This window comes from Pedococcus sp. P2_D7 (genome assembly GCF_056404295.1).
On the sequence record NZ_JBFUEH010000004.1, the window covers coordinates 1 to 450,044 of the forward strand.

Annotated in this window: 441 protein-coding genes, 7 tRNA genes and 4 pseudogenes (1 of these 452 running past the window's edge); 283 read left to right on the forward strand and 169 right to left on the reverse strand. The window is 69.6% G+C overall.

The features are described 5' to 3' along the window. Positions 1–1,311 (reverse strand): HNH endonuclease signature motif containing protein (locus AC1DWJ_RS09090; protein ID WP_477620604.1); only part of this gene is annotated, 1,311 nt, incomplete at its 3' end. Between the two features lie 105 nt (positions 1,312–1,416). Between AC1DWJ_RS09090 and AC1DWJ_RS09095 the strand changes: the two genes are divergently transcribed. Next, positions 1,417–1,725: a DUF2087 domain-containing protein gene (locus AC1DWJ_RS09095; protein ID WP_477620605.1), complete on the forward strand. Its 309-nt coding sequence runs from the start codon at positions 1,417–1,419 to the stop codon at positions 1,723–1,725. Positions 1,726–1,771: 46 nt separating this feature from the next. On the opposite strand, the pseudogene AC1DWJ_RS09100 reads toward AC1DWJ_RS09095, so the two are convergent. Beyond that, a pseudogene (locus AC1DWJ_RS09100) lies at positions 1,772–2,188 on the reverse strand (cupin domain-containing protein). A 102-nt stretch (positions 2,189–2,290) separates the two neighbouring features. On the opposite strand from AC1DWJ_RS09100, the gene AC1DWJ_RS09105 reads away from it, so the two are divergent. Beyond that, a complete protein-coding gene (locus AC1DWJ_RS09105) occupies positions 2,291–3,274 on the forward strand; it encodes a glycoside hydrolase family protein (RefSeq protein WP_457253985.1) in 984 nt (327 codons plus the stop codon). A 168-nt stretch (positions 3,275–3,442) separates the two neighbouring features. Further along, positions 3,443–4,126, forward strand: a complete 684-nt coding sequence (locus tag AC1DWJ_RS09110) for a GNAT family N-acetyltransferase (protein ID WP_477620606.1) — start codon at positions 3,443–3,445, stop codon at positions 4,124–4,126. Between the two features lie 50 nt (positions 4,127–4,176). Here AC1DWJ_RS09110 and AC1DWJ_RS09115 read toward each other — a convergent pair. From AC1DWJ_RS09115 to AC1DWJ_RS09125, 3 genes and pseudogenes are all read right to left on the reverse strand, one after another. Then, positions 4,177–4,920 (reverse strand): annotated as a pseudogene (locus AC1DWJ_RS09115) (NAD(P)-dependent oxidoreductase); the annotation flags it as partial. Between the two features lie 2 nt (positions 4,921–4,922). Beyond that, on the reverse strand, positions 4,923–5,426 hold the full coding sequence (locus tag AC1DWJ_RS09120; protein ID WP_477620607.1) for a DinB family protein: 504 nt from the start codon (positions 5,424–5,426) through the stop codon (positions 4,923–4,925). Positions 5,427–5,508: 82 nt separating this feature from the next. After that, entirely contained in the window at positions 5,509–6,156 is a 648-nt protein-coding gene (locus AC1DWJ_RS09125) for an LON peptidase substrate-binding domain-containing protein (RefSeq protein ID WP_477620608.1), read from the reverse strand. 71 nt (positions 6,157–6,227) lie between these two features. Here AC1DWJ_RS09125 and AC1DWJ_RS09130 point away from each other — a divergent pair, with 71 nt between their 5' ends. The 15 genes from AC1DWJ_RS09130 to AC1DWJ_RS09200 all read left to right on the forward strand — a co-directional run bounded on the left by AC1DWJ_RS09130 (position 6,228) and on the right by AC1DWJ_RS09200 (position 22,753). Then, positions 6,228–6,584, forward strand: a complete 357-nt coding sequence (locus AC1DWJ_RS09130) for an NADH-quinone oxidoreductase subunit A (protein WP_457253980.1) — start codon at positions 6,228–6,230, stop codon at positions 6,582–6,584. Further along, complete coding sequence (locus AC1DWJ_RS09135; RefSeq protein ID WP_477620609.1) at positions 6,584–7,216, forward strand: NADH-quinone oxidoreductase subunit B; 633 nt, start codon at positions 6,584–6,586, stop codon at positions 7,214–7,216. Before AC1DWJ_RS09130 ends, AC1DWJ_RS09135 begins: the two co-directional genes overlap by 1 nt. Continuing rightward, on the forward strand, positions 7,213–7,743 hold the full coding sequence (locus tag AC1DWJ_RS09140) for an NADH-quinone oxidoreductase subunit C (protein WP_477620610.1): 531 nt from the start codon (positions 7,213–7,215) through the stop codon (positions 7,741–7,743). The genes AC1DWJ_RS09135 and AC1DWJ_RS09140 overlap by 4 nt, the downstream gene beginning before the upstream one ends. Next, positions 7,740–8,699, forward strand: a complete 960-nt coding sequence (gene nuoH, locus AC1DWJ_RS09145) for an NADH-quinone oxidoreductase subunit NuoH (RefSeq protein WP_477620611.1) — start codon at positions 7,740–7,742, stop codon at positions 8,697–8,699. Before AC1DWJ_RS09140 ends, nuoH begins: the two co-directional genes overlap by 4 nt. Next, positions 8,696–9,451, forward strand: a complete 756-nt coding sequence (locus AC1DWJ_RS09150; protein WP_477620612.1) for a NuoI/complex I 23 kDa subunit family protein — start codon at positions 8,696–8,698, stop codon at positions 9,449–9,451. Before nuoH ends, AC1DWJ_RS09150 begins: the two co-directional genes overlap by 4 nt. Next, positions 9,448–9,996 carry an NADH-quinone oxidoreductase subunit J family protein gene (locus AC1DWJ_RS09155; RefSeq protein ID WP_457253975.1) on the forward strand — a complete coding sequence of 183 codons (549 nt, stop codon included), beginning with the start codon at positions 9,448–9,450 and terminating at the stop codon, positions 9,994–9,996. Before AC1DWJ_RS09150 ends, AC1DWJ_RS09155 begins: the two co-directional genes overlap by 4 nt. Then, entirely contained in the window at positions 9,993–10,379 is a 387-nt protein-coding gene (gene nuoK, locus AC1DWJ_RS09160) for an NADH-quinone oxidoreductase subunit NuoK (protein WP_477620613.1), read from the forward strand. Before AC1DWJ_RS09155 ends, nuoK begins: the two co-directional genes overlap by 4 nt. Continuing rightward, complete coding sequence (locus tag AC1DWJ_RS09165; RefSeq protein WP_477620614.1) at positions 10,376–12,250, forward strand: NADH-quinone oxidoreductase subunit 5 family protein; 1,875 nt, start codon at positions 10,376–10,378, stop codon at positions 12,248–12,250. The genes nuoK and AC1DWJ_RS09165 overlap by 4 nt, the downstream gene beginning before the upstream one ends. Beyond that, positions 12,244–13,719, forward strand: a complete 1,476-nt coding sequence (locus tag AC1DWJ_RS09170; RefSeq protein ID WP_477620615.1) for a complex I subunit 4 family protein — start codon at positions 12,244–12,246, stop codon at positions 13,717–13,719. Before AC1DWJ_RS09165 ends, AC1DWJ_RS09170 begins: the two co-directional genes overlap by 7 nt. Beyond that, positions 13,716–15,221 (forward strand): NADH-quinone oxidoreductase subunit N, encoded by a 1,506-nt coding sequence (locus tag AC1DWJ_RS09175; protein ID WP_477620616.1) that lies wholly within the window; start codon positions 13,716–13,718, stop codon positions 15,219–15,221. Before AC1DWJ_RS09170 ends, AC1DWJ_RS09175 begins: the two co-directional genes overlap by 4 nt. A 60-nt stretch (positions 15,222–15,281) precedes the next feature. Then, positions 15,282–16,169, forward strand: a complete 888-nt coding sequence (htpX, locus tag AC1DWJ_RS09180) for a zinc metalloprotease HtpX (protein ID WP_477620617.1) — start codon at positions 15,282–15,284, stop codon at positions 16,167–16,169. Positions 16,170–16,398: 229 nt separating this feature from the next. Further along, entirely contained in the window at positions 16,399–16,602 is a 204-nt protein-coding gene (locus AC1DWJ_RS09185) for a cold-shock protein (protein ID WP_056924211.1), read from the forward strand. Positions 16,603–16,696: 94 nt separating this feature from the next. Next, positions 16,697–19,168, forward strand: a complete 2,472-nt coding sequence (pepN, locus tag AC1DWJ_RS09190) for an aminopeptidase N (RefSeq protein ID WP_477620618.1) — start codon at positions 16,697–16,699, stop codon at positions 19,166–19,168. Between the two features lie 211 nt (positions 19,169–19,379). Further along, the gene (locus AC1DWJ_RS09195) at positions 19,380–20,357 is read left to right on the forward strand and encodes a serine/threonine-protein kinase (RefSeq protein WP_477620619.1); all 978 of its coding nucleotides are present in this window, start codon (positions 19,380–19,382) and stop codon (positions 20,355–20,357) included. Positions 20,358–20,584: 227 nt separating this feature from the next. Next, entirely contained in the window at positions 20,585–22,753 is a 2,169-nt protein-coding gene (locus tag AC1DWJ_RS09200; RefSeq protein ID WP_477620620.1) for a carboxypeptidase regulatory-like domain-containing protein, read from the forward strand. Between the two features lie 118 nt (positions 22,754–22,871). Here the strand turns inward: AC1DWJ_RS09200 and AC1DWJ_RS09205 are convergent, their stop codons facing one another. Beyond that, positions 22,872–23,372 (reverse strand): YajQ family cyclic di-GMP-binding protein, encoded by a 501-nt coding sequence (locus AC1DWJ_RS09205; RefSeq protein WP_457253966.1) that lies wholly within the window; start codon positions 23,370–23,372, stop codon positions 22,872–22,874. 101 nt (positions 23,373–23,473) lie between these two features. On the opposite strand from AC1DWJ_RS09205, the gene AC1DWJ_RS09210 reads away from it, so the two are divergent. After that, positions 23,474–23,557, forward strand: a tRNA-Tyr gene (locus tag AC1DWJ_RS09210). Positions 23,558–24,148: 591 nt separating this feature from the next. Here the strand turns inward: AC1DWJ_RS09210 and AC1DWJ_RS09215 are convergent. Next, positions 24,149–24,742 (reverse strand): TetR/AcrR family transcriptional regulator, encoded by a 594-nt coding sequence (locus tag AC1DWJ_RS09215; protein ID WP_477620621.1) that lies wholly within the window; start codon positions 24,740–24,742, stop codon positions 24,149–24,151. Positions 24,743–24,831: 89 nt separating this feature from the next. Here AC1DWJ_RS09215 and AC1DWJ_RS09220 point away from each other — a divergent pair, with 89 nt between their 5' ends. Further along, entirely contained in the window at positions 24,832–25,392 is a 561-nt protein-coding gene (locus AC1DWJ_RS09220) for an NADPH-dependent FMN reductase (protein WP_477620622.1), read from the forward strand. Between the two features lie 90 nt (positions 25,393–25,482). Here AC1DWJ_RS09220 and AC1DWJ_RS09225 read toward each other — a convergent pair whose 3' ends face one another. After that, complete coding sequence (locus tag AC1DWJ_RS09225; RefSeq protein WP_477620623.1) at positions 25,483–26,694, reverse strand: ROK family protein; 1,212 nt, start codon at positions 26,692–26,694, stop codon at positions 25,483–25,485. 272 nt (positions 26,695–26,966) lie between these two features. Between AC1DWJ_RS09225 and AC1DWJ_RS09230 the strand changes: the two genes are divergently transcribed. The 12 genes from AC1DWJ_RS09230 to AC1DWJ_RS09285 all read left to right on the forward strand — a co-directional run bounded on the left by AC1DWJ_RS09230 (position 26,967) and on the right by AC1DWJ_RS09285 (position 40,270). Beyond that, the gene (locus tag AC1DWJ_RS09230) at positions 26,967–27,860 is read left to right on the forward strand and encodes a sugar phosphate isomerase/epimerase family protein (RefSeq protein WP_477620624.1); all 894 of its coding nucleotides are present in this window, start codon (positions 26,967–26,969) and stop codon (positions 27,858–27,860) included. Then, a complete protein-coding gene (locus AC1DWJ_RS09235; protein WP_477620625.1) occupies positions 27,857–28,921 on the forward strand; it encodes a Gfo/Idh/MocA family protein in 1,065 nt (354 codons plus the stop codon). Before AC1DWJ_RS09230 ends, AC1DWJ_RS09235 begins: the two co-directional genes overlap by 4 nt. A gap of 56 nt (positions 28,922–28,977) precedes the next feature. Further along, the gene (locus tag AC1DWJ_RS09240; RefSeq protein WP_477620626.1) at positions 28,978–29,712 is read left to right on the forward strand and encodes a hypothetical protein; all 735 of its coding nucleotides are present in this window, start codon (positions 28,978–28,980) and stop codon (positions 29,710–29,712) included. Positions 29,713–29,770: 58 nt separating this feature from the next. Beyond that, positions 29,771–31,099, forward strand: coding sequence for an ABC transporter substrate-binding protein (locus AC1DWJ_RS09245; RefSeq protein WP_477620627.1), 1,329 nt, complete (start codon positions 29,771–29,773; stop codon positions 31,097–31,099). Between the two features lie 91 nt (positions 31,100–31,190). Further along, positions 31,191–32,030 (forward strand): carbohydrate ABC transporter permease, encoded by an 840-nt coding sequence (locus AC1DWJ_RS09250; protein WP_477620628.1) that lies wholly within the window; start codon positions 31,191–31,193, stop codon positions 32,028–32,030. Beyond that, positions 32,030–32,905 (forward strand): carbohydrate ABC transporter permease, encoded by an 876-nt coding sequence (locus AC1DWJ_RS09255; RefSeq protein ID WP_477620630.1) that lies wholly within the window; start codon positions 32,030–32,032, stop codon positions 32,903–32,905. Before AC1DWJ_RS09250 ends, AC1DWJ_RS09255 begins: the two co-directional genes overlap by 1 nt. 48 nt (positions 32,906–32,953) lie before the next feature. Further along, positions 32,954–33,973 (forward strand): sugar phosphate isomerase/epimerase family protein, encoded by a 1,020-nt coding sequence (locus AC1DWJ_RS09260; protein WP_477620631.1) that lies wholly within the window; start codon positions 32,954–32,956, stop codon positions 33,971–33,973. Further along, complete coding sequence (locus tag AC1DWJ_RS09265; protein WP_477620632.1) at positions 33,970–35,097, forward strand: Gfo/Idh/MocA family protein; 1,128 nt, start codon at positions 33,970–33,972, stop codon at positions 35,095–35,097. The genes AC1DWJ_RS09260 and AC1DWJ_RS09265 overlap by 4 nt, the downstream gene beginning before the upstream one ends. 366 nt (positions 35,098–35,463) lie before the next feature. Next, positions 35,464–37,857 carry a GH116 family glycosyl-hydrolase gene (locus AC1DWJ_RS09270; protein ID WP_477620633.1) on the forward strand — a complete coding sequence of 798 codons (2,394 nt, stop codon included), beginning with the start codon at positions 35,464–35,466 and terminating at the stop codon, positions 37,855–37,857. Between the two features lie 148 nt (positions 37,858–38,005). After that, positions 38,006–38,986, forward strand: a complete 981-nt coding sequence (locus tag AC1DWJ_RS09275; RefSeq protein ID WP_477620634.1) for an acetylxylan esterase — start codon at positions 38,006–38,008, stop codon at positions 38,984–38,986. Then, positions 38,983–39,810 carry a polyphosphate--glucose phosphotransferase gene (gene ppgK, locus AC1DWJ_RS09280; protein ID WP_477620635.1) on the forward strand — a complete coding sequence of 276 codons (828 nt, stop codon included), beginning with the start codon at positions 38,983–38,985 and terminating at the stop codon, positions 39,808–39,810. Before AC1DWJ_RS09275 ends, ppgK begins: the two co-directional genes overlap by 4 nt. 175 nt (positions 39,811–39,985) lie before the next feature. Next, positions 39,986–40,270, forward strand: a complete 285-nt coding sequence (locus AC1DWJ_RS09285; RefSeq protein ID WP_477620636.1) for a LacI family DNA-binding transcriptional regulator — start codon at positions 39,986–39,988, stop codon at positions 40,268–40,270. A gap of 391 nt (positions 40,271–40,661) precedes the next feature. On the opposite strand, the gene AC1DWJ_RS09290 is transcribed toward AC1DWJ_RS09285, so the two are convergent. The 5 genes from AC1DWJ_RS09290 to AC1DWJ_RS09310 all read right to left on the reverse strand — a co-directional run bounded on the left by AC1DWJ_RS09290 (position 40,662) and on the right by AC1DWJ_RS09310 (position 47,820). Continuing rightward, positions 40,662–43,196 carry a glycoside hydrolase family 32 protein gene (locus AC1DWJ_RS09290; protein WP_477620637.1) on the reverse strand — a complete coding sequence of 845 codons (2,535 nt, stop codon included), beginning with the start codon at positions 43,194–43,196 and terminating at the stop codon, positions 40,662–40,664. Between the two features lie 182 nt (positions 43,197–43,378). Next, the gene (locus AC1DWJ_RS09295; protein WP_457253964.1) at positions 43,379–44,653 is read right to left on the reverse strand and encodes a glycoside hydrolase family 32 protein; all 1,275 of its coding nucleotides are present in this window, start codon (positions 44,651–44,653) and stop codon (positions 43,379–43,381) included. Next, positions 44,650–45,573: a carbohydrate ABC transporter permease gene (locus AC1DWJ_RS09300; protein ID WP_477620638.1), complete on the reverse strand. Its 924-nt coding sequence runs from the start codon at positions 45,571–45,573 to the stop codon at positions 44,650–44,652. Before AC1DWJ_RS09300 ends, AC1DWJ_RS09295 begins: the two co-directional genes overlap by 4 nt. Continuing rightward, a complete protein-coding gene (locus AC1DWJ_RS09305; protein ID WP_477620639.1) occupies positions 45,573–46,505 on the reverse strand; it encodes a carbohydrate ABC transporter permease in 933 nt (310 codons plus the stop codon). Before AC1DWJ_RS09305 ends, AC1DWJ_RS09300 begins: the two co-directional genes overlap by 1 nt. Positions 46,506–46,569: 64 nt before the next feature. Next, entirely contained in the window at positions 46,570–47,820 is a 1,251-nt protein-coding gene (locus AC1DWJ_RS09310) for an extracellular solute-binding protein (protein WP_477620640.1), read from the reverse strand. A 173-nt stretch (positions 47,821–47,993) separates the two neighbouring features. Between AC1DWJ_RS09310 and AC1DWJ_RS09315 the strand changes: the two genes are divergently transcribed. Then, positions 47,994–49,058 (forward strand): LacI family DNA-binding transcriptional regulator, encoded by a 1,065-nt coding sequence (locus AC1DWJ_RS09315; RefSeq protein WP_477620641.1) that lies wholly within the window; start codon positions 47,994–47,996, stop codon positions 49,056–49,058. Between the two features lie 627 nt (positions 49,059–49,685). Here AC1DWJ_RS09315 and AC1DWJ_RS09320 read toward each other — a convergent pair. From AC1DWJ_RS09320 to AC1DWJ_RS09335, 4 genes are all read right to left on the reverse strand, one after another. After that, positions 49,686–50,288: a TetR/AcrR family transcriptional regulator gene (locus tag AC1DWJ_RS09320; RefSeq protein WP_477620642.1), complete on the reverse strand. Its 603-nt coding sequence runs from the start codon at positions 50,286–50,288 to the stop codon at positions 49,686–49,688. Between the two features lie 58 nt (positions 50,289–50,346). Beyond that, positions 50,347–51,081: an SDR family oxidoreductase gene (locus AC1DWJ_RS09325; protein WP_457253958.1), complete on the reverse strand. Its 735-nt coding sequence runs from the start codon at positions 51,079–51,081 to the stop codon at positions 50,347–50,349. After that, positions 51,081–51,947, reverse strand: a complete 867-nt coding sequence (locus AC1DWJ_RS09330; protein WP_457253957.1) for an alpha/beta fold hydrolase — start codon at positions 51,945–51,947, stop codon at positions 51,081–51,083. Before AC1DWJ_RS09330 ends, AC1DWJ_RS09325 begins: the two co-directional genes overlap by 1 nt. 87 nt (positions 51,948–52,034) lie before the next feature. Beyond that, entirely contained in the window at positions 52,035–53,030 is a 996-nt protein-coding gene (locus AC1DWJ_RS09335; protein ID WP_457253956.1) for an NADP-dependent oxidoreductase, read from the reverse strand. A gap of 315 nt (positions 53,031–53,345) precedes the next feature. Between AC1DWJ_RS09335 and AC1DWJ_RS09340 the strand changes: the two genes are divergently transcribed. The 4 genes from AC1DWJ_RS09340 to AC1DWJ_RS09355 are packed head-to-tail and all read left to right on the forward strand — an operon-like array spanning position 53,346 to position 56,979. Beyond that, entirely contained in the window at positions 53,346–54,383 is a 1,038-nt protein-coding gene (locus tag AC1DWJ_RS09340) for a Gfo/Idh/MocA family protein (RefSeq protein ID WP_477620643.1), read from the forward strand. Next, positions 54,380–55,159 carry an SDR family oxidoreductase gene (locus AC1DWJ_RS09345; protein WP_477620644.1) on the forward strand — a complete coding sequence of 260 codons (780 nt, stop codon included), beginning with the start codon at positions 54,380–54,382 and terminating at the stop codon, positions 55,157–55,159. The genes AC1DWJ_RS09340 and AC1DWJ_RS09345 overlap by 4 nt, the downstream gene beginning before the upstream one ends. Before the next feature lie 36 nt (positions 55,160–55,195). Beyond that, positions 55,196–56,173 (forward strand): cyclase family protein, encoded by a 978-nt coding sequence (locus AC1DWJ_RS09350; protein WP_457253953.1) that lies wholly within the window; start codon positions 55,196–55,198, stop codon positions 56,171–56,173. Then, complete coding sequence (locus tag AC1DWJ_RS09355; protein ID WP_477620645.1) at positions 56,170–56,979, forward strand: SDR family NAD(P)-dependent oxidoreductase; 810 nt, start codon at positions 56,170–56,172, stop codon at positions 56,977–56,979. The genes AC1DWJ_RS09350 and AC1DWJ_RS09355 overlap by 4 nt, the downstream gene beginning before the upstream one ends. Before the next feature lie 54 nt (positions 56,980–57,033). On the opposite strand, the gene AC1DWJ_RS09360 is transcribed toward AC1DWJ_RS09355, so the two are convergent. The 4 genes from AC1DWJ_RS09360 to AC1DWJ_RS09375 form a co-directional block, all read right to left on the reverse strand. Beyond that, positions 57,034–58,281: an FAD-binding protein gene (locus tag AC1DWJ_RS09360; RefSeq protein ID WP_477620646.1), complete on the reverse strand. Its 1,248-nt coding sequence runs from the start codon at positions 58,279–58,281 to the stop codon at positions 57,034–57,036. 111 nt (positions 58,282–58,392) lie between these two features. Then, positions 58,393–59,877 (reverse strand): xylulokinase, encoded by a 1,485-nt coding sequence (locus AC1DWJ_RS09365; RefSeq protein ID WP_477620647.1) that lies wholly within the window; start codon positions 59,875–59,877, stop codon positions 58,393–58,395. A 3-nt stretch (positions 59,878–59,880) separates the two neighbouring features. Beyond that, the gene (xylA, locus tag AC1DWJ_RS09370; RefSeq protein ID WP_457253948.1) at positions 59,881–61,059 is read right to left on the reverse strand and encodes a xylose isomerase; all 1,179 of its coding nucleotides are present in this window, start codon (positions 61,057–61,059) and stop codon (positions 59,881–59,883) included. 133 nt (positions 61,060–61,192) lie between these two features. Then, on the reverse strand, positions 61,193–62,683 hold the full coding sequence (locus AC1DWJ_RS09375) for an MDR family MFS transporter (protein WP_477620648.1): 1,491 nt from the start codon (positions 62,681–62,683) through the stop codon (positions 61,193–61,195). A gap of 83 nt (positions 62,684–62,766) precedes the next feature. Between AC1DWJ_RS09375 and AC1DWJ_RS09380 the strand changes: the two genes are divergently transcribed. The 17 genes from AC1DWJ_RS09380 (at position 62,767) to AC1DWJ_RS09460 (ending at position 78,814) form a co-directional block, all read left to right on the forward strand. Next, positions 62,767–63,255, forward strand: coding sequence for a C-glycoside deglycosidase beta subunit domain-containing protein (locus AC1DWJ_RS09380; RefSeq protein WP_477620649.1), 489 nt, complete (start codon positions 62,767–62,769; stop codon positions 63,253–63,255). Beyond that, positions 63,248–64,357 (forward strand): sugar phosphate isomerase/epimerase family protein, encoded by a 1,110-nt coding sequence (locus AC1DWJ_RS09385; protein WP_457253945.1) that lies wholly within the window; start codon positions 63,248–63,250, stop codon positions 64,355–64,357. The genes AC1DWJ_RS09380 and AC1DWJ_RS09385 overlap by 8 nt, the downstream gene beginning before the upstream one ends. A 9-nt stretch (positions 64,358–64,366) precedes the next feature. After that, on the forward strand, positions 64,367–65,008 hold the full coding sequence (locus AC1DWJ_RS09390; protein WP_457253944.1) for a TetR/AcrR family transcriptional regulator: 642 nt from the start codon (positions 64,367–64,369) through the stop codon (positions 65,006–65,008). A 121-nt stretch (positions 65,009–65,129) separates the two neighbouring features. Then, positions 65,130–66,044 (forward strand): redoxin family protein, encoded by a 915-nt coding sequence (locus tag AC1DWJ_RS09395; protein ID WP_457253943.1) that lies wholly within the window; start codon positions 65,130–65,132, stop codon positions 66,042–66,044. A 24-nt stretch (positions 66,045–66,068) separates the two neighbouring features. Next, complete coding sequence (locus AC1DWJ_RS09400) at positions 66,069–67,586, forward strand: GMC oxidoreductase (RefSeq protein WP_477620650.1); 1,518 nt, start codon at positions 66,069–66,071, stop codon at positions 67,584–67,586. Then, a complete protein-coding gene (locus AC1DWJ_RS09405; protein ID WP_457253941.1) occupies positions 67,583–68,764 on the forward strand; it encodes a Gfo/Idh/MocA family protein in 1,182 nt (393 codons plus the stop codon). Before AC1DWJ_RS09400 ends, AC1DWJ_RS09405 begins: the two co-directional genes overlap by 4 nt. 17 nt (positions 68,765–68,781) lie before the next feature. Beyond that, complete coding sequence (locus AC1DWJ_RS09410) at positions 68,782–69,789, forward strand: sugar phosphate isomerase/epimerase family protein (protein ID WP_457253940.1); 1,008 nt, start codon at positions 68,782–68,784, stop codon at positions 69,787–69,789. A 2-nt stretch (positions 69,790–69,791) separates the two neighbouring features. Next, positions 69,792–69,989: a hypothetical protein gene (locus tag AC1DWJ_RS09415; protein ID WP_457253939.1), complete on the forward strand. Its 198-nt coding sequence runs from the start codon at positions 69,792–69,794 to the stop codon at positions 69,987–69,989. Continuing rightward, complete coding sequence (locus AC1DWJ_RS09420; RefSeq protein ID WP_477620651.1) at positions 69,986–71,533, forward strand: GMC oxidoreductase; 1,548 nt, start codon at positions 69,986–69,988, stop codon at positions 71,531–71,533. Before AC1DWJ_RS09415 ends, AC1DWJ_RS09420 begins: the two co-directional genes overlap by 4 nt. After that, a complete protein-coding gene (locus AC1DWJ_RS09425; protein ID WP_457253937.1) occupies positions 71,530–72,309 on the forward strand; it encodes a nuclear transport factor 2 family protein in 780 nt (259 codons plus the stop codon). The genes AC1DWJ_RS09420 and AC1DWJ_RS09425 overlap by 4 nt, the downstream gene beginning before the upstream one ends. Then, positions 72,306–73,109: a TIM barrel protein gene (locus AC1DWJ_RS09430; RefSeq protein WP_457253936.1), complete on the forward strand. Its 804-nt coding sequence runs from the start codon at positions 72,306–72,308 to the stop codon at positions 73,107–73,109. The genes AC1DWJ_RS09425 and AC1DWJ_RS09430 overlap by 4 nt, the downstream gene beginning before the upstream one ends. A 107-nt stretch (positions 73,110–73,216) precedes the next feature. Then, on the forward strand, positions 73,217–74,068 hold the full coding sequence (locus AC1DWJ_RS09435) for a sugar phosphate isomerase/epimerase family protein (protein WP_477620652.1): 852 nt from the start codon (positions 73,217–73,219) through the stop codon (positions 74,066–74,068). Then, on the forward strand, positions 74,065–75,054 hold the full coding sequence (locus AC1DWJ_RS09440; RefSeq protein WP_477620653.1) for a sugar phosphate isomerase/epimerase family protein: 990 nt from the start codon (positions 74,065–74,067) through the stop codon (positions 75,052–75,054). Before AC1DWJ_RS09435 ends, AC1DWJ_RS09440 begins: the two co-directional genes overlap by 4 nt. 74 nt (positions 75,055–75,128) lie before the next feature. Next, complete coding sequence (locus AC1DWJ_RS09445; protein ID WP_477620654.1) at positions 75,129–75,902, forward strand: TIM barrel protein; 774 nt, start codon at positions 75,129–75,131, stop codon at positions 75,900–75,902. Between the two features lie 28 nt (positions 75,903–75,930). Then, positions 75,931–76,326 (forward strand): C-glycoside deglycosidase beta subunit domain-containing protein, encoded by a 396-nt coding sequence (locus AC1DWJ_RS09450; protein ID WP_477620655.1) that lies wholly within the window; start codon positions 75,931–75,933, stop codon positions 76,324–76,326. 29 nt (positions 76,327–76,355) lie between these two features. Next, positions 76,356–77,318, forward strand: coding sequence for a sugar phosphate isomerase/epimerase family protein (locus tag AC1DWJ_RS09455; protein ID WP_477620656.1), 963 nt, complete (start codon positions 76,356–76,358; stop codon positions 77,316–77,318). Between the two features lie 209 nt (positions 77,319–77,527). Then, a complete protein-coding gene (locus tag AC1DWJ_RS09460; protein WP_457253929.1) occupies positions 77,528–78,814 on the forward strand; it encodes an ABC transporter substrate-binding protein in 1,287 nt (428 codons plus the stop codon). 67 nt (positions 78,815–78,881) lie between these two features. Here AC1DWJ_RS09460 and AC1DWJ_RS09465 read toward each other — a convergent pair whose 3' ends face one another. The 3 genes from AC1DWJ_RS09465 to AC1DWJ_RS09475 all read right to left on the reverse strand — a co-directional run bounded on the left by AC1DWJ_RS09465 (position 78,882) and on the right by AC1DWJ_RS09475 (position 81,305). Continuing rightward, the gene (locus AC1DWJ_RS09465) at positions 78,882–79,787 is read right to left on the reverse strand and encodes a LysR family transcriptional regulator (protein ID WP_457253928.1); all 906 of its coding nucleotides are present in this window, start codon (positions 79,785–79,787) and stop codon (positions 78,882–78,884) included. A 126-nt stretch (positions 79,788–79,913) separates the two neighbouring features. Next, complete coding sequence (locus tag AC1DWJ_RS09470) at positions 79,914–80,300, reverse strand: C-glycoside deglycosidase beta subunit domain-containing protein (protein WP_457253927.1); 387 nt, start codon at positions 80,298–80,300, stop codon at positions 79,914–79,916. Positions 80,301–80,318: 18 nt separating this feature from the next. Next, positions 80,319–81,305 carry a sugar phosphate isomerase/epimerase family protein gene (locus tag AC1DWJ_RS09475; RefSeq protein WP_457253926.1) on the reverse strand — a complete coding sequence of 329 codons (987 nt, stop codon included), beginning with the start codon at positions 81,303–81,305 and terminating at the stop codon, positions 80,319–80,321. 265 nt (positions 81,306–81,570) lie between these two features. On the opposite strand from AC1DWJ_RS09475, the gene AC1DWJ_RS09480 reads away from it, so the two are divergent. The 6 genes from AC1DWJ_RS09480 to AC1DWJ_RS09505 all read left to right on the forward strand — a co-directional run bounded on the left by AC1DWJ_RS09480 (position 81,571) and on the right by AC1DWJ_RS09505 (position 87,673). Beyond that, complete coding sequence (locus tag AC1DWJ_RS09480; RefSeq protein ID WP_457253925.1) at positions 81,571–82,506, forward strand: carbohydrate ABC transporter permease; 936 nt, start codon at positions 81,571–81,573, stop codon at positions 82,504–82,506. 9 nt (positions 82,507–82,515) lie between these two features. Further along, the gene (locus AC1DWJ_RS09485) at positions 82,516–83,358 is read left to right on the forward strand and encodes a carbohydrate ABC transporter permease (RefSeq protein ID WP_457253924.1); all 843 of its coding nucleotides are present in this window, start codon (positions 82,516–82,518) and stop codon (positions 83,356–83,358) included. A gap of 128 nt (positions 83,359–83,486) precedes the next feature. After that, positions 83,487–84,617, forward strand: coding sequence for an FAD-dependent monooxygenase (locus tag AC1DWJ_RS09490; RefSeq protein ID WP_477620917.1), 1,131 nt, complete (start codon positions 83,487–83,489; stop codon positions 84,615–84,617). A 90-nt stretch (positions 84,618–84,707) separates the two neighbouring features. Next, positions 84,708–85,808: a fumarylacetoacetate hydrolase family protein gene (locus tag AC1DWJ_RS09495; RefSeq protein ID WP_457253922.1), complete on the forward strand. Its 1,101-nt coding sequence runs from the start codon at positions 84,708–84,710 to the stop codon at positions 85,806–85,808. Further along, positions 85,805–86,755: a VOC family protein gene (locus AC1DWJ_RS09500; RefSeq protein ID WP_477620657.1), complete on the forward strand. Its 951-nt coding sequence runs from the start codon at positions 85,805–85,807 to the stop codon at positions 86,753–86,755. The genes AC1DWJ_RS09495 and AC1DWJ_RS09500 overlap by 4 nt, the downstream gene beginning before the upstream one ends. 42 nt (positions 86,756–86,797) lie before the next feature. After that, positions 86,798–87,673, forward strand: coding sequence for a fumarylacetoacetate hydrolase family protein (locus AC1DWJ_RS09505; protein WP_477620658.1), 876 nt, complete (start codon positions 86,798–86,800; stop codon positions 87,671–87,673). Between the two features lie 8 nt (positions 87,674–87,681). Here AC1DWJ_RS09505 and AC1DWJ_RS09510 read toward each other — a convergent pair whose 3' ends face one another. The 4 genes from AC1DWJ_RS09510 to AC1DWJ_RS09525 all read right to left on the reverse strand — a co-directional run bounded on the left by AC1DWJ_RS09510 (position 87,682) and on the right by AC1DWJ_RS09525 (position 90,636). After that, entirely contained in the window at positions 87,682–87,999 is a 318-nt protein-coding gene (locus tag AC1DWJ_RS09510) for a hypothetical protein (protein ID WP_457253919.1), read from the reverse strand. 100 nt (positions 88,000–88,099) lie between these two features. After that, complete coding sequence (locus AC1DWJ_RS09515) at positions 88,100–89,029, reverse strand: restriction endonuclease subunit R (RefSeq protein ID WP_477620659.1); 930 nt, start codon at positions 89,027–89,029, stop codon at positions 88,100–88,102. Positions 89,030–89,142: 113 nt separating this feature from the next. Beyond that, positions 89,143–89,550 (reverse strand): C-glycoside deglycosidase beta subunit domain-containing protein, encoded by a 408-nt coding sequence (locus tag AC1DWJ_RS09520; protein ID WP_457253917.1) that lies wholly within the window; start codon positions 89,548–89,550, stop codon positions 89,143–89,145. A gap of 3 nt (positions 89,551–89,553) precedes the next feature. After that, positions 89,554–90,636 (reverse strand): sugar phosphate isomerase/epimerase family protein, encoded by a 1,083-nt coding sequence (locus AC1DWJ_RS09525; protein ID WP_477620660.1) that lies wholly within the window; start codon positions 90,634–90,636, stop codon positions 89,554–89,556. A gap of 225 nt (positions 90,637–90,861) precedes the next feature. Between AC1DWJ_RS09525 and AC1DWJ_RS09530 the strand changes: the two genes are divergently transcribed. Next, a complete protein-coding gene (locus AC1DWJ_RS09530) occupies positions 90,862–92,031 on the forward strand; it encodes an alpha/beta hydrolase family protein (protein WP_477620661.1) in 1,170 nt (389 codons plus the stop codon). A gap of 44 nt (positions 92,032–92,075) precedes the next feature. Here AC1DWJ_RS09530 and AC1DWJ_RS09535 read toward each other — a convergent pair whose 3' ends face one another. The 3 genes from AC1DWJ_RS09535 to AC1DWJ_RS09545 are packed head-to-tail and all read right to left on the reverse strand — an operon-like array spanning position 92,076 to position 94,665. Further along, on the reverse strand, positions 92,076–92,498 hold the full coding sequence (locus AC1DWJ_RS09535) for a TSUP family transporter (protein WP_477620662.1): 423 nt from the start codon (positions 92,496–92,498) through the stop codon (positions 92,076–92,078). 5 nt (positions 92,499–92,503) lie between these two features. Beyond that, entirely contained in the window at positions 92,504–94,108 is a 1,605-nt protein-coding gene (locus AC1DWJ_RS09540; protein ID WP_477620663.1) for an RNA polymerase sigma factor, read from the reverse strand. Then, entirely contained in the window at positions 94,105–94,665 is a 561-nt protein-coding gene (locus AC1DWJ_RS09545) for a hypothetical protein (protein WP_457253912.1), read from the reverse strand. Before AC1DWJ_RS09545 ends, AC1DWJ_RS09540 begins: the two co-directional genes overlap by 4 nt. Before the next feature lie 418 nt (positions 94,666–95,083). On the opposite strand from AC1DWJ_RS09545, the gene AC1DWJ_RS09550 reads away from it, so the two are divergent. The 3 genes from AC1DWJ_RS09550 to AC1DWJ_RS09560 all read left to right on the forward strand — a co-directional run bounded on the left by AC1DWJ_RS09550 (position 95,084) and on the right by AC1DWJ_RS09560 (position 98,072). Further along, positions 95,084–96,424 (forward strand): Ig-like domain-containing protein, encoded by a 1,341-nt coding sequence (locus tag AC1DWJ_RS09550; RefSeq protein WP_477620664.1) that lies wholly within the window; start codon positions 95,084–95,086, stop codon positions 96,422–96,424. A gap of 194 nt (positions 96,425–96,618) precedes the next feature. After that, entirely contained in the window at positions 96,619–97,032 is a 414-nt protein-coding gene (locus tag AC1DWJ_RS09555; protein ID WP_477620665.1) for a hypothetical protein, read from the forward strand. Between the two features lie 56 nt (positions 97,033–97,088). Beyond that, complete coding sequence (locus AC1DWJ_RS09560; protein WP_477620666.1) at positions 97,089–98,072, forward strand: NAD(P)H-binding protein; 984 nt, start codon at positions 97,089–97,091, stop codon at positions 98,070–98,072. Here AC1DWJ_RS09560 and AC1DWJ_RS09565 read toward each other — a convergent pair. After that, positions 98,058–98,549, reverse strand: a complete 492-nt coding sequence (locus AC1DWJ_RS09565) for an SRPBCC family protein (RefSeq protein ID WP_457253908.1) — start codon at positions 98,547–98,549, stop codon at positions 98,058–98,060. The genes AC1DWJ_RS09560 and AC1DWJ_RS09565 overlap by 15 nt on opposite strands. Before the next feature lie 87 nt (positions 98,550–98,636). On the opposite strand from AC1DWJ_RS09565, the gene AC1DWJ_RS09570 reads away from it, so the two are divergent. After that, positions 98,637–99,272 carry a TetR/AcrR family transcriptional regulator gene (locus AC1DWJ_RS09570; protein WP_457253907.1) on the forward strand — a complete coding sequence of 212 codons (636 nt, stop codon included), beginning with the start codon at positions 98,637–98,639 and terminating at the stop codon, positions 99,270–99,272. Here AC1DWJ_RS09570 and AC1DWJ_RS09575 read toward each other — a convergent pair. From AC1DWJ_RS09575 to paaA, 7 genes are read right to left on the reverse strand one after another with little or no spacing between them, the layout of a single operon-like run. Further along, positions 99,260–100,117 (reverse strand): 3-hydroxyacyl-CoA dehydrogenase family protein, encoded by an 858-nt coding sequence (locus AC1DWJ_RS09575; RefSeq protein WP_457253906.1) that lies wholly within the window; start codon positions 100,115–100,117, stop codon positions 99,260–99,262. The genes AC1DWJ_RS09570 and AC1DWJ_RS09575 overlap by 13 nt on opposite strands. A gap of 55 nt (positions 100,118–100,172) precedes the next feature. Beyond that, the gene (locus AC1DWJ_RS09580) at positions 100,173–101,351 is read right to left on the reverse strand and encodes a thiolase family protein (protein WP_457253905.1); all 1,179 of its coding nucleotides are present in this window, start codon (positions 101,349–101,351) and stop codon (positions 100,173–100,175) included. A 26-nt stretch (positions 101,352–101,377) separates the two neighbouring features. Beyond that, entirely contained in the window at positions 101,378–102,472 is a 1,095-nt protein-coding gene (gene paaE, locus AC1DWJ_RS09585) for a 1,2-phenylacetyl-CoA epoxidase subunit PaaE (RefSeq protein ID WP_477620667.1), read from the reverse strand. After that, positions 102,473–103,045, reverse strand: coding sequence for a 1,2-phenylacetyl-CoA epoxidase subunit PaaD (paaD, locus tag AC1DWJ_RS09590; RefSeq protein WP_477620918.1), 573 nt, complete (start codon positions 103,043–103,045; stop codon positions 102,473–102,475). A 2-nt stretch (positions 103,046–103,047) separates the two neighbouring features. Continuing rightward, positions 103,048–104,055: a 1,2-phenylacetyl-CoA epoxidase subunit PaaC gene (paaC, locus tag AC1DWJ_RS09595; RefSeq protein ID WP_477620668.1), complete on the reverse strand. Its 1,008-nt coding sequence runs from the start codon at positions 104,053–104,055 to the stop codon at positions 103,048–103,050. Between the two features lie 10 nt (positions 104,056–104,065). Further along, the gene (paaB, locus tag AC1DWJ_RS09600; protein ID WP_457253902.1) at positions 104,066–104,380 is read right to left on the reverse strand and encodes a 1,2-phenylacetyl-CoA epoxidase subunit PaaB; all 315 of its coding nucleotides are present in this window, start codon (positions 104,378–104,380) and stop codon (positions 104,066–104,068) included. Beyond that, positions 104,377–105,375 (reverse strand): 1,2-phenylacetyl-CoA epoxidase subunit PaaA, encoded by a 999-nt coding sequence (gene paaA / locus AC1DWJ_RS09605; protein WP_457253901.1) that lies wholly within the window; start codon positions 105,373–105,375, stop codon positions 104,377–104,379. The genes paaB and paaA overlap by 4 nt, the downstream gene beginning before the upstream one ends. A gap of 220 nt (positions 105,376–105,595) precedes the next feature. Between paaA and AC1DWJ_RS09610 the strand changes: the two genes are divergently transcribed. The 18 genes from AC1DWJ_RS09610 to AC1DWJ_RS09695 all read left to right on the forward strand — a co-directional run bounded on the left by AC1DWJ_RS09610 (position 105,596) and on the right by AC1DWJ_RS09695 (position 124,872). Next, a complete protein-coding gene (locus AC1DWJ_RS09610) occupies positions 105,596–111,121 on the forward strand; it encodes an ATP-binding protein (protein WP_477620669.1) in 5,526 nt (1,841 codons plus the stop codon). A gap of 86 nt (positions 111,122–111,207) precedes the next feature. After that, positions 111,208–111,480 carry a hypothetical protein gene (locus AC1DWJ_RS09615; protein WP_457253899.1) on the forward strand — a complete coding sequence of 91 codons (273 nt, stop codon included), beginning with the start codon at positions 111,208–111,210 and terminating at the stop codon, positions 111,478–111,480. Between the two features lie 61 nt (positions 111,481–111,541). Beyond that, positions 111,542–112,111, forward strand: a complete 570-nt coding sequence (locus AC1DWJ_RS09620) for a nucleotidyltransferase family protein (protein WP_477620670.1) — start codon at positions 111,542–111,544, stop codon at positions 112,109–112,111. Positions 112,112–112,189: 78 nt separating this feature from the next. Next, complete coding sequence (locus AC1DWJ_RS09625; RefSeq protein WP_477620671.1) at positions 112,190–113,080, forward strand: AAA family ATPase; 891 nt, start codon at positions 112,190–112,192, stop codon at positions 113,078–113,080. Beyond that, positions 113,077–114,204, forward strand: a complete 1,128-nt coding sequence (locus AC1DWJ_RS09630) for a vWA domain-containing protein (RefSeq protein ID WP_477620672.1) — start codon at positions 113,077–113,079, stop codon at positions 114,202–114,204. The genes AC1DWJ_RS09625 and AC1DWJ_RS09630 overlap by 4 nt, the downstream gene beginning before the upstream one ends. Then, positions 114,197–115,393 (forward strand): XdhC family protein, encoded by a 1,197-nt coding sequence (locus AC1DWJ_RS09635; RefSeq protein WP_477620673.1) that lies wholly within the window; start codon positions 114,197–114,199, stop codon positions 115,391–115,393. The genes AC1DWJ_RS09630 and AC1DWJ_RS09635 overlap by 8 nt, the downstream gene beginning before the upstream one ends. 126 nt (positions 115,394–115,519) lie before the next feature. Next, entirely contained in the window at positions 115,520–116,008 is a 489-nt protein-coding gene (locus AC1DWJ_RS09640) for a (2Fe-2S)-binding protein (RefSeq protein ID WP_477620674.1), read from the forward strand. Next, positions 116,005–118,506 (forward strand): xanthine dehydrogenase family protein molybdopterin-binding subunit, encoded by a 2,502-nt coding sequence (locus tag AC1DWJ_RS09645; RefSeq protein WP_477620675.1) that lies wholly within the window; start codon positions 116,005–116,007, stop codon positions 118,504–118,506. Before AC1DWJ_RS09640 ends, AC1DWJ_RS09645 begins: the two co-directional genes overlap by 4 nt. After that, positions 118,503–119,357 carry an FAD binding domain-containing protein gene (locus AC1DWJ_RS09650; protein ID WP_477620676.1) on the forward strand — a complete coding sequence of 285 codons (855 nt, stop codon included), beginning with the start codon at positions 118,503–118,505 and terminating at the stop codon, positions 119,355–119,357. Before AC1DWJ_RS09645 ends, AC1DWJ_RS09650 begins: the two co-directional genes overlap by 4 nt. A gap of 4 nt (positions 119,358–119,361) precedes the next feature. After that, positions 119,362–120,132, forward strand: coding sequence for an SRPBCC family protein (locus AC1DWJ_RS09655; RefSeq protein ID WP_477620677.1), 771 nt, complete (start codon positions 119,362–119,364; stop codon positions 120,130–120,132). Positions 120,133–120,405: 273 nt separating this feature from the next. After that, on the forward strand, positions 120,406–120,855 hold the full coding sequence (aroQ, locus tag AC1DWJ_RS09660; RefSeq protein WP_457253890.1) for a type II 3-dehydroquinate dehydratase: 450 nt from the start codon (positions 120,406–120,408) through the stop codon (positions 120,853–120,855). Between the two features lie 36 nt (positions 120,856–120,891). After that, positions 120,892–122,082 (forward strand): acyl-CoA dehydrogenase family protein, encoded by a 1,191-nt coding sequence (locus tag AC1DWJ_RS09665; RefSeq protein ID WP_477620678.1) that lies wholly within the window; start codon positions 120,892–120,894, stop codon positions 122,080–122,082. 217 nt (positions 122,083–122,299) lie between these two features. Next, positions 122,300–122,372, forward strand: a tRNA-Thr gene (locus AC1DWJ_RS09670). 32 nt (positions 122,373–122,404) lie between these two features. Beyond that, positions 122,405–122,478 (forward strand) — tRNA-Met (locus AC1DWJ_RS09675). A 149-nt stretch (positions 122,479–122,627) separates the two neighbouring features. Beyond that, positions 122,628–122,798 carry a 50S ribosomal protein L33 gene (gene rpmG / locus AC1DWJ_RS09680; protein WP_056882210.1) on the forward strand — a complete coding sequence of 57 codons (171 nt, stop codon included), beginning with the start codon at positions 122,628–122,630 and terminating at the stop codon, positions 122,796–122,798. Between the two features lie 114 nt (positions 122,799–122,912). Then, positions 122,913–123,359, forward strand: a complete 447-nt coding sequence (locus tag AC1DWJ_RS09685) for an FAS1-like dehydratase domain-containing protein (protein WP_457253888.1) — start codon at positions 122,913–122,915, stop codon at positions 123,357–123,359. A 2-nt stretch (positions 123,360–123,361) separates the two neighbouring features. Next, positions 123,362–123,784 carry a MaoC family dehydratase gene (locus AC1DWJ_RS09690; RefSeq protein ID WP_477620679.1) on the forward strand — a complete coding sequence of 141 codons (423 nt, stop codon included), beginning with the start codon at positions 123,362–123,364 and terminating at the stop codon, positions 123,782–123,784. A gap of 11 nt (positions 123,785–123,795) precedes the next feature. Next, complete coding sequence (locus AC1DWJ_RS09695; protein WP_477620680.1) at positions 123,796–124,872, forward strand: UDP-N-acetylmuramate dehydrogenase; 1,077 nt, start codon at positions 123,796–123,798, stop codon at positions 124,870–124,872. Between the two features lie 123 nt (positions 124,873–124,995). Here the strand turns inward: AC1DWJ_RS09695 and AC1DWJ_RS09700 are convergent, their stop codons facing one another. The 5 genes from AC1DWJ_RS09700 to AC1DWJ_RS09720 form a co-directional block, all read right to left on the reverse strand. Continuing rightward, positions 124,996–126,033, reverse strand: coding sequence for an adenosine deaminase (locus tag AC1DWJ_RS09700; protein ID WP_457253883.1), 1,038 nt, complete (start codon positions 126,031–126,033; stop codon positions 124,996–124,998). 50 nt (positions 126,034–126,083) lie between these two features. Further along, positions 126,084–127,088, reverse strand: coding sequence for a TolB family protein (locus AC1DWJ_RS09705; RefSeq protein WP_457253882.1), 1,005 nt, complete (start codon positions 127,086–127,088; stop codon positions 126,084–126,086). Further along, positions 127,085–128,419, reverse strand: coding sequence for an MFS transporter (locus AC1DWJ_RS09710; RefSeq protein WP_477620681.1), 1,335 nt, complete (start codon positions 128,417–128,419; stop codon positions 127,085–127,087). The genes AC1DWJ_RS09705 and AC1DWJ_RS09710 overlap by 4 nt, the downstream gene beginning before the upstream one ends. A 138-nt stretch (positions 128,420–128,557) precedes the next feature. Continuing rightward, a complete protein-coding gene (locus AC1DWJ_RS09715; protein WP_457253880.1) occupies positions 128,558–128,992 on the reverse strand; it encodes an adenosine deaminase in 435 nt (144 codons plus the stop codon). A gap of 63 nt (positions 128,993–129,055) precedes the next feature. Further along, positions 129,056–130,354, reverse strand: a complete 1,299-nt coding sequence (locus tag AC1DWJ_RS09720) for an aspartate aminotransferase type Ic (protein WP_477620682.1) — start codon at positions 130,352–130,354, stop codon at positions 129,056–129,058. A 235-nt stretch (positions 130,355–130,589) separates the two neighbouring features. Between AC1DWJ_RS09720 and AC1DWJ_RS09725 the strand changes: the two genes are divergently transcribed. The 9 genes from AC1DWJ_RS09725 to rplL all read left to right on the forward strand — a co-directional run bounded on the left by AC1DWJ_RS09725 (position 130,590) and on the right by rplL (position 136,177). Further along, on the forward strand, positions 130,590–130,748 hold the full coding sequence (locus AC1DWJ_RS09725) for a LuxR C-terminal-related transcriptional regulator (RefSeq protein WP_477620683.1): 159 nt from the start codon (positions 130,590–130,592) through the stop codon (positions 130,746–130,748). A gap of 140 nt (positions 130,749–130,888) precedes the next feature. After that, positions 130,889–130,961: transfer RNA gene (locus AC1DWJ_RS09730), tRNA-Trp, on the forward strand. Positions 130,962–131,021: 60 nt separating this feature from the next. Beyond that, entirely contained in the window at positions 131,022–131,291 is a 270-nt protein-coding gene (gene secE / locus AC1DWJ_RS09735; RefSeq protein WP_457253876.1) for a preprotein translocase subunit SecE, read from the forward strand. A 65-nt stretch (positions 131,292–131,356) separates the two neighbouring features. After that, positions 131,357–132,415: a transcription termination/antitermination protein NusG gene (gene nusG / locus AC1DWJ_RS09740; RefSeq protein WP_477620684.1), complete on the forward strand. Its 1,059-nt coding sequence runs from the start codon at positions 131,357–131,359 to the stop codon at positions 132,413–132,415. A 92-nt stretch (positions 132,416–132,507) separates the two neighbouring features. Beyond that, on the forward strand, positions 132,508–132,942 hold the full coding sequence (gene rplK / locus AC1DWJ_RS09745; RefSeq protein WP_056924021.1) for a 50S ribosomal protein L11: 435 nt from the start codon (positions 132,508–132,510) through the stop codon (positions 132,940–132,942). Positions 132,943–133,141: 199 nt separating this feature from the next. Beyond that, positions 133,142–133,861 (forward strand): 50S ribosomal protein L1, encoded by a 720-nt coding sequence (gene rplA, locus AC1DWJ_RS09750; RefSeq protein ID WP_056924020.1) that lies wholly within the window; start codon positions 133,142–133,144, stop codon positions 133,859–133,861. Positions 133,862–133,998: 137 nt separating this feature from the next. Beyond that, on the forward strand, positions 133,999–134,760 hold the full coding sequence (locus tag AC1DWJ_RS09755; RefSeq protein ID WP_477620685.1) for a hypothetical protein: 762 nt from the start codon (positions 133,999–134,001) through the stop codon (positions 134,758–134,760). 283 nt (positions 134,761–135,043) lie between these two features. Further along, positions 135,044–135,718, forward strand: coding sequence for a 50S ribosomal protein L10 (gene rplJ, locus AC1DWJ_RS09760; protein WP_477620686.1), 675 nt, complete (start codon positions 135,044–135,046; stop codon positions 135,716–135,718). A 72-nt stretch (positions 135,719–135,790) separates the two neighbouring features. Further along, positions 135,791–136,177, forward strand: a complete 387-nt coding sequence (gene rplL, locus AC1DWJ_RS09765; RefSeq protein ID WP_056924017.1) for a 50S ribosomal protein L7/L12 — start codon at positions 135,791–135,793, stop codon at positions 136,175–136,177. A 148-nt stretch (positions 136,178–136,325) separates the two neighbouring features. On the opposite strand, the gene AC1DWJ_RS09770 is transcribed toward rplL, so the two are convergent. After that, the gene (locus AC1DWJ_RS09770; protein WP_477620687.1) at positions 136,326–137,264 is read right to left on the reverse strand and encodes a hypothetical protein; all 939 of its coding nucleotides are present in this window, start codon (positions 137,262–137,264) and stop codon (positions 136,326–136,328) included. 235 nt (positions 137,265–137,499) lie between these two features. Here AC1DWJ_RS09770 and AC1DWJ_RS09775 point away from each other — a divergent pair, with 235 nt between their 5' ends. The 13 genes from AC1DWJ_RS09775 to AC1DWJ_RS09835 all read left to right on the forward strand — a co-directional run bounded on the left by AC1DWJ_RS09775 (position 137,500) and on the right by AC1DWJ_RS09835 (position 156,315). After that, positions 137,500–138,501, forward strand: a complete 1,002-nt coding sequence (locus AC1DWJ_RS09775; RefSeq protein ID WP_457253870.1) for an ABC transporter ATP-binding protein — start codon at positions 137,500–137,502, stop codon at positions 138,499–138,501. Further along, positions 138,498–139,268, forward strand: coding sequence for an MlaE family ABC transporter permease (locus AC1DWJ_RS09780; RefSeq protein ID WP_091788887.1), 771 nt, complete (start codon positions 138,498–138,500; stop codon positions 139,266–139,268). The genes AC1DWJ_RS09775 and AC1DWJ_RS09780 overlap by 4 nt, the downstream gene beginning before the upstream one ends. A 16-nt stretch (positions 139,269–139,284) precedes the next feature. Further along, positions 139,285–140,112, forward strand: coding sequence for an MlaE family ABC transporter permease (locus AC1DWJ_RS09785; RefSeq protein WP_457253868.1), 828 nt, complete (start codon positions 139,285–139,287; stop codon positions 140,110–140,112). 3 nt (positions 140,113–140,115) lie between these two features. Next, positions 140,116–141,429 carry an MCE family protein gene (locus AC1DWJ_RS09790; RefSeq protein ID WP_477620688.1) on the forward strand — a complete coding sequence of 438 codons (1,314 nt, stop codon included), beginning with the start codon at positions 140,116–140,118 and terminating at the stop codon, positions 141,427–141,429. Beyond that, the gene (locus AC1DWJ_RS09795; protein WP_457253866.1) at positions 141,426–142,475 is read left to right on the forward strand and encodes an MCE family protein; all 1,050 of its coding nucleotides are present in this window, start codon (positions 141,426–141,428) and stop codon (positions 142,473–142,475) included. Before AC1DWJ_RS09790 ends, AC1DWJ_RS09795 begins: the two co-directional genes overlap by 4 nt. Continuing rightward, positions 142,472–143,443, forward strand: coding sequence for an MCE family protein (locus tag AC1DWJ_RS09800; RefSeq protein WP_457253865.1), 972 nt, complete (start codon positions 142,472–142,474; stop codon positions 143,441–143,443). The genes AC1DWJ_RS09795 and AC1DWJ_RS09800 overlap by 4 nt, the downstream gene beginning before the upstream one ends. Further along, a complete protein-coding gene (locus AC1DWJ_RS09805; protein WP_477620689.1) occupies positions 143,443–144,705 on the forward strand; it encodes an MCE family protein in 1,263 nt (420 codons plus the stop codon). Before AC1DWJ_RS09800 ends, AC1DWJ_RS09805 begins: the two co-directional genes overlap by 1 nt. Next, positions 144,702–145,976 carry an MCE family protein gene (locus tag AC1DWJ_RS09810; protein ID WP_477620690.1) on the forward strand — a complete coding sequence of 425 codons (1,275 nt, stop codon included), beginning with the start codon at positions 144,702–144,704 and terminating at the stop codon, positions 145,974–145,976. Before AC1DWJ_RS09805 ends, AC1DWJ_RS09810 begins: the two co-directional genes overlap by 4 nt. Then, positions 145,973–147,244: an MlaD family protein gene (locus tag AC1DWJ_RS09815; protein WP_477620691.1), complete on the forward strand. Its 1,272-nt coding sequence runs from the start codon at positions 145,973–145,975 to the stop codon at positions 147,242–147,244. The genes AC1DWJ_RS09810 and AC1DWJ_RS09815 overlap by 4 nt, the downstream gene beginning before the upstream one ends. Further along, positions 147,241–147,795 carry a hypothetical protein gene (locus AC1DWJ_RS09820; RefSeq protein ID WP_457253860.1) on the forward strand — a complete coding sequence of 185 codons (555 nt, stop codon included), beginning with the start codon at positions 147,241–147,243 and terminating at the stop codon, positions 147,793–147,795. Before AC1DWJ_RS09815 ends, AC1DWJ_RS09820 begins: the two co-directional genes overlap by 4 nt. A 25-nt stretch (positions 147,796–147,820) precedes the next feature. Further along, complete coding sequence (locus tag AC1DWJ_RS09825; RefSeq protein WP_477620692.1) at positions 147,821–148,459, forward strand: hypothetical protein; 639 nt, start codon at positions 147,821–147,823, stop codon at positions 148,457–148,459. A 401-nt stretch (positions 148,460–148,860) separates the two neighbouring features. Continuing rightward, positions 148,861–152,337: a DNA-directed RNA polymerase subunit beta gene (gene rpoB, locus AC1DWJ_RS09830; RefSeq protein WP_477620693.1), complete on the forward strand. Its 3,477-nt coding sequence runs from the start codon at positions 148,861–148,863 to the stop codon at positions 152,335–152,337. Positions 152,338–152,436: 99 nt separating this feature from the next. Then, positions 152,437–156,315, forward strand: coding sequence for a DNA-directed RNA polymerase subunit beta' (locus AC1DWJ_RS09835; protein ID WP_477620694.1), 3,879 nt, complete (start codon positions 152,437–152,439; stop codon positions 156,313–156,315). Between the two features lie 168 nt (positions 156,316–156,483). Here the strand turns inward: AC1DWJ_RS09835 and AC1DWJ_RS09840 are convergent, their stop codons facing one another. Then, positions 156,484–158,751, reverse strand: a complete 2,268-nt coding sequence (locus tag AC1DWJ_RS09840) for a hypothetical protein (protein WP_477620695.1) — start codon at positions 158,749–158,751, stop codon at positions 156,484–156,486. 107 nt (positions 158,752–158,858) lie between these two features. Between AC1DWJ_RS09840 and AC1DWJ_RS09845 the strand changes: the two genes are divergently transcribed. Next, positions 158,859–159,614: a class I SAM-dependent methyltransferase gene (locus AC1DWJ_RS09845; RefSeq protein WP_457253855.1), complete on the forward strand. Its 756-nt coding sequence runs from the start codon at positions 158,859–158,861 to the stop codon at positions 159,612–159,614. A gap of 2 nt (positions 159,615–159,616) precedes the next feature. Continuing rightward, positions 159,617–160,342, forward strand: coding sequence for a glycosyltransferase family 2 protein (locus AC1DWJ_RS09850; protein WP_457253854.1), 726 nt, complete (start codon positions 159,617–159,619; stop codon positions 160,340–160,342). On the opposite strand, the gene AC1DWJ_RS09855 is transcribed toward AC1DWJ_RS09850, so the two are convergent. Next, positions 160,326–160,832, reverse strand: a complete 507-nt coding sequence (locus AC1DWJ_RS09855; RefSeq protein WP_457253852.1) for a GtrA family protein — start codon at positions 160,830–160,832, stop codon at positions 160,326–160,328. The two genes, AC1DWJ_RS09850 and AC1DWJ_RS09855, sit on opposite strands and share 17 nt — an antisense overlap. Positions 160,833–161,202: 370 nt before the next feature. Here AC1DWJ_RS09855 and rpsL point away from each other — a divergent pair, with 370 nt between their 5' ends. From rpsL to AC1DWJ_RS09880, 5 genes are all read left to right on the forward strand, one after another. Continuing rightward, positions 161,203–161,577 (forward strand): 30S ribosomal protein S12, encoded by a 375-nt coding sequence (gene rpsL / locus AC1DWJ_RS09860; RefSeq protein ID WP_056883290.1) that lies wholly within the window; start codon positions 161,203–161,205, stop codon positions 161,575–161,577. Continuing rightward, positions 161,577–162,047 carry a 30S ribosomal protein S7 gene (rpsG, locus tag AC1DWJ_RS09865; protein WP_056915473.1) on the forward strand — a complete coding sequence of 157 codons (471 nt, stop codon included), beginning with the start codon at positions 161,577–161,579 and terminating at the stop codon, positions 162,045–162,047. Before rpsL ends, rpsG begins: the two co-directional genes overlap by 1 nt. Positions 162,048–162,167: 120 nt before the next feature. Further along, the gene (gene fusA / locus AC1DWJ_RS09870) at positions 162,168–164,285 is read left to right on the forward strand and encodes an elongation factor G (RefSeq protein ID WP_477620696.1); all 2,118 of its coding nucleotides are present in this window, start codon (positions 162,168–162,170) and stop codon (positions 164,283–164,285) included. Positions 164,286–164,401: 116 nt separating this feature from the next. Continuing rightward, the gene (tuf, locus tag AC1DWJ_RS09875) at positions 164,402–165,598 is read left to right on the forward strand and encodes an elongation factor Tu (RefSeq protein WP_344129948.1); all 1,197 of its coding nucleotides are present in this window, start codon (positions 164,402–164,404) and stop codon (positions 165,596–165,598) included. A gap of 184 nt (positions 165,599–165,782) precedes the next feature. Then, positions 165,783–167,957: a PKD domain-containing protein gene (locus tag AC1DWJ_RS09880; protein WP_457253850.1), complete on the forward strand. Its 2,175-nt coding sequence runs from the start codon at positions 165,783–165,785 to the stop codon at positions 167,955–167,957. Here AC1DWJ_RS09880 and AC1DWJ_RS09885 read toward each other — a convergent pair. Both AC1DWJ_RS09885 and AC1DWJ_RS09890 read right to left on the reverse strand, forming a co-directional pair. After that, a complete protein-coding gene (locus tag AC1DWJ_RS09885; protein WP_477620697.1) occupies positions 167,935–168,510 on the reverse strand; it encodes a GNAT family N-acetyltransferase in 576 nt (191 codons plus the stop codon). The genes AC1DWJ_RS09880 and AC1DWJ_RS09885 overlap by 23 nt on opposite strands. Continuing rightward, a complete protein-coding gene (locus AC1DWJ_RS09890; RefSeq protein WP_477620698.1) occupies positions 168,510–169,820 on the reverse strand; it encodes an alpha-hydroxy-acid oxidizing protein in 1,311 nt (436 codons plus the stop codon). Before AC1DWJ_RS09890 ends, AC1DWJ_RS09885 begins: the two co-directional genes overlap by 1 nt. Positions 169,821–170,275: 455 nt before the next feature. Between AC1DWJ_RS09890 and rpsJ the strand changes: the two genes are divergently transcribed. The 33 genes from rpsJ (at position 170,276) to rplQ (ending at position 188,748) form a co-directional block, all read left to right on the forward strand. Then, the gene (gene rpsJ, locus AC1DWJ_RS09895) at positions 170,276–170,584 is read left to right on the forward strand and encodes a 30S ribosomal protein S10 (protein ID WP_009775966.1); all 309 of its coding nucleotides are present in this window, start codon (positions 170,276–170,278) and stop codon (positions 170,582–170,584) included. 10 nt (positions 170,585–170,594) lie between these two features. Beyond that, entirely contained in the window at positions 170,595–171,251 is a 657-nt protein-coding gene (gene rplC, locus AC1DWJ_RS09900) for a 50S ribosomal protein L3 (RefSeq protein ID WP_457253846.1), read from the forward strand. A gap of 5 nt (positions 171,252–171,256) precedes the next feature. Then, positions 171,257–172,303, forward strand: a complete 1,047-nt coding sequence (gene rplD / locus AC1DWJ_RS09905; RefSeq protein WP_477620699.1) for a 50S ribosomal protein L4, sunset domain variant — start codon at positions 171,257–171,259, stop codon at positions 172,301–172,303. Beyond that, positions 172,300–172,605 (forward strand): 50S ribosomal protein L23, encoded by a 306-nt coding sequence (gene rplW / locus AC1DWJ_RS09910; protein WP_056923998.1) that lies wholly within the window; start codon positions 172,300–172,302, stop codon positions 172,603–172,605. The genes rplD and rplW overlap by 4 nt, the downstream gene beginning before the upstream one ends. 35 nt (positions 172,606–172,640) lie before the next feature. Further along, on the forward strand, positions 172,641–173,477 hold the full coding sequence (gene rplB / locus AC1DWJ_RS09915; protein WP_056923997.1) for a 50S ribosomal protein L2: 837 nt from the start codon (positions 172,641–172,643) through the stop codon (positions 173,475–173,477). 18 nt (positions 173,478–173,495) lie between these two features. Beyond that, complete coding sequence (gene rpsS, locus AC1DWJ_RS09920; protein ID WP_056923996.1) at positions 173,496–173,777, forward strand: 30S ribosomal protein S19; 282 nt, start codon at positions 173,496–173,498, stop codon at positions 173,775–173,777. Between the two features lie 32 nt (positions 173,778–173,809). After that, positions 173,810–174,178 carry a 50S ribosomal protein L22 gene (gene rplV, locus AC1DWJ_RS09925; protein WP_457254171.1) on the forward strand — a complete coding sequence of 123 codons (369 nt, stop codon included), beginning with the start codon at positions 173,810–173,812 and terminating at the stop codon, positions 174,176–174,178. Further along, positions 174,178–174,996: a 30S ribosomal protein S3 gene (gene rpsC, locus AC1DWJ_RS09930; RefSeq protein WP_457253842.1), complete on the forward strand. Its 819-nt coding sequence runs from the start codon at positions 174,178–174,180 to the stop codon at positions 174,994–174,996. The genes rplV and rpsC overlap by 1 nt, the downstream gene beginning before the upstream one ends. Position 174,997: 1 nt before the next feature. Beyond that, positions 174,998–175,417: a 50S ribosomal protein L16 gene (gene rplP, locus AC1DWJ_RS09935; protein WP_457253841.1), complete on the forward strand. Its 420-nt coding sequence runs from the start codon at positions 174,998–175,000 to the stop codon at positions 175,415–175,417. Beyond that, positions 175,417–175,671 carry a 50S ribosomal protein L29 gene (rpmC, locus tag AC1DWJ_RS09940; protein WP_056923994.1) on the forward strand — a complete coding sequence of 85 codons (255 nt, stop codon included), beginning with the start codon at positions 175,417–175,419 and terminating at the stop codon, positions 175,669–175,671. Before rplP ends, rpmC begins: the two co-directional genes overlap by 1 nt. Next, positions 175,668–175,970, forward strand: a complete 303-nt coding sequence (rpsQ, locus tag AC1DWJ_RS09945) for a 30S ribosomal protein S17 (protein ID WP_457253840.1) — start codon at positions 175,668–175,670, stop codon at positions 175,968–175,970. The genes rpmC and rpsQ overlap by 4 nt, the downstream gene beginning before the upstream one ends. A 100-nt stretch (positions 175,971–176,070) precedes the next feature. Next, complete coding sequence (gene rplN / locus AC1DWJ_RS09950) at positions 176,071–176,439, forward strand: 50S ribosomal protein L14 (RefSeq protein WP_056923992.1); 369 nt, start codon at positions 176,071–176,073, stop codon at positions 176,437–176,439. A gap of 3 nt (positions 176,440–176,442) precedes the next feature. After that, positions 176,443–176,802, forward strand: coding sequence for a 50S ribosomal protein L24 (rplX, locus tag AC1DWJ_RS09955; protein ID WP_056923991.1), 360 nt, complete (start codon positions 176,443–176,445; stop codon positions 176,800–176,802). 5 nt (positions 176,803–176,807) lie between these two features. Next, positions 176,808–177,398, forward strand: coding sequence for a 50S ribosomal protein L5 (gene rplE, locus AC1DWJ_RS09960; protein ID WP_457253838.1), 591 nt, complete (start codon positions 176,808–176,810; stop codon positions 177,396–177,398). Between the two features lies 1 nt (position 177,399). Beyond that, positions 177,400–177,585, forward strand: a complete 186-nt coding sequence (locus AC1DWJ_RS09965) for a type Z 30S ribosomal protein S14 (RefSeq protein ID WP_035902511.1) — start codon at positions 177,400–177,402, stop codon at positions 177,583–177,585. A 78-nt stretch (positions 177,586–177,663) separates the two neighbouring features. After that, positions 177,664–178,062, forward strand: a complete 399-nt coding sequence (gene rpsH, locus AC1DWJ_RS09970; protein ID WP_056923989.1) for a 30S ribosomal protein S8 — start codon at positions 177,664–177,666, stop codon at positions 178,060–178,062. Positions 178,063–178,073: 11 nt separating this feature from the next. Then, positions 178,074–178,610: a 50S ribosomal protein L6 gene (rplF, locus tag AC1DWJ_RS09975; RefSeq protein ID WP_457253835.1), complete on the forward strand. Its 537-nt coding sequence runs from the start codon at positions 178,074–178,076 to the stop codon at positions 178,608–178,610. Positions 178,611–178,613: 3 nt separating this feature from the next. Beyond that, positions 178,614–178,988 (forward strand): 50S ribosomal protein L18, encoded by a 375-nt coding sequence (rplR, locus tag AC1DWJ_RS09980; protein ID WP_457253834.1) that lies wholly within the window; start codon positions 178,614–178,616, stop codon positions 178,986–178,988. A 40-nt stretch (positions 178,989–179,028) separates the two neighbouring features. Further along, positions 179,029–179,685: a 30S ribosomal protein S5 gene (rpsE, locus tag AC1DWJ_RS09985; protein ID WP_457253833.1), complete on the forward strand. Its 657-nt coding sequence runs from the start codon at positions 179,029–179,031 to the stop codon at positions 179,683–179,685. Beyond that, positions 179,682–179,864, forward strand: coding sequence for a 50S ribosomal protein L30 (rpmD, locus tag AC1DWJ_RS09990; RefSeq protein WP_056924254.1), 183 nt, complete (start codon positions 179,682–179,684; stop codon positions 179,862–179,864). The genes rpsE and rpmD overlap by 4 nt, the downstream gene beginning before the upstream one ends. Positions 179,865–179,866: 2 nt before the next feature. After that, positions 179,867–180,352, forward strand: a complete 486-nt coding sequence (rplO, locus tag AC1DWJ_RS09995) for a 50S ribosomal protein L15 (RefSeq protein WP_056923985.1) — start codon at positions 179,867–179,869, stop codon at positions 180,350–180,352. 215 nt (positions 180,353–180,567) lie between these two features. After that, a complete protein-coding gene (gene secY / locus AC1DWJ_RS10000; protein ID WP_457253832.1) occupies positions 180,568–181,881 on the forward strand; it encodes a preprotein translocase subunit SecY in 1,314 nt (437 codons plus the stop codon). After that, positions 181,881–182,456 carry an adenylate kinase gene (locus tag AC1DWJ_RS10005; protein WP_477620700.1) on the forward strand — a complete coding sequence of 192 codons (576 nt, stop codon included), beginning with the start codon at positions 181,881–181,883 and terminating at the stop codon, positions 182,454–182,456. Before secY ends, AC1DWJ_RS10005 begins: the two co-directional genes overlap by 1 nt. Beyond that, positions 182,456–183,298, forward strand: coding sequence for a type I methionyl aminopeptidase (map, locus tag AC1DWJ_RS10010; RefSeq protein ID WP_477620701.1), 843 nt, complete (start codon positions 182,456–182,458; stop codon positions 183,296–183,298). Before AC1DWJ_RS10005 ends, map begins: the two co-directional genes overlap by 1 nt. 54 nt (positions 183,299–183,352) lie before the next feature. After that, positions 183,353–184,150 carry a RelA/SpoT domain-containing protein gene (locus AC1DWJ_RS10015; RefSeq protein ID WP_457253828.1) on the forward strand — a complete coding sequence of 266 codons (798 nt, stop codon included), beginning with the start codon at positions 183,353–183,355 and terminating at the stop codon, positions 184,148–184,150. Then, positions 184,147–184,413, forward strand: a complete 267-nt coding sequence (locus AC1DWJ_RS10020) for a hypothetical protein (RefSeq protein WP_457253827.1) — start codon at positions 184,147–184,149, stop codon at positions 184,411–184,413. Before AC1DWJ_RS10015 ends, AC1DWJ_RS10020 begins: the two co-directional genes overlap by 4 nt. Before the next feature lie 274 nt (positions 184,414–184,687). Further along, positions 184,688–184,909, forward strand: coding sequence for a translation initiation factor IF-1 (gene infA / locus AC1DWJ_RS10025; protein WP_006946284.1), 222 nt, complete (start codon positions 184,688–184,690; stop codon positions 184,907–184,909). A 76-nt stretch (positions 184,910–184,985) separates the two neighbouring features. Continuing rightward, positions 184,986–185,099 (forward strand): 50S ribosomal protein L36, encoded by a 114-nt coding sequence (rpmJ, locus tag AC1DWJ_RS10030; protein WP_010148647.1) that lies wholly within the window; start codon positions 184,986–184,988, stop codon positions 185,097–185,099. Positions 185,100–185,335: 236 nt separating this feature from the next. Beyond that, positions 185,336–185,713 carry a 30S ribosomal protein S13 gene (rpsM, locus tag AC1DWJ_RS10035; protein WP_457254169.1) on the forward strand — a complete coding sequence of 126 codons (378 nt, stop codon included), beginning with the start codon at positions 185,336–185,338 and terminating at the stop codon, positions 185,711–185,713. Next, positions 185,713–186,117 carry a 30S ribosomal protein S11 gene (gene rpsK / locus AC1DWJ_RS10040; protein WP_140743564.1) on the forward strand — a complete coding sequence of 135 codons (405 nt, stop codon included), beginning with the start codon at positions 185,713–185,715 and terminating at the stop codon, positions 186,115–186,117. The genes rpsM and rpsK overlap by 1 nt, the downstream gene beginning before the upstream one ends. A gap of 35 nt (positions 186,118–186,152) precedes the next feature. Next, the gene (gene rpsD, locus AC1DWJ_RS10045) at positions 186,153–186,761 is read left to right on the forward strand and encodes a 30S ribosomal protein S4 (protein WP_056923979.1); all 609 of its coding nucleotides are present in this window, start codon (positions 186,153–186,155) and stop codon (positions 186,759–186,761) included. 142 nt (positions 186,762–186,903) lie between these two features. Further along, on the forward strand, positions 186,904–187,938 hold the full coding sequence (locus AC1DWJ_RS10050) for a DNA-directed RNA polymerase subunit alpha (RefSeq protein ID WP_056923978.1): 1,035 nt from the start codon (positions 186,904–186,906) through the stop codon (positions 187,936–187,938). 69 nt (positions 187,939–188,007) lie between these two features. Continuing rightward, positions 188,008–188,748 carry a 50S ribosomal protein L17, sunset domain variant gene (gene rplQ, locus AC1DWJ_RS10055; protein WP_457253826.1) on the forward strand — a complete coding sequence of 247 codons (741 nt, stop codon included), beginning with the start codon at positions 188,008–188,010 and terminating at the stop codon, positions 188,746–188,748. Between the two features lie 194 nt (positions 188,749–188,942). Here the strand turns inward: rplQ and AC1DWJ_RS10060 are convergent, their stop codons facing one another. Continuing rightward, positions 188,943–190,139: an MFS transporter gene (locus AC1DWJ_RS10060; RefSeq protein ID WP_457253824.1), complete on the reverse strand. Its 1,197-nt coding sequence runs from the start codon at positions 190,137–190,139 to the stop codon at positions 188,943–188,945. Positions 190,140–190,203: 64 nt separating this feature from the next. Here AC1DWJ_RS10060 and AC1DWJ_RS10065 point away from each other — a divergent pair, with 64 nt between their 5' ends. Then, positions 190,204–191,073 (forward strand): tRNA pseudouridine synthase A, encoded by an 870-nt coding sequence (locus AC1DWJ_RS10065; protein WP_457253823.1) that lies wholly within the window; start codon positions 190,204–190,206, stop codon positions 191,071–191,073. 18 nt (positions 191,074–191,091) lie between these two features. Here AC1DWJ_RS10065 and AC1DWJ_RS10070 read toward each other — a convergent pair whose 3' ends face one another. Beyond that, on the reverse strand, positions 191,092–191,637 hold the full coding sequence (locus AC1DWJ_RS10070) for a cupin domain-containing protein (protein WP_457253822.1): 546 nt from the start codon (positions 191,635–191,637) through the stop codon (positions 191,092–191,094). 71 nt (positions 191,638–191,708) lie between these two features. Between AC1DWJ_RS10070 and AC1DWJ_RS10075 the strand changes: the two genes are divergently transcribed. After that, on the forward strand, positions 191,709–192,353 hold the full coding sequence (locus tag AC1DWJ_RS10075) for a TetR/AcrR family transcriptional regulator (protein WP_457253821.1): 645 nt from the start codon (positions 191,709–191,711) through the stop codon (positions 192,351–192,353). A gap of 25 nt (positions 192,354–192,378) precedes the next feature. Here AC1DWJ_RS10075 and AC1DWJ_RS10080 read toward each other — a convergent pair whose 3' ends face one another. Further along, on the reverse strand, positions 192,379–193,245 hold the full coding sequence (locus AC1DWJ_RS10080; protein WP_457253820.1) for a hypothetical protein: 867 nt from the start codon (positions 193,243–193,245) through the stop codon (positions 192,379–192,381). Between the two features lie 191 nt (positions 193,246–193,436). On the opposite strand from AC1DWJ_RS10080, the gene AC1DWJ_RS10085 reads away from it, so the two are divergent. Together AC1DWJ_RS10085 and AC1DWJ_RS10090 are read left to right on the forward strand one after the other, a co-directional pair. Continuing rightward, positions 193,437–195,119 (forward strand): ABC-F family ATP-binding cassette domain-containing protein, encoded by a 1,683-nt coding sequence (locus AC1DWJ_RS10085; RefSeq protein ID WP_477620702.1) that lies wholly within the window; start codon positions 193,437–193,439, stop codon positions 195,117–195,119. Positions 195,120–195,234: 115 nt separating this feature from the next. Next, on the forward strand, positions 195,235–198,321 hold the full coding sequence (locus AC1DWJ_RS10090; protein ID WP_457253818.1) for a pullulanase X25 domain-containing protein: 3,087 nt from the start codon (positions 195,235–195,237) through the stop codon (positions 198,319–198,321). Positions 198,322–198,353: 32 nt separating this feature from the next. On the opposite strand, the gene AC1DWJ_RS10095 is transcribed toward AC1DWJ_RS10090, so the two are convergent. Continuing rightward, a complete protein-coding gene (locus AC1DWJ_RS10095) occupies positions 198,354–198,857 on the reverse strand; it encodes a MarR family winged helix-turn-helix transcriptional regulator (RefSeq protein ID WP_457253817.1) in 504 nt (167 codons plus the stop codon). A gap of 77 nt (positions 198,858–198,934) precedes the next feature. On the opposite strand from AC1DWJ_RS10095, the gene AC1DWJ_RS10100 reads away from it, so the two are divergent. After that, complete coding sequence (locus AC1DWJ_RS10100) at positions 198,935–200,167, forward strand: MFS transporter (RefSeq protein ID WP_457253816.1); 1,233 nt, start codon at positions 198,935–198,937, stop codon at positions 200,165–200,167. Positions 200,168–200,285: 118 nt separating this feature from the next. On the opposite strand, the gene AC1DWJ_RS10105 is transcribed toward AC1DWJ_RS10100, so the two are convergent. Continuing rightward, positions 200,286–201,569, reverse strand: coding sequence for an MFS transporter (locus AC1DWJ_RS10105; protein WP_477620703.1), 1,284 nt, complete (start codon positions 201,567–201,569; stop codon positions 200,286–200,288). Further along, entirely contained in the window at positions 201,566–202,177 is a 612-nt protein-coding gene (locus AC1DWJ_RS10110) for a helix-turn-helix domain-containing protein (protein WP_457253814.1), read from the reverse strand. Before AC1DWJ_RS10110 ends, AC1DWJ_RS10105 begins: the two co-directional genes overlap by 4 nt. Before the next feature lie 270 nt (positions 202,178–202,447). On the opposite strand from AC1DWJ_RS10110, the gene rplM reads away from it, so the two are divergent. The 3 genes from rplM (at position 202,448) to glmM (ending at position 204,914) form a co-directional block, all read left to right on the forward strand. Next, positions 202,448–202,891: a 50S ribosomal protein L13 gene (gene rplM, locus AC1DWJ_RS10115; RefSeq protein WP_056923968.1), complete on the forward strand. Its 444-nt coding sequence runs from the start codon at positions 202,448–202,450 to the stop codon at positions 202,889–202,891. A gap of 9 nt (positions 202,892–202,900) precedes the next feature. Then, positions 202,901–203,407: a 30S ribosomal protein S9 gene (rpsI, locus tag AC1DWJ_RS10120; RefSeq protein ID WP_457253813.1), complete on the forward strand. Its 507-nt coding sequence runs from the start codon at positions 202,901–202,903 to the stop codon at positions 203,405–203,407. A 148-nt stretch (positions 203,408–203,555) separates the two neighbouring features. Beyond that, positions 203,556–204,914 carry a phosphoglucosamine mutase gene (gene glmM / locus AC1DWJ_RS10125; RefSeq protein ID WP_457253812.1) on the forward strand — a complete coding sequence of 453 codons (1,359 nt, stop codon included), beginning with the start codon at positions 203,556–203,558 and terminating at the stop codon, positions 204,912–204,914. A 150-nt stretch (positions 204,915–205,064) separates the two neighbouring features. Here glmM and lhgO read toward each other — a convergent pair whose 3' ends face one another. Next, the gene (gene lhgO, locus AC1DWJ_RS10130) at positions 205,065–206,321 is read right to left on the reverse strand and encodes an L-2-hydroxyglutarate oxidase (protein WP_457253811.1); all 1,257 of its coding nucleotides are present in this window, start codon (positions 206,319–206,321) and stop codon (positions 205,065–205,067) included. 128 nt (positions 206,322–206,449) lie between these two features. On the opposite strand from lhgO, the gene AC1DWJ_RS10135 reads away from it, so the two are divergent. Then, the gene (locus tag AC1DWJ_RS10135; RefSeq protein WP_056924248.1) at positions 206,450–206,872 is read left to right on the forward strand and encodes an Ohr family peroxiredoxin; all 423 of its coding nucleotides are present in this window, start codon (positions 206,450–206,452) and stop codon (positions 206,870–206,872) included. Positions 206,873–206,953: 81 nt separating this feature from the next. Here the strand turns inward: AC1DWJ_RS10135 and AC1DWJ_RS10140 are convergent, their stop codons facing one another. From AC1DWJ_RS10140 to glpX, 4 genes are all read right to left on the reverse strand, one after another. Continuing rightward, entirely contained in the window at positions 206,954–207,472 is a 519-nt protein-coding gene (locus tag AC1DWJ_RS10140; protein ID WP_457253809.1) for a beta-class carbonic anhydrase, read from the reverse strand. 14 nt (positions 207,473–207,486) lie between these two features. Further along, complete coding sequence (locus tag AC1DWJ_RS10145) at positions 207,487–209,166, reverse strand: fumarate hydratase (RefSeq protein ID WP_457253808.1); 1,680 nt, start codon at positions 209,164–209,166, stop codon at positions 207,487–207,489. 76 nt (positions 209,167–209,242) lie between these two features. Then, positions 209,243–210,160 (reverse strand): carbohydrate kinase family protein, encoded by a 918-nt coding sequence (locus AC1DWJ_RS10150; protein WP_457253807.1) that lies wholly within the window; start codon positions 210,158–210,160, stop codon positions 209,243–209,245. A gap of 108 nt (positions 210,161–210,268) precedes the next feature. Then, positions 210,269–211,300: a class II fructose-bisphosphatase gene (glpX, locus tag AC1DWJ_RS10155; RefSeq protein WP_477620704.1), complete on the reverse strand. Its 1,032-nt coding sequence runs from the start codon at positions 211,298–211,300 to the stop codon at positions 210,269–210,271. Between the two features lie 96 nt (positions 211,301–211,396). On the opposite strand from glpX, the gene AC1DWJ_RS10160 reads away from it, so the two are divergent. Continuing rightward, positions 211,397–211,954 (forward strand): DUF4245 domain-containing protein, encoded by a 558-nt coding sequence (locus tag AC1DWJ_RS10160; protein WP_457253805.1) that lies wholly within the window; start codon positions 211,397–211,399, stop codon positions 211,952–211,954. 64 nt (positions 211,955–212,018) lie between these two features. Here AC1DWJ_RS10160 and AC1DWJ_RS10165 read toward each other — a convergent pair whose 3' ends face one another. Both AC1DWJ_RS10165 and xseA read right to left on the reverse strand, forming a co-directional pair. Beyond that, complete coding sequence (locus AC1DWJ_RS10165; protein WP_457253804.1) at positions 212,019–212,285, reverse strand: exodeoxyribonuclease VII small subunit; 267 nt, start codon at positions 212,283–212,285, stop codon at positions 212,019–212,021. 11 nt (positions 212,286–212,296) lie between these two features. Then, positions 212,297–213,559, reverse strand: a complete 1,263-nt coding sequence (gene xseA, locus AC1DWJ_RS10170; RefSeq protein WP_477620705.1) for an exodeoxyribonuclease VII large subunit — start codon at positions 213,557–213,559, stop codon at positions 212,297–212,299. Between the two features lie 145 nt (positions 213,560–213,704). Here xseA and AC1DWJ_RS10175 point away from each other — a divergent pair, with 145 nt between their 5' ends. Together AC1DWJ_RS10175 and AC1DWJ_RS10180 are read left to right on the forward strand one after the other, a co-directional pair. After that, complete coding sequence (locus AC1DWJ_RS10175) at positions 213,705–214,730, forward strand: 4-hydroxy-3-methylbut-2-enyl diphosphate reductase (RefSeq protein WP_457253801.1); 1,026 nt, start codon at positions 213,705–213,707, stop codon at positions 214,728–214,730. A 219-nt stretch (positions 214,731–214,949) separates the two neighbouring features. Continuing rightward, positions 214,950–216,236 carry a cytochrome P450 gene (locus tag AC1DWJ_RS10180; RefSeq protein ID WP_477620706.1) on the forward strand — a complete coding sequence of 429 codons (1,287 nt, stop codon included), beginning with the start codon at positions 214,950–214,952 and terminating at the stop codon, positions 216,234–216,236. Here the strand turns inward: AC1DWJ_RS10180 and AC1DWJ_RS10185 are convergent. Continuing rightward, complete coding sequence (locus AC1DWJ_RS10185) at positions 216,173–217,369, reverse strand: DNA recombination protein RmuC (protein WP_477620707.1); 1,197 nt, start codon at positions 217,367–217,369, stop codon at positions 216,173–216,175. The genes AC1DWJ_RS10180 and AC1DWJ_RS10185 overlap by 64 nt on opposite strands. A 49-nt stretch (positions 217,370–217,418) precedes the next feature. Here AC1DWJ_RS10185 and AC1DWJ_RS10190 point away from each other — a divergent pair, with 49 nt between their 5' ends. The 5 genes from AC1DWJ_RS10190 to ychF all read left to right on the forward strand — a co-directional run bounded on the left by AC1DWJ_RS10190 (position 217,419) and on the right by ychF (position 223,803). Further along, positions 217,419–218,309, forward strand: coding sequence for an NUDIX hydrolase (locus AC1DWJ_RS10190; protein ID WP_477620708.1), 891 nt, complete (start codon positions 217,419–217,421; stop codon positions 218,307–218,309). A gap of 190 nt (positions 218,310–218,499) precedes the next feature. Continuing rightward, entirely contained in the window at positions 218,500–219,156 is a 657-nt protein-coding gene (locus tag AC1DWJ_RS10195; protein WP_477620709.1) for a peptidoglycan-binding protein, read from the forward strand. Between the two features lie 21 nt (positions 219,157–219,177). Beyond that, positions 219,178–221,568 carry a zinc metalloprotease gene (locus tag AC1DWJ_RS10200; protein ID WP_477620710.1) on the forward strand — a complete coding sequence of 797 codons (2,391 nt, stop codon included), beginning with the start codon at positions 219,178–219,180 and terminating at the stop codon, positions 221,566–221,568. A 69-nt stretch (positions 221,569–221,637) separates the two neighbouring features. Next, entirely contained in the window at positions 221,638–222,510 is an 873-nt protein-coding gene (locus AC1DWJ_RS10205) for a thioesterase family protein (protein ID WP_477620711.1), read from the forward strand. Between the two features lie 207 nt (positions 222,511–222,717). Then, positions 222,718–223,803, forward strand: a complete 1,086-nt coding sequence (gene ychF, locus AC1DWJ_RS10210; RefSeq protein ID WP_477620712.1) for a redox-regulated ATPase YchF — start codon at positions 222,718–222,720, stop codon at positions 223,801–223,803. A 1-nt stretch (position 223,804) separates the two neighbouring features. On the opposite strand, the gene AC1DWJ_RS10215 is transcribed toward ychF, so the two are convergent. The 3 genes from AC1DWJ_RS10215 to AC1DWJ_RS10225 are packed head-to-tail and all read right to left on the reverse strand — an operon-like array spanning position 223,805 to position 226,394. Further along, on the reverse strand, positions 223,805–225,007 hold the full coding sequence (locus tag AC1DWJ_RS10215) for a pilus assembly protein TadG-related protein (protein WP_477620713.1): 1,203 nt from the start codon (positions 225,005–225,007) through the stop codon (positions 223,805–223,807). Then, complete coding sequence (locus AC1DWJ_RS10220) at positions 225,007–225,816, reverse strand: hypothetical protein (protein WP_477620714.1); 810 nt, start codon at positions 225,814–225,816, stop codon at positions 225,007–225,009. The genes AC1DWJ_RS10215 and AC1DWJ_RS10220 overlap by 1 nt, the downstream gene beginning before the upstream one ends. 26 nt (positions 225,817–225,842) lie before the next feature. Next, entirely contained in the window at positions 225,843–226,394 is a 552-nt protein-coding gene (locus AC1DWJ_RS10225) for an RNA polymerase sigma factor (protein WP_477620715.1), read from the reverse strand. A 270-nt stretch (positions 226,395–226,664) separates the two neighbouring features. Between AC1DWJ_RS10225 and AC1DWJ_RS10230 the strand changes: the two genes are divergently transcribed. The 4 genes from AC1DWJ_RS10230 to AC1DWJ_RS10245 all read left to right on the forward strand — a co-directional run bounded on the left by AC1DWJ_RS10230 (position 226,665) and on the right by AC1DWJ_RS10245 (position 229,335). Further along, a complete protein-coding gene (locus tag AC1DWJ_RS10230) occupies positions 226,665–227,201 on the forward strand; it encodes a hypothetical protein (RefSeq protein WP_477620716.1) in 537 nt (178 codons plus the stop codon). A gap of 187 nt (positions 227,202–227,388) precedes the next feature. Further along, a complete protein-coding gene (locus AC1DWJ_RS10235) occupies positions 227,389–228,240 on the forward strand; it encodes an HNH endonuclease family protein (protein ID WP_477620717.1) in 852 nt (283 codons plus the stop codon). A gap of 89 nt (positions 228,241–228,329) precedes the next feature. After that, positions 228,330–228,989 (forward strand): TOPRIM nucleotidyl transferase/hydrolase domain-containing protein, encoded by a 660-nt coding sequence (locus AC1DWJ_RS10240; RefSeq protein ID WP_457253787.1) that lies wholly within the window; start codon positions 228,330–228,332, stop codon positions 228,987–228,989. Between the two features lie 112 nt (positions 228,990–229,101). Next, on the forward strand, positions 229,102–229,335 hold the full coding sequence (locus tag AC1DWJ_RS10245; protein WP_457253786.1) for a hypothetical protein: 234 nt from the start codon (positions 229,102–229,104) through the stop codon (positions 229,333–229,335). Positions 229,336–229,418: 83 nt separating this feature from the next. Here the strand turns inward: AC1DWJ_RS10245 and AC1DWJ_RS10250 are convergent, their stop codons facing one another. From AC1DWJ_RS10250 to AC1DWJ_RS10285, 8 genes are all read right to left on the reverse strand, one after another. Beyond that, positions 229,419–230,273 carry a trypsin-like serine protease gene (locus AC1DWJ_RS10250; protein ID WP_477620718.1) on the reverse strand — a complete coding sequence of 285 codons (855 nt, stop codon included), beginning with the start codon at positions 230,271–230,273 and terminating at the stop codon, positions 229,419–229,421. A 171-nt stretch (positions 230,274–230,444) separates the two neighbouring features. Further along, on the reverse strand, positions 230,445–231,170 hold the full coding sequence (locus AC1DWJ_RS10255; RefSeq protein WP_477620719.1) for a VIT1/CCC1 transporter family protein: 726 nt from the start codon (positions 231,168–231,170) through the stop codon (positions 230,445–230,447). Next, entirely contained in the window at positions 231,163–231,471 is a 309-nt protein-coding gene (locus AC1DWJ_RS10260) for a 4a-hydroxytetrahydrobiopterin dehydratase (RefSeq protein WP_477620720.1), read from the reverse strand. The genes AC1DWJ_RS10255 and AC1DWJ_RS10260 overlap by 8 nt, the downstream gene beginning before the upstream one ends. Before the next feature lie 126 nt (positions 231,472–231,597). After that, positions 231,598–232,719 (reverse strand): ABC transporter ATP-binding protein, encoded by a 1,122-nt coding sequence (locus AC1DWJ_RS10265; RefSeq protein ID WP_457253782.1) that lies wholly within the window; start codon positions 232,717–232,719, stop codon positions 231,598–231,600. Next, positions 232,716–233,735, reverse strand: a complete 1,020-nt coding sequence (locus AC1DWJ_RS10270) for an ABC transporter ATP-binding protein (protein WP_457253781.1) — start codon at positions 233,733–233,735, stop codon at positions 232,716–232,718. The genes AC1DWJ_RS10265 and AC1DWJ_RS10270 overlap by 4 nt, the downstream gene beginning before the upstream one ends. Positions 233,736–233,846: 111 nt before the next feature. Then, on the reverse strand, positions 233,847–234,842 hold the full coding sequence (locus tag AC1DWJ_RS10275; protein ID WP_457253780.1) for an ABC transporter permease: 996 nt from the start codon (positions 234,840–234,842) through the stop codon (positions 233,847–233,849). Beyond that, the gene (locus tag AC1DWJ_RS10280) at positions 234,839–235,849 is read right to left on the reverse strand and encodes an ABC transporter permease (RefSeq protein ID WP_457253779.1); all 1,011 of its coding nucleotides are present in this window, start codon (positions 235,847–235,849) and stop codon (positions 234,839–234,841) included. The genes AC1DWJ_RS10275 and AC1DWJ_RS10280 overlap by 4 nt, the downstream gene beginning before the upstream one ends. Positions 235,850–236,010: 161 nt before the next feature. After that, positions 236,011–237,690, reverse strand: coding sequence for an ABC transporter substrate-binding protein (locus AC1DWJ_RS10285; protein WP_477620721.1), 1,680 nt, complete (start codon positions 237,688–237,690; stop codon positions 236,011–236,013). A gap of 178 nt (positions 237,691–237,868) precedes the next feature. Between AC1DWJ_RS10285 and AC1DWJ_RS10290 the strand changes: the two genes are divergently transcribed. The 6 genes from AC1DWJ_RS10290 (at position 237,869) to AC1DWJ_RS10315 (ending at position 245,261) form a co-directional block, all read left to right on the forward strand. Then, positions 237,869–238,303: a (deoxy)nucleoside triphosphate pyrophosphohydrolase gene (locus tag AC1DWJ_RS10290; protein ID WP_457253777.1), complete on the forward strand. Its 435-nt coding sequence runs from the start codon at positions 237,869–237,871 to the stop codon at positions 238,301–238,303. A gap of 180 nt (positions 238,304–238,483) precedes the next feature. Then, positions 238,484–240,367 (forward strand): translational GTPase TypA, encoded by a 1,884-nt coding sequence (gene typA / locus AC1DWJ_RS10295; RefSeq protein ID WP_457253775.1) that lies wholly within the window; start codon positions 238,484–238,486, stop codon positions 240,365–240,367. A 54-nt stretch (positions 240,368–240,421) separates the two neighbouring features. Then, positions 240,422–242,116 carry an ABC transporter substrate-binding protein gene (locus AC1DWJ_RS10300; RefSeq protein ID WP_477620722.1) on the forward strand — a complete coding sequence of 565 codons (1,695 nt, stop codon included), beginning with the start codon at positions 240,422–240,424 and terminating at the stop codon, positions 242,114–242,116. Positions 242,117–242,120: 4 nt separating this feature from the next. Continuing rightward, entirely contained in the window at positions 242,121–243,023 is a 903-nt protein-coding gene (mshB, locus tag AC1DWJ_RS10305) for an N-acetyl-1-D-myo-inositol-2-amino-2-deoxy-alpha-D-glucopyranoside deacetylase (protein WP_477620723.1), read from the forward strand. Next, positions 243,020–243,568 carry a flavin reductase family protein gene (locus tag AC1DWJ_RS10310; protein ID WP_477620724.1) on the forward strand — a complete coding sequence of 183 codons (549 nt, stop codon included), beginning with the start codon at positions 243,020–243,022 and terminating at the stop codon, positions 243,566–243,568. Before mshB ends, AC1DWJ_RS10310 begins: the two co-directional genes overlap by 4 nt. A gap of 13 nt (positions 243,569–243,581) precedes the next feature. Continuing rightward, on the forward strand, positions 243,582–245,261 hold the full coding sequence (locus AC1DWJ_RS10315; RefSeq protein WP_477620725.1) for a VanW family protein: 1,680 nt from the start codon (positions 243,582–243,584) through the stop codon (positions 245,259–245,261). Positions 245,262–245,404: 143 nt separating this feature from the next. Here AC1DWJ_RS10315 and AC1DWJ_RS10320 read toward each other — a convergent pair whose 3' ends face one another. Next, complete coding sequence (locus AC1DWJ_RS10320) at positions 245,405–245,827, reverse strand: VOC family protein (RefSeq protein ID WP_477620726.1); 423 nt, start codon at positions 245,825–245,827, stop codon at positions 245,405–245,407. 81 nt (positions 245,828–245,908) lie between these two features. Continuing rightward, positions 245,909–246,943, reverse strand: coding sequence for a GNAT family N-acetyltransferase (locus AC1DWJ_RS10325; protein WP_477620727.1), 1,035 nt, complete (start codon positions 246,941–246,943; stop codon positions 245,909–245,911). A gap of 21 nt (positions 246,944–246,964) precedes the next feature. Between AC1DWJ_RS10325 and fdxA the strand changes: the two genes are divergently transcribed. The 3 genes from fdxA (at position 246,965) to AC1DWJ_RS10340 (ending at position 249,853) form a co-directional block, all read left to right on the forward strand. Then, a complete protein-coding gene (fdxA, locus tag AC1DWJ_RS10330) occupies positions 246,965–247,291 on the forward strand; it encodes a ferredoxin (RefSeq protein WP_056924243.1) in 327 nt (108 codons plus the stop codon). A 10-nt stretch (positions 247,292–247,301) separates the two neighbouring features. Then, complete coding sequence (dapC, locus tag AC1DWJ_RS10335; RefSeq protein WP_477620728.1) at positions 247,302–248,447, forward strand: succinyldiaminopimelate transaminase; 1,146 nt, start codon at positions 247,302–247,304, stop codon at positions 248,445–248,447. A gap of 110 nt (positions 248,448–248,557) precedes the next feature. Further along, on the forward strand, positions 248,558–249,853 hold the full coding sequence (locus AC1DWJ_RS10340; protein WP_457253765.1) for a citrate synthase: 1,296 nt from the start codon (positions 248,558–248,560) through the stop codon (positions 249,851–249,853). A 41-nt stretch (positions 249,854–249,894) separates the two neighbouring features. Here AC1DWJ_RS10340 and AC1DWJ_RS10345 read toward each other — a convergent pair whose 3' ends face one another. Further along, a complete protein-coding gene (locus tag AC1DWJ_RS10345; RefSeq protein ID WP_477620729.1) occupies positions 249,895–250,782 on the reverse strand; it encodes a hypothetical protein in 888 nt (295 codons plus the stop codon). Next, positions 250,769–251,701 carry a 2,3,4,5-tetrahydropyridine-2,6-dicarboxylate N-succinyltransferase gene (gene dapD, locus AC1DWJ_RS10350; RefSeq protein ID WP_457253762.1) on the reverse strand — a complete coding sequence of 311 codons (933 nt, stop codon included), beginning with the start codon at positions 251,699–251,701 and terminating at the stop codon, positions 250,769–250,771. Before dapD ends, AC1DWJ_RS10345 begins: the two co-directional genes overlap by 14 nt. Positions 251,702–251,815: 114 nt before the next feature. Here dapD and dapE point away from each other — a divergent pair, with 114 nt between their 5' ends. Continuing rightward, positions 251,816–252,904, forward strand: a complete 1,089-nt coding sequence (gene dapE, locus AC1DWJ_RS10355; protein WP_477620730.1) for a succinyl-diaminopimelate desuccinylase — start codon at positions 251,816–251,818, stop codon at positions 252,902–252,904. 70 nt (positions 252,905–252,974) lie between these two features. On the opposite strand, the gene AC1DWJ_RS10360 is transcribed toward dapE, so the two are convergent. Beyond that, positions 252,975–254,327 carry a serine hydrolase domain-containing protein gene (locus AC1DWJ_RS10360; protein WP_477620731.1) on the reverse strand — a complete coding sequence of 451 codons (1,353 nt, stop codon included), beginning with the start codon at positions 254,325–254,327 and terminating at the stop codon, positions 252,975–252,977. Positions 254,328–254,391: 64 nt separating this feature from the next. Here AC1DWJ_RS10360 and AC1DWJ_RS10365 point away from each other — a divergent pair, with 64 nt between their 5' ends. The 7 genes from AC1DWJ_RS10365 to AC1DWJ_RS10395 all read left to right on the forward strand — a co-directional run bounded on the left by AC1DWJ_RS10365 (position 254,392) and on the right by AC1DWJ_RS10395 (position 259,387). Continuing rightward, entirely contained in the window at positions 254,392–255,189 is a 798-nt protein-coding gene (locus tag AC1DWJ_RS10365; RefSeq protein ID WP_477620732.1) for an LOG family protein, read from the forward strand. Positions 255,190–255,293: 104 nt separating this feature from the next. Beyond that, positions 255,294–255,539, forward strand: a complete 246-nt coding sequence (locus AC1DWJ_RS10370) for a hypothetical protein (protein ID WP_457253755.1) — start codon at positions 255,294–255,296, stop codon at positions 255,537–255,539. A gap of 37 nt (positions 255,540–255,576) precedes the next feature. Continuing rightward, on the forward strand, positions 255,577–255,846 hold the full coding sequence (locus tag AC1DWJ_RS10375; protein ID WP_457253754.1) for a DivIVA domain-containing protein: 270 nt from the start codon (positions 255,577–255,579) through the stop codon (positions 255,844–255,846). Between the two features lie 4 nt (positions 255,847–255,850). Further along, positions 255,851–256,330, forward strand: a complete 480-nt coding sequence (locus AC1DWJ_RS10380; RefSeq protein ID WP_457253753.1) for an SRPBCC family protein — start codon at positions 255,851–255,853, stop codon at positions 256,328–256,330. Further along, positions 256,327–256,908, forward strand: coding sequence for a DNA-3-methyladenine glycosylase I (locus tag AC1DWJ_RS10385; RefSeq protein ID WP_477620733.1), 582 nt, complete (start codon positions 256,327–256,329; stop codon positions 256,906–256,908). Before AC1DWJ_RS10380 ends, AC1DWJ_RS10385 begins: the two co-directional genes overlap by 4 nt. Further along, positions 256,905–258,116 (forward strand): hypothetical protein, encoded by a 1,212-nt coding sequence (locus AC1DWJ_RS10390; protein WP_477620734.1) that lies wholly within the window; start codon positions 256,905–256,907, stop codon positions 258,114–258,116. Before AC1DWJ_RS10385 ends, AC1DWJ_RS10390 begins: the two co-directional genes overlap by 4 nt. Beyond that, a complete protein-coding gene (locus AC1DWJ_RS10395; RefSeq protein ID WP_457253750.1) occupies positions 258,113–259,387 on the forward strand; it encodes a hypothetical protein in 1,275 nt (424 codons plus the stop codon). The genes AC1DWJ_RS10390 and AC1DWJ_RS10395 overlap by 4 nt, the downstream gene beginning before the upstream one ends. A gap of 92 nt (positions 259,388–259,479) precedes the next feature. Here the strand turns inward: AC1DWJ_RS10395 and AC1DWJ_RS10400 are convergent, their stop codons facing one another. Beyond that, a complete protein-coding gene (locus AC1DWJ_RS10400) occupies positions 259,480–260,301 on the reverse strand; it encodes an enoyl-CoA hydratase/isomerase family protein (protein WP_477620735.1) in 822 nt (273 codons plus the stop codon). A 154-nt stretch (positions 260,302–260,455) separates the two neighbouring features. Between AC1DWJ_RS10400 and AC1DWJ_RS10405 the strand changes: the two genes are divergently transcribed. The 3 genes from AC1DWJ_RS10405 to AC1DWJ_RS10415 all read left to right on the forward strand — a co-directional run bounded on the left by AC1DWJ_RS10405 (position 260,456) and on the right by AC1DWJ_RS10415 (position 262,611). Beyond that, positions 260,456–260,629: a DUF3117 domain-containing protein gene (locus AC1DWJ_RS10405; protein WP_082592686.1), complete on the forward strand. Its 174-nt coding sequence runs from the start codon at positions 260,456–260,458 to the stop codon at positions 260,627–260,629. Positions 260,630–260,734: 105 nt separating this feature from the next. After that, positions 260,735–262,258, forward strand: a complete 1,524-nt coding sequence (locus AC1DWJ_RS10410) for a leucyl aminopeptidase family protein (RefSeq protein WP_477620736.1) — start codon at positions 260,735–260,737, stop codon at positions 262,256–262,258. Continuing rightward, positions 262,255–262,611, forward strand: a complete 357-nt coding sequence (locus tag AC1DWJ_RS10415) for a hypothetical protein (protein ID WP_457253747.1) — start codon at positions 262,255–262,257, stop codon at positions 262,609–262,611. Before AC1DWJ_RS10410 ends, AC1DWJ_RS10415 begins: the two co-directional genes overlap by 4 nt. Before the next feature lie 97 nt (positions 262,612–262,708). On the opposite strand, the gene AC1DWJ_RS10420 is transcribed toward AC1DWJ_RS10415, so the two are convergent. Further along, positions 262,709–263,341, reverse strand: coding sequence for an O-methyltransferase (locus AC1DWJ_RS10420; protein ID WP_344130275.1), 633 nt, complete (start codon positions 263,339–263,341; stop codon positions 262,709–262,711). A gap of 166 nt (positions 263,342–263,507) precedes the next feature. Between AC1DWJ_RS10420 and sigE the strand changes: the two genes are divergently transcribed. From sigE to AC1DWJ_RS10440, 4 genes are read left to right on the forward strand one after another with little or no spacing between them, the layout of a single operon-like run. Beyond that, positions 263,508–264,155 (forward strand): RNA polymerase sigma factor SigE, encoded by a 648-nt coding sequence (sigE, locus tag AC1DWJ_RS10425; protein WP_477620919.1) that lies wholly within the window; start codon positions 263,508–263,510, stop codon positions 264,153–264,155. Further along, the gene (locus AC1DWJ_RS10430; protein ID WP_477620737.1) at positions 264,152–264,781 is read left to right on the forward strand and encodes an anti-sigma factor; all 630 of its coding nucleotides are present in this window, start codon (positions 264,152–264,154) and stop codon (positions 264,779–264,781) included. The genes sigE and AC1DWJ_RS10430 overlap by 4 nt, the downstream gene beginning before the upstream one ends. Continuing rightward, entirely contained in the window at positions 264,778–266,493 is a 1,716-nt protein-coding gene (locus tag AC1DWJ_RS10435; protein WP_477620738.1) for a S1C family serine protease, read from the forward strand. The genes AC1DWJ_RS10430 and AC1DWJ_RS10435 overlap by 4 nt, the downstream gene beginning before the upstream one ends. A gap of 11 nt (positions 266,494–266,504) precedes the next feature. Continuing rightward, complete coding sequence (locus tag AC1DWJ_RS10440; RefSeq protein ID WP_477620739.1) at positions 266,505–266,855, forward strand: twin-arginine translocase TatA/TatE family subunit; 351 nt, start codon at positions 266,505–266,507, stop codon at positions 266,853–266,855. A gap of 99 nt (positions 266,856–266,954) precedes the next feature. Here the strand turns inward: AC1DWJ_RS10440 and AC1DWJ_RS10445 are convergent, their stop codons facing one another. The 4 genes from AC1DWJ_RS10445 to AC1DWJ_RS10460 are packed head-to-tail and all read right to left on the reverse strand — an operon-like array spanning position 266,955 to position 270,627. Next, positions 266,955–268,157, reverse strand: a complete 1,203-nt coding sequence (locus AC1DWJ_RS10445; protein WP_477620740.1) for an Mrp/NBP35 family ATP-binding protein — start codon at positions 268,155–268,157, stop codon at positions 266,955–266,957. 9 nt (positions 268,158–268,166) lie between these two features. Continuing rightward, entirely contained in the window at positions 268,167–268,736 is a 570-nt protein-coding gene (locus AC1DWJ_RS10450) for a DUF1003 domain-containing protein (protein WP_457253742.1), read from the reverse strand. Beyond that, positions 268,729–270,003: a magnesium transporter MgtE N-terminal domain-containing protein gene (locus tag AC1DWJ_RS10455; protein ID WP_457253741.1), complete on the reverse strand. Its 1,275-nt coding sequence runs from the start codon at positions 270,001–270,003 to the stop codon at positions 268,729–268,731. Before AC1DWJ_RS10455 ends, AC1DWJ_RS10450 begins: the two co-directional genes overlap by 8 nt. Before the next feature lie 21 nt (positions 270,004–270,024). After that, positions 270,025–270,627 (reverse strand): hypothetical protein, encoded by a 603-nt coding sequence (locus tag AC1DWJ_RS10460; RefSeq protein ID WP_457253739.1) that lies wholly within the window; start codon positions 270,625–270,627, stop codon positions 270,025–270,027. Between the two features lie 51 nt (positions 270,628–270,678). Here AC1DWJ_RS10460 and AC1DWJ_RS10465 point away from each other — a divergent pair, with 51 nt between their 5' ends. The 3 genes from AC1DWJ_RS10465 to AC1DWJ_RS10475 all read left to right on the forward strand — a co-directional run bounded on the left by AC1DWJ_RS10465 (position 270,679) and on the right by AC1DWJ_RS10475 (position 273,925). After that, positions 270,679–271,776, forward strand: a complete 1,098-nt coding sequence (locus AC1DWJ_RS10465) for an HpcH/HpaI aldolase/citrate lyase family protein (RefSeq protein WP_477620741.1) — start codon at positions 270,679–270,681, stop codon at positions 271,774–271,776. After that, positions 271,773–272,666, forward strand: a complete 894-nt coding sequence (locus AC1DWJ_RS10470) for an HpcH/HpaI aldolase/citrate lyase family protein (RefSeq protein ID WP_477620742.1) — start codon at positions 271,773–271,775, stop codon at positions 272,664–272,666. Before AC1DWJ_RS10465 ends, AC1DWJ_RS10470 begins: the two co-directional genes overlap by 4 nt. A 365-nt stretch (positions 272,667–273,031) precedes the next feature. Beyond that, positions 273,032–273,925, forward strand: a complete 894-nt coding sequence (locus tag AC1DWJ_RS10475; RefSeq protein WP_477620743.1) for a L,D-transpeptidase family protein — start codon at positions 273,032–273,034, stop codon at positions 273,923–273,925. On the opposite strand, the gene AC1DWJ_RS10480 is transcribed toward AC1DWJ_RS10475, so the two are convergent. Both AC1DWJ_RS10480 and AC1DWJ_RS10485 read right to left on the reverse strand, forming a co-directional pair. Next, the gene (locus AC1DWJ_RS10480; RefSeq protein ID WP_477620744.1) at positions 273,919–274,728 is read right to left on the reverse strand and encodes an alpha/beta hydrolase-fold protein; all 810 of its coding nucleotides are present in this window, start codon (positions 274,726–274,728) and stop codon (positions 273,919–273,921) included. The genes AC1DWJ_RS10475 and AC1DWJ_RS10480 overlap by 7 nt on opposite strands. A 52-nt stretch (positions 274,729–274,780) precedes the next feature. Continuing rightward, entirely contained in the window at positions 274,781–275,617 is an 837-nt protein-coding gene (locus AC1DWJ_RS10485) for a serine protein kinase RIO (protein ID WP_457253734.1), read from the reverse strand. A gap of 252 nt (positions 275,618–275,869) precedes the next feature. On the opposite strand from AC1DWJ_RS10485, the gene AC1DWJ_RS10490 reads away from it, so the two are divergent. The 5 genes from AC1DWJ_RS10490 (at position 275,870) to AC1DWJ_RS10510 (ending at position 280,002) form a co-directional block, all read left to right on the forward strand. Further along, complete coding sequence (locus AC1DWJ_RS10490) at positions 275,870–276,745, forward strand: hypothetical protein (protein ID WP_477620745.1); 876 nt, start codon at positions 275,870–275,872, stop codon at positions 276,743–276,745. Further along, complete coding sequence (locus AC1DWJ_RS10495; RefSeq protein WP_457253732.1) at positions 276,745–277,101, forward strand: GntR family transcriptional regulator; 357 nt, start codon at positions 276,745–276,747, stop codon at positions 277,099–277,101. Before AC1DWJ_RS10490 ends, AC1DWJ_RS10495 begins: the two co-directional genes overlap by 1 nt. 130 nt (positions 277,102–277,231) lie before the next feature. Beyond that, positions 277,232–278,443: an acyl-CoA dehydrogenase family protein gene (locus AC1DWJ_RS10500; protein WP_457253731.1), complete on the forward strand. Its 1,212-nt coding sequence runs from the start codon at positions 277,232–277,234 to the stop codon at positions 278,441–278,443. A 109-nt stretch (positions 278,444–278,552) separates the two neighbouring features. Further along, positions 278,553–279,146: a YflT domain-containing protein gene (locus AC1DWJ_RS10505; RefSeq protein WP_457253730.1), complete on the forward strand. Its 594-nt coding sequence runs from the start codon at positions 278,553–278,555 to the stop codon at positions 279,144–279,146. Positions 279,147–279,258: 112 nt separating this feature from the next. Continuing rightward, entirely contained in the window at positions 279,259–280,002 is a 744-nt protein-coding gene (locus AC1DWJ_RS10510; protein WP_457253729.1) for a PIG-L deacetylase family protein, read from the forward strand. A gap of 131 nt (positions 280,003–280,133) precedes the next feature. Here AC1DWJ_RS10510 and AC1DWJ_RS10515 read toward each other — a convergent pair whose 3' ends face one another. The 9 genes from AC1DWJ_RS10515 to AC1DWJ_RS10555 all read right to left on the reverse strand — a co-directional run bounded on the left by AC1DWJ_RS10515 (position 280,134) and on the right by AC1DWJ_RS10555 (position 290,938). Beyond that, a complete protein-coding gene (locus AC1DWJ_RS10515; RefSeq protein ID WP_477620746.1) occupies positions 280,134–281,636 on the reverse strand; it encodes an aminopeptidase P family protein in 1,503 nt (500 codons plus the stop codon). A gap of 249 nt (positions 281,637–281,885) precedes the next feature. Then, positions 281,886–282,887, reverse strand: coding sequence for a DNA topoisomerase IB (locus AC1DWJ_RS10520; protein ID WP_477620747.1), 1,002 nt, complete (start codon positions 282,885–282,887; stop codon positions 281,886–281,888). Between the two features lie 3 nt (positions 282,888–282,890). Further along, positions 282,891–283,319: an SRPBCC family protein gene (locus tag AC1DWJ_RS10525; RefSeq protein ID WP_477620748.1), complete on the reverse strand. Its 429-nt coding sequence runs from the start codon at positions 283,317–283,319 to the stop codon at positions 282,891–282,893. A gap of 16 nt (positions 283,320–283,335) precedes the next feature. Continuing rightward, positions 283,336–284,769 (reverse strand): tryptophan-rich sensory protein, encoded by a 1,434-nt coding sequence (locus tag AC1DWJ_RS10530; RefSeq protein WP_477620749.1) that lies wholly within the window; start codon positions 284,767–284,769, stop codon positions 283,336–283,338. A gap of 3 nt (positions 284,770–284,772) precedes the next feature. Then, positions 284,773–285,546, reverse strand: coding sequence for a CPBP family glutamic-type intramembrane protease (locus tag AC1DWJ_RS10535; protein WP_477620750.1), 774 nt, complete (start codon positions 285,544–285,546; stop codon positions 284,773–284,775). Beyond that, positions 285,543–286,922, reverse strand: a complete 1,380-nt coding sequence (locus AC1DWJ_RS10540) for a cryptochrome/photolyase family protein (protein WP_477620751.1) — start codon at positions 286,920–286,922, stop codon at positions 285,543–285,545. The genes AC1DWJ_RS10535 and AC1DWJ_RS10540 overlap by 4 nt, the downstream gene beginning before the upstream one ends. A gap of 188 nt (positions 286,923–287,110) precedes the next feature. Then, positions 287,111–288,829: a glycerol-3-phosphate dehydrogenase/oxidase gene (locus AC1DWJ_RS10545; RefSeq protein ID WP_477620752.1), complete on the reverse strand. Its 1,719-nt coding sequence runs from the start codon at positions 288,827–288,829 to the stop codon at positions 287,111–287,113. A 3-nt stretch (positions 288,830–288,832) separates the two neighbouring features. After that, entirely contained in the window at positions 288,833–290,356 is a 1,524-nt protein-coding gene (gene glpK, locus AC1DWJ_RS10550) for a glycerol kinase GlpK (RefSeq protein WP_477620753.1), read from the reverse strand. 45 nt (positions 290,357–290,401) lie between these two features. Then, positions 290,402–290,938, reverse strand: a complete 537-nt coding sequence (locus AC1DWJ_RS10555) for a MaoC family dehydratase (RefSeq protein ID WP_457253718.1) — start codon at positions 290,936–290,938, stop codon at positions 290,402–290,404. Between the two features lie 199 nt (positions 290,939–291,137). On the opposite strand from AC1DWJ_RS10555, the gene AC1DWJ_RS10560 reads away from it, so the two are divergent. Next, positions 291,138–291,512 (forward strand): YciI family protein, encoded by a 375-nt coding sequence (locus AC1DWJ_RS10560; RefSeq protein WP_477620754.1) that lies wholly within the window; start codon positions 291,138–291,140, stop codon positions 291,510–291,512. Between the two features lie 5 nt (positions 291,513–291,517). On the opposite strand, the gene AC1DWJ_RS10565 is transcribed toward AC1DWJ_RS10560, so the two are convergent. After that, the gene (locus tag AC1DWJ_RS10565) at positions 291,518–292,558 is read right to left on the reverse strand and encodes a hypothetical protein (protein ID WP_477620755.1); all 1,041 of its coding nucleotides are present in this window, start codon (positions 292,556–292,558) and stop codon (positions 291,518–291,520) included. A 69-nt stretch (positions 292,559–292,627) separates the two neighbouring features. On the opposite strand from AC1DWJ_RS10565, the gene AC1DWJ_RS10570 reads away from it, so the two are divergent. The 3 genes from AC1DWJ_RS10570 to AC1DWJ_RS10580 are packed head-to-tail and all read left to right on the forward strand — an operon-like array spanning position 292,628 to position 295,024. After that, on the forward strand, positions 292,628–293,488 hold the full coding sequence (locus AC1DWJ_RS10570) for a PHP domain-containing protein (protein WP_477620756.1): 861 nt from the start codon (positions 292,628–292,630) through the stop codon (positions 293,486–293,488). Then, positions 293,485–294,102: a MarC family protein gene (locus AC1DWJ_RS10575; RefSeq protein WP_457253714.1), complete on the forward strand. Its 618-nt coding sequence runs from the start codon at positions 293,485–293,487 to the stop codon at positions 294,100–294,102. Before AC1DWJ_RS10570 ends, AC1DWJ_RS10575 begins: the two co-directional genes overlap by 4 nt. 10 nt (positions 294,103–294,112) lie before the next feature. Then, positions 294,113–295,024, forward strand: a complete 912-nt coding sequence (locus AC1DWJ_RS10580) for a RecB family exonuclease (RefSeq protein WP_477620757.1) — start codon at positions 294,113–294,115, stop codon at positions 295,022–295,024. 8 nt (positions 295,025–295,032) lie between these two features. Here AC1DWJ_RS10580 and AC1DWJ_RS10585 read toward each other — a convergent pair whose 3' ends face one another. Next, a complete protein-coding gene (locus AC1DWJ_RS10585) occupies positions 295,033–295,956 on the reverse strand; it encodes a hypothetical protein (RefSeq protein ID WP_477620758.1) in 924 nt (307 codons plus the stop codon). A 225-nt stretch (positions 295,957–296,181) separates the two neighbouring features. Between AC1DWJ_RS10585 and AC1DWJ_RS10590 the strand changes: the two genes are divergently transcribed. Both AC1DWJ_RS10590 and AC1DWJ_RS10595 read left to right on the forward strand, forming a co-directional pair. After that, the gene (locus AC1DWJ_RS10590) at positions 296,182–296,961 is read left to right on the forward strand and encodes a ParA family protein (RefSeq protein WP_457253708.1); all 780 of its coding nucleotides are present in this window, start codon (positions 296,182–296,184) and stop codon (positions 296,959–296,961) included. Positions 296,962–297,074: 113 nt separating this feature from the next. Next, positions 297,075–298,121: an NAD(P)-dependent alcohol dehydrogenase gene (locus AC1DWJ_RS10595; RefSeq protein ID WP_477620759.1), complete on the forward strand. Its 1,047-nt coding sequence runs from the start codon at positions 297,075–297,077 to the stop codon at positions 298,119–298,121. Between the two features lie 147 nt (positions 298,122–298,268). Here AC1DWJ_RS10595 and AC1DWJ_RS10600 read toward each other — a convergent pair whose 3' ends face one another. Next, the gene (locus tag AC1DWJ_RS10600; protein WP_457253706.1) at positions 298,269–299,831 is read right to left on the reverse strand and encodes a DEAD/DEAH box helicase; all 1,563 of its coding nucleotides are present in this window, start codon (positions 299,829–299,831) and stop codon (positions 298,269–298,271) included. A gap of 225 nt (positions 299,832–300,056) precedes the next feature. Here AC1DWJ_RS10600 and AC1DWJ_RS10605 point away from each other — a divergent pair, with 225 nt between their 5' ends. Next, positions 300,057–300,749, forward strand: coding sequence for a ferritin-like fold-containing protein (locus AC1DWJ_RS10605; RefSeq protein ID WP_457253705.1), 693 nt, complete (start codon positions 300,057–300,059; stop codon positions 300,747–300,749). Positions 300,750–300,918: 169 nt separating this feature from the next. Here the strand turns inward: AC1DWJ_RS10605 and AC1DWJ_RS10610 are convergent, their stop codons facing one another. The 3 genes from AC1DWJ_RS10610 to AC1DWJ_RS10620 all read right to left on the reverse strand — a co-directional run bounded on the left by AC1DWJ_RS10610 (position 300,919) and on the right by AC1DWJ_RS10620 (position 302,358). Beyond that, on the reverse strand, positions 300,919–301,185 hold the full coding sequence (locus AC1DWJ_RS10610; protein ID WP_457253704.1) for a GlsB/YeaQ/YmgE family stress response membrane protein: 267 nt from the start codon (positions 301,183–301,185) through the stop codon (positions 300,919–300,921). 171 nt (positions 301,186–301,356) lie between these two features. Further along, complete coding sequence (locus AC1DWJ_RS10615; protein WP_477620760.1) at positions 301,357–301,578, reverse strand: DUF3107 domain-containing protein; 222 nt, start codon at positions 301,576–301,578, stop codon at positions 301,357–301,359. A gap of 138 nt (positions 301,579–301,716) precedes the next feature. Continuing rightward, complete coding sequence (locus AC1DWJ_RS10620) at positions 301,717–302,358, reverse strand: TetR/AcrR family transcriptional regulator (RefSeq protein WP_457253702.1); 642 nt, start codon at positions 302,356–302,358, stop codon at positions 301,717–301,719. A 91-nt stretch (positions 302,359–302,449) separates the two neighbouring features. Here AC1DWJ_RS10620 and moeB point away from each other — a divergent pair, with 91 nt between their 5' ends. The 4 genes from moeB to AC1DWJ_RS10640 all read left to right on the forward strand — a co-directional run bounded on the left by moeB (position 302,450) and on the right by AC1DWJ_RS10640 (position 310,812). Next, positions 302,450–303,658 (forward strand): molybdopterin-synthase adenylyltransferase MoeB, encoded by a 1,209-nt coding sequence (gene moeB / locus AC1DWJ_RS10625; protein ID WP_477620761.1) that lies wholly within the window; start codon positions 302,450–302,452, stop codon positions 303,656–303,658. A gap of 58 nt (positions 303,659–303,716) precedes the next feature. After that, positions 303,717–304,058, forward strand: coding sequence for an MGMT family protein (locus AC1DWJ_RS10630; protein WP_477620762.1), 342 nt, complete (start codon positions 303,717–303,719; stop codon positions 304,056–304,058). A gap of 92 nt (positions 304,059–304,150) precedes the next feature. Continuing rightward, positions 304,151–307,354, forward strand: coding sequence for an ATP-dependent helicase (locus AC1DWJ_RS10635; RefSeq protein ID WP_477620763.1), 3,204 nt, complete (start codon positions 304,151–304,153; stop codon positions 307,352–307,354). Continuing rightward, positions 307,354–310,812 (forward strand): ATP-dependent helicase, encoded by a 3,459-nt coding sequence (locus AC1DWJ_RS10640; protein WP_477620764.1) that lies wholly within the window; start codon positions 307,354–307,356, stop codon positions 310,810–310,812. Before AC1DWJ_RS10635 ends, AC1DWJ_RS10640 begins: the two co-directional genes overlap by 1 nt. A gap of 31 nt (positions 310,813–310,843) precedes the next feature. Here AC1DWJ_RS10640 and AC1DWJ_RS10645 read toward each other — a convergent pair whose 3' ends face one another. Beyond that, the gene (locus tag AC1DWJ_RS10645) at positions 310,844–312,334 is read right to left on the reverse strand and encodes a phosphotransferase (protein WP_457253697.1); all 1,491 of its coding nucleotides are present in this window, start codon (positions 312,332–312,334) and stop codon (positions 310,844–310,846) included. A 41-nt stretch (positions 312,335–312,375) separates the two neighbouring features. On the opposite strand from AC1DWJ_RS10645, the gene nudC reads away from it, so the two are divergent. Beyond that, positions 312,376–313,353 carry an NAD(+) diphosphatase gene (gene nudC / locus AC1DWJ_RS10650; RefSeq protein ID WP_457253696.1) on the forward strand — a complete coding sequence of 326 codons (978 nt, stop codon included), beginning with the start codon at positions 312,376–312,378 and terminating at the stop codon, positions 313,351–313,353. A gap of 75 nt (positions 313,354–313,428) precedes the next feature. Here nudC and AC1DWJ_RS10655 read toward each other — a convergent pair whose 3' ends face one another. Then, complete coding sequence (locus AC1DWJ_RS10655) at positions 313,429–313,698, reverse strand: glutaredoxin domain-containing protein (RefSeq protein WP_457253694.1); 270 nt, start codon at positions 313,696–313,698, stop codon at positions 313,429–313,431. Between the two features lie 182 nt (positions 313,699–313,880). On the opposite strand from AC1DWJ_RS10655, the gene AC1DWJ_RS10660 reads away from it, so the two are divergent. The 8 genes from AC1DWJ_RS10660 (at position 313,881) to AC1DWJ_RS10695 (ending at position 320,229) form a co-directional block, all read left to right on the forward strand. Further along, complete coding sequence (locus tag AC1DWJ_RS10660; RefSeq protein WP_477620765.1) at positions 313,881–314,345, forward strand: PPOX class F420-dependent oxidoreductase; 465 nt, start codon at positions 313,881–313,883, stop codon at positions 314,343–314,345. Between the two features lie 72 nt (positions 314,346–314,417). After that, entirely contained in the window at positions 314,418–316,607 is a 2,190-nt protein-coding gene (locus tag AC1DWJ_RS10665; protein WP_477620766.1) for an ATP-dependent DNA helicase UvrD2, read from the forward strand. Between the two features lie 148 nt (positions 316,608–316,755). Further along, positions 316,756–316,992, forward strand: a complete 237-nt coding sequence (locus AC1DWJ_RS10670) for a hypothetical protein (protein ID WP_056923860.1) — start codon at positions 316,756–316,758, stop codon at positions 316,990–316,992. A gap of 254 nt (positions 316,993–317,246) precedes the next feature. Beyond that, positions 317,247–317,534 carry a WhiB family transcriptional regulator gene (locus AC1DWJ_RS10675; RefSeq protein WP_457253690.1) on the forward strand — a complete coding sequence of 96 codons (288 nt, stop codon included), beginning with the start codon at positions 317,247–317,249 and terminating at the stop codon, positions 317,532–317,534. 53 nt (positions 317,535–317,587) lie between these two features. Continuing rightward, a complete protein-coding gene (locus AC1DWJ_RS10680; RefSeq protein ID WP_255358335.1) occupies positions 317,588–317,719 on the forward strand; it encodes a hypothetical protein in 132 nt (43 codons plus the stop codon). 106 nt (positions 317,720–317,825) lie between these two features. Beyond that, positions 317,826–319,307: an alkaline phosphatase family protein gene (locus tag AC1DWJ_RS10685; protein WP_477620767.1), complete on the forward strand. Its 1,482-nt coding sequence runs from the start codon at positions 317,826–317,828 to the stop codon at positions 319,305–319,307. A 131-nt stretch (positions 319,308–319,438) separates the two neighbouring features. Beyond that, a complete protein-coding gene (locus tag AC1DWJ_RS10690; protein ID WP_457253687.1) occupies positions 319,439–320,032 on the forward strand; it encodes an HhH-GPD-type base excision DNA repair protein in 594 nt (197 codons plus the stop codon). 2 nt (positions 320,033–320,034) lie between these two features. Continuing rightward, positions 320,035–320,229, forward strand: coding sequence for a hypothetical protein (locus tag AC1DWJ_RS10695; protein ID WP_457253686.1), 195 nt, complete (start codon positions 320,035–320,037; stop codon positions 320,227–320,229). A 24-nt stretch (positions 320,230–320,253) separates the two neighbouring features. Here AC1DWJ_RS10695 and AC1DWJ_RS10700 read toward each other — a convergent pair whose 3' ends face one another. The 3 genes from AC1DWJ_RS10700 to AC1DWJ_RS10710 form a co-directional block, all read right to left on the reverse strand. Further along, on the reverse strand, positions 320,254–321,591 hold the full coding sequence (locus AC1DWJ_RS10700; protein WP_477620768.1) for an ABC1 kinase family protein: 1,338 nt from the start codon (positions 321,589–321,591) through the stop codon (positions 320,254–320,256). Further along, positions 321,588–322,541, reverse strand: a complete 954-nt coding sequence (locus AC1DWJ_RS10705; RefSeq protein WP_477620769.1) for a hypothetical protein — start codon at positions 322,539–322,541, stop codon at positions 321,588–321,590. Before AC1DWJ_RS10705 ends, AC1DWJ_RS10700 begins: the two co-directional genes overlap by 4 nt. A gap of 118 nt (positions 322,542–322,659) precedes the next feature. Next, a complete protein-coding gene (locus AC1DWJ_RS10710; RefSeq protein ID WP_091788997.1) occupies positions 322,660–322,818 on the reverse strand; it encodes a DUF5679 domain-containing protein in 159 nt (52 codons plus the stop codon). A 132-nt stretch (positions 322,819–322,950) separates the two neighbouring features. On the opposite strand from AC1DWJ_RS10710, the gene AC1DWJ_RS10715 reads away from it, so the two are divergent. The 5 genes from AC1DWJ_RS10715 to AC1DWJ_RS10735 all read left to right on the forward strand — a co-directional run bounded on the left by AC1DWJ_RS10715 (position 322,951) and on the right by AC1DWJ_RS10735 (position 327,641). Further along, positions 322,951–323,775, forward strand: a complete 825-nt coding sequence (locus tag AC1DWJ_RS10715; protein WP_457253683.1) for an enoyl-CoA hydratase/isomerase family protein — start codon at positions 322,951–322,953, stop codon at positions 323,773–323,775. A 134-nt stretch (positions 323,776–323,909) separates the two neighbouring features. Then, complete coding sequence (locus AC1DWJ_RS10720) at positions 323,910–325,160, forward strand: acyl-CoA dehydrogenase family protein (RefSeq protein ID WP_477620770.1); 1,251 nt, start codon at positions 323,910–323,912, stop codon at positions 325,158–325,160. Continuing rightward, entirely contained in the window at positions 325,157–325,918 is a 762-nt protein-coding gene (locus AC1DWJ_RS10725) for an SDR family NAD(P)-dependent oxidoreductase (RefSeq protein WP_477620771.1), read from the forward strand. The genes AC1DWJ_RS10720 and AC1DWJ_RS10725 overlap by 4 nt, the downstream gene beginning before the upstream one ends. Further along, complete coding sequence (locus AC1DWJ_RS10730) at positions 325,915–326,982, forward strand: phosphotransferase family protein (RefSeq protein WP_477620772.1); 1,068 nt, start codon at positions 325,915–325,917, stop codon at positions 326,980–326,982. The genes AC1DWJ_RS10725 and AC1DWJ_RS10730 overlap by 4 nt, the downstream gene beginning before the upstream one ends. Positions 326,983–327,071: 89 nt before the next feature. Then, positions 327,072–327,641, forward strand: a complete 570-nt coding sequence (locus AC1DWJ_RS10735; protein ID WP_477620773.1) for a M48 metallopeptidase family protein — start codon at positions 327,072–327,074, stop codon at positions 327,639–327,641. A gap of 28 nt (positions 327,642–327,669) precedes the next feature. Here AC1DWJ_RS10735 and AC1DWJ_RS10740 read toward each other — a convergent pair whose 3' ends face one another. Further along, on the reverse strand, positions 327,670–328,254 hold the full coding sequence (locus AC1DWJ_RS10740) for an NUDIX hydrolase (protein ID WP_477620774.1): 585 nt from the start codon (positions 328,252–328,254) through the stop codon (positions 327,670–327,672). Further along, positions 328,251–329,783 (reverse strand): zinc-dependent metalloprotease, encoded by a 1,533-nt coding sequence (locus AC1DWJ_RS10745; protein ID WP_477620775.1) that lies wholly within the window; start codon positions 329,781–329,783, stop codon positions 328,251–328,253. Before AC1DWJ_RS10745 ends, AC1DWJ_RS10740 begins: the two co-directional genes overlap by 4 nt. A gap of 61 nt (positions 329,784–329,844) precedes the next feature. Here AC1DWJ_RS10745 and AC1DWJ_RS10750 point away from each other — a divergent pair, with 61 nt between their 5' ends. From AC1DWJ_RS10750 to AC1DWJ_RS10760, 3 genes are read left to right on the forward strand one after another with little or no spacing between them, the layout of a single operon-like run. Continuing rightward, positions 329,845–331,005 carry an NAD-dependent epimerase/dehydratase family protein gene (locus tag AC1DWJ_RS10750; RefSeq protein ID WP_457253676.1) on the forward strand — a complete coding sequence of 387 codons (1,161 nt, stop codon included), beginning with the start codon at positions 329,845–329,847 and terminating at the stop codon, positions 331,003–331,005. Next, positions 331,002–331,454 (forward strand): molybdenum cofactor biosynthesis protein MoaE, encoded by a 453-nt coding sequence (locus AC1DWJ_RS10755; RefSeq protein WP_457253675.1) that lies wholly within the window; start codon positions 331,002–331,004, stop codon positions 331,452–331,454. Before AC1DWJ_RS10750 ends, AC1DWJ_RS10755 begins: the two co-directional genes overlap by 4 nt. After that, entirely contained in the window at positions 331,451–332,524 is a 1,074-nt protein-coding gene (locus AC1DWJ_RS10760; RefSeq protein ID WP_477620776.1) for a YlbL family protein, read from the forward strand. The genes AC1DWJ_RS10755 and AC1DWJ_RS10760 overlap by 4 nt, the downstream gene beginning before the upstream one ends. Positions 332,525–332,561: 37 nt before the next feature. Here AC1DWJ_RS10760 and AC1DWJ_RS10765 read toward each other — a convergent pair whose 3' ends face one another. Next, on the reverse strand, positions 332,562–333,098 hold the full coding sequence (locus AC1DWJ_RS10765; RefSeq protein WP_457253673.1) for a PPA1309 family protein: 537 nt from the start codon (positions 333,096–333,098) through the stop codon (positions 332,562–332,564). 155 nt (positions 333,099–333,253) lie between these two features. Here AC1DWJ_RS10765 and AC1DWJ_RS10770 point away from each other — a divergent pair, with 155 nt between their 5' ends. Next, positions 333,254–336,328 carry a UPF0182 family membrane protein gene (locus AC1DWJ_RS10770; protein WP_477620777.1) on the forward strand — a complete coding sequence of 1,025 codons (3,075 nt, stop codon included), beginning with the start codon at positions 333,254–333,256 and terminating at the stop codon, positions 336,326–336,328. A 115-nt stretch (positions 336,329–336,443) separates the two neighbouring features. Continuing rightward, a tRNA-Met gene (locus AC1DWJ_RS10775) sits at positions 336,444–336,520 on the forward strand. A gap of 272 nt (positions 336,521–336,792) precedes the next feature. Here AC1DWJ_RS10775 and AC1DWJ_RS10780 read toward each other — a convergent pair. The 10 genes from AC1DWJ_RS10780 to AC1DWJ_RS10825 form a co-directional block, all read right to left on the reverse strand. Next, positions 336,793–337,221: a DUF6036 family nucleotidyltransferase gene (locus AC1DWJ_RS10780; RefSeq protein ID WP_457253671.1), complete on the reverse strand. Its 429-nt coding sequence runs from the start codon at positions 337,219–337,221 to the stop codon at positions 336,793–336,795. A 144-nt stretch (positions 337,222–337,365) separates the two neighbouring features. Beyond that, positions 337,366–337,896, reverse strand: a complete 531-nt coding sequence (locus AC1DWJ_RS10785) for a helix-turn-helix domain-containing protein (RefSeq protein WP_457253670.1) — start codon at positions 337,894–337,896, stop codon at positions 337,366–337,368. Positions 337,897–338,184: 288 nt separating this feature from the next. Next, complete coding sequence (locus AC1DWJ_RS10790; RefSeq protein WP_457253669.1) at positions 338,185–339,822, reverse strand: GMC family oxidoreductase; 1,638 nt, start codon at positions 339,820–339,822, stop codon at positions 338,185–338,187. Further along, on the reverse strand, positions 339,819–340,448 hold the full coding sequence (locus AC1DWJ_RS10795) for a gluconate 2-dehydrogenase subunit 3 family protein (RefSeq protein WP_057378034.1): 630 nt from the start codon (positions 340,446–340,448) through the stop codon (positions 339,819–339,821). Before AC1DWJ_RS10795 ends, AC1DWJ_RS10790 begins: the two co-directional genes overlap by 4 nt. Positions 340,449–340,474: 26 nt before the next feature. Beyond that, entirely contained in the window at positions 340,475–341,395 is a 921-nt protein-coding gene (locus AC1DWJ_RS10800) for a sugar phosphate isomerase/epimerase family protein (protein ID WP_457253668.1), read from the reverse strand. Beyond that, positions 341,392–342,486 carry a Gfo/Idh/MocA family protein gene (locus tag AC1DWJ_RS10805; protein ID WP_057378032.1) on the reverse strand — a complete coding sequence of 365 codons (1,095 nt, stop codon included), beginning with the start codon at positions 342,484–342,486 and terminating at the stop codon, positions 341,392–341,394. The genes AC1DWJ_RS10800 and AC1DWJ_RS10805 overlap by 4 nt, the downstream gene beginning before the upstream one ends. A gap of 5 nt (positions 342,487–342,491) precedes the next feature. Then, a complete protein-coding gene (locus AC1DWJ_RS10810; RefSeq protein ID WP_057378031.1) occupies positions 342,492–343,472 on the reverse strand; it encodes an ABC transporter permease in 981 nt (326 codons plus the stop codon). 3 nt (positions 343,473–343,475) lie between these two features. Continuing rightward, complete coding sequence (locus AC1DWJ_RS10815; protein ID WP_457253665.1) at positions 343,476–344,990, reverse strand: sugar ABC transporter ATP-binding protein; 1,515 nt, start codon at positions 344,988–344,990, stop codon at positions 343,476–343,478. A 57-nt stretch (positions 344,991–345,047) separates the two neighbouring features. Then, the gene (locus tag AC1DWJ_RS10820) at positions 345,048–346,205 is read right to left on the reverse strand and encodes a substrate-binding domain-containing protein (protein WP_057378029.1); all 1,158 of its coding nucleotides are present in this window, start codon (positions 346,203–346,205) and stop codon (positions 345,048–345,050) included. Then, a complete protein-coding gene (locus AC1DWJ_RS10825; protein ID WP_457253663.1) occupies positions 346,202–347,056 on the reverse strand; it encodes a sugar phosphate isomerase/epimerase family protein in 855 nt (284 codons plus the stop codon). Before AC1DWJ_RS10825 ends, AC1DWJ_RS10820 begins: the two co-directional genes overlap by 4 nt. A 146-nt stretch (positions 347,057–347,202) precedes the next feature. Between AC1DWJ_RS10825 and AC1DWJ_RS10830 the strand changes: the two genes are divergently transcribed. From AC1DWJ_RS10830 to AC1DWJ_RS10840, 3 genes are all read left to right on the forward strand, one after another. Continuing rightward, positions 347,203–348,474 (forward strand): ROK family transcriptional regulator, encoded by a 1,272-nt coding sequence (locus AC1DWJ_RS10830; protein WP_057378027.1) that lies wholly within the window; start codon positions 347,203–347,205, stop codon positions 348,472–348,474. Positions 348,475–349,179: 705 nt separating this feature from the next. Next, entirely contained in the window at positions 349,180–349,932 is a 753-nt protein-coding gene (locus AC1DWJ_RS10835) for a haloacid dehalogenase type II (RefSeq protein WP_457253661.1), read from the forward strand. A 102-nt stretch (positions 349,933–350,034) separates the two neighbouring features. Beyond that, complete coding sequence (locus AC1DWJ_RS10840) at positions 350,035–350,463, forward strand: SRPBCC family protein (RefSeq protein ID WP_457253659.1); 429 nt, start codon at positions 350,035–350,037, stop codon at positions 350,461–350,463. A gap of 371 nt (positions 350,464–350,834) precedes the next feature. Here the strand turns inward: AC1DWJ_RS10840 and AC1DWJ_RS10845 are convergent, their stop codons facing one another. Next, the gene (locus AC1DWJ_RS10845; protein ID WP_057378025.1) at positions 350,835–351,482 is read right to left on the reverse strand and encodes a hypothetical protein; all 648 of its coding nucleotides are present in this window, start codon (positions 351,480–351,482) and stop codon (positions 350,835–350,837) included. A 165-nt stretch (positions 351,483–351,647) separates the two neighbouring features. Here AC1DWJ_RS10845 and AC1DWJ_RS10850 point away from each other — a divergent pair, with 165 nt between their 5' ends. The 7 genes from AC1DWJ_RS10850 (at position 351,648) to AC1DWJ_RS10880 (ending at position 355,661) form a co-directional block, all read left to right on the forward strand. After that, positions 351,648–352,091, forward strand: a complete 444-nt coding sequence (locus AC1DWJ_RS10850; protein ID WP_082592672.1) for a MarR family winged helix-turn-helix transcriptional regulator — start codon at positions 351,648–351,650, stop codon at positions 352,089–352,091. Further along, positions 352,088–352,699 (forward strand): sigma-70 family RNA polymerase sigma factor, encoded by a 612-nt coding sequence (locus AC1DWJ_RS10855; RefSeq protein WP_057378023.1) that lies wholly within the window; start codon positions 352,088–352,090, stop codon positions 352,697–352,699. Before AC1DWJ_RS10850 ends, AC1DWJ_RS10855 begins: the two co-directional genes overlap by 4 nt. 167 nt (positions 352,700–352,866) lie before the next feature. Then, positions 352,867–353,289 (forward strand): cupredoxin domain-containing protein, encoded by a 423-nt coding sequence (locus AC1DWJ_RS10860; RefSeq protein WP_057378022.1) that lies wholly within the window; start codon positions 352,867–352,869, stop codon positions 353,287–353,289. Then, a complete protein-coding gene (locus tag AC1DWJ_RS10865; protein WP_235543917.1) occupies positions 353,286–353,732 on the forward strand; it encodes a hypothetical protein in 447 nt (148 codons plus the stop codon). Before AC1DWJ_RS10860 ends, AC1DWJ_RS10865 begins: the two co-directional genes overlap by 4 nt. Positions 353,733–353,864: 132 nt before the next feature. Next, a complete protein-coding gene (locus AC1DWJ_RS10870; protein ID WP_057378020.1) occupies positions 353,865–354,629 on the forward strand; it encodes a CHRD domain-containing protein in 765 nt (254 codons plus the stop codon). Continuing rightward, positions 354,629–355,339 carry a class F sortase gene (locus AC1DWJ_RS10875; protein WP_057378019.1) on the forward strand — a complete coding sequence of 237 codons (711 nt, stop codon included), beginning with the start codon at positions 354,629–354,631 and terminating at the stop codon, positions 355,337–355,339. Before AC1DWJ_RS10870 ends, AC1DWJ_RS10875 begins: the two co-directional genes overlap by 1 nt. A gap of 235 nt (positions 355,340–355,574) precedes the next feature. After that, a tRNA-OTHER gene (locus tag AC1DWJ_RS10880) sits at positions 355,575–355,661 on the forward strand. Between the two features lie 320 nt (positions 355,662–355,981). Here the strand turns inward: AC1DWJ_RS10880 and AC1DWJ_RS10885 are convergent. From AC1DWJ_RS10885 to AC1DWJ_RS10900, 4 genes are read right to left on the reverse strand one after another with little or no spacing between them, the layout of a single operon-like run. Further along, a complete protein-coding gene (locus AC1DWJ_RS10885; protein ID WP_057378041.1) occupies positions 355,982–357,241 on the reverse strand; it encodes an MFS transporter in 1,260 nt (419 codons plus the stop codon). Further along, positions 357,238–358,611, reverse strand: coding sequence for an MBL fold metallo-hydrolase (locus AC1DWJ_RS10890; RefSeq protein WP_057378040.1), 1,374 nt, complete (start codon positions 358,609–358,611; stop codon positions 357,238–357,240). The genes AC1DWJ_RS10885 and AC1DWJ_RS10890 overlap by 4 nt, the downstream gene beginning before the upstream one ends. Before the next feature lie 31 nt (positions 358,612–358,642). Continuing rightward, positions 358,643–358,996, reverse strand: a complete 354-nt coding sequence (locus AC1DWJ_RS10895) for a cupin domain-containing protein (RefSeq protein ID WP_057378039.1) — start codon at positions 358,994–358,996, stop codon at positions 358,643–358,645. A gap of 21 nt (positions 358,997–359,017) precedes the next feature. Continuing rightward, positions 359,018–359,602 (reverse strand): methyltransferase domain-containing protein, encoded by a 585-nt coding sequence (locus AC1DWJ_RS10900; protein WP_235543919.1) that lies wholly within the window; start codon positions 359,600–359,602, stop codon positions 359,018–359,020. A gap of 330 nt (positions 359,603–359,932) precedes the next feature. Between AC1DWJ_RS10900 and AC1DWJ_RS10905 the strand changes: the two genes are divergently transcribed. Further along, complete coding sequence (locus tag AC1DWJ_RS10905; protein ID WP_057378038.1) at positions 359,933–360,595, forward strand: ArsR/SmtB family transcription factor; 663 nt, start codon at positions 359,933–359,935, stop codon at positions 360,593–360,595. Positions 360,596–360,696: 101 nt separating this feature from the next. Here AC1DWJ_RS10905 and AC1DWJ_RS10910 read toward each other — a convergent pair whose 3' ends face one another. Next, on the reverse strand, positions 360,697–360,894 hold the full coding sequence (locus tag AC1DWJ_RS10910) for a hypothetical protein (protein ID WP_200961924.1): 198 nt from the start codon (positions 360,892–360,894) through the stop codon (positions 360,697–360,699). A gap of 43 nt (positions 360,895–360,937) precedes the next feature. Continuing rightward, positions 360,938–361,357, reverse strand: a complete 420-nt coding sequence (locus tag AC1DWJ_RS10915) for a nuclear transport factor 2 family protein (protein ID WP_157582147.1) — start codon at positions 361,355–361,357, stop codon at positions 360,938–360,940. 615 nt (positions 361,358–361,972) lie between these two features. Here AC1DWJ_RS10915 and AC1DWJ_RS10920 point away from each other — a divergent pair. Next, the gene (locus AC1DWJ_RS10920) at positions 361,973–362,377 is read left to right on the forward strand and encodes a hypothetical protein (RefSeq protein ID WP_057378036.1); all 405 of its coding nucleotides are present in this window, start codon (positions 361,973–361,975) and stop codon (positions 362,375–362,377) included. Positions 362,378–362,716: 339 nt separating this feature from the next. Here AC1DWJ_RS10920 and AC1DWJ_RS10925 read toward each other — a convergent pair whose 3' ends face one another. Continuing rightward, entirely contained in the window at positions 362,717–363,706 is a 990-nt protein-coding gene (locus tag AC1DWJ_RS10925; protein ID WP_457253601.1) for a DUF6454 family protein, read from the reverse strand. Positions 363,707–363,961: 255 nt separating this feature from the next. Between AC1DWJ_RS10925 and AC1DWJ_RS10930 the strand changes: the two genes are divergently transcribed. Continuing rightward, the gene (locus tag AC1DWJ_RS10930; protein ID WP_457253600.1) at positions 363,962–365,032 is read left to right on the forward strand and encodes a glycerophosphodiester phosphodiesterase family protein; all 1,071 of its coding nucleotides are present in this window, start codon (positions 363,962–363,964) and stop codon (positions 365,030–365,032) included. Positions 365,033–365,100: 68 nt separating this feature from the next. Here the strand turns inward: AC1DWJ_RS10930 and AC1DWJ_RS10935 are convergent, their stop codons facing one another. The 5 genes from AC1DWJ_RS10935 to AC1DWJ_RS10955 all read right to left on the reverse strand — a co-directional run bounded on the left by AC1DWJ_RS10935 (position 365,101) and on the right by AC1DWJ_RS10955 (position 369,610). Then, positions 365,101–365,454 (reverse strand): cupin domain-containing protein, encoded by a 354-nt coding sequence (locus AC1DWJ_RS10935; protein WP_457253599.1) that lies wholly within the window; start codon positions 365,452–365,454, stop codon positions 365,101–365,103. A gap of 54 nt (positions 365,455–365,508) precedes the next feature. Next, positions 365,509–365,805 (reverse strand): DUF3303 domain-containing protein, encoded by a 297-nt coding sequence (locus AC1DWJ_RS10940; RefSeq protein WP_457253598.1) that lies wholly within the window; start codon positions 365,803–365,805, stop codon positions 365,509–365,511. A gap of 169 nt (positions 365,806–365,974) precedes the next feature. Beyond that, the gene (gene mraY, locus AC1DWJ_RS10945; protein WP_457254167.1) at positions 365,975–367,093 is read right to left on the reverse strand and encodes a phospho-N-acetylmuramoyl-pentapeptide-transferase; all 1,119 of its coding nucleotides are present in this window, start codon (positions 367,091–367,093) and stop codon (positions 365,975–365,977) included. A gap of 259 nt (positions 367,094–367,352) precedes the next feature. Continuing rightward, entirely contained in the window at positions 367,353–368,408 is a 1,056-nt protein-coding gene (locus AC1DWJ_RS10950; protein WP_477620778.1) for a hypothetical protein, read from the reverse strand. A gap of 338 nt (positions 368,409–368,746) precedes the next feature. Beyond that, positions 368,747–369,610, reverse strand: coding sequence for a cation diffusion facilitator family transporter (locus tag AC1DWJ_RS10955; RefSeq protein ID WP_457253596.1), 864 nt, complete (start codon positions 369,608–369,610; stop codon positions 368,747–368,749). A gap of 1,240 nt (positions 369,611–370,850) precedes the next feature. On the opposite strand from AC1DWJ_RS10955, the pseudogene AC1DWJ_RS10960 reads away from it, so the two are divergent. Next, positions 370,851–372,089, forward strand: a pseudogene (locus AC1DWJ_RS10960) (SNF2-related protein); the annotation flags it as partial. 383 nt (positions 372,090–372,472) lie between these two features. Here AC1DWJ_RS10960 and AC1DWJ_RS10965 read toward each other — a convergent pair. The 4 genes from AC1DWJ_RS10965 to AC1DWJ_RS10980 form a co-directional block, all read right to left on the reverse strand. Then, positions 372,473–372,937 carry a hypothetical protein gene (locus AC1DWJ_RS10965; RefSeq protein WP_477620779.1) on the reverse strand — a complete coding sequence of 155 codons (465 nt, stop codon included), beginning with the start codon at positions 372,935–372,937 and terminating at the stop codon, positions 372,473–372,475. Between the two features lie 110 nt (positions 372,938–373,047). Further along, the gene (locus AC1DWJ_RS10970; RefSeq protein WP_457253594.1) at positions 373,048–374,427 is read right to left on the reverse strand and encodes a DUF4331 domain-containing protein; all 1,380 of its coding nucleotides are present in this window, start codon (positions 374,425–374,427) and stop codon (positions 373,048–373,050) included. Positions 374,428–374,429: 2 nt separating this feature from the next. Further along, entirely contained in the window at positions 374,430–374,690 is a 261-nt protein-coding gene (locus AC1DWJ_RS10975; protein ID WP_457253593.1) for a hypothetical protein, read from the reverse strand. Positions 374,691–375,001: 311 nt separating this feature from the next. Continuing rightward, on the reverse strand, positions 375,002–375,967 hold the full coding sequence (locus AC1DWJ_RS10980; protein WP_477620780.1) for a MerR family transcriptional regulator: 966 nt from the start codon (positions 375,965–375,967) through the stop codon (positions 375,002–375,004). 89 nt (positions 375,968–376,056) lie between these two features. On the opposite strand from AC1DWJ_RS10980, the gene AC1DWJ_RS10985 reads away from it, so the two are divergent. The 14 genes from AC1DWJ_RS10985 (at position 376,057) to AC1DWJ_RS11050 (ending at position 391,061) form a co-directional block, all read left to right on the forward strand. Then, positions 376,057–377,274, forward strand: a complete 1,218-nt coding sequence (locus AC1DWJ_RS10985; protein WP_477620781.1) for a heparan-alpha-glucosaminide N-acetyltransferase domain-containing protein — start codon at positions 376,057–376,059, stop codon at positions 377,272–377,274. Positions 377,275–377,339: 65 nt separating this feature from the next. After that, on the forward strand, positions 377,340–378,746 hold the full coding sequence (locus tag AC1DWJ_RS10990) for an NAD(P)/FAD-dependent oxidoreductase (protein ID WP_457253590.1): 1,407 nt from the start codon (positions 377,340–377,342) through the stop codon (positions 378,744–378,746). Then, the gene (locus tag AC1DWJ_RS10995; protein ID WP_457253589.1) at positions 378,743–379,474 is read left to right on the forward strand and encodes a DUF1365 domain-containing protein; all 732 of its coding nucleotides are present in this window, start codon (positions 378,743–378,745) and stop codon (positions 379,472–379,474) included. Before AC1DWJ_RS10990 ends, AC1DWJ_RS10995 begins: the two co-directional genes overlap by 4 nt. Continuing rightward, on the forward strand, positions 379,471–380,805 hold the full coding sequence (locus tag AC1DWJ_RS11000; protein WP_457253588.1) for a class I SAM-dependent methyltransferase: 1,335 nt from the start codon (positions 379,471–379,473) through the stop codon (positions 380,803–380,805). Before AC1DWJ_RS10995 ends, AC1DWJ_RS11000 begins: the two co-directional genes overlap by 4 nt. Continuing rightward, entirely contained in the window at positions 380,805–382,118 is a 1,314-nt protein-coding gene (locus tag AC1DWJ_RS11005; RefSeq protein WP_477620782.1) for a class I SAM-dependent methyltransferase, read from the forward strand. Before AC1DWJ_RS11000 ends, AC1DWJ_RS11005 begins: the two co-directional genes overlap by 1 nt. Next, on the forward strand, positions 382,118–382,903 hold the full coding sequence (locus AC1DWJ_RS11010) for a DUF1295 domain-containing protein (RefSeq protein WP_457253586.1): 786 nt from the start codon (positions 382,118–382,120) through the stop codon (positions 382,901–382,903). The genes AC1DWJ_RS11005 and AC1DWJ_RS11010 overlap by 1 nt, the downstream gene beginning before the upstream one ends. A gap of 119 nt (positions 382,904–383,022) precedes the next feature. Next, on the forward strand, positions 383,023–383,619 hold the full coding sequence (locus tag AC1DWJ_RS11015; RefSeq protein WP_457253585.1) for an RNA polymerase sigma factor: 597 nt from the start codon (positions 383,023–383,025) through the stop codon (positions 383,617–383,619). Continuing rightward, positions 383,612–384,310 (forward strand): hypothetical protein, encoded by a 699-nt coding sequence (locus AC1DWJ_RS11020; protein WP_457253584.1) that lies wholly within the window; start codon positions 383,612–383,614, stop codon positions 384,308–384,310. The genes AC1DWJ_RS11015 and AC1DWJ_RS11020 overlap by 8 nt, the downstream gene beginning before the upstream one ends. A gap of 96 nt (positions 384,311–384,406) precedes the next feature. Further along, a complete protein-coding gene (locus tag AC1DWJ_RS11025; RefSeq protein WP_477620783.1) occupies positions 384,407–384,829 on the forward strand; it encodes an HIT family protein in 423 nt (140 codons plus the stop codon). Between the two features lie 94 nt (positions 384,830–384,923). Further along, complete coding sequence (locus AC1DWJ_RS11030) at positions 384,924–385,436, forward strand: methylated-DNA--[protein]-cysteine S-methyltransferase (protein WP_477620784.1); 513 nt, start codon at positions 384,924–384,926, stop codon at positions 385,434–385,436. A gap of 123 nt (positions 385,437–385,559) precedes the next feature. Continuing rightward, positions 385,560–386,714, forward strand: coding sequence for a lytic murein transglycosylase (locus tag AC1DWJ_RS11035; RefSeq protein ID WP_457253581.1), 1,155 nt, complete (start codon positions 385,560–385,562; stop codon positions 386,712–386,714). Positions 386,715–386,894: 180 nt separating this feature from the next. Continuing rightward, the gene (locus AC1DWJ_RS11040; protein ID WP_457253580.1) at positions 386,895–388,319 is read left to right on the forward strand and encodes an NAD(P)/FAD-dependent oxidoreductase; all 1,425 of its coding nucleotides are present in this window, start codon (positions 386,895–386,897) and stop codon (positions 388,317–388,319) included. A 67-nt stretch (positions 388,320–388,386) separates the two neighbouring features. Further along, positions 388,387–389,673, forward strand: a complete 1,287-nt coding sequence (locus tag AC1DWJ_RS11045; RefSeq protein ID WP_457253579.1) for a M16 family metallopeptidase — start codon at positions 388,387–388,389, stop codon at positions 389,671–389,673. Further along, complete coding sequence (locus AC1DWJ_RS11050; protein WP_457253578.1) at positions 389,670–391,061, forward strand: M16 family metallopeptidase; 1,392 nt, start codon at positions 389,670–389,672, stop codon at positions 391,059–391,061. The genes AC1DWJ_RS11045 and AC1DWJ_RS11050 overlap by 4 nt, the downstream gene beginning before the upstream one ends. A 42-nt stretch (positions 391,062–391,103) precedes the next feature. On the opposite strand, the gene hisN is transcribed toward AC1DWJ_RS11050, so the two are convergent. Further along, on the reverse strand, positions 391,104–391,895 hold the full coding sequence (hisN, locus tag AC1DWJ_RS11055) for a histidinol-phosphatase (protein WP_477620785.1): 792 nt from the start codon (positions 391,893–391,895) through the stop codon (positions 391,104–391,106). A gap of 558 nt (positions 391,896–392,453) precedes the next feature. On the opposite strand from hisN, the gene AC1DWJ_RS11060 reads away from it, so the two are divergent. The 5 genes from AC1DWJ_RS11060 (at position 392,454) to AC1DWJ_RS11080 (ending at position 398,051) form a co-directional block, all read left to right on the forward strand. Next, positions 392,454–393,911, forward strand: coding sequence for a peptide ABC transporter substrate-binding protein (locus AC1DWJ_RS11060; protein WP_457253576.1), 1,458 nt, complete (start codon positions 392,454–392,456; stop codon positions 393,909–393,911). Positions 393,912–394,091: 180 nt separating this feature from the next. Beyond that, positions 394,092–395,018 carry an ABC transporter permease gene (locus tag AC1DWJ_RS11065; protein WP_457253575.1) on the forward strand — a complete coding sequence of 309 codons (927 nt, stop codon included), beginning with the start codon at positions 394,092–394,094 and terminating at the stop codon, positions 395,016–395,018. Beyond that, positions 395,011–395,940, forward strand: coding sequence for an ABC transporter permease (locus tag AC1DWJ_RS11070; RefSeq protein WP_457253574.1), 930 nt, complete (start codon positions 395,011–395,013; stop codon positions 395,938–395,940). Before AC1DWJ_RS11065 ends, AC1DWJ_RS11070 begins: the two co-directional genes overlap by 8 nt. A gap of 37 nt (positions 395,941–395,977) precedes the next feature. Further along, positions 395,978–397,006, forward strand: coding sequence for an ABC transporter ATP-binding protein (locus tag AC1DWJ_RS11075; RefSeq protein ID WP_457254166.1), 1,029 nt, complete (start codon positions 395,978–395,980; stop codon positions 397,004–397,006). Continuing rightward, positions 396,999–398,051, forward strand: a complete 1,053-nt coding sequence (locus AC1DWJ_RS11080; protein WP_457253573.1) for an ABC transporter ATP-binding protein — start codon at positions 396,999–397,001, stop codon at positions 398,049–398,051. Before AC1DWJ_RS11075 ends, AC1DWJ_RS11080 begins: the two co-directional genes overlap by 8 nt. A 64-nt stretch (positions 398,052–398,115) precedes the next feature. Here AC1DWJ_RS11080 and AC1DWJ_RS11085 read toward each other — a convergent pair whose 3' ends face one another. Both AC1DWJ_RS11085 and AC1DWJ_RS11090 read right to left on the reverse strand, forming a co-directional pair. Beyond that, positions 398,116–398,727 (reverse strand): hypothetical protein, encoded by a 612-nt coding sequence (locus AC1DWJ_RS11085; RefSeq protein ID WP_477620786.1) that lies wholly within the window; start codon positions 398,725–398,727, stop codon positions 398,116–398,118. Next, a complete protein-coding gene (locus AC1DWJ_RS11090; protein WP_477620787.1) occupies positions 398,724–399,224 on the reverse strand; it encodes a SigE family RNA polymerase sigma factor in 501 nt (166 codons plus the stop codon). The genes AC1DWJ_RS11085 and AC1DWJ_RS11090 overlap by 4 nt, the downstream gene beginning before the upstream one ends. Before the next feature lie 174 nt (positions 399,225–399,398). Between AC1DWJ_RS11090 and AC1DWJ_RS11095 the strand changes: the two genes are divergently transcribed. Both AC1DWJ_RS11095 and AC1DWJ_RS11100 read left to right on the forward strand, forming a co-directional pair. Further along, on the forward strand, positions 399,399–399,935 hold the full coding sequence (locus tag AC1DWJ_RS11095) for a hypothetical protein (protein ID WP_477620788.1): 537 nt from the start codon (positions 399,399–399,401) through the stop codon (positions 399,933–399,935). Beyond that, entirely contained in the window at positions 399,935–400,531 is a 597-nt protein-coding gene (locus tag AC1DWJ_RS11100) for a hypothetical protein (RefSeq protein ID WP_477620789.1), read from the forward strand. The genes AC1DWJ_RS11095 and AC1DWJ_RS11100 overlap by 1 nt, the downstream gene beginning before the upstream one ends. Here AC1DWJ_RS11100 and rsgA read toward each other — a convergent pair. From rsgA to AC1DWJ_RS11115, 3 genes are read right to left on the reverse strand one after another with little or no spacing between them, the layout of a single operon-like run. Then, positions 400,453–401,505, reverse strand: a complete 1,053-nt coding sequence (rsgA, locus tag AC1DWJ_RS11105; protein ID WP_457253569.1) for a ribosome small subunit-dependent GTPase A — start codon at positions 401,503–401,505, stop codon at positions 400,453–400,455. The genes AC1DWJ_RS11100 and rsgA overlap by 79 nt on opposite strands. Next, on the reverse strand, positions 401,502–402,830 hold the full coding sequence (gene aroA / locus AC1DWJ_RS11110; protein ID WP_477620790.1) for a 3-phosphoshikimate 1-carboxyvinyltransferase: 1,329 nt from the start codon (positions 402,828–402,830) through the stop codon (positions 401,502–401,504). Before aroA ends, rsgA begins: the two co-directional genes overlap by 4 nt. Then, positions 402,817–403,356, reverse strand: coding sequence for a DoxX family protein (locus tag AC1DWJ_RS11115; protein WP_457253567.1), 540 nt, complete (start codon positions 403,354–403,356; stop codon positions 402,817–402,819). The genes aroA and AC1DWJ_RS11115 overlap by 14 nt, the downstream gene beginning before the upstream one ends. 103 nt (positions 403,357–403,459) lie before the next feature. On the opposite strand from AC1DWJ_RS11115, the gene AC1DWJ_RS11120 reads away from it, so the two are divergent. After that, the gene (locus AC1DWJ_RS11120) at positions 403,460–404,356 is read left to right on the forward strand and encodes an SOS response-associated peptidase (RefSeq protein WP_477620791.1); all 897 of its coding nucleotides are present in this window, start codon (positions 403,460–403,462) and stop codon (positions 404,354–404,356) included. After that, positions 404,353–404,988: an alpha/beta hydrolase family protein gene (locus tag AC1DWJ_RS11125; protein ID WP_457253565.1), complete on the forward strand. Its 636-nt coding sequence runs from the start codon at positions 404,353–404,355 to the stop codon at positions 404,986–404,988. Before AC1DWJ_RS11120 ends, AC1DWJ_RS11125 begins: the two co-directional genes overlap by 4 nt. A 26-nt stretch (positions 404,989–405,014) precedes the next feature. On the opposite strand, the gene AC1DWJ_RS11130 is transcribed toward AC1DWJ_RS11125, so the two are convergent. Further along, the gene (locus AC1DWJ_RS11130; protein WP_457253563.1) at positions 405,015–405,557 is read right to left on the reverse strand and encodes a ferritin; all 543 of its coding nucleotides are present in this window, start codon (positions 405,555–405,557) and stop codon (positions 405,015–405,017) included. Between the two features lie 227 nt (positions 405,558–405,784). Between AC1DWJ_RS11130 and AC1DWJ_RS11135 the strand changes: the two genes are divergently transcribed. Together AC1DWJ_RS11135 and rsrA are read left to right on the forward strand one after the other, a co-directional pair. Further along, complete coding sequence (locus tag AC1DWJ_RS11135; protein ID WP_477620792.1) at positions 405,785–406,435, forward strand: sigma-70 family RNA polymerase sigma factor; 651 nt, start codon at positions 405,785–405,787, stop codon at positions 406,433–406,435. Continuing rightward, entirely contained in the window at positions 406,432–406,713 is a 282-nt protein-coding gene (gene rsrA / locus AC1DWJ_RS11140; protein ID WP_457253561.1) for a mycothiol system anti-sigma-R factor, read from the forward strand. Before AC1DWJ_RS11135 ends, rsrA begins: the two co-directional genes overlap by 4 nt. Positions 406,714–406,823: 110 nt before the next feature. Here the strand turns inward: rsrA and AC1DWJ_RS11145 are convergent, their stop codons facing one another. Beyond that, complete coding sequence (locus AC1DWJ_RS11145) at positions 406,824–406,898, reverse strand: 50S ribosomal protein bL37 (RefSeq protein WP_369791897.1); 75 nt, start codon at positions 406,896–406,898, stop codon at positions 406,824–406,826. 324 nt (positions 406,899–407,222) lie between these two features. On the opposite strand from AC1DWJ_RS11145, the gene AC1DWJ_RS11150 reads away from it, so the two are divergent. The 3 genes from AC1DWJ_RS11150 (at position 407,223) to AC1DWJ_RS11160 (ending at position 410,168) form a co-directional block, all read left to right on the forward strand. After that, positions 407,223–407,375, forward strand: coding sequence for a hypothetical protein (locus AC1DWJ_RS11150; RefSeq protein ID WP_457253560.1), 153 nt, complete (start codon positions 407,223–407,225; stop codon positions 407,373–407,375). 157 nt (positions 407,376–407,532) lie between these two features. Beyond that, positions 407,533–408,867, forward strand: coding sequence for an HD-GYP domain-containing protein (locus tag AC1DWJ_RS11155; protein ID WP_477620793.1), 1,335 nt, complete (start codon positions 407,533–407,535; stop codon positions 408,865–408,867). Then, positions 408,867–410,168, forward strand: a complete 1,302-nt coding sequence (locus tag AC1DWJ_RS11160) for an HD-GYP domain-containing protein (RefSeq protein ID WP_477620794.1) — start codon at positions 408,867–408,869, stop codon at positions 410,166–410,168. The genes AC1DWJ_RS11155 and AC1DWJ_RS11160 overlap by 1 nt, the downstream gene beginning before the upstream one ends. Before the next feature lie 136 nt (positions 410,169–410,304). Here AC1DWJ_RS11160 and mctP read toward each other — a convergent pair whose 3' ends face one another. From mctP to AC1DWJ_RS11195, 7 genes are all read right to left on the reverse strand, one after another. Further along, the gene (gene mctP / locus AC1DWJ_RS11165) at positions 410,305–411,981 is read right to left on the reverse strand and encodes a monocarboxylate uptake permease MctP (protein ID WP_457253557.1); all 1,677 of its coding nucleotides are present in this window, start codon (positions 411,979–411,981) and stop codon (positions 410,305–410,307) included. Beyond that, positions 411,978–412,283 carry a DUF3311 domain-containing protein gene (locus AC1DWJ_RS11170; RefSeq protein ID WP_457253556.1) on the reverse strand — a complete coding sequence of 102 codons (306 nt, stop codon included), beginning with the start codon at positions 412,281–412,283 and terminating at the stop codon, positions 411,978–411,980. The genes mctP and AC1DWJ_RS11170 overlap by 4 nt, the downstream gene beginning before the upstream one ends. Before the next feature lie 202 nt (positions 412,284–412,485). Next, positions 412,486–412,884: a superoxide dismutase, Ni gene (gene sodN / locus AC1DWJ_RS11175; RefSeq protein ID WP_056922388.1), complete on the reverse strand. Its 399-nt coding sequence runs from the start codon at positions 412,882–412,884 to the stop codon at positions 412,486–412,488. Positions 412,885–413,065: 181 nt separating this feature from the next. Continuing rightward, entirely contained in the window at positions 413,066–413,437 is a 372-nt protein-coding gene (locus tag AC1DWJ_RS11180; RefSeq protein ID WP_457253555.1) for a S24/S26 family peptidase, read from the reverse strand. Then, positions 413,437–414,318 carry an amino acid ABC transporter ATP-binding protein gene (locus tag AC1DWJ_RS11185; protein ID WP_457253554.1) on the reverse strand — a complete coding sequence of 294 codons (882 nt, stop codon included), beginning with the start codon at positions 414,316–414,318 and terminating at the stop codon, positions 413,437–413,439. The genes AC1DWJ_RS11180 and AC1DWJ_RS11185 overlap by 1 nt, the downstream gene beginning before the upstream one ends. Further along, positions 414,318–415,268, reverse strand: coding sequence for an amino acid ABC transporter permease (locus AC1DWJ_RS11190; RefSeq protein ID WP_457253553.1), 951 nt, complete (start codon positions 415,266–415,268; stop codon positions 414,318–414,320). The genes AC1DWJ_RS11185 and AC1DWJ_RS11190 overlap by 1 nt, the downstream gene beginning before the upstream one ends. Beyond that, entirely contained in the window at positions 415,268–416,182 is a 915-nt protein-coding gene (locus tag AC1DWJ_RS11195; protein WP_457253552.1) for an ABC transporter substrate-binding protein, read from the reverse strand. The genes AC1DWJ_RS11190 and AC1DWJ_RS11195 overlap by 1 nt, the downstream gene beginning before the upstream one ends. Before the next feature lie 291 nt (positions 416,183–416,473). Here AC1DWJ_RS11195 and AC1DWJ_RS11200 point away from each other — a divergent pair, with 291 nt between their 5' ends. Both AC1DWJ_RS11200 and AC1DWJ_RS11205 read left to right on the forward strand, forming a co-directional pair. Beyond that, a complete protein-coding gene (locus AC1DWJ_RS11200) occupies positions 416,474–417,631 on the forward strand; it encodes an NAD(P)-dependent malic enzyme (RefSeq protein ID WP_477620795.1) in 1,158 nt (385 codons plus the stop codon). 115 nt (positions 417,632–417,746) lie between these two features. Beyond that, positions 417,747–419,504 carry a class I SAM-dependent methyltransferase gene (locus AC1DWJ_RS11205; protein ID WP_477620796.1) on the forward strand — a complete coding sequence of 586 codons (1,758 nt, stop codon included), beginning with the start codon at positions 417,747–417,749 and terminating at the stop codon, positions 419,502–419,504. Between the two features lie 98 nt (positions 419,505–419,602). Here AC1DWJ_RS11205 and AC1DWJ_RS11210 read toward each other — a convergent pair whose 3' ends face one another. After that, positions 419,603–420,904, reverse strand: a complete 1,302-nt coding sequence (locus tag AC1DWJ_RS11210) for an MATE family efflux transporter (RefSeq protein WP_477620797.1) — start codon at positions 420,902–420,904, stop codon at positions 419,603–419,605. A gap of 174 nt (positions 420,905–421,078) precedes the next feature. On the opposite strand from AC1DWJ_RS11210, the gene AC1DWJ_RS11215 reads away from it, so the two are divergent. Next, the gene (locus tag AC1DWJ_RS11215; RefSeq protein ID WP_477620798.1) at positions 421,079–422,014 is read left to right on the forward strand and encodes an NAD-dependent epimerase/dehydratase family protein; all 936 of its coding nucleotides are present in this window, start codon (positions 421,079–421,081) and stop codon (positions 422,012–422,014) included. Here AC1DWJ_RS11215 and AC1DWJ_RS11220 read toward each other — a convergent pair. The 3 genes and pseudogenes from AC1DWJ_RS11220 to AC1DWJ_RS11230 form a co-directional block, all read right to left on the reverse strand. Continuing rightward, positions 421,980–422,714, reverse strand: coding sequence for a glycosyltransferase family 2 protein (locus AC1DWJ_RS11220; protein ID WP_477620799.1), 735 nt, complete (start codon positions 422,712–422,714; stop codon positions 421,980–421,982). The two genes, AC1DWJ_RS11215 and AC1DWJ_RS11220, sit on opposite strands and share 35 nt — an antisense overlap. Further along, positions 422,711–422,899, reverse strand: a pseudogene (locus AC1DWJ_RS11225) (DapH/DapD/GlmU-related protein); the annotation flags it as partial. The pseudogene AC1DWJ_RS11225 and the gene AC1DWJ_RS11220, both read right to left, overlap by 4 nt. Before the next feature lie 373 nt (positions 422,900–423,272). Continuing rightward, entirely contained in the window at positions 423,273–424,295 is a 1,023-nt protein-coding gene (locus tag AC1DWJ_RS11230; RefSeq protein WP_477620800.1) for a WaaS/CpsH family glycosyltransferase, read from the reverse strand. 240 nt (positions 424,296–424,535) lie between these two features. Between AC1DWJ_RS11230 and AC1DWJ_RS11235 the strand changes: the two genes are divergently transcribed. Then, positions 424,536–426,011, forward strand: a complete 1,476-nt coding sequence (locus AC1DWJ_RS11235; protein WP_477620801.1) for a hypothetical protein — start codon at positions 424,536–424,538, stop codon at positions 426,009–426,011. Between the two features lie 26 nt (positions 426,012–426,037). Here AC1DWJ_RS11235 and AC1DWJ_RS11240 read toward each other — a convergent pair whose 3' ends face one another. The 6 genes from AC1DWJ_RS11240 to rfbA form a co-directional block, all read right to left on the reverse strand. Then, entirely contained in the window at positions 426,038–426,949 is a 912-nt protein-coding gene (locus AC1DWJ_RS11240) for a glycosyltransferase (protein ID WP_477620802.1), read from the reverse strand. Then, entirely contained in the window at positions 426,946–428,001 is a 1,056-nt protein-coding gene (locus AC1DWJ_RS11245) for an NAD-dependent epimerase/dehydratase family protein (RefSeq protein WP_477620803.1), read from the reverse strand. The genes AC1DWJ_RS11240 and AC1DWJ_RS11245 overlap by 4 nt, the downstream gene beginning before the upstream one ends. 43 nt (positions 428,002–428,044) lie before the next feature. Further along, positions 428,045–428,998: an MraY family glycosyltransferase gene (locus AC1DWJ_RS11250; protein ID WP_477620804.1), complete on the reverse strand. Its 954-nt coding sequence runs from the start codon at positions 428,996–428,998 to the stop codon at positions 428,045–428,047. A 4-nt stretch (positions 428,999–429,002) separates the two neighbouring features. Beyond that, positions 429,003–430,832 (reverse strand): polysaccharide biosynthesis protein, encoded by a 1,830-nt coding sequence (locus tag AC1DWJ_RS11255; RefSeq protein ID WP_457253540.1) that lies wholly within the window; start codon positions 430,830–430,832, stop codon positions 429,003–429,005. A 142-nt stretch (positions 430,833–430,974) separates the two neighbouring features. Next, complete coding sequence (locus AC1DWJ_RS11260) at positions 430,975–431,571, reverse strand: dTDP-4-dehydrorhamnose 3,5-epimerase family protein (protein ID WP_477620805.1); 597 nt, start codon at positions 431,569–431,571, stop codon at positions 430,975–430,977. Next, positions 431,571–432,446, reverse strand: coding sequence for a glucose-1-phosphate thymidylyltransferase RfbA (rfbA, locus tag AC1DWJ_RS11265; protein ID WP_477620806.1), 876 nt, complete (start codon positions 432,444–432,446; stop codon positions 431,571–431,573). The genes AC1DWJ_RS11260 and rfbA overlap by 1 nt, the downstream gene beginning before the upstream one ends. Positions 432,447–432,511: 65 nt before the next feature. Between rfbA and rfbB the strand changes: the two genes are divergently transcribed. The 4 genes from rfbB to AC1DWJ_RS11285 all read left to right on the forward strand — a co-directional run bounded on the left by rfbB (position 432,512) and on the right by AC1DWJ_RS11285 (position 436,101). Next, positions 432,512–433,507 (forward strand): dTDP-glucose 4,6-dehydratase, encoded by a 996-nt coding sequence (gene rfbB / locus AC1DWJ_RS11270; RefSeq protein WP_477620807.1) that lies wholly within the window; start codon positions 432,512–432,514, stop codon positions 433,505–433,507. Next, positions 433,507–434,379, forward strand: coding sequence for a dTDP-4-dehydrorhamnose reductase (gene rfbD / locus AC1DWJ_RS11275; RefSeq protein WP_477620808.1), 873 nt, complete (start codon positions 433,507–433,509; stop codon positions 434,377–434,379). Before rfbB ends, rfbD begins: the two co-directional genes overlap by 1 nt. Before the next feature lie 86 nt (positions 434,380–434,465). Next, positions 434,466–435,095, forward strand: coding sequence for a pseudaminic acid biosynthesis-associated methylase (locus AC1DWJ_RS11280; RefSeq protein ID WP_457253534.1), 630 nt, complete (start codon positions 434,466–434,468; stop codon positions 435,093–435,095). A gap of 34 nt (positions 435,096–435,129) precedes the next feature. After that, complete coding sequence (locus tag AC1DWJ_RS11285; protein WP_457253533.1) at positions 435,130–436,101, forward strand: zinc-binding dehydrogenase; 972 nt, start codon at positions 435,130–435,132, stop codon at positions 436,099–436,101. A gap of 49 nt (positions 436,102–436,150) precedes the next feature. Here the strand turns inward: AC1DWJ_RS11285 and AC1DWJ_RS11290 are convergent, their stop codons facing one another. The 6 genes from AC1DWJ_RS11290 to AC1DWJ_RS11315 form a co-directional block, all read right to left on the reverse strand. Further along, positions 436,151–436,681 (reverse strand): hypothetical protein, encoded by a 531-nt coding sequence (locus AC1DWJ_RS11290; protein ID WP_477620809.1) that lies wholly within the window; start codon positions 436,679–436,681, stop codon positions 436,151–436,153. A 52-nt stretch (positions 436,682–436,733) separates the two neighbouring features. After that, on the reverse strand, positions 436,734–437,384 hold the full coding sequence (locus AC1DWJ_RS11295; RefSeq protein ID WP_477620810.1) for a GDSL-type esterase/lipase family protein: 651 nt from the start codon (positions 437,382–437,384) through the stop codon (positions 436,734–436,736). Between the two features lie 3 nt (positions 437,385–437,387). Next, complete coding sequence (locus AC1DWJ_RS11300; RefSeq protein ID WP_157582120.1) at positions 437,388–437,564, reverse strand: DUF6104 family protein; 177 nt, start codon at positions 437,562–437,564, stop codon at positions 437,388–437,390. A 151-nt stretch (positions 437,565–437,715) separates the two neighbouring features. Further along, positions 437,716–441,639 carry a multifunctional oxoglutarate decarboxylase/oxoglutarate dehydrogenase thiamine pyrophosphate-binding subunit/dihydrolipoyllysine-residue succinyltransferase subunit gene (locus AC1DWJ_RS11305; RefSeq protein WP_477620811.1) on the reverse strand — a complete coding sequence of 1,308 codons (3,924 nt, stop codon included), beginning with the start codon at positions 441,637–441,639 and terminating at the stop codon, positions 437,716–437,718. Positions 441,640–441,858: 219 nt separating this feature from the next. After that, on the reverse strand, positions 441,859–442,668 hold the full coding sequence (locus AC1DWJ_RS11310) for an ABC transporter permease (protein WP_457253529.1): 810 nt from the start codon (positions 442,666–442,668) through the stop codon (positions 441,859–441,861). Continuing rightward, complete coding sequence (locus AC1DWJ_RS11315) at positions 442,665–443,660, reverse strand: ABC transporter ATP-binding protein (protein WP_457253528.1); 996 nt, start codon at positions 443,658–443,660, stop codon at positions 442,665–442,667. Before AC1DWJ_RS11315 ends, AC1DWJ_RS11310 begins: the two co-directional genes overlap by 4 nt. A gap of 89 nt (positions 443,661–443,749) precedes the next feature. On the opposite strand from AC1DWJ_RS11315, the gene AC1DWJ_RS11320 reads away from it, so the two are divergent. Together AC1DWJ_RS11320 and AC1DWJ_RS11325 are read left to right on the forward strand one after the other, a co-directional pair. Then, positions 443,750–445,171 (forward strand): hemolysin family protein, encoded by a 1,422-nt coding sequence (locus AC1DWJ_RS11320; protein WP_477620812.1) that lies wholly within the window; start codon positions 443,750–443,752, stop codon positions 445,169–445,171. Beyond that, on the forward strand, positions 445,168–446,202 hold the full coding sequence (locus tag AC1DWJ_RS11325; RefSeq protein WP_457253526.1) for a hemolysin family protein: 1,035 nt from the start codon (positions 445,168–445,170) through the stop codon (positions 446,200–446,202). Before AC1DWJ_RS11320 ends, AC1DWJ_RS11325 begins: the two co-directional genes overlap by 4 nt. A 604-nt stretch (positions 446,203–446,806) precedes the next feature. Here the strand turns inward: AC1DWJ_RS11325 and AC1DWJ_RS11330 are convergent. Further along, positions 446,807–446,881 (reverse strand) — tRNA-Arg (locus AC1DWJ_RS11330). A gap of 59 nt (positions 446,882–446,940) precedes the next feature. On the opposite strand from AC1DWJ_RS11330, the gene AC1DWJ_RS11335 reads away from it, so the two are divergent. The 3 genes in view from AC1DWJ_RS11335 to lysA are tightly spaced (at most 10 nt apart) and all read left to right on the forward strand, a layout consistent with a single transcriptional unit that may run on beyond the window. Continuing rightward, positions 446,941–447,345: a response regulator gene (locus AC1DWJ_RS11335; protein WP_457253525.1), complete on the forward strand. Its 405-nt coding sequence runs from the start codon at positions 446,941–446,943 to the stop codon at positions 447,343–447,345. A 10-nt stretch (positions 447,346–447,355) separates the two neighbouring features. Further along, positions 447,356–449,002 carry an arginine--tRNA ligase gene (gene argS / locus AC1DWJ_RS11340; RefSeq protein WP_457253524.1) on the forward strand — a complete coding sequence of 549 codons (1,647 nt, stop codon included), beginning with the start codon at positions 447,356–447,358 and terminating at the stop codon, positions 449,000–449,002. A 3-nt stretch (positions 449,003–449,005) separates the two neighbouring features. After that, positions 449,006–450,044 carry the 5' portion of a diaminopimelate decarboxylase gene (gene lysA / locus AC1DWJ_RS11345; RefSeq protein WP_477620813.1) on the forward strand. The gene runs 398 nt beyond the window's last position, so the window shows 1,039 of its 1,437 coding nt (coding positions 1–1,039); it begins with the start codon at positions 449,006–449,008; its stop codon lies beyond the right edge, outside the window.

Below are 450,044 nucleotides of genomic sequence, written 5' to 3' on the forward strand. Positions count from 1 at the left end.
CTTGAACCCGTGGTGGGTGGCGCACAGGGTCTGCAGGTTGGTGACGGTGGTCGGCCCGTCGGGATGTCGGACCACGTGGTCGAGCTGGCAGCGTCTGGCGGCGGTGGCGCAGCCGGGGAACCGGCAGGTGCCGTCCCGGGATCGGACGGCTCGCGCGGTGGCGGCGCCGGGGCGGTAGGTGCGCGGGTCCTGCCAGCGGGTCGCGCCGGTGACCGAGTCGCTGCGGGCGAGCCGGACGGTGACGTCGGGGTCGGAGAGGAGGGCGACGACGTCGGCGGGGAGCAGCGAGCCGAGCAGCGGCACCTCGGTGTGCGAGGACACGAACCAGAGGTCGCCACCGTGGTCGTGGAGGACGCCGTCATCGAGCTCTTCGCAGCCGCCGAGGTCGACGTATCCACCGCCTGGCTCGGACGATGCTGACTCCGAGGGCTCGTCGAGGCACGTGGCTGAGACCCCGAGGGCCGGCCGGGTGTGGTGGCCGGTGTCAATCGGCGCCACGAGCTCGATCGTCGTGCTGATCGTCGCGTTGGCCGCGATGAGGTCGGCCAGCGCATCGGCCCTCGCTGCTCCCATCCGAAGCCCGGGCTGGGAGCGGGCGTACTCGGCGGCGAGCCCGTCCACGGCACCCCAGACGCGCATCGCCACGGGTGTCGGCAGGTCGGCCACGAGCCGGGTCATGCCGGTGCACTCGCCGGGCCGCACCGAGACGTCAGCGCGAGTCCGGGCCAGCTGGGCGAGGAGGTCGGCGTCGTCCGTTGCGCACCGGTCGGCCGCCCGACGGGCGCGCCGTCGAAGTGCGGCGCAGCTCATCTCGGTGACGCCGCCGTCGAGGACGCGGGCCTCGAACTCGTGCAGCCGTGCCCAGGGCGCAGCCGCCGACTCCGCGACCACGGCATCCACGCGGTAGGGCTCGAGGTCGCCCGACCAAGCCAGCGCCTGGACCTGCGGCAGGGCGCACACGACCCGACGGGCGTGGTCGATGCGGGTGGACATGGTGCGGGGTGAGACGTGCAGGAGGGCGGCGAGCGACCCCGCAGCGAGGGCCTGGCCGGAAAGCTGAGGGCGCCGGGTGCCGGCCTGAGCCGCGTCGGCCGCCTCGCAGTCGACGCGCTCGTCGCAACGCCGGGCCACCGTCTCCATCGCCGAGCGCTGCCGCGCTGTCGCGGCACTGACCACCCGCTGCGTCGCGACGACCAGGGCCTCGGCCTGCTCGGCTGACAGGTCCGCAATAGCCTCGTCGGTCAGCGCGAAGACGGCACCGACGAGGTCAGCCGGGTCGGCTCCCCGCACGGTCTCCACGTCGTCGAACATGTGTCCATCGTAGAGCCAGGCGCTGACAGCCGAAGGTGCGTCGTCCACAGGCACAGTCCGCGAAAAGCATTGGGACGAAACAGAATGACGAGCTACGTTCGAGACATGGATCGCCCCGCTCTTGACGACGCCCTCGCCGACCGGGAGGCCGTGCTGCGTGCCTTCGTCCGGCCCGACGGCAGGCTCTCGGCCATCCCGACCCGCGTCCGCAAGCGCCTCGTCGTCCTCAACGAGATGGCCCAGTCGTTCGAGGTCGGGGAGACCTACGACGAGACCCAGGTCAACACCAGCCTCCGCGTCTGGCACGACGACGTCGCCGCCCTGCGCCGCTACCTCGTCGAAGAGGGCTTCCTCGAGCGCCGCGACGGCCGCTACTGGCGCGCCGGCGGCACGCTGGGCACGCCCGGCGCCTAGGTCGCCAGCTCTGCCCGGCGCCTAGGTCGCCAGCTCTGCCCGGCTCCTAGGTCGCCAGCTCGAAGTCCTCGAAGTCGAACCCCGGTGACACGAGGCAGCTCACCAGCGCGTCCTGGTCGGTGACCACGGTGCGCTGCCAGTGCCCGGCGGGCACGAGCACCTGAGCTTCGCCGGTGGCCCCGACCGAGCGGCGTGCACAGTCCTCGGAGGCGGCGGGACGCGAGTCCGAGCCCCCGAGCTCGAGGGTGACGACGCCCGTGTGGGCCAGCTAGATCTCGTCCGAGGCAACCCGGTGCCAGGCGGACGCCTCGCCGGCCGGGAGCAGGAAGTAGATCAACGTCGCCGCCGAGCGGGTGCGACCGTCGGGGAGCTCGACGGTGGCCGGCGACACCCACGTCTGCCGGTACCAGCCACCCTCCGGGTGCGGCTCGAGGTCGAGGGCTTCCGCGAGTGCAGGCTTCATTCCTGCAGTGTCCCCGACGCAGGGCGACGTCGGCGCCAAGGCGACCCGTTCCACGATGCGGTTCGGCAGGTGAGCAGCCCTACCTGCTGCCAGACTCTGCTCATGCTGAGGCTGGATGACCTCTGGGTCTGGGACTCCTGGGTGGCCGACGACGGCGACCTCTACCACCTGTTCTTCCTCCAGGCGCCGCGGGCGCTCGGCGACCCCGGCAAGCGGCACACCGCCGCGACGGTGGGCCACGCCACCTCGCCCGACCTCGTCGACTGGACCTACCTCGGCGAGTGCCTCGGGCCCGACCGCAGTGGCAGTGCACGGTTCGACGACCTGGCGATCTGGACGGGGTCGGTCGTCCGCGACGGCGAGCGGTGGCGGATGTACTACACCGCCGTCTCCAACCGCGGCCACCACGTCTACGACCAGCGCGTGGGCGAGGCCTACTCCGCCGACCTGCAGCACTGGGAGCGCGGCGGCCCGGAGCCGGTCGTCGGCGTGGACGGGCGCTGGTACAAGAACCTCCAGAACACCCCGGCCCCCACCGAGGGCCCGGACCTCGAAGGGTCCAGCGAGACCTGGCGCGACCCCCTCGTCTTCCGCGACCCGAGCGGGGACGGCTGGCACATGTTCGTCAGCGCCCGCGCCCGCGACGCGGCGCGCAACGACGACGGCGTGGTCGCGCACGCCACGAGCCCCGACCTCGAGACCTGGACGCTCGGCCCGCCGCTGTGTGCACCGGGCGCTGGGTTCGGACAGCTCGAAGTGCTGCAGAACAAGGAGATCGACGGTCGCTGGGTCCTCGTCTTCACCTGCCACCCGCAGGAGATGACGGCCGAGCGCATCGCCCGCACCGGTGAGTACTGCACGTGGTCGGTGCCCGGAGCGGGACCCCTGGGTCCGTGGGACATCGACGCCGCCCGGCCCTTCACCAGCGAGCCGCACCTCTTCGCCGCGCCGCTCGTGCAGCAGCGTGACGGGTCGTGGGTGCTCGTCGGCTTCCGCAACCTCGAACCCCAGGGCCTCGACGGCTTCGAGATCATCGACCCCATCCCCGTGACCCTCGACGCCGACGGCTACCTCGTCGCCCGCTGACGTCGCTGGCTGACGTCGCCCACGGCGTCGCGCTCCGCGTCGCGCTCCGCGTCGCCTGAGACGCGTGAGGTATGCCGCGTGGCTGAGCCGGCCACGCGGCATACCTCACGCGCGTGGCGCGGGAAATGGGCAGGCGACGCGCACCGCCTCCTGTCTAGGGTCGCCAGCATGTTCATCCGCCAGGAGCAGCCGTCCGACGCCGACGAGATCCGTGAGCTGCACCGCCGTGCGTTCGCCAGGCCGGCCACGCAGGACGCCCCCGCCACCGATGGTGCCCTCGAGGCCAACCTCGTCGACGAGCTCCGGACCGACGGTGACCTGCTGGCACCGCTGTGCCTCGTCGCGGTGGAGGACGGAGCCGTGGTCGGCCACGTCGCGATGAGCCGGGCGCTCCTCGACGACCGCCCTGCACCCCTTGCGGCACTGGGGCCGCTCGGGGTGCTGCCTGAGCGGCAGGGTGCGGGGGTCGGATCGGCCCTGATGCATGCCACGCTCGCGGCCGCGGATGCCGTGGGCCTGCGCGGGGTCGTGCTGCTCGGGCACGCCACGTACTACCCGCGGTTCGGCTTCGGGCCGGCCGTCGACCACGGCATCACCCCACCGCAGGACTGGGGTCCGGCGTACTTCCTGCTCCGGACCCTTGGCGCCTGGGGAGACGGCCGCACCGGGGCATTCCGCTACTCGCCGGCCTTCGAGCGCCTCGAGGGCCGTGGCCAGGGCTGGGGCTGGGGCTGGGGCTGGGGCTGGCGAGGGGCGGTCACCAACCGACCCAGCACGTCCTCGAGGTCGGTGAGGTCGCGCGCCTGCTCGGGCGTCAAGGCCGCGAGCGGGGTCCTGGCCAACCGGGCGTAGACCGCAGCCATGGCGGTGAACAGCTCGGGACTGGCGCCGGCCGCGCCCTGGGTCTGCGCGATCTGCTCCATCTCGTCGACGAACCGCGCGCTCTTGCTCGCCGCCACCGCGATGCGGCGACCGGCTGTGGCGGCCGCGCCGGGGAACTCCTCGGCCAGGTCGGCCAGCACGACGTCCAGCACGCCGTGGGCCTGCGCCGTCTGAAGCGCCTGGGCCCACAGGGCGGTGGTGCCCTTGTAGACCGAGGCGGTGCACATCTTCACGGCTGAGGCCGCCCCGGGTTCACCGCCCACCACCCGCGTTCGTAGCCCGTCCGTCGCGAGGTCCGCCAGGGCGGCCGCCGCGTCGCCGGACAGGTAGAGCGTCGTGTCGCCCCCGGGGGTCGGGGGTCCGCCGCTGATGGCCCCGTCGACGAAGTCGAGGGCCTGCGCCCGGGCCAGGGCCGCCAGCTCGCGGACCGTCGCGGGCGAGACCGCATTGAGGTCGGCCACGAGCGGTCTCGCCCCGGTGCGGCGGCAGGCGTCGAGGAGGGCGCCCATGGTGGCCACCGCACCGCCGGGCGGCACCACGCTGACGACCACGTCGCTGCCGCCTACCACTGCGTCGAGGTCGGCGACCAGCTCCAGCCCCTCGGCCAGGCTCCGCGTGCGTTCGCTGCGTCCGGCCAGCGTCACCAGCACGCGCACCCCGACCGCCTGCCACCTGTGAGCGAGGGCCGAGCCCATGGCGCCGGGCGACACGACCCCGATCGTGAGGAGGCGGTCGCCGCCCCCGGGCTCGGACTGGACGGACACGCTCAGTCGCCGGTCTTGCCGTCGGCGAGCTCGCGCAGGATGTCGAGGTGCCCGTTGTGGCGCGAGTTCTCCTCGATCAGGTGGAGGATCACCCAGCGCAGCGTCGGGTGCTCACCGGACCGGAACGGAGTCGCCGACCGGTCGTCGAGGTCCAGCCCAGCGATGATGGCGTCGGTGCGCCCGGCCTGCTCGACGTACTCCGCCAAGGTCTGCGCCAGGGGAGTCGTGGCGCCGAGGCTGAACTCGCGGTCGGGCTCCTCGTCGGTCCACGGGCCGAGGTCGGGACCCCCGACGAACCGGTTCTCGATCCACGAGTGCTCGACCCAGCGCAGGTGGTTGACCACCCCGCCCAGGCTCATCAGTGGCGACCCCGGCAGGGGCGCCGAACCCACGTGCTCGTCGGCGAGGTCGCGGCACTTCTCGGCTGCCGTGTCTCGCGTGTACTGGAGCATGGTGAGGAGCGTCGTGCGCTCGTCCCAGGCCTCGGGGGTGTCGGTGCGCGTCATGGGCCGAGCCTGTCGCACCGACCGGCGCAGCGCCACCGGATTGTCCGGCGCGACCCGATCGTCGGGCGGGCGGGCCAGCGGCTCAGTTGGGGTTGAACCCGTGCTCGGGGGTCGGCGGCACCACGCCCAGCGTGGCGGCCAGCTGTCGCTCCCGCCGCACCAGCGTGACCCCGAGCCGCAGCCGGGTCTCGGTGTCGGCAGCGGCGAGCAGCCGCTGTCGGTCGCCGAGGTCGAGGCCCACGGCCGTGCCCACGGCATACGAGAGCTCGTCGGCATCGGTCGGCCACTGCGGCTCCTCGGCCCCGAGGGTGGTGGCGTAGTCGTGCAGGGCGCCCCTCAGGCGGTCGGCCAGATCGGCCACCGCGTCGGCGTCGCCGGTGCGCTCCTCGAGGAGGGTCACCTCCCCGGTCAGGTATGCCGTGCCGGCACCGGCCACGAGCGCGTCCAGCCGGAACCGGCGCACCCCCGTGGAGACCACCAGGTAGCGACCGTCACCGACCGGGGCGGCCTGCAGCACCCGAGCCACGCAGCCGACCTCGTGCAGGTCCCGGACGGCGTCAGGACCGACCTCGTGGCCCTGCCGGATCGCGACGACGCCGAACTCGGGGACGTCCATCGCGGTGACGAGGTCGCTGAGCAGCTCGAGGTAGCGCGGCTCGAAGAGCTGCAGCGGCAGCGTCGCGCCCGGCACGAGCACGGTGCCGAGCGGGAACAGCGGGAGCTGGGCCATGCCCCTCACGCTAGGTGTCCCCCCGTCGGCGCAACACCCCTGCGCGGTGCAGTCCCACTAGGCTGCCAACCGTGTCGCCCTACGTCGTCATCGCCGCGGTGGTCGCAGTCGGCCTGCTGCTCTTCGTGGCCGCGATGGGCGCCCGAGCGCTGCTCGCCCCGAGGGCACCGACCCGCGCCAAGCTGACGACCTACGAGTCCGGCGTCGACCCCGTCGGACGCGACTGGGCGCAGACCCAGGTCCGCTACTTCGTCTACGCGTTCCTCTACGTCATCTTCGCCGTCGACGCGGTCTACCTGTTCCCCTGGGCGCTCGTGGTCAGGAGCAACCTGGGTGCGGCGTCGCTGGTCGAGATCGCGGTCTTCGTGGGCATCCTGCTGGTCGGACTGGTGCACGCCGCACGCCGCGGTCTGCTGAGGTGGCTCTGATGACAACGACCCAGCCGACGACCCAGCCGACGCCCGAGTCGACGAGCCGACCCACGCCACTGCCGATGCCCAGGGTCGGGCCCGCCACGGACCTGGCTCCCCAGCCGATCCGCGTCGTCCTCAACTGGGGCCGCCGCTACTCGCTGTGGGTCTTCAACTTCGGGCTCGCCTGCTGCGCGATCGAGTTCATCGCGGCGTCGATGGCGCGCCACGACTTCATCCGGCTCGGCGTCATCCCGTTCGCGCCCGGCCCCCGCCAGGCTGACCTGATGGTCGTGTCCGGCACGGTCACCGACAAGATGGCGCCGGCGGTGCGGCGGCTCTACGACCAGATGCCCGAGCCCAAGTACGTGATCTCCTTCGGCGCCTGCTCGAACTCGGGTGGCCCCTACTGGGACTCCTACTCCGTCACCAAGGGCGTCGACACCATCATCCCCGTCGACGTCTACGTGCCGGGATGCCCGCCGCGTCCCGAGTCACTCCTCCAGGGCATCCTCAAGCTCCAGGAGAAGATCGCCGCCGAGACGTTGAGCACCAAGGGGATTCGCGCGAAGTACGCCGGCCACCGCATCGCGTCGGCGGGCGAGGTCAACCGCCCGCTCGTGCAGCCGCCGGTCAAGGACACCCCGTGAGCGACCCCAGCGCGCTGACCCGCGCCGAGGTCGACCCCGCCGACTGGGTGGCGACGATCTCCGCTGCTCGGGGTGAGGGCTACACCTTCTTCGACTGGCTGACCGCGGTCGACCAGCTCGACGACGAGCAGGCTCCGGGGCTCGACGTCGTGTGCCACCTCATGGACGGCTCCACGCCGACTGCCTTGCGCCGCAAGCTCTTTCGCACACGCGTCCCGGCCGGCGCCAGCCTCGCCAGCCTGACCGCAGTGTTCCGAGGCGTGGCCTGGCACGAGCGCGAGACCCACGAGATGTTCGGTCTCGACTTCGATGGCTTCGACGACGGCACCGGCCTCGGCCTGCGCCCGCTGCTCCTGCCCGACGGGTTCGAGGGCACGCCGCTGCGCAAGTCGTTCGTCCTCGCGGCGCGCGCCTCCAAGCCGTGGCCGGGCGCCAAGGAGCCGGGCGAGTCCGAGCACGCCAAGCCCACCGGTCGGCGCCGCGTCTCCGCGCCGGGTGTGCCAGACCCCGAGTGGGGGCCGCGGTGAACGACGCCGTCGAGGTGACGCTGCGCGCCGTCGGCGTGCTGGCGGCCTTCCTCGTCCTCCCGCTGCTCGTGGGCCAGACCGAGCACAAGGTGATGGCCCACATGCAAGGACGCCTGGGTCCCATGTATGCCGGTGGGTTCCACGGGTGGGCGCAGCTCGTCGCCGACGGGGTCAAGTTCGTGCAGAAGGAGGACATCACCCCGGCGGCAGCCGACCAGCGGGTCTTCCGGTTCGCCCCGGCGGTCGCGCTCGTGCCCTACCTCGTCGCGATGGCCGCCATCCCGCTCTCGCCGGACGTCGTCGCGGCCGACCTGCCGGCATCGGCGGTCTTCGTCCTCGCGGTGACCGCGGTCGGCATCCTCGGCACCCTGATGGCCGGGTGGGCGAGCGCCAACAAGTACTCGCTGCTGGGCGCCATGCGCGCCGCGGCCCAGCTGCTCTCCTACGAGCTGCCGATGGTGCTCGCGGTCGCGAGCGTCTGCCTCGCCGCAGGCTCCCTCTCCCTGTCCGGCATCGTCGCAGCGTGGTCGCCGTGGTGGCTGGTCCTCCAGCTACCGGGGGCGATCGTGTTCCTGGTGTCCGCGGTGGCCGAGCTCCAACGACCGCCGTTCGACATGCCGGTCGCCGACTCAGAGATCGTGTTCGGCGCCTACACCGAGTACACCGGGCTGCGGTTCGCGTTCTTCCTCCTGGGCGAGTACGCCGGGATCGTCGTCATGTCCCTGCTCTTCGCCGTCCTCTACCTCGGCGGCTGGCACGGCCTCGCCAGCGACCAGCTCGGCTGGCTGTGGACCCTGCTCAAGGGCTTCTGCATCGCCGTCGTCGTGATCTGGCTGCGGGTGGCCTGGCCGCGGCTGCGCGAGGACCAGCTGCAACGACTGGCCTGGCTCGTCCTCGTGCCCCTCGCGCTGGCCCAGCTGGCCCTGACCGGGGTCTGGGTGGTGGTGAGCGCATGAGCGAGCAGCCGAAGAAGCCGGGATCGATCGGCATACCCGGGATCCTCAAGGGGCTGGCCACCACGGCGCGGACCATGGCCAAGCCGACCCACACCGCGGAGTACCCCGACGCCCAGCCACACCTGCCGCCGCGCAGCCGTGGCGTCATCGCGCTCCTGGAGGAGAACTGCACCTCGTGCATGCTCTGCGCCCGCGAGTGCCCCGACTGGTGCATCTACATCGACTCCCACAAGGAGACGATCCCGGCCACCACCCCGGGTGGGCGCGAGCGGCAGCGCAACGTCCTCGACCGCTTCGCGATCGACTTCAGCCTCTGCATGTACTGCGGCATCTGCATCGAGGTCTGCCCGTTCGACGCGCTGCACTGGAGCCCGGAGTTCGAGTACTCCGAGCTCGACATCCGCGACCTCCTGCACGAGAAGGACCGGCTCGGCCAGTGGATGCCCACCGTGCCGCCGCCCTCCGCGCTCGACGAGCACTCCGCCGAGCCCGCCGAGATCGGCGCGACCACCCGGCCCGGTCGGCTGGTCCGCACCACCCCGACCCGCCCGGCACCGACCCGTGCGACCCCGTCCGACCAGGAGCCACAGCCGGCCACCGCCCCGACGTCGGAGACGCCGGCCGCCGGGACCCCGGCTGCGGAGACGCCGGCCGCGGAGACCCCGGCCGCGGAGACCCCGGCCGCGGAGACCCCGGCCACGGACGCACCGGCCACGGCCGCGGAGGAAGAGAAGTCGGAGCCCGGGGAATGACGGCACTCGACGTGGCCTTCGCCGCGGTCGGCGTCGTCACCGCGGCCAGTGGGCTGCTCGCCGTGACGACCCGCCACGTGGTGCACGCCGCGCTGTGGCTGGTGGTCTGCCTCGGCGCGGTCGCCGGCTGCTACCTGGTGCTCGGGGCGGAGTTCGTCGCCCTCGTGCAGCTGCTCGTCTACGTCGGCGCCATCGTCGTGCTCGTCCTCTTCGCCCTCATGCTGACGCGCGCCCCGATCGGCGCGAACCCCGACATCAGCACCGGCCGGCTGCACCGCGTCCTCGCCGGCGTCCTCGGGGCGGGCGTGACGGCGCTGCTCGCCGCCGCGCTGCTGCCGCTGGCGGGCCCGGCCGTCCAGCGTCGGGACACCTCCACCACCGCGCTCGCCGAACAGCTGTTCGGCACCTGGGTCTGGCCGTTCGAGGTCCTGTCCGTCCTCCTGCTCGTCGCGCTGGTGGCGGCGATGGCGGTGTCGCGCATGACCCGTCCGCCGGTCGCCGCCCGGCCCGCCGAGGCCGTGACCGCCGAGGACGGCGCCGCATGATCCACCTCGCTGGTCCCTACCTGCTCGCCGCCGTCCTCGCGGGACTCGGCACCTACGGCGTGCTCGCCCGGCGCAACGCCGTGCTCGTGCTCATCGGTGTCGAGCTGGTCCTCAACGCCGGCAACCTCCTGCTCGTCTCGGTGGGTGCAGCCGGAGGCGACCGCTGGGCGGCGGGCAACGTCCTCACGCTCTTCGTCATCACCATCGCCGCCGCCGAGGTCGTGGTCGCGCTGGCCGTCGTGCTGGCCGTCTTCCGGCTGCGCGGCGACGTCGACCTCAGCGAGGCGCTCACCAGCGAGGCGCTCGGCAGCGAGGCGCTCGGCAGCGCGCCGGCCAGCAGCACAGTGCCGGCCAGCAGCGACGTGGAAGGGGGGCGGTCGTGAGCGGCACGGCCACCCGCCTCGTCGTCCTCGTCCCCGCCGTCGCCGCCCTCCTCGGGCTGCTGGTGGCCCGTCGGTCAGAAGCCCGCCCGGCCCGAGTGCTGGCCGTCGCCGCGTCCGTCCTCGCCGTGGTCTTCGCCGTGGCAGAGGTCGTGGCAGTCCACGGCTCGTCCGGCGCGGGCACGGTCTCGTCGATTCCCGCCCTCGCGGCTGGGGAGCTGCGGATCCCGTTGCAGCTGCAGGCGACCACGGCCACCGCCACCATCGCCCTGGTGGTCGCCGTCGTCGGCTGGGCGGTGCAGGTCTTCGCCGGCTGGTACCTGCGCGACGACGACCGCTACGGCATCTTCGCCGCCACCGTCTCGCTCTTCACCGCCGCGATGCTCCTCGTGGTCCAGTCCGCCGACCTCGTCCTCACCCTCGTCGGCTGGGAGGTGATGGGCTGGTGCTCCTACCTCCTGATCGGCCACTGGAGCCGCAAGGAGACCGCCCGCCGCGCCGCGCTCAAGGCCTTCCTCGTCACCCGGCTCGCGGACGTCGGATTCGTCCTCGGGGTGGTGATCCTCGCCGCGGGAGCCGGCTCCACGGCATACCGACGGGTGGTGCAGTCCTGGGCCGGCGCCGGCTGCAACGACGCCGGGCTCTGCATCGGCCCCAGCAGCACCCTCCTCAACGCGGCCATGGTGCTGCTCGTCATCGGCATCCTCGGCAAGTCGGGCATGGTGCCGTTCCACGACTGGCTCCCCGACGCCATGGAGGGCCCGACGCCCGCGTCCGCGCTGATCCACGCCGCGACGATGGTCGCGGCCGGCACCTTCGTGCTCGCCCAGCTCTTCGACGTGCTCGCCGCTGCCGACGGCGCGCGCTGGCTGCTCGCGCTGAGCACCGCCGTGACCATGGTGTATGCCGCCGCGCTGGCCTTCGGGCAGAGCGACCTCAAGCGGCTGCTCGCCTACTCGACCCTGAGCCAGGTCGCCCTCATGCTGTCCGCGCTCGCGGTGGCTCCGGCCGACGAAGGGCCCGGCGCGGGTGTCCTCCACCTCTACTCCCACGCGTTCTTCAAGGCGTTGCTGTTCCTCGCGATCGGCTGGCTCAGCGTGACCGTCGGCGGCACCGCCGCGACGACGATGCGCGGCGGGGTGCGTGGCCACCTGTTCATCCGGCCGGCCATGTTCGTCGGACTGCTGTCGCTCGCGGGCGTCCCGCCGCTGGTCGGGTTCGTCTCCAAGGAGCACGTGCTCTCCGCAGCAGAGGCAGGCATCGGCGACGGCCAGGCCCGCGCCTGGGTCGTGTTGCTGGCCGGGCTGCTGACCGTCGTCCTCACCGCGGCCTACTGCATGCGCGCGTGGATCGTGCTCGACGACCTGCGCGCCGCCGACATCGAGCGCCACGAGGCCGACACCGCGACCGTCGGCGTCCGCGCGGCCGTCACGGTCCTGGCCGTCCTCACGGTGGTCGGCGGCCTCGTCGTGGTCACTCCGTTGCTCGACCCCGGTGGTCACATCGGCTGGCTGGTCGCCCTGCTGAGCGTCCTGCTCATCGTCGGGGCGGGCCTGGCCGTGCGGTCGGTGGCTGCCGGCAAGGACCCCGCCATCCGGGTCGTCGGCGCGCGGATCCCGTCGTTCGACGCGGGGCTCGGGGTCGACCGCCTGTATGTCGCCCTGGTCGCGCGACCCGTGCTCGCCCTGGCCCACCTCGTCGTGTTCCTCGACCGGGAGGTCGTCGACGCCTACGTCCGGGGGGCTGCGGCCGCGACCCGGTTCGGAGGGGCCGGCGGCCAGCGGGCCCACCGACGCGAGGTGGCCGCCTCAGGGCTGGCCTGGGTGGTGGCCGGAGTCGTCGCGGTTGCGCTCGCAGGGGTGGCGCTGTGGTGATCCTCGCCAGCCTCGTGGTCCCTGCCGCCGTCGCCGTCTGGCTGCTCACCGGTGGCCGCGGCGTCTCCCACCGCACCGCCAACCTGCTCGCGAGCGCGGCCAGCGTGGTGACCCTCGCCGGCGTCCTCTTCGCCGTGATCACCCGCCCCATCGTCGACCGGGCCTGGGTGCCGTCGCTGGGCCTGCGCTGGCAGCTGGCCGTCGACGGGATCAGCGCGCCCCTCCTGCTGCTCACCGCGATCCTCGGTGTCGGGGTGGTCCTGCACACCCTCGACCGGCCCCCGCAGGGTGGCACCACGGCCGCCTTCCACGCCTGCCTGCTGCTGGTCGAGTTCGGCGCCCTGGCCACCTTCTACGCGCGCGACGCTGTGCTCTTCTTCGTCGCGTTCGAGCTGGTGCTCGTGCCGATGTGGGTGCTCATCACCCGCTTCGGCGACCCCCACGACCGGGCCGCGCGAGCCGATGCCGGGGGGCGGTTCGTCCTCTACACCGCGTTCGGCTCGACCCTCATGCTCGTCGGCATCCTCGCCCTCGTCGCCAAGGCCGGCACGTCCGACCTCGACGTCCTCGCCCAGGGCGGTGGACACGGCATACCCGTCGGCACCCAGACCCTCATCGCGGCGCTGCTCGTCGCCGGGCTCGCGGTCAAGGTGCCGGTCTTCCCGGTGCACACCTGGCTCCCACCCGCCCACACCACCGCGCCCACCGCGGGCTCGGTGCTGTTGGCTGCCGTACTCCTCAAGATGGGCACCTACGGCCTCGTCCGGCTGCCGCTGGCCTCCCTGCCGGAGGGCTTCGCGAAGGTCGCACCGGTCCTCGCGGTGCTCGGCGTGGTCGGCATCGTCTGGGGAGGCCTGGCCTGCCTCGTCGAGCGCGACCTGAAGCGGCTGATCGCCTACTCGTCGGTGGCCCACATGGGCTTTGTCATTCTCGGGCTGTCCTGCGGCACCCGCACCGGCCTGCAGGCAGCCTTGTTCGCGAACGTCGCCCACGGAGTGGTCTCCGCGCTCCTGTTCGTCGTCGTGGGTGGGCTCAAGGAGCGCTGGGGGAGTGCCGACCTGGCGACGGCACGGGCCGCGCTCCGCGAGGTCACCCCACGCCTCGGGTTCGCCCTCGTCGTCGGCCTCGCCGCGTCACTGGGGCTGCCCGGTCTGGCCGGGTTCTGGGGTGAGTTCCTCAGTGTGTATGCCGCGTGGTCACCGGCCGCCGACCGTCCCGAGGGCCTCTTCCGAGCCCTGGCCGTCGTCGGCGCGCTCGGCACCGTGCTGGCCGCCGCGTACGCGCTGCGGGTCCTGCGGACGGTCTGGGCGGGCGAACGCACCGAACCCCGGATCGAGGACAGCCGCGACAGCGAGTGGGACGTCATCGCCGTGCTCGTCCTGGCCGTCCTGCTGCTCGGCATCGCCCCCGGGCCCCTGCTCGCCCTCACCGACGACACGGTGACCACCCTCATCGGAGCCGCGCCATGACCGCGCCCGCGGCCACCAGCCTGGTGAGCTTCGACTGGCTGGCCCTGGGCCCCGTCGCGGTCCCGGCGTTGGGCGCCGTGCTCGTCCTCGTCGTCGACGTCCTCGCCCCGCGGCTGGTCCGGCTGCACGCCGCGGTCGGACTGCTCGCGTTGGCGGCCGGCGTCGCCCTCGCGGTGCCCGGGGCGCTGCGGTCGGCCGACGACCCGCTGCGCACGCTCTGCCTCCCGGCCCCCGACGGCGCGTGCCTCTACGAAGCGGGTCCGCTCGCGAGCGCCCTGCAGCTCGGCGCCCTCGCATCGGCGCTGGTCGTCCTGCTGTTGAGCTGGCCCGGGGCCGACCCTCGCGACCACCTGCGCGGCGGTCCCGCAGTCATCGTGTCGCTCGTGCTCGCCGCGACGGCGGGGGCCGCGGGGGTCGCGGCTGCCCACGACCTCGGGTCGTGGCTGGTCTGCCTCGAGCTGGCGACCCTGCCCGCCATCGCGCTGGTCGCCCTCCGCGGCGACGGGCCGGCCGGCCGGGGCGCCCTCGCCCTCCTGACCACCTCGCTCGTGTCGTTCGCGATGGTCGTGCTGGGTGCGGCCCTGTGGCTGCTGTCCACCGGCGAGGCGGTCTTCGCCCCCGGCGGGGTGCAGGACGCCCTCGCCGACCCGGAGCGCCGGGTCGTGCTCCTGCTCGGCGCACTGCTCCTGCTCGCCGGGCTGGGGTTCAAGCTCAGCCTCGTCCCGTTCCACCTCTGGACGCCGCAGGCGTATGCCGGCGCCACCGAACCGGTCGCTGCCTTCCTCGCCGCGACCTCCAAGGTGGCCGCGCTCGCCGCCCTGCTCGTGGTGGTCCAGCCGCTCATCGGGGCGGGCGCCCCGGTCCTCGTCGGCATCGGCATCCTGGCTGCCGTGTCGATGACGCTCGGCAACGTCCTGGCGCTGGTGCAGGACGACCCGGTGCGGCTCCTCGCGTGGTCCACCGTCGCCCAGGCCGGGTGGGTGGTCCTGCCGCTCTCCGCACTCGACGACGACTCCGCCGCGGCCTCGGGCGGATACCTGCTCGCCTACGTCGTCGCGACGCTGGTCGCGTTCACGGTGGTGCACGTGGTCACGGCCACGCCACGGCGCCGGGGCGTCGTCGACCAGGGACGCACGCTCGCGGCATACACCGGCCTGTTGCGTGCCCATCCGCTGCTCGGAGGCGCGCTGGGCCTGGCACTCCTGTCGCTCGCCGGGCTGCCGCCGGGGGTCATCGGCCTGGTCGCCAAGGTCGTGGCGCTGCGTCCGGTCGTCGGCGCGGGCCAGTGGCTGCTCGTGGGGGTGGCGGTGCTCAACGCCGTGATCGGGGTGGCGGTCTACCTGCGGTGGTTCGCCGTGCTGCTCCGGGACCCCGACGAGGGGCCGGCCCGCGCCGTCATCCGCCGGATCCCCCGGTCGGCGCTGGCCGCGCTGGTCCTCGGCGGGACGGCCCTCGTGGCCACCAGTGTCATGCCGCAGCTGCTGCTCGGGCTGCTCGGCTGAGCCGCGCGGCAGGGCCGGCTCGCGGGGAACGCCAGCACGGAAGGGAGCGTTGAGGCAGACATGCACAACCATTTCAACGGGCTCAAGACCGCAGCCCTCTTCGGCGGAATCTTCGCCCTCCTGCTCGCCATCGGTGGGGTCATCTCGGCCTCGACGGGCAGCTCGGCGTTCATCTGGCTCTTCGCCCTCTTCGGCGTCGGCATGACCGCCTACGGCTACTGGAACTCCGACAAGCTCGCCATCAAGGCGATGCACGCCTACCCGGTCAGCGAGGCGCAGGCCCCGGCGATGTACCGGATCGTCCGTGAGCTCTCGACGGCTGCCGGCAAGCCGATGCCCAAGCTCTTCATCAGCCCCACGGCCGCGCCCAACGCGTTTGCGACCGGCCGCAACCCCGAGAACGCCGCCGTCTGCTGCACCGAGGGCATCCTCGGGCTGCTCGACGAGCGTGAGCTGCGCGGGGTCCTCGGCCACGAGCTGATGCACGTCTACAACCGCGACATCCTCACCGGTTCGGTGGCCGCGGCAGTGGCCGGCGTGATCACGTCGGTGGCCCAGATGCTCATGTTCGCGGGCATCTTCGGCGGTGGCGGGAACGACGAGGACCGCCCCAACCCGATCGCGATGCTGGCGATGGCGCTCCTTGCGCCGTTCGCCGCGATGATGATCCAGATGGCGATCAGCCGCACCCGCGAGTACGACGCGGACGAGGACGGCGCCAAGCTCACCGGCGACCCGCTGGCGCTCGCATCGGCCCTGCGCAAGCTCGAGGTCGGGGTGGCCCAGGCGCCCCTGCAGCCGACACCGGCCATCCAGAACTCCAGCCACATGATGATCGCCAACCCGTTCCGGCCGCAGGACGTGTCGCGGTTCTTCTCGACGCACCCCCCGATGACCGAGCGGATCGCCCGTCTCGAGCAGCAGGCCTACGGCTTCCGCCAGCGCTGATCCGACGCGATTTCGGGTCCGGTGAGACCTCTGCGGGCAACTCACCGGGGCCCGGGAATGAAAGTCTGGCGGATTCACGTTACAGTTGGCGCAGTTGCAGTTCCTCGTGTGAGTGGGCCCGCCAGTGTGCGGGCCTTTTCCGTAAGCGGTGTATTCCGTGTCGTGGTGATTTCGCAGCTGGTGGTCCGCATCCGCGGCCACATCGGCCAATTAGGAAAAGAGTTATCCCATGGCACAGGGAACAGTGAAGTGGTTCAACGCTGAGAAGGGCTTCGGCTTCATCGAGCAGGACGGCGGCGGCGCCGACGTCTTCGTGCACTACTCCGCGATCGAGTCCGGCGGCTACCGCTCGCTCGACGAGGCGCAGCGCGTCGAGTTCGACATCACGCAGGGCCCGAAGGGTCCCCAGGCGGAGAAGGTCACGGTCATCTGACCTGCCCCACCCTCTGAACTTCAGACCGAAGCCCCCGGCCGTCTCGGCCGGGGGCTTCGGCCTTCCCCCAGCATCGGCTGGTTGAATCGGTCCCATGCCTTCCCTCACCCGGTCCGAAGCACATCGTCGTTCCGAGCTCCTGACCGTGACGAGCATGGAGGTGGACCTCGACCTCAACCAGGGCGAGGAGACCTTCGGCTCCCGTTCGAGGATCTCCTTCGCGTGCACGCAGCCCGGTGCCACCACGTTCGTCGACGTCCTGCCGGTCGAGCTGGCCTCCGTCGTCCTCAACGGTCGAGCGCTCGACGCCACCGCCCTCGCGGACGGCCGGGTGGAGCTGGTCGGGCTCGAGGCCCAGAACGTCCTCGAGGTCGAGGCGACGATGGCCTACAGCCGCGACGGGCAGGGTCTGCACCGGGCGGTCGACCCGGCAGACGGCGAGCACTACGTCTACGGCCACCTGTTCCTCGACGCGGCCCCACGGGTCTACGCGTGCTTCGACCAGCCCGACCTCAAGGCGCCCTACACGGTGACCGTCGCAGCCCCCGAGGACTGGCTCGTCCTCGGCAACGGCGCGGCCACCCGGGTCTCGCCCGGTCGCTGGGAGCTCGCCCGGACCCGGCCCCTGGCCACCTACTTCGTCACCGTCTGCGCCGGTCCCTACGCGTCCGTGCTCGACGAGCACGACGGCATACCCCTCGGCATCCATGCGCGCGCGTCGCTGCGGACCCACCTCGAGCGCGAGGCCGGCCAGATGCTCGAGGTGACCCGCGCGTGCTTCGACTACTACCACTCGCTCTTCGGGATCCGGTACCCGTTCGGGGAGTACCACCAGGTGTTCGTGCCCGAGTTCAACGCCGGCGCGATGGAGAACCCCGGCTGCGTGACCTTCCGCGACACCATGGTCTTCCGGGGTGCCGCTGCCCGCGACGAGGTGCTCTCGCGCACCAACACGATCGCCCACGAGATGGCGCACATGTGGTTCGGCGACCTGGTCACGATGCAGTGGTGGGACGACCTGTGGCTCAACGAGTCCTTCGCCGAGTACATGGCCCACCGCACCTGCGTCGCGGCGACCGAGTTCACCGACGCATGGGTCGACTCGACCGTGGCCCGCAAGGCGTGGGGGTATGCCGCGGAGCGCACCCCTTCGACGCACCCCGTGGCCGGTTCGGCGGCGCCCGACGCCCAGGCGGCGCTCCAGGACTTCGACGGCATCTCCTACGCCAAGGGAGCCGCCACCTTGCGCCAGCTGATCGCGCACATCGGTGACGACGCCTTCATCGCCGGGGTCGGCGACTACCTGCGCCGGCACTCCTACGGCAACGGCACGCTCGCTGACTTCATGGGCTTCATGGAGAGCGCGAGCGGTCAGTCGCTGACCGACTGGAGCAGGGCCTGGCTGCTGACCGCCGGGGTGGACGTGATCTCCGTCGACCGCGCCGAGGGTGCGGTGGAGCGCACCGTGCCGACCAGGTACCCGGCCGACCGGCCGCACACGATGGACGTCGCCGGGTTCACCGGCGGCAACCAGGTGTTCCGCGTGCCGGTGACGATCACGCAGGACCGCACGGTCGTCGAGGCGCTGCGGGACGCCCCCGCCGCCGACCTCGTCGTGCCGAACGCGGCCGACCTCACCTGGGCGACCGTGAGCCTCGACCCCGAGTCGGTCGCGGCCGTCCCGACCTCGTTAGCCAGCGTCCCCGACGTGCAGGCGCGGGCCGTGGTGTGGATCGCGCTGATCGACGGTGCCTGCCTCGGCACGGTGGACCCGAGCGTGCTGGTCCGGACCTTCGGTGAGGCCTGGCCGGTGGAGGACAACGACTCGATTCTGAGTCGCACCTCGATGTCGTTGCTGGGCCGGATCATCCCGACCTTCCTGCCGCCGGCCGAGCACGAGTGGGCCGAGCGGGTCGTGGCCGCGTCGGCCGAGCAGGTCCTCGCCGCTGCCCGGCCCGGCTCGACCCGTGCCCTCGTCGCGGCCAGGACGGTCGCCCGCTCCTCGGGCGACGAGACGCTCCTGCGGGCGTGGGCCGCGGCCAAGGACCGCCCGGCCGGCCTCGAGGAGGACTCGGACTTCGGCTGGATCGCGGTGCGCAACCTGGCCGCGCGCGGACTGGTCGACGAGGACTTCGTGGAGGGTCGCCGGTCCCACGACGACACGCTCCAGGGCCGGCTCAACGCCCTCATGGCGCGGGCCGCGATGCCCGGTGCCGACGCGAAGGCGTGGGCCTGGACGGAGCTCACCGCCAACCGGTCCCGCTCCAACTACGAGCTCAACGCCCTGGCCCAGGGATTCTGGCTGGCCGAGGACCTCGACGTCGTGCGCCCGTACGCCGAGCGCTACTTCGCCGATGTACCGGCCATGAGCCAGTGGGTGGGTGAGGACGCCATCGCCCGTGTCGCGACCCTGGCCTACCCCGGTCGGGTGGTCGAGGCGGCGACGGTCGAGCGCAGCGAGGCCGCGCTCGGCGGCGGCGGGCTCACCGCCGGGGTGCGCCGGTCGATGGTCGACGCGGAGTCCCAGCTGCGCGAGGCGCTGCGCTCGCGAGCCACCTTCGGCTGAGGCCCGGGACTCCGCTCCGGACCCGGCACTGCGCTCGTTCGGGCACGTCCGTGCAGGTCAGAAGGCCAGTCCGGGCGGGTCAGCAGGCCAGACGGAGAGGTCCTACGGCTCGTCTGCGACCGTTTTGGGGGTATCGTTGCCAGCGGCGAGGCCCCCGGGATGTCAGTTGACGTTCAGCTCCGTCTACGGAGGTCTGGGTGGATATCCCCCGATGAATCGACTGACTGAAGGCATGCTCCTCGGCGAGCGCTACGTGCTCGGAGCGCGGATCGCGTCGGGAGGGATGGCCGACGTCTGGGCCGGCACCGACGAGGTGCTGCAGCGCTCGGTGGCCATCAAGGTGATGCGGCCCGACACCGGCCACGAGGAGCTCTTCGCCCTTCGGTTCCGCGACGAGGCGGTGCACTCGGCCGCCCTCCTGCACACGAACATCGCCACGGTGTTCGACTACGGCGAGGACGACGGCCTGGCCTACCTCGTGATGGAACTGGTCAAGGGCGAGCCCTTGTCCCTGCTGCTCAAGCGCCGCGGGCCACTGGACCCGGCGGAGGTGCGCTCGCTGGTCGGGCAGGCCGCCCTGGCGCTGGGGGTCGCGCACGAGGCCCGCGTGATCCACCGTGACATCAAGCCCGCCAACATCCTCGTCCGACCCGACGGCCTGGTGAAGCTCACCGACTTCGGGATCGCCCGCGCCCTCGACGCCGCCGGTCACACGCGAGCGGGCGAGATGCTGGGCACCCCCGACTACATCAGCCCGGAACAAGCCATGGGCGAGGTGGCGACCGGCGCGAGCGACCTCTACTCGCTCGGTGTCGTCGCGCACGAGATGCTCTCGGGTCGCAAGCCGTTCGACCGGGGCACCCCGATCGCGACGGCCCTGAGCCACCTCACCGAAGCGCCGCCGCCGTTGCCGGACGGCGTCCCCGAGGACCTGGCGGCCCTCATCACCGACTGCCTCTCGAAGGACCCCGCGCACCGCCCCGCGAACGCCCGCGAGGTCGCGGCCCGCGTGGGCATCGGCGAGCACGAGATGGCCGGGCTCGCGCTGGGTCTGGCCAGTGCCCTCGACAGCTGGGTCGACGACGACTCACCCGACACCGACGGTTCGGTCATCCGTTTCCCCGACCTGGGTGGGCCGACGATGGCGATGGAGACCGGGACGGACGCGGTTCAGCCCGGCAGCGCCTGACGCACCGCCTTCTCGGCGACCACCGCAGACAGGTATGCCGCCGTCCCCGACTGGGGGACGGCGGCATACCTGTGCGTCGCGGCTCGTGGCGGGCGCAAACCGGCAGAACTCCCGGCAGGTCTTGCGGCGGCGGGTAAGGAGTGGGTCAGGATTGCCCCGAGTGCCCTCGCACCCCTGCTACGTTCCGCCCGGTTCATCAATCACACCGGGCAGAAGGCAGGCGGCACATGCGCGCAGCTATCGGGCGGGTCGGGGGGATCGTGCTGGCGGCTGCGCTGGCCACCGGGGTCCTTGCCGCACCTGCACAGGCAGAACCATCGACCATCACGGGCACCCTCACCGCGGCCGCCACCGGCGAGCCGGTGCAGGGCTGCGTGAGCGTCTACGACCTCGGGTACGTCTACGTCGCCTCGGGCTGCACCGACGACGCCGGGCAGTGGACGGCCGAGGGGGTCGAGACGGGGGTCGACTACAAGGTCGAGGCCTCCGCGTTCGACTCGCTCTACAAAGGACAGTGGAGTGGCGGCGGCGCCACCTTCGAGGACGCGGGAGTCGTCAACGCGCCCGGTCACCTCGACTTCGCGCTCGACTACGCGCGGGAGATCGGCGACGCGACCCTCACCGGCAGGCTCACGGCGGACGACACGGGTGAGCCGTTGCAGGGGTGTGTCAGCGTCTACACGCAGGACCAGACGTTCGTCGACTCGGCCTGCGCAGCTGAGGACGGCACCTGGAGCGTCGGGCGACTGGTCGACGGCGCCGGCTACAAGGTCGAGGCATCGGTCTACGACGACGCGCACGTGGGCGAGTGGGCCCAGGACGCCCAGAGCTTCGAGGACGCCGCGCTGGTGACCGCACCCGGCACCCTCGACGTCTCCCTCGCCCTGGGTGGGCACCTCCAGGGCACGCTCACCCGCGCCGACGGCCAGCCGGCCGAGTGGGCGGGCGTCTCGATCGAGACGACCGGTGAGAGCCCCCGGGTCGTCACCTTCGCTAACAGCGACCAGACCGGTCACTGGACCGCCCTGGTCGCGCCGGGGGAGTACGTCGTGGGCTTCGAGTCCTGGCCCACCAGGCAGTACGCCTTCGGACAGGTCAACGTAGAGACGGCCCACCACTTCGTCCTGGGGGCCGGCGAAACCCTCCAGGCGGATGACCAGTTCCTCGCTGCCGCAACGGTGCAGGGCACGCTGACCAGCGACGCGACCGGCGCACCGATCGAGGGTGCCTGCGTCGACGTGCTCATCCCCACCGACAACCTCGACGACAGGCAGTCGGTCGGCCAGGGATGCACCGGGGCAGACGGCACCTACTCCATCGACGTCTCGGAGGCAGGTCGCTACATCGCCGAGTTCACCGACCCGCAGGGCCGCTACGTCGGTGAGTTCAGTGGCAACACGTCCACCATCGGGGCCGCTGCGCAGTTCTCGGTGGCGCGGAGTGCGCCGACGACCGTCAACGCGTCGCTGGCCACGGCTGCCGTCATCACCGCACTGGCCGTGGACGCCAAGTCGGGCGCGCCCATCGCGGGTGCCTGCCCGAACGCCTACCTCGGCCATGCCGGCGGGTACGTCCAGGGCTCGGTCTCCGAGTGCAGCGGGGCGGACGGCCGCTGGACGGTCCGCGGGCTGCCGGCCGGCCAGTTCGCCATCTCGATCGACGTCTACACCGACCCGCGGATGTACACCGAGACCTGGGCCTACAAGGCCACCTCGCAGGCCACCGCAGACCTGATCTCGGTGACGGCCGGCGCGACGAACTCGGTGCGCGCCGTCCACGTGGCGGTCGGGGGCACGGTCTCCGGCGTGGTCACCGGGCCCGACGGCCAACCGGTCGCCGATGCCTGGGTCAGGGTCGGGGGCGGCTTCCCCGGCCGGGCCGGCCCGGGTGAGGGTCGCTGGACGGCCCGGACCGACGAGCAGGGCAGGTACACCGTCCACGGCGTCCCCGCCGGCACGTACAAGGCGTTCGTCTACCTGAACGACTACTGGGGCGAGCTGGCCCCGGAGTGGTCCGGCGACGCGACGACCGCGGCGACCGCCACGACGTTCAAGGTCAAGTCGCTGAAGACGACCCGGTTCGACGCCCAGCTGGCCCCGGCCTCGGGGATCAGCGGGTCGGTCGTGGACGCAGCCGGCAACCCAGTGACGACCTACCTCGTGGGGCAGGTGTTCGCCAGCGACGGCAGCCCGATCGGTGACTTCGACGTCTACGGGGACAACACGTTCCGGACCTCGGCCCTGCCGACCGGCGACTTCACCCTCAAGCTCACGGAGTACACCGACGAGGGTGAGGGCCGGGTCTACTGGTACGACTCGGCCACCGACCAGGGCGACGCCAGCCGCGTGCACCTCGCCGTGGGCGAACACCGCGAGATCACCATCCACCTGCCCTGACCGGCCCCCGAGAGCGAGGTATGCCGCCGTCCCCGGCCGGGGACGGCGGCATACCTATGTGTCTGGCGTGTCTTCCGTGTTTTGTGGGCCCTGTGTGCCCCGCCGGGCTCCGGTCGGGTCAGCGGTAGTTGGTGAACTGGATCGCGAAGTCGAAGTCGTCCTTGCTCTTCAGGAGCGCCTGCACGGCCTGGAGGTCGTCGCGCGACTTGCTGGTCACGCGCAGCTCGTCACCCTGGATCTGCGACTTCACCGACTTGGGGCCCTCGTCACGGATGATCTTGCCGACCTTCTTGGCGTTCTCCTGCGAGATGCCTTCCTGCAGCCCGACCTCGAGGCGGTACTCCTTGCCGGACAGCTGCGGACCGCGCTCGGGCACGTCGAGGTGCTTGAGCGAGACCTTGCGCTTGACCAGCCAGGTCTGGAACACGTCGAGCACGGCGTTGGCACGCTCCTCGGTGTTCGCCTTGATGACGACCTTGTCCTCGCCACTGGCCTCGATGGACGCGCCGACGTTCTTGAAGTCGTAGCGGGTGGCCACCTCGCGCGCTGCGCTGTTGAGGGCGTTTGCGACCTCCTGGTGGTCGATCTTGCTGACGATGTCGAACGAGCTGTCGGCCATGGTGGCGTGTCCTTCCTGGGCGTCAGCCGGCAGTCACCCGGTGGGGTGGATACCGGTTTCGGCATTCGTGGTTGTCCTTGCTATCCTTCCACGCGCACCAAGGCAGGTTGCCCGAGCGGCCAATGGGAGTGGACTGTAAATCCATCGCGAAAGCTTCGAAGGTTCGAATCCTTCACCTGCCACCACGTGCACTAGAGGGCGCCTGACCTGCGGAAACGCGGGTCAGACGCCCTCTGTCGTTACCCGGGAGGGGTATGTGGAGCAGGAAAATTTGCGGCCGAAGCGCCAGGCCTCTGACCTGCGGAAACGCGGCGCCTGTTTGGGCGCGCGGGGAATGAGCGGGGAAATGTGGGGTCCGGAGGCCGTGACAGTCGGACTTACGCGCCGCGTGACCTGCGCGGACACGCGGGGTGGGGGTATGTAATCGCGATGGAGTTTCGCACCCTCCCGATTCCGCGCCGATGGGGCGCTTGGCACGCCCCGGGTCCTGCAGTACCCACACCTGCGGAGTGAGGACGAAACCGTGTGCCAACGCCTCGTCCACGCCGAGCGCGTCCACGAGTAGACGTATCGCTGGGTCGGCCGCGAGCCCTCCGACAACTCATTCTCAGACGTGGGCGGACGCAGGTCGGGACCTCCTTCGGAGGTGCGTGCGGCTTCACGTGCTATAGCTCGCCAACCGAGGATCACATGGACTCCCTGCGCTCCTGTCGGCGTCATTGGCCCCTCATCAGCCGTCCAGAGAGGTTGGCTGGGTGGCATCGCCGGTCGTGTTCTCAGCCCTCGACGACGCGGCGGGCGAGGTCCTGCCAGCCCGCGACGAATCGGTCCACGGAGAAACCTTCCAGGTGCACGGCCTCCTCGACGATGACGGATTCCAGGGGTGCCAGTAGCGCCTTCGCGAGGAACTGCACATCTCCGCGCAGGTCCAGCTCGCGCAACAGATGTATGACGTGCAGGGTGGTGAACGACTTGGCGGCGACGGAGCGGCGGCCAGGCTGCCCCGCCGCCTCGATAAGGCGGGCCGCCTGGAGGTTGTACTCAAGGCGAGTACGGCCAAATGCGACCAGTCGCTCCCAGGGCTCGACGCCCGGGCCCAGGGGCGGCGGACCGCTCATGACCAGGGTCTGAAACTGTGCCTCTCCATGGTTGAGAAGTGCCGCCATGAGACCAGCCCTGCTGATGAACCGTCGGAAGACAGTCCCCTTGCCGACGCCCGCCTCCCGGGCAAGCGCATCCATGGTCACCGACTCCACGCCGTTCTCCGCGACCATCCGGCGGGCGGCGGCCAGCAATGCCTCGCGGTTGCGCGCCGCATCAGAGCGCTCGGGTCGGGGGCCCTCGAGCAGCGGTAGTGGGTGGCCACTCATGACGGAAGTGTAGGGGTGGGAATATAAACGGACCACGGTCCGCTTATGCTCCTACAGCCAAACCCTCACGCACCCTTCAGGAGCCCACTATGACCACTCCCGCCCCCACCCGCCTCGTCGTACTTGTCGGGAGCCTGCGGAAGGACTCGTTCAATCGCCGTGTCGCCGAGGCGGTCGTCGAGCGCGCACCCAGAGGCGTTGAGGTCGTGATCGCTGACGGGCTAGGCGAGATCCCGTTCTACAACCAGGACCTCGACGCCGCGTCCGTCCCGCCTTCCGCCCAGCGGCTGCGGGAGCTGGTGGCTGGTGCCGACGGGGTGCTGGCCGTAACGGCGGAGTACAACGGCACCATGCCAGCGGTATTGAACAACGCCATCGACTGGCTGTCTCGGCCCCACGGGGGCGGCGCAATCACCGGCAAACCGTTCGCGGCGGTAGGCACGACGTCGAGCCAGTACGGCGGTAGGTGGGCGCACGATCACGCTCGTCGGTCAGCAGCCATCGCGGGTGCGGTTGTGCCGGACCACATCGAGTTCTCGCAAACCACCACGGACGTCGATGTGCTGGGCGATGAGCAGGTCGTCAGCCGCCTGATCGCGGCAGTGGAGGCCCTAGTGGCGGTCGAGCCTCGGGCTCGCGCCGTCGCCTAGCCCTGCACGGTCGCCTCAAGGCTCGACGCATCGACCTGTTGACGACCGGTTGCCGGGAACGCCAGGGCACTCGTTCAGGCGCAGTACGCATTATCCAGCAGCCGGCTCCATAGAGGGATCATCAACGGCCGTCTGCCACGCCTCGAGCTGTTCGCCGGAAAGTAGCCCCCGGATCACCGTGTCGGCGCAACCAGCGACGCCAGCGATGTTTGCGTTCTGTGAACTCTCGATCTGCAGACTCTCCGTCGCGAGCGGAAAAGAGCGCTTGTCGACAGATCGACGGACCGGCTCTGTCAGCAGGTGTCCCGCCTTGCCTCCTACGCGGCCCCCGATGACGATCAAGGCCGGGTTGATCAAGTTAGTTGCCCCGGCGACAGCAAGGCCAAGGGCTTCACCTGCCCGCGCCATGATCTGGGCGCATGCCTCATCACCGGCGTGCGCGCCGGCAACGACGTGCTCGTCCCGGATCTGACGCGGAGGCATCCCCTCAAGGAATGGGCTGTCTCCTTTGCGCATCGCGGCGATACCGAACTTGGTGATCGCTCGCCCGCTTGCCAGGGTGCCCAAGCACCCGGAGTTGCCGCACCAGCACACCAAGGACCGATCGTTGGAAATCGTCATGTGGCCGATCTCGCCGGCCACGCCTGAGGCGCCACGGTAGAGGACTCCGTCGCTGATCAGTCCCGCACCGATTCCGGTACCCATCTTCACGTACAGCATGTTCCGACACCCCTCGGTGGAACGCTCGCGCGCCTCGCCTGCGGCCATCATGTTGACCTCGTTGTCGACCCACACGGGCACGTTGTACTTAGAGCTGAACCAGTCGGCCACAGAGAAGCCAGCCCAGCCCCCGTCGCGCGTCGTATCCATGGTCAGACCGTCGGGTCCGACCGGGCCGAGCACGCCGACTCCGATTCCCCGCAGGGGGCCACGAGCCTTTGTCGGGCGGTCCTCAAGCAACCGCGTGAAGACCGCCTCTGCGGCTGCCAGCGCCACGTCCGGACGTGCTCCCAACGGCAACCGGCGATGACGCGTCGCCAAGACATGGCCAGAAAGGTCGGTGATAGCGGCCGTCAGGCCAGTGGCTCCAAGCGAGACCGCGAGCACGCTGCCAGCGTCCGCGACGAAGTCAAGCCGACCAGGCGGTCGTCCCCCAGTGGAAGCGACAGTCGGACCCTCGCGGACCAGGCTCATCGCGATGAGCTGATCAACCCGCTGAATGACGATCTTTCGGCTGAGGCCGGTCACCCGGACGAGGTCGGGTCGGGTATTCGCGCTGCCCTCGAGGATCAGCCGGAGCACCTGCTCGAGGTGGGTATCGCTGGACGCAACAGGTGGGGTACTGGCGAGCCGTTTTGACACGTTTCCTCCGAAGGGTGGTCGGGCGCAGCCAAGGTTACATCCCTCGGGGTTACATCCCTTGCGGGCAAAACCTTGACTTTTGGCTCTCAGGTCCATATGTTCGGCGTCACACCGCGGAACCGCTACCCACACCGGATCGCGCGAATGGAAGTGCCGAGGCCAACCCCGCCTCGCCGACTCGCACCCCCGCTGGCGCAAGGACAAGGACACCGATGTCTGGTCAGACGATGAAGGTCGCCGTCAACCCGCTGCCGTGGGTGCTCAGCGACGGCCGGTTCCAGCTGAGCCGCACAGTCCTGGTCGACGCTTTGGCTGACCTGCGTGAGGTGGGGTTCCGCGCGCTACACGCTCAGGTGCCTGACGACATGACGGTCGTCGGTTACCGCCAGACGCTCGCGGACTACGGGTTCGTGCCGGCCCCCGGGTACTTCTCCGAGCACTTTGCCGACGTGGGTTCCGGGGCCGAGGTCCTCGAGCGGGCCCGCCGCGCCGCCGAAGTACACCTCGAGCTCGGCCTCTCTGAGATGTTCATCGCGTCCGAGATGGCGACCGAGCGAGTGGCTCGTCCGGCTGTCGGGCACCTCCCAGACCACGGACGACTGAGGCGGCTCACTGACGGCATGGTGGCGGCCGCTGAGGTCATGCAGTCGGAAGGAGTCACCGCCGCGTTGCACTCGCACGTCGGCTCGTGGGTGGAGACCGAGGAAGAGATCCGGGCCGTGCTGGACTGGTCCGAGGGTTCGGCCTTGGCGTTCGGTCCCGACACGGGGCATCTGTTCTGGGGCGGCGCCGACCCGGGGCGCCTGATCAAGGCCTACGCGACTCGCGTGGCCTGCGTTCACATCAAGGATGTCGACGCAGCCGCAGCCGCAACCGCCCGCGAACGAAGGGACAACTACCAAGATGCGACCTCTGTGCGCCACGTGTGGACCGAGCCCGGACGTGGCGACGTCGACCTCGACGCGGTGATCGCTGCCCTGGAAGGCTTCGACGGGTGGGCGGTCCTTGAGGTAGATGTACCGAACCTGCCGTCGCGGGTTGAGAGCGCCCGTGCTGGCCTGAGCTACTTCGAGGCCAACCCAGCTTTCGACGTGATCGCGTCATGACGGCCTCCTCCACGCTCGGTGTCGGCTTTCTGGGAAGCGGCCCGGTGACGCAGGCCATCCACCTACCTGCGTTGGCGCGACTGACCGACCTCTTCACCGTGCGCGCGGTGATGGACGTCAGTGAGGCAACCGCCGACGAGGTCGCCGCGCGAGTCGGCGCTCGAGGAACCACGTCGGTCGACGAAGTGTTGGAAGACACCGAGGTAGACGTCGTCGCGGTATGCAGCCCCCACCAGTTCCACGCCGAGCAGGTCATCGCCGCCTGCCGGGCGGGTAAGCGAGCGGTGTTGTGCGAAAAGCCGTTTGCGACCACCTCCGACGAAGCGTCACGGATCGCGCAAGTCTCACAGGAGACCGGTGTGCCCATCATCGTCGGCGCGATGCACACCTACGACCCCGGTTGGGTCTCGTTCACCAAGGCCTGGGGGCCAGCTCGAGGGAGCGCATCTCACATCCGCTGCTCTGTGGTTCTGCCGCCCAACACTCGCTTTGAGGACTTCGCCACGGAAGTGGCCCACCGCCAACCGCCACAGGAGCCCTCCCCCCCGAACTCGGTCGACGACCGCGCAAACCGGCTTCGTGGCGGGATCTTGGGCCTCGCCATCCACGACCTTCCTTTGATCCGTGCCTTCCTGAGCACAACAGACGGCATCATCGTGCACACGGCGCAGGCGCTGAACCCGTTCGGATATCTGGTCGTGTTCTCCAGTGGCGACCAGGTCGTTGAGCTGCACGCACACATGTCTGACAACTGGAGCCCAAACTGGTTGTTGGAGGTATACGCAGACGACCGCGTCGGCTCAATCAAGTTCACGCCCTCCTATGTTCAAGCCGGCTCCGCCGAGGCAGCCATCAGCTCAGCCGGCAAGCAGGTGCATTTCGCGCCGAGCGGGCGGAACGGGTACGTCGAGCAGTGGCAGCACCTGTACGACATCGCTCACGGCCAGCCGGCCCGCTTTTCTCCGACGGATCTGATTGCAGATCTGACGTTCGCCCTCGACCTCTCCGCAAAGGCATCCAGCGCCCTAGCGAGCAGCCCCGAACCAGCTGGTGTCCGATGACCGCCCTAAGGGTCAGCGCCGGACCTGACGAAGCCGTCGCCGGCGACGTCCTTCCCGTGATCGCATCCCTACCGATCTCGTTGGTGGCCACAGCATCCGAGAACGCGGCCGATCTCTTCGTCGTCCACGGGGGGCCCGACTGGCCGCAGCGAACCGCCGAATGCCTTCTCCACGACCTCCGTGGCCTGCTGATTGTCGAACCGACTCCCGTCCCGGCGAACCAGGTACCCGACGAACTCTCGGTTCCGGTGGTCGTCGACTACCGGTACGCGGGTAACCCTGCCCTGGCCGCGGCGGCTGAGGCGTTCGTCGGCTGGCCCGCCGAAGGGATGATCGAGATCGCGGCCACGGATCAACAAGAGTCGAATCTGGGCGCCACCCTCCTCGACCAGCTGGCCACGCTGCGCCGCCTCGGTCAGCCCGTGGTCGACCTCCACCGACTGAGCTGGAACGGCAGCGGCTACTACCTCCGCGCTTCGACGACCGCAGGATCGTTCGTACTTCTCAGTGCCCACGTCACCTCAGGCGCTCCGCCCTCGCTTCGAGTTCGGGGACTGGCCGCCAACGCCTCGGTGGAGCTTGTCCTGCCGGACCCCGCCACCGCCCGCCCTGCTGTGCTGGTCCGCACCACGCCGAGCGGAGCCACCATGATGCCGACCCTCTGGGAGACCTCACACCGTGCGGGTTGGCGCCGACTACATGCCGCCGTTACCGGGGCCACGCTGACCACGGACCTAGTCGAGCTGAGAGCGGAGCTGACCTTGGTCAACAACGTCCTTCCAACGCAATAGCCCCTCTACCCCGACCCAACTGGCTCGACATCCATGCACATCCACGAGAGGAACCATCATGAGCAACCTGAGCATCCCCGACTTCTCCCGACGCGGCTTTCTCAAGGTCACAGGCGCGGCTGCCGGCCTGGCCCTCATCCCAGGGCTGGCGGCCTGCGCCGAGTCGAAAACCCAGACCGGCTCCGGTGGCGCCGCCGGGACGTTGAAGTTCTGGGACATGCCATGGTCCACAGGCACGTACGACAAGGCCTCGCAGGCCCTGGTCGCTGCATACAAGCCGGCGAAGGGGCTGCCGGGGGCGGCGTTGCAACGAATCCAGTGGAACAACTTCACGACCACGTTCTCCTCGGCACTGGCATCCAAGACCGGTCCCGCGGCGAGCTCCGGCGGCGGGTTCCAGGCGTTCCAGTTCGCGGACCAGGGCTACATAGCCATGGCCGACAACCTCATCTCGACCTGGGAAAAGGAAGGCTTCAAGAAGGACTTCCTCCCCGGCACGATCGAGGCGATGAAGACCGACAAGGGATACGTCGGCGTCCCCTGGCAGTCCGACTACCGGGTCTGGTGGTACCGCAAGTCCCTGTTCGATGACGCCGGCGCGAAGATCCCCACAACATGGGATGAGCTGATGACCGCCGGGGCCGCACTGAAGAAGAAGGGCTACTTCGGCTTCGGTTTGGGGGCGGGGGCAGGCAACAGCTTCGGTGTCCAGGGGATCGTCATGATGATGATCAACAACGGCGGCGGCATCTTCTCGCCCGACGGCAAGCTCGACCTGCTCAACGAGCGCAACGTCGAGGCCATCGACTTCGTCATCGAGCTGGTCAAGGCCGGCATCAGCGACCGTGCCTCAGTCAGCTACTCCGCGGACAATCTCCTTGCCCAATGGAAGAACAAGAAGAACGCGTTCGGCATTCACACTGCGGGCCTCAACGACTCGATCGGAGACACCACCGGAGACTTGGTGGTTGCCAGCCCGTTGACAGGTCCGCACGGCGACAAGGCAATCCTGGCGTACGTCAACAGCATCATGATGTACACCAACACTCCGTCCCAGCAGGCGACTGAGGCGTTCGTGTCCTACTACATCAAGAACATGAAGTCGTACTGGCAGCAGGGCGTCATCAGCGCTCTCCCCGTGCTGCAGTCCATCGTCGACCTGCCCGAGTTCCAGAAGGACGAGGCCAAGGCGAAGGTGGTCAAGGAGTACCAGCCGGTTGCCAAGACCTTTGGCGCACGTTCGGACAAGCTGTTCGGCGCGATCGGCCAGGTCGACGGCAGCCAGCCGCTGAACCAGTTCGCCCAAGCGGTCCTCGGCGGGCGAACCGACGCCAAGTCGGCGCTGACGACCCTGCAGCAGGGCCTATCCAGCATCGTGAAGTCGTGACATGACGTCCACGACCACGGCCGCGTCGACCCGGGAGAGGCGTGCCCCCGGGACGCCCGGCGGGCCACGGTTCAAGCCCGGTACGTGGACCATGTTCTTCCTGGCTCTGCCGTCCATCGTGCTGCTGCTGCTGATCCATGGGTGGCCGCTCATCCAGGCGTTCCGGCAATCGCTGCACGATGGCACCCTGATCGACCCGGGGCAGTTCGTGGGGCTGCAGAACTACATCGACAACCTGAACAGCCCCACGTTCTGGAAGGCCGCCGGCTTCACCGTGGTCTTCACCGTGGTCGGTGTCTTCGGCAGCTGGATCATCGGGCTTGCGCTGGCGCTCCTACTGCGCACCCGGATACCGGCGGGCGGCATCTTCAAGGTGCTGCTGCTGCTGCCCTGGGTCGTGCCCATCGTCGTCTCCTCCACCGCGATCAACTGGCTGGTCGCTACCAGCTCCAGTCCAATTCCCACGCTGTTCGAAAACCTCGGACTCGCCCCGCCGCTGTTCCTCGCCGACCCGACCTGGGCCCGAATTCTCGTCTGCGTGTTCAAGGTGTGGGTCAGCTTCCCGTTCATGATGTTGATGTCCAGCGCAGCCCTGGCCAGCGTCGACGAGACCGTCTACGAGGCGGCCCGAATGGACGGCGCGAGCAGCCCACAGCAGCTGCGCTGGATCACCCTGCCAATGATCGCCCGGTCCACATACATCTCGTGGATCCTCATGACGATCTTCTGCGTCAACGACTTCCCCACCATTTTCCTGCTCACCGGCGGTGGTCCGATCGACGCCACCAACTCCCTGGTCGTGCTCGCCTACAGAACCGTCTTCCAGAACCAGCAAGTCGGCCTCGGAGTCGCGGTCGCCTTCATGATGACCGTCGTGCTGGTGTTCATCGCCACCCTCCTCTACCGGCAGATCCGAAAGGCAGCGATCTGATGGCTATCGTCCACCAAACGGCCAAGGTCGGCCAGGTCGCCGGCAAGCAACTGCTGACATCACAGGAGAAGGGCACCCGCGGGCAGTGGTGGCGCTTCGTCCTCGTCCTGTTCATCGTGGTCGTCACGTTGATACCCATTGCCGTCGTGCTGTTTCTGGCGTTCACCCCCACGGTGACCTCGAGTAGCAGCGGGTTCACCCTCGAGAACTTCAGCAACGTCTTCGCCAACAGCGATGTCATTCTCTGGCTTCAGAACAGCCTGCTCGTCACCCTCGGCACCGTCGTGGTCTCGCTCGCGGTCGCGGCGCCAGCCGGCTACGTCCTCTCCAGGGGCCGGAGTAGGGCCGTGTCCGGCTATTCACTTCTGCTGTTCGTCTTCCAGAGCCTGCCCGTGGTCACCTCGGTCATCCCTCTGTTCATCCTGTTTGCCAAACTCGGCCTGATCGACAACCTGTTCGGCGTCACGATCGTCTACGTCGCCTCCGCCATGTCGGTCGCCACCTGGATGATGGCCGCCTACATGGACTCCATCCCCATCTCCCTCGAGGAAGCCGCCTGGATCGACGGCGCATCACTCTTCCGAGGCTTCGCCCAGGTCGTGCTGCGCAACTCCCTGCCCGGCGTCCTGTCGACCGCCATCTTCACGTTCCTCGTCGCCTGGAACGACTACCTCGTCGCCATCGTCTTTCTGCGCTCAGCCGTCGCGTTCACGCTGCCTCTGGGCGTGCAGTCCTTCTTCCAGCAGAACACGACCGACTGGGGCGGAGTCATGGCCATCGCCGTCGTCATGATGATCCCGCCTGTCGTCATCTTCGTGCTGCTCAACAAGTACTTCAGCGTGGGTGGAATCGGCGGCTCGCTCGCCGGCCAGTAGTTCGCCCCCACCTCACCAGCACCGAAGCGTTACGAATAGGAGAACGCCATGCGGCGACCCCTGACTCTGTTCACCGGCCAATGGGCGGACCTGCCATTCGAGGAAGTATGCCGGCTGGCCTCCTCATGGGGGTACGACGGACTGGAGATCGCCTGCTCCGGCGACCACCTCGACGTCGAACGCGGCGCCGTCGACGACGCCTACATCGCCGAGCGGCGGAAGACCCTCGACAGCTTTGGCCTGCGCGTGTACGCGATCTCCGCGCACCTGCAAGGTCAGGCCGTCTGCGACGACCCGATAGACCAACGCCATCAAGGCATCCTGGCTCCCTCGGTCTGGGGTGACGGCGACCCGGAGGGAGTTCGTCGTCGGGCGGCTGAGGCGGTCAAGAACGCGGCACGCACAGCCGCGCGGCTTGGCGTGACCACCGTCGTCGGGTTCACCGGCTCGTCGATCTGGAAGTACGTCGCGATGTTCCCGCCGGCTTCCGCCGCCATGGTCGAGGCGGGCTACCGAGACTTCGCCGCGAGGTGGAACCCGATACTCGACGTGTTCGACGAGGTCGGCGTCCGCTTCGCGCACGAGGTCCACCCCTCCGAGATCGCCTACGACTACTACTCCACACAGCTGGCCATGGAGGCGGTCGACCACCGACCCGCTTTCGGTCTCAACTGGGACCCCTCGCACATGGTGTGGCAGGGCATCGACCCGGTGAACTTCATCTGGGACTTCCGCGACCGGATCTACCACGTCGACTGCAAAGACACCAAGATGCGGACCCCCGACGGTCGCCGCGGCATCCTCGGATCCCACCTGCCTTGGGCCGACCCGCGACGCCGTTGGGATTTCGTGTCGACCGGGCGCGGCGACGTGGACTGGGCCGAGTGCTTCCGCATGCTCACGACCATCGGATACGACGGACCCATCTCCGTCGAGTGGGAAGACGCCGGCATGGACCGGCTGCAGGGCGCAGCCGAGGCTGTGACGTACCTGCGCAGCCAACTGTTTGAACCGCCTGAAATGTCGTTCGACTCCGCGTTCGCAACCGCCCCGGGTCTGACGTCATGAGCCCTACCGCCATCCCGTCAGCCATTCGGTCTGTGATCGTGGGGACGGGATTCATGGGTGACGTTCATGCTCGGGCGGTACGCGCCTCTGGGGGCACCGTCGCGGCCGTCGTCTCGCGCAGCGCCGACCAAGCGGCCGCCGCTGCGACACGGTTCGGGGCGGAGTCCGCATACACCGCCCTGGAGCAGGCACTGAACGGGGGCCAGGTCGATGTTGTCCACATCTGCACCCCCAACCACACCCACCTAGAGCTCGCGCACGAAGCGATCGCCGCAGGCGTGCACGTGATCTGTGAGAAGCCGCTGGCCACGAGCACTTCGGATGCCGAGGACATCGAGGCGGCAGCAACCGCGGCTGGAGTGGTCCACGCGATCCCATTCGCGTACCGCTTCTACGGCTCGGTTCGCGAAGCCCGGGCACGTGTCCTCGCCTCCCCGAAGAGCAGCGTCCGGATCATCCACGGCAGCTACCTTCAAGACTGGTTGTCACGTCCCGACGACACGAACTGGCGGGTCGACCCCGCCCTCGGAGGACACTCGCGAGCCTTCGGCGACATCGGCGTCCACTGGTGTGACCTGGTCGAGTTCGTGACCGGCCACCGCATCGCGCGGGTCAGTGCGCAACTGTTGGCGTTACCGCGAACAGGAGCCGGGGGATCGGGCACCGAGGACGCCGCAGTCATACAGTTCGTCACCGACCACGGGGCGATCGGTTCGAGCGTCATCAGCCAGATCTCTCCCGGTCGCAAGAACAGGCTGTGGTTCTCCATCGACACCGCCGACGCCTCGTACCAGTTCGACCAGGAAGACCCGGACTCCCTCTGGATCGGCGGTCGGGGCCACAACGTGGAACTGCCGCGTGCCGCGGAGGACCAAGTCATCGGCCCCCATTACGACCTGGTCCCTGCAGGGCACCCCCAGGGATACCAAGACTGCTTCACCAACTTCGTCAGAGACGTCCATCGGGCGGTGCGCGGCGAGCGACCGGATGGCCTACCCACCTTCGCGGACGGGCTTCGCGCAGCCGCACTGACCGACGCCGTTCTGGAGTCAGCGCGCACCGGCGCGTGGGTCGAGCCGACGACGCCCCGGCAGGGGGTCGTCAGTGCCGCGGCCCGGCGTTGATCTTCAGTCCCCATCGAGCCCAAAGGCCGTCCTCGGACGCCTTCGGAATGTCCCATCCGTCAGTGCCGACCGGAAGCGAGTCAAGTCATGAAAGATCCAACCTTCTCCAGAAGCCGGAGCGCCCGCAGGCGCCGGGCGGCCCTTGCCGTCGCAGTCGGCATAGCCGCCACGGGCATCGCACCAGCCCTAGCGTCGGTGCCGCTGGCGCCAGCCGCGCAACCGGCGCGACACACTGCCCTTGGCGACGCCGCATACCAGCGACCCCTCGGAGTCATTGGAAGCGTCCCATGCAGCGTTCACGACTGGCAGCGGTGCGCGGGGGATGCCTCCGCACCTGACACCGTTCCCTTCGCGCTCGGCAACCCGATGGCGCAGCCCGGCCTCGGCATCCCGCTCGGTGGCCTTGGAGCGGGTTCCTTCATGATCAACCAAGCTGGGACCTTCGGTCCGTGGAGCATGGGCGGAGCCACAAACTCCAACTACGAGAAGCGCATCCTTCCTCAGGCTGCCATCCACATCCGCGAACAGCAGCAGGGCCGAACCGCCTCGACGAGGACGCTCGCCGTCAACAGCTCCGAGTTCGGTTCCGTCCTTCCTGCCTGGTCGACCCTGGATGCTGGCAAGGGGACGTACAGCGCGCTCTACCCCTTCGGCCGTATTGACTACACCGACCCCGTGCCCTCCACCTCTGTGTCGACCACATTCTGGTCTCCCATCGTGGCCGGCAACGACGAGTCCTCGTCCCAGCCGGTGGCCTACTTCGACGTGCAACTCACGAACAAGACGAGCAAGGCGACGAAGGTGTCGACGATGTTCACCTTCCCGAACGCGCCAACCCACGTGGCCAGCACTGTGCAGAACACCCCGAGCCCCGTGTCCAGTGTCCGCACGGGCTACACCAGCCACAAGACGGTCGATCACCGCAACAAGATCACCGGCATCACGCTGGGGGCGTCCAGCCCCGCCAACACCGCAGACTCGCAGAACAGCGAGTGGACCACTGCCGTTCGCAGTGAACCCGGACAGCGAGTCACCTACGCAACCTCCTGGGACGCCGACGGCGACGGCTCCGACATCTACACCCCCTTCAAGGCAACCGGTGCCCTGCCCAACGCTGCCCTCGACGACAGCAGCTCCGCCAGCGCCCTCGCAGTCTCGATGAACCTGCCTGCTCATCAGACGCAAACCGTTCACTTCGTCCTGGCCTGGGACTTCCCGCAAATCACTTTCGGTACTGCGGGCGACACAGTCTGGATGCGGCGCTACACCTCCTACTACGGAGCCCGGGAAGACGCACGAAACAACTACATCCCGGGCAGCTATGCCGGCAACCAGGGCTTCGCCATCGCGGCGCGGAACCTCGCACGCGAAGACAAGGCAGCGAAAGCGGTGGCACGCTGGTGGAAGCCGGTGGCATTGGACAACACGGTGTCGCCCGCAATCCGCATGGCCGCTCTGAACGAACTCGGACAGCTCCCGTTCAACGGCTCCTTCTGGGAATCTGGCCTCGTTTCCAGTCCACACCTGACCGGCGCACCCCGGATAGGCTCCGCGGTCCCTGGCACCCACCTGTTCCACACGGTCACGGGTGGTGGTTGGGCCGACGCCGGGGAGACCGACGTCCAGGGGCAGATGGCGATCGCTCTGCGCGAGTTGTTCCCCTCCACCGAAGCCGCCTGGGTACGCGCGACCTCCGAGATGGTCACCCAAGACCCGAACGGCCGAGTACCCGGCAGCCCGGGCTTCAACGGCCCGGTCGGCAGCTATATCTGGTGGCACCTGACCGCACCGTGGCTGCTCTGGGAGAACTCCACCAGCCCAGCCGTACCCGAGACCACCTTCTTCGACCGTCCGGCCAAGTACCTGATCCGTTCGTACGGCGCCTATCACAGCTCCGGCAACGACGCACTGTTGCGCGACATCTACCCTGCGATGCTCCGCGCCTGGACGCACGACGTGCAATCTCGGATACCGCAGGGCGACACACTGCCCACGGAGCCGGCCGCCTTCGCCAGCACCTACGACATCATGGGGCAGTCCGGCGGAGTGCATGGTGTCTACAACTCCGGCCTGTACGTCTTGGCCGCAGACATCATGGCAGCCGCTACAAAGGACGCAAAGCGGCTCGGGATCCCTGCAGCCTCGACGGTGGATCTCGCCGCCCTCGACCACACGCGGGCCACTTCCCGTTCTGCGTATGAGGCGGCCTTTTGGACCGGGAGCTACTACAAGTTCACTGATGCAGGAGCCCGGTCCACGGATGCCTTCGTCGACGTGCTGTGGCCTCAGCACGTGGCAGAACAGCTCGGTCTGCCGGACATCAATCCGCCTGCACATGTGGCCGCCCACCTGACCAACACCTTCGACCTCATGACGCAGCTGAAGGACTCCACGGGGCACATGCTAGGGGCGCCGAATCTCGTCCCCTACGGTGGCAAGCCGTACCCGTTCCTGCTCAACCGGCCCCTGGAACTCGGGTTCCAGGCCGCGGAGGTGTGGACCGGGACGAACTTCGAGTTCGCCGGGACGCTCATTCGGGAAGGCCGACGGCTCGGACGACCCGACCTGGTCGCCGACGGCAACGAGCTCGCGGAGGGTCTGGTGCACCAGATCTACAGCCCGAGCGCAGCCGCAGGTGGTGCTTTCGCCTTCAACACCCCCGAGGCGTGGAACGGCTACGACCCCACTACCTACCGGGCGGCCTACTACGTGCGAGCCCTAGCCGCCTGGGACACGTACGCATCGGCCCGCCGCCAGTGACAGCGCAGACCTAACGCTCGTGCACCAAGTGAGGACGCAGGGTCAGCCCGTGACCCTGCGTCCTCATCACGTGCGTAAGTCAGCGTCCGTCGACCCCTCTGAAGCAGCGTGGATCCTCCATCCTCGCCAGCCCCGAAAGGCCCACGCCATGCCTTGGTTTGACCTACCCGAGGACCAACTGCGCACGTACCGCACGACCACGGTTGAGCCTGAGGGACTCGACGAGTTCTGGGTCGCCCGGATCGACGAGGCGCGGGCAGCGGCCCGGCCGACGACGATGACGCGTCACCGCCCCGAGGTCTATGGAGACCTGCCAGTCTGGGACGTCGAGTTCTCCGGCGCTCGCGGTGACCGCGTACGCGGTTGGTACCTGCGCCCAGCAGGGTCGGGCGACACCCAGCTGCCGCTGGTCATCACCTACATCGGCTACGGAGGCGGGCGCAGCGTCCCGAGCGACCACCTCGCGCTCGCTGCCGTCGGCTTCGCCAACCTCGTCATGGACACGCGTGGGCAAGGCGGTCGCTGGTCAACCGGAGCGACGCCGGACGGGACAGGGACCTTCGCGGAACGAGCCGAGGTCATGACGAGAGGCATCACCCACCCCGAGGACTACTACTACACCCGGCTCTATGTCGACGCCGTTCGTGCAGTAGAGGTCGCCGCTCAGCTACCCGGCGTAGACCCTGATCGCATCGGCGTCACCGGCAGCAGCCAGGGCGGCGCGCTCGCCCTCGCGGCGGCAGCACTTCTGCCGCCAGCAGTGCGAGTCTGCACGGCAGACGTTCCCTTCCTGTGCGACATCCAACGAGCCATCACGCTCTCGGACGAATACCCGTACGCCGAGATCGCCGACTTCCTCGCCACCCACTTCGACCTGGTCCACGCCGCCCGCGACACGCTGCGCTACATAGACAACGCTCTACTCGCACGCCGCATCACGGCAGACACCTCGATAGTTGTGGGCCTGATGGATCGAGTGTGCCCGCCATCAACCGTCTTCGCTGCCTATAACGCCATCACCGCGCGAAAGCGCATAGAGGTCAATCCATTCGGCGTGCACTCTCACAGCAGGCAGCACGACGAAAGCAAGGTTCAATTCCTCCGCGAGCGTCTGGTGGCACCCCAATGAGCGACCAGCCAGATGTCGCCCTTGGCATCGACATCGGGGGCACCGGAACCAAAGGCGGTTTGGTCGACATCTCATCAGGCTCCCTGGTCAGTCAGCGGTACCGGCTTGATACCCCACAACCAGCAACGCCGACCGACGTGTCCGACGTCGTTGCCGCCGTTGCCGCCCGCTTCGACTTCGCCGGCCCTGTAGGCGTCGCTTTCCCCGGCGTCGTCCTCGACGGCGTAGCTCACACCGCCGCCAACCTGGACGACAGCTGGATCGGTTCCTCCTTGCACCAGCTCATCGGTCTCCGGCTGGATGGACCATCGACCTTTCTGAACGACGCCGACGCCGCCGGGCTCGCCGAAGCTCACTACGGCGCAGCCCGGGGCCAGCAAGGCGTTGTCGTTGTCGTCACTTTCGGCACCGGCATCGGTGTCGCCGTGATCAACAACGGCGAGCTGGTCGCCAACTCCGAACTCGGCCACATCGAGATCGACAACGTTGAGGCCGAACGCCGCGCGGCCGCGTCAGCCCGCGAACGCGACCAGCTGACCTGGGCCGAGTGGGGCGCTCGGGCCGACACCTATCTGAAGGCCCTGGAAAACCTGGTCTGGCCCAACCTGATCATCCTGGGCGGCGGCATCTCCAAGAACCCCGAAAAGTGGCTTCAGCACCTCAACCCGCGAACCCCGGTCCGGCTCGCGCAGTCGACCAACAACGCCGGCATCATCGGTGCAGCCGACGCGGCGTGGATGCAGCACCGCGCCGACGCCACGCAGCTGATCCAACACCGCGCCGGGCGCGCCATCCAACCGCCAGCAGAACCATTCCCGTCATGAGCGGGAGGTCTTTGAATGCGGGCTGGAACCCGCCGACCACCGCCTGGGCCGAGATCGGTGACCCCGGCCGACCAGACCCCGGCGGCGCGACTGCTCATAGGACTGCGTGTCGGGTCGCCCGCCCCCACCACATCGTGGCGGATTCCTGGGCCTTCGTGAATGGAGGGCAACCCTCATGACGGACGCCTCAGCCGCGCGCCGAAATTCCCGTGTGTCGAATGTCGAGGTTGAGGGCACCCATGCCAACGGGACTGCGGACCGAAGTGACGCTCCCAGGCCCCCGACCATCAAAGACGTCGCTCGCATGGCGGGGGTGAGTTTCGCGACGGTGTCCCGGGTCTTGAATGCCGAACCGCATGTCCGCGAGGAGACCCGGCTGCGGGTGAAGCGCGCCGTCGCGCTGCTCGGCTACGAGAGGAACGAGGCAGCTGCCCAACTTCGTCGCGGCGCCGGGTCATAGGGCTGGCAACAGACTTGGAACCGGGCAACGAACCCGCGTCGATGGCGGCCGTGTGCGACACCAATCGTGGGCGGAGCGCCTCATGCTCAGGGCATGACCTAGGGGCCGGGTGTGGTCGAAAGTCGACGTCTGATGTCGAGTGTCTGTGGGGAAACCGCGGCGAAATTCGCTGGCGAGCCGAGAAGGTCCAGGCGAGCGGGCGGCATACGTCGGTCTGTAAATCCATCGCGAAAGCTTCGAAGGTTCGAATCCTTCACCTGCCACCCAGTGCACGAAAGGGCCCCTGACCAGCGGAATGCATGCTAGGGGGCCCTTTGCCTTGCCCCCGACGATGTCCGGCTGTAACTGGCCGGTGCAGCTCCTGCAGCTGCACCGGCCGCCTTCGGCCCGGTCAGGGACGGATGGGTGTCACCTTGATGTCGACCGTCTTGGCAGTCCCGCCCACCGCGTAGGCGGCGACACCCGTCGCCGCCGTCGGCGGGTAGATGAGGTCGGTGACAGAGACCTGACCGCTCTCGGCCAGCACCTCGACCGAGCTGCGGTCGAGGTATGCCGTGAAGGTCACCTCACCGTCGCGCACCGTCACGGGCGCCTCCTCGATGCTCGGGAAGAGGGGGTTGAACGCGACGTTGCCGCTGCGGGTCCGATCGACGACCAGCGTGCCGTCGCGACGGACCCCGATCCTGGTGCCCACGGCGCCGTCGGCGCTGCGCCTCAGCACGACGCCGGCCTCGGACGCCGAGCCCAGGGCGACGCGGACCTCGACCCGTGCCACGGTCGCGGCGAGCCCGGTCGGCGTCACCCCGGCCGCGACCGAACGCTCCTTGGCCTGCTGCTTGTCACTGTTCACGGTGACCGCATCGATTCCGGGGACCGGGGTCTGGCGGAGGCGCGGTCCCGCCTCGGTCGTGACCAGGGACAGCCTGCGGGGCATCGTCATCTGGCCGCGCCACGGGTCGGTGGGCACGTCGCCGGCATACTGCCAGTTGTTCATCCAGCTGATGGTGGTGCGCTGGTTGTCGGGCAGCCCGTTGAAGGTGACGCCGGCGTAGTTGTCGCGTCCGAAGTCGACCCAGCTGGCACGCTCGGTCCCGCTCTTGGCCGGTGCCGATGCGAGCATGAACTGGTCGGCGAGGATGTGGCCCCACCCACCGGAGCTGTGGTCGACCACCGTGATCTGCGCGGTCCTGCCCTGCAGGTCATTGAGGTCCCACGAGGCCCAGTCGAGGGCCTCGCTGTCCGATCCCGTGCTGGACCGCACGACCTCGCCGCCGACGACGAGGTTGACGGTGGTCTGGGTGTCGCGCGGGCCGGCTGCCGAGTCGGACAACCGGATGTCGTCCACCATGAGGTGTCCCCAGTCGCCGCCACTGTGGTCGTCCCGGATCACGATCCGGGCCTGCTTGCCCACCACTGCCCGGGCGTCGATGTGGCGCCAGTCCATCTCACCGGAGTTGTTTCCGGTCACCGACCCGACGACCGCTCCGCCCGAGACGAGCTCGACGACGGTCGGGCCACTCGTCCCGACCGGGTGCGTGCCGCCTGCGATGAGGAGGTTGACGTAACCCTTGGTCACGGTGAACTCGGGCGACACGAAGGTGCCCACGGCGAGGTCGCACTTGTCGGGCACGACGCACGTGTCGAGCACCTTGTCACCCTGGTGGTAGGGCAGTCCCGAGCTGGTCGCGCTGTAGCCGACGAAGTCCCCTGTAGCACTCCACCCGGCGGGCAGGTGCGTCACCGGGTCGAGGTCCTCGAAGTCGGTGAAGACCTCACCGCCAGGGTCGCCCTGGGTCGCGCCGGCGACCGCGTCGTGGTGGCCACCGCCGATGAGGAAGTTGAGGTACCTCTGGTCGATGGTGAACGCCGGGGAGGTCAGCTCGCCCTGGGCGCCGTCGAAGTCGATGAAGCTGTTGACGAGGTGCTCGCCCACGTAACCGGTGACGGGCTGCTGGCCCGGCAGCGAACCGGATACCGGCTCAGACCCGAAGGCGGTCCCGGTCGGGGTCCACCCGGCATACCCGTTCTCGAATCCCTGCAGCAGCGTCCCGGTGGGAGGCTGGTAGCTCGCGGGCCCGTCCGGCGTGAAGGTCGTACCGTCGAAGTCACCGACGAAGTACTGGGTGCCCGAGCCGCCCGCGACCCCGCCGGGGTTGAGGCTGACGATCATGACCCACTTGACGTTCCCCGGGTCGCCGTCGACTGCCAGCGGGAAGAGGTCCGGGCACTCCCACGCGCCGCCGATGGCGTCGCGGGGGCCGAACTCGGAGAGCCGCGTCCAGTGCTTGAGGTCGGCAGAGCGCCAGATCAGGACCTTGTGCTCGTTGGCGATCACCGACACCATCCGCCACTCCCTGGCGGTCTCGTACCAGAAGACCTTGGGGTCGCGGAACTCGCGCGATCCGATGTCGATGACCGGGTTGCCCGAGTACTTGGTCCACGTCTGACCGTCGTCGGTCGAGTACGCCAATGACTGTGCCTGGATGCCATCGCGGCCACTGGCGGCCGTGTAGGCGCTGGTGTACATCGCCACGAGTGGGGGGTCCGTCACCGTGCCGAAGCCGGAACTGTTGGTCTTGTCGATGACGACCGAGCCGGAGAACACTCCCTCGTTGGCGTCGAACGGGATGGCGACCGGTTGCTCTTTCCAGTGGACGAGGTCGGTGCTCGTCGCGTGCCCCCAGGACATGTTGCCCCAGACGTTGCCGAGCGGGTTGTGCTGGAAGAAGAGGTGGTAGACGCCCTTGGAGAAGACGAGCCCATTGGGGTCGTTGATCCAGTTCTTCGAGGGGCTGAAGTGGTAGGCGGGGCGGTGTTGCGGTGTGTCCGCCGCCGCGGGCGCCACGCCGAGTGCGGCAAGGACCGCGAGGACCAGCAGGACGACGGCGAGCGGCCGGCGCAAAGGGGAACGAGTGCTGACAGACATGGACGAACCTCCGGTATGACAACGTTGTCATTAGCGATAGTGACGGTGACCGTCGAGTAGGTCAAGAAGGTGGTGTCGCATCGTGGGACGCATGCAGATGCGTCAGGGGCCTATATCAGGCCGAGTCGGATGGACCGCATTTCGGCAAACTTGCCACCGCGATGCCGGGCTTCGTGGGGAAGTCAACTGAGGTGCCACCAGGCGACGCGGCCCGGATCGCCAGTGTGCGGCTGGAGTCCAGTCTCGGAGGCCGGAAGGGGCAATCCGACCAGGCCGCCGTCGGCGACGACCTCGAGGACCTGGGCGTCGGCAATGATCCGCAGGCACTCGCTGTGGTGGCTGACCGTGACCGAGGCGGCGTCGCGAACGGCGACCGTGACAGTCCACCCTTCGACGTGGACCGATGCCTGCACCTCGCCTTCGGGCGTGACCAGTTGCAGCCTGTCCTCCTGGCGGGGCCGCCATTCCACGTCGATGGCTCGGCCGGCGCCGACGTGGCCGGCGTCAGGGGGGAGGCGCGCCGCCGCGACCGCAGGGTGCGGCTCCAGACGGACGTCGTCGCCGTCTGTCGTGACGACGTACGGCAGGCTCAAGGCACCGGCCCACCGACCGGGGTCGGTGATGCCTCGTATCCAGAAGATCAGGCAGGACCGTCCCTCGGTGTCCGTGAACGCCGAGGCCGCGAAGTGCCCAGCACCGGCCGAGAGCAAACGCCAGTGACGCGCGGCGAACCGGCCGTCGGCGTAGGTCCCGGTCGCCGCTGCCACGTCGTGCGGCGTGTGGTCGTCCCAGATCGACACCACGAGCAAGTCGGGTGCATCACTGGCGCCGCTGATCACCTGCGGGCACTCCCATGCAGCGCCCGTCCAGGGGTGCTGTGAACGGGTGCTTCGCGAAGCCAGGATCCCGACGGGCGTCCAGCTCTCGAGGTCCGAGGACGAGAACACCTCGGCACACGCGGTGCCGTCGGACCGGCCGCTGCCAACGACCATGGTCCAGTGGTCGCCGTCGCGGAACACTGTCGGGTCCCGAAACACGCGCGTCGCTGTGTCCACAGCCTCAACCAGGACCGGACCCTTGACCCACTGATCGCCGGCCTGTGACAGCCGCGCGGAGCGGATCCTTCCGAGGTCCACGTCCTCGCCGCCGGCCGAGGTGTAGAAGAGCACCGGCCGGCCGTCGTCATCGATCACGGCGCTGCCTGACCAGATGCCCTCGTCGCCCTCGCCGGGTGCAAGGACTGGGGCCGCTGGGCGCCAGTGGACGAGATCCTTACTGGTGGCATGCCCCCAGGAAATCCCGGTCTGCCACTCCACCGCGTCCGGCACATGCTGGAAGTACAGGTGGTAGACACCGTCGAGCCAGTAGATCCCGTGGGGGTCGTTCATCCACCCCGCCGGTGGGGTGAAGTGGACGATCGGCCGGGTTTCGGTCGCCCGGGGCGCTGTCGAGGTCATCCCTTCACGCCGCTCGCGGCAATGCTGCCGATGAAGTTTCGCTGGAAGGCCAGGAAGAGCGCGAGGACGGGGATCGTGATCATGCTGGAGTAGGCCATCATCGGGCCCCACTCGACGTTGAGCTGGAAGAAGTAGCTGACACCGAGCATGACGGGCCGCAGTTCCTCGGTCTGCACCACCATGAGGGGCCACAGGTAGGAGTTCCAGGCGGGGAGGAACGTCAGGATCGAGACCGTGGCGATAGCGGGTCCGGAGAGCGGCATGATGATGCTGCGGTAGATGCGGAACCATCCGGCCCCGTCAACGATGGCTGCCTCGTCGAGCTCCTTGGGGATGCTCTGGAAGTAGGAGTAGAAGAGGTAGATCGAGAACGCGTTGGCAACGAATGGCAGGATCTGCACTCGGTAGGTATCCAGCCAGCCCTCGGTCCACAGCAGGGTGAAGCCGTCGTGCGTGAGCCAGGGCAGGTGGTTGACCCACCAAAGCAGGGGCAGCGCGAAGGTCTCGAACGGCACGACCAGGGTTGCGAGCACCAGGGCGAGCACGATCTTGCGGCCCTTCCACTGCAGCCGCGACACGCCGAAGGCAGCCAGGCTGTTGATGAACAACCCGAGGGCAACCGTCACTCCCGAGACCACGATCGAGTTCAGCAGGAACCGAACGGCCGGGACCGTGTCCAGGGTCGTGCGGTAGTTGTCGAGAGACAGGTGTCCGACGGGGAGGAACGCCTTGAGGGAGCCGAGATCGCCGAAGATCTGCTCGTCCGGCTTGAGCGAGGACACCAGCATGAAGACGATCGGGAATGCGAAGAACAGTCCGAGAACGAGGCGAGCGAGGTTCAGGCCGACCGTGCCTCGGGTGATCTTGCGGGGCGGCTTCGAGGCTCGGCGGGAGGCGGCCCTGTGAGTGAGCGTGGTCATCAGGCGTCCTTGTCTCGGGTGACGAACTGTTGGATGAGCGAGACGGTCAACACCAGTGCGAAGAAGACCAGCGAGATCGCGGATGCGTAGCCGGTGGCCTGCTGCGTGTAGCCGGCGCGGACAGCTTGGTAGACGACGGTCGAGGTCGAGTCGAGCGGGCCACCGCTGGTCATGACCTGGACCTGGGCGAAGAGGCTGAGCGCAGCAATGGTGATGGTGACGAGAATGAACGTGCGGGTGTTCTTGAGGCCCGGCCAGGTGACGAAGCGGAACTGGTCCCACCGGCCGGCACCGTCGAGCGAGGCCGCTTCGTACAGGTCCATCGGGATGGTCTGTAGGCCGGCAAGCCAGATCACCATGTGGAATCCGACGGCCTGCCAGATCGACATCAGGATGACCGCCGGCATGGCGGTCGAGGTGTTGCTCAGCCAGTCGGTGCCCTGCAGCGCGTTGAATGTCACCAGCTGCAGCATGCTGTTGATGAGGCCGTCGCTCGCGTACATGAAGCGCCACAGGATCGACACGACGACGATCGATGTCACCACAGGCACGAAGTACAGGGTGCGGAAGAAGTTCTTGGCCCGTCCTTGACCGTTCACCAGGATCGCGAGCAGCAGTGCCAGGGCGGACTGCAGCGGCACGACGACCACCGCGAAGTAGGCCGTGTTGCGCAGTGACTTCCAGAACAGAGGGTCGGAGAAGAGTCGTTGGAAGTTGTCCAGCCCCGTGATCCTGGTGGGCTCACCGGAGATGAGCCGGGCGTTGGTGAAGGCGAGCACGAAGCACAGGATCAGCGGCACGAAGAAGAACACGAGCAGCATGACGATGGCCGGGACAGTGAAGCTGAATCCGACCCAGGAGTGCGTGTGCGCCTTGGATGGTGGCCGGGTCCTCGTACGTGACGTGGTGCGCGGGGCGACTGTGGTGGTCATCAGAACTCCAGGGTGAGGGGGCCGATGGGGCGGGCAGCTGTGGTTGCCGCCCGTCCCATCGAGGTCAGTTGCCGTAGTAGTCGTTCGCCTTCAGGTCGGCGTCGATGTCGGCAGCCGCCTTGTCGAGGATGGCGTTGGCGTTACCACCAGCGATGATGTCCTGCGCCGCCTTGGCGAAGGTCGTGGTCAGGAACGGGTAGCCCGGCGTCGGGGGACGAAGCTCGGCGAAGGCCGCAGACTCGTCGAGGAAGAAGCGCTTCGGGCCTCCTTCCTGCCACCCTGGCGACAGCTGGGCCGCCTCGTCCGTTGCCGGGACGTTGCCGGAGTCGGTCACGATCTTCGAGAGGTACTTCGGCTTGAGCGAGTACGCGAGGTAGTCCATGGCAGCGGCCTTGTTCGCGCAGTTGGAGCTCACGCCCCACTGCCAGGAACCGCCGCCGATCTTGGGCCCCTTGCCGAAGTCCGGGGGCGGCAGCGCGACGCCGTCCTTGACCTTGTCGAGACCCGTGGAGTTCCAGATACCGGTCCACACCATCGCCGACTTGCCGTTGGAGAAGTCGGCAAACGCATCGACCCCGGACTTGGCAGGGGTGTAGCCCTGGTCCACCAGACCGCGGAACCACGCGGCCCACTTCTTGGCAGCGTCGCCGTTGATCGCGCCCTGCGCGGTCTTGTAGCTGGAGCGATCGATGAGGTCGCCGCCGAAGCTCTGCAGGAAGGGCGAATAGCCGTAGGTCCACCACTCGGTTCCCGAGTCACCGGTACCGAGGTCGAACGTGGTCTTGAACTTGCCGGTCGCCTTGATCTTCGGCAATGCGTCGGCGAACTCAGCGGCGGTCCACGGCTGCTTCACGGTGGGGATGCGCACGCCAGCCTGAACCAGGGCGTCCTTGTGGGCGAAGATCGCCAGTGCCGCCTCGAAGTAGCCGATCGAGTAGAGCTTGTCGTTGTAGATGCCCTTGGTGCTGTCGAGGTTCTTGGCGACCAGGTCCGCCGGCAGGTCGAGCGGGGCCAGGAAGCCGGCCTTCGCCCACGCCGGCACGTTCGGCGCGTCGATGTCGAGGATGCAGGGGAGCTTCTTCGACGTGGCGGCAGCAGTGACTGCGCCGTTGTACGCCTCTTGCGGGAACGACTTGAGCTCGACCTTGTACTTCTGCTGGCTCGAGTCGTAGTCGGCGATGGCCGTCTTGAGGAGCGCGATCTCCTTGGGGGCGCCACCCGCGTGGGTCCACAGGGTCAGGGTGCCCCCGTCTCCGCCGCTGGCGTTGGTGGTGGCCTTCGCGCAGCCCGTCATCATCAGAGCAGTGGTTGCCAAGAGCGCGCCAGCACTCACAACCCTGCGTCGCATGTCTCGATTCACGGTGGTTCTCCTTGGGGTGAGGTACTGTCGCGGTGAGTGAAGAAACGTTTCCGCAATAGTGATACAACGTTTCTTCACTGTCAATACCCAACCTGGGCCCAGTTTCCGACGTTGCTGAGGAGAATCCTGTGCCGCCCTCTCGCCCCACCTTGAAGGACGTTGCCGTGCGCGCCGGCGTCTCGATCACGACGGTTTCGGTGGTGCTCAATGGGAAGCGAGACGGTGTCCGAGTCCCGGAAGGAACACGAGAGCGCGTGCAGAAGGCGGCCGACGAGCTCGGCTACCGGCCCAACGAGATGGCCCGAGGGCTGCGACAACGAAGCAGCCAGGCGATCGGTTTTCTGTCCGATGAGGTGACCACCACCCCGTTCGCTGTGGCGATGTTGGCGGCCGCGCAGACCGAGGCTGCGCGCAGCGGCTATCTGCTCATCACCGTGAACATCGGTCGCTCACCCAACGACGCCGACATGGAACGCGCGCTCGACTCCTTGCTGCAACATCAGGTGTCCTCACTGGTGGTCGCACACATGTTCCACCAGGAGGTCGAACCCCTCCCGGGACTTCCCGAGACGACGATCTTCCTCAACTGCCGCGCAACCAGCGGATCCTTTCGCTCGATCGTTCCGTCCGAGACGTCCGCTGCGTACGACGCGACACGGGAGCTTCTTGGGCACGGACACAGGCGAATTGCCTACCTCGAGGGTGACACCGGGCTGGTTGCGTCCGGCCTTCGCTACGACGGCTACCGGCAAGCTCTCGAAGAGGCCGGAATCGGACCGGACCCGCGTCTGCGCCTTGGTGTCTTGCCGAGGGTCAGCGGCGGCGTGCGCGGCGGCGAACTGCTCGACCTCCCTGACGATGTGCGCCCGACCGGGGTGTTCTGCTTCAACGACCAGGTCGCGATGGGCTTCTACCGCGCCGCGCGACAGCGAGGGCTTTCGATCCCCCACGACATCTCAGTGATCGGCTTCGACGACCAAGAGTTCATCGCCTCAGAACTCGATCCGCCCCTGACGACGATGCGGCTGCCTCATGCCGAGATGGGAAAGCTGGCAATCCAAACGTTGCTCGGCCACGACACCTCGTCCGCCTCCTGGCAGCCCAACGGCACCGGTGAGGTCGCCCGACTGGAGTGCCCTCTCGTGCGCCGCGCCTCCGTGACCGCTGTCGGAGCTGCCCGACTCCCGGCGTGAATATCGTGGCCCTGCGTCACTACTGGCGGAGTGCTACACGCGCCGATCGGGGCGTCGGGCGGTCCCGGTGTGCTCGAAAGACGACGTCTGGCGTCAGTGTCTGTGGGGAAATCGCGGCGAAATGCGTTGGTGCGCCAAGGAGCCGCCGGTGAGCGGGCGGCATACGTCGGTCTGCAAATCCATCGCGAAAGCTTCGAAGGTTCGAATCCTTCACCTGCCACCATGTGCACAAGAGGGTCCCGGACCAGCGGAAACGCAGGTCAGGGGCTCTCTGTCCATACCCGCTAGGGGTATCTGGGGCAGGAAGATTTGCGGGTACATCGTCAGGCCGGTGACCTGCGGAAACGCTGCGCCGGTTCTGTCCCGCGGGAAATGCGCTGGGAATGTAGGTGCCGAACGCCGTGAAGTCGGACTCCTGAGCCGGTGACCTGCACGGACCCGTCGGGTGGGGGTATGCAATCGCGGTGGAGTCTCGCACCGTCCCGCTTCCGATGGGCCACGTGGCGCGTACCGCGGCTGCGGACTGAACCCAACACTCCCGGCGGCGAAGTCGGGGCGGGTGACCGGACCCGCTCCTGGGCCGTAGTACGCGACCTGAAGCGACCCTGTCGCAGAGCGGCGGTTAGGTCACCCGGGTAGGAGAACTCGGACGTGGTCTCTTATCTCCTGGACGACGTCGGCGACCGGGTTTGCGATGTTGATCGTCGCAGCCATGCTGACGAACATGATCGCAGAGACGATGTGGGCGAGTTTCGCGACGTCGCGGGAGGGGATGCGCTCGTCTCGCGCCAGTACGTCGGCGATCGCCTTTTCGGTCTGCACCGTCAGGGCGAGCGCGTCGCGGTGGTGGGGCTCTTCGGGGTCGCCGAAAACGATCTCGCGCAGGTACGTCCGCCCGTTGTCGACCTGCTTGCGGTTGCATTCCACGACGGGTCGGACCACTGCCATCACCGCGTCGAGGACGTCGGGGATGCTCTCGGCGGCGGTCCTGCCCCGGGCGAGGGCGTCAGCGTAGGAGGAGTTCTGCACGAGGAGGAGGAGCTCGCCCTTGTTCTTGGCGTAGAGGAACAACGTGCCCGCACCGATGTCGGCCTTGTCGGCGATCTCCTGTGCGGTGACCTCGTCCACGCCGCGCTCTGCGAAGAGCTCTCGGGCGGCGGCGGTGATGCGGTCGAGCTTCTGCTGTTTGTTCCGCTCGCGCCGTCCGACTGGTGGGGAGGTGAGTGGCATGACTGCCGCCCTTCTCTGCGGTGTGGGTTCCTGCTGTGTGGGCTCGGATGCTCGGCGCTCATTCTTCCACGGCGTAGAAGGGAGCCCTGGTGTCTCGGAGCTCCGGATAGAGGGCCTCGACCGGACCGCTGAGAGCCGCCTTGACGTGGACGGTCAGGTCATCGGCGATGACCTCGTAGTCGCCGGCCTCGACACCGTCGTAGACCTTGGTCACGAGTTCCGCCGGTTGCATCTTGGGGCCATCCGCGTGCGCGGCCATGCGGGTCTCGACGTAGCCCATGTGCACACCCGTCACGTGGACGCCCTCGGGTGCGAGCTCGAGCCGCAGTGAGTTGGTCGCTGACCAGAGCGCGGCCTTCGCGGCGCTGTAGATGCCGCCGAACGCGTACCAGCTGGCCACCGAGTGCACGTCCACGAGAACGGACTGGGTCTGTGCGGCGAGCGTAGGCGCGAAGGCACGGGCGAGGAGGACGGGTCCGAAGAAGTTGGTTTCCATGTTTGCCCGGATGTCCGCCTCGGTCACCTGTAGCAGGCTGGCGCTTGGCGGGTTGGCGCCGGCGTTGTTGATGAGCGCTGTCACGTCTGGCGCGGCGGCCACGGCCGCCTCGATGGACGCGGCGTCGGTGATGTCGAGGATGAGGGGGACGATGCGCTCGTCGCCCCACGTGCGAGGAGTACGGGCGGTGGCGTAGACCTTGGCCGCGCCGCGCGCGAGAGCTTGGTGGACGAAGTGGGTTCCGATGCCGCCGTTGGCCCCCGTGACCAGGACCACTCCACCTTTGAGGGAAGGCATCAGCGGGCGAGGAAGTCGACGGCGGCCGGAGCGAACGCGTCGTGGAACTGGAAGATGCCGCCGTGGCCGGAGTCGGGGTAGATGACCAGCTCGGACCCCTTGATGCGGCGGTGCAGGTCTTCGGAGAGCACCGAAGGCACCATCCGGTCGTTGTCGCCGTTGGCGATCAGGGTCGGCTGGGTGATCCTCGACAGGTCGCCGGGGATCGAGCGTCCCCACTTCTTGATCGCCTTGAGCTGTGTTTGGAGCGCCCTCACCGACACCGGCGCGTCGCGGTCCGCGGCCCGCTCCTTGAGGCGCTCCACGAACGCGAGGGCAGCAGCCTTGCCTGTGGCGTTGCGGTTGAAGAAGAGGAACTCCTTGGGGTCCGACCGGGTCAGGGTCGCCCGCAGGATGTCGTAGTAGGTGACGCCGGCAACCTTGTCCATGTCCTTGCCGCCAGCAGGACCGGTGCCGGTGAGGACGAGTTTGCGGACCAGCCCGGGGTGCTTGACCACGAGTGCTTGGGCAACCATGCCCCCGAGGGAGAAGGAGAAGATGTCGACCTGGTCGAAGCCGAGAGCCTCGATGAAGGTCACCGCGTCGTCGGCCATCGCCTCGATGCTGTCGGGAACGGCGCCGCTGGATGCTCCGACGCCGCGGTTGTCGAAGGTGATCACATGGTGCTCGGCGGCGATGGGGTCGACGATCCGGGGGTCCCAGTTGTCGAGGTTCGCAGCGAGGTGGACGAAGAAGACGACGGGGGTCCCGCCTTTCGGGCCCAGCTCGCGGTAGGCGTAGGTCACGCCGCCGGCGTGGACGGTTTGGGTCGGCGCGTCCTTGTAGGCCGTGATGACGTTGTCCTGTCCTTGCGGGTTCGTGCTCATGATGTTCTCGTGCTTTCTGGTTTGTGGATGCGGGTTTCTGGTTGGGGGTTGCTGGTTGGGGGTTGTTCGTGGTGCGCGCAGGGTTTGTCAGGCGTGGCTGATGAGGGCCTTGCCGCGGATGCGGCCCTTCCCGAGGGACTGCACCGCCTGCACGGTGTGGTCGAAGTCGAAGACCCGGCCGACGACGGGGCGCACCGCGCCGGCGTCCACCAGGTCTGTGATCTGGCGGAGCTGGTCACCGCTGGCGCGCATGAACAGGAACTCGTACGTCACGCCGAGGTGGCGGGCTTGGCGGCGTACGCCGCTGCTGAGGGCGGTCATCACAAGCCGGAGGAGCGGGTTCGCGCCGAGCTCGCGGGCGAACGCCGAGTCTGGCGGCCCAGCGATCCCGATCACTTTGCCCCCTGGTCGCAACACATGCAGCGACTTCTGCAGAGTCTCTCCACCGACGGTGTCCAGCACGAGGTCGTACCCGTCAAGGAGCTGTTCGAAGTCCTGGCTGCGGTAGTCGATGACCACATCCGCCCCGAGTGCGCACAGGAAGTCGGCGTCGCTCCTGCTGGACGTGGTGGCGACCATGGCGCCGAGGTGCTTGGCGAGTTGGATTGCGATCGTTCCGACTCCGCCGGCGCCCCCGTGGATGAGAACCCGTTGACCCGGCTGGAGGTTGCCCCGTTCGACGAGCGCCTGCCATGCGGTCAACGCCACTAGCGGCAGGGAGGCCGCTTCCTCGAGGCTGACGGACGCGGGCTTGAGCGCCAGGTCGGCTTCGGCAATCGCGATGCGCTCTGCGAACGTTCCGATGCGATCCTTGGCGGGCCGGGCGTAGACCTTGTCGCCAAGCTTGAATCCGTGCACCATCGCGCCGACGCCGATCACCGTTCCCGCGACGTCGTTGCCGAGGATCTGCGGCAGCTCGTACCGGAGGATCTGCTTGAACTCGCCAGTCCGGATCTTCTCGTCGAGCAGGTTGAGCCCGGCAGCCTGGACCTGGACGAGCACGTCCTGCTCTCCGACCACCGGCTCGGGAACGTCCGCTTCCTCCAACGGTCCCTTGTACTGCTTCACAACGAACGCTCGCATGTCGCTTGTCCTTCCTACCCTGCCTCATTATGAGGTCACTCAATAATGAGTATACTCAGGCAATCTGTCAAGTGACCCCCCGCGGGCAGCCGCGGTGACTGGGAATGGCGCACCCATGGCGAACTGAGCAGTCGAGGGGTGGGCGCGGTCGTGGGTGACTACGCATCGGTCTGGGTGATGCCTCGCATTGGCATTCAGGCGTTCGTTCGCCGGACGATCAGGGATTCAATGTTGTTGTCGCGAGGCGGATGAACCGTCACTCAAGTTTGCGCGGGCCACTGTGCCCTGAGTGCAAACACGAAGGAAGTGAGCAGGATGAGCGCGAGGGTGCGTTGGGGCATCGTCGGGACTGGCGGGATAGCGCGGCGAACGGTTGGCGATCTGCAGCTGTGCGACAACGTCGAGCTTGTCGGCATCTGCTCGCGTGACAAGGACCGGGCCGAGAGTTTCGCCTCCGAGCACGCGATCCCGTTCGCGTCCACCGACTTCGACGAGTTCTGCGCATCCGGGCAGGTGGATGCGGTGTACATCGGCATCCCACACGGGCTGCACTTCGACTACGCCGCACGCGCCTTGCGGACGGGTACGCACGTGGTGTGTGAAAAGCCCCTGACGATGACCTCCGCTGAAGCCGAGGAGCTGCAAGGTCTCTCGCGCGAGAACGGCGCATTTCTCATGGAGGCCATGTGGATGAAGTTCACCCCGGCGTTTCGAGCCGTGACCGAACTCTTGCGGTCGGGCAAGATCGGGGTACCGCGACTGATTCAAGCCGGTGCCGGATTCCCAGTCCCCCCGGATGGCCCGGCCAGGTACTGGGTCGCGGAGCTGGGCGGGGGCGCCCTGTACGACCTGGGCGTGTACACGATCGCCGTCGCGCACGCTGTCCTCGGAACCCCGGACCAGGTGATCGCGGTGGGAGAGATCCGCGACGACGGTGTCGACGAACAAGAGGCGTACACCTTGATGTACACCTCTGGTGCGCTTGCACAGCTGACGAACTCGCTCACCACCTTCATTCCCCCGGGCGGTTGGATCGGCGGAACGCGAGGAAGCATCACCTTGGGCGAGCCGCTCTTCGCTCCACGCTCCCTTCGCGTGGTGACGGGACAGCCTCCGGCCCCACCGACAGTGGAGGAACTCACCTTCGAACAGGAGGGTGCCGGCTACGTCCCGATGTTCCGCGCCGCATCCGAGGCCATCCTCCGGGGCGACCTCGAGCATCCCATCCATCCGGTCTCCCACACGGTTGAAGTTCTTCGAATCCTGGAGAGGGTTCGAGCCCAACTTCGGGTGGTGAGTGAGCGCGCCAGCGAGGGTGGTCAGCTCGGCGCGTTGGGCCGACACGGGTCATGACGCCGACGCCATGGGCACAGCTCTCCCTCTCGGGCCGCACCGTGGTCGTCACCGGAGCGGCCTCTGGGATCGGCGCAGCCGTGGCGGCGGGCGCAACAGCCGCCGGCGCGACCGTCATCGCAGTCGACCAGCGCTCAACGGATGGCGTGCGCGCGCTCGACGTTCGCGACGAGTCGCAATGGGACACCTTGGCCGCAGAGCTCTCAGACACCGGTCAGACGATCCACGGCCTGGTGAACTGCGCAGGGACGACCTGGCGTGCGCGAGTCGGTGACGCCACACGGGATGACTTCGTCGAGGTACAGGACGTCAATGTCGTTGGCCCGCTGCTCGGGATCAAGACTCTCGTTCCCCTCATGCGTCCCGGCGCGTCGATCGTCAACATCGGCTCGCTCGCCGCACTCCAGGGCCACTACGCCGTCGCGTACACGGCCAGCAAGTGGGCGCTCCGCGGGCTGACCCATGCGGCGTGCCTGGAACTCGGTCCGCTGGGAATCCGCGTCAACATCGTCCACCCCGGATTCATCGACACCCCGATGACGGCGTCGGCGCCGGCGGAGTTCCGAGCCGCCTCTGTCGACGCCGCGCCACTGGGCCGAGCGGGGGCCAGCAACGAGATCGCGAGCGTCGTGACGTTCCTGCTCGGCGACGCCGCCTCGTACGTGAGCGGAGCCGAGATCCCCGTGGACGGTGGCACCAGCTCCCACGGCGGGGCAAAGGCAGTCTCCGACATCCTGCGGCCCCAGTACCTCCCGCCCATGCGCGAGGGAACCTAGGCCCGCGCCACCACCGCACTACGAATGGACACAACCATGACGCCTGACGAGCTTGACGCGACCGACCCTGCAGGCGCGATCGCGGCAGCAGCGAAGCGGGTCTCGAACTGGGGGCGGTGGGGGCCCGACGACGTTCGCGGCACCATGAACTTCCTGAGCCAGGAGAAGCGACGCTCGGCCGCCGCCCTCGTCGTCACCGGTCGAAGCTTCTCGCTGTCGCAGTCCTTCGACATGGACGGGCCACAGAAGGGGTGGCGCAGGCGGACCAACCCGATCCACGTCATGCTCGACACTGGTTCCGACGCTGTGGCGGGCGTACAGGGTTTCCCCCACGGTCTTGGCGGTGCGGACGATGTGGTGACGATGCCGCTCCAGTGCTCGACCCAATGGGATGGGTTGGGCCACATCTTCGACCACGGCAAGGCCTGGAACGGGCGTCCGGCCGACCAGGTGGTGACAAGCCTCGGCGACAGCGTCACGGGCATCGAGACGGTGGCGGACGTCGTCGCCGGGCGCGGGGTGCTCCTCGACGTCGCTCGTCAGTTCGGGACCGACGGTGAGCTGCCCGACGGGTTCGCGATCACCGAGCAGCACCTCGAGGCCACGATCGTCGCGCAGGGGCCCAGCTCCATCGTCGGTCGTGGAGACGTCGTCGTGGTCCGCACGGGACGGCTCACGCGCGCCAGACGCGAAGGTTGGAAGGACTACGCCGGGGGGGACTCGCCGGGTCTGTCTTTCACCACGCTCGACTGGCTACACCGGTCCGAAATCGCGGCCATCGCCACGGACACCTGGGGCCTGGAGGTGCGGCCCAACGAGTTCGACGACGCGTTCCAGCCGCTGCACCAGGTGGCGATCCCACACATCGGGCTTTTCCTCGGTGAGATGTGGGATCTCGAGGCTCTCAGCGAGGACTGCGTCACGGACGGGGTCTACGAGTTCTGGCTCACGGCAGCGCCCATCCCGTTCACGGGTGCCGTTGGCGCACCGGTGAATCCAGTCGCGGTCAAGTGACACGGCGACTGGAGGGCAAGGTCGCCCTGATCACGGGCACGGCTGGTGGTCAGGGCCGCGAAGCAGCGCTGCTCTTCGCGGCCGAGGGCGCCATCGTGGTGGGCTGCGACCTCCAGGCAGACGCCGCGGCTGAGACTGTCGAGCTGGTCCGCGCCACTGGAGGAGTGATGACCAGCACGCACCCTGTGGACCTCACCGACGAGGCGAGCGTGCGCGCGTGCGTGGACGAAGCCGCGGAGCGATATGGCGGTATCGACATCGTGTATGCCAACGCGGGAGCAACGCGCTTCAGCCCCGTCGAGCAGGTCACTATCGAGGAGTGGCACTTCGTGCTGGCTCACGAGCTGGATGTGGCGTTCCTGCCGATCAGAACCGCGTGGAAACACCTCAAGGTCTCGCCCTCAGGGGCGATCGTGCTCGTCGGTTCCACCGCCGGGATCAGTGGGTCAATGACGAATACCCGGGTGGCCCACACCGTCACCAAGGGTGGCATCGTGGCTCTGACCAAGCAGCTCGCCGCCGAAGGTGCTCCGCACGGCATACGAGTGAACTGCGTGAGCCCCGGCATGGTCGCCACTCCAGCCACGCAAGCGGACCTGCTCGCGCCCGGCCATCCCATGCGGGACATCGCCCGGCACATCCCACTGGGCCGAGTCGGAAGCCCTCGGGAGGTAGTGCAGTGTGCGCTGTTCCTCGCCTCCGATGAGGCGTCCTACGTCACGGGGGCGAACCTCGTGGTCGACGGGGGCTGGTCGGCCGTGCTACCGGGTCAGTGGACCTCGGCCCCACCCGCAGCAAGTATGTGAGCTTGGCGAAGGTGGGCGACTGAGAGCGATCTCGACGTTCTCCTCCAACGGGATTCAGCGGAGGTAGCGGTGGATGAAACGGTTGCCGAACTTCCGGTCCGGATCGGTTTGATTCATCAGCCTGCTGAAGTCCTCAGACCGTGGGAAGGCCGCAGACACATGGGACCGGTCGAGCTCGAAGAGCTTCCCCCAGTGCGGCCGAGCACCCAGAGGTACCAGGGCGGCTTCGATCTCTCGGAGGGCAGCACGGACGGCTGGCTCGTCCTTCACCCAGGTGAAGTGGAAGGCGACAGTCTCGCGTTCGTAGGCGCCACTCAGCCACAGGGAATCCGAGGCGACGGTGCGTACCTCGGCCACCTGCAGGAGGTGTCGGAAATTGGGGGAGAGGCGGCGCAGGGCGGCGAGCCCGGGAAGCGCATGCTCTCGCGGCAGAAAGTACTCACTTTGGAGCTCGTCACCTCGGCTTGGGGTGAAGTCGAGGCGGAAGTGTGGCAGTCGGTGCAGCCACGGACCTGCGACGCCCCCTTGGTCCGTGAGCGCTTCGGTTGCGCCTCCAGGGAGCATGTGGGTGAGAGCTTGTGCGGCGGTCGTGCCAAAGGGTTCTGAGGCTGTCAACTGTTCGCCCCGGGCCTTGACCCACAGTTGGTTCTCGGTCTCGTCACCAAAGTAGGTGAAGATGCTGACGCTGTACCCGGCCCCTGTGAGGTCTTCGAAACGGTCTTCGATGGTTGACCAGCTCAGACCGAGCCGCACGGCTTGATGGACGAGGTAGCTGGGCTCGATGTCCAGGACCAGGCGCGTGACAATGCCAAGCGCCCCCAAGGCCACGACGGATCCGTTGAAGTCGGGGTCGGCCCGGTCGAGGCGCCGCACGCAGCCGTTCGCTCCGAGAATCTCGAGGGCACGTACGGCCCCGGCGAGAGACTGGTTCCGGTCGCCGGAGCCGTGCGTCCCGGTTGCCACGGCCCCGCCGACAGAGATGTGGGGAAGGGATGCCATGTTGGCCAAGGCGTGTCCGCTGGCCTCCAATGCCGTCGCCAGGTCGCCGTAGCGCGTTCCTGCCGAGACAGAGACCGACCACGACTCCTCGTCGATCCGGATGTCGTGCGGCAGCCCTGCCAGGTCCACGAGGATCCCGACGGTGTCGGTGAGGTCGGTAAACGAGTGACGAGAGCCGAGCGCTCGTATTCGTGGTGACCCCGCGACAAGTTCTTGCAACTCGTCGACACTTGATGGCCTCGCCAATGCGACGGCGGTGTAGGAGTAGTTGCCAGCCCAATTGGTGCCGATGGCGGACGCCACAACAGACCTTCTTCCTTCAAACTCGCGGTGACGTTCGTACGGTGGCGTGGCGGTGGCGTGGCGGTGGCGTGGCGGTGGCGTGGCGGTGGCGTGGCGGTGGCGTGGGGGGGCTTACGCGGGATCGCCGGCCAGGTGAACGACGGTCGCCACGCTCGCTCGTGCAACTCGACCAGCGGCCCTGTCGTAGGCGGCTTGCACGTCGGGCTGGGCCTCAGGTGTGTACTCGGTCGTCGTGCGGAAGTGCCATGACGGTGGCTCGGGGCTGCCCAGCAAGACCCATGCCGCTTGGCGGGCGGCTCCGTCGGCGACGTCCTCTCCGACATCCGGCACGATCACCGGTAGCCCCCAGGTCCTTGACCCGACGACGCGGAATGCCTCTGACCGTGCGCCACCGCCGACGAGTGTCACGGTATTGATGGTGACGCCCTGATCCCGCATCCCGGCCATCGCGGCTCCGAGGAGCCCCGCGAGGCCCTCGAAGGAGGCCAGAGACAGGTTGGCGGCAGTCAGACCCTCCAGAGTGACTCCATGCAGTTCACCGGTGGCCAAGGGCAGGTTCGGTGTCCTCTCGCCCTCGAGGTAGGGAACGAGGACGAGTCCTCCTGACCCCGGAGGTGCGCCGAGCGCAAGCTGCGCAAGGGCCTCGTGGTCGACGCCGAGCAGCTGCGCGGTTGCATCGAGGACCCGGGCGCCGTTGAGGGTGCAGGCGAGGGGGAGGAACCGGCCCGTCGCGTCCGCGAACCCCGCAACGGTTCCGGTCCGGTCGGCTGTCGGGGTGTCTGAGACCGAGGCGACGACGCCCGAGGTGCCGAGCGATACCAGCGTGTCCCCGGCCCCCAAGCCCAGACCCAGTGCAGCGCCGGCGTTGTCGCCGCATCCGGGGCCTACGACCAGATGTGAGAGCCCCAGGTCCGCTGATCCTTGGCCCGCTGGGTCGTGGGGTCCCAGGACGCGCGGAAGTCGGATGGTGGCTACGGCCGACTCGTCGCGACGAAGGGCCAAGGCCAGTAGGTCCCGCCGGTAGGTCCCTGAGACGGCGTCGAAATAGCCTGTGCCGGAGGCGTCGGAGCGGTCGGTTACCAGGGTGTCGAGGGACTCGGCGCCGGTGAGCCGCCAGGTCAGCCAGTCGTGCGGAAGGGATACGGCGGCTGTTGCGGCGGCGTTGTCGGGCTCGTGGTCGGCGAGCCACCGCAGCTTGGTCACGGTGAGCGAAGCGACCGGGACTGTTCCGACGGCCTCTGCCCATCTCGTGGCACCGAGGGTCTCCTCACCCTCGCCGAGCTCGCGAATCAGGTCCGAGGCGGCCGACGCAGAGCGTGTGTCGTTCCACAACAGAGCGGGACGGATCACGTGACCCTGCGCGTCCAGACACACCATGCCGTGTTGCTGACCTGCGACGGAGATCGCAGCGACGTCCGACAGGCCGCCGGCAGTCTCGATCGCGGTCTTGAGGGCCTCCCACCAAGCCTCAGGGTCGACCTCCGTGCCTGGAGGATGTTGGGCGCTACCGCGGCGCTCCAGCTGCCCAGACTCGGCGTCCCGGATCACGACTTTGCACGACTGGGTTGATGAGTCAATGCCCGCGACGAGGGTCACCCGTCAGCCAACCAGGTGCTCGATGGCGAGCTGGTTGAGCCGGACGAAGCCGTAGTCGCGCTCCGCTGCCTCCTCCACGTCGAAGCCGTCATCCCCGGCGAGGAAGTCGGTGACCGACTCGTTCGGGTCGAGGGTAGGCGTGGCCAGTGACGTGACACCGGAGTACTCGAGCGCCTCCGTGACCCGTGGGTCCGCGCGAAATGACTTCGCCTTCTCGGCCAGGTGCAGGTAGGTGGACATGCACGCCTTGGCGGACTCCCACACTCCGGTGAGGTGCTCGGTGCGAGACGGCTTGTAGTCGAAGTGTCTTGGCCCATCAAAGCGCGGGGCGTCTGGCCTGCCGACGAAGCCGTTCTCAAGCAGGTCAACGGTAAAGAAGGCGGACAACAGATCGCCGTGCCCGAAGACGAGATCCTGGTCGTACTTCAGGCCGCGCTGACCGTTCAGGTCGATGTGGAACAGCTTGTCGCTCCAGAGCGCCTGGGCGAGCTGGTGCGTGTAGTTGAGGTTGGCCATCTGCTCGTGACCCGTCTCCGGGTTCACGCCCACGATGTCACCATGCTCGAGTTCCGCGATCAGCGCCAGAGCGTGCCCGACCGTAGGCAGGAAGATGTCTCCACGGGGCTCGTTCGGCTTGGGTTCGAGCGCGATTCGCAGGTCGTAGTCCTTGTCCTTGATGTATGCCGCAACGGTGTCCAGACCCTCCTTGTAACGGTCCAAGGCCGAGTACAGGTCCTTGGATCCGTCGTACTCGGCGCCCTCGCGGCCGCCCCACATGACGAAGGTCGTGGCACCCATCTCGGCGGCGATGTCAACGGCGCCGAGAACCTTGCGCAGCCCGAACCGCCGGACCGACCGGTCGTTTGACGTCAGTCCGCCATCCTTGAAGACCGGGTGCGAGAAGGTGTTGGTGGTGACCATCTCGATGACCAACCCGGAGGCATCCGTGGCGGCCTTCAATCGGCCAAGGCGGTCCTGTTTGGTTGCGTCGTCGGCGTCGAAGGCAAAGACGTCGTTGTCGTGGAAGGTGATGCCCCAGGCGCCGATCTCGGCGAGCTTCTCGGCATACTCCCACGGGTCCAGCGCGGGGCGGCTGGCCGTTCCGAAGGGGTCGGCGCCGGTCCAGCCGACGGTCCAGAGACCGAACGAGAATCTGTCTTCAGGCTGAGGCTGACGATCCACGGTGCACTCACTTCCGGAAGGGGACTGTCGCGTCGCAAACGGGTGTCGCGAGCGGTTGCCAGCATCGCCCATCCCAAATCGGAATGACAGTTCTAGTTCGTGATGGAGACCATCGGCGCGAGCGATGCCGGGATCAGGGTGAGGGCTCGGTGACGAACTCACGGTGCGGCAGAAAGAGCGCCACCACCGCGCCAAGGGCGAGGACTCCCGCAAGCGCGAGGAACAGCCCGCCCTCATCGGACTGAGTGGCAAGCGCACCCCCTATCGAGGCGGCCCCGATGGTGACTCCGAGTTCACGCCCGAGTGAGACGGTGGACGTTGCGGATCCCACGTGCTCTCTGGGCGCCGCGTCCTGCGCCATCGTGGTGACGAGCTGCATGTAGCAACCGGTGCCCATGCCAAGCACGGACACCCACGCAGCGGTGTGCAGCACGCTCCAGGACGCGTCCAGACCCGACAGTGCAGTCATCGCGCCCGCACCGACCGCGCACCCAAGGACGGGCAGTCGCCGATACTTCCCGGTCCGAGAGATCAAGGCGGACGTCCCGAAGATCGAGGCCATCATTCCGACGATGAGTGCCAAGAGGAGGGCTCCGGAAGCTGTGGCAGGGACGGCCAGGACAGTCTGGACGATGGTCGGGAGGTAGCCGACGAGCGCAAAGACGGCGACCCCGATCGTCAAGCCCAACCATGTGCTGACGGTGATCGTGCGATCCTTCAACACGCCCACGGGAATGAGCGGGTCCACGTGACGGAGCATCCGCCTCACGAAGACGCCGGTCGCCAACACCGTCACAACCAGAAGGGCCGCGCCAGCAGCAGGCTTCCCCCAAGGGCCGCCCTGTCCGACCGTGCCGGTCAGGGAGACGAGCGCTGTCACGGCGACCGCGTAGACGATGGCCCCTGGAACGTCCAGCTTTCCACTGGGGCTTGGGGACTCGGTCCGGGGGACGGACTTGAACGCCATCGCAAGCGCCATGACCCCAAGGGGCAGGTTCACCCAGAACACCCACCGCCATCCCACGGTGTCGGTGAGGACGCCTCCGACAAGGGGAGCCACCACGCTGGCGGTCGCGAATACGAGTCCCACCGGGGCCATGAACTGGCCGCGGTGACGAGCTGGCACAGCGTCCGCGACAACGGCCTGGGAAAGGACGAGGACACCACCCCCGGCCAGCCCTTGAATCGCGCGGAGTGCAACGAGCTGCAGCATGGTGCTTGCGAGCCCGCAGGCGACGGATGAGATGACGAATCCGGCAAGGCACAGGAGGAAGACCGATCGGCGGCCACGCAGGTCGCCCAGACGCCCATAGACGGGCATGGAGATGGTCATCGCCAGCGTGTAGCTGGCAAAGACCCAACCCATCGCGGAGCGGCCGCCGACATCGCGAACTATGGCGGGCAGTGCGGTCGCGACGATCGTCTGGTCCATGGCCGTGAGCAACGTGACGACAAGGAGCGCAGCTTGGAGACGGCGGTGTCGCGTGGATGGGTATGCGGGAGCAAACAGAGTGGCACTGGGCACGGGGGCAGTCCTGCCTGAGTAGGACGCGGCGATGTGCGCGTAGCCCGCCAATGACGGGCCCGACGGGCGGTCGCAGCCGTGCGATTGCCACCCCGGCATCCGTCTTCATCGTATCCGACCTCGGCGGGCGGAAGCCGGCCTCACGTCCTTCGAATAGTTGAAGGTGGGCATCGCTTCTGGTGATGTCTCGCATCGGCATTCACGCCTTCGTCGATCGTCAGATCACCGCTTCAATGACGCTGTCTTGGAACGGACGACCTAGCAAGGGAGTGTTGATGATCGCCGACCGGATTCTGGAGGAGGGGACCCTCAGGGCGGAAGGACGGCGCGCCTCCGTTGAGGTTCGCATCCCTTGGTACCGGGCGTTGCCCGCGTCATGCATCGCTGACGTCGAGCTGCGCATTGACGGCCACGTCGCACCCAAGGACAGCCTGCTGTGGAACATGAATGGTAGGGATTTCCGACTGGACCAACTCGCGGACACGGTCGATGAGTGGTGGTTCACCACCGACTCCGCCGTCCTGTCGGGGGACCTCGCAGTCGAAGACGGCCAGACGCACGAAGTCGAGGTCGACCTCCACCTCTACATCCCCTACATCGTGACCGCCCACGGCGTGCTGCTCATCGAGGAGCACGGCCGCAAGACCATGGAGGTTGCTGCACATGTCTGACGGCCTCGGCACCCCGATCCAGGGCGTGACCCTCTACAGCTTCACTCGCGCGTTCCACGCGCGGCAGTACGATCTCGAAGGCCTCATCCGCCGGGTGTCCGCCGACGGGTACGGGCCCGGCTTGGAGATCATCGGCTTCTCGGCTTTCCGCGGCTTCCCGGACGTGACCGACGAGTATGCCGAGTGGTTCCGTGGCGTGGTGAGTGATGCTGGGCTGGTCCAGACCTCCCTGGCCATCAACACGGACGTCGGCATCCGGCGCGACCGCCTGATGACGGACGCCGAGCTGGTGGAGTACATGCGTCGCCAGATCGAGTCCGCGGCGAAGCTCGGTTTCCCGTTGGCGCGCGTCCAGATCTCCCTGACCCCGGACTCGATGGAGGCGCTGCTCCCCATCGCCGAGCGGTACGGGGTGACGCTGGCGATCGAGGTCCACGCTCACCACCACGGGCAGCACGAGCTGGTCCTGGCCCTTCGCGATCGGTACGAGAAGCTGGGGTCGCCCCTGCTTGGCTTCGTGGCCGACTGGGGTTCCACCGTCTCCGACTTCGCGCCGTCTGCGATCGAGGCATACCGGCGACGTGGTGCGAGCGAGGACCTCATCTCGGCCGCGGTCTCGCTGTGGCGCGACTACTACCGACAGGGTCCGCCGAACACCGACGCCGAGCACGGTGAGCGGTTCGGTTCCTTCATTGGGCTGGCGGCACGTCACGGCCGGCCGGAGCTCGGCGTCGACCTTGCGATCAACGGGACCGGTCTGTTCGGACCGGCCAGGGTGGACTCGTGGCACGAGATCCTGCCCTGGATCCGTCACGTCCACGGCAAGTTCTTCGGCATCGACGAGAACGGTGAGGAGCCGTCCGTTCCCGTCCGTGACCTCATCACGCTCCTCGTCAACGCCGGGTACAAGGGCGCCGTCTCGACGGAGTACGAAGGATGGCACTGGAACTACTGGGACGACGCGTTCCCGATCGTGGCGGGTGAGCAGGCTGTCCAGCGATCGGCGGCCGAGCTCGCGGGGTCGCGCATGATCACGTCGGCCGCGGAGGCTCGTCAGCAACTGGCGGCTCACCATGGGTCGGTGCGCCGGGCCGTTTCGTAGGCTCTGCGCATGACGCCCCCGAGCAGCGAGCTGGTCAAGCAGCCGAAGCAAGAGCGCAGCCGTCAGTCCTTCGACCGCGCGGTCGAGGCCGCCATGTCCCTGATGGTCGAGCGACGCTCAGGTGCCATCACGGTCGCCGAGGTGGCAGCGCGCTCAGGGGTCTCAACCGGGTCCATCTACGCGCGGGTCGCCAGCAAGGAGGATCTCATCCGTGTTGCGCATGTGCGCCTCATGGATCGTCTGGCGATCGAGACCCGTCAGGCACTGAGTCTGGAGGTCGCGCCCCACGAGTCCCTGGTGGATCTGGTGGGGCGCGCCGTGCGTGCCCTCGCGGAGCTGTTGCGCCGGCATGCCGAGGAGCTGGCTCCGTTCATGCGGCTCGCCCACCGGGACCCAGTGATCGCCGCGGGCGGCAAGAGGGCGCACGAAGAGATGGTGTCGGCCTTCGCCAGCACCCTCCTGTCGGCCGATGGTGGCATCACTCGCCCGGATCCACAGGCCGCGGTCACGTGGTCCTGCACGGTGGTCTACAGCGTCCTCGCCCGCCAGCTGGGCCTGGGGAGCGACCCTGAGGCTGCGATGGACCAGCCCTGGGACGAACTGCTCGCAGTGCTCGTCGAGATGGTCGCCGCATATCTCGCACCGGTCTGACCTGCCGGGCATCGCTGATGACGATGCACGGCATCATGAACTAGAACTGTTGTTTTAGTTCCGCACGATGAAGACTCTCCGCAGCGCCCGCCACAGCGGTGGGACGTCGAGAGGAGACACGGTGCCCGACACGACCACGAACGTTCGCCGCAGGACGGTCGGAGACGATGCTCCGGACATCACCCTCCCGGACGTCGATGGCACCACGGTCAGCACGAAGTACTCCGCCAACGTGGCCACCGTTGTCGTCTTCACCTCGAACGGGTGTCCCTACGCCCTCGCGTGGCACGACCGCATCCAGCAGGTCGGTGCCGACTACGGGACCCGCGGAGTTCAGGTCGTCCAGGTCGTGAGCAACGACGACCAGCTCCAGCCCAAGGACTCCATCGAGGGTATGCGCCACCGCATCGAGGCCGGCGAGGTCACCGGCGTCTACCTCAAGGACGTGCAGCAGTCGGTCACGGCTTCCTTCGGCGCCACGGCAACGCCCGAGGTGTTCGTCGTCGACAGCGATGGGCTCATCCGCTACCACGGCGCGCCCGACGCAGACCACGATGACCCGACCCAGAATGCCCAGTTCGTGCGGGATGCCCTCGAGAACGTGCTGGCCAGCGAGCCTGTCCAGCGACCCTCCACCTCGCCGGCGGGCTGCTCGGTCAAGTGGCGCGTCGACCTGCTCTGGTACGACGGCTGTCCCAGTCACGGCGCCGCCGAGATCCTCCTGACCGAGTGCCTCGCCGAGATCGGTCGCACCGACGTCCGCCTGGAGCGGGTCCAGGTCACCTCTCCCGAACAGGCAACCAGCCGATCCTTTCCCGGGTCTCCCACGTTCCAGGTGGGCGGCACCGATCTGTTCGCCGTCGATGCTCCGTCGGCCCTCGCCTGCCGGACCTACCAGCGATCAGATGGCCGCGTCTCCCCGCTCCCGGCCAAGGACGACCTCGTCGCACAGCTTCGCGAAGCGCTCGCCCGACCGTGGGACCTGCCCGGCTGGCGCGACTTCCGCAAGGCCTCCAGCGGCAACGCTGGCGCCTGAGACCACATCCCCGAGGAGTCCTCAATGTCGCGGAACTTCCCCTCACGCGTCGACATCGCCATCGTCGGAAGCGGGCCGTCCGGTGCGGCCTACGCGCGCGTCCTGAGCGAACTGCGTCCGGACCTCGATCTCGTCACCTTCGAAGTGGGACCCCTTCTGGCGGACACGCCCGGGCTCCATGTCAAGAACATCGTCGACGCCGAGGAAAGGACGGCCGCGCAGCGTCGCTCAGAAGGCCTGGTCGACCCGGACGCCGAGGACCGGCGGCTTCGTCGAGCCGGCACCTATCTGCTTCCCGACGGCTTCCAACAGCCGGGCGAGCACGGCATACCTTCGTTGGCGATGTCGAGCAATGTCGGGGGGATGGGGGCGCACTGGACCGCAGCGTGCCCGAGGCCCGGCGACAGTGAGGTCATCGGGTTCATCGACAACCTCGACGAGCTCCTCGATGAAGCAGAGCGCCTCCTCGGGGTGTCCGCCCACGCCTTCGACGGCGCTCCCTTCGCCAACGAAGTGCGAGCACGGCTTGGCAGCATCTTCGACGATTCGCGCCCGACGGGTCGCAAGGTCCAGCCCATGCCATTGGCGGTGCAGACCCACGGTGACGGCCGGGTGACCTGGTCGGGATCTGACGTTGTCTACGGCGACGCCACGCGGTCCAACCCGCGACACAGCCTCTTCCCCGAAGCGCAGGTTCGTGTGCTTCGGCTGGAGGACGGTTCCGTGTCAGGTGTCGTGGTCCGCGACCTCCAGGACGATGCCGAACACTACGTGGCGGCCGGTCAGGTCGTCGTGGCCGCTGATGCGGTCCGAACCCCACAGCTCCTGTGGGCGTCGGGAATCCGCCCTCGCGCGCTGGGTCGCTACCTGAACGACCAGTCCCAGGTCATCTTCGCGGCACGGCTGCGTGACGTCGGCGCGGGTCGGGGTGAGCAGGGCGCGGAGCCCGGGAAGCCCTCGATCGCCCGCCAGAGCGGGGTGAGCTGGGTTCCGTTCACCGACGCTGAACCCTTCCACGGCCAGGTCATGCAGCTGGACGCGTCGCCGGTGCCCCTGGCCACCGATGACGCTGTGGAGCCGGGCAGTATCGTCGGCCTCGGCTGGTTCTGTGCCAAGGAGCTCCAGGAGACCGATCGCCTCGAGTTCGACGACGACCGGACCGACGCGTACGGGATGCCGGCGATCAGGGTCCACTACACGCTGACGGACGGCGACCGCGCGGCTCTGGACCGTGCGCGCGAGACGGTCAAGCGAGCGGCGGCGGCCCTTGGCGACCCTCTCGACGCCGAACCGATCACCCTGCCGGCGGGGGCGTCCCTCCACTACCAGGGCACCGTGCGGATGGGCTTGGCCGATGACGGCACCTCGGTGTGCGACTCATTGTCGAGAGTCTGGGGTGTCGAGGGTCTGAGGGTCGCCGGCAACGGTGTCATCCCCACGTCCACCGCATGCAACCCGACGCTGACGTCCGTTGCCCTGGCCGTGGCCGGCGCACGCGACATCGCGACGACCTACCCGAAGCAGGAAGGCCAACTGCAATGACCGACAACCAGGATCGGCCAGCACTGCGCGTGGCCATGGTGGGATACGCCTTCATGGGCGCTGCCCATTCCCAGGCGTGGCGAACGGCCCCCCGTGTGTTCGATCTCCCCCTCGCCCCTGAGATGACCGTGCTCGTCGGTCGCGACGAGGGCCGGCTCAGCGCGGCCGCCGAGAGGATGGGCTGGTCGTCGACCGAGACCGACTGGCGACGCGTCCTTGACCGCGACGACATCGATCTGGTCGACATCTGCACGCCGGGCGACACCCACGCGGAGATCGCCATCGCCGCGCTGCGGGCCGGCAAGCACGTGCTGTGCGAGAAGCCGATGGCCAACTCCGTCGACGAGGCCGAGCGGATGGCCGTCTCGGCGCGCGAGGCTCGCGAGCGCGGAGTGCGGTCCATGGTCGGCTTCACCTACCGCCGGGTGCCGGCGATCGCCCTGGCCAAGCGGCTCGTCGAGCAGGGACGCATCGGCGAGGTTCGTCACGTGCGAGCCCAGTACCTGCAGGACTGGATCGCCGACCCGGAGGCCCCGTTGTCCTGGCGACTGGACAAGGAGAAGGCCGGTTCCGGAGCGCTTGGTGACATCGGCGCTCACGCGCTCGACCTGGCGCAGTACCTGACCGGCGACACGGTCGTCGAGGTCTCGGGAAACCTTCGAACCTTCGTGGCCGAGCGCCCGGTCGCGAGCGAGCACGCCGGACTGTCCGGCACCGCATCGACGGAGCGCGGACCGGTGACCGTCGACGACGCAGCGAGCTTCCTGGCCACGTTCTCCAACGGCGCCATGGGCGTGTTCGAAGCCACCCGCTTCGCCTACGGGCGCAAGAACGCCCTGCGGATCGAGGTCAACGGGTCCAAGGGAAGTCTCGCCTTCGACTTCGAGGACATGAACGTCCTGGAGTTCTTCGATGCGGGCGAGCCGTCCGACACCGCCGGCTTCCGCCGGATCCTCGCCACCGAGCCGGACCATCCCTACCTCGCGGCCTGGTGGCCACCGGGGCACGGCCTCGGCTATGAGCACGGCTTCAGCCACCAGGTCGTCGACCTGGTGTCCGCCATCGCCGCAGGGAGTGACCCCACACCCTCGTTCGACGAGGGCCTCCAAGTGCAGCGTGTCCTCGACGCCGTCGAGACCAGCTCCGCCTCGCGGACCTGGCAGACCGTCCCCGCCTGAGATCGGAAGGAACCACCATGCCTCGCCCCGTCACCCTCTTCACCGGCCAGTGGGCCGACCTGCCCTTCGAAGAGGTCGCGCGCCTAGCCTCCGAATGGGGCTACGACGGCCTCGAGATCGCCTGCTGGGGGGACCACCTCGACCCTTGGAGGGCCGCAGACGACGACGACTACGTCCAGGCCAAGCTCGACCTCCTGGCCAAGTACAACCTCAAGGTGTTTGCGATCTCCAACCACCTCACAGGGCAAGCCGTGTGCGACGACCCGATCGACGCCCGGCACCAGGGCATTCTCTCGTCCCGGGTCTGGGGCGATGGTGACGCCGAGGGTGTGCGACAGCGCGCTGCCGAGGAGATGAAGATGACGGCCCGCGCGGCTCAGCGGCTGGGGGTCTCCACTGTCATCGGGTTCACCGGTTCGGCGATCTGGAAGTACGTCGCGATGTTCCCGCCCGCGTCGGCCGAGATGGTGGACGCCGGCTACCAGGACTTCGCCGACCGGTGGAACCCGATCCTCGACGTCTTCGACGAGTGTGGGGTCCGGTTTGCGCACGAGGTGCACCCCTCGGAGATCGCCTACGACTACTGGACGACGGTCCGCACCCTCGAGGCCATCGGCCACCGTGAGGCATTCGGTCTCAACTGGGACCCGAGCCACTTCGTCTGGCAGGACCTCGACCCGGTGGGCTTCCTGTGGGACTTCAAGGACCGGATCTACCACGTCGACTGCAAGGACGCCAAGCGCCTGGTGGGCAACGGCCGCAACGGACGTCTCGGGTCCCACCTCCCTTGGGCAGACCCCCGTCGCGGCTGGGACTTCGTGTCCACGGGTCACGGTGACGTGCCGTGGGAGCAGTGCTTCCGGATGCTCAACACCATCGGCTACGACGGACCCATCTCCGTCGAGTGGGAGGACGCAGGGATGGATCGCCTCGTCGGTGCTCCCGAGGCGCTGGAATTTGTGCGCCGACTCGCCTTCGACGCGCCCTCAGCCTCGTTCGACGCAGCCTTCTCGTCGGGGGAGTGACCATGATCTCCACCATCCGGCAGGCAGTCCTGACCGCAGAGTTCGACGAGCGCCAGCTCACCTCGCTGCTCGTCAACGCCGGCCCGTCCGCGGGACCTGCCGCGCTCGGAGTCGTCATCGGCAACATCGTCAGCTCCATCCGCCGTGATCGCAAGGAGCTCCGCCACTGGCTGGCGGGCGCGGGGGAGATTCCCGCATGAGCAGCGGCCAGCGCAAGGTCATCGTCATCGGATCGGGACCGACGGGAGCGGTGTACGCCCGTCGTCTGCTGGAGCGAAACGAGTCGGTCTCGGTGTTGATGGTCGAGGCCGGTCCGGCCCTGACCGAGCCCCTCGGCATGAACGTGCGCAACATTGCGGACAAGGCGGAGCAGACGGCAGCCAAGCTTGCTTCGCAAGGGCCTGCGTCCGGTCGCGCGGGGATGGCCGGTATCCCGACGGGCGGAATGGAGGGCACGGTCACCGCTCGGCAGGGGACACACCTGGTTGGTCGCGCGGCTGGAGGCAGCGCAGGTATGCCGGCTGCTGCGGCTGCGACGTGTGTGGGAGGTCAAGGGGCCCACTGGACGTGCGCAACCCCACGGCCGGTAGGCACCGAGCGCATCGACTTCCTCGAAGGGGAGCTGGACGGCCTGCTCGACGAGGCGGAGCGTCTCCTGCACACCACCCACGAGGCCTTCAGCGGTGCGCCGCAGGCCACAGCACTCCTGGACCTGGTCACGGGCGAGTTCGCCGAGGACGGTCTGCTCGTCCAACCGCTGCCCGTTGCCGGCGACCCTCGCGCCGACGGTTCGATGCGCTGGTCTGGCACGGATGTGGTGCTGGGGGAGCTCGCAACACCAGGTGCGAAAAGGGATCGCTTCGAACTCCGGACAGGGACCCTTGCCGTACGCCTCGTTGTCGAGGACGGTGCGGTCGTGGGCGCCATCCTGCGCGACCTCGCCACCGGAGCGGAATCCGAGGAACGGGCCGACGAGGTCGTCGTTGCCGCGGACGCGCTGCGCACCCCTCAGTTGCTGTGGGCGTCGGGGATCAGGCCCGAGGCCCTCGGTCGGTACCTGACCGAGCACCCGCTCATCTTCGGTGTCGTGGCCGTCAAGGAAGGGCTGCTCCCGCCGGTCGGTGCAACTGCTGTTCCGGTGGACCCGGTTCGAGTGGTGGTGGGGATTCGCTTTGACCAGGAGCTCCACCCCTTCCACGCACAACTCATCTACAGCCCGGTCTGCCCCATTCCGCTCCCGCCGGACAGCCCGTTCACCGGCAACTCAGGAGGCTATGTCGGCATGGGCTGGGGGGTCCGGAAATGGCCGCGGGCAGAGGACCGACTTCTGTTCGTCGACGATGAGCCCGACGAGTTCCAGCTGCCGGGTATCAGGATCGCCTACGAGGTCACTCAACGCGAAGAGGCGGAACTCGACCACGCGCGGGAGTTCCTCGCCCGCGCGGCAGGCGCCTTGGGAACCTTCATCGACGGGATGCCCGTCGTGATGCCACCAGGAAGCTCCCTGCACTACATGGGCACGGTTCGCATGGGGGCGCACGACGACGGCACCAGCGTTTGTGACCCCGATTCGCGGGTCTGGGGCGTGCCCGGGCTCGTCCTGGCGGGCAACGGCCTGATTCCGACCGCGAACTCCTGCAACCCGACGCTGACCAGCGTCGCGCTCGCCGTGCGCGGAGCCGACGCCCTGGCCGATCGGCTCGCAAGCACCCAAACCCCAGCACAGAGGGAAGAGGCACGATGACCACCATTGACGACACCACCCTGCTCCAGCGCCTGACGGAGCTGGAGGCCCGAGTGGGGGGCGCCGAGCTCGAAGCCGTGCGCGCTGCTGACCGCGGTGCGGTGGAGAACGTGTTCAACCGCTACATGCACTTCCACAATGCGTACGAGGACGAGCGGATCATCGACGAGCTCTGGGCCAAACCGGGGACCGAAGGGATCCGGTCCCGCTACAACAATGTCGGGGAGTACTCGACGTACGAGTCGGTCACGGCCTACCACCGCGGACGTCCACGGCCGGTCGGCAAGCTCTTGTTCCACTACACGACTACCCCCGTGGTCGAGGTCTCCTCCGACGGCACCACCGCCAAGGGCATCTGGATCATGGCCGGCCTGGAGTCCGGGCTGATGGACCCCGAGATCGCCAAGGAAGCCCCGCCGTACGTGTTCTCCGGCGGCGAGGTCGACGGTAAGCCAGTCTGGGCCCACTGGGTGTGGTGCAAGTACGGCGTCGACTTCATCAAGCAGGACGGCGAGTGGCGGATCTGGCACTTCCGTTGCTACGAGGTGGCGAGAGCGCCGTTCAACCGCGACTGGATCAGCTTCGCGAAGGACAACCAGCACAGCCACGACTCGCAGCTCGCCTGGTTCGGGGACGACGGCAAGCCGGTCTTCCTCCCCGCGGTCGACGGCCCGATCGTGACGCAGAAGTACGAGCCGTACGCGAACGACACCGCCCAGAAGCTCGACCCGGAGCCGCCACGCCCGTACGGCACGTTCGAGGACACGTTCCGGTGAACCGCCTCGACTCCCTCTCGGTCAACCTGGAGTACATGTTCCACGAGGCCGGAGAAGACCTTGCCTCCAGGGTGCGGGCTGCATCCCGGGCCGGGTTCACCAAGGCCGAGATCTTCTGGACCCACGACAAGGACCTCGACGCCCTGGAGGCTGCCCTGGACGAGACCGGGGTCCAGCTGTGGACGGTGCTCGTCGACCCGCGGACCACTCGGCTCGTCCTCGAGGACACCCACGAGGGCTTCCTCGACGACGTCCGACGCACTGTCGCGGACGCGGTCAGGCTCAATTGTCCGCACGTCGTCGTGGGGTCGGGCCCTGCCGTTCCCTACCTCAAGCGACCCGTCCAGATCGGGATCATGACGGAGGCCGTCGCCCGCGCCGCAGAGATCGCGGCCGATGCCGACGTCACGCTCCTCGTGGAGGCCGTCAACACCCGGATGGACCACCCGGGCGTGCTGACCAGCATGACGTCCGACTCCGTGGCCGTCGTCCGTGGGGTCGACTCGCCGCATGCCCGTGTCCTCTACGACCTCTACCACTCGGTCGTCGAAGGCGAGGACCCGAACGTCGTGCTTCCTGAGGTCATCGACGTGGTCGCCCACGTGCAGATCGCGGATGCCCCCGGTAGGGGGGAGCCGGGAAGCGGCGCCATCGACTGGCCGGCTGCCTTCGCGCTGCTCGACCAGGTCGGGTATGCCGGCGCGGTCGGAGTCGAGTGCTACCCGACCATCGCGTCGACGGCCGATGCGCTCAGCTACCTGCGACAGGTAGCCGAAGGCGAACAGGTCCCAGCGCGATGACGCAACAGGATGGCGCGGGCGGGCGACGCATCAAGTGGAGCTACATGGACCACTGGCGCAGCAACGGTCCGTCCGGACCGGTGGACCAGTGGCATTCGGCAAAGACCATGTCTGCGTTCCTCAGGCAGGTCAAGGCAACCGGCTTCGACGCGATCGACACGTTCGACTTCCGCATCTGGCAGATGTATGGCGACTACGGCGGTCCCGCGAAGTACCAGGAGATGGTCCAGGACCACGGCCTCGAGCGCATCGTCAACACCTTCCACGCGGCTGACTACGACACCCGCAACTACGCTCCCCACCTGGCGGAGACACACGAGCACATCCTCGAGGACTTCCGCGTCACGATGGGGCGCTGGTCGGAGATCCAGCTCGACAACATCATCGTCATGCCCGCAACGCTGTACTACGACATGGAGCCGATCACCGAGGACAAGCTGAAGACCACTGCGGAGCTGTGGAACAAGGTCGGCGAGATCACCGCCAGCCACGGTGTGCGCCTCACCTGCCACCACGAGTTCTTCTGCGGGATCCAGAGCGAGTCGGACATCGACACCTTCTACTCGTACACGGACCCGCAACACGTCTCCCTCTTCGTCGACACCGCCCAGCACTGCATTGCCGGCGTCGACCCGGTCGCCCTCTACAACAGGCACGCAGACCGGGTCAGCGGCTTCCACTTCAAGGACACCCACCACGTTGCGGTGGGCGACGACCATCGACACCGGCCGGACTCCGAGATCATGGCGCCGACGACGTCGAAGTGGTTCTACGAGATGGGCACGCCGCAGGGCAGGGTGGACTTCGAGTCGATGATGACTGCAGTCAGGGACAACGAGTACGAGGGCTGGATCTCGGTCGAGCACGACAAGGCCAACAAGCAAGGCGGCGACTACTCCGAGAGCACCGCCGTCTCCCGCTGGTACGCACGCAATGTCCTGGAACGGATCTACTCATGAGTGGGATCAGGTGGGCCTACGCCATCAACCAGTGGAAGCCGCAGTTCGACGACTTCGTCCGCCGCGAGGAGCACGAGCGCGCTCTCAAGACCATCTCCATCGCCGGCTTCGAAGGGGTCGAGCTCACGGCCGGCACCGGGCGCTGGGAACCGCTGGGCAACCCCCAGCAGCTCACTGCCAACTTCGGGTCCGTGGCTGGTCTCCGGGACTTCCTGGACGACTGTGCCATCGACGCCGTCTCCAGCTGGTACTGGGATCCACAGGAACGCTCTATGGAGCACCTGACCGGCCCTTTGTCACCCCTCGTCGACGCGGACGTTCCCGTCATCGTCGAACGAGCGGAGTGGTTCGCAGAGGCGTTGGCCGAGCTCGGCGGATCGATCCTGCTGGTGCGGCCCGTCCCGGGCGCCGGCGACACCGACCCTCTCGACGACGCCGCGCTCACCCGGCTGGCGCAGTGCTGGGAAGCGGTCGGCGCCGCCACGGCGAGGCACGGCATACGGACGGCGCTGCACGTCGACTTCCTGTCCGCCCTCCGTCGGGGAGATGCGCTCGACAGGCTGCTGGAGCTCACCGACGCCGAGCTCGTCGGGCTCGTCGTCGACACCGGCGAGCTCACCGTCGCGGGCCTGGATCCCATCGCGGTCATCGAGAAGCACCAGGGGCGTGTCGTCCACGTGCAGTTCAAGGACGCCCTGGCTGTCGACGAGGACGAGGAGTACCTGGCGCCCCACGCGCACTGGACGGTCCGGGTGCGAGGTGGCGAACGCGAGGTTCCGCGATGGTTCGCCGAGCCCGGGGCCGACGGTGGCCTGGTCGACTTCGCGGCAGTCACGCGAGCCCTGATCCACACCGGGTACTCGGGCTGGGTCGTCGTCGAGAGTGACCAGAGCCCGCACCCGGCCGCCAGCACCCTGCTGGCCGGGTACCTCGTGCAGCGTGAGCTGCGGCCGATGGTCGAGGGGAAGCGAGCCGCCGATGCCTGAGCGACCCGACGGCATACCCAGCCGTGCCGCCACTGACACGTCGCGCGTTCGCGCGTCCAACGAAAGGCTCAACCATGTACCAGCTGTCTCCTAACATCGAACTGCTCTTCACCGAAGCGGGTGAGCACCCTGACCGGGTGCGCGCCGCGGCGGCAGCCGGCTTCGACGCCGTGGAGATGTGGGGCACGTCCACCGTCGACGTCGATGCGCTCGGCAAGGCGCTGACCGAGACCGGCCTCAGCCTCACCTCGGTGCTCGCCGAGCCGCGCACGAACTTCGCGTTGCCCTGGGAGACGCTTGACGCGTTCTTCGAAGGGCTGGACAGGGGAGTCGAGCACGCCCGCGCGCTCGGGTGCCCCCGGATCGTCCTCGGGTCGGGGGTGGGGTTCCCGGGCCAGAAGCGGGTGCAGAACCTGGCCCGCCTCGTCGAGGTCTTCTCCCAGGCCGTCGAACGGACCAACGGCTCAGGGGTGAAGCTGGTTCTCGAGCCGGTGAACACCCGTGTCGACCACCCGGGGGCACTGACCGACCGAACGGCGGATGCCATCACCGTCGCCCGCGGGGTGGACTCCGACTCGTTCGGGATCTTGTACGACATGTACCACTCGATCACCGAAGGCGAGGACCCCGCGGTCGAGCTCGCCAACGCTGGCCGCCTCGTGGACTACGTGCAGATCGCGGACGCTCCCGGTCGAGGAGAGCCCGGAAGCGGCGAGGTCGACTGGGCAGCGCAGCTGGCCGTGCTCCGTAGCTCCGGATATGGCGGACCCATCGGACTCGAGTACTTCCCGACCGTGGCCTCCGAGGAATCGGTCAGGCACATCAAGTCCATCGCTGCAGACGCGTGACGACGCCAGCCCCATCAAGGAGGTACGCATGACGCTCGAAGCCAGTGTGCTCCGACCCGATGCCGTCCGGGCCACCCCTGACGGCGTTGAGGTCGATGTCCATCTCCCGTGGTACCGATCCCTCCCGTTGTCCTGTCTCGAGGACATCAGCCTGCGGCTCGGGGATGACGACGTCGACCGGGCGGATCTCAGGATCCGCCATGACGGGCGGGACCTCACCCTCGACGAGCTCGCAGAGCTCGTGGACGAGCAGTGGTTCGTCCAGGACGCCTTGCAGGTCCTGGTCGGCAACCGGTCTGGCGTCGCCGGCGAGACGCTCGACGTCGAGATAACCCTCGCCACCCGTATCCCGTACATCGTCATCGGCCCGCAGACTGCGCTCGTGCAGCGAACCCGTGTCGGGCGAAAGGTCGTGGTCCAATGAGCATCGTTCTCGGAGTCACCCTCTACTCGATGACCAACGAGTGGCTGGCGGGGCGCTTCACCCTGCCGGAGCTGGTCGACGAGGTGGGCAGGCGCGGACTGGGTCCAGGCTTGGAGCTGATCGGTTTCCAGAGCCTGCGTGGCTTTCCCGGCAAGGTCGACAAGGCTGACCTGAAGGCGCTCAGGGACGCCCTCGATCGCAACCAGCTGAGGCCCACCTCCTTGGCATCGAATGCCGATGTGGCCCGTCGTGGCTCGGCCTGGATGGACACCGACGAGAGTGTCGAGTACATGCGGCCGCAGATCGAGCTCGCCGGAGAGCTCGGGTTCCCCGTCGTCCGGACGCAGGTCGGTCTCACCCCACAGGTCCTGGAACGGCTCGAACCCATCGCTGCCAAGGCGAATGTCCATCTGGGCATGGAGGTGCACGCGCCCGAGGGACCGAACACCCCGAAGGTCTTGGCCACGCGCGAGGCGTACGACCGGATCGGCTCGGAGCATCTTGGATTCGTGCCCGACTTCAGCTCGTGCATGCGCGCCATCCCGCCAGGCATGCTCGACAAGCTTCGTGGAGCAGGTCTGTCAGACGAAGGTGTCGACGCCCTGGTCCGCGCGTGGGAGTCCCCGGGGCCGCCATTCCAGCGGTACGGCGCCTTTGCCGAGGAGGCAAAGGGGCTTGGGGAGCCCGAACTGCCCGTGGGGCAGGCGAGGCTCGTCTTCACGATGTTCGGGCGAGAGAACCTTCAGGACTGGCGGGAGGTACTGCCTCAGGTCAGGCACGTCCATGGCAAGTTCTACGACGTGGATGACGACCTCACATCGCCGTCGATCGACTACCAGGCAATCCTCGACGTCTTCGCCGAAGCTGACCGTGAGATCACGATGTCGAGTGAGTGGGAGGGGCACGCGTACCTCGACCTGGAGGACCAGGACGCCTTCGACATGGTCGCCCGGCACCACGCCATGTGTCGTCGCATGATGGGTGGCTCGTAGGTGCGTCGCCGGATGTCGTGTTGATTTGAAAACCCCTGTAGGACAACGCGATTCGCTTCGCTTTGAAATCGATTGCGACATCAGTGTCAGTGATGTGGATGATCGCAAGTCCGGAGTTCCCAGCGCCGCCCCTGTTCTGTGACAGTGGCCACAACCACCCACATGTCTGGCCGCATCGAAGCGGCTGGCAGCTAGCCAGGAAGACCCTCATGACACCTCCGAACTCACGACGCGTCATCGCCGCCGCGCTCCCGGTCCTCCTCGGGGCCTTCGTGGCTGGCTGCAGCTCCTCGAACGGCTCGTCCGCCAACGCAGCTGAACCACAGTCGATCACCTTCTCGTACCAGATCGCCAACCCCAACGCCAAGAGCGTCTACCAGACCCTCGCGGAGCAGTACGTCGCTTCGCACAAGGGCGTCACGATCAAGACGAACCCGATCAACCTCGCGTCGTACAACCAGACGCTCACCACGCAGCTCACGGCCGGAAGCGGACCGGACGTCTTCTTCATCAACGCCGGCAGTGGTCAGACCGCCTCCGTCGAGCCGCTGAAGAAGGCCAACAAGCTCCTGGACATCTCGGCCAACATCGACTCGAAGTTCATCCCGGAGAACGCCAAGAGCCTCTTCGTCTTCGATGGCAAGACGTATGCGGTCCCGGTCTACCTGGCGCCGGCCGGGCTCATCTACAACGACGTGGCCGCCAAGGAGGCCGGCGTCGTGCTGACCGGGACCTCGACGATGGACGACCTGATCGCACAGTGCGGCAAGGCACGTGACAAGGGCAAGGCGCTGCTCGCCGTCGCCGGCGCCATGTCGCCCAACACCGGCATCTTCACCACGGCAGTTGCGGCGTCGACGGTCTACGGCGTCGACCCTGAGTGGAACAACAAGCGAAAGGCCGGCCAGGTCAAGTTCGCCACCAGCGACGGCTGGCGCACTGCCCTCGAGACCGTCAAGAAGCTGTACGACCAGAAGTGCTTCCAGGACGGTGCTGCTGGTGCCGGGTTCGACGCGCTGACCAACGGCATGGGTCAGGGGAAAGTGTTTGGCTTTGCTGCCCCCGGTGGTGCCGCGAAGGACATCATGGACTCTACCCACGGAGCCGTGAAGCTGGTGGTCCTCCCGATGCCCGGCGCGGGGGTCGACACCTACCTGATGGCCGGCACGCCGGATGCTGTCGCCGGAAACGCCAAGACGAAGAGCCCCAAGCTGGTCAAGGACTTCCTCGCGTGGATGACGCAGCCCGCCCAGGCCAAGACAGCCGCAGAGGCTGCTGGTGACCTTCCGGTGGGCGACATCGACACGTCGGCCGTCCTGCCCCAGTACGACGGGATCAAGAGCATCCTCGACGCCAAGCACATCGCCAACTACCCGCAGCTCGACTGGCCCAACGGCGAGGTCTACGACGCGCTCGGGTCCGGAGTGACCGGCCTGCTCACGGGACAGAAGTCCGTGGACGACGTCCTGAAGGACCTCGACAAGGCCTGGGGCTGAGTCGAACCGCTGGCAGCAACCAACCGAGCCGGTGGGACAGTGACCTGTCCCACCGGCTCGTTGCTGTTCAGGTGATCTCGATGCCGGCAGTGATGAAGAGATCGCGGAACCACTTGTGCGCCGCGTCGTTGTCGTAGGTCGGGTGCCACCACATGGTCTCCACGAGCGGGTCCGCGGCGAAAGGTGGCGGCAGGACCCGTACCTCGCCCTTGCGCTCCAGGATCCGACCGAGTCGTTCCTGCACCACGGCGATCCGGTTGGTGCCGGCCACGAGACTGCCGAGAGTCAGGTAGTTCTCCGTCACCACCTCCACGTTCGGCTCGACGCCCTGCATCCTGAGCTGTTGGACCGAGGTCGTGAAGGCGGTGCGCTGGTGGAAGGTGACCGCCCAGGGGCGGTTGGCCAGGTCGTCCATCGTCAACTGCCTCGAGGCGGACTCGTCGTCGGCCGAGACGATGCAGACCCAGTCATCCTCATAGAGATCACGATGCGAAAGGCCCGTGAGGAAACCGTGTGGCATGACGATCAGGTCACGGGTGCGCATGGAGTCAGGCGCCGTGTCGACGATCTGAGGAGTGATCGAGTTGATGTGCAACCGGGAAGCAGGCGAGGCCGCGCGCAGCAATCGGGAAACGGTCGGCGCCAAGGCCTCCGTCGCATAGTCGGACATGACGACGGTGAACTCGCGATCGGCCGTGGCCGGGTCGAACTCGCCTTCGTTCGCGAAGAGGCGACCCACGGCACGAATCGCCGTGTGGGTCGGCTCGATCAGCTGCTGAGCCAGAGGGGTCAGCTCGTAGACGTTGCCGTTGCGGGTCAGCAGTTCGTCACGGAAGTGACGACGCAGCTTTCCCAGACTTGCGCTCATGGCCGGCTGGCTGAGACCCAGCCGGGCCGCTCCCCGGGTGACGCTTTGTTCTTCCAGGATGGCCTGCAGGGCCGGGAGCAGGTTGAGATCGACGTTGCGTGGCAAGGGTCAACACTCCAAGTTTGCTTGGCCGCAGTCGACGTTCACAAGTCGCACGGTACAGGCAGCATCTGGCCGTGCGCACCGAACACCGGCGACGAGCATGTCCGGCGCGGTACGCGCCCCGCCGGCTCAGTCCTGCAGGGTGAGGCGCTTGCGGTCACGACCCCCGCCGGGGACAGGCATGTACGAGATGCGCAGGCGGATTGCCACGTCGATGTCGTGAACTCCGGATGCGAGAGGCCGGTCGAGCGGGAAGGCAACGGTGGCGCGCTCGCCCATCTCCCAGCGGTCGTCCAGGACCGCCCCCAGGTCGGCGAACGGGTAGGTCTGGCCGTGGACAGTCAAGGTGGTGACCTGGGGGTCGACTGCTTCTCCGTCCACGCTCACGTCCACCGCCTCAACCATCGACAGGCCCAGCCCGCGGTAGTAGGGGAGGCGAACCTCGACCTGCGCACCTGGCTGGGGTGTCTTGGTGGGGCGAAGGCTGTCCTCGCAGATGATGTACTTGTCGAACATGGTGCCTACCTCCTGGTGTCAGTCGTTCTCGCCGAGCAGCTGCGCAAACATCGCGTGCTGCCGTCGAACCTGCTCGCGGCTGTCGACCTCAAAGGCATCCTGGATGTGGCGGTTGCCTTCGTACTCGCTGGACAGGTAGCCGTCGTAGGCGCCCTCGACAAGCACGGGGATGATCCGGTCGTAGGGGATGCTGTACTCGGTGGCGTCGTCGGTCATCTCGTAGAACTTCGCCTGGATGTGACCGATGAGCGGCATGTGGGGAAGCAGCTCTCGCGGGTCGCGGAAGATGAAGTGGGTGGCCTGCCGGGCCAGACCCATCTCCACCGGACCGCCGCCCCGGTAGTGAACGATGTCCATCAACGCGTGGGTGTCGCCGTGGTTGTCGTAGAGGTCGACGATGTACTGGACGAGGTCTGGTCGCGCTCCGTCGCGGAGCGCGCGCTCAGAGACGACTCGGGGGAACCGCTCGACGAACGTCCCCATGTCCGGCATCAGGCCGAGGGCCTGACCTCCTTCAGCATGCATCACCTCGAGGTGCTCCAGGATCCACGGGTGCTCATAGTGGAACGGCGCGTGAACCTCGAGCAGGAGCCGGACCCCATGGTCCGCGGCGTACGAGGCCGCGTCGCGCATCACCTCCGGCGGGGTGTTGATGATCGCGCGGATGACTGGGGCTCCGAGGGCGACGGCGATGTCGACGTCCTGGCGCACCGAAGCGACCTGCTCCTCGTGTGAGAGCCACTGGCCGGCGACGCGCTTGGTGTCGAGGAACAGGTCGGTCGCGCTCGTCTCGACTCGGTAGCGTTCCAGCCAGCCATGCCACTGCTCCAGGAACTCCGGGCTGAGCCGCGGGTAACCGACGATCGACTGTTCCGGGATGATCTCGACGCCCGTTCCGCCGACCGCGGCGACGTGAGCCACGCAGTCCTGGAGCGACATCTGCCTCAGGAAGAACTCCTCCTGGTAGCTGTACAGGCTGACGCCCCGCTTGATCGTGGTGGGCATCGAGCTCCTCCTTGTTTCACCGGCTGCGAACGCCCCGACTGTGCCGCCCCCGGGCACCGGAGGGAAGGCCGGACGGCCGATCAACGGCATCAGTGCAGCGGATGCCGGTCCTCGTATCAGCCGTGGTGATGTGCTAGATCGCAGGTCTGGCCTTTCCGGAACACAGTGGCTGGGTCACAGTGAATCGAGTCGCACCTTCATTCCCGTACGGCGGCGCCGGCAGATGCCGCGCCGAGCTGACCTTCCGTCGAGGAGTTCCGAGAGCATGACGATGTCCACCAGCACCCCTGCACGGACGGCGCCCAAGCCGTCCCGCAGGCAAACCCGTCAGAGGCAAGGCAACCAGGGCCTGACGTTCGGCCGCTGGTGGTGGGCCGCCCCCGGGGTGGGTCTGCTGATCGCGACGATCTACCTCACCACCCTCAGCGGGGCGTTCTTCGCTTTCACCGACTGGTCGGGCGTCGGGTCGTTCAACTTCATCGGTCTCGACAACTTCCGCGAGATCTTCCAGCGGACCGAGCTCCTTTCGTCGCTGGCCAACACGCTGATCTTCGCCTTCGGGTTCCTCGTCATCTCAAATGTGCTCGGTCTGGCCTTTGCGCTGGCCCTCAACCGCAACCTCAAGACCCGCTACCTCCTCCGAACCCTGCTCTTCATGCCGGTCGTCCTGGCGCCCATCTCGGTCTCGTACGTCTGGGGATTCATCTTTGCGTTCGACGGCCCTCTCAACCAGCTGCTCGGGTCCATCGGCCTCACCTCGTTGCAGCACCAATGGCTCGCGGAGCCACTCCTTGCCAAGGGCGCGATCCTGACCGTGATGATCTGGCAGAACATCGGGTTCGTCATGGTCGTGTACCTGGCCGGTCTGGCAACGGTGCCGATCGAGATAGAGGAGGCGGCAGCGCTCGATGGTGCCACCCGTTGGCAGCGTCTACGGCACGTCGTGCTGCCCACGATCCGGCCGGCTGTCGGCATCGCGACGACCCTCACCCTGATCCAGGGCCTGCGTGTCTTCGACCAGGTCATGGCCCTCACCGGCGGCGGGCCTGCCGGGGCGACGGAGACCTTGGCAACCCAGGTCTACAAGCAGACGTTTGCCTTCGGGAAGTTCGGCTTCGGGGCTGCACTTGCGCTCCTGCTCAGTCTGCTGATCCTCGTGTTCTCGGTCCTGCAGCAGTTCGCCACTCGTGAGAGGGCGTGAGCAGCAGACATGTTCCGGTACACCAAACGCACGCTGCTCCTTGAGATCGTGGTCGTGCTGGCTGCCCTGGCGTTGCTGATGCCGTTCTGGATCCTGGTCACGACGTCCTTGAAGCCCGGCGAGGAGATCCTCACCTCGGCTGCGATCGCACCCCCCAAGTCTCCGACGCTGGAGAACTTCCGAACTCTGCTGTCGCCCTCCAGCACCGCATCTGGCCAGATTCTCAAGGGACTTCTCAGCAGCCTGATCATCACCGCGGGAAGCATCGCCGGCCTGGTGGGCCTGGGGTCGATCACTGCCTACGTCCTCATCCGGAGTACGAGCCGCTGGAGCAGGCGAGCCTTCTACCTCTTCCTGGTGGCCATCGTCCTGCCGACCCAGCTCGGGGTGTTGCCGCTGTACGTCGGCGCGCAACAGGTCGGCCTTGTTGGTTCACGGATCGGGATGATCCTCATCTACTGGGGGGTTCTGCTCCCGCTTGCGGTCTTCCTGTATGCCGGGTTCTTCCGTGAGCTACCCAGGGACTATGAGGAATCCGCGATGCTCGACGGCGCATCTTCCTTCCAGGTCTTCACCAAGGTGGTCTTCCCCCTGATGGGACCTGCCACCGGGACCGTTGCGATCCTGGCTGGTCTGATCGTGTGGAACGACTTCTTCACGCCGTTGATCTTCCTCAACGGGTCCGACGCACAGACCCTGCCGGTTGTCATGTACAACTTCGTCGGCTCACTGGTCTCCCAGTGGAACCTCATCTTCGCCGTCGTGCTGATCTCCATGGTTCCGATCCTGATCTTCTACGTGTTCGCCCAGAAGAAGTTCATCCAGGGCTTCAGCGGCGGCATCAAGAGCTGATCGACGCGCCCAGCGAGTGACCCTCGATCAGTGGGACGAATGACCCGCATCGCAACCATCCTCTTCCTCCAAGTTCTGATCGGCCCGAGGCTGGTTTGCGAGCCCACACCCTTACGAAGGAGAAGAACATGCCTGCCGTTTCCAACGTGCTGGTCATCGGAGCAGGCGCTGCCGGAACGGCAGTCTCCATCCTCCTTGCGGAGGGGGGCGTGTCGGTCGACCTGGTGGACGTCAAGCCAGACGTCAGCGCTCTCGGGTCCGGCATCACCCTCCAAGGCAACGCCCTTCGCGTGCTGCGCGAACTCGGCGTGTGGGACGAGGTCGGCAAGCACGGCTACGCGTTCGACACCCTGGGCCTCCGGGCACCGGATCCGAACGGCACCCTGGTCGCGGAGCTAGAGGATGTTCGCACCGGGGGACCCGACCTTCCGGCAACCGTCGGCATGTACCGGCCCGAGCTCGCGAAGATCTTGGTAGACAGGGCAACCGACGTGGGGGTCAACGTTCGCTTCGGCGCGACCTTCACCGAGCTGGTGGACGACGGAGCTGGCGTGAACGTCACCTTCTCGGACGGGTCAGCCGAAAGGTACGACGTCGTCGTGGGGGCCGATGGCGTCCGGTCGGCCACTCGCAAGGCACTCGGGATCGAGCTGGAGCCCCGAGGCACGGGGATGGGTATCTGGCGGGTCTTTGCTCCGCGACCCCCCTCAGTGACCCGGACCGACCTCGTCTACGGAGGCCCGTGCTACATCGCCGGCTACTGCCCCACGGGTGAAGGGACGCTGTACGCCTACCTGGTGGAGGACTGGCAGGACCGCTCGGGTTTGACCGCTGAGGAGTCCCTTGAGGTGATGCGCGGGCTGTCCGAGGCGTACCACGGCCCGTGGGACGACATCCGCGCCGGAATGACTGATCCGTCTCGGGTCAACTACACGGCATTCGAGACCCATGTCCTGGACGCTCCCTGGAACCGGGGGCGCGTCGTCCTCATCGGGGATGCGGTGCACACGTGCCCTCCCACGCTCGCGCAAGGCGCCGCCCAGGCGCTCGAGGACGCGGCCGTACTGGCCGAGCTACTGCTGGCTTCTGAAGCCGTCACGGATGAGCTCTGGAACCAGTTCGTCGAGCGTCGACTGCCTCGCGCGAGAACGATCGTGGAGGCGTCTCTGCAACTGTCCCAGTGGCTCTTGAACCATGAGCGCGGTGATGTGCCCGGCCTGATGGCGCAGGTCGCCCACTTGCTCAGCAGCCCTGCTTGACGATGAAACGCGCACAACCCCAACGACAAACTGCTTCCGAACCCGTCCGCACCGTGGTGGAACCGAGGCACGACATGAAGAGCCGAAGCCGTGAAACTTGCTGCGTTTAGATATGTCGAGGACGCCGAGACGACTCGTCGCGTCGGGCTCGTCGTCGGCGACGGTCGACAGTGGTGGCTTCATCCGTTCCCCGAAGGGGTGGAGCTCGTTCCCCTGTTGGCTGCCGACCTGGAGGAGCGCGAGTCGGCTGCCGATGAGGCCGCCCAGGCTGACGGGTTGCGCCCTGATGAGGTCGTGCTGCTGCCGCCGGTCTACCCGACCGCCATGCGAGGCTTCCTGACCTTCGAGTCACACGTCGAGGGCATGCAGCTCGCCCTGGGAACACCTGGGGTCCCCGAAGAGTGGTATGCCGCACCGGTCTTCCAGTTCATGGCACCCCACTCAGTGGTTGGGCCATACGACGATGTCCCATATCCGCCCGGGACCGAGCTCCTGGACTTCGGCTTGTCGCTCGGCGCCATCGTGTGCCGCGACGTCCGTAACGAAACGCCCGACAGAGCGCGAAGCGCAATCGGGGGCTACTGCGTGGTCAACGACTGGTCGGCTCGGGACGTACAGAGATCCGAGATGCAGGTGAACTTTGGCCCCAGCAAGGGAAAGGACTTCGCGACCACTGTGGGCCCCTGGGTGGTCACGGCGGACGAGCTCGAGCGTCACGTAGACGATGAGGGTTTCCTGGACCTCGCCATGTCGGTCAGCGTCAACGGAAAGCGGGTGGGGGCGGACGTGTCCGGGCACATGAGCTGGACATTCGAACAACTGGTCTCCCACGCTTCTCGAGCGTCCTGGGTCAAGACGGGAGAGGTGCTGACGTCCGGCACCTGCTTCTCTGGATCCTTGGCCGAGGCCTGGGCCAGGGCGGGCCACATCGAACCGCCCGCATTGAGGATCGGCGACGTCGTCGAGATGACCATTGAAGGCATAGGCAGCATCCAGAACCGTGTCGTTCGCCGATACGGGTCGGTTCCTCCCGTCCAAGGCGTACGGCGTCGGGTCCCCCGAGACCTCCGAGTCCCGCGTCAGGCTGCCCGAGCAGCCGATCTCGCCGGCCTTTCGCCGGCGTCCAAGCCACGCCGGCCCGCGAGCGCCACCCCCCGTCCCGCAACGATCGAGAAGGATCCCCAGCCATGAGCGGAAACGTCAACGAGTTCGGCATCACCCACCTCCGCCACGTCGACCTGGCGGTGCCGGACTACGACACCCAGCGCGCCTTCTACCGCGACACGTGGGGCCTCAGCGAGGTCGGCAGCGATGGGGACCTCTCGTACCTGGCTGCCGAAGGCTCGCCCGAGCAGTACGTCGTGCGGCTTCGCCGTTCAACGGACAAGCGCCTGGATCTGATGGCGTTCGGGGCCGAGTCCCGTGAGGCCGTTGACGCGCTCGCCGCGAAGCTCGGGTCCGGGGGCGTCCAGCTGGTGGGTGAGCCGGGCGAACTGCAGACCGCTGGCTCGGGGTACGGGGTTCGCTTCTTCGACGGGGACGGCCGTACGGTCGAGATCTCGACCGACGTCGAGACGCGGCAGCACCGGGCGATCGAGGAAGGCGAGGCCATTCCGGTCCGCCTCTCCCACTTCGTCGTCAACAGCAATGACATCGAAGCCACCAAGTCCTGGTACGAAACGCATCTCGGCTTCAAGCACAGTGACAGCCTGTCGAGTCCCCACATGGGGGAGATGATGCACTTCATGCGGTGCAACGACTGGCACCACTCGCTGGCGATCGCTCGCGGTCCGCACACCTCCGTCCACCATGTCTCCTTCGAGATGCGAGGCCTGGACGAGTACATGCGTGGCACAGGCCGTGTCATGCGAGCAGGCATCAAGAAGGTCTGGGGTCCGGGTCGCCACCTCGCCGGGAACAACACGTTCTCCTACTTCCTGGATCCCAGTGGCAACACCATGGAATACACCACTGAGCTCGAGAGACTGGAGACGGATGAGTGGCACCCCAGCGTCTACGACATCTCAGACCCGAAGAACCAGGACCAGTGGGGCACCGCTGACCCGATGAGCGAGCTGATCGCCCGAGAGTCGTTCAACGATCCCGACCGTGGCGTCTTCGTCCCCCCGCCGGTCTGACGCATGAAACTGGCCAGTGTCCGGCTGCCGCACGGGGCGACCGTGGGGGCGGTCGTCGACGAAGACATGGTGTTCCCCCTCCCTGACGGCGCGTCCATGACCGCCCTCATTGCCGGAGGGCTGGAGCCCGCGTTGGCGATCGGTGCCGAGGCGCGGCGCAGGGCTGGCGTGCGCCTCGACGCGGTGACCCTGCAGCTCCCCTATCGCCCACCGAGCATCCGGGACTTCGTCACCTTCGAGGCCCACGTGGAGGGCGTTCGCAAGAGCGTCGACGGCGCATCGGGGGTCCCGGACGCGTGGTACGACGCGCCGACGTTCTACTTCACGAACCCGCACGCTCTGTATGGGCCCGGTGCAGCCATCCCCAGGCCGAAGGAGTGCAAGGCCTTGGACTTCGAGCTGGAGGTGGCGTGCGTCCTTGGCCGAGGAGGGACCGATCTGGACGAGAAGCAGGCGCATGAGTCGATCTTCGGATACACGATCATGAACGACTGGTCTGCGCGCGACATCCAGTCCCGGGAGATGAAGGTCGGACTCGGGCCGGCCAAGGGCAAGGACTTCGCAACCTCCATCGGGCCGTGGGTCGTCACCGCCGATGAGGTCGACGACCTGCACACGGTGGACGGGTTCCTGGACCTCGACTGCAGCGTCACGGTTAACGGCATACCGGTAGGGCACGACCGGCTGTCGAACATGAACTGGACCTTCGCCCAGATGGTCGCCTACGCCTCACGCGACTCGCTGGTCGTACCCGGCGACCTCTTGGCCTCCGGGACCACGGGTGGTGGTGGTTGCCTCGCGGAGCTGTGGGGCCGCCGCGGCCGCCAGGACCCGCCTCCGCTTGAGCCCGCCGATGAGGTTCGTATCGACGTCGAACGCCTTGGCGTCCTCGTGGGCAGCGTCGCACAGACAGCCTAGAACGCCCTTCAGGAAACGTCGCGGAATGTGCCCGGGTGTGTGCCGTCGCCCACCCGGAGTCGTCTGCGCAGATGGAATGGGAGCACCGCAGCCTTCCCCGGGCCCGCGCTCAGGTACGGCAGCAGGAGCTCCATCGAGACCTCGACGTCGTACTCGTGCCCGCGCTGTACCTCCACCGGCCCGGTGATCACGAGTCGGTCCTGGAGGAACCACCACTGGTCCGAGCGTGTCAGGTCGACCAGGTCTTGGTCCTGCCCTCCGATGCGAACCTGCAAGTCCTCAACCCTCAGGGGCTGCGCGGCGATCGTCACGGCGAGCTGCAGCACACAGGACACCGGAAGAGACCTCATCCAGGGAAGGCCGACTCGCAGCGCGAACCCGCTGGGGTCGACGCCGAGTGCGTCTTCGCGAAGCTCCCAACCCATCTCAGACCCGCTCCTGGTGCGGACGATGTCCTGGTGCTGGCGTGGGTAGGTCCAGGACATCGGCGACGAGGTCCAGGTGTTTCAGGGTCATCTCGGTTGCGCCTCCGGGTCCGTCCCACCAGTCGTGCCCACCCCACTCACTGCACAACGTGCCGGAGAAACCGTGCCGGTCCAGGGCGACGCCGAGCTCGGCAATGGGACGCGTCACCCTGCCGTCGGCGTCGTCCAGGTCCCAGAACTTCAGCTGGACAGCGCCGACGTGGGGCAGGAAGGGTTCGAGCTCCGCGACTGTCCAGGTGCCGAAGCGGAAGACCATGGTCATGTAGAGCGCCATCGCGGTGGGTGGCACCTGTCCCGCGTCGAGGCAGTTCCGGATCGCGGCCATGGTTGCGGGGTTCCCCCAGTCGGCGGTGACTCGGTCGAGCAACCCGACAGGTACGCCTGCCTGACTCAGGGCCTCCAGATAGCTGACCGGTAGCTGCGGTGTCACCATGCTGGAATCGAGGACGATGCTGAGCCGCGGATCGCCCAACCCCTCGAGGGCCTCCATGGCCTCGTCGTAGCCGGCCGTGCCGGGACCCTGCGTTCCTTGGATCTCCTGGTACAGCACCAGATCCAGCTCGTGCAGGAGGGGGAGCAGCTCGCTGAGGAGCGAGCGGTCAGGCTGACCAAACGGGAGCCGGACGCCGACGGCTCCGAGCTGCTTCGCCGCCCGGAGCTGAGGCGTCAGGAACGCGGCCCGTTCGCGCTCGCTGCGTCGATGCGTCGGCGTCACCCAGTCGTCGAGACCGACCCCCACGATGCTGATCCGGGCGCCGGCGGCTTCCACGGAGTCCCGCATCCGGTGCACCTCGTCCGGCTCCATCGACGGGAATGACCGGAAGCACTGGCCGGCCTCGATCTCCAGGACCGGGCAGACGTGTGGGGCCACGACCCCCGCAACAATGTCCAAAGGGGACTGGGAGGCACGAAGAATGTCCCGGGTCCAGTTGAAGGAGCTGGCAGAGAGAACCCAGTCGCCCGCACGAGGTGGCACTGGGTTCCTCAGGCCGCCGACGTGAGAGCTGCCGGATCGATCGTCTTCTCGACCACGACCCGGTTGGGGACGTAGCGACCGGGCGCAATCTGCATGTAGAGGAGTCGCAGCTCCAGAGTGAGCTCGAGGGAGAAGGGCCCAGTTGTCGGCTCCCAGGGAATCACCACATCGACGCGGTCCTGCAAGAACCACAGGGTGTCCCACTGATCGGGGAGTTCCTCGACCCGGTAGGCCTTGTCGCGAAGGACGAACTGAAGGTCCTCTCGGGGAACTTCCTGCCCGTCGACTCGAACGGCGACGTCCTTGACGGCGGACAGCCACAGGCTGCGGTACCACGGAAGCTGTACCGAGATCGCGAGGCCGCCTGGGCGCAGGCTGACGTCCTTGGGCTGGAAGAGAGTGTTGTGAGTGGCCACGGTTCACCTCGGGGTTTCGTTGGTGTTGCGGTCGGCGACGGCCTGTTCGATCGACCGCCGGATCAGGTGGTGCTGCTTCGTGACCAGGTCGATGGGGTCCGACTCGCCGAGGTCGGCGAACGCGTGGCCCTCCCATTCGCTCGAGAGGTAGCCCTTGAAGCCGCCGTCGACGAACTGCTTGATGATTCGCGGGAGATCCATCGCGGGCTCATTGCCGTGTTCGTCGATGTCGAAGAACTTGGTGTGCACGTGGAAGATGATCGGCATGATGTCCTGCCACTCTTCCGGTGCCACCAAGCCGTGCATGTTGAATGCGAGCCGAGAGAACGGACCTAGGCTCTTGGGGTCGACGCCCTGCGACCGCAGGTACTCCTCGAAGGCCTCGTTTCGCTCGTGCATCGGAAGCGGCGCCCGCCAGAACTCCTGCATGGCCTGAAGGTGCTCGTCCTGGAGACCCATCGTGCGCAGGGTCCTGAACAGGGTGGGGGACAAGCTGTGCATGGTCGAGCTGAAGTCGGCAGTGAAGCCGAGCCTGTCCGAACCGAGCTCCTCGTAGGTCTCTCGGATGGCCAGGATCTTGGGGTCGTTGGGGCCTGCGGGGGCGTGGAGCTCATACCCCAGTCGCTGGTCGTACTTCTCAGCGAGGGGGAGCAGTCGCCGCAGGAGCTCTCGACCTGCGTTTCGGATCACCACGCGGTTGAAACCGAGGCGATGCGCGCTCTTGAGCTGGATGGCCAGGAAGTCGTACTCCTCGTCCGGCGTCATATCGCGGTCTGGGCGTCGTCCCATGTCGAGGTTGGTGCCCATGGCGCTGGGTTCGAGCTCAAGGCGTTCCATCGTGGAGTGCCAGAGCGTGACGAACTCCTCGTCGACATCTGGGTACGTGCGCAGCATCTGCGCGGCGTTGAACTCAACGCCGGGGCCGAGCCCCTTGCGTGAGACCTCCTCGAGGAGAGACTCAAACGTGTACTGACCTGCGGCCCACTCTGAGGTCAATGAATACAGCGTGATGCCAAGCGAAATGCCCGTGCCGGCCACGTTGGAGTTGCTGATGGCTGACTGGGAGGAGGTCAGGATCTCGGTCATGTCCTCAGCCAAGCTGAGGTCCGCCCCCTCGGGAACCACCAGTCGCCGATGCCGGCCATCAGCAACAATTGGTTCCGGTTCGAGCCATCGCGTGAGCACCAAACACCGAAGGGTTGCGGACCAGTCGCTTCGTGGATGCGCGGCATCAGCAATGCAGGGTTTGCGCAGCCGCGTGGCACCGGCAGAGTCGGCGTAAGACATCGACCGACCTAGCCGAGGACACCCGTGTTCGAGTACTTCCCTGGAAACTACATCTGGAACCTCGGCGTCGTCGCCACGCTCAACTCTGGCGGGATGATCGACGAGGTGGACCGCGCGTGCCGTCCCATCCGCGACCTGGCCGATAAGGGTGCGGACGTCGGGACCCAGCAGTTCATGGCGTCATGGCGTGATGTGGCCGACCAGCTCGAGTCACAGGCGAAGGCGGCCGAGGCAGCCGGGCACGAGCGTACGGCCGGCCAGAAATACTTCCGCTCGGCGGCATACCTGTGCCAGGCCGAGCGAATGCTGTCGAACTCGTCCCCAGATCGAATCCCCACCTACAAGCACCTCCTCGAGGTGATGGAGCGCTCCTTCGAGCTGGTCGACCCCGCCACCACACGCGTGGAGGTGCCGTTCGAGCGGACCACACTGCCGGCATACTTCACCAACGCCAGCACCGACGGTTCACCGGTGCCCACGGTGATCATGTGGAACGGGCTGGACTCGACCAAGGAACACATGTACTGCTCTGGGTGGCCCTCCGAGATGGCTGCCCGAGGTATTTCGGTACTCCAGGTGGACTGTCCTGGATCAGGGGAAGCGCTGCGCCTCCAAGGCCTCACGGCGCGCATCGAAACCGAGGGGTGGGCTGCTGCGTGCGTCGACTACCTTGATGCCCGCGCCGACGTGCGCTCGGACCGAATCGGACTCGTCGGCTGGTCCTTGGGTGGGTACTACGTTCCGAGGGCCGCAGCCTTCGAGGACCGCCTGGCCTTCGCCGTGGCCTGGGGGGCCAACCACAACTGGGGTGGCGTACAGAAGCGCCGGCTGGAGCGCGAAGGGGAGAACCCCGTGCCCCACTACTGGGAGCACGTGCTGTGGGTCTGGGGACACTCGGACATCCCGACGTTCATCGACTACGCAGAAGGAGTCACCCTCGAGGGCGTGGTCGAACGGATCCGCTGCCACCTGTTGATCACCCACGGGGAGAACGATCGACAGATCCCCGTCGAGCTGGCGTATCGCTCCTACGACCAGGCCACCAGTGCGGCGTCACGCACACTCCGTGTATTCACCCCGGATGAAGGCGCGACGGAGCACATCGGTTTGGACCACCTCCCCCACGTCGGCGCCTATACGGCCGACTGGATCCAGGACACCCTCGAAACGCTGGACTCTGACTCGCAGAGCTGACGAGGGGGCGCATCGTGCTGACCGCGCCTTGTCGTCAGTCGGGGCTACGCCACCATCAACACGGTTGCTGAAACAAGGGTTGCCACGAGCACGGCCCGGTCAACGTGGGCTTGACTCAGGCGCCGGGCGGTCCGAAGCCCGACCCAGGTGCCGAGCAGAACCGCCGGAGCAAGCACGAGGACCGCACCAGGGTTGCCCGGAAAGCAGGCCAAGACCGGCGCTGAGCGGCACCTTGCACAGGTGATCCCGAGGAAGAGCACGGCGTTGGTGCCCAACAAGCGTCGCTTGTCGACCCCTCTCGCCACCAGGTAGAGCGTCATCACCGTTCCTGCAGCGTTCGCGGTCATCGTCGTGAAACCCGCAGCCAGACCGGTCGACAGGCTGGCCCACCCGGACGAGGCGTGGGTTGCTATCTCCCGTTCGGCGCGCTGGATCATCAGCTGAACCAGCCCGAGAACAAACAGCATTGCCGCTAGGGCGGCCAGGTGGCCGAGGCCGAGGCGTTGACCCAACCTCCGTTGCGGTAGGTCGCCTCGACCTCGGCGGTGACCGTGCCGGACGCGTCGTCGCCCCACTCCGTGACGATGGTGCCCACCCAGCGCCCTGACGTCGACGTGGCCGTGCACGAGATCAGGTCGCCGTCCTGGTCGCACGAGCTCCAGTCGCCGGACGCGCTGCGGAGGACGACGCCGGACGGCACCCTCAGGAGGAGCCGCACGGCACCGGTGGTGCCCTGCGCGTGGGCGTCCACCTCGATCGTCGTCGCGTCGGCGGGGCCCGAGATCCCCATCCAGACCCGCAGTGGCCTCGTGGCAACCGTCGTCGACGGCGTTGCCCTCGGTGTCGTCGGAGTGGACGACGGTGCGGGGGTGCGAGGTGACGAGGCGGACGGTCGCGGCGCGCTCGCGGAGGTCTTCGCGTGTGGCGGAGGGGTGGAGGTCCGCGTCCCCGCGGTCTCGCGGGGCGTGGGCGGTGTCGCCGTCTCGGTCGGGGACGGGCTCGGGGGCTCCTGTGGCGGAGCCGGTGGCGTCGTGGTCGAGATCCCCTGAGCCGAGGGTGGTTTGGGTGGCGGGTCGTCGGGCGGGATCAGCAAGGCAGCCGACACCGCCGCAGCGGCGCCCATGGCGGTGGCGACGACCTTGCCGGCACTCAGCTTGGCGACCAGGGACGAGGTGGTGGCGCTCGCCCCCGACCCGCTCGCGGCGGACGCGCCGACCCCTCCCGCACCCGCGGCGGATGCGCCGACCCCTCCCGCGCCCGCGCCGACCCCTCCGGCGGCGGTGGCGCCGGCCGCACTCGCCAACGCATGGGTCAGGAACCCCGGCGCGGTCAGCAGCACCGCTGGCCCCAGCATCGATCCGAGCTGCTGCTCCACGCGCTGCAGCTCGGCGAGTCGTCCGGGGCAGGTGACGCAGGTCGTCAGGTGGTGGGCCAGGTCGTCGGCGGCGACGGACCCGTCGACGGCGAGCATGGGCAGCCGGCGCACGAAGGGCTCGCAGCCGGGCTCCAGGCCGTTGGTGCTCAGGTGGGTCTGGAGATAGGCCTGCCGCAGCCCTCGCCTGGCCCGCTTGGCGAGGGCAGCGACGGCGTTCGGGGAGATCCCGAGGTCCTGACCGATCTCGATGTTGCGGTCACGGTCGACCGCCGTGCGCCAGAGGATCACCTGCCAGCGACGTGGCAGAGCCGCGAAGGCCTGGCGCATCATCGAGATCTCGGTCTGCCGGGACATCGGGTCGGCGGGGCCGCGCGAGCCGTCCTCGAAGCTGGCCACGTCGTCGGTGAGGACCTCGGAGGAGGATGCGCGGCGCGAGCGGGTGGCCGCGAGGTTGCGCACGGAGGTGAGCAGGTAGGCGCGGACCGAACCGGTGGGGCCCCCACCGGAGGCGAAGGCGCCCAACATGTTGGAGAAGGCGTCGGAGGCGAGCTCCTCCGCGTCGCGGGGTTGCCGGGACGTCCGGCGCGCTGCCGCGAGGGCGGCCGGGTAGTGACGCACCCACAGCTCGACGATGGCTTCCTGCGACCCATCGCGCGCCTGCTCGACGAGGTCGAGGTCGGTGGCCAGCGGGTCTGCGCTCACCGGGCCTCGCGTCCGAGGAGGTGGCGGTAGCGCGCCGCGCGCCCACGCCGCGGCCAGCCGTCACTCACCCCGGACGCAGCGGCTGCCGCGGTGACGGCGACGGTGCCGACCGTGAGCCGTGGGCGGCGCCGGATGGTGCGCTCCGCCACTGTCGCCAGCACCGAGAGGACCTGCGCCAGGGGCCGCGCGTCGGGACGAGCCCCGGCGACGCCCGTGTCGGCCTCGTCGAAGGGCCGGTCGCCTTCGTCGCAGGGCAGGTCGGCGTCGTCGCAGCCGACCGGGGTGTGCAGCGTGGCCACGTGGAAGGTGCGCTCGCCCCTTCCGCCCTGGTCCCGGTCCACCTGGTACTCGACATCCGCCGCGCACAGGGCACCGATGGCCGTGCGGTAGGGGCCGGAGAAGGTCGCTCCACCGGTGCGGGTGTCGAGTGTCACGACGACGTGAGGTCGTTCGACCTCCTCGGCCTCCAGGCCGAACGGCCACCGGCCGATCGCGCCGGCCCGATCCGGCTCGGGGCAGTCACTGGGTTCGGGAAAGTCGCTGCCGGTCGAGGTCATTCGGAGGTCCCCCTCTTCGGTCGGTGGTCGACTGGACGGTGGTCGACTGGACGAGGGGCGCACGGGTCAGGTCGGCCAGCGCCGGCCCCCCGGTCACGCCTTCAGCTGGAGGACGCGGCTCCAACTGGAGGACGCGGCTTCAACTGGAGGACGAACGGCGACGCCTTTGGTGACGCAGACCTGCCGCGTGCGGGGCTCGACGATGTCCGTGATCTGTAGCCAGGGCCCCCACAGGCCCCTCGTCTCGTCCCCGAACCAGAGACGGCGACGGCGCCGAACAGTGACGCGCCAACGGCGCCGGCCCCTGCCAGGTGTCATTGCGCGACCGACCGCGTCACGCAACGGGGAGATACGCGTCTCGCATCAAAAGGGGCCGCGCGAGCGTGCCATTCGACGACCGATGCTTTTGGGGTGGGACATGACGAACTTTCACGCTGGACACCAGGCCCGAGGGGCCACTCTCGTACGACGTCTGCAGGCCACCAGGTGGCTCGCGGCACTGGCCGCGTGCGCTGTGGTCCTGGCCTGTGCGACCCTGCTGAGTGCCCGGACGGCACGGGCCGCCACCATCGACGGGGCCATCACCTCCATCACGACCACGGCGACCGGCACGGCGCAGTGGGACACGGTGGACTTCGCCTGCACCTGGGCCGTGCCCGACGGCTCGGCGCCCGGTGACACCTTCAGCCTCGACCTGCCATCGGAGCTGCGGTGGTTCGGCGCGACGGACTTCGTCCTCGCCGGGCGGGACGGGCTCCCCGTGGCCTCGGCCCATGCCGACGCCAGCGGCCACGTCGTGTTCACGCTGACCGACTACGTGCTCACCCACGTCGACGTCCACGGCAGCTGTCACTTCTCGACCCAGTACGTCGCGGAGACGACCGACGAGACCGTCGACCTGGACTTCCAGGTGGGCGACGAGGTCGTCAGGGTCGACCTCCCCACCGTGGGACCGTGTGCCGGGCCCTGCACCGAGGACCGCACCGTGCCGAGCAAGTACATGTGGTGGAGCGACGCTGCCCAGACCACGACCCGGTCGGCGGTCCGGGCCCCGGCCACCACCTCCGACAGCAGTGACGTCACCATCGCGGACACGCCCGGCCCCGGTCTGGCTCTCGACTGCGCCACCGTCGCCGTGACCATCGGCACCGTCCTCGACGCCGCAGGAGACGTGACCGACCCCCGCGACGACGGCACCTACGTGCCGAAGATCTCCTGCACCCCGCAAGGGGTTTCCGTCACCTGGTCCCAGGTCCCTGCCGGGGAGTACACCGAGCTCCGGGTGCTGGCCACCGTGGTGGACCCCACGGCCACGACCTACACCAACGGGGCCGTGGTCAGCGTGAACGGTCAGGACACTCCGGTCCACGACGAGGTCCGCCGCAGCGACGCCGGAGGCGATGGCACCGGATCGGCGACCACGACGACGACGAGCTCGACCACCGCGAGCTCGACCACCGCAAGCTCGACCACCGCGACCTCGACCTCGACGACCTCGACCACCGCGACCTCGACCACCGCGACGACGGCGTCGAGCACAACGGCCACGGGGTCCGGCACGATCACGTCGCCCGCCAGCACCGACCACGACGTCGTGGCCACCGGTGGGGGCGGTGCCGCGGGAGCGCTGGTCACCCCGGACGACTCGTCGCTCGCGTTCACCGGCATCGATGTCCTCGAGCTGGTGGCGGTCGGCTCCCTGCTGCTCGGGTCGGGCGCTGTCCTCTCCGGACTCGCACGCCGCCGTCGACGGCACTAGGTGGGCGCGGACCGGCTCGACCGCGTCGGACGCGACCGACGAGCCGGCGACCGGGTGGCGCGCGACCGGGCGGCGCGCCACCCGGTCGCGCGTCATGGGAACGGGCCTGCGGACTCCTTGATGGCAGGCGCCGGGTTGGCGCCCCGACCACGGCTGGGCGACGACCCGGCCCCGCCCCGGAAGAAGGCACGACCATGGACACACCTCGAGGTCAGGGGACGGAACGGCTCGTCCTCGCGATCGGTGAGATCTCGGCGAGCCATCGCACCGTGCTGACCCCGGCCGGCAGTGCCCCGGTGAATGCCGTCGCCTGGGCGATCAGGGAGGACACCGCGCCTCGGGGTCGCGGCTGGCGGCGTGCCGTGCCCGGCGCTGGCGCACCCGACACCGTGGCTCTCGGGGTGACGCTCAGCGTGACGGTCAGCGGCCCGGGCTGGCGGCACACCGAGAGGGTCGGGCCGGCCGGTCCGGAGGAGGTGGCTGCCGTGCGGGGCAAGGTCACGCAGGCGCGCATGCTCGCCCTGCGGTCCGTCGTGTGGTCGCCCGCCGCCGCGGCGCCGGTCCCGGCGCCCCCGGCCCACGAGGAGGCCGGCGAACCCGCGAGGTAGGTTCGACCCATTCGTGGGTGCTGCCAGCGGCCACGGCCGAACCCCGGGAGTCGTTGGTGCGAGTCGTCGTCATGGGCGCGGGTGGCTACGTCGGAAGTCGCCTGGTGCCGGCCCTGCTCGCGGCCGGCCACGACGTGACGGCCACCTTCACCAGAGCGGCGTCGGCCGGGCGGTTCTGGTGGGCCGAGCAGGTCGACGTGGTCGAGGTCGACGTCCTCGACCGCCCCACGGCGCGGTTGGCCGTGACCGGCGCCGAGGTGCTCTACTACCTCGTCCACGGACTCGGTGGTGACGACTTCGCGACCAGCGACCGCGAGGGCGCCTACAACGCCGCCCACGCCGCGGTCCGGGCCGGCCTGGGCCGCATCGTCTACCTCGGCGGTCTGGTCCCTGACGTCCCGGACGACGACCTGTCTGCCCACCTGAGGTCGCGGCTCGAGGTCGAACAGGTGCTCACCGACTCCGGCATCCCGACCCTGGCCCTGCGCGCGGCGATGGTGGTGGGCAGCGGGTCGACCTCGTTCGAGATCATGCGCCAGCTGAGCGAGCGGCTGCCCGTCCAGGTGCTGCCCCGCTGGATGGACAGCCGGGTCGAGCCGGTCGCCATCACGGACGTGGTCACCGCGCTGGTCGGCGCCCTGACCGCCCCAGCCGTGAGCCGGCACTTCGACCTCGGCAGCGGGGAGCGGATGCCCTATGCCGCGTTGCTGCGGCTCTACGCGGACCGCGCCGGGCTGCGCAGGGTGCAGGTGAGCGTGCCGGGCCTGCCGACCGCCCTGGTGTCGCGTCTCGCCCCCGCGCTCACCCGCGCACCGGCCTCCACCGTGCAGTCGCTGGTCGAGAGCCTGCACCACGACATGGTGTGCGGCCGACAGGACTTCGTGGTCCAGCTGATGCCGCCGGGCCATGCCCTCACGCCGGTCGCCGAGGCGCTCGACCGGGCGCTCGCCGTCCCGGACGCGTCGGTCCCGGACTCCGAGCGCGACGTCATCGGCCCGCTCAGCTCCGACGCAGCCTGGACCGGATCAGTGGCTCCCTGACCTCTGCTGACTGCGCTCGCGACGAGCCAGCTCGCGTTCGAGGTTGCGCGCGAACCCGACTCCCATGGCCGCGATGACAGCCTGCATCGAGGCCTGGACCGCGGGCTTGGCGAGCCGCGGGAACGGCAGGTCGACGTCGACCCCGAGCTCGATCGTCAGGCGGGTCCCGGCGCCGCTGTCGGCCAGCTGGTAGATGCCCTCGACCCCGGCGCGCTCGTCACCCTTCGGCGCGTGGGTGTAGACGATCCGCTCCTTGGGCGTGAACTCCATGCGCTCGGTGAACGAGAGCCCGATGCTCTTGCCGAGCACCTCGATCGGTGCGAGCTTCCAGAGCCAGGTGCTGCCGTGGTCCTCGATCGACCGCACCATCGGGGTCAGCTTGCCGACCAGCGTCGCGTCACTCAGGACGTCCCAGACCGAGTCGCGGGGGTGCGGCACCACGGCGGTTGAGCGCTTGGCTGCCGAGAAGATCGTCATGGCTCGAGTCTCGTCCATGGCCGACCAGCCCGCGCGGCGCCCCCTGGACAGCGCCCCACCGGGGCTCGCTGTGAGAGTCTGGCCGACGTGAGCGAACCAGCACCTGCGACCTCGGGTTCACCGCGGCGCGGGCGTCCGGGGTACGACCAGGAGACCGTGCTGCGCAGGGCCATCGAGCTCTTCAACGAGCAGGGGTACGACGGCACGAGCATGGGTGACCTGGCCCGGGAGCTCGGGTTCAGCAAGTCGGCGATCTACCACCACGTGCCGAGCAAGACCCACCTGCTCTCGCTGGCCCTCGACGAGGCCCTCGACGGGCTCACCCGCGTCATCGAGGAGGCGAGCCACGACGCTGCCGGCCACACGGCATACGAACGGCTGCGGCAGGCGGTGCACCGCAGCGTCGAGGTGCTGGTCGAGCACCAGCCGGCGGTCACGCTGCTCCTGCGGGTGCGCGGCAACAGCGAGGTGGAGCGAGCCGCCCTGCGGCGACGTCGCGACATCGACGCGCGGCTCGCCGCGCTCGTCAAGGAGGCCATCGACGAGGGGTCGCTGCGCACCGACGTGCCCCCGGCCCTGGTGAGCCGGTTGCTCTTCGGCATGGTCAACTCACTCGTCGAGTGGCACCGCGCCGGTGGTGGGGTCGACGGCGAGCAGCTCTCCGAGGCGATCACGACCATCGTCTTCGACGGGTTGGCGCTGGACCGGCCTCACCAGTCGTAGAAACCCCGTCCGGTCTTGCGACCCAGCTCGCCGGCGGCCACCTTGTCGCGCAACAGCTGCGGCGGTTCGAACCGCGGACCCAGCTCGCGCGCGAGGTGCTCCGCGATGGCGAGGCGGACGTCGAGGCCCACGATGTCGGTGGTGCGCAGTGGTCCCACCGGGTGGCGGTAGCCGAGGGTCATCGCGGTGTCGATGTCCGCCGCGGACGCGACGCCCTCCTGCACCATGCGCATCGCCTCCAGGGCGATGGCCACGCCCAAGCGACTGCTCGCGAACCCTGGGGAGTCCTTGACGACGATGGCGGTCTTGCCCAGGGCGGAGACCCAGCCACGGGCGTCCTCGGCGAGGCCCGCGGACGTCTGCGTGCCCAGCACGATCTCGACGAGGTCGCTGGTGGGCACCGGGTTGAAGAAGTGCAGACCGATGAACCGTTCGGGGGCGCTCAGCCCGGAGGCGATGGCGTCGATCGACAGCGAGCTGGTGTTGGTGGCCAGCACGGCGTGTGGCAGCGCCTGCTCGAGCCGCTGGAACACCGACTGCTTGAGCTCGAGGTCCTCCGGGACGGCCTCGATGGCCAGCTCGACGTCCCCGTAGTCAGGGTACGGTCCAGTGCTCACCGTGACGCGTTGCAGGACGACCTCGAGGTCCTCGGTCAGCGCTCCCTTGTCGACTGCCTTGCGCAGGCTGCTTCCCACCCGCTCGACTGCGGCTCGCGCGGACGATGTGTCGGTCTCGATGACCCGGACCGAAGACCCGGCCGCGACAAAGGCGTGCGCGATGCCGGCGCCCATCCGCCCTCCTCCGTAGACGAGGACGCGCTCGGGCAGGGCAGTGGAGTCGGTCATGGATGCTCCGTTCTGGAAATCCGGAAGAGCGTGAATGGCTGGAAACGGTTGCGGGTCAAGGGCGTTCGAGGAGCAGGGCGCTGCCCTGGCCGACCCCGACGCACATCGTCGCGAGACCGCGGTGCGCACCAGCCCGCTCGAGCCGTCCGAGGAGGGTCACGACGATGCGGGTGCCGGAGCACCCGAGGGGGTGGCCGAGGGCGATCGCGCCGCCGTCGGCGTTGACGAGGTCGGGGTCGAGCCCCAGGTCGCGGATGCAGGCGATCGACTGGGACGCGAAGGCCTCGTTGAGCTCCACGGCGTCGAGGTCGTCGACGCTCCACCCGACCCGGGCCAGGGCCTTGCGCGTCGCAGGGACGGGGCCGATCCCCATGACCTCCGGGGCCACGCCGGCGCTGGCGGCCGCGACGACCCGGGCCCGCGGGGTGAGGCCGTGCGCCTCGATGAACCGTTCGCTCGCGACGACGACGGCGGCCGCGCCGTCGTTGAGGGCGCTGGAGTTGCCGGCCGTGATGACCCCGTCGGGTCCGTGCAGGGGTCGCAGCGCGGCCAGGCGTTCGAGGCTGGTGTCCGCGCGCGGCCCCTCGTCGACCGCGAACTCGCCGTCCCGCAGCGGCACGGCGACCGTCTCCGCCTCGAACCGGCCGTTCTTGATCGCGTCGAGGGCGCGTTCGTGCGAGCGCAGGGCGAAGGCGTCGAGCTCGTCGCGCGTCAGGTGCCAGTGCTGCGCAACGCGTTCCGCGGTCTGCGGCATGGTCAGTGTGGTGTCGGCGTCGAACCGTGGGTTCGCGAACCGCCACCCGATCGAGGTGTCGAAGGTCGCCCCCGGTCGGGCGAACGCCTTGGTCGGCTTCTCGGTCACCCACGGCGCGCGCGTCATGGACTCGACCCCACCGGCGATCACGACATCGGCGTCGCCGGCCGCGATCATCTGGCGAGCGGTGGCGATGGCGGTCAGGCCTGAGGCGCAGAGCCGGTTCACGGTGAAGCCGGGCACCGACTGGGGGAGCCCGGCCAGCAGCAGGGCCATCCGGGCGACGTTGCGGTTGTCCTCGCCGGCCTGGTTGGCCGCGCCGAGGACCACCTCGTCGACCAGCTCGGGGTCGATGCCGGACCGGGCCACCACCTCGCGCACGACGAGCGCGGCGAGGTCGTCGGGGCGCACCGAAGCCAGCCCACCGGCATACCGGCCGATGGGGGTGCGGACACCGTCGACGATGAAGGCCTCGGTCACGTTCGTCTCCTCGATCTCGGGGAAGGTCAGGCGTCGAAGTCGACTGTGACGGTGTCGCTGACGGGGTAGGACTGACAGGTGAGGACGAAGCCCTGCTCGACCTCACCCTTCTCGAGCGCGTAGTTGCGGCGCATGTCGACCTCGCCGTCGCGGACGAGGGCTCGGCAGGTGCCGCAGACCCCGCCCTTGCAGGCGAACGGCAGGTCGGTGCGCGTCGCCTGCGCTGCGTCGAGGATCGACTGGCCGCGCGGCATGGGGGCGGTGGAGCTCGACCCGTCGAGCACGACGGTGACGTCGCTGGTCTCGCCCTCGACCACAGCGTCGGCGCGGTGCAGCTCCGGCGGCGGCTCGTCGACGTAGAAGAGCTCGAAGTGGATGCGCTCCTGGGCCACCCCGACCTCCGCCAGCACCTCACGGGCTGCGCCGATCATGGCGAACGGCCCGCACAGCCACACGTCGTCGACGTCCTGCACGGGCACGAGCAGGTCGAGCAGCCGACGCAGTCGCTCGGCGTCGATCCGTCCGGAGAAGAGCTCTACGTCGCGGGGCTCCCGCGACAGCACGTGGATCAGCTGCAGGCGCGACCCGTGGCGGTTCTTGAGGTCGGCCAGCTCCTCGGCGAACATCACCGACCCCGTGGTGCGGTTGCCGTAGATCAGCGTCACCTCGGCGTCGGGGTTGCTGAGCATCGTGGTGGCGATGGACAGCATCGGCGTGATGCCCGAGCCGGCCGCGACGCACAGGTGCCGACCACCGGTCGCGGGATCGGCGCGGAAGCTGCCTGACGGCGTCTGCACCTCGATCTCCGTGCCCGGCGTGACGTCGTGGACCAGCCAGTGCGAGAAGAGACCGTCCGGGATCTCGCGGACGCCGATGCGCGGTCGCTCACCGACCGCGGCGCAGATCGAGTACGTGCGGCGGTGCTCCTGGCCGTCGATGCGCCGCCGGAGCGTCAGTGACTGTCCCGCAGCGAAGTCGTATGCCGCGGCGAGCTCGGCCGGGACGTCGAAGCTCACCGCGACGGCGTCGTCAGTCAGCTGCTCGACCGAGTGCACGGTGAGCGTGTGGAAGACCGGGGCGGTCCGGGTCGTCTTCGGGAGCAGCAGCGAGCCGGTTGACACTCAGATCTCCTTGACGTGCTCGAACGGCTCGAGGCAGCTCGTGCAGCGGTAGAGGGCCTTGCACGACGTCGCCCCGAACTCGGACGTGAGCTTGACATCACTCGAACCACAACGGGGACAGTCGATCTCGCGACGCCGCGGATGGAGGGCGAGGGGTACCGGACCGGCGCGGCGTGGTGCCGGTCCGGGCGCGGACAGCCCGTGCGCGCGCAGTGCGGCCCGACCCGCGTCAGTGATCCAGTCGCTCGACCAGGCCGGGCTGAGGCAGACCCGGACGGTGGCCTGCAGGCCTGCCTCGCCGAGGGTGCGCACGAGGTCGTCGCGCATCGTTGCCATGGCGGGGCAGCCGGAGTAGGTCGGCGTGATCGTCACGGTGACGGACCCCGACGGTCCGACTGCCACCTCGCGCAGGACGCCGAGGTCCTCGAGCGTGAGCATCGGCATCTCCGGGTCGGTGACGCGCCGAGCTACGGCACACGCCCGCTCGCGCAGCTCCCCGTGCGAGGTGGCCACGCCGGGCGAACCCGGCGCGACCACCTCGAACCGGCGGGAGGTCTGGGTCGCCGGGGCCATGGTCACCACTGACCCATCGGGTGCGCGCGGGCCACGACCTGCAGCTCGCCGAGGATCCGGCTGAGCGCCTCGGTGTGCATGCCGTCGCGACCCTGGCGACCCTGGACTGCGGCCATCGGTGCGACCGTCGGCGGCTCCACACCACTGAGGGCGAAGACCTGGGCGAGGACGACCGCGACCGCGTCAGCGACCGTCGCGGGGTCGACCCCGACCCCGGCCCGGGCGACGCGGGCCTCGACCTCGTGGGTCGCGAACTGCTCGGCCTGGAGGGGCCAGACCTTCGCCAGGGCGGCCTCGATGCGGCGCCGCGACTCGTCGGTGCCACGAGCCAGGGTGAGGAACCAGCGCCCTGCGTAGTCGCGGTGGTAGGTCAGCTCCTTGACGCCCTTGGCGGCCACGGCGGAGAGCACGTGGTCGCGGCTGTCGACGAGCTTCTCGAAGACCGCGATCCGTGCGCTGGAGAAGAGCAGCAGCTTGACGATGGTCACCGCGAAGTCGCCGTTGTCGAGCTCGACGAGCCGCACGTTGCGGAAGTCGCCGTCACCGCGGAAGAACGCGAGGGCGTCCTCGGGCGGCACCGGGGAGCCCTCGGGCAGCGCCGGGACCAGCGACGGGTCGGCCGCCGCGGCTCGGGCGAGCAGCAGCCGGGCCTGGCCGAGGAGGTCGAGCGCGATGTTGGACAGCGCGATGTCGTCCTCGAGGTCGGGCGCGCGGCTGGTCCACTCCGAGAGCCGTTGCGACGCCACCAGGGCGTCGTCGGCCAGCATCAGGCAGTAGGTGCCGAGGTCGCTCGCGTCGACCCCGTCGGGGATCGTCGTGTCGACGCCGGCCAGCGGGTCCTCGAAGTCCGTGCCGAAGGCCCAGTGCGAGGGGTCGCCACCCAGCAGCCCGTCATAGACGGAGCCGTGGGCGTCGTTGGGGTCGGGGGCAGGGTGCGACGGCTGGTGGGCGACGTCGTCGGCGACCGACTGGATCGCGTCGAGCCCGTCGGGCTGCGGTGATTCAGGCATGGTCAGCAGCTCACATGTGGGGGACGTTGTCGGGGATCTCGTAGAACGTGGGGTGCCGGTAGACCTTGTCCCCGCTCGGGGCGAACATCGGGTCCTTCTCGTCCGGGCTCGACGCCGCGATGTCCTTGGACTGCACCACCCAGATGCTGACGCCCTCGTTGCGGCGGGTGTAGACGTCGCGGGCATGGCGCAGCGCCATGTCGTCATCCGCGGCGTGCAGCGAACCGACGTGCACGTGGTTGAGCCCGCGCTTGCCGCGGACGAACACCTCGTAGAGCGGCCACTCGGCGCGCACCCGCTCATCGGGTGATGTCTGGTCGCTCATGCGGTGCCCTTCCCGTCGACGTCGGAGGGCGAGGCCTCCAACGACAGCTGCTGCGCGGCATACGCGGTCGCGGCCTCGCGCACCCACGCGCCGTCCTCGTGCGCGGCACGGCGGTGTGCGATGCGCTGGGTGTTGCACGGGCCGTTGCCCTTGACGACCTGCATGAACTCGTCCCAGTCGGGCTGGCCGAAGTCGTGCGCCTGGCGCTCCTCGTTCCACCGCAGGTCGGGGTCGGGGAACGTGACGCCGAGTGCCTCGGCCTGGGGCACGGACATGTCGACGAACCGCTGGCGCAGGTCGTCGTTGGTGTTGCGCTTGATGCCCCACGCCATCGACTGGGCCGAGTTCGGGGACTCGTCGTCGGGCGGGCCGAACATCATCAGCGCCGGCCACCAGAACCGGTTGACCGACTCCTGCACCATCGCGCGCTGCTCGTCGGTGCCCCGCATCATCGTCATCAGCAGCTCGTAGCCCTGCCGCTGGTGGAAGGACTCCTCCTTGCAGATGCGGATCATCGCGCGGCCGTAGGGCCCGAACGAGGTGCGGCACAACGGCACCTGGTTGCAGATCGCCGCTCCGTCGACGAGCCAGCCGATGGTGCCGACGTCGGTGTAGGAGAGGGTCGGGTAGTTGAAGATCGAGGAGTACTTCTGGCGGCCCTCGATGAGCATCTCGGTGAGCTGGCCGCGGCTGACCCCGAGGGTCTCGCACGCGGAGTAGAGGTAGAGCCCGTGGCCGGCTTCGTCCTGCACCTTGGCCAGCAGGATCGCCTTGCGGCGCAGCGACGGGGCGCGCCCGATCCAGTTGCCCTCCGGCTGCATGCCGATGATCTCGGAGTGCGCGTGCTGGGCGACCTGGCGCACCAGCGTCTTGCGGTAGCCGTCGGGCATCCAGTCGCGGGGTTCGATGCGGTCGTTGCGGGCGATGGTGGCCTCGAACCCGGCCAGCAGGTCGCCCTCGTCGGTCCCGGGCGGGGCCGTGGTGGTGTCCGTCATGCAACCCTCCGCGGTGAGGTGATTAACTGACCGAACGGTCTGTAATAGTGTCGCAGGTGCCGTCGGATGTTGGCAAGCACGCAGGTGCCATCCACGGTATGCCGCGTCGCGGACGAGCGCCTGCGGCGCCAGTCAGGGGTGGCATTACTCGCGAGTCACCCGTGATCGGTGGCAGGCTCGGCAGCGTTCCGCTGTCCGTCGTCGCTGGGAGGCCCACCGGATGTTCTCGCGCATCGCCATCGTCAACCGCGGCGAGGCCGCCATGCGGCTCATCCACGCGGTGCGCGACCTCAACGCGCAGGCGGGGGTCGACGGGCACCGCATCGAGACCGTCGCGCTGCACACCGAGGGCGAGAAGCGGGCCATGTTCGTCCGCGAGGCCGACCACGCGTACAACCTGGGTCCGGCGGCGAACCGTCCCTACCTCGACTACGCCGTGCTCGAGAAGGCTCTGCGCGAGACGGGTGCCGACGCCGCCTGGGTCGGCTGGGGGTTCGTCGCCGAGGACCCGAACTTCGCCGAGGTCTGCGCCCGGATCGGGGTCACCTTCATCGGCCCCAGCCCCGAGGCCATGCGCAGGCTGGGCGACAAGATCGGGTCCAAGATCATCGCCGAGGAGGTCGGGGTCCCCGTGGCGCCGTGGAGCGGTGGCGGAGTCGACACCCTCGAGGACGCCAAGACCGCGGCGGCGCGCATCGGCTACCCGCTGATGCTGAAGGCGACCGCCGGCGGCGGCGGTCGCGGCATCCGCATGGTCGCGAGCGACGCCGACCTCACCGACGCCTACGAGCGCACCCGTGACGAGGCGCAGCGTGCCTTCGGCTCCGGTGTCGTCTTCCTCGAGCGGCTGGTGACCGGTGCCCGGCACGTCGAGGTGCAGGTCATCGCTGACGGACAGGGCACGGCGTGGGCCATCGGCGTGCGCGACTGCTCCATCCAGCGGCGCAACCAGAAGGTCATCGAGGAGTCCGCCTCACCCGTCCTCGCGCCGGAGCAGGTGGCCGAGGTCAAGGCCAGTGCCGAGCGGCTCGCCGTCGCGGTCGGGTATGCCGGTGCCGGCACCGTCGAGTTCCTCTACCACCCGGGCGAGAAGTTCTTCGCGTTCCTGGAGGTCAACACCCGCCTCCAGGTCGAGCACCCCATCACCGAGGTCACCACCGACACCGACCTGGTCAAGCTGCAGATCCACGTGGCCGGCGGCGGTCGTCTCGAGGGGGAGCGGCCCACCGAGGAGGGGCACGCCGTCGAGGCCCGGCTCAACGCCGAGGACCCCGACCGCGACTTCGCGCCGTCGCCCGGACGCATCAGCCTCCTCAACCTGCCGTCTGGTCCCGGGATCCGGGTCGACACCGGCGTGGGCGAGGGCGACTCGATCCCCGCCGACTTCGACTCGATGATCGCCAAGATCATCGCCGTCGGGCGCGACCGCGACGAGGCGCTGGCCCGCCTGCGCCGCGCGATGGGCGAGACGACCGTGGTGATCGAGGGTGGGGCCACCAACAAGAGCTTCATCCTCGACCTGCTCGACCAGCCCGAGGTCATCGACGGCAGCGCCGACACCGGCTGGATCGACCGCGTCCGCGCCGAGGGCCGACTGGTGTCCCACCGCCACTCGGGTGTGGCGCTCGTCGCGGCAGGCATCGAGGGCTACGAGGACGAGGAGGCGCTCGAGCGCACCCGCCTGCTCGAGACCTCCCGAGGAGGCCGACCCCAGGTGCAGCACCGCACCGGTCGCGCCATCGACCTCAAGCTCCGCGGCACGGCATACAAGGTCACGGTGTGGCGGATCGGACCGCACCGGTTCCGCGTGCTGATCGCCGCAGGGGCGACCGAACAGACCGTCGACGCAGACCTCGACCGCCTCGACGAGTACACGAGCCGGATCACCATCGCCGGCCGCACGCACCGACTCATCACGGCCACCCACGGGCCGATCCAGCTCGTCGAGGTCGACGGGGTGACCCACCGCGTGAGCCGCGACGAGGGTGGTGTGCTGCGTTCTCCCGCACCGGCCCTCGTCGTCGCGACCCCTGTCGCGGTCGGCGCGGAGGTCGCCGCGGGCGCGCCGGTCCTCGTGCTCGAGTCGATGAAGATGGAGACCGTCCTGCCCGCTCCCTTCGCCGGTCGGGTCAAGGAGCTGCTGGTCTCCGCGGGCAGCCAGGTCGAGACCGGCACCCCGTTGGTGCGGCTCGAGCCCGTGGGCGACGCCGACGAAGCCCCGGCGGAGGGGGTCGACGACGATCCGATCGACCTCGACCTCCCCGAGGGCGCCCGGTCGGGTGACGCGGCGGCCGCCACGGCCGACCACGCTCGCGACGCGCTCGCGGCGATGCTGCTCGGCTACGACCTCGACCAGCGCGACGAGGGCAGCACCCTCACGAGCTACCTGTCTGCCCGCGACGAGCTGACTGCCCAGGGCGTCTCGCAGATCCGCGCCGAGGTGGATGTCCTCGAGGTGTTCGCCGACTTCGCCGAGCTGAGCCGCAACCGTCCGGCGGGGGAGGAAGCCCACGTCGAGCACCGGGTGCACAGCCCCCGCGAGCACTTCCACACCTACCTCCAGAGCCTCGACCCCGACCGTGGCGCGCTGCCCGAGCAGTTCCGCAGCAAGCTCGCCAACGTCCTGCGCCACTACGACCTCGACAGCCTCGACCGCACCCCGGAGCTCGAGCAGGCGGTGTTCCGGGTCTTCCTGTCGCAGCAGCGCTCGGCCCCCGACGTCGCGCTGGCCACCTCCCTGCTGCAGCGCTGGATGGTCGAGCCGTGCCCCGAGCCGCCGCTCGACGCGGCCGCCCGCGAGGTCCTCGACCGCCTCGTGGTCGCCACCCAGCTGCGCTTCCCCGTCGTCGGCGACCTCGCCCGGAGCGTGCGGTTCCGCTGGTTCGACCAGCCGTTGGTCGACGCCGACCGCGCGAGCGTCCTCGGTGGCGTGAGTGACGAGCTCACCGCCCTGGAGGGTATGCCGGGTGGCGAGGACCGCGCCCGCCGCATCGACGCGCTGGCCGCGATCCCCGAGCAGATCGTGCAGTTCCTCGCCGAACGCCTCGAGGGCGGTGTGCCGCAGCGCGAGCCGATGCTCGCCGTCCTCATCAAGCGGCACTACCGCGAGCACGACCTCACCGGCCTGCGGGAGCTCGCGGTCGGTGCCCGTCCCTTCGCGGTGGCCGACTACACGCTCGACGGGCGCGCGACGCACCTCGTGACCAGTGTCGGCCGGGTCGACGAGCTCGTCCCCGGCGGTGAGCTCGAGCAGGCGGTCTCGGGTCAGCTCGAGGAGGCGACAGAGGGCTCGGAAGGGGTCGTCGACCTCTACCTGTCCTGGCCCGATGAGCCCTCGTCGCCCGAAGACGCCTCGGCGCGGCTCGGCGAGCTGCTCGCCGCCATGCCGTTTGCGCACCGACTCCGTCGCGTCGCGATCGCCGTCTGCCCGGGCGGCGGTCGGCCGGTGGCCTACTTCACCTTCCGCCCGGACGGGGCCGGCGGCATGGTCGAGGACCGGCTGGTGCGAGGTGTGCACCCCATGGTCGGGCGGCGGCTCAACCTCTGGCGGCTGCGCGACTTCGAGGTCACCCGTCTCGACGCTCCCGAGGACGTGCTGCTCTACCTCTGCACCGCACCCGGCAACGAGGCGGACCAGCGCCTCGTGGCGCTCGCCCAGGTGCGCCAGCTCGTCGTCGTCCGCGACGAGCGCGGCCGGGTCACCGCCCTGCCGCACGCGGAGCGGGCCATCGCCAACTGCCTCGAGGCCATCCGCCGGGCCCGCGCGGCGCGCGGAGCAGCGGGCGCCCGGCTCGACATGAACCACGTGTGGGTGCACATCTGGCCCCCGATCGAGGCCGACCTCGACCAGCTGACGGCCCTCCAGGCCAAGATCGCACCGCTCACCGCGGGCGCGGGCATCGAGGAGGTGCTCGTGCAGGGCCGGATCGCCGGGCCGGACGGGGCCATCGCGCCCTTGGCCGCCCGGTTCCACTTCCAGCCCGGCTCCGGCGTCGTCACGTCGGTGGAGGAGCCCCCGACCACCCGGCTGAAGCCGCTCGACGACTACGCCCAGAAGGTCGTCCGGGCCCGGCGTCGGGGCGTCGTCTACCCCTACGAGCTGCAGGCCATGATCGCCGGGCCGGGTGGCACCGCGACCGAGTACGACCTCGACGACACGGGCGCACTGGCTCCCGTCGACCGTCCCTACGGCCTCAACAAGGCCGGGATCATCGCCGGGCTCATCACGACGCCCACCGAGCGCTACCCCGAGGGCATGACGCGGGTGCTTCTGTGCGGCGACCCGCTCAAGGCCCTCGGTGCCGTGTCCGAGGCCGAGTGCACGCGGATCATCGCCGCCCTCGACCTGGCCGAGAAGATGCACGTGCCGGTCGAGTGGTTCGCGCTGTCCGCCGGTGCGCGGATCTCGATGGACTCGGGCACCGAGAACATGGACTGGGTCGCGAAGGCCCTCAAGCGGATCATCGAGTTCACCCAGTCCGGTGGTGAGATCAACATCGTGGTGGCAGGGATCAACGTCGGCGCCCAGCCCTACTGGAACGCCGAGGCCACGATGCTCATGCACACCAAGGGAATCCTCGTCATGACACCGGACAGCGCGATGGTGCTGACCGGCAAGCAGTCGCTGGACTTCTCCGGTGGCGTCTCCGCCGAGGACAACTTCGGGATCGGGGGCTACGACCGCGTGATGGGCCCGAACGGGCAGGCGCAGTACTGGGCACCTGACCTCGCCGGCGCGCGTGACGTGCTGATGGCGCACTACGACCACACGTACGTCCACCCGGGTGAGCCCGGCCCGCGCCGCGCGACGACCACGGACGCCGCAGACCGCGACGTCACGGCATACCCGCACGTCATCCCTGACTCGGGGTTCACGACAGTCGGCGACATCTTCTCGCCCGCCACGAACCCCGACCGCAAGAAGGCGTTCGACATCCGCATCCTCATGGCAGCGGTCGCCGACCAGGACCACCCCACCCTCGAGCGCTGGGCCGGCATGGCCGACGCCGAGACCGCGGTGGTCCAGGACGCCCATCTGGGCGGCATCCCGGTCTGCCTGCTCGGGATCGAGTCGAAGACCGTCGCGCGGCGCGGGTTCCCGCCCACCGACGGCCCGGACACCTACACGGCCGGCACCCTCTTCCCGCGGTCGTCGAAGAAGGCCGCCCGTGCGATCAACGCCGCCAGTGGCAACCGGCCCCTCGTGGTGCTGGCCAACCTGTCCGGCTTCGACGGGTCCCCGGAGTCGATGCGCAGCCTGCAGCTCGAGTACGGCGCCGAGATCGGCCGGGCCATCGTCAACTTCAACGGCCCGATCGTCTTCTGTGTCGTCAGCCGCTACCACGGTGGCGCGTTCGTGGTGTTCTCCAAGGCCCTCAACCCCGAGATGACGGTGCTCGCCGTCGAGGGGTCGTTCGCCTCGGTGATCGGTGGCGCCCCGGCCGCCGCGGTCGTGTTCTCCCGCGACGTCGACGCACGCACCGCTGCCGACCCGAGGGTCACGGAGGCCGAGTCCCGCCTGGGCGAGGCCACCGGTGCCGAGCGGGCGCTGATCGCGACCGAGCTGGCCGACCTGCGCACCGCAGTGCGCAGTGAGAAGCTCGGTGAGGTCGCGTCCGAGTTCGACAGCGTGCACAGCATCCACCGGGCCGTCAGCGTCGGCTCGGTCGACGCCGTGATCGACCCGCACGAGCTGCGGCCGAGGATCATCGCGGCCATCGAAGCCGGCCTGGCCCGCCGGAGCTGACTGCGGCGCCAGGCTGACGACGGCGCATGGCTGACGGCGGTGCGGGTAGGACAAGGGCGACCGAGTCCCCGACCGGAGGAGGAACCATGAGCGAGCAGGACCGCAACCTGGCGGAGATGGACGACGACGATGTCGACCGCCACCGGGTCGTCCAGTCCGTCATCCAGGACGTCATCGACGGCCTCGGGCGTGACGCGGAGGGGCGCGACCCCGCTGACCTGCGCGCCGACCTGACGGCGGCGCTGGCCGCGAGAGGGATCGGCGAGCAGCCACCGCGCTGGCTCGATGCCGTGTCCGTGGCGCTGTCCAACGGCCACCGCTACGTGGAGGACGCGCACCGGGCCGAGCCGCCCGCCTGACCCGACGGTCCCCCGACCCGCCTCATCCCCAGCCTCGGGCAGCGCGTGGGAGGGTGTCCCGGTGAAACCAGCCGGGCTGCTCCTCGCCGCCGGGGGAGGCCGACGCATGGGCACCCCGAAGGCGCTGGTCGACGACCCTGCCGGTGGGTCGTTCGTCGAGCGCGGTGTGCGGGTGCTGCGTGACGGCGGCTGCTCGCCCGTCATCGTCGTGGTCGGCGCCGAGTCGTCGCGGGCCAAGGAGCTGGCGAGGGCGGCGGGAGCCGACCTCGTCGTAGAGGCCCCGGACTGGGCGCAGGGACAGAGCGCCTCGCTGAGCGCCGGCGTTGGCGCGCTCCAGTCCACCGACGCAGAGGTCGCGTGCATCCTGCTCGTCGACCTGCCCGACGTCGACGCGGCCGTCGTGGAGCGGGTGACGGCGGCGGGTGCCGGACCCGCGGTGCTGGCGCGCGCGGCATACCAAGGCGTGCCGGGGCACCCAGTCGTCATGGGCCGCGAACACTGGCAAGGCGTCATCGACGTCGCCGCCGGGGACAGGGGCGCTCGCGACTACCTCGCCACCCACGACCATGTTGTGGTCGAGTGCGGTGACCTTGCCACGGGACGCGACGTCGACACCCCCGCGGGCCTCTGAGCGCAACGGACAACCGTTCGACGCCGCACCGAGATCTTGCCCCTTCAATTAGTCGTCCCGATGAGTGATGCTGTGGACATGGAGCCACGCGAGGCGTTCTCGTCCGCGGGGGCACTGACGCAGGGGCTTGCCGACACGGGTTACCTCGCCGACGACGCCCTCGCCACGGTTGCCTGGCTCGCGCTCCGGCTGGAGCGGCCCCTGTTGCTCGAAGGGGAGCCCGGCACCGGCAAGACCGCGCTCGCCGAAGCCATCGCCGCGGCCCTCGACCTGCCCCTCATCCGGCTCCAGTGCTACGAGGGCATCGACGCGACCCAGGCCCTCTACGACTGGGACTTCCCTCGGCAGATCCTGCACCTGCGCGCCGTGGAGGCGGTGGCGTCCGACGGCCGGGACCTCGCGGACGTGGAGGACCAGCTGTTCGACCAGCGCTTCCTGCTCGCCCGTCCGGTGCTGCGGGCGCTGCGCGAGTCGCCGGTCGTCCTGCTCGTCGACGAGATCGACCGCGCCGACGACGAGTTCGAGGCGTTCCTGCTCGAGGTGCTCTCGACCTGGCAGGTGACCATCCCCGAGCTGGGCACGGTCACGGCGGCGACGCCTCCGATCGTGGTGCTGACCTCCAACCGCACCCGCGAGCTCCACGACGCGCTCAAGCGCCGGTGCCTCTACCACTGGATCGACCACCCCAGCCTCGAACGCGAGCTCCAGATCGTCCGGTCCAGGGCGCCGCACGTCTCCGAATCCCTTGCTGCCCAAGTCGTCTCGACGGTGCAACGCCTGCGCAACGAGCACGACCTCATCAAGCCACCCGGTGTAGCCGAGACGCTCGACTGGGCCCGCGCCCTCGACGAGCTCGGCGCCACCGACCTCGACCTCGACACGGCGGCCGCGAGCCTGGGCGTCGCCGTGAAGTACCGCGAGGACGCGGAGCGCGTCAGGGCCGCCCTCGACCGGATCCTGACCCGATGACCCCCGAGACGACGAAGGCAGTGCCGGCGCACGCGGCGGACGAGATCCTCCTCGGGTTCGCGCGGGCCCTGCGGGCCGCCGGCGTCAATGTCACGGCCGACCGCGAGCGCACCTACCTCGAGGCCGTGGAGGCCGTCGGCGCCCACGACCAGTCCGCGGCCTACTGGGCCGGCCGGGCCACGCTCTGCGCGTCGCCGGCCGATCTCGAGCGCTACGACCAGGTGTATGCCGCGTGGTTCGGTCTCGAGCGCGCCGGCACCCGCCGGCGCCGCGACTCGACCCACACGGTCGCCCAGGCCCCGCTCGACCTCGGGCAGGGGTCGTCCGGCGAGGGGGAGTCCCCCGAGGACGTGGTCCGCGCCCAGGCGAGTGCGGCCGAGGTGCTCCGGCACCGCGACGTCGCGTCGCTCAGCAGCGCCGAGCGGGCCCGGCTCGCGGCGATGTTCGCGGCTCTGCGCCCACGGGCCCCACGCCGGCCGGCGCACCGCCAGACCCCCTCCCGCCGCGGAGCGGTCGACGCCCGGGAGACCCTGCGGGAGCAGCTGCGCAGGATGGGTGAGCCCGGCCCGATCGCCTGGCGCCGCAAGGGCACCCGCGCCCGCCGGGTCGTCCTGCTGGTCGACGTCTCCGGGTCGATGAGCGCCTACGCCGACGCCCTCCTGCGCCTGGCCCACACCTACGCGGCCAGCGGCCTGCCAGTCGAGGTCTTCACCCTCGGCACCCGGCTGACCCACGTGACCCGGCCCCTGCGGCAGCGCGACCCCGAACGCGCTCTGGTCGCCTGCGGTGCGAGCGTCCCCGACTGGTCGGGCGGCACCCGGCTCGCCGAGGGGGTGCGCGCCTTCCTCGACAGGTGGGGTCGGCGGGGGATGGCCCGTGGTGCCGTGGTGGTGCTCTTCAGTGACGGGTGGGAGCGCGACGAGCCCGAGGCGCTCGGTGAGCAGATGCGTCGCCTGCAGGCACTGGCGCACCGGGTCGTCTGGGTCAACCCGCACCGTGGCAAGCCCGGCTACCAGCCGGTGCAGCAGGGGATCGTGGCGGCCCTGCCGCACGTTGACGACTTCGTGGCGGGTCACTCGATGGCCGCCTTCGAGGAGCTGGTGGAGGTGGTCGGCCGTGCGTGAGGTGCTCCCCGAGCTGCTCCGCTGGTGGCGGGCCGGCGCCACGGTGGGCGTTGGCACCGTCGTGGGCACGTGGCGCTCAGCGCCCAGACCGGCCGGCGCGGCGATGCTCGTCGGTCCCGGGGGAGAGGCGGTCGGCTCGGTCAGCGGCGGTTGCGTCGAGGGAGCCGTCTACGAGCTCGCCCAGTCCGTCGTGTCCGACGGTGTGCCGGTCCTGCAGCGCTACGGCGTCAGTGACGACGACGCCTATGCCGTGGGCCTCACCTGTGGGGGCATCCTCGACGTCTTCGTCGAGCCGGTGAGCCGGCAGACCTTCCCCGAGCTCGAGGAAGTGGCCCAGGACATCGAGGCAGGGCGGCCGGTCGCCCTGGCCACCGTCATCGAGCACCCCGACCCGGCCTGGCTGGGTCGTCGGCTGGTGGTGCGACCCGAGCAGGACAGCAGCTCCGGTGCGTCGACCGGCTCGCTCGGCTCGCCCCGGGCTGACGACGCCGTCACCGACGATGCGCGCGGCATGCTCGCCTCGGGGCGGACGGAGACCTTGACCTACGGCCCGGACGGTGAGCGCCGTGGTGAGGGCATGCGGGTCTTCGTCTCGTCGTTCGCCCCCAAGCCGCGCATGCTCGTCTTCGGTGCCATCGACTTCGCCGCTGCGGTCGCCCACCAGGGGCATTTCCTCGGCTTCCACGTGACGGTGTGCGACGCACGACCCGTCTTCGCGACCAGCTCCCGCTTCCCCTCCGCCGACGAGGTCGTCGTCACGTGGCCACACCGCTACCTCGAGGCCGAGCGCGACGCCGGCCGGATCGACTCGCGGACGGTCATCTGTGTGCTGACCCACGACCCCAAGTTCGACGTGCCGGTCCTGGAGGTGGCGCTGCGGCTGCCCGAGGTGGCCTATGTCGGCGCGATGGGCTCGCGCCGCACCCACGACGACCGGATGGCGCGGCTGCGCGAGGCGGGCCTCACCGAGGCAGAGCTGGCGCGCCTGTCGAGCCCGGTCGGGCTGGACCTCGGCGCCCGCACACCGGAGGAGACCGCCGTGAGCATCGCGGCGGAGATCATCGCCCTCCAGTGGGGTGGTCGCGGGGAGCGCCTCGGTCACCGCGACGGCCCGATCCACCACCATGCGCCAGGCCTCGTGGCCGCGACGTCCGGACCCGAGGAGGCCACCGGAAACCACCCGGATTGACAGTTGTCCTCACCCCGAGGACGGAGAAGTATCCGAATTGGGCCGGGTCTGCCCAGCCAGTCTGTCCAGCCAGCCTGTCCAGCCAGCCTGTAGTCAGCCAGCACTGTGTCATAGAGAGGTGATCGAATGACCCGCATCAGCGTCACGGTCGACGGCGTCGACTACTCCGACGAGGTGGAGCCGAGAACGCTCCTGGTCCACTACCTGAGGGAGCAGCTGGGCAAGACAGGCACGGTCGTCGGGTGCGACACGAGCAACTGTGGTGCGTGCACGGTGCACCTCGACGGTCGCAGCGTGAAGTCCTGCAACGTGCTCGCGGTCCAGGCGGACGGCCACGACGTGACCACGATCGAGGGCCTGGCCCAAGGCGGCGAGCTGCACCCGATGCAGCAGGCCTTCCACGACTGCCATGCCCTCCAGTGCGGCTACTGCACGCCGGGCATGATCATGCAGGCCATCGACGTCCTCAACGAGAACCCGAGCCCCACCGAGGACGAGATCCGGGTCGGGCTCGAGGGCAACCTCTGTCGCTGCACCGGCTACCACAACATCGTCAAGGCCGTGCAGCAGGCGGCCGGTGCGGGCGCGGGCGCCTCGGAAGGAGCCGGGTCATGACCGCCGTCGAGGACCGCCCGAGGACCGAGGTCGGCGCGCCGCGCAAGCGCAAGGAGGACCAGCGCCTCATCACCGGCCGCACCAAGTGGACCGACAACCTCCAGCTCACGGGGATGCAGCACCTGGCCATGGTCCGCAGCCCGTTCGCGCACGCCAGGATCACCGGCATCGACACCGCGGCGGCGAAGCAGGCGCCTGGGGTGGTCGCCGTCCTGACGGGTGCCGACATCAAGGACACCCAAGGGGCAGTCGCCAACGCCTGGCCGATCACCACCGACCAGAAGGCGCCCGCCCACCTGCCCGTCGCCGTCGACCACGTCGCCTGCGCCGGGGAGATCGTCGCCCTCGTGGTGGCTCGGACCGCGGCGCAGGCGCGCGACGCCGCCGAGCTCGTGGACGTCGACTACGACCAGCTGCCCGCCGTGCTGGATGCCAAGGAGGCCGTCACGGACGCCGTCCTGGCTCATCCCGACCTGGGCACCAACACGTCGGCCCTGTGGCGGCTCGACTCCGGGGAGCAGGGCAGCGGTGGCGATGTCGACGAGGAGATCGCCAAGGCTCGGGTGGACGGCATCGTCATCGAGCGCGAGTACCGCCAGCAACGCCTCATCCCGGCCTTCATGGAGCCGCGCTCGACGGTCGTCGACCCCACGGGTGAGCAGATCACGGTGTGGACATCCACCCAGGTCCCCCACATCCTGCGGTTCCTCATCGCCGCAACCACCGGCCTGCCCGAGTCCAAGGTCAGGGTCATCGCCCCCGACGTGGGTGGTGGCTTCGGCGGCAAGCTGCAGACCACCGCTGAGGAGTTCGCGACCCTGGCCGCCGCGCGGCACATCGGCAAGCCGGTGAAGTACACCGAGACCCGCTCGGAGTCGCTCGTCTCCGGGCACCACGGGCGAGACCAGTACCAGACGCTGACCCTGGCCGCGACGAAGGACGGCACCGTCACCGCCCTCAAGGTCGACCTCATCGCCAACCTGGGCGCCTACGTCGGCCTCGTCGGCGGAGGCGTGCCCGTCCTCGGGGCCTGGATGTTCAACGCCATCTACAAGTTCCGCGCGTACCGGTTCACGGTCCAGACCGTCCTGACCAACACCACGTGGGTGGACGCCTACCGTGGCGCCGGTCGACCGGAGGCGACCTACGCCGTCGAGCGGCTGATGGACGAGCTCGCGGTCGAGGTGGGGGTCGACCCGCTGGAGATCCGCGAGAAGAACTGGATCAAGCACGAGGAGTTCCCGTTCACCTCGGTCGCGGGCATGACCTACGACTCGGGGAACTACGAGGCCGCCACGGCGCGCGCCAAGGAGCTGTTCGACTACGAGGGGCTGCGGCGCGAGCAGCAGGAGCGCCGCGCCGGCAAGGACCCCGTCCAGCTGGGCATCGGGGTCTCCACGTTCACGGAGATGTGCGGCCTGGCTCCCTCGCGCGTCCTGGGCAGCCTCAACTACGGCGCCGGCGGGTGGGAGCACGCCTCGATCCGGATGCTGCCCACCGGCAAGGTCGAGGTGATCACCGGCACCTCACCCCACGGCCAGGGCCATGAGACGGCCTGGAGCCAGATCGCGGCCGACCGGCTGGGTGTCCCGTTCGAGGACATCGAGGTGCTCCACGGCGACACGCAGATCTCGCCCCGTGGCCTCGACACCTACGGGTCGCGCTCGCTGGTCGTCGGCGGCGAAGCCGTCGTGCGGGCTGCCGACAAGGTGGTCGAGAAGGCCAAGGTGGTCGCTGCGCACCTCCTGGAGGCGAGCATCGACGACGTGGAGTTCGCGCAGGGCCGGTTCAGCGTGCGGGGCACCGACAACGGGATCGGCATCACCGAGATCGCCACGGCGCAGTTCACCTCGCACAACCTCCCGGACGGGTTCGAGCCGGGCATCGACGCCGAGGCGACCTTCGACCCCGACAACTTCTCCTTCCCCCACGGGACGCACCTGTGTGCCATGGAGGTCGACACCGAGACCGGCCAGCTGACGATGCGAAAGTACGTCTGCGTCGACGACGTCGGCCAGATCATCAACCCGCTCATCGTCGAGGGTCAGGTGCACGGCGGCGTCGTCCAGGGCATCGCGCAGGCCCTGTGGGAGGAGGCCGTCTTCGACGATCAGGGCACCTTGGTGACCGGCTCGTTCGTCGACTACACGCTGCCGACCGCCGCCGACACGATCAGCCTCGTGACGGAGAACACCACGTCCCCGTCGACGAGCAACACCCTGGGGACCAAGGGAGTCGGCGAGGCGGGTGCGATCGCCTCCACGCCGGCCGTCGTCAACGCAGTGGTGGACGCCCTGCGGCCGTTGGGCGTCAACGACATCCAGATGCCGTGCACCCCCGAACGCGTCTGGAAGGCCATCCAGTCCGCGGGCGCGAACCAGGCCGACGCCACCACCGGTGAGGCCCAGCCGCACTTCGACGCCGGGGCGCCCAACCAGGACGCGCCCGACCACCACCCGGAACAGCCGAACGCCTCGACGGACGGAGCAGGCCAGTGATCCCCGCATCGTTCGACTACGTCGCCCCCACCTCGGTCGCCGACGCCCTCGCGGCGCTGGCCGAGGCGGGCGACGACGCCAAGGTGCTGGCCGGCGGCCAGAGCCTGCTGCCCATCCTGAGGATGCGGCTCAACGCGCCGGAGAAGGTCATCGACCTCGGCCGGATCGAGGAGCTCAAGGGCGTGTCCGAGGACGGCGACCACATCGTCATCGGTGCGATGACCACGTATGCCGATGTGCTGGCCAGCGACCTCGTCCGCCAGCACGCGGGGCTGCTCACCGACGCGATCACCGAGGTGGCCGATCCGCAGATCAGGCACCGTGGGACGGTCGGTGGCGCGCTGGTGCACGCCGACCCGGCCGGCGACGTGGGTGCGCCGGCCCTCGCCCTCGACACCGAGTTCGTCATCACCGGAAGTGGTGGCGAGCGCACTGTCGCGGCGACCGACTTCTTCCAGGACCTGTTCGAGACGGCGGTGGGGGAGGGCGAGCTGCTCACCGCCATCCGCATCCCGAAGCACACCGGCTGGGGCCACCGCTACGAGAAGTTCGTGCGGGTCTCCCACCAGTGGTCGATCGTCGCCGTCGCGGCGACGGTCCGGGTCGACGGCGGCACGATCGCCGAGGCCAGGGTCGGGCTGACCAACATGGGCTCCACCCCACTGCGGGCCACCGCCGTGGAGCAGGCGCTCGTGGGCCGCGCCGCCACCGACGAGGCGGTGCGCGACGCCTGCGCCGCGGCCGCGGACGGGACCAACCCGCCGTCTGACCTCAACGGCGACAGCGACTACCGCAAGCACCTCGCCACGGTCCTGGCCCGACGGGCCGTGCTGGCCGCGGCAGGAGCGTGAGCCCGTGGAGCTGAGCCACACCTTCACCGTGCCCGCCACGGTCGACCAGACCTGGGCGACCTTCATGGACCTGCCCCTGGTCGGGGGATGCTTCCCCGGGGCCACCGTCACCGAGGTGACGGACGAGGGTTTCGCGGGCACGGTGAAGGTCAAGCTCGGCCCCATCGCGCTGATGTACTCCGGCACGGGCGCCTTCGTCGAGCGTGACGACGCCGCCCACCGGGCGGTGATCGAGGCCAAGGGCAAGGACAAGCGGGGCAACGGCACGGCGGGCGCCACCGTGACGATCCAGCTCACCGACGCGGGCGACGGGTCGACCCGCGCCGACGTGCAGACCGACCTGGCCGTGACCGGCAAGCCGGCGCAGTTCGGGCGGGGCGTCATGCAGGACGTGTCCGACAAGCTGCTCGGCCAGTTCATCGCCTGCATCGAGGGCAAGATCGGCGACGCCAACCCAGCGGGGGCCGAGCCCGCAGCCGGCGCAGCCGAGCCGGCCGCGGCCACCGCCTCGACGGCCGAGGTACCGACCCCGGCGGCCGAGGTGCCGACCCCGGCGGCCGAGGTGCCGACCCCGGCGGCCGAGGTCCCGGCCCCGGTCACGCTGGCTCCGGTGGCCCCGTCCCCGCGGTCGGCCCCGGCGAAGGAGCAGGACGACGCGCTCGACCTGGGTTCCACCGTGCTCCCGATCCTGCTCAGGTCCTACGGCAAGCAGCTCGTCATCGGCGTCGTGGTCGTGGTCGCCGTCATCGTCATCTGGCGGGCGATGAGCGGCTAGCTCCCCCACGGCATACCCACCGCGACTGCCCGCGCCGCCTCCGGACGGCGCGGGCCGTCGCGCGTCGGCGGGCCACAGCCAATGGCCGCCGACCCGCCCAAACGGGTGAGGACGGGGTCATCCGGACATGTGGACCTGCGGTGACCTACCCTGAAAGTGGTCGGGTGCGTGGAAGGGTGACCCCAGCCACCAGCTCCACTCCAGCGCCACCCCAAGCGTCACCCCCACGCCGCAAGGCCACGCGGCACCCTGCCAGCACAGGAGCACGCCACGATGAGCCCGCAGACCGTCGTCGTCCTCAACGGACCGAACCTCAACCTGCTCGGCGAGCGCGAGCCGGAGATCTACGGGTCCGACACCCTCGCCGAGATCGAGGCCCTGTGCCGCAAGGCGGCCGGCCTCGCGGGGCTGGAGATCGACTTCCGCCAGAGCAACCACGAGGGCGCCCTCATCGACGCCATCCACGAGGTCCGCACGTCAGCCGTGGGCCTGGTCATCAACGCCGGCGCCTACACGCACACCTCGATCGCGCTGCGCGACGCGCTCGCGGCGGTGAGCTTCCCCGTGTTCGAGGTGCACCTCAGCAACGTGCACCAGCGCGAGGAGTTCCGTCACCACTCCTACCTGTCCGCCGTGTCCAACGGCGTCATCACCGGCTGCGGCCCCAGCGGCTACGCCTACGCGATCGCCCGGATCTCCGAGCTGGTCGACCACCGGCACTAGGCCGCCGGCACGACCGCGCCCTGCAAGACTGCGGGCATGACCCCGCCGTCGCCGCTCGACCCGATGGACCTCGCCGGAATCGACGACCTGCTCTCCGACGAGGAGAAGGCGATCCGCGGCACCGTCCGCGCCTTCCTCGACAAGCGCGTGGAGCCGTTCGTCGCCGACTGGTTCGAGCGCGGTGAGATCGACGACGTCCGGGGGCTGACCAAGGAGCTGGGCGCCCTCGGGCTGCTCGGGATGCACCTCGAGGGCTACGGCTGTGCCGGGATGAGCGCCGTCGACTACGGGCTGGCCTGCCTCGAGCTCGAGGCCACCGACTCCGGCGTGCGGAGCCTGGTGTCGGTGCAGGGGTCGCTGGCGATGTTCGCGATCCACCGCTGGGGCACCGAGGAACACCGCGAACGCTGGTTGCCCTCGATGGCGACCGGTGAGGCGATCGGCTGCTTCGGCCTGACCGAGCCCGACCACGGCTCCGACCCTGCGTCGATGCGCACGAGGGCCCGCCGCGACGGTGACGACTGGGTGCTCGACGGCGCGAAGATGTGGATCACCAACGGCTCGATCGCCGACGTCGCCGTCGTCTGGGCGAACGCGGGGGAGGAGCACGGCGGGATCCGTGGCTTCGTGGTCCCCACCGACAGCCCCGGTTTCTCGGCCCCCGAGATCAAGCACAAGCTGTCGTTGCGGGCCTCCGTCACCAGTGAGCTGGTGCTCGACGGCGTGCGGTTGCCGGGCGACGCGGTGTTCCCCGAGGTCCGCGGTCTCAAGGGACCCCTGTCGTGTCTGTCCGAGGCCCGCTACGGCATCGTGTGGGGCGCTCTGGGGGCGGCCAGGTCAAGCCTCGACACCGCCCGTCGCTACTCCATCGAGCGCGAGCAGTTCGGCCGCCCGCTCGCGGGCTTCCAGCTGACCCAGCAGAAGCTCGCCGACATGGCGCTGGAGCTCGTCAAGGGCCAGCTCCTGGCGCTGCACCTGGGCCGCCGCAAGGATGCCGGCACACTGCGGCCGGAGCAGGTCAGCCTGGGCAAGCTCAACAACATCCGCGAGGCGATCGACATCTGCCGGATGTCCCGAACCATCTTGGGGGCCAACGGAATCAGCCTCGAGTACCCGATCATCCGGCACATGAACAACCTCGAGTCGGTGCTCACCTACGAGGGCACCGTCGAGATGCACACCCTCGTGATCGGGCAGGCGATGACGGGTCAGCAGGCCTTCCGCTAGGGCCTCCCATCCCACCTTTATCGGGTCTAGCAGGAAGGTTGCGCTCCACCCGAGAAGGGTTCTCGGGTGGAGCGCAACGAAGTCCCTAAACCCGATAAAGGTGCGGGTCCTGGCGGGCCCGGCCGCGCGGCATACCCTCGATTTTCGGTGGAGGCATCTGAGCGTGTAGTCTCACCGTCGCACTTCCGCGCGGGTCCGGCCCGCGAGGTTCGTGCCCGCCCCCTTAGCTCAGTCGGTAGAGCGTTTCCATGGTAAGGAAAAGGTCGTCGGTTCGATTCCGACAGGGGGCTCTGGGAAGGGCGCCGTGAGGCGCACGCCCCATGGCGGGGTAGCTCAGCTGGTTAGAGCGCACGACTCATAATCGTGAGGTCGCGGGATCGAGCCCCGCTCCCGCTACAGCCGCGATTTCAGGATTCACCCTGGACTCGCGTATTCTGATGCGTCGTCGCGCCTTCGTCGGTGCGCCCACCATCACAGCTGTCGATTCAAGACAGTGTTGAGACAAGACAGCAGACCACCAGTCAGTTCCGAGAGCAGGTTGCCCCGTGGCTAGCAAGAGCGCAGACGTCCGCCCCAAGATCACCTTGGCGTGCGTGGATTGCAAGGAGCGCAACTACATCACCAAGAAGAACCGTCGGAACAACCCCGACCGCCTGGAGATGAAGAAGTTCTGCCCCCGCGACGGCAAGCACACGGTCCACCGCGAGACCCGCTGACCTGACGCGTTTCGACAGCCGCCCCGGACCTCGGTCCAGGGCGGTTTTGTCATGGGGCGGCTTTGTCACGCCGCCTTTGTCATGCTCGGACCAGTGCCCCATAGGGTGGGGAGCATGGCCGTCAACGCAGATTTCGCAGGGCGCAGCTACCCGCCCAGTGGCCCGTATGCCGTGGACGCGGCGATGCTCGCGGCGTTCGCCTCCGCGGTGGGTTCGCAGGACCCCGTGCACACCTCGAGCGAGGCCGCGCAGGCGGCCGGCTACCGCGACGTGATCGCGCCACCGACGTTCGCCGTGACGATCGCGCAGCAGTGCGACGCCGTGTTCGTCCAGGACCCTGAGGCCGGCATCGACTACAGCCGGGTGGTCCACGGCGAGCAGCGGTTCGTCCACCACCGGCCGATCACCGCCGGCGACTCCGTGCTGGGCACCCTCACGGTCGACACGGTGCGGGAGGCGGGCGGCCACGCGATGGTGACCACCCGCACCGAGCTCACCACCGAGCAGGGCGAGGCGCTGTGCACCTCGACCTCGACCATTGTCATCCGAGGAGGGGAGTGAGCGTGGCTGCACGCACCCTGGCCCAGACCACCGTGGGCGACACCATCGGACCGGTCACGCTGGCCGTGGCCCGCGAGACCCTGGTCGCCTACGCGAACGCCTCGGGTGACCAGAACCCGATCCACCAGGACGAGGACTTCGCGAAGTCCGTCGGCCTGCCCGACGTCATCGCCCACGGCATGTGGACCCTGGGCGCGGCCGGTTCGGTCGTCGAGGAGTGGGCCGGTGACGGAGGCCGGGTGGTCGAGTTCGGCACCCGCTTCACCAAGCCCGTCGTCGTCCCGCGCAGCGGCGGCGAGGTCGAGGTCTCCGGAGTGGTGAAGGGCGTCGACGAGGACACCCGTCGGGCCACCGTCGAGCTGACCGCCACCAGCGAGGGTGCCAAGGTGCTCGGGCGCTGCATCGCCGTCGTCCAGCTCGACTGACCGGGCCGCCGATGCACGACGAGCACGACGTCTCCCTGGCGTCCCTCACGACGATGCGCGTCGGCGGACCCGCCGCGCGGCTGGTCACGGCCGAGACGATCGACGACGTGGTCGACGCCGTGCGCGAGGTCGACGACGCCGACGAGCCGCTGCTGGTCCTCGGGGGCGGCTCCAACCTGGTCATCGCCGATGCCGGGTTCGCGGGCAGCGTGGTGCGGATGGCCACCGACGGGGTCACCGTCGAGTCGGCCGACCTGTGCGGTGGCGTGATGGTCCGGGTGGCTGCCGGCGTCGTCTGGGACGAGCTCGTGGCGCAGGCCGTCGTGGAGGGCTGGTCCGGGGTGGAGGCCTTGTCGGGCATCCCTGGCTCGACCGGTGCGACCCCGGTGCAGAACGTCGGGGCCTACGGCCAGGAGGTGGCGCAGACCATCGCGTCCGTCCGGGTCTGGGACCGCGCCCAGCAGCAGGTGCGCACGATCAGCTCGCTCGACTGCGCCTTCACCTACCGCCACTCGGTCTTCAAGGCGTCCTCGCGCCACGTGGTGCTGGACGTGCTCTTCCAGCTCATCCCCAGCGAGCTGAGCCAGCCGGTGGGCTACGCCGACCTGGCCCGTCAGCTCGGCGTCGAGGTGGGCGAGCGGGTGCCGCTGGCCGACGCCCGCGAGGCGGTCCTGCGACAGCGGCGCAACCGCGGCATGGTGCTCGACGAGGCCGACCACGACACGTGGTCGTGCGGCTCGTTCTTCACCAACCCGATCCTGTCCGTCCCACGGTTCGCGGCGCTGGAGTCGCGGGCGGCCGCTCGACTGGGGGCCGAGGGGTCGACGCCGCCGCGGTTCACCGATGCTGACGGCAACGTCAAGACGAGTGCCGCGTGGCTGATCGACAAGGCGGGGTTCGAGAAGGGCTTCGCCCTCCCCGGCAGTGGCGCGGCCCTTTCGACGAAGCACACCCTGGCGATCACCAACCGCGGTGACGCCACGGCGGCCGACGTCGCGGAGCTGGCCCGCCACCTGCAGGCCGGGGTGCACGACGCGTTCGGCGTCACCCTGGTCAACGAGCCGGTCTTCGTGGGACACGAGCTCTGAGGCTCAGAGTCGGTCACGAACTCCGACCACCGCCGTCGCTACCTCATGCAAAAGGCGAGGTAGCGCCGCCTTTCGTCCCTGCCACCGGCGCTAACTCGCCTTTTGCATGGGTCCGCTCCGGCGTCAGGTCAGGTCGGGCGGGGCTGCCAGCCAGGCGTCGACACCGGCCAGGGCGGCGTCCTTCAGGTCGGCGGGTGCCCGTGATGCGGTCACCGATCCGCGCGCCAGGGTGGCCAGCTCCTCGTCGGTGAAGCCGAGGGCGTCGCGGGCCAGCTGGTACTGGTCGGCCAGCCGTGACCCGAACAGCAGCGGGTCGTCGGCGCCCAGTGCCACCGGTATGCCGTGCTCGACGATCGCGCGCAGCGGCACCTCGGCGTTGCTGCCGTAGACCCCGAGCGCGACGTTGCTCCGGGGGCACACCTCGAGGGCGACTCCCGACTCGGCGACGAGCTCGAGGACGCGGGGGTCCTCCACGCTGCGCACGCCATGGCCGATGCGGTCGGGACGGATCGCCTCGAGCGTGGACTCGACCGCCGTGGGCCCGAGCAGCTCGCCGGCGTGGGGCACCAGCGCCAGACCGGCCCGTCTGGCGATCGCGAAGGCGGGCGCGAAGTCGGCGGTCTGACCGCGGCGCTCGTCGTTGCTGAGGCCGAACCCCACGACCGACCCCGCCCCTTCGCCGGCATGGTGCGCCGCCAGCCGGGCGAGGGTGCGGGCGTCGAGGGGGTGCCGGATCCGGCTCGCCGCCACGACCACGGCGACCTGGGTCGACCCTTCCCGCGACGCCGCGGCGGCCTCGTCGAGGACGATCTCGAGGGCCGGGGTGATGCCACCGACGAATGGCGCGTACGAGGTCGGGTCCACCTGGATCTCCAGCCACCGGGACCCTTCGCTCCCGTCGTCCAGCGCCGCCTCGCGGACGATGCGCCGCAGGTCGGACTCGTCGCGCACACAGGCGCGGGCCGCGTCATACAGCCGCTGGAAGCGGAACCACCCGCGCTCGTCGCGCGCGCTCAGTTGCGGCGGGTACCCGGTGGTGAGGGCGTCGGGGAGGTGCAGGTGGTGCTTCTCGGCGAGCTCTCGCACGGTCTCCACGCGCATCGAGCCGGTGAAGTGCAGGTGCAGGTGCGCCTTGGGCAGGTCGGTCACCGGGCGCGGCATGCGAGGCAGTCTTGCATCCGCTCCCGTCGGACCGGTTCGGGACCCGCGGTTCAGCGGACGACCGAGGCGGACCAGGCCTGCGGCACGAGGAGCCGGGGTGCGCCCGTCCCGTCGGCGGGGACTGCCCAGAGGTCGGTCTCACCACCGCGTTCGCCGGTCAGGGGGAGCCCGTAGAGGACGGTGGAGTCGTCGAGCCACTGCACCTGGTCGTCGACGCTGCGGGACTCTGCCAGCAGCCGCTCACTCCCCGTGGCCAGGTCGAGCACGGCGATCCGCCACCCCCGCGACGACGCCTGCAGCTTCTTGTAGGCCACCCGTCGCCCGTCCGGTGACAGCGCCGGGCACTCGGCGCCGGAGCGCACCGTGGTGACCGACCGCTTCGACACGCTGCCCCTGGCCAGCCACGGCCGTCCGTCGAACGCGACGGTGAGGTAGAAGGTGTCGTCGTCGAGGAAGGTCACCCCCCAGTAGTTGCGGTCGACCGGCGTGATCCGCCGACCTTCGTGGGTGAGTGCGAAGTCCTCCAGGTGGACCGCGGTGCCCGCGGCCAGGTCGTGCACGTACGTGCGGGTGGCGAAGCCGGCGCTGAGGTAGGAGTCGCCGGTCACGAAGGCCGTCGTCGCAGCCAGCCTGCCGTCGGGGGAGAGTCGGGCGCGACTGGGTATGCCGGGCAGGCTGCGTCGGTAGGTGACGTGACCGGTGCGGTCCCAGGCCGTGACCGAGCTGCCCAGCGCCACGCCCGCGCGCGACCGCAGGCAGAGTGTCGTCCCTGCGCGCTGGTCGACGCGCTCGCAGGCGTCGGCGGTGACGGCGCGAGGACCGTCGGGGTCTGCCAGCGTGGACATCGCCACCTTGCCGAAGTCGGGCCCCAGGGCAGTCGAGCGGTAGACGAGGTGCGGGACTGCCTCGACCTGCGCGAGCGAAGCGCTGGGGACGCTCGTGGACGTGCGCGGGGACGCCGGCGCCCTGCGGCTCAGCACGGCATACGTCACCACCGCCGCGACGCACAGGACCACGACCACGGCGAAGGCCACGACCCGGGAGCGCTGGCTCATCGAGGGGCTCTGTGCACGGGAGCGGATCGCAGGAGCAGCCACGCCACCGGGATGACGAGAGCCAGCAGGGCCGCCATCAGCAGGGCCGCGCGCCCCGGACCCACGAGGGTCCACGTCCAGCCGAAGACCACCGCCGCCGCGAGCCGGGTGAGGGCCACGGCCGACTGGGCCGTGGCGATCGCGCTGCCGCGCACCTCCGCTCGGACCACCGAGGCTGCGGCCGCGGCCAGGACGCCGTCGGTGGAGGCGTAGAAGGCGCCGAGCAGGAGCAGGCACCCCGCGCCGACCACCAGGGAGCCGACCGGCCCCGAGGCGCAGACGTAGGCGCCGACGAGGAAGAGGTGGCCCAGGACCATCACGCGCGCCCGTCCGACGCGGTCCGCGACCCGGCCGAACGGGATGGCGAGCGCGAGGTAGGCGAGGTTGGTGCCGACGAACAGCAGCGGGAACCACAGCGCGGCGAGGTCGTTGCGGTCCTGCAGCACCAGGTAGATGAAGGCGTCGCTGAGGGTCAACAGCCCGAGCAGGCCGGCGGCACCCACGAGTCGGGCGAACCCGGGCTCGGCCAGCATCCGCACGGTGGGGTGGGCCACGTCGACGGGCGTCGTCGCGGGATCGGCGGCGCTGGCTTCGGCCTCCGCCCGGTCCGTCCGGTCCGTCCTGGCCGCCCTGGCCGCCTGGTCCGCCCGGGCCGGTCGCAGGTCGGGGACGAGCAGGGCGAGGAGGGCGACCCCGATCGCCGCAGCCGCCAAGGAGATCGCGAAGACCAGCCGGTAGTCCTCGGGCACCGCCCACAGGGCGAGGAAGGCCAGCAGCGGCCCGAGCATGGCCCCCGTGGTGTCCAGCGCACGGTGCACGCCGAACGAGCGGCCGAGCGACCCGGGATCGCTGGAGGCCGCGATGAGGACGTCGCGAGGGGCGGTGCGCAGCCCCTTGCCGAGGCGGTCGACACCGAGGACCCCTGCGACCACCGCGGCCCCCGGCGTCCACAGCAGCACGGTGCGGGCGAGGGCCGACACGGTGTAGCCGGTCAGGGCCACCCGCTTGGGCCGGTCCAGCCGGTCGGCCAGCCAGCCGCCGAGGTAGCGCACGACCACGGAGGCCGCCGAGTACAGCCCGTCGACCAGCCCGTACGCGAGTGGCGACAGGCCGAGGCCGGCAGTGAGGTAGAGCGGCAGCACGGCCGCCGCCGACTCGGACGAGATGTCGGTGGCGAGGCTGACCAGCCCGAGCAGGATGACCGTCCGCGCGACCGGTGACCGGGCCCCCCTGGCCCCGTGGGTGGCTGGCGCACCGGTCGGAGCCGGGCGGTGCCGGTCGGCGAGGTACACGAGCGCCCCCTGGTGCCCGCGCGGGTCCGTGCGCGGTGGGGCCAGTCTACGAAGCGCGCCGTGCCGCGGGCGGCCGTTCACGCAGATCAGCGCCGGTCGGCGCCGCCGCGCGCCAGCGCTCGGCGCCGGCCCGCTGCGTCAGTCCTCGACGACGTGCATCGCCGCCGACTCGGGGCTGCCCGCCCCTGCCTCGGCACCGCCGACCTCACCGTCGTCGACGATCTCGGTCGAGGAGTCCGGCTCGTCGTCGTCGGATGCGGCCGACTCGAAGCCGTCGCCGTCCGCGTCACCGGAGTCCAGCCCGCCCTCGTCGTCCGGCGCTCCGTACGCAGAGTCGGGGTCGGGCTCCTCCTGCCGGATGCGCTGCTCGATCGTCTCCTCCTGGCCCTGCTCCCAGGCGGTGGTGCCCCACTCGGTGTTGCGGGGCTGGAGGTCCGGCGGCGACCAGGGCTCGTTGTCACCCTCGCTGGCGTCGAGCAGGTCGTCCTGCCCGCTGCCCGAGTCGGTCGCGTCGTCGATGCTGATGCTGCCGAGGTCGTCCTCGAAGCTCTCCGTGCCGGGTTGCTCGCTCATGGCTCCACCCTGCGTGACCCGCGATGCGCGCGCAAGGTGGGCACCCGGCATACCCCGCTGGGGTCAGCCGGCCCGCAGCGTTTCGGCCGCCGCCAGCAGGACGCACGTGGCCACGGCCTCCATCGCCTCGCTGACCTGGTCGAGCGGCGGGAAGGTGGGCGCGAGCCGGATGTTGCGGTCCCGCGGGTCGTTGCCGTGGGGGAAGGAGGCGCCCGCGGGGGTGAGGGCGATGCCGGCCTCCTTGGCCAGCTGGACCACGCGGGACGCCGTGCCGTCGAGGACGTCGAGGCTCACGAAGTAGCCGCCGGTCGGCTTCGTCCAGGTGGCGACCCCGAGGCCGCCGAGCCGCTCGCTGAGGACCCGCTCGACCTCGGCGAACTTCGGCGCGATGATCTCGCGGTGCTTGACCATGTGGTCACGCACGCCCTGCGGGGAGCCGAAGAACTGCGAGTGGCGCAGCTGGTTGACCTTGTCGGGACCGATGGCGCCCTTGCCGAGGTGGCCGGTGTACCACGTGACCGTCTCGAGGGACCCGGCCAGGAACGCGACGCCGGCGCCGGCGAGGGTGATCTTCGACGTCGATGCGAACAGGATCGGCCGGTGCGGGTGTCCCGACGCCGCGGCGAGGGTGAGGATGTCGGCGCTCTTGGCCTCGTCCTCGGTGAGGTGGTGGAACGCGTAGGCGTTGTCCCAGAAGATCTTGAAGTCGGGCGCAGCGGTCGGCATCGAGGCCAGCCGCGCGGCGATCTCCTGCGTCACCACCGACCCGGTCGGGTTGGCGTAGGTCGGCACGAGCCACATGCCCTTGATGCTCGGGTCGCTCGCGGCCAGCCGCTCGACCTCGTCCATGTCGGGGCCGTCGTCGTGCATCGGCACGGTCACCATCTCGATGCCGAACCAGTCGAGCAGGGTGAAGTGGCGGTCATAGCCGGGCACCGGGCAGATGAAGGTGACCTTCGCCTCCTGGCCCCACGGGCGCTCGCTGTCGACCCCGCCGTGCAGCCAGAGGTCGACCAGCACCTCGCGCATCATCACGAGGCTGGAGTTGCCGCCCGCCACGACCTGGTCGGGCTCGACCCAGAGCAGCTCGGCGAACATCTCGCGCAGCTCCTTGATGCCCTCGAGACCCCCGTAGTTGCGGGTGTCGACGCCGGCCGCGTCCTTGACGCCCTTCGGCAGTGAAAGCAGGTCATCGGACAGGTCGAGCTGGGCCGCAGCGGGCTTGCCCCGCGTGAGGTCGAGCGACAGCCCGCGCGCCTTCAGCGCGGCATACGCCTCCTGCTGCTCCTGGGCGAAGGCGTCGAGCTCCTGCGCGGAGCGTTCGGCGAGGGGGGTGGTGGCGGTGGCGGTCTGCTCGGTCACGGGCTCCATGCTCCCAGAGCCCCGGTATGCCGCGAAGTCACCGTCCGCAGCCCGGTCACCAAGCGGGAGCGGTCCGCGTGGGCGGGTGCGTGAGCAGCTCCGTGGGCAGCTCCGTGGGCAGGTGCGGGGGCAGACAGATGGGCAGTGCCTACCGATGCCCGGGCCCCCCGCTCGACCGGACTCTTGGAGGGCGGCGACAACGGTCGTCGCACCACCACCAGAAGAAGGAAATCCCATGAAGCTCTTCCTGGGCCTGACCAACGCCGAGCTGGCCCAGAAGCTGTACATCTCGCCGCGCACGGCCGACCACCACGTGTCCGCCGTCCTCACCAAGCTCGGCCTCGGGACGCGGCGCGAGGTGGTGCGTCGAGCCTCGGAGCTCGGACTCGTCTAGCCGACACCATCGGCGAGTTCGCGTTCGGCCCATCGCCTCACGTATGCTTCTTCCTCGGTTGACTTGACCATGCTTTCGGCGTGCCCGGGCGCAGGTCGGCTCAGCCTCCCGGAACCCTCCGCCCCCGCGGTGAGTTCCGTAGGGCAGTGGCTCAATTGGTAGAGCTCCGGTCTCCAAAACCGGCGGTTGGGGGTTCGAGTCCCTCCTGCCCTGCGCATGCAGGACCTGTGACCGGACCCGGTCGCGGCACAGATGAGTGAAAGCAGAGGCATCGTGACGGACGTGAGCGCGGACACCCGCGGCTCTGGTCGCACCGGCCGCAAGAGTGACAAGGGCGGCAACCCCATCTCGCGGTTGTTCCGCTCGATGTCCCTCTTCGTCAGCCAGATCCTCGACGAGCTGCGCAAGGTCGTGCGGCCGACTCGCTCCGAGCTGGTCAACTACACGATCGTCGTGATCGTGTTCGTGACCTTCGTGATGGCGCTCGTCTCGACCGTGGACTTCGGCTTCACCAAGCTCGTCCTGTGGGTCTTCGGCGGCTGACCGCCGCCCTGCCGCAGTCATCCCGGGGTCACCCGGCGAATACCAGAAGGAAGTAGGTCATCAGCGTGTCCGACCAGAGGACCACCGACAACGCCGAGCCCGGGACCGAAGAGGTCACGGTCGACGGTGCTGCCGCCGAGCTCGAGACCAGCGACACCCAGGCCGACACCGAGACGGACACCGACACCGAGACTGACGTCGAGGCCGTCTCCGACGACGCCGACCCGATCGATGACGTCGTCGCCGACAGCGCCGACTCCGACGACGCCGATGACACCGACACCGATGACGCCGCGGCGGACACCGACGCAGATGACACCGACGCAGACGCCGACGAGGCCGCCGCGGAGGAGGCCATCGTCGACGAGGTCGAGCGTGACGACAGCGACGACCTCGACGACGAGCAGGTCCACCAGCCGCAGGTGTCGACGCTGACCTTCTCCGACGACGAGACCGCCGTGGTCGACTCCGACGACGAGGACGCCGACCCTGCCGACGACGTCGACGCCGCTCCGGGCGACCCGGTCCAGGAGTTCAAGGACGCCCTGGCCGCGAAGTACGGCGACTGGTACGTCGTGCACTCCTACGCCGGCTACGAGAACCGCGTGAAGGCCAACCTCGAGAACCGCACGACCTCGCTCAACATGGAGGACTTCATCTTCGAGGCCGAGGTGCCGATGGAAGAGGTCACCGAGATCAAGAACGGCCAGAAGAAGCTCGTGCGCCGCGTCCGGATGCCCGGATACGTGCTCGTCCGCATGGACCTCACCGACGAGTCGTGGGGCGCCGTGCGCCACACGCCGGGGGTCACCGGCTTCGTCGGCAACGCCCACCAGCCGGTGCCGCTGAGCCTCGACGAGGTCTTCACGATGCTGGCCCCCGCCGACCTCGAGAGCCCGGCCACGGCCGGTGCCGCGGGCGGCACCTCGGGCAAGCCCAAGGAGGTCGCGGTCGTCGACTTCGAGGTGGGCGAGTCCGTCACCGTCATGGAAGGGCCCTTCGAGACCCTTCCCGCCACGATCTCCGAGATCAACCCCGACACCCAGAAGCTCAAGGTGCTCGTCTCCATCTTCGGCCGGGAGACCCCGGTCGAGCTGTCGTTCAACCAGGTCGCCAAGATCTGAGCGCGCGGCAGCACCTGTTCCCGGCATCCCGGGAGCATGCAACCGGGTCATCGCCCACGGCGTAGGCCCACCTCAACCAAAGGAACACAGCAATGCCTCCCAAGAGCAAGAAGATCTCCGGCTTCATCAAGCTGCAGATCCAGGCCGGTGCGGCCACGCCCGCCCCGCCCGTGGGCCCCGCCCTCGGTCAGCACGGCGTCAACATCATGGAGTTCGTCAAGGCGTACAACGCTGCGACGGAGTCCCAGCGCGGCAACGTCATCCCCGTGGAGATCACGGTCTACGAAGACCGGTCCTTCACCTTCATCACCAAGACGCCGCCGGCCGCCGAGCTGATCAAGAAGGCCGCCGGGGTGCCCAAGGGCTCCGGTGAGCCGCACAAGACCAAGGTCGCCAAGCTGTCGGCCGACCAGGTCCGCGCCATCGCCGAGCAGAAGATGGAAGACCTGAACGCCAACGACATCGACCAGGCGATGAAGATCATCGCCGGCACCGCCCGCTCGATGGGCATCGACACCACCCTCTGACGATTTCCCTAACCTTTGCTAGCAAGGGTTAGGTGATGGTGGACAGGCTGCAACCTGTCCACCGACCAGCAACCTTTGCTAACAAAGGTTGCTGGAACCGCCCGGTATGCCGCCCACGCGGCATACCGGGGCACGTGGCAGGACCGCGCTGGTCCGTATCGACCACAACTCCACCGAAACACCCAGCACAGGAGCAGACATGAAGCGCAGCAAGGCTTACCGCGAGGCCGCGGACAAGATCGACGTGACCAAGAGCTACGCCCCCCTCGAGGCCGTCCGCCTCGCGAAGGCGTCGGCGAAGGCCAAGTACGACGAGACCGTCGAGGTCGCCATGCGACTCGGCGTCGACCCCCGCAAGGCCGACCAGATGGTCCGTGGCACCGTCAACCTCCCGCACGGCACGGGCAAGGTGTCCCGCGTTCTGGTGTTCGCCAACGGCGACAAGGCCGAGGCCGCCCGTGAGGCCGGCGCCGACCACGTCGGTTCCGACGAGCTGCTCGAGAAGGTGGCCGGCGGCTGGCTCGACTTCGACGCCGTCGTCGCGACGCCGGACATGATGGGCAAGGTCGGTCGGCTCGGCAAGGTCCTGGGGCCGCGTGGTCTCATGCCCAACCCGAAGACCGGCACGGTCACCATGGACACGGCCAAGGCCGTGACCGACATCAAGGGCGGCAAGATCGAGTTCCGCGTCGACAAGCACGCGAACCTCCACTTCATCATCGGCAAGGCGTCCTTCGACGAGAAGTCGCTCGTCGAGAACTACGCCACCGCACTCGACGAGATCCTTCGCCTGAAGCCGTCCTCCTCCAAGGGCCGCTACATCGAGAAGGCCACCCTGTCGACGTCGATGGGCCCCGGCATCCCGCTGGACTACACCCGCACCCGCAACCTGCTGGTCGAGGACGAGGCCACCGCCTGAGTCCCGCACCGCAGCGCACCACGCGAGAGCCCGCCACCCCCTGGGGAGGCGGGCTCTCGACGTCTCCCCAGGGACCGCGGTTACGATCGAGAGAGGCGGCACCGTTCTGGCCGCCCACCACCGATGGGGGAGAGCTCGTGACCAAGACCAAGTCGCTCGCCGCGCTGGCACTGACCGCCGCGCTCGGGCTCAGTGCCTGTGGCGACGCCGGTGGTGAGTCCGGCACCGCGACCACGTCCTCGAGCTCGTCCAGCTCCGCTGCCGCTGGCCTCGCGCCGGGCGCCACCGTCGACGGCGGCGAGCTCGCCACCAAGATGACCGACGCGATGGTCAAGGCCGGGTCGGGCACCCTCTCGCTGGACCTCGGCACCGAGGGCAAGGCCAGCGGCTCCTTCTCGATGAAGGGCGGGGTCATGGAGCAGCAGATGACCATGCCGATCGAGGGGCAGACGATGCAGATCGTCTCCACCGGCGGGGTCATCTACATGAAGGGCCTCCCGGGGTCGAAGAAGCCGTGGGTCAAGATCGACCCCAAAGCCGACGACCCGGTGAGCCAGATGTTCGCGGGGATGGCCGGAGACATGGGTGACCCGCGCCAGCTCGCCAAGGCCCTCGAGGGCTCGAAGGCGACGGTGGTGAGCTCCACCGCCGACTCCAGCACCTACGACGTGACGATCGACCCCAAGGCGCTCCTCGGGGGAGCGGCGGGCTCCGGAGGGCCGGCCGCGGAGCCGGTCAAGGCGCGCTACACCCTCGACGCGCAGAACCGCCCGACCCTGATGACCGTCGACGTCCAGGGTCAGAGCCTGACGATCACCTTCGGCGGCTGGGGCAAGCCGGTGTCCATCAGCGCGCCGCCCGCTGACCAGGTCGGCGCCTTCGAGCTGCCCAGCCCCTGAGCGACCGAGCCGTGTCCGGGGGCCGCTCCGCCCGATTTGGAGGGGAGGCCACCGACCCGTACGCTGGACCCTGACCAAAGACCGCTCGGTTGTCACGCGCCACCGCAATAGGCAGCACGTGACCGAAGGTTCCACCCTGGTGGACGTCCAGCGCAGGCCACGAATCACCCGCAGTACCGGCTCCCAGAGCCTGTCCGCGTGCGAGCCCCGTGCCCTGTGCACGGGGCTTCTTCCATGTGGGGCCTTCACCTCCGGCCGGTCGAACACACGGAAGGGAGGCCCCATGGCCAAGGCTGACAAGGCTGCCGCCATCGCCGAGCTGTCGGACAAGTTCCGCAACTCCGGCGCGGCCGTGCTGACCGAGTACCGCGGGCTGTCGGTGAAGCAGATCACCGATCTCCGCAACTCGCTGCGCGGAAACGCCACCTTCGCCGTCGTGAAGAACACGCTCACCGAGCTTGCTGCCAAGGACGCCGGAGTCACGGCGTTCGACGGCCAGCTCGTCGGACCGTCCGCCATCGCGTTCGTCGATGGTGACCCGGTCGAGGCCGCAAAGGGCCTGCGTGACTTCGCCAAGGCGAACCCCCTCCTCGTGATCAAGGGCGGCGTCCTCGACGGCAAGGCCCTGACTCCCGCGGAGATCACGAAGCTCGCGGACCTCGAGTCCCGCGAGGTTCTCCTGGCCAAGCTGGCCGGTGCCCTTCAGGCGTCGCTCAGCCAGGCTGTCTACCTCTTCGCCGCACCGCTGTCGCAGACCGCTCGGGTCGTCGACGCACTGCGTGCCAAGGTCGAGGCCGAGGGCCCGGTGGCTGCTGCCGCCGCTCCCGCCGCCGAGGCCGAGGTTGCGGACGACAACACCGGGGCAGCTCCGGCAGTTGACGTTACCGAGGAGACCCCCGCCGAGGCCCCCGTGGCCGAGGCAACCGCAGACGTCGCCGAGGGTGGCGACGAGAGCTGAGTCCTCCGGGACCACAGCTCGCACACCAAACCGCCACTCACGGCATACGAAGAAATAGAAAGGACGCCCATCATGGCGAAGCTCTCCACCGACGAGCTCCTTGAGGCTTTCAAGGAAATGACCCTCATCGAGCTCTCTGAGTTCGTGAAGCAGTTCGAGGACACCTTCAACGTCACCGCTGCTGCCCCCGTGGCCGTTGCTGCGGCCGGCGCCCCGGCTGGCGGCGGCGCCGCCGAGGTCGAGGAACAGGACGAGTTCGACGTCGTCCTCGAGTCCGCTGGTGACAAGAAGATCCAGGTCATCAAGGAGGTCCGCGCGCTGACCTCCCTCGGCCTCAAGGAGGCCAAGGACCTCGTCGACGGCGCCCCCAAGCCCGTCCTCGAGAAGGTTGACAAGGCTGCGGCCGACAAGGCCAAGGAGGCCCTCGAGGGCGCCGGGGCCACCGTCACCCTCAAGTGATCTGAGCTCCCCTCGGGGAGCACCAGCACTGCTGCGAAGCGGGTCCGACCACACGGTCGGGCCCGCTTCCGCGTTCCCGGCGTCACCGGTGCGATCGGTGGGATGCCAAGAGCGGGGTATGCCGCGCGGCTGGCATCCCGGGCCCAGTTCAGGCTGCCTTCCGTGCGAGTTCGACGTGAGCCCGTGCGACCTGATCCATGAAGCGGTCGGGGGACGCCCGCAACCCGATGACGGGGATGCGAAGGACCCGTTCACCGGACAGGACCAAGTCGTTCTGGCGGAGCGCGTCATCGATCGGGTTCAGAGCAGCGGCGTGATGGCCACCGTCGATCTCGACGACCAGGCTGATGTCCTCCCACGCGACATCGAGGTAGACCCGGCCCTGGGGCGTCGTTCGCACCACTTGACGGGTGGGGTTCGGCAGGCCGCGACCTCGGCACAGTCTCGCGAAGTCGAGCTCACCCAGCGAGTGCACCCCATCGCAGAGGTCTGCGACGACGGCTCCCACGAGGGCCCGTCGTCGACAGCGAGCCACCTGACTCCACGCGCCCATGAGGTCGGCCGGTCGCACCAACCGCTGCTGGACCACCAGGCACAGGAGCAGTGCTGCCTGCCGATCGCTGGTTGCCCAGTCGGCGGCGTGCAGCACGGCCGTGGCGGGGTGGACGCGGGGGACCCCTGCCGACACCGTCCGCGGCATCGTGCGGCGCCGCGTCACCCACACCCCGTCGACGCGGTGGTGACGGTTGGCGTGGGGCAGGCTCACGTCGATGCGTTCGCTGACGAAACCGGTGAGACCGGCCGCGACGAGTGCCGCCACCCCGTCGAGGGCAGCCCCAGCCCCTGACTCCCAGACGGCCCGCCACCTCTGCGCCTCGGCAGTCAACGGACCGGCACCGACCACCACCGTGTGCCGTCCTGCGTCGTGCCAGCGCCCGGCACCGACCTCCGACCGCACGTCAGCCCGAGTCACGGACCGGGAGCGGAGCTGGGCCCGGCTCACCACCCCGCCTTGGTGCCCAGCGAACTCGGCAGCCGCGATCGCCCGATCTTCCCGGGTCAGGCGGCGTCGACGGGTCCCTCCCATGGGCTCACTCTGGCGCAGTGCCCCCCTGTCCCGCCGTGGCCCTGTGGACAACGTCCGGGCGCGGCACGGGTGGGATGCCAAGAGCGGGGTATGCCGCGCGGCTGGCATCCCGGGGGTCGCTCGGAGGGTAGCCCGCGGCATACCGGACCGTAACTTCGTGCCACCTCCCTCGTTGAGCCAAGCGAACCGGGGCCTGTCAGCAGTGACGGGCGTGGACTTCACGATGAGGTGAGCTGTGGGCGTTGAGATCAAGGTCGAGGGCCTGACCAAGCGATTTGGGTCGCAGGTCATCTGGAACGACGTCTCCCTCACCCTCCCCGCAGGCGAGATCTCCGTGATGCTTGGCCCGTCGGGCACGGGCAAGTCGGTGTTCCTCAAGACGCTGGTCGGGCTGCTCAAGCCGGATGCCGGCTCGATCATGATCGAGGGACGCGACCTGACCCGGCTGCGCGAGAACGACCTCTACGAGGTACGCAAGCTGTTCGGGGTGCTGTTCCAGGACGGCGCGCTCTTCGGCTCGATGAACCTGTACGACAACGTCGCGTTCCCCCTGCGCGAGCACACCCGGAAGTCCGAGTCCGAGGTCCGGAACATCGTGCTGGAGAAGATGGACCTGGTCGGCCTCACCGGTGCCGAGTCCAAGCTGCCCGGCGAGATCTCCGGTGGGATGCGCAAGCGCGCCGGCCTCGCCCGCGCCCTGGTGCTCGACCCCGAGATCCTGCTGATCGACGAGCCGGACTCCGGCCTCGACCCGGTGCGCACGTCCTACATCAACCAGCTTTTCATCGACCTGAACGCCCAGATCGACGCGACCTTCCTCATCGTCACGCACGACATCAACTCGACGCGCACCGTGCCGGACAACATCGGCCTGCTCTACCACAAGCACCTCGCCATGTTCGGGCCGCGCGAGATGCTGCTGAGCTCGGAGGAGCCGGTCGTGCGCCAGTTCCTCAACGCCCAGACCATCGGCCCCATCGGCATGTCCGAGGAGAAGGACGCCGACGAGCTCGCCGCCGAGGCGCGGTCCGGCCAGGAGCTGCCGCCGCTGCCGCCGATCCCGCTGCAGCTGGGCACCAGCGACGGTGCGCCTCGCCGCGGCGAGCGTCCCGCGGGCCAGTGGTGCCGCGACAACGGCGTCACCCCGCCGCCCGGCTCGTTCCAGTCGCACAACGCCGGCGTTCCCGGGGTGCGCTACTCCGAGCCGACCGAACCTGCGGGGGCGACGGTCGCATGAGCAACCCAGCCATCGGTGCGCTGCGCCAGAGCGGGTCGCTCTTCGCGCTGGTGCTCGACGTCATCCGGGCCCTGCCGAAGCGGCCGTTCCAGACCAAGGAGTTCATCCAGCAGTGCTGGTTCATCGCCTCGGTCACGATCGTCCCGACCGCGCTCGTCTCGATCCCGTTCGGGGCCGTCATCGCCCTCCAGCTCGGCACCCTGACCCGTCAGCTCGGCGCGCAGTCCTTCACGGGTGCCGCGTCGGTCCTGGCCGTCATCCGTGAGGCCTCGCCGATCGTCACCGCGCTGCTGATCGCCGGAGCCGGTGGCTCCGCCATCTGTGCCGACCTCGGCTCGCGCAAGATCCGCGAGGAGATCGACGCGATGGAGGTGCTCGGCATCAGCCCCATCCAGCGCCTCGTCGTGCCCCGTGTGCTCGCGGCCATGCTCGTCGCGCTGCTGCTCAACGGGCTCGTGTCGGTCGTCGGCGTGGCAGGCGGCTACTTCTTCAACGTGATCATCCAGGGCGGCACGCCGGGCGCGTACATCGCGTCGTTCACCGCGCTCGCCCAGCTCGCCGACCTCTGGACCAGCGAGATCAAGGCGGTCATCTTCGGCTTCATCGCCGCGGTGGTCGCGTCCTACAAGGGCCTGACGGCCGGCGGTGGTCCCAAGGGGGTCGGCGACGCCGTCAACCAGAGCGTGGTCATCACCTTCATGTTCCTGTTCGTCGTGAACTTCGTGGCGAGCGCCGTCTACTTCCAAGTCGTCCCCCAGAAGATCTGAAGGAGGTGCATCGACGATGAGCAAGGTCCTCGACCTGGCCGGTCGCCCCGTGGAGGCGCTCGACAGCCTCGGCGAGCAGATGCGGTTCTACATCCGCTCGCTCGCCTGGAGCCCGCGCACCCTCCGCCGCTACAAGAAGGAGGTGATGCGCCTCCTCGCCGAGGTCTCCCTCGGCTCCGGCGCCCTCTCCGTGATCGGCGGCACCGTCGGCGTCATCGCCTTCCTCGCCTTCTTCACCGGCAGCCAGGTCGGGCTGCAGGGCTACTCCTCGCTCAACCAGCTCGGCACCGGGGCGTTCACCGGCTTCGTCTCGGCCTACCTCAACACCCGTGAGATCGCGCCCCTGGTCGCCGGGCTGGCCCTCGCGGCCACCGTGGGCTGCGGGTTCACCGCCCAGCTCGGCGCGATGCGGATCTCCGAGGAGGTCGACGCCCTCGAGGTGATGGGCGTCCCGTCGCTGCCGTTCCTCGTGACCACCCGCATGATCGCGGGCTTCGTCGCCGTCGTGCCGCTCTACGTGCTCGGGCTGCTGTCGTCCTACGGCGCGACGCGCTTCATCGTCGTGCACTACTTCGGGCAGTCGGCCGGCACCTACGACCACTACTTCCACCTGTTCCTGCCGCCGATCGACGTGCTGTTCTCCTTCCTCAAGGTGATGGTGTTCGCCGTCGTGATCATCCTGATCCACTGCTACTACGGCTACAACGCGTCGGGTGGACCGGCCGGCGTGGGCGTCGCCGTGGGCAAGGCCGTGCGGACCTCGATCGTGGCCATCAACATCGTCGACTTCTTCTTCTCGCTCGCAGTGTGGGGCGCCACGACGACCGTACGGATCGCGGGTTGAACCATGGCTGACTCATCCACTGGAGCACTCTCACGCCTGGGCAACCGTGCCTACGGCGTGGGGTTCATCCTCGTCGTCGGCCTGCTCGTCGGGCTGTCGGTCGCGTCGTTCCAGAAGCGGTTCACCTCCGTCGTCATGGTCAACCTGCTGACCGACCGGATCGGGTCGCAGCTGCAGACCGCCTCCGACGTCAAGATCCGCGGCCTGATCGTCGGCGAGGTCCGCTCGATCGAGACCACCGGCAAGGGCGCCCGCCTGCAGCTCGCGCTGAAGCCGGAGATGGTCGACCTGATCCCTGCCAACGTGTCGGCCCGGCTGCTGCCCAAGACGCTGTTCGGTGAGCGGTTCGTCGACCTCGTGGCCCCCACCGAGGCCAGTGGTCGCCACATCGCCAAGGGCGACACGATCGGGCAGGACCGGACCTCGGTGGCGATCGAGCTGGAGCGGGTGTTCGAGGACCTCCTGCCGTTGCTGCGCACCGTCCAGCCGGAGAAGCTGTCCGCCACGCTCAACGCGCTGGCCACTGCCCTGGAGGGTCGGGGCACCCAGCTCGGCCAGAACCTCGTCCTCGTGGACTCCTACTTCAAGGAGATCAACCCCAAGCTGCCCGTCATCAAGGCCGACATCAGTGGCCTCGCCGACCTGGCGAGCACGTATGCCGTGGCGGCACCGGACCTCGTGCGCGCCGCGAAGGCGCTGATCACCACCTCGACGACGATCGTCGAGAAGAAGGACGCGCTGTCGGGCTTCCTGGCCGGGACGGCCGGGTTCGCCAACACCACCGCCGACTTCCTCGATGCCAACGGCCAGCGGATCATCCGGGTCGGGGCCGTGCAGCGCCCCACGGTCGAGGTGCTGGCGAAGTACTCGCCGCAGTACCCGTGCATCGCGACCGCCATGACCAACTGGATCCCCCGGATCGACGAGGCCTGGCGCGACAAGACCTTCCACATCACCCTCGAGGTCACCCAGCAGCGCCCCGGGTACGTTCCCGGCGAGGAGCCGCGCTGGGGCGAGCGCCGCGGCCCGAGCTGTCAGGGACTGCCTGGTCGCTTCGGCACGCAGGAGAACCCGTGGAGGGGCAACCACTTCGACGACGGCACCAACCACCCGAGCTCGGCTGCCGGCAGCGCCCTGCCCTCGATGTTCTCCGGTACCTCGGGCCAGAGCATCGTGGGCGCCGACTCCGGCCTGGCCGGCACCGAGGGTGAGCAGGACGTCGTGGCGGCCCTGCTCTCCGCGGACGGGAGGCGTTCGGCCATCACGACGCTCCTCGCCGGCCCGATGCTGCGTGGAACGGTGGTGAACCAACGATGAACACCCGCTCCAGCCTCGTGAAGTTCATCATCTTCGTGGTGGCGACCCTCTTCGCCACCGGCACTCTCGCGGCCACCATCGCCAACACCCAGTTCGGCGACAAGGCGACCTACCGCGCCGTCTTCGAGGACGTCACCGGTCTGGCGAACGGGCAGGAGGTGCGCATCGCAGGCGTCCGCGTCGGTGAGGTGAAGTCGATCGCGGTGGCCTCCGACCGCGTGCACGCGACGGTCGAGTTCAACGTGCTGAAGACCAGCGTCCTCACCCAGGGCACCACGGCCACGATCAAGTACCGCAACCTCGTGGGCGAGCGCTACATCGCGCTCACCCAGGACGTCGGTGGCGCGAGCCCGCTCAAGGACGGCGCCACCCTCGGGCTCGACCACACGCAGTCCGCCCTCGACCTGACGGTGCTGTTCAACGGGTTCAAGCCCCTCTTCGCGGCGCTCTCGCCCAAGGACGTGAACGAGCTGTCGACCAACATCATCAGCGTCCTGCAGGGGGAGGGCGGCAACATCAACTCGCTGCTGTCCAAGACCGCCTCCCTGACCTCGACCCTGGCCGACCGTGACGAGGTGATCGGCCGCACGATCTCCAACCTCAACACCGTCCTCGGCACCGTGGACGCCCACGACGCCGCCCTCAAGGAGCTGATCGACCAGCTCCAGCGGTTCATCTCGGGCCTGGCCGCCGACCGCACCACGATCGGTGCCTCCTTGACGAACATCAACTCGCTGACCGCCGAGACCGCTGACCTGCTCAAGGTCACCCGGCCCTCGATCAAGGCCGACATCGCGCACCTGCACGACCTCAGCGCCAACCTCAACAAGCCATCGAACACCGCGACCTTCGAGAAGTTCCTGTCGACCTCGCCGGGCAAGATCAACACGATCACCCGGACGGCCACCTACGGCTCGTGGTTCAACTTCTACCTGTGCGACTTCAGCGGCACCATCGTCGTGCCGTCGCCGGTCAAGGGTGCGCCGGCCGTCAAGATCCCGGTCGACAAGCCCGCGGGCCTGTCCGGAGCGAGGTGCTCGTCATGAGCATCCCCTTCCGTGAGCGCAACCCCGTCCCGATCGGTGCCGCCGGCCTGCTGGCCATCGGCCTGGTGCTCTTCCTCGCGTTCAACATCCAGAGCATCCCGTTCGTCGGCGGCGGGGACCACTACCGCGCGGCCTTCAGTGAAGCCGGTGGCCTCATCAAGGGCGACGACGTCCGGATCGCCGGAGTCAAGGTCGGCAAGGTCGAGAAGGTCGACCTGGCCGGCAACCACGTCCTCGTCGACTTCAGGGTCACCGAGCCGGTGGCTTTCGGCACCCGCACCGGCGCCAGCGTGCGGATGAAGACCCTCCTCGGCGCGAAGTACCTCGCGCTCGAGCCGGCCGGTGGCGGCCAGCTGAAGGAGGACAGCGAGATCCCGCTCGATCGGACCGTCTCCTCCTACGACATCGTCAACGCGTTCGCCGACCTCGCCACGACCTCGGAGGAGATCGACACCGACCAGCTCGCGAAGTCGCTGACCACCCTCGCGACCGAGTTCAAGGACAGCCCGCCGGACGTCAAGGCGGCGCTCGACGGACTGAGCCGGCTCTCGAACACGATCGCCTCGCGGGACGACGAGCTGCGCCACCTGCTGGCCTCGGCCAACACCGTCAGCGGCACGATCGCGCAGCGCAACAAGGCGGTCGAGTCGATCATCAAGAACGCCGACCTGCTGATGGTCGAGCTCAACGCCCGTCGCGATGCCATCCACACGTTGTTCACCAACACCTCGGCGATGGCCCAGCAGATCACCGGCCTGGTGCGCGACAACCGCACCGAGCTCAAGCCGGCGCTCGACCAGCTGACGAAGGTCCTCGCCGTGCTCCAGAAGCACGACCAGGACCTCAGCGACACCATCGCCGCGATGGGGCCGTTCACCCGGCTGTTCTCCAACGTCCTGGGCAACGGCCGCTGGTTCGACACCTACATCGCGAACCTCACGACCCCCGTCTCCCCGGGAGGCAACTGATGAAGCGCCTGCCCGCCCTGCGCCTGCCGAACCTGCCGCGACTTCCGCGGCTCGGGCTGGTCCCCAAGGTCGTCGGCGCCCTCGTGGTGGTCGCCCTCGTCGCCGGCGCCTACGCCTTCTGGCCGCGACAGGACAACGTCCACGTCACCGGTGAGTTCACCCGCGCCGTCGGGCTCTTCCCGGGCTCCGACGTCCGCATCCTCGGCGTCGCGGTCGGCAAGGTCACCGAGGTGACGCCACAGGGCGACAAGGTCGAGGTGAAGTTCGAGTTCGACCGCAAGTACAAGGTGCCCGCGGACGCCAAGGCGGCCGTCGTGGCCCCCTCGCTGGTGAGCGACCGCTACATCCAGCTGCTCCCGGCATACACGTCCGGCCCGGTGCTGAAGGACAACGCCACGATCGGCCTGGACCACACGGCGGTGCCGGTGGAGCTGGACCGCATCTCCTCGAGCCTCGACGACCTGCTGGTCGCGCTCGGCCCGACGGGGGCCAACAAGGACGGGGCCTTCGCCGACCTGCTCGACACGGGCGCCAAGAACCTCGACGGCCAGGGCCAGAAGCTGCATGACACCAACCGTGACCTGTCCAGGGCCCTGGAGACCCTCTCCGGTGGCCGCAACGACCTGTTCGGCACGGTGAAGAACCTCCAGGCCTTCACCACGATGCTCGCCACCAACGACAGCCAGGTGCGCCGCCTCAACAGCGACCTCGCCAACGTCTCCGAGCAGCTCGACGGCGAGCGTGACGACCTCGCGGCCGCCCTGAAGAACCTCGCGGTCGCGCTCAGCGAGGTCAGCTCGTTCGTCCACGACAACCGCGCCGGCCTCACCACCAACCTCAAGCAGCTCGCGTCGGTCACCGGGACGATCGCCGAGCAGCGGGACGCCCTCGCCGAGACGCTGACCAACGCCCCGGTCGCGATCAGCAACCTGCAGAACGCCTACAACCCCGACACGGGCACCCTCGACACCCGGGCCAACGTCAACGAGAACCTCAAGCTCCAGAACCTGATCTGCAGCTTCATCACCGAGGGCGGCCAGCCGGCGTCCCTGTGCAAGACCGTCAGCGGCGCGCTCAAGCCGATCGAGGACCTCCTCGACCAGGCCGACAAGCTCGGCGTGAAGCTGCCGCTCGACCTGCTGTCGGCGCTGCCGCAGTCGCAGACCGCAACCGCCGTGACGCCCACCGATTCCGCGGCCGGCATGGTGCAGATGCGCGGCGCCGACCCCACCCTCGGCGGCCTGCTGGAGGGATCCCGATGAACAGCCCGATGAACAGCCCGATGAACAGCCACGCACCACGAGCCACCGGTATGCCGCGGGGCCGCCGCCTCCTGTCCGGCGCCGTCGTCGTCGCGACCCTGCTCGGGGTGTCGGGGTGCCAGGGCGCGTTCGACCTCCCCCTTCCCGGAGGGGCCGCGAACCGCGGCGACATCTTCCGCGTGACGGCGGAGTTCGCCGACGTGCTCGACCTCGTGCCCCAGTCGTCGGTCAAGGTCGACCAGGTGACGGTCGGCTCGGTCGAGAAGATCGAGCTGAACGGCTGGACGGCGCGGGTGACGTTGCGGCTGCCCAAGAACATCGACCTGCCGGACAACGCGGTCGCCGAGCTCAAGCAGACCTCGCTGCTCGGCGAGAAGTACGTCCAGCTCTCGGCTCCGCCCTCGACGGCGCCCGAGGGCCACCTCGGTGACGGCGACAACATCCCCCTCGCGCGGACCGGTCGCAACCCCGAGGTCGAGGAGGTCCTGAGCGCGCTCTCACTGCTGCTCAACGGTGGCGGGGTGGCCCAGCTCAAGGTGATCGAGTCCGAGCTCAACAACGCCATGCGCGGCAACCAGGCCGAGATCAAGGACGTCATCAAGCAGCTCGACACCTTCGTCGGCGGGCTCGACGACCAGAAGGCCGAGATCGTCCGCGCGATCGACAACATCGACAAGCTCGCCGGCAAGCTGGCCGCCCAGAAGGACGACATCGCCGCGGCCCTCGAGGCCCTGCCGAAGGGCCTGAAGGTCCTGGCCGATCAGCGCACCCAGCTGGTCCAGATGCTCCAGGCGCTCAGCCGGCTCGGAGCGGTCGGCACCCAGGTCATCCAGCAGAGCAAGGCCGACACGGCGGCGAACCTCAAGGCGCTCGCCCCGATCCTGGCCCAGCTGACCAAGGCCGGCGACGACCTGCCCAAGTCGCTCCAGCTGCTGCTGACCTACCCGTTCTCCGACGCGACGACGGGTGCCATGAAGGGCGACTTCACCAACATGTCGGTCGACATGGACCTGAACCTGAAGAACCTCGCCGGCAACCTCGGGGTCCCGACCACGCCGCCCGGTGGCCCCAGCCTGCCGACCGGGACCCCCAGCCTTCCCCTGCCGCCGGTCCCGCCGCTGCCCGGACTGCCCCCCCTGCCCACCGGCAGCTCGACCAGCAGCAGCACCAGCTGCCCGCCGATCGTCGGCTGCCCGCTGGGCGCACCGGCCCAGGAGTCCGGGTCGTCCGACGAGTCGTGGCGCTCGCTCTACTACGGCGGTGCCGCATGATCCGCCGGACCGTACGGGTGCAGCTGGTCGCCTTCCTGCTCATCACCCTGTTCACGGTCTCCCTGCTGTCCGCGCGCTACGTCGGGCTCTACGACCGCGTGGCCGGTGGACAGATCCACGTGACGGCCGACTTCGAGCAGTCCGGCGGCATCTTCGTCGGGTCGGAGGTCTCCTACCGCGGCGTCACCGTCGGACGGGTCGACGACCTGCGGCTGTCGAAGGACGGCGTCATCGTCGACGCGAAGCTCGAGCGCGGGGTGAAGATCCCCAAGGACACCAAGGTCGTCGTCGAGAACCGGTCGGCGGTGGGGGAGCAGTACCTCGACTTCCAGCCGCGCAGCGACCACGGTCCCGACCTCGCCGACGGCGATGCGATCCCGCGCAAGGACACGGCCTACCCGTTGCGGGTGGACACGCTCCTCCTGGACCTGGACCAGACGGTGAACTCGGTGGACAAGCAGGACCTGTCGACCGTCGTCGACGAGCTGGGCAAGGGCTTCGCCGACGGAGGCGAGGACCTCCAGCGCCTGCTGGACAGCGGCGACGCCCTCACCAAGTCGGCCACCGAGGCGCTCCCCGAGACGATCAAGCTGATCGACGACGGCCGGATCGTGCTGGACACCCAGCGCGACACCGCCGGCGACGTCAAGGTGTTCGCGAGCAACTTCGCCGACCTGTCCGAGACCCTCAAGTCCTCCGACGGCGACCTGCGGCTCATCCTCGACCGGGGCGCGGTGGCCTCCAAGGAGCTCGACACCCTGGTCAGGGACAACCGCGGCAACCTCGCGGCCCTGCTCGCCAACCTCATCACCATCGGCCAGGTGACGACCTCGCGGGTCGACGGGATCCAGCAGCTGCTGGTCACGTACCCCGACGTCGTGGCCGGTGGCTACACGGTGGTGCCGGGCGACGGCTCCGCGCACTTCGGGCTGGCGCTCGCGCACGACCCGCCGGTCTGCACCCAGGGCTACCAGGGCACGAAGCGGCGCAGCCCGAGCGTGACGAGCGACGCCAAGGCGAACACCGCCGCCCGGTGCACCGCAGCCCGCGGGTCCGGCACCAGCGTGCGCGGCGCCCAGAACGCTCCCGGGCCGTCGTCGAGCACGAACTCGACCGTTCCCTTCGCTTTCGGCGACCAACCCGTATCCCCGGGGATGGCTGCGTCGTTGGGCATGGCAACACCACAAGTGTCGGTGCCTCTTCCTCCGTCCGGAGGTGAGAGCAGCGAGTCCTCGTGGTTGTGGATCATGAAGGAGGCTGCTCGATGAGCACCATCACCACCCCTGCCGACCCGATGCCGGCGCTCCTGACGCCTGGCGACCGCGTCAAGGCGCTGCGCCTCACCCCACGGATGCTCTGGATCGTGGTGGCCGTGGCGCTCGTGGCGAGCATCGCGCTCGGGGCGACCCGCGGTCGCGACTGGTATGCCGCGCGGCAGACCGAGGCGGCCAACGCCGCTGCCGTGGCTGCCGCCAAGCAGCTGGCCATCAACTTCGTCACCGTCGACTACACCCAGGTCGACGCCGACGTGGCGCGGGTCAAGGCGGGTGCGACGGGGGAGTTCCTCAAGAGCTACTCGACCTCGGCCGCCGACCTGAGCAAGGTGCTGGTCGCGAACAAGACCCAGTCGAGCGTCGCGCGCACCGAGGCCGCCCTGGTCTCCGGTGACCAGGACTCGGCCGTCGCCCTCGTCGGGGTGGTCGCGCCGACCAAGAACACCGCCGTCCCCAACGGCGAGACCAAGACCTACCGGATGCGGCTCGACCTGCGGATGGTCGGCGACGAGTGGAAGGTGGAGAACCTTGAGTTCGTCGGTTGAGACCACAGTGCGGCAACGTCCCCGCGTGGCCGGTGAGCGCTCGCGCGCCCGCGCCCCGCAGGCACAGGGGCCCGTCGAGCCGAAGCCGCTGACGCGGCATACCTCGGCGGCCACGAAGCCGGCGCCCACGAAGCCGGCTCCGAAGCGGACCGCCGCCACGGCACCGGTCGGCACGCAGGGCACCGCCGGTCGTCGACGCTGGCTGGCGCCGGTCGTCGCGCTCGTCGCGGTGCTCGCGCTGCTCGGCACGGTCGCTGGCGTCAGCCTGCGCGACCCGGCGGCCCAGGCGCGGACCGACCGGGCGGCGGCCAGCCAGGCCCGCACGTCGATCGAGCAGATGCTCAGCTACAACTACAAGACCATCGACGCCCAGGCGGCCCAGATCGAGGGCCTGCTGACCGGGTCCTTCAAGGGCGAGTTCAGCGCCGCGATGGCCAAGGACATCACGCCGCTCGCGGTCAAGAACCAGACCGTCGTGCAGGCCAAGGTCTCCGACATCGGCGTGATGAGCTCCTCCGACACCACCGTCACGGTGCTCGCGTTCGTCAACCAGGCGCGCGTCGGGACCGACCAGAAGCAGCCCGTCGTCGACCAGAACCGCGTCATCGCGACGATGTCGAAGGTCGGCGACCGCTGGCTCATCAGCAAGGTCGCGGCCTTCTAGGACACCCCCGGACAGCCCTCTTGACCTGCGGCGATGTACCCCTCCCGGGTGCGTCGCCGCAGTCCGTTCGGCGACGCGCGCCGAGATTGTCTTGACGTGGGGGGTTTGGCGCGTCATCCTCATCTGCGTCGGATCAGCCCGCGGCTTGTGGCCCGGGCCTGACCCCCGTCGACAGTTCGTGGCGCGAGCCCGCTGGACACGGTTGGACGAGGCTGCCCTCTTTCGTGTATGGTAACCCTTTGCGCTGCCCTCTTTCCTGACCTCACCTCAGACCTCAGCCCTTCGTCGTGCCCTGCGGCACGGATTCGTGGCCCAGTCTCCTGCGTGGTCCGGCTGGCGGCTGGCGCTGCACCGGTTTCGAACCATCAGTTTTAAGACAAGGCCCGTGGAAGGACCCCTCCTTGGCTGCCTCGCGCAACGCGACTCAGACTGTGTCCACCGCACGGACGGCTTCCGGCCGTCTGTCGTTCGCGAAGATCCGCGAACCCCTCGAGGTCCCCGACCTCCTGGCGCTGCAAACGGAAAGCTTCGACTGGCTGCTCGGTAACGAGCGCTGGCAGGCCCGTGTCGCAGAGGCCAAGGCCGCTGGCCGTGGGGATGTGCCGGATCGCTCCGGCCTCGAGGAGATCTTCGAGGAAATCTCTCCCATCGAGGACTTCAGCGGCTCCATGTCGCTGTCGTTCCGCGACCACCGCTTCGAGGAGGTCAAGTACTCCATCGAAGACTGCAAGGAGCGCGACCAGACCTACTCGGCGCCCCTGTTCGTCACCGCGGAGTTCATGAACACCACGACTGGCGAGATCAAGAGCCAGACGGTCTTCATGGGCGACTTCCCGCTCATGACCGAGCGCGGCACCTTCGTGATCAACGGCACCGAGCGTGTCGTCGTGTCGCAGCTGGTCCGCAGCCCGGGCGTCTACTTCGAGCGCACGCCCGACAAGACGTCCGACAAGGACATCTACACCGCCAAGGTCATCCCGAGCCGCGGTGCTTGGCTGGAGTTCGAGATCGACAAGCGCGACATGGTGGGCGTCCGCGTCGACCGCAAGCGCAAGCAGTCGGTCACGGTGCTCCTCAAGGCCCTCGGCATGTCCGAGGCCGACATCCTCGAGGAGTTCGGCGACTTCGAGTCGATGCGACTCACCCTGGAGAAGGACCACACGGCCGGCCAGGACGACGCGCTGCTCGACATCTACCGCAAGCTGCGCCCGGGCGAACCGCCGACCCGTGAGGCCGCCCAGACCCTCCTGGACAACCTCTACTTCAACCCCAAGCGCTACGACCTGGCCAAGGTCGGTCGCTACAAGATCGACCGCAAGCTGGGCGTCGCCGCCGAGCTCAGCGCCTCCGTGCTGTCCGTGGACGACATCGTCGCCACGATCAAGTACATCGTCGCGCTGCACGCCGGTGAGTCCACCCTCGCCGGCAAGAACGGCGACGAGGTGCCGGTCGAGGTCGACGACATCGACCACTTCGGCAACCGTCGCCTGCGCAACGTGGGTGAGCTGATCCAGAACCAGGTCCGCACCGGCCTGTCCCGCATGGAGCGCGTCGTCCGCGAGCGCATGACCACGCAGGACGTCGAGGCGATCACGCCGCAGACCCTGATCAACATCCGCCCCGTGGTGGCCTCGATCAAGGAGTTCTTCGGCACCTCCCAGCTGTCGCAGTTCATGGACCAGAACAACCCGCTCGCGGGCCTGACGCACAAGCGGCGTCTGTCGGCCCTCGGCCCGGGTGGTCTGTCCCGTGACCGCGCCGGCATGGAGGTCCGTGACGTCCACCCGTCGCACTACGGCCGCATGTGCCCGATCGAGACCCCTGAGGGCCCGAACATCGGCCTGATCGGCTCGCTCGCCTCCTACGGTCGGATCAACGCCTTCGGCTTCATCGAGACGCCGTACCGCAAGGTCGTCAAGGGCAAGGTCACCGACAAGGTCGACTACCTGTCCGCCGACGAGGAGGACCGGCACGTCATCGCGCAGGCCAACGCCGTCATCAACAACGACGGCCTGTTCACCGAGGACCGCGTGCTCGTCCGCACCAAGGGCGGCGAGATCGACTACATCCCCGGTGCCGACGTCGACTACATGGACGTCTCGCCCCGACAGATGGTGTCGGCCGCGACCGCGCTGATCCCGTTCCTCGAGCACGACGACGCCAACCGCGCCCTGATGGGCTCGAACATGCAGCGCCAGGCGGTGCCGCTGGTCAAGTCCGAGGCTCCGCTGGTCGGCACCGGCATGGAGTACCGCGCCGCGCTCGACTCGGGCGACGTCGTCCGTGCGGAGACCGCTGGCGTGGTCACCGAGGTGTCCGCCGACCTCGTCACCGTCGCCGGTGACGACGGCTCGACCCGCACCTACCGGATCGCCAAGTTCGCGCGCTCCAACCAGGGCACGTCCTACAACCAGGTCGTCGTCGTCAACGAGGGCGACCGGGTCGAGGCCGGCGGCGTCATCGCCGACGGTCCCGCGACCGACGGTGGCGAGATGGCCCTGGGCCGCAACCTGCTCGTGGCGTTCATGCCGTGGGAGGGCCACAACTACGAGGACGCGATCATCCTCAGCCAGCGCCTGGTGCAGGACGACGTCCTCTCCTCGATCCACATCGAGGAGCACGAGGTCGACGCCCGCGACACCAAGCTGGGGCCGGAGGAGATCACCCGGGACATCCCGAACGTCTCCGAGGAGGTCCTCGCCGACCTCGACGAGCGCGGCATCATCCGCATCGGTGCCGAGGTCCGCGACGGCGACCTGCTCGTCGGCAAGGTCACGCCCAAGGGTGAGACCGAGCTGACCCCGGAGGAGCGCCTGCTGCGCGCCATCTTCGGTGAGAAGGCCCGCGAGGTCCGCGACACGTCGCTCAAGGTGCCCCACGGCGAGACCGGCACGGTCATCGGCGTCAAGGTGTTCGACAAGGACGAAGGCGACGACCTACCCCCGGGCGTCAACCAGCTGGTCCGCGTCTACGTCGCCAACAAGCGCAAGATCACCGATGGTGACAAGCTCGCCGGCCGACACGGCAACAAGGGCGTCATCTCCAAGATCCTGCCGGTCGAGGACATGCCGTTCCTCGAGGACGGGACCCCCGTCGACGTCGTGCTCAACCCGCTCGGTGTCCCCGGTCGGATGAACGTCGGACAGATCCTCGAGCTGCACCTCGGCTGGGCCGCCTCCCGCGGTTGGGAGATCGCGGGCAACCCGGACTGGGCCAAGCTCATCCCCGAGGACGCGCGTTCGGCCCCGGCCGGCACGCGAGTCGCCTCGCCGGTGTTCGACGGTGTGCGCGAGGACGAGATCGTGGGTCTGCTCGACTCGACGACCAAGACCCGCGACGACGTCCGGCTCATCGACGGCTCCGGCAAGTCCCGGCTCTTCGACGGCCGCTCCGGCGAGCCGTTCCCCGAGCCGGTGTCCGTGGGCTACATGTACATCCTCAAGCTGCACCACCTCGTGGACGACAAGATCCACGCCCGCAGCACCGGCCCCTACAGCATGATCACGCAGCAGCCGCTGGGTGGTAAGGCTCAGTTCGGTGGCCAGCGCTTCGGTGAGATGGAGGTGTGGGCACTGGAGGCCTACGGCGCCGCCTACGCGCTGCAGGAGCTGCTCACGATCAAGTCCGACGACGTCCAGGGCCGCGTGAAGGTCTACGAGGCCATCGTCAAGGGTGACAACATCCCGGAGCCCGGCATCCCCGAGTCCTTCAAGGTGCTCATCAAGGAGATGCAGTCGCTGTGCCTGAACGTCGAGGTGCTCAACAGCGAGGGCACTTCCATCGAGCTGAAGGAGTCCGACGAGGACGTCTTCCGCGCGGCGGAGGAGCTCGGCATCGACCTGTCCCGGCGCGAGCCCAGTTCGGTCGAAGAGGTCTGACGGTATGCCGCGTGCTCACCGCCACGGTGACCACGCGGCATACCTCCCCTCACGACCAACCCCTTAAGTTCTAGCTAGAGACACGGAAGAAGGAACCACGTGCTCGACGTCAACTTCTTTGACGAACTGCGCATCGGCCTGGCCACGGCGGACGACATCCGCCAGTGGAGCCACGGCGAGGTGAAGAAGCCCGAGACGATCAACTACCGCACGCTCAAGCCCGAGAAGGAGGGCCTGTTCTGCGAGCGCATCTTCGGCCCCACCCGGGACTGGGAGTGCAACTGCGGCAAGTACAAGCGGGTCCGCTTCAAGGGCATCATCTGTGAGCGCTGTGGCGTCGAGGTCACTCGCGCCAAGGTGCGTCGTGAGCGGATGGGCCACATCGAGCTCGCCGCCCCCGTCACCCACATCTGGTACTTCAAGGGCGTCCCGTCGCGCCTGGGCTACCTGCTCGACCTCGCCCCGAAGGACCTCGAGAAGGTCATCTACTTCGCGGCCTACATGATCACGTCCGTCGACGAGGAGCAGCGTCACAAGGACCTGCCCTCGCTCGAGGCGCAGATCGAGGTGGAGAAGAAGGAGTACGAGAACAAGCGCGACTCCGAGGTCGACACCCGTGCCAAGCGGCTCGAGTCCGACATCGCCGAGCTCGAGGCCGAGGGTGCCAAGGCTGACGCCCGTCGCAAGGTCCGCGAGTCCGCCGAGCGCGAGATGAACCAGATCCGCAAGCGCGCCGACATGCAGATCGAGCGCATCGAGCAGGTCTGGGACCGGTTCAAGAACCTCAAGGTCCAGGACCTCGAGGGCGACGAGATCCTCTACCGCGAGATGCGTGACCGCTTCGGTCTGTACTTCGAGGGTGGCATGGGCGCCGCGGCGATCCAGAAGCGCCTCGAGGACTTCGACCTGGTGGCCGAGGCCGAGCTGCTGCGCGAGATCATCGCCACCGGCAAGGGCCAGAAGAAGACCCGTGCGCTGAAGCGGCTCAAGGTCGTGACCGCCTTCCAGGCGACGACCAACAAGCCCTCCGGCATGGTCCTCGACGCCGTCCCGGTCATCCCGCCGGACCTGCGCCCGATGGTGCAGCTCGACGGTGGCCGCTTCGCGACCTCCGACCTCAACGACCTCTACCGTCGCGTGATCAACCGCAACAACCGACTCAAGCGACTGCTCGACCTCGGTGCGCCGGAGATCATCGTCAACAACGAGAAGCGGATGCTCCAGGAGGCTGTCGACAGCCTCTTCGACAACGGCCGTCGCGGCCGCCCGGTCACGGGCCCCGGCAACCGTCCGCTCAAGTCGCTGTCCGACATGCTCAAGGGCAAGCAGGGCCGGTTCCGCCAGAACCTGCTCGGCAAGCGCGTCGATTACTCCGGCCGTTCGGTCATCGTCGTCGGCCCGCAGCTCAAGCTGCACCAGTGCGGTCTGCCCAAGCAGATGGCGCTCGAGCTCTTCAAGCCGTTCGTGATGAAGCGCCTGGTCGACCTCGACCACGCGCAGAACATCAAGTCGGCCAAGCGCATGGTGGAGCGGGCCCGCCCGGTCGTGTGGGACGTCCTCGAAGAGGTCATCACCGAGCACCCCGTGCTGCTCAACCGCGCACCCACCCTGCACCGACTCGGCATCCAGGCCTTCGAGCCCCAGCTGGTCGAGGGCAAGGCCATCCAGATCCACCCGCTCGTCTGCTCGGCCTTCAACGCCGACTTCGACGGTGACCAGATGGCGGTGCACGTGCCGCTGAGCACCGAGGCGCAGGCCGAGGCCCGCATCCTCATGCTCTCGAGCAACAACATCCTCAAGCCGGCCGACGGTCGTCCGGTGACCATGCCCACCCAGGACATGATCATCGGGCTCTACCACCTCACCTCCGAGGTGGAGAACGGCAAGGGCTCCGGCCGCGCGTTCTCGTCGGTCTCCGAGGCCCGCATGGCGTTCGACGCCGGCGAGCTGGAGCTCGGCAGCAAGGTCAAGATCCGCCTGCTCGACGTCGTGCCGATCCCCGGCACGGAGCTGGGCGAGGGTGTCGAGGCGAACGAGCAGGGCCAGGTGGCCTCGCTCATCGTCGAGACCAGCCTCGGCCGGGCGCTGTTCAACCAGACCCTGCCGGTCGACTACCCGTTCGTGGACGCGGTCGTCGACAAGAAGCGCCTCTCGACCATCGTCAACGACCTGGCCGAGCGCTACAGCAAGGTCCAGGTGGCTGCGTCCCTCGACGCGCTCAAGGAGTACGGCTTCCACTGGGCGACCCGCTCGGGCACCACGGTCGCCATCTCCGACGTCGTGACCCCGCCGCGCAAGCTCGAGATCCTCGAGGGCTACGAGACCAAGGCCACCAAGGTCCAGGTCCAGTACGAGCGCGGTCTGATCACCGACGACGAGCGTCGCCAGGAGCTCATCGAGATCTGGACCCAGGCCACCAACGAGGTCGCCAAGGAGATGGAGGCCAACCTCCCGAAGACCAACACCATCTACAAGATGGTGTCCTCGGGTGCGCGTGGTAACTGGATGCAGCTGCGGCAGATCGCCGGTATGCGTGGTCTGGTGTCCAACCCGAAGGGCGACATCATCCCGCGACCGATCCGCGCGAACTTCCGCGAGGGCCTGTCCGTGCTCGAGTTCTTCATCTCGACGCACGGTTCGCGTAAGGGTCTTGCCGACACCGCGCTGCGTACCGCCGACTCGGGTTACCTGACCCGTCGTCTGGTGGACGTCTCGCAGGACGTCATCATCCGCGAGGACGACTGTGGCACCGAGCGTGGCCTGACCATGCCGATCGCACAGAAGAACGCGGCCGGCGCCCTGGTCGAGCACGACGACGTGGAGACCTCGGTCTACGCCCGCACGCTCGCCGCCGACGTCGAGAAGGACGGCTCCGTCCTCGCCGAGGCCGGCATCGACCTCGGTGACGTGGTCATCGACGCCCTCGTCGCCGCTGGCGTCGAGGAGGTCAAGGTCCGCTCGGTCCTCACCTGCGAGTCGCACGTCGGCACCTGTGCCGCCTGCTACGGCCGGTCGCTCGCGACCGGCAAGCTGGTCGACATCGGCGAGGCCGTCGGCATCATCGCGGCCCAGTCGATCGGTGAGCCCGGCACCCAGCTGACGATGCGTACCTTCCACACCGGTGGTGTGGCTGGTGACGACATCACGCAGGGTCTGCCCCGTGTCGTCGAGCTGTTCGAGGCGCGCACCCCCAAGGGTGTCGCCCCGATCGCCGAGGCGTCCGGTCGGGTGGCCATCGAGGACACCGACAAGACCCGTCGCATCATGCTCACCCCGGACGACGGCTCCGAGGAGCACGCCTACCCGGTGAGCAAGCGTGCGCGTCTGCTGATCGCCGACGGCGACCACGTCGAGGTCGGCCACCGGATGACCCAGGGTTCGATCGACCCCAAGCAGGTCCTTCGCATCCTCGGCCCGCGTGCGGTGCAGATGCACCTCGTCGACGAGGTGCAGCACGTCTACCGCCAGCAGGGTGTGTCGATCCACGACAAGCACATCGAGGTCATCGTCCGCCAGATGCTGCGCCGGATCACGATCATCGAGTCCGCCGACGCCGACCTGCTCCCCGGTGAGCTGGCCGAGCGTGGTCGGTTCGAGACCGAGAACCGTCGCGTCGTCGCCGAGGGTGGCCGCCCGGCCTCGGGTCGCCCCGAGCTCATGGGTATCACCAAGGCGTCGCTGGCCACGGACTCCTGGCTCTCGGCCGCCTCCTTCCAGGAGACGACCCGCGTGCTCACCGAGGCCGCGATGAACGCCAAGTCGGACCCGCTGCTGGGTCTGAAGGAGAACGTCATCCTCGGAAAGCTCATCCCGGCCGGCACGGGTCTCCCGCGCTACCGGAACGTCAAGGTCGAGGCCACCGAAGAGGCCAAGGCCGCGATGTACTCGATGCCCAGCTACGAGTACGACTACCCGGTGTTCGGTCCCGGCTCCGGCGAGGCCATCCGCCTCGACGACGCCGAGCTGGGTCTCGACTAGTCAGCAAGCACCACCGCTGAGGGCGGGTATGCCGCGTGGTCACCACGCGGCATACCCGCCCTTTGGCGTGCCGTCGCCGGTGCCGACCTGCGCCCCGAGCCAGGTGGCGGCCGAGTGGTCACTTCGCTTCGCGGCACTACCCCGTCCCGTCAGTGACGCCCTGTGGCGTCAGCGGGGCGGCAGCAGCTGGTATGCCTCGGCGTCGGAGTTGCCGTAGCGGCGGGTGGCGTAGGGCTCGAGGGTCTTGGCGTAGGGCCGGGTGTGCTCGACGTAGATCCAGCGCACCCCGAGACCCCAGAGCCGACGCGCCGCATCCTCCGTGGGGGCGGCGATGAAGTCGTCGTTGAGCCGCAGGATGTCGGGCTTCCAGTAGTTCACCGTGATCGAGTCCCTGCCGTGCGGTGCGAGCTCGGTGGCCTTCGGGGTCGCGGTCCAGCCCTCGACGAGCATCTGCCGCTCGCTGAAGGCGGCGACCACCCAACGGCGGCTGTCACAGCCGTCGAAGGGGGATCGAGGGTAGGTGCAGTGCCGGTTCGTCATCACGACGTCGTCGATGGCCGAGTGGTCGCGGATGTAGCGGGCGGCGTTGATCTGCTTCTGGGTCACCGACCAGGACGTCTTGGTCGAGACGGGCTGCCACACCGTCTTGACCGGCTCGAAGGACGAGCAGGCGAAGACGGTCAGCCCCCCGACGACGGCACAGAGACCGACGGCGGTGGCGGCCCTGACGGCGACGGCGCCGCGCGCCGGGTGCGCCGACCGTCCGCGCCCCATCGCCGCGGCGGCGAGGGCCGTGGCGACCAGCACACCGGCCGCGATGCCGACCATCGACCAGGCCTGCTCGTAGCCGCCCGTCACGAGACGGCCCTCGACCCACTCCGGCAGGAGGGCCAGGAGCACCCCGCCGACGGCTGCGACCGCGCCCAGCGGGATGAGGCGCCGTGCTCCGAGTGACCGGGCCAGCTCGTACAGACCGATGGCCGAGGTGATGCTGAGCAACGGGATCGCGGTGAGGGCGAAGTACCACTGGCTCTTGCCCGGGTGCGAGAAGACAGCCAGCGCGCCCGCGCCTGCGAGGCACGCACCCAGCAACAGCCAGGTGAGCGGGTCCTTGCGCCAACGGGCCGAGAACGGCAGGGCGAAGCCGGCGGCTCCGCGGGCGAGGACGCCGAGGACGGAGGTGACGATGGCCATCCAGCGCAGGGCAGGGGTGTCGAGCGGCCCCAGCCACGTGCCGGTAGCCGTCTGCTGGGCTGCGTCGTCGATGCCGAAGCTGAGGCCGGCCGACGAGCCGTGGAAGACGACGATGATGGTGAACACCAGGGCGGCGGTGACGACGGCCAGGTCGAGGGCCACCTGCCGCGCGCGGCTGCGGTCCCAGACGAGCATGGCCACGAGGGCCAGGCCGAGCCCGGCGACCACGAGCGGAGAGGTGGAGCCCTTGGTGCCGGCGGCGGCGACCGCGAGCAGGGGCACCAGCACGAACGCTCCCCGGAGCGACTCGCCCCGCCACCGCACGGCGAGCACGACGATGAGCGCACACAGGGTCGGGGCGCCCATCGCCAGGGTGGGGGACAGGGGTTCGACGGGGTATCCGGGCGCGAAGCGGCCGAAGACGTTGAGGGTGCCGCCGAGCATCGTCAGCACGCCCGCGAGCGCGCCGACCACGGGGCGACCGGTCAGCCGCAGGGCTGCCACCGCGGCGCAGGCCACCACGATCGAGGGCATCACGGCCGGCATGAACCGCAGGAGCACCTCGTCCAGCCCCAAGCCGCTGACCCGCGCGGTCTGGGCGATCCAGGCGTGCGCGAACCAGTGGTACCCGAGGTCCTCGCCCTGGACCGTGGGCCAGGCCGCGGGGCCTCGGTTGAGCAGCTCCGCAGCGAGCGCCTGGTGGAGGTAGACGTCGATGTGCGGTTGCCAGGCCCCGGCCGGCCAGTGCAGCTCGTGCCGGTGGAAGTAGGCCATCAGCTGGGGGAACACCGGCACGGATGCGAGGGCGACGACCGGGCCGAACCACGGGGGCAGGGCCGTCCAGCGGGCCTCCACGATGCGCCGTCTCGTGGCAGGGACGAGGACGAGGACCACGCCGACGGCGAGCGGTATGCCGGCCGAGAGCCACGTGACCCGCGACAGCCCCGCCACGACCTGGGCGCCGATGGCGAGGCAGCACCCGATCGCGAAGCCCATGACCAGGTCCTCGACCAGCCACCCCTGACGGGGTCGGACGGCGCGCCAGCACAGGGCGCCCGGCAGCACCTGCACGAGGCCCACCGCGGCGGCGGCGGTCACGGCATGACGCGGCGACAGGCCGCGCTCGACGGCATACGCGAGGAATCCCGCCACGGCGAGCAGGGGTGCGAGCGCGAGCGCCCCGAGGAGCACCTCTCGTGGGGCGGGTCGCGCACCTCGTCGGGTCAGGTGCGGTGCAGACATGCCGGGAGGGTCTCCGTCACTCGAGGTCAGGGGGCCGCCCCGAGGCGGGGCTGGCGCGAGTATACGTGGGCATTTCGACCCGCTTCATGGCTGATAGGTTGCCGACCGTGGAAGACGCAGCAGCGGCACGCCAGGAGTCCCCCAGCAGCGGTGGTCCGACCGCAGAGACGGGTGACGCGCCCGTCGACACCGCGGTTGACGGGGTCTACACGGCCGGGTACTTCGAGACGCGGCTGTCCCAGGACCCCAACAGGATCAAGGTGTGGAGACACCTGTGTGCCTACCTCGCGAGGTGGGTGCGACCCGATGCGGCCGTGCTGGAGCTCGGAGCGGGCTGGTGCGACTTCTCCAACCAGGTCAAGGCCGGCCGCGTCGTCGCGATGGACCTCGACGGCACGGTGGAGCGGGCCGCGGCCCCCCACGTCGAGGCCGTGGTGGGGGACTGCACCGACCTGGCCCGCTTCGACGACGCGACCTTCGACGTCGTCTTCGCGTCCAACCTGCTCGAACACCTCCAGCGCCCCCAGTCGCAGCAGCTGCTGGCCGAGGCCCGGCGCGTGCTGCGGACCGGCGGACGGCTGATCCTCATGCAGCCCAACTTCCGGCTCAACCCGGGCCGCTACTTCGACGACTTCACCCACGTCGCGATCTTCACCGACCAGTCCTTGCAGGACTACCTGGTCGCCGAGGGCTGGCGCATCGTCGAGGCCAGGGCCCGGTTCCTGCCGCTCACCCTCAAGTCGCGCGGCTCCGGCCTGACCTTCCTGGTGCCCTGGTACCTGCGTTCGCCCGTCAAACCCCTCGCCGGTCAGATGCTGGTCGTCGCCGAGCCCGCCCCGACTGCCATCCCCCAAGGAGCCTGAAGATGTGGAATGGCAAGAGCCTTGCCGTCGTCCTGCCCACCTACAACGAGAAAGAGAGCATCGCCCAGTGCATCGCCGACTTCGAGGCGCTTGACGTCGTCGACGAGGTGATCGTCGTCAACAACAACGCGGCGGCCGGTACCTCCGAGGAGGTGGCGCGCACGGGGGCTCGTGAGGTGGTCGAGACCACCCAGGGCTACGGCGCGGCGATCAAGCGCGGGATGCGCGAGGCGGAGACCGACCTGGTCTGCATCTGCGAGCCCGACGGCACGTTCAAGCCGGAGGACCTCACCAAGCTGCTCGCCTTCATGTCCGAGTGCGACGTCGTCGTCGGGTCGAGGACGGTCAGCAACTTCATCTGGCACGGGGCCAACATGGGACCCTTCCTGCGGTGGGGCAACTGGGCGGTCGCCAAGCTGATCGAGGTGCTCTACAACACCGCCTACCTCAGTGACGTGGGGTGCACCTTCCGGGTGATGACCCGCGCGCAGGCCGACGAGATCCTTCGGCGGTCAAGGCTCGACGGCTCCGCGTACGGGCTCGAGATGCTGCTGTTGTCGGTCATCATGCGGGCCCGGATGGTGCAGGTCCCGGTCAACTACCACAGCCGGGTGGGCGTCTCCTCGGTCACGGGTGACCTCGACAAGACCATCCGGCTCGGCCTGGAGATGATCGTGCTCGTGCTGCGCATGTGGGTCCGCAAGGGGTCGATCAGGCGCGCTCGCTGAGCCGGGGGGAGTCCAGCTCCTCCACGACCTCGTTGAGGGCGGTGCCGTCCGCGTGGTCGCTGAACACGTGCCGGCGGTAGGCCCAGAACCGGAACGCCGTGGCCAGGACCAGCCCCACGCCGTTGGCGGCGATGTTGTCCGCCAGGGGCGAGGTGAGGTCGAGGGCGTAGTGGGACACCCACAGACAGCCCATCGCGATGAGCGTGCCCACGGTGGCCATCACCGCGAAGAGCAGGAACTCGTGGTGGGCCGCGGCACGGCGGGAGTGTCGGAACGTCCAGTAGCGGTTCCCGAGCCAGGCGACCACGGTGGCGGCGGCGCCCGAGACGACCTTGGCACTGAGCGGGTAGTCGTACAGGGGACCGTGGCCGCCGGCGAAGCGCAACAGGTTGAACCCGCCGACGTCGACGACGAAACCGAGGCCGCCGACCATGCCGAACTTCACGACCTGCCGGAACACCGGGTGCAGGCGGTCACGCAGCGCGACCATGGGGCTCCTCGAGGTGGTGGGTGGCTGACGCCCCACGCTACCAATCCGGGACCGGGGGGCGCGGGGTAACCGATTTGGTCGGGTACCACGCAGGCGGTATCTTTGAACACTGTGTCTGAGGTCTGCCTCAGTCATGCGCTGGAGTCGGAGCCGACCACCGTGAACGACCGTCGGCCGCTGGACCAGCACCCCTCTCGCCGGGCACTCCGCAACCGAACCGCCATGGTTCGCGCGTGGAGGGTGCAGGGGAGAGCGCCGAGCCCGACACACCCGAGTGCGGGGGTCGGGCAAGGCACCACACCAAGGAGTGCCAGCAGGACCGCAGCCGCGGCCCGGCGGCACAGAACATCAACTACGTACGGAGAACAGGTTGCCTACGATCAACCAGCTTGTGCGCAAGGGGCGTCAGGACAAGGTCACCAAGACCAAGACTCCTGCCCTCAAGGGTTCGCCCCAGCGCCGTGGCGTGTGCACGCGTGTGTACACCACCACCCCCAAGAAGCCGAACTCTGCCCTGCGCAAGGTCGCCCGTGTGCGCCTCACCAGCGGCATCGAGGTCACGGCCTACATCCCGGGCGTCGGCCACAACCTGCAGGAGCACTCGATCGTGCTCGTGCGTGGCGGTCGTGTGAAGGACCTCCCGGGTGTCCGTTACAAGATCGTCCGCGGCTCGCTCGACACCCAGGGTGTCAAGAACCGCAAGCAGGCCCGCTCCCGTTACGGCGCGAAGATGGAGAAGAAGTAATGCCTCGCAAGGGACCCGCGCCCAAGCGCCCCCTCGTCGTCGACCCGGTCCACAACTCCCCGTTGGTGACCCAGCTGGTCAACAAGATCCTCCTCGATGGCAAGAAGTCCATCGCCGAGACGATCGTCTACGGCGCCCTCGAGGGCGTCAAGGAGAAGACCGGCTCCGACCCCGTCGTGACCCTCAAGCGCGCGCTGGACAACATCCGTCCGACGCTCGAGGTCAAGTCGCGTCGTGTCGGTGGCGCCACCTACCAGGTGCCGATCGAGGTCAAGCCCAACCGCGCGACCACCCTCGCCCTGCGCTGGATGGTCGGCTACTCGCGGCAGCGTCGTGAGAAGACCATGACCGAGCGGCTCATGAACGAGATCCTCGACGCGTCCAACGGCCTCGGCGCCGCGGTGAAGCGTCGCGAGGACACCCACAAGATGGCCGAGTCCAACAAGGCCTTCGCGCACTACCGCTGGTAACAGCGACCGGTATGCCGCGTGCCACCGCGTGCACGCGGCATACCGGAGGTGCGTGGTCGAGGCCCCGCCCCCCACGCACCACCACGAACTTTTTCTAACGAGCGAGATGAGACGATCACATTGGCACTCGACGTCCTGACGGACCTGACCAAGGTCCGCAACATCGGGATCATGGCGCACATCGACGCCGGCAAGACGACGACGACTGAGCGCATCCTCTTCTACACCGGTGTCAACCACAAGATCGGTGAGACCCACGACGGTGCGTCGACCACCGACTGGATGGAGCAGGAGAAGGAGCGCGGCATCACGATCACGTCTGCCGCCGTCACCTCCTTCTGGGAGGGCACCCAGATCAACATCATCGACACCCCCGGTCACGTGGACTTCACGGTCGAGGTGGAGCGCTCGCTGCGCGTCCTCGACGGTGCCGTCGCCGTGTTCGACGGCAAGGAGGGCGTCGAGCCCCAGTCCGAGACCGTGTGGCGTCAGGCCGACAAGTACGACGTCCCCCGCATCGCGTTCGTCAACAAGATGGACAAGCTCGGCGCGGACTTCTACTTCACCGTCGACACCATCAAGGACCGCCTCGGCGCGGAGCCCCTCGTGCTCCAGCTGCCGATCGGCTCCGAGAGCGAGTTCGTCGGCGTCGTCGACCTCATCTACCGTCGTGCTCTCGTGTGGCCCGGTGACGCCAAGGGTGACGTCACCATGGGTGCCAAGTACGAGATCCAGGAGATCCCGGCCGACATGCTCGAGAAGGTGGAGGAGTACCGCCACGCCCTCGTCGAGCGCGTCGCCGAGTCCGACGACGTCCTCATGGAGAAGTACCTCGGTGGCGAGGAGCTGACGCCCGAGGAGATCAAGGGCGCGATCCGCAAGCTCACGGTCAGCTCCGAGCTCTACCCGATCCTGTGTGGCTCGGCGTTCAAGAACCGCGGTGTGCAGCCGATGCTCGACGCGGTCGTCGACTACCTGCCGTCGCCGCTCGACGTCCCCCCGATGGTCGGCCACAAGCCGAACCACGAGGAGGTCGAGATGACGCGCAAGCCCGACACGAGCGAGCCGTTCTCGGCGCTGGCCTTCAAGGTCGCCACGCACCCGTTCTTCGGCACGCTGACCTTCATCCGGGTCTACTCCGGCCAGATCTCCTCCGGCTCCGCGGTCGTCAACACGACCAAGGGCCGCAAGGAGCGCATCGGCAAGCTCTTCCAGATGCACGCCAACAAGGAGAACCCCGTGGACGAGGCCCTCGCGGGTCACATCTACGCGGCGATCGGCCTGAAGGACACCACGACCGGTGACACCCTGAGCGACCCGAACGACCAGATCGTGCTCGAGTCGATGACGTTCCCGGACCCGGTCATCCAGGTGGCCATCGAGCCCAAGACCAAGGGCGACCAGGAGAAGCTCTCCACGGCCATCCAGAAGCTCTCCGCCGAGGACCCGACCTTCCAGGTCCACCACGACGAGGAGACCGGCCAGACGATCATCGCCGGCATGGGCGAGCTCCACCTCGACATCCTCGTGGACCGCATGAAGCGCGAGTTCAAGGTCGAGGCCAACGTCGGCAAGCCGCAGGTGGCCTACCGCGAGACGATCCGTCGCACCGTGGAGAAGTTCGACTACACCCACAAGAAGCAGACGGGTGGCTCCGGCCAGTTCGCCAAGATCCAGATCAGCATCGAGCCCCTGGACACCACCGAGTCCGGCGAGCTGTACGAGTTCGAGAACAAGGTCACCGGTGGCCGCGTCCCGCGCGAGTACATCCCGTCGGTCGACGCCGGTATCCAGGACGCCATGCAGTACGGCGTGCTCGCCGGCTACCCGCTGGTCGGCATCAAGGCGACGCTGCTCGATGGCGCCTACCACGACGTCGACTCCTCCGAGATGGCGTTCAAGATCGCCGGCTCGATGGCGCTCAAGGAGGCCGTCCGCAAGGCCGACCCCGTGCTCCTCGAGCCGATGATGGCCGTCGAGGTGCGCACGCCCGAGGACTACATGGGCGACGTCATCGGTGACATCAACTCCCGCCGTGGCCAGATCCAGGCCATGGAGGACATCAGTGGTGCCAAGGTCGTTCGCGGCCTGGTCCCCCTGTCGGAGATGTTCGGCTACGTCGGAGACCTGCGGTCCAAGACCCAGGGTCGGGCGAACTACTCGATGGAGTTTGACTCCTACGCCGAGGTCCCCAAGGCTGTTGCCGAGGAGATCATCAAGAAGACCCGTGGTGAGTGACCGGTAGCATTACCGGTCGCACCACGGACTGCAGAGCTCCACAACCCCCAATCCGCGCCACGTCCCGCCTGGGAACACGGCGTTCAACCAAAGAAGAGTCCTGAGGAGGACATCAAGTGGCGAAGGCAAAGTTCGAGCGGACTAAGCCGCACGTCAACATCGGCACCATTGGTCACATCGACCACGGTAAGACGACGCTGACGGCTGCGATTTCCAAGGTCCTGCACGACAAGTACCCGGACCTGAACCCGCAGTTCGCGTTCGACGACATCGACAAGGCACCCGAAGAGAAGCAGCGCGGTATCACGATCTCGATCGCGCACATCGAGTACCAGACGGAGAGCCGTCACTACGCCCACGTCGACTGCCCCGGACACGCTGACTACGTGAAGAACATGATCACGGGTGCGGCGCAGATGGACGGTGCGATCCTCGTTGTCGCGGCCACCGACGGTCCGATGCCCCAGACGAAGGAGCACGTCCTCCTGGCCCGCCAGGTCGGCGTTCCCTACATCGTCGTGGCGCTCAACAAGGCCGACATGGTCGACGACGAGGAGATCCTCGAGCTCGTCGAGATGGAGGTCCGTGAGCTGCTGTCCGACTACGAGTTCCCGGGCGACGACCTGCCGGTCGTCAAGGTCTCGGCGCTGAAGGCGCTCGAGGGCGACGCCGAGTGGGGCAAGTCGGTCCTGGAGCTGATGGACGCGGTTGACAGCGCCATCCCCGAGCCGGAGCGCGAGGTCGACAAGCCGTTCCTCATGCCCGTCGAGGACGTCTTCACGATCACCGGTCGTGGCACCGTCGTCACCGGTCGTATCGAGCGCGGCATCCTCAACGTCAACGAGGAGATCGAGATCGTCGGCATCCACGAGGGTCCGCCCACCAAGACCACCGTCACCGGCATCGAGATGTTCCGCAAGCTCCTCGACGAGGGTCGTGCGGGCGAGAACGTCGGCCTGCTGCTGCGTGGCACCAAGCGCGAGGACGTCGAGCGCGGGCAGGTCATCTGCAAGCCGGGCTCGATCACCCCGCACACGGACTTCGAGGCGAACGTCTACATCCTCTCGAAGGACGAGGGTGGCCGGCACACGCCGTTCTACGACAACTACCGCCCGCAGTTCTACTTCCGTACCACCGACGTGACCGGCGTCGTGCACCTCCCCGAGGGCACCGAGATGGTCATGCCCGGTGACAACACGGAGATGAACGTCGAGCTCATCCAGCCGATCGCCATGGAGGAGGGCCTGCGCTTCGCCATCCGCGAGGGCGGCCGTACCGTCGGCGCCGGCCGCGTCACCAAGATCACGAAGTAGTTCCTGCGATCTGACGCACCAGCACCACCTGGAGGGCCCCGCAGCTTCGGCTGCGGGGCCCTTCGCCCTGTCCTGTGGTCGCCCGGGGCATACCCGACTTTGACCGGGTATGCCGTGTCTGTCCGGTTCCCGGGTACGGCTCGTGGGGGAGGCGGGCGTGCGCGGGCGGGGCTATTTTCGGGCCATGACCGGACGGTTCCGCCGCGTGGCCCTGGGAACGGTGGTGCTCCTCACCGTGCTCGCAGGACCGGTGGCGTCGGCACCCGGTGACCCGACCGTGCGGTTCAGCGCCGCCGGTGACTTCTCGGCGTCGTCCGCCGCGACGAGTGTCTTCGACCTCGTCGGCTCGCTCGACAACGACTTCCACGCCGCGCTCGGTGACATGTCCTACGGCGCCACGGGCGCCGAGGACGCGTGGTGCACCGCGGTCAAGGCCGGCGTGGGAGAGGGTTATCCGTTCGAGCTGATCTCGGGCAACCACGAGAGCAACGGGCAGAACGGCAACATCAACGACTTCTCGGCCTGCCTGCCCAACCAGCTGCCCGGCCTGCGGGGGACCTACGGGCGCCAGTACTACGTCGACGTGCCCGCGTCGGCGCCCCTGGTGCGCTACATCGCCGTCGCCGCCGGCATCCCCTTCACCACGGGCACGCTGAGCTATGCCGTCGGCACCCCGCAGTACAACTGGACCTCGGCGGCGATCGACTCCGCCCGGACCGCCGGCATCCCGTGGGTCGTCGTCGCCAACCACACGCCGTGCCTGAGCCTGGGGATGTATGCCTGTGAGATGGGCTCCGACCTGGCCAATCTGCTGTTGGCCAAGAAGGTCGACGTCGTGCTGGGCGGACACGAGCACCTCTATCAGCGCACCAAGCAGCTCACCACCCGCACCGGCTGCACCCAGCTCGTCCCGGGCACCTTCAACGCCTCGTGCGTCGTCGACTCCGACAACGACCTGGCCGCCGGCGTCGGCACCGTATTCGCCACGGTCGGCACCGGTGGGATCAACCAGCGCGACGTCAACACCACCGACCCCGAGGCCGGCTACTTCGCCGCCTACGCCGGGGCGAACATCAACTCCACGTTCGGCGTGCTGGACTTCTCCGCCACGGCGGACGTGCTGACGGCGACGTTCCGCCGCGCCTCGGGTGGCACCTTCACCGACGCCTTCACGATCACGCGCGGGGCCGCGCCGCCCAACCAGCCGCCGACGGCCGACTTCACCCCGAGCTGCACCCAGCTCGCCTGCACGGTGAACGCCTCTGCCAGCACCGATGCAGACGGCACGATCAGCTCCTATGCGTGGCAGTTCGGTGACGGCGGCACCGGCACGGGCGTCACGTCCAGCCGGACGTATGCCGCGGCCGGCACCTACACGATCACCCTCACCGTGACCGACGACGACGGCGCCACCAACACCACCACGAGGTCGGTCACGGTCGCCCCGGCGCCCAACCAGCCCCCGACGGCGAGCTTCACGAACAGCTGCACCGACCTGGCCTGCACCTTCAACGGCACGGGTTCCAGCGACCCAGACGGGACCATCGCGTCCTACGCCTGGCAGTTCGGGGACGGCAGCACCGGGACCGGGGCGACGTCGAGCCGCACGTATGCCGCGGCCGGCACCTACCCGGTCACCCTCACCGTCACCGACAACGACGGTGCGACCGGCCTGACCACGAGCTCCGTCACGGTGACCGCCCCGCCCCCGGTGACCGTCCTCGCCGCCGATGCGTACAGCCGCACCCTTGCCTCGGGCTGGGGGAGCGCCGACACCGGCGGGGCCTGGACCTTCAACGGGTCCGCCACGAACCTGTCCGTGGGCTCCGGGGTGGGCCAGGTGAGGCTCGCCGCAGGGTCCGGCCCGTGGCTCGCCCTCGCGGGCGTCTCCTCCTCCTCGACCGACCTCATCGCCACCATCGCGCTCGACAAGGTGCCCACCGGCAGCGGAGAGTACGTCTCGCTGAACGGTCGGCGGGTGGCCGGCGTCGGCGACTACCGCGCCAAGGTGCACTACACCTCCAACGGCGGAGTGTGGCTGTCGCTGCAGCGGGCCACCTCGGCCAACGCAGAGACCGTCCTCGCGGCAGAGACGCAGCTCCCGGGGATCACGATGGCGGCCGGAGAGAAACTGCTGGCCCGGGTCCAGGTCACCGGCACCTCTCCGACCACCGTCCGCGCACGGGTCTGGAAGTCCGGGACCACCGAGCCCACGACGTGGCAGAAGACCGCGACGGACTCCACGGCAGGGTTCCAGGCGGCTGGTGGCGTGGGCTTCTACCTCTACCTCTCGGGCACGGCGACCAATGCGCCCATCACCACGTCGATCGACGACCTCAAGGCTGTCCCGTTCCCCTGACCCGGCCGGTCCGCATCCGGTCGAACTCGGTGGCGGTCAGCTCGTAGACCACCTCGCCGAGCTCGGACCCCGGCAACGGTTCGTCCCACTGCCGCACGTCGGTGCGCACGGGTCGTAGCCCGAGCCGCCGGAGGACGGCTCGGGACCGCGTGTTCACGGCCATCGTCTCGGCCCAGATGCGCCGGAGGCGCACGGTGTCGAAGCCGTGCTCGAGCACACGGGCTGCGCCCTCGCTGGCCAGCCCGCGTCCCCAGGCGCGCTGGCGCAGCCGGTAGCCGAGCTCGGCGGCGTCGCCACCCGTGGGCGTCAGGCAGAACCACCCGACGAACTCGTCGTGCTCGAAGGCCGACCAGTACCCCAGTCCCAGCCGGTCGTGGGCTGGGTCGGTGCGTTGCGGCATCCACACCTCGATGACCTCGTCGGGAGGGGTCTCCCGGCCGGTGAGGAACTCCATCACGGCCGGGTCGCCGTCCAGCTCGACGAGCAGGGCGCCGTCGTCGTCGGTGAGCGGTCGGAGCTCGAGCCGGGCCGTCGTCAGGCTCGGCCGCGCCATCAGGGAGCCGCCACCAGCAGCTCCGGTCCGATCTCGGACACCGACCCCACCCCGGACAGGCCCATCGTCAGGTCGAGCTCGGCCACGATGTTGGCCAGGACGTCCCGCACCCCGGCGCGCCCGGCCAGGGCCAGTCCGTAGATGTAGGGGCGCCCGATCGCCACGGCGTCGGCACCGAGGGCGATCGCCTTCACCACGTCGCTCCCCGTGCGGACCCCGCTGTCCAGCACGAGGGGGAGCTCAGGCCCGACCGCGGCCCGTACGGCGGGCAGGGCGTCGAGCGAGGCGATGGCGCCGTCGACCTGGCGGCCGCCGTGGTTGCTCACCACGATGCCGCTGGCTCCGACCTCGACCGCGCGCCTCGCGTCGTCCGGGTGGAGCACCCCCTTGACGAGGAAGGGTAGGGACGTGCGGTCGCGCAGGGTCGCGAGCTGCTCCCAGGTGAGCCCGGGGTTGGAGTAGATGTCGAGGAACGTCTCCACGGCCGCGCGGGGGGTGGGGGAGCGCAGGTTGGACCGCAGGTCGCCGGGGTGCTCACGACTGATGGACAGCAGTGACCGCAGCGCGCCGAGGGTGACCTTGACGTCCTCGGTGGAGCCCTGCTGCTCCTGCTTGGCCGCCACCCGCTCGGCGACGACCTGCTGGAAGCGGGGGTCCGAGGTGTACTGGGCGATCCCGATCCCCTGCGAGAACGGCAGCGACCCCAGGTTGAGGTCCTGCGGTCGCCAGCCGAGCATCGTGGTGTCCAGCGTGACGACGATCGCCTCGGCGCCGCTGGCCGCGGCCCTGGCCAGGAGGCTGTCGACCAGCAGCTCGTCCTTCGACCAGTAGAGCTGGAACCACCGCGGACCCGAACCCATGGCCACGGCGACGTCCTCCATGGGGGAACACCCTTGGTTCGACACGATGTAGGGCAGGCCCAGGTCGGCTGCGGCCGTGCCGATCTCGGTGTCGCTGTCGCGGTGGACCAGCCCGGCCGCTCCCACCGGTGCGAGCAGCACGGGAGCGGGCAGCCGACGCCCCAGCAGCTCGGTGGACAGGTCACGGGTGGCCCGGCCGGGCAGCATGCGGGGGACGATCACGTGGCGGTCGAACGCCGACCGGTTGGCGCGTGCCGTCGCGCCCTCGCCGGCGGCGCCCGCGACGTAGGCCCAGGCCCGCGGCGACATCGCCGCCTGCGCGCGCCGCTCGAGCTCCCCGAAGTCGGTGGGCACGGTGGGCCGGTGCCCGAGGACGCCGGCGCGGTAGACCAGACCTTGACGGGTGCGGCCGGGCCCCTCGGGGGGCGGGACGGCTGATCGGTCCGACATGGCTCGATCCTGCCAGTCAGCCGGGCGCCGTGGCTGCGAACGCCGGGCCGACCTGACCGCACCGCGAGAGGTGGGCCGGCGGCATACCGGTGCTGGCAGGGTGGGCGGGGTCGGCGGTGCGCGACGCGCCACTGGTGCGGGTATGCCGGGTGCCACCGGCTCGATTTGGTAGGTCGCCGCCCGCTCTGGCACACTGGACCGGTTGCTTGACGCGCGCCGTTGACCCATGTCGACGCCGCCACCCCCGGTGACACACCTCGAACCGTGCGATCAGCACGGGGCGACACTCCAGGGAAGCGCAAGCCCCGGCTCTGCCGGTCAATCCGAACCGCACGACTGCGTGAAAACGCGTGTCGTCCGGCCGCGAAGCGGGTGCGACACACCCGACCGCGGGGGTCGGAGATGGCCAAGAGCCGGCCAAGCTAGATGTTCGGCGAGAGAGAGACGTAACGGAGATGGCGGGACAGAAGATCCGCATCCGCTTGAAGTCGTATGACCACGAGGTCATCGACAACTCGGCGCGCAAGATTGTCGACACGGTGACCCGTGCTGGCGCGACGGTGGTCGGCCCAGTGCCGCTGCCCACGGAGAAGAACGTCTTCGTGGTCATCCGTTCGCCCCACAAGTACAAGGACAGCCGCGAGCACTTCGAGATGCGCACCCACAAGCGCTTGATCGACATCATCGACCCGACGCCGAAGGCCGTCGACTCGCTGATGCGTCTCGACCTGCCGGCTGACGTCAACATCGAGATCAAGCTCTGAGGCTGGCGATATGACCACCACTGCTACCAAGACCGTGAAGGGTGTGCTGGGCAAGAAGCTCGGCATGACCCAGGTGTGGGATGCCGAGAACCGGCTCATCCCCGTCACCGTCATCGAGGCGGGCCCCTGCGTCGTCACGCAGGTGCGCGACGCCGCGACGGACGGCTACGACGCCGTCCAGATCGCGTTCGGCGCCATCGACCCCCGCAAGGTGACCAAGCCCCTGACCGGGCACTTCGAGAAGGCCGGCGTGACCCCGCGTCGCCACCTCGTGGAGCTCCGTACCGCTGACGCCGCCGAGTACACGCTCGGCCAGGAAGTCACGGTCGAGACCTTCGAGGCCGGCCAGGACATCGACGTCACCGGCACCACCAAGGGCAAGGGCTTTGCCGGCGTCATGAAGCGTCACGGCTTCCACGGCGTCAGCTCTTCCCACGGTTCCCACAAGAACCACCGCAAGCCGGGCTCGATCGGTGGCTGCGCCACCCCGGGTCGCGTCTTCAAGGGCATGCGCATGGCCGGCCGGATGGGCGGCGAGCGCCAGACCACCCAGAACCTCACGATCCACGCCGTGGACGTTGAGCGGGGCCTGCTGCTGGTGAAGGGTGCCGTTCCCGGCCCCCGCAACGGCACGGTCCTCGTCCGCACGGCCGCGAAGGGAGCCTGACCCAGATGGCTACCAAGACTGTCGTTGCCGACCTGCCCGCCGAGATCTTCGACGTCCAGGTCAACGTCCCGCTGATCCACCAGGTCGTCGTGGCCCAGCTGGCTGCTGCGCGTCAGGGCACGCACTCCACCAAGACCCGCGGCGAAGTCCGCGGTGGTGGCCGCAAGCCTTACCGCCAGAAGGGCACCGGCCGCGCCCGTCAGGGCTCGACCCGCGCCCCGCAGTTCGCCGGTGGTGGCGTCGTCCACGGCCCGCAGCCGCGTGACTACGCCCAGCGGACCCCCAAGAAGATGAAGGCCGCTGCCCTGCGTGGCGCCCTCTCCGACCGGGCCCGCCACGACCGCGTGCACGTCGTCGAGTCGCTGGTGACGGGCTCCGCCCCGTCCACCAAGGACGCGCTCGCCCTGCTCGCCGGTCTGACCGACCGTCCCAACCTGCTCGTGGTGCTCGACCGCAGTGACCTCGTGTCGCTGAAGTCGGTGCGCAACCTCGAGGGCGTGCACGTGCTCGCCGCCGACCAGCTCAACACGTACGACGTGCTGTGCTCGGACGACGTCGTCTTCACCAAGGCCGCCCTGGAGGCTTTCGTCACCAAGGCACAGCCGGTGGGTGGCGTCGAGGTCACGATCGTCGACGAGACGCCTGCCAAGGCCGCGAAGGCTGAGAAGCCGGCCAAGGCTGACAAGCCCGTCAAGGCTGAGAAGCCCGCGAAGCCCGCGAAGGCTGAGAAGGCTGACAAGCCCGCCAAGGCTGAGAAGGCTGACAAGCCGGCCAAGGCCGACCAGCCCGCCACGCTCGTGGACGCGCCCGAGACGGACTTCGGTCCCGACTCGGCCGCCGCCCTCGAGGACGGCTCCGCGCCGGAGGGCTTCGAGGTCAAGGGCAACAAGGACTCGATGAAGTACCACGTCCCCGGCTCCCGCTGGTACGACGCGACCGACGCCGAGGTCTGGTTCCGCACTGCGGATGCAGCCGCGGCCGCCGGCTTCGTCCCCGCTGGTGGCGCTGCCGCCCAGGAGACCACTGACGTGGCCGAGGAGGAGACCAAGTGAGCACCCTCGCTGCAGGCAAGGACCCGCGCGACATCCTGATCGCACCGGTCGTTTCCGAGAAGTCGTACTCGCTGCTCGACCAGGGCAAGTACACCTTCATCGTCGACCCGCGGGCGAACAAGACGGAGATCAAGATCGCCGTCGAGCGCGTCTTCAACGTCAAGGTTGACTCCGTCCACACCCTCAACCGTGTCGGCAAGACCCGCCGCACCCGGTTCGGCATCGGCAAGCGCAAGGACACCAAGCGTGCGATCGTCACCCTCCGCGAGGGCTCGATCGACATCTTCGGTGCCGGCGCCTGACGGAATCGCTGAAGAGACGTAAGGGATTACGAACAATGGGTATCCGCAAGTACAAGCCGACCACGCCTGGCCGCCGAGGCTCCAGCGTCGCCGACTTCGTCGAGGTCACGCGCTCCACGCCTGAGAAGTCGCTGGTGCGCCCCCTCACGAAGTCCGGTGGCCGCAACAGCAACGGCCGCATCACCACCCGTCACATCGGTGGTGGACACAAGCGCGCCTACCGCGTCATCGACTTCCGTCGCCATGACAAGGACGGTGTGCCGGCCAAGGTCGCTCACATCGAGTACGACCCCAACCGCACGGCGCGCATCGCGCTGCTGCACTACGCCGACGGTGAGAAGCGCTACATCCTGGCCCCCAAGGGCCTGGAGCAGGGCGCCAACATCGAGAACGGCCCCTCGGCGGACATCAAGCCGGGCAACAGTCTGCCGCTGCGCAACATCCCGACCGGTACGGTCATCCACGCCGTCGAGCTCAAGCCCGGTGGCGGCGCGAAGATCGCCCGTTCGGCTGGTGTGCGTGTGCAGCTCGTCGCCAAGGACGGCCCCTACGCCCAGCTGCGTATGCCGTCCGGTGAGATCCGCAACGTCGACCTGCGCTGCCGCGCCACGGTCGGCGAGGTGGGCAACGCCGAGCAGTCCAACATCAACTGGGGCAAGGCCGGCCGCATGCGGTGGAAGGGCAAGCGCCCGACCGTCCGTGGTGTCGCCATGAACCCGGTCGACCACCCGCACGGTGGTGGCGAGGGCAAGACGTCCGGTGGACGTCACCCCGTCAGCCCGTGGGGTCAGGCCGAGGGCCGCACCCGTCGCCCCGGCAAGCCGAGCGACAAGATGATCGTTCGCCGCCGCCGTACTGGCAAGAAGCGCTGAGAAGGAGCCTGAGAAACCATGCCTCGTAGCTTGAAGAAGGGCCCCTTCATCGACGGCCACCTTCAGAAGAAGGTCGACGTCCAGAACGAAGCGGGCACCAAGAACGTCATCAAGACCTGGTCACGTCGTTCGGTCGTGAGCCCGGACATGCTGGGTCACACCCTCGCCGTGCACGACGGCCGCAAGCACGTCCCGGTGTTCGTCACCGAGTCGATGGTCGGCCACAAGCTCGGTGAGTTCGCGCCGACCCGCACGTTCAAGGGTCACGTGAAGGACGACAAGAAGGGGCGGCGTCGCTGATGGCTGCCTCCACCGACAACAAGGACAACGTGATGGAAGCCAAGGCGAGCGGACGCAACATCCGCGTCACGCCCCAGAAGGCGCGCCGCATCGTGGACCTGATCCGCGGGAAGCAGGCCGTCGAGGCGATTGCCGTGCTGCGGTTCGCCCCGCAGTCTGCGTCCGACCCGGTCCAGAAGGTGCTCGAGAGCGCCATCGCCAACGCCCGGGTCAAGGCTGACAAGGCCTCCGAGGCCTTCGACGAGCGCGACCTGGTCATCAGCTCCGCCTTCGTCGACGAGGGTCCGACCATGAAGCGTTTCCGCCCGCGGGCCCAGGGCCGCGCGGCACGCATCAACAAGCGGACCAGCCACATCACCGTGGTCGTCACGCCGAAGACCACCAAGGGAGGCACCCGCTAATGGGTCAGAAGGTCAACCCGCACGGCTTCCGCCTCGGTATCACCACCGAGCACAAGAGCCGCTGGTTCGCTGACTCCACCAAGGAGGGTCAGCGGTACCGCGACTACGTCAAGGAAGACGTCGCCATCCGCAAGCTCATGTCCGAGGGCATGGAGCGGGCCGGCATCTCCCGCGTCGAGATCGAGCGCACCCGTGACCGCGTCCGTGTGGACATCCACACCGCGCGTCCCGGCATCGTGATCGGTCGCCGCGGCGCCGAGGCCGACCGCATCCGTGGCGAGCTCGAGAAGCTCACCGGCAAGCAGGTCCAGCTGAACATCCTCGAGGTCAAGAACCCCGAGGTCGACAGCCAGCTCGTCGCGCAGGGCATCGCCGAGCAGCTGTCTGCTCGCGTGTCGTTCCGTCGCGCGATGCGCAAGGGCATGCAGTCCGCCACCCGCGCCGGCGCCAAGGGCATCCGTGTCCAGGTCTCCGGTCGCCTCGGCGGCGCCGAGATGTCTCGCACCGAGTTCTACCGCGAGGGTCGCGTCCCGCTGCACACCCTGCGTGCGCAGATCGACTACGGCTTCTACGAGGCCCGCACCACCTTCGGTCGCATCGGCGTCAAGGTGTGGATCTACAAGGGTGACGTCACCGCTCGTGAGCTGGCCCAGCAGCAGGCTGCTGCGCCGCGCCCGAGCCGTGGCCCCCGTCGTGACGGCGCCGACCGCCCCGCCCGCGCTCGTCGCGAGCGTCCGGAGGCCGCCGCCACCGAGACCGCTGCTGAGGCTCCCGCCACTGAGGCGACCGCAGCCAGCACTGAGGGAGAGCAGTCCTGACATGTTGATTCCTCGTCGAGTCAAGCACCGCAAGCAGCACCACCCGGGTCGCTCGGGCGCTGCGAAGGGCGGCACCAAGATCGCGTTCGGTGACTTCGGCATCCAGGCCCTCGAGCCCGCCTACGTCACCAACCGTCAGATCGAGTCCGCTCGTATTGCGATGACGCGTTACATGAAGCGTGGTGGAAAGGTGTGGATCAACATCTACCCCGACCGCCCGCTGACCAAGAAGCCTGCCGAGACCCGCATGGGTTCCGGTAAGGGCTCCCCCGAGTGGTGGATCGCCAACATCAAGCCTGGTCGCGTGATGTTCGAGGTGTCCGGTGTGTCCGAAGAGGTCGCCCGTGAGGCCATGCGTCTGGCGATGCACAAGCTCCCCATGAAGTGCCGCTTCGTTCGGCGTGAGGGTGGTGACATCTGATGGCAGTCGGATCCAAGGACCTGGTGTCGGAGAACCTGCGTGGTCTCGACGACGACCGTCTGGTCGACGAGCTCCGCAAGGCCAAGGAGGAGCTCTTCAACCTCCGCTTCCAGTCGGCCACCGGCCAGCTGGACAACCACGGCCGTCTGCGCGCCGTCCGCAAGGACATCGCCCGCATCTACACCGAGCTGCGTGAGCGTGAGCTGGGTATCGGGCAGAGCCCGAGTGCATCGGCCAAGGAGGAGTCGGCATGACCAAGAACACGAAGGACAAGGCCGTGGATGACGCCGTGACGGCGCAGGACCGCAACTACCGCAAGACCCGTCAGGGTTACGTGGTGAGCGACAAGATGGACAAGACCGTCGTGGTCGAGGTCGAGGACCGCGTGAAGCACGCGCTCTACGGCAAGGTCCTGCGGCGCTCGAGCAAGGTCAAGGCCCACGACGAGGACAACGCTGCCGGTATCGGCGACCGCGTCTCGATCATGGAGACCCGTCCCCTCTCGGCCACCAAGCGCTGGCGCGTGGTGGAGATCCTCGAGAAGGCCAAGTAAGCCACCTGCCGCCTCGGCAAGCCCATCTGTCATCAGACAGTCAAGTTCGGCCAGGCTCGCCCGCATGGGTGAGAACCAGCACGACGAGTAGGAGTGAGAAGTGATCCAGCAGGAGTCGCGACTGCGTGTCGCCGACAACACTGGTGCAAAGGAAATCCTCTGCATCCGTGTCCTCGGTGGCTCGGGTCGTCGTTACGCCGGCATCGGTGACGTCATCGTCGCCGCAGTCAAGGACGCCATCCCTGGCGGCAACGTCAAGAAGGGCGACGTCGTCAAGGCTGTCATCGTGCGCACCACCAAGGAGCGCCGTCGCGGTGACGGGTCGTACATCAAGTTCGACGAGAACGCCGCCGTCATCCTCAAGGCCGACGGGGACCCCCGTGGCACGCGCATCTTCGGCCCCGTGGGCCGCGAACTGCGTGAGAAGAAGTTCATGAAGATCATCTCGTTGGCGCCGGAGGTGCTCTGACCCATGGCTGACAAGAAGAAGATGAAGATCAAGAAGGGTGACACCGTCAAGGTGCTCACCGGCAAGGACCGCAACAGCATTGGCAAGGTCATCGCCGTCTACCCCGAGACCGAGCGCGTGCTCGTCGAGGGTGTCAACCGCGTGACCCGCCACACCAAGGCCGGCCAGACCGCTCGCGGCAGCCGCACCGGTGGCCTGGTCGTCCAGGAAGCTGCGATCCACGTCAGCAACGTCGCGGTCGTCGACCCGGACGACAAGAAGGTCGGCACCCGGATCAAGACCCGCGTCGAGACCGTCGAGCGCAACGGCCGCACCAAGACCGTCCGCACCCGTGTCGCGGTGCGCTCGGGCAAGGACCTGTGAGAGACATGACCGAAACTGAAACCATCACCCAGACCCAGGTTTCCGCAGCGGTGACCCCGCGCCTCAAGCAGCGCTACGCGGACGAGATCAAGGGCCAGCTGTTCACGCAGTTCGGCTACGAGAACGTCATGCAGGTGCCCGGCGTGGTCAAGGTCGTCGTCAACATGGGTGTCGGTGACGCCGCCAAGGACGCCAAGCTCATCGAGGGCGCGATCAAGGACCTCTCGGCCATCACCGGCCAGAAGCCCCTGGTTACCAAGGCCCGCAAGTCCATCGCGCAGTTCAAGCTCCGCGAGGGTATGCCGATCGGTGCGCACACCACGCTGCGCGGCGACCGGATGTGGGAGTTCCTCGACCGCCTCGTGTCGGTGGGCCTGCCCCGTATCCGTGACTTCCGCGGCCTGTCGCCCAAGCAGTTCGACGGCAAGGGCAACTACACCTTCGGCCTCACGGAGCAGTCCATGTTCCACGAGATCGACCAGGACCGGATCGACCGCGTGCGTGGCATGGACATCACCGTCGTGACGACCGCCACCAACGACGACGAGGGCCGCGCACTGCTCAAGGCGCTCGGCTTCCCCTTCAAGGAGAACTGACATGGCGAAGACCGCCCTGGTCAACAAGGCCAACAAGAAGCCGAAGTTCAAGGTGCGTGGCTACACCCGTTGCCAGCGCTGCGGCCGACCGCACTCGGTCTACCGCAAGTTCGGGCTCTGCCGCATCTGCCTTCGCGAGATGGCACACCGCGGCGAGCTGCCCGGCGTCACCAAGAGCTCCTGGTAATACCCACCGATTTCATCCTTACATCGCAGGTCGCTGCAGACGCAGTGAAACCACGGTGAGAGAGGGCCGGAGAAGCCCATGACCATGACTGACCCGATTGCGGACATGCTGACCCGCGTCCGGAACGCCAACTCGGCGCACCACGACGCAGTCTCCATGCCGTTTTCCAAGCTGAAGTCCCACATCGCCGAGATCCTCCAGGCCGAGGGCTACATCGCCTCCTGGAAGGTCGAGGACGCCGAGGTCGGCAAGACGCTGACCATCGAGCTGAAGTACGGCCCCAACCGCGAGCGTTCCATCGCTGGCGTGCGCCGTGTCTCCAAGCCCGGTCTGCGTGTCTACGCCAAGTCGACGAACCTGCCCAAGGTTCTCGGCGGTCTCGGTGTGGCCATCCTTTCCACCTCGTCTGGTCTCCTCACGGACCGCCAGGCCAAAGCCAAGGGCGTGGGCGGGGAAGTCCTCGCCTACGTCTGGTAAGGGGATTCGACATGTCGCGTATCGGACGACTCCCAGTTGCCATCCCGAGCGGTGTCGAGGTCACCATCGACGGCCAGTCCGTCACGGTGAAGGGCCCCAAGGGCGAGCTCAGCCACGTCGTGGCCGAGCCGATCACGGTCGAGAAGGGCGACGCTGACCTCGAGGTCAAGCGCCCCAACGACGAGCGCCAGTCCCGTGCCCTGCACGGCCTGACCCGCTCGCTCATCAACAACATGGTGCTCGGTGTGACCGAGGGCTATGAGAAGAAGCTGGAGATCCACGGCACGGGTTACCGCGTGGCCAACAAGGGTGGCGACCTCGAGTTCGCGCTCGGCTACAGCCACTCGATCACCGTCAAGGCCCCCGAGGGCATCTCCTTCGCCGTCGAGAACCCGACCCGCTTCGCGGTCCAGGGCATCGACAAGCAGCTCGTTGGCGAGGTTGCTGCGAACATCCGCAAGCTGCGCAAGCCCGACCCGTACAAGGGCAAGGGTGTTCGCTATGCGGGCGAGCAGATCCGTCGCAAGGTCGGAAAGGCCGGTAAGTAAGCCATGGCAATGATCGTCAAGCGCTCCAAGGGCAAGTCCGCTGCACGCGGCCGTCGCCACCTGCGCCTGCGCAAGAAGGTGACCGGTACGACCGTGCGTCCGCGCCTGGTCGTGTCGCGCTCCTCGCGCCACGTCTTCGTGCAGATCGTCGACGACACCATCGGCAAGACCGTGGCGTCGGCCTCCACCATGGAGGCGGACCTGCGTTCGTTCGAGGGTGACAAGACCGCCAAGGCCCGCAAGGTGGGCGAGCTGCTCGCCGAGCGTGCCAAGAGCGCCGGCGTCGAGGCCGTCGTGTTCGACCGTGGTGGCAACAAGTACCACGGCCGCGTCGCGGCCATCGCCGAGGGCGCCCGCGAGGGTGGACTGGCCCTGTGAGCACCGTGACCGAAACCGTTATTGAGATGAGGAACATCTGATGCCCGGACCCCAGCGTCGAGGCACTGGTGCCGCTGCTGGCGGCGACGCAGCTCGTGGCGAGCGCGGCGACCGCCGCGGTGGCCGCGACAACCGTCGTGAAGGCGGCCGCGACCAGGCCGAGAAGAGCGCCTACGTCGAGCGCGTCGTGACCATCAACCGCGTGTCCAAGGTCGTCAAGGGTGGTCGTCGCTTCAGCTTCACCGCCCTCGTGGTCGTGGGCGACGGCGACGGAACCGTCGGCGTCGGCTACGGCAAGGCCAAGGAAGTCCCCGCGGCGATCGCCAAGGGTGTCGAGGAGGCCAAGAAGGAGTTCTTCAAGGTCCCGCGCATCCAGGGCACCATCCCGCACCCCGTGCAGGGTGAGGCCGCTGCCGGTGTCGTCATGCTCCGTCCCGCCGCTCCCGGTACCGGTGTCATCGCCGGTGGTCCGGTGCGCGCGGTGCTCGAGTGCGCCGGCATCCACGACGTGCTGAGCAAGTCGCTCGGCTCCGACAACGCCATCAACGTCGTCCACGCGACGGTCGCGGCCCTCCGGGGTCTCGAGCGTCCGGAGGAAGTGGCTGCCCGCCGCGGCCTCCCGGTCGACCGGGTGGCCCCGGCCGCCATGCTGCGTGCCCAGGCTGCCGGTCGCGAAGCTGCGAAGGCAGGTGCCTGATGCGTCTCAAGGTGACCCAGACCCGTTCCGAGATCGGTGGCAAGCAGAACCAGCGTGACACGCTGCGCAGCCTCGGTCTGAAGCGCATTGGCGACGTCGTCGTCAAGGAGGACCGTCCCGAGATCCGCGGGATGGTCAAGACGGTGACCCACCTGGTCGCCGTCGAGGAGGTTGACTGACCATGGCAGAGAAGAAGGCCGCCAAGGCCGCTGCCGCCCCTGAGGGCACTGCCCTCAAGGTGCACCACCTGCGTCCCGCCCCGGGTGCCAAGACCGCCAAGACCCGCGTGGGTCGCGGTGAGGGCTCCAAGGGCAAGACCGCCGGTCGTGGCACCAAGGGCACCAAGGCCCGCTACCAGGTTCCGGAGCGCTTCGAGGGTGGCGCCATGCCGCTGCACATGCGTCTGCCGAAGCTGCGTGGCTTCAAGAACCCGTTCCGTGTGGAGTTCCAGGTCGTCAACCTGGACAAGCTGTCCGCCCTGTTCCCCGAGGGTGGCGATGTGACCATCGCCGACCTCGTGGCCAAGGGTGCGGTTCGCGACAACTCCCCTGTCAAGGTGCTCGGCACCGGCGAGATCACCGTCAAGGTCAACGTGACCGCTGACAAGTTCTCGGCGACCGCCAAGGAGAAGATCGAGGCCGCTGGCGGCTCGGTCACCTCCGCCTGACCAAGCCAGAACAACAGGGTATGCCGCGGGCTCACCGCTCAGGTGAGCGCGCGGCATACCCCGTTTGTGGTCTCCAGCACGTGTGAGCGCGTCCCGGGCCAAGCCTCGAGGTCGTGCCGTGTGATACCCCTCGCTGGCGCTCGGGGTAACCTTCCTAGGATTGCCTGACCATCATTACCGCGTGGCCCCACCGGCCCGCGTCACCAGGAGGACCTGTGCTCACCGCCTTCACCCGTGCGTTCAAGACGCCGGACCTGCGCAGGAAGCTGCTGTTCACCCTCGCGATCGTCGTCGTCTTCCGGCTCGGCTCGCACGTGCCCGTCCCCGGCGTGAGCTACACCGCCGTCCAGGCGTGCATCAAGGGCGCCGACTCGACGACAGGTGTGCTGGGCCTGGCCAACCTCTTCAGTGGTGGCGCGCTCCTGCAGCTGTCGATCTTCGCGCTCGGGATCATGCCGTACATCACGGCGAGCATCATCGTGCAGCTCCTCACCGTGGTCATCCCGCGGTTCGAGGCCCTCAAGAAGGAGGGCCAACAGGGCCAGACGAAGATGACGCAGTACACCCGTTACCTGACCATCGGCCTGGCGGTCCTGCAGTCCTCCACCCTCATCACGTTCGCGCAGAACCCGTCGGCGCTCTTCGGGCCGAAGTGCACGAGCATCCTGCCTGACGAGTCGATCCCGACCCTGGTCATCATGGTGCTCACCATGACCGCCGGCACCGGTGTCGTCATGTGGCTCGGTGAGCTCGTCACCGACAAGGGCATCGGCAACGGTATGTCCCTGCTGATCTTCACCTCGATCGCCAGCTCGTTCCCGAGCTCGCTCTGGGCGATCCAGCAGCAGGACGGCCGGTGGGACGTCTTCATCGGCGTCATCCTGCTCGGCTTCCTCATCATCGCGCTCGTCGTCTTCGTCGAGCAGAGCCAGCGCCGCATCCCGGTGCAGTACGCCAAGCGCCAGGTCGGCCGCCAGATGTACGGCGGCACCTCGACCTACATCCCGCTCAAGGTCAACATGGCCGGCGTCATCCCCGTGATCTTCGCCTCGTCCCTGCTCGCGCTGCCCTCTTTGCTGGCACAGTTCAACCGCAAGGCGGATGGAAGCTCTGCGGGCTGGGTGAACTGGGTCGACGCTCACCTGGTCCGTGGTGACCACCCGATCTACATGATCATCTACATCGCGCTGATCCTGTTCTTCACGTTCTTCTACGTGTCGATCACGTTCAACCCGGTGGAGGTGGCCGACAACATGAAGCGCTACGGCGGCTTCATCCCAGGTATCCGCGCCGGGCGACCCACGGCCGAGTACCTCGACTACGTGCTCACCCGCATCACGGTTCCAGGGGCCATCTACCTCGGCCTCGTCTCGCTGATCCCGCTCATCGCACTGGTACTCGTCGGCGCCAACCAGAACTTCCCGTTCGGTGGCACCTCCATCCTGATCATCGTCGGTGTCGGCCTCGAGACGGTGAAGCAGATCGAGTCGCAGCTGCAGCAGCGGCACTACGAAGGGTTCCTTCGGTAATGCGTCTGATCATCCTCGGGCCGCCCGGTGCCGGTAAGGGCACGCAGGCGGCCAAGATCGCCGAGAAGTTCGGCATCCCCGCGATCTCCACCGGCGACATCTTCCGGGCCAACATCAAGAACGAGACCCCGCTCGGCCTGCAGGTCAAGGAGGTGCTCGCGTCCGGTGGCTACGTCACCGACGAGATCACCAACGCGATCGTGCGCGACCGGCTGTTCGAGGACGACGCCGAGCAGGGCTTCCTGCTCGACGGCTTCCCGCGCACGGCCGCCCAGGTCGAGACCCTCGACGCGATCCTGACCGAGCACGGCCACGCACTCAGTGCGGTCCTCGAGCTGACGGTCGACAACGAAGCGGTGGTCCAGCGGCTGCTCAAGCGGGCCGAGATCGAGGGACGCGAGGACGACACCGAAGAGGTCATCCGCGAGCGCCAGGCGATCTACCGCCGCGAGACGGCCCCCCTGACCGAGGTCTACTCCGCCCGCGGCCTGCTCGTGCAGGTCGACGGCATGGGGTCGGTCGACGACGTCTTCACCCGCATCTCCGAAGCCCTCGAAGGGGTTGCTCGATCCTGATGTTCGGCAGGTCCCGCATCGAGACCAAGACCCCTGACCAGATCCTGCGCATGCGCAAGGCTGGCCTGGTGGTCGGTCAGACCCTCCAGCTGATGGCCCAGACGGTCCGTCCGGGAATGACCACCAAGCAGCTCGACGAGCTGGCCGAGGAGCACATCCGCGGCTGCGGGGCGACCCCGTCGTTCCTCGGCTACCACGGGTTCACCGGGTCGCTGTGCACGTCGGTCAACGACGAGGTCGTGCACGGCATCCCCGGCGCGCGGGTGCTGGCCGAGGGCGACCTCATCTCGATCGACTGCGGCGCGATCGTCGACGGCTGGCACGGCGACGCGGCCATCTCCGTCATCGTGGGCGGCCGCGACGCCGGGCGTCCCGAGGACCTCGCGCTCATCGACGCCACCGAGGACTCCATGTGGGCCGGCATCGCCGCGCTCGCCGTGGGGGAGTCGCTGTATGCCGTGGGTGCCGGGGTCGAGGACAGCATCGTCGCCTCGGGCGAGCGCGACGGACACGACTACGGGATCATCGAGGACTACGTCGGCCACGGCATCGGCACCGAGATGCACATGGACCCGCAGGTGCCGAACTACCGCGTCCGCGACCGGGGTCCCACGGTGCGCTCCGGCGTGACGGTCGCGATCGAGCCGATGGTGACCCTCGGCAGCGCCGACACGACCGTGCTCGAGGACGACTGGACCGTCGTGACCAACGACAAGTCCAGGGCGGCCCACTGGGAGAACACCGTGGCCGTCACCGACGCCGGGCTCTGGGTGCTGACTGCCCTCGACGGCGGCAAGGAGCGGCTGGAAGCCGCCGGCGCGGCATACGCCCCTCTCGCCTGAGCTGAAAGCAGCGGTGCGCCTTGAACGGTCGGGGGCGCCCGGTATGGTCGCCAAATGGCCCTTCCCATCAGTCGAAGTGCCATGGACAAGCTGGGCAAGAAGCTGATGTCTGGGACCATGGCTCCCGAGGACTGGCAACGGCTTGAGGATGTTCTGTCGGCATACCAGGACTCACTCGACAGCGCCCAGGTAATCCTTTCGGACGCCGGCCTTCAGCCGACGACACGTGTCAAGTCCACCGGCACTCTGATCGAGAAACTTCAACGAGGAACGTCGATGAAGAGTATCCAGGACATCGCTGGAGCTCGGGTGGTTGTGTCCGGCGGTAGGCCAGCGCAAGACGCGGTGGTAGTCAAGGTGCGCATGCTTCTCGGAGGCGAGGGGGAGGCGGCGCCGAGAACGGTGGACCGACGAGCCAACCCCACCCATGGATACCGCGCGGTGCACGTCATCGCGCATCACAATGGACTACCCGTGGAACTCCAAGTGCGAACAGAACTCCAAGACTCGTGGGCCCAGCTCGTCGAGCGGGTTGGGGATGCTTGGGGGAGAGGGTTGCGATACGGCACTCCAGTCAACGAGCCGATGCGTCCCTTGTTTGCTGGTGGACGGGTCAACAGGTCCGACTTCGTACGCAGCCTGATGAATCTCAGCGAGTCCCTGGATCGACTCGAGACAAACGAGGGCGTGCTGCGATGGCTATCAGCACCCCATCGTGAGGGCATTCTCGAGAATGAGAGCTTGCGCCTGAGTTATTCTGAGCTGGCAGCGGAAATACACGGCCTCCGATCTCGCGTGGTGGGCCAACTCGATACCCTCGGTGAACTTCTGGACCAGATGGAGGCCTCGTGAATCACTTCTTGATCGTGTTCGAACGCCTCCAAGGTCAGTTGCTCGATATTCGAGAGTTCGACCGGGCGGACAAAGCGTTGAGCGGGAGATTTGAGGCGGAGCGCCTTTACCACGGTAGCCGCGACGTTGAAGTCGTCGTGCTGGGTGCCAAGTCACTGGAGGACCTCCGTCGCACGCACTCGCGCTACTTCAGTACTGGCCGCGAATTGGTAAGGGGTGCAGTGGGGCGCGTCGCTGAGGCATCAGAGCCAAGTCACTACTGAGTGTGAGCCGCGAACCCAGGCCATCGTCGGGAAGGGTCAGCTCAAGCAATCGCCTCTCAGTGTGCGGTGGTCACCGAACCGCCTGGTGGGGCCTCGGTGACGAACGGGTCGCCACACGTGCGCAACGAAAATCGCGGCCATCTGTGGACTGCGTGAGCACGATTTCGTGCTCACGCAGTCCTGGCGTAGACTGATCTGTCGGTGCGCGACCTCGCGTGCCGTATTCGTGTGTGCGCCCCAGCCGGGGGCGCCACGACGACAGATTGTGGAGGATATGGCCAAGAAGGACGGTGTCATCGAGATCGAGGGCACGATCGTCGAGGCTCTCCCGAACGCGATGTTCAGGGTCGAGCTCACGAACGGTCACAAGGTTCTCGCTCACATCTCGGGCAAGATGCGACAGCACTACATCCGGATCCTCCCTGAGGACCGCGTGGTGGTTGAGCTCAGCCCGTACGACCTGACCCGTGGCCGGATCGTCTTCCGCTACCGCTAGACGCACGACCAGCACCACCCGTAAGACCTGTCGGTCCGCCCGGAGCGACAGTGCCAGATCGACTGAAGCAGAGGCTATGAAGGTTCAGCCGAGCGTCAAGAAGATCTGCGACAAGTGCAAGGTGATCCGCCGTCACGGCCGGGTCATGGTGATCTGCGAGAACCTGCGCCACAAGCAGCGCCAGGGCTGACCAGCTCCACCTGAGCCCCGGAAGCGGGACTCGCCCAGCACGACTCGCATCTCTTCGAGAAGCGCAGACAAGTGAATCGACCGCAGTACCCGGCCCCTGAGAGCAGCGTCGTCGACGCAGCCCAGGACGTCACCCCCGGCCCGGAGGCCGAGGACCGGTGCCCCGAGGAAAGCTTCGGGAAGCAGCCCGGAACGGTACTGCTCCAGACCTCCGGTGAAACAAAGGAAACACACAAGATGGCACGTCTTGTTGGTGTGGATCTCCCGCGCGAGAAGCGCGTCGAGATCGCTCTCACCTACATCTTCGGAGTGGGTCGTACCCGCTCCCAGCAGGCCCTGGCCGCGACGGGTGTCAACCCGAACACGCGCGTCCGCGACCTGTCCGACACCGAGCTCGTCGCCCTCCGCGACCACCTCGAGGCGAACGTCAAGATCGAGGGTGACCTCCGTCGCGAGATCGCCGCCGACATCCGCCGCAAGGTCGAGATCGGCTCCTACGAGGGCCTGCGCCACCGCCGTGGCCTGCCCGTGCGCGGTCAGCGCACCAAGACCAACGCGCGCACCCGCAAGGGCCCCAAGCGCACCGTCGCCGGCAAGAAGAAGGTTGGTAAGTAATGCCTCCCAAGGCTCGCACTGCCGGCGCCAAGAAGGTGCGCCGCAAGGAAAAGAAGAACATCGCCCACGGGCACGCTCACATCAAGAGCACCTTCAACAACACGATCATCTCGATCACGGACCCCGCTGGTGCCGTCATCGCCTGGGCCTCTGCCGGCCAGGTGGGCTTCAAGGGTTCGCGCAAGTCCACCCCGTTCGCCGCGCAGATGGCCGCCGAGGCTGCCGCCCGTCGCGCGATGGAGCACGGCATGCGCAAGGTCGACGTCTTCGTCAAGGGCCCCGGCTCCGGTCGTGAGACCGCCATCCGTTCCCTGACCGCGACCGGCCTGGAGGTCGGCGCCATCAGCGACGTCACCCCCTCGCCGCACAACGGTGTCCGTCCGCCCAAGCGCCGTCGCGTCTGAGCCGTCGGTAAAGAACAGGGAGATAGAGAAAACTCATGGCTCGTTACACCGGCCCCATCACCAAGAAGTCGCGTCGCCTCAAGGTCGACCTCGTCGGCGGCGACAAGAACTTCGAGCTCCGTCCCTTCCCGCCCGGCCAGCACGGCCGTCGCCGGATGCAGGAGAAGGAGTACCTCACCCAGCTGCAGGAGAAGCAGAAGGCTCGCTTCACCTACGGCGTCATGGAGAAGCAGTTCCGCGGCTACTACCAGGAGGCCTCGCGCCGCTCTGGCAAGACCGGTGAGACCCTGCTGCAGATCCTCGAGTCCCGCCTGGACAACGTGGTCTACCGCGCCGGCCTGGCCCGCACCCGTCGTGCGGCTCGCCAGCTCGTCACGCACGGCCACTTCGAGGTCAACGGCGTGCGCGTGGACGTCCCGTCCTACCGCGTCGAGCAGTACGACATCATCACCGTTCGCAAGCAGTCCGTGAACACCTTCCCGATCGAGCTGGCTCGCCAGACCTTCGGCGAGCGCCCCACCCCGGCCTGGCTCCAGGTCGTCCCGGGCACGCTGCAGATCATGATCCACCAGCTCCCGGAGCGTGCGCAGATCGACACGATCCTCACGGAGCAGCTGATCGTCGAGCTCTACTCGAAGAACTGACGGCATGGGGTATGCCGCGTGGGTGACCACGCGGCATACCTCGCCTTCGGCCGTGGTCGCAGACAGAGACAACCACGGCAGCCGGTCGGACCGGCACATCATCGGCGTCATATAGCGGTCGCCGACGAGAAAGGAAATACCCGTGCTCATTGCACAGCGCCCCTCCCTCAGCGAAGACGTGGTTGCAGACAACCGCAGCCGCTTCGTCATCGAGCCCCTCGAGCCCGGCTTCGGCTACACGCTCGGCAACTCCATGCGCCGCACGCTCCTCTCGAGCATCCCCGGCGCAGCCGTGACCAGCATCCGCATCGACGGCGTGCTGCACGAGTTCTCCACGATCCCCGGGGTCAAGGAGGACGTCACCGAGATCATCCTCAACATCAAGGGCCTGGTCGTCTCCTCGGAGCACGACGAGCCGGTCGTCATGTACCTGCGCAAGCAGGGTGCGGGCGCCGTCACGGCCGCGGACATCGCGCCGCCGGCCGGTGTCGAGGTGCACAACCCCGACCTGCACATCGCCACGCTCAACGGCAAGGGCAAGATCGAGATGGAGCTGACCGTCGAGCGCGGTCGCGGCTACGTCTCGGCCAACCAGAACAAGTCCGGTGACCAGGAGATCGGCCGCATCCCGGTCGACTCCATCTACTCGCCGGTGCTCGCCGTGACCTACAAGGTCGAGGCGACCCGTGTCGAGCAGCGCACCGACTTCGACAAGCTGATCGTCGACGTCGAGACCAAGAACTCGATGGCCCCCCGTGACGCCATGGCCTCCGCCGGCAAGACCCTGGTCGAGCTGTTCGGCCTGGCCCGCGAGCTCAACGTCGAGGCCGAGGGCATCGACATGGGCCCGTCGCCGACCGACGCCGCCCTGGCCGCCGACCTGGCGCTGCCGATCGAGGACCTCGACCTCACCGTCCGGTCCTACAACTGCCTGAAGCGCGAGGGCATCCACACCGTGGGTGAGCTCGTCGGGCGCAGCGAGGCCGACCTGCTCGACATCCGCAACTTCGGTGCGAAGTCGATCGACGAGGTCAAGGCCAAGCTCGTCGGCATGGGCCTGGCCCTCAAGGACAGCCCGCCCGGGTTCGACCCGTCCGCCATCGCCGACAACTACGGCGACTACGACGACGACTTCGTTGACGACGGCCGCGCGCTGGCCGAAGACGAGCAGCTCTGACCAACCGCCGCTGACTGTTCGGCACCGCCCGCGGTGCCGAACGGTCACACACCAAGGAGAACCTGAACCATGCCTACCCCCACCAAGGGTCCCCGTCTCGGCGGCGGTCCGGCTCACGAACGCCTGATCCTGGCCAACCTGGCCCAGTCGCTGTTCGAGCACGACTCGATCACCACCACCGAGGCCAAGGCCAAGCGCCTGCGCCCGCTGGCCGAGCGTCTCGTGACGTTCGCCAAGCGCGGTGACCTCCACGCCCGTCGTCGGGTCCTGTCGGTCATCTCCGACAAGGGCGTCGTGCACCGTCTCTTCACCGAGATCGCGCCCGACATGGCCGAGCGTCCCGGCGGCTACACCCGCATCACCAAGATCGGTGCCCGCAAGGGTGACAACGCCCCCATGGCCGTGATCGAGCTCGTCCGCGAGCCGCTGGCCAAGAAGGCGACGGTCAAGGAGGCGGAGGCCGCCACCAAGCGTTCCGCCAAGCAGGCCGAGGCCAAGGAGGCCGCGGTCGAGACCAAGGCCGCCGAGGACGAGGCCAAGGCTTCCGAAGACGTGGCCAAGGCCGAGGCCGAGGAGACCACCGAGGCGACCGAGACCACCGAGGCTGCTGCCACGGAGATCCCGGCCGGTGCCATCGCCGCGAACGAGGACGGCTCGTCCCCCGACGCGGAGTACACCGTCAAGGGCAACGCCGACTCGGGCAAGTTCCACGAGGCCGACGGCCAGTGGTTCGACCAGACGGTCGCCGAGTTCTGGTTCAAGTCCGCCGCCGACGCGGAGGCCGCTGGCTTCACGAAGGCCGGCGCCTGACCCAGGCAGCCTGATCGCAGGGACGGGCCGTCCACCCCTCGGGGTGGGCGGCCCGTTTCTCGTCTGGCAGCGACTGAGGTGCGGAGGGGTGGCGCGCGACGTGTGGCCACTGGTGCCTCACGGGAGGGTGGTTCTGGGGGTCTGGTGGGGCATGGGTGGCCAGAAGTGCGGGGAGGTGGGCGGCGTCGACCCGATCAGGTATGCCGGGTTGCCGGCTCCGTGCGGAACGCGCCGGCCAGGGGGAGGATCGCCAGGATGAGCACCATGGGTACGGCGAACCCCGGCCGCAGGGACTGCGACCCGACCACTCCGGTCAGGACTGCTCCGAGCAGCCCACCGACGTAGTTGAACTGGTTGAACCGGGCGATCACCGCATCGACCCTGGCCCGCCGGGCCTCGGGGTCGAGCCCGCCGCCCGCAACCACCGCTGCCGCAGAGAAGGACAGCGGCGCGATCACGGCGACCGAGCCGCCCAGGACGGTGAACCCGAGGACGGCGACCCACCAGGACGGGGAGAACACGATGACGGCCAGGGCGACGCTGGCCACGACCGCACCGATGCGCAGCAGGGGCACGGCACCCACCCTGGCGACCGCGGCGTCACCGGCGAGCCGGGTGGCCAGGCTGGCCACGAGGTAGGGGAGCGTGGCCAGGGGGAGCAGCCAGTCGGGTGCGTCGTGGACCGACTTGAGGAAGACCGGCCCCCAGGTCGTCGCGGCGGTGTCGACCATGTAGAAGAGCACCATCGCGGCGCCGAGCAGGAGGATCTTGCGCCACGGGACGTCCAGGCCGGGCGCAGTCGCCGCCACCGGCGGGTCGGCGCTCGCGGGCAGGAGGGGGGCGGCCAGCAGGATGAGGGCGACGACGCACAGCGGCAGCAACCCGGCGAGCAGGCCCGCCTGCGTCACCGCGATCGTGACGACGGTCGCGACGATCCCGCCGGCCGTCCAGGCGCCGTGGAAGGACGGCAGGATGGTGCGGCCGTAGCGGTGCTCCACCGCCACCGCCTGCATGTTCGAGGCCGCATCCACGACGCCCAGCCCCAGGCCGTAGACGGCCAGCCCACCCACGAAGACGCCCCGCTGCGGCGCCCCCGCGACAGCGGCCAGGCCGAGGGCCTGCAGGACGAATCCGACCCGCAGCGTCGTGGCACTGCCCCGGCGGGTCGCAGCCAGCTCGGCGAGGGCCGACCCCGCGCCGGCAAGGAGCACGACCATGAGCAGGAGCCCGGAGACGAACAGCTCGGACAGGTCCCATCGATCCTGGAACCTGGGCAGCCGGGTGGTCAGGGAGATGAACAGCAGGCCCTGGACGGCGAAGGCGGCGGCGACCGCCGCGCGGTGCCGGGCCAGCCCGGCAGCGGTCGGCGCCGCGGTGGTGGCGATCCTCACCCGCTCACTCTGGCAGACCGCCGGCCCGCATCGTCGGAGCCGTGCGCGTGGCTAGGCTTGCCACATGGACCAGGAGCAGGGGGAGCAGCCGACTGTGCCCCTGCGGATCCGCCTCGACCTCGGCTACGACGGGACCGACTTCTCCGGCTGGGCCGCCCAGCCGGGCCTACGGACGGTGGAGGGCACGCTCTCGGCCGCACTGACCACCATCCTGCGGGCCGAGGCACCGGTGCGGCTGACCGTGGCCGGCCGCACCGACGCCGGTGTCCACGCGCGGGGGCAGGTGGCCCATTTCGACCCTGACCCGGTGGCCTGGGCGGCGCTGCCCGGTCGTTCCGCGCGCTCTCCCGCCGACGCGGCGCTGAGCCGGCTGCGCGGCATACTCCCTGCGGACCTCAGCATGCGGGCCGTGACCGTCGCCCCCGAGGGCTTCGAGGCACGCTTCGCGGCGCTGCAGCGCCGGTACCTCTACCGACTGGCCGATCGACCGGAGCGGGCCGACCCGTTGCGTCGCCGCGAGACCGTGCTCACCAAGCGCTCCCTCGACGTCGACGCCATGCACGCGGCTGCGCAGAAACTGTTGGGGCTGAACGACTTCGGAGCCTTCTGCAAGAGGCGCGAGGGTGCGACGACAGTGCGCACGCTGCTCGACTACTCCTGGCGACGCGCCGACGACGGCACCCTCGAGGCGACCGTGGTCGCTGACGCGTTCTGCCACTCGATGGTGCGCTCGCTGGTCGGTGCGGTCGTGCCCGTCGGCGAGGGACGAAGGGGGGTCGACTGGCCCGCCGAGGTGATGCGTGCTGCGGTGCGAGACGCCGCCGTCGTCGTGATGCCTCCGCAGGGCCTCTCGCTCGAGGAGGTCGTCTATCCCGACGACGAAGGGCTGGCCGCCCGCGCCAAGGAGTCGCGCGTCCGGCGAACCCTCGACTGATCCGGGGGCGCTGCCGGCCTAGGCATCCTCGGGCAGCGGCGGTCCGACCACCTGGAGCCCGAACCTCGGCCCGACGACGTTCCACCGGGCGATCTCCTCGGGCATCGGGCGACCGTCGGATCCGGGCAGCCGGTGCTGGAGCGCAGGGAGCCCCACCTCGTCGTAGAGGTCGAACAGGTGCCCGGGGTCGGAGAGGCCCAGGAACCGGACCGGCTCGTCGCCGGTCACCCGGAAGGCGTGGGGCAGCATCGCCGGCAGCCAGATGAAGTCGCCCGCGCCGAGGTGGAAGACCTCCTCGCCGGCGCGGTAGGTCATCGTGCCGTCGAGGAGGTAGAACGCCTCTGCCTCACGGGTGTGCCGGTGCAAGGGGGTCGCGGTGCCGGGTGGCTGGGTCACCAGGGCCACGCCGAGGCGTCCGCCCGACTCGTCGGCGCTGAGCAGGTGCTCGAACAACGAGCCCATCGCCCACGTCCCCCGGCCCGTGCCCGCGGGCCGGTGGACGACCCCGAGGGCACCGTCGTCGTCGGTGCTGGCGGTGGTGGCGGTCGTCCCGACGTCGCTCATCTGGCGCTCCTCTGCTCCGACCCCATATTCACCCGAACCATCTTCGGACGAATATTGCTAAGGTAGGCCCGATGTCCAAGCCAGTCAAGACCCGCCCCTACCGGTCGACCGTGCGCGCCGAGCAGGCGCGGCAGACCCGGCTCGCCGTCCTGCGCGCGGCGCGCGACCTGTTGACCGAGCACGGCTACGAGGCGACGACCGTCGCGATGGTCGCGGCGGCGGCCGGCGTCTCCGTCGACACGGTCTACACCAGCGTGGGGCGCAAGCCCGAGCTGGCGGTCGCGGTGGTCGACATGGTGCTGGCTTCGGCCGACGAGCCGGTGCCCGCACAGGAGCGCGACTACGTGCGGGCCGTGCAGGCTGCCCGCACCGGCCGGGAAAAGCTCGAGGTGTATGCCGCGGCGGTGCGGACGGTGGTGCCGCGCACCGCCCCGCTGCTCGAGGCGCTGCGCAGGGCAGGGGAGTCCGATCCCGCGTCGGCGTCGGCCTGGTCGATGGTGATGGACCGCCGGGCGGCCAACATGCTGCTGCTGGCGGCCGAGCTGCGGGCCTCGGGCGACCTGCGGGCAGACCTCACCGACCGCGAGGTGGCCGACCTCCTCTGGTCGACCAACTCACCCGAGTACTGGCTGCTGCTCCGCTCGCGGGGCTGGTCGGCGAAGCGGTATGCCGAGCTGCTGCAGGACCTCTGGTGCCGCCTGCTCCTGGCGCCATGAGAGCCCCAAGACCCCGAGGGGTCGGTCAGCCGGTGATGGCGGCGTAGCCGAGGGAGTCGTGGATCGCCAGACCCGCGAAGGCCGGGGAGCCCGAGAAGGCGTCGCGCACCAGGGCGAGCTGGCTGTCCATCTGGGCGAGCGTCAGGCCGTGGAAGGTCTGCTTGACCTCCGTCGGGTCGGTGCCGAGGAAGTTCGTCTCCTGGCCGACCCGCACCGGGCGTCCGAGCAGCGCGCCCGCCGCCACCTCGGCCGACGCGAGGGCGATCGTGCCGTCGGGTCCGGCGGCAGTGTTGCGGTAGGCCATCACCGTGACCGCATCGGCGCGACGCATGATCTCGCGGTCCAGCGTCGAGCCGTTGGCGGCGACCTCGTCGAACCAGAACGGGATGTCCGCCTCGATCGGGGTTGCCGCCGCGGCGGTGCTGAGCGTGTCGAGGGTGGTGAGGTACTTCTTGATGACGGCCTTGCGGTTCTTCGTCCACGCGGGGGTCGTGTAGGGCTCGATGTCGACGTGCACCCCGGTGAACAGCCCGGTGGCGAGCGCCGGCTGGAGCCAGTTGGTGACCACCCACGCGGGGTTGTCGACCCAGCCCGGGTCGCCGCCGAGGGCGTCGACCCGCAGCCCCGCCGCGTCGGCCAGGGCGACGAGCTGCTGGAGCTCGGCGAGCTTCGGAGAGCTGTCCACGTTCGGGGGCACGGCGGCATACAGCTGGCCGATGCCGCGCGCCGTCGCGAGGCTGACGACCGCCTGCGGGTCGGAGGTGTCCCAGACCCACATGGCGCGCGCGCTGGCTTGCCGGCCGGTGCGGTCCACCTCCGGGGCAGCCATGGCCTGGCCTGCCACCGTCACGCCCACGGCACCGACGATCGCCACGAGGGCGACCATAGCCATGAGGCGAAGGGGAGAGGCGGAGCGGCGCACGGGATGTCCTTTCGGGGTGACTTGTCCATGGTCAGGGGTCGAGACCAGTGCTCCTTGCCAACTTTGACAAGCCTTTACCTTTGTCTAGTCCCTTCGTCCTGGCTCGGCTCTCCAGACAACTGAGATGACGCGCGGGGGTCGCGTGCAGCACCCTTGACCCCGTGGGACACCTCGACATCAACACCGTGAACTTCGTGCTGCCGGACGGCCGACCCCTGCTGAGCGAGGTCTCCCTCCGCGTGGGCGAGGGGGCGAAGGTGGCCCTGATCGGACCCAACGGCACGGGCAAGACGACGCTGGGCCGGATCATCGCCGGAGACCTCGCGGCGCACGACGGGGCGGTGACCCGCTCGGGCGGCCTCGGGGTGATGCGCCAGTTCGTGGGTTCGGTGCGCGACGACTCGACGGTGCGCGACCTGCTGCTCTCGGTCGCGCCGGAGCCGGTGCGCGAGGCGGCGGCCGAGATCGACCGCACCGAGCTGCTGATGATGGAGCACGACAGCGAGGCCGACCAGATGGCCTACGCCCGCGCCCTCGTGGCGTGGGGAGACGTGGGCGGCTACGACTACGAGACGCTGTGGGACGTCTGCACCGTCGCAGCCCTCGGTATGCCGTTCGACAAGGCCCAGTGGCGCAAGGTCAGCACCCTCTCCGGTGGCGAGCAGAAGCGGGTCGTCCTCGAGGCGCTGCTGCGCGGGCCGGAGGAGGTGCTGCTGCTCGACGAGCCGGACAACTACCTCGACGTGCCGGCCAAGCGGTGGCTCGAGGACCAGCTCATCGCCTCCCCGAAGACGGTGCTCTTCGTCAGCCACGACCGGGAGCTGCTCAACCGTGTCGCGACCCGGGTCGCCACCCTCGAGCCCGGCGGTGCCGGCTCGACCCTGTGGGTCCACCCGGGGCGCTTCGAGACCTACCACCAGGCCCGCGAGGACCGGAACTCCCGCCTCGAGGAGCTGCGTCGGCGCTGGGACGAGGAGCACCAGAAGATCAAGGACCTCGTGCAGATGCTCAAGGTCAAGGCGAAGTACAACGACGGCATGGCGCCGCGGTACCACGCCGCCCAGACGCGACTGCGCAAGTTCGAGGAGGTGGGGCCGCCGCAGGAGACGCCCCTGCGCCAGAACGTGAACATGCGGCTCAAGGGTGGGCGCACCGCCAAGCGAGCAGTGATCGCCGAGCGGCTCGAGCTGACCGGCCTGATGAAGCCGTTCGACCTCGAGATCTGGTTCGGGGAGCGGGTCGCCGTCCTCGGCAGCAACGGCTCGGGGAAGTCGCACTTCCTGCGCCTCGTGGCTGCTGGTGGGAGCGACCCCGACGCCGAGCACCGGCCGGTCGGCGACATCCAGCCGGTGTCGGTGACGCACACCGGTCGGCTGCGGCTCGGGTCGAGGGTGCGGCCGGGCTGGTTCGCCCAGACGCACGAGCAGCCCGCCCTCGTCGGCCGGACCCTCCTCGAGATCCTGCACCGGGGTGACGAGCACCGGACCGGACGGCCGCGTGAGGAGGCGGCCCGGGTGCTGGACCGCTACGGCCTGGCGCGAGCCAGCGAGCAGACCTTCGACTCGCTCTCCGGTGGCCAGCAGGCGCGGTTCCAGATCCTGCTGCTCGAGCTGTCGGGCGCGACCTGCCTGCTGCTCGACGAGCCCACCGACAACCTCGACCTGCACTCGGCCGAGGCGCTGGAGGAGGGCCTCGAGGCGTTCGAGGGCACCGTCATCGCCGTGACGCACGACCGGTGGTTCGCCCGGGGGTTCGACCGGTTCCTGGTGTTCGGCTCCGACGGCCGGGTCTACGAGTCCGACGAGCCGGTCTGGGACGAGGGACGGGTGGCCCGCGCCCGCTGAGCCGGAGCCTGCGCGGGACGGCCCGTGGGGATGCGTGAGACGGGTTTCGGAACTACCGTGCTGAGGGCACGCCGCGCGCCGAAGGGGTCGCGCAGGTGTTCTCGGAGGAGCAGTCATGCGAGGTCCACGCCGTCTGTATGCCGTCCTGCTGGGTGTGGCTCTAGCCACCGGAACGGGCGTGGCGACCGGGTTGCCCGCGGTGGCGGCCACCGAGACGGTGACGCTGGTCGGCGACCTCCAGCTCGAGCTGGGCTGCTCGGAGGACTGGCAGCCCCCCTGCGACGCCTCCAAGCTCGCGCGGGTGGGCAGCACGGACACGTATGCGAGCACCTTCACCGTGCCCGCCGGGACGTGGGCGTTCAAGGTCGCCATCAACGACTCGTGGGCGATCAACTACGGCGTCGACGGCAAGCCCGACGGAGCGAACCTGTCGCTCACCCTGCTCAGCCCCATGCGGGTGGCCTTCAGCTACGACGACACGAGCCACCGGGTCTCGTTCGCCCCGGCGGACCTGGCCGGGGGCACCACGGCCGCCGACGCGGCATACGCGAAGAGCTCCTTGCGCGAGTCGCTGACCCGTGAGCGCTTCTACTTCGTCATGGCCGACAGGTTCGCCAACGGATCGACGGCCAACGACGCCGGAGGACTGACCGGCGGACGCCTCACGACCGGTCTCGACCCGACCAGCAAGGGCTTCTACCACGGTGGCGACCTCAAGGGGGTCCAGAGCAAGCTGGACTACATCAAGGGCCTCGGCACCACGGCCATCTGGCTCACGCCGAGCTTCAAGAACCGCCCGGTGCAGGGTGGGCCCGGGCAGGAGAGCGCTGGCTACCACGGCTACTGGGTCACCGACTTCACCCAGATCGACCCCCACCTCGGCACCAACGAGGACATGAAGGCGCTGATCGCCGCAGCCCACGCCAAGGGCATGAAGGTCTTCTTCGACATCATCACCAACCACACGGCGGACGTCATCGACTACGAGGGCGCCAAGTACACCTACCGCTCCAAGAGCAGGTTCCCCTACGAGGACGCGAACGGCACGACCTTCGACGACCGCGCCTTCATCGACAAGACGTTCCCGGCCATGGATCCCGCGACGTCCTTCCCGTACGTCCCCTACTTCCACCCAGGTGGAGCGACCGCGAAGGTCCCGTCGTGGCTCAACGACGTGAAGATGTACCACAACCGTGGCGACTCGACGTTCGCCGGAGAGTCCTCGACCTATGGCGACTTCTCCGGCCTGGACGACCTGTTCACCGAGCGACCCGAGGTCGTCAAGGGCATGGGTGACATCTACAAGCAGTGGGTCGACTTCGGCATCGACGGGTTCCGCATCGACACCGTCAAGCACGTGAACCTCGAGTTCTGGCAGAAGTTCATCCCCGACATCCTCGGCGCCGCCAAGCAAGCCGGCAAGGAGGACTTCTTCGCCTTCGGTGAGGTTTTCGACGGCAACCCGGCAGTGATGTCGGAGTACACGACTGCGGGCAAGCTCCAGGCCACGCTCGACTTCGGCTTCCAGCAGCAGGGCGTCGACTTCGCCAAGGGCAGGTCCGCCAGGACCCTCGCCGAGTTCTTCGCCAAGGACGACTGGTACACCGATGCCGACAGCAACGCCTACCAGCTGCCGACGTTCCTCGGGAACCACGACATGGGCCGAGTGGCGATGTTCCTCAAGGAGGCCGCGACCACCGAGGCCGAGCACCTCAAGCGGGTGCAGTTCGCGGACTCGCTGATGTTCACGACGCGGGGCAACCCGGTCACGTACTACGGAGACGAGCAGGGCTTCGTGAGCACCGGCGGTGACCAGGCGGCGCGCGAGGACATGTTCGCGAGCAAGGTCGACCTGTACAACGACGAGACCGTGCTCGGCGGACCCGACGGCTCGATGGACCGCTACGGCACCACCAACCCGATCTACCAGCACATCGCCGCGCTCTCGCAGGTCCGTGCCAAGCACCCCGCGCTCGCCGACGGTGCCCAGATCAACCGGTATGCCGCCGAGGGCGCCGGCATCTTCGCGGTGTCCCGCATCGATGCTGGGCAGAAGGTCGAGTACGTCGTCGCGGCCAACAACGACACCAAGGCGGCGACGGCCACGTTCCCGACGTGGAGCAAGGGCACCGGCGTCGTGTTCACCCCGGTCTTCGGCACCGACACCTCGGCCAAGCCGAAGGCCGACGGGTCGGTCACGGTCACGGTCCCGCCCCTCACCGTGAGCGTGTGGCGGGCCAACAAGGCCATCGCGACCTCTGGCGCAGGCCCGACCGTCCAGACCGAGGTCGTCGGCGCAGACGGTGGGCACGGCATCTACGGCCGCGCCGAGGTCACCGCGAACGTCCAGGCCAGCACCTTCGCCCAGACGACCTTCCTCTACCGTCCGGTCGGGACCTCGGCCTGGACGACCTTGGGCACCGACGACAACGCGCCGTTCCGGGTGTTCCACGACGTGTCCGGCTTCCCGGTCGACACCTACCTCGAGTACCGCGCCGTCACGAAGGACGCGTCGGGGCGCGTGGCTGCCGACTCCACCTGGGCCGTCGTCGCCAACCCGCCACGGCCGGTGATCGACAACGGTGACCCGCCCGCCACCCAGCCGACCAGTGTCGCGGTCGCCGGCACCCACAACTCCGAGATGGGTTGTTCCGAGGACTGGATGCCCGCGTGCACGCAGGCCTGGCTGGGGCTCGACGCCAATGACGGCATCTGGAAGAAGGCGTTCACCCTCCCCGCGGGCTCCTACTCCTACAAGGCTGCCCTCAACGGCACCTGGTCCGAGAACTACGGCGCGAAGGGGATTCGCGACGGGGCGAACATCTCCTACGACACCGATGACGGCACCGTGACCTTCTACTACGACCCGACGACCCACTGGGCGACCTCGGATGAGGAGGGGCTGATCGTCACGGCGCCCGGCACCTTCCAGTCCGAGTTGGGGTGCCCCGGCGACTGGCAGCCCGCCTGCATGCGTCCGTGGTTGCAGGACAAGGACGGTGATGGTGTCTTCACGTGGTCGACGACCAAGATCCCGGCTGGCAGCTACGAGTTCAAGGTGGCCTACGGACTGTCGATGACCGAGAGCTTCGGCGACGGCGGTGGGCCGGCGAACATCGCTCTCACCGTGCCCGCGACGGGTGCGACGACGACCTTCAGCTTCGACTCGGTGACACACCTCACCACGGTGACCAGCGAGTGAGGACCTGAGCGGCCCGATCCGACGACCGGGGGTCAGGTCTCGAGACCCAGGACGATCCGGCGTAGGAGGGTGTTGAGCTGGACCTTCTCGGGCTCGCTCAGGACGGCGAGGGTCTGCTTCTCGCGGACCACGGCCAGCTCGAGCGCCTGCTTCCAGACGGCCCGACCGGCCTGGGTGGGGCGGACGATGATGCGCCGACGGTCGAGCGGGTCGCTCTCGCGGGTGACGTAGGCCAGCTCCACCAGCCGGTCGAGGCGCGAGGTCATGGCCGCGCGCGTGACGTGGCACGCCTCCGCGAGCTGGGCGGGCGTGGTCTCGTTGGGCTCAGGCTGGACCAACAGCGTGTGGAGGGTGTCGTACTCGGCCGGGCCCAGGCCGAGCTCGCCGAAGGCTGCGGCGTTGGCGCGCTTCACGTGGCGGTTGATCGCCCCGATGCGGACGACGGCTCCCTCGACCTCGGGGTCGAAACCCCGGAAGGTCCGTCGCCAGCGCTCGACGTGCTGGTCCACCCAGTCCTGCTCCTGCTGCTTCGCCATGGAGCCAGTGTGACAGGTCTGGATACCGTCTGAAAGTTAGATGACAGATAGTTAGACGGTGTACTAATATCCTTCGCATGACCTCCACCCCAGCTCCTACGGGATTTCGCCTCCTGGCCGTCGGCCAGGGCCTGTCGTGGTTCGGCGACGCCTTCGCGCCCATCGCCCTGGCCGTCGCCGTCCTCGCGGGGGGCGGCAGCGCCAGCGAGCTCGGTCTCGTCCTCGCGGCCACCATGGCGGCTCGGCTGGCGGGCACGCTGGTCGGCGGGGTCTGGGCCGACCGGGTGTCGCCCGGACGCATCATGGTCGCCAGCGACGTCGTGCGGGCGCTGAGCACCCTCGCCACGGCGGGCTACTTCGCCACTGGCCAGGACAGCGTGCCGCTGCTCTGCGGGCTGGCTGCCGTGACTGGTGGGGCCGCGGCCTTCTTCGGCCCGGCCTTCGTGTCACTGCGACCGTTGCTGGTCACGGTGGACCGCCGTCACGCGGCGAACGCCACCCTGAACATCCTCCAGAACTCCGCCTTCATCCTCGGCCCCGCCGCGGCCGGTGTGTTCGTCGCCTGGGCGGGCGCCCCGTGGGCCTTCGTGGTCAACGCCGCCTCCTTCCTCGCGTCGGCGGGCACGGTGGCCGCCATCCGCGTGGACGCGCCCCGCGCCCCGCGGGTGGGCTTGCTCGCGGAGCTGCGCGAGGGGTGGCGCGAGGTGACCAGTCGCAGCTGGTTGCTGGCCGGCCTGCTGGCCGCCACGGCATACCACGCAGCTTTTGGTGCGGTGACCGTGCTGGTCGACGTCATCGCCGTGCGCGACCTGGGCGGGCCCACGGCCCTCGGGTGGATCTCCGCGGCGTCCGGCGCTGGTGGCCTGGTCGGTGGCCTGCTGGCGCTGCGTATGCCGCCGAGCCGCCCGCTCTTCGTCGGCTGGCCCTGCGTGGCGCTGATGTCGCTGTTCGCAGCAGCGTTCGCGTGGCCGGGTCACCTGGGCGTGGTCATCGGCGCGGCTGTGGTCGCCTTCGGTGGGTTGATGTACTTCTCGGTCTGCTGGGACACCGCGCTCCAGGACGGCGTGCCGCACTCGGTGCTCGCACGGGTGTCGTCGTGGGACATCCTCACGTCGTTCGTCGCGATCCCGGCCGGCAACGCCCTCGCCGGGCCGCTCGCGCACACCTACGGCACCGGCAGGGTCATCCTCGTGGCCGCCGTCGTGATGGCGCTCGCGTCGTTCGCCCCGATGCTGGTCCGCGGGTCCCGCGAGCTGCGTCGGTCGACCAGTGTTCTGGCGCCCGAACCGGCCCTCGCGACCGCGGGATGAGGTCGTGAGGGGACGACCGTGGTCGCGACCTGCTCCTCGCTCGTGCTGCTCACGGCGAGCGAGGAGCGGGAGCCGGCAGGTGACCGTGGTCGTCCGCTGACGGGCCGGAGGCTGGGCCCTAGGCGGTGGCTGCGTCCTCGACCTCGAGCTCCTCGACCGGCTGGAGACGGCCACGGCGCCAGGCCGGGATGAAGCACACGAACCCCACGGTGCTGATGGCTCCGGCGACGACCACCGCGGTCGCGATCGACGTGTGCGCGGCCAGCAGCCCCAGGAGGGGGCCGGCCACCGCGCCACCGGCCTGCATGACCAGCGACCCCAGCGACAGGATCGTCGCGCGGTTCTTCGCGCTCGCCTCGCGGTGCATCAGCCCCATGTAGGCAGGGCTGGCAGCGCCGTGCAGGGAGTAGGTCACGAGGTAGGCCGCGATCAGGGCGGCCGGTCCCAGGACGAGACCCATCGCCACGACGCCCAGGCCGTTGAGCACCCGTCCGAGCACGGCGGCCTGCACCAGCCCGAATCGGTCGGCCGCGCGGCCACCGAGCCACGACCCGACCGCGAACAGCGCCCAGCCACCGGCCGCGGCGGGGCCCATCCACGCGCCGGCCTTGGCCTCCGAGCCGAGGAGGTCGGACAGCCGCAGGGGCATCAGGGTCTCGTAGGCCATCATGCCGATGACCCAGAACAGCTCGACCGCCACCAGCCCGGCCAGCACACGGTTGCGGGTCACCAGGCGGATCCCGTCGCGGACCACCACGGGGGTCTCGCGCACGGAGTCGGCCAGCCGAGCCCGCATCCTGTGGTCGCTGCGTGGGGTCTCCCGCAGCAGCACGATGGTCGCGATCAGGTGCACGACACACAGCGCCACGAAGACCTGGATCGGCAGGAGCAGCGCGCTCGAGTCCCGGAACGGGTGCCACGCGACGAGGCCACCGGACACCAGGGCGCCACCACCCATGCCGATCCCGACCAGGACGCCCTGCGCCGACATGGCGCGGTGCACGTCGGCGCCGGGCTCGCGCTCGTGCACGGTGTCGACGTACCAGGCCTCGAGGGGGCCGGAGTCGAGCGCCCGGTAGACCCCCATCAGACCAGCGGACAGGGCGAACTGCCAGAACGACTGGGCGAGGAGGAAGGCCACTCCCGCGCCGATGTTCACCACGCCGGCGAGCAGCAGCAGTGGACGCCGGCCCAGCGCGTCGGCGAACCCGCTGGTCGGCAGCTCGAGCAGGAAGACCATGATCCCCTGCGCGGTCATGTAGAGGGTGATCTGCTGGATCGTCAGGCCGCGCTCGCGGGCCACGAGGGTGAAGAGGCCGACGACGAAGCCGACGGGGAGCCAGCGGGTCGTGCTGAGGATGAGGAAGACCCGTTTGGCCGCGGTGGGGGAGAGGCTGCTCATGACTGGTCCTTGCCGGTGGGGACCCGGGCGAGGTCCAGGGGGTAGATGGCGCTGTAGGCCGCCATCCGCCGTGCCTTCGGGTTGCCCTGCCCGACGCGGCGGTACTTCAGGAGGAGCTCGTCGAGCTCGGCCTTGAGGGCCTCGACCTGCTCGGGCGTCGCGACGATGAAGTTGTCGCTCATCCCCGCTGCGTCGCGCCACTCGAGGGGCCAGGTGTCCTGCACATCGAGCCACCGCTCGAACTGCTCGGCGAAGTGGCGGGCGTAGTCGCGGACCAGCCAGTTGAGCGCGGTCTCGGAGTCCTCGTCGCCGGCGAAGTCGCTGGCCTCCCAGGTGTGGAAGTCGGTGGCCGCCTGCCAGAGCCGTCGCTTGCCCTCGCCCTCACCGGTGTCCGAGACCAGCCCCACCGACTCGAGCTTGCGCAGGTGGTAGGAGGTGGCCCCGGAGTTGGTCGAGAGCCGCGCGGCGAGGGCGGTGGCGGTCGCGGGACCGTCGACGCGCAGCGCGCTGAGCAGCCGCGAGCGCAGCGGGTGGGCCAGCACCTTGAGGGCGGCGGCGTCGAGGCGCAACCCGGTCAGGTCACCGATCTGGGTGGGGGAAGGAGCCATGCGTGCACAATACCTTTGCACACTTCGTTTGCACAAGTATTGTGCACAGGAAAGGTGCACGGGTATCACCGCAGGTCAGGCCCTGTTTGAGGCGGCCGCAGGGGCGATTTGGGTGCACAGCGGGTAACCCGTAAACTTGAGCACTGTTGTGCCGTGCGCCCTCGTAAGGCGACACCACCGATCCGCCCGGCGGGTCGTGCGCCTCGGGCGCACGCGGCATACCGAACCATCGCATTTCCTCATGTAATTCCGATGTAAAGGTTCAGAACTTTGCGCACCTTCACCCCGAAGCCGGCCGAGGTCACTCGCACCTGGCACGTCATCGACGCCACGGACGTTGTCCTGGGTCGCCTGGCGAGCCAGACCGCGATCCTCCTGCGCGGCAAGCACAAGACCACGTTCGCCCCGCACGTCGACGGTGGCGACTTCGTCATCATCATCAACGCCGAGAAGGTCGCCCTCACCGGCGCCAAGCTCGAGCAGAAGAAGGCCTACCGCCACTCCGGCTTCCCGGGCGGCCTCAAGAGCACCTCCTACACCGAGCTGCTCGCCAAGAGCCCCGCCAAGGCCGTGGAGAAGGCCGTTCGCGGCATGCTCCCGCACACCACGCTCGGTCGTGAGCAGCTGACCCACCTCAAGGTCTACGCCGGCTCCGAGCACCCGCACAGCGCCCAGAAGCCCGTCCCGTTCGAGATCACCCAGGTCTCCCAGTAAGGATTTCTTGTGACTGACATCAACACTGAGACCCCTGTCGAGGGTGACGAGGTCGAGCTGACCGAGTACACCTCCGAGTCCGAGGGCCCCGTCTCCTCCGACGAGCCCACCCGGCGCGCGAGCGCCACGGTGCCCGGTGCCGCGACCGGTCGACGCAAGCAGGCCATTGCCCGCGTGCGCATCGTCCCCGGCAACGGCGAGTGGAAGATCAACGGGCGCACGCTCGAGCAGTACTTCCCGAACAAGGTCCACCAGCAGATCGTCAACGAGCCGTTCACGCTGCTCGAGCTCGACGGTGCCTACGACGTGCTCGTGCGCGTCCACGGTGGTGGCCCCTCCGGCCAGGCCGGTGCGGTCCGCCTCGGCGTGGCCCGCTCGCTCAACGGGATCGACGAGGAGCTGAACCGTCCCGCACTCAAGAAGGCCGGCTTCCTCACCCGTGACGCCCGCGTCCCGGAGCGCAAGAAGGCTGGTCTCAAGAAGGCCCGCAAGGCTCCGCAGTACAGCAAGCGCTGATCTGCCCCTGCAGTACCCGTCCGGAGGCGGCGCCCAACGTGGGTGCTGCCTCCGGCGTCTTTGGGGGTAGGTTCACGCCAGATGCCCGTGCGTCCGGCTCTGCCCACGCGGCGGCCGTTCGCGCACCTGATCGAAAGGCTTCCTCTTCATGGCCACCACCACGGCTCGACTCTTCGGTACCGACGGCGTTCGCGGGCTCGCGAACGTCGACATCACGGCCGAGCTGGCCCTGCGCCTCAGCGTGGCTGCCGCCCACGTCCTCGGGGATGACGCACGACGAGCCGGGCGGCGCCCGAAGGCAGTCGTCGGGCGCGACCCCCGGGCGTCGGGGGAGTTCCTCTCCGCCGCCGTGATCGCGGGGCTGGCCTCGGCGGGGGTCGACGTCTACCACGCCAACGTCCTGCCGACGCCCGCGATCGCCTTCCTCACCGATGACACCCACGCCGACTTCGGCGTGATGCTGTCGGCGTCGCACAACGCCATGCCGGACAACGGAATCAAGTTCTTCGCCGCTGGAGGGCACAAGCTCGACGACCAGATCGAGGACGAGATCGCCGCGCGCCTCGACCAGGACTGGGAGCGCCCGACCGGCCCCGACGTGGGCCGGGTCGTGACCATGCCCGACGGCCACACGCGCTACATCTCCCACCTCCTCACGGTCCTGCCCAATCGCCTCAACGGCATCAAGGTCGTGATCGACGGTGCCCACGGTGCGGCCAGCCTGGTCTCGCCCGAGGTGTTCCGGCTGGCCGGGGCGGAGGTCTTCGAGATCGGCACCGAGCCCGACGGCCTCAACATCAACGACGGCTACGGCTCGACGCACCTCGACCACCTCAAGGCCGCCGTCGTGGCCCGTGGCGCCGACCTCGGCATCGCCCACGACGGTGACGCCGACCGCTGCCTCGCGATCGACCACACCGGCACCGAGGTCGACGGCGACCAGATCATGGCGATCCTCGCGGTGTCGCTGAAGTCCCGCGGCGCGTTGGCCCAGGACACCCTCGTGGCCACGGTCATGAGCAACCTCGGCCTGTTGCAGGCGATGGAGCGCGAGGGCGTCGCCGTGCGACAGACCGCGGTCGGCGACCGCTATGTGCTCGAGGACATGCGCGCCTCCTCCTACTCGCTCGGCGGCGAGCAGAGCGGGCACGTGATCTTCCTCGACCACGGCACGACCGGCGACGGCGTGCTGACCGGCCTGATGCTCGCCGCCCGCGTGGCCGAGACCGGGAAGCCCCTGTCGGAGCTGGCCACCGTGATGCGCCGGCTGCCGCAGGTGCTCATCAACGTCAAGGGTGTCGACAAGGCCCGGGTCGAGTCGGACGACGAGCTCCAGGCGGCCGTCAAGGCCGAGGAGGAGGCCCTCGCCGGGAGCGGCCGGGTGCTGTTGCGCAAGTCCGGCACCGAGCCGGTCGTGCGCGTCATGGTCGAGGCGGGCGAGCAGGAGCAGGCCCAGGCCGTCGCCGACCGCCTGGTCGACGTCGTCAAGGCGCGCCTCTCCCTCTGACCCGCCCCACGCCGAGGCGAGGTATGCCGGGTGGCCACCACCCGGCATACCCCAGCTTTATCGGGTCTAGCAAGAAGGTTGACCTTCGCCCGACTTCGCAACTGGGGTGAAGGTCAACGTTCCCCCTAGACCCGATAAAGTTGTTGCGGCTCAGGCGGTTTCGTCGAGCAGGTGCACGATGTGGCGAGCGATCTCGAAGGCGCTCGTGGCCGCCGGGGACGGCGCGTTGAGGACGTGCACCACCGGCCCGTCGCGCTCGATCAGGAAGTCGTCGACCAACGAACCGTCGGCCCGCAGGGCCTGCGCGCGCACCCCGGCCGCCGCCGGCACGAGGTCGTCGTCCCGCAGGTCCGGCACCAGTCGGCGCAGGCTCTCGCCGAACCGGTGCCGCGAGAGGGAGCGCGCCACCTCGGCCACGCCGGCCCGGTGGTGGCGAGCGGCGAGGCGCCAGAAGCCCGGGTGGGTCACGGTTTCCCGCAGGTCGGACCAGCGCACCGTGCGCCAGTCGTAGCCCTCGCGGGCCAGGGCGAGCACCGCGTTGGGCCCGGCGTGGACGTGCCCGTCGGTGCCGCGGGTGAGGTGGACGCCGAGGAACGGGAAGTCGGGGTCCGGCACGGGGTAGACCAGGTGCCGGACGAGGTGCGTCGCCTCGGGACGCAGCTCGAAGTACTCGCCCCGGAAGGGGACGATCCGCGCGGAGGGTCGGTGGCCGAGCCGGCGCGCCACCAGGTCGGCCTGCAGACCTGCGCACGAGACGACGAGGTCGGCCTCGAGGTCGCCACGGCTGGTCCGCACCACGAGGCCCCCGGACGCCCGCGCGCTCGCGCCGCGAGCGCCGCTCGTGCCGCTCGTGCCGCTCGCGCCGCGAGCGCCGCCGAGCCCCAGGACCTCCGTGTCCAGCAGCAGGGTCGCGCCGGCTCGCTCGAGGCGGCGCACGAGCGCTGCACACACGGCCGGGTAGTCGATGATGCCGGTCTCGGGGACGTGCAGCGCGGCCACCGCCTCGACGTGCGGTTCGTGCTCTCGCGCCTCGTCACGAGTGAGCCGGGTGACCGCGAGTCCGTGCGCCAGACCACGCTGGTGCAACCGTTCGAGTCCGGGCAGCTCGTCGGTCCTGGTCGCCACGACGAGCTTGCCGCAGATCTCGTGGGGGACGCCCTCCTGCCTGGCGAACGCGGTGAGGGAGGCTGCCCCGGCCCGGCAGAAGGCGGCCTTGAGCGAGCCCGGCGGGTAGTAGAGGCCCGAGTGGATGACCCCGCTGTTGCGACCGGTCTGGTGGGTGGCCCAGGTCGACTCCTTCTCGGCCACGGTGACCGCTGCGCCGGGATGCTCGCTGCACAGCCGAGCGGCGACGGCCAGCCCGATGATCCCGCCACCGATGACGAGGTGGCGCACCGGTGTCGGCATCGTCACAGCCTAGGACGGCTGGTGCAGCGCCCGGTCCGGAATCACGGATGCGCCGCCCCCGTTGTCCTCTGCGGCATCCGCCCCGAGGATGTCCTCATCCGTCGTCACACCGAATGCGAGCCCCACCGATGCCCCACGAGTCCCTGACCGAACCGCTCTACTCGATCGCCGCCACCGCCCAGGGCGGCCGCGCCGGCCACGTCACGAGCGCGGATGGCGTCGTCCACCTCAAGCTGGGCAAGCCCGGCAGCAAGGCGAACCCCAAGGCCAACCCCGAGACGCTCTTCGCCGCCGGCTACGCCGCGTGCTTCGGCAACGCGCTCAACTCGGTGGCCACCGCCATGGGCCTGGACACCTCCGACTCCACCGTCACCGCCACCGTGACCCTCGGGAAGACCGACACGGGTGTCGGTCTCGCGGTCGCGCTGGTCGCGGAGGTACCGGGCCTCGACCGCGGCACCGCCCAGCAGCTGGTCGACGCCGCCCACGAGCGCTGCCCCTACTCCAAGGCCACCCGCGGCAACATCGACGTCACCGTCGCCCTCGCCTGACGGCGAGACCAGCCAGACGCGGGGTATGCCGGGTGGTCACCACCCGGCATACCCCGCGTCGTCGTGCGGTGCGGCGGTCGCTCAGACCAGCTGCTCGAGCAGCCCGGTGTCGACGTCGTACAGGAAGCCGCCGACGGCGACCTGGTCGCCGATCAGGGGGTGTGAACGCACCGCGCGCACGTCGGCCATCAGGGCCCCGCGCTGGTCCTCGATGACGTGGAAACCCTGCCACGACGCGTCCTGGCCGGCCGAGGCGCCGACCCGCTCGCGCAGTTCGGCCTCGGTGTTGCTCGCCATGGCGCAGCGGGTGTGGGGGACGATGAGGATGCGCTCGACCCCGAGCAGGTGCACGCCGAGGACGAGGGCCTCGAGGGCGTTCGCGGTGACGCGACCACCGGGGTTGCGGAAGATCTTGGCGTCTCCGGGCGCCAGCCCGAGCAGCCTCAGCGGGTCGATCCGGGAGTCCATGCACGTGACGATGGCGACGCCGGCGTGGGCGATGCCGTCGAAGCCGCCCGTCGCGAAGTCGGTCGCCGCGTAGGTGCGGTTGGCCTCGAGCAGGTCGTCGAAATCGCCTGCGGTGGTTGGACTTTCGTTCACGGCTGGGTTCTCGCTCACAGTAGTCCTGGTCGCTTCGGGATGGACATGGCCATTGGCTTGATCGTGGAGGCGAAGAAGTCGTTGCCCTTGTCGTCGACGACGATGAACGCGGGGAAGTCCTCGACCTCGATCTTCCACACCGCCTCCATGCCGAGCTCGGGGTACTCGAGCACCTCGACCGACTTGATGCAGTCCCGGGCGAGTCGGGCCGCGGGACCGCCGATCGACCCGAGGTAGAACCCGCCGTGGGCGGCACAGGCCTGGGTGACCTGCGTGGAGCGGTTGCCCTTGGCCAGCATCACCATCGAGCCCCCGGCCGCCTGGAACTGGTCGACGTAGGAGTCCATCCGTCCGGCCGTGGTCGGGCCGAACGACCCGCTCGCGTAGCCCTCGGGTGTCTTGGCCGGGCCGGCGTAGTAGACGGCGTGGTCCTTGAGGTACTGCGGCATGCCGTCGCCGGCGTCGAGGCGTTCCTTGATCTTGGCGTGCGCGATGTCGCGGGCGACCACCAGCGGTCCGGAGAGCGACAGCCTGGTCTTCACGGGGTACTTGGTGAGCTCAGCGCGGATCTCGTCCATCGGCCGGTTGAGGTCGATGCGCACGACGTCGTCACCGTCGTCCTCGAGGTGCGCGTCGGTGGTCTCCGGCAGGAACCGCGCGGGGTCCTTCTCGAGCACCTCGATGAAGACGCCATCGGGGGTGATCTTGCCGAGGGCCTGCCGGTCGGCCGAGCAGGAGACCGCGATGGCGATCGGGAGCGAGGCGCCGTGCCGGGGGAGGCGGACCACCCGCACGTCATGGCAGAAGTACTTGCCGCCGAACTGCGCCCCGATCCCGAAGTTGCGGGTCAGCTCGAGGACCTGCTCCTCGAGCTCGGTGTCGCGGAAGCCGTGCGCGGTGATGGAGCCCTCGCGGGGCAGCTCGTCGAGGTACTTGGCCGACGCGTACTTCGCCGTCTTCAGGGCGAACTCGGCGCTGGTGCCACCGATGACGATGGCCAGGTGGTAGGGCGGGCAGGCGGACGTGCCGAGGCTGCGCAGCTTCTCGTCGAGGAAGGCCAGCATCCGCTCGGGGTTCAGGACCGCCTTGGTCTCCTGGTAGAGGAACGACTTGTTGGCGCTGCCGCCGCCCTTGGCCATGAACAGGAACTTGTATGCCGTCTCGTGCCCCTCGGCGGTGTCGGCGTAGAGCTCGATCTGGGCCGGCAGGTTGGAGCCGGTGTTCTGCTCCTCCCACGTCGTGAGGGGGGCCATCTGGGAGTAGCGCAGGTTGAGGCGGGTGTAGGCGTCGTAGACGCCCTCGGCGAGGGCACGCTCGTCGGAGCCCGACGTCAGGACCTGCTGTCCGCGCTTGCCCATGACGATCGCGGTGCCGGTGTCCTGGCACATCGGCAGCACCCCACCCGCCGCGATGTTGGCGTTCTTCAGCAGGTCGAGCGCCACGAACTTGTCGTTGTTGCTGGCCTCGGGGTCGTCGATGATCCGGCGGAGCTGGGCCAGGTGCGCCGGACGCAGGTAGTGCGCGATGTCGTGCATGGCCGTCTCGGTGAGCGTGCGCAGCGCCTCGGGCTCGACCTGGAGGAAGGTGCGGCCCCCGGGACCCTCGACGGTGGAGACGCCCTCGGTGGTCAGCAGCCGGTACTCGGTCTGGTCCGGACCGATCGGCAGCAGGTCTTCGTACTCGAACTCGGCCATCGGGTCGTCGTGCTCCTGTCCTCGGGTCTCGCGGCTGCGCTGGTCCTGGTCGGCCCGGCGGTGTCTCGCGGTGGTGCTACAGCTCGTCCAGTGCGGGGGCGTAGGCCCCGGCCTTCCCGACCGTGATGCCACTCGTGGCGATGCCACGCGCGACGGCCGGTCCGACGTCTTCCAGTGTCGCGGTGCGCAGGCGCTCGCGCGCACCCGGGTCCCCGAGCAGCCCCCAGGCGAGCAGGCCGGAAAGCAGCCCGGCCATGAAGGAGTCGCCGGCGCCCACCGTGTCGACGACGGTGAGGGCGGCTGTCGGCGCCCGGCCCTCGCCCGGATCGGTGGCGACGCGGTAGGCGACGCCGTCGGCGCCGAGGGTGACGACCACGACGCTGGGGCCCTCGCCCAGCCACCGCGACATCACCGCCTCCGCGCTCTCGTCGGGGTAGAGGTAGGCCAGGTCGTCACCCGAGGCCTTGACCACGTCGCTGAGCCGCACGAGCTCCTCGACCCGTGCCCGCACCGGCTCCAGCTCGCCCATGATGCCGGGGCGGATGTTGGGGTCGTAGGACACCGTGCCGTGCTCGCGGCCCGCGACCAGGGCGTCGGTGACGCTCTGTGCCCCGGGCTGCAGGATGGTGCCCAGCGACCCCGTGTGGACGTGGCCGGTCCCTGCCGGGATCGGGATGGTCGGCAGGTCCCAGTGCAGGTCGAACGTGTAGGTGGCGGTGGCGTGCTCGTCGAGCGTGGCCAGCGCGGTCGAGGTCGGCAGGTCGCCGAAGCTCTCGGGCAGCACCGTCACCCCGTGCGAGCGCAGATGGGCCGCGATCCGCTCACCCCGCTCGTCGCGCCCGACCCGGCATGCGAAGTCGACGTCGTGGCCGAGCATGGCGAGCCCGATCGCGACGTTGGCGGGGCTGCCCCCGACGTGCTCAGCCGTGGTCCCCGCGCTGTCGAGGACGATGTCGACGAGCGCCTCTCCGATGACGAGGTTCCTGACGTTCACGGAGCTGCCTTCCTTCGGGATGTGGCTGGGTCGGGTCTGGTGGTGCTCGGGGCTGGTGGTGCTCGGGGTGGTCGAGGTGCTTTGGGTGGTCGGGGTGGTCGGGTGCGCTCAGCCGGCGTGGTCGAAGTCCACGGAGGAGTAGGCGCGCAGCTTGGCCAGCTGGTGGTGGCTCTCGATCAGCCGGATCGTGCCCGACTTGGAGCGCATCACGAGGGAGTGCGTGGTGGCGCCGCCCGCGCGGTAGCGGACTCCCTTGAGCAGCTCGCCGTCGGTGATGCCGGTAGCCACGAAGAAGCAGTTCTCGCCGGTGACGAGGTCGTTGGTCGACAGCACGCGGTCGAGGTCGTGCCCGGCGTCGACCGCGCGCTGGCGCTCGTCGTCGTCCTGCGGCCACAGCCGACCCTGGATGACCCCGCCGAGGCACTTGATGGCGCAGGCGGTGATGATCCCCTCGGGGGTGCCGCCGATCCCCAGCAGCAGGTCGATGCCCGTGTCGTCGCGGGCCGCCATGATCGCACCCGCGACGTCACCGTCGGAGATGAAGCGCAGCCGCGCTCCGGCGTCGCGCACCTCCTCGGCGAGCTTCTGGTGACGCGGGCGGTCGAGCATGACGACCGTGACGTCCTCGACGGTCTCCTTCTTGGCCTTGGCGATCCGCTTGATGTTCTCGGCGACGGGCAGCCGGATGTCGACGACGTCGGCCGCCTCCGGGCCGGTCACGAGCTTGTCCATGTAGAACACCGCGGACGGGTCGTACATGCTGCCGCGGTCGGACACCGCGAGCACCGACACGGCGTTGGACTGACCCTTGGCGGTCAGCGTCGTGCCGTCGATCGGGTCCACTGCGACGTCGCACTCGGGCCCGATGCCGTCGCCGACCTCCTCGCCGTTGTAGAGCATCGGCGCGTCGTCCTTCTCGCCCTCGCCGATGACGACGACGCCCTTCATGGAGACAGTGCTGATCAGCGCGCGCATGGCCTCGACCGCGGCCCCGTCGGCGCCGTTCTTGTCGCCGCGGCCGACCCAGCGACCGCCGGCCATCGCGGCCGCCTCGGTCACCCGCACCAGCTCCAGGGCGAGGTTGCGGTCGGGCGCCTCGACGCCGACGCGCAGGGACGAGGGGAGGTGCTGCTCGGACATGCATCGATCCTTCACGCGACGGCGGGTGAGCGCCCGCAGCCTATCGGTGGTGGGGGCAGTTGGCGCCGGGGTGGCCCGGTCGTGGACGATGGGGGTGTGAGCACGCCCGCCCCCCGCAGTTCCTACGCCAACGGCTCCACGGCCAACATGGTCCGGTCGCTGTTGGTGATCGGCGTGATCGTGGCCGCCCTCATCGCCATCGTGCCCCGAGTCAACAGCGTCTCGCAGCCCCCCGTCGACGTCGCCGGGACCTCGGTCGAGGTGGCCAGGACGAGCGGGTGGCCGATCGACCGCCCCGAGTCGCTGCCGGACGGGTGGAAGGCCACCAGCGTGCGCTACGTGCGCTCCACCGGTGGCCTGATGACCTGGCACGCCGGCTACCAGTCGCCCACGGGCAACTACGTCGCGATCGAGCAGACCAAGGACGCCACCGACGAGTGGGTGTCCGCGCAGACCAACCGCGCCGCCAAGACCGGTGAGGTGCAGGCGGCCGGCACGACGTGGGGCACGTACGTGCGCAGCGGCAAGGTGCAGAACAGCCTCGTCCACCGCGCCGAATCCGCCGCAGAGCTCACGACGATCGTGACGGGCACGGGCACCTTCGACGAGCTGATGGCCTTCGCCGAGACGCTCCGCCCCGTCCCGACCAGCTGACCAGCGCGTGGGCCGGCCGACGGGCTGGCAGCCCTGACCCCGGGGTGGGTCGGTCGGACCGGCCTCAGTCCTCGCCGTCGTCCTGGGTGAGGGCGGCCTCGGCTCCGTCGAGCCACGTGCTGCAGTGCGCGGCCAGCGCCTCACCGCGCTGCCACAGGCGCATGCTCTCCTCGAGCCCGAGCTGGCCACCCTCGAGCTGGGCGACCACGCCGATCAGCTCGTCGCGGGCCTGCTCGTAGGACAGCTCCGCGACGTCGTCGAACGCGCCGTCGGGCTCCACGGTGCTGGCGGTCTCGACGGCGGGCGTCGGCTTGTCTGCTCCCTTGGCCATGGTGCAGGAGCCTAACCGGAGGCGCCGGGGAGGCCGACGACCGTCGCGGCGAAGTCACCGCGCGCCACGCGCACCCGGAGCACCTCGTCGACCGTGACGTCGGCCTGGTCCATGACCACCCGCCCGTCGCGGTGCTGCACCACGGCATACCCACGCTCGAGGGTGGACAACGGCGAGAGGGTGCTGACCTGCGCACGCAGGTGGGCGACCTGGTCGGCCGCCCGGTGCACGGACGCGAGGACCCGGCGGTGGGCGCGGTCGGTCAGGGCGTCGAGCTCCTGGCGACGGGCGTCGATCATCGCCGTCGGGCGAGCCATCACCGGCCGCGACCGCAGGGCGATGAGGTGGCGGCGCTCGCTGGCGATCCGCGCGTGCAGCGCACGCCGCCCCCGGTCGCGCGAGTGCCGGACGCCGTGTCGCTCGGCCTGGGCGTCAGGCACCACCCGCTTGCCCGCGTCGGTGGGCGTCGAAGCCCGCCAGTCGGCGACGTGGTCGAGCAGGGGAGTGTCGACGTCATGGCCGATCGCCGAGACGACAGGGGTCCGAGCGGCCGCGACCGCACGGACCAGGGCCTCGTTGCTGAACGGCAGGAGGTCCTCGACCGAGCCGCCCCCGCGGGCGATGACGATGACGTCGACCTCGGGCTGGGCGTCCAGCTCCTGGAGCGCGGCCATCACCTCCTGCACGGCGTTGCCGCCCTGTACGGCGACCTCACGGATCTCGAAGCGGACCGTGGGCCAGCGCCTGCGGGCGTTCTCGACGACGTCCTTCTCGGCGGCCCCGGCGCGCCCACAGACCAGCCCGACGGTGCGGGGCAGGAACGGCAACGGCTTCTTGCGCTCGGCGTCGAACAGGCCCTCTGACGCGAGGGTGCGTTTGAGGTAATCGACCCGGGCGAGGAGCTCGCCCACGCCCACGGGGCGGATCTGGCGGGCGTCGAGCATCAGCGAACCGCGCTGCGTCCAGAAGACCGGCTTGGCCTGGAGGACGACCCGCGCGCCCTGGGTGAGGGGCGTCGCCATGGCGTCGAGGGCGTTGACCTGGATCGCGACCGAGAGGGACATGTCGACGTCGGGGTCACGCAGCGTGAGGTAGGCGGTGCGCTGGCCGGGGCGGCGGGTCAGCTGGACGACCTGGCCCTCGACCCAGAGCACCGACATCTTCTCGACGTACTCGGCGATGCGCATGCTCAGCAGCCGCACGGGCCACGGGGACTCCGCCGAGGTGTCGGCGGCCTTCTCGGGCAGCGCCGGTCGCTGGTCTGGGCCGCTCACGCGCCCACTCTAGGAGGTGGGCCCGTCACCGGAGCGCGGCCACGCCTCTCCGCCACCCCGTGGGCGAGGTATGCCGCGTGGTGACCACGCGGCATTCCTCGCCTGCGGATTGGGGTGGCCGACGACGGCCACCTACGATGGGGTCATGACCCAGACGACAGACCAGGCCACCAAGCGGGTGCTGCTGGCCGCCCCGCGCGGGTACTGCGCGGGCGTCGACCGGGCCGTCGTGACCGTCGAGAAGGCCCTCGAGCTCTATGGGCCGCCGGTATACGTGCGCAAGGAGATCGTGCACAACAAGCACGTCGTCACGACGCTGGAGAAGCGTGGCGCGATCTTCGTGGAGGAGACCGACGAGGTGCCCGAGGGTGCGACCGTCATCTTCTCCGCCCACGGGGTCGCCCCGGTCGTGCACGAGGAGGCCAAGGCCCTCAACCTCACGACGATCGACGCGACCTGCCCGCTGGTCACCAAGGTGCACCGCGAGGCGGTCCGCTTCGCCAGTGACGACTTCGACATCCTGTTGATCGGCCACGAGGGGCACGAAGAGGTCGTCGGCACCTCGGGCGAGGCCCCCGAGCACATCACGCTGGTCGACGGCCCCGACGACGTCGCCAACGTGACCGTCCGCGACCCGGAGAAGGTGGTCTGGCTCTCGCAGACCACGCTGTCGGTGGACGAGACGATGGAGACCGTGCGGCGGCTGCGTGAGCGGTTCCCGTCACTGCAGGACCCGCCCAGCGACGACATCTGCTACGCCACCCAGAACCGCCAGCTCGCCGTGAAGCAGATGGCGCCGGAGTGCGACCTGATGATCGTCGTGGGCTCGCGCAACTCGTCCAACTCGGTGCGGCTGGTCGAGGTCGCGATCGAGCACGGCTCCCGCGCCGGCCACCTCGTCGACTACGCCGACGAGATCGACGAGGCCTGGCTCGAGGGCGTCTCGACGGTGGGCGTGACCTCCGGCGCCTCGGTGCCCGAGCTGTTGGTCCGTGACGTGCTCACCTACCTCGGCGAGCGTGGCTATGCCGACGTGAAGCCCGTCGTGGCCGCCGAGGAGAGCCTGCTCTTCTCGCTGCCCAACGAGATCCGGCGCGACCTCAAGGCTCGCGGGCTGAGCGACAAGATGCGCCACGACGGTGCGTTCGAAGAGGCCGGCTCGCTGCACTGACGGTGGGGTGCTCGGGGTTCGGTGACGGTTGGGTGGCCAGAAGTCGCAGGGGGGACCGACTGGTGGCCACTGGTGGCTCACGGGCGGGGTGATCTGGGGGTTTGGTGACGGTTGGGTGGCCAGAAGTCGGGGGTGGGGTGGCAGGGGTCGGTCACGACGCGCACCCGGATCTCCCGAGCCTGCCCGTCGGGACGACGCCACGCGGGTACCGTCAGACCCATGATCGGCTTGACCTCTGCGCGGGCGCGCCTGACGCAGCGGCTCATCGTGCGTGCCACGGGCGGCGGCCCGGTCGACCTGTCGAGCCTCGACGCCGTCCCGCGGCGCCTGCTCCGTCCGCTGCGGCGCTCCGGCCTCGACCCCGTGCACCGGATCGGCACCACCGCCCCGGAGCCGGTGCACCGGCTCGCGCACATGTTCGGCATGAACATCTGGCTGGTGTCGGGCCACGAGGAGGCCAAGGCCGTCCTCGCCGACCAGCGCAGGTTCAGCAACGACATCCGGCCCTACGTCGGCGCGGCTGGAGCCAGCGTCGCGGGACTGGGGTTCACCGACCCGCCTGAGCACACCCGGCTGCGAGCGTTGCTCACGCCCGAGTTCACCATGCGTCGGATCAACCGGCTGGCCCCGAGGATCGAGGCCATCGTCGATGACCAGCTCGACCGGATGGAGGCGCACGGCCCGGTGGTCGACCTCGTCGAGCACTTCGCCTTCCCCATCCCGTTCCTGGTCATCTGCGAGCTGCTGGGGCTCCCAGTGGAGGACCGTGAACGGTTCCGCACGCTGAGCCACGCGCGCTTCGACGTCACGGCCGGGGGCACGGGCGCCTTCGGTGCCATCTCGCAGAGCCAGCTCTTCCTGCTCGAGGCCACCCGCAAGCAGCGGGTCGACCCGGGCGACGGCCTCCTGGGCCGGATCCTCGCGGCGGTCGGCGACGAGGTCAGCGACGAGGAGGTCGCGGGTCTCGCCGACGGCGTCTTCACCGGCGGCTACGAGACGACCGCCAGCATGCTGGCGCTGGGAGCGCTCGTGCTCCTGCGCGACCGCAAGCACTTCGACCTCGTCCGCGACGACGACAGCTCCATCGATCGAGTCGTGGAGGAGATGCTGCGCTACCTCAGCGTCGTGCAGATCGCCTTCCCGCGGTTCGCGAAGGAGGACCTCGACCTGTTCGGCAAGACCGTCCACAAGGGCGACGTCGTCATCGCGGCCCTCAGCCGGGCCGACCGCGACCACCGGATCGGTCCCGACCTCGGCACGTTCGACCCCGCCCGGCCACCGTCGCCGCACGTGGCGTTCGGCTACGGGTTCCACCGCTGCGTCGGGGCCGAGCTGGCCCGGCTCGAGCTGCGGATCGCCTACCCCCGACTGGCCCGCCGCTTCCCGGAGCTGGCGCTCGCCGCGGCTCCGGAGAGCCTGCAGTTCCGCGACCAGTCGATCGTCTACGCGGTCGACTCCCTGCCGGTCCACCTCGGCGGGATCTCGGCGTCGTCGAAGTCCAGCTGAGGGCGCTCCGCGTCGGCCGTGGCCGCCTCGATGAGCTCCATCGCCGTCAGCACCCGCGGGCCGGTCTCGAGCGGCAGCGGGCTGGGCAGCGGCCGCTCGACGATCCCCGCCTCGTGCATCCGCCGCGCTGAGACCAGCACCCGTGACTCGAGGGCCCCGACCATCTGGTTGTACGCCTCGACCGAGCGCTGCAGGGCGGTGCCCATGCGCATCGTGTGGCTGCCCAGCGTGCCCAGCCGGTCGTAGAGGTCGCGCCCGAGGGTCATGACCTCGCGGGCGTGCGCCGTCAGCGCATCCTGCTGCCAGGTGAACGCGACGGTCCGCAGGAGCGCGAGCAGCGAGCCCGGGCCGACGAGCACGACGCGGCGGGACATGGCGTCCTCGTGCAGGGCCGGGTCGGCCGACAGGGCCGCGGCGAGCATGGCGTCGCTCGGGACGAAGCAGACCACCATCTCGGGTGAGTTCTCGAAGGCGGTCCAGTAGTCCTTGGCCGCCAGGGACGTCACGTGCGACTTGAGCGAGGCCGCGTGCGATCGAAGCAGCTCCTTGCGCTGGCCAGCGGGAAGGTCCTCGGCCTGCGCGCCGAGGAAGGCGCCCATCGGGGCCTTGGAGTCGATGACGAGGAACTTGTCTCCGGGCAGGCGCACCACGACGTCAGGGCGCACCTGCCGCTGGTGCCGGCTCACCCGGCACACCTGCTCGTCGAAGTCGCACCGCGCGAGCATGCCGGCGTGCTCGAGCACGCGTCGCAGCTGGACCTCACCCCAGGCTCCCCGCACGGTCGAGGAGTTGAGCGAGCCGGCCAACGACTGCGTCTGGCGGCCCAGGGCGGTGGTGGACTCGTGGACCGCGGCCATGGTCGTCTCGAGCGCCGCGAACTGGCTGGTGCGGTCACGCTCGAGCGTGCCGACCTGCTGCTCGACCCGCACCAGGGCGTCGCGCAGGGGGACCAGGGCCGCTGCGGTCTGGGCGTCGTCGGAGACCGCTGCCTCGAGGTCGACCACGCGCTCGCGCAGGAGGTCGGCCTCGGTGCGCGCCGACGCCAGGGCGGCGGAGGCGGAACCGCGCGCGCTCCACCAGCCGGCGGCGCCACCGACGACCAGACCGAGGATGAGGATGCCCACGAGTTCCATGGACAGGACCATCCCACCTGGCGCCGACAGCCGTGTCTAGGCTGGCCGCGTGCCCACCCCAGAGCTGATGGACGGTGACGACCTCGTCCTGCGAGGTCTTCCGGTCGAGGACGACGGCACCTCTGCCTTCGGGGTCGTGTGGGAGGGCGAACAGGTGGGGCGCGTCGAGGTGATCGACGACGGGTCCGGTGACGCCGACCTGATCTGGGCGGTCGTCGCCGAGTACCGCGAGGTGGGCATCGTCGAGCGGGCGCTGCGGCTGGTCGTCGCCTGGACGTTCGCGACGCTCGACGTGGACCGCATCGAGGCACGGGTGCCCGACGCCGACCGGTCCGGGGTCCGGGCGGCGCTGCGCGCCGGGATGCGCAAGGAGGGTGTCGCCCGCGGCGCCCTGGTTGGCCGCGACGAGCGCGCCGACACGATGGTGCTCGCCCGGCTGCGCGACGACGCCGAGCCCGACAGCCGCGACGGCTTCATCGCACTCCTCAACTCCTCGCTGCCCACCAAGCGCGCCATCGCCCAGGGCGTGTTGCGCGACCCTGCTGGTCGGGTGCTGCTGTGCGAGCTCACGTACAAGGCCGAGTGGGACCTGCCCGGCGGCGTCGTCGACCCCTCGGAGTCACCGGCCGAGTGCGTGGTCCGCGAGGTCAGGGAGGAGCTCGCGATCGACGTCGAGGTCCGCGCCCTGCTCGCGGTCAACTGGCTGCCGCCGTGGCGCGGGTGGAGCGACGCGACCGTCTTCGTCTTCGACCTCGGGGTTGCCGACCACGACCTCATCACGCGGGCCACCCTCGAGCGCCGGGAGATCCGCTCGCTGCACTTCGCCGGCGAGGAGGAGTGGGAGCAGCGCGTGGCGCCCTACAACCAGCGCCTGCTCGCCTTCCTCGCCGCCCATGCCGGCCCCACGGCATACCTCGAGGACGGGCTCCCGGCGCTGTGAGGTGAGGTCGCCGAGGTATGCCGCGTGGCGGCCCGACATCGACGCCGGCTGCCATGGTGAGCCGGGCCATTCCAGCCCCCTGTGTGGCATCGTCGCAGGTCAGAGGGCTGGCCGATGTGCATCGCGGGCAGGCGACGGGTACCATCGCGGTGTCATTGGGCCGGGGGAAACCGTAGACACGGAGTGCACCATGACTGACCAGAGCATGCCGCCGCTGACCGCGGACGAGCTGGCCGCCGAGGGCGGCACCGCCCTGCCCGACAAGGAGGTCATCAGCCTCCTCGACCTGAACGCGGACCTCGACATCGGCCTGGACGCCGCTGCGCCCATCGACCTCGCGGTAGCGGCGAACGCCAACGTGGCGGCTCCGATCGACGCTGCGGTCGGTGCGAACATCCTGTCCGTCGGCTCCGAGGCACAGGCCATGGCAGACCAGGGCGTCGTGATCGACCAGGGCATCACGGGCGAGGCCGTGGCCGACGCCGGCCAGGACTCCACCATCGACCAGGCCGCCGAGGCGCCCGTCGCCAGGGATGCGCCCGCCGACGCCTCGACGACTCCGACCGACGGCGCGACCGACGCGGTCACCAGCAACGGTGCGGTGGACGGCAACCTGCTCAACGTCGATGTCGACCTCGCGGCCGACCTCGACCTCGCCGCGCCGATCGCCGGTGCGGTGGCGGCCAACGCCAACGTGGCGGCACCCATCGACGCCGCGGTCGCTGCGAACATCGGGTCGATCGACTCCGACGCCGTGGCCCTGGCCCAGCAGGACGCGATCATCGTCCAGGACATCGACGCCGACGCCAACGCGACGACCGACCAGTCGTCCGACATCTCCCAGTAGTCGGCGCGAGCTGTCGCTGACGTGACTCCCTTCGAGGGGCCGGGCGCCCCCGACGCGCCCAGATTCGCCCACGACGAGGCGACCGCACCCCCACCGACCGGTGGGGGTGCGGCACCCGTGCGGGCCGACGGGGTGCAGCTCCTCGGAGAGGTGCCCGGGTCGGGTTACCGCGTGGCGCCTGCGCTCGTGCGCCGGGGCGACGGCCAGGCGATCCAGCTGACCCCCCTGCTCTACGCCGTGCTGGAGCAGGTGGACGGGCAGCGCACCCATGCCGAGGTGGCCGAGGCCATGGGTGCCGCCCTGGGACGCCAGGTGGCCGAGGCCGACGTGGAGACGCTGTGCGACAAGCTGCGCACCCTTGGCGTCCTCACGAAGGCGGACGGTTCGGAACCCGAGGTCCGGCGCTCGAACCCGTTGCTGGCACTGAGGTTCAGGTACGTCGTGTCCGATCCGGAGGCCACCAGGCGGATCACCGCACCCTTCGCCTGGCTCTTCGCGCCCGTCGTGGTGGTGGTCCTGGTGGCTGCGTTCTTCGCCGTGTGCGGCTGGGTGCTGCTCCACAAGGGACTGGGGTCGGCCACCCACCAGGCGTTCGACCAGCCGGCGCTGCTGCTCACCGTGTTCGCGTTGACGGTCGTCTCGGCGGGTTTCCACGAGTTCGGGCACGCGGCGGCGGCTCGCTACGGAGGGTCGACGCCCGGGGCGATGGGCACCGGCCTCTACCTCGTCTGGCCGGCGTTCTACACCGACGTCACCGACAGCTACCGGCTCGGTCGGGCCGGACGGGTGCGCACCGACCTCGGTGGTCTCTACTTCAACGCCATCGTCGCGGTGGCGATGTTCGGCGTCTGGTGGGGCACGGGCTGGGACGCGATCCTGCTGATCATCGCGACCCAGGTGCTCCAGATGGTGCGCCAGCTAGCCCCGCTCGTGCGGTTCGACGGCTACCACGTCCTGGCCGACGTCACCGGTGTGCCCGACCTCTACCACCGGATCAAGCCGACCCTCGTGGGTCTGCTTCCCCGGCACTGGAACGACCCGGACGCCAAGGTGCTCAAGCCGTGGGCCAGAGCCGTGGTCACCGTCTGGGTCGTCGTCGTGGTGCCCGTCCTGCTGTTCTCCCTCGGGATGATGATCCTGAGCTTTCCCCGCGTGGCGGGGACGGCGTGGACCTCCGTCGGCCGGCAGTGGGCGCGGCTCGAGCTGCAGCTCGCCGACGGTGACGTGCTCGCTGTCCTGGTGCGGGTGCTGTCGATCGTGGCCATCGCCCTGCCGGTGCTGGGCGTCGTGTTCATCGTCAGCCGCGTCGCCAAGCAGGTCGTCACGGGCACCTGGCGGGCCACCGAGGACCGCCCGGTGCGCCGGGCGCTGGCCGGCGTGCTCGCGCTCGCGGTGGTGGCCGGGCTGGCCTGGTCCTGGTGGCCGCAGCCGGGCACCTACCGGCCGATCCAGGCGTACGAGCGCGGGACGCTGGCCGACGGGGTCTCCAGCGCGCTGCGCTCTGCCACCCCGAGCACGCTGCAGGAGGGTCGGCAGGGTGCCGGCCGAGCGGTGTGGCCCCGCGACGCCGCGCTGCCGACCGCGGAGTCGCCGCAGCTGGCGGTCGTCATGGTGCCCCGAAGGGGCCAGACGGCCGCCGCGGGCAAGGAGCTGCCCACCTGGGTCTTCCCGTTCAACCGTCCGCTTCCGCCGGGTGAGGGGGGCAACCAGGCGATGGCCGTCAACACCAAGGACGGGTCCGCGCTCTATGACGTGGCCTTCGCCCTGGTCTGGGCGGACGGTGACACGGTCGCGAACACCAACGAGGCCTATGCCCTGGCGTCCTGCACGGGGTGCCAGACCGTGGCGGTGGCCTTCCAGGTCGTCCTCATCCTGGGCAAGGCCAACGTCGTGGTCCCCGAGAACGTCGCCGCGGCCGTCAACTACGGCTGCGTCCAGTGCGTCACCCAGGCGCTCGCGACGCAGCTCGTGGTGACGTTGTCCGGCCCCCTCAGCGCGGAGAGCTCTGCCGAGCTCGCGGCGCTGTGGAAGGAGATCTCGGGCTTCGGGGACTCCGTCCAGGGTGTCCCCCTCAGCGAGCTCCAGGAGCGGCTGACCGAGTTCGAGCGCCAGATCCTGGCCATCGTGCAGAAGGACCCCGCCTGGGTGGAACCGACGACGGGCAGCACGCCCACCGGGTCGACGACCACGGGGCCGGCCGGCACGACGTCGCCCACGACGGACGCCGACGGATCCGCGACGGGCGGCGCGTCGTCGACCGGCTCGACGTCGAGCGCCTCCGCGTCGTCGTCGAGCTCGAGCAGCGCGTCGGATCCGATGAGCAACACCGACCCAACTGGGTCCTCGACCCAGCCGACGCAGACCTCGACGCCTACCGCCGAGGACGTGGCGGAGGCCACGGCCACGCCCTGATCGGCCGCTGCGCGGCATACCCTCCAGTGACGTCAGGTATGCCGCGCAGCGCACGGATGGGAGCAGCGAGTGGTCAACGGGGCCAGCGAGTTCGACACGGGGTCAGCGGTTTCGGCACGAGACGGCGAGGCGGGCGTCTATGACTCGGCCCTCGGCGAGGGGTGGCGGATCGGTGGGGGAGTCAACGGCGGAGTGCTGCTGGCGATCGCCGGTCGGGCGCTCGCCGCGGAGTTCGGCACCGCGGACGGCGACCGTCCCGCCCACCCCGACCCGTTGGCGATCAGCGCCTACTACCTGACGCCGGGGGTCCCCGGGCCGGCCACTGTGCGCACCTCCGTCGTCCGCCGGGGCAGGGCGGTGTCGACGGGGCAGGCCTCCCTGCTGCAGGACGACGGGCAGGGCGGCGAGGTGGAGCGGGTGCGCTTCCTCGCGACCTACGGCGACCTCGCCTCGGTCGACAGCGACCTCACGACGTCGGCGCAGCCGCCGGACCTGCCGCCGCCGGACCGCTGTGTCTCGGCGGCCCAGGCACCTCCGGACTTCCTCAAGCACGCGTCCCTGCTGCAGCGGCTCGACATGCGCCTCGACCCGGCCACCACCGGCTGGGCGATGGGCAAGCCGTCGGGCAACGGCGTCATCCGGGGGTGGCTGCGGATGGCCGACGGCCGCGAGCCCGACCCGCTCCTGCTGCTCCTGGCCGTCGACGCGCTGCCGCCGGTCGCGTTCGAGCTGGGTCTGCCGGGGTGGACGCCCACCCTCGAGCTCACGGCGCACGTGCGCGCCCGTCCCGCCCCGGGGTGGCTGCGGGTCAACCTCACCAACCGCACGCTGGCCGGTGGCTTCCTCGAGGAGGACGCCGAGGTCTGGGACAGCGAGGGACGGCTCGTGGCCCTGTCGCGGCAGCTGGCCCGGGCGTCCGCACCACCGTCGGCACGCACCTGACCCCACGAGGTATTGACCGTGACCGAAGGGAGTGGTTCCTCCGCGCACGTCACCCAGGACTGGCGGCTCACCGGCGTCCCGGTGGTTGACACCCGCATCGACCTCTGTGCCTCCTCGACCACGTCATCGAGGCGACGCACGACCTCCACTGACTCGACGACCGGCGCGTCCGTGGGCGCTCGCGACCGCCGGTAGACTCTCGGCCTTGTGGCTCTCACTATCGGAATCGTCGGCCTGCCCAACGTGGGCAAGTCCACGATGTTCAACGCCCTGACCAAGAACAACGTGCTCGCCGCGAACTACCCGTTCGCGACGATCGAGCCCAACGTCGGGGTGGTCCCGCTGCCGGACGCGCGCCTGAAGCGGCTGGCCGAGATCTTCAGCTCCGAGCGCATCCTGCCCGCGACCGTGTCGTTCGTCGACATCGCCGGCATCGTGCGCGGGGCGTCGGAGGGTGAGGGCCTGGGCAACAAGTTCCTCGCCAACATCCGTGAGGCCGACGCGATCTGCCAGGTGGTGCGCGCGTTCGAGGATGGCGACGTCGTCCATGTCGACGGCAAGGTCTCGCCCGAGTCCGACATCGAGACGATCCACACCGAGCTGATCCTCGCCGACCTGCAGACCCTCGACAAGGCCGTGCCGCGGCTCGAGAAGGAGTCGCGGATCCAGAAAGAGAAGAAGGCCACCCTGGACAACGCCGTGGCGGCTCAGAAGGTGCTCGAGGAGGGCCACACCCTGTATGCCGCGGGCGCGGCTGCCGGGGTCGACCTCGCCGAGGCGCGGGGGCTGGGTCTGCTGACGACCAAGCCGTTCATCTACGTGTTCAACCTCGACGAGGACCAGCTCTCCGACGCCGCGCTGCAGGACTCCCTGCGCGCTCTGGTGGCGCCGGCCGACTCGGTGTTCCTCAACGCCAAGCTCGAGATGGACCTCATGGAGATGGAGCCCGAGGAGGCGATGGAGCTGCTCGAGTCGTTCGGCGCCGAGGAGTCCGGGCTCGACCAGCTGGCCCGCACCGGCTTCCACACGCTCGGGCTGCAGACCTACCTCACCGCCGGCCCCAAGGAGTCGCGCGCGTGGACCATCGGCCGGGGCTGGACCGCACCGCAGGCCGCTGGGGTCATCCACACCGACTTCCAGCGTGGGTTCATCAAGGCCGAGATCGTGTCGTACGAAGACCTCGACGCCATGGGCTCGATGGCCGCAGCCAAGGCTGCCGGCAAGGTCCGCATGGAGGGCAAGGACTACGTGATGTCCGACGGCGACGTCGTGGAGTTCCGCTTCAACGTCTGACCTACTCGATGAGGTGGACCTGCCGGACCTGCAGGTCGCAGGCGCTGCCGAGGGCGCAGTCGCTCTCGTCGCTGGAGCCGGCGACCTTCAGCTTGACGGCCTTGAGCAGGAGGTAGTTGTCCTGGTTTCCTCCGGTCGCCGGCGTCAGCGACGAGGGGTTGTTCGTCGGACCGGCGCACTCACCGGTCATGCTCAACGCGGAGCTGTCCTGTCCGCCGAAGTGGTAGCCGCACACGACGACTCCGAGCAGGGCCTGGACGGGGTAGATGGCGTTGTTGCCGCCGGCGTTCACCACTGCCGACTGGTCACAGGGCGGCACCCCGCAGAACACGGGCAGCAGGATGTGCTTCTGCGAGCTCACCAGGGAGTTCCAGGCCTGCAGGATGGGTGTGCCGCCCAGGTTTCCGCTGTTGGCGCCCAGGCAGGAGCTGGACTTGGCCGGGCAGCTGCCCTCCAGGTAGGTGCGCAGCGCCGAACCGGTGCGAGGGGACTGGTTGGGGACGATCGAGATCGGGTCGGTGCAACCGAACTCGGTCGCCGTGCCCAGGTAGGTGGTGCTGTTGCTGCCTGCCTCTGGGCAGTCGATCGACCACCAGTTGCCGCTGCTGCTGGCGCCGGGGCACATGGAGTTCCCGGTCGATGGGAGCGTCATCTGGAAGACGGTGGACGGCAGCACCGTGGGCAGCTGGCTCCCGCAGACCGCATAGGGCCGCACCCCGATCGCCTCGGAGGGAGCGGAGACGATGGCGGTCGCGGGTCGCGCAGTGGAGTACGGGCCGTGGTGACCGAAGACGCCGCCCAGCAGGGTGGGCGTGGAGCCGGCCGACACGTACCTGACCCGGATGGACCCCTTGGGGGTGCAGGTGGCGCTGTAGCTCGCCTCCGTGCTGCCTGGCCGGTTGTCCTCGCGGATGCTGGACGCGGCGTTCGCCGCCTCAGCGGTCCAGGCGGGCGTGGCGAGGATGGTCGCACAGCTACCGGTCTTGTCAGCGAAGACGTTGGCGGCCGCCAGAGCCGCGGCGTCCGATGCGGTCTGCAGCTGTCGGGTACTGGCGTAGGACAAGCCGAAGTCGAGGGTGAAGGCCCCGATCCCGACCAGGACCACCATCATCACCGCCACGGTGACCGCGACCGCGCCCCGATCCGACCGTTCGATCCCGAGGCGACCCCGGAGGGCGCCCTTCCTCGGGGCGGCGAGCCCCATCAGGAGGCCCTCGTGGGGAGGGTGGTCGCCGGTCCGGGTGTGGTCAGCGTCGCTGCCGGCGGGGTGGTCGTGGTCGTGCCGGCGCCAGGGGTGCGAGTGGTCCCCGTGCCGCTGTTCTTGGCCCTGCCCGGCGGTGTGGTCTTGCCCGGCTTGGGCGCCTTCGACGTCGAATTGTCCTTGGGCGTCGTGGTGGCGTTCGGCGAGCCGGGGTGGGGGACCTTGGCGCAGTAGGCGGCGATCTTCGCCTCGCCTCCTGCCGCCTCGGCCAGGTTGCGGAAGGCGACCGAGTTGCCGGGCTTGTCCTTGTCCGTGGCCTGGTGGTGGGTCCACGCGTTGCAGAGTCCGAACGCTGCCGGGCCGGACGCGTCGGGGCCGACGGGTGTCCCGGTCTTGTCGGCCTTCGGCGTCGTGGTGGCGCCAGTGGTCGCGCTCGTGGCCACCGGTGTGACCAGCGTCGGATGAGCTGGGCCCATGACACCTGACGCGAAGACGATCGTCGCCACGCCGCCCAGTGCGACCGCGGCACCGGCCGCAGATGCCAGGGTCCTGAGGCCAGTTGCTGAGGAAGTCATCGCGACCCTTCGGGATCGGGGCCGGGCGAAGGCCACGCCATAAGCGGCCATGGCCTGCGCGTATCCGGCCAGCTCGCTGCGCTCGGGCGGCGAGGTGAGTGCATTCATGGCGTCGGCAACCCGCTGGACCTCGGGGGCGCTCTCGAGGGGACGGTGGCCCTTGAGCACCGAGTCCAGGTCGGCGTCCGAGATCTCGGGCTCGTCGCCGCGGCCGGTGCGGTGGGTGAAATCTGTCATGGCACTGGATGAAGCGCCGTGACCGGCTATTGCGTTACGCCCTGGCTCCGCAAGGTGGCGGCGAGCGCCCGCAGACCGCGGTGGGCAGACACACGGACTGCTCCCGGGCTCTTGCCCAGCATCGCGGCCACGGTCTCCACCGGCAGCCCCGCGATCACTCGGAGGGCCAGCACTTCGGCCTGCACGGGTGGCAGCGTCGAGAGCAGTGCGAGCACCGATCCGGGGCTCAGGTCCTCCACCACCCCGAGGCTGGGGTCGGGCACGGCCCAGGCCTGCTCCTGGGGGTCGCCGAGCACCTCCCGCGGTCGCCGGGACCGGCGCCGTGCGTCATCCAGGGCTCGCCGCCTGGCCGTGGTGAAGACCCAGGCACGCCACTCGATCTCGTTGCCGCGGAACCGGCGAAGGCCCTTGACGACCGACACCCAGGTCTCGGCTGCCAGGTCCTCGGCATTGCGCCCGGGCTCCAGCGACAGGTAGCGCACGAGTCGAGGGTTGAGGTCCAACCACAGGCGTGAGAAGGCCTCCTCGTCACCGGCCTGTGCCCTCGAGAGGAGTTCCGCGAAGTCCTCGCGCACCACGCGGTCAGTATCTGGAGAAGGCAGCGAGTGGAGTGGCGGTTCGCCCACGCCGTCGCCCGTTCGGATGAGTCAGTGATCTGGCGGGAGGACCTCACCTGGTGAACGCTTGGGACAATTGTCCTGTTGGTCGCGGATGTCCTCGCCTGAACGGCTTGGCCTTGCCCTTGCCTTGACCGTTCCTTGACCAAAGCCATACCTGCATCGCCTGGCTACGCCATCCTTCGCCCCAAGGGGGACCGCAGGGGTCGCCCGCGAACGAGGGGACTGCTCATGTTCAGGAAGACTGTGGCTGTGGCCGCGCTGGGGGTCGGGCTGCTGCTCGCAGCTGCCGGGGCGGCATCCGCGTACACGATGGACGCCGGCGGCGTGGGCTGGGTCGGCAAGGGCGAGGTCCAGAGCGCCTACGGCTGGAACAACAAGGCCATGCAGGACAACGTCGGGGGTGTGACGTTCGCCTACGACAGCACGGCCACCTACGAGGTCGTCTGCGAGTTCGACAACCCCGGCGGTCACCACGTCATCACCAACACGAAGCGCTCGTCGGTCAAGGCGACCGTGGGGAGCGACGCCCGCAACAACAGCAGCGGCAAGCAGGGCCCGATGACCGGGTGGTACCTCACCGGCTTCGGTGCGGTCACCTCGACCGGCCAGGCTGTCCCGGCCGTCGGTGACGGGTGCCCCGGCAACAGTGGGCTGGGTGCGATCACCTCGGTGACGCAGACCGGCACCGGCACCGGCGGGCTGTACGCGCTGTGGGGCGGCCAGAGCCGGCTGCTCACCCTCACGGTGGTGACCACGACTCTCTGAACCGACCCGACGTCGAGGACTGGTCGCCTCAGCGCGGGGCCCCGTCACGGGGCCCCGCGCCGTCGTCCAGGGCGGCTCGGACGAGTAACTGCTCGTCCGTTCGGGCAAGGTTGTCCGGTTTCGGCGCAGGCGAGGGTGCCGTCGGCCTAGCGTGGCCGCCACCGAGTGAAAGTGCTTGTCCCTCCTCATGATCCGTCGACTCGACTGCAACTGGCCAGCCCTGGCCGGGTCGATGCTCGCGGCCCTCGCACTCGCGGCCTGCGCTCCTGCCATTGCCGGTTCCGTCACGCCCGCAACGTCGACCACCGGGGCGAAGAGCACCGCCACCACGGCGCACCCCACGACGGCGCCGGTCACCACTGCTGACCTCCCGTCCACGACCGGTCCCTCGGGCTCCGTCGCGGCGTCGAGCACGCGGCATACCTCGTCGAAAGCCGGGCCCAGTCAGACCGCCACGGTGCGGCCGGGCGCCGCCGTGATCACCCTGGCCATCCTGACGGTCAAGGGCCGGGCGCCGAGGACCGGCTACGACCGCGACCTGTTCGGGCAGGCCTGGGCCGACGTGGACCGCAACGGCTGCGACACCCGCAACGATATCCTGCGTCGCGACCTCACCGGCACCACCCTCAAGGAGGGCACCCACGGCTGCCTGGTGCTGACCGGCACCTTGGACGACCCCTACACCGGCACGCGGATCTCCTTCGTCCGGGGCAGGGGCACCTCGAACGCCGTCCAGGTCGACCACGTCGTCGCCCTCTCGGACGCGTGGCAGAAGGGCGCCCAGCGGTGGTCGACGCAGACCCGCACGGCGTTCGCCAACGACCCGCTCAACCTCCTCGCGGTCGACGGACCCACCAACCAGCGCAAGGGCGATGGCGACGCCGCCACCTGGCTGCCGCCGCGCAAGGCCGTCCGGTGCAGCTACGTCGCGCGGCAGATCGCGGTCAAGCACCGCTACGCGCTGGCGGTCACCACGGGCGAGCGCGACGCCATGGTCCGGGTGCTCACCACCTGCCCCGGGCAGGCGTTGCCACGCTGACGTCGTCCCGACCACCCTGAGGTCGCGAGACCACGGCGGCCCGGAAATCCTCCGGCGCCCGACTGGGTCGATCTGGCAGATTGACGGGTATGACCGGGTCCGTGTCCACGCAGGTCCCCACGGGCGCGCTCGTCTGGGTGCTGCTGGAGGGAGCCTCCGACGTCGCGGCCGTGCGCGTGGTCGCCGAGCGCGCAGGTCTCTCGCTCGAGGCGCGAGGGGTCGAGCTGGTCGACATGCACGGCGCGACCAACATCCGCCGCCACCTGCTCGACGCGGCGGCAGCCGTCGACAGCCCGCGGGTGCTGGGGATGTGCGACGCCCCGGAGGCGCCCTTCTTCGTCCGCGCCCTGCGCCGGGTCGGGTGTGCCGTGGACGGACCGGAGGACCTGCCCTGGTGGGGCTTCCAGGTCTGCGACCGCGACCTCGAGGACGAGCTGGTGCGCCATCTGGGCGAGGAGGGCACCCGGAGGGTGTTGGAGGAGCTCGGTCTCACCCAGCGGTTCGCGATGCTGACCCAGCAGCCGGCCTGGGTGACGGGCTCCTTCCACGACCGGGTCCACCGGTTCGCGGGTGCGGCCTCGGGGCGCAAGGAGCTGATGGCCGGAGCCCTGGCCGGGGCCCTCGACCTGGACGCGCTGCCGCTGCCGCTGACCGGCCTGCTCGACGCGATCTCCCGGTCCGGACCGACCTTCGAGGAGCTCCGCGGGGCGGCTTCAGCCTCGGATCGGACCGCCGAGGGACGCGGCTGACACCAGAGACCGGTGCCCGGCTCGGCCCGCCCCGATCGCGAGGGATGGCACGCACAGGGACTCCACAGTCACCGCACACCCCGGGTAGAGGGCGGCCCGGCACGGTGGAGCCATGACCACCGCAGCCCTCGCCCCCCGTCCTGCTCCGCTCGCCGCACTCCACGCGCCGTTCCGGCGACGTGGCCACCGCGTCGCTGCCGCAGCGCTCGTCCTCGCCGCTCTCTCCATCCCCGTCACCGGGACGGGCAGCGCGCTGGCCGCCACCCACGCGCCGGCCCACGTCAGGATGGCCGCCGTGGCCGACTCGGCGGTCGGCGTCGTCGCCGTCGGCAAGAACGACGTCTAGTCGGGCTGCCCGGAAGGCCTCTCCACGACGACGAACGTGGCGACACCCACGAGAGGGTGCCGCCACGTCGAGGTCAGATCGGATCAGGCGTGGCCCACGCCGAACCCGGCCAGCCAGTTCTGGACGACGGGGATGTCGATCCGCTGGAGACCGCCGAGGTAGCGGCAGTTGGACGTGTAGCCGTAGCTGGTCACGGTCACCTGGTAACCACCGTTGAACGACGGGCCACCGGAGTCGCCGAAGCAGGTGCCGCCGCCGCCGCGCGGGTCGTTCTCGTTGCCGTTGACCTGCAGGACCTGCGGCGTGAGCTTCTGGCCCACCTCGTCGGTGACGCGACGGACGATCGGGTAGGACATCGGCGTCGGCTTCTGCGGGCCGGACTCCGCCTGACGGACCTCGGTGCCGTAGCCGACGGCCGTGAACAGCGTCTTGTTCAGCACGTTGGGCGTGTACTTGTCGAGGTAGTTGGTCGGGGCGATCGTCGCGGGCGCGATCCCGGCCACGGGGGTGTCGAGGACGATGACGCCGACGTCGTTCCAGTTCCTCAGGTCGGTGAAGTCCGAGTAGCCCGGGTGGGTGTGGGCGGTGCCGCTGAGGAAGCCAGCCGCCGTCAGCTCTGCGGACGTGTAGCCCGCAGCGGGGTTGGCAGCCGCCGGGAGCGGCGACGGTGGGGCCTCGGCCACGACCGACTTGAACGTCACGGCCGTCTTGCCGACCGTGCCGTCGGTGCAGTGCGCTGCGGTGACCAGGACGGTCGGCGACACCAGGGTGGCGCTGCAGCGGAACCGGCCGGTGCCGTCGTAGAAGGCGATCATGCCCACGTTGGGGTGGCCGTTGCCGTCGAGGTCACCCCCGGTGATGGCTGATGCGGCGAGGGTGGTGCCCCCGACCATGGCGGTGCTGATGCCGAAGACGGCCAGCGCGCGACGAAGCTTCATGCGGACTCCCTACAGTCTGGTCACCCCTGTGGGCGACCAGCGCATTCAAACCCCTCGGGGGTCACCTGTCCAGAGTCATCGGGGGGATCTTCTGCGCGTATGCCGCGTGCTCATCACCGCGGCGACGTCTGCCGGCCGAGTTCCCTCAGCCGGGTGGGAACCAGGAACGCCTCAGACCTGGGTGCCGACGAGGGCGCCGATCGCATAGGTCACCAGCATCGCGACCAGACCGCCCGCGATGTTGCGCAGCACGGCCGGCCGCACGGGCGCCCGGCCCAGACGGGCACTGCCCCAACCGGTGAACGCCAGCGCCACGACGACCGCCACGGCGGTGACCCAGATCCTGGCCCCGGCAGGGGGCAGCAGGATGGCCAGCAGCGGCAGGAGGGCGCCGAGGGTGAAGGCCGACATCGAGGCCCAGGCGGCGTGCCACGGGTTGGTGAGCTCGTTGGGGTCGATGCCCAGCTCGGCCTCGGCGTGGGCGCCCAGTGCGTCGTGCTCGGTCAGCTGGCGGGCGACCTCGGCCGCGAGGTCGGGGGTCAGCCCCTTGTCCTGGTAGATCTGCGTCAGCTCCTCGAGCTCCTCCTCCGGCATCTCGCGGAGCTCACGCTTCTCCTTGGCCAGCAACGCCTTCTCGGTGTCACGTTGGGTGCTGACCGACACGTACTCGCCGGCCGCCATGCTCATCGCCCCGGCGGCGAGGCCGGCGATGCCGGCGGTCGCGATCGTCGAGCGCTCGGCGGTCGCCGCCGCGACCCCGATGACGATGCCCGCCGTGGAGACGATGCCGTCGTTGGCGCCGAGCACGCCGGCGCGCAGCCAGTTGAGCCGGGCGCCGATGCCCTGATCGTGCTGTTCGCCGTCGTGGGGCTCGACCTGCGTCACTGCCTCAGCCACCGGCGGTCGCCCCCAGACGGGCGGCCGACTGGGCCACCCGGTGGGCGAGCTCGATGTCGAGCTGCGTCAGCCCGCCCTCGGAATGGGTGGAGAGCACGAACGTGACTGTGCGCCAACGGATGTCGATGTCGGGGTGGTGGTCCATGTCCTCAGCCTCGACGGCCACCTCGTCGACCAGCCGGATCGCCGTCAGGAAGTCCGGCGCCTCGTAGCTCGCCCTGATCTCGTCACCCTCGCGGGTCCACCCGGGCAGGTCGCCCAGCTGGCGCCCGATCTCCTCGTCGGTCAGCAGTCGGCTCATGACCCCAACTCTGGCAAGGAAGTCCACGCCTGTCATCGAAGCGCAGCCTCACCTCACTCGCCCCCAGAGACAGGTATGCCGCGTGCGCTCGGTGCGCACGCGGCATAGCTGTCGTCGTGGTGGGGCTCAGAGAGCCTCGGTGACGGAGGCCGGGCCCATGAAGTCGGTGTCGACACCGTGGTCGCTCTGGGACGTGAGCTGGGCCTTGACCTCGTGGGTCTTCAGCTCTCCGGCCGCGATCTGCTCGGCGAAGTGACAGGCCACGCGGTGGCTCGCCGGCACGCCGTCGATGTCGATGACCCGCAGCTCGGGGCGCTCGGTGTCGCACCTGGTCTCCTGCCGCCACGGGCAGCGGGTGTGGAAGCGACAGCCCTTCGGCGGGTTCGCCGGGGAGGGCAGGTCGCCGGTGAGCAGGATGCGCTCGCGACGGTCCTCGATGAGGGGGTCCGGCACGGGCACCGCGGACATCAGCGCCCGCGTGTAGGGGTGCAGCGGCTTGGTGTAGAGGTCCTCCGCGTCGGACTCCTCGACGAGGGCTCCGAGGTACATCACGCCGATCCGGTCGCTGATGTGCCGCACGACGGCCAGGTCGTGGGCCACCACCAGGTAGGTGAGGCCGAACTCGTCCTGGAGCTCCTCGAGCAGGTTGATGACCTGGGCCTGCACCGACACGTCGAGCGCCGAGACGGGCTCGTCGGCGACGATCAGCTTGGGGTTCACCGACAGGGCCCGGGCGATGCCGATCCGCTGGCGCTGGCCGCCGGAGAACTCGTGCGGGTACTTCTTGAGCGCCGCGACGGGCAGCCCCACGGCCTTGAGCAGGTCACGCAGCCGCTGGCTCGCCTGCTTGGAGTCCTTGGCGAGGCCGTGCGCCTTCATACCCTCGAGCAGGAGGGACTCCACGGTCTGGCGCGGGTCCAGGCTGCCCATCGGGTCCTGGAACACCATCTGGATGTCCTGCCGCTTGTGGCGCAGCTCCTCGCCCTTGAGCGAGGCGATGTCGACCCCCTCGAAGTCCACCGAGCCGGCGGTGGGCGGCTCGAGGTTGAGGATGGCGCGGCCGAGCGTGCTCTTGCCGCAGCCGGACTCGCCGACCAGGCCGTAGGTCTCGCCCTTGCGGATCTGGAGGTCCACCCCGTCGACCGCGTAGACGTGTCCCACGGTCTTGTCGAAGATGACGCCCTTGCGGATCGGGAAGTGGACCTTCACTCCCTTGACGTCGACCAGGATCTCGTCGCTGATGGTCATCGGGTCACCTCCACGGGGTTGTGGCAACGGAGCGCTCGCGACCCGTCCTCGACGAACTCAGGCGTGCGCTGGACGCACACGTCGATCGGCTGCGAGCAGCGCGGCGCGAAGGCGCACGCGTTGGCCCAGGGCAGGTTGTCCGACACCGACCCCGGGATCGGGGTGAGCTTCTCGCCGCGCGACCCGTCCAGCCGGGGGATCGAGGCGAGCAGGCCGTGGGTGTAGGGGTGTCGCGGAGTCGCGAACAGCGGGTGGCGGTCGCCGCGCTCGACGATCCGCCCGGCATACAGCACGTTGACCCGGTCCACGAGGCCGGCGACGACGCCGAGGTCGTGGGTGATCATCACCAGGGCGGTGCCGTTCTCCTCGACCAGGTCCTTGAGCAGCGCCAGGATCTGCGCCTGGATCGTCACGTCGAGGGCAGTCGTGGGCTCGTCCGCGATGAGCAGGCGCGGCTCGCACGCCAGCGCCATCGCGATGAGCGCGCGCTGTCGCATGCCACCCGACAGCTGGTGGGGGTAGTCCTTGAGACGCCGGACGGGGTCGGGGATGCCGACCTTCTCGAGCATCTCGCGCGCCAGGGGCGTGGCCGCCTTGCGCGACAGCCCCTTGTGGCGTTCGAGGACCTCGGTGACCTGGAGGCCGATCGGCACCACGGGGTTCAGCGACGACAGCGGGTCCTGGAAGATCATGCCCAGGTCGCGACCTCGCCGGTCACGCATCTGTTCGCGGGACTGGGTCAGCAGGTTCGCCCCGCCGTAGAGGACCTCGCCCTCGACCTTGACGCCGCGCTGGGGGAGCAGTCCCATGATGGCCAGGGACGTGACCGACTTCCCGCAGCCCGACTCGCCGACCAGGCCGACGGTCTCTCCCGGACGGACGTCGAAGCTGACGCCGTCGACGGCGACGAAGGGCTTCTCGCCCTGTCGGGTGAAGGTGACGCGCAGGTCGCGCACCGACAGGAGGGGTTCCTCGCGGTTGCCTCGGGTCTGGACGTTCTCGATGGTCTCGGTCATGCGACGACTCCCTGAGGAAACGAGCGACGGAGGAGCAAGGAGGCCCGCGGGTCCCACGATCTGCGTGGGCAGGGCGAGGAGCTTGGCCAGTGGAGCTCGGTCATGGTCGCCCTACCTCCTGCTCTTGGGGTCGAGGGCTTCGCGCAGCGACTCACCCATGAGGGTGAAGCCGAGCGCGACGACGATGATGCACAGCGCCGGCCAGACGGCCAGGGCCGGGTTGTCGAAGATGTTGTTCTGCGCCTTGCCCAGCATCTGGCCCCACTCCGGCTGGCGGTCGTCGGGGTTGCCCAGGCCGAGGAAGGACAGCGCGGCGGCGTCGATGATGGCGCCGGCGATGACCAGGGTCGCCTGCACGATGACCGGGCCCAGGGAGTTCGGCAGCATGTGCCGGAACACGATGGCCGACTTCTTCACCCCCAGGGCTCTCGCCGCAAGGACGTGGTCGCTGGCGCGCTGGGCCAGCATGGAGCCGCGCAACAGCCGGGCGAAGATCGGCACCTGCACCGTCGCGATGGCGATGATGACGGTCCACTGGCTCGGCTGCGACGCGAGCGCGGCGATGGAGACGGCGAGCAGCAGCGACGGGATCGACAGCATGACGTCGACGATGCGCATCACCAACGAGTCGACCCACCCCCCGAAGGCGCCGGCGAGGACGCCCAGGGACAGGCCGCCCATCAGGCCGAACAGCGTGGCGAAGACACCGACGATGAGGGTCTGGCGGCTGCCGACGATGAGCCGCGACAGCACGTCGCGGCCGGACGTGTCGGCGCCCAGCGGGAACCCGGGCTCGGCTCCGGGCACGGGGTTGCTCTGCGGCCGGACCTTGTCGAGCAGCAGGCCCTTGGTGGGGTCGTGCGGGGCGATGAGGGGGGCGAAGATCGCCAGCAGGATGAAGGCGAGGGTGATGCCGGCGCCGAGCAGGAACACCGGGTTGCGGCGCAGTCGGCGCCACGCGCTCGCGATGAGCGAGACGCCGGTGCTCTCCTCGATGTGTCCTGCGTCGTCGACGGTGACGGTCGCCGTGCCGCCGGCGCTGGCGGCCAGGTCGTCGATCCGGTTCTTCTTGTTCGTGGGATCCAGGGGGTTCGGCACTGGGGTCACCTCGTCCGCACTCGGGGGTCGATCACGGCATACGCGATGTCGACGAGAAGGTTGATCACGACGAACGTGATGGCCGCCATGAGGATGCACACCTGGAGGACGGCGTAGTCGCGCTTGGTGAAGGCCACCGCGACCGCCTCACCGATGCCGCCCCATGAGAACACGCGCTCGGTGAGGACGGCGCCCACGAGCAGGCCGCCGGTCTGCAGCCCGATCGTCGTGACGACGGGGAGCAGGGCGTTGCGGAGGATGTGCCGACCGCGGATGACCTTCTTGGTCAGGCCCTTGGACTCGGCGGTGCGCACGTAGTCCTCGTCCATGACGTCGAGCACCGAGGCACGGGTGATGCGGAAGATCACCGCGAAGGGGATGGTGGCCAGGGCCAGGCTCGGCAGCAGCAGGTGCTTGAGGGCGTCCCACGCCGCATCCCACTCGCGAGTCAGCACGCCGTCGAGGACGAAGAAGCCGGTGATGCGCGTGGCGTTCAGGCTCGGGTCCTGGCGACCGGAGACGGGCAGCCAGTGCAGCTGGATGGCGAAGAAGTACTTGAGCAGGAAGGCGAGGAAGAAGACGGGGACGGCGACGCCGATGAGGGACCCGACGACCGAGAGGTTGTCGAACGACGAGGCCCGGCGGCGGGCGGCCATGTAGCCCAGCGGGATGCCCAGCGCGATCGCGAACAACAGGGCGAAGAAGCTCAGCTCCAAGGTCGCGGGGAAGCGCTGGATGAAGACCTGCATGGCGTCGACACCTGGCTGGACCCCGGTGCTGGAGCCGAACTGGCCCTTGGCAGCACGCTTGGCGAACTCCCAGTACTGCACGTAGATCGGCTCGTCGAGGCCGAGGGCCTTCTCGAGGGCGGCGCGGCGCTCGGGGGTCGCCTTCTCGCCGAGGATGGCGGACACCGTCCCGCCCGGGAGGCTGCGCAGCCAGAGGAAGACCAGCAGGGACAGGACGAAGACCACCCCCACCATCTGCAGCAGCCTTCGCAGGATGAATCTCAGCACGGTGGCTCAATCTCCTTCACTGACGGTCGGGATGACCGGAGTCGATCACGTCCGACGACCGTCCACAACAGAACGACGCTATTACATGACTGTGGCCGTCCCAGCGATTCTGCTGGGACGGCCACAGTCCTAGGAAGAGCTGTCCGAGGCGAACCTCAGATCTACTTGCTCACCGTGACCGTCGAGAACGTCTCCGCGGTCAGCGGGCTGGCCACGAGGCCCTTCAGCTTGCTGCTGACGACCAGGGCCGGCGGGGAGTGGCTGATCGCCAGACCCGGGAGGTCCTGCTCCATGATCTCCTGGTTCAGCTTCTCGTAGGCGGTGGCGCGCTGGCCCTCGTCCACGATCGCGTCCGCAGCCTGGAGGTCGGCCGACAGCTTGGCGCCGTACGACGTCGCACTGGTGTGGAAGTCGTTCGTCTTGAGGCTGCCGAAGAAGGTCCCGATGAAGTTGTCGGGCGAGTTGTAGTCACCGGTCCAGCCGAGCAGCCACGCGTCGTAGCCACCGTTGTCGACCGTGTCGAGGTAACCACCGTTCCACGGCTTGGTGACGACCTTGACCTTGATGCCGACCGCCTCGAGGTCGCTGCGCAGCGCCTCGTAGATCTTCTGCGGGTCCGGCATGTACGGACGCGACACCTCGGACGGGTAGGCGAACGTCAGGGTCATGCCCTCGGCGCCGGCCTCCTTGAGGAGAGCCTGGGCCTTGGCCTTGTCGTAGCCATAGGGCTGCAGCTCCTTGTTGTAGCCGGCCACGGTCTCGGGCATGAACTGCGTCGCCACCGTTGCGCCCTCGGGCAGCTGGGTCTTGACCAGCTGGTCACGGTTCAGGGCGTAGTAGAGAGCCTGACGGACCTTCAGGTCCTTCAGCTTCGGGTTCTTGGCCGGGTTGAGGCCCATGTAGAGGATGTTGAAGGCGGGGCGCACGAGGACGTTGTTGCCCGAGTCCTTCAGACCCTTCCAGTCGGCCGGGTTCGGGAGGTCGTAGCCGTCGATGCTGCCGGCCTCGAGCTCCTGGCGACGGGTGCTCTCGTCGGGGATGATCTTGAACACCAGCTTGGCCGTCTTGGCCTTCTCGCCCCAGTAGGCGTCGTTGCGCACGAGCGTGACCGTCTTGTTGGCCTCGTCGAACTTGTCGAGCTTGTAGGGACCGGTGCCGACCGGGCTCTTGGAGTAGGCCGGGTAGCCGAAGCCCTCGCCCTGCTTGGTGACGTTGTTGGCGTCACCGGCCTTGAGCGCCTTGGGCGACTGCATGGAGAACGAGTCCAGCGACAGCGCCGTCGGGAACTTGGACGTCGCACGGCTGATCTTGATGACCGCCGTCATGTCGTCCTTGGCCGAGCAGCTCTGGTACAGCGCGTTGGCGGCGTCGGACTTGAACGCCCCCATCACGTCTGCCCAGTAACCAGCCGGGCCGCCCTGGGCGACCGTGTTCTGGTCGAACATGCGCTCCATGTTGTAACAGACGGCCTCGGCGTTGAACGCCTCGCCGTCCCAGAACTTGACGCCTTCGCGCAGGGAGAAGGTCCACTCCTTGCCGTCGGCAGAGGCCTCCCACTTGGTGGCCAGCTCGGGCTCGATGTCGGCGGTGCCCGGCTTGATGCCGACCAGGCCTTCCATCATCTGGCGGGTGACCCGGAAGGTCTCACCGTCAGTGGCGTAGAAGGGGTCGAAGAGCTCCGGGGCGCCGGCGGCGCCGAAGGTGATGGTGTCCTTGACGTCTCCACCGCCGCTCGACGCATTGCCGTCGGAGGTTCGGTCGGACTGGGCACAGGCTGCCAGCGTGAGGGCCAGCGTCGTCGCCAAGGCGACGACCGGGGCCGCCTTCCGCGTGAGCTTCATGTATACCTCGCTTGATGTGCGATCTTTGGTCGACCCGGTCGGGCGCCAAGGGTGGTGCTGGGTGGTGCTCCTCCGCAGGAAGAAAGCGTGCGCAATCCTTCTGCGGTTGTCGGCAGACCCTAGCGAGAACTGCGGTCGCTGGACCCGTGCGCCGCGGAAATTAACAAAAGTGAGACACATGTCCGAAATGGCAGCAGGACCGGTCCGCGAGGTCGTGGGCGCCGCGGTCGTCGACGACCTGGCCCGCCCCACGCGACTGCTGGCCGCCCGGCGCACCGAACCGCCCGCGCTGGCGGGTGGCTGGGAGTTCCCGGGCGGCAAGATCGACCCCGGGGAGCTGCCCGAGGAGGCGCTGCACCGCGAGCTGCGCGAGGAGCTCGGCGTGGCGGTGACGCTGGGGGAGCGGGTGCCCGGACCGCTCGAGGGTGGCCGGTGGCCGCTCGGTGAGTCATGGGCGATGACCGTCTGGTTCGCGACGGTCACCGCCGGTGAGCCGGCCCCGATCGAGGACCACGACGAGCTGCGCTGGCTGGCTGCCGACGAGCTGTATGCCGTGCCCTGGCTCCCGGCGGACCTCCCCATCGTCGACGCGATAGCCCCCCTCCTGCACTGAGTGAGCGCCATCAGGCTCAATCGACCCCAGGTGGCACCGAATGCGCTCACTCGGTGGTGAGTGGACGACCGGGTGGGCTGCCTGCACGGCCAGCCACGCGGCATACCGGCGTGTGGGTGTGCTCACGCGGGCAGGCGCGCGTGGTCAAGGCGTGCTCGAAAGCCTGAGACAATGGTGCTCATGCCTATGAAGACCCGCGGTGACATCCGCAATGTCGCCATCGTTGCCCACGTCGACCACGGAAAGACCACGCTGGTCGACAAGATGCTCTGGCAGGCCGGTGCGTTCGGCGAGCACCAGCACGTCGACGAGCGGGCGATGGACTCCGGCGACCTGGAGCGCGAGAAGGGGATCACCATCCTCGCGAAGAACACCGCCATCCACTACGCCGGCAAGGCGGCCGCCGAGGCGGGTCTGCCCGACGGGGCGACGATCAACATCATCGACACCCCCGGCCACGCCGACTTCGGTGGCGAGGTCGAGCGCGGTCTGTCCATGGTGGACGGCGTCGTGCTGCTGGTGGACGCGTCTGAAGGCCCGCTGCCGCAGACCAGGTTCGTGCTCCGCAAGGCGCTCGCCGCGAAGATGCCCGTGGTCCTCTGCATCAACAAGGTCGACCGTCCCGACAGCCGTATCGCGGAGGTCGTCGACGAGGTCTACGAGCTGTTCATGGACCTCGACGCCGACGAGCACCAGATCGAGTTCCCGATCGTCTACGCCTCGGCCAAGAACGGCCGCGCGTCGATGAACCGCCCCGAGAACGGCGGCCTGCCGGACGCCGAGGACCTCGAGGCACTCTTCGAGACGATCCTCTCCACGATCCCCGCGCCGGTCTACGACGACGAGGCGCCGCTCCAGGCCCACGTCACGAACCTCGACGCCTCCAACTTCCTCGGCCGCCTCGCCCTCCTGCGCGTGCACAACGGCACGATCCGCAAGGGCCAGCACGTCGCGTGGTGCAAGGTCGACGGCACCGTCGAGCGGGTCAAGATCACCGAGCTGCTGATGACCGAGGCGCTGGAGCGCAAGCCCGCCGAGTCGGCTGGCCCCGGCGACATCATCGCCATCGCCGGCATCCCGGAGATCATGATCGGCGAGACCCTCGCGGACGCCGAGAACCCCATCCCGCTGCCCGTCATCACGGTCGACGAGCCGGCCATCTCCATGACGATCGGCACCAACACCAGCCCGATGGTGGGTCGCGTCCGTGGGTCCAAGGTCACCGCGCGCATGGTCAAGGACCGCCTCGACAAGGAGCTCATCGGCAACGTCTCGCTGCGCGTGCTCCCCACCGAGCGCCCCGACGCCTGGGAGGTGCAGGGTCGAGGTGAGCTCGCCCTGGCGATCCTCGTCGAGCAGATGCGGCGTGAGGGCTACGAGCTGACCGTCGGCAAGCCGCAGGTGGTCACCCGCGAGGTCGACGGCAAGACGCACGAGCCGGTCGAGCGCCTCACGATCGACACCCCCGAGGAGTTCCTCGGCCCGATCACCCAGATCCTGGCCACCCGCAAGGGCCGCATGGAGCAGATGACCAACCACGGCACCGGCTGGGTCCGGATGGAGTTCCTCGTGCCGTCGCGCGGTCTCATCGGATTCCGCACGCTCTTCCTCACCGAGACGCGCGGCACGGGCATCGCCCACCACGTGTTCGAGGACTACGAGCCGTGGTTCGGCCCGATCACGACCCGCACCAGCGGCTCGCTCGTGTCCGACCGCACCGGTGTCGTGACGGCCTACGCCATGGTGAACCTCCAGGAGCGCGGGACGCTGTTCGTCGACCCGACCACGGAGGTCTACGAGGGCATGATCGTCGGCGAGAACTCGCGCGCCGACGACATGGACGTCAACATCACCAAGGAGAAGAAGCTCACCAACGTGCGCGCCTCCTCCTCGGACAACTTCGAGAAGATCGTGCCGCCACGCAAGCTGAGCCTCGAGCAGTCGCTCGAGTTCTGCCGCGAGGACGAGTGCGTCGAGGTCACCCCCGAGGCGGTCCGCATTCGCAAGGTCGAGCTCGACCAGACCATCCGCGCCCGTAGCGCCGCCCGGGCGCGCAACGCCTGAGGCGTGCGGCCCTCGATGCAGGCCCTCCGACCACGGAGGACCACGGTCCTGGCCGTGGGCGCAGCGACTGCTGCGCTCACGGTGTCGGCCTGCACCGGCACGGCCACTGACGGGTCCAGTGACGCCGGCCCGGCTGGTCAGCTGACCGTCCTGTCCCTGGGGCCGGTCGCCACCTGGGACCCGCAACGGATCTCGACCCCGCAGGACATCGCGTTCGCGGGCCGGGTGTTCATCCGCACGCTCACGGCCTTCCCCGCCGGCGCCGATGCCGCCCGGCAGCGCGCGGTCGAGGGCGACCTGGCCACCACGGCCGGCGCCGTGGACACCACCCTGAAGCGGTGGTCCTTCACGCTGCGTGACGGCGTGAGCTGGCAGGACGGGTCGCCGGTCACCTGCGACGACGTGCGTTACGGCATCTCCCGGTCCTTCGCCGACCCGTTCGCGTCAGAGGGGCTCAACTTCCCGCTGGCCTACCTGGACATCCCGCGCAAGGCCGACGGGTCGTCGGTCTACGAGGGGCCGTTCGCCAAGGATGCCAGGGGCCAGGCGGCGTTCGACAAGGCAGTGTCCTGCGAGGGCACGACGGTCACGTTCAGGCTCAGCACGCCGATGGCCGACTTCAACCAGGTCGTCGCGCTGCCGGTGTTCGCCCCGGTCAAGCAGTCGCAGGACAAGGCCGCAGACGGCACGTATGCCGTGTTCTCCAACGGCCCCTACCAGCTCAAGGATGCCTGGAACCCCAGTGCGGGCGGCACCTTCGAGCGAAATCCTCGCTGGGACAAGGCTTCTGACCCGATCCGGCAGGCGAAGCCCACCTCGATCGACTACGTCGAGGGCACAGAGTCGCAGACCGCGGTGCAGCAGGTCATCAACGACGCCGGCGTCCACCGTCGTGCGGTCACGCTCGACTCCGCGCCGCCGGCCATGCAGCAGCACGTCCTGACCGACGCGCCCCTCAAGGCCCGATCGGTGAACCCGTCGGCCCAGTTCGTCGACTACCTCGCGCCCAACGTCAGCACCGGCGTCATGCGCAACCCCAAGGTCCGCCAGGCACTGGCCCTCGCGACCAACCGGGAGGGCTACGTCAACGCCCTCGGCGGGGCGAGCGCGGCCACCGAGGCATACTCCCTCATCGGCCCGGCTCTGCCCGGGCACACCGACTCCGATCCCGTGGGCGCTGGTCCAACGGGGGACGCCGGCGCGGCGAAGGCAGCCCTGCAGGAGGCCGGGCTGACGCTGCCGGTGAAGATCCGGGTGTCCTACCGCTCGACGCCCACCGCCGACAAGGCCATGGCCGCGCTCGTGAACGGTTGGGAGTCGGCCGGCTTCACGGTTTCCCTCCAGCCGATTGAGCAGGACTACTTCGCCGAGGTGTCCAAGCCGACCCGCTCCGCCCAGACCGACGTCTTCTGGGCCAACTGGGCGCCCGCCTGGCCGTCGGCCTCGACCGTCATCCCCCCGTTGTTCGACAGCCGCCTCAACCTGTCCGACAGTGGCAACGGCCGTGACTTCGGTGGCTTCGTCGACTCCGCGGTCAATGCCGAGATCACCCGCATCGGCACGCTGTCCGACGCGACCGCCCGCGCCGACGCGTGGAACCGGCTCGACGCGTCGCTGGCCGAGCGTGGCGTGTTCGTGGCGCTGGCCCAGCGCAAGGCCCTGTTCGTGGCGGGCAGCTCGGTGACCGGCCTGTCGGCCAACGAGGCACTGGGCGGGTTCGTCGACCTCGCGGCCGTGGGTGTGGAATAGCGACGTGAGCCCCCAGCCCGAGAGCCTGTTGTTCGTCCATGCCCACCCGGACGACGAGACACTGACTGCGGGCCTCACCATGGCCCGCTACGTGCGGGACGGCCACCGGGTGCACGTGCTGACCTGCACTCTCGGGGAGGAGGGCGAGGTCATCCCGCCCGAGCTGGAGCACCTCGACGCCGCCCACGACGACGTCCTGGGCGCCCATCGCCTCGAGGAGCTGCGGGCCGCGATGGCTGCCCTCGGCGTCACCCACGAGGTGCTGGGCGCGGACCCCGCCGCGGGTGCGCTGTCGCGCTACCGCGACTCCGGCATGGCCGGCACGCCCAGCGCGGCGAACCCCGACGCGTTCTCGAACGCCGACGTCGACGAGGCGGCGGCGCTCGTCGCCGACGTGCTGAGGCGCCTGCGCCCGGGCGCCGTGGTGACCTACGACGAGCACGGTGGGTACGGCCACCCCGACCACGTCCAGACCCACCGCGTCACCTGCGCGGCCGTCGCCTCCCTGCCTCCCGAGGAGCGACCGGCCCTGTATGCCGTGCTGGTGCCGCAGTCGTGGGCGCGCCAGGACCGCGAGTGGCTGGGGGACCACCCTCCGACTGGCACCGGGTGGGAGCTCCCCGACCCGGACGGTGACTACCCACCGTCGGTCGTCGCCGACGAGCTGGTGACGCACGAGGTGGTCAGCCCGGAGCTGGTGCCGGTGCAGGCCGCGGCCCTGCGCGAACACGTCACGCAGGTGACCGTGGCGGAGTCCGGTGACGTCTATGCACTGTCCAACGACATCGCCGCCCGGATCCCGGGCCGCGAGGGCTTCTCCCGCCTCGACCCGACCACGGGCCTGCTCGCGCCGTCCGACGCGCAGGCGAGCGGGCGGCATACCGACCTCTTGGGCGGTGACCGGTGAGCCCCGCCGACGTTCCCCTCCCGATGTCGGCCGACGACGGTGCCGTGGCACCGGCAGCGCCGGTGGACGGCGACCAGTTCCGCCTGGCCATGGGACGGTTCGCCACCGGTGTCACCGTGCTGACCACCTTCAGCGCTGGTCACGACCACGCCATGACGGCCAACGCGCTGACCTCGGTCTCGATGGACCCGTTGCTGGTGCTGGTCTGCGTCGAGGTCGACGCACGCTTCCACGACGCGATCGTCGAGTCGGGGGTCTGGGGCGTCAGCGTGCTCGGCGCCGACCAGCGAGCGGTCGCCCAGTGGCTCTCCACGCAGGGACGGCCGTTGCACGGGCAGCTGGACCGCATCGCGCACCACCGCGGGAGCGCGACCGGGGTGGCCCTCCTCGACGACGCCCTGGCCACCCTCGAGGTGCGGACCACGGCGGTTCACCCCGCCGGTGACCACAGCATCGTGGTCGGCGAAGTAGTCTCGCTGGCGAGCACCGAGCACCCCGCAGATGCGCTGGTGTACTACCGAAGCCGATACCAGGCGCTGAAGTGAGGGGAGTCTGCCTGTGAAGGACAGCGGTTCGGCCGGGCTGCGCTTCGGCATCGCCGTCGCGGTGCTGCTGGCCGGCTACCTCGGGATGGCGTGGTTCCTCGGGCGGCACATCCCCTCCAACTCCACCGTCGCCGGGGTGCCCGTGGGTGGCATGGCGCCGAAGTCCGCGGAGGACACGCTGCGCCGTGCGCTGGCCTCGCGGGAGGGCGCCAAGGTCACGCTGCAGGCGGGCGACAAGACCTTCCAGCTGGACCCCGAGGCCGCCGGTCTCGCGATCGACTACGCGGGCACCGTCGACGGCCTCTCGGGCTTCAGCCTCAACCCCGCCGATGTCTGGAACAACCTGTCCGGCGGGTCCGCGGAGAAGCTCGAGACGAGCGTCGACCGCGACAAGCTGCGCGCCGCGCTCCAGGGCGCCGAGGCCACCCTCGACACGAAGGTCGTCCAAGGATCGGTGACCTTCCCGGCCGGCAAGGTCAAGGTCGTCGAGCCGGTGGAGGGGGCGACCCTCTCGGTGGAGAAGACCGCCGACGAGGTCGCTGCCCGCTGGCCCAGCAGCACCTCGATCACTCCACAGCTCGACAAGGTTGCTCCCGCTGTCAGCGCGCAGGAGGTGGATCGGGCGGTGGCCGAGTTCGCCGCGCCCGCGGTGTCCGCACCGGTCACGGTCAAGGTCGGAGCGAAGACCTTCGCCGTCCCGGCCGCGGCGTTCGCGCCTGCCCTGGCGATGAAGCCGGACTCGGCCGGCCACCTCGCTCCAGCGATCGACAACGCCAAACTCGTTGCGGCAGTGCGGAAGTCGGCCTCCACTGTGGGACTCGAGGCGAAACCGCGTGACGCCAAGATCACCTTCCAGGGGACCACGCCGGTCGTGGTGCCGTCCGCTGCCGGCACGACCCTCGACGAGAAGTCGGTCGTGTCGACGTTCGTCCCTGCGCTGACCTCGTCGACCCGCACCGCGACCGTCACCAGTGCGGTGGTGCAGCCCAAGCTGACCACCGCCGAGGCCGAGAAGATCAAGCCGCGCGAGGTGGTCTCGACCTTCACCACCTACTTCCCGTACAACCCGCCACGCACCGAGAACATCACCATCGCGGCGCGCACCCTCAACGGCACCTACGTCGGTCCGGGCGAGCAGTTCAGCCTCAACAAGGTGCTCGGCCAGCGCACGGCGGCCAAGGGTTACAACCCCGCGCCCGTGATCAACAACGGCCGCCTCACGACGGACTACGGCGGCGGCATCTCGCAGCTGTCGACCACGACGTTCAACGCGGCGTTCTTCTCGGGCGTACGGATCGACGAATACCTCGCGCACAGCTTCTACATCTCGCGCTACCCCGAGGGCCGCGAGGCGACGATCTCCTGGCCCGACGTCGACCAGAAGTGGACCAACGACACGGGCTACGGGATCCTCATCCAGGCCTTCGTCTCCAACGGGTCCGTGACGGTGACGTTCCACGGCACCAAGGTGTGGGACATCGAGAGCGTCAAGAGCCCGCGGCGCAACGTCGTGCAGCCGAAGACCATCGTGGACGACAAGCCCGGGTGCGTGACCCAGTCACCGAGCACCGGCTTCGACGTCACGGTCACCCGGGTCTTCAAGAAGGCCGGCAAGACGATCCGGACATCCAACTTCACCACGCACTACATCCCCGAAGACAAGGTCACCTGCACGCATCCGGCCGCAAGCTGAGCGTTCCGAGGGGTCATTGGTGTCAGCCTTCCGCCCAGGGCGTCACCAGGACCGCCGGCGCCCTCGTCTCCGACACCTCGGTCAGGGCCGCCTGATGGTCTTGTCCCACAGCTGATCGACCGGAGCGAGCCGGGCGACCCGACCTATTCGGTCTGCCTCAGGAGGTGGGCGTAGGGGTCCGGTCGTTCGGACTCGCTGCGCAGCACGCAGAACTCGTTGCCCTCCGGGTCGGCCAGCGTGACCCAGCCCGTGCCGGGTCCGTGGTGGTCGCGCAGGTCGTGCACGAGCGTCGCGCCGGCCTCGAACAGCCGCTCGACCTCCTCGTTCATGGTGCGGTCGGTCGGCCAGAGGTCGAAGTGCACGCGGTTCTTGACCGTCTTGCCCTCCGGCACCTCGATGAAGAGCACCCGTTGGCGGCCGTCCGGCGAGAAGATCATGCACTCCTCGTGACCGGGGAGGTTGGGGTCGCGGGGGTCCTCGGCGAAGCCCAGGACCTGGCCCCACCAGACCGACTGGTCGTGGGCGTTGCGCGAGTCGATGCTCGTGTGCGAGATGCGTGACGTCATGGCGTCACTCTGGCCGTTCCGGACGACTGCGCGCCAGCCGGTTTCCGGGTGCGGGTCCGGTGACGCGAGGCGTCGGGCTGGTCAGCCCTGGGTGAGGTAGGCGTACGACGAGTGGACGTCGAAGCCGAGCCGTCGGTACAGACGGACAGCGGTGTCGTTGTCGTGCTCCACCTGGAGGTGGATCAGCCCGATGTCCTCGTGGCGCAGGTGTGCTGCGAGGGCAGCGGTGAGGTGGGCGGCCAGTCCGCGACTTCGGTATGCCGGGTCGGTCCAGACCGCGCCAAGCCCCGCCCATCCGGCACCGATTCCCATGCGTGCCAACGCGATCGGTCTGGTCCCGGCGGCATCCGCAGCGCGCAGGCCGAGCTGCTGCGACAGGCCTCCGCCGGGCGTGATGCTCGCGAAGACCACGCGGGGGCTGTCCCGGAGGACCGCCTCGGTGGCGCCCGGCACGGTCGCGCGGGTGAGCCGGTAGGCCTCCAGCCACTGGGGCGTGAGCTCGCTGCCGAGAGTCACGGCCGGGCCGCCGGGATCGGCTGCGGCGATGGTCTCCCGCGCGGCCGTGAGGTTCAGGGTGCGGCTGCCCAGCAGGTAGCCCCGACCCAGGAGGAGCGCACCCAACGGGTCGTCGGCGGGATCGAAGCCCTCGGGCCCGGCGAGGGCGAACTTGGCTGGGAGTGCGCGCGCGGCATACCAGTCCTCGACGTCCGCGACGGCGTCGGCGAGGGGCTTGCCGGGGTCGCCGACGGGCACCACGGAGTTGCCGCGCTGGGTGTAGCCGGCGGAGGCGCGCAGCGCCCAGTCGCCGACGGCTGCGCGCTCGACCGCTCCCCACGCGGGCGTCATCACCCGCTGCAGGTCCTCGATCGTCAGGGCGAGGTGGGCCGCGCCTCGCCTGGACGGCTTCGGCGGCACCTCCTTGGCGGCCGTCACCCGCGCGACCTCGATCGTGACGACGCCGCGGGACGTCTCGACCTGGACGCTCTGCGTGTCGCGGGCGACGAGCGTGCCGACTGCGTCGGTGAGCGTCGCGCCGGTGGCCGGGTCCGGTGTCTCCAGCCGCCACCTGACCACGACTCGGGACCCGAGGGGGAGGTTGCTGACGTCGGCCGACATGAGCCGCATAGTATGTGCGGCATGACGTACGTGATCGCCCAGCCTTGTGTGGACCTCAAGGACAAGGCCTGCATCGAGGAATGTCCGGTCGACTGCATCTACGAAGGTGAGCGATCCCTCTACATCCACCCGGACGAGTGTGTCGACTGCGGTGCGTGCGAGCCGGTCTGCCCCGTCGAGGCGATCTACTACGAGGACGACACCCCCGAGCAGTGGGCCGACTACTACAAGGCGAACGTCGAGTTCTTCGACGACCTCGGGAGCCCGGGCGGTGCGGCCAAGCTGGGCCTGATCCCCAAGGACCACCCGCTGATCGCCGACCTGCCGCCGCAGGTCCACGACGAGTGAGCGACGCCACGTGACGAGCCTGCGGGCTCTGCCTGACTTTCCATGGGACTCGCTCGCTCCGTACAAGGAGCGGGCGAGTTCCTTCTCTGCTGGCGAGCCCGGCGGCGGGATCGTCGACCTGTCGGTTGGTACGCCCGTCGACCCGACCCCCGAGGTCGTCCAGGAGGCGCTGCGGGCCGCCGCCGACGCGCCGGGATACCCACAGACCTACGGCACGCCCCAGCTCCGCGAGGCGGTGGCGACGTGGTTCGCCCGCCGGCGCGGGGTGCCGGACCTCGACCCCGACGGGGTGATGCCGACGGTGGGCTCGAAGGAGCTGGTCGCGTGGCTGCCGACCCTGTTGGGTCTGGGGGAGGGCGACATCGTGGGCTTCCCCGGGGTGGCCTACCCGACCTACGACGTGGGCGCCCGCCTGGCAGGGGCTCGGCCGCAGGTGGTCGACGGCCTCGCCGCGTTGGGCCCGCTGACCACCGCCACGACGCCAAAGATGTTGTGGCTCAACAGTCCGAGCAACCCGACCGGCCGTGTCCTCGGCATCGACCACCTCGCCAAGGTGGTCGCCTGGGCGCGCCAGCACGGCGTCGTGGTGGCCAGCGACGAGTGCTACGCCGAGCTCGACTGGCGACCGGACGCCGGCGACGACGCCGCTCCGACGACGCCGAGCATCCTCGACCCACGGGTCTGCGGCGGCAGCCACGACGGGCTGCTCGCCGTCTACTCGCTGAGCAAGCAGTCCAACCTCGCCGGCTACCGAGCCGCGTTCGTCGCCGGCGACGTGGCGCTCGTGCGACGCCTGCTCGAGGTGCGCAAGCACGCCGGGATGATCGTGCCGTGGCCGGTGCAGCAGGCCCTCACGGTTGCGCTCGGCGACGACGTCCACGTGGCCGAGCAGAAGGCCAGGTACGCCGCGCGGCGAGCCACGTTGCGCGCTGCCGTCGAGGGCTTCGGGATGCGGGTCGACCACTCCGACGCGGGCCTCTACCTCTGGGCGACGCGGGGTGAGGACGCCTGGGCGACCGTCGACGCGATGGCCGCGCGCGGCATACTCGTGGCGCCCGGCAGCTTCTACGGCGAGGCCGGACGAGAGCACGTGCGCATCGCCCTCACCGCCACCGACGAGCGCATCGCCGCAGCGGCCGAGCGTCTCGCGGGCTAGTCGGGTCGATTCCCTGAGGCCCGCGCTGGTGGGGTAGCGTCGCAGTGCGCGGGAAGCGCCCGGTGGCACACGGATCTGGGCGCCCGCATCACGTGGAGGATGGATTTCGCATGACTGACGCAACTGCTGGCGCCACCCTGACGGCCGGGGACAAGACCCTCGACCTCCCCCTGGTCAAGGCTTCCGAGGGCAACGACGGCTACGAGATCTCCAAGCTGATGAAGGTGACTGGCAACGTCACGCTCGACAGCGGGTTCGTCAACACCGCGTCGTGCAGCAGCGCCATCACCTACATCGACGGCGACGAGGGGATCCTGCGCTACCGCGGCTACCCGATCGAGCAGCTGGCCGAGAAGTCGAGCTTCCTCGAGGTCTCCTACCTCCTCATCTACGGCGAGCTGCCCACCCAGGCCCAGCTCGACGACTTCGACCAGAAGATCCGGCGCCACACGCTGCTGCACGAGGACCTCAAGGCCTTCTTCGGCGGCTTCCCCCGCGACGCCCACCCGATGCCGGTGCTGTCGTCCGCGGTGTCCGCGCTCTCGACCTTCTACCAGGACAGCCTCGACCCGTTCGACAAGGAGCAGGTGGAGATCTCCACGGTCCGCCTGCTGGCCAAGCTGCCGACCATCGCGGCCTACGCCTACAAGAAGTCGGTCGGCCAGCCGTTCCTTTACCCCGACAACTCCCTGTCCGTGCCGGAGAACTTCCTGCGCATGACGTTCGGCTTCCCCGCCGAGCCCTACGACATGGACGAGGACATGGTCAAGGCGCTCGACCTGCTCCTCATCCTGCACGCCGACCACGAGCAGAACTGCTCGACCTCGACGGTGCGCTTGGTCGGTTCGTCCAACGCCAACCTGTTCGCGTCGATCTCGGCCGGCATCAACGCCCTGTTCGGGCCGCTGCACGGAGGCGCCAACCAGGCGGTCCTGGAGATGCTCAACACGATCCACCAGGATGGCGGCGACGTCGACACCTTCGTCAAGAAGGTCAAGAACAAGGAGGACGGGGTCAAGCTGATGGGCTTCGGCCACCGGGTCTACAAGAACTACGACCCGCGCGCCGCCATCATCAAGAAGACGGCCGACAAGATCCTCACCAAGGACGGCGTCTCCGACCCCCTGCTCGACATCGCGCTCCAGCTCGAGCAGCGGGCGCTAGAGGACGACTACTTCGTGGAGCGCAAGCTCTACCCGAACGTCGACTTCTACACCGGCCTGATCTACAAGTCGATGGGCTTCCCCGAGCGGATGTTCACCGTGCTCTTCGCGCTCGGCCGGCTGCCCGGCTGGATCGCCCAGTGGCGCGAGATGATCGAGGACCCGCAGACCAAGATCGGCCGCCCGCGCCAGATCTACACCGGGGCCACCGAACGCGACTACGTCGCCATGACCACCCGCTGACCCTCCCGCACCTTCACGTCGCGCCCAGTGCCGACGGGTGGTCAGGGGGCGAAGGTGACGGTCACGGTGTTGGCCCGGCCGCCCTTCTTCGCGTCGTGCCACTCCCAGCCGGAGGAGTTCCGCGTGCGGGTCCACTCGCGGGAGCCGACCTGCACCGACGTGGCGCCGTGCACCGAGGCCTTCGCCACGGCATACGCACCGGCACTCCAGGCGGCGCGCTCGGAACCGGCAGCCACGGTCAGGGTGCGACCGCTGACGCTGGCCTTGACGCCGAGCTCCTTCGACAGCGCGGACTTCAGCGCCGCGGGGTCGCCGGACGTGGCGTCGTCGAGGCGGCAGCCCATGCCCTCAGGTGAGTGGCCGCTGAGGGTCGAGGCGAGCAGCCGGCCCTCGGTCTCGTGCTCGGCGTACGCCTCGGGGTAGGCGCTCTTCTGCACCTCCTGCGCGATCTCGGTGATCCGCATGTTCTCGTAGCCGTCGACCTTCACCAGCGCGTCGTAGAACTTGTTGGTGGCGTAGACCGGGTCGAGGATCTGGTCGACCGTGCCCCAGCCCTGGCTCGGCCGCTGCTGGAACAGCCCGACTGAGTCGCGGTCGCCGTACTTCAGGTTGCGCAGCTTGGACTCCTGGATCGCCGTCGCGATCGCGATGGTGGCGGCGCGCGCAGGCAGCCCCCGCTTCTCGGCCACCGCCTCGATCGTGGCCGCGTATGCCGTCTGGCTGGGGTCGAAGTCGACCTTCGCCCCACCTGCGGACGCCTGGCAGCGCGGGCCGCCGAAGTTGCTGACCAGCCCTCGGCCGCCGACCACGCCGGCGACCACGAGTCCAGCGGCGAACAGCAGGAGCACGAAGCGGGTGGCCAGCGTGCGGGTCCGCGAAGGGGGCCGTTGCTCCGAGAGGACGACGCCGCCGCGCCTAGTCGTTGGCATGCAGGGCCGAGTTCAGGACGATGCCGTGGCCGTCACGCGCGCGGGCCTCCACCGTGCCGGTGACCGAGTTGCGGATGAAGAGCAGGTTGGACTGGCCAGAGAGCTCGCGGGCCTTGACCACCCGACCGTCCGTGAGCGTCACCTTCGTGCCGGCCGTGAGGTAGAGGCCGGCCTCGAGCACGCAGTCGTCGCCGAGGGCGATGCCCAGGCCCGACTCGGCCCCGAGCAGGCAGCGCTCGCCGATGCTCACGCGAGCCGTGCCGCCGCCCGACAGGGTGCCCATGGTGGACGCGCCTCCACCGATGTCGGAGCCGTTGCCGACCACGACGCCCTGGCTGATCCGGCCCTCGACCATGGAGTGGCCGAGGGTGCCGGCGTTGAAGTTGACGAAGCCCTCGTGCATGACGGTCGTCCCCGGGGCGAGGTGGGCGCCCAAGCGGACCCGGTCGGCGTCACCGATCCGCACCCCGGCGGGCACGATGTAGTCGGTCATCCGCGGGAACTTGTCGACGCCCAGGACCTGCACGGGGCCACGGGCCTGCAGCCCGGCCCGGGTCAGCTCGAACCCGTCGACGGCGCACGGCCCCTGGGTCGTCCAGACGACGTTGACCAGCACGCCGAACAGGCCGTCGAGGTTGATGGTGTTGGGGGCGACGAGGGTGTGGGAGAGCAGGTGGAGGCGCAGGTAGGCGTCAGCCGGGTCGACGGGGGCGGCGTCGAGGTCGATCTCGGTGGTGACCACCTCGCGGCGGACCTTGCGCACGTCGTCCTTGCCGACCAGCGCCTCGAGCTCGGCCGGAGTCGGTGCCTCCGACGGCCGGTCGCCGAGGACGGGCTGCGGGTACCAGGTGTCGAGGACGGCGCCACTGTCGTGGATCGTCGCGAGTCCGTGGCCCCAGGCCGTGCGTGCGCTGCTCATGGGGCCAGCCTACGAGACGAAGGGGTGTCGCCCGGACCCGCGGGTGTTCGGAAGATCTGCCGTGCCAGGACCCGGCGGATCCTCCGAAGAACTGGCGGTGGATAGGGTTCGGGCATGGCGAACTCACCTGTCGACACCGTGCCACTCGACCTCTCCGCGGACATCGTCACGCTCACTGCAGCGCTCTGCGACATCGAGTCCGTGAGCCGCGACGAGGCGGCGGTCTGTGACGCCATCGAGGCGTCGCTGGCACCCCTCAGCCACCTGGCCCTGACGCGGATCGGCAACACCTTGGTCGCCCGCACCGAGCTCGGTCGCGACGAGCGGGTCGTCCTCGCGGGGCACATCGACACGGTCCCGCTCACCAAGGAGCCCGCCAACCTCCCCACCCGGCGGGACGGTGACGACCTCGTGGGCCGGGGCACCGTCGACATGAAGGGTGGCGTGGCGGTCCAGCTCAAGGCGGCCCTGGTGGCCGAGCCGAGCCGCGACCTCACCTTCGTGTTCTACGAGGGCGAGGAGATCGACAGCCAGTTCAATGGCCTGCTCCACGTGCAGCAGCAGCGCCCCGAGCTCATCGACGACGCCGACTTCGCGGTGCTCCTGGAGCCCACCGCGAGCCAGGTCGAGGGTGGGTGCAAGGGCACCCTGCGCGTCGACGTCACGGTCAAGGGGGTCGCCGCCCACTCGGCTCGTCCGTGGAACGGCCGCAACGCCATCCACGACGCGACCGCGGTGCTCACCCGGTTGACCGCCTACGAGACCTCGACCGTGACCGTCGACGGGCTCGACTACCACGAGGCCATGAACGCCACCGGCATCCGCGGAGGCATCGCCGGCAACGTCATCCCCGACGAGTGCGTCATCACGGTCAACTACCGCTATGCCCCCGACAAGTCGGCCGACGAGGCCCTGCACCACGTGCAGGACCTGTTCGACGGCTACGACGTGGTCTGCCTCGACAACGCCCCCGGGGCCCGCCCCGGCCTCGACCTCCCGGCCGCGAAGGCCTTCGTCGAGGCCCTCGCGGTGCCGGTCATCGCCAAGGAGGGGTGGACCGACGTGGCCCGCTTCTCCGAGATGGGGATCGCCGCCGTGAACTTCGGACCGGGCGACCCCAACCTCGCCCACCACGACCACGAGCGGGTGCCCGTGGGCCAGCTCGAGTCGGCCGAGGCCGCGCTGCTGCGCTGGCTGGCCTGATCGCGCGTCACCCGAGCGGGAGGCATCTGGGCACGAGGCGTATGCCGCCAGAGCCCGTTCCGGCCCCCCGTCACCCCTCGGGTGACTCGCCGAACCCCAGGGGCGCGCGACTCACCAGGTAGGTCGCCCAGTTCAGCTTCACCACGGCACCCTCGGCGTCGTGGGTGACCCGCAGCGTCTCACCACGCTCTCGACCCGAGACGGTGCGGAACGTCGTGTCGTCGAGGCGCTCGAAGACGGACGGGGGGCGGTCCGCGGGTGCGCTGTCGGCCCGCGCCTCGAGTCGTCCTTCGCGGACGGAGAAGGTGTAGCCGGACCCCTCGGAGAACCATCGGCCCAGCAGCGGCTCGAGGTCCTCGGGCACGGAGGTGCCCGGTCGCCACGGCTCGGCCTCGGCCGGGTCGTGCTCGAGGACGTGCTCACCCAGGGCGATCGCGAACGCCGCAGGGTCGGGGGAGGAGGAGCTGTTCATGAGCACGATCCCGCCGGTGCCGCTCTCCCGGTGGGTGAACACACCGGTCACCTGGCCCGGCATGCCGCCGGTGTGCCCGACCCAGGTCCGCTTGCCGGGGGAGCGCATCAGGAAGAAGCCCAGGCCCATGGCACCGCCCCAGCCGTCGGGGTCGACCATCAGCTGCGGTTGGCACATCTCCTCGAGGGTGTCGGGCGACAGGATGGCGGCGTCCGGGTCGGCCACGAAGCCCGACCACTTCGCGAGGTCCGTGACGGTGCTCGCCAGGGCGCCGCACGGGCCCATCGCCCGCAGGTCGACCACCGGCTCGACGCGGGGCACGTCGTGGAACGGCTGCACGTGGTAGCCGGTCGCCCGGGGGCCGTCGTCGAAGCCGACCGTGGTGCGGGTCATGCCCAGGGGCTCGAGGATCCGCGCCCGCAGCGACTCCTCCCACGAACGGCCGTCGAGGCGCTCCACGAGCTGGCCCAGCACGGCATACACGACGTTGGAGTAGTGCCAGTGGTCGTGCGGCCGCCCGACCCGCTCGATCGAGTTGAAGTCGCTCACCAAGGTTGCGGCGTCGGGCTGGTCGAGGGTCTCCCAGACGTCGCCGAGGGGTTCGCGGGCCAGGCCGGTCGCGTGGGAGAGGGCCTGCCGCACGGTCGCCCGGTGCTGCACCTCCGGCAGGTGCTGGTCCACGGTGTCGTCGAGGTCGAGCCGACCTTCGTCACGCAAGGCCATCACCAGCACGGCGGTGAAGGTCTTGGTGTTCGACGCGACGAGGAACTGGTCGTCGGGGCCCGGCACGCGGGGTGCGGCCACGTCGACGGTGCCGACCCCGTCAGACCAGAGGAGCTCCCCACGGCGGACGACGGCAGCCGCCACACCCGGCACCCGACCGGTGCGCTGGCGGTCGATGGCGAGGTCGCGCAGTCGTCGGACGGTGGTGTCCTGCAAGGTGGTGTCCACGCCGTCGACCCTAGCGACCGCGGTCCTGGCAGGCGGGCCCGTGCCGCTCGCGTAGGTTGGCTCCGTGACCGACGAGACGCAGACCTCCGGCGCCACCGAGCGCGACGACGACTACTCGGGATTCGACTACCACACGGGTCCGGTGACGCTGCGTGGTTCGCGGGTGCCGGGGACAACCACCGACCAGCGACTCCTCGACAGCCGCGGGCCGAGCGACTGGCTGCACACCGACCCGTGGCGCGTCATGCGGATCCAGAGCGAGTTCGTGGAGGGCTTCGGCGCGCTGGCCGAGCTCGGGCCCGCCGTGAGCGTCTTCGGGTCGGCGCGCACCAAGCCCGGCACGCCCTTCTACGAGCTGGCCACCCAGGTGGGGCGTCGCCTCGTGGAGGAGGGGTATGCCGTGATCACCGGTGGCGGTCCCGGCGCCATGGAGGCGGCCAACAAGGGTGCCCGTGACGCCGGCGGTGCGTCGGTCGGCCTCGGTATCGAGCTGCCGTTCGAGCAGGGCCTGAACGAGCACGTGAACCTCGGCGTGAACTTCCGCTACTTCTTCGCGCGCAAGACGATGTTCGTGAAATACGCACAGGGGTTCATCGTCCTGCCCGGTGGGTTCGGCACGCTGGACGAGCTGTTCGAGGCGGTGACGCTCGTGCAGACCCAGAAGGTCACGTCGTTCCCGATCGTGCTGATGGGCACCGAGTACTGGGGTGGCCTCTTCGACTGGCTGCGCAGCACCGTCCTCGAGGCCGGCACGGTCAGCCTGAAGGACGTCGACCTGCTGCACCTCACGGACGACGTGGACGAGGCGGTCCGCCTCGTGACCGAGGCCGACGACCAGGTCGCACCCAAGCGCCCCGAGTAGCGACCAGCTCGGGTGTCTGGGACGGGGCCATGGCGCCGTCCGAGGCGCTCGACCCGGAAAGCGGGGGATGGACGGGACTGGTCGGCTCATTGGATGATGGGTCGGTGACCATCTCGCCGCTGCCGCGCCATGGTGACGTCATCGTCGGTCGGGACGTCGCTGGTCGCACGCTGCGCATCTCCGGTCACCCCGAGTCCGGCCGGGTGGTCCTGTCGATCTGGCAGGACACCGTGTGCCGGGCCACCCTGCGCCTCGCCCCCGAGGACGTCCCCGAGTTCGTCGAGATGCTGACGCGCACCGCGATCGGCCAGTCCGACGACGACGTCCGTGACCTCGGTACGGCGGGCTGACTAGGTCGTCGTCAGCAACTCGTGCGACGATCGGCCCGTGATCTGGGTCTTCTTCATCGCCGTCGGCGTGCTCCTCGTCGGGGGGTTCGCCGCCCTCATCGTGGGGCGGGTCGGCTACGACCCCTTGTCCGAGGCCACCACGACCCAGGCCGACCCGGTGCTGTCCGAGGAGTTCGGTCCCGGGGAGATCGCGGCGGTGCGGTTCGACACCGCGCTGCGTGGCTACCGCATGGACCAGGTCGACGCCGTGCTCGACCAGCTCCAGACCAGGATCGCGGAGCTCGAGGCCGGGGACCAGCACCGCTGACCCCATGGCTGACTTCCACCTCACCCGCCTGTGCGCCGCGCCACCCGCGACGGTGTGGGACGTCGTGACCGACTTCGCGGCATACGGTGACTGGATGCCGTTGACCCGCATGCGGGTCGACGCGGGCGGTCCCCGACTGGGCTGGGGCTTCGCGGGGGTCAGCGGGCTCGGGCCGGTCGGGTTCTCCGACTCGATGCTGGTGTCGGCGTGGGCGCCTCCGGGCGACGACGGGCGCGGCTCCTTCCGCATCGTCAAGACCGGGCGACTGCTCGGCGGCTGGGCCGAGGTCCGGGTCGAACCCGAGGGCGCCGGCACTCGTCTGGACTGGCATGAGGGCGTGGTGGTGAGGCCGCTGCCGTTCAAGCGGCTGTTCGCGCCGCTGCTGACCCGGGCCAGCGAGCGGCTCTACGGTCGGGCCGTCGACGCCATGCTCGCGCGCGCCGAGCAGCGTGCGCGGGCCGCGGGCCGGGAGGCCGGGCGGTGAGCGGACTCATCGTCGGCGAGGACGGGGTCACGCGCTGCGCCTGGGCGGGCTCGACTCCCGACTACCTCGACTACCACGACACCGAGTGGGGAGTGCCCGTCCACGGCGAGCGAGCCCTCTACGAGCGGCTCACCCTCGAGGCGTTCCAGTCCGGCCTGGCGTGGATCACGATCCTGCGCAAGCGCGAAGGGTTCCGCACCGCCTTCGCCGGGTTCGACCCCGAGGTGGTGGCCCAGTTCGACGACGCCGACCGGGCCCGGCTCATGGCCGACACCGGCATCGTCCGCAACCGGCTCAAGGTCGACGCCGCGATCACGAACGCCGCGGCGGTGCTCGCCTTGCGTGCGGCGGGAGGGCTCGACGAGCTGGTCTGGTCGCACGTGCCCGAGCACCACGTCCCGCCGCAGACGACGGCCGACTTCCGGGCGACCTCGCCGGAGTCCGTCGCGCTGGCCAAGGCCCTGAAGAAAGCCGGCTTCGTCTTCGTCGGCCCCACGACGATGTATGCCGCGATGCAGGCTTGCGGCCTAGTGGACGACCACCTGGCCGGCTGCCACCGGGCGGGCGGAGCCCGATGATGCGCATCCTCGGCGTGAGGGTGGCGTTGGTCTACCTCGCGCTGCGGGCCGTGTCGGCGGTGCTGCTCGTGCTGGCCAGCCGCGACCAGGTCGTCATGCCCGACTGGACCGGGCCGACCGTCGAGCCGATCGACATGACGGTGCTGTGGGACGGCAGCTGGTACCGCCACGTCGCCGAGCACGGCTACCCCCACGTCCTGCCCGTCGACCCCGGAAGCGGTCGGGTGTCCCAGAACGCCTGGGCCTTCTACCCGCTGTTCCCGATCCTCGCGCGGCTGCTCATGTCCGTGACGCACCTGGGCTTCCCGGTCGTGGCGTCGACGCTCTCGCTGCTGTGCGGCCTGGGGGCGGCGCTCATCATGGGCCGGCTCCTGGCCGAGCGGGTCGGCCCCCGGGTCGCGCTCGCGACGGTCGCGGTGTGGGGGGCCTTCCCCGCGGCCGTCTCGTTGCAGATCGCCTACACCGAGGCGATCGCCATGCTGGTGCTCTGCGGCCTGCTCTGGGCGCTGATCCGACGCAACTGGGTGATGACCGGCGCCCTGGCCCTCGTGCTGGGTGTCACCCGGCCGATCGCCGTGCCGGTGGCGATCGTCGTCGCACTGATGCTGCTGCTGCGGTGGCGTCGTCGCGCCGTCGACCCGGTCGAGCCCGGTGAGTACGCCGCCGGCGCCTTCGCCCTGGTTGCCTCTGCCGTCGGTGCCGTGGCGTGGCCGCTGATCGCCTGGCAGGTGACCGGGGTGCGAAGTGCCTACACCGACACGATGGCGGCCTGGCGGGTGGGCAACGTCATCACCCCGTTCAAACCCTGGCTGGGGATGTCCCAGTGGACCTTCCGGGACTTCGAGGGTGGCGCCGTCTACGGCCCGGTCGCGCTGGCTGCCCTGGCGACGACCATCGTCGTGCTCACCTGCGGCCCCTGGGCGACCCGGCTGGGCACCGAGCTGCGTGCGTGGTGCCTGGCCTACCCGGCCTACCTCGCCGTCGTGCTCGACCCGTTCACGAGCATCTTCCGCTACGCCATCCCGCTGTTCCCGCTGATCGCGGTGGTCCTCGGCGGGGCGGGGGTCCTCGGCGGGGCGGGGGTCCAGCGGCGGGTCCGGTACCTCTGGACGAAGGTCAGCATCCTCGTCGCCATCGGCATCGCCGGGCAGGCCATGTGGATCTGGAAGCTGCTCGTCTACGTCCCGCCCTCGGACTACCCGCCGTGACCGTGACCGGGCTGCGCGCCGTCGTGACCTCCCAGGGGCGCAGCGCAGTGGGGAAGTGGGCGTTGCGGCGTCCCGTCGTCTTCCTGCTCCTCGTGTATGCCGTGACCCGGGTCATCGCGCTGGTCGCCATCTGGGTCGCCGCGACGTGGTTCCAGACCCCCGCCGGGGTGGGCCACCTCGACCCGACGGTGGGCGACATGCTCGGCAACTGGGACAGCATCTGGTACCGCCGGGTCGCGACCCAGGGCTACCCGGTCCCGCTGCCGGCCGACCCCGACACGGGCCTGTTGACCTACAGCGCGTGGGCGTTCTACCCGGCCTTCCCCTTCCTGGTTCGCGGGCTGATGCTCACCGGCCTCTCGTTCGAGGTGGCCGGGGTGGGCCTCAACCTCGTGCTGGGTGCCGTCTGCACGCTGCTGGTCTGGCGCTGCTTCAACTTCGCGCTGCACGCCTCGCCCCAACCGGCCCGGGAGCGCCTCGCCCTCGTGACCGGGGCGCTCTGGTGCCTCTACCCGGCGACGGGCATCCTCGTGATGCCGTACACCGAGGCGCTGGCCGGAGTGCTCATCGCGGGGTCGCTGCTCCTGCTCATGCAGCGGCGCTACGCCTGGGTCGTCGTCCTCGTGCTCGCACTCGGCTTCACCCGAGCGGCTGCCCCCGGCATCGCCTGCGCGGCGATCGCCCACCTCGTGCTGCGGTGGCGCGACGACCGCGTGGCCGGGGTGACACCGCTGCGCGGCCAGCGGGTGACCGCGGCGCTCATGCTCGTCGCGACCGCCGTGTCGTCCATCGCGTGGCCGGTGGTCGTCGGCATCACCAGCGGCCTGCCCAGGGCGTTCTTCGACGTGCAGGCCGCGTGGGGGCAGAAGCCCGAGTCCGGCCCGTTCGTGCTCTGGCTCTCCTGGGCGTGGGAGGCCCACGGACTCGTCGGGGTGGTCATCCTCGTGGGGCTCGTCGCGACCTACATCGCGCTGATCCTCGGTCGGCACGGCCGATGGTTGGCCGTCGAGCTGCGGGTCTGGGCGCTGGCCTACCCGTTGTACCTGCTCGCGGTGGTGCGCCCGATCACGAGCATGTGGCGCTTCCTCCTGCTCGACTTCCCGCTCGCTGCCGTGGTCGCCTCGGTGGCGATGCGGACGTCCACGGGCGCCAAGGTGGTGGCGCACTGGCGCCGCCGGGTGGGCGTGGTCGCGCTGGTGCTCCTGGTGGGGCTGTTCTGGTTCACCTGCACGCTGCTGACCTACACCCCCTGGGCCTCAGCCCCGCCGTGATCTCGAGCAACCTTTGCTAGCAGACTTTGCTGGCAGAGGGACAGGTTGCAGGGTGTCCGCCAACAAGGAACCTGTGCTGGGTGGAGCAACGGTCACGCGCCGGTGAAGACCGGCTTCTCCTTGGCGAGGAACGCGGCGACGGCGGCCCGGTGGTCGGAGGTCGCGCCGGTCAGCGTCATGTAGTCGCCCTCGGTGGCCAGCGACTCGCTCAGGCCGTGACCGGAGCTGAACGCGACGGCGCGCCGGATCGACCCGTAGGCGAGCGTCGGCCCTGCGGCCAGCTTGGTGGCCAGCTCAGTCACGGCGATGTCGAACTCGTCCGCGGTGACGACGCGCGTGACCAGGCCCAGCGACAGGCACTCCTCGGCTGGCACCGTGCGGGGGAGGAGCAGCAGCTCCTTGGCCTTCGCGGGCCCGACGATCCGCTGCAGCGACCAGGACGTGCCGGAGTCGCACGACAGCGCGATGCCGGCGAACGCCAGGTTGAGGCCCGCGCTGTCGACCATCACGCGGAAGTCGGCCGCCAGCGCGAACCCGGCACCGGCTCCCGCAGCCACCCCGTTGACTGCTGCGACGACCGGTTTGTTCATCGTCGCGAGCAGCTCGACGACGGGGTTGTAGTGCCGGGCCACGGTGTCCCAGAGCGAGGGGTCGTCGTTCTGGAGCAGGGTGATGTGCTCGCGCAGGTCCTGGCCGACGCAGAAGGCGCGGCCGCTGCCGGTCAGGACGACACAGCGCACGCTGGGGTCCTGGGCGACGTCCGTCAGGGCGCTGACCAGCGCGTCCTTCGTGGCGATGTCCAGGGAGTTCATCGCGTCGGGTCGGTTGAGGCGGACCGTGGCCACCGCGCCGTCGCGCTCGACGAGGACGAGGGAGCTCGGCTGGGTGGTCGCGTCGCTGGTCGTGTCGGTCATGCCGCCATCCTGCCGGACCGTCGTCGGACCCGGATTTCGCCTGTGAGGTGGTTCACGGGATAATGGAGCAAATCTGGCGCGCGCGGGACTGATCACAGGCACTGGCGTGGATCCGCGTGGCCAACAGCAGACCACGCCAAACGGAAGGACACTCATGGCGGCAATGAAGCCGAGGACCGGCGACGGCCCGCTCGAGGTGACCAAGGAAGGTCGCGGCATCGTCCTGCGCATGCCGCTCGAGGGTGGCGGCCGCCTCGTCGTCGAGATGACTCCTGACGAGGTCCGCGCCCTCGGCGACGCGATCACCAACTGCGAGGGCCTGAAGTAGTCCCCACCGCACGTTTCGAGGACCCCCATCGGCACCAGCCGGCGGGGGTCCTCGCGCGTGCAGGGGTATGCCGCGGCCGCACCGCGGGTGGGTAGGGTCGAGTCCGTGCGTGCACCCGAACTGCTCGACCCGGCAGCCAGCGTCTGGACCATCTCGGCAGAGCCGTTGGCCGACGTCCTGGCCGACCTCGACCCCGCCGACCTCCTGCTGGCCCTCCCGGTGCCCACCGGGGGACTGCCGGTGACCGGGGCCACGGCCAAGGCGCTGACGCTGGTGGGCCTCGACGCCGCAGCGGTGTCGGCCACCTACGAGCCCAAGCCCGAGGCCGGGTCGGTCACGACGATCCCGCTCCCGCCGGGCGAGCGCCCGGCGCGCAAGGTGCTGCTCGTGGGGGTCGCCGGAGGCGCCGCAGCCGACCTGCGCGCCGCCGGTGCGGCGCTCGGCCGGGCGGGCAAGGGCCACGCTGCGCTGGTGACGACGGTCGGCGGCGGCACGTCCCGAGCCGTCCAGGCGGCGCTGGCCGAGGGACTGGCCCTCGGCGGCTACGCCGGCCCGCGGTGGGTCCGCGACGACGCCGCGCCGGCCTCCGCCCCTGCCGCAGAGGTCGCCCTCGTCGGGTCCTACGACGAGCCGTCCGTGCGGCACTCGGTGGTGCGAGCCCGCGCCACCATGCTCGCCCGCAACCTCGCTGTCGTCCCCTCCAACACCAAGAACCCCGCGTGGGTCGCCGCCCAGGCGAGGACGCTGGCGGGCCGCAGTGGGCTCGACGTGCGCGTGTGGACCGAGCGTGAGCTGAAGGCCGAGGGCTTCGGCGGGCTGCTGGCGGTCGGCGCCGCCTCCGCCACCCCGCCGCGTCTCGTGCAGCTCGACTACGCACCCGAAGGCGCCACGGCCCGCACGCCGCGCGTCGTGCTCGTCGGCAAGGGCATCACCTTCGACACCGGCGGCCTCGACATCAAGCCGGCCGACGGCATGCTCGCGATGAAGACCGACATGAGTGGTGCGGCCATCGTCCTCGCGGTGCTGGCCGCCTGTCGTGAGCTCGCGGTGCCGGTGAAGGTGACCGGCCTGCTGGCGCTCGCCGAGAACGGCGTCGGCGGCGCGGCATACCGGCCCGGTGACGTCGTCACCCAGTACGGCGGGCGGACCGTCGAGATCGGCAACACCGACGCGGAGGGACGCATCGTCATGGCCGACGCCCTCGCCTACGCCGACCTGCACCTCGACCCGACAGTGCTCCTCGACATCGCCACGCTCACCGGTGCCGCCCGCGTCGCGCTCGGTCGGTCGATGGCCCCGGTCTACGCCACGGACGACGCCCTCGCCCGTGCGCTCGTGACCGCGGGGGAGGCGACCGGGGAGCTGCTCTGGCCGATGCCGCTGGTGGAGGACTACCGGGCCGGCCTCGACAGCGACGTGGCCGACATCAACCACATCGCGGGCACCGGAGGCGGTGGTGGCTCGATCTCGGCAGCATTGTTCCTGCGTGAGTTCGTGGGCGCGCGACGCTGGGCACACCTCGACATCGCCGGGGTGGGTCGCTCCGACGTCGACCGCGGACTCCTCACCAAGGGCGGGACGGGCTTCGGTGCCCGCCTGCTGCTCACCTGGCTGGAGGAGATGTCATGAACGCCGGATACGGCCTGAGCGTGCGCTGGTCCCTGGAGTCCGCACCCGAAGGGGTGGCCCAGGAGCTGCGCGACTACGTCGTCGGGACGTCGATGGCCAAGTTCATGTTCCTCGACGGCCTCGCCTTCAAGACCTGGCGGATGGTCGAGGGGCAGTGGTTCGAGGGCACCTACGTGTTCGACGAGAAGGTCTACCGCGACGACTTCCAGCGCGAGTTCTCCGCCACCGCCGCCGAGTCGGCCGGCAGCGGCATCATCGGCTCGGCGCCGACCCTGATCGAGCCCTTCGAGGTCGTCGCGATCGCCGAGGGTCCGGGCCGGTTCCGTCGCGGCCCCGGTCCCGGCTCCGCCTGACCTGTCCCCGCAGCCGGCGACGCTATCTCATGCAAAAGGCAAGTTAGCGCCGCCCGACAACGGCGCTAACTCGCCTTTTGCATGAGATAGCCACGCGTCAGCGCTTGACGGCCGCCAGCACGCCGTCGCCCACCGGCAGCAGCGCGGGGATGAGGCGTTCGTCGTCGCGCAGCGCCTTGCCCAGGTCACGCAGCACCGACGTCTGCTCGTCGCGCGCCGCCGGGTCGGCCACCTTGTCGTGCCAGAGCATGTTGTCGAGCACGAGCACGCCACCGGAACGCAGCAGGCGGATGCCGTGGCTGACGTACTCGGGGTACTCCACCTTGTCGCCGTCGATGACCACCATGTCGTAGGCGCCGTCGGTCATCCGGGGGAGCACGTCGAGCGCCCGACCGGTGATGACCCGGGTGCGCTGGTGGGCGATGCCGGCCTCGGCATAGGCCTTCTTCGCGACACCCTGGTGCTCGGCCTCGACGTCGATCGTCGTGAGGATGCCGTCCTCCGGCATGCCCTGGAGCATCCACAGACCTGAGGTGCCCGCGCCGGTGCCCACCTCGACGACCGACTTGGCCTTGACCGCAGCCGCGAGGAGTCGCAGCAGCACCCCGGCGCCGTTGCCGACCGGAGTGGCCCCCAGCTCCTCGCCCCGCCGCCGCGCCGACTCGATCACCTCGTTCTCGGTGACGAACTCCTCGGCGTAGGCCCAGCTGGCCGGCTTCTGTGCGCTCATGCGCCAAACCCTACTGCCGCGAACGCCGCGAACCGGGCACCGCGGCATACAGGGAACGCTCAGGTTGTTGGGGAACGATGCAAGCCACTCGGTCGTCTGGACCGAATGACAGGTGTGCGCCGCCCGGCGCTCGACGGAGGTGAGGGACGTGACCGCGACCGACACGATCGGTACGGCCCGGCAGGACGTCCAGGGGGACGCCCAGGAAGGACCCGCGTGGGTCCCGCCGACCTGGGAAGAGATCGTCGAGCAGCACTCAGCCCGCGTCTACCGCCTGGCCTACCGCCTCACCGGCAACCCGCACGACGCCGAGGACCTCACGCACGACGTGTTCATCCGCGTCTTCCGTTCGCTGCACAGCTACCAGCCCGGCACGTTCGAGGGCTGGCTGCACCGCATCACGACCAACGTCTTCCTCGACAAGATGCGTCGCAAGCAGCGCATCCGGTTCGATGCGCTGTCCGACGAGTCCGCCGCCCGGCTGCCCACCCGTGAGGCCGGTCCCGAGGCCGCCTTCGACGCCACCCACTTCGACGACGACGTCCAACGCGCGCTCGATGCCCTGTCACCTGACTTCCGGGCGGCCGTCGTGCTCTGCGACATCGAGGGCCTGTCCTACGAGGAGATCGCCGCGACGTTGGGCGTCAAGCTCGGCACCGTGCGCTCGCGCATCCACCGTGGCCGCGCCCAGCTCCGTGAGGCCCTCGCGCACCGTGACCCCAAGCTCGCCCGTCCCGCCGTGGACGCCGACCGTGCGCCAGTGACCAAGCGCCGGATCCCGGTGCTCGGCCGGGCGGTGCCGGGATCACGGTGACCCGCCCAGGGTGGACCGGTGTCGCGAGTGCGTCGTTCAGCGCGCGCGGCCGGTGCCTCGGCGACCAGGTGACCTCCTACGCCGACCGGGCGATGGACGACGCGACCCTGCTGCGGTGGGACCGCCACGTCGTGGCCTGCCAGTGCTGCCGCGCCGCCGTGGACGAGGAACGGCGCGTGCTCTCGGCGCTGCGCTCCTCGGCCGGCTCCCCGGTCCCGGGTGACCTGCGCGGGATGCTGCTGGCCCTGGCCACGCACATGCCGCCGTCCGGGCCCGACGGCACGAGCGCGACCCGGGCCCCACTGCTCCCACCCATCCCGGTGGCGCCGGTCCGCGTCGTCGACCGCGGCACTCCCGCGCTGCACCGCTCGGCCGGGCGGGCGACCGTCTACGCGGGTCTGGCCGCCGGGGCCACCGCTGCTGCGGCGCTGAGCCTCGTGGTGAGCGGTGGCCTGACCTCGACGAACCCCACCGCACCACCCGTCGTGCAGCGCGCCAAGCCGGTCAGTCCGGGTTTCGCGACGGCTTCCTTCACGGTGCCCGGGCTCGGCGGCTCGCCGTCCGGCCCCTCTGCCACACCCTCTGTGGGCACGGTGCGTGGTCGTTCGGCACAATCGACTCCATGAGCGACGAGCGAGACCCGGAAGGCCACGACCGGCCGACGCCCGCCGACCCCTCCTCCGACCTCTCCTCCGACCTCTCCTCCGACTCGTCCGAGGTCCGTCCCGGACCGACGGCCGACGCGACGTCCGCGCCGATCCCCGCAGCCGCCGCTCCCACCGCCGAACCCGCCTGGGACCCCTGGGCCCCGCCCGGACGTGGCAGCGGCGACTACACCCAGCCCGTCGACCTGACGCACACCCAGGAGCTCCAGGGTCCGCCCACCCAGGGTGCAGCTGCTGGTGCGGCCACCGGTGCCCCCGGTGCGCCGGACACCCCCGGGGCCGGACCGGTCTGGGCCGCGGAGCCGACCGGGTGGCCGTTCGACGACGTCCAGACCCAGGGCACTGACGTCCCCGCCGGGGCCACTTCCGCCGCCCCCACCGGATTCCCCACCGAGTCAGCCGGCCACCCGGCATACCCGGCCGCCCAGGCCAACAACAACCCGCAGACCACGAGCGCGGGCTGGGACCCGATCACCAGCCCCACCGCAGACGCCGGGTATGCCGGCCAGCCGACCCCGTGGGTCGGCCAGCGTCCGCCCGAGGCGACGGCCCCGCAGCAGAAGGGACCCGGCTGGGGTGCCCTCGTCGCCGTGGCCGCCATCGCCGCGCTCGTTGCCGCGGGCCTCGGTGGCGTGTTCGGTGGCTGGCTGGGGGCGACCGGACGCGTCGACTTCGGCAGGCTCGACCGCACGCCCTCGTCGATCCCGTCGGCTGGTGCGGGCTCGACCGCTCGGCCCCCGGGGTCGATCGCCAACATCGCGGCCAACGCGCTCCCGAGCGTCGTGACCATCAAGGTCGACGGGGCCGACGGCGGCGGCACCGGGTCCGGCTTCGTGCTCGACCGCGACGGCCACATCATCACCAACAACCACGTCGTCGCGAGCGCCGCCAGCGGAGGCACGATCAAGGTGGAGCTGTCCAACGGCACCGAGATCGACGCCACCATCGCCGGGCGGGACGGCTCCTACGACCTGGCCGTCCTCAAGACCGACCGCACCGACCTCGTCCCGCTCGTGATGGGGTCGTCCAAGGACGTCGTCGTCGGCGACCAGGTGATCGCGGTGGGTGCGCCCCTCGGGCTCGAGTCCAGCGTGACCAGCGGCATCGTCAGCGCGCTCAACCGACCGGTCAGCCCCGGCGGTGACGGCAACCAGCAGTCGTTCATCAACGCGATCCAGACCGACGCCGCGATCAACCCGGGCAACAGTGGCGGGCCGCTGCTCAACATGGCCGGTCAGGTGATCGGCGTGAACTCCGCCATCGCGCGCGTCCCGGGAGCCACGGACACCCAGTCGGGCAACATCGGCGTCGGCTTCTCGATCCCGAGCGACCAGGTGGTCAAGACCGCCGAACAGCTCATCAAGACCGGCTCGGCCCAGCACCCGGTCATCGGTGTGGTGCTGGACCGCGAGTTCACGGGTGACGGGGTGCGGATCCTGTCCAAGGAGAGCGACACCAGCGGTCCGCCGGTGGATCCCCAGGGCCCTGCAGCCAAGGCCGGGATCAAGCCCGGCGACGTGATCGTCGAGTTCGACGGCCGCCGGGTCACCGACCCCGACGACCTCGTCGTGGCGATCCGGGCCAAGAGCGTAGGTGACGACGTGTCGATGAAGGTGCGCCGTGGCAGCGAGACGATCAGCGTCACCCTCACCCTGTCCGGCTCAGGCAAGTAGGAGAGCGCACCATGGCAGGCATCAACGGCTGGGAGTTCATCGCGATCATCGTGCTGGCGGTGGTGATCCTCGGTCCCGAACGACTGCCGGAGTATGCCGCGAAGCTGGGTCGCCTGGTGCGCCAGGCGCGGGCGATGGCCGAGGGTGCCAAGGGCCAGCTGCGCGAGCAGATGGGGCCGGAGTTCGATGACATCGACTGGCGTCAGTACGACCCGCGGCAGTACGACCCGCGTCGCATCGTGCGAGAGGCGCTGCTCGACCCGAACCCCGCAGACGCCGACGGGACTCCTCCGACCTTTGCCGCCAGCACCGGCGGTTACGACGCGACCAAGCCGACGCCCTACGACGACGACGCGACGTAGGTCCTCCCGCTGGCACGGCGGCGCTAATCCATGCAAAAGGCGAGTTAGCGCCGCGCGAGGCCGGCGCTAACTCGCCTTTTGCATGAGATGCCGACGGGCTCAGCGGCCGACGGGGGACAGGCCGAGCGAACGACCGGCGAGACCGCGGGACCGGGTCGCGAGACCGCGCGCGATCGCGCGCAGCGACACCGCGGCAGGCGACTCGGGATTGCGCAGCACGACCGGCATGCCCTGGTCGGCGCCCTCACGGAGGTTGACGTCGAGGGGGATCTGGCCGAGCAGCGGCACGTCGGCGCCGACCGCGCGGGTGAGCGAGTCGGCCACGGCCTGACCGCCACCCGACCCGAAGATCTCCTGCCGCGAACCGTCCGGCAGCTCGAGCCAGGACATGTTCTCGATGACCCCGACGATCCGCTGGTGCGTCTGCAGCGCAATGGATCCCGCGCGCTCGGCGACCTCGGCCGCAGCCTGTTGGGGAGTGGTCACCACGAGGATCTCGGCGTTCGGGATCAGCTGGGCGACCGAGATGGCGATGTCGCCCGTGCCCGGCGGGAGGTCGAGGAGGAGGACGTCGAGGTCGCCCCAGAAGACGTCGCCGAGGAACTGCTGGAGGGCGCGGTGCAGCATGGGTCCACGCCACACGACGGGCTGGTTGCCGGGCACGAACATCCCGATGGAGATGACCTTCACCTCGTGGGCGATCGGCGGCAGGATCATGTCGTCGACCTGCGTCGGCCGGTGCTCGACGCCGAGCATCCGCGGCACCGAGAAGCCGTAGACGTCCGCGTCGACCACGCCCACGCGCAGCCCGCTCTGGGCGAGCGACGCGGCGAGGTTGACGGTGACCGACGACTTGCCGACCCCGCCCTTGCCGGAGGCCACGGCATACACGCGGGTGAGGGAGCCGGGCTTCGCGAAGGGGATCTCGCGCTCGGCGGTGCCGCCGCGCAGCTGCTGGCGCAGCGCCACGCGCTGCTCGTCGCTCATCACACCCAGCGTGACGTCGACGCCGGTGACGCCGGGCACCTTCGACAGGGCCGCGGTGGTGTCCTTGGTGAGCGTGTCCTTCATCGGGCAGCCCGAGACGGTGAGCAGGATGGTCACGGCGACCCGACCACTGGCGTCGACCGTGACGCTCTCGACCATGCCGAGCTCGGTCACGGGCTTGCGGATCTCGGGGTCGATGACGGTCGTCAGCGCTTGGTGGAGGGCGTCGTCGGTCACCGGGGCAGCCGCAGACCCGCCCTCATTGAGGGCGTCGCTCTGAGCGTCGCTCGAGGTGTCGCTGGGGCTGGGGCACATGCCCCCATGTTAGGTCGCGCCCTGGTCCCTCGAAGAACCGGTCGCGCCCGACAGGCTGTCGTCTGCCTCACGTCGGCGCACCTCCAGGCCGCGTTCCTCGAGCTCGTCGAGCAGCCCACGCAGCTCGGAGCGGACGAAGTCGCGGGTGGCGGCGTCACCCATCGCGTGCCGCAGTGACGCGACCTCGCGGGTGAGGTACTCGGTGTCGGCGAGGTTGCGCTCGTCGCGCGCGCGGTCCTGTTCGAGCGCGACCCGGTCGCGGTCGGCCTGCCGGTTCTGGGCGAGCAGGATGAGCGGCGCGGCATACGAGGCCTGCAGGCTCAGCATGAGCGTGAGGAAGATGAACGGGTAGTTGTCGAACCGCCACTCCTTGGGCGACACGAGGTTCCAGATCACCCAGAAGACGACGAACACCGTCATGGCGATGAGGAACGCGGCGGTGCCCATGAAGCGGGCGAACTGCTCGCTCCAGCGCCCGAACGTCTCCTGGCTCATGGTGGGGCGCGGCAACAGGGCCCTGCGGGTCTCGCGGGGCTGGTCGAGCCGGCTGGACGCCACCCGGCGGTCGCGCTCAGCCATGGGTCACCTCGTGCCGGTCCTCGCGCCAGTCGTCCGGGAGGATGTGGTCGAGGACGTCGTCGACGGTGACCGCACCGATGAGCCGGCCGTCGGCGTCGACCACGGGGACGCCGACGAGGTTGTAGGTGGCGAGGATCCGCGTCACCTGGCCCAGCGGGGCGTCCGCCGTGAGCGGCTCGATCTCCTTGTCGAGGATGCCCCCGATGGCGCCGTGGGGAGGCTCGCGCAGCAGCCGCTGGATGTGGACGATGCCGAGGAACTTGCCGGTGGGGGTCTCGTGCGGAGCGCGGCAGACGTAGACGGTGGACGCGAGGGCGGGGGAGATCTCGGCCCGGCGGACGACGGCCAGCGCCTCGGCGATCGAGGCCTCCGGACCGAGGATGACCGGCTCGGTGGTCATCATGCCGCCGGCCGACTCCTCGTCGTAGGTCAGCAACCGGCGCAGGTCGGCGGCCTCGTCGGGCTCCATCAGCTGGAGGAGCTCCTCCTGCTTCTCGGCGGTGAGGTTGTGCAGCAGGTCGGTGGCGTCGTCGGGCTCCATCGCCTCGAGGACGTCTGCGGCGCGGCCGACGGGCAGGGTCTCGAGGATCTCGACCTGGTCGTCCTCGGGCAGCTCCTCGAGCACGTCGGCGAGCTTGTCGTCGTCCATCGCCTCGGCCACCTCGGCCCGGCGCTTGGGGGACAGGTCGTGGATGACCCCGGCGAGGTCGGCGGACTTCAGGTCGTCGTAGGTCTCGAGCAGCATCGCCGCGGACTGCCCGGCGGTGGACTGGTGGATGCCGGTCACGTCCTCGACGGGCACCAGCACCGTGGCGCCGCGGCGACGTCGGAACGGCCCGAGCGTGCTGCGAGCCGCGCCCTGCCGCACGAACACCTTCGACATCGCCCAGTCGCGGCTGCGCTCGCGCTCGATGGCGACGTCCTCCACGGTCGCCTCGTAGTCGCCCTCGGGGTCGTGCACGGTCACCGGTCGCTCGAGGATCTCGGCCATGACGAGCACCTCGTTGGTGCGCTGCTCGAACCGGCGCATGTTGACCAGCCCGGTGGTGATGACCTGCCCGCCGTCGACGGACGTCACGCGCGTCATCGGCACGAAGACCCGGCGACGACCGGGCACCTCGACCACGAGGCCGATGATGCGGGGACGGCGGCGGGAGGCGCCGAACGTGACGACGACGTCGCGGACGCGACCGACCTGGTCACCGAGCGGGTCGAACACGCTCAGGCTGGTCAGGCGGCCGACGAAGACGCGCGACGGAGTGCTCACGCCGCAAGGTTATCCGGCTGGTCAGCCGTCGTCGGGGAGGCGGTTCCCGCGCCGTCGTCGTGGTCGTCCGCGCCAGTGCCACGGGCGCCAGGTCGCGGTCGTGGCCTCGCTGGGCGGCGGCGGTGCGGCGCCGGAGGTCGTGGGGTAGGACCCCGGACCCTCCACGGGAGTCCCGAACGGCCGCAGCGCCCGCACGGTGCACTCGCGGGCCCACCGCTCGACCGCGTCCTCGGAGGCGTTCAGCCGCCCGGCCCGCAGGGCCTCGGTCGCGGCGTCCCAGCCCTCGTCGGCGGGGCCGATCTCGTGGACGGTGGCCTGGACGGTGAGCAACCGTCCGCCGGTGTCCTTGCTCCGGAGGATGAGCAGCACCTCCTCGGGCAACCACGGCAGGGTCTGCTCGCCCGGGCCGGACACGGCATACACGGTCTCGTCGGCCCACGCGTGCCAGAACGGCCACGCGCGGTCGCCGGGGGGCTGGACCCACATCAGACCGGACTTGGTCGCCGCCTCGGCGAACAGGGCGGTGACGTTGACCGGCGTGACGGTGAGGGGGGTGGTCGCGGTGACGTCGAGCGGCGTCGGCGCGGCGCCGCCGTCGGCAGGCTCGCGCGCGGGCTCGGTCACACGTGAACTGTGTCATAACCGCGGTGAGACTGTCGCTGCTAGCGTCGCCGCGTGCGCAGCCCCAAGGACTTCTTCGCCCCACTGGCGGTGGGTGCTCCCACCCCGCTCACGCAGGTGCCCTCGCGCCCCTCGCGCGTGATCCACTTCTTCGACCCGAGCAACGAGAAGATGGCCGCCAAGATCCCGGCCATGGTCGGCACCGTCGACGTGCTGCTCGGCAACCTCGAGGACGCGGTCAAGGCCGACCGCAAGGAGGCCGCGCGGGCTGGGCTCGTCGAGATCGCCCGCGCCACTGACTTCGGCGACTCCACCCAGCTGTGGACCCGGGTCAACTCGCTCGACAGCCCCTGGGTGCTCGACGACCTCACCACCCTCGTCACGGAGGTCGGCGACAAGCTCGACGTCATCATGGTCCCGAAGGTGCAGGGGCCCGAGGACATCCACTACGTCGACCGGCTGCTCGCCCAGCTCGAGGCGCGCGCCGGCCTCCAGCGCCCGATCCTCGTGCACGCGATCCTCGAGACCGCTCGTGGTGTCGCCAACGTCGAGGCCATCGCCGGCGCCAGCCCGCGCATGCAGGGTCTCTCGCTCGGCCCGGCCGACCTCGCGGCAGACCGACGGATGAAGACCACGCGCGTCGGCGGTGGGCACCCGGGCTACCTCGTGCGGCAGGACCCCCCGGCTGGCGTCGAGGACGCCGTCAACGCGAGTCGCCAGACCTACCAACAGGATCTGTGGCACTACACGATCGCGCGGATGGTCGACGCCTGCGCGATGCACGGGATCTTCCCCTACTACGGGCCGTTCGGTGACATCAAGGACGTCGTGGCCTGCGAGGACCAGTTCCGCAACGCTTTCCTGCTCGGCTGTGTCGGCACCTGGTCGCTGCACCCGGTGCAGATCGAGATCGCCAAGCGGGTCTTCAGCCCGTCCGCCGAGGACGTCGCCCACGCGCGCCGCGTCGTCGAGGCGATGGGCGACGGCACGGGTGCCGTGATGCTCGACGGCAAGATGGAGGACGACGCGTCCCTCAAGCAGTGCCAGGTGATGCTCGAGCTCGCGGAGCGGCTCGCCGCCACCGACCCCCAGCTCGCGCAGCTGTATGCCGCGGAGCCGCGTTCCGGTGATGGCGACGGTGCGCGACCGTGACGGTGCCTGACGTGGTGGACACCACGGCATACCGACCGCGGCGTTCGGTGCTCTACCTGCCCGCGTCCAACGAGCGGGCGCTGGAGAAGGCCAAGACCCTCGCCGTCGACGCCCTGATCCTCGACCTCGAGGACGCAGTGGCCCCCGACGCGAAGGACGCGGCGCGCGACAACGCCTGCGCCGCGGCCCGGTCGGGCGAGTACGGCCGCCGCGAGCTGGCGATCCGGGTGAACGGGATCGGGACGCAGTGGCACGATGCCGACCTGCGCGCAGCCTGTGCGGCCGGGCCCGATGCGGTCGTCGTGCCGAAGGTCGGGTCGGGCGACGAGGTGCGCGCCCTGGTCGCTGCGATGGAGGCGGCCGGTGCTCCTGGGCACACCGCCCTCTGGGCCATGGTCGAGACCCCGCAGGCGATGCTCCACTGCGAGGAGATCGCGGGCGCGTCCGACCGGCTCACCGTGCTCGTGATGGGCACCAACGACCTCGCCAAGGAGCTGCACGCCGAGCACGTGCCCGGTCGGGCGCCGCTGCTCACCGGGCTGTCGCTGTGCCTCCTGGCGGCTCGGGCCACGGGGACGGTGATCCTCGACGGCGTCTACAACGACGTGAAAGACCTCGAGGGCTTCGAGGCCGAGTGCACCCAGGGGCGTCAGCTGGGCTTCGACGGCAAGACCCTCATCCACCCCGGACAGGTCGACCCGTGCAACGCGGCGTTCGCGCCGAGCGAGGCCGCCGTGGAGGACGCCAGGGCCGTGCTCGCGGCCTGGGAGGCCGGTGCGGGAGCCGGTGTCGTGACGCTCAACGGGCGGCTCGTCGAGAGCCTGCACGTCGAGACGGCGCAGCGGGTGCTGGCGATCCACGAGGCGATCACGGCACTCGCCGAGGGCTGACCCGGCCTCGGCTGGACTCGCACTCCTGGCCACCGGTGTAGCAGGTTGGCCTTCGGGGGGTGGTCCGTGCCGCACCAGTGGCCAGAAGTGCGCTGTTGAGAAATCAACAGGGCAACGGGGGCAACCTTTCGGCCCTCCGCTGCGTCTTGGTGTTTGCGGTCGCCCTCGGGGAGGGCGTCCGCGCCATGTCGGGGGACGTGGCGACCGGCCCGGGGGCGAGCGCACAGGGAGCGCCGCCCCGGGCCGGACAGCTCGCGATGGTCACGATTCGGCGTGGGGGACAACCGAAACGCGGACCAGTGCGTCACCATGACTGACAAGGCGTCGCCTGCGGACCGCGTCCGCCGGCCAGGGAAGGGGACTCGATGGACCGCAGGCGGACTGGACGACGTGCGGCGCTGGCTGCCTCGGTGCTGGTCGGCGCGCTCGCGCTCAGCGGGTGCGGAGGCATCACCTTCGGCAAGAACACCTCGGCGACTCCCTCGGCAGCCGTGGGCACGACCTCGGCCACCGACCCCGCGACGACCGACCCCACGACGCCGGAGCCGACGGACACCGTCACGGCGGGCCCGACCACCCCGGTGCCCACGACCGCGACGGCCACGCCGAAGCCGACGACCAAGCCCACCCCGCCCAAGCCGACCCCCAAGCCGGTCCCGACCGAGGGCGACACCCTGCACTCGGGCGACCAGGGTCCCTACGTCAGGCAGGTGCAGCAGCGGCTGTCCGCCCTCGGCTACTGGAACGGCTCGGCCGACGGCGTCTACGGCGGCCTGACCTCCCAGGCGGTGATGGCCCTGCAGAAGACGGCCGGACTCGGCCGTGACGGAGTCTTCGGCCCAGCCACGCGACGCGCCCTGCAGAACGGCGTCCGCCCACAGTCGCGGATCGGTGGCAGTGGCATCGAGATCGACAAGGCCCGCCAGCTCCTGCTCGTCGTGCGCGGTGGCAGCGTCACGATGGTCCTCAACACGAGCACCGGCAGCGGCGAGCAGTACACCAGCGAGGGCAACACCCGCACCGCACTCACCCCGGCGGGCACCTTCAGCACCTTCCGCTCGGTCAACCACCTCGACAAGGGCCCGCTGGGTGACCTCTGGCGCCCGCGCTACTTCAACGGGGGCATCGCGGTGCACGGCGCCGGCAACGTCCCGGGCTACCCGGCCTCGCACGGCTGTGCGCGGGTCAGCAACCCCGCCATGGACATGATCTGGGCCAACGAGATCATGCCGATCGGCGGTCGCGTCACCGTCTACTGACGGTCGTACTGCTCGCGCACACACTCGAGCTGTGGACCGCCGTGGCTCGTCCAGTACTCCGCCGTGTGCCCGCCCTTGTCGAAGGTGAGCTCCGCCGACGGAAGGACCTTGCCGAAGGCCCGGTTGCCGGCCACGAACGGGTCGGAGCGTCCGCAGTCCATCCGGACCGGGATCTTCGAGAGCACGTCGGTGCGCTCGAACACGTCGTGGGCCTCGAAGTCCTCGCGGTCGTCGAAGGCCCCTGCCGCGCTCAGCCCCGGGTCGGTCCACAGGGCGGCACTCTCCGCGACCACCGCGAAGACCTGGTCCGGTCCGAGCTCGCTGGCCAGCAGGAGGGACCCGTAGCCACCCATCGACCAGCCGAGGAAGGCGACCTTCCCCTCGTAGCCGGTCTCCCGTCGCATGAGCGGCAGGAAGTCCTCGACGACCATGGCGCCGGTGTCGACACCGCCCCGGCGGGCGTGCCAGTAGTAGTCGCCGCCGTCGACCGACGCCAGGGTGACCCCGGCCGAGCGCACGTGCTCCTGCAGCTTCATGATCCGGAAGGCGTGCGTCGCGTCGCCGCCCTTGCCGTGCAGGACGACCACGAGCGGCGCGGGCGTGGTGACGTCCTGCGTCTGCTGCGCGAGCTGCCAGTGGATGTCGCGGCCCGGCCAGTGCCCACTGCGCAGCGAGCCGGACCGCACGGCGACGTCCGGGGCGTCCGGGCCACGACAGCCGGCCAGGGCCAGCCCGCCGGCCAGGGCCAGCCCGCCGGCACCCGCCGCGCCGGCGAGCAGGGTGCGGCGGGTGATCGTGGACATGGCCTCACCCTAGGACGAGTCACGCCCGGACCTCGGTATGCCGCGTGGCCCGCTACCAGCGCGAGGTCGCCTCGGCGACGAGGTCACCGAGCAGCTCGCCCTCGTCGACCTCGAGCCCCTTGCTGACGAACCAGCGGCACATGTTGGTGACGTCGCGCTCCAGGAACTCGAAGCCACGCGGGTTGCCGATGATGTCCACGATCTGCGGCCAGTCGATGATGACCAGCCGCTCGCGGTGCAGCAGCACGTTGTAGGGGGACAGGTCGCCGTGCGTCCAGCCGCGCTTGGCCAACGTGATCATCGAGGTGCGCAGCTGCTCGAACAGCTCGGGCAGCAGGTCGGCCGACGGGCGGGTCTGCGCGAGGCGTGGCGCCGCCTCGCCGGGCTCGCCGATGAACTCCATCAGCATCTCGCGGTCGCTCAGCTGTACGGGGTAGGGGACGGGCAGACCCATCTCCCACAGGGCGGCCAACGCCTCGAACTCGGCCACGGCCCACTGCCCGGAGAGCAGCTCCTTGCCGAACTCGGTGCGCCGAGCCATGGCCCGCATCTCGCGGCTGCGTCGGACCCGTCGGCCCTCGTGGTAGCCGGCGTCCCGGTGGAACATCCGGTGCTCGCCGGTGCGGTAGCGCTTGGCGGCGAGGAACGAGTCGACGGCAGGCGTGGTCGTGCCGTCCGGCAGCCAGCGCCGGACGATGTGGACGTCAGCCTCCTTGCCGGTCTTGAGGACGCCGAGGTCGGACTCGACGGCGCCGAGCGCGGTGATGACCCAGTCGGGTCGGGGTTTCGGACCGTGCGTTGCACCGTCCCAGCTGGACCAACGCTCGCCCTCGGGGGGTGCGTCGGGAAGGCTGTCAAACGAGAAGGAGAGGTGCTCCTGGAACTGCATGGGTGGACTCCATCGAACGAAGGGAAAGGGCAGCGGACGTGCCCAGGACAGTGATGGACATCTCGTGCCTCCTTCGGTTGATGCAGTCGTCCCTGCGAGAGGGAGTCGTCCGCGGGCCCGGTGCCACGCGGCATACCCGGAGAGCGTGACAGGCCAGCCCCGTGTTCCGCCACTGATTTATCCAGGGCTGCAGACAAGGGCTTCGCGGAGCGCTAGTTTGTAGTACTACAAGGGAGCAACAAAGGGGGTCTGATGATCTGGACAGCGGCCATCGTGGGCGTGATGGCGCTCATCGGAGGCGGCGCGTTCTTGCCGTCCGTGCGGCGCGGTGCAGTCCAGCGCGAGGCGGTGAAGGTCGCGAAGGCGGCCTACCCCGCCGAGCCCGGTGAGGACTGGCCGGCACTGTGGACTCGCCTCAACAGGCGCTACCTGAGCACCTGGATCGGCGCCTCGGTCGGGCTGGCGGTCGTCCTGGCCGCATTCGCGGCGTTCTCGGCAGAGACGATCGCAGCCGGCGCCAGCTACTTCGGAATCCTCACCCTGTGCGCCTGTCGAACCATCGGGACGATCGTGGGGCATCTTCGATCCCTCAGGCTGCGACCTGGGGCAGCACGGTTGGTCACGTTGCAGCGTCGGGAGCTGCGCGACTACCTGCTTCCCGGGGAAGCGGTGCTGCTCCGCCTGGCGCCGGCCGTGCCCCTCGCCGCCATCGTCTACGGCGTCGCTTTGGCAGGAGTCGAGGCGGCCTCGCCCACACTGTGGCTGGGGATCGTGGGAGGCGGCGTGATGGGCCTTGGGGTCGGACTGCTCGCCGTCCCGCTGGCCCGCCGCACCCTGGCGGCGCCTGCGGACGCCACCACTGCTGGTGGGCTCGTCTGGGCCGAGGTGCTTCGGGCCATGAGCCTTCGCGACATCTGTGCAGGGATGTGGTCGCTGGCCGCGACGGGAGCGGGCCTTCCCCTGATACCGCTGCTCACGGACGCTCGTGGGTCGGAGCGCTGGGTCATCGCGCCAGCAGCTGGTATCGGGGTGGCAGCCGCAACGGTGGTCTGCGGCCTGGCCTGGGTCGCAGCGTCCGACATCAACCACCAGTGGGCCCGACGGCACGCGCTGGAAGGTGTGGTCTGATGCTGTTTCGGCTCGACCCGGAGTCGACCGTCCCGGTCTACGAGCAGATCGTCGACGCGGTGACGGATGGGATCCTCGACGGCTCGCTGGTTCCGGGCACGCGGCTTCCCACGGTGCGGCAGCTGGCTGGCGACCTCGGCGTGGCGACCAACACCGTCGCCAAGGCCTACCGCCAGCTCGAGAGCGAGGGTCACGTCGCGACCTTGGGACGCAACGGGACCGTCGTCCAACCTCGGCCGGCCCGGGACGACGTCGACGACGAGCTGCGAGCCGCCGCGGTCCTGCTGGCTCGAGCGGCCCAGCGCCGGGGAGTGGACCTCAACACAGCGATCGGCCGGCTGCGCCAGGCCTGGTAGCCGGCTCCGGAGGGGGCGGGTGGGGAGGCTCACACGGCCCGAACCTGTGCTGGGACTGGGCCACTCGGCATACTCGCGGGAGGGCCTGATCCCGAATCGCATCCCTCCGAACCGCAAGGTGGCGAACCGCATGTCCCGACTCCAGCAGACCGATGGCCTGACCGAGGAGCAGACGGAGCTGGTCAAGCTCGTGCGCGAGTTCGTCAACGAGCAGATCATCCCGGTGGCCCAGGAGCTCGAGCACAAGGACGAGTACCCCACCGACATCGTCGAGGGCATGAAGGAGATGGGGATCTTCGGGCTGATGATCCCCGAGGAGTACGGCGGGCTGGGGGAGTCGCTGCTCACGTATGCGCTGGTGGTCGAGGAGATCGCGCGCGGCTGGATGTCGGTGAGCGGCATCGTCAACACCCACTTCATCGTCGCCTACATGCTGCTGCAGCACGGCACCGAGGAGCAGAAGCAGAGGTACCTGCCGAAGATGGCGACCGGCGAGATCCGTGGCGCCTTCTCGATGAGCGAGCCGGGTCTGGGCTCGGACGTCTCGGCGATCCGGACCAAGGCCGTCAAGGGCGAGCCGGTCGATGGCGTCGACACCTGGTCGATCACCGGACAGAAGATGTGGCTCACCAACGGTGGAAGCGCGAATCTCGTTGCGGTGCTGGTGAAGACGGACCTTGGGGCTGAGTCCGTATACAAGAACATGACGACGTTCCTCATCGACAAGACCGCAGGCTTCGGCGAGACCGCCCAGGGCGTCACCATCCCCGGCAAGATCGAGAAGATGGGCTACAAGGGCGTCGACACCACGGAGATGGTGCTCGAGGGACACCAGACCACCAGCGCCCAGATCCTCGGTGGTGAGCCGGGCAAGGGCTTCTACCAGATGATGGACGGCGTCGAGGTCGGCCGCGTGAACGTCGCCGCCCGGGCCTGTGGGGTCTCGATGCGGGCCTTCGAGCTCGGGATCGCCTACTCCCAGCAGCGCGAGACGTTCGGCAAGAAGATCGCCGAGCACCAGGGCATCCTGTTCCGCCTGGCCGACATGGCGACCAAGGTCGAGGCCAGCCACCAGATGATGGTCAAGGCCGCGCGGCTCAAGGACGCCGGCGCGCGCAACGACCTCGAGGCCGGCATGGCCAAGTACCTCGCCGCCGAGAACTGTGCCGACGTGGTCGAGCAGTCGTTCCGCATCCACGGTGGCTACGGCTACTCCAAGGAGTACGAGATCGAGCGCCTCTACCGCGAGGCCCCGATGCTCCTCATCGGCGAGGGCACCGCCGAGATCCAGAAGATGATCATCGGCCGCCGCCTCCTCGAGGACTTCGCTGTCAAGAAGTAGTCGCACTCAAGAGCTGAGGGTATGCCGCGTGGCCGGCCACGCGGCACACCACAGGTCCCGATCGGGTGCCGTCCAGCGGCCTCCCAGCAGGCTTTGACACACTGGTGCCATGAGCACGCAGCCGAATGCCATGGCCAGGTCCCGCGCGGTCCTGACGCTGGAGTACCCAATGTCGCTCGGGCGGTACGACACCTACGACAAGGCGCAGAAGGCCGTCGACTACCTGTCCGACCACGAGTTCCCGGTGCAGAACGTCCTGATCGTCGGCACCGACCTCAAGCAGCTCGAGCGCGTCACCGGTCGGCTCACCAGACGACGGGTCGCAGTCGGAGGTCTTGTCTCCGGCGCGTGGCTCGGCCTCTTCGTGGGCCTGATCTTCTCGCTGCTCGACACCGGCAGCAACGGCGCCGGGTTCATCGGGGTGCTGCTCACGGTGGCGTTCGGTGCCGTCTTCGGCCTCGTCTGGGCGCTGATCGGCTACGCCCTGACCGGTGGGAACCGGGACTTCACGTCGGTGATGCAGGTCGTGGCCACCCAGTACGAGGTGCTCGTGGAGCACAAGTTCGCGGCCCAGGGTCGTGAGCTCCTGACCAGAATGGACCCGATGGCAGCGGCGCAGGCCCAGGTCGACGCCGCCCGGGAGGCCGAGCGCCAGCGCGCCGCCAGCGAGCAAGCGCAGCAGACACCCCCGCCGTCGGTCTGAAGCCCCGTTGTTCGGAAGATGAGCCGGGTCCTGGCCCGGCGGATCTTCCGAACAACGCCGGATGGCGCGGTGGGGAGGCGCGGTCGCGCCCACGCGGCATACCCTCGTGCGCATGACTGAGACCGCAGGGGACAAGCCCGCCCTCGCCGACTTCGGCGACGACTTCACCTCCGTCCTGTGCGTCGTGGCGCACCCGGACGACATCGAGTACGGCACCGCCGCGGCCGTGGCCAAGTGGACCGCGGCCGGCAAGACCGTGACGTACTTCCTGCTGACCAAGGGTGAGGCAGGCATCGACACCATGCACCCCGACGAGGCGGCCGGCGTCCGCGAGCAGGAGGAACGCGACGGGGCGGCCATCGTGGGCGTGACCGAGGTGGACTTCGGCAGCCACCGCGACGGCAACGTCGAGTACGGCCTGGGCCTGCGCCGCGACATCTCCCGCGAGATCCGACGCCGCAAGCCCGACGTCGTCATCACCGGGCACTACGGCGACCGGTTCGTCCAGGGGATGCTCAACCAGGCCGACCACCGGGCGGTCGGCCTCGCCTGCGTCGACGCCGTGGCCGACGCGGGGAACCGCTGGATCTTCCCCGAGCTGGTCGACGAGGGGTTCGAGCCGTGGAACGTCAAGCGACTCTGCTTCAGCGGCTCACCGACGGCCACGCACTACGTCGACGTGGCGGACCACCTCGACCAGGCGGTGGCCTCGCTCGAGGCACACCAGGCCTACAACGCCGCGCTGCCCGACACGTTCCCCAAGCCGGCTGAGCTGATCGGCATGATCCTCGGGTGGGGCGGCCAGGCGGCCGGTGTCGAGAAAGCCCTCACCCTGGACGTCGTCGAGCGGCGCTGACCCCAGGCGCCGGCGAGCTGGCCCGGGTCCGGAGTGACGGCCCGGCGCTAACTCGCCTTTTGCATGGGTTAGCGCCGGGCTGGAGTGACGGCTCGGCGCTAACTCGCCTTTTGCATGGGTTGGCGCCGGGGTCAGCGCGCCTGGACGTCGCGGATCCAGGCCTCCACGGCGGTCGACGAGCGGGGCATGGCGGCCGACAGGTTCTCGTGGCCGTCCGCGGTCACCACCACGTCGTCCTCGATGCGCACGCCGATGCCACGGAAGCGCTCGGGTGCCTTGAGGTCGTCGGCCTTGAAGTAGAGCCCGGGCTCGACGGTCAGCACCATGCCCGGTAGCAGCTCGGCATCCATGTACTCCTCGCGGGTTGCGAGTGCGCAGTCGTGCACGTCGAGTCCGAGGTGGTGGCTCGTGCCGTGCACCATCCAGCGGCGGTGGTACTGGCCGTGCTCCTTGTCGAGGGTGTCCTCGACCGAAACCCCTTCGGGCAGAAGGCCCCAGCCGTGCAGGTGCTCGGCGATGACCTTGATCGCGGCGGCGTGCACGTCGGAGAACTTGTTGCCCGGCTTGACCGCTGCGAGACCCGCCTCCTGCGCGGCGTAGACAGCGTCGTAGACCTCGCGCTGGGCATCGGTGAAGGTGCCGTTGGCCGGGAGCGTGCGGGTGATGTCGGCGGTGAACAGCGAGTCCACCTCGACCCCGGCGTCGAGCAGGATGAGGTCGCCGTCGCGCAGCTCACCGGTGTTCTTGATCCAGTGCAGCGTGGTGGCGTGGTCGCCTGCGGCGGCGATGGAGTCGTAGCCGACGCCGTTGCCCTCGTGGCGTGCGGTGAGGCCGAAGACGCCTTCCACCCAGCGCTCGCCGCGGCCCTTGGCGACGGCCGACGGGAGGTCGGCGATGACGGCGTCGAACCCGTGGTGGGTCGCCTCGACGGCCTTGCGCATCTCCTCGACCTCCCACTCGTCCTTGGTGAGGCGCAGGTGCGACAGGAAGTGCGCCAGCTCGTCGTCGGCCTCGGTGAGGTCGTCCTGCTCGGTGCCGGCGGCGGTGGCGTCCGACGTGCGGGCGGTGTCGAGCTCGCGAGTGAGGTCACGGTCGGCGTCGCGGACGAGCCGCACGGTCACCTCGCCGGCGTCCTTGACGACGGCATCGGAGAACTCGTCGATGTGGCGTCCGGTGACGCCGAGCTCGATCTCGACGTCCTCGATGGTCGGGCGGGCCCCCACCCAGAACTCGCCGTAGCGGGCGTCGGCGAAGAACTCGTCGGTGTCCCGGCCGGCCAGCGGACGGAAGTACAGGATCGCCTCGTGCGTGCCGTCGTCGCGGGGCTCGAGGACGAGCACGGCGTCCGGCTCACGGTCGCCGCCGAGCCCGGTGAGGTGGGCGAACGCGGTGTGCGGCCGGAACACGTAGTCGGTGTCGTTGCTGCGCACCTTGAGGCCACCGGCGGGGATCACCAGCCGGTCGCCCTGGAACGCGGCGCTGACCGCCTCACGACGCGCCGCGGCATACCGGGCTGCCTCGCTCAGCTCGCTGGGGCCGGGCGGGCGGGGGGCCCAGTCCTCGGCGACGAACGCACGGAACTCATCGGTCGTCGGGCGGGCACGGTTCTCCGGCTTCTTCTGCTCTTCGCTCACCCGCCCATCGTGCCATGGCACCAGACGGCGTCACCCGAATGGTGGGTCTGGGTCGAGACGTCCTTTGCCAGCATCGCTCCATGGCGCGACACAGGGGCAAGGCCAGGCACCCGTGATCATCGCCGGAGGCGTCCTGCTGGTCGCTGCGCTGGGCCTGGGAGGTGCGTATGCCGCGCTGCACGGTGGCGCTGCGGAGTGCCTCGACCGGTGGGCCGGCATGGTCGAGGCGGCCGGGCCACCGGCTGACGGTCAGTCGTCGGCGAGGAGCGCGAGCACAGCCTTCTCGATCGCGGCCTGGCGACGCTCGGGCGTGCGGTAGCGCGACGGGTCGACGTCGATGGTGGCGCCCGTCTCGTAGCGGTCGAGCACCCGTGGGTCGATGTAGGAGTTCTTGGCGATGGTGGGGGTGTTGCCGAGGTAGCCGGCCACCTCGTCGACGGCTGCCTTGACCGCGCGCTTGCGGGATGCCTTCGTGTCGCCCGGCTCGTCGCTCGCGGCGAGGGCGACCGCGGCCAGCACGGTCGCGTGCCAGGTGCGGAAGTCCTTGGCGGTCAGCTCGCCGCCGAGCAGGTCGCCCAGGTAGGCGTTGACGGCGGTCGAGTCGAGGTCGGCCCAGCGTCGGGCCTCTTGGTAGGCCAGCAGGCGCTTGCTCGCCGACTTGCGCCGCCGCATCCGGTCCAGGGCCTCGATGGCGGCCGCGTCGTCGATCTCGATGGTGTGCTCGATCCCCGACTTGCCGACGAACGTGAAGACGATGACGTCGCCGCGGCGGCGGACGTGCTGGCGCTCGAGGGTCGTGAGACCGAACGACCCGTTGTCCTGGGTGTAGGCGTCGTTGCCGATGCGGAAGTACCCGAGGTCGAGCAGGCGGACGGCGGTGGCCGCAGCCCGTCCGCGGGGCATGCCCTCGAGCGCGAGGTCCGAGAGGATCCGTCGTCGCGCTGCGGGCAGCTTGGCGGCGGCGGCCAGCACGCGGTCGAACTTCGTCTGGTCCTGCTTGAGCCTCCAGACCGGGTGGTAGAGGTACTGCCGCCGACCGGCGACGTCGGTGCCCACGGCCTGGATGTGGCCCTGGGGCAGCGGGCAGATCCAGACGTCCGCCCAGGCAGGCGGGATCGCCAGAGACCGGATCCGCTCGACGTCGGCGTCGCCCAGCCGGGCGCCGTTCTCGTCGAGGTAGACGAAGCCCTTGCCGGCCCTCCGACGCCGCCAGCCCTTCGACTGGGGCGAGACCTTCCGCAACCTGGGCACGGTCTACAGCCGGTCGAGGGCCGACTTGAGGGTGCGGGCGGTGTCGTTGCCGAGCTTCCTGAGCAACGGCATCGCCACCGGCCAGAGCCACCGGCCGAGCCCGGTGAAGGCGAACTCCGCCTGGTAGTCGACCGAGGAACCGGCGCCGTCGGGCGAGACGGTGATGGTGTCGCGGCTGGTCGTGGTCTCGTTGCGACCGACGATGACGAACCCGTGGTCGGAGACGCTCTCGAGGGTGTAGTCGAGGTCGACGGTCCGGCCCGCGAACTTCGACACGTTGTGCCAGACGGTGCCGGGGGAGCCGTCACCCGAGAGGAGCTCGCAGGCGACCGTGCCGGAGTCCCACTCCACGGCGTTCGCGAAGTCCAGCAGGTAGGGCAGGACGCGGGTCGGTGGAGCGGTGGTGGTGACGGTGCGCTGGACGGTGGGCATTCACGTGCTCCTGTGCTCAGTGACGCGGGTTGCGTCGGGCAATGGCTGTGGTGAGGGCGGTCGCGAAGGCGCACCACCCGGCATACGCGAGCAGTCCGGTGGCCTTACCCCGTCCGGCCGGAGCCACACGTCGGGCGAGGTCGACGCTGCTCGCGGTGAGGGCGGCGCACTCGGCGGCGGCGACCCACGGGCGGTGGGCGCGGAAGAACAGCCCGGTCCACCCGGCGTTGAGGACCATGTTGACCGCCAGCGCCCGCTCGAGGTCGCGGGCCCGGTCGGGGTGGCCGCGCTCCGCCAGCACGGCGGAGGCAGCCGCGGTCAGCAGGGCGACCTCGGCGTAGAGGCCGGTCCAGACGACCGGGAAGGCGGCGGGGGCGGGCTGCCAGGACGGCTTGTCGAGCGAGGCGTACCAGCGCGACTTCGGAGCGGTGAGGAGGGAACCCACGAGCGCTGCCGCGGCGACGGTGCCGGCGGTGCGCTGGACCGTCCGCCGCCACAGGAGGGGGTCGACGCTCCGCAGCGCCGCCCGGACAGCGGTGTCGAAGCCCGCGAGACCGCCCGGTGGGGGCCCGATCGCGGTCTGCACGTCGTCCTCGTGGCAGACCGCCTCGTGGACCAGGCTGCCGACCAGCGGGCGCGCGATGCCGGCGGAGATCGGTGTGACCAGGCCGACCCACAGCCCGGCCAGGCGCGGCGACAGCACGGGGACGGACACGATGAGGCGGCGCCCGAGACCGGCCACCTGCGCGTAGCGCTGCATCATGTCGGCGTAGGTCAGCACCTCGGGACCGCCGATGTCGTAGGTGCGGTTGCTGTCCTCGGGGAGGTCGGCCGCGCCCACGAGGTAGTGCACGACGTCGTCCACGGCGATCGGCTGGATGCGGTTGTCGACCCACTTGGGGGCCACCATCGCGGGCAGCCGCTCGGTGAGGTGGCGCAGCATGTCGAACGACGCGGAGCCGTCCCCGAGCACCACTCCGGCCTGCAGGACGGTGGCGGGCACGGGGCCGGCCAGGAAGATCTCGCCCACCTCGACCCGCGACGCGAGGTGCTCGGAGAGCTCGCCCGACGGGTGCAGGCCGCTGAGGTAGACCACTCGGGCGGTGCCCGCGTCGGCAGCCGCCGCGGCGAAACCCTGCGCCATCGTGCGGTCCCGGTCGACGAAGCTGCCGTGCCCGTCCATCGAGTGCAGGAGGTAGTAGGCGACCTCCGCGCCGTCGAGTGCGCGGCCGAGGTCGTCGGGTGAGGTGGCGTCGCCCTCGACCACCTCGACGTGCTCCTGCCAGGAGTGGCTCTCGAGCCTCGAGCGGGTGCGGGTGAGCACGCGCACCCGCCACCCGGCGTCGAGCAGGGCGGGCACGAGCTCGCCACCGATGTAGCCCGTGGCGCCGGTGACGAGCGCCGTGCGAGGTGTCGTCCGTGGTGTCGCGAGGGGTGCGGCGTCGGTCATGGGTCAGCTTCCGGTGGACAGGACGGCGGGCAGGAGGAAGAGCATCCCGAGCGACCACGTGAGGTGCGTGACGACCGGGCCGAGGATGCCGCCGGTGACGCGGCGCTGCAGAGCGGTCAGCAGCCCGAGCAGGCCGGCGGCCAGGACGAGCAGCGGTATGCCGGCCCCGACCGTGGTCAGCGCGTAGACGACCGTGGTGATCGCCACCGCGTGCCGGCGGCCCACCGCGGAGTACAGAGCGCCACGGAAGTACAGCTCCTCGGCGATGCCGTTGACCGCGGTGAGCACCGCCACCAGGGCGAGCGAGCCGAGGCGCGCGTGGTCGAGGAGGTGCTCGACGGGGTCGCGCAGGACCGGCACCTGGGCCACCACCACAGCGCCCGCCAGGAACACGGCGAGCAGCAGCGCTCCGAGCGCCAGCGACTGGACGATCGGCCGGGCATCCTCCCCGCCGGCGCGGGTGTGGGCATGGCCGAGGTGGAGCGGCCCCGAGGCGAAGGCCCCGATGGCCCAGACGGCCGCGAGGCCGAGGGTCGCGACGTAGAACATCGGGTCGCCCGGCTGGATGCGCAGGGCGAACCCGAGCACGACCGCGCCGACGACGAGGGTGACCAGGGCGACGACCCGGCGACGGCGGAAGGCCGCGTCGCTCTCGGTGTGGTCGCGGGCGACCGGCGTGACGAGGGCGGCGCGGATGAAGTCGCGGACCTCGTGCACCGGGTGCAGCCCCCGGCTCGCGGCAGACGCCCGGTGGGCGCCCGGAGTGCGCTCGGTCATCCGCGGACCGACTCGTAGCGCCGCAACGCCTCGCGGCGCTCGTCGGCGTGGTCGACGATCCGCTCGGGGTAGTCGTGGGCGTAGCCCTCGGCGTGCTTCCACGGCTCGTGGGCCGCCGGCCCGTCGAGGTGGGCGAGCTCCGGCACGTAACGACGGACGTAGTCGCCGTGCGGGTCGAAGCGCAGCCCTTGCGTGATCGGGTTGAAGACGCGGAAGTACGGCGAGGCGTCGGTCCCGGTGCCGGCCACCCACTGCCAGCCGTGGTTGTTGGAGGCGACGTCGCCGTCGATGAGGTGGTCGAGGAAGTGCCTCGCCCCGATCGGCCACCACACGTGCAGGTCCTTGGTGAGGAAGCTGGCGGTGACCATCCGCATCCGGTTGTGCATCCAGCCCTCACCCAGCAGCTGGCGCATCGCCGCATCCACGACGGGGTAGCCGGTGCGTCCCTCGCGCCAGGCCTCGACTGCCTCCCCGGCGTCGTCGTAGTCCATCCCAGACAGGGCGGGCCGCAGGTCGTGCCACGCGGATCGCGGGTGGTGCCACAGGACGTCGGCGTAGAACTCGCGCCAGGCCAGCTCGGTCTCGAACCGGTCGGCTCCCTGGCCCAGGTCCCGGCGGCCGTCCGCCAGGTCGGCCAGGAGGGTGCGGGGGTGCACGGCCCCGATCTTGAGGTACGGCGAGAGGCGCGACACCCCGTCGAGGTCGGCCCGGTCGCGGTTGCTGCCGTAGTCGGCCAGCGCACCGTCGCGGAAGTCGGCCCACCGCTCCAAGGCCGCCGCCTCGCCCGCGTCGGGGAGGGTGGGGAGGCCGGCCACCTCGCGGGCCTCCTTGAGGGTGCTGAGGGCCGCCAGGTCGGACCGCACCTGCGCCAGGCGCAAGCCGTCCGGCTCGGTGGCCGGGGCGGGCCAGCCGTGCTCGCGCCAGGCCTTCGAGAACGGCGTGAAGACCTTGTACTCCGTGCCCGAGCCGTTGAGCACCAAACCCGGCCCCACGGCATACGGGCTGCCGGTCTCGACCCAGTCGACACCGGCCTCGCCGAGCGCAGCGGCCACGGCGCGGTCCCGGCGTCGCCCTGCGGGCGTGGTCTCGCGGGAGACGTGGACCGATCGCGCGCCGAGCTCGGCGGCCAGGGCCGGGACGACCTCCACCGGGTCGCCCTCCCGCACACAGAGCCGCCCTTGGTATGCCGCGTCGGCGGCCTTGAGGCTCTCGGCCAGCCAAGCGCGCCTGACGTCGCCGGCGCCCGTCCACAGGGTGGGGTCGAGGACGAAGACGACGGCGACCTCACCCGAGCCGGCGGAGTGCGCGGCCCCGAGCGCCGGAAGGTCGGCACGGCGCAGGTCGCGGCGCAGCCAGAGGATGCTCGGCGAAGCCATCGGGGGCTCTCCTTCCGTCGTCGGACACAGCGTTGGTCGGACCCAGCCTTCTTAGGACACAGCCTCGGTCGGACGCGGTGGTCGGGCGAGAGCCGTGGGTGGGCTCAGCCGCCAGGCGGTCCCACGCTAACCCTCTGACCTGCAATGTTCAAAGTTCGTCCAATGTTTTGGTGTCGTTGCGGAGGAGCTCACAGGGTGCCGTCAGGCCCGCTCCGACGGGCCTCGTCGGCGCTGGCGTCATCGGGCATCGTCTGGCTGATGCGCTCGGCCTCGACGCGACCGAGGTAGATCTCGATCTCCTCCTTGGTGCGGGCCTCGTCCCAGCCGAGCACCGGCGCGACGAGCGCAGCAGCGGCGGGGGCGGCCGAGACCCCTCGGTCCCAGGCCTCGATCGAGATCCGGGTGCGCCGGGTGAGCACGTCGGTGAGGTGCAGGGCTCCTTCGTGCGAGGCGGCGTAGACGACCTCGGCCCGCAGGTGGTCCTCCGCGCCGTCGAGCGGCTGGCCGAGCTCGGGTCGCTCCGCGACGAGGTCGAGGACCTCCTGGGTGAGGGCGCCGTAGCGGCGCAGGAGGTGCTCGATGCGGGCCACGTGCAGGCCGGACGAGCGGGCGAGCGTCTGGCGCTGGTTCCACGCCGCCTGGTAGCCGACCCCGCCGAGCAGCGGGATGGTGTCGGTCGTCGAGTCGGCGATCCGCCCCGGGATGGCTTGGGCCGCCTCGTCGACGGCGTCCTTGGCCATCACGCGGTAGGTCGTGTACTTGCCGCCCGCCACGACGACCAGCCCGGGGGCGCTGTGGGCCACCACGTGCTCGCGCGACAGCTTGCTGGTCGACTCGGACTCGCCAGCGAGGAGGGGCCGCAGGCCGGCGTAGACGCCCTCGACGTCCTCGTGGGTCAGCGGGGTGGCCAGCACCCGGTTGACGTGGTCGAGGAGGTAGTCGATGTCGGCGCGGGTGGCAGCAGGGTGCGCCTTGTCGAGCGCCCAGTCGGTGTCGGTCGTGCCGAGGATCCAGTGCCGGCCCCACGGGATGACGAAGAGGACGGACTTCTCGGTGCGCAGGATGAGCCCGGTCGAGGAGTGGATCCGGTCGCGGGGCACGACCAGGTGGATGCCCTTGGACGCCCGCACGTGGAACTGACCGCGCTCGCCGACCATCGCCTGGGTGTCGTCGGTCCACACGCCCGTGGCGTTGACGATCTGCTTGGCGTTGATGACGAACTCGCGGTCGGTGAGCTTGTCGACAGCGCGCACCCCGGTGACGCGTTCGCCCTGGCGCAGGAACCCAATGGCAGCAACGCGATTCGCGACGTGCGCGCCGTAGCTGGCGGCCGTGCGGGCGAGCTCCATGGTGTGGCGGGCGTCGTCGACCTGTGCGTCGTAGTACTGGACGGCGCCGGTGAGCGCGCTGCTCTTGAGGCTGGGCATGAGCCGCAGGGCCTGGCGGCGCGTGAGGTGTCGGTGGCGGGGGAGGCCAGCGCCGTGGCCCGAGCTCACGGCCATCGCGTCGTAGAGCGCGATGCCCGATCCGACGTAGGCGCGCTCCCACCCGAGGTGGGTCAGCGGGTAGAGGAACGGGACGGGACGGACCAGGTGGGGGGCGAGGCGGGTGAGGAGCAGGCCGCGCTCGTGCAGCGCCTCCCGGACGAGGGCGAAGTCGAGCATCTCGAGGTAGCGCAGGCCGCCGTGGATGAGCTTGCTGCTGCGGGAGGAGGTGCCGCTGGCGAAGTCGCGCTGCTCGATCAGCCCCGTCGACAGGCCTCGGGTGATGGCGTCGAGGGCGGTGCCGCTGCCGACGACGCCGCCGCCGATGACCAGCAGGTCGAGCTCCTCGCCGCTGCCGAGGGCCTCGATCGCGCGCTCGCGGCCCCGCGGTGAGAGCGCGGTGGTGGTGCCTGCCAGACCCATGTCCTACCCCTCGTCGACGTCCACCCAGTCAAGGGTGCGTTCCACGGCCTTGCGCCACCCGGCATACCCGTCGGTGCGCTGCCGGTCCGACCAGGTCGGTGACCACCGCTTCGACTCCTGCCAGTTCGCGCGGAGCTCGTCGGTGCCTGACCAGAAACCGGTGGCCAGACCAGCAGCGTAGGCCGCGCCGAGGGCGGTCGTCTCGGCGACCACGGGACGGGACACCGGGACGCCGAGGATGTCGGACTGGAGCTGCATGCAGAGGTCGTTCGCCGTGACGCCACCGTCGACCTTGAGCACCTCGAGCTCGACCCCGCTGTCCTTGGTCATCGCGTCGGAGACGTCGCGGGTCTGGTAGCAGATGGCTTCGAGCGTGGCCCGCGCCAGGTGGGCGTTGGTGTTGAACCGGCTCATGCCGACGATGGCGCCGCGGGCGTCGGGACGCCAGTAGGGGGCGAACAGCCCGGAGAAGGCGGGGACGAAGTAGAGGCCGCCGGTGTCGTCGACCTGTTTGGCGAGGCGTTCGATGTCCGCGGCCCCGGAGATGATCCCGAGCTGGTCGCGCAGCCACTGCACGGCCGAACCGGTCACCGCGATCGAGCCCTCGAGCGCGTAGACCGGCTTGGCGTCGCCGAGCTGGTAGCAGAGCGTGGTCAGCAGCCCGGACTCGCTGCGCACGATCTCCTCGCCGGTGTTGAGGATCATGAAGTTGCCCGTGCCGTAGGTGTTCTTGCCCTCGCCGGGCGCGAAGCACACCTGTCCCACGGTCGCGGCCTGCTGGTCGCCCAGGTCGCCGGCGAGGGGCACCTCACCGCCGAGCGGGCCCCCCGGACGGGTCAGGCCGTAGAACTCGGGGTCGGAGCTCGGTCGGATCGTGGGGAGCATCTGGCGGGGGATGTCGAAGAACCCGAGCAGCTCGTCGTCCCAGTCGAGGGTCTGCAGGTCCATCAGCATGGTGCGGCTGGCGTTCGTGACGTCGGTGACGTGCACCCCGCCGTCGGTGCCGCCGGTGAGGTTCCACAGCAGCCAGGTGTCGATGGTGCCGAAGAGGGCGTCACCACTCTCGGCGGCGGCGCGGGCGCCCTCGACGTGGTCGAGGATCCACTGGACCTTGCCCGCGGAGAAGTACGCCGCCGGCGGGATGCCGGCTCGCTCGCGGATGACGTCACCCTGGCCGGACCGGTCGAGGGCCCGGGCGATGCGGTCGGTGCGGGTGTCCTGCCAGACGATCGCGTTGTGCAGCGGTCGACCGGTGCGCTGGTTCCAGACGACCGTGGTCTCGCGCTGGTTGGTGATGCCCAGCGCGGACAGGTCCGACGGCTGGAGGTCGAGGTGCGAGAGCGCGGAGCCGATCACGGTCTGGGTGCGTTCCCAGATCTCGAGCGGGTTGTGCTCGACCCAGCCGGCCTGCGGCATCACCTGTTCGTGCTCGAGCTGGTGTCGGCCCACCTCGGCGCCGTCGTGGTCGAACACCATGAAACGCGTGCTCGTCGTTCCCTGGTCAACAGCACCAACGAAATCGGCCATGACGTGACCCTAGTGCGGCACGGTGGCGACCACGCGGCATACCGCCTAGCTCGTGGGGGGCTTGGGGGCGGGCTCCACCAGCTCGGGCCGGCCGGGCTGCTCGCCGCCGCGCGCCTCGAGGTAGGAGTCCTTGGGCACCATCACCTTGCGGCGGAAGATGCACACCAGGGTGCCGTCCTGGTTGTAGCCCTTGGTCTCGACGTGCACGACTCCGCGGTCGTCCTTGGACGTCGACTCCCACTTGTCGAGCACCTCGGTCTGGCCGTAGATGGTGTCGCCGTGGAAGGTCGGGGCGACGTGGCGCAGTGACTCGACCTCGAGGTTGGCGATCGCCTTCCCGGAGACGTCGGGCACGCTCATCCCGAGCAGGAGGGAGTAGATGTAGTTGCCGACCACCACGTTCTTCCCGAACTGCGTGGTGTTCTCCGCGTAGTTGGCGTCGAGGTGGAGCGGGTGGTGGTTCATGGTGAGCAGGCAGAACAGGTGGTCGTCGTACTCGGTCACCGTCTTGCCGGGCCAGTGCTTGTAGATCGCACCGACCTCGAACTCCTCGTAGCTGCGTCCGAATTGCATGGCCCCCATCCTGCCGAGGGTGGCACCTCGAGGACACCGGTATGCCGCGTGCGTTCCCTCACAGCCGACGGTCACCGAGGGCGCGGCCAGGCTCTCGGAAGGACTTCGGGCAAATACGGTGGACGAAAAGATCGAGAGCCCTGGTCGCGGGCCGTCAGGGTAGTGACAGGGCCGCACGGCCACCCACCCCCGAACAGGGAGCCCGACCATGAAGTACGTCATCCTCATCCACTCCAAGCCGCAGCCCTGGGGTCACCCCACCAGCGACTTCGTCCCCGAGCACCAGGCCTTGTCCGCGGAGGAGCGCGCGACCCTGGAGGCCGACTTCGAGTCGGTGATGCAGGAGATGTCCGACAGCGGCGAGCTGGTCGGCGGCCAGGCCCTGGGCGACCCCGCCGACGCGCGGCTCGTCCGCTGGCACGCCGGACGCCGCAAGATCACGGACGGTCCCTACGCCGAGACCGTCGAGCAGTTCGCCGGCTTCTTCCTCATCGACGTCGCGAGCCAGGACCGGGCCGAGGAGGTCGCGGAGAAGTTCGCCGGCCCCGGAGAGACCGTCGAGCTGCGCCCCGTCGCCACCTGACCCGGTCAGGAGGCGGCGCGGTCGGTCCCGACGGGGATGACCGGGTCCGCGTCGGTCCGCCGTGGGTTGCGGTGCTCGAACAGCAACCCACGGCACAGCCCCAGGAGGGCGAGGTTGATGAAGACGAGCAGGTAGCCGGCGAACTCCTGGTCGAGCAGCCGGAAGAACTGCACCACGAACAGCTCTCCGAGCAGCGCGATCTCGAACATCCGCAAGGCGCGGCCCCGGTCTCCGCGCACCCACCGGACGGTGGCCACCACGGCGAGAACCGCCGAGGCGACGCTGAAGAGCGCGTAGATCACGTCGCCCGTCGTGGGGGTGCGGGTGAGGAGGACGACCGGTCGTCCGACCGACGCCACGACGAAGACGAGCAGCACCGCCACCGCGGTGCGCTTGACCAGCTCGAGCCGTGGCAGACCGATGATCGTCCGGCGCGCTCGTGCGTAGGCGCGGGCGATGAACGAGCTGGAGACCGCAGTGACCGACAGACCCTCGAGGGTGCGGCGCAGTGGCCGGGCCAAGGGCTCGGAGTCGCCCACCTCGCGCAGCAGGTCGATCGCGCGCTGCCGCTCCGCGTGGTCCATGTCGTGCGCCGCCGACTCCTTGAGCAGCTCGACGGCGTTGACGACCCGCTCCCGATCAGTCATCGGGTGTCGTTGCACGACGAACGTCACGACGAGGTACATCCCGACGAACGTGCCGTAGATGATCGCCGCCACGGGCTCGTAGAAGTAGTTGTTGTCGCCGGTCACGAACTTGCCCACCTCGTCGATGAACAGGCCGAAGCCGATGCCGGCGAACACCGTCGCCACGTTCCGGGCCGTGCGGCTGAGGAACAGCATGAACATGAGCTGGGCGACGAGCATCCCCAGACCGCCCCAGAGGAGGTGTGCGAGGTGCAGCGTGCCGCTGCCCAGCTGCGGGAAGCCGGTGGCGGCCAACAGCATCCGCGTCAGTGCGATCGACAGCACCGAGCAGACGAGGAAGACCTCGAAGCGGTCTGCGCCCTCGGCATCGCGGATCGGCAGTCGCGAACGGGGGGTCACCTGCCGATGATGACACGGTGGTCCGACCCGCAGGCCGGGCCAGGGCGTCCGTGGCCCTACCCTTGGCAGGTGCCGATCGACCTCCACACCCACTCCACCGCGAGCGACGGCACCGAACCCTCCGACCTCGTCGTGGCCCAGGCCGCGCGGGCCGGGCTCGACGTGGTGGCCCTCACCGACCACGACACGTATGCCGGGTGGCCCGCGGCCGTGCACGCCGCCGGGGAGCTCGGCGTGGACCTGGTGCGCGGGGTCGAGGTGTCGTGCTCGCAGCGCGGGATCAGCGTCCACCTGCTCGCCTACCTGGTCGACCCCGAGGCCGGCGGGCTCCTGCACGAGCTGGACCGGGCCCGCGACTCCAGGGTGACCCGGATCGACCGGATGGTCGAGCTGATGGCCGCGGACGGCATACCCGTGACGATCGAGGAGGTGCGGGCCCAGGCGGGGGTCGGCACCACGATGGGCCGGCCCCACATCGCCGACGCGCTCGTCGCGAGCGGCTACGTGCAGAGCCGCGGCGAGGCGTTCGCCGACGTCCTCCGCAACGGCAGCCGCTACTACGTCTCCCACTACGCCCCTGACCCCGTGCGCGCGGTCGAGCTCGTGCGCGCGGCCGGCGGGGTGCCGGTCATGGCGCACCCCTTCGCGAACGGTCGGGGCTGGACCGTCGAGGACTCGGTCATCGAGCGGATGGCCGACGCCGGGCTGGCCGGGCTCGAGGCCCACCACCGCGACCACACTCCCGCGGAGCGCACCCACGCGGTCGAGCTCGCGGCGCGGCTGGGGCTGTTCGTCACCGGGTCGAGCGACTACCACGGCGCGGGCAAGGAGAACCGGCTCGGTGAGAACACCACCACCCCGGAGGTGCTCGCGCAGATCGAGGAACAGGCAACCAGCGGCATCGACGTGGTCAGGGCGGCACGAGCGTGAACGACATCATCAACCTGCAGACCTTCGGCTCGGTCTTCGTGACCCTGCTGGTGATCATGGACCCGCCCGGTGCGCTCCCGATCTTCCTCGCGCTGACCTCCTCGCTCACCCAGAAGCAGAAGGTTGCGGCGGCGCGGCGCGCGTCCCTCGTGGCGCTGGGCGTGATCGTGCTCTTCGCCGTGTTCGGGCAGCAGATCCTCACCTACCTCCACATCTCGCTCCCGGCCCTCCAGGGCGCCGGTGGCCTGCTGCTGCTCCTCGTCGCGCTCCAGCTGCTGACTGGGTCGGAGCAGGAGCAGCACGCCGACGCCGGGGTCAACGTCGCCCTCGTGCCGCTCGGCACTCCACTGCTGGCCGGTCCGGGAGCCATCGTCGCGACGATGCTGCAGGTCAAGAGGGCCGACGCCGTGGGCGACTACGTCGCCGTCGCGGCCGGCCTGGTCGCCACGATGTTCGTCGTCTGGTTGTTCTTCCGCTTCGCCAGCCAGGTCCACCGCGTCCTCAAGGACAGCGGGACGGTGCTGGTGACGCGGATCGCCGGCCTCCTGCTCTCCGCGATCGCGGTCCAGATGGTCGCCGACAGCATCCGGGCCTTTGTCGGCGGCACCGCCTAGCGTGGTCGGCATGGGCACGGGGGAGGCAGGCGACCAGGGGCTCGACGGGCGTGGCGTCCAGCAGGAGTTCGTGGGTATGCCGCGTCGCCTGTTCCGGGCCAGCCCGAGCAAGCTGCTGGCGTGGGTCGACTGCCCGCGTCGCTACCGCATGCAGTACCTCGACCGGCCGGCTCCGCCGTCGCGGCCGCAGCGGGCCCACACCTCGGTCGGGGTGGCCGTGCACAACGCCCTGCGGGACTGGTGGGACCTCCCGGTGGAGCAGCGGTCGCCGGCGGCTGGGGCCGAGCTGGTGCGCACGTCGTGGATCGACGTGGGGTTCCGTGACGCGGACCAGTCGATCGCGTGGCGTGAGCGGGCCCAGGGCCAGGTCGTCGCCTACCTGGACGACGTCGACCCGGCCCACCAGCCGTTGGGCATCGAGCGGACCGTGTCGCTGAAGACCGAGGTCTTCACCCTCCAGGGCCGCATCGACCGCCTCGACGACCGCGCCGGCGAGCTGGCCGTCGTCGACTACAAGATGAGCCGGTGGGAGCCGACCGCCGACGACGCACGCACGTCGCTCCCGCTCGCCCTCTACGCCGCAGCGGTGTGGAAGATGTTCCGCCGCAAGTGCGTTCGCGTCGAGCTCCACCACGTCCCGAGCGGGTCCGTCGCCAGCCACGAGCACACGGGCGAGTCACTCAAGCGCAAGATCGACGAGGCCGAGTCGATCGCCCGCGAGGCCCGGCGGGCCGAGGAGGACTATGCCGAGCTCGGCGTCGACTCGAGCCGGTTCCCGGCCAAGGTCGGCCCGATCTGCCAGTGGTGTGACTTCCGGGCCCACTGCCCGGCGGGCCAGGCGTTCGGTCCGGAGAAGTCCGACTGGGCTGCCCTCGAGCAGCCGGCGCCCGCGGGGGCGGCGGGCCCGCCGAGGTCCGACTGAGCGCCGGCTCACCAGTCCCAGCGGACCCCGACCACCCCTGGTCCCACCTGGTGCAGGACGTGCTGCACGCTCGTCGACCCGTTCAGGTGGACCGGGTTGGACACGGTCCGGCCCCCGAGGCTGCTGTACGTCACGACCCGTGCAGGCAGCCGGGCGGGGGAGAACCGCACCCAGATCATCAGCTCGGTCACCTCGCGCACGAGGTAGTACTCGATGCAGTGCTTGGCGCCGAGGTCGCGGGGGATCAGGACCCGGTGCTCGGCCGCGGCGGACTCCCCGAGTCGCAGCGGTCGGTCGAGCACCAGCTCGGCGGCGAAGACCCCCACCTCGGGGCGCGACACCTGTCGGCCGAGGGTGCAGCCGCTCACGGCCACGAACTCGGCGCGCTCGCCGCTCGGCACGTCGATGGTGAGCAGCGCGGGCAGGCGCTGGGCGCCAGGTCGCACCGCCCGCACCACGTTGCGGATCGTCCGCACGCGCTCGACGCCCTGGTCGTCGACGTCGAGGGTGTCGTGGATGGTGACGTCGACCAGGGCCGGGTTGGCTCCGAAGCCCAGGTCGGCCAGGGCCAGCTCGGCGTCCGGGTGGTCGATGGGCAGGCCACCGAAGGCGAGCTCCTGCTGGGGCAGGAACGGGCGACGGCGGGGGCCGATCCGGTCCAGGAGGTGCCCGGGGGGCAGCTGGAGGAGCTCTTCGAGGTGGAGCACCGCGCGCAGGGACGAGCCGCGCTGGGGCTTGCTGCGACCCGACTGCCAGTAGCTGAGGGTGGCGATGCTGACGGGGGTCCCGCGCTCCGCCAGCCTGCGGCGCAGGGCCTCCAGGCTCCGGCCGCTGCCGGCGATGGCCGTGCGCAAGGCGTCGGAGAAGGCATCCGGATCGCCTGGGCGCGGCCTACCGCGGGTGGCGCCGTCCACGGCGTCCCCAGATGTCATTGCTGCCACCCCCTGCGCGGGCGCTGCGGCCGATGTGTCGGCGCGGTGCAGCCCCGAGCACCGAAGCTCTTGAAGCCTCAACCATACAGACGCGGGGGCCGGATTCAGGGACAACGCCAGGTTTCGGTGAGGCGGGGGGCGACGAGGACGGCGCACCCACCTGACAGACTTGGCCCACCGGCATACGCATCCCTCGGGGCACTCACAGAAGAAGGGCGGCCACTGGTGGCGAGCACACGCAGGAAGCCGGCCACGATCGTCTCCGTGGCCAACCAGAAGGGCGGCGTCGCGAAGACGACGTCGGTCGCTTCGCTGGGCGCGGCGTTCGCCGAGCAGGGCAAGCGCGTGCTCCTCGTGGATCTCGACGCCCAGGCCTGCTTGACCTTCAGCCTCGGTGTCGACCCCGACGAGGTGGACAGCTCGATCAACGAGGTGCTGCTCGGCCGGGCCTCGATCGCCGACGTGCGGGTGGCCTGCGACGACGGGGTCGACCTGGTGCCGAGCGTGATCGACCTCGCCGGGGCGGAGGCCCAGCTGCTGCCGCGGCCCGGTCGGGAGTACGTCCTGCGCACGGCGCTCGAGGAGGTGCGTGACGAGTACGACGTGATCCTGCTCGACTGCTCCCCGAGCCTGGGCGTGCTCACCCTGAACGCCCTCACGGCCAGCCAGGCGCTGATCATCCCGATGCCGTGCGAGATGCTCAGCCACCGTGGTGTCGGCCAGCTGCTCGACACGGTGGGCGACGTCCAGAAGATCCTCAACAAGGACCTCGAGGTGTGGGGGATCCTGCCCACCCTCTTCGACGGTCGCAGCAACCACGCCCGGGAGGTCCTCGCCGACGTGGGCGAGCGGTACGACCTCCCCGTGCTGGATCCGCCGATCCCGAAGACGGTGCGGTTCGCGGAGGCGCCCGCGGTGGGGCGCTCGATCCTCGCGACCTCACGCACGTCGAAGGGCGCGAAGGCCTACCGTGACGTGGCGGCTGCGCTCGCCAAGAAGCTCTGACGAGCGCCGAGGCCGCCTGAGCCACGGAGGCCGGACGCTCAGGGAGGAATATCGGCACCCGGCTGGGACTTGTCCCTCGACGGTGACTGAAACCCCAACCCCCGAGGAGACTCATGTCCCGCACTGCTGCCCTGTCCACCGCCTCCGCAGGCGCCCCGCTCACAGCGACCACCATCGAGCGCCGCGACCTGCGTGACGACGACATCACCATCGACATCGCCTACGCCGGCATCTGCCACAGCGACATCCACCAGGTCCGCGAGGAATGGGGCAGCGCCATCTTCCCCATGGTCCCGGGCCACGAGATCGCGGGAGTCGTCTCCTCCGTCGGTGACGGGGTGACCCGCTACCAGGTCGGCGACCGCGTCGGCGTCGGCTGCATGGTCGACTCGTGCGGCGAGTGCGAGTTCTGCAAGGACGGCCAGGAGCAGTTCTGCGCCAAGGGTGCCGTCATGACGTACAACGGCAAGGGCTACGACGGCGAGGAGACCATGGGTGGCTACAGCCAGCAGGTCGTCGTCAGCGAGCGGTTCGCTGTCCGCATCCCCGACGCGCTCGAGCTCGACGTCGCTGCGCCGCTGCTCTGCGCCGGCATCACCACCTACAACCCGCTCAAGCGCTGGGGAGCCGGTCCCGGCACCAAGGTCGCCGTCGTGGGCCTGGGTGGGCTCGGACACCTCGGCGTGAAGTTTGCCGCCGCCCTCGGTGCCGAGGTCACCGTCCTCAGCCAGTCGACCGCCAAGCAGGCCGACAGCACGCGGTTCGGCGCGGTCGACCACCGGGCGACGAAGGACCCCTCGACGTTCACGGACCTGCGCGGCCAGTTCGACCTCATCCTCAACACGGTGAGCGCCAACCTGCCGTTCGACGACTACCTCTCGCTGCTCAAGCCCAACGGGGCGATGGTCAACGTGGGTGCGCCCAGTGACCCCAGCTCGTTCCAGGCCTTCTCGCTGATCGGCGGGAGCAAGGTGCTCGCAGGCTCGAACATCGGCGGCATCCCGCAGACGCAGGAGATGCTCGACTTCGCGGCCGAGCACGGCATCGCCGCGGAGATCGAGACGATCAGCGCCGACCAGGTCAACGAGGCCTACGACCGGGTCGTCGGCTCCGACGTGCGCTACCGCTTCGTCATCGACACCGCCACGATCGGCGCCTGACCCTCCGGGACAGGGCCGGCCACCGGTCCGTGCGGAAACGACCGGAATCCCGGGCTTTCTGGCACTGACTCAGGCACCTCGAGACGAAACAGGTATGCCGCGCGTCCCAGCCGCGCGGCATACCTGTTCGTCGTGAGTGGCGGCGGGTCAGGCCTGGGTGCTGGTCTCCCCGGCCGCTCCGCCGCGGGTGCGGCGACGGTTGCGGTTGCGACGCGGCTTGGCGGCGTCACCGCCCTCGCTCGGGGCCGACGCGGCGCCGTCGCTGCGACGCTCGCCACCGCGACCACCCTCACGGCCACCACGCGGGCCACTGTCGCGACCGGCGCCGTCGCGACCGGCGCCGGCGCTGTCGCGTCCACTGCGTCCACCGCCAGCCGGGCGACGACCGCTTGACTTGCCGGTCTCCCCGAGGTCCTCGAGCACCTCGGCGCCGAGGCCGGCGAGCTTCTGCGCGGCCTTGGGCAGACGGCCCTTGGCGGTGCGCGGGATGTCGAGCTGCTCGTAGAAGTGCTCGGACGAGGAGTAGGTCTCCTCGGGCTCGGGGATGCCGAGGTCGAGGGTCTTGTTGATCATGCCCCAGCGCGGCAGGTCGTCCCAGTCGACGAAGGTGACCGCGATGCCGGTGTTGCCGGCGCGGGCGGTGCGACCGATGCGGTGCAGGTAGGTCTTCTCGTCCTCGGGGCACTGGTAGTTGATGACGTGCGTGACGTTGTCGACGTCGATGCCGCGGGCGGCGACGTCGGTGGCGACGAGGATGTCGACCTTGCCGTTGCGGAACGCGCGCAGGGCCTGCTCGCGGGCGCCCTGGCCAAGGTCCCCGTGGATCGGGGCAGCGGCGAAACCACGGTCGATCAGGTCGTCGGCGACCTTGGCGGCGGTGCGCTTGGTGCGGCTGAAGATGATGGTCAGGCCACGCCCCTCGGCCTGGAGCATGCGGGCCAGCATCTCGACCTTGTCCATCGCGTGGGCGCGGTAGACGAACTGCTCCACGGCCTTGACGGTGTGGGCGTTCTCCTGGTCGTCGCCCATCGCGCGGATGTGCGTCGGCTGGCTCATGTAGCGGCGGGCCAGGGCCACGACCGCGCCCGGCATGGTGGCCGAGAAGAGCATCGTCTGGCGGGCCGGCGAGGTCATCGCGAGCAGCTTCTCGACGTCGGGCAGGAAGCCGAGGTCGAGCATCTCGTCGGCCTCGTCGAGCACGACGGACTTGCAGTGCGACAGGTCGAGGTGCCCCTGCTTGGCGAGGTCGATGAGTCGACCCGGGGTGCCGACGACGATCTCGACGCCGTTGCGCAGCGCCTCGATCTGGGGCTCGTAGGCGCGGCCACCGTAGACGGTGAGCACGCGGATGCCACGGCGCTTGCCGGCCCGCTCGAGGTCGCTGGCGACCTGGACGGCGAGCTCACGGGTCGGCGCGACGGCGAGGGCCTGCGGCTTGCCCGCATGGGGGAAGGTGTCCCAGGCGTCGTCGCCGCGGGCGATCGTGCGGTTGAGCATCGGGACGCCGAAGCCCAGCGTCTTGCCGGTGCCGGTCTTGGCCTGGCCGATGATGTCGTGGCCACCGAGGGCGACCGGGAGGGTCATCGCCTGGATGGGGAACGGCGAGACGATGCCGGCATCGCTCAGCGAGGCGACGATGTCGGGGTGGACGTCGAAGTCCGCGAACGTCGGGTCTGCGGGCGCAACAGCACCCGTGGTGGTCTCAGTCATGAAGTTCTCTCGATCGGGGGCACGCCCAGAGGGGGCGCGCTCGCGCAAGCGGGCCGATCGGAGGTCTTCGTCAATGCTTGAGAGCGGGGTCGCGGAGCCTGTCCGCGGCTGATTCGTGCCGACCGGGCACCTTTGACCTCAGCAGTCTAGCCCGGTGGGCGTGACATCCCCGCATCGACGGCCTGCTCGGTCACCCTCACGGCGCGCGCCGTTAGGGTGACCGACATGACCAAGGACGACTGGCTGGCCGACCCGCAGTACCGCGACGCGGTCGCAGACCTGCTCGGGGTGCTGGCCTACGGCGAGCTCACGGCGTTCACCCGGTTGGCCGGGGACAGCGAGCTCTCGCCCAGCCAGCCGCTCAAGGCCGCCGTCGCCGGGCTGGCGGTCGCCGAGTTCCGGCACTACGAGATCCTCGTGGCGCGACTCGACGAGATGGGGATCGATCCCGAGCGGGCGATGGCCCCCTTCCTCGCCCCGATCGACGCCTTCCACGAGCGGACCAAGCCGAGCAGCTGGTTGGAGGGCCTCGTCAAGGCCTACGTCGGCGACGGCATCGCGACCGACTTCTACCGGGAGATCGCGGCCTACGTCGACCCCTCGACCCAAGCCCTGGTGCACTCCGCGATGGAGGACGTCGGGCAGGCCGAGTTCGTCGTCAAGGTGGTGCGCGAGGCCATCAAGGCCGACCCGAAGATCGCCGGACGGCTCGCCCTCTGGGGTCGCCGGCTCGTGGGTGAGGCGCTCTCGCAGGCCCAGCAGGTGGCCGTCGAGCGCGACGCCCTGGCCTCGCTGCTGGTGGGTGGCGTCGGTGGACCGGACCGCCCGAGCGCCGACCTGGCCGAGCTGGGCCGGATGTTCGCGCGGCTGACCGACGAGCACACCCGCCGGATGGGTCGCCTCGGCCTCGCCGCCTGACCCCGACGCTCTTTCATGCAAAAGGCGAGTTAGCGCCGGGCTGCCCTCCTGCACCCCGGCGCTAACTCGCCTTTTGCATGGGTTGGCTCCGGGGTGGGGGCAGGGAGTGGGGATGCACGAAGGGCCCCGTCCTTGGTGGACGGGGCCCTTCGGTGTGAGGCGGTGGTCGTCAGACGGCGGTGTTCCGTCGACCGGTGACCGCGCCGTAGACCGCAATGAGCACGACCGCGACGATGATGCTGATGATCCATCGGACCCAGTCGATGCCGTTGGTGGCTTCGACGCCCAGCGCTGCCGCGAGGTAGTAACCGATGATGACGCCGATGATGCCGAGAATGATCGTGATGATGATTCCGCCGGCCTGCCGACCTGGCATGACCAGCTTGGCGAGAGCGCCGATGATGGCACCCGCGATGATGACGCCAATGATCTCCATGTGCTGCCTCACTTTCGTGTAAGCGAGCGGCTGACCGTTCGCGTTGCACCATTACCCCACCACGGGTCACGGCAAACCGCACTCATGGCCGCGGCGTGTCGGGTCACGGAGTGGACACGATCGCGTCGTGTTTGTGCAGGTCAGACGCCTGTCATGCGGAAAGTGCGGGCGTCAGACGCCGAAGCCGACGCCGCGCTTCTCGGACTCACCGATCTGCACGTAGCCGAGGACCGCCGCGGGGACCAGGAGCTGGCGACCCTTGTCGTCGGTCAGCGTGAGGACGGTGCCCTTCTCGAGCGACGCGCTCACCGCTGCCGCGACCTCTGCCGCGCCCTCGGTGGACTCGAAGACGACCTCACGTGCGACGTTCTGGACACCGATGCGGACCTCCACGGTGGTTCCTCTCTTCTGGGCTGACCCAGGTGTTCTGGGTGTGGCCGCGGCGCCCCCGGAAGGGGAGGTCACGGTCCACGGTGGGCACGCGGCATACGAGCGCGTGCGGGTCTGTCGACAAGGCTAACGAGCGGTGTGTCAGGAACCTTCCCCGCCCACCTTGGGGAACGACCCGAGCCCTCGCCAGGCGAGCGCGCCCATGAGGAGCGCCGCTTCGTCCTTGGGGACGTCGGACCCCTGGGCGAGCCAGTGGCGCGCGCTGACCTGCGCCAGCCCGGTGAGCGCCATGCCCAGCAGGGAGGCGTCCTCGTCGGTCAGGCCGGTGTCCTCGGCGATGACCTCGGCGACCGCCTCGGCGCACACCAGGCCCACCGCGTCGAGGCGGTTGCGCACGGCCGACTCGTTGGTGAGGTCGGACTCGAAGATGAGCCGGAACGCGGCGCCGTCGCGCGAGACGAAGTCGAAGTACGCGGCGATCGTCGCGTAGACCCGCTCCCTGTTGTCGTGGGTCGACGCGAGCGCCTCGCGCACCAGCTGCTCGAGCGCCTCGCTGTGCTTGTCGAGCAGCGCCAGGTAGAGCTCGAGCTTGCCGGGGAAGTGCTGGTAGAGCACCGGCTTGGAGACCCCTGCGCGGTCGGCGATGTCGTCCATCGCGGCGGCGTGGTAGCCGGACTCGACGAAGGCGGCCTGGGCGGCCTCGAGGAGCTGCGCGCGGCGGGCCGACCGCGGGAGACGCTGGCCGCGGGCGTTGTCGGTGCCTGGGACTGCTCGGATCGACATGGTGGCCTTCTGTTCGATGGTGCGGCGTTCGGCGGTGGTGCAGCCTGACTGCGGTGTCGGACACATCGTACGGGTGGGTAACCTGCATCACATGGCGATCCCACCGCTGGTCGCGCCCGGACCCGAGCTCAGCACCGAGCAGATGGCCCGGTACGCCCGCCACATCCTGCTGCCCGAGATCGGCGTCGAGGGCCAGCGACGGCTGGCCAACGCGCGCGTCCTCGTGGTCGGGGCAGGCGGTCTCGGGTCGCCGGCGTTGATGTACCTCGCGGCAGCCGGCGTCGGGACGATCGGGGTGGTCGACGACGACGTGGTCGACGCATCGAACCTCCAGCGCCAGGTCGTGCACGGTGTCGCCGACGTGGGGCGGTCCAAGACGGAGTCGGCCGCCGAGACCGTCGCAGCCATCAACCCGCTGGTCACCGTGGTCCGCCACGACCTGCGACTCACCTCCGAGAACGCCCTCGAGATCCTGGCCGACTACGACGTCGTTCTCGACGGCGCCGACAACTTCCCGACGCGTTACCTCGTCAACGACGCGTGCGTCTTCCTGGGGCTGCCCCACGTCTGGGGGTCGATCTACCGGTTCGACGGCCAGGTCTCGGTGTGGTTCGCCGGCCACGGGCCGTGCTACCGCTGCGTCTTCCCCGACCCGCCCCCACCCGACGCCGTGCCGTCGTGCGCGACCGGCGGGGTGCTGGGTGTCCTGTGCGCGGCGATCGGATCCGTCCAGGTGGCGGAGGCGCTGAAACTCATTGTGGGACAAGGCGATCCGCTTGTCGGGCGCCTGCTCGTGCACGACGCGCTGCGCCAGACCTGGGACTCGCTGACCGTGCGGGCCGACCCCGACTGCCCCGTGTGTGGTGAGTCCCCTGCCGTCACCTCGCTGGTGGACTACGAGCAGTTCTGCGGTATGCCGGGTGCCTCCGACGCGCACGAGGAGCAGGAGGGTGCCGTGCCCGGCTTCGCCGACGTCTCGGCGACGGAGCTCGCGCAGATGCTGTCCGAGCGGGAGAGCGGCGACCGGGCGTTCGAGCTGGTCGACGTCCGTGAGCCGGGGGAGCGTGCCGTCGTGTCCATCCCGGGGTCGCGCGCGCTCCACCTCGACCGGTTCCGTGACGGGACAGCCGTGGCCGAGCTGCCGGCGGACACCCCGGTGGTGCTGCTGTGCAAGTCGGGGGTCCGGTCGGCGGAGGCGGCCGGACTGCTGGTCGCGGCCGGCCGCACCGACGTCGCGAACCTCTCGGGCGGGGTGCTGGCCTGGGTGCACGACGTCGACCCGAGCCTGCCGGTCTACTGATGCGTCGGGTGGGCTCGACCAGCGAGGTGGGACTGCGATGGTGACGCAGGCCGGGCGTGTGACTGGTGCCCCCAGCGAGTTCGCGGACGACGTCCTCGAGGTCGTCGACACGATCCCCGAGGGCAGGGTGATGACCTACGGAGACATCGCGGAGCTGCTCGGGCGTGGCGGGGCCCGAGGCGTCGGCAACGTCATGGCGCGCTACGGCTCGGACGTGCCGTGGTGGCGGGTGATCCGCTCCGGTGGCTACTTCCCGCAAGGGCTCGAGGACGAGGCGCTCGCGCACTACCGCGAGGAAGGGACACCCCTGGTGCGCGGGCAGGTCGATGGACGGCGGGTGGACCTCACCCGGGCGCGCTGGCTGGAGGCGACGGCACCTGTCCCCCCGCCGCAGCCCTGACTCGTGCGGCACGGCCAGCGCCGTGGCAGACGCGGTGACCGAGGACGCGGGGCGTCCCACGCGCTGTCGGTCGCGGATGGTGGGATGAACCCGTGCTGAACCTCCGCCGCGCCCCGAGCGTGGTGGCCGAGGCGCCGCCGCTCGACGACGTCCAGCTGGCAGCCCTCGCCCACCGCGGCGGAGTGCTGCGCGTGCTCGGCGGCCCCGGCACCGGCAAGACCACCACGGCCATCGAGGCCGTCGTCTCCCGGGTCGAGTCGGGCGAGGCGACGCCCGACCAGTGCCTCATCCTCACCTCCTCGCGCGTCGCGGCCGGCAGCCTGCGCGAGCGGGTCACGGCCCGGCTCGGCGGCACCTCGACGGAGCCGCTCGCCCGCACGCACCAGGCCCTCGGGTTCGGCATCCTGCGCCAGGCCGCGGCGCTGCGCGGTGACCCCACCCCCCGGCTCCTCAGCGGGCCGGAGCAGGACGTCATCCTGCGCGAGCTGCTGGACGGACACGCTGCCGAGGGCACGGGCCCCGCCTGGCCCGAGCGGGTGCACCTCGCCCTGGCCACCAGGGGGTTCCGCGGCGAGCTGCGCGACCTGCTCATGCGCGCGGTCGAGCACGACCTGGAGCCGCACGACCTCGCCCGGCTCGGCCGGGAGCACGACCGAGCCGAGTGGGTGGCGGCGGCCGAGGTGCTGGCCGAGTACGACGAGGTCACGGCCCTGTCCGCACCCGGCGCCTACGACCCGGCCTGGATCCTGGGTGCCGCGGCCGACCTGCTCGAGGAGGACCCGCCAGCCCGTGCACGACTCGTCGACGGGCTGCGCCTGGTCGTGGTCGACGATGCGCAGGAGCTCACGTCGGCCGCGGCGCGGCTGTTGCGGACGATCGCCACGCCCGGGCTCGATCTCGTCCTGCTGGGCGACCCTGACAGCGCGGTGCAGACCTTCCGCGGCGCCGACCCCCGCCACCTGAGCGACGGGTGGGCGCAGCTCGGCGCTGCCGCCGCGGGTGGCCACCGGTCCGCAGGCCCCGCGGGCGGTGAGCCGCGCACCCTGGTCCTGCCCACGGCATACCGGTTGCCGCAGGCGGTCGTCGACGCTGCGGCGCGGGTGGCCCCCAAGATCGGCGCGCTCGCCGGCGGCGTCCAGCGGGGTGCGGCCGCGGGGCGCGCTGGGGGCCGCGTCGAGGTGCGGCTGCTGCGGGCGGTGAGCCAGGAGGCCAGCCACGTGGCCGCCGAGCTGCGCGAGTCCCACCTGAGGTTCGGGATCCCGTGGTCCGAGATGGCGGTCATCGTGCGTGGCCAGGGGCGCACCTCCACGCTGCGGCGGGTGCTGATGGCTGCAGGGGTCCCCGTGGCCGGCACCTCCACCGACCTGCCGGTCCGTGACGAGGTGGCAGTGCGCCCGCTGCTGGCCCTGCTCGAGGTGGTGCTCGACCGGGCCCGCGGCCTCGACGAGCCGCTGTCCGCGCAGGTCGCGGTCGACACCCTGTTGTCGCCGATCGGCGGCGCCGACGCGGTCGGGCTGCGCCGGCTGCGTCGCGCCCTGCGGCGGCTCGAGCTCGAGGGTGGTGGTGGTCGCACGAGTGACGAGCTGCTCGCCGAGGCGCTCCTCGCGCCGGGTGCGCTGGTCGAGGTGGGGGCCGAGGGGCATCCCGCCCGCCGCGTCGCCGCGACCATCGCCGCCGGGGTCAAGGCTGCGCGCGGCGTGGTCGACGACACCCCGACCGGACCCGCCTGGCGCTGGGAGGCCGGGGTCAGCGCCGAGTCGGTGCTGTGGGCGATGTGGGCCGCGACGGGGCTGGGCGGCGAGTGGCAGGCCACCGCGCTCGCCGGGGGCGCCGGCGCTGGGCGGGCCGACCGTGACCTCGACGCCGTCGTCGGGCTGTTCGACGCCGCGGCCAAGTTCGTCGACCGCCTCCCGCAGGCCGGTCCCGAGGAGTTCCTCACCCACATCGGCAGCCAGGACATCCCGGGCGACACCCTCGTCGCGCGCTCACCCGTCGGTGAGTCGGTGACGGTCACGACCCCCCAGGCCGCCGCCGGCCGGCAGTGGCACCTGGTGGTCGTCGCGGGGGTGCAGGAGGGCGTCTGGCCGGACCTGCGCCTGCGTGGCTCCCTCCTCGGATCGGAGCACCTGGTCGACGTCGTGTCGGGGCGGGCGGGCACCTTCCGGGCCGCGCAGGCCGCGGTGCGCTACGACGAGACCAGGTCGTTCCTCGTGGCGCTCACCAGGGCGAGCGACCGCGTCGTCGTGACGGCAGTGCGCTCCGACGACGAGCAGCCGTCGGTCTACCTCGATGTCGTCGACCCCGAAACCATTGCCACCCAAGGAGATCGGCCCTTCGCCGAGGTTGCGCGCACGATGACCCTGCCGACCCTGGTGGGTGAGCTCCGCCGACAGCTGGTCTCCGACGACGCCGTGGTGCGCCGCACGGCGGTGGCAGCGCTGGCCCGGCTGACCCGCGAGGGAGTCCCCGGGGCCGACCCGGCCCAGTGGTGGGTGCTGCGCGAGCTGTCCGACGACCGACCGCTGCGGGAGCCCGACCAGGAGGTGCGGGTCTCGCCGAGCAAGGTGGAGTCGTTCGGCAACTGCGGCCTGCGCTGGATGCTCGGCTCGGTCGGGGGCGACGGCCCGTCGGTCGGCGCGGCCGACATCGGCACCCTGGTGCACGACATCGCCGCCGAGCTCGGCGACGTCGATGCCGACACCCTCGTCGCCGAGGTGGACGCCCGGTGGGGGCGCCTCGGTATGCCGGCCGGCTGGGTCTCCGACCGCAAGCGCCACGAGGCCCACGGCATGGTCCGACGGCTGGCAACGTACTTCGACGAGGCCCGTGCGGGGGGCTGGGTCCGGCTCGGGGCCGAGGTGGACATGAAGGTCGTCCTGGGTCGGGCGGTGCTCAGCGGCAAGGTCGACCGCATCGAGGGCACGCCCGACGGCACGGCGCTCCGGGTGGTCGACTACAAGACCGGCAGCAGCAAGCCCCGCACCGAGGAGCTCGACCGTCATCCGCAGCTGGGGGCCTACCAACTGGGCGTCGAGCGCGGCGCCTTCGGAGAGCTGGGAGACCGCTCAGCCGGAGCCGCGCTGCTCCAGGTCGGCAAGGCGGCCCTCGTGAAGACGACCCTGCAGGCCCAGGGTCCGCTGAGTGCCGACCCCGAGCCGCAGTGGGCCGCGGAGCTGGTCACCAGCACGGCCGAGGGGATGTCGGGCTCCACGTTCCAGGCGACCGTGGGCGACTGGTGCAAGCTCTGCCAGGTGCGGGCGTCGTGCCCCGCCCAGCCCGAGGGGCGGGTGCTGTGATGGCGCGTCCCCTGTTGTCTGCCAAGGAGATCGCCGCAGCGCTCGGTCAGCCGCCGCCCACCGACCAGCAGGTGCGGGTGATCGAGGCGCCGATGTCCCCGGTGCTCGTCGTCGCGGGTGCCGGGTCGGGCAAGACCGAGACGATGACCGGCCGGGTGGTCTGGCTCGTCGCCAACGGGTTCGTCGAGCCCGACCAGGTCCTCGGCCTGACCTTCACCCGCAAGGCCGCCACCGAGCTGTCCGAACGCATCGGCGCGAGGCTCCGGCTGCTCCAGCAGCGCGACGTCTGGCACCCGCGCACCGACGACGCGGAGACCGGTGCCGAGGTCCTCGGTGGCACCCCGACCGTGTCCACCTACCACTCGTATGCCGGACGGCTGGTCCGCGAGCACGCCCTGCGGCTGGGCTACGAGTCCGAGTCGCGGCTGCTCTCCGAGGCTGCTGCGTGGCAGTACGCGTCGGAGGTCGTGGCCGGCTACGACGGCCCGATGGACGAGGTCCGCTTCGCCGAGTCGACGGTCACCGCAGCCGTCGTCGACCTGGCCGGTGAGATGGCCGAGCACCTCGTCGAGGTCGACGACGTCGCGGCCTACCTCGAGCGGGTGCTCGGCTCGCTGGCCGCTCTTCCGCCACACGTCGGCGCCCGCGGCAAGGACCTGCCCGGCGAGGTGAAGAAGATGCGGGAGCAGCTCCTGGCCCGCGCCGGGGTGCTGCCGATGGTGGAGCGCTACCTCACCCTCAAGCGCACCCGCGACGCGATGGACTTCGCCGACCAGATGGCGCTGGCCGCCAAGCTGGCGATCGGGTTCGAGGACATCGGGAAGATCGAGCGAGAGCGGTTCGGGGCCGTCCTGCTCGATGAGTTCCAGGACACCTCCGCGGCGCAGCTCCAGCTGCTCCAGTCGTTGTTCGTCGCGCGGGGGGAGCCGGCTCCGGTCACCGCGGTCGGCGACCCGCACCAGTCGATCTACGGCTGGCGTGGCGCCAGCGCCACCACCCTCGGCGAGTTCCGTCGTGCGTTCGGTGGCCCTGAGGGACTGGCGCCCGTGCTCCCACTCGCCACGAGCTGGCGCAACGACGAGGCGGTGCTCCACGTCGCCAACGCCGTGGCCGAGCCCCTGCGCGAGCGCTCGACCGTGCCGGTCGACGAGCTCGCCGCCCGGCCCGGCGCCGGAGCGGGCCGGGTCGTGGCGGCGCGGGTCGAGACCGCCGGTGAGGAGGCGGCGCTGGTCGCCGACTGGCTGGCGCAGCGACGAGCGGCAGGCGCGAAGTCGGCTGCCGTGCTGTGCCGCAAGCGCTCCCAGTTCGCGCCCCTCATCGACGCGCTCGAGACCAAGGGCGTCCCCTACGAGGTGGTCGGGCTCGGTGGGTTGCTGCTCACGCCCGAGGTCGAGGACATCACCGCGCTGCTCCACGTCGTGCACGACCCCAGCCGCGGCGACCAGCTCATGCGGTTGCTCACCGGACCGCTCTGCCGGTTGGGGGCGGCCGACCTCGACGGGCTGATGGCGTGGGCCCGTCACCAGCAGGACCTGCGTCTCGGCATCGACGACCGGTCGGCCCCGGAGGACGACGACGATGCCGAAGGGGCGGTCATCGGTACGGCGACGGCCGCTTCGGGGCCGGGCCCTTCCGCGGCCGGGAGCGGCGGGGGCGACGCGACCCCCGCCCCGCGGCCGGTGCGCGACCAGTCACCGGACAGCTCCGACCGGGTGAGCATCGTCGAGGCCGTCGACGACCCGCCTCGGCCGGGCTGGACCAGCTGGGACGGCAAGCGGGTGAGCGACGTGGGACTCGGCCGCCTCCGCGGACTGCAGCAGGCGATCCGCCGACTGCGCTCGTTGTCGGCGCTGCCCCTGGCCGACCTGGTGGGCGAAGCCGAGCGCGCCCTCGGGCTCGACATCGAGGTGCTCGCCCGTGAGGGCTACACCCCTGCCGCGGCCCGAGCGCACCTCGACGCGTTCGCCGACGTCGCCGCGACGTTCACGGTCAGTGCTGACCGACCCAACCTCGGCGGCTTCCTGGCCTGGCTGGCCGCAGCCCTCAAGGAGGAGCGAGGGCTCGACAAGGGCTACATCGAGGCGTCGTCCGACGCCGTGCAGATCCTGACGATCCACGCGGCCAAGGGGCTCGAGTGGGACGCGGTAGCCGTCCCCGGGCTCGTCGAGGGCTCGTTCCCGGCGCTGGCCTCCGCCGCGAGTCGTTCCGACGGCACGGCGTGGACGATGTCCGACCCCAAGCAGCGCGGCTGGATCGGTGGCCTCTCCGACGGTGGCATCCCCTACGCCCTGCGGGGAGACCGTGACGGGCTGCCGCTGCTCGACTGGGAGGGGGCCGGCGACTGGAAGGACATGGAGACGCGGGTCGAGCGGTTCCTGCGGGCCGGCGGCGAGCACGGGGTCGACGAGGAGCGACGCCTCGCCTACGTCGCGTTCACGCGGGCGAGGTCAGACATGCTGCTGACCGCCCCGGTCTGGACCGACGGCAAGACACCGAAGGTGACGTCCCGCTTCCTGCTCGAGGTCGTCGAGGCCGAGCCGGCGCTGCCGGTGACGCGCCTCGCCTGGGTCGACCTTCCCGACCCCGCACAGCCCGCCGAGGCCGTGAACCCGACCGCCGCGACCGCGGTCAGCGTGCAGTGGCCGGCAGACCCCTTGGCCCACCGTCGGGCTGCGCTGGCTGCGGGGGCAGAGGCGGTGCGCGCTGCGGTCGCCGGACAGGTCGACGGCTCGGGTGCTCCGCCAGCGTTGGGGGAGCAGGGCATGTTCCCGCTGCCGGGCGACGCCCTGACCGTGCTGGAGGAGCTCGACCTGCTCCTCGAGGAGCGCCGCAGGCTCGCGCACCGCAGTGACGTGACGGTCCTCATGCCGCGCCACCTGTCGGCCTCGGCGGTCGTCAGCCTCGCCCAGGACCCGGCCCGGTTCGCCTCGTCGCTGCGTCGGCCGATGCCCGAACCACCTGCGCTCGCGGCTCGCCGCGGCACGGCGTTCCACGCGTGGGTCGAGCAGCACTATGCGCAGGCGGCGATGGTCGACATCCTCGACCTGCCCGGGAGCGCGGACGACGACCCGGGCGACGATGCGGCCCTGCCCGTCATGAAGGAGCGCTTCCTCGCCAGCGAGTGGGCCCACCGCACCCCGGCCGAGATCGAGATCGCGGTCGAGACCGTCATCGACGGGATCGCGGTCCGAGGACGGATCGACGCGGTCTTCCCGCGCCCCGGAGGCGGTTTCACGATCGTCGACTGGAAGACGGGGTCCAAGCCCAGCGGGGTGTCTGCGCGGTCGCGGGCCCTCCAGCTGGCGGCCTACCGCGTCGGCTTCGCCCGACTGCGTGGCCTCGACCTCGACGAGGTCGACGCGGCGTTCTACTACGCGGGCACCGGCGAGACGGTCTGGCCAGAGCTGCCCGACGACGTGGCTCTGGCCGCCCTGCTGGAGACCGTCCCCGACGCCTAGGTCGGGGTCAGCCTGCTGACGTGGTGGGCAGCTAGGGGCTCGGGCGGTAGCCGGGCTCGAACTCCGGACCAGGGTCGTCGCCCTCGATGACCTCGGGACGGCGCAGCGAGCTCACGTCGATCTCGGCCGTCACGTCGTGGACGGAGTCGGTCGCGGTCTCGGGCTCGCCCTCGAGCGCACCCGCGGTCTCGAGCTCCTCCTCGAGCTCGTCCTCGAGCTCACCCTCGAGCGCGGTGGCGCCGCCCTCACCGTCGGTCGCGAGCTCGTCCTCGAACTCACCCTCCGCCTCGTCCTCGTCCTCACCCTCGAACTCGACGTGGCGGACCGGGATCGGTGACGCCAGGTCGCTGTGACCGTCGCTGCCACCGTCGGCGTCGGCGTCGGCGTCGCTGTCACCGTCGGGGTCGGCGCTGTCACCCGCGGTGTCGGTGTCGTCGTCGGAGTCGGCCGTAGGGGCGAACATCACCTCGACGTCGTCCTCGTCGTCGTCCTCCGCGTCCTCGATGACCGGGGGCACGAGCACCGGGTTGCTCTTGGCGGGACCGCTGCCGGCTCGGCGGTAGTCGTTCGCCGCCTCCTCCTCGGCGTGCACGCGCTCGTCGAGGCGCCGCAGGGCCGAGGCGAGGCGCTCGACCTGCAGTCGGTCGCCGCCCGACACGGCGGACATCAGCTGCGAGAGCGTCCGCATCTCGGCCGAGAGCCGGGCACGGGTGAGCAGGTGGGCGTCGGGCCGCTCGGCCCGGGCGTGCGCGTAGGCCTCCATCAGCGTCTCGAGGGCCTGCGACGAGGTCTGGCTGACCAACGCGAAGAAGTCGTCCGCGGGGTCGGCGACCTTGGCGTCCTCCCACCCGGTGAACGCCTTCACCCGGCCGCTCGCCGCGTCGCCGTCGTCGTCGAAGACCACGAGCACCTGGTCGCCGGTCAGGTCGCCGTGCGTCGGGGTAGGGGCGAACCGCCAGAGCGTCACGTCCTCCAGCAGCTTCTCCCAGCGCGCGAGGAGCCCGGTCGGCACGTGCCCGGTGGCAGCCGCGCGGTCGAGCTCGCTGAGCCGCCGGGTGCGGTAGGTGTCGGCGTCGTAGGCAGGTAGCCCGGCCTCGTCGAACAGGCCGTGGTCGGCGTTGTGCAGCGCGGCGATCGCCCGTCCGAGCTCGGCGGCCAGGCCGGGCCCGGGCGGCAGCTGGGCGAAGTCGACGTTCTGGCCGGGCAGGTAGGGGTAGATCGCGGCCCGGCCGCCCTCCTTGAGGGCGGCAAAGCCCTTCGGGGTCGGCACGCTGAACGGAAGCCGCCGCGCCAGCAGCGCGAGCAGGCCGAAGGTCGACTCCATCTGGGCTGCGGCCGCCTGGCTGCGCGGCACCCGCACCACCCAGCGCCGGTGCTGGGTGTCCTGCACGAACGCGACGTCGTAGCCGTTGGCCTGGTCGGGGTGGTCGGCTGTGCCGGGGAGCGCCTCGACGCTGGCCGGGTCGAGGCCCGGCACGGCAGCGCTCGCGAGCGCTGCGAGGAAGAGGGGGCTGCGGTCCACACGGTCACCGTATGCCGTGCGGGCGCGCCTAGGGTGGAGGCGTGGGCCTCCTGACCGAAACTCTCCCGAATCTCGCGCTCGCCCGACCGGGTCTCGACCGTCACGCCGAGCTGCGGGCGCAGCCGGACCTGCTCGACCGACTGCTCGCCGACTCCTCGACCCGGGTCCTGGAGGTGCACGGCGACAAGGTCCCGGTCCGCCTGGGCGCAGGCGACCAGCGAGACCGGCCGGGGGATGACGCCGCGGGCGGGGCCCCCGCCCTGGACCTGCGCGCCCCGATCCCTTCCGATGCTGATGCGCTCGTCCTGTTCCTGGGCCAGGACGGCGACGGCACGGCATACCTCGCTGTCGCGCGACCGGCACCCGAGATGGAGGCGCCGGACGGGGGCATCTGGGAGCGGCTGCGGGGGCTGCGCCAGGTCGGCGCCGACCTGTCCGACCGCGACGCCACGGTCTTCGCGACGGCTCTGGCGCTCGCCAACTGGCACGCGACCCACGGCCACTGCCCGCGCTGTGGTGCCCCCACCGAGCCGATCCAGGCGGGGTGGCTGCGCCGGTGCGGCCGGGACGGCAGCGAGCACTACCCGCGGACCGACGTGGCCGTGATCATGTCGGTCATCGACGATCGAGACCGGTTGCTGCTCGCCCGAGGGGCGGGTTGGGGCACCGGTCGCTTCTCGGTGCTCGCGGGCTTCCTCGAACCGGGGGAGAGCCTGGCGGCCGCGGTCGCCCGGGAGGTCCACGAGGAGGTCGGCCTGCAGGTCCACGACGTGGAGTACCTCGGCGACCAGCCGTGGCCCTTCCCGAACTCGCTCATGGTCGGCTTCACTGCCAAGGCGACCGGCGAGGACCTCCGGCTGCAGGAGTCGGAGATCGCCGAGGCGCGGTGGTTCACCCGCGACGAGTACCGCGAGATCCTCGCCGCGGGGGAGGTCAGCCCGTCCACGCGCCTGTCCATCGCCCGCCGGCTCATCGAGCGCTGGCTCGGCCACGACCTGGCCCAGGTCGCTCCCGACTGAGCTCCGGGCCGGGAGGCAGACAGCCCGAGACCCCGGCCGGTGGCCGGGGTCTCGTGGGTGTCTGGGTGCTCCTGATCAGGAGGCGAGGCGCTGCTTGACCTCGTGGATCGAGGGGTTGGTCGCCGACGAGCCGTCCGGGAAGAGCAGCGTGGGGACGGTCTGGTTGCCGTCGTTGGCGTCCATCACGAACTTCACGGCCTCCGGCACGTCCTCGATGTTCACCTCGGTGAACGCGATGCCTTCGCGGCCCATCTGGGCCTTGAGACGATTGCAGTAACCGCACCAGGAGGTGCTGAACATGGTCACGGAACCGGGGGCGGGGTGCTTCAGGGCGCTGGCGCTCATGATCTCTTTCAGGGGGTCGGAGACTGTCAAGCCATACAACCACGGCCGTGCGGCGCTTCTTCCTCGCCGTGGTGTGACCTCTATGACCATGATGTCCCATGGCCCCCGATCCAGCCGCACCACAGGCAGCACACGCGGCACAGAAAGCACAGGCAGCACAGGCGGCACAGGCAGCACAGGCGGTGCAGACACCACAGGCGCCACAGCCGGCCGCGTTCGACCCCGCCCTGCTCGCCCTGGCTGCCGGCCGCAACCTCGGGGCGCTCGCGGCGCTCAAGCGCGACGGCCGGCCGCAGCTCTCGATGGTCAACTTCGCCCTCGACCGCAGCGACCCGGCGGCCCCCACGGTGCGGGTGTCCGTGGTCGACGGCCGGGCGAAGGTGGCCAACCTCCTGCGCGACCGGAGGGGGTCGCTCATGGTCACCTCGCCGGAGGGCTGGTCGTATGCCGTGCTCGAGGGTGACGCTGGGTTCTCACCGGTGGCCGTCGCCGAGGACGACGAGGTGGTCGACGAGCTGGTCGAGCTCTACCGGACCATCCGCGGCGAGGACCACCCGGACTGGGACGACTACCGGCGGGCCATGGTGCAGGACGGCCGCCGCATCCTGCGGCTGAGGGTGACCCGGGTCTACGGCCTCGTGCAGTGAGGGCAGCGATGACCGGTCGAGTGACGAGTCCGGTGGCCACCGCCGTCGGTCGCCCATGACAGGATCGCGGCGATGCCCACCCAGCCCCACGGCATGCCCGTGCCCTCCTCCGCCGACGACATCCTCGACGCGCTCGACCCCGAGCAGCGCGAGGTCGCGGCGCACCCCTTGGGACCCATGGTCGTGCTCGCCGGCGCCGGCACCGGCAAGACCCGGGCGATCACGCACCGGATCGCCTACGGCGTCCACTCCGGCGCCTACCAGGGCCAGCGCGTCCTCGCCGTCACGTTCACCGCACGCGCGGCCGGCGAGATGCGCACCCGGTTGCGCGCGCTCGGCGTCGCCGGGGTGCAGGCCCGCACCTTCCACGCGGCAGCCCTGCGGCAGCTGCACTACTTCTGGCCGCAGGCGATCGGGGGCGCTGCCCCTGAGGTGATGAGCCAGAAGGCCGCCGCGGTCGCCCAGGCCGCCGCCTCCCTGCGACTCGACCTCGCGCGTGACCGCACCGCCATCCGTGACCTCGCCGCCGAGGTGGAGTGGGCCAAGGTGTCGATGCTCACCCCCGAGACGTATGCCGCGGGGGCGCGGGCCGCGCACCGCGAGCCGCCCGGCTTGGACGCCACCGCGATGGCGCGGGTCCTCGAGGCCTACGAGCAGGTCAAGACCCAGCGCGGCGTGATCGACTTCGAGGACGTGCTGCTGCTGACCGTCGGGATCCTGGCCGAGCGCGACGACATCGCCCGGGCGGTGCGTTCGCAGTACCGCCACTTCGTCGTCGACGAGTACCAGGACGTCAACGCGCTCCAGCAACGGCTGCTCGACCTGTGGGTGGGGGAGCGCGACGACCTCTGCGTCGTCGGTGACCCCGCCCAGACGATCTACTCGTTCACCGGGGCCAGCCCCCGCCACCTGCTCGAGTTCCAGACCCGCCACCCCAAGGCCGAGGTGGTCAGGCTGGTGCGCAACTACCGCTCGACGCCGCAGGTGGTGGGGCTCGCCAACCTCGTCGTGCGGGGGCCGTCTGGGGCGATGCGCAGCAACGCGGTGGTGCTCCAGGCCCAGGGGCAGGACGGGCCGACCCCGGTCCTGACCGCCCACCCGGACGACCCCGCCGAGGCCGCCGCCATCGCCGCGGAGGTCGCCAAGCGGGTGTCCGACGGCGTCTCGCCGGCCGAGATGGCCATCCTGTTCCGCACCAACGGCCAGTCCGAGGCCTTCGAGTCGGCGCTGGCCGACCAGGGGGTTCCCTACCTCGTGCGGGGCGGGGAGCGGTTCTTCTCCCGGCGCGAGGTGCGTGACGCGATCCTGCTGCTGCGGGGTGCGGCCCGGTCCGACGACGCGTCCAAGCCGCTGCCCGAGCTGGTGCGCGACGTGCTCCTCGGCGCCGGGTGGACCCGGGAGGCGCCGAGCTCGGGAGGCGCCGGTCGCGAGCGGTGGGAGTCGCTCAATGCCCTCGCCGCGCTGTCCGACGACCTGGTCGTGACCAGCCCGGAGGCCCGGCTGCCCGACTTCATCCGCGAGCTCGACGAGCGGGCTTCGGCCCAGCACGCCCCCGCGGTCCAGGGGGTCACCCTCGCCTCGTTGCACGCTGCGAAGGGACTGGAGTGGGACGTCGTGTTCCTCGCCGGGGTCTCCGACGGCTACCTGCCGATCATGATGGCCGAGACCCCCGAGGCCATCGAGGAGGAGCGCCGGCTGATGTACGTCGGCGTCACCCGGGCCCGGCGCGAGCTGCGGCTCTCGTGGTCGGGCGCCCGCACCCCCGGGGCGCGAGCCAGCCGTCGGCCGTCGCGGTTCCTGGACGGCGCGGCAAGCATCCTCGGCGACGGCGCGCGCTCGCAGCCCAAGGGCTCGGCGAAGGTCGGGGCCGCCAAGGGCGGGCGGGGCAAGGCCCTCAAGCCAGCGCTGCCGGCGCACTGCCGTTCGTGTGGCACCGAGCTCACGACTGCGGCGCAACGCAAGACCGGGCGCTGCGACACCTGTCCGCCGACCTACTCCGAGGCCACCTTCGAGCGGTTGCGTGCGTGGCGGCTGGCCGTCGCGCGGGAGACGAGCGTGCCGGCCTACGTCGTCTTCACCGACGCCACGCTCACGGTGATCGCCGAGCGCGAGCCCGGCTCGGAGGGCGAGCTGGCCCAGATCTCCGGGGTCGGGGCCCGCAAGCTCGGGCTCTACGGCGCGCAGGTGCTGGCCCTCATCGGCGGCGCGGACGTCGAATCTGTGCTCGAAACTCGTTCTGCCGCAACGGATTCCGACGAATAGGCGTTCGTTCACCAATTCTTTGCAGGAAATCTCGATAAATGCGTTGCTGCCCCGCAGGGGCGTCCCGTACTCTGGATCAACACACCAGCCCAGGGTGTCGCGCGCGATGCGCTGGGGTCCACGAGCACACGAAGGAGGGTAGGTCCCAATGGAGAACTTCACGATGACGATCGACGCGACTCACATGTCCCGCGTCCGTTCCGTGTGCCCCGAGGTCGGCCGTGTCCTCCTCGCAGGCAGCCGTGGATGGGTCCAGGGGACCACTGTGCCCGCGCCCATCGCCACCCGTGTGATCACCGATGCCCCGGTTCCGACGTTCTACGTCGGCGGCTTCGGCGCCACCAAGGATCTCGCGTTCCGTCCCTTCGGAGAACCACCTGTCTAGGCCACCAGCCAGCAGGCCCTCTCCGAGGCCGCGGAACCCGATATCCGGGATCCGCGGCCTTTCTGTTTGTCCAACGCCGTGGTTTGTCCGAACAGATTTCTTCCGCACCACACCGAGCAGGAAGAAGCACCGCCAGAGATGAAGTCCGACACCGAAGAGAACGGGCCGGCCCCCGACCGGGGAGCCACCGGCCAGACGGAAACAGGGATATCCGCCACCACCGTGGCGGTTCGACGAGAGGGAGGTGACACCCGATGCATCTGAGCGCACTCCACGACCTGAACGAGCAGGCCGCGATCGCAGGCGCCGGCATCCCGTGTCAGGAGAACGACGCCGAGATGTGGTTCGCCGAGAGCCCGGCCGACGTCGAGTTCGCGAAGTCGCTGTGCCACATGTGCCCGGCCCTGGCCGCCTGCCTCGCAGGCGCGCTCGAGCGGTCCGAGCCGTGGGGCGTGTGGGGCGGCGAGCTCTTCGTCCAGGGGGTCGTCGTCGCACGCAAGCGGCCCAGGGGCCGGCCGCGGAAGAACCCGGTCGCCGCCTGATGACGCCGACCGTCCACACCATCGAACACTTTTCACACACCAGGAGTTTCACCATGTTCCAGGCCTTGTACGCCGACCTGGCGCGCGCCCATCGACGGCGCCGTCAACGGGAGTACCAGCGCCGGCTCGAGGCACAGGCGCAGCACGAGTTGCTGCTCGCCATGCCTCGCATGCTGGCCCGGTGACCCCCGTGCCCGAACCCGCCGGGACCTTCCGCTCTGGAGGTCGTCCCGGCGGGTTCTTTCATGTCTTCCCGAGTGCCCGGGGCCCTCGACTCGGTAGCGTCCGCACATGTCCCGCGAAGCCGTGGTCAAGGCCCTGACCGCTCCCGACCTGTCCGCCGTCGTCGACCTGGCGGTGTGGGTCGAGGACGGGGTGGCCCACGCCGCGAACCACCTGGGCACCGTGCGGCTGCACGCCAACGGCGGCCACGAGGTCCTGTCGGGGATCGACCCCGTGGCGAGCGAGGACCCGATGGCCTTCCTGCCCTACGAGGTCGAGCTCGCCGCCGCCGGCCCGCGGGTGTCCACCGACAACGCCTACCCGTATGCCGCGCAGCGGATCCGCTCGCTGTTCGGCGACGTCGACCGCAGTCCCGACGTCGCCGTCGTGCACACCCCACGGCACTGGTTCGTCGCGGAGGGCGGTCACGCGGGCGAGCACGGTTCGCTCGACGTCATCCAGTCGCGCGCCCCCCTGGTGATGTCGGGTCCCGGGGTGGCGACGCTCGGCTTCGTCGACGACCACGCCCGGCTCGTGGACGTGGCCCCGACGCTCGCGGTGTTGTCGGGTGTGCCGTCGGCCGACCTGGGCGACGCGGACGGCGCCGAGCTCGACGGCCGTGCCCTCACGGCATACCTCGAACCAGCCGCTGAAGGGCAGCGTCGCCGTGTCGTCGGCATGCTCTGGGACGGGGCGCACTGCGGTGACCTGCTCCACCTGGCCGAGACCGGCGAGCTGCCCGGGGTCGCCCGCCTCATCGAGCACGGGCTGGCGATGCGCGGGGGTGCGGTGGCCGAGTTCCCGAGCGTGACGCTCACCAACCACACCTCCATCCTGACCGGCGTCGGCCCGGGGCGGCACGGCGTGCTCGGCAACGTCTACTACGACCGCAGACTGAAGGAACGGGTCGTCCCCAACGATGCCGAGACCTGGCACCGCAGCGCGGAGTGGCTCCGACCCGGCGTCCGCACAGTGTTCGAGATGGTGAACGACCATGTGCCGCAAGGGGACTCACCCCGGACCGCGAGCGTGGACGAGGCCATCGACCGGGGCGCGGACTACGGCACCATGGCGCTGCTGAGGGCAGCCGGCGGGTTCGACGCGGCCGCCACCGGCATGGGCGACCTGCTGCCGGTCCCGGAGGAGTCCCCGTTCGTCGAGCGGCCCGAGCACCTGGCGGACGCGTACTTCCGCTGGGGGGTGCAGGTGGATGACATGGGTCTGCAGCAGGTCCTGCAGCTGTGGGAGTCCGCCGAGGACGCGCCCACGCTGACCTGGTGGGCGCACGTCGTGACCGACGCCGGACACCACGCCGGCGGGCCCAGGTCGCAGATCGCGCGCGACTCGCTGCGCCAGAGCGATGCCCGGCTCGTCGTGTTCCTCGACCACCTCGAGGGGCTGGGGGTGCTCGACGAGGTGACCTTCCTGCTCACGGCTGACCACGGGTTCGAGGGCGCCGACCCGAGCGTGACCGGCTCGTGGAAGCCGGCGCTGGATGCGCTCGGCATCCCCTACCGCGACGAGGGCCCGGGGTTCGTCTACCTGTTGTGAGGAGCCGTCCTCGAGATTTGGGGCCAACTGGCCCACTTTCCAGGCGATCTGCGCGACGCGGCCCGGAAAGGGGGCCAGTTGGCCGACTTTCCAGGGCTAGCGGCTCTGCTCAGCCTCGTTAGGCTGCCTGCATGGCTACGCAGATCCGCATCGCCCAGGACGAGGCCGCCGACGAGGTGCTGAGCAACGACCCGTTCGCGCTGCTCGTGGGGATGCTGCTCGACCAGCAGTACCCGATGGAGCACGCCTTCCGCGGGCCGTGGAAGATCCTCGACCGGTTCGGGACGCTGGCGCCCGACGCCATCGCCGCCGCGGAGGCGGAGTCGTTCGCCGACCTCTGCGCCACGCCGCCGGCGATCCACCGCTACGGCCGGTCGATGGCGGGCCGGGTGCAGCAGCTCGCCGCCGTCGTCCGCGACCAGTACGACGGCCGGGCCGAGACCATCTGGACCGAGGCGACGGACACCCGCGACCTCATCGAGCGGCTCAAGGCGCTGCCCGGGTTCGGCGACCAGAAGGCCCGCATCTTCGCCGCCCTGGTCGGGAAGCAGCTCGAGGTGCGCCCGCCCGGGTGGCAGGAGGCGATCGGGCCGTATGCCGAGGACGGCTCCTACCGGTCGGTTGCCGATGTCGTCGACGCCTCGTCACTGGCCAAGGTGCGGGAGTTCAAGCAGGCCGCCAAGGCTGCGGCGAAGGCCAAGGACGCCGCTTTGACGAAGAAGTAGCCGTGGCTGACCAAGGCAGACCCGCCGAGACTCCTCCCGTGTGCTCGACCTGCGGCACCGTGTCGGGCGATCCTGCCCTGGCCGCGATCACCTGGACGCGCGGCACCGAGAACGGCCGCGAGGTCTGGACCTGCGACCGCTGCAGCCGGGAGCACCTGCGCAGCATCGAGGGCAAGCTCGACTCCGCCTGGTGGTGACCCGCGTCAGGCTGGTGATCCGCCTCAGTCGACGGGCGGCGGGAGGTGCTGGAGCTGCATGCCGGGCATGTGGTCGACCACGATCTGCCGGGCCGAGACGGTCCCACCCAGCTGGCACAGCACGCCGATCCCGCCGAGCCAGACCCGGTGGATGAGCAGGTAGGACGGCGGCAGGTTGAGCTTCATGCCGACGAGGAACTCGGGCCTGCGGATGTCGTTGACGTGGGCAGCCACGCCCCGCAGCCACGGCCGGCTGAAGGTGAACTCGGCATGTGACAGGGGCTCGATGAACGGGCCGAGGTAGTCCAGCAGCGCCTCGGCATCGAGCGACATCGACGGCTTGATGAACCCCTCGGACCGCAGGCCCCTCTCGAGCTCGGCGGCCTCGCCGCGCAGCGCCGCGCTGACCAGCGTGCCCATCGCGGGCGGCAGGCCGGACGGCAGGCGGTTGACTGCGCCGTAGTCGATGACGCCGAGGCGCCCGTCGGGCAGCAACCGGAAGTTGCCCGGGTGGGGGTCGGCGTGCAGCAGCCCGGCGCGGGCCGGGCCGACGAGCAGGAACGCCATGTAGCGCTCCGAGGCGGCGTTGCGCTGCTCTGGCGTGCCCGACGCGACGATCTGCGACAGCGGGATGCCGTCCATCCACTCCGAGACGATGACGTGCTCGCTGTTGACCAGCACGTCCGGCACGGCGAAGTGCGGGTCACCGCGGAACGCCTTGGCGAAGGTGCGCTGGTTGGCGGCCTCGAGGTTGTAGTCCAGCTCCTCGCTCATCCGCGACTTGAGCTCGTCGGTGATCGGCTTGATGTCCATGCCGGGGATCCACCCGCCGGCCAGCCGGGCCACCCGGGCGAGCTGGTTGAGGTCGGACAGCAGGGCCTGACCGGCGCCCGGGTACTGGATCTTGACGGCGACCTCGCGACCGTCACGCCAGACCGCCTTGTGGACCTGTCCGATCGAGGCCGCCGCCGCGGGCTTGTCGTCGAACGACTGGAACTTCGCGGTCCGCCACCGGGGTCCCAGCTCCTCGGCCAGCACCTTGTGCACCGTCGCGGCAGGGAGGGGAGGAGCCGCCTCCTGCAGCTTGGTCAGGGTGGCGCGGTAGGGACCGGCCATCTCCTCCGGGAGCGCGGCCTCCATGACCGACATGGCCTGGCCGAACTTCATCGCCCCGCCCTTGAGCTCGCCCAGGACCTTGAACAGCTGCTCGGCCGTGCGGGCCTGCAGCTCGGCTGCGACCGCCTCGGCAGGTTTGCCGCCCACGCGCTTGCCGAACCCCACCGCGGTGCGGCCGGCGAAGCCGAGGGGCAGGCTCGCCAGTCGGGCCGTGCGACTGACGGCACGGCGAGGGAGTTCGTTCACCCGGCCATTCTCACCTGCGGGGCAACCTCGCCGTCAGTGGGTCGGCAGAACCCGTCGGATCGAGCACCGCACCCGCACCGCGGATGTGCGGTCCACTGACGCTGCCGGACCCCCGGCCAGGGCAGGGAGACCTCCAACGACCGGCCCGTGGGGAGCGCGTGACCGTCGAGCACCGCCAACGCCACCATCGCGGCCATCGAGGCGGTCAGCGCGACCAGCGTGGTCTCCCCGCTGACCTCGGGTCCGGCCCCGACCGCGACCGGGACGAGCTGCCCGAGCAGGGCGGGCCACGCCGGGTCGAGGTCGGCCCGGGCGAGGTCGAGGCAGCGCAGGCACGGTCCGTCGGGCACGACGACCGGGCCGACGAGGGCTTCCACCCCGTGCAGCACGACGGGCAGCACCGGTATGCCGCGGGCGCGCCACGGCATGGCCGTCGCCGAGTCGACGGCGCCGCAGCCGACCAGGACGACGAGCGCAGGTGGCTCCCAGTCGTCGGCGACGTGCGCGCCGTGCCGCACCGAGCCGACACCGGCGCGGCGCAGCTGCTCCGCGACGGCCCGCGGCAGCTCACCCCGGCCGACGACCAAGAGGTGCGCGGCGTGGCGGCCGGCCAGCGCGGCATACGCCTGGCCCTCGGTGGGGGCGGTGCGCAGCACGGCCTGCGTGTCGTGGGCGAGCAGGATCCGCGCGGGTGGCGGCTGGGGCGCGGGCGGCGCAGCGTCGACGACCAGCCGGTGGGCGACGAGCTGGCCGAGCAGGTCACGACCGGCCGGCGTCTGCAGCGCCGCGGGAAGCTCACGGGTGCCGTCGAGCAGCTGGAGGGCGTCGACCTCGTCGGCACGCAGGCCCTCCACCACCCTCGCGCGGGCGGGGTCGGTGCCGAACTGCACGCTTCCTGCGCTGCGGCGCAGGACCGGCCACAGGGCCTTGAACAGGGTGCGTCCAGTCACGCGGCCCAATCTCGCACAGCGCACTGGCGACCCGACCCGCCATCCACAGGTCCGGACGCCGCGAGGGGCGGCACCGACCAGTGGTCGGTGCCGCCCCTCGCGTTGGGAAAGCCTGGTGTCAGGCCTTGCCGAGAATGCGGTTGAGGTTGGTGCCACACACGGGGCACACGCCCTTGGCCATGCGGCGACCGTTGGTCTCCACGACACGGCCCTCGGCCTCGCGCTTCTCCTTGCACTTCACGCAGTAGAACTCGCCCTTGTAGGTCTCTTCAGCCATCGCCATGTCTCCTCTTGTTCACGGCACACGGTGCGCCGTCGGACTTCGGCCAAACTTAGACCATGCTGAGCACAAAATCGCGCAAGGGGGGCCTGTGCGTCGTGCTCAGGGCCCACCCCTAGTCTTCGCCCCATGAGCACGCAGCCGTGGTGGGAGACCCAGTTCGACGACCTGCGGGTGGATTCCCGGGACGCCTCGGGACGCCGGATCGCGGTGGTGACACTCGATCTCCCAGATCGACGCAACTCGATGAGCACGGCCATGACGGCCTCCTGGGTGAGGCTGATGGGGCTGCTGCGCACTGATGAGGCGCTCGCGGCCGTCGTGGTGACCGGAGCCGCCCCGGCGTTCAGCGCGGGCGGCGACCTCTCCTGGATCGTCCAGGACCCTGACGCGACGGTCAGCGAGCTCCGCGACCGGATGCTCACCTTCTACCGCGCGTGGCTCTCGATCCGCGACCTCGAGGTGCCCACGATCGCGGCCGTCAACGGCGCGGCGATCGGCGCCGGGTTCGCCGTGGCGCTCGCCTGCGACCTCCGGTATGCCGCCGCTGACGCCCAGGTCGGCGTGCCGTTCACCTCCCTGGGGCTGCACCCCGGCATGGCGACGACCTGGTCGCTGCCCAACGTCGCAGGTCATGCCGTGGCTCGCGACCTGCTGCTCACCGGTCGCGTGATCAGCGGCACCGAGGCGGCGGAGCTGGGCCTGGTGTCGCGCGCCCTGCCGGTCGACGCCGTGCTGCCCGAGGCGATCGCGGCTGCCGAACGCATCGCGGCGGCAGCGCCCGTCGCCACCCGCCTGACGCTGCAGGCGCTGCGTGACGGTGGGCACGCGACGTTCGAGGACGCTCTGCAGTGGGAGGCGCTGGCCCAAGCCGTCACCCTCGCCACGGAGGACCTGCACGAGGGCATCTCGGCCGCGGCAGCCAAACGCCGGCCGACCTTCCACGGCCGCTGACGCTGCTCTCTTCCCCCGGGGCACTTCGGGCCACCGGTCTGGCACCCGGGTCCGATAGGCAGGGGTTGGTGCGGCATGGGTGGCCAGAAGTGGGGGACGGGCGAGCCCTCGGGGGCTTCACTAGGGTCGGGCGCATGGACTTCTCCCTGTCTCCGCGCGCCACCGACCTGCGCGACCGCGTGCGTGCCTTCCTCGACACCGAGATCGAGCCGGTCGAGGCGGCACTGCACGCCGAGATCCAGGGCAGGCGCGAGAGCGGCGGCGATCCGTGGACGCCCTCGCCGGTCATCAAGGAGCTGCAGGCCAAGGCGCGGTCACAGGGCTTGTGGAACCTGTTCCTGCCCCAGGAGCACGCCGGACGGTATGCCGCGGAGTTCGGCACCGACGGCGGCGAAGGCCTCTCGAACGTCGACTACGCGCCGGTGGCCGAGGTGATGGGTCGCTCCGCCATCGCGCCGCTGGTGTTCAACAGCAACGCGCCCGACACCGGCAACATGGAGGTGCTGCTCAGGTACGGCACGCCCGACCAGCAGCGGGAGTGGCTCGAGCCGATGCTCGACGCGCGGATCCGCAGCGCCTTCTGCATGACCGAGCCGGAGGTGGCCTCCTCCGACGCCACCAACATGGCGGCCACCGCGGTCATCGAGGGCGACGAGGTGGTCGTCAACGGCCGCAAGTGGTTCTCCACCGGGATGGGCAACCCGGAGTGCCAGATCCTGGTCTTCATGGGGCTGTCCGACCCCGACGCCGACCGGCACTCCCGCCACACGATGGTGCTCGTGCCGCGCGACGCCCCCGGCGTGGAGGTCGAGCGGATGCTCTCGACGATGGGCTACTACGACGAGCCGCTCGGCCACGGCGAGGTGTCGTTCACCGACGTGAGGGTGCCCACCGCGAACATCCTGCTCGGCCCCGGGCGCGCCTACGAGATCGCCCAGGGTCGGCTCGGGCCGGGTCGCGTGCACCACTGCATGCGTGCCATCGGCCTCGCGGAGCGTTCGCTCGAGCTGGCCTGCCAGCGCGCCCTCGAGCGGACCGCCTTCGGGAAACCGATCGCCAAGCTGGGCGGCAACCTCGAGCGCATCGCCGACGCCCGGATCGCCATCAACCGCTCGCGCCTGCTCGTCATGCACGCGGCCTGGCTGCTCGACCAGGGCGCCTCCCGTGAGGCGCTGTCCGCGGTCAGCGAGATCAAGGTCGAGGTGCCCGCCATGGCTCTCGACGTCATCGACCTCGCGATCCAGCTGCACGGCGGTGCTGGCATGACGACCGACTTCCCGCTGGCGGCGGCCTGGGTGGGCGCGCGCTCCCTGCGGCTGGCAGACGGCCCCGATGAGGTCCACCGCAGCGTCGTCGGCCGCATCGAGCTCGGGAAGCACCAGTGAGCCGGCGGGTCCTCGTGACGGGGGGAGCCTCGGGTCTGGGCGCTGCCCTCGTCACCGCGTTCCGGGCGGCCGGCGACGAGGTACTGGTCACCGACGTCAGCGACGCCGACGGGGTCGACCTCGTCCTCGACATCACGTCCGACGACGACTGGGCCGCCGCCCTGGCCCACGTCGAGCAGACCTGGGGTGGGCTCGACATCCTCGTCAACAACGCCGGCATCGCCGGTGGTGGCCGGATCGAGCTGTCGACCATCGAGGAGTGGCAGCGGATCATCGACGTCAACCTGCTCGGTGTGGTCCGCGGCACCCGCACCTTCACGCCGATGTTCAAGCAGCAGCGGTCCGGCCACGTGGTCAACGTCGCCTCGCTCGCCGGGCTGGTGCATGCCGCCGGCATGGGCTCCTACAACGCGGTCAAGGCTGCCGTCGTGGCCTTCACGGAGACGACCGGACACGAGCTGCATCCCTTTGGTGTCAAGGCATCTGCCGTTTGTCCTTCCTACTTCAAGACCAACCTGCTCAGCTCGATGCGCGGCTCCGACCGACGGGTCGGACGCGTCGTGGCGGGCCTGATCGAACGGGCGACGGTGACGGCCGACGAGGTGGCCGCCGCGGTGCTGGAGGGAGTTGCCAACGGCGTCGACGTCATCGTCCCCGACGAACCCGCCCGCCACGCCTTCGCGCTCAAGTGGGCCGACCGCGCGGCATACGACGCCTTGATGCGCCACCAGGCGGCGCGGCTCGCGGAGGAGCGGTGAGCGAGGTCGCCGGCGCGCGACCGGTCCGCACCGAGGACGCCTTCGACGTCGACGCGGCCGTCGCGTGGCTGCGCGCGCACACCGACGAGCGGTATGCCGCGGGGCTGGCGGGGGAGCCGGAGGTGCTCCAGTTCTCGGGCGGCGCCTCCAACCTCACCTACCTCCTGCGCTTCCCCAGCCTCGACCTCGTGCTGCGTCGGGGACCGAGCGGCACCAAGGCCAAAGGTGCCCACAACATGGGTCGCGAGCACCGCATCCAGGCGGCGCTCGGACCCGTCTTTCCTTATGTCGCAACGATGGTCGCGATGTGTGACGACCCCTTCGTGGTGGGCGGCGACTTCTACGTCATGGAGCGCCTCGTCGGGACGGTGCCTCGTCGCGAGATGCCGGTGGACGTGTCAGCCGACCAAGCCGGCCAGCTCTGCGAGTCGATGCTCGACGTCCTCGTGGAGCTGCACTCGGTCGACCCGGCCGCGGCGGGGCTCGACACGCTGGGCAAGGGTGAGGGCTACGTGCGCCGCCAGGTCGAGGGCTGGTCGACCCGATACCGGCGCGCGCACACCGCCGGCCAGCCCGACCTCGAAGCCGCCATGGCCTGGCTCGACGAGCACCAGCCAGCCGACGTCGGCAGCTGTGTGATCCACAACGACTACAAGCTCGACAACCTCGTCCTCGCCGACGACGACCCCACGCGCATCGTGGGGATCTTCGACTGGGAGATGGCCACGGTCGGCGACCCGTTGATGGACCTCGGCGCGGCGTTGGCCTACTGGGTGCAGGCCGACGACGACGCCGACTTCCAGAGCTTCCGACGGGTGCCTACGCACCTGCCCGGCATGCTCACCAGGGCCGAGCTCATCGCGGGCTACTGCGCGCGCGCGGGTCGTGAGGTCAGTGCCGAGGACGCGGTGTTCTACGAGGCCTACGGCGTCTTCCGGCTCGCTGTCATCGCCCAGCAGATCTACTACCGCTACGCCAACGGGCAGACCACGAACGAGGCGTATGCCGTCTTCGGACCGGCCGTGCAGGTGCTCGACCGCAGGCTGGCGCAGCTGCTGGCCTGAGCCGTGCCCACGCCCTGCCCTGGCGTCGCGGTGCCGTCGTCGCGGCGCGGATCACCGGCCATGTCGGTCGGCTCGCCTATCGTGGTGGCATGGGGAGTCCAGACATCGAGGTCCGGCGCAGCCGCAAACGCCGCCGCACCGTCAGCGCCTACCGCGAGGGCGGCCGCACGATCGTGCTCATCCCCGCGCGGTTCACCAAGGCCGAGGAGCAGCAGTGGGTCGACACGATGCTCGAGCGACTGGCCAAGGGTGACAAGAAGCGACGACCCAGCGATGCCCAGCTGCGCACCCGTTCGGCCGACCTCTCGCAGCGCTACCTCGGGGGCCAGGCGAAGCCCACGAGCATCCGCTGGGTGACCAACCAGAACTCCCGGTGGGGCTCCTGCACGCCCGCCGACGGCACCATCCGCATCTCCACGAGGGTCAGGGGCATGCCGGGCTTCGTGCTCGACTACGTGATCCTCCACGAGCTGGCCCACCTGCTCTCGCCGGGGCACGGCCCAGACTTCTGGCGGTTGCTGGAGGGCTACCCGCGGCTCGAGCGGGCGCGCGGCTACCTCGAGGGCGTCGCGGCGACGGCCGGCCTCGACCTGTCCGACGGTGAGACGGAGTTCGACGAGCTCGGCCAGGCCGCGCTCGACTTCGGTCCCAGCGACTGACCCGGGGCGACCTGCTCGGTCACCGGGGCTACCTGGCGAGCACCCGCCGGGCTGCCTCGGCGAGGGGTCCGATCTCGTCGCGGCTGGCCTCGGGAAGCGAGTCCACCGGCCACCAGGCGACGTCGAGCGACTCGTCGCTCACGGCATACCCGTCCTCGTCGTCGGTGACGCCGACGTAGCGCAGGTCGAGGTGCTCGGTGCACCGGCCGAACCCCGACGCCAGCAACGCGTGCCGGTCGAGGTGCGCGAGCTCCGGGTGCAGCTCGAGGTCGGCGATGCCGGACTCCTCGCGGGCCTCGCGCGTCGCCGCGGCCAGCACCGACTCGTCGCCCGGCTCGAAGTGACCCCCGAACTGCAGCCACAGCCCGGCCTTCGCGTGCAGGGTGAGCAGCACCTTGTCGAGCGAACGGTTCAGCACCAGTGCGCTGGCCGTGAGGTGCGCTGGTGGCCCCTGCTTCGACATCGCGTCCGGGTGCTCGGCGCAGTGCGCGAGCAGCTCGAGCCGCAGCCTGTCCTGTCCCGGGTCGGGTGCGGTCCAGCCGGCGAGGACGCGTTGGGCGTCCTCCCGCAACGCGAGGTATGCCGCGGGCACGCCGGTCGGCGGTGCCGTCACCGCCCGTCCGCGCCGTCGTCGCCCCGGTCGGCCTCGCCCTCGCGGAGCAGCTCGTCGAGGGCCGCGTCGAGATCGGCGCTCTCGGAGGTGCCGAAGCGCTCGACGTAGCCGAGCGGGTCGTCGAGGTCCGCCCCGGTGGGGGCGACGTCGGGGTGGCCCCACCCGGCGTCGCGGCCGTTCGGTCCGTGCTTGGCCTCGAGGGCGGCCCAGAGGTTGGCGGCGTCGCGCAGACGGCGCGGGCGCAGCTCCAGACCGACCAGGCCGGCGAACGCCTTCTCGGCCGGGCCGCCGGTGGCCCGCCGGCGACGGACGGCCTCGCCGAGCGCTGCGGACTGGGGCAGGTGCTCCCGGGTGGCGCGGTCGGCCACGACGTCGACCCAGCCCTCGACCAGCGCGAGGTAGGTCTCCAGCCGCGCCAGGGCGGCGCGCTGGGCGGGGCTGGGGTCAGGTCGGAACAGCTGGTCCTGGAGGGCGGACTGGAGGGCGGTCGCGTCGCTGGCGTCGACGGACTGCAACGCGCTCTCGATGCGGTCGGTGTCGATGCTGATGTCGCGGGCGTAGTCGCGGACGGCGGCGACCAGCTGCGGCCCGATCCACGGGACCTCGGAGAAGAGCCGGACCCGCGCGGCCTCCCGGACCGCGAGGTAGATCCGCACCTGGTCGAGATCGACCCCGAGACCCTCGGCGAAGGCTTCTACGTTGGCGGGCAGCAGCGCGACCGACCGGTCGGCCACCAGGGGGAGCCCGACCTCGGTGCCGCTGACGGTCTCGGTGGCGAGGGTGCCGACGGCCTGGCCGACCTGCAGCCCGAACATGGCACCGCTCATCTTGGCGAGCATCGGCTCCATCTGACCGAGCATGGCCGCGGGGTCCATCCCGGCCGGCAGGAGTCCCTCGGGCAGGCCCCCTTCGCCCAGCTGCTGGAGCTGGGCGCGCATGGCGTCACCGACGGCCCGCCCCACGCCCTCGGCCACCGGCTCGACGAGCGTGCCCCAGGTGGCCATCGTCGCCTCGACCCACTCCGCCCGGCTCCACGCGTGCGTCGAGATGCCGGGCGCTTCGAAGGCGGTCACCTCGTCGAGCCAGAGCTCGGCCACCTGGACCGCCTGGTCGAGCTGGCGTTGCGCGGCCTCGCCGACCACCGAGTCGCCCGCCTCGGACACCGTCTTGCGGGCGGTGTCGGTGGCGAGGGTGAGGTTGAACGCGTCGGTGTCGGTGCTGGCGAACATCGACTGCATCTGGCCGACCATCATCTGGAGCATCGCCGGGTCGACCTGGTCGATACCCATGTCCTTGAGGGCCTTGGCCATCTCGGGGTCGACCTGGCCGCCGGTCAGCCGCGCCAGCACCTCCGCGATCTCCGGGGACAGGGCATCGCCGAGGGCGTCGTCGGACGGTCGCCCGCTCGGGTCGGCGGTGGAGTCGTCGAACTCGGCGCGCGGGTCGGGCTGGTCGTCAGCCTGGTCGTCGGGCTGGTCGTCAGCCTGGTCGTCAGCCTGGTCGTCATGGTCACGGGGAAGGTCGGGCACAACTGCTCCTCAGCGGTCCTGAGAGGATGGTCTCTCACTAGACAACCACGCGGAGGCCACAGTGAGTTCCCCCGGGCGGGCCGGACGGGGCGCCGTTCGCTCGCGGCGTAGCGCGATCGACGTCGCGGTGATCGGCACGGCCGACCCGGCGAGTCGTGCGGTGCTGCGCGCCCTCGTGTCGGCAGCCGCGCGGGGCACGACCACGGCGCAGCCTGGTGGCACCGAAGGAGAGGCGCGGATCGGCACGGTCGTCGCGGTGGGCACCGAGCCTGCGGCGGTCGGGGGAGTCGAGTTCCGGCACGCCGACCCGGGCGACCCGAGCCTGGCTGCGGCGCTCTCGGGACTCCGCGCCGCGGCATACGTGGCGACGAGCACCAACCTCGAACGCGACCTGGCGATCGGCGCCCGAGCCCGGCGTGAGCGCAACCTGCGCGTCGCGCAGACGGTCATCACCTCGGCGGCCGCCGCGGGACTGCGGCACCTCGTGGTGGTGACCTCCGCGCAGACCTACGGCGCGCATGCCGACAACCCCGTCCCGCTGGACGACGACGCGCCGCTGCGGGCTGCGTCGGACGAGGGGCAGGTCGGCGACCTGATGGACGTCGAGCAGCTCATCGCGGTGGCCCGCGACGTCCACCCCGGGCTGACCATCACCGCCGTGCGGCCTGCCGCGCTGGTGGGTGACGGCGTGGACACGGTGGTGACGCGTCACTTCGAGGCCCCGCGGCTGCTCACGCTGCGCGGCGCGGAGCCCGCGTGGCAGTTCTGCCACGTCGACGACCTGGGGAGCGCCGTGGCGCTGGTCCTGGCGCAGGGCGTGACGGGCGCCGTGACCGTCGGGGCCGCGGGCCACCTCACGCAGCGCGACCTCGAACGGCTGACCGGCATGCGCAAGGTCGAGCTGAGCCTGAGGGCGGCGATGGGAACTGCGGACCGGCTCCACCGCGTTGGGGTATTGCCGGCACCTGCCAGCGACCTTGCCTTCGTGGCATTCCCCTGGGCGGTCTCCGCCCGCACGATGGTCGGTCGCGGCTGGGTGCCGGTCCACGACAACGAGACGTGTCTCGGCGTGCTCCTGGAGGCGATCCGGGGGTCGCACGCGGTGGCGGCACGCAGACTGGACCGCAAGGATGCCGCTCTGGGAGCGGCCAGCGCCGCGGTGGCCCTGGTGGGAACGGCGGCAATCATGCGGCGACGCCGCAGGAAAGGTTCAACGGCATGACCGATCCGGTCAGGGAGCTCGACAGCGAGCCCATGGTGGTGCTCAGCGACGTCCGTGACGAGCCGCTGAGCGTCGACGAGGTGCTCACGGCGGTGCAGCACCCCCGGTGCGGGGGCATCGCCCTCTTCGTCGGCGTGGTGCGGGAGCACGACCACGGCGCCGACGTGTCGGCCCTGGACTACACCGCCCACCCCAGCGTCGTGGAGACCCTGAGCCGGGTCTGCGCGGAGGTCGCCGGTCGGCACGAGGTGGCCCGGGTCGCCGCCGTGCACCGGGTGGGCCACCTGGAGATCGGCGACCTCGCCGTCGTGGCGGCCGTCTCGGCGCCCCACCGCGGACAGGCCTTCGACGCCTGTCGCGACCTCATCGACACCCTCAAGGGGACGGTCCCGATCTGGAAGCACCAGCTGTTCACCGACGGGAGCGACGAGTGGGTGGGGCTGCCGTGACGACGCCCCTGCAGGACCCCTACCGCCTCAGCCGCAAGTCCACCGTGAGCCTGGTCGGGTTCTTCCTGGCGATCGCCCTCGGCGCGCTGTCCGTCATGGTCGGCCTGCCCTACGTCATCATGAAGCCCGGCCCGGTCACGAACACCCTCGGCAAGCACTCCGGCCAGCAGCTGATCACCGTCTCCGGCGCCCCGACCTACCCGACGCAGGGCGCCCTCGACTTCACCACCGTGCGGATCTCCGGGGGGCCCGGCTACAAGGTCACCGTCTGGGACCTGCTGAACGCAGCGATCCGTCCGAGCGAGGACATCGTCGACGAGGAGCTGTACTTCCCCAAGGGCGTGACCGGCAAGCAGGTCGAGGAGGAGAGCGCCGCCGAGATGATCGACTCCCAGCAGGAGGCGGTCGCGGTGGCGCTCAAGGCGGTCGGACAGAAGGTGACCGAGCACGTCGTCGTGGCCCAGGTCGCGAAGGACGCGCCGTCCGCGAGCCTGCTCAAGGCAGGTGACGAGATCGTCTCGGTCGACGGCAAGGCGGTCACCGACTCGACCGGCGTCCGCGACGGCGTCGGGGCCCACCGGCCGGGGGAGACGGTGGCCCTCGGACTGGTCCGCGACGGCAAGCCCGTGGCGGTCGAGGCCAAGACCCGCGCTGCCGACGGCCGGGCCACGGTCGGGGTCTTCCTCGGTGTCCGGTTCGAGTTCCCGATCGACGTGAAGATCAACGCCGGCGAGGTCGGTGGTCCCTCGGCCGGCACGATGTTCTCGCTGGCCGTCTACGACACCCTGACGCCCGGTCCGCTGACCGGCGGCGCGCAGATCGCCGGCACCGGCACGATCAACGCCAAGGGTCAGGTGGGGCCGATCGGTGGCATCCGCCAGAAGCTCGTCGGCGCGCACGACGGGGGTGCCACGTGGTTCCTCGCCCCGGCCGACAACTGCGACGAGGTCGTCGGCCACGTGCCCGACGGCCTGCGGGTGGTCAGGATCGCGACCTTCGACGAGGCCAGGTCCGCGGTCGAGGCGATCGCCGACAAGCGCACCGACGCGCTCCCCACCTGCACGAAGTAACCGCGTGGAGCGCTAGCGGGTATGCCGCGCGGCCGGCTCAGGCCTGCAGCGTCGCCGTGAGCGCGTGGACCAGGCCAGGGGCGATCTCGTCGCCGAGGGCGACCTTGTCGTCGCTGTCGTTGGCCCGCTGGCGCAGCAGGCATCGGCTCTGGCCGTCGCGGGTCACCGCGACCAGCAGCCGCACGTCCTGACGCCCGGGGTGGGCGGCCAGCGCGTCGACCGCCGACTCGGTGTGGGCCGGCAGGTCGCGCTCGGCCTCCGGCGGCACGACGATGCGCTCGACGGCGAGGGCCGCCCCGACGACGCTGTCGGGCCAGGCGATGCCGCCGAGCAGGCTCTCGAGGTTGGAGGTGCGGGGGAGGTCCTCCTGCTCGACCGCGCTGAGCGCGCCCTCGGCCAGGTCGGACCCGCGCATCTGGGCGCGCAGGTGGGGCTCGCGCTCGAGCAGCTCGGCGGTCGGCACCAGGGCGAACAGCCGCGGGTTCTGGTCCCACCCGGCGGCGGCGACGTGGCGTTCGGTGTCCAGCGCGGCGATGGACAGCGGGTCGGCGACAGGGCGGGAGGTCTGGCTCACCCGCCCATGGTGCCGTATGCGGCATACCCAGTCGGTGCACAGGTGGTGCCAACCCGTGTCCAAGGTTGCCGTGGGAACCCCACAGGCGCTCGGTAAGTTGGACCCACTACAGCAGGCGACCACCGCGGGCGGTCGCACGGATGATCGGGCGTGGCGTGAGTTCTTCCTCTGAATGGTTCGGCCAGGGCGAGCCGGGTGGCGAGGGCGGCAGACCGGAGGGGACGCCGCGAGGAGCCGGCTCCGGCCCCGGTGGCCGTCGTCCCCCGACGCTGACCTTCGGCAGGCGCCGCGGACCGTTGGTGCCGACCCTGGTCGTGCTGGTGGTCCTGGGCTTCGCGGTGTCGCTGATGGCGTCCTTGTGGACCGACGTGCTGTGGTTCAACTCGGTCGGCTACCAGCAGGTCTTCGTCACCGAGCTGACCACCAAGATCCTGCTCTTCGTCGTCGCGTTCGTGCTGACGGCGGCAGTCGTGGCGTCCAGCCTGATCGTCGCCTACCGCACCCGCCCGATCTACGCTCCGGTCACCGCCCAGCAGCAGAACCTCGACCAGTACCGCGAGGCGATCGAACCGCTGCGGAAGGTCGCCATCTTCGCGATCCCCGCAATCCTGGGCCTGCTCGCGGGCACGGGCGCGTCAGGGCAGTGGAAGACCTACCTGCTGTGGCGCAACGGCGTGCCCTTCGGGACGAAGGACCCGCAGTTCGGCAAGGACCTGTCGTTCTTCATGTTCACGCTGCCGTGGATCCAGTTCCTGCTGGGTTTCCTCACGATGGCGCTGGTGATGGCGACGCTGGCCGCGGCGTTCACGCACTACGTCTACGGCGGGCTGCAGATCCAGTCGCGCGCCGAGCGCACGTCGCGCGCAGCCCGGACCCACCTGGCCATCCTCGTGGCAGCACTGGTCCTCGTGCGCGCCGCCACGTACTGGTTCGACCGCTACGCCTTGTCCACCAAGGACTCTCGACTGCTGACGGGCATCGGCTACACCGACGCGCACGCTGTCCTGCCGGCCAAGGCGATCCTCGCCATCGCCGCGCTGATGACCGTCGGGCTGTTCGTCGCGTCGATCTGGTCGCGCTCGTGGCGGCTGCCGATCGTCGGCGTCGCCCTGCTGCTCATCACCTCGATCGTCGTGGGCAGCATCTACCCGGCGCTCTACCAGCGGTTCATCGTCAAGCCCTCGGAGAAGTCCCGCGAGCAGATCTACATCGACCGCAACATCAAGGCGACCCGCGCTGCCTACGGCATCGCCGACGTGAAGACCGAGGGCTACACCGCGACCACTGAGGCGACCCAGGGACAGCTGCGCGACGACGCCGAGACCATCCCCGGGATCCGCCTGGTCGACCCGATCGTCGTCTCGCCGACGTTCAAGCAGCTGCAGTCGGTGAAGTCCTACTACGCGTTCCCGGACGCCCTCGACGTCGACCGCTACAAGGTGGACGGCAAGGTGCGCGACACTGTGCTGGCCGTCCGCGAGCTCGACCTGAACGGCATCCCGGCCAACCAGCGCAACTGGCTCAACGACCACACCGTCTACACCCACGGCTTCGGCCTGGTCGCCGCGTTCGGCAACCAGCGCACGACCGATGGCCAGCCGGTGTTCTACGAGCGGAACATCCCCCAGGCCGGCGAGCTGCCCGACTTCGAGCCGCGCATCTACTTCGGCGAGCAGTCCCCGTCGTACTCCATCGTCGGAGCGGCGGCGGGCAGCAACCCGCGCGAGTTCGACTACCCGGACAACAGCGCGGCCGGGCAGAAGAACAGCACCTACACCGGCAAGGGCGGTGTCGCGCTCGGCTCGCTGCCGCGCAAGCTCGCCTACGCGCTGAAGTACCGCGAGCTCAACCTCCTGCTGTCCGACGCCGTCAACGACAAGAGCCGGATCCTCGACCACCGCGAGCCGCTCGAGCGGGTGGAGCGGGTCGCTCCGTGGCTAACCCCTGACGGGAACCCCTATCCCGCGGTCGTGGACGGTCGGGTGCAGTGGATCATCGACGGCTACACGACGTCGGCCGACTACCCCTACTCGCGCCTCACCGACATCGACAGCGCGACCTCCGACTCCGTGACCGCGCGGTCCAGTGCGGTCACCACCATCGGGAGCGGCCAGGTCAACTACATGCGCAACTCGGTGAAGGCCACCGTGGACGCCTACGACGGGTCGGTGAAGCTCTACGCCTGGGACGACAAGGACCCGCTGCTCAAGGCGTGGAGCAACGCGTTCGACAACACCGTGCTCCCGATGAGCGACATGAGCGCAGACCTGATGTCGCACATCCGCTACCCCGAGGACCTCTTCAAGGTGCAGCGCCAGATGCTGGCGAAGTACCACGTGACCGACGCCGCGTCGTTCTACGGCGGCCAGGACTACTGGCAGATCCCCGAGGACCCGGCCCAGGAGGCGAGCGTCGTGCAGCCGCCCTACTACCTGACCCTCAAGATGCCCGACCAGGACGACGCCCGCTTCTCGATCACGACGACGTTCAAGCCCGTCGGTGACCGGCAGATCCTGACCGGCTTCCTCGCGGTCGACGCGGATGCCGGGTCGGCGAAGGGGCAGCGCAGCAGCGACTACGGCACGATGCGGCTGCTCACGCTGCCCAAGGACAGCCAGGTCAGCGGCCCGGGGCAGGTGCAGAACGAGATCGGCTCCTCCAACGCCACCTCGCCGGACTCTGCCCTGAACCTGAGCCAGTTCCTCAACAACGCCCGCCAGAGCGGGTCGAGCGTCACGCTGGGCAACCTGCTCACCCTGCCCGTCGGTGGTGGCCTGCTCTACGTTCAGCCGATCTACGTGCGGGCCCAGGGCGACTCGGCGTTCCCCCTCCAGCGGGCCACGGTGGTCGCGTTCGGTGACAAGCTCGCCTGGGCCTACACGCTCGACGGTGCGCTGGACGGACTCTTCGGCGGCAACTCCGGGGCCACCGCAGGGGACTCGGGCTCGACCCCGCCGACCACCCCGGGCGGGACCCCCACCACGCCGCCGCCCGCGGACTCGGCTGCCCTCGCCAAGGCGCTGGCCGACATCCAGGCGGCCTACGACGCGGGCCAGAAGGCGCTCAAGGCCGGTGACTTCGCGGCATACGGCACCGCACAGAAGCAGCTCAGCGAGGCGATCCAGCGGGCCGTGGCGGCTGCGCCCAAGGGTGGTTCGGTGACGGTGAAGCCGTCGCCGACCACGACCGCCACCCCCACGGCGACGCCGACCACGACGTCCACGCCATGACCCGGGTGCGGTGACCCTCGTGCGGTGACGTCCGCCGCCTGACCTGCTGCGGAAGCCCTGCGCACGGACCGATTTGGTTCGGGCGCAGGGCTTCCCGTAAGGTGGTGTCTACCGACGCGGGGTGGAGCAGCTCGGTAGCTCGCCGGGCTCATAACCCGGAGGTCGCAGGTTCAAATCCTGCCCCCGCTACCACGAAGTAGCAGGTCAGAGGCCCTTTCCCTTCGGGGAGGGGGCCTCTGGCGTTGGCTCGTGTGGCCCAATGTGTAGCCAGCGGGGTCGGGGCGCTCGTGCGCCGGTTGGACGCACTGGGACGGCCTGGACAAGGCAGGAACGCATGAGACGCCGCGACGGACGAGGGCGGACGCCGTTTCAGGGTGTCGCCGGGTCGATATCCGGACGATCGCAGCGTGGGGCTCGGTTAGTGGTTTCGCCGCGGGAGCAATGAGGCTCGGAAGTCTGGGCAGTCAGGATGTATGAGACGTGGTCTGGTCCGGCTTGCCTGCGGCGTGCTTGGCCACCCAGCCCGCGACCCACTTGGTTACCCGGCCTATTTCAGCGGGAACCTCCAACTCCGCAGCCCGGGACACCAACAGCCGGGGGCTGACCAGGCCAGCCAACAGAAGGGCACTGGCGAACTCGACGTCCTTCGCGCGACCAGCGACCAGCTTCGACACGACCAAGTCATGTGCCTCCAAGCAGTGCCCTCGCGCACCCTCGGTCGCGTCACTGCTATGCACCACGATTCGCGACCGCCACTTCGCAGGAAGGTGCGCCACCTCGATGTTCACCCCTTGGGCGTAGTGCCCGTACATGTCGTGGAAGGCGGAGTCCTCACCGATGTGCATGTCAACGCTGTCGGACTTTTCATTGTCCGGGTCGGCATAGAAAGTCACGTCCGCTTCGATGGACGCGCGCCTCCTCGGGCAACTCGTCCTCAGTGAACGTGCCCAGGATTGACTGGCTGCCCACCACGATCACGTCTTGGTCGCCGACGATGCGGGACGCGGCGCGCAGGATGTGTTCAAGTCCGTCGCGCTTCAACGCGACGACCTGTCGGTGTCCCGAAACGCCTCAAGGACCTTCGTCCGTTCCTCGTCCGACAAGACGCCAGCGAACGGGGAGTTCTGCCTCATCTCGCGCGCCCAGGGGGTAGGCGACGTCAGAACATTCAGGACCTGGTCGACGGGACCCTCAAGGACCTCTTGCCACTGGCTCAGCCAGTACGCGCCTTGGCCACGGGAATGCTTGCGCTGCAGCCTCTCGAGGTTCTCCCGCGCGAGTGCCAGGACCTGGTCCGGTTCGGCCACGAGCTTTCCCGCCACGGCCATGTTGAGCCACTGGCTGCGGCGCTGGTCACGACTGGGGCGCAGAGTCCGGTTCCGCAGGGCCTCCACGTCACGACGGCGAATTCGCCGGTGCCGGCCGACAGTTTGAAACGGAAGCTCCCCGCTGTTGCACAGGTCGACTACGTGTTGACGTGAGCTCGAAAGTAGGCGCGCGACCTCGCCGGTGGTGAGCAAGTCCTCACTCTCCGTCGTCGTCGCATGCTGAACGTCCGCCAATCTCATGACAACCATCCTCCGCCGTAAACACCAAAAACACAAATTGGAAGCACAAGATTTGCGTTTTTTGCGTCTGTGGGATGTGGCCAGATGTGTACCGGGAGGTGGCGGGACGCCTTGGACGTGCCGCGACGTCAGGGACGCTGCGCCGAGATTTCGTGCGGCAGGGGAGAGGTTGCGGGACGTGCGAGACGTGGTGGGGCTGGCTCCTAACCCGGAGGTCACTGGTTCAAGTCCTGCCCCCAATACCACGAACTAGCAGGGATTACCCGGGCGGAGTCCTCGTGTCTCTGACTAGCTTGCTCGGTTCGACAAGATGTGGTCGGAGACCCGCCAGGCGTTGGCCATGATGGTGAGTGTCGGGTTCGCTCCTGTGGCCGTGGGGAACGGAGAGCCGTCGACGACGAATAGGTTGTCGACCTCGTGGGCGCGGCAGTTGCGGTCCAGAACTGACAACTCGGGGTCGTCACCCATCCGGGCGGTACCGTGCTGGTGAGAACAGTTGCCTGTCACCTTCTCGGCGTAGACGCGGTCGACCTGCTTGGCTCCGGCAGCGTCGAGGATCTCCCCGCACCGGTCGACCAGGAACCTGCCCTGGTCGATATCGTTCTGGTGGGTTTGAAGGGTGATGCGGGCGACCGGCAGCCCCCAGGCATCCTTGACGTTGGGGTCGAGGTCGACACGGTTTTCGTGCTGCGGCATGTCGTGCAGGACCATGGCGACAGCCATGCTGTGGCTGAAGTAGTCGCGATCGTTCTGCTTGGCCTCAGCGCCCCAGGTGGGTCGACCCGGCAGTCCCCAGTTGATAGGGAGGGGTATGCCGACGCCCGCGGCAGCAATGTGCCCGCCACTGACGAATCCCCGGGAGTCGTCGTGCTCGTAGAACTGGAAACTGCTCGCGCTGACGTAGCCGCCGCCGGCCCAGGCATTGATCGGATCCTCGAAGGTGCCGACCGACGCGCTGTACTCATGGAAGGTGACGTTGCGGCCTACGAGGTCGCTGCCGTTGGCGAGTCCGTTGGCGAATCTCGAGGAGGTCGAGAGCAGCATCAGCCGAGCGGTCTCCACGGCGCCACAGGCAAGGATGAAGACATCGGCCTCCTGCTCCACCAGAACGCCCGCGGAGTCTTCGTAGACGGCGCTCTTGATGCGTCCCTGCGAGTCGACGGTGAGCTCACGAACGTATGAATCCGCGCGGAGGTCACATCGGCCCGTGGCGAGGGCATCGGGGATGAACACGTTCAGTGCGCTTGACCGGGTGCCGCTGGGATCGCCGTGCTGTTGCGCGAAGGCGCTGATGACGGTGGCGGGCCGCCCGTTGAACGGTTGGGACAGGGCTGCCTGCGGAGTCGGGAACGAGTTCCAGCCGAGGTGTTCGCAGCCGAGGTGGAACTTCTCGGCGTAGCGGGACTGGGGCATCGGCGGGCAGGGGTAGCCCCGGGAGCGGAAGGACTCGAACGCGTTCGCGCCCGCCTGTCCCGAGACGCCGAAAGCCCACTCGACCTTGTCATAGTACGGCTCCAGCTCGGCGTACGTGATCGGCCAGTCAGCAAGCGTGGTCCCGGGCAGCTCGCCCGCAATGCTGCGTAGCCGGAAGTCGTTCTCGGTGAACCGTGGAAGCCACCCCTGCCAGTGGACCGTCCCGCCCCCGACCATCTGCGGAACCGGGCAGAAGAGGTCGACCTCCGCTTCGCTCTCGGTGTCGCGCCGCGATGTGCGGGGGTTCAGCAGGGGATCCGGCCAGAGGTTGTAGCGGTTGACGTTGGCCAGCTCGTCCCCACCGAAGGTCTCCTTGGTTCGCCAGGGCCCCTTCTCGAGGGCGACCACGCGCATGCCACCCTCGGTGAGCACCTTCGCCGCGGCCGCCCCCGAGGCGCCCGCCCCGATGACCACTGCATCGACTTTCTCGGGCTTGGTCGCGCGGATGGTCATGAGGGCTCCTGCAGGCTGCGGTGGGTCGGGTTGTCGGAGAAGTACTGGCGTGTCGTGTACTGGCCGGTGTGCACCTCCGCGAGATCCTTCGGCCCGGGGAAGCCGATGGTCTGCCAGCCGACCTGGCCGCGGTTGCCGCCGTAGATCGGATCTGCGAGAAAGCCCTGCCGGGTGTGCGTCACGAGCAGGCCGAAGAAGTCGAGGTCGGACTCGGCGTTGGTCTGCTGCAGTGCCGGCTCTTCGGGACCGCCATAGTTGATGGTTGGGGCCGTCGTGCCGCGCTCAAGGCCGCGAAGGACGTCGTCCTGCTGCCCATCGTCGAGATCGACGAAGGGCCTGCCGTGGGCGTTGTCGGCCCGCTTGTCGAGCTCGACGACCCCGGACATGTACACGCTGCGCGCGTGGTCCACCCGCTGCTGCCAAGCCAACGCCCGCGGGCCAGTGAGCGTCTCGAACCCGCTCCCGTCAGGGAGGGCGTAGATGTAGTCGATGCCAGAGAGGTAGCGGTCGAGGAAGTCGATCGTGCCGGCCTCGCGTGCTCCGGGTGTGTCGTCAGTCGGGATGACACGGGCCATTGCCGCCTCTATCGTCTCCCGCTGGTGGGCGTCGAGGAAGGTGTCGGCCATGGAGGCCTCCGTTCGAGTCGTGGGGGTCAGGCGATGATGAGTGGTCGCAAGGTGCGGTGGGCGACGAGCAGCCCGGTTTCGATCCGGGCCTCGCTGCCACCCCAGACGGGGTCCTCGTGCTCCACCGACAGCACGCCGTCGAACCCGCCCTCGTAGAGCGTGTCCACGACGCGGTTCCAGTCGACCTGACCGCGGCCGGGGATGCGGTACCGCCACCAGCCGACGTTCCAGGGGTCCGCGCTCTTGTCCGCAATCCCGGGCCAGCCGAACCGGTTCCGCTTGTGCGGGAACAGCTCGATGTCCTTGGCCTGGGCGTGGGCGACGCGGTCCACGTAGGGGCGCAGCGCCTCCACGGGGTCGATGCCCATCCAGACCAGGTGGGACGGGTCGTAGTTCAGGTAGAGGCCCAGCCCGAACATCCACTCCCAGAGCTCGGGGGAGTACGCAAGGTTTCCGGGATAGCCATCGGGGTGCCAGCCCTCCATGACGCAGTTTTCGATGACCAGTTTGACGCCCTTCTGGCCGGCGTGGTCCACGAGTCGCGGGAAGATCCTCTCGGCCTCGCGAAGGTTGTCCGCCACGCTCTGGCCGGGATGGCGGCCGATGAACGTCCCGACGGTGGGGACATCGAGGAGAGCAGCAGCGTCGATGCACGCGATGACGTGGTCGTTGATCGCCTGTCGTTCCTGGGGATCGGGGTGGAGGTTGTTGTCATAGAACGCCAGGGACGACAGGGAGAGATCGTGCTGTTCGAAGAGCGCACGGATCTTCTCGGCGTCGCCGTCGGTGAACGACTCGGCCGCGATGTGGCTAGCCGTGAACGGTCGATCACCGAGTGCTGGCCAAGCTGCCACCTCCAGCGCCTCATAGTCGTGTTCCGCCGCCCACCTGGCAATGTCTTCGAGGGGCCGGTCCGGCAGGCAGGACGTGAGGAATCCGAGTTTCACGAGGGCACCTCCACCCAAGAGTCCTTGGCAGCCGAGGCCAGGACGGCCTCGGTGATGACGGCGGCCCGGTGGCCGTCGCTGAAGCTGGGAAGTCCTTCGGGCCGCGGGCCGGACACCGCGGCATACGCATCTGCCATGAACGCGGTGAAGCTGTCCTGGTATCCCTGTGGGTGTCCGGCAGGCAGGCGCGAGTAGTCGGCGCCGCCACCGGCGGCGAACGTATCCGGTCCACGGGGGACTATCTGGCTGGAGGATCGCCCACCGATCCACAGAGAGTCCGGGAGTTCCTGGTCGAAGACGTAGGCCGCCTCGGTCCCGTCAAAGGAGAACCAGAGGCGGTTCTTGCGGCCCAGCGACACTTGGCTGGCTACCACCGAGCCGGTCGCGCCGCGGTCGGTCTCGAACATCACGGTTGCGCCGTCCTCGGTTCCCACAACCGAACCGCCGTCGGTGCCTGCTCGGCTGGCATAGGCCTGGGACATCCGGGACACGAGACGTGTGATGCGGTGTCCGGTGGTGAACTCCATGACGTCGCACCAGTGGACACCGATGTCGCCGAATGCTCGCGACCCACCGCCTCTGGCCGGGTCCACCCTCCAGTTTGTTTCCTGTGAGCCGGAGAGCCAGTCCTGGAGATAGGAGCCGTGCAGCATCCACAGGTCTCCCGCCTGTCCGCTGGAGATGCGGTGCCTCGCCTCACGGACGGAGGGGTAGAAGCGGTAGACGAACGGCACTGCGGTGACCGCGCCGGTGGCCTCGGCCGTCTGGGCCAAGAGGGCGGCGCGCTCCGCGCTGATGGCCAGCGGCTTCTCGCAGATGACCGCCTTCCCGGCTTGCATTGCGGCGAGCGCCAGGTCGTAGTGCGTGTCATTCGGTGTGCAGATGTGCACCACGTCGACGTCGTCCGAGGCGATGAGCGCCTCGGCGGACTCGGCGCCTGATTGGGCTCCGAGCCGAACGGCGGCGTGGGCCGCTGCCTCGGGGGAGTGATCGGCGACTTGCGTCACCACTCCTCCGCTTGCTCGCACGGCATAGGCGTGCACACCGCCGATGAAGCCGGCGCCGATGATTCCAGCTCGCAGTGCGGGCATGCGGCTCACTTCTTCCGCGCGAGTGCGACGGCCAGGATGATGATGACGCCGCGGACGACCTGCTGCTGGCTGCTGTCGAGTCCGGCAAGAATCAGGCCATTGTTGATGAGGCCGATGAGCAGCGCGCCGAAAAGCGTGCCGACCACGGATCCTGCGCCCCCGAAGAGGCTGGTGCCGCCCAGGATCACCGCCGCGATGGCGGACAGCTCGTCGCCTGCGCCCCACTGGAACCGTCCGGACTGCAGCCGGCCCGCGTAGAGCATGCCGGCCACGCTGGCAACCGTGGCGGACAGGAGCAGCACCTGGAACTTGATCCGGCGTGTGTTCACCCCAGTGAACTGAGCCGCGGTGCGGTTGCCACCGGTCGCGAGCACCTGACGGCCGAAGCGCGTCTTGGCTAGCACGATGGCGCCGATGGTCACGAAGATGGCGCTCCACGCGAGCAGGCCGGGGACTGGACCGAAGTTTCCACCGCCGAAGATCAGGTTGAACGTGTCGCTCAGGATGGGCTGGGGCGCCGAGTCGGTTATCCATTGCGCCACCCCTGCGGCGATGCCAAGCATGCCCAGCGTCACAAGGAACGACGGGATACCGAGCAGGCTCACCAGGGCACCGTTTACCGCGCCCACGGCAAGGCCCACCGCGAGTCCGGCGAGGACGCCGGGGATGAGACCCCAGCTGGAAAGCGCCATGGCAGTCACGACACTCGAGAGTCCTGCTACTGAGCCCACGGACAGGTCGATCTCGGCACAGGCGATCACGTAGGTCATACCCACAGCGATGACCGTGATCGTCGCCGTCTGGCGGAAGATGTTGAGCAGGTTGTTGGAGGAGAGAAAACCTTGGTCGCGCAACAGGACGGCGAAGAAGGCAAAGACGACCAGGAAGCCGATGTAGATGACGTAGCGGCGCCAGTCGATCGTGGACATGCGGCTCTGAAATGAGCCCACTGCGGTGGTCTCTTTGTTCGGTGCGATGGTGCTCATGGCTCAGACTCCTTGAACGGCGAGTTGAAGGGATTCTTCGTCGGCGATCTCGCTCCGCCGCAGATCGCGGGTCACAGAGCCGTCACGCAGGATGAGGATGCGGTCGCTGACCGCGAGGAGCTCGGGGTACTCCGAGGAGATGACGATGACGGCCTTGCCGGCATCAGCGAGGGCGCGGACCATGTCGAGAATCTCGGACTTGGTCCCGATGTCTACTCCCGCGGTGGGTTCGTCAAGGATGAGGACGTCGGGTTCGGTGCCCAGCCACTTGGCGATCACGACCTTCTGTTGGTTGCCGCCCGAGAGCAGACGAATAGGCCGATTCGGGTTGGCTGCCTTGATGGCAAACCGCCGAATGAGGCTGGAGGACATGGCCTTTCCTGCCTTCCCGTCGAGCAGGGGACCCTTCTTGAGTTTCCCTAGCAGGGGAAGCAGCAGGTTCTCGCGTACGGAGTGGTCCAGGACCAGTCCTTGTTCGCGACGGTCCTCCGGGATGAGCGCGAGTCCGTGACCGATCGCGGCGCGGGGGTCATTGACGGTGATCTCCTTGCCGCGGAGTCGGATCGTTCCGCTCGTGGCCTTGTCGATCCCGAAGAGGGTTCGGGCGAGCTCGGTGCGTCCACTACCCATGAGGCCGGCGAGCCCGATGATCTCGCCTGCGTGGACGGTGAATGAGACGTCCTGAACCAGAGGACCACTGGTCAGCCCGGATACTTCCAGCAGGGCCTCACGCTGGTCGAGACCTTCCCGCTCGCGGTAGTTCATCTGACCTTCGATCTTCTTGCCGACAATCCCCTCGACGATCTGCTCGGGCGTGACTGCAGCCAGCGGCTCGGTGAGAAGGCGCTTCCCATCGCGCAGAATGGTGATGCGGTCGGCGATTCGGTAGATCTCGTCCATCCGGTGGGAGATGTAGATGATCGAGATTCCGCGATCTTTGATCCGACCGATAAGGTCGAAAAGCGCCTCGGTCTCGTGCTTGGCCAAGCTCGCCGTCGGCTCGTCCATGATCAAGATCTGGGCGTTCTGGGCCAGCGCCTTGGCGATTTCGGTGAGCTGCCAGTAGGCAGTTCCAAGGCTGGCAACCATGGCCTTCGGGTTGACTGAGACCTCCATGGTCGCAAAGACGTCCGCGGCTTTCGCGACGGCAGCGCGGTCGTCGATGAGACCGAACCTTCCAGCGGGCTCGTCGGCCAGAAAGATGTTCTGTGCCACGGTCAGAGTCGGTACCAGGCTGAACTCTTGAAACACCATGCCGATGCCCGCTGCTCGCGCGCTGTGGATGGAGTTGATGTCCGCGGGCTCACCGTCGACGCGGATCTCCCCTTCGTCGGCCCGGTAGACCCCTTGGAGGATCTTCATGAGCGTCGACTTGCCTGCGCCGTTGCCCCCCGCGAGGGCATGGACCTCGCCGCGGCGGACCTCGAAGTCGACGTTGTCCAGGACGACGACGCCGTCGAATGCCTTGCTGATGCCGTGCATTTCTACCGCTGTCGCGGTACTGCTCTGCTCGTCCATCGCGAACTCCCTTCTAGTGGCGGGGCGGGCCGCTGCCGGACCGCCCCGCCGGGATGTCTACTTCTTGTACGAGCTCTTCAGGTCGGCCGGGGCCTCTTGGTGGTAGACCTGCTTCCACGCCTCGAGGATGTTCGAGTGGTCGACAGGCAGCGAGCTCAGGGCGACGTACGCCGGGGCCGTCTTGCCCAGCAACGCACCTGCGCCCAGTCGAGCCTCCGCCACGCCCTGGTCGAAGGGCAGCTGCGCGCCCAAACCGACCACGAGCTCGTTCTTCGCCAAGGCGATGGCGACGTTCTTGCCCAGGTCCTCTGTGGCGATCTTCAGGTCTGCACGGCCGGAGGCACGTGCCGCGGCCATGATGCCCTCGGCGGGAACGTCCCAGACGCCCCAGATGCCGGCCAAGGTGGGGTGCTTGCTCAGCATCGCATTGGCCGCACCCTGTGCATCGCCAGCGAAGTCGGGCCCTGCGATTCCCTTCTCCTCCACGATCTTGATGTCGGGGTAGTCCTTGGTGATGGTGGACTTGAACCCGTCATAGCGCTGCTTCGTGACGAAGAAGTCGGCCTCGTGGAAGACGAGGCCAATCTCGCCCTTGCCGCCCAGGGCCTTGGCCATCAGATGGGCGGAGGTGACGCCGTTGCCGTAGTTGTCGGCGGAAACGACCGAGACGTAGTCGGTGCCAGCCTTCATCCCCTGCGGGACGTTGTCCATGAAGACGAGCTTGACTCCTGAAGCGGCGGCCTTCTTGAACGCAGAAGCCGTGGCCACGGGGTCGGTGGGGATGGAGACGATGATGTCGGGCTTGAGGTTGAGCACGGTCTCCAGGTCGGACACCTGCTTGTCTGGCTTGAAGTTGGCGTCGGTGATTGCGACGACCTCAATGCCCAGCTTGCCGAACTCGCTCTTCAGGCCCGCCACTTGGGCATTCGCCCAGTCGTTGCCGCCGTAGTGCATGACGATCGCCGCCTTGGCCTTCATGCCCTTGACCTTCGTGATCTCCTCGGCGCTGAGGTCCGCAGACGAGGCAGGGGACGGGTCTTCGCCGTGGGGCCCCTTGCTGAGGACGGTGCCCTTGATCTTCGCCAGCGCGTCATCGGCCTTGGACGACACTCCGGCGTCGACGCTGGTGGTCGCGCTGGTGGCTGAACTGCAGCCGGCCGTGGCCAAGGCGATGGCGGTCGCCAGGCCCGCCAGGCGGTAGGTGCTCTTCTTCATCGAATTTCTCCTGAGGGGAGGGTGCCGCCAGCGGTTGCGAGCAGCGTGTCGAGGTACTTCTTGCTTGTGGCGGCCGCTTCACGAGGGTCGCCTTCGAACGAGTCGAGCTCGACGACGATCCAGCCGTCGTAACCGCTCTCATTTAGGGCCGCGATGACGTCATCGAAGTTGACGTCCCCCTGGCCCAGGGGAAGGAATTGCGTTGTCGCCACGTCCACGTCCTTCAGGTGCACGTGACGCAGGCGCGTCGCATAGCGGCGGATCAGGTCCGCAGGGTCACCGCCACCGGCCGTCAGGTGGGCGGTGTCGGGGCAGAAGCCGATCCGGGTCAGCGGCATGAGGCGGTCGAGCTCATCCGGGCTCTCGACGATGGTGCTGAGGTGCGGGTGGTAGCAGGCCACCAACCCGTGCTCCTCGGCGATGTCAGTGACCAGGTCGAGTGCAGAGCCCAGCGCGGCGTAGTCCCCGCCTGTGGTACCCGACGCCCTGCGGGCGCCGCCGCCCACAACGAGGCTGTCGGCTCCGAAGAGAGCAGCGAGCTCCGCTGCCCGACGCACCCGGTGCAGCTCGTCGCTCAGGATGTCCGGGTAGATGAAGTTGCCCCCGGTGTAGACGGCTGCCAGCACCACGCCGGCGTCGGCCAGCAGGTCCCGCAGCTCGTCGGGCCGGTCTGCGTAGTCCGCCACGTTGCCGTCGAACATCTCGACGCCCTCGTACCCCAGGCTCGCGATGTCCGCGAAGGCACGGTTCATGGGGCCGTTCACGCGGTAGAAGAGGTCCTTGATGCTGGTCACGCCCGTGGCGTCGCCCACGACGCCACCCCAGGTGATGGTGTGGTAACCGAGCCTCATCGTCGAGTCCGTTCTGTCTGCAGTGTGGGGTGTCTCAGCCCCTGCCAGGTTTTTACTGTGGTATGCATACTTCTGCATGTTGCGTGCAAAAGTCAAGAGCAAACGTGCTGATACATTTGCGTCACAGACAGAAGGAGGTGGCTGACATGGATGCCAGAACTCAAGGGGCCCTCGCTCCCGATCACGTCGCCGACCTGGTCCGTGTGCTGGATGCCGTGCGCTCCGGCCGGGCCAGCACACGGCCGGAACTCGCCCACGCCACGGGTCTTGGCAGAAATGTCGTGACCCAGCGGGTGGCCCGTCTGATGGACTCGGGCCTACTGGTCGAGGCTCCGCCCTTGCGGTCGACCGGTGGTCGCGCACCTCGTGGACTGCGGTTTCCCGCCGATGCTGGCCGGATTCTGGTAGCCGAACTTGGCGCGACAAGCATCGGGGCAGCCGTGAGCGACCTAGAGGGGACTCTTCTGGCCCAATACGAAGAGGACGCAGACGTGACCGTGGGGCCGGTCGCGGTGCTCACCCGCGTGGCCGAAGTCTTTGACGAGCTCCTTCAGCAGCTCGGCGCCAGCCCGCCCATATGGGGCTTGGGGATTGGCCTTCCGGGCCCCGTCGAGTTCGACACTGGTCGGCCGGTTGCGCCTCCCATCATGCCCGGCTGGGACGGGTTCGACGTGCGCACCTTCTTCGCGGGACGGTTTCATGTGCCGGTCTGGGTCGACAACGACGTCAACGTGATGGCGCTGGGGGAGCTGCGTGCTGGGCAAGCTCAGGGCCTGCGCGATGTCGTCTACGTGAAGATCGGCTCCGGTATTGGCGCAGGACTTATTTCTCAGGGCGTCCTGCACCGGGGGGCTCAGGGCTGCGCGGGCGACATCGGGCACGTGACTGTGGAGGAGGGGTCCACCGTGCTGTGCCGGTGTGGCAAGTTCGGCTGCCTCGAGGCGCTGGCTGGGGGCGCAGCGCTGGCGCGGGACGGCGAGACCGCCGCCCGAGAAGGTGACAGTGCCTATCTCGCCGATGTGCTCGCGCACGGGAACACGATCGATGCGCGCGCCGTGAGCGACGCCGCCATCCACGGCGACCCCGTGGCGATCAAGCTCCTGGCAGGCTCTGCCCGACTGGTCGGGCAGACCTTGGCCCGGATCGTGAACTTCTTCAACCCGTCTCTCATCCTCGTCGGAGGGGGGGTGTCGGAGGCAGGCGACTACTATCTGGCAGAGGTTCGGCAGACCGTGATTGGCCGGTCGCTGCCCCTCGCGACCCGCTCACTCCAGATCGTCCGCTCAGGCCTGAGCGACCGCGCTGGTCTGCGCGGCGCCGCTCACATGGTCATGGACGCCCTGCTCTCGCCTCAAATCCTCCCGAGATGGCTGGATCAAGGAACTCCCGCAGGCCGTGCCGAGCTGACTGCCCAGTAGTGCGTCCCGCGCAGGGGCCGTCGTGCAGGGCAGTGAATGGATCCTGGGGCGGTAGCCACGTCGGACGGACCTGCACTGTGTCCGCACTGTGTCCGCACTGTGTCCGCACTGTGGAGGTGTGGCCAGATGTGTAACCGGGAGGTGGCGGGACGGCTTCAGACGCGGCGTGACGACGGGGACCCGGCGCTGAGATTTCGTGCGCCGGGGGAGAGGGCGCGGGACGGGTGAGACGTGGGCTGGGCTGGCTCATAACCCGGAGGTCGCAGGTTCAAATCCTGCCCCCGCTACCACGAAGTAGCAGGTCAGAGGGCCTTTCCTTTCGAGGAGAGGGCCTCTGGCGTTGGCACGTGTAGCCAAATGCGTAGCCAGCCGGCGTTGAGACGCTCCGGGACGAGTGGCACACGGCGGGATGGCTGGGACGAGGCAGAAACGCATGAGACGCCCTGCCGCAGGCGTCAAGACGCCCATTCAGGGTGTCGCCGGGGTCGATTTCCGGGCGACAGCAGGCTTTCGTGCGGGCAGAGGGCCGCCGGGTGCCCGACCGTGGCAAGACCTCCCGGTACAGCGATCGGTCAACGGTTACCAACGCGGCGGACTCTGCCTGCCACGAGTCTCGAGGTGAGGGTGGGCGCGACGGGCCGCATGATGGTGACGAGCGAAGGATGAAGACCGCATGGACTCGCAGTCCCAACGAAGGAGAAACGCATGAACCAAGCGTCCCTAGGAGATCGCTCGCACAATGCTCTGGTCGAGCGCGACGAGGCTGCGTCCGATGGCCCGCGCCGCCCCAGCCTGATCGTGTTCGACGTCAACGAGACGCTGTCCGACATGAGCGTTCTTGCGGATCGCTTCGGAGAGGCGGGCCTGTCTCCGCAGCTTGCGGCCACCTGGTTCGCCGGACTGCTGCGGGACGGGTTCGCGCTGACCGTGACCGGTGAGAACCCGGACTTCGCGCAGGTGGCGTCCGATTCGCTCGTTGGCCTGCTCCGGGCCCGGGGCGTTCCGGATGTCGATGGTGGAGTCGAACGCGTCATGAGCGCCTTCATGCAGCTGCCGCTCCACCCTGACGTCGTGGACGGGATCCGCGCCCTGAGTGACGCCGGAATGCGTTTGGTGACACTCAGCAACGGGTCGACAGCTGTTGCCGAGGGGCTCCTCGAGCGCAACGGCATTCTGGAGCGGTTCGAGCGACTCTTGTCCGTTCAGGACGCATCGGCATGGAAGCCCGCCGCGGCGGCTTACCGATACGCGATGGAGGAATGCCGCGCCAGCGCCTCGGAGAGCATGCTGGTGGCTGTCCACCCGTGGGATATCCACGGAGCCCACAAGGCTGGGCTCGCCTCGGGCCTCATCAATCGCACAGGCGCGCTCTACCCCGGCTTCTTTGCCAGGCCCGATGTCGAGGCGCCCACGTTGGTCGAGCTTGCCCGGGCCCTGACGGGAGACCGGACAGGCTGACTGCCGGATCTACTCCTCGACGTTTGTCCGGCGTCCCGAACAGTCGTCCTGAGGTCCACCGCGCGGGTGCGAGATGATGTCGCCATGACTGTGGACGTGCAGGTGCAGACCACGATCGACATGCCGGTCAGCGCGGTTGCCTCGTTTGCGAGCGACCCCACAAACGCTCCGGACTGGTACACCAACATCACGTCCGTCGTCTGGCAGACCCAGCCGCCCGTGGCGGTCGGATCGCGGATGGACTTCGTCGCGCACTTCCTGGGCAGGCGCTTGGCGTACACCTACGAGGTGGTCGAGCTCGAACCGCAGGTGCGACTGGTGATGAGGACCGCAGACGGTCCCTTCCCGATGGAAACGACGTACAGGTGGGAGACGGTTGGCCACGGCAGCACAAGGATGACCCTGCGTAACCGGGGCAACCCTGCAGGCTTCTCCCGACTTGCCGCACCCGTCATGGAACTCGCTATGCGCAAGGCCACGACCAAGGACCTCGCACGACTCAAGACCCTGCTCGAGGCCGCCCACCGCTGACCTCAGTGGGTTCGGCGACCACGGGTCAGGAGGGCGGAAGCGACCGCCCCCGGCAGCATGGCCGACGGGTCGGCGAACCGGCATACGGAGGCTCGTCTGCCGGGGCGGGTCCACGAACGGGCCGCGGGTGGGTGAGGTCCGTCCGAAGGAAGGCCGACGACGAGTGCGGCCAAGATCTCGGTCTGCATGACGCCTGGCCTCAGGACGCGGCGATGGTAGGAGCCATGCAGGCATTTGCCCCCGTGGCGGGCTGTTCTTTGAGATGTCGAGCGAGTCACGCTCGTCGGTGAAGACGGCGGTGACCTCGGCCCCGCGATGAACCAAGGGCCTGTCACTGCCGAGCACGAGAGGCTCGGCAGTGACAGGGCTGGCTACTGGCGAGTGATCTCGCCGCAGGCCACGGGCAGGGTCGCTTCGAACAAGCTGCTCAGCGAGGTGTGGTCCGGGTCGCTCGGCAGGTCCGTGCCATGGATGACGATGTGAAGGTTGGCGAGGTTCTTGGCGACCTCCTTGGGAACCACGACGCTGCGGTGGTAGTTGAGGTTGCCATTGGCGTCGGCGGCCAGGAACCGTTCAAGGCTGAGGCCGCTGGAGGGGCTGGTGTCGCCGGTCACCGTCATGGACACGTCGATGGGACCGTAGTCAGGTGCCCCCTCGCCCAGGGAGATGAGCCCGTCGGGTTGGCCCGCGACGAAGGTAGAGGGGTCGATCGGGTCGCCGGTATTGGTGTCGGCCTCGATGCCCGGGCACTCGTTCCTGGCCTGTGTCAGGCCGTGAATGTGCATGGCATGCGGCTCGTTGGGGGTCAGGCCCGAGGCAGTCAGGTTGATGTCCAGGGTGCGACCAGTGAGCCGCAGCACGGCGTTGCCGGTGACGTTCGATCCGCCATCAGCTGCGTGGTCGTGGGGAACCGGCGCCAAAGATGCACCGAAGGTTCCCGCGCTGACCGCAGCCGCGGCCCCGGCCGAAAGCAGAACGGCAGCCGGTACTGCCAAGGCGACCTTCATGGTCTTGTTCATGTCGAACCCTTCATTGCGTTGGGGTGCCCCTCGGCGCCCATGCACCACACCCGATGTGGTGTTCGTCACAACCCGGCCATCCGGATTGCCGCCCCACCGCATCGGGCGCGGGCCCCCGTTTACTTCACGCGTTATCTATATTGATGGATGTCACGAAGGAGCCCCATGGCCACGTCCAGCAATCTGCGACTGAACGACCAGCTGTGTTTTGCCCTCTACGCCGCGACCAACCAGGTGACTCGGGCCTACCGGCCCCTGCTCGAGGCCATCGGGCTGACCTACCCGCAGTACCTGGTGATGTTGGTCTTGTGGGAGTCGGACGGCCCACTAATCCACGAGATCGCCGCTCGGCTGCAGCTGTCGTCGCCCGCAGTCAGTCCCATCCTCGGCCGTCTCGAGGAGGCCGGCTTGGTGGTGCGGGACCAGGACTCCGCCGATGGGCGAGCGGTCAGAGTCAGGCTCACCAGCAAGGGCGCTGACCTGGAGTCAGCTGCGTCGAGGGCGCAGCTGAACGTGGTGGATCAGACCGGCCTGTGCGGTGACGAGCTCGGCGAGCTCAGGGACGGCCTGCACGATCTTGTGATGCGCATGTCCGTGCGCCACCCATGAGCGAGCATGCTCGCCTGGGTGGCGGCACGGGTCATCTCGGTGAACCTGACCCGGCGCCCGCGTTGGCAGACCTGCTGGTTCGATGCGCCTCCGGCGACGAGAGAGCCTTCGAGGGGCTGTACGGCGCCACGGCTTCCCGGGTGTTCGGCCTGGTCTTGCGCCTCGTGGTCCAGCATTCCCTCGCTGAAGAGGTCACTCGGGACGTCTTTGCGTGCGTGTGGGCCGAGTCGAGTCGCTTCGAGCCTTCCCGTGGCTCCGCCATCGGCTGGGTCCTGACGATTGCCCACCGGCGCGCGGTGGACAGAGTCCGCAGCATCAGCGCCAGCCGGACTCGTGATGACGTGTGGTCGCGGAAGGTCACCGATGCGCCCTTCGACTCCACGGCAGAGTCGGCGCACTCCTCCTTCGAGGCTGCCCGGGTCAGGGGCGCCCTGGCGGCGCTGACGGTGAAGCAGCGCACCGCCCTCCAGCTGGCCTACTTCCACGGACTGACGTACCCGGAGGTCGCGGTCCAGCTCGGAATCCCGCAGAGCACGGCCAAGACCCGGATCAGGGACGGGCTGCGGAGCCTGGCGAGCGCGCTTGACCACGTTGCGGCCACAGCCTGACGATCCCCTTCGAGTCCGTCCTCTGACGTCTGGGCGCAGCGCCATCGGTGGCCGCTGCGCCTCGGGAATCGTCGCGGTCATGAGCGGCGCGAACCAAGCCGGATCGAGCGTCGCACCGAACTCCTGACCGTGGTCGCCCAAGCGGCCGCCCGATCTGGAGGCATCACATGACCCGCAAGATCTCGCTGCTCGCTGTCGTCCCGGTCCTGGCTCTGGGCTTGTCTGCGTGTGGTTCGTCGAGTGGGGACGCCGGCTCGTCATCCACCTCCCCCATGTCGGGCATGGACATGTCGTCCTCGAGCAGCAGCTCAGCGGCGCCGTCGTCGTCGTCGCCGGCGCAGGAGTCCGAGTCGGTCATCACCATCTCGGACTTCGCCTACAAGGTGCCGGTGTCGGTCGCCCCCGGGGCCACGATCACGATCAGCAACGACGACTCGCAGGCCCACACGGTCACCTCCAAGGACGGCGGGTTCGACGTGAAGATCGACCCCAAGGGGACGGCCACGTTGAAAGCGCCCGACAAGGCCGGCAGCTACACGTTCGTCTGCACTTTCCACGCGAACATGACCAGCACCCTCGTGGTTAAGTGACCATCCAATCGGGCCACGCGAAAGCCGATCGTGCCCCCCGCGTGCTGCACCTCGTGCTGCGGGCAGCGATCGCGGTGACCCTGGTCGTCGACACGGTCGTCCACCTCCACCTCGCGCCCGGTTACCAGCAGTCGGCCCCCAGCGGAATCGGTGCGGGCAACCTCTTCCGCATCGAGGCGGCGGCAGCCCTGGTGGTGGCCGTCTGGGTGGTATGGCGCGGGAGCCGGGCCGCCTTGCTGGCGGCCTTCGCCGTCGGGGTGAGTGCGTGTGTGACCGTGGTGCTCTACAGGTATGTCGACGTTCCAGCCCTGGGGCCGATACCCGCGATGTACGAGCCGGTCTGGTTCACGGAGAAGTCCCTGAGCGCCGTCGCCGAGGCGGTCGCCGCCGTGGGCGCTGCCGCCGGGCTGGTGGTGTCGCGTCGCGACCGCACAGGCGCCTGACCTGCGTAGGAGCGAGCCAGTCGCGCAGAAAGTTGAGCTTTGCACCCATCTGGGTCGTGAAGGGCGACGAAGTACCTGCACAAGTGTGTTTCCAGTGCGACCCGAAGCGGCCGCGGATCAAGGAGTTACCGAATGCGTACCACCACCAAGATCGCGACCATCGCCCTGGGCTCTGCCGCCCTGCTGCCCTTCCTCGGTGCAGGCGTTGCGCAGGCGGCCGACGGGAACACGATGGCCACCCTTCGCCCCGTGGTCCTCAATGGCGTCAAGGGCAGCGGCACCGCGATGGTGACCGTCAGCGGCACCCGCATCGACGTGACCATGGCGGCGAACGGCCTCCTTCCCGACCAGCCGCACGCGGCCCACATCCACTTCGGGGCGGACGCGAGGCACGAGTGCCCCGCCGCCGGCGACGACGCCAAGGGCGACGGCACCATCAACACCACCGACGGTGGCCCGGCCTACGGCCCGATCGTCGTCTCCCTCACCAAGACCGGTGACACCTCGCCCAAGAGCGGCCTCGCCGTTGACCGGTTCGACACCGCCCCCGGCGGCAAGATCAACTACGAGCGCGGCAGCATCAAGGTCTCCTCCGACGTGGCCCAGGCCATCACGGAGGGCAAGGCCGTCGTGGTCGTCCACGGCGTCGACCACAACGACAACGGCAAGTACGACGGTGACACCAAGAGCGACCTCGACCCGAGCCTGCCCACCGAGGCCACTGACCCGGCCATCTGTGGCGTCCTGAGCGCGGCTCCGGCCGGTGGCATGGACACGGGCGCCGGCGGCACCTCCACCCCGAACAACGAGGGCATGCTCCTCCTCGGTGGCGGCCTCCTGCTCGCTGCCGCGGGTACCGGTGCCTTCACTGCTCGCAAGGCTCGTAACCGCGCCTGATGTCCCTCTCCACGAAGTTCGGTGACCGTCGCGGCAGCATTGCCGCGGCGGTCACCGTCGTGCTCCTCCTCGTGGGAGGGCTGCTCGTGGTGAAGTCCTTCTCGGGCACGCAGGCACCGCCGCAGCCCGACGCGGCTCAGTCCGCCTTCACGACCTCCCCGGCTCCGTCGACCTCGGCACCGAGCGCGACGTCCTCCCCCACGTCCGGGGCAGGCAAGACAGCGGCACCCACCACCCCCGACTTCGGTCCGATCATGGAGCCGAGTTCGCCTGTCGCACTCCGAATTCCATCCATCGGCGTGAACACCAAGGGCATCGTCGACCTCACCCTCGACAAGAAGGGCAAGCTCCAGGCGCCGACCGACTTCGCCAAAGCAGGCTGGTATGCCGGCGGCCCCACCCCGGGTGAGTTCGGCCCCGCCGTCATCGGGGCGCACGTGGACAGCAAGTCCGGTCCCGCGGTCTTCTACCGCTTGGGGTCGTTGCAGAAGGGCGCGACGGTGAGCGTCCTCCGCAAGGACGGTTCGACCGCCCGCTTCGTCGTCGACCGCGTCGCGCGCTACTCCAAGGCGGACTTCCCGACCTCGACCGTATACGGCGACACCAGGGGTCGCGCCGAGTTGCGCCTCATCACGTGCGGTGGAGCCTTCGACCAGTCCACCGGTCACTACGTCGACAACATCGTCGCCTTCGCCCACCTCACGTCCTGAAGCGGCCATCGCTGGGCCACTCGGCGTCTCCGACCTTCTGTGCAACAGGCGCTGGCCAGTTCCGGGCCACCAAGCCAGAAACACAGCCTGTGTATCGGTGCGCGGGTACCCCAAGCAGGCCAATGACCAGACGTGTCTTGCAGGCTGGGAGATGTAGCCAGATGTGTAACCGGGAGGTGGCGGGACGGCTTGAGACGCGGTGCGAGGACGGGGACGCGACCCTGAGATTTCGTGCGGCGGGGGAGAGGCTGCGGAACACCTGAGACGTGGGCTGGGCTGGCTCATAACCCGGAGGTCGCAGGTTCAAATCCTGCCCCCGCTACTTGAAGTAGCAGGTCAGAGGCCCTTTCCCTTCGGGGAGAGGGCCTCTGGCGTTGGCACGTGTAGCCAAATGTGTAGCCAACCGGGGTCGAGACGCTCGAGAACGGGTCGGACACGGTGGGACGGCTGGGACAAGGCAGAAACGCATGAGACGGCCGTTTGGAACGGAGCGGGGCACGTTTCGGGGTGTCGCCGGGTCGGTGTCCGGGCGATCGCTGGATTCTGCGATACCTCGCCCCACTGATTCTCATCACGCGGTTTCGATCTCGGGCGAGCGAGTCGCTGCAATCAGGGGCCCGCGCTCTGGTGGCCGCGGCGGCCTCAGGCCGGCTTTGCCCGGGTGAGCTTGTCGTGGGTTTCGTACATGCGCTGGGCCACGACGAGCGCGGACGTAGCGGTCATTGCTGCGATCAGCCAGATCGCCGCGCGGACGCCGAGGGTGTCGGCGAGTACTCCGGTCAGGAGCGCGCCGACCGCGAATCCGAGGTCTCGCCAGAGTCGGTAGACGCCGACGGCGCGTGCTCGCCAGCTGGGGTGAGCGACGTCGCTGATGGCGGCCAGCAGAGTGGGGTAGACCATGGCTGTGCCGGCGCCGAGCAGCACGGACCCCAGGGCCCATGGCGTCTGTGAGTTGGCGGTTGCGATGATCGCCAGAGCGGCGGCTTGGAGCAGCATGCCGCCGGTGATGAGGTGTTTGCGGCCCCAACGGTCGGACAGTGCACCGGTGGCAAGTTGCCCCACGCCCCAGACGGCGGGGTAAAGGGCGACGAGGATGCCGGTCTGGCCGAGCGACAGTCCGGCGGAGGTGAAGAGAACCGGGAACAGGCCCCAGGCGAGGCCGTCGTTGAGGTTGTTGACCAGGCCGGCTTGGCTGGCCGACGAGAGGGCGGGCTCGCGGAAGCTTGTCAGCACGAGGACTTCCCGGTCGGTCAGGTCCTCGGAGTCGGCACGGGTCGCCGCCTCGTGGTCGGAGTGGGGACGGGTCTCCCGGACCCAGAGCGTGGAGAGGCCGAGGCCGAGCGCGGTGTAGGCGACGCCCAGCAGGAACGGCTCGGGCCGAAGTCCGGCGTTCGCTGCGATGGTGCCTGTGAGCAGGGCGGTCACGGCGACCGCGAGGTAGCCGGCGGACTCGTTGAGGCCCATGGCTAGGCCGCGGTGTCGGGGCCCGACAAGGTCGATCTTCATGATCACGGTGGTGGACCATGTCAGCCCCTGGCTGATGCCGAGCAGGACGTTGGCGGCGACGACGACCCACCAGTGGGGCGCCCAGATGAGGAGCAGGGGGACGGGGAGGGCGACCAGCCAGCCTGCGACTAGTACGGGTTTGCGCCCATGGCGCTCCGACCAGGTCCCGGCGAAGTAGTTGGTGCATGCCTTGGCCAGGCCAAACGCGAGGATGTAGGTCAGGGCCGCGGTGTAGGAGTCGAGCCCGAACTCCTGGGTGGCAAGGAGGGGCAGGACGGTGCGTTCCTGGCCGAGCGTTCCGCCGACCAGAGCGTTGACGGCAACGAGCAGGCCGAACTGGGCGGCGTTCGCTCGTACGCCGAAGACGGGAGACGCCGACGTTCCTGCTCGTTTCACGGGCCGCTGGCGAGGTCCTCGCCGTGGGCGGTGGCCCAGTCCTGGGGGCTGCCGGCGAACACGGCGACCTGGGTGAATCCGGCTCCGGACAGCAGCGATGCCGCTCCCATCGCGCGTTCGCCGTGTCCGCACATGACCACGGTAGGCACGTTGGCGAGGTGGCCGAGCACGGCAGGGAGGTCGCCGAGCTCGATGTTGAGGGCACCAGGGACGTGTCCGGCTCGGTACTCGGCCTCCTGACGGATGTCCAAGACCCGCACGGTGGCCGCGGCGCTCACCCCGGCGCTTGCCTCGACCAGCGGCACCGAATTGGTCGGCAGGCACGCAGCGGACCAGGCCTCCTGGCCGCCGGCTAGTTCGCCGATTATGTTGTCGTAGCCGATCTTGACGGCCTGCCAGAGCACCTCGTCGACGTTCTGGTCGGGTTCGCGGAGCACGACGAGTGGTGTGTCGTTGGGTGCGAGCCAGCCGAGCCAGCTCGCGAACGCGGGCCGTAGCGGGATCGAGAGGGCGCCCGAGGGGTGTCCGGCGGCGAAGGCGGTCACTGGGCGCACGTCGACGATCACGGCGCCGGTTGCCTGCGCACCGGCAGCCGCCTGCGGTGTGAGCTGCTCCAGCCCGAGCCGACGGGGCAGGATCGCTGGTCCGCGCCGGTTGATCTCGGCCAACCGCAGGAAGTAGGGCGGGAACGAGCCGAGCCCGGCGAGCAGCCGAGCGACGAACGCGTTCTCGTCTGCGGCGGACAGCAGCGGGTTGTTGGCCCGTTCGGCGCCGATGGTGCTGGTGCGGGCGGAGCCGCCGGGTGCGGCGCAGAAGGAACCAGCGCCATGAGTTGGCCACACCTCGACGTGGTCGGGCAGCTCCAGCAGTCGATGCACGGACCGGTACTGGGCCCGGGCGAGCTCGATCGTGCGGTCGGGGTCGACGAGGTCGGTCCGGGCGACTGCCCCGACCAGCAGTGAGCCCCCGGTGAAGACCCCGACGGGTTGCGAGCCGTCCAGCAGAAGGTAGGACAGGTGCTCGTCGGTGTGCCCGGGCGTCCCGAGGGCGCGCAGCCGCAGACCCCCGAGGTCGAAGTCGTCACCGTCGCTCAACCCGTGGTGTCCGAAGCTCCGGTTCCCGGCGGCCGAGGCCAGCACCGTCGCGCCCGTAGTCGCAGCGAGCTGACGAGCGCCGGAGATGAAGTCCGCGTGCAGGTGGGTGTCCGCGGCGACGGCGACGCGAAGACCCCGGGCGTCGGCGGCCGCCTCCAGGGCGCGCAGGTCACGACTGGGGTCCACGGCCAGGGCGCGGCCGTCGCCGAGGTCGACCAGGTATGCCGTGTTGCCCAGTCCCTTGTCCGCGATCTGGAGCGTGAGGGGGTGCGTCATGTGCTGTTCGGCTCCATCTGCGTGTCACGCCTCAGCTGGGCTTGGCATAGGCCTTGATTCCGGTGTCGAGCAGGACACAGGGCTCGTCGCCGTCGGTCCACGCGTCGTGCCCGGGGTCAAGGTCCACGACGTCGCCGGGGCCGATGGAGACCTCGCTGCCGTCGTCGAACCGGACGGTCATCTTTCCCGAAAGGCAGATTCCCGTGTGGTGGGTCTGGCAGGAGTCGGTGCCCGCGATGGGCTTGACGTCGTTTGACCAGCGCCAGCCTGGTTCGAAGACGCCGCGACCGAGAGTGAAGTCGCCGAGGGTGACCACATCCAGGTGGCCGTGAGCCTTGAAGGGGCGCTGCTCGTGCGGGGTGTCGATGTTCTGCTTGTCGGACATGGGTTCCTCCGGTGGTGTGGGTTAATCGGTGGTCAGGGTGGCGAGGATGGAGATGCTCTTGACGCCGTACCTGGCGCTGGCATTGCGGGCCTGGTCGGATATGAACGCGTACGCGTTCTCGCGGTGACGGGTGATGGTGACGCCGGCCGATTCGATGGCCTCTAGGTGTACTGACCACGGACCTTGTTGACATGAGGGAGGACCTCCGGGCGAAGTGATGGGTGTCGAATCCGTTGCTTCCCACCGGAGGTCGGCGTTGCAGACGATGGAGTCCTTGAGCTGTAGCTCGCTGATGATGTCGGCGATCGCGAGCCGCCCGCCGGGCTTCAGCACTCGTGCGGCTTCGGCGAACACCGCCTTCTTGTCGGGGCAGAGGTTGATCACCCCGTTGGAGATCACGCAGTCCACGGTGCCATCTCCCAGCGGGACTGCCTCGATCCGGCCTTCCCGGAACTCGACCTGTAAGAGCCCGGCCTCGTCGGCCAGCCGGCGTGCCTTGCCGAGCTGCTCCGGGGTGAAGTCGACCCCGCACACCCGCCCCGCGGGACCGACGAACCGCGCTGCGTACAAGGCGTCCATCCCTGACCCGCTGCCCAGGTCGACCACGGTCTCACCGGCCCGGAGGTCGGCCAGGTCGAAGAAGAAGCCACTCCGGCGAACGACTCGACCGCCCCCGTCGGAATGTCTGCCAGTCGGTCAGCGTCGTAGCCAACCCGCAGTGCGAGCGGTGCACCGAGTTCGAAGTGGAAGCGGTCGTGGGGCTGCTGCGCCACGTGCCGGTACATCTCCTTGACCTTGCCCTCGAGCTCCTGCGTGTTCACCAAGATCGTCACGGTTCGCCTTCTTCGCAATATTCAATGATTCACTTGAATAAAACTCCTGTAGCGTGAGCCTTGTCAAGGGGAATCTTGAATAGAGTGGGGGGAGAGGTGACAGATGGCAGATCACGCAGCAAAGGCCGCTCTGTATGACGCACTGGCGGAGTCGGCCAAGGCGCTGGCCAACGGGCGACGTGCGGAGTTGGTCGACGTGCTCGCTCAGGGCGAGCGATCGGTGGAAGAGCTTGCCGCCGAGATCGACCAGACCCTCGCCAACACGTCCCAGCACCTGCAGCGGCTGCTGCGTTCCGGCCTGGTGCAGTCGCGTCGCGAGGGCACCCGGATCTACTACTCCCTGGCCAGCGAGGTGGTTGGTGACCTGTGGCGGACCATGCGACGAGCCGCCCAGGAGCATGTCTCCGGGCTCGAGCAGCTGGCTGCCGACTACCTCGGTGACCGCAGCAAGCTGCGGACCATCACCCGCGACGTGCTGCGGAGCCGCCTGCGCGACGGTGACGTGGTCGTGCTGGACGTGCGACCCGAGGCCGAGTACGCCGCCGGTCATATCCGCGGAGCGATCTCGATCCCGATCCATGACCTGAGGTCGCGTCTTGGCGACATCCCGGACGGCGCCGAAGTGGTCGCCTACTGCCGTGGCCCGTTCTGCGTCTTCGCCGACGAGGCCGTCCGGCTGCTCAGCAGGAAGGGCTTCAGCGCCGCCCGCCTCGAAGACGGTTTCCCAGAATGGAATGAGGCTCACCTGCCGGTCGCCCGCCCGTAAAGACCGACCCAGAGATGCGTGGCGCGTTGAGTTGCTTGGAGTTGAAGCAGACCGGGCACACCAGCAGCCGGCCGCCTGCTGCCGCGTAGCGTCCCCTGAGGTCAGGGATGCTCGGGCAGCCTTCGCAGGCGGTTACCGACGGCGACGCCTTCGAGTGCGAGTGGGACAGCTTCCTGGGTGAGGAACGTCAGGGTCGGCCGTCCGCTCTCGGCGGCCCCGACGGCGACGAGCAGGGCGACGGTGACGCGCTCGGCGTCTTCGAGTCCCGTGGTGAGGCTGATGGCTGCTTTGTTGTCCATTGTGTGCCCCTTCGAGGTGGTACATCGCTACCAGTGGAGTCGGTCAGTTGCGGTTCTCGCGCTGGAATCCGGAGCACAGGAGGTCTATCGACGCGATGCGCTCGCCGGCTTGCAGGTAGGCCTGCTGCTCGATGACGTGCCAGGCATCGTCGCCCCACGGCGTCGGATGCATGCGGAGCCGCCACGCCACGTGCGGCCTGCCAGCGACCTCGCCGACGGCACTGTCGAGCACCTCGAACTCGTGGGCGCCTCCGAACCAGATCTGAAGGTTCTCGACGATCTGGGCGGCTCCGTGAAACGCGGTGGGTCCGCTGGGAAGCATGGCCCGCATGGTTGCGTCGGCCTCGAAGCACGCGGGCATCCGATCAAAGTCGCGTGCGGCCAGAGCCTCCAGAAGCTGGCCGCCTGCCGACCTTCGATCCACCGGGTTCGGCCGGATGGGCGTTGTCGTTGTCTCAGTCATGTCAGAACCTCCGCAGATTCAAGTGATTACTTGAATATGGTCCCGACCTGGAAACTTGTCAAGAGAAGTCTTGAATAGAGCCCTCTCACGCCTCAGGGAGGTCGACCGGAATGCCGACGCGGGCCCCTTTCGGTATAGCCGTCCTCGAGACGAGCGGCCTGGTAGCCACGGTCGGGTGATGGCGGGTCGGGAGGTCAGGCTGACCGACGACTTCAAGGCGTTCCCTGGCACGCCCGGGATCGGGGTGCATCAGTGTTGCACCCGCGGCCCTGAGGCCAAGAGCATCCTCGAGCGGGCCAACGGGTACCTGAAAACCTGGTTCCTGCGCGGTCGGACCTTCACCGGCCCGGCTGACTTCAACACCCAGCTGAGCCACCCGCTGAAGCGGGCGCATACGCGGCCTTCGTTGCCTCTCCGTAAGGGCGGGTGGAGTACTAGTCCGATCGGGCGAGGCGGCCGCCGTGGGCTGGGAGGAACGTGCTGTGGTGCGGGCCGGGTGGGCCGCCCTGGCGCATCGTCCGCGTGGAGGGACAAGCTATGAGAGCTTTTGCGATTGCACGCGCCACCCTCGTTGCTGCCGCGACTGGGGCCTTGATGTTCACTGGGACGGCGGCTATGGCTGCTGCTGCCAGCCCTGTCACGACGGTCGTCCACGAGCACCAGGGCACGGAGACCTTTGTCGACGTGGGTCCCGAGTGCGGCTCGACCGAACTCTTCGAGATCACCGTCACCTATAACTCGGTGGAGAAGCAGACCATCTTCGCCGACGGGCGAGAGCACGACACCTTTACCCAGACCGGGACCTTCGAAGCGGTGTCGCTCGAGACGGGACGGACTGCGACCGGACACTTCACCGTCTGGGGCGGTTTCAACGCCAACGGGACGAGCGCCAACGGGACGTTCACGTTCAACGTCAACGGCGCCTACGACGACGGCCAACAGATCAGCGTCCACTCCGTCGACCACTTCAGCGCCATCCCCACCGGAGCGGTCTTCGAGTGGTCGAAATGCCACGGCTGACGGCTGGCTGAGGCGACCTTCGACTCGAGACGTTTTGCACCGGTGGGCGTGTACTCCAAGTAGGCAACGGCCAGACGTGTCTTGAAGGCGGGTAGGTGTAGCCAAATGTGTAACCGGGAGGTGGCGGGATGGCTTGAGACGCGGCGCGACCATCAGGACGCGACACCGAGATCTCGTGTGGCAGGGGACATGGCACGGGACGTGTGAGACGTGGGCAGGGCTGGCTCATAACCCGGAGGTCGCAGGTTCAAATCCTGCCCCCGCTACCAACGCGTCACAGACAGAAGGCCCGGACCACTGGTCCGGGCCTTCTGGTGTAGCCGTCAACCTTGGACAGCATCAAGGGGTGACGGTTGCCTCGTAGGTGAGGATTTCGGTGCCGTTGGCCTCTTCGCCGTTGTCCGGGGCGACGCGCATCGTCAGGTGTTCGCCGTCCGCAGTCATCTTGAACGGGTTGCGCGTGGCCACGTGCCCGGCGCTCGACCACTTCTGGAACGGGATGTCTCGGGTGACCTGGTGGGTCCGCAGGTCGATCAGGGCCACTCCGCCGAGCTCGTACGTTGCCGCGGTCCCGCCAGCGGTCGGGGTCTGGGGAAGGTTCGTCACCCCAGCGCACAGCATCTTGGCGTCGGGGACGTACTGGCAGTCCTGGTAGTCGACGAAGAAGTTCGGGTTGTCCCACGTCTTCAGCTGCTTGCCGGCCAGGTTCCACTCGGCGAACCGCCGCGAGCCCCACGTGTTGCCGACGAGGTGGCCGGTGGTCTTGTCGAGGACGATGCCGCCGAAGTGGTCCGGTACCTCGAACTGTTTGTGGACCGCGAGGGAAGCCGCGTCGACGCGGTAGATGATGGCGCTGGAGTCGGGGCGGTACTGCGCGACGGGGACCCACACGTTGGTGCCATCGAAGTCGATGCCTCCCGGGTGGTACATGTCGCCCTCGCCGAGCTTGATGTCCTTCTGCAGGTTGCCCGCCTTGTCCATGACGAACAGGTGGCCGACGCCCTTGCCCGCGGGCCGGTCGTAGCCGCCCTGCGGGGTCGGGTACTTCACCGTGGGCTCGAGGATTTCGACCGACGACAGGAAGATGTGGTCGGGAGTGAAGGCGATGCCTTCGGTGTGGAACGTGGGGAAGTTGAGCTTGAGCTTGCTGGTCTGCTGCCAGTCCGTGTTCCGCGTGACCTTCCCGAAGTCGTCGGCGAGGGTCGTGTTCGTGGCGTGACGGGGTCGGGCGTCGGCTGCCTGAGCGGTTGCGCTGGCGACGGCTGCCCCGCTCAGGGCGACGGCGGCGGTGGCGCTCAAGGCGAGTGCTCGGGTGCGGGTGCGGTTCATGGGATGTCTCACTTTCGGGGGCGGCTTGCCCCTGCAGGGGTTCGTTTGACGCCTCGCGACGCTATGCAGCGCGGGTGAACGGCAGTGGGCGATCAGCGACCCATCGGCTGAACAGGCCCGTTCCGGCGAGGCCGCCGGTGGGCCGCCCCGGTAGTCCCCCGCTGCTTCACGTGGACGTCATGCGCACGTCCCCTTTGGGGCGGTATGGGTGCCTACCGTTCGAGGCGTCCCACTCCCTTCCCCCCAGGAGTTCTCATGCACCTGCGAACAGGTTCCCTGCTCGCTGCCTTCGTCACGGTTGCGGCTGGTGCCGCTGGCGTCTCGCCCGCACGCGCCGCCGAGCCCGGCCCGGTCCTGCCCCAGAAGACCCACTTCGACCTGCAGGCGCACCGCGGCGGCATCGGCATGACCACCGAGGAGTCCCTCCAGGGTTTCGCCAAGGCGCTGCGGCTCGGCGTGACCACCCTCGAGCTCGACACCCAGGTCACCAGGGACGCCAAGGTCGTCGTCAACCACGACCGTCAGATCAGCGCCCAGAAGTGCCAGGACACCGCGCCGGTGACGCCCGGCGACCCGCAGTTCCCCTACGTGGGCAAGTACATCAAGGACCTGACCCTGGCCCAGATCAAGACCCTGGACTGCGGCTACCAGCAGCTGCCCGGCTTCCCCGAGCAGGAGCAGGTCAAGGGCTTCCGCATGGTCGAGCTGAAGGACGTGCTCGGCCTGGTGAAGGACTACCACGCCAACCAGGTCACCCTGAACATCGAGACCAAGGTCGAGGCCGGCGCACCGGAGCAGACCGCCCCGCGCGAGCAGTTCGTCCGGCGGGTCTACGAGGAGATCCACGCCTCGGGCATCGAGCGTCAGGTCACCATCCAGTCGTTCGACTGGGGCGCCCTCAAGACCATGCACACCCTCGCGCCGAGCTGGCCGCTGGTCGCCCTCAGCAACTACGACTTCCTGCAGGTCGGCAAGCCCGGCGCCTCACCGTGGCTGGGTGGCCTCGACGCCGACGACTTCGGTGGCGACTTCGTCAAGGCGGCTGACGCCATCGACGGCGTCACCGCGCTGTCGCCCAACTACGGCTTCCCGCAGAGCGGCAAGGTCGGCGACCCCGGCTTCCGCTTCTACCCCGACCGGCAGATGGTCTCCGAGGCCCACGCCCGTGGCCTCACGGTGATCCCGTGGACCTGCGACGACCCCGACACCGTGCGCGCGCTGATGGACCTCGGCGTCGACGGCATCATCACGAACTACCCGAACCGCGTCCGCGACATCATGGCCGAGCGCGGCATGCGCCTGCCAAAGGCATACCCCGCACCCTGACCCGGACAGTCACCCCGGCCACGGCCGGGGTGACTGCCAGGTGCGTCATGGCTCCCGGCACGGTCCGGCTACCTCGGCTTGGCGTAGGCCGCGACCCCGGTGTCGACGAGGACGCATGGCTCGTCGCCGACCGTCCAGGCGTCATGCCCGGGGTCGATGTCCATGACGTCACCCGGTCCGATCGCGAGCTCGCTGCCGTCCTCGAACCGGACCGTCATCTGCCCGGACAGGCACAGCCCCGTGTGGTGGGTCTGGCACGAGTCCGTGCCCGCGATCGGCTTGACGTCGTCGGACCAGCGCCAGCCCGGTTCGAACACGCCGCGGCCGAGGGTGAACCCGCCGAGCGTGACCACGTCCATGTGGCCGTGGTCCTTGAAGGGCCGGCGCTCGTGCGGGGCATCGATGTTCTGCTTGTCGGTCATGTTGACCTCTTCCTGGTGGTCGTGCTGTCTGCTGGGCGAAGTGACTGGCTTGCGTCAGCCGATCGTGGCCCGGAAGGCGATGCCCTCGCCCGCGATCCCGGCCGACTCCTCGATGGGGAGGATGGGTTTGGCCGTGAACCGCAGCCAGGGCGTGAACGCGCTCACGGACCGCGCGAGCGTTGCCGCACTGTCCACCTCGATCAGGGCGACGCCGCCGTCCCCGTCGGCGAAGCCGTAGAACGCCTGGAAGTCGGCGCCGGGTGGCGGCTTCCAGCCCTGGAACACCTCCAGGGCCCGGGCGCCGCCTGCTTCGCTGGCATCGGCCCACTCCCACACAACGTGCATCAACATGATCCGCAACCTCCACTTCGGGTCGGATCCGGGTGACGCCGGGGTGACGTCCCCGTTGCGGGCGTCGCAGCCCCTGCCACAGCTGACGTCGATCCCAGCGTCGTCCCGACCTCCACCCGAAACCACCGGCAAAAGTGTGAGGACCGTTGGCCCTGAGCCTCTCGGGCTGTTACCTGTTCTGGCCCGTGACCCACTCGGCGTAGAACAGCCCCAGCCCCGACACCACACAGATGCCGGCGATGATCCAGAAGCGGATGACGATGGTGATCTCGGCCCACCCGACCATCTCGAAGTGGTGGTGGATCGGTGCGATGCGGAAGACCCGTCTCCCGGTCAGCTTGAAGCTGGCGATCTGGATGACGACCGACATCGTGATCATCACGAAGAGACCGCCGAGGACGACCAGCAGGAGCTCGGTGCGCGTCAGGATCGCCAAGCCGGCCAGGGCGGCGCCGAGGGAGAGTGACCCGGTGTCGCCCATGATGATGCTGGCGGGGGAGGCGTTCCACCACAGGAACCCGAAGCAGGCCCCGGCGATGGCGCAGGCAACCACGGCGAGGTCGAGCCCGTCGCGCACGTCGTAGCAGCCGGGGCCGGGAGTGCTGGCGCACGCCTGGTTGTACTGCCACAGCGCGATGCCGCTGTAGGCGCCGAAGACCATGACCGACGCACCGGTGGCGAGCCCGTCGAGCCCGTCGGTGATGTTGACGCCGTTCGAGGCCCCGGCGATCAGCAGGTTGGCCCACAGGATGAACAGGACCAGCCCGAGCACGGGACCGGCGACAGCAAGGTCGACAGGGGTGTCCCGGATGAAGGAGATGGCGGTGGAGGCCGAAGCGCGCCCGGCACCGTCGGTCACGAGTAGCGCCAGCACCGCGAAGACCACCGTCACGAGGGTCTGGCCGGCGAGCTTCTGCTTCGACGTGAGCCCGAGGCTGCGCGCCTTCGAGATCTTCGTGTAGTCGTCGAGGAAGCCGACCAGGCCCATCCCGACCAGCAGGAAGAGCACGAGCAGTGCGCTCAGGGAGAGTCGACCCGGCGCGACCGCGATGGCGCCACTGGAGCTCACCGCGATGAGGAGCAGGTGGGAGACGAAGTACCCCACCACGGTGGCACCGATGATGACCGCGCCGCCCATCGTGGGCTTTCCCCGCTTGTAGTGGTGCTGGGTGAGGTCGTCCCGGATGAACTGGCCGTACTGACGCCGCACCAGGAACCGCGTGAAGAACGGGGTGCCCAGCAGCGACAGAGCCATCGAGATCCCGCCGGCGAGCAGGACGTTGACCATCAGCTTCCCTTCGTGTGCCACCGGCCGTGGCGGACTCGCCGTCCGGGCGGTCCTGCCGGATGGGGCAAGCCGTGACGCGTCCCCCGATGCGCCGCATGCCCTGCTGGTCAGCAAACCTAGGCGACCGGTCGAGCGTCGAAGGTCCCGACGCGCCCGCCGTGTCGCGACTGGTGCGTCACCCGGGCCGCAAGACCGTGGGTCCGGGACCACCACGTGCAACACGGCGCCGAGGTGAGGGGAGGGGAGGGGAAGGGAAGGGTCAGGCGGAGGGCAGGCGCTCGGCCAAGTACTCCAGCAAGGTCTCGAGGTGCTCTGCGTCCAGGGCGCCCGCACTGCGCACGAGCCCGGGGAGACCGGTCTTGCCGGTGACCAGGACACCCTCGACCTCGAGCTCCGCATCGGTCGGCACCGCCGCGTCGACGAAGCACATGACCCCGATCACCGGCACTGCGGACAGCTCGACCTCGTCGAGCAGCGCGCGCACGATCGCAACCCGCCCCTGGGTCGCTGTCACCGTCGAGGTCATGAGGCGTCCGCCGACGAGCAGCTCACGGGCCACCGGAGCCGGCTCGTCGACGGGACGCACCTCGATCGAGGCGTTCTTGGCGCGCACGACGTCGATGACGTACACGCCGCCGGCTCCCACAGCGAGGTGCGCGATGCGGCCGCGCCGACCCGGCATCCGCCGGTCGTGCAGCGACCGGACACCCGCGTCGGCCGCGGCGTCCAGGAGGGCGCGGGTGGCGCTGTCGGGGTTGCCGGTCACGCCCGGGTCCCGGCCGCGGGAGGCGCGCAGTGCCAACAGCCCGGCGGGCAGGAACGTGCGGCGTCGGTGCGACGGGCCGACGATCGCGACGGCCTCGTGCGACACGGCGATGACGTCGGGCGCGGGCGCAGGTGTTACTGGTGCGGCGGCGTCCGCGAGCGGAGCGGGAGCGGCCTGCGTTGCCTTAGGTGCCGCTGCGGGAACAGGGGACTCGACCGAGGGCGCAGGAACGACGACCTCGGCGACCTCGTCGGTCGGCGACGGCGGGGCGAACTGCACGACCACCGACGGCGCCGGGGGATCGACCGGACCCGGCGACACGGGCGCCGCGGGGGGCAGGTCGACCGTGATGCCCGCCGATCGCTGCCAGGCAGGAAGCGAGCTCGGGGCCGACGGCCCCCAGTCGGCGGGGATGACCACGGCGGCGGGCTCGGGCAGCTCGAGGGGCAGGTCGCGGTCGGCCCGGCCGGTCGCCGGCGCCTCGAAGTAGACGCTCGAGAGGTCCTCGGCAGGAGCCGTCGAGAACGCAGCGAGGCAGCTCAGGCACACGACGCGTCCGGGGTGGCGGGTCGAGCCCGCGCGTTCGCCTGCCGCAACGACTACTCCGCAACCGCACACTCCAGCCTCCTTCAGCCGAACGACCTCAGGCACCATGCCACCCACCCCCTACTGGGTTCGAGGTCGCCAATCTGACACCCGCCAGGGCGTGCAGAGCCGCGAAAGGGCGTGAAGGGGGCAGATGTGCCGAGCCCCCGGGTATACGTTCGGTGGAGTTCGGTCTGGACTCCGTCAGTTCGCCTGCGGGATCGGGCCCATCAGCGTAAAATCACGCGACGGCCGCGGAGAGGGCGCAGCGGGCTGTCCGGAAACCGGGTCGCGCAGGCCTGCTACCAGGTGACTTCCCTGCACCCGGTGTGCGTGTCGGGCTCCACCTGCAGGGTGGCGTGCTCGACCCCGAACTGCGACCGCATGACCTGCATGGCGCGGTCCAGCACCCCGTGGGCGTCCGCGCTCTCCGAGGTCACCAGGTGGGCGGTGGCGACGTTCATCCCGGACGTCAGCGTCCACACGTGCAGGTCGTGCACGTCGATGACCCCTTCGACCCCGGCGAGGGCGTGCGCCACCGTGTCGGCTTCCATGCCGGCAGGGGCGTGCTGGCCGAGGACGCCCAGGACCTCGCGACCCAGCAGCACGGCACGCACCGCGACGAAGGCTGCGATCGCGAGCGCGATGCCGGTGTCCCACCAGGCGCTGCCCGTGGCTGCCACCAGCACCCCGGCGACGATGACGCCGACGGATCCCAGGGTGTCGGCGACCACCTCGAGGTAGGCGCCCCTCACGTTGAGCGACTCGGCCGCCCCACCGCGCAGCAAGCTCAGGCAGACGACGTTGACGACCAGGCCGACGGCGCCGACGACGAGCATCGGGCCGGTGGCGACGTCGGGGGAGTCGCCGACCCGGCCGACTGCCTCGACGACGATGTAGACCGCCACGCCGAGCATGAGCAGGACCGCCAGCCCCGAGGCGAACACCTCGGCGCGGTAGGAGCCGAACGTGCGGCGCCCACTGCTGTCGGGCCGCGCTGCGATGCGGGTGGCGACGAGCGCGGCGCCCAGCGCGACCACGTCGGCCGCCATGTGTCCGGCGTCGCTCAGCAGGGCGAGCGACCCCGACACCAGCCCGGTGACGAGCTCGACGACGAAGAAGCCGGCGACCAGCACGAAGGCCGTCCGCAGCCGCCACCGGTGCATGGCCCCCGGGTGTCCGTGCGGGTGACTGCTCACTTGATCGCGGCCGCAGAGGTGGGGTCGGCTGCGTCGGGTCCGCTCTCGCAGCGCATGCGTCGATCCTATGTCAGCACCCGGGGACAGCCGGGTCGGCCGCGCTGCGCGGGGAGGGCGCGCTGGGTCGCGAGGCGCCGCGCTGGGCGGTGCGGTATGCCGGGTGGTGGCCACCCGGCATACCTCCGGCGCGCGGCTGCTGGCCTCGCCCGATGGCGCTCGCAGCACGGTGATGAGCGCGGCGTTCGCGGCGCAGGCGTGCGGCGCGGTACCATCGACGCGTACCGGCTCCCGGCCGTACCGCACTTCTGGCGCCGACTCGGTTCTCCGCCTGGCGGGCCCCGCGACCGTGGTTGTCGGTCGCGCCGTGGGCGCGCCGTCGGGGACGGCACGTCGATCAGTCCCAGCACCATGGGACGAGCAAGGAACGGCCGCTCGGCCGCTCCGCCCGGTGACCACACCGTCCGACGGGGTGGCCCGTCGTTCGCTCGGCCCGCACGTCGCGGGCATCCTTCAGGAGGAGTACTTGGCTCAGCGAGGCCAGCGCCAGTCCGGCGGTCAGCGCCCTGCCCAGCGCGCCCAGCGCCGCGGGCGTGCGCTCGACAACGAGGGCATCATCCCCGTGTTGGCCCGCGCCGTGCGCGAGGTGGAGACCGACGCCCAGCGCGGTCGGGTGAAGCCGTCCGGACGGGCCAAGTTCCAGGTCGTCGCCCTGCTCGTGCGCGAGGAGCGCGCGCGGGTCAAGGCCGACACCACCGTCACCGTGACCGAGCGCGACGGACAGCTCAAGCGGCTCGACGGCGTCGCCACGATCCTGGCCAAGACCGCTGCCCGCGACACCTCCCTGCTGGCCCTGTTGGCCGAGGACGCCGTCGTGAGCGACACCGCGGCGACGCTGCGACGGGACATGCTCCGCGCCGCCGGTCTCGAGGCCGAGCCCGAGGCGGTCGAGGAGGAGGCCCCCGAGGGAGCCACCCCTGGGCCCGAGCGCCGCGCCGTGCCCCAGTCGGTCGTCTCGCGCCAGCTCGCGAACCCGTTCCTGGCTCCCGACTTCAGTGCCGTCGCCCCCCGCAAGCCGACGACCGGACGGCTGGCCAGCTGGGAGCTGCTCGGCCCGCTGTTCCGGGCGTTCGAGTACGGCGGCGACTCCTCCTGCATGCCCCTGCCCGAACCCACCAGCGTCCTGCGCGGCGCCGGCCAGCTGCAGCTGATGCGCCACCAGGGCCAGGTCGTCGCGGCGGCGGCCGCGGGCCACCGCAGCTTCCTGCTCGCCGACGAGCCGGGTCTCGGCAAGACCGCCCAGGCCCTGCTGGCCGCGCGGGCAGCCGACGCCTACCCGCTGCTCGTCGTGGTCCCCAACGTGGTCAAGGCCAACTGGGCCCACGAGGCCGAGCTGTGGACTCCCGGCCACCCGGCCACGGTCATCCACGGCAACGGCGACACCATCGACGGCTTCGCCGACATCGTCGTCGTCAACTACGAGGTCCTCGACCGACACGTGGGGTGGCTGGGAGACCTCGGCTTCCGCGGCATGGTCGTCGACGAGGCCCACTTCATCAAGAACAAGACGTCGCAGCGCTCGCAGCACGTCCTGCAGCTGGCCGAGCGGATCCGCCAGCGCACCCCCAACCCGCTCCTCATGGCGCTGACGGGCACGCCGCTCATCAACGACATCGAGGACTTCAAGGCGATCTGGCAGTTCCTCGGCTGGATCGACGACAAGAAGCCGCGGCACGCCCTGATGGCATCCCTGGAGGAGACCGGCCTGACCCCGGCCGACTCGGGCTTCTACGCAGCAGCCCGCACCAGCGTCATCGAGCAGGGCATCGTCCGGCGGCGCAAGGTGGACGTCGCCGCCGACATCCCGGCCCGTCGGGTGGCCGACCTGCCGGTCGAGCTCGACGACGACGCGGGACGCTCCATCCGCGCCGCCGAGCAGGAGCTCGCGCGCCGACTCGTCAAGCGCTACCACGCAGCCATCGCGGCACGGACCGCCGCTCCGGACGTCGAGGGGATCGACCACGACCTCGTGCGTCGGGTCGCGACCTGGGAGCGCGAGGAGGGCAGCAAGGCCAAGTCGGGCGACAACGTCTTCACCGTCATGCGTCGCATCGGCCAGGCCAAGGCCGGTCTCGCCGCCGACTACGCGGGCCAGCTCGCCCGCAGCGTCGGCAAGGTCGTCTTCTTCGCCAAGCACATCGACGTCATGGACGTCGCCGAGGAGACCTTCGCCAAGCGCGGGGTCAAGTACTCCTCCATCCGGGGCGACCAGACCGCGAAGGTTCGCAAGGCCAACATCGACGCTTTCATCAACGACCCCGAGGTCGCCATCGTCGTCTGCTCGCTGACGGCGGCGGGCGTCGGGCTCAACCTCCAGGTCGCCTCCAACGTCGTGCTCGCCGAGCTGTCCTGGACTGCCGCCGAGCAGACGCAGGCCATCGACCGCGTCCACCGGATCGGTCAGTCGGAGCCGGTCACGGCGTGGCGGATCATCGCCGCGCAGACCATCGACGCCAAGATCGCCCAGCTCATCGACACCAAGGCCGGCCTGGCCGCTCGGGCGCTCGACGGCTCCGACGAGGAGGTCGGGTCGTCGGCCGACGTGCAGCTCGAGGCCCTGGTCGCGCTGCTCACCGATGCGCTCACCGAAGAGCTCGGGGCCGCCGACGACGGCCTCGACGCCCTCGACGACATTGCCCTCGCGGGCACCTCGAAGAAGCCGTCACCGGCGGTGGCGCCGACCGCGCCCGCCCCCGTGCTCGATCTCTTCTCGACCCCGGAGATGTCCGCCACGCAGTAGCCGTGGTCGTCGCCTCGGCTACCCGACGTGCCTCACCCGGGCCAGCGGTTCCGGGTCACCTGCCCGCCGATGACCGACGCGGTCATCACCACGGGTCCGTCGGGCAGCGGGTAGAGCTCGTACTCACCCTCGGTCACCGACGGGTAGACCAGCGAGTGCACGACGCCGTCACCATCGGGGCGGGCCACCACCCCCACGTGCGGGTATGCCGCGTGCGCGGGTGACGCAGCGTGGCCGGAGGTCCCCGCGTGGTCGTGGTCGTGGTCGTGCTCGAGGTAGTGGCCGTGCTCGTGGTGTTCGCGGTGGTGGTCGTGGCCGTCGGTGTGGAGGTGTCCCTGCGCCGTCGGCCCCGCGGCGGTCGCGCCGGCCGGGCGCAGCTCCACCTCCAGGCCGTCGGTCTCCGGTGGCATGACGACCACGAGGGCCCCCACGTCGCCACCGATGTCGAGAAGCACCGGTCCCTGACCGGCATACGGGTTCTCCATCGTTCCGCCCATGGCGGCCTCCTGGCTGTTCGTGTTCCGTTTGTTCGCGGTGTGCTCGGGTGGTCACCCGAGGAGGTCGTGACGGCGGCCGCTGGTGGACCGGGCCGCCGCCACGACGTGGCTCAGGCCGCGGGTGTCCCGGGCATCGTCTGGTAGCCCCCGGCCGGGTGGCCGAGGTAGGGGAACGCGCTGAGGTAGGGCGCGTTCGTGTTCGACGTGCCGTCGGCGAGGCCGCCGGAGGCCGCGTCGGGCGTGAAGGTCGGGTCGACCAGCGGGATGGTCGCCCCGGCCACGGCCCGGAGCTCGATCGCCACGACGTCGTCGATCAGGCGACGGCCGTTCGGGAACCCGGCGGCGTCACCCGCGACGAGCCCGATCGGGTTGGGGTTCGCCGTGGGCGGCACCGCGACGTTGAGGCGCAGCATGTCGGCCTGGGTGCTCCCGGTGTAGTTCTGGAAGCCCGGGACGACGCCCTTGGGGATGCCGGTCAGCAGGATCGCGAGCAGGTCCGCGCGGTCCTTGGTGTAGGCGGCCAGCTTCGGGAAGACCCCCGGGTAGAGGACCGGGAGCAGCTTGGCGAGCTCCGGCCTGGCCACGTACTGGGCGAAGTCGGAGTCGTCGTGGGGCTGACGGGCGTTCCAGCGGTCCTTCTTGGCCATCGGGGTGATGACCTCGTTGAACAGGGGGTTCCCGAGGCGGGAGACCTGGCTGAACGGACCACGCCACGCGTAGCGCCCGGCGTAGTCGTCCCAGATCCGCGACTTCTGCCGGCTGGCCGTGGCCCAGACGCCGATGACGGACCCGGCGTCCAGCGGGTCGCTCGGCTTGTTGCCCCTGCGGGTCAGGTCGGAGATCGGCACCTGGATGGCGATGCTGTGGACATTGAGCCCTTGGGTGCCGTTGACCCCGACTGCCGTCGCCGACGGGATCAGGTGAGCCATCTGGAACGGGCGCAGCGTGCCCAGGTCGAAGATGCTCCCCAGGTCGACGTGGAACCCCTCGGCCCGCTGGCCGGCGAACACCTTGCGTCCACCCTGGATCGAGTGGACCGCCTGGCCGGCCAGGCTGGCGTAGTTCGGCGTGCTGCGCGGGCCGATGTTGACCGGAGGGCAGGACAGCCGGCTGGCGAGCAGTCGGCCGTAGTCGCCCCGCACCAGCCGGGTCACCGAGTAGGACTGGGGACGGTTCCAGGCCGGGTCGGAGATCGAGGTGATGCGCCCGGTGTTGTACAGGAAGGTCGAGTCGTTGCGGACCTTCGTGTGGAACCGGAACTGGTAGGTCACGTCGGCGCGCGCATCGCCGCGGTTGCTCACGTGGATCTCGTAGAGGACGTCGTCGCCGAACTCGTAGAAGTTCGGTCCGCCCTGGGGGTTCTGGAACGGGATGAAGTTGGCGATCAGCGTGACGGTGTCCGGCTGGTCAGGGCTCACGAAGGCGTAGACGTCGGTGTTGTCTGCCACCGGGTCCTTGGAGACCTCTGGTGCTTCGCGGTGCGAGGACATGACTACTTCCTCGCTGCTCGGGTCAGGCGACGGACCAGGTCGGCGTCCTGCACGACGACCTCGTCCTCACCGAACAGGATGGCGACGCGCCCGGTGGTCACGTCGTCGATGTAGGCGACGAGGGGCTCGCCGTCCGGTGCGGAGTCATCCGGCCGCTGGCCGGAGGGGGCGGCCAGGGCCCCCGGTGCAGCCGCGAGTGCCGCGGCGGCGGCAGCGCTCGACCCGGCCGCGGCCAGGAAGATTCGCCGTGAGGTGTTGCTCATTGCTCACTCCTTCAGAGTGCGCGGGCAGCGGGATCCCGCGCGGTGGTGGCCTGGTCAGCGCGGGAGCACCCAGACTGACGTGACCCACCTCACATTCGGGGCGGTCGGCCTCGCTGGATTGGCGTCGGCGAAAGCGCCGCACCTCTGGCCACCGGCGTCGGCGAAAGCGCCGCACTTCTGGCCACCCATGTCGGGGTATGGCGTGAAAGGGGGGCGCGGATGCGGCACGGCTGGCCAGAAGTCGGGGTGGTCGGGGTGGTTCGCGCGCTGGCCGCGCGGGAGCTCGCGCAATGGCCGCGCGGGAGGTCGCGTCAGCTGGCGGCGGCGCGGCCGAGGGCCAGGGCGAGGCGGTGGGCAGCGGTGGCCACGGAGTGCCCGAGGGTCACCGCGCCCTGCCCGACCTCGAACTGCGCGCCACCACCGACATGCACCCGCAACACCGGGTCGGCGGCGCGCAGGGCGGCGACCGTCTCCCGCGTGGACAACACGTCGGTGGGGGTGGGGGTCCCGATCACCACCGCGGCCGGCCGTTGCTGCTGGACGACACGGACCCAGTGCTGGGCGGGCAGGTCGGCCCCGAGGTAGAGGACGTCGACGCCGGCCCGCCGCAACATCACACTGAAGGCGAGGATCCCCAGCTCGTGCTGGGCCCCTCGCGGCAGCCCCACGGCCACCCGTGGTCCGCCGGCACTCGGGGTGGCCGCCGCCAGCTCGATCGCCAACCGTCGGTGCACGGTCGCGCTCACCACGTGCTCACCGGCGACGTCCACCCGCCCGGCCCGCCACTGCGCCCCGAGCATCTCGAGGGCGGGCATCAGCCAGACCTCGACGACCTCCTCCAGGGGGCCGGCCGCGAAGGCGGTCGTGATGGCCTCGTCGATCGCAGCCGGGTCGAGCTCGGCGGCCCCGCGGGCCAGGGCTGTGACGTCCCACGCCCCGGACGCGTCCCGGTCGGCTGCGGAGTCATCCGTCGAGGGAGCGTCGGCGATCTCCCCGCCGTCCTGCTCCTCGGTGGCGAGATAGGGATCCCAGGGCGCGTGTTGCGGCTCGCCCTCCGAGGTGACGTCGGAGCGCAGGTGCTCGGCGGCCTGACTGGGGGACCAGCCGGCCGCAACGAGGGCGCCCATCGCCCGCAACAGCTGCAGGCCCTGCTCGTCGTACAGCCGGTAACCGCCCTCGGTGCGCACCGGGCGCACGAGTCCGTAGCGGCGTTCCCACGCCCGGATCGTGGCGGACGGGACGCCGGTCAGACGGGCGGCGTGCCCAATCGTGTACACCCCCGCAGGGTCCCACATCGTTGCGCAAAGCATGGACAAGTTCGCTGGTGAGGGGCCCAATCGGGGGAGGCGGCTGACAGGATGACGCCATGAGCGGACCCCTCCTGCCCGAGGTCGCGCCGGGCCGGGTCGTGGGGGTCGACGTGGCCCGTGCCCTGGCTCTCGTGGGCATGATGGCCACGCACATGCTGCCCGGACTGGTCGGCACCCACGTGCCGTGGGCGCAGCAGGTGGCCGGCGGCCGCGCCTCGGCCCTCTTCGCGGTGCTGGCCGGGGTCAGCGTCGCCCTCGTCAGCGGCCGGACCCGGCCGGCGCACGGACGAGCGCGGTATGCCGTGTCGACCAGGTTGGTGGTCCGCAGCCTGGTCATCGGCGCCATTGGCCTGACCTTGGGGCTGGTGCCGACCGGGATCGCCGTGATCCTGGCCTACTACGCCGTCCTCTTCCTCCTCGGCCTGCCCTTCCTGGGGCTGCGGGCGCCCGCGCTGGCCGTGCTGGCGGGCGTCTGGGCCCTGGCCGGGCCGGTCCTGTCCCTGGTGCTGCGACCGCACCTTCCCGCCCACGAGGTCGGCAGCCCCACGCCCGGCTCCCTGGCCTCGCCCCTCCACCTGCTCAACGAGCTGCTCTTCGTCGGCTACTACCCGGCAGCGGTCTGGCTGGCCTACCTGCTGGCCGGGATGGCGATCGGTCGCGCAGACCTGCTCCGCAAGGGCATCGAGGTGGTGCTCCTCGCCGGCGGCGCTGCCCTCGCGGTGGCCGCCATGGTGCTCTCGCGGGCGCTCCTGTCCCGCGACGACGCCTGGGCCGCGCTCGGGGCGACCTACCCGGACCAGGGGGTCGGTGCGGACCATGAGCTCCTGGCCGCCGCCCTGACCCACGGTCTCCACGGCACGACCCCGACCGACTCGTGGTGGTGGTTGGCCACGGTCGCCCCGCACTCCGGGTCGCCCCTCGACCTGGCCCAGACGATCGGCAGCGCCATGGCAGTGCTCGGGCTGTGCCTGCTGGGGACGCGGGTCCGGCCCCGGGTCTGGGCCGCGGTCTTCGGCGCCGGGGCGATGACGCTGAGCCTCTACACGCTGCACGTCCTGATCATGGGAGAGGGCTGGTGGCCGGACCTCGAGACGCCCGGCAGCTACCCCGACCAGGTGCTCATCGTGCTGGGCGTGGGAGCCGTCTTCGCGCTGGTGCCGCTCAGGGGGCCTCTCGAGGCGTTCGTCGCGCTGCTGTCCCGCACAGCAGCCGCGCCGTGGACGGACCCTGCCCGTGACCCCGAGCCCAGGGCAGGCGCAGGACCACTCCGGTGACCCAATCCAGCAGGTCAGGCGTGCCGAATCACTGCCGACCCGTCACCGAGAATGGATGGACCCCCATGTCTGCACCACGCCGCGCCGTCATCGGCAGCGGAGTCGCAGGGCTCACCGCCGCCCACGTGCTCAGCACACGCGGCGCCGTGACCCTCTACGAGGCCGACCGGCGCCTCGGCGGCCACGCCGACACCCACGAGGTGACGGTGGACGGCCGGACGATCGGCGTCGACACCGGCTTCATCGTCCACAACGACCGCACGTACCCCACCCTGCTCCGCCTGTTCCGTGAGCTCGGCGTGGAGACGCAGGAGTCGGACATGAGCATGTCCGTCCGCGACGACGAGGCGGGCCTGGAGTATGCCGGTGCGCGGGCTGCCCGGGGACTCTTCCCACGAGTGGCCAACCTGACCAACGGCAAGTACCTGCGGATGCTCACCGAGGTGAAGAAGTTCCACCGCGAGGCCAAGGCGGTCCTCGCCCGGCAGGCCACCGACGCCGACCGTGACGAGACCCTCGGCTCCTTCGCCGGACGCTGCGGTTTCAGCCCCTACTTCACCCGCCACTTCCTGGAGCCGGTCGTCGCCGCTGTCTGGTCCTGCGACCCGTCCGTGTCGTTGCACTACCCGGCGCGCTACCTGTTCGAGTTCCTCGACCACCACGGCATGCTCACCGTCTTCGGCTCGCCCACCTGGCGCACCGTGACCGGTGGCTCCAAGCGCTACGTGGAGGCAGTCGCTGCCGGGATCGAAGACATCCGGTTGTCGACTCCCGTGCGTTCGGTCGTCGAGACCGCGAAGGGTGTCGTGGTGACGGACGCCCACGGCACCGAGGACGTGTTCGACTCGGTGGTCATCGCCGCACACCCGCACCAGGCCCTGGCCATGCTCGCCGAGCCGACCCGTGCCCAGCACGACGTGCTCAGCGCGATCACCTACTCGCGCAACGTCGCCCAGCTGCACACGGACGAGTCGGTGCTCCCTCGGACGTCGGGGGCGCGCGCTTCGTGGAACTACTGGCGTCGGGCCGAGGGTGACGGCACCGGAGTGCTGGTCACCTACGACCTCACCCGGCTGCAGAGACTCGACGTGACCGACCGTCGCTTCCTCGTCACCCTGAACGGCGTGGACTGCGTGGACCAGGGTCTCGTCATCGACACGATGCACTACGAGCACCCGCTCTACACTCCCGAATCCGTTGCGGCGCAACGTCGCCTTCCCGAGATCAACACCGCTCGCATCGCCTTCGCGGGGGCCTACCACGGGTGGGGCTTCCACGAGGACGGGGCGCGGTCCGGTGCGGTCGCCGCCGAGGCGCTCGGGGTGCCGTGGACCGAGGACGAGCCTTCTGTACCTGCCGGTCGCCACCGCGCCGACGTGACCCTGGACGCGCGCGAGGTCGCGCCGGTCGACGACGCGACGGGTCTCGTCGGCGAGGCCGAGGGTGACCTCGAGGAGGTGGGCGCCCGATGAAGGCACCTGCCGCCACACGCATCTACGCGACCTCGATCGTGCACGCCCGCACGACCCCACTCCGCCACAGCTTCCGGCACCGCAGCCACACCTGGCTGGTGGACCTCGACGAGCTGCCCCGACTGGGGCTGCTGGGTCGGCTCGCGAGCTTCGAGTCACGGGACCACCTCGGGTCGCCGGACCACACGCTGCGTGAGAACCTCGACACCTTCCTCGCCACCGAGGGGATCGACCTCGACGGCGGACGGATCCTCATGCTGGCCATGCCCCGGGTCTTCGGCACCGTCTTCAACCCCATCAGCGTCTACTGGTGCCACACCCCCGACGGACGGTTGGCCTGCAACGTGGTCGAGGTGCACAACACCTACGGCGACCGGCACGCCTACCTCGTCCACGCCGACGACAAGGGCCACGCCGAGGTCGACAAGGCCCTCTACGTCAGCCCCTTCAACGATGTCTCGGGCCGCTACCGGCTGACCATCCCGACCCCGGGCGAGACCGTGCAGGTGCAGGTGGTCCTCGAACGCCCGGACCAGGCTCCCTTCGTGGCCGGCCTGCGCGGACGCGCCTTGCCCGTTCGTGCCACGACGGTGCTGCGCCTGGCCGTCACCCAGCCCCTCGAACCCCTGGCCGTCGCTGCGCGCATCCGCTGGCACGGCATCCGCCTGTGGTTGCGCCGCCTGCCGGTCCAGCCACGCCCTTCCCACCACCAGGAGGCAGTCCAGTGACCACCGCCACCGCCGGCCTGTCCACGCGGCCCGCCATCGACGCCAGCCGCTGGCCCGACCTCACCGCCCGTCGCGCCAAGGCGCGTCGCGCCGTCGAGGGCGCCGTCGCCCGCAAGATCTTCCTCTCGGTCGCGCGACGGCTGCCCGTGCGCATCCAGCTCGGGCGTGAGGCGATCGTCGGGGGCGCCGCCACCGACACCACCGCGCCCCTCATGGTGATCGAGCGCCCCGAGAGCTTCTTCGCCGCGCTCGGCGCCGGTGGGCTGATCGGCTTCGGCGAGTCCTACATGACCGGAGACTGGAACGCCGACGACCTCGGCGGCCTGCTCGAGGTCTTCGCTGCCCAGATGGGGACGCTCATCCCCGAGCCCCTGCAGAAGCTCCGCGCCTTCTACGTGGCGCGGGCCCCGCACACCGAGAAGAACACGACGACCAACACCCGCACCAACATCGCGCGCCACTACGACCTGTCCAACGACCTGTTCGCCACCTTCCTCGACGGCACCCTCAGCTACTCGTCGGCCCTCTTCGACGGGGCGGAGGACTCCGGTCGGGCCGTAGCCGGTGAGGCCGTCACGACCAGCGTCCCGAGCACCGTCCCTGCGTGGGAGCAGCTGGCCGACGCCCAACGGCAGAAGATCGACCGGATGCTCGACTCCGCCGGCGTGGGCGACGGGAGCCGGGTCCTGGAGATCGGCACCGGTTGGGGCGAACTGGCCATCCGCGCCGCGTCGCGCGGTGCCCGGGTGTTGTCCGTGACCCTGTCCAGCGAGCAGCAGGCGCTGGCCCGCGAGCGCATCGCCGCCGCCGGCTACTCCGACTCCGTGGACGTCGAGCTGCTCGACTACCGGTTGGTCGAGGGGGAGTTCGACGCGGTCGTGTCGGTCGAGATGATCGAGGCGGTCGGCCACGAGTACTGGGGGGAGTACTTCCGCAAGATCGACAGCGTGCTCGCCCCGGGTGGCAAGGTCGCCATCCAGGCGATCACCATGCCGCACGACCGGATGCAGGCCACGAAGTACACCTACACGTGGATCAACAAGTACATCTTCCCCGGCGGCTTCCTTCCTTCGACCGAGGCGATCATCGACGTCAGCGAGGCGGAGACCACCCTCCACGTCAGCGAGCGGCTCTCGTTCGGGCAGCACTACGCCGAGACCCTGCGCCTGTGGGACGAGCGCTTCCTCGACTCCCTCGACCGGGTGCACGCGCTCGGGTTCGACGCGGTCTTCCACCGGATGTGGCACTTCTACCTCGAGTACTCGCGAGCCGGTTTCCGCTCCGGCTACCTTGACGTCCAGCAGGTCGTGCTCGAGAGGAAGGCTGCCTGATGACCACCATCGAGAGAGTCGATTTCCCAACCGGGACAAGGCGATCCGGCGTCGCAACTGAGATCGCCAACGCGCTTGCCCCGTTCGTCGGCGGCGAGCTGCCGGTGCGCCTCACCGCGTGGGACGGCAGTGAGGCGGGGCCGGCAGGTGCCCCCCACGTCATCCTCCGGTCGCCGCGCGCGCTGCGCCGGCTGCTGCGCCACCCGGGCGAGCTCGGAGCCTCCCAGGCCTACGTCACCGGCGAGCTCGACGTCGAGGGCGACCTCGACGAGGCGCTGACCCACGTCTGGTCAGTGGCGCGCGAGCGCCGGCTCACCGGCATACGTCCCACTCCTGCCGCCCTTGCGGCGGTGCTCAAGGTCGCCCGTGGCGCAGGCGCCATCGGCCTGCCACTTCCCGCCCCGGCCAGCCAGGCTGCGCTCAGCGGACGGCGGCACAGCCTCGGCCGCGACCGTCAGGCGATCCACCACCACTACGACCTGTCCAACGACTTCTACAGCCTCATCCTCGACCCCCACATGGCCTACTCGTGCGGCTACTGGCGGTCCGAGGAGGACGGCTACACCGTCGAGGACGCCCAGCGCGACAAGTTCGAGCTCGTCGGCCGCAAGCTCGGGCTGGGCCCGGGATCGCGGCTGCTCGACGTGGGCTGTGGCTGGGGTTCGATGAGCCTGTATGCCGCGGAGCACTTCGGCGCGCAGGTCGTCGGGGTGACGATCGCGGTGGAGCAGAAGCGGTTCATCGATGCCCGCATCGCCGAACGGGGACTGCAGGACCGGGTGGAGATCCGGCTGCAGGACTACCGCGACGTGCCGGAGGACGACTTCGACGCGGTCGTGTCCCTGGAGATGGGCGAGCACGTCGGCCAGCGCAACTACCCGACCTACGCGAAGGTGCTGCACGACCGGGTCCGGCCTGGCGGCCGCGTCCTCGTGCAGCAGATGTCCCGCCGTGGCCGTCACCCCGGTGGTGGCCCGTTCATCGAGTCCTTCATCGCGCCCGACATGCACATGCGACCGGTCGGCGAGACCGTCGACCTCATCGAGGCCTCGGGGCTCGAGGTGCGTGACGTGCATGCCCTGCGCGAGCACTACGTGCGCACCGTCGCAGCCTGGCACCGCACCTTCGAGGACAACCTCGACCAGGTCATCGCCCTCGTCGGTGAGGAGGTCGCGCGCGTCTGGCGGCTCTACCTCGTCGGTGGTGCGATGGCCTTCCGCGACGGCCGGATGGGGGTCGACCAGATCCTCGCCGTCCGCCCCCACCACGGGGAGTCAGACCTCGAGCCGGTGCGACCGGCGGGCTGGTCCTGATGTTCGACGGCTCGAACTTCCTTGCTGTCACCGGGTTCTCACTCCTGGCGATCATCCTGCTGATGGTCGCCACGGCCGTGGAGGGGCATCGCCAGGGCAGGGTCAGCGTCGTCGACACCACCTGGGGGCTGGGCTTCGTCGTCGTCGCAGCCGTGGCCGCGGTGGTGGGTGATGGGGCCGGCTGGCGTCGAGTGGCGCTGCTCGTCATCGTGGCCGTCTGGGGGCTGCGGCTGGCGTGGCACATGCACCAGCGCAACAGTGGCAAGGGCGAGGACCCGCGCTACGCCGCCATGCTCGAGAAGGAGACCGGCAACCCGACCCTCGTCGCCATCCGGAAGGTGTACGGCATACAGGGGCTCTCGGTGTGGTTCGTGTCGCTGCCGATCCAGGTCAGCGCCGCCGCGGGCGGGGGAGCGGTGGTCGTCGCGCTGGTGGGCCTGGCCCTCTGGCTGCTCGGCGTCTGCTTCGAGTCGCTGGGCGACAAGCAGCTCAAGGACTTCAAGGCCGACCCTGCCAACAGGGGCACGGTGATGGACCGTGGTCTGTGGTCCTGGACGCGGCATCCCAACTACTTCGGGGACTCCTGCGTCTGGTGGGGGATCTGGCTCGTGGCGGCGAGCGCCTGGCCCGGTGTCCTGACCATCCTCTCGCCCGTGGCGATGACCTACTTCCTGGTTTTCGCAACCGGCGCAAGGCTGCTCGAGAAGCACATGGCGGAGCGCCCCGGGTATGCGGAGTACCAGCAGCGCACCAGCTACTTCCTGCCGCGACCACCTCGACGCTGACGCGAGAGTTCAGGGGCAAACAGCCACAAACCCCGGTCTGACCCGCTACTGTGCTCGATTGGCGAGCAGGGCGCCACGGAGCTGGGTCGAGCGGAGGTGTCGACGTGGATGGTGTCGCCATGGACGACGCCGTCGCTGCCGCGAGGACCGGTGACCCCGCCGCCTTCGGCCAGCTGTGGCGGGAGCTGTCGCCCCGCGTGGCCGGGTACCTCCGCTCCCACGGTGTCGCCGACGCCGAGGACGTCACGAGCGACGTGTTCCTCGCGGTCTTCCGCCAGATGGGGCGGTTCTCGGGCGGAGGGGCAGCCTTCCGCGCCTTGGTCTTCACCGTCGCGCACCGCAGGCAGGTGGACTGGCACCGCCAGCGGACCCGCTGGGGCACGTGGGTGACCCTCGACGAGGCCGGACCTGACCCGACCGAGCCGTCGGCCGAGGCCGCAGCCCTGGGCCTGCTCGCGGAGAAGCAGGTCGCCGAGGTGCTCGACACTCTCACACCCGACCAGCGGTCCGTGCTGCTGCTCCGGGTGGTGGCCGACCTCAGTCTCGAGGAGACGGCGACCGTGCTCGGCAAGGACCTTGGCGCCGTGAAGTCACTGCAGCACCGGGCGCTGGCCCGGCTGCGGAGAAACCTTCCGGGCGCAGCAGGAAGTGAAAAACTTTCGCCAGAGCCGTATCCCGGGGACGCCCTCGCGCGATTGAACCCTCGACATGCCTGAATCCGAGGAGTTCCCCCCCAGCGGACTGCACCTGCCGGCAGACGACCCGGCGGGCCCTGCCGTCGACGCGCTGCGCGCCATGGCATCCCACGGGCCCGTCGAGCCCAGCCCAGAGCTGGCGGCATTCCTCGACGACCCCGCTGTCCTGGGTTCGGGCACCACCCCCACCTCAAGGAGAGATCTCGTGAAGGTTGTTCGACTTCCCATCCGCCGGGCCGGCCGCGTCGCCGTCGCCGTCGGAGCAGCCCTTGCCCTCGCCGCGATCGGCGGCGTTGCCGTGGCCGCGACCGGTGGCACCCCGGACCGTGAGCCCGCCCAGGTGCAGCAGGACGACCCGAGCGACACGACCACGTCGACGTCCACCGAGACCGAGACCCCGGAGACCGAGACGGCCACGGCCGAGCCCGAGGAGTCGGAGACCGCCGACGACGACGCCGAGGACGCCGAGACCCACACCGCCAACCCGACCGCGTCGGCCAACCACCACGATGGCAAGGGCAAGGACGACGAGCACGCCGATGTCAACGGCGGAGGCGTGGTCGACCACCACTCCGAGCACTCGACGGCAGCCCACCAGAACGGTGACGACGACGACCAGGGTGACGACCAGGGCGACGAGCAGGGCGAGGACCACGGCAGCGGCCACGGCGACGACCAAGGCGACGAGGGCGGGTCGAAGGGCGACGACTGAACCGCCTTCCGGACCACGCTGACCGGTCGCTGCCCCGAGCCGTGCGGGGCAGCGACCGGTCCGGCGTGGTGGGTGCGCCCGGGCTAGAGTCCGCTCGTGGACTGTCTGTTCTGCCGGATCATCGACGGCGCGCTGCCGGCGACCGTGGTGCTCGACGAACCGTTCACGCTGGGCTTCCTCGACACCCGGCCGGTGTTCAAGGGACACGTCCTCCTGGTGCCGAAGATCCACGTCGACACGCTCGTCGACCTGCCCCCTGAGCTGCTCCCCGTGCTGATGGGAGCGGCCCAGCGGATGTCCGGGGCCGTGGTGGCGGGCCTCGGCGCGCAGGGGTCGTTCGTCGCGGTCAACAACGTCGTCTCGCAGTCCGTGCCGCACCTGCACGTCCACGTCGTGCCACGCACCAAGGGGGACGGCCTGCGGGGCTTCTTCTGGCCCAGGACCACCTACGCCTCGGACGACGAGGCGCAGGAGTATGCCGCGCGGCTGGCTGCCGCCCTCCCGCCGCCGCCCGCCTGACGCGACGTGTTCGGAAGATCCACCGGGTCCTGGCCCGGTGGATCTTCCGAACAACGTGGTCGGGCTGTCGGGGGTGACTGGCAGGATCGGCACCGTGCGCAGCCACCTCGTCACGTCGTCGCCCCTCGGCGAGCTGACCCTCGTGGCCGAGGACGGTGCCCTGGTCGGCTGCTTCATGGCCTTGCCCGACCGCGACCCGTCCGACGAGACCCTCGGTGAGCCCGCCGAGCCGGGGTCGGCCGACCCGGTGCTGCGCGAGGCCGAGTCCCAGCTCGCCGACTACTTCGCGGGGGAGCGCACCGAGTTCGACCTCCCGCTCGCACCGCGCGGCGACGAGTTCCAGCTCAAGGTCTGGGCCCTGCTGCGGGAGATCCCCTACGGGGAGACGCGCAGCTACGGACAGCTCGCGCGGGTCCTGGGCGACGTCAACCTCAGCCAGGCGGTCGGGTGGGCCAACGGCCGCAACCCCATCAGCATCATCGTGCCCTGCCACCGGGTCATCGGGGCCGACGGCTCGTTGGTCGGCTATGCGGGAGGGCTCGACCGCAAGCGCTTCCTGCTCGCGCTGGAGGAGCCGCCCGCTGACGAGGCACACCGCCTGTTCTGACCGCGCGACTGTGACTGGTGTGACTCCTGTCCGTTTGGTGGTCGTCCGTTCGTCCGGCATTGCCCCGGAGCGCCCGTGTCGGCGAGGTCACGACCGCGAGGATCCACGGGGAAAGGGGGCGCCATGTGGATGCGGAGGCGCCGGGCGGGTGCGGCGGTGCTCGCCGCTGCGACCGTGCTCCTCAGTGCCTCCACCTCGCCCCCGGCAGGCAGGCCGACCGACGCTCACCTGCGACCCACCGCAGACCTCACGGCGCTGGCCCTCGTCGCGGTGCCTGCTCAGTACTCGTTCGACGACCTCGCCCCGACCGAGGCTGGCGCCCGGGAGTATGCCGGGCCACCGGCCCTGGTGCTGGCTGGCCCGCGCATGCCGCCACGACCGCCGCGCACCGGCGCCCACGGCAGCTCGCCCGCCGCGGGGACCCCGCAGGCCGTGCTGGCGGCCGCCTACCGCAAGGCCGTCTCCGGCTCGCCGAAGAGCTGTCACCTGCGAGTCGAGCACCTCGCAGCCATCGGCCAGGTCGAGTCGGGCTCGATCGGTGGCCGGTCGGTGACCTCGGCGCACCGGGTGGCGCCCGCGATCTACGGCCCGCTGCTGGATGGCGGACCGTTCGCGGTGGTCCACGACAGCGACGGCGGTGGCTACGACGGAGACGGCCAGTACGACCGGGCGATGGGTCCGTTGCAGTTCCTCCCCGGCACCTGGCGGTGGGCCGGACGCGATGGCGACGGGGACGGGCGTCGCGACCCCCAGAACGTCTTCGACGCCGCACTCGCGACGGCTGGCTACCTCTGCCTCGGCGGGCGGGACCTGTCGCACGCCGGCGACCTGAGGTCCGCGGTGCTGTCCTACAACCAGTCCGGCCAGTACCACTCGGCGGTGCTGGAGTGGGTGTCGTACTTCCGTCAGCACGGCCTCGCCGCCCTGACCAGTGTGGCCTTCCGGGTCGGATCAGGCGGCCGAGCGAGCGCGTTGGCCGAGCTCGGACCCGACGCGGACCAGGCCGCTGACCAGGCCACCGGACCCGCCAAGGCAACGCCCACCAAGACCCCGGCGAAACAGCCTCCGCCCACCGCGACCGACACCCCGACGGCACCCGTCACGACCAGCCCGTCGACCACGCCGACGCAGCCCAGCCCACCACCCACGACGCCACCCACGACGACACCGATCGACCCCACTCCGGAGCCGACGATCCCGGCTCCGACCACGACGACACCGCCCCCCGCCTCGTCCACCCCTTCGCCGCCCGACCCCGAGCCGTCGCCGGCCGGCTGACCAGGGGGTGGGACGGCGACGTGACGCGCGTCGCACTTCACGCTGGTAGGGGGCCGAACGGCATACCACGGGGTCTAGCGTCGTTGACGAGAGTGACTGCTGGTCCGCACAGCAGACGTCAGTGAGGACGGCACCCCGACAGGGGTAGCCGTCCTTCGCCTTTCACAGGAGAGTGGTGGAATGACCTCGCAGCAGGTGCCCACAACACCGTCGCGTCACCGGGTCGTCGTCATCGGTTCAGGCTTCGGCGGCCTCTTCGGCACGCAGGCCCTCAAGCGGGCCGACGTCGACGTCACGCTGATCGCCAAGACCACGCACCACCTCTTCCAGCCGCTGCTCTACCAGGTCGCGACCGGCATCCTCTCCGAAGGCGAGATCGCGCCCGCGACGCGGGAAGTCCTTGCGCGCCAGCGCAATGCGCGCGTCCTGCTCGGCAACGTCACGCACATCGACCTGGCCGCCAAGACGGTGACGTCCCGCGTCCTCGACCGCGACACGGTCACCGCCTACGACACCCTGCTCGTGGCAGCCGGCGCGGGCCAGTCCTACTTCGGCAACGACCACTTCGCGCAGTTCGCCCCGGGCATGAAGTCGATCGACGACGCCCTCGAGCTGCGCGGCCGGATCTTCGGGTCGTTCGAGTGGGCCGAGCTCGCGAGCACGCCCAAGGAGATCGAGCGACTGATGACCTTCGTCGTCGTCGGCGCCGGCCCGACCGGCGTGGAGATGGCCGGCCAGATCGCCGAGCTGTCCCGTCGCACGCTGCGCAAGGACTTCCGCAACATCGACACCAGCCGGGCACGCATCGTGCTGTTGGACGCCGCCCCGACGGTGCTGGCCGCCTTCGGTGACCAGCTCGGCGCCAAGGCCGCCAAGCGGCTCGCCGAGATCGGCGTGGAGGTGCAGCTGGGGGCCAAGGTCACCGGCGTCGACGCCACCGGCATCGACGTCGAGGACGCCGACGGCACCCAACGCCGCATCGAGTCGGTCTGCAAGGTCTGGGCGGCCGGTGTGCAGGCGTCCGAGCTCGGCGCCCAGCTGGCCGAGCAGTCCGGGGCGCAGCTCGACCGCGCCGGGCGCGTCGCCGTGAACGACGACCTGACGCTGCCGGGGCACCCCGAGGTCTTCGTCGTCGGCGACATGGCATCGCTCAAGGGCTACCCGGGCGTCGCGCAGGTCGCCATCCAGGGTTCGCGCTACGCCGCCGAGCAGCTCAAGCGTCGACTCGCCGGCAAGGAGCCCAAGGGGCCGTTCGAGTACCACGACAAGGGCTCGATGGCGACGATCTCGCGGTTCAGCGCGGTCGCCTCGATCGGCAACCTGCGGTTCACGGGGTTCGTCGCCTGGCTGCTGTGGCTGGCGGTCCACCTCGTCTACATCATCGGCTTCAAGCACCGCCTGACCACCCTGCTGCACTGGGCCGTCAGCTTCCTCGGGCGCGGTCGCTCGGAGCGCACCGTGACCGAGCAGCAGGTCTTCGCGCGCACAGCGATCGAGCAGCTGGGCTCGGGCTACGCCCCGTCGCTGCCACGGGTCGCCGCCGACAAGAAGTCTCCGACCCAGTCCGTGGCCCAGGCGCGCGAAGAGGGCAGCCGCATCCTCTGAGCCGCTGCACCGTGCCCGCTGCGTGAGATGCCGCGTGCTCGGCGTGTGACTCGCCTAGGGTGGCGCCATGCCGCTGGACTACCCCATCCACGAGAAGACGCTGGCCAACGGCCTACGGGTCGTCGTCTCGCCGGACGCCTCCGTGCCCACCGTCACCGTCAACATCTGGGTGAACGTCGGGTCGCGCCACGAGGTGTCAGGGCGGACCGGCTTCGCCCACCTGTTCGAGCACCTGATGTTCCAGGGGTCCCGACACATTGCCAGCGGTCAGCACTTCACCCGGTTGATGGCCGAGGGCGGGCGCCTCAACGCGACGACGTGGTTCGACCGCACCAACTACTTCGAGACCATCCCCAAGGGCGCCTACGAGCTGGCCCTCTGGATGGAGGCCGACCGGCACGGGCACCTGCTCGACGCGGTCACGCAGGAGAACCTCGACAACCAGCGTGACGTGGTCAAGGAGGAGAAGCGCCAGCGCTACGACAACGTCCCCTACGGCACCGCCCTGATCGAGGTGTATGCCGCGGTGTTCCCTGCCGGGCACCCGTACCACCACCCCACGATCGGGTCGATGGAAGACCTGGACGCGGCCAGCCTCACGGACGTGCACGACTTCTTCCGCCGCTACTACGGCCCCAACAACAGCGTGCTCACCCTGGTCGGCGACGTGACCCCGGAGGAGGGGTTCGCCGCGGCGGAGCGCTACTTCGGCCACCTGTCCCCATCGGCCGAGCCGGCCAGACCGGCAGTCCCACCGCTGGAGCCGCTCGCCGCGCCGGTGCGGGTGGACCGACCGGGACACGTCCCCAACGACCGCCTGCACATCGCCTTCCGGCTCCCGGTCGACAACACCCCTGAGTTCTTCGCGGCAGGGCTGGCCATCGACGCCCTCGGCGGTCTCTCGACGTCGCGACTGGTGCAGCGGCTGGTCCGGCGCGAGCAGGTCGCCAACTCCGTGCAGGCGCACGCAATGGGCTTCGTCGACGGTGTCTCGCTGGGGTTCCTCATGGTCGACGTGGCCGACGGCCACGACCCGGAAGCCGTCGAGGCAGCCGTGGTGGAGGAGCTGGAGCGGTTCGTCGTCGAGGGTCCCACCGAGGTCGAGATGGAGTCCGCGCTGGCGCAGTCCGAGCGCTCGTGGCTGTCCGCTCTGGCCGGGCAGGAGGAGCGGGCCGACCTGATCAGCCAGCACGTGCTGCTCCATGGCGACGGCCAGTTCGTCAACACGTTCCTCGACCGGATCGGCGAGGTCGGGCCGGACGACGTCCGTGCCGCCGCGGCCCGCTGGCTGCGGCCCGAGAGCAGGGCCGTCGTCCGACACCTGTCCGTCCGTGACGAGGAGGAGGTGGCATGAGCGACGTGACCGACGTCGTCGACCGCGCGGTCGACGACGGCACCCCGCCCGAACCCCCGGTGCAGGCCCCCGGCGCGTGGCAGTTCGCGACCCCGGCGCGGCACACGCTGTCCAACGGCATCGAGCTGCTGGCCTACGACATCCCGGGGCAGTACGTCATCTCGGTGCGCACGGTGCTGCCCTTCCCGTTGTCCGTCGAGCCCCGCGAGGTCGAGGGCGTCGCGAGCATCATGGCCCGGCTCCTGGATGAGGGGACGGCCGAGCACTCGCCCGAGGAGTTCGCAGAACTGTTGGAGCGCAAGGGAATTGCCCTCGGCGCCTCAGTCACTGACGGTGGGCTCGGGGTCGACCTCGACGTCCCGAAACGCCGTCTCGCCGAGGCCCTCGACCTGCTCCGCCAGGCGCTGGCCGAGCCGGTCTTCCCCGAGGCCGAGGTGGACCGCCACCGCAAGACCCGGCTCGCCCAGATCGAGCAGGAGCGTGCCCTCGCGCCGCAGCGCGCCGCGCAGGAGTTCATCGCGACCTTCTTCGACGGGGCCGACCGTGCCTCGCGACCCACGGCCGGCACCACCGCCAGCATCTCCGCCCTGACCCGCCAGCACATCGTCGACTTCCACGCCGTGCGGGTCGGCCCGACCGGCATGACCGCCGTGGTGGCCGGCGACCTCTCCGGCCTCGACGTCGTGGCCCTGGCCGAGGACACCCTCGGCAGCTGGCGCAACGCCGCCCACGTGCCGGCCCCGACCGCCACGGCCCCGCGGCGTGCCACTGACGCGGCGCGAGTCGTGCTCGTCGACCGACCCGGGTCGGTGCAGAGCGAGCTCCTCGTGGGCTGGGCGGGACCGGACCGGCACACGAGGACGGGCTGGGCGGCATACCCGGTCCTGGGCTTCATGGTCGGGGGCTCCCCGAACGCGCGCGTCGACGCGGTGCTGCGCGAGGAGAAGGGCTACACCTACGGGATCCGCTCGGCCTTCCGTCCCCGCCGGGTGGGCGGGCTGTTCCTGACGTCCGGCTCGGTGCGGGCCGACGCGACCGTGGAGTCGGTTCGCCTCCTGCTCGAGCTGCTGGCGTCAGGGCGCGAGGGGTTCAGCCCCGAGGAAGTGCGCGCCGGTGTCGACTTCATCAGCAAGACGGCTCCGGGCCGCTTCGCCACCGCCGACGCGGTCGCCGACGAGGCGGTGTTGATGGCCCTCGACGGCCTCACCACCGAGTTCACGACGCAGACCCTCGAGGCCATGCGCCGGCTCGACGGCGACCAGCTCACCGCGGCCTACCGCGAGTGGGTGCAGGGGGAGTGGACCATCGTCGTGGTCGGCGACGCGAGCTCGTATGCCGAGGACGTGCGTGCCCTTGGCGTCGGCGACGTGAGCATCGTCCCCGCCTGAGCGACGGCAGGTACCCAGGGTGCGGTCCGGCCCCGGCGTGCGTCAGGCGCGGGCGCCCGTACCCAGCCGGTCGAGCACCTGGTCGTGCAGGATGCCGTTGGTGGCGAGCGCGTTGCCGCCCCACGGGCCGTCCTTGCCGGCCAACGAGGTGAACCGACCGCCCGCCTCGGTGACGATGGGCACCAGGGCGGCCATGTCATAGACGGCGAGGTCCGGCTCGGCGGCGATGTCGACCGCGCCCTCGGCGACGAGCATGTAGGACCAGAAGTCACCGAACGCGCGGCTGCGCCAGCAGTCGTCGGTGAGCTGCAGGAACTCCTCGTGCCGGTCGACCTCGCGCCAGCCCTTGAGGCTGGAGTAGGAGAGGGACGCGTCCGCGATGTCGGACACGGCAGACACGTGGATCCGCTTCGCCGCCGCGAGGCTGCGCCCGGACCAGGCTCCTGAGCCGTTGGCGGCCCACCACCGTCGACCCAGGGCCGGGGCGGCCACCAGCCCGAGCACGGGCATGTCGTTGTCGACCAGCGAGATCAGGGTCGCCCAGGCAGGGACTCCGCGGACGAAGTTGTGGGTGCCGTCGATGGGGTCGATGACCCAGCGCCTCGGACCGTGGCCGGTGGTCTCGAACTCCTCGCCCTCGACGGCGTCGCGCGGGCGGGTCCGTTTGAGCTGCGACCGGACGAGCTCCTCGGCGGCCTTGTCCGCGTCACTGACGAGCGACAGGTCGGGCTTGGACTCGACGACGAGGTCGTGCGCCCGGAAGCGGGACATGGTGATCCGCTCGACCGCGTCGGCCAGGACATGGGCAAGGCGCAGGTCGTCGTCATAGGGCACCCGGCCACGCTAGCCCGTCGGGGCGCCACGACGGTGGACCCCGGCTTCCACGGCGGCGTCCGCAAGAGTGGACGGAGGGCGTTGCGCCTCCGTCAACGACCGTAGGGCATTCCAAACCAAACATCACCAAATAGGGACAAAAGGCATTCGCGCCGAAGATCTGCTCTCAAGTCGGCGGCAGGACGATCACGTTTTTGTCTCGGGTTGGCCCAGAGCGTCGCCTTTACTCCTTCCTTGCCCTTTCATGGGTGCCACAACACGAACGCCCTGTGCGTTACAGGGCTGCGCTCCAATCGGTGCACAGCCCGGACCGACCGCCCATCTGGGCGGCAGACCCTAAGTAGGAGGACGTCAATGCGAGGAACTACTCGCACGGTGGCCCTGGTTGCTGGTATCTCTTCCGTTGCGCTGCTTGCTGCAGCCTGCGGTGGCGGTAACGGCAGCGATGACACCAGCTCCAGCGCCGCTGGCAAGACCGGCGGGGCTGTCACGGTCCGCGGGTGCAACCCCCAGAACCCCCTTGTCCCGGGCAACACGAACGAGACCTGTGGTGGAAACGTGCTTGACGCCATCGCGGCCAAGCTCGTGCACTACAACCCGGAGACCGCTGCCCCCGAGAACGACATCGCGGACAAGATCGAGACGACGGACAACCAGAACTTCACCATCACCCTGAAGAAGGGCTACAAGTTCCAGGACGGCACCGAGGTCAAGGCGAAGAACTTCGTCGACGCCTGGAACTGGGTGGCTGCTGGCGAGAACGCCGCGCTGGGTAGCTACTTCTTCGACCCGATCGAGGGTTACGCCGAGACGCAGTGCACCGGCTCCGGTGACGACCCGTGTGCGGGTGCTGGCAAGGCCAAGACGAACAAGCTGTCCGGTCTCGCGGTGAAGGACGACTACACCTTCACCATCAAGACGAAGGAGAAGGTCTCGAACCTTCCCGTCCGCCTTGGCTACACCGCGTTCGCGCCGGTCCCGGACTCCTTCTTCAACGACCCCAAGGCCTTCGGTGAGAAGCCGATCGGTGCGGGTCCGTTCAAGTTCGACAGCTGGACCAAGAACACCGAGATCAAGATCAGCAAGTTCGCTGGCTACTCGGGCAAGTTCGCCGGCAAGCTGGACAGCATCACGTTCAAGATCTACCAGGACGACGACGCTGCCTACAACGACGTCATCGCCAACCAGCTCGACGTGATCGACACGATCCCGTCCTCGGCCCTGATCGACGACAAGTACAAGACCGACCTGCCGGACCGCAACCTGTCCAAGGCTGTCGGTGTCATCCAGGCGATCAACTTCCCGCCGGCCAAGACCGACCCGAACTACTCGGACGTCAAGCTGCGTCAGGCGATCTCCATGGCGATCGACCGTCCGACCATCGTGAAGCAGATCTTCAACGGCACGCGTGAGCCTGCCACTGGCTGGGTCTCCCCGGTCGTCGACGGCTACAAGGCCAACGCCTGTGGCGAGTCCTGTGTCTTCGACGCTGCCAAGGCCAAGGCCAAGCTCGACGAGGCCGGTGGCTTCAAGGGCGGCAAGATGACGATCTCCTACAACGCCGACGCTTCTCACAAGGCGTGGGTCGAGGCGACCTGCAACTCGATCAAGACCGCCCTCGGTGTCGACTGTGTCGCCACCCCGGTCGTCGACTTCGCCACGTTCCGTAGCCAGATCACGGACCGCAAGATGAAGGGTATGTTCCGCGCCGGATGGCAGATGGACTACCCGTCGATCGAGAACTTCCTCGCCCCGCTGTACGGCACGGGCGCGGGCTCGAACGACAGCGACTACAGCAGCGCCCAGTTCGACCAGCTGCTGAAGGAGGCTGCTGCTGCCAAGGACGGCGCTGCGGCCAACGCCAAGTACCAGGAGGCTGAAGGCGTTCTCGCGAGCGACATGGCTTCCATCCCCATGTGGTACTCGACCGCCCAGTTCGGATGGTCGAACAAGGTCACCGGCGTGAAGGTCACTGCGTTCGGCACGATCGACTTCTCCACCCTGGCGCTCAAGTAAGCCAACCCCCGGTGCCCCCACCTTCTCGGTGGGGGCACCGAGGCAGCGTCGTCGGCCTGCCGGCCCAGTGCCGGCAATGTTGTGAGCAGCACAAGGGCGTGCACGTCTCGCCCCACACGACTGGTCTCAGTCACGCCGGCGGGCCTCACCCCTCCCCGCGGCGTCCAACAAGGAGGTGACGTGTACAAATACATCCTTCGCCGAATGCTCCAGATGGTCCCGGTGATCATCGGATCGACATTCATCATTTTCTGGATGGTCTTCTCCATGCCTGGCGACCCGACGGCCGGCATGTGTGGTGACCGACCCTGTGCGCCCGGGTTCGTGAAGCAGTTCCGTCTCGAGCACAACCTCGACGATCCCTTCCCGGTCCAGTACGCCAAGTACATGGGCAACGTGGTCACCGGCGACCTGGGCACCAACTTCCGCCAGATCAAGGTGTCCGACGAGCTCGGACAGCGCTACCCGATCACCGGCAAGCTCGCCCTCATGGCGATCGTCTTCGAGACGGTGATCGGCATCATCGCCGGCATCATGTCCGGCGTTCGCAAGGGCAAATTCATCGACAACCTCGTCCTCGTCAGCACCTTGTTCGTGATTTCGGTGCCCGTCTTCGTCATCGGCTTCCTCCTCCAGTTCTACGTAGGCGTGAAGTTGGGCCTCGCCCCCGTGACCTACCAGGCCGACCACCCGACGAGGTCGCTGATCATGCCGGCCTTCGTGCTGGGCAGTGCCTCGATCGCCTACGTCGCGCGCCTGACCCGCACCAACCTCGTGGAGAACCTCCGGGCCGACTACGTGCGCACCGCCGTGTCCAAGGGCCTCACGCGCGGACGCGCCATCGGCGTGCACGCCATGCGCAACTCGCTGGTGCCCGTCGTCACCTTCATCGGTGCTGACTTCGGAGGGCTGCTCGGTGGTGCCATCGTCACCGAGCGAATCTTCAACATCCCAGGCGTGGGAGGCTTCCTCTACCAGGGCATCCACAACCACGACGGCGTGTCCGTCGTCGGCACGGTCACCGTCCTCGTGCTGGTCTTCCTGCTCGTCAACCTTTTCGTCGACCTGTTGTACGGCGTGCTCGACCCGAGGATCAGCCATGACTGAGTCATCGACCATTGCCATTGGCGCCGAGACCGCCGCCCCGGCCGGAGGCCACGACGAGGCTCGGTCGCTGACCTCGGACGCCTGGCGGATCCTGAAGGGCAACCCAGTCTTCTGGGTGTCGGTCGGGCTCATCCTGCTGTTCGTCCTGATGGCAGCCGTGCCGCAGCTGTTCACCCATGTCGACCCCGACGCCGCCCTCCTGAAGGAGGCCCGGCAGAAGCCCAGCGGAAGCGCCTGGTTCGGCCGCGACATCCAGGGCTACGACATCTACTCGCGCACCGTCTACGGTGCCCGTGCCTCGATCCTGGTTGGCTTGTTCGCCACGTTGTTGACGACCTTGATCGGCGTTGCACTGGGCACCCTGGCCGGGTACTACGGCGGGTGGCTGGACGCCGTCGTGTCGCGCATCACCGACATCTTCTTCGCGATCCCGCTGCTGCTCGGCGGCATCCTGTTCATGTCCGTGAAGCCGAACAACCAGGACACCCCGTACCTCGTGGTGGTCGGCAAGGTCGTCATCGTCTTGGCGATCTTCGGTTGGCCGGGTATCGCCCGACTGATGCGGTCCAGCGTGATGCAGGTCAAGCCCAACGACTACGTCCAGGCAGCCAGGGCCCTCGGGGCGACGCCGTGGCGGATCATCCGCGCGCACGTGCTCCCCAACGCCATGGCGCCAGTCATCGTCGTATCCACGATCAACCTCGGTGTCTTCATCGCCGTCGAGGCAACCCTGAGCTTCCTCGGTATCGGGCTGACGCCTCCCGCGATCTCGTGGGGCGTGGCGATCTCTGACGCCCTCGTCGGGCTGCGGACCACTCCGCACATGCTGCTGTTCCCCAGCCTCTTCCTGAGCCTGGCGGTGCTGGCCTTCATCATGCTCGGTGACGCAGTCCGCGACGCCTTCGACCCGAAGTCGCGCTGAGGCGGGAGAAAGACGACACATGACAACCTCTGAAACCATGGCCCGCCAGTCGGCGAAGTCCTCCGGCCAGACCTACACGCCGAAGGACGGCCTCCTGCTCGAAGTGGACGACCTCCATGTCGAGTTCCACACCGCCGACGGCGTCGCCAAGGCGATCAACGGCGTCAACTTCGACCTCTACGAGGGCCAGACGCTGGCCATCCTCGGTGAGTCGGGGTCGGGCAAGTCCGTGACCGCGCAGGCGATCATGGGCATCCTCGACATGCCGCCTGCGGTCATCCCCAAGGGCCAGATCCGCTACTGCGGTCAGGACCTGCTGACCATGCCCGACGAGCAGCGGCGCAGGACCCGCGGCCCGGAGATCTCGATGGTCTTCCAGGACGCACTGTCGTCGCTCAACCCGGTGTTCCCGGTCGGGTGGCAGATCGCCGAGATGTTCCGCGTGCACCGCGGCATGAACAAGTCCGACTCGCTCGAGCGGGCGGTCAAGCTCATGCAGCGCGTGCAGATCCCGGCCGCCAAGGAGCGGGTGAAGGCCTACCCGCACCAGTTCTCCGGCGGCATGCGCCAGCGCATCATGATCGCCATGGCGATCGCGCTCGACCCGGCGGTGCTCATCGCCGACGAGCCGACCACCGCGCTGGACGTGACCGTCCAAGCGCAGATCATGGCCCTGCTGCAGGAGCTGCAGGAGGAGCGCCAGATGGGGCTCATCCTGATCACGCACGACCTCGGTGTCGTCGCCGACGTCGCCGACAAGATTGCGGTCATGTACGCCGGCCGGATCGTCGAGCGGGCAGACGTCTTCGACCTCTACCGGCAGCCCGGACACCCCTACACCAAGGGTCTGCTCGAGTCGATCCCGCGCCTCGACCAGAAGGGTCAGCAGCTCGCTGCCATCGGTGGCCTGCCGCCCAACCTCATGCGGATCCCCCCGGGCTGCGCCTTCAACCCGCGCTGCAAGTACGCCCAGGACGTGTGCCGTGAGGACCGCCCTGCCCTGCTCGAGGTCGCTCCCGGCCGCGAGAGCGCCTGCCACTTCGCCGAGGAGGTCCTCCATGGCTGAGGCCATTCTGACCGCGACCGACCTGGTCAAGTACTACCCCATCAAGGGCGGTGTGCTGCGCCGGACCGTGGGCAACGTCAAGGCCGTCGACGGCGTCAGCTTCGAGCTCCTCAAGGGCGAGACGCTGGGCATCGTCGGTGAGTCCGGGTGTGGCAAGTCCACGCTCGGCCGCCTCCTGATGCGCCTGGAGGAGCCCACCTCGGGCAGCGTGATCTTCGACGGCGTCGACATGTACGCCCAGCAGGGTCGTGCGATGCGTCGGCTCCGGCGCGACATCCAGATCGTGTTCCAGGACCCCTACACCTCGCTCAACCCTCGCAAGACGGTCGGCGACATCGTGGGGGAGCCCTTCGACATCCACCCCGACGTGGTGCCGAAGAAGGGTCGCCGCAAGGCCGTGCAGGACCTGCTCGACCTCGTGGGCCTCAACCCGGAGCACATCAACCGCTACCCCCACCAGTTCTCCGGTGGTCAGCGGCAGCGCATCGGCATCGCCCGTGGCATCGCGCTCAACCCCAAGGTGCTGATCTGCGACGAGCCGGTCTCCGCGCTCGACGTGTCGGTGCAGGCGCAGGTCGTCAACCTGATGGAGAAGCTGCAGGACGAGCTCGGCCTGTCCTACATCTTCATCGCCCACGACCTGTCCGTCGTCCGGCACATCTCGGACCGCGTGGGAGTGATGTACCTCGGCAAGATGGCAGAGCTGGGGGAGGAGGACGAGATCTACGGTCGTCCCACCCACCCCTACACCCAGGCGCTGCTGTCCGCCGTCCCGGTGCCGGACCCGACGCTGCGTGACAAGCGCGAGCAGATCGTCCTCAAGGGCGATGTGCCCTCGCCGGCGAACCCGCCGTCGGGGTGCCGGTTCCACACGCGGTGCTGGAAGGCGCAGGACAAGTGCAAGACCGACATCCCGCTGCTCGAGCAGCGCCCTGACGGCGTTGCCGAGCACCTGTCGGCCTGTCACTTCGCTTCTCCGCGCGAGATCATCGAGACGATCGACCTCACCGAGGTCGACCCGAAGGCGCAGACCGCAGGCGCCTGACCGCACGACCCCTCACGGTGCCGTCCTCCTTCACGGGAGGGCGGCACCGCGTCGTAGACGGGCCCTATTGCCGACCGGGCAGCCGGCGGTTCAGCGAGAAGATCCGCCCGAGCAACGGCATCAGGACGATGTTGAGACCGTGCAGGATCCCGATGATCAGGAGTATGCCGCCGAGTCGGCCCAGCTCGAAGGTCACCTGCTCAGCGGTGACCTTGCCCGAGATCGAGTTCTGCCAGTCCTTCTGGGGCGCGACGTGCACGCTGAAGAGGATGTACGCGGCGAAGATCAGGTAATAGACGATGTCGGTGAGCACGATGTAGCTCTTGCCGGTGAGCGGGTTGTCGTGGAAGACGTCGGCGGCATACGCCCGCCCGAAGCGCTTGATGAACGGGCCGAGCCACAAGGCGATGGCCAGCAGGGCGAGGTTGGTACCCACCTCCAGGATCCACCAGGGCATGTGCAGTCCTTTCCCATCTCTCGGTGTGAGGGTCAGCACGGCTGCCGTCAGGGCAGCGGTCCCGACCAGCCAGAGGGCCCCGACCCGGGCCAGGCGGCGCCGTCGGGCCCGGTCGTCGTCGATCGAGGCGACTACGCGGGCGAAGAGGTCCGGCGACGGCTCGGCCCGGGTCCCTTCGCTCACGAGGGCTTCGTGCAGGCGTTCCTCGAGGGTGCTCATTGCCTCTCCTCCAGGGCGGTTCCGAGGGCACGCATGCCCCGCTGCAGGTGGGTCTTGACCGAGTTGGTGGAGATGCCAAGGGTCGTGGCGATCGCCTCGACCTGTAGGTCGAGGTAGTAGCGCAGGACGAGGCAGTCGCGTTGCCGGTGCGGCAGCTTGCGCAGTGCCTCGACGACTTCCGAGCGTGACTCCCGGGCGGCGGCGGTCTCCTCCGCGGAGGGCTCGTCGAGGACGGCCGGCGGTCGGTGGCGCAGCGAGACGAGACCGCGCCGGTTGTGGTCGCGGGCCAGGTTGATGACGATCGACCGCAGGTAGGCCGCAGCGCGCTCGGGATCACGGATCCGGTGGGCGCTGCGCGACAGGCGGATGAACGCCTCCTGCACGAGGTCCTCCGCGGCCGTGCGGTCCTCCACGAAGAACCTCGCGAGCGAGACGAGCCGTGGCGCCTCCGCGGCGAAGAGCGCGGCCACGAGGGCGTCGGCGGCAGGGACCGCCAACGCCTCCCGTGTGCCACCGTCCACTACGCCCACAGACTCCATCACCTCAACAGACGAACGAGCAGAGCCGTTGGGTGACAACGAATTTCGGTGAATTCTCGTGTCACCCATCGCGTCGTGGTGTCGCGTCAGTGAGGTGTCAGCACCACGGCATCACAGGGCAAGGAGAGCATCATGGAACACATCCAGTCATCACCTCTTTGGCGGAGGACGGCCACCGCGGCGGCCTGCGCTGCGATCGTGGGCGTGGGCGCCGCAGTCGCCCCGGCTGTTGCGGGGGCGGCACTGAACTTCAACAGTGGGTTGCGGGACTTGGCCCCGACAGCGTCCGGACCGTTCGACGGGGCGTCAGCCAAGCTGACCCTGGTCGGCACGGACGCGACGCAGGCCGTGTTCGTCGTCCATGGCGTGGACCCCGCGGTGGCGGGCCGGACGTTCGGCGCACACCTGCACCGCGGGCCCTGCGTGGCGGGAAACGGCGGGGCAGCCCTCGGCCACTACAACCACTCCGCGACGACACCCGCCACGGTGAACGACCAGACCGAGATCTGGCTCGACGTGACCATCAACGACGGTGGGAACGGGCAGAGCATGGCCCGGGTCGACTGGGCGCCGGCGGCCGGCCCGCGATCCGTGGTGATCCACGCCAACCCGACCGCAGCGGACGGGACCGCGGGGGCGAGGCTCGCGTGCCTGCCCGTGGAGTGGTGATGACAGGCTCCCGGCACGCGGTGCTCCGCGCCGCCCTCACCGGCCTCGGCCTGGGGGCGGCGTGGGGTGTGGTGGCCCGGGCCTGGATGCGCCTGGTGTCGACCGAGCCGGAGTTCACCTGGTCCGGCACGTCGATGGTCATCGGCCTCAGCGGTGTCCTTGGGCTGCTGATCGGGCTCTCGTGGGTGGCGCGCCACGCCACCGGGCCTCGGCGGTGGTTCCGGCTGCTGTTCGTGCCCGGGCTCATCCTGTTCGCCGGACAGGGCGCGCCGCTGGCTCCCGGACTGCTCGTCGCCGGGCCGTTGCTGCGTCGTCCTGGCCTGCTGGCCCGCGCCGTGACGGTCCTGGCCATCGCCGGTCCCGGCGTGTTGCTGTGGTGGTCGGGGCGTCTCGACGAGGACACCATGTTGTCCGCGCCGATGCATGTCCAGCTCGGACTGCTGTTCGGGATGCCAGTGCTGTCAACGGCATTGGCGTTCGCCGGCCACTTGGTGCTGGGTCCGCTGGGGCGGCGGGTTCAGTCCGAGTCGCCCGACCGCGCGCGCAACAGGCGCCGCAGCGACTCCAGGCGTGAAGTGCCGGCCGGCCCCGCCTGACCGGATGCGACCCACGCGTCGAGGGCGCACTCCTCCTCGTCGTGGGTGCATCCGCGCGGGCACTCGGCCGTGCCGGGCTCCAGGTCGGGGAAGTGCTGGATGATCCGGGCGAGGTCCACGTGGGCCAGGCCGAAGGACCGCACCCCGGGGGTGTCGATCACCCAGCCGCTGCCGTCCGGGAGCCGCAGCGCGACTGCGGAGCTGGAGGTGTGGCGACCACGACCGGTGAAGTCGTTGACCACTCCGGTCGCACGGCGGGCATCGGGGACCAGCCCGTTGACGAGGGTGGACTTGCCCACGCCGGAGTGGCCGATGAAGACGCTGACCCGGTCGACCAGCTGCTCCTGCAGTGCCTCGAGACCCTCGAAGCCGGTCTCACCGGTGGCGGTCACGATGTTGCGCACGTTGAGCGGGGCGTAGTTGGCGAGGAAGGCGTCGGCGTCGGCGAGGTCGGCCTTGGTGAGCACCAGCAGCGGATCGAGCCCGGCGTCGTAGGCGGCCACGAGGCAGCGGTCGATCATGCGGGGACGCGGCTCGGGGTTGGCCAGTGCGGAGACGATGACGAGCTGGTCGGCGTTCGCGACGATGACGCGCTCGACCGGGTCGGTGTCATCAGCGGTGCGGCGAAGCACCGATCGCCGTGGGGTGAGGCGGACGACCCTGGCCAGGCCGTCGGGGTTGCCGGTGGTGTCGCCGACCAGCTCGACGTCGTCGCCGACGACGATGCCCTTGCGCCCCAGCTCGCGGGCCTTCATGGCGGTGACGATGCGCTCCGGCCAGGGCCTCCCGTCAGGGCGCTTGCCGCCAGCGCCCGCCGCGACCAGCACGGTGTAGCGACCACGGTCGACGCCGATGACGAACCCGGGCACGGCGTCCTCGTGGGCGGGGCGGTCCTTGGACCTCGGTCGGGACCCCCGACGGCTCGGCCGGATGCGGACGTCGCTCTCGTCGTAGTCCGACGCGCGTCGGCTCACCGTCGGTCACCACCGGGGTCCACCAGGCCGTGCCACAGGTCGACGAACTCGGGGAGGGTCTTGGCCACGGTGCCGGGGTCCTCCACGACGAGCCCGGGGGCGCGCAGCCCCAGGACGGCGCCGGCCATGACCATCCGGTGGTCGGCGTAGGTGTGGAACAACCCTCCGGTGAGGGCGCCGGGCACGATGCGCAGGCCGTCGTCGGTCTCGGTGACGGTCGCGCCGGCGGCGCCGAGCTCGCGCGAGAGGGCGGCCAGCCGGTCGGTCTCGTGTCCCCGGATGTGGGCGACCCCGCGGATCACGGTGGGGGAGTCGGCCAGCGCGGCCAGCGCAGCGACCACAGGGGTGAGCTCGCTGGCGTCGTGCAGGTCCACGTCGACCCCGCCGACCTCACCGTTCCCCGACACGGTCAGCCCCTCGCGGGAGAGGGAGACGTCGGCCCCCATGGCGTCGAGGATGTCGCGGATCGCGTCGCCCGCCTGCGTGGTGTGCTGGGGCCAGCCGGGCACGGTGACGCGTCCGCCGGTCACGAGTGCGGCGGCGAGGAACGGCGCGGCATTGGACAGGTCGGGCTCGACCTGCACGTCGAGACCGTTGATCTCGGACGGCTCGACCCGCCAGGTGTTGGCGTCGCCGTCGTCCACGATGGCGCCCGCGTCGCGAAGGGTCTCGACCGTCATCTCGATGTGGGGCTCGGACGGGACCGGCTTGCCCACGTGGTGGATCGTCACGCCGTTGTCGTAGCGCGGAGCGGCCAGCAGCAGCGCGGAGATGAACTGGGACGACGAGGACGCGTCGAGCGTGACGGCACCACCCGGCATGCTCCCGGTGCCGTGGACGGTGAAGGGCAGCGTGCCGCGGCCCTCGTCCTCGACCGTCGCCCCGAGCACTCGCAGGGCGGCGAGCACCGGCCCCATCGGGCGCACTCGCGCCTGGACGTCGCCGTCGAAGGTGACCAGGCCGTCGGCCAGGGCGGCGACGGGTGGGAGGAAGCGCATCACGGTGCCGGCCAGCCCGCAGTCGACGTGCGCCCCGCGGTTGAGCGTCGCCGGCGTGACCACCCAGTCGGGGGCGAGGGCGCCGTGCCCGGTGGCGTCGTCGACGCCCGCACCGAGGTCGCGCAGGGCCTGCGCCATGAGGAGCGTGTCGCGTGACCGCAGCGGCCGACGCAGCCGCGACGGGCTGTTGGCGAGCGCGGCGAGGACGAGGAAGCGGTTGGTCAGGGACTTGCTGCCCGGCAGGGCGACCTCGGCGTCGACGGGTCGGGTCGCGCGGGGCGTGGACCAGTCGCCCTGCGCGGCGTGCGATGGGTCAGGTGAGGGCATCGTGCGCCTGGGCGGCCGCCAGCTTGGCCTCGCGACGGGCGGCGTGCGCGGCGTGCTTCGCCTCGCGCCTGGCCCGCTTGGCGGTTCGCTTCGCGGAGTCGCCGGCGAGCCCGGCGCGGTAGGCAAGGCCGGGCTTGCCCTCGGTGTCGACGCTGGCGAGCAGGAGGCCACCGAGCAGCCCGAGGTTCTTGAGGAAGCCGATCCGCTGGGTGCGCTTCACGGCCGGGTCGGTCTCGGCCCAGAAGGGGTGGCCGACGTAGGTGGTCGGCACGAGCGCGCCGGCCAGGGCCAGGGCGGCGAGGCGCGGCACCCGACCGGTGGCGAGCAGCGCACCGCCCGCGACCATGGTGGCGCCGTTGGCCCGCACGAGGAGCTCGGGGTCGTTGGGCAGGCCCAGGGGAGCGAGCTGCTCGGCGAAGGGGGCCACCTTCGGCTTGAGGGCCGAGGGGTGCCGGAGCTGCTCGAGGCCCTGGACGACGAAGATCGCTGCGAGCAGCGGCCGGGCCACGCGGCGGACGAGGGTCATGTTCACTCCTGGTGATGCCTTGGGGGGTGCGGTCGGTCGGTTCGCACGTCGCCTCCCTGTCTACCGTATTGGCAGGTCAGCGTCGCTGCGTACCCTGTCCACCATGTGCGGCCGATACGCAGCGACAGCAAACCCCGACGAGCTGGTCGAGGAGTTCGAGGTGGAGCAGGACCGCACCTCGGAGCCGGCCCGCAGCATCCTCAAGAACCCTCAGTCGCCGCCGGCCGGCACGCCCGACTACAACCTCGCCCCGAGCAAGCAGGCGCCCGTCGTCCTGGCCCGCGCTCCCCGCGACACCGCGGAGGAGTATGCCGGTGAGCCGGCTCCCGTGCGCCAGCTGCGGTTGCTGACGTGGGGGCTGGTCCCCAGCTGGGCCAAGGACGTCAAGATCGGGATGCGGATGATCAACGCCCGGGCCGAGTCGGTCCTGGAGAAGGGCTCGTTCGCCAAGGCCGCGGCGTCGCGCCGGTGCCTGGTGCCGGCCCAGGGCTGGTACGAGTGGCAGAAGTCCCCGGTCAGCACGGACGCGAAGGGCAACCCGCGCAAGCAGCCGTTCTACCTGCACCGGGCCGACGGCGACATCGTGGCGTTCGCCGGTCTCTACGAGTTCTGGCGGGACCGCGAGATCGCGGACCAGGACGACCCCGAGGCCTGGCTGACGACCTTCACGATCATCACCACCGACGCCGAGCCGGGCCTGGACCGGATCCACGACCGGCAGCCGCTCGTCCTCGAGCGGGGCGACTGGGCCACCTGGCTCGACCCCGCTGTCACCGACCCGGCCGTCGTGGGCCGGCTGCTCGCCTTCGCGTCGCCGGGACGCTTCGAGGCGCACCCCGTCGGGACGGCGGTCTCGTCCAACCGCAGCAACGGCCCCCAGCTCATCGAGCCGGCCGGCCCCGACGAGCTCGACGGCGTCGTCGACCCCATGACCGGCGAGATCATCGGCGGCCACGCTGCCGGTGCCGCCGACTCGGCCGGAGGGCCCAACCCCGCATGAGCACCACCCGAGTCGTCGACGTCGAGACGCCGCTGGGACCGGCGCGCGTCCACCTGGCCCGACCGCCCCGGGCGCACGGCTCGGTCGTCCTCACCCACGGCGCGGGCGGCAGCATCCGCGCCGGCGACGTGACCGCTGTCGCCACCGGGCTGGTCGAGGCCGGGTGGGCCGTGGCCCTGGTCGAGCAGGCCTGGGTCGTCGCCGGGCGCAAGCTGCCGCCACCCGCCGCGACGCAGGACCCCGCGTGGCTGCCGGTCGTCGCGCACCTGGCCCGGGGGCGCGGCGCCCTCCCCAGGCCGCTGGTCGTGGGCGGCAAGAGCAACGGGGCGCGGGTCGCCTTCCGCACCGCCCACGAGGTGGCCGCCGATGCGGCGCTCGCGCTGGCCTTCCCGCTCCACCCGCCGGGCAAGCCCGAGCTCTCGCGGGCGGAGGAGCTGCGCGCACCCGTGCCACACGGCATACCGCTGCACGTGGTGCAGGGCGAGTCCGACGCGTTCGGCACGCCTGCCGAGGTGCGCGCCGAGCTGCCGGACCCGTCGTGGGTGACCGTGGTCAAGGGCGGTCACGGTTTCACCAGGAAGCCGGACGACCTGGTGGCCGCGGCCGTCGCCTTCGTGCGCTCGCTCGCCTGAGGCCCGGCCGGGTCGCGGTCCTGCGGCTAGAGCGCGCCGCCGGCGGCGGCCGGCGCCGAGGCGTCGTTGCCGCTGTCGCCCACGGCCTCACGGGCGAGGTGGTCCTCGATCTGGAACCAGTCCTCACCGGCTCGCTGCGCGATGGTCAGCAGGGTGTTCATCGCCGCCACTTCCTCGACCTGCTCCTTGAGGAACCACAGCATGAACTGCTCACCCAGGACGTCGCCCTCGGTGCGGGCCGCGCGGAACAGCGCCTCGATCTGGGTGGTCACCGACTTCTCCTGCTCCAGCGCGAGGGCGATCGGCTCGTGGGGCTTGCCGAACTCGTTGCGCACCTCGTCGACGCCGGGGACGGTCAGCGCCCAGTCACGGTCCAGCATGTACTGGACCATCATCATGGCGTGGTTCCGCTCCTCGACGCTCTGGAGGTAGAAGTGCGTCGCCAGGCGCGGGAGGTCGTGCCCGTCGAACCACACCGCGATGGCGATGTACTGCTGGCTGGCGGTGAACTCGTGGCGGACCTGGTCCGTGAGCAGCTGGACGAAGGTGGGTTCCGGAGCGCGCGACATACCGGAAACCGTAGCGCCTGGGAATGACGGCGAGAGGCGCCCCGTTGGACCAAGGGACCGGCCGCGAGGCGGTCGAATCCCACCGATGCACCACCAGGAGCCAGTTCGTGCCCGTCATGACCGCACCGCCCGTCCGCGGCACCGCGCTCACCGCGCCTGTCGGACTGGGCCTGTCCGCCACGACCGAGAAGCCTGTCGACGCCACCGCGGGACTAGGCTGGAGGGCAATGACTGAGACACCCGCCACCGACACCATCATCGACGAGGCCACCCCTGACGCCACGGTCGACGTGTCCAGCGAGACCCCCGCCGAGCGCCAAGGGCGCTTCGAGCGCGAGGCGATGCCGCTGCTCGACCAGCTCTACTCCGCGGCGCTGCGCACCACGCGCAACCCGGCGGATGCCGAGGACCTGCTCCAGGAGACCTACACCAAGGCCTTCGCGGCGTTCCACCAGTACCGCCCCGGCACGAACTTCAAGGCGTGGATGTACCGGATCCTCACCAACACCTACATCAACACCTACCGCAAGAAGCAGCGCGAGCCGCTGCAGTCCGATGCCGCGGAGATCGAGGACTACCAGCTCGCCCGTGCGGAGTCGCACAGCTCGAGCGGCCTGCGGTCGGCCGAGATGGAGGCGTTGGACCACCTGCCCGACACCGAGGTGAAGCGGGCGCTCCAGGAGCTGCCGGAGGACTTCCGGATGGCGGTCTACCTCGCCGATGTCGAGGGCTTCGCCTACAAGGAGATCGCCGAGATCATGGACACCCCCATCGGCACCGTCATGTCGCGGTTGCACCGCGGCCGGCGCCAGCTGAGGGAGCTGTTGACGGAGTATGCCGCCGAGCGCGGCTTCGTGACCCAGGGAGCGGACTCATGAGCTGCGGAGAAATGGGACCGGGAGAGGCTGCGGGCTCGGACTGCTCCGAGGTGCTGCACCGGGTCTACGAGTACCTCGACGGCGAGATGACGCACGCCGACACGGTCAAGATCAAGCACCACCTCGAGGAGTGCGGGCCCTGCCTGCAGGAGTACGACCTCGACCAGGCGCTCAAGGCGCTGGTCAAGCGGTCGTGCGCGTGCGAGGAGGCCCCGGTGGCGCTGCGCACGTCGATCATGGCCCGGATCACCACCATCACGTACCAGATCTCCGAGTAGCCAGCGGGGCGCTCCGGACCCCACGAGGGGACGACGGGGCCGCCGACGCCAGACGGGGCGGTCGAATCCAGTGGATTCGACCGCCCCGTCTCGTGCGTCGTGGCGCTGGCTCAGGCGTTGGGCTTGCGGCCGTGGTTGGCCGCGTTGCCCTTGCGCGAGCGGCGCTTGCGGGCGCGCTTGCTCATGGGAGTCACTCCGTCAGTGGTGGTGAGGCGCGATGTGCACCAGGTGCACGGCGATTGTCTCACAGCCTCGAGGTGCCATCGTCCGCCAGAGCCGAAATCGGGATCTCTGCGGGCAAACACGGACCAAAGGGCCCAAGCATGCCGGGAAAAGGTGCGACGCCTTGTTCAAGGTTTGGCAAAGAACGGGCAAGGAAAGTCCCAAGGATACAGGTTGACCGGCATCATAGTCCTGTCCGCGCACCGCACCCCTGGCGGCTCGGGACAATTGATGGTCTGAAGTAACCGAACGGACGAGTCGGGCATCAGACAGAAGGAGCATCTGCCATGAAGGCGATCACCACCCTCTTCGAGTCCATCCTCACCAAGGACGACTCGCTCGTCTGGACTCCGGCTGACGGTCCCACCAAGGCGATGCCGGACGCGGGCTGGCACTGGGACGGCGTCGAGGCGAACCGCGGTTGGCACTGGGACGGCTGAGCCTCGCTCCACCGGCCCCTCCGGCCGGTAAGTTGACGGCATGAGCCCTTCGCCGTCGAGCCCTTCCGAGGGCTCCGGCACGAGTGCGCTCCGAGTTACCCTGTTCATCGCTTTTGTGTGTGCCCTTGCCCTGGCGGCCGGCGCCCTGGCATGGCTGGTGGCTGGCCCGCCGACCAATGTCCCCGCCGTGGCCCTCCTCCTGCTCGTCGCGGTGGCCGGCTGGGTCGGTCGCGACAACCCGGTCGGGACGCGAATCCGGATCTCCTTCGTCAGCATCGTCGTCCTCGCCTCCATCGTCATCACCGGCCCCGTCGGGGCCGCGCTGGTGGGTGGAGGGGCCAACCTCGTGGGCTTCCGCAAGGTGCCCCGCCGGGCCCGGGTGTTCAACACCGGCATGTTCGCCTTCATCGGCGCCGTCGGGGGGCTGGTCTACCTGACCGTCGGCGGCCAGGCCGAGATCGCGTCCCTGCACGCCCCCGCCCTGCTGCTGCAGGTCGGTCTGCCCCTCGTGGCGGCGGACGTCGCCCAGTGCCTCGTCAACGCCCTGCTGCTCGCGGGCATCCAGAACATCGTCAGCGCCATCCCGCTGCGCACGCAGGTCTGGGCGCTGCTGGCCACCACGGGGCCTGCCTACATCGGTTATGGCGTCATCGGCTTCCTCTTCGTCGTGCTCTGGATCCCCGCGGAGGTGGGCTGGTTCAGCTCGGTCCTCGTGCTCGCCCCGCTGTTCGTGGCGCGGTGGGCGTTTGCGCAGTACGGCGACGAGCTGCAGGCGCACGAGCGCACGCTGCGGGCCCTCGTCACCGCCGTCGAGACGAAGGAACCGCACAATGCCGGCCACAGCGAGCGGGTCGCCCAGCTGAGCGAGTGGATGGCCGGGGCCATGATGCTGGGCCACAAGGAGATCGAGGACATCCGCACCGCAGGGATGCTCCACGACGTCGGCAAGGTGGCCATGCCCACCCGACTGCTCGGGTCGCGGCAGGCCCACACCGACGACGACCACGTCACCATGGCCGGGCACGCGCTCGCCGGTGTCGAGCTGGTCAAGGACGTCGACTTCCTCTCCGGGTCGGTGGACGGGATCGCCCACCACCACGAGCGCTTCGACGGGCGGGGCTACCCCGACGGGCTCAGCGGCGACTCGATCCCCCTGGCCGCCCGCATCATCGCGGTGGCGGACGCGTTCGAGTGCCTGACCTCCGCGCGTTCCTACCGGCCCGCGCTGCCCCCTGAGGAGGCGTTGGACGTCGTCCGCGGACAGGCTGGCACCCAGTTCGACCCCCAGGTCGTCGAGCTGCTGGTCAAGGCGCTGTCGCGGCACGAGTGGGCCGTGACGGACCGCACCCCCGACGAGCTGGCCTCGGCAGGCGTGGCCCTCGACCACGACGAGCCGGAGGTGTCCGACCACATCGCCTTCTCCGACCGGTTGCGCACGAGGATCACCGGCCGCGCGGCCGGGCTGCACCACGCGAGCGGCGAGGTGCGCTGATGCGCGAGCGGCTGCGTCGCATCGACCTGCGGGGCGCCATCGGGCTCCTCTGCGGCGCCTGCATCGTGGTCTCGCTGTGGCTGTCGCTGGGCTCGGTCGGCGAGCTGGCCGGCGGGGTCGGGCTGGAGATGCTGATCTTCCTCGTGGCGATCGCCCTGGGCGAGACCGCGCGGCTCACCATCCTGACCGGCCGCGAGACGGCTCCCATGTCGACGGCAGCTGCGCTGGGCCTCTCGCTCACGCCCCTGACGGAGGCCGGTGACCCGCCGGTCGATGCCGCCGTCGTCGTGGCGACCATCTCGCTGGGCATGCTGGCCGGCTTGCTGATCCTGCGGCTCGTCACCGGTTCGGGACACTGGGGCGGCACGGCGGCACGCCTGCTCGCCGCTGCCAGCGCGGCGGTGCTCTACCGCTCGGTCGACTTCAGCGGTCACACCCTCATCGCCCTGCAGGACAGCTGGCACGAGCATCGCTGGCTCGTCGCGATCGTCATGCTCCTGGTCGGCAGCGTGGCGATGGTCGTCGAGCTCGCGCTCGAGGCGGCGGTGCGGGCCGGGCGCGACCACGCGCCCCTGCTGCGGTCGGTGGTCGACGAGGTCCGGTCCAGCGGCGGCCTGGCCACCGCGTTGGTCGCGTCGGGAGCGTTGATCGCCCTGGCCGAGGTCGCCGTCGGCGTGGCCGCCCTGCCGCTCTTCCTCTTCCCGCTGCTGCTGACCTACTTCGCCGTCCAGCGCTACGCCTCGATCCGCGCCACGTACCGGCAGACCATCGGGGCGCTCTCCTCGCTGACCGACCGGGCCGGCTACACGCGCACGTCGCACGCCCAGCGCGTCGCCGACATGTCCGTGGCCGTCGGCCGTGACATGGGCATGGGCCAGCGCGAGCTCACCGACCTGGAGTATGCCGCGCTGCTGCACGACCTCGGCCAGGTGGCCCTGAGGGCCCCCATCCCCGAGGGGGCCACCGTGATGGCGGCTCCCGCCGATCAGCAGCGGATCGCCCATGACGGCGCTGAGATCGTCCGCACCACCGGGGTGCTCGACAACGTCGCGGCGATCCTGGAGGCCCAGACGACCCCCTACCGACAGGTCCGGGAGTTTGGTCAGGAGCTGCCGATGTCCAGCCGCATCATCAAGGTCGCGAACGCCTACGACGACCTGTGTCCACCCAATGGCAACGACGACCGGGCGATGGAGCGGATCCACCTCGGGCTGGGCTACGAGTACGACCCCCGCGTGGTCGACTCGCTCACCCGGGTGCTCGAACGCCGTCGGGGTCGCACGCCGATGTCGGCCGGCTGACGCGACCGAGGCTGCACGGCATACCTCGCCGTCGCCTGGTGGACCGCACGGCAACCGGCCGGGGGCAGCCGGGCAACGCAGTGGGCGGTGCCGGGACCTCGTCCCGACACCGCCCGACCTTGCTGAGGGGCCGCCGCTACGGCGTGCCCGTGGTGAGGTGGGCGTCCATCTCGCGGTTCTTCTCCACGCGGGGGTCACCCGCATCGGCGAAGTAGTCGCCCCGGATCGTCTCGTCGCGACCGGCGTCGACCTTCATCGCCGTCAGCACGACGGTCAGGACCACGGCCACCAGGAGGTTGATGACGAACGCCGTCATGGCGATGTAGCCCAGGTCGCCGAGCACCGGGATCGGGTCGAGCGACCCACCGAAGTGCGCGACCTTGCTGCGCGGGTTGGCCACGCCCCACGCCGCATAGGTGCCGTAGGCCATGCCCACCGCCCAGCCGGCGAGCAGGGCCCAGCGGTGGAACCACCGCGTGTAGAGCCCGAACACGATCGACGGGAGCGTCTGCAGGATCCAGATGCCGCCGAGGAGCTGGAAGTTGATCGCGTTCTGCTTGTCGAGGGTCAGCACGAACACCAGGGCGAACGCCTTGACCAGCAACGAGATCAGCTTGCCGACCTTGGCCTCCTGGGCATGGGTGGCGTCGGGCTTGAGCCATTCCTTGTAGATGTTGCGGGTGAACGTGTTCGCGGCTGCGATCGACATGATCGCCGCCGGGACCAGCGCCCCGATCGCCACCGCCGCGAACGCGACCCCGGCGAACCAGCTGGGGAACTTGTCCTCGAAGAGCTGCGGGATGACCAGCTGGGCATTGGGCTTGCCGTCGAGACCGATCGGCTTGGTGCCAGCCGCGATCGCCACCCAGCCGAGCAGGGCCAGGAGGCCGAGGACGAACGAGTACGCCGGCAGGATCGAGGCGTTGCGGCGGATCGTGTTGCGGCTCGAGCTCGAGAGCGTGGCCGTGATCGAGTGCGGGTACATGAACAACGCCAGCGCCGAGCCGAAGGCCAAGGTGGCGTAGGCGACGAACTGCTGCTGCGACGGGATGAAGGCGCCGTTGGGCTTGCCGTCGATCGGGTTGGGTGCGGCCATCTTCTTCTCGGCGGCACCGAAGATCGCGTCCCAGCCGCCGACCTTCGTCGGCAGGTAGATCACGGCCACGATGATGACGAGGTAGATCAGCGCGTCCTTGACGAACGCGATGACCGCGGGGGCCCGCAGACCACTGGAGTAGGTGTAGGCCGCGAGCAGGGCGAAGGCGATGAACAGCGGCAGGTCCTTGGCGAGGACCGACTCGCCACCCACACCGGCGACCTCGAGGACGGCCTGGATGCCGACCAGCTGGAGCGCGATGTAGGGCATCGTCGCGAGGATGCCGGTAACCGCCACCGCGAGCGACAGCCCACGGGAGCCGTAGCGCCCGCGCACGAAGTCGGCCGGCGTCACGTAGCCGTGCCGGTGGCTGACCGACCACAGGCGCGCCATGAAGATGAAGATGATCGGGTAGAGCACGATCGTGTAGGGGACCGCGAAGAACCCGGCGACCGCACCGGTCGCGAACATCGCCGCAGGCACCGCGACGAAGGTGTAGGCCGTGTAGAGGTCGCCGCCGAGGAGGAACCAGGTGACCCAGGTGCCGAAGCGGCGACCGCCCAGACCCCACTCGTCGAGCGACTCCATGCTGTCGGCCTTGCGCCACCGGGTGGCCCAGAAGCCCATCCCGGTCACCAGTGCGAACAGCAGGACGAGGACGGTCAGGGCGACCCCGTTGACGCTGGTGTCGGTCACGAGGGGGGCGAGCGCGGTCATCGGCCGGCCTCCTCGTCGCGGCGGCGGGTCTCATCGTCGCGGTGGCCCGGCATCGGGCGGTGCGGGCGCGCCCTGAGCACCAGCTTGTAGGCCGTGAACGTCAGCGCGGAGCAGAGGAAGACCCAGAGGAACTGGTACCAGATGAAGAAGGGGAAACCCCACAGCTCGGGGTCCTTGCGCGCGTAGCTGCCGACCCAGGCCAGCGCCACCAGTGGGAGGGCGAGCAGGACGCCGGCAATGGCCAGCAGACCCTTGTTGGCAGGGGGGACTGTGTCGTGATCGACGTCGGTGTCGATGCTCACCGTGACCTCCAATGGAGAGTGGGCGACTGCGGGACGGCAGCCAGTGCGTACGATATGCCCGACTCGTGGGTAACTGTGGGAGCAAACAGGGGTCACTTCCGCACCAACCCGCAGGTGGCAGGCGTGCGCAGGGCAGGGTCGGCGTCCCCAACGACGAACGCCCGCCCCGCGGTGCGGGACGGGCGAACGGCTGGAGCGGACCTCAGGCGGCCTTGGTCTCCTTGAAGATCTTGTCGATCTCGTCGATCTTGGCGAGCAGCTCGTCCGCCTTCGCGGCGTCGAACTCACCCTTGGTGCCCGACGCGCCAGCCAGCTTGGTGGCCTGGTTGAACAGCGTGTGCAGGTCGGGGTACTTCTCGAAGTGCGGCGGCTTGAAGTAGTCGGTCCAGAGCACCCACAGGTGGTGCTTGACCAGCTCGGAGCGCTGCTCCTTGATGACCACCGCGCGGGTGCGGAAGTCGGGGTCGTCGTTGTCGGCGACCTTGGCGATGATCGCCTTGATCGACTCGGCCTCGATGCGCGCCTGGGCGGGGTCGTAGACACCACAGGGCAGGTCGCAGTGGGCGCTGACCTCGGTGGTGCGGAAAATGCGGGAGAGCATGCGAATCCCTTCTGCGAGGTGGACTTCCGGGCGTAGCAGGAGTTCAGGAACCTTCACCTGCGTCTTCGACCCTACCCCGCAGGTCAGCGAGCCGCACGGCACCCCCTGGGCTGCCCGGCATACGAACCGGTATGCCGCGTGGGCGGCTCTCGCGCACCCGCTCGCGCGGGGCCCCCGCACCTCAGTCGAGGTCGGGGCGCCCGCGGCGCGGGCCGGGCAGACGGACCCGGTGGGGGATCCGGAAGAGCACGATCGCGCGGATCTGCTCGCGAGCCAGCGAGCCGATGCCGTGCGTCCACGAGTCGGCGACACCGGTGGCGCTCTGGTTGTCGCTCTCGACCCAGTAGCGCCGCCGGTCGCTGGGGTCGCGCATCGTGACGCGCTTGATGGCCAGCGGTCGGGGGTTCCCGGAGTCGTCGTCGGGCAGCCGGACGATGGCCAGGCGGCCGAGCCGGGGCGGTGCGCCCCGCAGGACGAGCATCCGGTCACCGGTGTGGAGGGTGGGCTCCATGGACCGTCCACGGACGACCACGACGCCGAGCCCCACCGGCATCAGCCGGCGCCCTCGGTGTCCAAGGGCGCCACGGCGCCCTCGCGGGCCTTTTCGTGCGCTTCCTCCTCCTGCCGCATCCGCCGCAGGAAGCTGCGGGTGCGCTCGTGCTGGGGGTTGGAGATCACGGTGCTCGGCGGTCCCTGCTCGACGACCACGCCGCCGTCCATGAAGACGACGCGGTCGGCGACGTCACGGGCGAAGCCCATCTCGTGGGTGACGACGATCATCGTCATGCCGTCCTGGGCGAGCTGGCGCATCACCAGGAGGACCTCGCCCACGAGCTCGGGGTCAAGGGCCGAGGTGGGCTCGTCGAAGAGCATCAGCTTGGGCTGCATGGCCAGGGCACGGGCGATGGCGACGCGCTGCTGCTGACCACCCGAGAGCTGGGCGGGGTAGGCGTTGGGCTTGTCCTTCAGCCCCACCTGCTCGAGCAGGGCGAGGGCGCGCCCGCGGACCACCTTCTTCTTCTCGCCCTTGACCTGGATCGGCGCCTCCATGATGTTCTCGAGCGCCGTCAGGTGGGGGAAGAGGTTGAACCGCTGGAAGACCATGCCGATCTCACGGCGCTGGGCGGCGATCCGCTTGTCCGTGAGGCGGTGCAGCGTCCCGCTGCGGTCCTCGTAGCCCATCAGGTCGCCGTCCACCCAGATCCGGCCGCCGTCGATCGACTCGAGCTGGTTGATGCACCGCAGGAAGGTGGTCTTGCCCGATCCCGAGGGTCCGAGCAGGCAGACCACCTCACCGGGGTGGACGTCCATGTCGATGCCCTTGAGGACCTCGGTGCCGTGGAACGCCTTGGTGACGTTGACGGCGTGGACCAGGGGGTCTCCCGTGCTCATGCCGGTGTCCGTGGTGGAGCCGGTGCTGGTGTCGGTGCTCATCAGTGACCTGCCGTGATCGTGTCGAGCTTGCGCCGGGTGGCCTTGGACGGGGCTCCGAAGCCGCGTCCGTAGTAGCGCTCGAGGTAGTACTGCCCCACCATCAGGATCGAGCACACGATGAGGTACCACAAGGTGGCGGCCATGAAGCCGGGCACGATCTGGAAGCTCCGCGAGCCGAAGCCGTAGGCCTGGAAGTAGAGCTCGGTGATGATCGACGCGGCGATGAACAGCGAGGTGTCCTTGACCATGGCGATCGTCTCGTTGCCCGTCGGGGGCACGATCACGCGCATCGCCTGGGGCAGCACGATCCGTCGCATGGTCTTGCCGGGGGGCATGCCGAGGGCGTGCGCCGCCTCCGCCTGTCCCTTGTCGACCGACAGGATGCCGGCGCGGGCGATCTCGGCCATGTAGGCGGCCTCGGAGAGCCCGAGGCCCAGGATGCCGATCCAGATCGAGGACGAGATGTCGTTCCAGCTGAAGCTGAAGAAGGTCAGGTCGTTGCCGAGGCCGAGCGCCTTGGACAGCTGCTGGCCGAACGGGATGCCGACGTCGATCGGGTTGTACAGCACCGCGATCGCGCCACCGAGGATGGCCAGCAGGACGTAGCGCGGCATGGCCCGGAAGAACCAGGTGTAGACGAACGCCACCCCCCGCAGCACGGGGTTGGTCGACAGCCGCATGACGGCCAACGCGATCCCGAGGACGATGCCGAGGACCATGGCGCCGATGGTGCCGAAGATGGTCCCCTTCCACAGCCCGTCGATGACCGGCCGCTGCTGCATGATCTCGAACGCGAAGGACCAGTTCCAGTTCGGGTTGGTGACCACCGAGCTCACCATCATCGCGACGATCACGAGGATCACCGCGATCGCGACCCAGCGCCAGGGGTGCCGGACCGGCCGGGCGTGGATCTTGCCCGGCCGGTCCGCTGCAGCGGAGGTGGTGGACATCAGGGCTGCGGGTTCACAGCGAAGTCGCTGATGGCGCCGCCCTCGGTCTTCCACTTCGCGAGGATCGACTTGTACGTGCCGTCGGCCTCGAGCGACTTGAGCGCGTCGGCGATGGCCTGCCCGAAGTCGGTCTGGTCCTTGGGGAGCACGTAGCCGTAGGGCGCCGAGTCGTACTGCTCACCGAGCAGCTCGAGCTTGCCCTGGGTCGTGGCGACGGCGCTGATGGCCGGCGGCAGGTCGACGAGCATGGCGTCGGCCTTGCCGGTCAGGACCGCCGAGGTCACCTTGGCCTGGTCGGCGTCGACGATGGGCTTGATGGCCGGCTTGCCGGCGTCGGTGCACTCCTTGCTGCGCTTCGGCAGGTCCTCGTCGGCCTGGACGGTGGCCTTCTGCACGGCGATGTTGAGGCCACAGGCGCTCGCGGGGTCGACCTTCTTGGGGTTGCCCTTCTGGGTGACCCACTGGGTGCCTGCGGTGAAGTAGCTGACCATGGTGGCCTGCTTCTCGCGCTCGGCGTTGACCGTGAAGGAGGACACGCCCACGTCGTACTTGCTGCTCGTCACGCCGAGGATGATCTGGTCGAAGCCGGTGGGGACCCACTCGGTCTTGATGCCGAACTTGGCCATGACCGCGTCGAAGAGCTCGACGTCCATCCCGATGACGGTCTTGCCGTCGGAGTCGAGGTACTCGTTCGGCTGGTAGGTCGCGTCGGTGCCGATGACGATCTTCCCGGCGCTCTTGATCTTGGCCGGGAGCTTGGCCACGAGGGCCTGGTCGACCGTGGCCTTGGTCGTGGAGCTGCTCGAGCTGCTCGTGTTGGTGGACAGCGAGTCGGAACCACAGGCCGACAGTGCCAGTCCAGCGGTGGCCAGCCCCGCGATGAGGAGGGTGGTGGGGCGAAGGCGGTGGGTCATGCGGTGAGGTTCCTTCCTCGGATGACGAGTGGCGGGCAGGGGCGCGGCGCCACGTGGGGGACTGACGCGCATCCTGCCACCCCGATGGGCGACGCGGGTCACACTCGCGTCACGACGGTGGTTTCGCCGTCCCTCTTGTGCCACCATGAACTCGCGGGTAACCCCCGCACCTTGCGTTTGAGAGGCCACACCCGGCTGTCGTTCGACCGCGCGGCTCGATCCGTGCGCGGTGTGTGCCCCACGCAGTTCTTCTGTCAGCAAGCTCCGGCTCCCTTTTGAGGTGACTCGTCCATGTCTGCCATCCCGTCGTACCCGCTGTTCGACCCGTCCGACCCGGTCTTCCGGGCGCACGAGGGCGGCAAGCTCGGGGTACACGCCACGCAGCCGCTGCGGGACCGCACCGACCTGGCCCTGCTCTACACGCCGGGCGTTGCGGATGTCTCCCGCGCGATCGCGGTCGACCCGACGCTGGCCGCCCGCTACACCGCTCGAGCCAACACGGTGGCGGTCGTCACCGACGGCACGGCCGTCCTCGGGCTCGGCGACATCGGCCCGCTGGCTGCGTTGCCCGTGATGGAGGGCAAGGCGGTGCTGTTCAAGCACTTCGGTGGCGTCGACGCCGTGCCGGTGTGCATGGAGTCCGGCACGGTGGAGGAGCTGGTCGACGCCATCGCCCGCATCGCGCCCACCTACGGCGGCATCAACCTCGAGGACATCTCGGCGCCGCGCTGCTTCGAGATCGAGCGCCTGCTGCAGGAGCGCCTGGACATCCCGGTGTTCCACGACGACCAGCACGGCACGGCGATCGTGGTCCTGGCCGGCCTGCTCAACGCGGCCACCGTGGTGGGCCGCCCGCTCGAGTCCCTGCGCGTGGTCGTCTCCGGAGCCGGTGCCGCGGGGGTGGCCGTGACCAAGCTGCTGGCCCGCGCCGGCGTCGCCGACCTCGTGGTGTGCGACTCGCGCGGCATCATCTCGCCGAGCCGCGACGACCTGGCCGACCACAAGCGCCGGCTCGCTGCCACCACCAACCCACGGGGGCTGTCCGGCGGCTTGTCCGACGCCCTCACGGGCGCTGACGTCTTCGTCGGGGTGTCTGGTGGGCAGGTCCCTGAGGAGGACGTCGCCCGGATGGCCCCCGACGCGATCATCTTCGCGCTCGCGAACCCCACTCCCGAGGTCCACCCTGACGTCGCGGCCCGCTATGCCGCGGTGGTCGCCACCGGGCGCTCGGACTTCCCCAACCAGATCAACAACGTGCTGGCCTTCCCGGGGATCTTCCGGGGAGCGCTGGACTCAGGGGCGTCGCAGGTCACCGAGGCCATGAAGCTGGCTGCGGCACAGGCGATCGCGGATCTGGTCGAGCACCCCACCGCCGAGGAGATCGTGCCGAGCGTCTTCGCCCCGGGTGTGGCCGACGCCGTGGCAGCGGCGGTGTCGGCGCTCGCGTGAGCGCCGGTCGCGTGGCATGCGTCGACACCCGCAGGTAGAGTCTGGGCGCCCGTAACGGCGTCTTTGGCTAACAGCGGGGGCCGTCACGTGCCCCACCTGCGACCCAAGGACATCCATGCCGCTCGACCTCGCCCAGATTTTCGACACCGACCTGGTCCGCAACGACAGCGGCGTCTGGCTGCCCGAGCGCAGCGACGGCACGGGCTACCCTTCCGACGACTTCGCCCGTGGCCCCCTGCTCGGACTGATCAACGGCGCCCGGGACCTCAGCTCGCTGTCGCCTGAGCTGGAAGGGCTGGCAGCGAGCTGGCCGGCTCGCTACTACCTCAGCGCCGAGCGCAGCACGCTGCTGCGTGCCTTCGAGTTCGACCGGTCCTCGACCGTCATGGAGATCGGCTCGGGTTGCGGCTCCATCACGCGACTGCTGGGCGAGACCTTCGAGGCGGTCGTGGGCGTCGAAGGGGAGGTGCACCGGGCGGCGGTCGGCGCGGCCCGTTCGCGCGACCAGGACAACGTGGCCGTCGTCTGCGCCCCGTTCCAGCAGCTGACTCCGGTCGAGCCCTTCGGCGTGGTGTTCTGCGTTGGCGTCCTCGAGTACTCGGCGATGTCGTCCACGGCGGACGACCCCATCCACGAGATGCTGACCGACCTGCGGTCGCGGGTTGCCGACGACGGCGCCCTCGTGCTCGCCATCGAGAACAAGTTCGGGCTCAAGTACCTCTCCGGCGCGGCCGAGGACCACACCGGCGTGAGGTTCGACGGCATCGAGGGGTACCGGGGCAGCGGCACGAACGGTCCCCGCACCCTCGGGCGCGTGGAGCTCGAGCAGAGCCTGCGCAAGGCTGGTTTCGAGGGAGTGGACTTCTACTTCCCGTTCCCTGACTACAAGTTCGTCCGGTCCGTGGTCTCCGAGAGGGCGGCGAGCACGGCGGGTCCGCAGCTGGCCGAGCTGATCTCCCAGCAGGTCGCCACGGACTACTCGTCGTACCCGAAGAGCCCACTGTTCAACCAGCGCGCCGCATGGCACGAAGCCGAGCGCAACGGTTTGGTGCCGGACCTCGCCAACTCCTTCCTCGTGGTGGCCTCCCCGGCGGCCACGCAGTCGAGGGTGACGGCCCCGTGGGACATCGCCGCGTTCAACATGACCCCCAGGAAGCCCGAGTACTGGGCGTCGACCCGTGTCTCAGGGCTCGAGTCAGGCATGGCGAAGGTCACCCGAGAGAGGATGACGCAGCTCCCGCAGCGTCCCGGCCCGGTCTCCATGACGGAGTCGTCGACGGAGAGCTGGATCGTCGGGGAGTCCGCCTCCCAGCTGGCTTCGGACGCCGCCATGGCGCGCAGCGCCACGACGGAGTCGGTGGCGCTCGCCCTCGGTCCGTGGATCGAGCACCTTCGCGCCAACCAGGACGCCTCGGGTCACCTCCCACCCTCGTTCCTCGATGCGACGCCGGGCAACGTCATCGTCAGCGAGGGTGAGACCACCTACATCGACCAGGAGTGGTCCTGGGACTCGCCCCTCGCGTTCGAGAGTGTCGTCGTCCGCGGGCTGGTGATGTTCTACGTCCGCGCCCGGGACACGGGCGGGCTGCAGGGTGAGCTGGCCAGGAAGTCGGTGGCCAAGCTCGTCATCGAGACGGCTGGTCACCTCGGAGTGCAGGCCTCCCGGCGGGACCTGGACGACTACGTGGAGATCCAGGAGCAGCTCCTGCGCCAGGTCCAGGACTACTCGGGATCACGGGCACGGATGCTGCGCTCGATGCTCCTGTCGTCCACGACGAGGGGCGCCGTCGTGCAGGGGCAGCGGACCGTCGATCTCGCTCGCCGAGCCGCGCGTCGAGGCCGACGCATCGCTCGAAGGGTCGTGGCGCGCTGAGCGACGCCTGAGACCGGACTCTCCGGCCCTGTGCCACCCACCTGACGATTCGGGTCCGCCACGCACCCCGCGGGGCTGGGCCCCCTGGGCCCGATCGCTCAGGACTCGCTGCGGGTGGGCGCGCGCCGCAAGGAGATCGGCCCCACGTCGATCCCGGCGCGACCGAGTCTCACCCAGCAGGCCACGGCGTAGGCGAGGGCCGTCACTGCCGTCCCGACGGACACCGCGAAGGTGCCCCAGTGGGCGAGCAGGGGCAGGCCGACGGCGGCCAACACCAACAGGACCAGGGTGAACGTGCGCGCATCCCGCTCGAGTCCCGCGACCAGCATCACCTGGCTGACCGGACCGATGAGCACGACCACCAGGCCACCCACGGTGAGTGTGGTCAGGATTGGTGCCGCGTCGGCATACCCTCCGAAGATCGCAAGGATGGCCTGGGGTCGGACCACTGCCACGGCGCAGAACAGGACCCCCCAGGCGCTGGCCCACCGGACGGAGCGGCGCGACACCCTGGCGAGGCCTTCGAGGTCGCCCACGTGGAACAGCCGGGCGAACCGGGGCCCGAGGTACGACGCCTGGATGAGGGCGACGATCGCCACGAACTGGGCCGGCCGGGCGCCGGCGTTGAAGGTGGCGACATCGTGCTGTGCGAGCCGTGCGTCCGCGTTGACGTACCCGAGGACCACGACCGGCAGCCAGACGAAGAGATAGCTGCCGAGGGAGGCGGTGAGAAAGGAGGACAGCGTGTGGCGCTGTTGGCGCAGGAACTGACCCAGCCCAGGGGATGCCTGGCGCACGGACGGCACGAGCCGCGTCACGAGCCAGCACGACCAGACCATCGTGATGACGTTGCCGACCAGCAACATGACGACGGCCGCGATGGCCGTGGCATGTCCAAGAAGGGCCATCACGGCCATGCCGATCGCCGCCACCCATACGCTCAGGCCCACCTCGGCGAGGGTGCCGGCGCCCACCCGGCCCAGCCCGCGGAGGGTGGAACCAGCCACCGTCGACAGGGCCCACGGTGCGACCGTGAGCCCCGCCACCACGGCTACCCACACCGAGGTCGTCCCGCGGCCCTGCACGAGGATGGCGATGACCAGCAGCACCGAGACGGCGGGGGACGCCAGCACGCTGAGCGCCGCCGTGTGGCGGATGGTGGCTGCCGCCGAGGTGGCATCGCGGGCGCTGTCGCGCATGGCCAGGGTGTTGCCGCCCAGAACGGCGACGGTCGCGGCAACCGCGAGCACCGTGTAGATGAACAGCACCAGCCCGGCCTCGCGCACCTGCATCGAGCGGAGGTAGACCGTGGTGAGCGCGAACGCCCCGGTCATGCTGACCGCCCGAGCACTGACCGCCGCGACCGCGGGGGTCAGCAGGCGCCCCACTGTGGAACTCAAGGCCGACCCTCCTGTCCGGGACCGCGACGACGCCGGACCGCGCCCGGCGAGTATAGGCGGCGCCCAAGGGTGTGGAGGAAGACCGCGCCGTTCCTCCTCCGAGGGCGCGGGTGAGTGCCGCGGTGGTGGTTGCCGGCGAGCCCCCTGTCAGAGCCGTGACGATAGGGTCGGCGGATGCTTCTCGTCACCGGTGCCACAGGGCGCAGTGGTCGCTTCTTCGTGGAAGCACTCGTGGACAACGCGTACTCGGGGCGCATCCGCTGCGTCGTCCGGAGCACCTCCGACACGGCCTTCCTCGAGGGCTGCGGCCTGGACATCGAACTCGTGGTCGGGGATCTCGACGACCCTGTGTTCGTCGACCGCTGCATGGAGGGCGTCGACGAGCTCCTGCACATCGCCTCGATCTTCCTCAGCCTCCAGGTCGTCACTGCTGCGGCGAAGCGCAACGTCAGGCGGGCGATCCTCGTGCACACCACTGGCATCTACTCCTCGTACAAGAGTGCTTCCGAGGAGTACACGCGCATCGAGAGCGCCATCGCCGAAGTGACGCGCGAACACCCCGGGCTGGGAGTCGTCTACCTGCGGCCGACGATGATCTACGGCTCGGTCAGCGACGGCAACATGGTCACCTTCATCAAGCTGGTGGACCGGTTGCCGGTCATGCCGGTGGTCGATCGCGGCCGGGGGCTGGTCCAGCCAGTGCACCAGCGCGACCTGGGCCGCGCCTACCAGCAGGTACTCGCGAATCCCGAGATCACCGAAGGCGACTTCATCCTGTCCGGGGAGAGCCCTGTGGCGTTGCGCGAGGTGCTCGAGCTGATCCGCTCGGAGCTCGGTCGTCGCACGCGATTCGTGAGTGTCCCGCTCGGCGTCGGTGTCGCCCTGGCGAGAGTCATCCGCGTCCTCACCGCTGGGCGGGTCGACTACGTCGAGAAGGTCCAGCGGATGAGCGAGGACCGCAGCTTCCCCCACGACGCAGCCACAGCCGCCTTCGGCTACACCCCCAGCTCGCTGCGAGCAGGACTGCGCGCGGAAGTTGCCGAGTACGCGGGGAACGGTGGTGGGTCGTCAGTCGTCACCGAGGTGGGGCGAGGGCGCGGCGTCGCCTGAACCGTCGCCCCAGCTGAAGGGCGCAGTAGGCCCGCACCGCCACCCGGTGGGCCACCGAGTGGGGGCTCGCCGTCCCTCCGCTGGACGCCGTGTGGTCGTGGCGCCGATAGAGCATCAGCGGCTGACGGACGAGTCCGACGTCGAAGTAGAGCTCGGCGACGCACGCCAGCCAGTAGTCGTAGGCGCAGAGGTCTGAGCGCCCGGGAAGTGGTAGCGCCACGTCGAGGACCCGACGGTGCATGGCCATCGCGGCACCGATGTACCGCGTGCGCAGGAAGTTGTGCAGGAACCCGGCGTGCACCCGGTATTCGTCGAAGTGCGACGGGGAGGTCTGGCGCAGGTCCCCGTCGACGATGGCGACGTCCGACACCACGAGGTCGTGCACGCTCAGAGCCTGCACCATGGTCGAGACCTTGTCCGGCAGCCAGACATCGTCCTGGTCGGCGATGAAGACGAGGTCGCCGGTGGCGCGGCGCAGGGAGTTCTCGAAGTTCTTGCTGTACCCGAGGTTGCTCCCGTTGCGGTGCACCGTGATCCGTGGGTCGCCCAGGGTGGTGATGCGCTCGACCGTGGCGTCCGTCGAGGCATCGTCGGACACGACGACCTCGTCTTCGGGGCCCAGCTGGTCGAGGATCGACTCGAGCTGCTGCACGACGAAGGCCTCACCGTTGTACGTCGCCAGACAGACCGAGATCCTCATGCCGTGCGCCACTGCCCGGTCGCCTCGTCCCACCGCTTCAGCACTCGAGCGGGCACCCCGGCGACGATGGTGGCAGGTGGGACGTCCGTGGTCACCACGGCGCTGGCGTTGACGATGGCGCCGTCCCCGATGGTCACGCCCGGCAGGATGCACACGTTCTCACCAATCCACACGTTGTCGCCGATGCGCACCGGTCGCGAGGAGAGTGGCCGGTCGTTCGGGTCGGTGTCGGGCGCGGACTGGTGGGCGCCTTGGTAGCTGCCATGTGAGGTGTCCGAGATGAAGATGTTCGAGGCCATCAGGCAGTTCACGCCGACCTCGACACGTTCGGAGGCGACGATGTGCACCCTGTCTCCCATCCGACAGTTTCGACCGATGCGGAGGGTGGTGCCGTCCACTCCACCGCCCCCGAGGTCGAAGCGACAGCCATAGCCGGTGGTGAAGCCAGGCCCGAAGGACAGGTGGCGACGGCCCCGGAGGAACACCGGGCGACGAACCAGGCGCGCGCCACGGAAGAACACCTTGGTGAGAGCGAGGCAGTATGCCGAGCGCAGCAGCTCACTCGTGGAGTACCGACTCATGGTGACTCCCTTCTCCCATGACGATCTCGCGGAGCCAGGCATGGATTCCGTAACGCTCATAGGTGGCGTCGTCCAGTCTGTCCTGCGGGATCTCGATGAAGGCCCTGATGGCCGCGCTGTCGAACTCGGCCGTGTCCAGGACCAACACCCGCGAGGGGTCGTAGAACGGGTACTTGACGACTTCGGCGTTCGACGTGACCAGCTTGCGGCGAGCGCCCACGGTCTCGATGGTCCGCATCGTGAGTCCGGACTGAGCGTTGTGGCTGACATCCAGCACCGCATGCGACCGAGCCAGCACGTCGAGGTAGTCACGGACGTCCAGCGGGCGGAATCCGAACTCCCTCCACCGAGCGCGCTTGAACACCGGCGACGTCGCCTTGTTGTAGGCGAACTGCAGGGGGTTCAGGTACAGGTAGGAGAACACCCGGAGACCGGCATCCTTCAGACGCGGCACCAGGACGCTCATCAGGGCGTAGCGGTTGGCGTGGGCGGTGCAGACGTTCGCGAGGTCGAAGTCGAAACGCTCCACGTGCCTGGCGCCGAGGGCCCGGTAGTCGTCGGTGTAGAAGAGTGGAAGAAGCACGAAGTCCGGCCGCTCACGGGCGTCGACGGCATCGAAGGTGTAGCGGCGGTCGAAGAGGTCGGCGAAGTCGAGGACGTGCGGGTAGAGCTGGATGGAGTCCCAGAGGTAGAGCACTGCCTCGGCATGGGGGTGCTGTGCGCGCAGTGCCTGGACGAACTCGCGCGTGAGCACCTTGCCGTTGATCACGAACACCAGGTCGTAGTCCCGACCGCGGGTCTCGTCGAGGATGCCGTCCAGATAGCGCTGGACGACACCGTCCACGAGCCCGGGCCGTACCCGGATGGCGCCCTTGAGGAACGGGTTCTCGCCGGGCCGGTCGTTGAAGTAGTCGACCGCGTAGCCCTGTCGCTCGAACGCCGAGATGATGTGTTGGTGATAGCCGAAGAACGGTGAGCCCAGGAAGAGCACCCTTCCCACAGGTCCCCCTTCACTTGCCCCTCAGGGGTGTTTCCGTCCGGAATTGTCCCGGCGAGTATACGGGTGGGGTCGGATTCGCCTACGTGGTGACTCCTGGTCGCGCTCTGCCGTCGCGCCCCTCCGACTGACGGGGTCGAACGCTGTCTATGCTGGTCGTTCCGCAGGCACCGGTCAGTACGCCTGGACGACAGGAGGGTGGTGGACGGCGTGCCATCGAGGGCAGCGCCCACCGGACTCCGCTTGTCTCGGCGCCTGACCGCGGGCTTCTTTGCAGCCTTCGTCGCCGAGTGCACGGTGGGATCCAGCGGTCGCTGGCTCGTCGTCGGTCCACTCAGCATCCGCATGCTCTTGTTCATCGGCTGCCTGCTTGCCTCCGTTCCCATCGTCTGGGAACAGCGTGGCTACCTGGTGCGCCAGGGGTTCATCCGGGTCCTGGCCGCTTTCCTGGTTCTGCTCGGTGCTTCCGCCGCATGGGCAACCCACCTGCACAACTCCAAGGCGTTCATCGCTGCCGACCTGACCACGTTCTCCGCCCTGCTGCTGGTGCCGACCGTCTTGGCGCTGCGGCTGAGCGTCCCCGAGCTCGAACGCCTGCTGAGGATCCTCTTCTGGGGATCGGCTGCCTTGGCGGTCGCGGTGGTGGTCCTGCACGTGGCAGCGCCATCAGAGGCACTCGACGTCAACGCGCTCGGTCAGTGGCTCACCCGCCACTCGATGGGCGGGCTCGCGCTGGTGGGTGACGGGATCCTGCGTATCTACCTTCGTAGTGAGGTCCTGTTCATTCCGGCACTGCTTCTGGGGATCCGGGGCATGGCCACGGTCGGGCAGACGCAGGTCCGCAGCCGACGACTACACCAGACGGCATACCTCATCGGGTCGGCAGTCGTCGCGATGGGACTCGTGCTGTCACTGACCAGGTCCCTGTGGATCGGGTTCATCGCCGCCCTCCTGATCTTTCTCGTGTGGTGCGCCCGCGACCTTGGCGCCTTGCTGCGGGCCCTGGGCCTGGTTGCAGCCAGCCTGGCTGTCCTGGTCGCGCTGTCAGCGGCTCTCTACGGTGGGCCAGAGCTGCTTCGCGCCGGCGCTGCCCGGTTGAGCCCGGGGCTGGCTCACCTCGTGCCGAGCTCCGAAACCCCTACGGGCACGCCTCAACCGTCGCCAACCACCACCACCACGCCCGGCGTTCCCGGTCCGGGGACGACGACCCCTGCTCCCTCGGGGGTGCCCAGCACGGGCAGCCAGTCAACGACTCCGGCATCCCGCTCGAGCACGGCGAAGACGCCTACCGGCAGCGACGACCCGGACGCGGTGGCGGTGGAGATCCGGGCCCGGACCCTGGTCCTCACCAAGGAGAGAATCCGGGAACGACCCCTGACCGGATGGGGCATCGGCTACAACCTGGACGAGATCCGAGATGACGGCCGCACCGAGTACCTGTACTGGGATCTCCTCATGAAGCTGGGGGCTCCAGGGCTGGTGCTCTTCCTCGTTCTCTATGCCTGGACGCCGATCGCCTTGCTGCGGACGCGCGGTGCGCTGACCGGACCAGCCTCCGCGACGGGCGCACTGGCGGCCGCACTGGGTGGAGTGGCCGTCACGAGCTACTTCAACCCATTCCTGAACAGCACCTTGGGCATCATCATCCTCGTGCTCCTGGTGGCGGCTGCTCAGCTCGAACCGGCGCGAGAGAGGCGACGCGGGCGGCACCGGGCCTGAGGCAGGTGGTCCACCCGGGCGGGAGCTCAGCGTCTGGGCGGCCGGCGTCGTCCCCCGCGTCCTCGCATGCCGTCGAGGAGTCCCGCGCCGGTGGCGGCAAACTTCGCACGCCTGTCCGTCTCGAAGAAGAGGACCTTGATCGGCCCCCAGGCGAGGGCCAGGCCGGTGCGCAGCGCCCAGCGCGGATCTGCACCTGCCGTGCCTGACCGGACCAGCAGCAGGTAGTTGCGGTACTTGTAGTAGGCCCTGTCGGCAGAGTGGTGGAGGTTCCGCACGGCCAGTCCCGGGACCACTTGGCTGGCCCGCATCGCCCCGATCGAATGCTTCATCACGGCGTCGGGTGTGGTCCAGATCTGCCAGCCCCCACGGCGCAGCCTCAGGCAGATGTCGTGGTCGACGTGGTCGATGAACAGGTCGTCACGAAAGCCGTTCACCGACGTCAGCCCGGCCACTCGGCACAGAGCGCCGGAGGTGATGACCATCCGGGCTGCCACGGGCTGGGTGTGGTTCCCACCCTGGAGGACCGTGCCGCTGGCGGCATCGACGATACGGGGGGCGACGACCGCCGCCCGTGGGTCACGTACAGGGGCTGACTCCAGCAGACCCTGCACGAACCCTGGCCCGATCACGCTGTCCTGGTCGAAGGTGAGGAGCCAGGCCGCGCCGCCGGCCCGAGCGAGGCCGACATTGAGGGCGCCGCTGACACCCCGGTTGTCGGGGAGCCGCAGGACGTCGGCGCCGGCCGCGTCGCTGGCCTCCAGTGCCTCCTGTCCCTCGACAGAGGCGTTGTCGACGACGAGTACGGCGATGCCGGCCTCGATCAGGTCTGCACAGAGTCGGGGTAGCAAGGGCCCGGGGTTGAAGGTGACGACGACCGCGAGTACCTGGCCCGGTGAGGAGGCCTGGGGGCTGCCACCGATCGGCCCAGAGTCCGTCATCGGGTGAGGCCGCGCTCGTCCAGCTCGACCAAGGCCTGGTCCCAGGCAGACGAGGCTGCTCCGGGTTTGTCCCAGGAACGCCGGACGAAGTCGATGATGGCATCTCGGGTCGACCACTGGGCCATCGGTGCGCCCAGCTCCACGAGGCGGCTGAGGTCGGCGCAGGCGTGCTCGATGTCGCCGGCTCGGTGGACGTCGACGTGCTCGATCGGGACGTCGGCCCGACCAGATCCCGCCGCGGCAGCCTCGGCGAGCTCATCCAAGGTGGTCCGCACCCCAGAACCGGCATTGAGGACGAGGGCGGAGCCGGGGTGCGCTGGGTGTCGGGCGCACCAGTCGATCAGGCGGGCCAGGTCTTCGACGTGGATGAAGTCCCGGGTGGCGCTGCCGTCGCCGTAGACGACGAGGGAGCGACCTTCGCGCAGCCGTGCCAGGAAGGCCGCAAGCACGCCCGTGTAGGGATTGTGCAGGGCCTGTCCGGGGCCGATGACGTTCTGGGGCCGAATGATGGTCACCGGCACGGCGGCAGCGGTGTCGCTCAGGACCTGCTCGCCCTCCGACTTGGTCTCGCCGTAGAACGACACGGGCGTGTGGGGGTCATCCTCCGTCGACGCCGCCGGGGCTGCCTCCTGACAGCACGGCTCGCCGAACCGGGTGCCGTGGGTCGGGCACTCTGAGCGGCCGTTGCCGTAGACGGCTCGCGAGCTCATCGCAATCAGGGGAACTCCCCATTCGCGGGCGGCGACTCCGGCGGCGCGGGTCCCCTCGACGTTGACCCGGCGGTAGCGCTCCTGCTCGTACATGGACTGGCCGGTCCCGGTCTCGGCGGCCAGGTGAATGACCAGGTCCGGGCTCTGCAGCCTCGCCCAGACGTCTTCGTCACTCACGTCGCCGAGGACGACTGGTCCCGGGAATGATCGCCGACTCGCCTCGGGGTCCAGGTGGACCTGCGGGTGAAGCAGGTCCAGGGCCTCCAGCTCATGGTCGGCCTGGAGCTGGCGCGCGAGGTGCAGACCGATGAAGCCCGCACCTCCGCTGATCAGGATGCGCATGGGGGACGGCCTTTCGGGGGTGGGACGGGTCGGGGCGCTGGGCTCACGACTGCACGGGGGGTCGTGCGTAGGCCGCGAGGAGACGCGGTGAGCAGAGATAGGCGGCGCACGCCAGCACCGTCGCTGCCACACCCGTCGCCGTGCCCACCACCCATCCCGCGGTCACCAGCGTCGCGAGCCCGGCGGCATACGCAGCCACGACCGCGTGGGGTAGGCCCCCGGGACCTGACGTCAGGCGCTGGTAGACGTGGGAGCGGTGCGCCTCGAGGAGGCGCTCACCCCGACGCACGCGGCTCACCATGGTGGTGGCCTCGTCCACGAGGTAGAGCGACAAGGGGGCGACCAGGAGTGCTCCGCGAGCCCCATCGTGCAGTCCGATGAGGACGCCACTGGCGACCAGCGCCCCGAAGAGATAGCTGCCGGCGTCGCCGAGGAAGAGCCGCGCAGTGGGCGCGTTCCAAGGGAGGAACCCCAGGGCGAGGCCCGCCGTCACCGCCCCGAGAAAGGCCAGTGAGGCAATGCCCTGATCTCGGCCGACCAGCCAGGCGACCACCCCCCAGACGGTCATCGTCGTGGAGGTGATGCCGTTGATGCCGTCCATGAAGTTCACGACATTCACCACCGCAGCGGTGACGAAGGCTCCCACGAGCATCCAGACGACGCCCCCGAGCGACCAGCCCACTGCTCCGCCGGCCCCGACCTGGGCGAGCAGCCGCGGCAGTGGGGGGAGCTGCACCCGGTCGTCTGCGAAGCCGAGCAGCGACAGTGCGACGCTGGCGGTCACGGCAACCCACGGGACCTCGTGGCCACGGATCGTGGCCACGCTCGTGGCCGCGACCAGGCCGGCGAGGCAGGCGAGCCCGCCACCCCGCGCCACGACCACGGTGTGGGATGAGCGGTGGTTGGGACGGTCCAGGACCCCGCTTCGCACCATTCCTGCGCGCACGACAGGGGCCAGCCCTGTCGTCACGAGCAGGGACACGACGAGTTCGACCACCGGTTCAGTCGCCTCGGAGCCCGGCGCTCGCAGTCTGGGACGTGGCGCTGTGGCGCCGAAGCCAACGAACCGCGTCGTCGTCCGTGCGGTGCTCGGCACCGTGCACCTCGGACACCCCGATCCCCGGCACGTCGACCCGGGAGACCAAGGGGTGCTGCGTCGCCCTCGAGACCTCATCCGGCGAGAAGAGCTCCTCCGAGATCTTCTCGCCCTGGCGCAGGCCCGTGTAGACGATGTCGATGTCCTTGCGGCCGGACATGCGGATCAGCGTGTTGGCCACCTCGACGATCTTCACCTGGTCGCCCATCTCGAGGACCATCACCTCGCCGTCGGTGCCGATCGACGCTGCCTCGAGGACGAGCTGGCAGGCCTCGGGGATGAGCATGAAGTAGCGCTCGACGTCCGGGTGGGTGACCGTGATCGGGCCACCGCGCTCGATCTGCGAGGTGAAGGCGTGGACGACCGACCCGCGCGACCCGAGCACGTTTCCGAAGCGCACCGACACGTAGCGCCCCGGCTCGCGGTCGGCGAAGTGGGCGGTGAGGCGCTCCGCGACGCGCTTGCTGTAGCCCAGGACGCACGAGGGCTGCGCAGCCTTGTCGGTGGAGATGTTGACGAAGGTGCCGACCCCGACCGCGGAGGCGGCCGCGAGGACGTTGAGGGTGCCGAGCACGTTGCTCTTCCACGCCTCGAGGGGGTTGGCCTCCAGCAGGGGGAGGTGCTTGAGGGCGGCGGCGTGGAAGACGATGTCTGGGCGGGTCTGCTTGAAGACCTGCTGCATCCGTGGGGCGTCGCGGATGTCCGCCAGGACGACCTCGTCCGTGTCGAGGAGGCCGTTGCCGACCAGGGACATCTGCGTGGTCTGCAGGCCCGACTCGTCGCGGTCGAGGAGGTAGAGCTTCGCTGGGCCGAAGCGCGCGATCTGTCGGCACAGCTCCGACCCGATGGAGCCGCCGGCTCCGGTCACCAGCACCGACCTTCCGGCAATCTGCTCCGCGATGACGGCCGTGTCGAGGCTGATGGGTCGACGACCCAACAGGTCGGCGACGTCCACGTTGCGCAGGTCGCTCGCCGTGGGTCGCCCACCGATGATCTCGCCCACCGGGGGGAGCGTCAGCACGTTCAGGCCGGCCGTCGTGGCCAGCTCGGTCAGCTCGCGGATCGTGGCTGCGTGAGCCTGGGGAAGGGCGATGACCAGGGTGTTCGCCGTGAACTTGTCCGCGACCTTGGCCAGGTCGGCGCGGGTGCCGCGCACCCGGATGCCCTCCGTGCGGAACCGCGCCTTGGCGCGGTCGTCGTCGAGCAGTGCGACGGGAAGGTAGCCGCTCCCGGAGTCACGACGCATGCTCCGCGTCAGGCGGCTGCCTGCCTCACCCGCCCCGAAGATGATCACGCGCTCGTGGTCGAGGTCGGTCGGGCGCTTGCGCACCCGCCAGCTCCGGATGAGGAAGCGGCTCGCGAACATCCCCACCAGGGCGAACACGGAGCCGGTGATCGGGACACTGCGGGGCAGCGTCAGCCAGTCGGTGGCCAGGACCACGAGCCCGAGCACGATGCCTGTGACCAGGACGGACTTGAGGATGTCTGCCGTCTCCTCGAAGGAGCCACGATCGTGTCCGATGGCATAGGGGCCGATGATCGCGCCCGCCACCCAGAGGGTCGCGACGCCAGCCGCGCTGAGCCAGGCCATGTCAGGGATGAAGACCCGCTCGAGGTGGAGGTCGTAGCGCAGCCACATGGCGACCATCAGCGCGCCGACCAGGATGGCGGCATCGACCAGGGCCCACAGCCAGCGCGTCACGCGATGACGCCGTTCCTCGCGCGCAGTGGGCATGTCCCCTCCCCTCCCTGTGGTTCCCGCAAACGGCCAGAGTTTACATGTGGATGGCAACCATCTCGTGCATCTGCCCTGCTCACAACCCGGCAAGTCGGACATCCGCCCCGTAGTGAGGCTCTTCGAGGGACTTCGCGCCGGATCATCCAGCCGAGTCGTAGAACTCTCGGCAGGCGGCATACGAGGGGAGCAGACCCTGGTCCCGCGCCTCTGCCAGCGAGGGCGCAGCGGCGTCCTTGGGCGACAGCAGCGGCTCCAGCCCGTCAGGGAAGACCAGGCCCACCTCGGCGTCGAGCGGGTGGATGCCGCGCTCACGGGCGGGGTTGTAGGCCGCGCTGCAGAGGTACATCGCGGTGGTGTCGTCCTCGAGGGCCACGAAGGCGTGACCCAGACCCTCGGCGAGGTAGACCGCGCGTCGGTCGACGGTGTCGAGGAGGACCGAGTCCCACTGTCCGAAGGTCGGCGACCCCACCCGGATGTCGATGATGAAGTCGATGAGGGAGCCCGAGAGGGCGGTGACGTACTTCGCCTGCGAGGGTGGGACGTCGGCGAAGTGGATGCCACGCACGGTCCCGCGGGACGACACCGAGATGTTGGTCTGGACGACCTGGGGCCGGTGCCCGACGGCCTCCGCGAGGAGGTCGCCGCGGAATGACTCGAGGAACACCCCGCGGTCGTCCGGGAACTGTCGCGGGGTGATCTCGTAAGCGTCGGCGATGGTGAGCGGGCGGATCTGCACTACCGGCCCCCAGCCTCGTCGAGGAGCCCGGCCAGGTAGGTGCCGTAGCCGCTCTTGCGCAGTGACTCGGCGAGCGCGGCGAACTGCTCGTCGCTGAGCCAGCCGTTGCGCCAGGCGACCTCCTCGACGCAGCCGATCTTCTGGCCCTGTCGCGCCTCGACGACGTGGACGAACTGGGCTGCGTCCATCAGTCCCAGGAAGGTGCCGGTGTCGAACCACGCAGTGCCTCGCGGGAGGACGGTGACGTTGAGGTCGCCACGTCGCAGGTAGGCCTCGTTGATCCCCGTGATCTCCAGCTCGCCGCGCTCGCTGGGCTGGAGGTCACGCGCGATCTGGACGACGTCGTTGTCGTAGAAGTAGAGACCGGGCACGGCGTAGGAGGACTTGGGGTGCTCCGGCTTCTCCTCGATGGAGATGACGCGGCCGTCCTCCGAGAACTCGACGACGCCATAGGCCGACGGCTCGGTCACGTGGTAGGCGAAGATCTGGCCACCGGTGACGTCGGTGTTCGCGGCCAGCGAGCTGCCGAGCCCGGTGCCGTAGAAGATGTTGTCACCGAGCACGAGGGCCACCGCGTCGTCGCCGATGAAGTCCGCGCCGATGATGAAGGCCTGCGCCAGGCCGTCGGGGCTGGGCTGCGCGGCGAAGGTGAGCTCGATGCCCCACCGCGAGCCGTCACCGAGGAGTCGCTGGAACTGCGCCTGGTCCTCAGGGGTCGTGATCACCAGCACCTCGCGGATCCCGGCCATCATCAGCGTCGAGAGCGGGTAGTAGATCATCGGCTTGTCGTAGACCGGCATGAGCTGCTTGCTGATGCCGAGCGTGATGGGGTGCAGGCGTGTGCCCGACCCCCCGGCCAGGATGATCCCCTTCATGGTGCACGACCATAGTGCGAGGTGCCCCGCCGTGACGCGCCTCCCCTCGCGATAGCCTCGGCGCCATGAAGGTCCTCGTCACCGGCGCCGCCGGGTTCATCGGCTCGAACTTCGTGATCAGGGCCCGTGCGCTCCGGCCGCAGTGGCGGCTCACCGTCCTCGACTCGATGACGTATGCCGCGAACCTCACCTCACTCGACCCCGTCGCCGGCGAGGTCGACGTGGTCAAGGGCTCGGTCACCGACGCGGACCTCGTGGACGAGCTCGTCGCGGCTCACGACCTGGTCGTCCACTTCGCGGCTGACTCGCACAACGACAACTCGCTCGAGGACCCCTGGCCCTTCATCGACACGAACATCATCGGCACCTACCAGCTGATCCAGGCCGTGCGTCGACACGACAAGCGCCTGCACCACGTGTCCACCGACGAGGTCTACGGCGACCTCGAGCTCGACGACCCGGCCAAGTTCACCGAGAACACCCCGCTCAACCCGTCGAGCCCCTACTCGGCGTCGAAGGCGAGCGCCGACCTCCTCGTCCGTGCGTGGGTGCGGTCGTTCGGCCTCAGGGCGACCCTGTCCAACTGCTCCAACAACTACGGGCCGCGCCAGCACCCCGAGAAGTTCATCCCGCGACAGGTCACGGGAATCATCGACGGGGTGCGGCCCAAGCTCTACGGCGCCGGCCTCAACGTCCGCGACTGGATCCACGTGGACGACCACAACGACGCGGTCATCGCCATCATCGAGCAGGGCCGCGCGGGCGAGACCTACCTCATCGGCGCCGACGGCGAGATGAACAACCGCGACGTCGTCGCGCTCATCCTCGAGCTCATGGGCAAGCCGGCCGACTGGTTCGACCACGTGCCGGACCGGCCCGGCCACGACCTGCGCTACGCCATCGACGCCTCGAAGCTGCGGGCCGAGACCGACTGGCGCCCCGCCCACCCGGACGTCCGCTCTGGCCTGGTCGACACCATCGCCTGGTACCAGGACAACCAGGACTGGTGGCGCACCGCGAAGGTGGTCGCCGAGGCGCGCTACGACCGGATCGGGCGCTGATGGCGCGGTGGCTGGTCACCGGCTCGGGCGGGATGCTCGGGCTCGACCTGCAGGTGGCCCTGGCGCTCGCCGGGGTCGACGAGGACGACGTCACGGCGCTCACCCGCAAGGACCTCGACGTCACCGATGCCGACGCAGTCCGCGACGCGGTCCGGGGGCACGACGTCGTGGTGAACTGCGCGGCATACACGGCCGTTGACGACGCGGAAACCCATGAGGGGCAAGCGTTTGCGGTGAACGCGATCGGCGCGGCCAACGTCGCGGACGCCTGCCGTTCGGTGGGCACGCGGCTCGTGCACATCTCCACCGACTACGTGTTCGCCGGCGACGCCGACGAGCCGTATGCCGAGGACGCCGCCCTGTCGCCGCTGTCCGCCTACGGCCGGACGAAGGCTGCGGGGGAGTGGGCGGTGCAGGCCCGCTGCCCGCAGGCGTGGATCGTCCGCACTGCGTGGCTCTACGGAGCCGGGGGCCCGAACTTCGTCAAGACGATGGCTCGGCTGGCCGAGCGCCACGACACGCTCGACGTCGTCGATGACCAACGGGGCCAACCCACCTGGACCATGGACGTGGCGCGGGCCGTGCTGCGGCTGGTCGACGAGTCAGCCCCGTTCGGGGTGTGGCACGCGACCAGCCAGGGTGACACCACGAAGTACGGCCTCACCCGCGAGATCTTCCGGCAGCTCGGGCTGGACCCCGAGCGGGTGCGGCCCACCACGAGCGACGCCTTCCCGCTGCCGGCCCCGCGTCCCGCGTACAGCGTGCTCGGCCACGACGCCTGGCGGATGGCCCGGCTCGCTCCGCTCCCGCCCTGGGAGGCCAGCCTCGCCGCGGCGCTGCCGGACGTCGTGGCCGAGCCGCCCACGGCCTGAGCGCCGCACGACGCGACGGTGAACTGACGGGTCCGCCCGGCCGGTCACCTTGCAGTCGAGGGGTCCGTTGGTCGAGAGTGGCCGCCATGGCAACTGAGACGCAACGCACCTCCCAAGAGGACCTCTGGGCCGGAGAGTTCGGCGCCGACTACATCGAGCGGAACCGGGGCACCAACCTCATCGCGAGCAACACCGAGCTCTTCCGCAAGGTCCTGGCGGCCACTGACGGCGTGGGCTCCGTCCTCGAGCTGGGTTGCAACATCGGCAACAACCTGATGGCCCTGCGCACCCTGCTGCCCGACGCCGACCTGCATGGGGTGGAGATCAACACCCAGGCCGCCGCTGAGGTGGAGCGATGGGGCGGCGCGACCGTCGAGGTGGCCTCGATCCTGGAGTACCAGGCGCAGCACGCCTACGACCTCACCTTCACCAAGGGCGTCCTGATCCACATCAACCCCGACCGGGTGCGCGACGTCTACAGCGCCCTCGTGGAGTCCTCGAAGCGCTACGTGATGGTCTGCGAGTACTACAACCCCACCCCGGTCGAGGTCAGCTACCGCGGTCACGAGCAGGCCTTGTTCAAGCGTGACTTCGCCGGGGAGATCCTCGACGCGTTCCCCGAGCTCACCCTCGTCGACTACGGCTTCACCTACCACCGGGACCCGCGGTTCCCCCTCGACGACTCGACCTGGTTCCTCATGGAGAAGTCCGCCTGAACCACCCGGATCGGCGTGCGGCTAGGGTCGGGTGATGCTCGCCGTCTACGCCGCACGCCAGTCCGCCGACGACCCGCTCTCGGGGCTGGAGGTCGGTGAGCGGCCCGACCCCACCCCGCGCGAGGGCTGGACGACGGTCACGCTCAGGACGGCCGGGCTCAACCACCACGACGTCTGGTCGCTGCGGGGAGTGGGCCTGCCCGCAGACCGGCTGCCGATGATCCTCGGCTGTGACGGCGCGGGCCTCGACGAGGACGGCAACGAGGTCATCGTCCACGCGGTCATCCCCAGCGACGGCTGGCGCGGTGACGAGACCCTCGACCCGCGGCGCACGCTGCTCTCCGAGCTGCACGACGGGACCCTCGCCGAGCAGGTCGCCGTCCCCACCACCAACCTGGTGCCCAAGCCCGCCGAGCTCCCGTGGGAGCACGCTGCCTGCCTCTCGACGGCGTGGCTCACCGCCTACCGCATGTTGTTCACCAACGCGGGGCTGACGCCCGGTGCCACCGTCCTCGTCCAGGGCGCCGGCGGCGGCGTGTCCACCGCCCTCGTGCAGCTCGGGGCCGCAGCGGGCTACCGGATGTGGGTCACCAGCCGCGACGAGGAGAAGGGCCAGCGAGCGGTCGAGATCGGCGCGGACCGCGCCTTCGGCAACGGCGAACGCCTCCCCGACCGCGTCGACGCGGTCATGGAGACCGTCGGTGCCGCCACCTGGTCGCACTCGGTCAACTCGCTCAAGCCGGGCGGCACGGTCGTCATTTCCGGTGCGACGTCCGGCGACGCACCCAGCAAGGCCGAGCTGACCAAGATCTTCTTCAAGCAGCTGCGCGTCGTCGGGTCGACGATGGGCAGCCGCGGCGAGCTCGAGCGGCTGGCCCAGTTCGTCGTGCAGCAGCGCATCGCACCGGTCATCGACACGACCCTGCCGCTGGCCCAGGCCCGGGACGGCTTCGCCCGCATGGCGGCCGGCGAGCTGTTCGGCAAGGTCGTCTTCACCGTCTCCTGAGTGCTGACGCCGCTGGAGGGCCCGAGAGGGGCCAGTGGCGTCAGGAGCGTCAGAGCAGCGAGGAGACCAGCCAGACGATCCCGGCCACCACGAGGATCGCCACGGTGGCGCCGGCGAAGATGACGGCGCCCTTCTGGGTGCCGCCCATCTGCTCGTCCCAGCCCTGCTCCTTGGCGACGTCGCGGATCAGGTCGCGGCCGGTGCTGGCGTCGAACGAGTAGTCGACGACCTTGCCGACCTGGCCGGTCGTCAGGTCGACCCCGAACTCCTTGCGGAACGACTTCTCGTAGACGCGACCGCGCTGGGTGGACGCCGACGCCTGGAGGCGCGGTGACGAGCCCCCACCGCTCCACGAGAACGTGTTGCTGACGTCGGTGATCGTCATCGAGTGGTCGGCCTCGTTGAGCCGGACCTGGTGGGTGAAGACCTTGGTGAGCCCGTGGGCCCTGAAGACGGCCAGCCACTGGGCGTCGGCGACGTCGATCGTGAGGTCGAAGCCCCGCGGAGTCTCGCGCACGGCATACGGCGTGCCGGAAGCGGCGGCGCGCAGGGTGGTGATCAGCTCAGCGGACGTACCCATCGAGGGCCCCCTCGGTCGTCGGTGGTGGTGCGTGCTGTTCGGTCAGCGTGGTTCAGCTCGGTGAGATCTGCAACCAGTCGTACCAGCCGTTGTGCAGGACTAGCCAGGCGATCAGGCCGTACCCCGCCTGGCCGGGGTGGTGGGGCACCCGGCTGGCGGCCAGGTCACTCTGCCACTGCTCGTGCCCCAACAGCGGCCGGAAGCAGTCGACGAACGGCACCCCACGGCGAGCGCACACGTCGGCCTGGGCCTCCACGAGCACGTCGAGCTTGGCGTTCAGCTCCTCGTCGTCACCCGGCGGGGGACTGACCACGAAGGTGCCGATGCCCGCGCTTGCGGCGTCGTCGAGGATGTTGGCCAGGTTGAGCCGGTGCCGGGCCAGGGTCACGCCGGTCGCCGCGTCGTTGCCGCCGACCGAGATCACCAGCCGCTTCTCGGCCCTGCCGCGCCAGCGGGGGGCGCACTCCGCCTGCCAGCGGGCCAGCACGTCGGCCGTGGTGTCGCCGCGGACGCCGAGGTTGTAGGCCGTCAGCTCGAGGTCGGAGTGGTGCGTGCGACCGACGACCCGCGAGACCCACCCCTGACCCTTGGGGTCGCCGACACCGGCCACGAGCGAGGCGCCGACGAAGACGATGCCCACGTCCCGTGGACCGTCAGCGGCGACCTGGAACTCGGCACTCGGGGTGAAGGTGGGCTCGCTCACGCGTCAGTCCTCGTCGTCGTCGAGCCGGGCCAGCCAGGTGGCCAGGCGCTCGACGGGGGTCTCGAAGTCGGGGTTCAGGTCCACGAACGTGCGCAGCTGGTCGGCCAGCCACTCGAAGGAGACTTCCTCTTCCCCTCGGCGAGCAGCCAGCTCCTCGATGCCACGATCCGTGAAGTACACGTCTGCAAGGTTAACGGGGGTATGCCGCGCGGCTGGCTCAGCCACGCGGCATACCGGCTGCAGTGTGGCTTGGTCGTCCGTCCACGCGGCCCCAGAGACAGGTATGCCGCGCGGCTGGGCCAGCCACGCGGCATACCTCTCCAGTGGGTGTCTAGCGGGCGAAGGCCGCCGCGATCAGCTCGGCCTGCTGCTCGGCGTGCCGCTTGCTCGAACCGGTGGCCGGGGAGGCCGAGGCCTTGCGCGACACGATTCGTAGCGGGCGGGTCTCGCCGAGCTCGGTGAGGGCCTGCGGGAGGTTCATGGCCACGAACGGCCAGGCACCCTGGTTGGCCGGCTCGTCCTGCACCCAGACGACGTCGGCGTCCGGGTACTTGGCCAGCTCGGCGGCGATCTCCTTGGCCGGCAGCGGAGCCAGCTGCTCGACCCGCACGATCGCGGTCGAGGTGTCCTCGGCCTTGTCGCGGGCGGCCTCGAGGTCGTAGACGACCTTGCCGCTGGCGAGCAGCACCCGGGTCACCCCGCCGTGGTCGAACGACGCGCGGTCGGACAGCACCGGACGGAAGGTGCCCTCGGTGAAGTCCGCGGGCATGCTGCTGGCCGCCTTGAGCCGCAGCATCGACTTCGGCGTGAAGACGATCAGCGGTCGGCGCGGACGGGCGTAGGCCTGGCGGCGGAGCAGGTGGAAGTAGCTCGCCGGGGTCGAGGGGTAGGCGACCGTCATGTTGTCCTCGGCGCACATCTGCAGGAAGCGCTCGATGCGGGCGGAGGAGTGGTCGGGCCCCTGGCCCTCGTAGCCGTGGGGGAGCAGCAGCACGACGGACGAGCGCTGGCCCCACTTCTGCTCGGAGGAGCTGATGAACTCGTCGACGATGGTCTGGGCGCCGTTGAAGAAGTCGCCGAACTGCGCCTCCCACAGGACCAGGGCGTCGGGCCGCTCGACCGAGTAGCCGTACTCGAAGCCCATCGCCGCGAACTCGGAGAGCAGGGAGTCGTAGACCCAGAACCGGGCCTGGCCCTCACCGAGGTAGAGCAGCGGGGTCCACTCCTCGGCCGTGTGCTTGTCGATCAGCACGGCGTGCCGCTGGACGAAGGTGCCGCGACGGCTGTCCTGTCCGGCGAGGCGCACGGGGGTGCCCTCCATGAGGAGCGAGCCGAACGCGAGCAGCTCGCCGGTGGCCCAGTCGATCCCGCCGTCGCGGGTGGACTGGGCGCGCTTCTCCATGGCCTGCAACAGCTTCGGGTGCACGGTGAAGCCCTGCGGCGGGTTCACGAACGCGTCACCGATGTGCTGGAGCTGGTCGTCCGGGATGGCTGTCTGGTCGGCCGACCGGGTCGCCTGGTCGGTCGCCTGGGCGGTGGGGGGCTCGAGGCCGGAGTGACCCTCGGCGTCGGTGCCGACGAGCGTCGGGTCGCTGGTCTCCTCGGTGGCCTGCTTGAGGGCCGCCTTGGTCTCGACGAAGACCCGCTCGAGCTGCTGCTGGTAGTCGCGCAGCGCGCCCTCGGCATCCTCCTGGCTGATGTCGCCACGGCCGATGAGGGACTCGGTGTAGAGCTTGCGGACCGAGCGCTTGGCCTCGATGAGGTTGTACATCAGCGGCTGGGTCATCGAGGGGTCGTCGCCCTCGTTGTGACCGCGGCGCCGGTAGCAGACCATGTCGATGACGACGTCCTTGTTGAACGTCTGGCGGAACTCGTAGGCGAGCTCGGCCACCCGGACGCAGGCCTCGGGGTCGTCGCCGTTCACGTGGAAGATCGGCGCCTGGATCATGCGGGCGACGTCGGTCGAGTAGGTCGAGGAGCGGCTGGCGCTGGGCGACGTGGTGAACCCGACCTGGTTGTTGATGACCACGTGGATGGTGCCGCCGGTGCGGTAGCCGCGCAGCTGGGACAGGTTGAGCGTCTCGGCGACGACTCCCTGGCCGGCGAACGCCGCGTCGCCGTGCATGAGCAGGGGCAGGACGGTGAAGTCCTCGCCGGCGAGGTCGAGCCGGTCCTGCTTGGCGCGGGTGATGCCCTCGAGGACCGGGTTGACGGCCTCGAGGTGGGACGGGTTGGCGGCGAGGTAGACCTTGGTCTTGCTGCCGTCCTCGGCGACGAACTCGCCCTCGGTGCCGAGGTGGTACTTCACGTCGCCCGAGCCCTGCACGGACTTGGGGTCCTGCTTGCCCTCGAACTCACGGAAGATCTGGCCGTAGGACTTGCCCGCGATGTTGGCCAGCACGTTGAGGCGCCCGCGGTGCGGCATACCGATGCACACCTCGTCCATGGAGTCCGCGGCGGCGCGGCACAGGATCCGGTCGAGCAGCGCGATGACCGACTCGCCACCCTCGAGGCTGAACCGCTTCTGCCCGACGAACTTGGTCTGCAGGAACGTCTCGAAGGCCTCGGCGGCGTTGAGTCGGCGCAGGATCCGGAGCTGCTCGTCGGGGCCGGGCTTGGCGTAGCCGACCTCGATCTTGGCCTGCAGCCAGCGGCGCTGCTCGGGGTCCTGGATGTGCATGTACTCGGTGCCGATGGTGCGGCAGTAGGAGTCGCGCAGGATGCCGAGGATCTTGCGCAGCCGCAGCATCGGCGCCCCGCCGAAGCCTCCGGTCGCGAAGTCGCGCTCGAGGTCCCACAGGGTGAGGCCGTGGGACGTGACGTCGAGGTCGGGGTGGCGACGCTGGCGGTACTCCAGCGGGTCGGTGTCGGCCATCAGGTGGCCGCGCACGCGGTAGGCGTGGATCAGCTCCTGGACGCGGGCCGTCTTGTTGACGTCGTCGTCGTGGTGGGCGGAGATGTCCTGGACCCACCGGACCGGCTCGTAGGGCAGGCGCAGGCTCTCGAAGATCTCGTCGTAGAAGCCGTTCTCGCCGAGCAGCAGCTGGTGCACGATCCGCAGGAAGTCACCCGACTGGGCGCCCTGGATGATGCGGTGGTCGTAGGTGCTGGTCAGCGTGAGGATCTTGGAGACGGCGTTGCGGTTGAGCGTCTCCTGGCTCGCGCCCTGCCACTCGGCGGGGTACTCCAGCGCGCCGACGCCGATGATCGCGCCCTGGCCGGCCATCAGCCGCGGGACCGAGTGGTTGGTGCCGATGGTGCCGGGGTTGGTCAGCGTGAGCGTGGTGCCCTGGAAGTCCTCGACGGTGAGCTTGCCGCCGCGAGCCTTGCGGACCACGTCCTCGTAGGCCGTCCAGAAGTGGGCGAAGTCCATCGACTCGGCCGACTTGATCGAGGGCACGAGCAGCTGGCGGGTGCCGTCGGGCTTGGCCATGTCGATCGCGAGCCCGAGGTTGACGTGGCCAGGGATGACCAGGGCCGGCTTGCCGTTCTCCTCGGTGAACCCGTTGTTCATCTCGGGCATGTGGCCCAGCGCCTTGACCAGGGCGTAGCCGATGAGGTGGGTGAACGACACCTTGCCGCCGCGCGAGCGCTGCAGGTGGTTGTTGATGACGACCCGGTTGTCGATCAGCAGCTTGGCCGGCACCGCGCGCACGCTGGTCGCGGTGGGGACGGTCAGCGAGCTCTCCATGTTGGTGACCGTGCGGGCGCTGGCGCCACGCAACGGCTTCACCTGGTTCTCGTTGGTGGCCTCGGTCTGCTTGGGGGCCTGGGGCTCGCGCGGCTTGGGAGCCTCCTTGACGCCGGCGGTCTCGCCGCCGGTGCCGGCCTCCTTGTCCTCGGGCTTGTCGGCCACGGCCTTGTCGGTGTTGGCGTCCGGCTTGTCGGTGGTCTGCCCGGAGGTGGTCGAGGGTCCAGCGGGGGGTGCGGCCGGAGCGGGCGCAGCGGCTGGAGTCGGCGCAGCAGCTGGAGCCGGCGCAGCTGGAGCCGGCGCGGCAGCCGGTGCAGCGGCAGGGGCGGGCGCGGCTGCGGGGGCCGACGCGGCCGGGGCGGCAGGCGTTGAGGTCGTGCTCCCGTTGGCTCCAGACCCGTTGGTCGTGGCGCCGTCGGACGGCTGGTAGTCGGCGAAGAAGGGCCACCACGCCTTGTCCACGGAGTTCTTGTCGTTCTGGTACTGCTCATACAGCTCGTCCACGAGCCACTCGTTCGGCCCGAAGGCCGCCATGGGGTCGTTGGTCGGGGACTGGTCGGGCACGGCGGATACGCCTCTTTCGTAGCGTCGACAATGACGGGCAATAGGTGTTCCCAGCCTATCCCCGTGCGTCGCGCCGCGCTGCGGCGGGCAAGAGGTTTCCCGAGCGACCTTCGCCACGTCGCCCAGGGCCCCTTCAGGGGGCGCGCCAGCGCCCGGTCCGGGTATGCCGCGGGGCCGGGTCCCGTGCTGGAACCCGGCCCCGCGGCATACCTCGGCGACCTAGCTGATGTCGCTCCGGATGGTGCGCCACGAGCCGAAGCCGGCCAGCACCGCGGCGTAGGCGGCCAGGATGAGCGCGCCGGCCCACCAGGCGAGCGGCGTCACGGCGTTCTCGCCGCCCTGGTTGACCCCGTTGACCATGGCCTGCGTCGCCGCCGAGGGGAGGTACTGGACGATGTGGTCCCGGCCCCAGTCCCAGAACGACAGCCCGAAGCCGGCCAGGGGCTCGACGATCCAGGCCACGCCGACCGAGATCAGCAGGGCCGCCACCTGGTTGGGGATGAGGATCCCCGCGCCCAGCCCGATCAGTGCCCACAGGCCCAGGACGAGCAGGCTCAGGGCAAGGGTGCGGAAGACGCCGGACGTCGGGAACGGTGCGAACCCCCGGGCGTTCAGCACGATGGCGCCGGCGATGATCGACCCCGCCAGGGAGATGAGCCCGTAGATGGCGCCGATCCCGAGCAGGGCGACGACCTTCGCGCCCATCACCTTGGCCCGCTTGGGCGTGCCCAGGAAGGTGCTCGTGATGGTCTTGTGGCGGTACTCCGAGCCGATCTGCATCACCCCGATCGTCAGGGTGAGCAGGTAGCCGATGCTGAGGCCACTGGTGTAGACGCTGTTGGCGATCTGCTCCGGGGTGCCGGTGGGGACACCCTGGCCGGGTGCGGCGTTCGGGTCCGGGGCCTGGGTGAAGAGGAAGCCGAAGAGGACGGCGAGTCCCGCTCCCGCCACGAACATGGCGATGGCCAGCCCCCACCACATGCGCGTCGTGAAGAACTTGCGGAACTCGGCCTTGATGGCGTTGGTCATTCGTTGCCCCCTTCCTGTCCGGCGATGGCGTCTCGCTCGGCGGCCGCCTGCCCTGAGGCGCCGTCGCCGAGGTTGCGGTTGGTGCCCTCGGTCAGCTCGAAGAAGAGCGCCTCGAGGTCGGTGGTGGCCTGGCGCAGCTCGTAGATCGGCAGCCCGGCCCGCAGGGCGACGTCGCCGATCAGCCGCAGGTCGTGGGTCTCGGCCAGCAGCGTGCCGTCCTCGACCTTGCTCGTCACGTCGGCGACCCGCAGGGCGCCGGCGAGCGCGTCGAGGTCGGTGGTCCGGACGATGGTGTGGGCCTCGCCGTGCAGGTCGTCCATCGCGCCCTGCTTGATCAGCCGGCCGTTGTTGATGATGACGACGTCGTCGACCGTCTGCTCCACCTCCTGGAGCATGTGGCTCGAGATCAGCACCGTCTTGCCTTGGGCGGAGAGGTGCCGCAGGAACCCGCGCAGCCACCGGATGCCCTCGGGGTCGAGGCCGTTGGCCGGCTCGTCGAGGATGAGGACCTGTGGGTCGCCCAGCATCGCGGCGGCGAGGCCGAGCCTCTGGCGCATGCCCATCGAGTAGCCCCCCGCACGCTTGCGCGCGGCAGCGGGGATCCCGACGAGCTCCAGCATCTCGTCAACGCGCTGGGCTCCGACGCCTGCAGTGTCGGCCAGGACGCGCAGGTGGTCGCGACCGGTGCGGCCGGGGTGGAAGTTGGTGGCCTCGAGCGCCGAACCCACGACCGCCATGGGCTGGGTGATCTCCTGGTAGCTGCGCCCGCCGATGGTTGCGACGCCGCTGGACGGGTTCACCAGGCCGAGCAGCATGCGGAGCGTGGTCGTCTTGCCGGCACCGTTGGGACCGAGGAAGCCGGTGATGCGGCCGGGCTCGACGGTGAAGGAGAGGTTGTCGACGGCGGTGAAGCTGCCGAACCGCTTGGTCAGGTCGCGCACTTCGATGCGGGCGCCCTCGGTCGGTCGTGGTGGCGCTGTGGTCGTGGTCATCGTTCCCCCGGAGTCGGTGTCATGCCGGCATCCTCCCAACTGACGTGGGGTCAGGGTCAACCGGGTTGCGGCCCTAGGATGACCGGACTATGACCGAATGGCTGCTGGTCCTGACCGGCGTGGGGCTGACGATCGGGACGGCCGTCTTCGTGGCCACCGAGTTCTCGCTGGTCGCACTCGACCGGCCGACCGTGCAGAAGGCCGTGGATGCCGGGGACGCCCGCGCCGAGGTGGTGCTGGGGTCACTGCGCCGGCTCTCGACGCAGCTGTCCGCGGCCCAGGTGGGCATCACGCTGACCACGCTGATCCTCGGGTTCCTCGCCACCCCCTCGCTCGGGGCGCTGCTGGAGACACCGTTGCAGGCCCTGGGCCTCCGGGGCTCCACCCTGGACACCGTCGCTGACGCCGTCGCCCTGCTCATCGCCACGGTGTTCTCGATGGTGTTCGGCGAGCTGCTGCCCCAGTTCCTGGGCATCTCGGCCCCGCTCGCCACCGCCAAGGTCGTCGCCATGCCGGTGCGGGGCTTCGCGCTGGTCGCCCGGCCGCTGATCTTCGTGCTCAACGGATCGGCCAACCTCTTCCTGCGGGCACTCGGCATCACCCCCCGCGAGGAGCTGTCGGGCGCCCGCACCCCGCAGGAGCTGGCCTCGCTGGTCCGCCGCTCCGCCGAGGCGGGGACGCTCGACGAGGGGACCGCCCGGCTGGTCACCAAGTCGCTCGGGTTCGGGGAGCAGACCGCAGCCGACGTCATGAGCCCTCGCGCGCGGGCGTCGTCCATCGAGCGCACCGCCACGGCAGAGGACGTCGTCCGGCTCGCCCGGCGCACCGGGCACTCGCGCTTCCCGGTGACCGGCGAGGACTGGGACGACATCGACGGCGTGGTGCACGTGAAGCGGGCCATCGCCGTCCCGCACGAGCGCCGCGACGACGTGCCGGTGTCGGCGCTCATGGTGCCGCCCCTCCTGGTGCCGGAGACGATCCGGCTCGACCCGTTGTTGTTGATGCTGCGCGAGCACGGTCTCCAGCTCGCCATCGTCGTCGACGAGTACGGCGGCACGGCCGGCATCGTGACCCTCGAGGACGTCGTCGAGGAGATCGTCGGCGAGGTGTCCGACGAGCATGACGTGTTCCGCACGACCGGGCGTGAGTTCACCGACGGGTCGTGGACGGTGCCGGGCCTCTGGCGCCCCGACGAGGTGCGCGAGCGCCTGGGTGCGGTCGTGCCCGACGGCCCTGCCTACGAGACGACCGGTGGCTTCGTCATGGCCGAGCTCGGTCGGATCCCCACCGTTGGGGACACCGTGGACATCCCCGGCTGGGCGATCACCGTGCTGGCCATGGACGGCATGCGGGCCGACCGGCTCCGGTTCGTCCCGACAGGGGAACATGACGACTCGGACTCGCACGAGGGGACCTCGGTCGAGGGTTCCCCGCGGGGTCCGGCCGCACCCGGTCGCGGCGCCGGTCGCTCGGTGACCGCCGGTGGCCGCGACGCGGAGGGGGCGAAGTGAGCGCCGGCGCGGTGTGGGTCACCGCCCTGCTCCTGCTGCTCAACGCGTTCTTCGTCGGTGCCGAGTTCGCGGCGATGGCGGCGCGGCGTTCCACGCTGGAACCCCTGGCGGCACACGGATCCCGCCGGGCGCAGGTCTGCCTCGACGCCCTCGAGCAGATGGGTTCGCTGCTCGCCTGCGCGCAGCTCGGCATCACGGTCTGCTCCGTGCTGCTGGGTGCCATCTCCGAGGCCGCCCTCCACCACGCGCTCGAACCGGTCGTCCACCACCTCGGTCTGCCCGACGGGGTGACCGACGGCCTGGCGCTCGCGCTGGCCCTGCTCATCGTGGTCTACCTGCACGTGGTCGTCGGCGAGATGATCCCGAAGAACCTCGCCCTCGCCGGACCCGAGCGCTCGGCGCTGATCCTCGTGCCGGTGCTGCTGTTCATCACCCGGGCCCTGCGCCCGATCATCTCGGTCATGGAGGCGATCGCGAAGTCGCTGGTGCGGCTGTTCGGGGTGGAGCCCAAGGACGAGATCACGTCGGCCTTCACGGTCGAGGAAGTCGAGCACATCCTCGCCGAGAGCCGCCACGAGGGGCTGATCGAGGAAGGTCAGCACGGGCTGGTCGGCGCGGCCCTCGAGTTCAGCGACAAGGACGCCGTCGATGTCGCCGTCCCCCTGTCCGACCTCGTCACGTTGCCCCTGACGGCGACCCCTGACGACGTCGAGCGCCTCGTCGCCAAGCGCGGGTTCTCGCGCTATCCGATGCTGGACAACGCGGGCGAGCTCACCGGCTACCTGCACCTCAAGGACGTGCTCTACGCCGACGACACCGAGCGCGACATCGCCGTCCCGGTCAAGCGGGTGCGCAAGCTGGCGACGGTGCAGGCCGCCGACGAGGTCGAGGAGGTGCTGCGGACCATGCAGCGCACCGGCTCACACCTCGCACGCGTGGTCGACCCGGAGGGCACCGACATCGGCGTCGTCTTCCTCGAGGACGTCATCGAGGAGCTCGTCGGCGAGGTGACCGACGCCTCCCAGCGCTGACCGCGGCGCCTTCCCCGGCTGTGGGGCCTGCCTTCCCTCGTGAGCTGGAGGACGGTCCGATCGACGTCAATGCGGACGACGTCGGCGGCGCGGGTCCGCAGGCGCGGGTGCGTCGGTCGGCGCGGATTGGAGTCCAGGGCGACCGCCAGGAACCAAGGACTGCTCCTCACCTCGCTCGAGGACACGTGGTGCGACCTGGGCGAGGCTCTCGAGCTCGACGACCTGGTGGTGGTCGGAGATGCCGTGGCGCGGCGGCTCGCAGACGTCACGCCGCTGCGGGATGCGCTCCTCCGGCGGGTTCGGCCGAGAGGGGCGGTCGCCCTCAGGTCAGCCCTCGGACTGATCCGGGTTGGCTCCGACTCACCCATGGAGTCCCGCTGTCGACTGGTCTTCCACCGCGCCGGACTGCCGGAGCCGGAGCTCAACGCCGTGATCACCCATCGCGGTGGCGGCTTCCTGTGCAGGGCCGATTTCGTCTGGCGTGAGCGCCGCGTCCTGGCCGAGTACCAGGGCAGCAACCACTTCGAGTCGGTCCCGAATGACGAGAGGCCCGGAAGCGACGTCCAGCGCTGGGCTGGACAGTCATTCCGGGCCTCTCGACCTGTGGTGCCCCCGGCAGGATTCGAACCTGCGCTCCCGCCTCCGGAGGGCGGTGCTCTATCCCCTGAGCTACGGGGGCCGACACGTGCGCTCCGTGAAGGAGGCGCCCGCAGAGGTTAGCAGCCTAGGGTGGCCCCCATGGAACGTGGGGGACTCGTCTACGTCTGCGACGACACGGAGCAGATCAGGCGCCTCATCCGGGTCAACCTCGAGATGGAGGGCTACGAGGTGCGGGAGGCCGGCGACGGCGAGGAGCTGATCGCTGCCCTGCACGAGCTCGACCGGCTCCCGGGGGTGGTCACCCTCGACGCACAGATGAGCCCGCGCGACGGCTGGTGGACGATCTCGCAGATCCGGGCCGACCCGAGGCTGGCGGACATTCCGGTCATCATGGTGACGGCCTCGGTGCAGCAGCACGACCGGGTCCAGGCGCAGGGTTCGGGACTCGACGCCTTCGTCTCCAAGCCCTTCGATCCCGACCACCTCATCGAGCTCGTCTCGGGCTTCATGGCCGACGGACGAGCGCACTCACCCGCGCCCTAGACTTGACCGGGTGACTCCCGAAGAGCTCTCCGCAGCCATCCGCACCGCCCTCACCGAAGCCGTCGCCGCCGGCGACTTCGCCGTGGACGTGCCCGCGGAGGTCCGCGTGGAGCGCCCGAGGAACCGTGACCACGGTGACTGGTCCACGAACGTCGCGCTCCAGCTGGCCAAGGGAGCCGGTATGCCGCCGCGCGACGTCGCCACGCGGCTCGCCGAGCGCCTGGCCCAGGTCCCGGGCGTCAAGGCGGTCGACATCGCGGGGCCGGGCTTCCTCAACATCACCCTCGACGCCGCGTCGGCCGGTGAGCTGGCCCGCAGCATCGTCGAGGCCGGTGCTGCTTACGGCCGCAACGACTCCGAGGCCGGACACGTCATCAACGTCGAGTTCATCTCGGCCAACCCGACCGGACCCCTCCACCTCGGGCACACGCGGTGGGCCGCGCTCGGCGACGCCATGAGCCGCCTGCTCAAGACGTCGGGCGCGACCGTCACGACCGAGTACTACATCAACGACGCCGGCGCGCAGATGGACAAGTTCGCCACCTCGGTCCTGGCGAGCGCGAAGGGGGAGCCCACGCCCGAGGGGGGCTACCCCGGCGCTTACATCGACGACCTTGCCGCCCAGGCGCTCGCCGCCCGTCCCGACCTGCTCGAGCTCCCCGCCGACGAGGCCCTGGCCGCGGCGCGGTCGGTGGCCTACGAGGCGCAGCTGCAGGACATCAAGGACACCCTCGCCGACTTCGGCGTGCACTTCGACGTGTGGTTCTCCGAGGCGGCCCTGCACGAGTCCGGTGCGGTCGAGCAGGCCGTCGACCGGCTACGCGAGCAGGGGCACGTCTTCGACGAGGGCGGCGCGATCTGGTTGCGCACCACCGACTTCACCGACGACAAGGACCGTGTCCTCATCCGGGCCAACGGGGAGCCCACCTACTTCGCAGCCGACGCCGCCTACTACCTGTCGAAGAAGGACCGCGGGTTCGACGAGAAGATCTACCTGCTCGGCGCCGACCACCACGGCTACATCAACCGGCTCAAGGCGATCGCGGCCTGCGCTGGCGACGACCCCGAGCGCAACATCGAGGTCCAGATCGGCCAGCTGGTCAACCTCGGTGGGGCCAAGCTGTCCAAGCGGGCCGGCAACATCATCGAGCTGCGCGACCTGATCAACTGGATCGGCACCGACGCGATCCGCTACTCGCTGTCCCGCTACCCGGCCGACAGCCCGCTGTCGCTCGATGGCGAGGAGCTGCGCAAGCAGACCAACGACAACCCGGTCTTCTACGTGCAGTACGCCCACGCCCGCACCTCCAACGTCGCCCGACTGGCAGGTGAGGACGGCGTCGTCCGCAGCGACGGCTTCGACCCGTCCCTGCTGACCGACCCGACCGAGGCGTCGCTGCTGGCCATCCTCGGCGACTTCCCCCGGGTCGTCGCCCAGGCGGCCCACCTGCGCGAGCCCCACCGGGTGGCCCGCTACCTCGAGGACCTCGCCGGCCACTTCCACAAGTGGTACGACACCTGCCGCGTGCGCCCGATGACCGCCGACGAGGAGATCACCGACCTGCACCGGACCAGGCTGTGGCTCAACGACGCGACCAGGCAGGTCTTGGCCAACGGACTGGACCTCCTGGGAGTCTCCGCACCCGACAGGATGTAGCCCATGCGCGCTCACGAGGCGGGAGCCCTCCACGCCGAGGGGTATGGCGGACCACCCCACTGGCTGCCCTGGCCCACCGACGTCATGGAGCTGATGCCGCAGCTGTGGCCCCAGACGGTCGGCCGTGACGAGGAGGGCCGCCTGACGGTCGGGGGACTCGACGTGGTGAGCATCGCCCGCGAGTTCGGCACCGCGGCATACGTGGTCGACGAGGCTGACTTCCGCGCCCGGGCGCGGGCATTCCGCGACGAGTTCGGTGCGCCCTTCGCTGCCCTCGGTGGGGTCGACGTCTTCTACGCCGGCAAGGCCTTCCTCTGCACCGAGGTGGCCCGCTGGGTGGCCGAGGAGGGCCTGTGCCTCGACGTCTGCTCCGGTGGTGAGCTCGCCGTGGCGCAGCGTGCGGGGTTCCCCGCGGCGCGGATCGGCCTACACGGCAACAACAAGTCGCTCGCCGAGATCCGTCAGGCCCTGGCCTACGGCGTGGGGCGGATCGTCGTCGACTCGTTCGAGGAGATCGACCGGGTGGCCGCGGTTGCCGGCGAGCTGGGGGTGCGCGCCCCGGTCATGGTGCGCGTCACGGTGGGCGTGGAGGCGCACACCCACGAGTTCATCGCCACGGCGCACGAGGACCAGAAGTTCGGGTTCTCGCTGGCCGGCGGCCAGGCTGCCGAGGCGGTCTCGCGGATCGTCGAGCGGAGCGCCCAGCTCGACCTGCTCGGGCTGCACTCCCACATCGGGAGCCAGATCTTCGACACGTCCGGGTTCGAGGTGTCCGCGCGACGGCTCATCGGGCTGCACGCCGAGGTGGCCCGTGTGCACGGGATCCACATGCCGGAGCTGGACCTCGGGGGTGGCTACGGCATCGCCTACACCTCGGAGCACACGCCGCTGCACCCCGGAGAGCTCGGTGAGCAGATGGCCGACCTGGTCGAACGCGAGCTGAAGGCGGTGGGTGACGGCGGTCCGGACACCCCGACCCCCCGCATCTCGATCGAGCCCGGGCGAGCCATCGTCGGTCCGAGCACCTTCACGCTCTACGAGG

Excerpts from the sequence above, each read along its gene's own strand:
- AC1DWJ_RS09500 (WP_477620657.1), top strand. The coding sequence starts at position 85,805 with ATGAGCGGAAACGTCAACGAGTTCGGCATCACCCACCTCCGCCACGTC.
- AC1DWJ_RS09175 (WP_477620616.1), top strand. The coding sequence starts at position 13,716 with ATGACCGCGCCCGCGGCCACCAGCCTGGTGAGCTTCGACTGGCTGGCC.
- AC1DWJ_RS10855 (WP_057378023.1), top strand. The coding sequence starts at position 352,088 with ATGAGCGAGCATGCTCGCCTGGGTGGCGGCACGGGTCATCTCGGTGAA.
- AC1DWJ_RS10265 (WP_457253782.1), bottom strand. The coding sequence starts at position 232,719 with ATGACCATCAGCGACGAGATCCTGGTCGACGTCAAGGGAGTGAAGGTC.
- AC1DWJ_RS09460 (WP_457253929.1), top strand. The coding sequence starts at position 77,528 with ATGACACCTCCGAACTCACGACGCGTCATCGCCGCCGCGCTCCCGGTC.
- AC1DWJ_RS09220 (WP_477620622.1), top strand. The coding sequence starts at position 24,832 with ATGACCACTCCCGCCCCCACCCGCCTCGTCGTACTTGTCGGGAGCCTG.
- AC1DWJ_RS11005 (WP_477620782.1), top strand. The coding sequence starts at position 380,805 with ATGACCACCATCGAGAGAGTCGATTTCCCAACCGGGACAAGGCGATCC.
- AC1DWJ_RS10835 (WP_457253661.1), top strand. The coding sequence starts at position 349,180 with ATGAACCAAGCGTCCCTAGGAGATCGCTCGCACAATGCTCTGGTCGAG.
- AC1DWJ_RS10820 (WP_057378029.1), bottom strand. The coding sequence starts at position 346,205 with ATGAAGAAGAGCACCTACCGCCTGGCGGGCCTGGCGACCGCCATCGCC.
- AC1DWJ_RS09470 (WP_457253927.1), bottom strand. The coding sequence starts at position 80,300 with ATGTTCGACAAGTACATCATCTGCGAGGACAGCCTTCGCCCCACCAAG.
- AC1DWJ_RS10500 (WP_457253731.1), top strand. The coding sequence starts at position 277,232 with ATGTCCCGACTCCAGCAGACCGATGGCCTGACCGAGGAGCAGACGGAG.
- AC1DWJ_RS09450 (WP_477620655.1), top strand. The coding sequence starts at position 75,931 with ATGACGCTCGAAGCCAGTGTGCTCCGACCCGATGCCGTCCGGGCCACC.
- AC1DWJ_RS10975 (WP_457253593.1), bottom strand. The coding sequence starts at position 374,690 with ATGAGCAACACCTCACGGCGAATCTTCCTGGCCGCGGCCGGGTCGAGC.
- AC1DWJ_RS10495 (WP_457253732.1), top strand. The coding sequence starts at position 276,745 with ATGCTGTTTCGGCTCGACCCGGAGTCGACCGTCCCGGTCTACGAGCAG.
- AC1DWJ_RS10320 (WP_477620726.1), bottom strand. The coding sequence starts at position 245,827 with ATGACGTCACGCATCTCGCACACGAGCATCGACTCGCGCAACGCCCAC.
- AC1DWJ_RS10805 (WP_057378032.1), bottom strand. The coding sequence starts at position 342,486 with ATGCCCGCACTGCGAGCTGGAATCATCGGCGCCGGCTTCATCGGCGGT.
- AC1DWJ_RS10015 (WP_457253828.1), top strand. The coding sequence starts at position 183,353 with ATGGCCCTTCCCATCAGTCGAAGTGCCATGGACAAGCTGGGCAAGAAG.
- AC1DWJ_RS10180 (WP_477620706.1), top strand. The coding sequence starts at position 214,950 with ATGATCGGCTTGACCTCTGCGCGGGCGCGCCTGACGCAGCGGCTCATC.
- AC1DWJ_RS10610 (WP_457253704.1), bottom strand. The coding sequence starts at position 301,185 with ATGGAGATCATTGGCGTCATCATCGCGGGTGCCATCATCGGCGCTCTC.
- AC1DWJ_RS10100 (WP_457253816.1), top strand. The coding sequence starts at position 198,935 with ATGACCTCCACCCCAGCTCCTACGGGATTTCGCCTCCTGGCCGTCGGC.
- AC1DWJ_RS10135 (WP_056924248.1), top strand. The coding sequence starts at position 206,450 with ATGCCCCACGAGTCCCTGACCGAACCGCTCTACTCGATCGCCGCCACC.
- AC1DWJ_RS09965 (WP_035902511.1), top strand. The coding sequence starts at position 177,400 with ATGGCGAAGACCGCCCTGGTCAACAAGGCCAACAAGAAGCCGAAGTTC.
- AC1DWJ_RS11320 (WP_477620812.1), top strand. The coding sequence starts at position 443,750 with ATGACCGAATGGCTGCTGGTCCTGACCGGCGTGGGGCTGACGATCGGG.
- AC1DWJ_RS10655 (WP_457253694.1), bottom strand. The coding sequence starts at position 313,698 with ATGAGCGCCAGCGCCCTGAAGCACCCCGCCCCCGGTTCCGTGACCATG.
- paaB (WP_457253902.1), bottom strand. The coding sequence starts at position 104,380 with ATGAGCGACCAGACATCACCCGATGAGCGGGTGCGCGCCGAGTGGCCG.
- rpsK (WP_140743564.1), top strand. The coding sequence starts at position 185,713 with ATGCCTCCCAAGGCTCGCACTGCCGGCGCCAAGAAGGTGCGCCGCAAG.
- AC1DWJ_RS09405 (WP_457253941.1), top strand. The coding sequence starts at position 67,583 with ATGACCGACAACCAGGATCGGCCAGCACTGCGCGTGGCCATGGTGGGA.
- AC1DWJ_RS11255 (WP_457253540.1), bottom strand. The coding sequence starts at position 430,832 with ATGCCCACTGCGCGCGAGGAACGGCGTCATCGCGTGACGCGCTGGCTG.
- AC1DWJ_RS09705 (WP_457253882.1), bottom strand. The coding sequence starts at position 127,088 with ATGAGCCAGCGCTCCCGGGTCGTGGCCTTCGCCGTGGTCGTGGTCCTG.
- AC1DWJ_RS10620 (WP_457253702.1), bottom strand. The coding sequence starts at position 302,358 with ATGTCGATCCGAGCAGTCCCAGGCACCGACAACGCCCGCGGCCAGCGT.
- AC1DWJ_RS10290 (WP_457253777.1), top strand. The coding sequence starts at position 237,869 with ATGTCCGAAATGGCAGCAGGACCGGTCCGCGAGGTCGTGGGCGCCGCG.
- AC1DWJ_RS10435 (WP_477620738.1), top strand. The coding sequence starts at position 264,778 with ATGAGCGACGAGCGAGACCCGGAAGGCCACGACCGGCCGACGCCCGCC.
- AC1DWJ_RS11310 (WP_457253529.1), bottom strand. The coding sequence starts at position 442,668 with ATGACCAACGCCATCAAGGCCGAGTTCCGCAAGTTCTTCACGACGCGC.
- AC1DWJ_RS10245 (WP_457253786.1), top strand. The coding sequence starts at position 229,102 with ATGACCACCGCAGCCCTCGCCCCCCGTCCTGCTCCGCTCGCCGCACTC.
- rpsM (WP_457254169.1), top strand. The coding sequence starts at position 185,336 with ATGGCACGTCTTGTTGGTGTGGATCTCCCGCGCGAGAAGCGCGTCGAG.
- AC1DWJ_RS09640 (WP_477620674.1), top strand. The coding sequence starts at position 115,520 with ATGACCCGCATCAGCGTCACGGTCGACGGCGTCGACTACTCCGACGAG.
- AC1DWJ_RS09700 (WP_457253883.1), bottom strand. The coding sequence starts at position 126,033 with ATGCCGCGCCCGGTGACCGACCTGCCCAAGGCGCACCTGCACCTGCAC.
- AC1DWJ_RS11035 (WP_457253581.1), top strand. The coding sequence starts at position 385,560 with ATGTGGATGCGGAGGCGCCGGGCGGGTGCGGCGGTGCTCGCCGCTGCG.
- AC1DWJ_RS09320 (WP_477620642.1), bottom strand. The coding sequence starts at position 50,288 with ATGCCACTCACCTCCCCACCAGTCGGACGGCGCGAGCGGAACAAACAG.
- AC1DWJ_RS10995 (WP_457253589.1), top strand. The coding sequence starts at position 378,743 with ATGAAGGCACCTGCCGCCACACGCATCTACGCGACCTCGATCGTGCAC.
- AC1DWJ_RS09490 (WP_477620917.1), top strand. The coding sequence starts at position 83,487 with ATGCCTGCCGTTTCCAACGTGCTGGTCATCGGAGCAGGCGCTGCCGGA.
- mraY (WP_457254167.1), bottom strand. The coding sequence starts at position 367,093 with ATGGTCAACGTCCTGCTCGCCGGCGGGATCTCGATGGCTCTGTCGCTG.
- AC1DWJ_RS09475 (WP_457253926.1), bottom strand. The coding sequence starts at position 81,305 with ATGCCCACCACGATCAAGCGGGGCGTCAGCCTGTACAGCTACCAGGAG.
- rplL (WP_056924017.1), top strand. The coding sequence starts at position 135,791 with ATGGCGAAGCTCTCCACCGACGAGCTCCTTGAGGCTTTCAAGGAAATG.
- AC1DWJ_RS11195 (WP_457253552.1), bottom strand. The coding sequence starts at position 416,182 with ATGACCCACCGCCTTCGCCCCACCACCCTCCTCATCGCGGGGCTGGCC.
- AC1DWJ_RS09135 (WP_477620609.1), top strand. The coding sequence starts at position 6,584 with ATGACAACGACCCAGCCGACGACCCAGCCGACGCCCGAGTCGACGAGC.
- AC1DWJ_RS09350 (WP_457253953.1), top strand. The coding sequence starts at position 55,196 with ATGACGCCTGACGAGCTTGACGCGACCGACCCTGCAGGCGCGATCGCG.
- AC1DWJ_RS10815 (WP_457253665.1), bottom strand. The coding sequence starts at position 344,990 with ATGGACGAGCAGAGCAGTACCGCGACAGCGGTAGAAATGCACGGCATC.
- AC1DWJ_RS11215 (WP_477620798.1), top strand. The coding sequence starts at position 421,079 with ATGCTTCTCGTCACCGGTGCCACAGGGCGCAGTGGTCGCTTCTTCGTG.
- rpsD (WP_056923979.1), top strand. The coding sequence starts at position 186,153 with ATGGCTCGTTACACCGGCCCCATCACCAAGAAGTCGCGTCGCCTCAAG.
- AC1DWJ_RS10005 (WP_477620700.1), top strand. The coding sequence starts at position 181,881 with ATGCGTCTGATCATCCTCGGGCCGCCCGGTGCCGGTAAGGGCACGCAG.
- AC1DWJ_RS10535 (WP_477620750.1), bottom strand. The coding sequence starts at position 285,546 with ATGACCGAGCGCACTCCGGGCGCCCACCGGGCGTCTGCCGCGAGCCGG.
- AC1DWJ_RS10580 (WP_477620757.1), top strand. The coding sequence starts at position 294,113 with ATGGGCACGGGGGAGGCAGGCGACCAGGGGCTCGACGGGCGTGGCGTC.
- AC1DWJ_RS09880 (WP_457253850.1), top strand. The coding sequence starts at position 165,783 with ATGACCGGACGGTTCCGCCGCGTGGCCCTGGGAACGGTGGTGCTCCTC.
- rfbA (WP_477620806.1), bottom strand. The coding sequence starts at position 432,446 with ATGAAGGGGATCATCCTGGCCGGGGGGTCGGGCACACGCCTGCACCCC.
- AC1DWJ_RS11075 (WP_457254166.1), top strand. The coding sequence starts at position 395,978 with ATGGCCCGCCAGTCGGCGAAGTCCTCCGGCCAGACCTACACGCCGAAG.
- AC1DWJ_RS11185 (WP_457253554.1), bottom strand. The coding sequence starts at position 414,318 with ATGAGCACCGACACCAGCACCGGCTCCACCACGGACACCGGCATGAGC.
- AC1DWJ_RS10445 (WP_477620740.1), bottom strand. The coding sequence starts at position 268,157 with ATGTGCCCCAGCCCCAGCGACACCTCGAGCGACGCTCAGAGCGACGCC.
- AC1DWJ_RS09885 (WP_477620697.1), bottom strand. The coding sequence starts at position 168,510 with ATGGCGCGGCCGAGCCTGACGACGGCCCGGCTCGAGCTCCGACCGCTC.
- rplD (WP_477620699.1), top strand. The coding sequence starts at position 171,257 with ATGGCTACCAAGACTGTCGTTGCCGACCTGCCCGCCGAGATCTTCGAC.
- AC1DWJ_RS09110 (WP_477620606.1), top strand. The coding sequence starts at position 3,443 with ATGTTCATCCGCCAGGAGCAGCCGTCCGACGCCGACGAGATCCGTGAG.
- AC1DWJ_RS10145 (WP_457253808.1), bottom strand. The coding sequence starts at position 209,166 with ATGGCCGAGTTCGAGTACGAAGACCTGCTGCCGATCGGTCCGGACCAG.
- AC1DWJ_RS10325 (WP_477620727.1), bottom strand. The coding sequence starts at position 246,943 with ATGTCGGCCGACGTCAGCAACCTCCCCCTCGGGTCCCGAGTCGTGGTC.
- AC1DWJ_RS09440 (WP_477620653.1), top strand. The coding sequence starts at position 74,065 with ATGAGTGGGATCAGGTGGGCCTACGCCATCAACCAGTGGAAGCCGCAG.
- AC1DWJ_RS10640 (WP_477620764.1), top strand. The coding sequence starts at position 307,354 with ATGGCGCGTCCCCTGTTGTCTGCCAAGGAGATCGCCGCAGCGCTCGGT.
- AC1DWJ_RS10505 (WP_457253730.1), top strand. The coding sequence starts at position 278,553 with ATGAGCACGCAGCCGAATGCCATGGCCAGGTCCCGCGCGGTCCTGACG.
- AC1DWJ_RS10195 (WP_477620709.1), top strand. The coding sequence starts at position 218,500 with ATGACTGACCAGAGCATGCCGCCGCTGACCGCGGACGAGCTGGCCGCC.
- AC1DWJ_RS09250 (WP_477620628.1), top strand. The coding sequence starts at position 31,191 with ATGTTCTTCCTGGCTCTGCCGTCCATCGTGCTGCTGCTGCTGATCCAT.
- AC1DWJ_RS09795 (WP_457253866.1), top strand. The coding sequence starts at position 141,426 with ATGAACACCCGCTCCAGCCTCGTGAAGTTCATCATCTTCGTGGTGGCG.
- paaC (WP_477620668.1), bottom strand. The coding sequence starts at position 104,055 with ATGCCTGAATCACCGCAGCCCGACGGGCTCGACGCGATCCAGTCGGTC.
- AC1DWJ_RS09235 (WP_477620625.1), top strand. The coding sequence starts at position 27,857 with ATGACGGCCTCCTCCACGCTCGGTGTCGGCTTTCTGGGAAGCGGCCCG.
- AC1DWJ_RS10985 (WP_477620781.1), top strand. The coding sequence starts at position 376,057 with ATGAGCGGACCCCTCCTGCCCGAGGTCGCGCCGGGCCGGGTCGTGGGG.
- rpsE (WP_457253833.1), top strand. The coding sequence starts at position 179,029 with ATGCCCGGACCCCAGCGTCGAGGCACTGGTGCCGCTGCTGGCGGCGAC.
- AC1DWJ_RS10890 (WP_057378040.1), bottom strand. The coding sequence starts at position 358,611 with ATGACGCACCCCCTCACGCTCCAGATCGCGGACAAGGGACTGGGCAAC.
- AC1DWJ_RS09125 (WP_477620608.1), bottom strand. The coding sequence starts at position 6,156 with ATGGCCCAGCTCCCGCTGTTCCCGCTCGGCACCGTGCTCGTGCCGGGC.
- AC1DWJ_RS10340 (WP_457253765.1), top strand. The coding sequence starts at position 248,558 with ATGACTGACGCAACTGCTGGCGCCACCCTGACGGCCGGGGACAAGACC.
- AC1DWJ_RS09255 (WP_477620630.1), top strand. The coding sequence starts at position 32,030 with ATGGCTATCGTCCACCAAACGGCCAAGGTCGGCCAGGTCGCCGGCAAG.
- AC1DWJ_RS10685 (WP_477620767.1), top strand. The coding sequence starts at position 317,826 with ATGTCCCGCGAAGCCGTGGTCAAGGCCCTGACCGCTCCCGACCTGTCC.
- AC1DWJ_RS09615 (WP_457253899.1), top strand. The coding sequence starts at position 111,208 with ATGAGCGAGCAGGACCGCAACCTGGCGGAGATGGACGACGACGATGTC.
- AC1DWJ_RS10955 (WP_457253596.1), bottom strand. The coding sequence starts at position 369,610 with ATGCACCGGTGGCGGCTGCGGACGGCCTTCGTGCTGGTCGCCGGCTTC.
- AC1DWJ_RS09285 (WP_477620636.1), top strand. The coding sequence starts at position 39,986 with ATGACGGACGCCTCAGCCGCGCGCCGAAATTCCCGTGTGTCGAATGTC.
- typA (WP_457253775.1), top strand. The coding sequence starts at position 238,484 with ATGCCTATGAAGACCCGCGGTGACATCCGCAATGTCGCCATCGTTGCC.
- rplK (WP_056924021.1), top strand. The coding sequence starts at position 132,508 with ATGCCTCCCAAGAGCAAGAAGATCTCCGGCTTCATCAAGCTGCAGATC.
- AC1DWJ_RS10690 (WP_457253687.1), top strand. The coding sequence starts at position 319,439 with ATGGCTACGCAGATCCGCATCGCCCAGGACGAGGCCGCCGACGAGGTG.
- rpsH (WP_056923989.1), top strand. The coding sequence starts at position 177,664 with ATGACCATGACTGACCCGATTGCGGACATGCTGACCCGCGTCCGGAAC.
- AC1DWJ_RS10555 (WP_457253718.1), bottom strand. The coding sequence starts at position 290,938 with ATGGGGGCCATGCAATTCGGACGCAGCTACGAGGAGTTCGAGGTCGGT.
- AC1DWJ_RS10065 (WP_457253823.1), top strand. The coding sequence starts at position 190,204 with ATGGACCAGGAGCAGGGGGAGCAGCCGACTGTGCCCCTGCGGATCCGC.
- AC1DWJ_RS09095 (WP_477620605.1), top strand. The coding sequence starts at position 1,417 with ATGGATCGCCCCGCTCTTGACGACGCCCTCGCCGACCGGGAGGCCGTG.
- AC1DWJ_RS10185 (WP_477620707.1), bottom strand. The coding sequence starts at position 217,369 with ATGGAACTCGTGGGCATCCTCATCCTCGGTCTGGTCGTCGGTGGCGCC.
- rplJ (WP_477620686.1), top strand. The coding sequence starts at position 135,044 with ATGGCCAAGGCTGACAAGGCTGCCGCCATCGCCGAGCTGTCGGACAAG.
- AC1DWJ_RS10230 (WP_477620716.1), top strand. The coding sequence starts at position 226,665 with ATGTTCAGGAAGACTGTGGCTGTGGCCGCGCTGGGGGTCGGGCTGCTG.
- AC1DWJ_RS09205 (WP_457253966.1), bottom strand. The coding sequence starts at position 23,372 with ATGGCCGACAGCTCGTTCGACATCGTCAGCAAGATCGACCACCAGGAG.
- AC1DWJ_RS10830 (WP_057378027.1), top strand. The coding sequence starts at position 347,203 with ATGGATGCCAGAACTCAAGGGGCCCTCGCTCCCGATCACGTCGCCGAC.
- AC1DWJ_RS10250 (WP_477620718.1), bottom strand. The coding sequence starts at position 230,273 with ATGAAGCTTCGTCGCGCGCTGGCCGTCTTCGGCATCAGCACCGCCATG.
- map (WP_477620701.1), top strand. The coding sequence starts at position 182,456 with ATGTTCGGCAGGTCCCGCATCGAGACCAAGACCCCTGACCAGATCCTG.
- AC1DWJ_RS10485 (WP_457253734.1), bottom strand. The coding sequence starts at position 275,617 with ATGCAGTTCCAGGAGCACCTCTCCTTCTCGTTTGACAGCCTTCCCGAC.
- AC1DWJ_RS11070 (WP_457253574.1), top strand. The coding sequence starts at position 395,011 with ATGACTGAGTCATCGACCATTGCCATTGGCGCCGAGACCGCCGCCCCG.
- AC1DWJ_RS09565 (WP_457253908.1), bottom strand. The coding sequence starts at position 98,549 with ATGACGATCTTCTCGGCAGCCAAGCGCTCAACCGCCGTGGTGCCGCAC.
- AC1DWJ_RS10475 (WP_477620743.1), top strand. The coding sequence starts at position 273,032 with ATGGACCGCAGGCGGACTGGACGACGTGCGGCGCTGGCTGCCTCGGTG.
- AC1DWJ_RS09400 (WP_477620650.1), top strand. The coding sequence starts at position 66,069 with ATGTCGCGGAACTTCCCCTCACGCGTCGACATCGCCATCGTCGGAAGC.
- rplB (WP_056923997.1), top strand. The coding sequence starts at position 172,641 with ATGGGTATCCGCAAGTACAAGCCGACCACGCCTGGCCGCCGAGGCTCC.
- AC1DWJ_RS10110 (WP_457253814.1), bottom strand. The coding sequence starts at position 202,177 with ATGGCTCCTTCCCCCACCCAGATCGGTGACCTGACCGGGTTGCGCCTC.
- AC1DWJ_RS11100 (WP_477620789.1), top strand. The coding sequence starts at position 399,935 with ATGACAGGCTCCCGGCACGCGGTGCTCCGCGCCGCCCTCACCGGCCTC.
- AC1DWJ_RS09800 (WP_457253865.1), top strand. The coding sequence starts at position 142,472 with ATGAGCATCCCCTTCCGTGAGCGCAACCCCGTCCCGATCGGTGCCGCC.
- AC1DWJ_RS11115 (WP_457253567.1), bottom strand. The coding sequence starts at position 403,356 with ATGACCCTCGTCCGCCGCGTGGCCCGGCCGCTGCTCGCAGCGATCTTC.
- AC1DWJ_RS09380 (WP_477620649.1), top strand. The coding sequence starts at position 62,767 with ATGTCTCGCATCGGCATTCACGCCTTCGTCGATCGTCAGATCACCGCT.
- rplP (WP_457253841.1), top strand. The coding sequence starts at position 174,998 with ATGTTGATTCCTCGTCGAGTCAAGCACCGCAAGCAGCACCACCCGGGT.
- paaA (WP_457253901.1), bottom strand. The coding sequence starts at position 105,375 with ATGACGGACACCACCACGGCCCCGCCCGGGACCGACGAGGGCGACCTG.
- AC1DWJ_RS09305 (WP_477620639.1), bottom strand. The coding sequence starts at position 46,505 with ATGACCACCACAGTCGCCCCGCGCACCACGTCACGTACGAGGACCCGG.
- AC1DWJ_RS10600 (WP_457253706.1), bottom strand. The coding sequence starts at position 299,831 with ATGACTGAGACCACCACGGGTGCTGTTGCGCCCGCAGACCCGACGTTC.
- AC1DWJ_RS10940 (WP_457253598.1), bottom strand. The coding sequence starts at position 365,805 with ATGTTGATGCACGTTGTGTGGGAGTGGGCCGATGCCAGCGAAGCAGGC.
- AC1DWJ_RS11160 (WP_477620794.1), top strand. The coding sequence starts at position 408,867 with ATGCGCGAGCGGCTGCGTCGCATCGACCTGCGGGGCGCCATCGGGCTC.
- AC1DWJ_RS09610 (WP_477620669.1), top strand. The coding sequence starts at position 105,596 with ATGTTCTCGCGCATCGCCATCGTCAACCGCGGCGAGGCCGCCATGCGG.
- AC1DWJ_RS10240 (WP_457253787.1), top strand. The coding sequence starts at position 228,330 with ATGACCGGGTCCGTGTCCACGCAGGTCCCCACGGGCGCGCTCGTCTGG.
- fdxA (WP_056924243.1), top strand. The coding sequence starts at position 246,965 with ATGACGTACGTGATCGCCCAGCCTTGTGTGGACCTCAAGGACAAGGCC.
- AC1DWJ_RS10845 (WP_057378025.1), bottom strand. The coding sequence starts at position 351,482 with ATGAACAAGACCATGAAGGTCGCCTTGGCAGTACCGGCTGCCGTTCTG.
- AC1DWJ_RS10070 (WP_457253822.1), bottom strand. The coding sequence starts at position 191,637 with ATGAGCGACGTCGGGACGACCGCCACCACCGCCAGCACCGACGACGAC.
- AC1DWJ_RS09415 (WP_457253939.1), top strand. The coding sequence starts at position 69,792 with ATGATCTCCACCATCCGGCAGGCAGTCCTGACCGCAGAGTTCGACGAG.
- htpX (WP_477620617.1), top strand. The coding sequence starts at position 15,282 with ATGCACAACCATTTCAACGGGCTCAAGACCGCAGCCCTCTTCGGCGGA.
- AC1DWJ_RS10915 (WP_157582147.1), bottom strand. The coding sequence starts at position 361,357 with ATGACTGAGACAACGACAACGCCCATCCGGCCGAACCCGGTGGATCGA.
- AC1DWJ_RS09200 (WP_477620620.1), top strand. The coding sequence starts at position 20,585 with ATGCGCGCAGCTATCGGGCGGGTCGGGGGGATCGTGCTGGCGGCTGCG.
- AC1DWJ_RS09725 (WP_477620683.1), top strand. The coding sequence starts at position 130,590 with ATGAAGCTCTTCCTGGGCCTGACCAACGCCGAGCTGGCCCAGAAGCTG.
- AC1DWJ_RS10970 (WP_457253594.1), bottom strand. The coding sequence starts at position 374,427 with ATGTCCTCGCACCGCGAAGCACCAGAGGTCTCCAAGGACCCGGTGGCA.
- AC1DWJ_RS11010 (WP_457253586.1), top strand. The coding sequence starts at position 382,118 with ATGTTCGACGGCTCGAACTTCCTTGCTGTCACCGGGTTCTCACTCCTG.
- AC1DWJ_RS09385 (WP_457253945.1), top strand. The coding sequence starts at position 63,248 with ATGTCTGACGGCCTCGGCACCCCGATCCAGGGCGTGACCCTCTACAGC.
- AC1DWJ_RS10860 (WP_057378022.1), top strand. The coding sequence starts at position 352,867 with ATGACCCGCAAGATCTCGCTGCTCGCTGTCGTCCCGGTCCTGGCTCTG.
- rplQ (WP_457253826.1), top strand. The coding sequence starts at position 188,008 with ATGCCTACCCCCACCAAGGGTCCCCGTCTCGGCGGCGGTCCGGCTCAC.
- AC1DWJ_RS10810 (WP_057378031.1), bottom strand. The coding sequence starts at position 343,472 with ATGAGCACCATCGCACCGAACAAAGAGACCACCGCAGTGGGCTCATTT.
- AC1DWJ_RS10755 (WP_457253675.1), top strand. The coding sequence starts at position 331,002 with ATGACCGATCCGGTCAGGGAGCTCGACAGCGAGCCCATGGTGGTGCTC.
- AC1DWJ_RS09545 (WP_457253912.1), bottom strand. The coding sequence starts at position 94,665 with ATGACCTCGACCGGCAGCGACTTTCCCGAACCCAGTGACTGCCCCGAG.
- AC1DWJ_RS09410 (WP_457253940.1), top strand. The coding sequence starts at position 68,782 with ATGCCTCGCCCCGTCACCCTCTTCACCGGCCAGTGGGCCGACCTGCCC.
- AC1DWJ_RS10480 (WP_477620744.1), bottom strand. The coding sequence starts at position 274,728 with ATGTCCACGATCACCCGCCGCACCCTGCTCGCCGGCGCGGCGGGTGCC.
- AC1DWJ_RS10075 (WP_457253821.1), top strand. The coding sequence starts at position 191,709 with ATGTCCAAGCCAGTCAAGACCCGCCCCTACCGGTCGACCGTGCGCGCC.
- AC1DWJ_RS09685 (WP_457253888.1), top strand. The coding sequence starts at position 122,913 with ATGGCCGTCAACGCAGATTTCGCAGGGCGCAGCTACCCGCCCAGTGGC.
- AC1DWJ_RS10400 (WP_477620735.1), bottom strand. The coding sequence starts at position 260,301 with ATGACCGACACGACCAGCGACGCGACCACCCAGCCGAGCTCCCTCGTC.
- AC1DWJ_RS10665 (WP_477620766.1), top strand. The coding sequence starts at position 314,418 with ATGCCCACCCAGCCCCACGGCATGCCCGTGCCCTCCTCCGCCGACGAC.
- AC1DWJ_RS11220 (WP_477620799.1), bottom strand. The coding sequence starts at position 422,714 with ATGAGGATCTCGGTCTGTCTGGCGACGTACAACGGTGAGGCCTTCGTC.
- AC1DWJ_RS10440 (WP_477620739.1), top strand. The coding sequence starts at position 266,505 with ATGGCAGGCATCAACGGCTGGGAGTTCATCGCGATCATCGTGCTGGCG.
- rpmJ (WP_010148647.1), top strand. The coding sequence starts at position 184,986 with ATGAAGGTTCAGCCGAGCGTCAAGAAGATCTGCGACAAGTGCAAGGTG.
- AC1DWJ_RS10785 (WP_457253670.1), bottom strand. The coding sequence starts at position 337,896 with ATGAGATTGGCGGACGTTCAGCATGCGACGACGACGGAGAGTGAGGAC.
- AC1DWJ_RS09185 (WP_056924211.1), top strand. The coding sequence starts at position 16,399 with ATGGCACAGGGAACAGTGAAGTGGTTCAACGCTGAGAAGGGCTTCGGC.
- AC1DWJ_RS09260 (WP_477620631.1), top strand. The coding sequence starts at position 32,954 with ATGCGGCGACCCCTGACTCTGTTCACCGGCCAATGGGCGGACCTGCCA.
- AC1DWJ_RS10490 (WP_477620745.1), top strand. The coding sequence starts at position 275,870 with ATGATCTGGACAGCGGCCATCGTGGGCGTGATGGCGCTCATCGGAGGC.
- AC1DWJ_RS10675 (WP_457253690.1), top strand. The coding sequence starts at position 317,247 with ATGCATCTGAGCGCACTCCACGACCTGAACGAGCAGGCCGCGATCGCA.
- AC1DWJ_RS09630 (WP_477620672.1), top strand. The coding sequence starts at position 113,077 with ATGACCCCCGAGACGACGAAGGCAGTGCCGGCGCACGCGGCGGACGAG.
- nuoK (WP_477620613.1), top strand. The coding sequence starts at position 9,993 with ATGATCCACCTCGCTGGTCCCTACCTGCTCGCCGCCGTCCTCGCGGGA.
- AC1DWJ_RS09325 (WP_457253958.1), bottom strand. The coding sequence starts at position 51,081 with ATGCCTTCCCTCAAAGGTGGAGTGGTCCTGGTCACGGGGGCCAACGGC.
- AC1DWJ_RS09805 (WP_477620689.1), top strand. The coding sequence starts at position 143,443 with ATGAAGCGCCTGCCCGCCCTGCGCCTGCCGAACCTGCCGCGACTTCCG.
- AC1DWJ_RS09295 (WP_457253964.1), bottom strand. The coding sequence starts at position 44,653 with ATGACCTCGACAGCGCCCCGGGCGACCGAAACCCGGCCGATCGTCCAC.
- AC1DWJ_RS09215 (WP_477620621.1), bottom strand. The coding sequence starts at position 24,742 with ATGAGTGGCCACCCACTACCGCTGCTCGAGGGCCCCCGACCCGAGCGC.
- AC1DWJ_RS09275 (WP_477620634.1), top strand. The coding sequence starts at position 38,006 with ATGCCTTGGTTTGACCTACCCGAGGACCAACTGCGCACGTACCGCACG.
- rplC (WP_457253846.1), top strand. The coding sequence starts at position 170,595 with ATGACCACCACTGCTACCAAGACCGTGAAGGGTGTGCTGGGCAAGAAG.
- aroA (WP_477620790.1), bottom strand. The coding sequence starts at position 402,830 with ATGCCCTCACCTGACCCATCGCACGCCGCGCAGGGCGACTGGTCCACG.
- AC1DWJ_RS10930 (WP_457253600.1), top strand. The coding sequence starts at position 363,962 with ATGCACCTGCGAACAGGTTCCCTGCTCGCTGCCTTCGTCACGGTTGCG.
- AC1DWJ_RS11240 (WP_477620802.1), bottom strand. The coding sequence starts at position 426,949 with ATGACGGACTCTGGGCCGATCGGTGGCAGCCCCCAGGCCTCCTCACCG.
- AC1DWJ_RS09335 (WP_457253956.1), bottom strand. The coding sequence starts at position 53,030 with ATGCGAGCGTTCGTTGTGAAGCAGTACAAGGGACCGTTGGAGGAAGCG.
- dapD (WP_457253762.1), bottom strand. The coding sequence starts at position 251,701 with ATGAGCAGCGCACGCACGGCCTGGGGCCACGGACTCGCGACGATCCAC.
- AC1DWJ_RS09425 (WP_457253937.1), top strand. The coding sequence starts at position 71,530 with ATGACCACCATTGACGACACCACCCTGCTCCAGCGCCTGACGGAGCTG.
- AC1DWJ_RS09645 (WP_477620675.1), top strand. The coding sequence starts at position 116,005 with ATGACCGCCGTCGAGGACCGCCCGAGGACCGAGGTCGGCGCGCCGCGC.
- AC1DWJ_RS10870 (WP_057378020.1), top strand. The coding sequence starts at position 353,865 with ATGCGTACCACCACCAAGATCGCGACCATCGCCCTGGGCTCTGCCGCC.
- rsrA (WP_457253561.1), top strand. The coding sequence starts at position 406,432 with ATGAGCTGCGGAGAAATGGGACCGGGAGAGGCTGCGGGCTCGGACTGC.
- AC1DWJ_RS09375 (WP_477620648.1), bottom strand. The coding sequence starts at position 62,683 with ATGCCGGGGTGGCAATCGCACGGCTGCGACCGCCCGTCGGGCCCGTCA.
- rplX (WP_056923991.1), top strand. The coding sequence starts at position 176,443 with ATGGCTGACAAGAAGAAGATGAAGATCAAGAAGGGTGACACCGTCAAG.
- AC1DWJ_RS10965 (WP_477620779.1), bottom strand. The coding sequence starts at position 372,937 with ATGGGCGGAACGATGGAGAACCCGTATGCCGGTCAGGGACCGGTGCTT.
- AC1DWJ_RS10795 (WP_057378034.1), bottom strand. The coding sequence starts at position 340,448 with ATGGCCGACACCTTCCTCGACGCCCACCAGCGGGAGACGATAGAGGCG.
- AC1DWJ_RS11150 (WP_457253560.1), top strand. The coding sequence starts at position 407,223 with ATGAAGGCGATCACCACCCTCTTCGAGTCCATCCTCACCAAGGACGAC.
- AC1DWJ_RS09150 (WP_477620612.1), top strand. The coding sequence starts at position 8,696 with ATGAGCGAGCAGCCGAAGAAGCCGGGATCGATCGGCATACCCGGGATC.
- AC1DWJ_RS11245 (WP_477620803.1), bottom strand. The coding sequence starts at position 428,001 with ATGCGCATCCTGATCAGCGGAGGTGCGGGCTTCATCGGTCTGCACCTC.
- AC1DWJ_RS10895 (WP_057378039.1), bottom strand. The coding sequence starts at position 358,996 with ATGTCCGACAAGCAGAACATCGACACCCCGCACGAGCAGCGCCCCTTC.
- AC1DWJ_RS10510 (WP_457253729.1), top strand. The coding sequence starts at position 279,259 with ATGACTGAGACCGCAGGGGACAAGCCCGCCCTCGCCGACTTCGGCGAC.
- pepN (WP_477620618.1), top strand. The coding sequence starts at position 16,697 with ATGCCTTCCCTCACCCGGTCCGAAGCACATCGTCGTTCCGAGCTCCTG.
- AC1DWJ_RS10585 (WP_477620758.1), bottom strand. The coding sequence starts at position 295,956 with ATGACATCTGGGGACGCCGTGGACGGCGCCACCCGCGGTAGGCCGCGC.
- AC1DWJ_RS09290 (WP_477620637.1), bottom strand. The coding sequence starts at position 43,196 with ATGTCTGTCAGCACTCGTTCCCCTTTGCGCCGGCCGCTCGCCGTCGTC.
- AC1DWJ_RS09245 (WP_477620627.1), top strand. The coding sequence starts at position 29,771 with ATGAGCAACCTGAGCATCCCCGACTTCTCCCGACGCGGCTTTCTCAAG.
- AC1DWJ_RS09420 (WP_477620651.1), top strand. The coding sequence starts at position 69,986 with ATGAGCAGCGGCCAGCGCAAGGTCATCGTCATCGGATCGGGACCGACG.
- AC1DWJ_RS10380 (WP_457253753.1), top strand. The coding sequence starts at position 255,851 with ATGGCTGACTTCCACCTCACCCGCCTGTGCGCCGCGCCACCCGCGACG.
- AC1DWJ_RS10175 (WP_457253801.1), top strand. The coding sequence starts at position 213,705 with ATGACCCAGACGACAGACCAGGCCACCAAGCGGGTGCTGCTGGCCGCC.
- AC1DWJ_RS10875 (WP_057378019.1), top strand. The coding sequence starts at position 354,629 with ATGTCCCTCTCCACGAAGTTCGGTGACCGTCGCGGCAGCATTGCCGCG.
- AC1DWJ_RS10390 (WP_477620734.1), top strand. The coding sequence starts at position 256,905 with ATGATGCGCATCCTCGGCGTGAGGGTGGCGTTGGTCTACCTCGCGCTG.
- AC1DWJ_RS09230 (WP_477620624.1), top strand. The coding sequence starts at position 26,967 with ATGTCTGGTCAGACGATGAAGGTCGCCGTCAACCCGCTGCCGTGGGTG.
- rfbD (WP_477620808.1), top strand. The coding sequence starts at position 433,507 with ATGGCGCGGTGGCTGGTCACCGGCTCGGGCGGGATGCTCGGGCTCGAC.
- AC1DWJ_RS11335 (WP_457253525.1), top strand. The coding sequence starts at position 446,941 with ATGGAACGTGGGGGACTCGTCTACGTCTGCGACGACACGGAGCAGATC.
- AC1DWJ_RS10680 (WP_255358335.1), top strand. The coding sequence starts at position 317,588 with ATGTTCCAGGCCTTGTACGCCGACCTGGCGCGCGCCCATCGACGGCGC.
- AC1DWJ_RS09890 (WP_477620698.1), bottom strand. The coding sequence starts at position 169,820 with ATGTCGGACCGATCAGCCGTCCCGCCCCCCGAGGGGCCCGGCCGCACC.
- AC1DWJ_RS11125 (WP_457253565.1), top strand. The coding sequence starts at position 404,353 with ATGAGCACCACCCGAGTCGTCGACGTCGAGACGCCGCTGGGACCGGCG.
- AC1DWJ_RS11290 (WP_477620809.1), bottom strand. The coding sequence starts at position 436,681 with ATGGGTACGTCCGCTGAGCTGATCACCACCCTGCGCGCCGCCGCTTCC.
- AC1DWJ_RS10925 (WP_457253601.1), bottom strand. The coding sequence starts at position 363,706 with ATGAACCGCACCCGCACCCGAGCACTCGCCTTGAGCGCCACCGCCGCC.
- rplR (WP_457253834.1), top strand. The coding sequence starts at position 178,614 with ATGGCAATGATCGTCAAGCGCTCCAAGGGCAAGTCCGCTGCACGCGGC.
- AC1DWJ_RS11080 (WP_457253573.1), top strand. The coding sequence starts at position 396,999 with ATGGCTGAGGCCATTCTGACCGCGACCGACCTGGTCAAGTACTACCCC.
- AC1DWJ_RS10545 (WP_477620752.1), bottom strand. The coding sequence starts at position 288,829 with ATGGGTCTGGCAGGCACCACCACCGCGCTCTCACCGCGGGGCCGCGAG.
- AC1DWJ_RS11020 (WP_457253584.1), top strand. The coding sequence starts at position 383,612 with ATGCCTGAATCCGAGGAGTTCCCCCCCAGCGGACTGCACCTGCCGGCA.
- AC1DWJ_RS10095 (WP_457253817.1), bottom strand. The coding sequence starts at position 198,857 with ATGGCGAAGCAGCAGGAGCAGGACTGGGTGGACCAGCACGTCGAGCGC.
- AC1DWJ_RS09105 (WP_457253985.1), top strand. The coding sequence starts at position 2,291 with ATGCTGAGGCTGGATGACCTCTGGGTCTGGGACTCCTGGGTGGCCGAC.
- AC1DWJ_RS11045 (WP_457253579.1), top strand. The coding sequence starts at position 388,387 with ATGCCGCTGGACTACCCCATCCACGAGAAGACGCTGGCCAACGGCCTA.
- rpsG (WP_056915473.1), top strand. The coding sequence starts at position 161,577 with ATGCCTCGCAAGGGACCCGCGCCCAAGCGCCCCCTCGTCGTCGACCCG.
- AC1DWJ_RS10735 (WP_477620773.1), top strand. The coding sequence starts at position 327,072 with ATGGGGAGTCCAGACATCGAGGTCCGGCGCAGCCGCAAACGCCGCCGC.
- rfbB (WP_477620807.1), top strand. The coding sequence starts at position 432,512 with ATGAAGGTCCTCGTCACCGGCGCCGCCGGGTTCATCGGCTCGAACTTC.
- AC1DWJ_RS09300 (WP_477620638.1), bottom strand. The coding sequence starts at position 45,573 with ATGACCACGCTCACTCACAGGGCCGCCTCCCGCCGAGCCTCGAAGCCG.
- glmM (WP_457253812.1), top strand. The coding sequence starts at position 203,556 with ATGGCCACCACCACGGCTCGACTCTTCGGTACCGACGGCGTTCGCGGG.
- AC1DWJ_RS09810 (WP_477620690.1), top strand. The coding sequence starts at position 144,702 with ATGAACAGCCCGATGAACAGCCCGATGAACAGCCACGCACCACGAGCC.
- AC1DWJ_RS10920 (WP_057378036.1), top strand. The coding sequence starts at position 361,973 with ATGGCTGCTGCTGCCAGCCCTGTCACGACGGTCGTCCACGAGCACCAG.
- AC1DWJ_RS10560 (WP_477620754.1), top strand. The coding sequence starts at position 291,138 with ATGAAGTACGTCATCCTCATCCACTCCAAGCCGCAGCCCTGGGGTCAC.
- AC1DWJ_RS10090 (WP_457253818.1), top strand. The coding sequence starts at position 195,235 with ATGCGAGGTCCACGCCGTCTGTATGCCGTCCTGCTGGGTGTGGCTCTA.
- lhgO (WP_457253811.1), bottom strand. The coding sequence starts at position 206,321 with ATGCCGACACCGGTGCGCCACCTCGTCATCGGTGGCGGGATCATCGGG.
- AC1DWJ_RS10540 (WP_477620751.1), bottom strand. The coding sequence starts at position 286,922 with ATGGCTTCGCCGAGCATCCTCTGGCTGCGCCGCGACCTGCGCCGTGCC.
- AC1DWJ_RS10260 (WP_477620720.1), bottom strand. The coding sequence starts at position 231,471 with ATGAGCCGACTGCTGACCGACGAGGAGATCGGGCGCCAGCTGGGCGAC.
- AC1DWJ_RS10850 (WP_082592672.1), top strand. The coding sequence starts at position 351,648 with ATGGCCACGTCCAGCAATCTGCGACTGAACGACCAGCTGTGTTTTGCC.
- rplF (WP_457253835.1), top strand. The coding sequence starts at position 178,074 with ATGTCGCGTATCGGACGACTCCCAGTTGCCATCCCGAGCGGTGTCGAG.
- infA (WP_006946284.1), top strand. The coding sequence starts at position 184,688 with ATGGCCAAGAAGGACGGTGTCATCGAGATCGAGGGCACGATCGTCGAG.
- AC1DWJ_RS09525 (WP_477620660.1), bottom strand. The coding sequence starts at position 90,636 with ATGACCGAGATCCTGACCTCCTCCCAGTCAGCCATCAGCAACTCCAAC.
- AC1DWJ_RS09840 (WP_477620695.1), bottom strand. The coding sequence starts at position 158,751 with ATGTCTGCACCGCACCTGACCCGACGAGGTGCGCGACCCGCCCCACGA.
- AC1DWJ_RS09485 (WP_457253924.1), top strand. The coding sequence starts at position 82,516 with ATGTTCCGGTACACCAAACGCACGCTGCTCCTTGAGATCGTGGTCGTG.
- rpsC (WP_457253842.1), top strand. The coding sequence starts at position 174,178 with ATGGGTCAGAAGGTCAACCCGCACGGCTTCCGCCTCGGTATCACCACC.
- AC1DWJ_RS10235 (WP_477620717.1), top strand. The coding sequence starts at position 227,389 with ATGATCCGTCGACTCGACTGCAACTGGCCAGCCCTGGCCGGGTCGATG.
- AC1DWJ_RS09850 (WP_457253854.1), top strand. The coding sequence starts at position 159,617 with ATGTGGAATGGCAAGAGCCTTGCCGTCGTCCTGCCCACCTACAACGAG.
- mctP (WP_457253557.1), bottom strand. The coding sequence starts at position 411,981 with ATGACCGCGCTCGCCCCCCTCGTGACCGACACCAGCGTCAACGGGGTC.
- AC1DWJ_RS09435 (WP_477620652.1), top strand. The coding sequence starts at position 73,217 with ATGTCTGCGTTCCTCAGGCAGGTCAAGGCAACCGGCTTCGACGCGATC.
- AC1DWJ_RS09390 (WP_457253944.1), top strand. The coding sequence starts at position 64,367 with ATGACGCCCCCGAGCAGCGAGCTGGTCAAGCAGCCGAAGCAAGAGCGC.
- paaD (WP_477620918.1), bottom strand. The coding sequence starts at position 103,045 with ATGGCCCCGGCGACCCAGACCTCCCGCCGGTTCGAGGTGGTCGCGCCG.
- AC1DWJ_RS11040 (WP_457253580.1), top strand. The coding sequence starts at position 386,895 with ATGACCTCGCAGCAGGTGCCCACAACACCGTCGCGTCACCGGGTCGTC.
- AC1DWJ_RS10910 (WP_200961924.1), bottom strand. The coding sequence starts at position 360,894 with ATGGACAACAAAGCAGCCATCAGCCTCACCACGGGACTCGAAGACGCC.
- AC1DWJ_RS09665 (WP_477620678.1), top strand. The coding sequence starts at position 120,892 with ATGACCCCGCCGTCGCCGCTCGACCCGATGGACCTCGCCGGAATCGAC.
- AC1DWJ_RS09330 (WP_457253957.1), bottom strand. The coding sequence starts at position 51,947 with ATGAGCACGAACCCGCAAGGACAGGACAACGTCATCACGGCCTACAAG.
- AC1DWJ_RS09195 (WP_477620619.1), top strand. The coding sequence starts at position 19,380 with ATGAATCGACTGACTGAAGGCATGCTCCTCGGCGAGCGCTACGTGCTC.
- AC1DWJ_RS10165 (WP_457253804.1), bottom strand. The coding sequence starts at position 212,285 with ATGGCCAAGGGAGCAGACAAGCCGACGCCCGCCGTCGAGACCGCCAGC.
- AC1DWJ_RS10790 (WP_457253669.1), bottom strand. The coding sequence starts at position 339,822 with ATGACCATCCGCGCGACCAAGCCCGAGAAAGTCGATGCAGTGGTCATC.
- AC1DWJ_RS09120 (WP_477620607.1), bottom strand. The coding sequence starts at position 5,426 with ATGACGCGCACCGACACCCCCGAGGCCTGGGACGAGCGCACGACGCTC.
- AC1DWJ_RS10415 (WP_457253747.1), top strand. The coding sequence starts at position 262,255 with ATGAACGCCGGATACGGCCTGAGCGTGCGCTGGTCCCTGGAGTCCGCA.
- AC1DWJ_RS10905 (WP_057378038.1), top strand. The coding sequence starts at position 359,933 with ATGGCAGATCACGCAGCAAAGGCCGCTCTGTATGACGCACTGGCGGAG.
- AC1DWJ_RS11050 (WP_457253578.1), top strand. The coding sequence starts at position 389,670 with ATGAGCGACGTGACCGACGTCGTCGACCGCGCGGTCGACGACGGCACC.
- dapE (WP_477620730.1), top strand. The coding sequence starts at position 251,816 with ATGGCGAACTCACCTGTCGACACCGTGCCACTCGACCTCTCCGCGGAC.
- AC1DWJ_RS11015 (WP_457253585.1), top strand. The coding sequence starts at position 383,023 with ATGGACGACGCCGTCGCTGCCGCGAGGACCGGTGACCCCGCCGCCTTC.
- AC1DWJ_RS10220 (WP_477620714.1), bottom strand. The coding sequence starts at position 225,816 with ATGACAGATTTCACCCACCGCACCGGCCGCGGCGACGAGCCCGAGATC.
- AC1DWJ_RS10720 (WP_477620770.1), top strand. The coding sequence starts at position 323,910 with ATGGACTTCTCCCTGTCTCCGCGCGCCACCGACCTGCGCGACCGCGTG.
- AC1DWJ_RS09270 (WP_477620633.1), top strand. The coding sequence starts at position 35,464 with ATGGCGCAGCCCGGCCTCGGCATCCCGCTCGGTGGCCTTGGAGCGGGT.
- rpsS (WP_056923996.1), top strand. The coding sequence starts at position 173,496 with ATGCCTCGTAGCTTGAAGAAGGGCCCCTTCATCGACGGCCACCTTCAG.
- aroQ (WP_457253890.1), top strand. The coding sequence starts at position 120,406 with ATGAGCCCGCAGACCGTCGTCGTCCTCAACGGACCGAACCTCAACCTG.
- AC1DWJ_RS10105 (WP_477620703.1), bottom strand. The coding sequence starts at position 201,569 with ATGAGCAGCCTCTCCCCCACCGCGGCCAAACGGGTCTTCCTCATCCTC.
- AC1DWJ_RS10710 (WP_091788997.1), bottom strand. The coding sequence starts at position 322,818 with ATGGCTGAAGAGACCTACAAGGGCGAGTTCTACTGCGTGAAGTGCAAG.
- rpsJ (WP_009775966.1), top strand. The coding sequence starts at position 170,276 with ATGGCGGGACAGAAGATCCGCATCCGCTTGAAGTCGTATGACCACGAG.
- AC1DWJ_RS09345 (WP_477620644.1), top strand. The coding sequence starts at position 54,380 with ATGACGCCGACGCCATGGGCACAGCTCTCCCTCTCGGGCCGCACCGTG.
- AC1DWJ_RS09550 (WP_477620664.1), top strand. The coding sequence starts at position 95,084 with ATGACGAACTTTCACGCTGGACACCAGGCCCGAGGGGCCACTCTCGTA.
- AC1DWJ_RS11120 (WP_477620791.1), top strand. The coding sequence starts at position 403,460 with ATGTGCGGCCGATACGCAGCGACAGCAAACCCCGACGAGCTGGTCGAG.
- moeB (WP_477620761.1), top strand. The coding sequence starts at position 302,450 with ATGGCGATCCCACCGCTGGTCGCGCCCGGACCCGAGCTCAGCACCGAG.
- AC1DWJ_RS10670 (WP_056923860.1), top strand. The coding sequence starts at position 316,756 with ATGGAGAACTTCACGATGACGATCGACGCGACTCACATGTCCCGCGTC.
- AC1DWJ_RS10605 (WP_457253705.1), top strand. The coding sequence starts at position 300,057 with ATGACCAAGGACGACTGGCTGGCCGACCCGCAGTACCGCGACGCGGTC.
- AC1DWJ_RS10530 (WP_477620749.1), bottom strand. The coding sequence starts at position 284,769 with ATGACCGACGCCGCACCCCTCGCGACACCACGGACGACACCTCGCACG.
- AC1DWJ_RS09715 (WP_457253880.1), bottom strand. The coding sequence starts at position 128,992 with ATGAGCGAGCAACCCGGCACGGAGAGCTTCGAGGACGACCTCGGCAGC.
- sodN (WP_056922388.1), bottom strand. The coding sequence starts at position 412,884 with ATGCTCTCCCGCATTTTCCGCACCACCGAGGTCAGCGCCCACTGCGAC.
- AC1DWJ_RS09575 (WP_457253906.1), bottom strand. The coding sequence starts at position 100,117 with ATGACCGACTCCACTGCCCTGCCCGAGCGCGTCCTCGTCTACGGAGGA.
- AC1DWJ_RS10595 (WP_477620759.1), top strand. The coding sequence starts at position 297,075 with ATGTCCCGCACTGCTGCCCTGTCCACCGCCTCCGCAGGCGCCCCGCTC.
- glpX (WP_477620704.1), bottom strand. The coding sequence starts at position 211,300 with ATGTCCGAGCAGCACCTCCCCTCGTCCCTGCGCGTCGGCGTCGAGGCG.
- AC1DWJ_RS10825 (WP_457253663.1), bottom strand. The coding sequence starts at position 347,056 with ATGAGGCTCGGTTACCACACCATCACCTGGGGTGGCGTCGTGGGCGAC.
- AC1DWJ_RS10420 (WP_344130275.1), bottom strand. The coding sequence starts at position 263,341 with ATGAGCGCACAGAAGCCGGCCAGCTGGGCCTACGCCGAGGAGTTCGTC.
- AC1DWJ_RS09770 (WP_477620687.1), bottom strand. The coding sequence starts at position 137,264 with ATGGGAGGGACCCGTCGACGCCGCCTGACCCGGGAAGATCGGGCGATC.
- AC1DWJ_RS10270 (WP_457253781.1), bottom strand. The coding sequence starts at position 233,735 with ATGACCGAGACCATCGAGAACGTCCAGACCCGAGGCAACCGCGAGGAA.
- AC1DWJ_RS09815 (WP_477620691.1), top strand. The coding sequence starts at position 145,973 with ATGATCCGCCGGACCGTACGGGTGCAGCTGGTCGCCTTCCTGCTCATC.
- AC1DWJ_RS11285 (WP_457253533.1), top strand. The coding sequence starts at position 435,130 with ATGCTCGCCGTCTACGCCGCACGCCAGTCCGCCGACGACCCGCTCTCG.
- AC1DWJ_RS09785 (WP_457253868.1), top strand. The coding sequence starts at position 139,285 with ATGAGCAAGGTCCTCGACCTGGCCGGTCGCCCCGTGGAGGCGCTCGAC.
- AC1DWJ_RS11205 (WP_477620796.1), top strand. The coding sequence starts at position 417,747 with ATGCCGCTCGACCTCGCCCAGATTTTCGACACCGACCTGGTCCGCAAC.
- AC1DWJ_RS10450 (WP_457253742.1), bottom strand. The coding sequence starts at position 268,736 with ATGGCTGAGCGCGACCGCCGGGTGGCGTCCAGCCGGCTCGACCAGCCC.
- rpmC (WP_056923994.1), top strand. The coding sequence starts at position 175,417 with ATGGCAGTCGGATCCAAGGACCTGGTGTCGGAGAACCTGCGTGGTCTC.
- AC1DWJ_RS10080 (WP_457253820.1), bottom strand. The coding sequence starts at position 193,245 with ATGGCTATGGTCGCCCTCGTGGCGATCGTCGGTGCCGTGGGCGTGACG.
- AC1DWJ_RS10990 (WP_457253590.1), top strand. The coding sequence starts at position 377,340 with ATGTCTGCACCACGCCGCGCCGTCATCGGCAGCGGAGTCGCAGGGCTC.
- rplE (WP_457253838.1), top strand. The coding sequence starts at position 176,808 with ATGACCGAAACTGAAACCATCACCCAGACCCAGGTTTCCGCAGCGGTG.
- ppgK (WP_477620635.1), top strand. The coding sequence starts at position 38,983 with ATGAGCGACCAGCCAGATGTCGCCCTTGGCATCGACATCGGGGGCACC.
- AC1DWJ_RS09790 (WP_477620688.1), top strand. The coding sequence starts at position 140,116 with ATGGCTGACTCATCCACTGGAGCACTCTCACGCCTGGGCAACCGTGCC.
- AC1DWJ_RS09455 (WP_477620656.1), top strand. The coding sequence starts at position 76,356 with ATGACCAACGAGTGGCTGGCGGGGCGCTTCACCCTGCCGGAGCTGGTC.
- rplV (WP_457254171.1), top strand. The coding sequence starts at position 173,810 with ATGGAAGCCAAGGCGAGCGGACGCAACATCCGCGTCACGCCCCAGAAG.
- AC1DWJ_RS09855 (WP_457253852.1), bottom strand. The coding sequence starts at position 160,832 with ATGGTCGCGCTGCGTGACCGCCTGCACCCGGTGTTCCGGCAGGTCGTG.
- AC1DWJ_RS09265 (WP_477620632.1), top strand. The coding sequence starts at position 33,970 with ATGAGCCCTACCGCCATCCCGTCAGCCATTCGGTCTGTGATCGTGGGG.
- AC1DWJ_RS11280 (WP_457253534.1), top strand. The coding sequence starts at position 434,466 with ATGGCAACTGAGACGCAACGCACCTCCCAAGAGGACCTCTGGGCCGGA.
- glpK (WP_477620753.1), bottom strand. The coding sequence starts at position 290,356 with ATGGCCGATTTCGTTGGTGCTGTTGACCAGGGAACGACGAGCACGCGT.
- rpsQ (WP_457253840.1), top strand. The coding sequence starts at position 175,668 with ATGACCAAGAACACGAAGGACAAGGCCGTGGATGACGCCGTGACGGCG.
- rplA (WP_056924020.1), top strand. The coding sequence starts at position 133,142 with ATGAAGCGCAGCAAGGCTTACCGCGAGGCCGCGGACAAGATCGACGTG.
- AC1DWJ_RS09820 (WP_457253860.1), top strand. The coding sequence starts at position 147,241 with ATGAGCACCATCACCACCCCTGCCGACCCGATGCCGGCGCTCCTGACG.
- AC1DWJ_RS10405 (WP_082592686.1), top strand. The coding sequence starts at position 260,456 with ATGGCGGCAATGAAGCCGAGGACCGGCGACGGCCCGCTCGAGGTGACC.
- AC1DWJ_RS10215 (WP_477620713.1), bottom strand. The coding sequence starts at position 225,007 with ATGGGGCTCGCCGCCCCGAGGAAGGGCGCCCTCCGGGGTCGCCTCGGG.
- AC1DWJ_RS09780 (WP_091788887.1), top strand. The coding sequence starts at position 138,498 with ATGAGCAACCCAGCCATCGGTGCGCTGCGCCAGAGCGGGTCGCTCTTC.
- AC1DWJ_RS10715 (WP_457253683.1), top strand. The coding sequence starts at position 322,951 with ATGAGCACGCAGCCGTGGTGGGAGACCCAGTTCGACGACCTGCGGGTG.
- AC1DWJ_RS11180 (WP_457253555.1), bottom strand. The coding sequence starts at position 413,437 with ATGCCGGTGGGGCTCGGCGTCGTGGTCGTCCGTGGACGGTCCATGGAG.
- AC1DWJ_RS11200 (WP_477620795.1), top strand. The coding sequence starts at position 416,474 with ATGTCTGCCATCCCGTCGTACCCGCTGTTCGACCCGTCCGACCCGGTC.
- AC1DWJ_RS09340 (WP_477620643.1), top strand. The coding sequence starts at position 53,346 with ATGAGCGCGAGGGTGCGTTGGGGCATCGTCGGGACTGGCGGGATAGCG.
- AC1DWJ_RS11130 (WP_457253563.1), bottom strand. The coding sequence starts at position 405,557 with ATGTCGCGCGCTCCGGAACCCACCTTCGTCCAGCTGCTCACGGACCAG.
- AC1DWJ_RS09535 (WP_477620662.1), bottom strand. The coding sequence starts at position 92,498 with ATGCTGTTTGTTCTCGGGCTGGTTCAGCTGATGATCCAGCGCGCCGAA.
- AC1DWJ_RS09445 (WP_477620654.1), top strand. The coding sequence starts at position 75,129 with ATGTACCAGCTGTCTCCTAACATCGAACTGCTCTTCACCGAAGCGGGT.
- AC1DWJ_RS11135 (WP_477620792.1), top strand. The coding sequence starts at position 405,785 with ATGACTGAGACACCCGCCACCGACACCATCATCGACGAGGCCACCCCT.
- AC1DWJ_RS11095 (WP_477620788.1), top strand. The coding sequence starts at position 399,399 with ATGGAACACATCCAGTCATCACCTCTTTGGCGGAGGACGGCCACCGCG.
- AC1DWJ_RS09480 (WP_457253925.1), top strand. The coding sequence starts at position 81,571 with ATGACGATGTCCACCAGCACCCCTGCACGGACGGCGCCCAAGCCGTCC.
- AC1DWJ_RS10345 (WP_477620729.1), bottom strand. The coding sequence starts at position 250,782 with ATGCCAACGACTAGGCGCGGCGGCGTCGTCCTCTCGGAGCAACGGCCC.
- rplO (WP_056923985.1), top strand. The coding sequence starts at position 179,867 with ATGGCAGAGAAGAAGGCCGCCAAGGCCGCTGCCGCCCCTGAGGGCACT.
- AC1DWJ_RS09555 (WP_477620665.1), top strand. The coding sequence starts at position 96,619 with ATGGACACACCTCGAGGTCAGGGGACGGAACGGCTCGTCCTCGCGATC.
- AC1DWJ_RS09625 (WP_477620671.1), top strand. The coding sequence starts at position 112,190 with ATGGAGCCACGCGAGGCGTTCTCGTCCGCGGGGGCACTGACGCAGGGG.
- AC1DWJ_RS09155 (WP_457253975.1), top strand. The coding sequence starts at position 9,448 with ATGACGGCACTCGACGTGGCCTTCGCCGCGGTCGGCGTCGTCACCGCG.
- AC1DWJ_RS09695 (WP_477620680.1), top strand. The coding sequence starts at position 123,796 with ATGCACGACGAGCACGACGTCTCCCTGGCGTCCCTCACGACGATGCGC.
- AC1DWJ_RS10285 (WP_477620721.1), bottom strand. The coding sequence starts at position 237,690 with ATGAAGCTCACGCGGAAGGCGGCCCCGGTCGTCGCCTTGGCGACGACG.
- AC1DWJ_RS11085 (WP_477620786.1), bottom strand. The coding sequence starts at position 398,727 with ATGAGCACCCTCGAGGAACGCCTGCACGAAGCCCTCGTGAGCGAAGGG.
- AC1DWJ_RS10525 (WP_477620748.1), bottom strand. The coding sequence starts at position 283,319 with ATGCCCACCGTCCAGCGCACCGTCACCACCACCGCTCCACCGACCCGC.
- AC1DWJ_RS10935 (WP_457253599.1), bottom strand. The coding sequence starts at position 365,454 with ATGACCGACAAGCAGAACATCGATGCCCCGCACGAGCGCCGGCCCTTC.
- AC1DWJ_RS11190 (WP_457253553.1), bottom strand. The coding sequence starts at position 415,268 with ATGTCCACCACCTCCGCTGCAGCGGACCGGCCGGGCAAGATCCACGCC.
- AC1DWJ_RS11315 (WP_457253528.1), bottom strand. The coding sequence starts at position 443,660 with ATGACCACGACCACAGCGCCACCACGACCGACCGAGGGCGCCCGCATC.